The 424,874-nt window shown below is 72.4% G+C and carries 403 protein-coding genes, 4 tRNA genes, 1 rRNA gene and 3 riboswitches (1 of these 411 cut by a window edge); of the genes, 237 read left to right on the top strand and 171 right to left on the bottom strand.

Features of this window, described 5'->3' with window-relative positions; genetic code table 11:
- Positions 1–89: 89 nt before the first annotated feature.
- From rrf to aspS, 17 genes are all read left to right on the top strand, one after another.
- A 5S ribosomal RNA gene (gene rrf / locus ABEA42_RS16895) occupies positions 90–206 on the top strand.
- Positions 207–383: 177 nt separating this feature from the next.
- Positions 384–1,562 (top strand): tetratricopeptide repeat protein, encoded by a 1,179-nt coding sequence (locus tag ABEA42_RS16890; RefSeq protein ID WP_345505034.1) that lies wholly within the window; start codon positions 384–386, stop codon positions 1,560–1,562.
- On the top strand, positions 1,563–2,576 hold the full coding sequence (locus tag ABEA42_RS16885) for an HAD-IIA family hydrolase (RefSeq protein ID WP_345505033.1): 1,014 nt from the start codon (positions 1,563–1,565) through the stop codon (positions 2,574–2,576). It abuts the gene before it with no gap.
- A gap of 46 nt (positions 2,577–2,622) precedes the next feature.
- Positions 2,623–3,333 carry a hypothetical protein gene (locus tag ABEA42_RS16880; RefSeq protein ID WP_345505032.1) on the top strand — a complete coding sequence of 237 codons (711 nt, stop codon included), beginning with the start codon at positions 2,623–2,625 and terminating at the stop codon, positions 3,331–3,333.
- On the top strand, positions 3,330–3,584 hold the full coding sequence (locus ABEA42_RS16875; protein ID WP_345505031.1) for a hypothetical protein: 255 nt from the start codon (positions 3,330–3,332) through the stop codon (positions 3,582–3,584). The genes ABEA42_RS16880 and ABEA42_RS16875 overlap by 4 nt, the downstream gene beginning before the upstream one ends.
- The gene (locus ABEA42_RS16870; RefSeq protein WP_345505030.1) at positions 3,581–4,396 is read left to right on the top strand and encodes a TlyA family RNA methyltransferase; all 816 of its coding nucleotides are present in this window, start codon (positions 3,581–3,583) and stop codon (positions 4,394–4,396) included. Before ABEA42_RS16875 ends, ABEA42_RS16870 begins: the two co-directional genes overlap by 4 nt.
- Positions 4,393–5,343 carry an NAD kinase gene (locus tag ABEA42_RS16865; protein WP_345505029.1) on the top strand — a complete coding sequence of 317 codons (951 nt, stop codon included), beginning with the start codon at positions 4,393–4,395 and terminating at the stop codon, positions 5,341–5,343. The genes ABEA42_RS16870 and ABEA42_RS16865 overlap by 4 nt, the downstream gene beginning before the upstream one ends.
- 36 nt (positions 5,344–5,379) lie before the next feature.
- Positions 5,380–7,098 (top strand): DNA repair protein RecN, encoded by a 1,719-nt coding sequence (recN, locus tag ABEA42_RS16860; protein WP_345505028.1) that lies wholly within the window; start codon positions 5,380–5,382, stop codon positions 7,096–7,098.
- 62 nt (positions 7,099–7,160) lie between these two features.
- A complete protein-coding gene (gene steA / locus ABEA42_RS16855; protein WP_345505027.1) occupies positions 7,161–8,345 on the top strand; it encodes a putative cytokinetic ring protein SteA in 1,185 nt (394 codons plus the stop codon).
- On the top strand, positions 8,342–9,280 hold the full coding sequence (locus ABEA42_RS16850) for a copper transporter (protein ID WP_345505026.1): 939 nt from the start codon (positions 8,342–8,344) through the stop codon (positions 9,278–9,280). Before steA ends, ABEA42_RS16850 begins: the two co-directional genes overlap by 4 nt.
- Before the next feature lie 6 nt (positions 9,281–9,286).
- Positions 9,287–10,153, top strand: a complete 867-nt coding sequence (locus ABEA42_RS16845) for a hypothetical protein (RefSeq protein WP_345505025.1) — start codon at positions 9,287–9,289, stop codon at positions 10,151–10,153.
- Entirely contained in the window at positions 10,150–11,796 is a 1,647-nt protein-coding gene (murJ, locus tag ABEA42_RS16840) for a murein biosynthesis integral membrane protein MurJ (protein ID WP_345505024.1), read from the top strand. Before ABEA42_RS16845 ends, murJ begins: the two co-directional genes overlap by 4 nt.
- The gene (locus ABEA42_RS16835) at positions 11,793–12,896 is read left to right on the top strand and encodes a glycosyltransferase family 4 protein (RefSeq protein ID WP_345505023.1); all 1,104 of its coding nucleotides are present in this window, start codon (positions 11,793–11,795) and stop codon (positions 12,894–12,896) included. The genes murJ and ABEA42_RS16835 overlap by 4 nt, the downstream gene beginning before the upstream one ends.
- Before the next feature lie 11 nt (positions 12,897–12,907).
- Positions 12,908–14,614 carry a CTP synthase gene (locus tag ABEA42_RS16830; protein WP_345505022.1) on the top strand — a complete coding sequence of 569 codons (1,707 nt, stop codon included), beginning with the start codon at positions 12,908–12,910 and terminating at the stop codon, positions 14,612–14,614.
- Entirely contained in the window at positions 14,611–15,339 is a 729-nt protein-coding gene (locus ABEA42_RS16825) for an NUDIX hydrolase (protein ID WP_345505021.1), read from the top strand. Before ABEA42_RS16830 ends, ABEA42_RS16825 begins: the two co-directional genes overlap by 4 nt.
- Position 15,340: 1 nt before the next feature.
- Positions 15,341–15,745: a YchJ family protein gene (locus ABEA42_RS16820; protein WP_345505020.1), complete on the top strand. Its 405-nt coding sequence runs from the start codon at positions 15,341–15,343 to the stop codon at positions 15,743–15,745.
- 114 nt (positions 15,746–15,859) lie between these two features.
- On the top strand, positions 15,860–17,689 hold the full coding sequence (aspS, locus tag ABEA42_RS16815) for an aspartate--tRNA ligase (protein WP_345505019.1): 1,830 nt from the start codon (positions 15,860–15,862) through the stop codon (positions 17,687–17,689).
- A gap of 71 nt (positions 17,690–17,760) precedes the next feature.
- Here the strand turns inward: aspS and ABEA42_RS16810 are convergent, their stop codons facing one another.
- On the bottom strand, positions 17,761–18,555 hold the full coding sequence (locus ABEA42_RS16810; protein WP_345505018.1) for a GNAT family N-acetyltransferase: 795 nt from the start codon (positions 18,553–18,555) through the stop codon (positions 17,761–17,763).
- On the bottom strand, positions 18,552–20,756 hold the full coding sequence (locus tag ABEA42_RS16805; RefSeq protein WP_345505017.1) for an MMPL family transporter: 2,205 nt from the start codon (positions 20,754–20,756) through the stop codon (positions 18,552–18,554). Before ABEA42_RS16805 ends, ABEA42_RS16810 begins: the two co-directional genes overlap by 4 nt.
- Before the next feature lie 82 nt (positions 20,757–20,838).
- On the opposite strand from ABEA42_RS16805, the gene ABEA42_RS16800 reads away from it, so the two are divergent.
- The 11 genes from ABEA42_RS16800 (at position 20,839) to aroB (ending at position 31,903) form a co-directional block, all read left to right on the top strand.
- The gene (locus ABEA42_RS16800) at positions 20,839–22,173 is read left to right on the top strand and encodes a replication-associated recombination protein A (RefSeq protein ID WP_345505055.1); all 1,335 of its coding nucleotides are present in this window, start codon (positions 20,839–20,841) and stop codon (positions 22,171–22,173) included.
- A gap of 51 nt (positions 22,174–22,224) precedes the next feature.
- A complete protein-coding gene (locus ABEA42_RS16795; RefSeq protein WP_345505054.1) occupies positions 22,225–22,608 on the top strand; it encodes a DUF948 domain-containing protein in 384 nt (127 codons plus the stop codon).
- A 5-nt stretch (positions 22,609–22,613) separates the two neighbouring features.
- Positions 22,614–22,937 carry a DUF6167 family protein gene (locus tag ABEA42_RS16790; RefSeq protein WP_345505016.1) on the top strand — a complete coding sequence of 108 codons (324 nt, stop codon included), beginning with the start codon at positions 22,614–22,616 and terminating at the stop codon, positions 22,935–22,937.
- A gap of 110 nt (positions 22,938–23,047) precedes the next feature.
- Positions 23,048–25,750 carry an alanine--tRNA ligase gene (gene alaS, locus ABEA42_RS16785; protein WP_345505015.1) on the top strand — a complete coding sequence of 901 codons (2,703 nt, stop codon included), beginning with the start codon at positions 23,048–23,050 and terminating at the stop codon, positions 25,748–25,750.
- Between the two features lie 34 nt (positions 25,751–25,784).
- Positions 25,785–26,270, top strand: a complete 486-nt coding sequence (gene ruvX, locus ABEA42_RS16780; RefSeq protein ID WP_345505014.1) for a Holliday junction resolvase RuvX — start codon at positions 25,785–25,787, stop codon at positions 26,268–26,270.
- Positions 26,267–27,457, top strand: a complete 1,191-nt coding sequence (gene mltG / locus ABEA42_RS16775; RefSeq protein ID WP_345505013.1) for an endolytic transglycosylase MltG — start codon at positions 26,267–26,269, stop codon at positions 27,455–27,457. Before ruvX ends, mltG begins: the two co-directional genes overlap by 4 nt.
- Positions 27,451–28,287, top strand: a complete 837-nt coding sequence (locus ABEA42_RS16770; protein WP_345505012.1) for a shikimate dehydrogenase — start codon at positions 27,451–27,453, stop codon at positions 28,285–28,287. The genes mltG and ABEA42_RS16770 overlap by 7 nt, the downstream gene beginning before the upstream one ends.
- Complete coding sequence (locus ABEA42_RS16765; RefSeq protein WP_345505011.1) at positions 28,284–28,979, top strand: prepilin peptidase; 696 nt, start codon at positions 28,284–28,286, stop codon at positions 28,977–28,979. Before ABEA42_RS16770 ends, ABEA42_RS16765 begins: the two co-directional genes overlap by 4 nt.
- A 37-nt stretch (positions 28,980–29,016) precedes the next feature.
- Positions 29,017–30,240, top strand: coding sequence for a chorismate synthase (aroC, locus tag ABEA42_RS16760; RefSeq protein ID WP_345505010.1), 1,224 nt, complete (start codon positions 29,017–29,019; stop codon positions 30,238–30,240).
- On the top strand, positions 30,234–30,803 hold the full coding sequence (locus ABEA42_RS16755; RefSeq protein ID WP_345505009.1) for a shikimate kinase: 570 nt from the start codon (positions 30,234–30,236) through the stop codon (positions 30,801–30,803). The genes aroC and ABEA42_RS16755 overlap by 7 nt, the downstream gene beginning before the upstream one ends.
- On the top strand, positions 30,800–31,903 hold the full coding sequence (gene aroB, locus ABEA42_RS16750) for a 3-dehydroquinate synthase (RefSeq protein WP_345505008.1): 1,104 nt from the start codon (positions 30,800–30,802) through the stop codon (positions 31,901–31,903). The genes ABEA42_RS16755 and aroB overlap by 4 nt, the downstream gene beginning before the upstream one ends.
- 30 nt (positions 31,904–31,933) lie before the next feature.
- Here the strand turns inward: aroB and ABEA42_RS16745 are convergent, their stop codons facing one another.
- Positions 31,934–32,875, bottom strand: coding sequence for an aldo/keto reductase (locus ABEA42_RS16745; RefSeq protein ID WP_345505053.1), 942 nt, complete (start codon positions 32,873–32,875; stop codon positions 31,934–31,936).
- A gap of 185 nt (positions 32,876–33,060) precedes the next feature.
- On the opposite strand from ABEA42_RS16745, the gene efp reads away from it, so the two are divergent.
- Positions 33,061–33,621: an elongation factor P gene (gene efp / locus ABEA42_RS16740; protein WP_345505007.1), complete on the top strand. Its 561-nt coding sequence runs from the start codon at positions 33,061–33,063 to the stop codon at positions 33,619–33,621.
- A gap of 1 nt (position 33,622) precedes the next feature.
- Entirely contained in the window at positions 33,623–34,036 is a 414-nt protein-coding gene (nusB, locus tag ABEA42_RS16735) for a transcription antitermination factor NusB (RefSeq protein WP_345505006.1), read from the top strand.
- A gap of 220 nt (positions 34,037–34,256) precedes the next feature.
- Here the strand turns inward: nusB and ABEA42_RS16730 are convergent, their stop codons facing one another.
- Positions 34,257–35,207: a cupredoxin domain-containing protein gene (locus ABEA42_RS16730; protein ID WP_345505005.1), complete on the bottom strand. Its 951-nt coding sequence runs from the start codon at positions 35,205–35,207 to the stop codon at positions 34,257–34,259.
- A 268-nt stretch (positions 35,208–35,475) separates the two neighbouring features.
- Here ABEA42_RS16730 and pyrR point away from each other — a divergent pair, with 268 nt between their 5' ends.
- From pyrR to ABEA42_RS16655, 15 genes are all read left to right on the top strand, one after another.
- Positions 35,476–36,042 (top strand): bifunctional pyr operon transcriptional regulator/uracil phosphoribosyltransferase PyrR, encoded by a 567-nt coding sequence (gene pyrR / locus ABEA42_RS16725; protein ID WP_345505004.1) that lies wholly within the window; start codon positions 35,476–35,478, stop codon positions 36,040–36,042.
- A complete protein-coding gene (locus ABEA42_RS16720; protein ID WP_345505003.1) occupies positions 36,039–37,031 on the top strand; it encodes an aspartate carbamoyltransferase catalytic subunit in 993 nt (330 codons plus the stop codon). Before pyrR ends, ABEA42_RS16720 begins: the two co-directional genes overlap by 4 nt.
- Positions 37,031–38,320, top strand: a complete 1,290-nt coding sequence (locus ABEA42_RS16715) for a dihydroorotase (protein ID WP_345505002.1) — start codon at positions 37,031–37,033, stop codon at positions 38,318–38,320. The genes ABEA42_RS16720 and ABEA42_RS16715 overlap by 1 nt, the downstream gene beginning before the upstream one ends.
- Entirely contained in the window at positions 38,317–38,907 is a 591-nt protein-coding gene (locus ABEA42_RS16710; RefSeq protein WP_345505001.1) for a PH-like domain-containing protein, read from the top strand. Before ABEA42_RS16715 ends, ABEA42_RS16710 begins: the two co-directional genes overlap by 4 nt.
- The gene (gene carA / locus ABEA42_RS16705; protein WP_345505000.1) at positions 38,904–40,085 is read left to right on the top strand and encodes a glutamine-hydrolyzing carbamoyl-phosphate synthase small subunit; all 1,182 of its coding nucleotides are present in this window, start codon (positions 38,904–38,906) and stop codon (positions 40,083–40,085) included. The genes ABEA42_RS16710 and carA overlap by 4 nt, the downstream gene beginning before the upstream one ends.
- On the top strand, positions 40,085–43,408 hold the full coding sequence (carB, locus tag ABEA42_RS16700; protein ID WP_345504999.1) for a carbamoyl-phosphate synthase large subunit: 3,324 nt from the start codon (positions 40,085–40,087) through the stop codon (positions 43,406–43,408). The genes carA and carB overlap by 1 nt, the downstream gene beginning before the upstream one ends.
- A complete protein-coding gene (locus ABEA42_RS16695) occupies positions 43,405–44,310 on the top strand; it encodes a dihydroorotate dehydrogenase electron transfer subunit (RefSeq protein WP_345504998.1) in 906 nt (301 codons plus the stop codon). Before carB ends, ABEA42_RS16695 begins: the two co-directional genes overlap by 4 nt.
- On the top strand, positions 44,310–45,314 hold the full coding sequence (locus ABEA42_RS16690; RefSeq protein WP_345504997.1) for a dihydroorotate dehydrogenase: 1,005 nt from the start codon (positions 44,310–44,312) through the stop codon (positions 45,312–45,314). The genes ABEA42_RS16695 and ABEA42_RS16690 overlap by 1 nt, the downstream gene beginning before the upstream one ends.
- Positions 45,311–46,177 carry an orotidine-5'-phosphate decarboxylase gene (pyrF, locus tag ABEA42_RS16685; RefSeq protein ID WP_345504996.1) on the top strand — a complete coding sequence of 289 codons (867 nt, stop codon included), beginning with the start codon at positions 45,311–45,313 and terminating at the stop codon, positions 46,175–46,177. Before ABEA42_RS16690 ends, pyrF begins: the two co-directional genes overlap by 4 nt.
- A 182-nt stretch (positions 46,178–46,359) precedes the next feature.
- Positions 46,360–46,677, top strand: a complete 318-nt coding sequence (gene mihF, locus ABEA42_RS16680) for an integration host factor, actinobacterial type (RefSeq protein WP_345504995.1) — start codon at positions 46,360–46,362, stop codon at positions 46,675–46,677.
- Positions 46,674–47,288: a guanylate kinase gene (gene gmk / locus ABEA42_RS16675; RefSeq protein ID WP_345504994.1), complete on the top strand. Its 615-nt coding sequence runs from the start codon at positions 46,674–46,676 to the stop codon at positions 47,286–47,288. Before mihF ends, gmk begins: the two co-directional genes overlap by 4 nt.
- An 8-nt stretch (positions 47,289–47,296) precedes the next feature.
- Positions 47,297–47,560, top strand: a complete 264-nt coding sequence (gene rpoZ / locus ABEA42_RS16670) for a DNA-directed RNA polymerase subunit omega (RefSeq protein WP_056882255.1) — start codon at positions 47,297–47,299, stop codon at positions 47,558–47,560.
- Between the two features lie 31 nt (positions 47,561–47,591).
- Positions 47,592–48,881, top strand: a complete 1,290-nt coding sequence (locus ABEA42_RS16665) for a bifunctional phosphopantothenoylcysteine decarboxylase/phosphopantothenate synthase (RefSeq protein WP_345504993.1) — start codon at positions 47,592–47,594, stop codon at positions 48,879–48,881.
- A 78-nt stretch (positions 48,882–48,959) separates the two neighbouring features.
- Complete coding sequence (metK, locus tag ABEA42_RS16660; RefSeq protein ID WP_345504992.1) at positions 48,960–50,180, top strand: methionine adenosyltransferase; 1,221 nt, start codon at positions 48,960–48,962, stop codon at positions 50,178–50,180.
- A 92-nt stretch (positions 50,181–50,272) separates the two neighbouring features.
- Positions 50,273–52,327, top strand: coding sequence for a primosomal protein N' (locus tag ABEA42_RS16655; RefSeq protein ID WP_345504991.1), 2,055 nt, complete (start codon positions 50,273–50,275; stop codon positions 52,325–52,327).
- A 91-nt stretch (positions 52,328–52,418) separates the two neighbouring features.
- Here the strand turns inward: ABEA42_RS16655 and ABEA42_RS16650 are convergent, their stop codons facing one another.
- Positions 52,419–52,844 (bottom strand): hypothetical protein, encoded by a 426-nt coding sequence (locus tag ABEA42_RS16650; protein WP_345504990.1) that lies wholly within the window; start codon positions 52,842–52,844, stop codon positions 52,419–52,421.
- A gap of 131 nt (positions 52,845–52,975) precedes the next feature.
- Positions 52,976–53,365, bottom strand: a complete 390-nt coding sequence (locus ABEA42_RS16645; protein ID WP_345504989.1) for a hypothetical protein — start codon at positions 53,363–53,365, stop codon at positions 52,976–52,978.
- A 230-nt stretch (positions 53,366–53,595) separates the two neighbouring features.
- Here ABEA42_RS16645 and def point away from each other — a divergent pair, with 230 nt between their 5' ends.
- From def to ABEA42_RS16580, 13 genes are all read left to right on the top strand, one after another.
- On the top strand, positions 53,596–54,141 hold the full coding sequence (gene def / locus ABEA42_RS16640; RefSeq protein WP_345504988.1) for a peptide deformylase: 546 nt from the start codon (positions 53,596–53,598) through the stop codon (positions 54,139–54,141).
- Position 54,142: 1 nt separating this feature from the next.
- The gene (gene fmt / locus ABEA42_RS16635) at positions 54,143–55,129 is read left to right on the top strand and encodes a methionyl-tRNA formyltransferase (RefSeq protein WP_345504987.1); all 987 of its coding nucleotides are present in this window, start codon (positions 54,143–54,145) and stop codon (positions 55,127–55,129) included.
- Positions 55,126–56,727, top strand: a complete 1,602-nt coding sequence (locus tag ABEA42_RS16630) for an RsmB/NOP family class I SAM-dependent RNA methyltransferase (protein WP_345504986.1) — start codon at positions 55,126–55,128, stop codon at positions 56,725–56,727. The genes fmt and ABEA42_RS16630 overlap by 4 nt, the downstream gene beginning before the upstream one ends.
- A 77-nt stretch (positions 56,728–56,804) precedes the next feature.
- Positions 56,805–57,461: a ribulose-phosphate 3-epimerase gene (gene rpe / locus ABEA42_RS16625; protein WP_345504985.1), complete on the top strand. Its 657-nt coding sequence runs from the start codon at positions 56,805–56,807 to the stop codon at positions 57,459–57,461.
- Positions 57,462–57,528: 67 nt separating this feature from the next.
- A riboswitch (FMN riboswitch) is annotated at positions 57,529–57,657 on the top strand.
- Between the two features lie 134 nt (positions 57,658–57,791).
- Positions 57,792–58,847 (top strand): bifunctional diaminohydroxyphosphoribosylaminopyrimidine deaminase/5-amino-6-(5-phosphoribosylamino)uracil reductase RibD, encoded by a 1,056-nt coding sequence (gene ribD / locus ABEA42_RS16620; protein ID WP_345504984.1) that lies wholly within the window; start codon positions 57,792–57,794, stop codon positions 58,845–58,847.
- Positions 58,847–59,557 carry a riboflavin synthase gene (locus tag ABEA42_RS16615; RefSeq protein WP_345504983.1) on the top strand — a complete coding sequence of 237 codons (711 nt, stop codon included), beginning with the start codon at positions 58,847–58,849 and terminating at the stop codon, positions 59,555–59,557. The genes ribD and ABEA42_RS16615 overlap by 1 nt, the downstream gene beginning before the upstream one ends.
- Positions 59,554–60,267 carry a nicotinamide riboside transporter PnuC gene (pnuC, locus tag ABEA42_RS16610; protein WP_345504982.1) on the top strand — a complete coding sequence of 238 codons (714 nt, stop codon included), beginning with the start codon at positions 59,554–59,556 and terminating at the stop codon, positions 60,265–60,267. Before ABEA42_RS16615 ends, pnuC begins: the two co-directional genes overlap by 4 nt.
- Positions 60,264–61,511, top strand: a complete 1,248-nt coding sequence (locus ABEA42_RS16605) for a bifunctional 3,4-dihydroxy-2-butanone-4-phosphate synthase/GTP cyclohydrolase II (RefSeq protein ID WP_345504981.1) — start codon at positions 60,264–60,266, stop codon at positions 61,509–61,511. Before pnuC ends, ABEA42_RS16605 begins: the two co-directional genes overlap by 4 nt.
- Positions 61,508–61,978: a 6,7-dimethyl-8-ribityllumazine synthase gene (gene ribH, locus ABEA42_RS16600; RefSeq protein ID WP_345504980.1), complete on the top strand. Its 471-nt coding sequence runs from the start codon at positions 61,508–61,510 to the stop codon at positions 61,976–61,978. Before ABEA42_RS16605 ends, ribH begins: the two co-directional genes overlap by 4 nt.
- A 69-nt stretch (positions 61,979–62,047) precedes the next feature.
- A complete protein-coding gene (locus tag ABEA42_RS16595) occupies positions 62,048–62,311 on the top strand; it encodes a phosphoribosyl-ATP diphosphatase (RefSeq protein WP_345504979.1) in 264 nt (87 codons plus the stop codon).
- Between the two features lie 11 nt (positions 62,312–62,322).
- Positions 62,323–63,168, top strand: coding sequence for an ATP phosphoribosyltransferase (gene hisG / locus ABEA42_RS16590; RefSeq protein ID WP_345504978.1), 846 nt, complete (start codon positions 62,323–62,325; stop codon positions 63,166–63,168).
- Complete coding sequence (locus ABEA42_RS16585; RefSeq protein WP_345504977.1) at positions 63,165–63,674, top strand: PH domain-containing protein; 510 nt, start codon at positions 63,165–63,167, stop codon at positions 63,672–63,674. The genes hisG and ABEA42_RS16585 overlap by 4 nt, the downstream gene beginning before the upstream one ends.
- A 62-nt stretch (positions 63,675–63,736) precedes the next feature.
- On the top strand, positions 63,737–64,624 hold the full coding sequence (locus tag ABEA42_RS16580) for an aminoglycoside phosphotransferase family protein (protein ID WP_345505052.1): 888 nt from the start codon (positions 63,737–63,739) through the stop codon (positions 64,622–64,624).
- 9 nt (positions 64,625–64,633) lie between these two features.
- On the opposite strand, the gene ABEA42_RS16575 is transcribed toward ABEA42_RS16580, so the two are convergent.
- Genes ABEA42_RS16575 through ABEA42_RS16565 form a run of 3 tightly spaced genes read right to left on the bottom strand, consistent with a single transcriptional unit; the run spans position 64,634 to position 67,703 of the window.
- The gene (locus tag ABEA42_RS16575) at positions 64,634–65,824 is read right to left on the bottom strand and encodes an MFS transporter (RefSeq protein ID WP_345504976.1); all 1,191 of its coding nucleotides are present in this window, start codon (positions 65,822–65,824) and stop codon (positions 64,634–64,636) included.
- 20 nt (positions 65,825–65,844) lie between these two features.
- On the bottom strand, positions 65,845–67,032 hold the full coding sequence (locus tag ABEA42_RS16570) for an FUSC family protein (RefSeq protein WP_345504975.1): 1,188 nt from the start codon (positions 67,030–67,032) through the stop codon (positions 65,845–65,847).
- Positions 67,029–67,703 carry an AAA family ATPase gene (locus ABEA42_RS16565; protein ID WP_345504974.1) on the bottom strand — a complete coding sequence of 225 codons (675 nt, stop codon included), beginning with the start codon at positions 67,701–67,703 and terminating at the stop codon, positions 67,029–67,031. Before ABEA42_RS16565 ends, ABEA42_RS16570 begins: the two co-directional genes overlap by 4 nt.
- A gap of 31 nt (positions 67,704–67,734) precedes the next feature.
- On the opposite strand from ABEA42_RS16565, the gene hisF reads away from it, so the two are divergent.
- Positions 67,735–68,508, top strand: a complete 774-nt coding sequence (gene hisF, locus ABEA42_RS16560; RefSeq protein ID WP_345504973.1) for an imidazole glycerol phosphate synthase subunit HisF — start codon at positions 67,735–67,737, stop codon at positions 68,506–68,508.
- Positions 68,509–68,514: 6 nt separating this feature from the next.
- On the opposite strand, the gene ABEA42_RS16555 is transcribed toward hisF, so the two are convergent.
- Together ABEA42_RS16555 and ABEA42_RS16550 are read right to left on the bottom strand one after the other, a co-directional pair.
- A complete protein-coding gene (locus ABEA42_RS16555; protein ID WP_345504972.1) occupies positions 68,515–68,811 on the bottom strand; it encodes a DUF1905 domain-containing protein in 297 nt (98 codons plus the stop codon).
- Between the two features lie 76 nt (positions 68,812–68,887).
- Positions 68,888–69,532, bottom strand: coding sequence for a TIGR03085 family metal-binding protein (locus ABEA42_RS16550; protein ID WP_345504971.1), 645 nt, complete (start codon positions 69,530–69,532; stop codon positions 68,888–68,890).
- A 167-nt stretch (positions 69,533–69,699) separates the two neighbouring features.
- On the opposite strand from ABEA42_RS16550, the gene ABEA42_RS16545 reads away from it, so the two are divergent.
- From ABEA42_RS16545 to ABEA42_RS16450, 20 genes are all read left to right on the top strand, one after another.
- Complete coding sequence (locus ABEA42_RS16545) at positions 69,700–71,529, top strand: ABC transporter ATP-binding protein (protein ID WP_345504970.1); 1,830 nt, start codon at positions 69,700–69,702, stop codon at positions 71,527–71,529.
- Positions 71,526–73,307: an ABC transporter ATP-binding protein gene (locus tag ABEA42_RS16540; RefSeq protein ID WP_345504969.1), complete on the top strand. Its 1,782-nt coding sequence runs from the start codon at positions 71,526–71,528 to the stop codon at positions 73,305–73,307. Before ABEA42_RS16545 ends, ABEA42_RS16540 begins: the two co-directional genes overlap by 4 nt.
- 222 nt (positions 73,308–73,529) lie before the next feature.
- Positions 73,530–74,864, top strand: a complete 1,335-nt coding sequence (locus ABEA42_RS16535; RefSeq protein ID WP_345504968.1) for a glutamate-cysteine ligase family protein — start codon at positions 73,530–73,532, stop codon at positions 74,862–74,864.
- Positions 74,857–76,134: an ergothioneine biosynthesis protein EgtB gene (gene egtB / locus ABEA42_RS16530; protein WP_345504967.1), complete on the top strand. Its 1,278-nt coding sequence runs from the start codon at positions 74,857–74,859 to the stop codon at positions 76,132–76,134. The genes ABEA42_RS16535 and egtB overlap by 8 nt, the downstream gene beginning before the upstream one ends.
- Before the next feature lies 1 nt (position 76,135).
- The gene (gene egtC / locus ABEA42_RS16525; RefSeq protein ID WP_345504966.1) at positions 76,136–76,819 is read left to right on the top strand and encodes an ergothioneine biosynthesis protein EgtC; all 684 of its coding nucleotides are present in this window, start codon (positions 76,136–76,138) and stop codon (positions 76,817–76,819) included.
- A 75-nt stretch (positions 76,820–76,894) separates the two neighbouring features.
- Positions 76,895–77,260: a phosphoribosyl-AMP cyclohydrolase gene (gene hisI, locus ABEA42_RS16520; protein ID WP_345504965.1), complete on the top strand. Its 366-nt coding sequence runs from the start codon at positions 76,895–76,897 to the stop codon at positions 77,258–77,260.
- Positions 77,253–78,806: an anthranilate synthase component I gene (locus ABEA42_RS16515; protein ID WP_345504964.1), complete on the top strand. Its 1,554-nt coding sequence runs from the start codon at positions 77,253–77,255 to the stop codon at positions 78,804–78,806. Before hisI ends, ABEA42_RS16515 begins: the two co-directional genes overlap by 8 nt.
- Complete coding sequence (locus tag ABEA42_RS16510; protein ID WP_345504963.1) at positions 78,803–79,402, top strand: Trp biosynthesis-associated membrane protein; 600 nt, start codon at positions 78,803–78,805, stop codon at positions 79,400–79,402. The genes ABEA42_RS16515 and ABEA42_RS16510 overlap by 4 nt, the downstream gene beginning before the upstream one ends.
- A gap of 118 nt (positions 79,403–79,520) precedes the next feature.
- Positions 79,521–79,772 (top strand): HGxxPAAW family protein, encoded by a 252-nt coding sequence (locus ABEA42_RS16505; RefSeq protein WP_345504962.1) that lies wholly within the window; start codon positions 79,521–79,523, stop codon positions 79,770–79,772.
- 4 nt (positions 79,773–79,776) lie between these two features.
- Positions 79,777–80,235, top strand: a complete 459-nt coding sequence (locus tag ABEA42_RS16500) for a DUF2752 domain-containing protein (protein ID WP_345504961.1) — start codon at positions 79,777–79,779, stop codon at positions 80,233–80,235.
- Positions 80,236–80,273: 38 nt separating this feature from the next.
- Positions 80,274–81,065: an indole-3-glycerol phosphate synthase TrpC gene (gene trpC / locus ABEA42_RS16495; RefSeq protein WP_345504960.1), complete on the top strand. Its 792-nt coding sequence runs from the start codon at positions 80,274–80,276 to the stop codon at positions 81,063–81,065.
- Entirely contained in the window at positions 81,062–82,333 is a 1,272-nt protein-coding gene (trpB, locus tag ABEA42_RS16490; RefSeq protein WP_345504959.1) for a tryptophan synthase subunit beta, read from the top strand. The genes trpC and trpB overlap by 4 nt, the downstream gene beginning before the upstream one ends.
- Before the next feature lie 2 nt (positions 82,334–82,335).
- Positions 82,336–83,133 (top strand): tryptophan synthase subunit alpha, encoded by a 798-nt coding sequence (gene trpA, locus ABEA42_RS16485; protein ID WP_345505051.1) that lies wholly within the window; start codon positions 82,336–82,338, stop codon positions 83,131–83,133.
- 1 nt (position 83,134) lies between these two features.
- Positions 83,135–83,635, top strand: coding sequence for a MauE/DoxX family redox-associated membrane protein (locus ABEA42_RS16480; RefSeq protein WP_345504958.1), 501 nt, complete (start codon positions 83,135–83,137; stop codon positions 83,633–83,635).
- Positions 83,632–84,393, top strand: coding sequence for a DsbA family protein (locus tag ABEA42_RS16475; protein ID WP_345504957.1), 762 nt, complete (start codon positions 83,632–83,634; stop codon positions 84,391–84,393). Before ABEA42_RS16480 ends, ABEA42_RS16475 begins: the two co-directional genes overlap by 4 nt.
- Positions 84,390–85,307, top strand: a complete 918-nt coding sequence (gene lgt / locus ABEA42_RS16470; RefSeq protein ID WP_345504956.1) for a prolipoprotein diacylglyceryl transferase — start codon at positions 84,390–84,392, stop codon at positions 85,305–85,307. Before ABEA42_RS16475 ends, lgt begins: the two co-directional genes overlap by 4 nt.
- 139 nt (positions 85,308–85,446) lie before the next feature.
- On the top strand, positions 85,447–89,991 hold the full coding sequence (gltB, locus tag ABEA42_RS16465; RefSeq protein ID WP_345504955.1) for a glutamate synthase large subunit: 4,545 nt from the start codon (positions 85,447–85,449) through the stop codon (positions 89,989–89,991).
- The gene (locus ABEA42_RS16460) at positions 89,984–91,438 is read left to right on the top strand and encodes a glutamate synthase subunit beta (protein ID WP_345504954.1); all 1,455 of its coding nucleotides are present in this window, start codon (positions 89,984–89,986) and stop codon (positions 91,436–91,438) included. Before gltB ends, ABEA42_RS16460 begins: the two co-directional genes overlap by 8 nt.
- A 66-nt stretch (positions 91,439–91,504) precedes the next feature.
- Positions 91,505–92,953 (top strand): pyruvate kinase, encoded by a 1,449-nt coding sequence (gene pyk / locus ABEA42_RS16455; RefSeq protein WP_345504953.1) that lies wholly within the window; start codon positions 91,505–91,507, stop codon positions 92,951–92,953.
- Positions 92,954–93,014: 61 nt separating this feature from the next.
- A tRNA-Leu gene (locus tag ABEA42_RS16450) sits at positions 93,015–93,097 on the top strand.
- A gap of 33 nt (positions 93,098–93,130) precedes the next feature.
- On the opposite strand, the gene ABEA42_RS16445 is transcribed toward ABEA42_RS16450, so the two are convergent.
- Complete coding sequence (locus ABEA42_RS16445; protein ID WP_345504952.1) at positions 93,131–94,369, bottom strand: S1C family serine protease; 1,239 nt, start codon at positions 94,367–94,369, stop codon at positions 93,131–93,133.
- A 190-nt stretch (positions 94,370–94,559) separates the two neighbouring features.
- On the opposite strand from ABEA42_RS16445, the gene ABEA42_RS16440 reads away from it, so the two are divergent.
- The 3 genes from ABEA42_RS16440 (at position 94,560) to ABEA42_RS16430 (ending at position 96,512) form a co-directional block, all read left to right on the top strand.
- Entirely contained in the window at positions 94,560–95,180 is a 621-nt protein-coding gene (locus ABEA42_RS16440; protein ID WP_345504951.1) for an ANTAR domain-containing response regulator, read from the top strand.
- Positions 95,181–95,183: 3 nt separating this feature from the next.
- A complete protein-coding gene (locus tag ABEA42_RS16435; protein ID WP_345504950.1) occupies positions 95,184–95,714 on the top strand; it encodes a GNAT family N-acetyltransferase in 531 nt (176 codons plus the stop codon).
- 243 nt (positions 95,715–95,957) lie between these two features.
- The gene (locus ABEA42_RS16430; RefSeq protein WP_345504949.1) at positions 95,958–96,512 is read left to right on the top strand and encodes a GNAT family N-acetyltransferase; all 555 of its coding nucleotides are present in this window, start codon (positions 95,958–95,960) and stop codon (positions 96,510–96,512) included.
- A 12-nt stretch (positions 96,513–96,524) separates the two neighbouring features.
- Here the strand turns inward: ABEA42_RS16430 and ABEA42_RS16425 are convergent, their stop codons facing one another.
- Positions 96,525–96,956, bottom strand: a complete 432-nt coding sequence (locus tag ABEA42_RS16425; protein ID WP_425572101.1) for a PaaI family thioesterase — start codon at positions 96,954–96,956, stop codon at positions 96,525–96,527.
- Between the two features lie 19 nt (positions 96,957–96,975).
- On the opposite strand from ABEA42_RS16425, the gene polA reads away from it, so the two are divergent.
- From polA to ABEA42_RS16410, 3 genes are all read left to right on the top strand, one after another.
- Positions 96,976–99,651, top strand: coding sequence for a DNA polymerase I (gene polA / locus ABEA42_RS16420; protein WP_345504948.1), 2,676 nt, complete (start codon positions 96,976–96,978; stop codon positions 99,649–99,651).
- A 210-nt stretch (positions 99,652–99,861) separates the two neighbouring features.
- Positions 99,862–100,425, top strand: coding sequence for a hypothetical protein (locus tag ABEA42_RS16415; RefSeq protein ID WP_345504947.1), 564 nt, complete (start codon positions 99,862–99,864; stop codon positions 100,423–100,425).
- Complete coding sequence (locus ABEA42_RS16410; RefSeq protein WP_345505049.1) at positions 100,425–103,130, top strand: hypothetical protein; 2,706 nt, start codon at positions 100,425–100,427, stop codon at positions 103,128–103,130. The genes ABEA42_RS16415 and ABEA42_RS16410 overlap by 1 nt, the downstream gene beginning before the upstream one ends.
- Positions 103,131–103,286: 156 nt before the next feature.
- Here ABEA42_RS16410 and ABEA42_RS16405 read toward each other — a convergent pair whose 3' ends face one another.
- Both ABEA42_RS16405 and ABEA42_RS16400 read right to left on the bottom strand, forming a co-directional pair.
- Complete coding sequence (locus ABEA42_RS16405; RefSeq protein ID WP_345504946.1) at positions 103,287–104,792, bottom strand: MFS transporter; 1,506 nt, start codon at positions 104,790–104,792, stop codon at positions 103,287–103,289.
- A gap of 124 nt (positions 104,793–104,916) precedes the next feature.
- Positions 104,917–105,738 (bottom strand): class I SAM-dependent methyltransferase, encoded by an 822-nt coding sequence (locus tag ABEA42_RS16400; RefSeq protein WP_345504945.1) that lies wholly within the window; start codon positions 105,736–105,738, stop codon positions 104,917–104,919.
- 158 nt (positions 105,739–105,896) lie between these two features.
- On the opposite strand from ABEA42_RS16400, the gene rpsA reads away from it, so the two are divergent.
- The 11 genes from rpsA (at position 105,897) to ABEA42_RS16345 (ending at position 117,349) form a co-directional block, all read left to right on the top strand.
- A complete protein-coding gene (rpsA, locus tag ABEA42_RS16395) occupies positions 105,897–107,396 on the top strand; it encodes a 30S ribosomal protein S1 (RefSeq protein WP_345504944.1) in 1,500 nt (499 codons plus the stop codon).
- A 124-nt stretch (positions 107,397–107,520) separates the two neighbouring features.
- On the top strand, positions 107,521–108,294 hold the full coding sequence (locus ABEA42_RS16390; RefSeq protein ID WP_345504943.1) for a DUF4184 family protein: 774 nt from the start codon (positions 107,521–107,523) through the stop codon (positions 108,292–108,294).
- Positions 108,295–108,304: 10 nt separating this feature from the next.
- Positions 108,305–108,772, top strand: a complete 468-nt coding sequence (locus ABEA42_RS16385) for a PPOX class F420-dependent oxidoreductase (RefSeq protein ID WP_345504942.1) — start codon at positions 108,305–108,307, stop codon at positions 108,770–108,772.
- Positions 108,773–109,119: 347 nt separating this feature from the next.
- A complete protein-coding gene (locus ABEA42_RS16380) occupies positions 109,120–110,154 on the top strand; it encodes an ABC transporter permease (RefSeq protein WP_345504941.1) in 1,035 nt (344 codons plus the stop codon).
- 102 nt (positions 110,155–110,256) lie between these two features.
- On the top strand, positions 110,257–111,990 hold the full coding sequence (locus ABEA42_RS16375) for an ABC transporter substrate-binding protein (protein ID WP_345504940.1): 1,734 nt from the start codon (positions 110,257–110,259) through the stop codon (positions 111,988–111,990).
- Between the two features lie 63 nt (positions 111,991–112,053).
- Positions 112,054–113,067 (top strand): ABC transporter permease, encoded by a 1,014-nt coding sequence (locus ABEA42_RS16370; protein ID WP_345504939.1) that lies wholly within the window; start codon positions 112,054–112,056, stop codon positions 113,065–113,067.
- Positions 113,068–113,101: 34 nt separating this feature from the next.
- Positions 113,102–114,163, top strand: coding sequence for an ABC transporter ATP-binding protein (locus tag ABEA42_RS16365; RefSeq protein ID WP_345504938.1), 1,062 nt, complete (start codon positions 113,102–113,104; stop codon positions 114,161–114,163).
- Positions 114,160–115,341, top strand: a complete 1,182-nt coding sequence (locus ABEA42_RS16360) for an ABC transporter ATP-binding protein (protein ID WP_425572100.1) — start codon at positions 114,160–114,162, stop codon at positions 115,339–115,341. The genes ABEA42_RS16365 and ABEA42_RS16360 overlap by 4 nt, the downstream gene beginning before the upstream one ends.
- 25 nt (positions 115,342–115,366) lie before the next feature.
- Positions 115,367–116,557: a dephospho-CoA kinase gene (gene coaE, locus ABEA42_RS16355; protein ID WP_345504937.1), complete on the top strand. Its 1,191-nt coding sequence runs from the start codon at positions 115,367–115,369 to the stop codon at positions 116,555–116,557.
- Positions 116,550–116,954 (top strand): YidH family protein, encoded by a 405-nt coding sequence (locus ABEA42_RS16350; protein ID WP_345504936.1) that lies wholly within the window; start codon positions 116,550–116,552, stop codon positions 116,952–116,954. The genes coaE and ABEA42_RS16350 overlap by 8 nt, the downstream gene beginning before the upstream one ends.
- Complete coding sequence (locus ABEA42_RS16345) at positions 116,954–117,349, top strand: DUF202 domain-containing protein (protein ID WP_345504935.1); 396 nt, start codon at positions 116,954–116,956, stop codon at positions 117,347–117,349. Before ABEA42_RS16350 ends, ABEA42_RS16345 begins: the two co-directional genes overlap by 1 nt.
- Here ABEA42_RS16345 and ABEA42_RS16340 read toward each other — a convergent pair.
- Entirely contained in the window at positions 117,342–118,523 is a 1,182-nt protein-coding gene (locus ABEA42_RS16340; RefSeq protein ID WP_345504934.1) for an MFS transporter, read from the bottom strand. The two genes, ABEA42_RS16345 and ABEA42_RS16340, sit on opposite strands and share 8 nt — an antisense overlap.
- A gap of 42 nt (positions 118,524–118,565) precedes the next feature.
- Positions 118,566–119,822 (bottom strand): MFS transporter, encoded by a 1,257-nt coding sequence (locus ABEA42_RS16335; RefSeq protein ID WP_345504933.1) that lies wholly within the window; start codon positions 119,820–119,822, stop codon positions 118,566–118,568.
- Positions 119,823–119,949: 127 nt separating this feature from the next.
- Here ABEA42_RS16335 and uvrB point away from each other — a divergent pair, with 127 nt between their 5' ends.
- Positions 119,950–122,058, top strand: coding sequence for an excinuclease ABC subunit UvrB (gene uvrB, locus ABEA42_RS16330; RefSeq protein WP_345504932.1), 2,109 nt, complete (start codon positions 119,950–119,952; stop codon positions 122,056–122,058).
- 12 nt (positions 122,059–122,070) lie between these two features.
- On the opposite strand, the gene ABEA42_RS16325 is transcribed toward uvrB, so the two are convergent.
- Positions 122,071–122,376, bottom strand: coding sequence for a DUF7218 family protein (locus tag ABEA42_RS16325; protein ID WP_345504931.1), 306 nt, complete (start codon positions 122,374–122,376; stop codon positions 122,071–122,073).
- A 249-nt stretch (positions 122,377–122,625) separates the two neighbouring features.
- On the opposite strand from ABEA42_RS16325, the gene ABEA42_RS16320 reads away from it, so the two are divergent.
- On the top strand, positions 122,626–123,627 hold the full coding sequence (locus tag ABEA42_RS16320) for a TerC family protein (protein WP_345505047.1): 1,002 nt from the start codon (positions 122,626–122,628) through the stop codon (positions 123,625–123,627).
- Positions 123,628–123,680: 53 nt separating this feature from the next.
- Here ABEA42_RS16320 and ABEA42_RS16315 read toward each other — a convergent pair whose 3' ends face one another.
- On the bottom strand, positions 123,681–124,556 hold the full coding sequence (locus ABEA42_RS16315) for an EamA family transporter (protein WP_345504930.1): 876 nt from the start codon (positions 124,554–124,556) through the stop codon (positions 123,681–123,683).
- Between the two features lie 23 nt (positions 124,557–124,579).
- Complete coding sequence (locus ABEA42_RS16310) at positions 124,580–125,242, bottom strand: MBL fold metallo-hydrolase (protein ID WP_345504929.1); 663 nt, start codon at positions 125,240–125,242, stop codon at positions 124,580–124,582.
- Positions 125,243–125,412: 170 nt separating this feature from the next.
- On the opposite strand from ABEA42_RS16310, the gene ABEA42_RS16305 reads away from it, so the two are divergent.
- The 3 genes from ABEA42_RS16305 to ABEA42_RS16295 all read left to right on the top strand — a co-directional run bounded on the left by ABEA42_RS16305 (position 125,413) and on the right by ABEA42_RS16295 (position 127,538).
- On the top strand, positions 125,413–126,045 hold the full coding sequence (locus ABEA42_RS16305; RefSeq protein ID WP_345504928.1) for a sensor histidine kinase: 633 nt from the start codon (positions 125,413–125,415) through the stop codon (positions 126,043–126,045).
- Positions 126,042–126,692, top strand: coding sequence for a response regulator transcription factor (locus ABEA42_RS16300; RefSeq protein WP_345504927.1), 651 nt, complete (start codon positions 126,042–126,044; stop codon positions 126,690–126,692). Before ABEA42_RS16305 ends, ABEA42_RS16300 begins: the two co-directional genes overlap by 4 nt.
- Before the next feature lie 171 nt (positions 126,693–126,863).
- Positions 126,864–127,538, top strand: coding sequence for a response regulator transcription factor (locus ABEA42_RS16295; RefSeq protein WP_345504926.1), 675 nt, complete (start codon positions 126,864–126,866; stop codon positions 127,536–127,538).
- A gap of 68 nt (positions 127,539–127,606) precedes the next feature.
- On the opposite strand, the gene ABEA42_RS16290 is transcribed toward ABEA42_RS16295, so the two are convergent.
- Both ABEA42_RS16290 and ABEA42_RS16285 read right to left on the bottom strand, forming a co-directional pair.
- The gene (locus ABEA42_RS16290; RefSeq protein WP_345504925.1) at positions 127,607–128,296 is read right to left on the bottom strand and encodes a maleylpyruvate isomerase family mycothiol-dependent enzyme; all 690 of its coding nucleotides are present in this window, start codon (positions 128,294–128,296) and stop codon (positions 127,607–127,609) included.
- 5 nt (positions 128,297–128,301) lie between these two features.
- Positions 128,302–130,131, bottom strand: a complete 1,830-nt coding sequence (locus ABEA42_RS16285) for a glycoside hydrolase family 15 protein (RefSeq protein WP_345504924.1) — start codon at positions 130,129–130,131, stop codon at positions 128,302–128,304.
- 72 nt (positions 130,132–130,203) lie between these two features.
- Between ABEA42_RS16285 and uvrA the strand changes: the two genes are divergently transcribed.
- Positions 130,204–133,401: an excinuclease ABC subunit UvrA gene (uvrA, locus tag ABEA42_RS16280; protein ID WP_345504923.1), complete on the top strand. Its 3,198-nt coding sequence runs from the start codon at positions 130,204–130,206 to the stop codon at positions 133,399–133,401.
- A gap of 258 nt (positions 133,402–133,659) precedes the next feature.
- On the top strand, positions 133,660–136,011 hold the full coding sequence (locus ABEA42_RS16275) for a hypothetical protein (RefSeq protein WP_345504922.1): 2,352 nt from the start codon (positions 133,660–133,662) through the stop codon (positions 136,009–136,011).
- Positions 136,012–136,158: 147 nt separating this feature from the next.
- On the opposite strand, the gene ABEA42_RS16270 is transcribed toward ABEA42_RS16275, so the two are convergent.
- The 5 genes from ABEA42_RS16270 to ABEA42_RS16250 all read right to left on the bottom strand — a co-directional run bounded on the left by ABEA42_RS16270 (position 136,159) and on the right by ABEA42_RS16250 (position 141,161).
- On the bottom strand, positions 136,159–136,878 hold the full coding sequence (locus tag ABEA42_RS16270) for an ABC transporter ATP-binding protein (protein WP_345505046.1): 720 nt from the start codon (positions 136,876–136,878) through the stop codon (positions 136,159–136,161).
- The gene (locus tag ABEA42_RS16265) at positions 136,868–137,794 is read right to left on the bottom strand and encodes an ABC transporter ATP-binding protein (RefSeq protein ID WP_425572099.1); all 927 of its coding nucleotides are present in this window, start codon (positions 137,792–137,794) and stop codon (positions 136,868–136,870) included. The genes ABEA42_RS16270 and ABEA42_RS16265 overlap by 11 nt, the downstream gene beginning before the upstream one ends.
- Positions 137,787–138,923: a branched-chain amino acid ABC transporter permease gene (locus tag ABEA42_RS16260; RefSeq protein ID WP_345504921.1), complete on the bottom strand. Its 1,137-nt coding sequence runs from the start codon at positions 138,921–138,923 to the stop codon at positions 137,787–137,789. Before ABEA42_RS16260 ends, ABEA42_RS16265 begins: the two co-directional genes overlap by 8 nt.
- Positions 138,920–139,906, bottom strand: a complete 987-nt coding sequence (locus tag ABEA42_RS16255; protein ID WP_345504920.1) for a branched-chain amino acid ABC transporter permease — start codon at positions 139,904–139,906, stop codon at positions 138,920–138,922. Before ABEA42_RS16255 ends, ABEA42_RS16260 begins: the two co-directional genes overlap by 4 nt.
- A gap of 115 nt (positions 139,907–140,021) precedes the next feature.
- Positions 140,022–141,161 (bottom strand): branched-chain amino acid ABC transporter substrate-binding protein, encoded by a 1,140-nt coding sequence (locus ABEA42_RS16250; RefSeq protein ID WP_345504919.1) that lies wholly within the window; start codon positions 141,159–141,161, stop codon positions 140,022–140,024.
- Between the two features lie 303 nt (positions 141,162–141,464).
- Here ABEA42_RS16250 and ABEA42_RS16245 point away from each other — a divergent pair, with 303 nt between their 5' ends.
- The 14 genes from ABEA42_RS16245 (at position 141,465) to ABEA42_RS16180 (ending at position 155,571) form a co-directional block, all read left to right on the top strand.
- Positions 141,465–141,920, top strand: coding sequence for a Rieske (2Fe-2S) protein (locus ABEA42_RS16245; RefSeq protein WP_345504918.1), 456 nt, complete (start codon positions 141,465–141,467; stop codon positions 141,918–141,920).
- A 113-nt stretch (positions 141,921–142,033) separates the two neighbouring features.
- Positions 142,034–144,016 carry an excinuclease ABC subunit UvrC gene (uvrC, locus tag ABEA42_RS16240; protein ID WP_345504917.1) on the top strand — a complete coding sequence of 661 codons (1,983 nt, stop codon included), beginning with the start codon at positions 142,034–142,036 and terminating at the stop codon, positions 144,014–144,016.
- Complete coding sequence (gene rapZ / locus ABEA42_RS16235; protein ID WP_345504916.1) at positions 144,013–144,924, top strand: RNase adapter RapZ; 912 nt, start codon at positions 144,013–144,015, stop codon at positions 144,922–144,924. Before uvrC ends, rapZ begins: the two co-directional genes overlap by 4 nt.
- Positions 144,921–145,856 carry a gluconeogenesis factor YvcK family protein gene (locus ABEA42_RS16230; RefSeq protein ID WP_345504915.1) on the top strand — a complete coding sequence of 312 codons (936 nt, stop codon included), beginning with the start codon at positions 144,921–144,923 and terminating at the stop codon, positions 145,854–145,856. Before rapZ ends, ABEA42_RS16230 begins: the two co-directional genes overlap by 4 nt.
- Positions 145,857–145,949: 93 nt before the next feature.
- A complete protein-coding gene (gene whiA, locus ABEA42_RS16225) occupies positions 145,950–146,930 on the top strand; it encodes a DNA-binding protein WhiA (protein ID WP_056885240.1) in 981 nt (326 codons plus the stop codon).
- Positions 146,927–148,129 carry a nucleotide sugar dehydrogenase gene (locus ABEA42_RS16220; protein ID WP_345504914.1) on the top strand — a complete coding sequence of 401 codons (1,203 nt, stop codon included), beginning with the start codon at positions 146,927–146,929 and terminating at the stop codon, positions 148,127–148,129. The genes whiA and ABEA42_RS16220 overlap by 4 nt, the downstream gene beginning before the upstream one ends.
- A 133-nt stretch (positions 148,130–148,262) precedes the next feature.
- A complete protein-coding gene (gap, locus tag ABEA42_RS16215; RefSeq protein ID WP_345504913.1) occupies positions 148,263–149,267 on the top strand; it encodes a type I glyceraldehyde-3-phosphate dehydrogenase in 1,005 nt (334 codons plus the stop codon).
- A gap of 56 nt (positions 149,268–149,323) precedes the next feature.
- Positions 149,324–150,568 (top strand): phosphoglycerate kinase, encoded by a 1,245-nt coding sequence (locus tag ABEA42_RS16210; protein WP_345504912.1) that lies wholly within the window; start codon positions 149,324–149,326, stop codon positions 150,566–150,568.
- Positions 150,568–151,374: a triose-phosphate isomerase gene (tpiA, locus tag ABEA42_RS16205; RefSeq protein WP_345504911.1), complete on the top strand. Its 807-nt coding sequence runs from the start codon at positions 150,568–150,570 to the stop codon at positions 151,372–151,374. The genes ABEA42_RS16210 and tpiA overlap by 1 nt, the downstream gene beginning before the upstream one ends.
- 113 nt (positions 151,375–151,487) lie before the next feature.
- Positions 151,488–151,733 (top strand): preprotein translocase subunit SecG, encoded by a 246-nt coding sequence (gene secG, locus ABEA42_RS16200; protein WP_056885236.1) that lies wholly within the window; start codon positions 151,488–151,490, stop codon positions 151,731–151,733.
- A 22-nt stretch (positions 151,734–151,755) separates the two neighbouring features.
- Entirely contained in the window at positions 151,756–152,106 is a 351-nt protein-coding gene (locus ABEA42_RS16195; RefSeq protein WP_345504910.1) for an RNA polymerase-binding protein RbpA, read from the top strand.
- Between the two features lie 173 nt (positions 152,107–152,279).
- On the top strand, positions 152,280–153,386 hold the full coding sequence (locus tag ABEA42_RS16190; protein ID WP_345504909.1) for an acyl-CoA dehydrogenase: 1,107 nt from the start codon (positions 152,280–152,282) through the stop codon (positions 153,384–153,386).
- The gene (locus ABEA42_RS16185) at positions 153,383–154,846 is read left to right on the top strand and encodes a bifunctional PIG-L family deacetylase/class I SAM-dependent methyltransferase (protein WP_345504908.1); all 1,464 of its coding nucleotides are present in this window, start codon (positions 153,383–153,385) and stop codon (positions 154,844–154,846) included. The genes ABEA42_RS16190 and ABEA42_RS16185 overlap by 4 nt, the downstream gene beginning before the upstream one ends.
- Positions 154,843–155,571 carry a glycosyltransferase family 2 protein gene (locus ABEA42_RS16180; RefSeq protein ID WP_345504907.1) on the top strand — a complete coding sequence of 243 codons (729 nt, stop codon included), beginning with the start codon at positions 154,843–154,845 and terminating at the stop codon, positions 155,569–155,571. The genes ABEA42_RS16185 and ABEA42_RS16180 overlap by 4 nt, the downstream gene beginning before the upstream one ends.
- A 68-nt stretch (positions 155,572–155,639) precedes the next feature.
- Here the strand turns inward: ABEA42_RS16180 and pgl are convergent, their stop codons facing one another.
- The 6 genes from pgl to tkt form a co-directional block, all read right to left on the bottom strand.
- Positions 155,640–156,392: a 6-phosphogluconolactonase gene (pgl, locus tag ABEA42_RS16175; protein WP_345504906.1), complete on the bottom strand. Its 753-nt coding sequence runs from the start codon at positions 156,390–156,392 to the stop codon at positions 155,640–155,642.
- On the bottom strand, positions 156,389–157,708 hold the full coding sequence (locus ABEA42_RS16170) for a glucose-6-phosphate dehydrogenase assembly protein OpcA (protein ID WP_345504905.1): 1,320 nt from the start codon (positions 157,706–157,708) through the stop codon (positions 156,389–156,391). The genes pgl and ABEA42_RS16170 overlap by 4 nt, the downstream gene beginning before the upstream one ends.
- 76 nt (positions 157,709–157,784) lie before the next feature.
- The gene (zwf, locus tag ABEA42_RS16165; protein ID WP_345504904.1) at positions 157,785–159,329 is read right to left on the bottom strand and encodes a glucose-6-phosphate dehydrogenase; all 1,545 of its coding nucleotides are present in this window, start codon (positions 159,327–159,329) and stop codon (positions 157,785–157,787) included.
- A complete protein-coding gene (locus ABEA42_RS16160; RefSeq protein WP_345504903.1) occupies positions 159,326–160,987 on the bottom strand; it encodes a glucose-6-phosphate isomerase in 1,662 nt (553 codons plus the stop codon). The genes zwf and ABEA42_RS16160 overlap by 4 nt, the downstream gene beginning before the upstream one ends.
- Positions 160,984–162,114, bottom strand: a complete 1,131-nt coding sequence (gene tal, locus ABEA42_RS16155; protein ID WP_345504902.1) for a transaldolase — start codon at positions 162,112–162,114, stop codon at positions 160,984–160,986. The genes ABEA42_RS16160 and tal overlap by 4 nt, the downstream gene beginning before the upstream one ends.
- A gap of 5 nt (positions 162,115–162,119) precedes the next feature.
- Positions 162,120–164,417: a transketolase gene (tkt, locus tag ABEA42_RS16150; protein ID WP_345504901.1), complete on the bottom strand. Its 2,298-nt coding sequence runs from the start codon at positions 164,415–164,417 to the stop codon at positions 162,120–162,122.
- A gap of 191 nt (positions 164,418–164,608) precedes the next feature.
- On the opposite strand from tkt, the gene ABEA42_RS16145 reads away from it, so the two are divergent.
- Complete coding sequence (locus ABEA42_RS16145; protein ID WP_345505045.1) at positions 164,609–165,526, top strand: heme o synthase; 918 nt, start codon at positions 164,609–164,611, stop codon at positions 165,524–165,526.
- Here the strand turns inward: ABEA42_RS16145 and ABEA42_RS16140 are convergent.
- From ABEA42_RS16140 to ABEA42_RS16115, 6 genes are all read right to left on the bottom strand, one after another.
- On the bottom strand, positions 165,463–166,785 hold the full coding sequence (locus ABEA42_RS16140) for an MFS transporter (RefSeq protein WP_345504900.1): 1,323 nt from the start codon (positions 166,783–166,785) through the stop codon (positions 165,463–165,465). The two genes, ABEA42_RS16145 and ABEA42_RS16140, sit on opposite strands and share 64 nt — an antisense overlap.
- Positions 166,782–167,360, bottom strand: a complete 579-nt coding sequence (locus tag ABEA42_RS16135) for an ArsR/SmtB family transcription factor (protein WP_345504899.1) — start codon at positions 167,358–167,360, stop codon at positions 166,782–166,784. The genes ABEA42_RS16140 and ABEA42_RS16135 overlap by 4 nt, the downstream gene beginning before the upstream one ends.
- A gap of 54 nt (positions 167,361–167,414) precedes the next feature.
- The gene (locus ABEA42_RS16130) at positions 167,415–167,606 is read right to left on the bottom strand and encodes a hypothetical protein (protein ID WP_345504898.1); all 192 of its coding nucleotides are present in this window, start codon (positions 167,604–167,606) and stop codon (positions 167,415–167,417) included.
- Between the two features lie 58 nt (positions 167,607–167,664).
- Entirely contained in the window at positions 167,665–168,600 is a 936-nt protein-coding gene (locus tag ABEA42_RS16125; RefSeq protein ID WP_345504897.1) for a COX15/CtaA family protein, read from the bottom strand.
- A 535-nt stretch (positions 168,601–169,135) separates the two neighbouring features.
- Entirely contained in the window at positions 169,136–169,885 is a 750-nt protein-coding gene (locus tag ABEA42_RS16120) for an ABC transporter permease (protein ID WP_345504896.1), read from the bottom strand.
- Positions 169,882–170,601, bottom strand: a complete 720-nt coding sequence (locus tag ABEA42_RS16115) for an ABC transporter ATP-binding protein (RefSeq protein ID WP_345504895.1) — start codon at positions 170,599–170,601, stop codon at positions 169,882–169,884. The genes ABEA42_RS16120 and ABEA42_RS16115 overlap by 4 nt, the downstream gene beginning before the upstream one ends.
- A gap of 147 nt (positions 170,602–170,748) precedes the next feature.
- Here ABEA42_RS16115 and ABEA42_RS16110 point away from each other — a divergent pair, with 147 nt between their 5' ends.
- From ABEA42_RS16110 to ABEA42_RS16055, 12 genes are all read left to right on the top strand, one after another.
- Positions 170,749–170,943, top strand: a complete 195-nt coding sequence (locus ABEA42_RS16110) for a hypothetical protein (protein ID WP_345504894.1) — start codon at positions 170,749–170,751, stop codon at positions 170,941–170,943.
- Between the two features lie 135 nt (positions 170,944–171,078).
- Positions 171,079–171,255, top strand: a complete 177-nt coding sequence (locus ABEA42_RS16105; RefSeq protein WP_345504893.1) for a hypothetical protein — start codon at positions 171,079–171,081, stop codon at positions 171,253–171,255.
- A 76-nt stretch (positions 171,256–171,331) separates the two neighbouring features.
- Positions 171,332–174,277, top strand: a complete 2,946-nt coding sequence (locus ABEA42_RS16100; protein WP_345504892.1) for a helix-turn-helix transcriptional regulator — start codon at positions 171,332–171,334, stop codon at positions 174,275–174,277.
- Positions 174,278–174,352: 75 nt separating this feature from the next.
- Positions 174,353–175,108, top strand: a complete 756-nt coding sequence (locus ABEA42_RS16095) for a helix-turn-helix transcriptional regulator (protein WP_345504891.1) — start codon at positions 174,353–174,355, stop codon at positions 175,106–175,108.
- Complete coding sequence (sufB, locus tag ABEA42_RS16090) at positions 175,105–176,526, top strand: Fe-S cluster assembly protein SufB (protein ID WP_345504890.1); 1,422 nt, start codon at positions 175,105–175,107, stop codon at positions 176,524–176,526. Before ABEA42_RS16095 ends, sufB begins: the two co-directional genes overlap by 4 nt.
- Positions 176,526–177,758, top strand: coding sequence for a Fe-S cluster assembly protein SufD (sufD, locus tag ABEA42_RS16085; protein WP_345504889.1), 1,233 nt, complete (start codon positions 176,526–176,528; stop codon positions 177,756–177,758). The genes sufB and sufD overlap by 1 nt, the downstream gene beginning before the upstream one ends.
- Positions 177,755–178,114 (top strand): non-heme iron oxygenase ferredoxin subunit, encoded by a 360-nt coding sequence (locus ABEA42_RS16080; RefSeq protein ID WP_345504888.1) that lies wholly within the window; start codon positions 177,755–177,757, stop codon positions 178,112–178,114. The genes sufD and ABEA42_RS16080 overlap by 4 nt, the downstream gene beginning before the upstream one ends.
- 2 nt (positions 178,115–178,116) lie before the next feature.
- On the top strand, positions 178,117–178,875 hold the full coding sequence (sufC, locus tag ABEA42_RS16075; protein ID WP_345504887.1) for a Fe-S cluster assembly ATPase SufC: 759 nt from the start codon (positions 178,117–178,119) through the stop codon (positions 178,873–178,875).
- 38 nt (positions 178,876–178,913) lie between these two features.
- Entirely contained in the window at positions 178,914–180,215 is a 1,302-nt protein-coding gene (locus ABEA42_RS16070; RefSeq protein WP_345504886.1) for an aminotransferase class V-fold PLP-dependent enzyme, read from the top strand.
- Positions 180,215–180,712: a Fe-S cluster assembly sulfur transfer protein SufU gene (gene sufU, locus ABEA42_RS16065; protein WP_345504885.1), complete on the top strand. Its 498-nt coding sequence runs from the start codon at positions 180,215–180,217 to the stop codon at positions 180,710–180,712. Before ABEA42_RS16070 ends, sufU begins: the two co-directional genes overlap by 1 nt.
- Positions 180,709–181,038: a metal-sulfur cluster assembly factor gene (locus ABEA42_RS16060; protein ID WP_345504884.1), complete on the top strand. Its 330-nt coding sequence runs from the start codon at positions 180,709–180,711 to the stop codon at positions 181,036–181,038. Before sufU ends, ABEA42_RS16060 begins: the two co-directional genes overlap by 4 nt.
- Before the next feature lie 34 nt (positions 181,039–181,072).
- Entirely contained in the window at positions 181,073–181,615 is a 543-nt protein-coding gene (locus ABEA42_RS16055) for an acVLRF1 family peptidyl-tRNA hydrolase (protein ID WP_345504883.1), read from the top strand.
- Positions 181,616–181,621: 6 nt separating this feature from the next.
- On the opposite strand, the gene ABEA42_RS16050 is transcribed toward ABEA42_RS16055, so the two are convergent.
- Both ABEA42_RS16050 and ypfJ read right to left on the bottom strand, forming a co-directional pair.
- Entirely contained in the window at positions 181,622–181,963 is a 342-nt protein-coding gene (locus ABEA42_RS16050; protein ID WP_345505044.1) for a VOC family protein, read from the bottom strand.
- A 14-nt stretch (positions 181,964–181,977) separates the two neighbouring features.
- Positions 181,978–182,898, bottom strand: coding sequence for a KPN_02809 family neutral zinc metallopeptidase (ypfJ, locus tag ABEA42_RS16045; RefSeq protein ID WP_345504882.1), 921 nt, complete (start codon positions 182,896–182,898; stop codon positions 181,978–181,980).
- Positions 182,899–183,113: 215 nt separating this feature from the next.
- Here ypfJ and ABEA42_RS16040 point away from each other — a divergent pair, with 215 nt between their 5' ends.
- From ABEA42_RS16040 to ABEA42_RS15995, 10 genes are all read left to right on the top strand, one after another.
- Positions 183,114–184,715 carry an ABC-F family ATP-binding cassette domain-containing protein gene (locus tag ABEA42_RS16040; RefSeq protein ID WP_345504881.1) on the top strand — a complete coding sequence of 534 codons (1,602 nt, stop codon included), beginning with the start codon at positions 183,114–183,116 and terminating at the stop codon, positions 184,713–184,715.
- Positions 184,716–184,901: 186 nt separating this feature from the next.
- The gene (locus ABEA42_RS16035) at positions 184,902–186,578 is read left to right on the top strand and encodes a nitrite/sulfite reductase (protein ID WP_345504880.1); all 1,677 of its coding nucleotides are present in this window, start codon (positions 184,902–184,904) and stop codon (positions 186,576–186,578) included.
- Positions 186,575–186,781: a hypothetical protein gene (locus ABEA42_RS16030; protein WP_345504879.1), complete on the top strand. Its 207-nt coding sequence runs from the start codon at positions 186,575–186,577 to the stop codon at positions 186,779–186,781. The genes ABEA42_RS16035 and ABEA42_RS16030 overlap by 4 nt, the downstream gene beginning before the upstream one ends.
- Positions 186,778–187,551, top strand: coding sequence for a phosphoadenylyl-sulfate reductase (locus ABEA42_RS16025; RefSeq protein ID WP_345504878.1), 774 nt, complete (start codon positions 186,778–186,780; stop codon positions 187,549–187,551). Before ABEA42_RS16030 ends, ABEA42_RS16025 begins: the two co-directional genes overlap by 4 nt.
- A complete protein-coding gene (cysD, locus tag ABEA42_RS16020) occupies positions 187,548–188,477 on the top strand; it encodes a sulfate adenylyltransferase subunit CysD (protein WP_345504877.1) in 930 nt (309 codons plus the stop codon). Before ABEA42_RS16025 ends, cysD begins: the two co-directional genes overlap by 4 nt.
- Positions 188,477–189,886 carry a sulfate adenylyltransferase subunit 1 gene (locus ABEA42_RS16015; protein WP_345504876.1) on the top strand — a complete coding sequence of 470 codons (1,410 nt, stop codon included), beginning with the start codon at positions 188,477–188,479 and terminating at the stop codon, positions 189,884–189,886. Before cysD ends, ABEA42_RS16015 begins: the two co-directional genes overlap by 1 nt.
- Positions 189,886–191,154, top strand: coding sequence for a uroporphyrinogen-III C-methyltransferase (gene cobA, locus ABEA42_RS16010; RefSeq protein ID WP_345504875.1), 1,269 nt, complete (start codon positions 189,886–189,888; stop codon positions 191,152–191,154). The genes ABEA42_RS16015 and cobA overlap by 1 nt, the downstream gene beginning before the upstream one ends.
- A gap of 10 nt (positions 191,155–191,164) precedes the next feature.
- Positions 191,165–191,869, top strand: coding sequence for a sirohydrochlorin chelatase (locus tag ABEA42_RS16005; RefSeq protein ID WP_345504874.1), 705 nt, complete (start codon positions 191,165–191,167; stop codon positions 191,867–191,869).
- Entirely contained in the window at positions 191,866–192,645 is a 780-nt protein-coding gene (locus ABEA42_RS16000) for an enoyl-CoA hydratase/isomerase family protein (protein WP_345504873.1), read from the top strand. Before ABEA42_RS16005 ends, ABEA42_RS16000 begins: the two co-directional genes overlap by 4 nt.
- 127 nt (positions 192,646–192,772) lie before the next feature.
- Positions 192,773–194,644, top strand: a complete 1,872-nt coding sequence (locus ABEA42_RS15995; protein WP_345504872.1) for an ABC transporter ATP-binding protein — start codon at positions 192,773–192,775, stop codon at positions 194,642–194,644.
- Between the two features lie 25 nt (positions 194,645–194,669).
- Here the strand turns inward: ABEA42_RS15995 and ABEA42_RS15990 are convergent, their stop codons facing one another.
- Positions 194,670–195,476 carry an SURF1 family cytochrome oxidase biogenesis protein gene (locus ABEA42_RS15990; protein ID WP_345504871.1) on the bottom strand — a complete coding sequence of 269 codons (807 nt, stop codon included), beginning with the start codon at positions 195,474–195,476 and terminating at the stop codon, positions 194,670–194,672.
- Between the two features lie 32 nt (positions 195,477–195,508).
- On the opposite strand from ABEA42_RS15990, the gene moaA reads away from it, so the two are divergent.
- Positions 195,509–196,576, top strand: a complete 1,068-nt coding sequence (moaA, locus tag ABEA42_RS15985; RefSeq protein WP_345504870.1) for a GTP 3',8-cyclase MoaA — start codon at positions 195,509–195,511, stop codon at positions 196,574–196,576.
- A 37-nt stretch (positions 196,577–196,613) separates the two neighbouring features.
- On the opposite strand, the gene ABEA42_RS15980 is transcribed toward moaA, so the two are convergent.
- Both ABEA42_RS15980 and ABEA42_RS15975 read right to left on the bottom strand, forming a co-directional pair.
- A complete protein-coding gene (locus ABEA42_RS15980; RefSeq protein WP_345504869.1) occupies positions 196,614–196,823 on the bottom strand; it encodes a hypothetical protein in 210 nt (69 codons plus the stop codon).
- Positions 196,823–197,146 (bottom strand): DUF3099 domain-containing protein, encoded by a 324-nt coding sequence (locus ABEA42_RS15975; RefSeq protein WP_345504868.1) that lies wholly within the window; start codon positions 197,144–197,146, stop codon positions 196,823–196,825. The genes ABEA42_RS15980 and ABEA42_RS15975 overlap by 1 nt, the downstream gene beginning before the upstream one ends.
- A 97-nt stretch (positions 197,147–197,243) precedes the next feature.
- Between ABEA42_RS15975 and fabG the strand changes: the two genes are divergently transcribed.
- The 4 genes from fabG (at position 197,244) to ABEA42_RS15955 (ending at position 202,899) form a co-directional block, all read left to right on the top strand.
- Positions 197,244–197,954 (top strand): beta-ketoacyl-ACP reductase, encoded by a 711-nt coding sequence (gene fabG, locus ABEA42_RS15970; RefSeq protein WP_345504867.1) that lies wholly within the window; start codon positions 197,244–197,246, stop codon positions 197,952–197,954.
- 53 nt (positions 197,955–198,007) lie between these two features.
- Positions 198,008–198,766: an enoyl-ACP reductase FabI gene (fabI, locus tag ABEA42_RS15965; protein ID WP_345504866.1), complete on the top strand. Its 759-nt coding sequence runs from the start codon at positions 198,008–198,010 to the stop codon at positions 198,764–198,766.
- Between the two features lie 44 nt (positions 198,767–198,810).
- Positions 198,811–200,997 carry a tetratricopeptide repeat protein gene (locus ABEA42_RS15960; RefSeq protein WP_345504865.1) on the top strand — a complete coding sequence of 729 codons (2,187 nt, stop codon included), beginning with the start codon at positions 198,811–198,813 and terminating at the stop codon, positions 200,995–200,997.
- A 129-nt stretch (positions 200,998–201,126) separates the two neighbouring features.
- Positions 201,127–202,899, top strand: a complete 1,773-nt coding sequence (locus ABEA42_RS15955) for a hypothetical protein (protein ID WP_345504864.1) — start codon at positions 201,127–201,129, stop codon at positions 202,897–202,899.
- Between the two features lie 112 nt (positions 202,900–203,011).
- On the opposite strand, the gene cphA is transcribed toward ABEA42_RS15955, so the two are convergent.
- The 6 genes from cphA to glgC form a co-directional block, all read right to left on the bottom strand.
- Complete coding sequence (cphA, locus tag ABEA42_RS15950; RefSeq protein WP_345504863.1) at positions 203,012–205,864, bottom strand: cyanophycin synthetase; 2,853 nt, start codon at positions 205,862–205,864, stop codon at positions 203,012–203,014.
- Positions 205,865–205,900: 36 nt separating this feature from the next.
- Complete coding sequence (locus tag ABEA42_RS15945) at positions 205,901–206,761, bottom strand: cyanophycinase (RefSeq protein WP_345504861.1); 861 nt, start codon at positions 206,759–206,761, stop codon at positions 205,901–205,903.
- 16 nt (positions 206,762–206,777) lie between these two features.
- Positions 206,778–208,001 (bottom strand): phosphoserine phosphatase SerB, encoded by a 1,224-nt coding sequence (serB, locus tag ABEA42_RS15940; RefSeq protein WP_425572096.1) that lies wholly within the window; start codon positions 207,999–208,001, stop codon positions 206,778–206,780.
- 71 nt (positions 208,002–208,072) lie between these two features.
- A complete protein-coding gene (locus ABEA42_RS15935) occupies positions 208,073–208,960 on the bottom strand; it encodes a hypothetical protein (protein ID WP_345504859.1) in 888 nt (295 codons plus the stop codon).
- Positions 208,961–209,054: 94 nt separating this feature from the next.
- Positions 209,055–209,873: an LLM class F420-dependent oxidoreductase gene (locus ABEA42_RS15930; protein ID WP_345504857.1), complete on the bottom strand. Its 819-nt coding sequence runs from the start codon at positions 209,871–209,873 to the stop codon at positions 209,055–209,057.
- Complete coding sequence (gene glgC / locus ABEA42_RS15925; RefSeq protein WP_345504855.1) at positions 209,870–211,123, bottom strand: glucose-1-phosphate adenylyltransferase; 1,254 nt, start codon at positions 211,121–211,123, stop codon at positions 209,870–209,872. Before glgC ends, ABEA42_RS15930 begins: the two co-directional genes overlap by 4 nt.
- 76 nt (positions 211,124–211,199) lie before the next feature.
- On the opposite strand from glgC, the gene glgA reads away from it, so the two are divergent.
- Positions 211,200–212,405 carry a glycogen synthase gene (gene glgA, locus ABEA42_RS15920; RefSeq protein WP_345504853.1) on the top strand — a complete coding sequence of 402 codons (1,206 nt, stop codon included), beginning with the start codon at positions 211,200–211,202 and terminating at the stop codon, positions 212,403–212,405.
- A gap of 203 nt (positions 212,406–212,608) precedes the next feature.
- Here the strand turns inward: glgA and ABEA42_RS15915 are convergent, their stop codons facing one another.
- Both ABEA42_RS15915 and ABEA42_RS15910 read right to left on the bottom strand, forming a co-directional pair.
- A complete protein-coding gene (locus tag ABEA42_RS15915) occupies positions 212,609–213,874 on the bottom strand; it encodes an HNH endonuclease signature motif containing protein (protein WP_345504852.1) in 1,266 nt (421 codons plus the stop codon).
- A 93-nt stretch (positions 213,875–213,967) separates the two neighbouring features.
- Positions 213,968–214,735 carry a hypothetical protein gene (locus tag ABEA42_RS15910; RefSeq protein WP_345504850.1) on the bottom strand — a complete coding sequence of 256 codons (768 nt, stop codon included), beginning with the start codon at positions 214,733–214,735 and terminating at the stop codon, positions 213,968–213,970.
- A gap of 32 nt (positions 214,736–214,767) precedes the next feature.
- On the opposite strand from ABEA42_RS15910, the gene ABEA42_RS15905 reads away from it, so the two are divergent.
- From ABEA42_RS15905 to ABEA42_RS15880, 6 genes are all read left to right on the top strand, one after another.
- Entirely contained in the window at positions 214,768–215,586 is an 819-nt protein-coding gene (locus ABEA42_RS15905; RefSeq protein ID WP_345504848.1) for an ABC transporter ATP-binding protein, read from the top strand.
- 30 nt (positions 215,587–215,616) lie between these two features.
- Entirely contained in the window at positions 215,617–216,096 is a 480-nt protein-coding gene (locus ABEA42_RS15900) for an NfeD family protein (protein ID WP_345504846.1), read from the top strand.
- Positions 216,097–216,099: 3 nt separating this feature from the next.
- Positions 216,100–217,338, top strand: a complete 1,239-nt coding sequence (locus ABEA42_RS15895; protein WP_345504845.1) for an SPFH domain-containing protein — start codon at positions 216,100–216,102, stop codon at positions 217,336–217,338.
- A 70-nt stretch (positions 217,339–217,408) separates the two neighbouring features.
- Positions 217,409–218,185 carry a sulfite exporter TauE/SafE family protein gene (locus ABEA42_RS15890; protein WP_345504844.1) on the top strand — a complete coding sequence of 259 codons (777 nt, stop codon included), beginning with the start codon at positions 217,409–217,411 and terminating at the stop codon, positions 218,183–218,185.
- Entirely contained in the window at positions 218,185–218,904 is a 720-nt protein-coding gene (locus ABEA42_RS15885) for a sulfite exporter TauE/SafE family protein (protein WP_345504843.1), read from the top strand. Before ABEA42_RS15890 ends, ABEA42_RS15885 begins: the two co-directional genes overlap by 1 nt.
- A gap of 10 nt (positions 218,905–218,914) precedes the next feature.
- A complete protein-coding gene (locus ABEA42_RS15880) occupies positions 218,915–219,733 on the top strand; it encodes a TrmH family RNA methyltransferase (protein ID WP_345504841.1) in 819 nt (272 codons plus the stop codon).
- 10 nt (positions 219,734–219,743) lie between these two features.
- On the opposite strand, the gene ABEA42_RS15875 is transcribed toward ABEA42_RS15880, so the two are convergent.
- The 8 genes from ABEA42_RS15875 to ABEA42_RS15840 form a co-directional block, all read right to left on the bottom strand.
- Positions 219,744–221,159 carry an ABC transporter substrate-binding protein gene (locus ABEA42_RS15875; RefSeq protein ID WP_345504840.1) on the bottom strand — a complete coding sequence of 472 codons (1,416 nt, stop codon included), beginning with the start codon at positions 221,157–221,159 and terminating at the stop codon, positions 219,744–219,746.
- A gap of 23 nt (positions 221,160–221,182) precedes the next feature.
- Complete coding sequence (locus ABEA42_RS15870) at positions 221,183–222,007, bottom strand: carbohydrate ABC transporter permease (protein ID WP_345504838.1); 825 nt, start codon at positions 222,005–222,007, stop codon at positions 221,183–221,185.
- Positions 222,004–222,912, bottom strand: a complete 909-nt coding sequence (locus ABEA42_RS15865) for a carbohydrate ABC transporter permease (RefSeq protein ID WP_345504836.1) — start codon at positions 222,910–222,912, stop codon at positions 222,004–222,006. The genes ABEA42_RS15870 and ABEA42_RS15865 overlap by 4 nt, the downstream gene beginning before the upstream one ends.
- Positions 222,913–223,003: 91 nt before the next feature.
- Positions 223,004–223,552 carry a YbhB/YbcL family Raf kinase inhibitor-like protein gene (locus ABEA42_RS15860; RefSeq protein ID WP_345504835.1) on the bottom strand — a complete coding sequence of 183 codons (549 nt, stop codon included), beginning with the start codon at positions 223,550–223,552 and terminating at the stop codon, positions 223,004–223,006.
- Between the two features lie 36 nt (positions 223,553–223,588).
- On the bottom strand, positions 223,589–223,969 hold the full coding sequence (locus ABEA42_RS15855; protein WP_345504833.1) for a DUF3037 domain-containing protein: 381 nt from the start codon (positions 223,967–223,969) through the stop codon (positions 223,589–223,591).
- Positions 223,966–224,733 carry a HipA family kinase gene (locus ABEA42_RS15850; protein ID WP_345504831.1) on the bottom strand — a complete coding sequence of 256 codons (768 nt, stop codon included), beginning with the start codon at positions 224,731–224,733 and terminating at the stop codon, positions 223,966–223,968. Before ABEA42_RS15850 ends, ABEA42_RS15855 begins: the two co-directional genes overlap by 4 nt.
- Positions 224,734–224,783: 50 nt before the next feature.
- Positions 224,784–226,004 carry an MFS transporter gene (locus tag ABEA42_RS15845; protein ID WP_345504829.1) on the bottom strand — a complete coding sequence of 407 codons (1,221 nt, stop codon included), beginning with the start codon at positions 226,002–226,004 and terminating at the stop codon, positions 224,784–224,786.
- A gap of 7 nt (positions 226,005–226,011) precedes the next feature.
- Complete coding sequence (locus ABEA42_RS15840; protein WP_345505042.1) at positions 226,012–226,509, bottom strand: MarR family winged helix-turn-helix transcriptional regulator; 498 nt, start codon at positions 226,507–226,509, stop codon at positions 226,012–226,014.
- Between the two features lie 133 nt (positions 226,510–226,642).
- On the opposite strand from ABEA42_RS15840, the gene ABEA42_RS15835 reads away from it, so the two are divergent.
- Positions 226,643–227,107, top strand: a complete 465-nt coding sequence (locus ABEA42_RS15835) for a peroxiredoxin (RefSeq protein ID WP_345504827.1) — start codon at positions 226,643–226,645, stop codon at positions 227,105–227,107.
- A 3-nt stretch (positions 227,108–227,110) separates the two neighbouring features.
- On the opposite strand, the gene ABEA42_RS15830 is transcribed toward ABEA42_RS15835, so the two are convergent.
- From ABEA42_RS15830 to ABEA42_RS15800, 7 genes are all read right to left on the bottom strand, one after another.
- Positions 227,111–228,643, bottom strand: a complete 1,533-nt coding sequence (locus tag ABEA42_RS15830; RefSeq protein ID WP_345504825.1) for an ATP-dependent DNA ligase — start codon at positions 228,641–228,643, stop codon at positions 227,111–227,113.
- Between the two features lie 79 nt (positions 228,644–228,722).
- A complete protein-coding gene (gene ald / locus ABEA42_RS15825) occupies positions 228,723–229,844 on the bottom strand; it encodes an alanine dehydrogenase (protein ID WP_345504824.1) in 1,122 nt (373 codons plus the stop codon).
- A 108-nt stretch (positions 229,845–229,952) separates the two neighbouring features.
- Entirely contained in the window at positions 229,953–230,138 is a 186-nt protein-coding gene (locus ABEA42_RS15820) for a hypothetical protein (RefSeq protein WP_345504822.1), read from the bottom strand.
- A gap of 148 nt (positions 230,139–230,286) precedes the next feature.
- Entirely contained in the window at positions 230,287–231,468 is a 1,182-nt protein-coding gene (locus ABEA42_RS15815; protein ID WP_345504820.1) for a phosphodiester glycosidase family protein, read from the bottom strand.
- Positions 231,469–231,731: 263 nt separating this feature from the next.
- Positions 231,732–232,943: a sulfate adenylyltransferase gene (sat, locus tag ABEA42_RS15810; RefSeq protein ID WP_345504819.1), complete on the bottom strand. Its 1,212-nt coding sequence runs from the start codon at positions 232,941–232,943 to the stop codon at positions 231,732–231,734.
- Between the two features lie 176 nt (positions 232,944–233,119).
- Positions 233,120–234,166, bottom strand: a complete 1,047-nt coding sequence (locus ABEA42_RS15805; RefSeq protein WP_345504818.1) for a zinc-dependent alcohol dehydrogenase family protein — start codon at positions 234,164–234,166, stop codon at positions 233,120–233,122.
- Between the two features lie 255 nt (positions 234,167–234,421).
- Positions 234,422–234,509, bottom strand: a tRNA-Leu gene (locus ABEA42_RS15800).
- 184 nt (positions 234,510–234,693) lie between these two features.
- Here ABEA42_RS15800 and ABEA42_RS15795 point away from each other — a divergent pair.
- Both ABEA42_RS15795 and ABEA42_RS15790 read left to right on the top strand, forming a co-directional pair.
- Positions 234,694–236,055: a M20/M25/M40 family metallo-hydrolase gene (locus tag ABEA42_RS15795; RefSeq protein WP_345504817.1), complete on the top strand. Its 1,362-nt coding sequence runs from the start codon at positions 234,694–234,696 to the stop codon at positions 236,053–236,055.
- Positions 236,056–236,149: 94 nt separating this feature from the next.
- On the top strand, positions 236,150–237,088 hold the full coding sequence (locus ABEA42_RS15790; protein WP_345504815.1) for a hypothetical protein: 939 nt from the start codon (positions 236,150–236,152) through the stop codon (positions 237,086–237,088).
- Here the strand turns inward: ABEA42_RS15790 and ABEA42_RS15785 are convergent.
- Positions 237,063–237,248, bottom strand: a complete 186-nt coding sequence (locus ABEA42_RS15785) for a DUF5703 family protein (RefSeq protein WP_345504814.1) — start codon at positions 237,246–237,248, stop codon at positions 237,063–237,065. The genes ABEA42_RS15790 and ABEA42_RS15785 overlap by 26 nt on opposite strands.
- A gap of 38 nt (positions 237,249–237,286) precedes the next feature.
- On the opposite strand from ABEA42_RS15785, the gene ABEA42_RS15780 reads away from it, so the two are divergent.
- Positions 237,287–237,631: a hypothetical protein gene (locus ABEA42_RS15780; protein WP_345504812.1), complete on the top strand. Its 345-nt coding sequence runs from the start codon at positions 237,287–237,289 to the stop codon at positions 237,629–237,631.
- A 28-nt stretch (positions 237,632–237,659) separates the two neighbouring features.
- Here ABEA42_RS15780 and ABEA42_RS15775 read toward each other — a convergent pair whose 3' ends face one another.
- Positions 237,660–238,598 (bottom strand): aldo/keto reductase, encoded by a 939-nt coding sequence (locus ABEA42_RS15775; RefSeq protein ID WP_345504811.1) that lies wholly within the window; start codon positions 238,596–238,598, stop codon positions 237,660–237,662.
- Positions 238,599–238,662: 64 nt separating this feature from the next.
- On the opposite strand from ABEA42_RS15775, the gene ABEA42_RS15770 reads away from it, so the two are divergent.
- The gene (locus ABEA42_RS15770) at positions 238,663–239,721 is read left to right on the top strand and encodes an LLM class F420-dependent oxidoreductase (protein WP_345504809.1); all 1,059 of its coding nucleotides are present in this window, start codon (positions 238,663–238,665) and stop codon (positions 239,719–239,721) included.
- 75 nt (positions 239,722–239,796) lie between these two features.
- Complete coding sequence (locus tag ABEA42_RS15765; RefSeq protein ID WP_345504807.1) at positions 239,797–240,654, top strand: undecaprenyl-diphosphate phosphatase; 858 nt, start codon at positions 239,797–239,799, stop codon at positions 240,652–240,654.
- Positions 240,655–240,661: 7 nt separating this feature from the next.
- Here the strand turns inward: ABEA42_RS15765 and mraY are convergent, their stop codons facing one another.
- Both mraY and corA read right to left on the bottom strand, forming a co-directional pair.
- Positions 240,662–241,774, bottom strand: coding sequence for a phospho-N-acetylmuramoyl-pentapeptide-transferase (mraY, locus tag ABEA42_RS15760; protein WP_345504805.1), 1,113 nt, complete (start codon positions 241,772–241,774; stop codon positions 240,662–240,664).
- 136 nt (positions 241,775–241,910) lie between these two features.
- Entirely contained in the window at positions 241,911–242,891 is a 981-nt protein-coding gene (gene corA / locus ABEA42_RS15755) for a magnesium/cobalt transporter CorA (protein WP_345504803.1), read from the bottom strand.
- A 59-nt stretch (positions 242,892–242,950) separates the two neighbouring features.
- On the opposite strand from corA, the gene ABEA42_RS15750 reads away from it, so the two are divergent.
- From ABEA42_RS15750 to mshC, 4 genes are read left to right on the top strand one after another with little or no spacing between them, the layout of a single operon-like run.
- Entirely contained in the window at positions 242,951–243,685 is a 735-nt protein-coding gene (locus ABEA42_RS15750) for an MSMEG_4193 family putative phosphomutase (protein WP_345504802.1), read from the top strand.
- Between the two features lie 10 nt (positions 243,686–243,695).
- Positions 243,696–244,235, top strand: coding sequence for a DUF3090 domain-containing protein (locus ABEA42_RS15745; RefSeq protein ID WP_345504801.1), 540 nt, complete (start codon positions 243,696–243,698; stop codon positions 244,233–244,235).
- On the top strand, positions 244,163–245,041 hold the full coding sequence (locus ABEA42_RS15740) for an SCO1664 family protein (protein ID WP_345504800.1): 879 nt from the start codon (positions 244,163–244,165) through the stop codon (positions 245,039–245,041). Before ABEA42_RS15745 ends, ABEA42_RS15740 begins: the two co-directional genes overlap by 73 nt.
- A gap of 22 nt (positions 245,042–245,063) precedes the next feature.
- On the top strand, positions 245,064–246,311 hold the full coding sequence (mshC, locus tag ABEA42_RS15735; RefSeq protein WP_345504799.1) for a cysteine--1-D-myo-inosityl 2-amino-2-deoxy-alpha-D-glucopyranoside ligase: 1,248 nt from the start codon (positions 245,064–245,066) through the stop codon (positions 246,309–246,311).
- A 31-nt stretch (positions 246,312–246,342) separates the two neighbouring features.
- Here mshC and ABEA42_RS15730 read toward each other — a convergent pair whose 3' ends face one another.
- Entirely contained in the window at positions 246,343–247,203 is an 861-nt protein-coding gene (locus tag ABEA42_RS15730) for a PAC2 family protein (RefSeq protein WP_345504798.1), read from the bottom strand.
- A gap of 149 nt (positions 247,204–247,352) precedes the next feature.
- Between ABEA42_RS15730 and ABEA42_RS15725 the strand changes: the two genes are divergently transcribed.
- The gene (locus tag ABEA42_RS15725) at positions 247,353–248,054 is read left to right on the top strand and encodes an HAD family hydrolase (protein ID WP_345504797.1); all 702 of its coding nucleotides are present in this window, start codon (positions 247,353–247,355) and stop codon (positions 248,052–248,054) included.
- 20 nt (positions 248,055–248,074) lie between these two features.
- Here the strand turns inward: ABEA42_RS15725 and ABEA42_RS15720 are convergent, their stop codons facing one another.
- Together ABEA42_RS15720 and metH are read right to left on the bottom strand one after the other, a co-directional pair.
- Positions 248,075–248,920, bottom strand: a complete 846-nt coding sequence (locus tag ABEA42_RS15720; protein ID WP_345504795.1) for a RecB family exonuclease — start codon at positions 248,918–248,920, stop codon at positions 248,075–248,077.
- Between the two features lie 148 nt (positions 248,921–249,068).
- On the bottom strand, positions 249,069–252,866 hold the full coding sequence (metH, locus tag ABEA42_RS15715) for a methionine synthase (protein ID WP_425572094.1): 3,798 nt from the start codon (positions 252,864–252,866) through the stop codon (positions 249,069–249,071).
- A gap of 60 nt (positions 252,867–252,926) precedes the next feature.
- On the opposite strand from metH, the gene ABEA42_RS15710 reads away from it, so the two are divergent.
- The 3 genes from ABEA42_RS15710 (at position 252,927) to arc (ending at position 256,930) form a co-directional block, all read left to right on the top strand.
- Positions 252,927–254,069 carry a site-2 protease family protein gene (locus tag ABEA42_RS15710; RefSeq protein ID WP_345504793.1) on the top strand — a complete coding sequence of 381 codons (1,143 nt, stop codon included), beginning with the start codon at positions 252,927–252,929 and terminating at the stop codon, positions 254,067–254,069.
- Between the two features lie 11 nt (positions 254,070–254,080).
- Positions 254,081–255,118 (top strand): tRNA (adenine-N1)-methyltransferase, encoded by a 1,038-nt coding sequence (locus ABEA42_RS15705; RefSeq protein ID WP_345504792.1) that lies wholly within the window; start codon positions 254,081–254,083, stop codon positions 255,116–255,118.
- Between the two features lie 72 nt (positions 255,119–255,190).
- Positions 255,191–256,930 (top strand): proteasome ATPase, encoded by a 1,740-nt coding sequence (gene arc / locus ABEA42_RS15700; RefSeq protein WP_345504790.1) that lies wholly within the window; start codon positions 255,191–255,193, stop codon positions 256,928–256,930.
- A 10-nt stretch (positions 256,931–256,940) separates the two neighbouring features.
- Here the strand turns inward: arc and ABEA42_RS15695 are convergent, their stop codons facing one another.
- On the bottom strand, positions 256,941–259,460 hold the full coding sequence (locus ABEA42_RS15695; RefSeq protein WP_425572093.1) for a non-ribosomal peptide synthetase: 2,520 nt from the start codon (positions 259,458–259,460) through the stop codon (positions 256,941–256,943).
- 303 nt (positions 259,461–259,763) lie between these two features.
- Here ABEA42_RS15695 and ABEA42_RS15690 point away from each other — a divergent pair, with 303 nt between their 5' ends.
- Complete coding sequence (locus ABEA42_RS15690; protein ID WP_345504788.1) at positions 259,764–260,000, top strand: hypothetical protein; 237 nt, start codon at positions 259,764–259,766, stop codon at positions 259,998–260,000.
- Here the strand turns inward: ABEA42_RS15690 and ABEA42_RS15685 are convergent.
- The 3 genes from ABEA42_RS15685 to ABEA42_RS15675 are packed head-to-tail and all read right to left on the bottom strand — an operon-like array spanning position 259,903 to position 262,462.
- Complete coding sequence (locus tag ABEA42_RS15685) at positions 259,903–260,394, bottom strand: DUF3054 domain-containing protein (protein WP_345504787.1); 492 nt, start codon at positions 260,392–260,394, stop codon at positions 259,903–259,905. The two genes, ABEA42_RS15690 and ABEA42_RS15685, sit on opposite strands and share 98 nt — an antisense overlap.
- Entirely contained in the window at positions 260,391–261,380 is a 990-nt protein-coding gene (locus ABEA42_RS15680; RefSeq protein WP_345504785.1) for a ribose-phosphate diphosphokinase, read from the bottom strand. Before ABEA42_RS15680 ends, ABEA42_RS15685 begins: the two co-directional genes overlap by 4 nt.
- Positions 261,381–261,415: 35 nt before the next feature.
- Positions 261,416–262,462, bottom strand: coding sequence for an alpha/beta hydrolase (locus tag ABEA42_RS15675; protein WP_345504783.1), 1,047 nt, complete (start codon positions 262,460–262,462; stop codon positions 261,416–261,418).
- Between the two features lie 75 nt (positions 262,463–262,537).
- Here ABEA42_RS15675 and dop point away from each other — a divergent pair, with 75 nt between their 5' ends.
- Genes dop through prcA form a run of 4 tightly spaced genes read left to right on the top strand, consistent with a single transcriptional unit; the run spans position 262,538 to position 265,982 of the window.
- On the top strand, positions 262,538–264,076 hold the full coding sequence (gene dop, locus ABEA42_RS15670; protein WP_345504781.1) for a depupylase/deamidase Dop: 1,539 nt from the start codon (positions 262,538–262,540) through the stop codon (positions 264,074–264,076).
- A gap of 60 nt (positions 264,077–264,136) precedes the next feature.
- Positions 264,137–264,343, top strand: a complete 207-nt coding sequence (locus ABEA42_RS15665; RefSeq protein WP_056885146.1) for a ubiquitin-like protein Pup — start codon at positions 264,137–264,139, stop codon at positions 264,341–264,343.
- Positions 264,340–265,167 carry a proteasome subunit beta gene (gene prcB, locus ABEA42_RS15660; RefSeq protein ID WP_345504778.1) on the top strand — a complete coding sequence of 276 codons (828 nt, stop codon included), beginning with the start codon at positions 264,340–264,342 and terminating at the stop codon, positions 265,165–265,167. The genes ABEA42_RS15665 and prcB overlap by 4 nt, the downstream gene beginning before the upstream one ends.
- Positions 265,164–265,982, top strand: a complete 819-nt coding sequence (gene prcA, locus ABEA42_RS15655; RefSeq protein WP_345504776.1) for a proteasome subunit alpha — start codon at positions 265,164–265,166, stop codon at positions 265,980–265,982. Before prcB ends, prcA begins: the two co-directional genes overlap by 4 nt.
- A 69-nt stretch (positions 265,983–266,051) precedes the next feature.
- Here prcA and ABEA42_RS15650 read toward each other — a convergent pair whose 3' ends face one another.
- The 6 genes from ABEA42_RS15650 to ABEA42_RS15625 form a co-directional block, all read right to left on the bottom strand.
- Positions 266,052–266,777 carry a dienelactone hydrolase family protein gene (locus ABEA42_RS15650; RefSeq protein ID WP_345504774.1) on the bottom strand — a complete coding sequence of 242 codons (726 nt, stop codon included), beginning with the start codon at positions 266,775–266,777 and terminating at the stop codon, positions 266,052–266,054.
- 37 nt (positions 266,778–266,814) lie between these two features.
- Positions 266,815–267,450, bottom strand: a complete 636-nt coding sequence (locus ABEA42_RS15645) for a peroxiredoxin (protein ID WP_345504772.1) — start codon at positions 267,448–267,450, stop codon at positions 266,815–266,817.
- A gap of 36 nt (positions 267,451–267,486) precedes the next feature.
- Positions 267,487–268,467, bottom strand: a complete 981-nt coding sequence (locus tag ABEA42_RS15640; RefSeq protein ID WP_345504770.1) for an alpha/beta fold hydrolase — start codon at positions 268,465–268,467, stop codon at positions 267,487–267,489.
- A gap of 189 nt (positions 268,468–268,656) precedes the next feature.
- Positions 268,657–269,658 (bottom strand): NAD-dependent epimerase/dehydratase family protein, encoded by a 1,002-nt coding sequence (locus tag ABEA42_RS15635; RefSeq protein ID WP_345504769.1) that lies wholly within the window; start codon positions 269,656–269,658, stop codon positions 268,657–268,659.
- A gap of 25 nt (positions 269,659–269,683) precedes the next feature.
- On the bottom strand, positions 269,684–270,862 hold the full coding sequence (locus ABEA42_RS15630) for a coiled-coil domain-containing protein (protein WP_345504768.1): 1,179 nt from the start codon (positions 270,860–270,862) through the stop codon (positions 269,684–269,686).
- Positions 270,855–272,360, bottom strand: coding sequence for a coiled-coil domain-containing protein (locus ABEA42_RS15625; RefSeq protein ID WP_345504767.1), 1,506 nt, complete (start codon positions 272,358–272,360; stop codon positions 270,855–270,857). Before ABEA42_RS15625 ends, ABEA42_RS15630 begins: the two co-directional genes overlap by 8 nt.
- Before the next feature lie 65 nt (positions 272,361–272,425).
- On the opposite strand from ABEA42_RS15625, the gene pafA reads away from it, so the two are divergent.
- The 3 genes from pafA to ABEA42_RS15610 all read left to right on the top strand — a co-directional run bounded on the left by pafA (position 272,426) and on the right by ABEA42_RS15610 (position 275,276).
- Complete coding sequence (pafA, locus tag ABEA42_RS15620; protein WP_345504766.1) at positions 272,426–273,793, top strand: Pup--protein ligase; 1,368 nt, start codon at positions 272,426–272,428, stop codon at positions 273,791–273,793.
- Between the two features lie 139 nt (positions 273,794–273,932).
- Positions 273,933–274,859, top strand: coding sequence for an FKBP-type peptidyl-prolyl cis-trans isomerase (locus ABEA42_RS15615; RefSeq protein WP_345504765.1), 927 nt, complete (start codon positions 273,933–273,935; stop codon positions 274,857–274,859).
- 30 nt (positions 274,860–274,889) lie between these two features.
- Entirely contained in the window at positions 274,890–275,276 is a 387-nt protein-coding gene (locus ABEA42_RS15610; RefSeq protein WP_345504764.1) for an FKBP-type peptidyl-prolyl cis-trans isomerase, read from the top strand.
- Between the two features lie 93 nt (positions 275,277–275,369).
- Here the strand turns inward: ABEA42_RS15610 and ABEA42_RS15605 are convergent, their stop codons facing one another.
- Both ABEA42_RS15605 and ABEA42_RS15600 read right to left on the bottom strand, forming a co-directional pair.
- Positions 275,370–275,627, bottom strand: a complete 258-nt coding sequence (locus tag ABEA42_RS15605) for a hypothetical protein (RefSeq protein ID WP_345504763.1) — start codon at positions 275,625–275,627, stop codon at positions 275,370–275,372.
- Between the two features lie 23 nt (positions 275,628–275,650).
- Positions 275,651–276,757, bottom strand: a complete 1,107-nt coding sequence (locus ABEA42_RS15600) for a DUF3866 family protein (RefSeq protein ID WP_345504762.1) — start codon at positions 276,755–276,757, stop codon at positions 275,651–275,653.
- Positions 276,758–276,809: 52 nt separating this feature from the next.
- Here ABEA42_RS15600 and ABEA42_RS15595 point away from each other — a divergent pair, with 52 nt between their 5' ends.
- From ABEA42_RS15595 to ABEA42_RS15560, 8 genes are all read left to right on the top strand, one after another.
- Entirely contained in the window at positions 276,810–277,811 is a 1,002-nt protein-coding gene (locus ABEA42_RS15595; RefSeq protein ID WP_345504760.1) for a helix-turn-helix transcriptional regulator, read from the top strand.
- A complete protein-coding gene (locus ABEA42_RS15590) occupies positions 277,808–278,797 on the top strand; it encodes a helix-turn-helix transcriptional regulator (protein WP_345504759.1) in 990 nt (329 codons plus the stop codon). The genes ABEA42_RS15595 and ABEA42_RS15590 overlap by 4 nt, the downstream gene beginning before the upstream one ends.
- Positions 278,798–278,807: 10 nt before the next feature.
- Positions 278,808–279,119: a hypothetical protein gene (locus ABEA42_RS15585; protein ID WP_345504757.1), complete on the top strand. Its 312-nt coding sequence runs from the start codon at positions 278,808–278,810 to the stop codon at positions 279,117–279,119.
- An 89-nt stretch (positions 279,120–279,208) separates the two neighbouring features.
- Positions 279,209–279,538, top strand: a complete 330-nt coding sequence (gene tatA / locus ABEA42_RS15580) for a Sec-independent protein translocase subunit TatA (RefSeq protein WP_345504755.1) — start codon at positions 279,209–279,211, stop codon at positions 279,536–279,538.
- 50 nt (positions 279,539–279,588) lie between these two features.
- Entirely contained in the window at positions 279,589–280,395 is an 807-nt protein-coding gene (gene tatC, locus ABEA42_RS15575) for a twin-arginine translocase subunit TatC (RefSeq protein WP_345504753.1), read from the top strand.
- Positions 280,396–280,420: 25 nt separating this feature from the next.
- Positions 280,421–281,350: a diacylglycerol/lipid kinase family protein gene (locus ABEA42_RS15570; RefSeq protein WP_345504752.1), complete on the top strand. Its 930-nt coding sequence runs from the start codon at positions 280,421–280,423 to the stop codon at positions 281,348–281,350.
- A 14-nt stretch (positions 281,351–281,364) separates the two neighbouring features.
- Positions 281,365–284,199: a DEAD/DEAH box helicase gene (locus tag ABEA42_RS15565; RefSeq protein ID WP_345504751.1), complete on the top strand. Its 2,835-nt coding sequence runs from the start codon at positions 281,365–281,367 to the stop codon at positions 284,197–284,199.
- Between the two features lie 69 nt (positions 284,200–284,268).
- Positions 284,269–285,792, top strand: coding sequence for an MFS transporter (locus ABEA42_RS15560; protein WP_345504750.1), 1,524 nt, complete (start codon positions 284,269–284,271; stop codon positions 285,790–285,792).
- A 4-nt stretch (positions 285,793–285,796) separates the two neighbouring features.
- Here the strand turns inward: ABEA42_RS15560 and ABEA42_RS15555 are convergent, their stop codons facing one another.
- Positions 285,797–286,726 carry a 5'-3' exonuclease gene (locus ABEA42_RS15555; protein WP_345504749.1) on the bottom strand — a complete coding sequence of 310 codons (930 nt, stop codon included), beginning with the start codon at positions 286,724–286,726 and terminating at the stop codon, positions 285,797–285,799.
- Positions 286,723–286,992 (bottom strand): hypothetical protein, encoded by a 270-nt coding sequence (locus ABEA42_RS15550; protein ID WP_345504748.1) that lies wholly within the window; start codon positions 286,990–286,992, stop codon positions 286,723–286,725. The genes ABEA42_RS15555 and ABEA42_RS15550 overlap by 4 nt, the downstream gene beginning before the upstream one ends.
- A 49-nt stretch (positions 286,993–287,041) precedes the next feature.
- Between ABEA42_RS15550 and ABEA42_RS15545 the strand changes: the two genes are divergently transcribed.
- A complete protein-coding gene (locus ABEA42_RS15545; protein ID WP_345504747.1) occupies positions 287,042–287,464 on the top strand; it encodes an Lrp/AsnC family transcriptional regulator in 423 nt (140 codons plus the stop codon).
- Positions 287,465–287,546: 82 nt separating this feature from the next.
- Here the strand turns inward: ABEA42_RS15545 and ABEA42_RS15540 are convergent, their stop codons facing one another.
- The 4 genes from ABEA42_RS15540 to ABEA42_RS15525 form a co-directional block, all read right to left on the bottom strand.
- The gene (locus tag ABEA42_RS15540) at positions 287,547–288,791 is read right to left on the bottom strand and encodes a glycoside hydrolase family 15 protein (RefSeq protein ID WP_345504746.1); all 1,245 of its coding nucleotides are present in this window, start codon (positions 288,789–288,791) and stop codon (positions 287,547–287,549) included.
- Between the two features lie 116 nt (positions 288,792–288,907).
- Positions 288,908–289,399 carry a Cys-tRNA(Pro) deacylase gene (ybaK, locus tag ABEA42_RS15535; protein WP_345504744.1) on the bottom strand — a complete coding sequence of 164 codons (492 nt, stop codon included), beginning with the start codon at positions 289,397–289,399 and terminating at the stop codon, positions 288,908–288,910.
- A gap of 49 nt (positions 289,400–289,448) precedes the next feature.
- Positions 289,449–290,033, bottom strand: a complete 585-nt coding sequence (locus ABEA42_RS15530; protein ID WP_345504742.1) for a biotin transporter BioY — start codon at positions 290,031–290,033, stop codon at positions 289,449–289,451.
- A gap of 131 nt (positions 290,034–290,164) precedes the next feature.
- Positions 290,165–291,625: a KamA family radical SAM protein gene (locus ABEA42_RS15525; protein WP_345504740.1), complete on the bottom strand. Its 1,461-nt coding sequence runs from the start codon at positions 291,623–291,625 to the stop codon at positions 290,165–290,167.
- A gap of 86 nt (positions 291,626–291,711) precedes the next feature.
- Here ABEA42_RS15525 and kdd point away from each other — a divergent pair, with 86 nt between their 5' ends.
- From kdd to ABEA42_RS15460, 13 genes are all read left to right on the top strand, one after another.
- Positions 291,712–292,776 carry an L-erythro-3,5-diaminohexanoate dehydrogenase gene (gene kdd, locus ABEA42_RS15520; RefSeq protein ID WP_345504739.1) on the top strand — a complete coding sequence of 355 codons (1,065 nt, stop codon included), beginning with the start codon at positions 291,712–291,714 and terminating at the stop codon, positions 292,774–292,776.
- 48 nt (positions 292,777–292,824) lie between these two features.
- Positions 292,825–295,365 (top strand): phosphoketolase family protein, encoded by a 2,541-nt coding sequence (locus tag ABEA42_RS15515; protein ID WP_345504738.1) that lies wholly within the window; start codon positions 292,825–292,827, stop codon positions 295,363–295,365.
- A gap of 9 nt (positions 295,366–295,374) precedes the next feature.
- Complete coding sequence (gene pta, locus ABEA42_RS15510) at positions 295,375–297,432, top strand: phosphate acetyltransferase (protein WP_345504737.1); 2,058 nt, start codon at positions 295,375–295,377, stop codon at positions 297,430–297,432.
- Positions 297,432–298,631 carry an acetate/propionate family kinase gene (locus ABEA42_RS15505; RefSeq protein ID WP_345504735.1) on the top strand — a complete coding sequence of 400 codons (1,200 nt, stop codon included), beginning with the start codon at positions 297,432–297,434 and terminating at the stop codon, positions 298,629–298,631. The genes pta and ABEA42_RS15505 overlap by 1 nt, the downstream gene beginning before the upstream one ends.
- Positions 298,632–298,686: 55 nt before the next feature.
- Positions 298,687–300,315, top strand: coding sequence for an amidohydrolase (locus tag ABEA42_RS15500; RefSeq protein WP_345504734.1), 1,629 nt, complete (start codon positions 298,687–298,689; stop codon positions 300,313–300,315).
- A gap of 146 nt (positions 300,316–300,461) precedes the next feature.
- The gene (locus ABEA42_RS15495) at positions 300,462–301,067 is read left to right on the top strand and encodes an RNA polymerase sigma factor (RefSeq protein ID WP_345504733.1); all 606 of its coding nucleotides are present in this window, start codon (positions 300,462–300,464) and stop codon (positions 301,065–301,067) included.
- The gene (locus ABEA42_RS15490) at positions 301,064–302,077 is read left to right on the top strand and encodes a hypothetical protein (RefSeq protein WP_345504731.1); all 1,014 of its coding nucleotides are present in this window, start codon (positions 301,064–301,066) and stop codon (positions 302,075–302,077) included. Before ABEA42_RS15495 ends, ABEA42_RS15490 begins: the two co-directional genes overlap by 4 nt.
- 98 nt (positions 302,078–302,175) lie before the next feature.
- The gene (gene kamD / locus ABEA42_RS15485) at positions 302,176–303,774 is read left to right on the top strand and encodes a lysine 5,6-aminomutase subunit alpha (RefSeq protein WP_345504729.1); all 1,599 of its coding nucleotides are present in this window, start codon (positions 302,176–302,178) and stop codon (positions 303,772–303,774) included.
- Positions 303,771–304,595 (top strand): lysine 5,6-aminomutase subunit beta, encoded by an 825-nt coding sequence (gene kamE / locus ABEA42_RS15480; RefSeq protein WP_345504727.1) that lies wholly within the window; start codon positions 303,771–303,773, stop codon positions 304,593–304,595. Before kamD ends, kamE begins: the two co-directional genes overlap by 4 nt.
- On the top strand, positions 304,592–305,008 hold the full coding sequence (kal, locus tag ABEA42_RS15475; RefSeq protein WP_345504725.1) for a 3-aminobutyryl-CoA ammonia lyase: 417 nt from the start codon (positions 304,592–304,594) through the stop codon (positions 305,006–305,008). The genes kamE and kal overlap by 4 nt, the downstream gene beginning before the upstream one ends.
- Before the next feature lie 424 nt (positions 305,009–305,432).
- Complete coding sequence (gene lnt / locus ABEA42_RS15470) at positions 305,433–307,097, top strand: apolipoprotein N-acyltransferase (protein ID WP_345504723.1); 1,665 nt, start codon at positions 305,433–305,435, stop codon at positions 307,095–307,097.
- Positions 307,090–307,860, top strand: coding sequence for a polyprenol monophosphomannose synthase (locus tag ABEA42_RS15465; protein WP_345504722.1), 771 nt, complete (start codon positions 307,090–307,092; stop codon positions 307,858–307,860). Before lnt ends, ABEA42_RS15465 begins: the two co-directional genes overlap by 8 nt.
- Before the next feature lie 44 nt (positions 307,861–307,904).
- Positions 307,905–308,354 (top strand): FxsA family protein, encoded by a 450-nt coding sequence (locus tag ABEA42_RS15460; protein WP_345504721.1) that lies wholly within the window; start codon positions 307,905–307,907, stop codon positions 308,352–308,354.
- 66 nt (positions 308,355–308,420) lie between these two features.
- On the opposite strand, the gene ABEA42_RS15455 is transcribed toward ABEA42_RS15460, so the two are convergent.
- The 4 genes from ABEA42_RS15455 to ABEA42_RS15440 form a co-directional block, all read right to left on the bottom strand.
- Positions 308,421–308,780, bottom strand: coding sequence for an RNA polymerase-binding protein RbpA (locus ABEA42_RS15455; protein WP_056885115.1), 360 nt, complete (start codon positions 308,778–308,780; stop codon positions 308,421–308,423).
- A gap of 161 nt (positions 308,781–308,941) precedes the next feature.
- Positions 308,942–310,327 (bottom strand): MFS transporter, encoded by a 1,386-nt coding sequence (locus ABEA42_RS15450; RefSeq protein ID WP_345504720.1) that lies wholly within the window; start codon positions 310,325–310,327, stop codon positions 308,942–308,944.
- Positions 310,328–310,390: 63 nt separating this feature from the next.
- Positions 310,391–311,722 carry a M15 family metallopeptidase gene (locus ABEA42_RS15445; protein WP_345504719.1) on the bottom strand — a complete coding sequence of 444 codons (1,332 nt, stop codon included), beginning with the start codon at positions 311,720–311,722 and terminating at the stop codon, positions 310,391–310,393.
- Between the two features lie 103 nt (positions 311,723–311,825).
- A complete protein-coding gene (locus ABEA42_RS15440) occupies positions 311,826–312,347 on the bottom strand; it encodes a GNAT family N-acetyltransferase (RefSeq protein WP_345504717.1) in 522 nt (173 codons plus the stop codon).
- Positions 312,348–312,464: 117 nt separating this feature from the next.
- Here ABEA42_RS15440 and ABEA42_RS15435 point away from each other — a divergent pair, with 117 nt between their 5' ends.
- The 3 genes from ABEA42_RS15435 to ABEA42_RS15425 all read left to right on the top strand — a co-directional run bounded on the left by ABEA42_RS15435 (position 312,465) and on the right by ABEA42_RS15425 (position 315,542).
- Positions 312,465–314,132: an HAD family acid phosphatase gene (locus ABEA42_RS15435; RefSeq protein ID WP_345504715.1), complete on the top strand. Its 1,668-nt coding sequence runs from the start codon at positions 312,465–312,467 to the stop codon at positions 314,130–314,132.
- A gap of 150 nt (positions 314,133–314,282) precedes the next feature.
- Positions 314,283–314,642 (top strand): single-stranded DNA-binding protein, encoded by a 360-nt coding sequence (locus ABEA42_RS15430; protein ID WP_345504713.1) that lies wholly within the window; start codon positions 314,283–314,285, stop codon positions 314,640–314,642.
- Positions 314,643–314,741: 99 nt separating this feature from the next.
- A complete protein-coding gene (locus ABEA42_RS15425; RefSeq protein WP_345504712.1) occupies positions 314,742–315,542 on the top strand; it encodes a 2-phosphosulfolactate phosphatase in 801 nt (266 codons plus the stop codon).
- Between the two features lie 300 nt (positions 315,543–315,842).
- Here the strand turns inward: ABEA42_RS15425 and ABEA42_RS15420 are convergent, their stop codons facing one another.
- Positions 315,843–316,124: a WhiB family transcriptional regulator gene (locus tag ABEA42_RS15420; protein WP_345504710.1), complete on the bottom strand. Its 282-nt coding sequence runs from the start codon at positions 316,122–316,124 to the stop codon at positions 315,843–315,845.
- A gap of 179 nt (positions 316,125–316,303) precedes the next feature.
- Here ABEA42_RS15420 and ABEA42_RS15415 point away from each other — a divergent pair, with 179 nt between their 5' ends.
- Entirely contained in the window at positions 316,304–317,287 is a 984-nt protein-coding gene (locus ABEA42_RS15415; RefSeq protein WP_345504709.1) for a MerR family transcriptional regulator, read from the top strand.
- A gap of 21 nt (positions 317,288–317,308) precedes the next feature.
- Positions 317,309–318,160: an aldo/keto reductase gene (locus tag ABEA42_RS15410; RefSeq protein WP_345504708.1), complete on the top strand. Its 852-nt coding sequence runs from the start codon at positions 317,309–317,311 to the stop codon at positions 318,158–318,160.
- A gap of 10 nt (positions 318,161–318,170) precedes the next feature.
- Here the strand turns inward: ABEA42_RS15410 and ABEA42_RS15405 are convergent, their stop codons facing one another.
- Positions 318,171–318,791 carry an L-threonylcarbamoyladenylate synthase gene (locus tag ABEA42_RS15405; protein WP_345504707.1) on the bottom strand — a complete coding sequence of 207 codons (621 nt, stop codon included), beginning with the start codon at positions 318,789–318,791 and terminating at the stop codon, positions 318,171–318,173.
- 71 nt (positions 318,792–318,862) lie between these two features.
- Here ABEA42_RS15405 and tdh point away from each other — a divergent pair, with 71 nt between their 5' ends.
- The 3 genes from tdh to ABEA42_RS15390 are packed head-to-tail and all read left to right on the top strand — an operon-like array spanning position 318,863 to position 321,660.
- A complete protein-coding gene (gene tdh / locus ABEA42_RS15400; protein WP_345504705.1) occupies positions 318,863–319,900 on the top strand; it encodes an L-threonine 3-dehydrogenase in 1,038 nt (345 codons plus the stop codon).
- A 3-nt stretch (positions 319,901–319,903) separates the two neighbouring features.
- Positions 319,904–321,097 (top strand): glycine C-acetyltransferase, encoded by a 1,194-nt coding sequence (locus ABEA42_RS15395; protein ID WP_345504704.1) that lies wholly within the window; start codon positions 319,904–319,906, stop codon positions 321,095–321,097.
- A gap of 5 nt (positions 321,098–321,102) precedes the next feature.
- A complete protein-coding gene (locus ABEA42_RS15390; protein ID WP_345504702.1) occupies positions 321,103–321,660 on the top strand; it encodes a dihydrofolate reductase family protein in 558 nt (185 codons plus the stop codon).
- A gap of 19 nt (positions 321,661–321,679) precedes the next feature.
- Here ABEA42_RS15390 and ABEA42_RS15385 read toward each other — a convergent pair whose 3' ends face one another.
- From ABEA42_RS15385 to ABEA42_RS15370, 4 genes are read right to left on the bottom strand one after another with little or no spacing between them, the layout of a single operon-like run.
- Positions 321,680–322,126 carry an OsmC family protein gene (locus ABEA42_RS15385; RefSeq protein WP_345504701.1) on the bottom strand — a complete coding sequence of 149 codons (447 nt, stop codon included), beginning with the start codon at positions 322,124–322,126 and terminating at the stop codon, positions 321,680–321,682.
- Positions 322,126–322,665, bottom strand: a complete 540-nt coding sequence (locus ABEA42_RS15380; protein WP_345504700.1) for a DUF1697 domain-containing protein — start codon at positions 322,663–322,665, stop codon at positions 322,126–322,128. Before ABEA42_RS15380 ends, ABEA42_RS15385 begins: the two co-directional genes overlap by 1 nt.
- Before the next feature lies 1 nt (position 322,666).
- Entirely contained in the window at positions 322,667–323,509 is an 843-nt protein-coding gene (locus tag ABEA42_RS15375) for a serine hydrolase (RefSeq protein WP_345504698.1), read from the bottom strand.
- The gene (locus tag ABEA42_RS15370; protein WP_345504697.1) at positions 323,484–324,356 is read right to left on the bottom strand and encodes a PhzF family phenazine biosynthesis protein; all 873 of its coding nucleotides are present in this window, start codon (positions 324,354–324,356) and stop codon (positions 323,484–323,486) included. The genes ABEA42_RS15375 and ABEA42_RS15370 overlap by 26 nt, the downstream gene beginning before the upstream one ends.
- A gap of 25 nt (positions 324,357–324,381) precedes the next feature.
- Here ABEA42_RS15370 and ABEA42_RS15365 point away from each other — a divergent pair, with 25 nt between their 5' ends.
- On the top strand, positions 324,382–325,044 hold the full coding sequence (locus ABEA42_RS15365; RefSeq protein WP_345504695.1) for a histidine phosphatase family protein: 663 nt from the start codon (positions 324,382–324,384) through the stop codon (positions 325,042–325,044).
- Between the two features lie 14 nt (positions 325,045–325,058).
- Here the strand turns inward: ABEA42_RS15365 and ABEA42_RS15360 are convergent, their stop codons facing one another.
- The 4 genes from ABEA42_RS15360 to ABEA42_RS15345 form a co-directional block, all read right to left on the bottom strand.
- Positions 325,059–325,694, bottom strand: coding sequence for an RES family NAD+ phosphorylase (locus tag ABEA42_RS15360; RefSeq protein WP_345504693.1), 636 nt, complete (start codon positions 325,692–325,694; stop codon positions 325,059–325,061).
- Positions 325,691–326,236: a hypothetical protein gene (locus ABEA42_RS15355; protein WP_345504691.1), complete on the bottom strand. Its 546-nt coding sequence runs from the start codon at positions 326,234–326,236 to the stop codon at positions 325,691–325,693. The genes ABEA42_RS15360 and ABEA42_RS15355 overlap by 4 nt, the downstream gene beginning before the upstream one ends.
- Positions 326,237–326,326: 90 nt before the next feature.
- A complete protein-coding gene (locus ABEA42_RS15350; RefSeq protein ID WP_345504689.1) occupies positions 326,327–327,013 on the bottom strand; it encodes a class I SAM-dependent methyltransferase in 687 nt (228 codons plus the stop codon).
- Positions 327,014–327,020: 7 nt separating this feature from the next.
- A complete protein-coding gene (locus tag ABEA42_RS15345) occupies positions 327,021–328,502 on the bottom strand; it encodes a glutamate--cysteine ligase (RefSeq protein WP_345505040.1) in 1,482 nt (493 codons plus the stop codon).
- A 129-nt stretch (positions 328,503–328,631) separates the two neighbouring features.
- On the opposite strand from ABEA42_RS15345, the gene ABEA42_RS15340 reads away from it, so the two are divergent.
- Both ABEA42_RS15340 and ABEA42_RS15335 read left to right on the top strand, forming a co-directional pair.
- Positions 328,632–329,807, top strand: coding sequence for an exonuclease SbcCD subunit D (locus ABEA42_RS15340; RefSeq protein WP_345504687.1), 1,176 nt, complete (start codon positions 328,632–328,634; stop codon positions 329,805–329,807).
- The gene (locus ABEA42_RS15335) at positions 329,804–333,004 is read left to right on the top strand and encodes an SMC family ATPase (RefSeq protein WP_345504685.1); all 3,201 of its coding nucleotides are present in this window, start codon (positions 329,804–329,806) and stop codon (positions 333,002–333,004) included. Before ABEA42_RS15340 ends, ABEA42_RS15335 begins: the two co-directional genes overlap by 4 nt.
- 40 nt (positions 333,005–333,044) lie before the next feature.
- Here the strand turns inward: ABEA42_RS15335 and gcvP are convergent, their stop codons facing one another.
- The 10 genes from gcvP to ABEA42_RS15285 all read right to left on the bottom strand — a co-directional run bounded on the left by gcvP (position 333,045) and on the right by ABEA42_RS15285 (position 341,949).
- Positions 333,045–335,951 carry an aminomethyl-transferring glycine dehydrogenase gene (gene gcvP / locus ABEA42_RS15330; protein ID WP_345504684.1) on the bottom strand — a complete coding sequence of 969 codons (2,907 nt, stop codon included), beginning with the start codon at positions 335,949–335,951 and terminating at the stop codon, positions 333,045–333,047.
- Positions 335,952–336,020: 69 nt separating this feature from the next.
- Positions 336,021–336,127: riboswitch (glycine riboswitch) on the bottom strand.
- 95 nt (positions 336,128–336,222) lie between these two features.
- Positions 336,223–336,804 (bottom strand): MerR family transcriptional regulator, encoded by a 582-nt coding sequence (locus ABEA42_RS15325; RefSeq protein ID WP_345504683.1) that lies wholly within the window; start codon positions 336,802–336,804, stop codon positions 336,223–336,225.
- 171 nt (positions 336,805–336,975) lie between these two features.
- The gene (locus ABEA42_RS15320) at positions 336,976–337,473 is read right to left on the bottom strand and encodes a bifunctional nuclease family protein (protein ID WP_345504682.1); all 498 of its coding nucleotides are present in this window, start codon (positions 337,471–337,473) and stop codon (positions 336,976–336,978) included.
- 19 nt (positions 337,474–337,492) lie between these two features.
- On the bottom strand, positions 337,493–338,197 hold the full coding sequence (gene ftsR, locus ABEA42_RS15315) for a transcriptional regulator FtsR (protein WP_345504680.1): 705 nt from the start codon (positions 338,195–338,197) through the stop codon (positions 337,493–337,495).
- A gap of 38 nt (positions 338,198–338,235) precedes the next feature.
- The gene (locus ABEA42_RS15310; RefSeq protein ID WP_345504679.1) at positions 338,236–338,691 is read right to left on the bottom strand and encodes an FHA domain-containing protein; all 456 of its coding nucleotides are present in this window, start codon (positions 338,689–338,691) and stop codon (positions 338,236–338,238) included.
- A gap of 107 nt (positions 338,692–338,798) precedes the next feature.
- Positions 338,799–339,188: a glycine cleavage system protein GcvH gene (gene gcvH / locus ABEA42_RS15305; RefSeq protein WP_345504678.1), complete on the bottom strand. Its 390-nt coding sequence runs from the start codon at positions 339,186–339,188 to the stop codon at positions 338,799–338,801.
- 60 nt (positions 339,189–339,248) lie between these two features.
- Positions 339,249–340,058, bottom strand: a complete 810-nt coding sequence (locus ABEA42_RS15300; protein WP_345504677.1) for a DUF881 domain-containing protein — start codon at positions 340,056–340,058, stop codon at positions 339,249–339,251.
- Positions 340,055–340,387, bottom strand: coding sequence for a small basic family protein (locus ABEA42_RS15295; protein WP_056885089.1), 333 nt, complete (start codon positions 340,385–340,387; stop codon positions 340,055–340,057). Before ABEA42_RS15295 ends, ABEA42_RS15300 begins: the two co-directional genes overlap by 4 nt.
- Before the next feature lie 23 nt (positions 340,388–340,410).
- The gene (locus ABEA42_RS15290; RefSeq protein ID WP_345504674.1) at positions 340,411–341,325 is read right to left on the bottom strand and encodes a DUF881 domain-containing protein; all 915 of its coding nucleotides are present in this window, start codon (positions 341,323–341,325) and stop codon (positions 340,411–340,413) included.
- A gap of 9 nt (positions 341,326–341,334) precedes the next feature.
- A complete protein-coding gene (locus tag ABEA42_RS15285) occupies positions 341,335–341,949 on the bottom strand; it encodes a CDP-alcohol phosphatidyltransferase family protein (RefSeq protein WP_345504673.1) in 615 nt (204 codons plus the stop codon).
- 42 nt (positions 341,950–341,991) lie between these two features.
- On the opposite strand from ABEA42_RS15285, the gene ABEA42_RS15280 reads away from it, so the two are divergent.
- Positions 341,992–343,170 carry a MalY/PatB family protein gene (locus tag ABEA42_RS15280; RefSeq protein ID WP_345504672.1) on the top strand — a complete coding sequence of 393 codons (1,179 nt, stop codon included), beginning with the start codon at positions 341,992–341,994 and terminating at the stop codon, positions 343,168–343,170.
- Here the strand turns inward: ABEA42_RS15280 and ABEA42_RS15275 are convergent.
- Positions 343,167–343,610, bottom strand: a complete 444-nt coding sequence (locus tag ABEA42_RS15275) for a YdeI/OmpD-associated family protein (protein ID WP_345504670.1) — start codon at positions 343,608–343,610, stop codon at positions 343,167–343,169. The genes ABEA42_RS15280 and ABEA42_RS15275 overlap by 4 nt on opposite strands.
- A 74-nt stretch (positions 343,611–343,684) precedes the next feature.
- On the opposite strand from ABEA42_RS15275, the gene ABEA42_RS15270 reads away from it, so the two are divergent.
- Together ABEA42_RS15270 and ABEA42_RS15265 are read left to right on the top strand one after the other, a co-directional pair.
- A complete protein-coding gene (locus ABEA42_RS15270) occupies positions 343,685–344,329 on the top strand; it encodes a DUF2461 domain-containing protein (protein ID WP_345504669.1) in 645 nt (214 codons plus the stop codon).
- 49 nt (positions 344,330–344,378) lie between these two features.
- The gene (locus ABEA42_RS15265) at positions 344,379–345,146 is read left to right on the top strand and encodes a class I SAM-dependent methyltransferase (RefSeq protein ID WP_345504668.1); all 768 of its coding nucleotides are present in this window, start codon (positions 344,379–344,381) and stop codon (positions 345,144–345,146) included.
- Between the two features lie 103 nt (positions 345,147–345,249).
- Here ABEA42_RS15265 and ABEA42_RS15260 read toward each other — a convergent pair whose 3' ends face one another.
- The gene (locus ABEA42_RS15260; protein ID WP_345504667.1) at positions 345,250–345,711 is read right to left on the bottom strand and encodes a hypothetical protein; all 462 of its coding nucleotides are present in this window, start codon (positions 345,709–345,711) and stop codon (positions 345,250–345,252) included.
- A 91-nt stretch (positions 345,712–345,802) separates the two neighbouring features.
- Here ABEA42_RS15260 and ABEA42_RS15255 point away from each other — a divergent pair, with 91 nt between their 5' ends.
- Complete coding sequence (locus tag ABEA42_RS15255; protein ID WP_345504666.1) at positions 345,803–346,399, top strand: GNAT family N-acetyltransferase; 597 nt, start codon at positions 345,803–345,805, stop codon at positions 346,397–346,399.
- 219 nt (positions 346,400–346,618) lie between these two features.
- Here ABEA42_RS15255 and ABEA42_RS15250 read toward each other — a convergent pair whose 3' ends face one another.
- The 12 genes from ABEA42_RS15250 to xerD all read right to left on the bottom strand — a co-directional run bounded on the left by ABEA42_RS15250 (position 346,619) and on the right by xerD (position 357,255).
- Positions 346,619–347,743, bottom strand: coding sequence for a DNA glycosylase AlkZ-like family protein (locus ABEA42_RS15250; RefSeq protein WP_345504664.1), 1,125 nt, complete (start codon positions 347,741–347,743; stop codon positions 346,619–346,621).
- Between the two features lie 57 nt (positions 347,744–347,800).
- Positions 347,801–348,169: a hypothetical protein gene (locus tag ABEA42_RS15245; protein WP_345504663.1), complete on the bottom strand. Its 369-nt coding sequence runs from the start codon at positions 348,167–348,169 to the stop codon at positions 347,801–347,803.
- Positions 348,170–348,282: 113 nt separating this feature from the next.
- Positions 348,283–348,356: transfer RNA gene (locus ABEA42_RS15240), tRNA-Pro, on the bottom strand.
- A gap of 123 nt (positions 348,357–348,479) precedes the next feature.
- Entirely contained in the window at positions 348,480–349,937 is a 1,458-nt protein-coding gene (gene der / locus ABEA42_RS15235; protein WP_345504661.1) for a ribosome biogenesis GTPase Der, read from the bottom strand.
- Positions 349,938–350,070: 133 nt separating this feature from the next.
- A complete protein-coding gene (locus ABEA42_RS15230; protein ID WP_345504660.1) occupies positions 350,071–350,793 on the bottom strand; it encodes a lysophospholipid acyltransferase family protein in 723 nt (240 codons plus the stop codon).
- A complete protein-coding gene (gene cmk / locus ABEA42_RS15225) occupies positions 350,790–351,494 on the bottom strand; it encodes a (d)CMP kinase (protein WP_345504659.1) in 705 nt (234 codons plus the stop codon). The genes ABEA42_RS15230 and cmk overlap by 4 nt, the downstream gene beginning before the upstream one ends.
- A gap of 44 nt (positions 351,495–351,538) precedes the next feature.
- Complete coding sequence (locus ABEA42_RS15220) at positions 351,539–352,621, bottom strand: prephenate dehydrogenase (protein WP_345504657.1); 1,083 nt, start codon at positions 352,619–352,621, stop codon at positions 351,539–351,541.
- 36 nt (positions 352,622–352,657) lie between these two features.
- Complete coding sequence (locus ABEA42_RS15215) at positions 352,658–353,671, bottom strand: pseudouridine synthase (RefSeq protein WP_345504656.1); 1,014 nt, start codon at positions 353,669–353,671, stop codon at positions 352,658–352,660.
- A complete protein-coding gene (gene scpB / locus ABEA42_RS15210; RefSeq protein WP_345504654.1) occupies positions 353,668–354,366 on the bottom strand; it encodes an SMC-Scp complex subunit ScpB in 699 nt (232 codons plus the stop codon). The genes ABEA42_RS15215 and scpB overlap by 4 nt, the downstream gene beginning before the upstream one ends.
- Positions 354,359–355,276, bottom strand: coding sequence for a segregation and condensation protein A (locus ABEA42_RS15205; RefSeq protein WP_345504652.1), 918 nt, complete (start codon positions 355,274–355,276; stop codon positions 354,359–354,361). Before ABEA42_RS15205 ends, scpB begins: the two co-directional genes overlap by 8 nt.
- A 4-nt stretch (positions 355,277–355,280) precedes the next feature.
- Positions 355,281–356,096 (bottom strand): ParA family protein, encoded by an 816-nt coding sequence (locus tag ABEA42_RS15200; protein WP_345505039.1) that lies wholly within the window; start codon positions 356,094–356,096, stop codon positions 355,281–355,283.
- Between the two features lie 208 nt (positions 356,097–356,304).
- Positions 356,305–357,255: a site-specific tyrosine recombinase XerD gene (gene xerD / locus ABEA42_RS15195; RefSeq protein ID WP_345504651.1), complete on the bottom strand. Its 951-nt coding sequence runs from the start codon at positions 357,253–357,255 to the stop codon at positions 356,305–356,307.
- On the opposite strand from xerD, the gene ABEA42_RS15190 reads away from it, so the two are divergent.
- Positions 357,254–357,862, top strand: a complete 609-nt coding sequence (locus tag ABEA42_RS15190; protein WP_345504650.1) for a hypothetical protein — start codon at positions 357,254–357,256, stop codon at positions 357,860–357,862. The genes xerD and ABEA42_RS15190 overlap by 2 nt on opposite strands.
- Here the strand turns inward: ABEA42_RS15190 and ABEA42_RS15185 are convergent.
- Genes ABEA42_RS15185 through ABEA42_RS15175 form a run of 3 tightly spaced genes read right to left on the bottom strand, consistent with a single transcriptional unit; the run spans position 357,836 to position 361,158 of the window.
- Positions 357,836–359,104 carry a 4-alpha-glucanotransferase gene (locus ABEA42_RS15185; RefSeq protein ID WP_345504649.1) on the bottom strand — a complete coding sequence of 423 codons (1,269 nt, stop codon included), beginning with the start codon at positions 359,102–359,104 and terminating at the stop codon, positions 357,836–357,838. The genes ABEA42_RS15190 and ABEA42_RS15185 overlap by 27 nt on opposite strands.
- Before the next feature lie 3 nt (positions 359,105–359,107).
- Positions 359,108–360,460 carry a histidine--tRNA ligase gene (gene hisS / locus ABEA42_RS15180; RefSeq protein ID WP_425572090.1) on the bottom strand — a complete coding sequence of 451 codons (1,353 nt, stop codon included), beginning with the start codon at positions 360,458–360,460 and terminating at the stop codon, positions 359,108–359,110.
- The gene (locus tag ABEA42_RS15175) at positions 360,457–361,158 is read right to left on the bottom strand and encodes an MBL fold metallo-hydrolase (protein WP_345504648.1); all 702 of its coding nucleotides are present in this window, start codon (positions 361,156–361,158) and stop codon (positions 360,457–360,459) included. The genes hisS and ABEA42_RS15175 overlap by 4 nt, the downstream gene beginning before the upstream one ends.
- A 44-nt stretch (positions 361,159–361,202) precedes the next feature.
- Here ABEA42_RS15175 and ABEA42_RS15170 point away from each other — a divergent pair, with 44 nt between their 5' ends.
- The 4 genes from ABEA42_RS15170 to ABEA42_RS15155 are packed head-to-tail and all read left to right on the top strand — an operon-like array spanning position 361,203 to position 364,734.
- On the top strand, positions 361,203–362,015 hold the full coding sequence (locus tag ABEA42_RS15170) for a peptidylprolyl isomerase (RefSeq protein WP_345504647.1): 813 nt from the start codon (positions 361,203–361,205) through the stop codon (positions 362,013–362,015).
- Between the two features lies 1 nt (position 362,016).
- Positions 362,017–363,675: a DUF349 domain-containing protein gene (locus tag ABEA42_RS15165; RefSeq protein ID WP_345504645.1), complete on the top strand. Its 1,659-nt coding sequence runs from the start codon at positions 362,017–362,019 to the stop codon at positions 363,673–363,675.
- 11 nt (positions 363,676–363,686) lie between these two features.
- Positions 363,687–364,313: an FMN-binding negative transcriptional regulator gene (locus tag ABEA42_RS15160; protein ID WP_345504643.1), complete on the top strand. Its 627-nt coding sequence runs from the start codon at positions 363,687–363,689 to the stop codon at positions 364,311–364,313.
- 1 nt (position 364,314) lies between these two features.
- Complete coding sequence (locus ABEA42_RS15155; protein WP_345504641.1) at positions 364,315–364,734, top strand: hypothetical protein; 420 nt, start codon at positions 364,315–364,317, stop codon at positions 364,732–364,734.
- 42 nt (positions 364,735–364,776) lie between these two features.
- Here the strand turns inward: ABEA42_RS15155 and ABEA42_RS15150 are convergent, their stop codons facing one another.
- The 10 genes from ABEA42_RS15150 to pdxT all read right to left on the bottom strand — a co-directional run bounded on the left by ABEA42_RS15150 (position 364,777) and on the right by pdxT (position 375,031).
- Positions 364,777–367,086, bottom strand: coding sequence for a RelA/SpoT family protein (locus tag ABEA42_RS15150; RefSeq protein WP_345504639.1), 2,310 nt, complete (start codon positions 367,084–367,086; stop codon positions 364,777–364,779).
- Positions 367,087–367,118: 32 nt separating this feature from the next.
- Positions 367,119–367,667 carry an adenine phosphoribosyltransferase gene (locus ABEA42_RS15145; RefSeq protein WP_345504638.1) on the bottom strand — a complete coding sequence of 183 codons (549 nt, stop codon included), beginning with the start codon at positions 367,665–367,667 and terminating at the stop codon, positions 367,119–367,121.
- Between the two features lies 1 nt (position 367,668).
- Complete coding sequence (gene secF, locus ABEA42_RS15140) at positions 367,669–368,841, bottom strand: protein translocase subunit SecF (protein WP_345504637.1); 1,173 nt, start codon at positions 368,839–368,841, stop codon at positions 367,669–367,671.
- Complete coding sequence (gene secD, locus ABEA42_RS15135) at positions 368,838–370,664, bottom strand: protein translocase subunit SecD (protein WP_345504636.1); 1,827 nt, start codon at positions 370,662–370,664, stop codon at positions 368,838–368,840. The genes secF and secD overlap by 4 nt, the downstream gene beginning before the upstream one ends.
- A gap of 12 nt (positions 370,665–370,676) precedes the next feature.
- On the bottom strand, positions 370,677–371,000 hold the full coding sequence (gene yajC, locus ABEA42_RS15130) for a preprotein translocase subunit YajC (RefSeq protein WP_345504635.1): 324 nt from the start codon (positions 370,998–371,000) through the stop codon (positions 370,677–370,679).
- A gap of 201 nt (positions 371,001–371,201) precedes the next feature.
- Entirely contained in the window at positions 371,202–372,281 is a 1,080-nt protein-coding gene (gene ruvB, locus ABEA42_RS15125) for a Holliday junction branch migration DNA helicase RuvB (RefSeq protein ID WP_345505037.1), read from the bottom strand.
- A gap of 29 nt (positions 372,282–372,310) precedes the next feature.
- Positions 372,311–372,913 (bottom strand): Holliday junction branch migration protein RuvA, encoded by a 603-nt coding sequence (ruvA, locus tag ABEA42_RS15120; RefSeq protein WP_345504633.1) that lies wholly within the window; start codon positions 372,911–372,913, stop codon positions 372,311–372,313.
- Complete coding sequence (gene ruvC, locus ABEA42_RS15115) at positions 372,910–373,509, bottom strand: crossover junction endodeoxyribonuclease RuvC (RefSeq protein WP_345504632.1); 600 nt, start codon at positions 373,507–373,509, stop codon at positions 372,910–372,912. Before ruvC ends, ruvA begins: the two co-directional genes overlap by 4 nt.
- Positions 373,510–373,649: 140 nt before the next feature.
- Positions 373,650–374,411 (bottom strand): YebC/PmpR family DNA-binding transcriptional regulator, encoded by a 762-nt coding sequence (locus ABEA42_RS15110; RefSeq protein ID WP_345504630.1) that lies wholly within the window; start codon positions 374,409–374,411, stop codon positions 373,650–373,652.
- Positions 374,408–375,031, bottom strand: a complete 624-nt coding sequence (pdxT, locus tag ABEA42_RS15105) for a pyridoxal 5'-phosphate synthase glutaminase subunit PdxT (RefSeq protein WP_345505036.1) — start codon at positions 375,029–375,031, stop codon at positions 374,408–374,410. The genes ABEA42_RS15110 and pdxT overlap by 4 nt, the downstream gene beginning before the upstream one ends.
- A gap of 35 nt (positions 375,032–375,066) precedes the next feature.
- Here pdxT and ABEA42_RS15100 point away from each other — a divergent pair, with 35 nt between their 5' ends.
- Positions 375,067–375,612 (top strand): GNAT family N-acetyltransferase, encoded by a 546-nt coding sequence (locus ABEA42_RS15100; RefSeq protein WP_345504628.1) that lies wholly within the window; start codon positions 375,067–375,069, stop codon positions 375,610–375,612.
- A gap of 27 nt (positions 375,613–375,639) precedes the next feature.
- On the opposite strand, the gene pdxS is transcribed toward ABEA42_RS15100, so the two are convergent.
- The 6 genes from pdxS to ABEA42_RS15070 all read right to left on the bottom strand — a co-directional run bounded on the left by pdxS (position 375,640) and on the right by ABEA42_RS15070 (position 380,467).
- Positions 375,640–376,563, bottom strand: coding sequence for a pyridoxal 5'-phosphate synthase lyase subunit PdxS (pdxS, locus tag ABEA42_RS15095; protein WP_345504626.1), 924 nt, complete (start codon positions 376,561–376,563; stop codon positions 375,640–375,642).
- A 136-nt stretch (positions 376,564–376,699) separates the two neighbouring features.
- Positions 376,700–377,281, bottom strand: coding sequence for a hypothetical protein (locus ABEA42_RS15090; protein ID WP_345504625.1), 582 nt, complete (start codon positions 377,279–377,281; stop codon positions 376,700–376,702).
- Positions 377,281–378,492: a glycosyltransferase family 4 protein gene (locus ABEA42_RS15085; protein ID WP_345504623.1), complete on the bottom strand. Its 1,212-nt coding sequence runs from the start codon at positions 378,490–378,492 to the stop codon at positions 377,281–377,283. The genes ABEA42_RS15090 and ABEA42_RS15085 overlap by 1 nt, the downstream gene beginning before the upstream one ends.
- Positions 378,489–379,436: a phosphatidylinositol mannoside acyltransferase gene (locus ABEA42_RS15080; protein WP_345504622.1), complete on the bottom strand. Its 948-nt coding sequence runs from the start codon at positions 379,434–379,436 to the stop codon at positions 378,489–378,491. Before ABEA42_RS15080 ends, ABEA42_RS15085 begins: the two co-directional genes overlap by 4 nt.
- The gene (gene pgsA, locus ABEA42_RS15075) at positions 379,433–380,047 is read right to left on the bottom strand and encodes a phosphatidylinositol phosphate synthase (RefSeq protein WP_345504620.1); all 615 of its coding nucleotides are present in this window, start codon (positions 380,045–380,047) and stop codon (positions 379,433–379,435) included. Before pgsA ends, ABEA42_RS15080 begins: the two co-directional genes overlap by 4 nt.
- A gap of 12 nt (positions 380,048–380,059) precedes the next feature.
- The gene (locus tag ABEA42_RS15070) at positions 380,060–380,467 is read right to left on the bottom strand and encodes a thiol-disulfide oxidoreductase DCC family protein (protein ID WP_345504619.1); all 408 of its coding nucleotides are present in this window, start codon (positions 380,465–380,467) and stop codon (positions 380,060–380,062) included.
- 37 nt (positions 380,468–380,504) lie between these two features.
- On the opposite strand from ABEA42_RS15070, the gene ABEA42_RS15065 reads away from it, so the two are divergent.
- On the top strand, positions 380,505–381,002 hold the full coding sequence (locus ABEA42_RS15065) for a hypothetical protein (protein ID WP_345504618.1): 498 nt from the start codon (positions 380,505–380,507) through the stop codon (positions 381,000–381,002).
- Between the two features lie 768 nt (positions 381,003–381,770).
- Here the strand turns inward: ABEA42_RS15065 and ABEA42_RS15060 are convergent.
- On the bottom strand, positions 381,771–382,397 hold the full coding sequence (locus tag ABEA42_RS15060) for an HIT family protein (RefSeq protein ID WP_345504616.1): 627 nt from the start codon (positions 382,395–382,397) through the stop codon (positions 381,771–381,773).
- A 71-nt stretch (positions 382,398–382,468) separates the two neighbouring features.
- Between ABEA42_RS15060 and ABEA42_RS15055 the strand changes: the two genes are divergently transcribed.
- Positions 382,469–382,945: a GNAT family N-acetyltransferase gene (locus ABEA42_RS15055; protein ID WP_345504614.1), complete on the top strand. Its 477-nt coding sequence runs from the start codon at positions 382,469–382,471 to the stop codon at positions 382,943–382,945.
- A 117-nt stretch (positions 382,946–383,062) separates the two neighbouring features.
- Here ABEA42_RS15055 and thrS read toward each other — a convergent pair whose 3' ends face one another.
- Positions 383,063–385,048, bottom strand: a complete 1,986-nt coding sequence (gene thrS / locus ABEA42_RS15050) for a threonine--tRNA ligase (RefSeq protein WP_345504613.1) — start codon at positions 385,046–385,048, stop codon at positions 383,063–383,065.
- Between the two features lie 164 nt (positions 385,049–385,212).
- Here thrS and ABEA42_RS15045 point away from each other — a divergent pair, with 164 nt between their 5' ends.
- From ABEA42_RS15045 to ABEA42_RS15030, 4 genes are all read left to right on the top strand, one after another.
- Positions 385,213–385,647 (top strand): Fur family transcriptional regulator, encoded by a 435-nt coding sequence (locus ABEA42_RS15045; RefSeq protein WP_345504611.1) that lies wholly within the window; start codon positions 385,213–385,215, stop codon positions 385,645–385,647.
- Positions 385,648–385,750: 103 nt separating this feature from the next.
- Positions 385,751–387,940 carry a catalase/peroxidase HPI gene (katG, locus tag ABEA42_RS15040; protein WP_345505035.1) on the top strand — a complete coding sequence of 730 codons (2,190 nt, stop codon included), beginning with the start codon at positions 385,751–385,753 and terminating at the stop codon, positions 387,938–387,940.
- A gap of 120 nt (positions 387,941–388,060) precedes the next feature.
- Positions 388,061–388,717 carry an NAD(P)-binding oxidoreductase gene (locus ABEA42_RS15035; RefSeq protein ID WP_345504609.1) on the top strand — a complete coding sequence of 219 codons (657 nt, stop codon included), beginning with the start codon at positions 388,061–388,063 and terminating at the stop codon, positions 388,715–388,717.
- A 2-nt stretch (positions 388,718–388,719) separates the two neighbouring features.
- Positions 388,720–389,280 carry a GNAT family N-acetyltransferase gene (locus tag ABEA42_RS15030; protein WP_345504608.1) on the top strand — a complete coding sequence of 187 codons (561 nt, stop codon included), beginning with the start codon at positions 388,720–388,722 and terminating at the stop codon, positions 389,278–389,280.
- 55 nt (positions 389,281–389,335) lie between these two features.
- Here ABEA42_RS15030 and ABEA42_RS15025 read toward each other — a convergent pair whose 3' ends face one another.
- From ABEA42_RS15025 to ABEA42_RS15005, 5 genes are all read right to left on the bottom strand, one after another.
- Positions 389,336–389,758: an Ig-like domain-containing protein gene (locus tag ABEA42_RS15025; protein ID WP_345504606.1), complete on the bottom strand. Its 423-nt coding sequence runs from the start codon at positions 389,756–389,758 to the stop codon at positions 389,336–389,338.
- Positions 389,759–389,903: 145 nt separating this feature from the next.
- Positions 389,904–391,124 (bottom strand): FUSC family protein, encoded by a 1,221-nt coding sequence (locus ABEA42_RS15020; RefSeq protein ID WP_345504604.1) that lies wholly within the window; start codon positions 391,122–391,124, stop codon positions 389,904–389,906.
- Positions 391,125–391,171: 47 nt separating this feature from the next.
- The gene (locus ABEA42_RS15015) at positions 391,172–392,035 is read right to left on the bottom strand and encodes a MaoC family dehydratase (protein WP_345504603.1); all 864 of its coding nucleotides are present in this window, start codon (positions 392,033–392,035) and stop codon (positions 391,172–391,174) included.
- A gap of 1 nt (position 392,036) precedes the next feature.
- Positions 392,037–393,380 (bottom strand): 3-oxoacyl-ACP reductase, encoded by a 1,344-nt coding sequence (locus ABEA42_RS15010; protein WP_345504602.1) that lies wholly within the window; start codon positions 393,378–393,380, stop codon positions 392,037–392,039.
- Positions 393,380–394,669 (bottom strand): acetyl-CoA C-acetyltransferase, encoded by a 1,290-nt coding sequence (locus tag ABEA42_RS15005; RefSeq protein ID WP_345504601.1) that lies wholly within the window; start codon positions 394,667–394,669, stop codon positions 393,380–393,382. The genes ABEA42_RS15010 and ABEA42_RS15005 overlap by 1 nt, the downstream gene beginning before the upstream one ends.
- A 76-nt stretch (positions 394,670–394,745) precedes the next feature.
- On the opposite strand from ABEA42_RS15005, the gene ABEA42_RS15000 reads away from it, so the two are divergent.
- Entirely contained in the window at positions 394,746–395,462 is a 717-nt protein-coding gene (locus ABEA42_RS15000; protein ID WP_345504599.1) for a TetR/AcrR family transcriptional regulator, read from the top strand.
- Positions 395,459–397,375 (top strand): acyl-CoA dehydrogenase family protein, encoded by a 1,917-nt coding sequence (locus ABEA42_RS14995; RefSeq protein ID WP_345504597.1) that lies wholly within the window; start codon positions 395,459–395,461, stop codon positions 397,373–397,375. The genes ABEA42_RS15000 and ABEA42_RS14995 overlap by 4 nt, the downstream gene beginning before the upstream one ends.
- A gap of 7 nt (positions 397,376–397,382) precedes the next feature.
- On the opposite strand, the gene ABEA42_RS14990 is transcribed toward ABEA42_RS14995, so the two are convergent.
- From ABEA42_RS14990 to ABEA42_RS14940, 11 genes are all read right to left on the bottom strand, one after another.
- The gene (locus tag ABEA42_RS14990; RefSeq protein ID WP_345504596.1) at positions 397,383–397,802 is read right to left on the bottom strand and encodes a VOC family protein; all 420 of its coding nucleotides are present in this window, start codon (positions 397,800–397,802) and stop codon (positions 397,383–397,385) included.
- Positions 397,802–399,103, bottom strand: a complete 1,302-nt coding sequence (locus tag ABEA42_RS14985) for a cyclopropane-fatty-acyl-phospholipid synthase family protein (RefSeq protein WP_345504594.1) — start codon at positions 399,101–399,103, stop codon at positions 397,802–397,804. The genes ABEA42_RS14990 and ABEA42_RS14985 overlap by 1 nt, the downstream gene beginning before the upstream one ends.
- Positions 399,100–400,515 (bottom strand): FAD-binding oxidoreductase, encoded by a 1,416-nt coding sequence (locus ABEA42_RS14980; RefSeq protein WP_345504592.1) that lies wholly within the window; start codon positions 400,513–400,515, stop codon positions 399,100–399,102. Before ABEA42_RS14980 ends, ABEA42_RS14985 begins: the two co-directional genes overlap by 4 nt.
- Before the next feature lie 32 nt (positions 400,516–400,547).
- Positions 400,548–400,895, bottom strand: a complete 348-nt coding sequence (locus ABEA42_RS14975) for a hypothetical protein (protein ID WP_345504590.1) — start codon at positions 400,893–400,895, stop codon at positions 400,548–400,550.
- 2 nt (positions 400,896–400,897) lie between these two features.
- A complete protein-coding gene (locus ABEA42_RS14970) occupies positions 400,898–401,158 on the bottom strand; it encodes a DUF6295 family protein (protein WP_345504588.1) in 261 nt (86 codons plus the stop codon).
- Positions 401,159–401,160: 2 nt separating this feature from the next.
- On the bottom strand, positions 401,161–401,955 hold the full coding sequence (locus ABEA42_RS14965; protein ID WP_345504586.1) for a dienelactone hydrolase family protein: 795 nt from the start codon (positions 401,953–401,955) through the stop codon (positions 401,161–401,163).
- A 105-nt stretch (positions 401,956–402,060) separates the two neighbouring features.
- Positions 402,061–403,071, bottom strand: coding sequence for a sensor histidine kinase (locus tag ABEA42_RS14960; RefSeq protein WP_345504585.1), 1,011 nt, complete (start codon positions 403,069–403,071; stop codon positions 402,061–402,063).
- 209 nt (positions 403,072–403,280) lie between these two features.
- A tRNA-Val gene (locus tag ABEA42_RS14955) sits at positions 403,281–403,357 on the bottom strand.
- Between the two features lie 75 nt (positions 403,358–403,432).
- Positions 403,433–403,882, bottom strand: a complete 450-nt coding sequence (locus ABEA42_RS14950) for a TIGR02611 family protein (RefSeq protein ID WP_345504583.1) — start codon at positions 403,880–403,882, stop codon at positions 403,433–403,435.
- Positions 403,879–404,721 carry an aminotransferase class IV gene (locus ABEA42_RS14945; RefSeq protein WP_345504581.1) on the bottom strand — a complete coding sequence of 281 codons (843 nt, stop codon included), beginning with the start codon at positions 404,719–404,721 and terminating at the stop codon, positions 403,879–403,881. Before ABEA42_RS14945 ends, ABEA42_RS14950 begins: the two co-directional genes overlap by 4 nt.
- Positions 404,718–405,746, bottom strand: a complete 1,029-nt coding sequence (locus ABEA42_RS14940) for a chorismate-binding protein (RefSeq protein ID WP_345504580.1) — start codon at positions 405,744–405,746, stop codon at positions 404,718–404,720. The genes ABEA42_RS14945 and ABEA42_RS14940 overlap by 4 nt, the downstream gene beginning before the upstream one ends.
- Before the next feature lie 35 nt (positions 405,747–405,781).
- Here ABEA42_RS14940 and ABEA42_RS14935 point away from each other — a divergent pair, with 35 nt between their 5' ends.
- The 6 genes from ABEA42_RS14935 to ABEA42_RS14910 all read left to right on the top strand — a co-directional run bounded on the left by ABEA42_RS14935 (position 405,782) and on the right by ABEA42_RS14910 (position 410,700).
- Positions 405,782–406,960, top strand: a complete 1,179-nt coding sequence (locus ABEA42_RS14935) for a CapA family protein (protein ID WP_345504577.1) — start codon at positions 405,782–405,784, stop codon at positions 406,958–406,960.
- An 89-nt stretch (positions 406,961–407,049) separates the two neighbouring features.
- Positions 407,050–408,150 carry an LLM class flavin-dependent oxidoreductase gene (locus ABEA42_RS14930; RefSeq protein ID WP_345504574.1) on the top strand — a complete coding sequence of 367 codons (1,101 nt, stop codon included), beginning with the start codon at positions 407,050–407,052 and terminating at the stop codon, positions 408,148–408,150.
- Positions 408,147–408,797 (top strand): CE1759 family FMN reductase, encoded by a 651-nt coding sequence (locus ABEA42_RS14925; RefSeq protein ID WP_345504572.1) that lies wholly within the window; start codon positions 408,147–408,149, stop codon positions 408,795–408,797. The genes ABEA42_RS14930 and ABEA42_RS14925 overlap by 4 nt, the downstream gene beginning before the upstream one ends.
- A 74-nt stretch (positions 408,798–408,871) precedes the next feature.
- Positions 408,872–409,405, top strand: a complete 534-nt coding sequence (locus ABEA42_RS14920) for a flavodoxin family protein (RefSeq protein WP_345504570.1) — start codon at positions 408,872–408,874, stop codon at positions 409,403–409,405.
- Positions 409,406–409,453: 48 nt separating this feature from the next.
- Positions 409,454–410,221, top strand: a complete 768-nt coding sequence (locus tag ABEA42_RS14915) for an SDR family NAD(P)-dependent oxidoreductase (RefSeq protein ID WP_345504569.1) — start codon at positions 409,454–409,456, stop codon at positions 410,219–410,221.
- A 50-nt stretch (positions 410,222–410,271) separates the two neighbouring features.
- Positions 410,272–410,700, top strand: a complete 429-nt coding sequence (locus ABEA42_RS14910; protein WP_345504568.1) for an OsmC family protein — start codon at positions 410,272–410,274, stop codon at positions 410,698–410,700.
- Between the two features lie 62 nt (positions 410,701–410,762).
- On the opposite strand, the gene ABEA42_RS14905 is transcribed toward ABEA42_RS14910, so the two are convergent.
- Genes ABEA42_RS14905 through ABEA42_RS14895 form a run of 3 tightly spaced genes read right to left on the bottom strand, consistent with a single transcriptional unit; the run spans position 410,763 to position 414,474 of the window.
- Positions 410,763–410,969, bottom strand: coding sequence for a hypothetical protein (locus tag ABEA42_RS14905; protein ID WP_345504566.1), 207 nt, complete (start codon positions 410,967–410,969; stop codon positions 410,763–410,765).
- 38 nt (positions 410,970–411,007) lie between these two features.
- A complete protein-coding gene (locus ABEA42_RS14900) occupies positions 411,008–412,027 on the bottom strand; it encodes a ribonucleotide-diphosphate reductase subunit beta (RefSeq protein ID WP_345504564.1) in 1,020 nt (339 codons plus the stop codon).
- Positions 412,024–414,474, bottom strand: a complete 2,451-nt coding sequence (locus tag ABEA42_RS14895; RefSeq protein WP_345504562.1) for a ribonucleoside-diphosphate reductase subunit alpha — start codon at positions 414,472–414,474, stop codon at positions 412,024–412,026. Before ABEA42_RS14895 ends, ABEA42_RS14900 begins: the two co-directional genes overlap by 4 nt.
- A 123-nt stretch (positions 414,475–414,597) precedes the next feature.
- Positions 414,598–414,841: riboswitch (cobalamin riboswitch) on the bottom strand.
- Between the two features lie 189 nt (positions 414,842–415,030).
- Here ABEA42_RS14895 and ABEA42_RS14890 point away from each other — a divergent pair.
- The 3 genes from ABEA42_RS14890 (at position 415,031) to ABEA42_RS14880 (ending at position 419,652) form a co-directional block, all read left to right on the top strand.
- The gene (locus ABEA42_RS14890; RefSeq protein ID WP_345504561.1) at positions 415,031–415,579 is read left to right on the top strand and encodes a hypothetical protein; all 549 of its coding nucleotides are present in this window, start codon (positions 415,031–415,033) and stop codon (positions 415,577–415,579) included.
- On the top strand, positions 415,576–418,164 hold the full coding sequence (locus tag ABEA42_RS14885; RefSeq protein ID WP_345504559.1) for a cation-translocating P-type ATPase: 2,589 nt from the start codon (positions 415,576–415,578) through the stop codon (positions 418,162–418,164). Before ABEA42_RS14890 ends, ABEA42_RS14885 begins: the two co-directional genes overlap by 4 nt.
- A 117-nt stretch (positions 418,165–418,281) precedes the next feature.
- Positions 418,282–419,652: an MBL fold metallo-hydrolase gene (locus tag ABEA42_RS14880; RefSeq protein WP_345504557.1), complete on the top strand. Its 1,371-nt coding sequence runs from the start codon at positions 418,282–418,284 to the stop codon at positions 419,650–419,652.
- A gap of 82 nt (positions 419,653–419,734) precedes the next feature.
- On the opposite strand, the gene ABEA42_RS14875 is transcribed toward ABEA42_RS14880, so the two are convergent.
- A complete protein-coding gene (locus ABEA42_RS14875) occupies positions 419,735–420,709 on the bottom strand; it encodes a universal stress protein (protein WP_345504556.1) in 975 nt (324 codons plus the stop codon).
- A 262-nt stretch (positions 420,710–420,971) separates the two neighbouring features.
- On the opposite strand from ABEA42_RS14875, the gene ppdK reads away from it, so the two are divergent.
- From ppdK to ABEA42_RS14860, 3 genes are all read left to right on the top strand, one after another.
- Positions 420,972–423,710: a pyruvate, phosphate dikinase gene (ppdK, locus tag ABEA42_RS14870; protein WP_345504555.1), complete on the top strand. Its 2,739-nt coding sequence runs from the start codon at positions 420,972–420,974 to the stop codon at positions 423,708–423,710.
- A gap of 145 nt (positions 423,711–423,855) precedes the next feature.
- Entirely contained in the window at positions 423,856–424,266 is a 411-nt protein-coding gene (locus ABEA42_RS14865; RefSeq protein ID WP_345504554.1) for a VOC family protein, read from the top strand.
- Between the two features lie 196 nt (positions 424,267–424,462).
- On the top strand, positions 424,463–424,874 hold the 5' portion of the coding sequence (locus ABEA42_RS14860; RefSeq protein WP_345504553.1) for a DUF4386 domain-containing protein. Its footprint extends 377 nt past the window's final position; only the first 412 of its 789 coding nucleotides appear in the window; it begins with the start codon at positions 424,463–424,465; the stop codon falls past the right edge of the window.

The raw sequence follows: 424,874 nt of genomic DNA, 5'->3' as shown, positions 1-424,874 counted from the left end.
AACTTGATACAACAAAGATGTTACGCGTCCACTGTGTGGTTCCCGAGATACGGTCGGGACAAACAAACCACTGAATATCTCCATAGAGTTTCGGCTGTCATAGCGAAGGGGAAACGCCCGGTCCCATCCCGAACCCGGAAGCTAAGCCCTTCAGCGCCGATGGTACTGCACTGGTGACGGTGTGGGAGAGTAGGACGCAGCCGAACACACCTTCACAAAAGGGCCTTCCCACGGGAAGGCCCTTTTGCATTCCCGGGCTCTCATCCCATCGAGATGCCTGGATTCGAAACAACCCATGCGCACGCGGAGACGTCCCCGGGAAGTGCCCGGCAAAGACGGAGTCCGTAGACTGCACGACGAATACTGCACAGCGAGGAGCATCCGTGTCGGAGAACCAGTCAGGTCGTGACGGCCAGGGCCGTCGTCCATCCTCGGGCGGCGGTCGCCCCGGAGGCTCCGGTGGCTCCCGCGGCCAGGGCGGCGGTGGCTCCCGAGGTCAGGGTGGCGGCTACCGCGGTCAGGGTGGTCAGGGCGGCAGCGGCGGTGGCTCCGACCGTGGCGGCGCCGGCGGCTACGGCGCAGGTCGGTCCTCCGGCGGACGCCCCACTGGGGGCCGTCCCGGAGCAGGTCGTCCCGGTGGACGCCCGCCCGGCGGCTCCGAGCGCCGTGGTGGAGCCGGTCGGCGCGACGAGCGCGACGCCGGGTCCTTCGACAACAGTGAGCGTCGCGGTGGTCCGCGGCTTGCGCCGCGTACCCCCAAGCTGCCCGAGCCGCGCATCGCCGAGGGCGTCACGGGCAAGGAGCTCGACCGTGCGGTGCACCACCAGCTGCGCACCCTGAGCAAGGAGAACGCCGAGGGCGTCGCCCAGCACCTGGTCATGGTGGCGGCGCTGCTCGAGGTCGACGACTTCAGCGGGGCCGAGGCGCACGCCGAGACGGCCGTGCGACGGGCCGGACGAGTGCCGGCAGCCCGCGAGGCCCTCGGCCTGGTGGCCTACCGCAAGGGGGAGTGGGCCAGGGCGCTCAGCGAGTTCCGTACCGCGCGGCGCCTCAGCGGTTCCTCCCACATGCTGCCGCTCATGGTGGACTGCGAGCGGGGCCTGGGTCGTCCCGAGCGTGCCCTGGAGCTGGCGATGTCTCCGGAGGCAAAGACGCTGACCGTGGAGGAGCGGGTCGAGCTCGCCATCGTGATCTCGGGCATCCGGCGCGACCTCGGCCAGCTCGACGCCGCCCGCCTGGCGCTGGAGATCCCACAGCTCAAGGCCACGGGACGCAAGCCCTGGACGACGCGGTTGGCCTACGCCTACGCCGAGACGCTCCTCGCCGTCGGCCGGGAGGAGGACGCGCGGACCTGGTTCGCCCGGGCCGCGGACACGGACACCGAGCTCGAGACCGATGCGGCCGAGCGCCTCGCCGAGCTCGACGGGGTCATCCTCACCGACCTGCTCGAGGGCGAGGAGGAGGACGACCTCGAGGACGTCGACCACGACCGTGGCAACGACCGTGGCAACGACCGTGGCAACGACCGTGACCATGACCGCGGCACGGACGGCGACCGCTAGGTGTCGACCCTGATCGAGCGGTACGCCGCGGTCGTCTGCGACCTCGACGGCGTGGTGTACCGCGGCCCGGCCGCGGTGGACCACGCGGTGTCCGCGCTGTCGTCGCTGTCGGTACCGATCGTGTACGCGACCAACAACGCCTCCCGCCCGCCGGGTGAGGTGGCGGCCCACCTCACCGACCTCGGCCTGCGCGCCAGCGGTCGCGACGTCGCAACCAGCTCCGAGGCCGGGGCTGAGATGCTGTCCCGCCACCTCCCCGCTGGGTCCACGATCATGGCGGTTGGCGGACCCGGGGTGCGTGAGGCGTTGCAGGCCAAGGGGTTCCGGGTGTTGACGCCGGCTGACCTGCGTGACGACCCGAGCCTGCGGCCCGCCGGCGTGCTCCAGGGTTACGGGCAAGGGGTGACGGCCGCGGACCTGTCCGAGACGGCGTACGCCGTCGTGGCCGGGGCGATGTGGGTCGCGACCAACACCGACCAGACGCTGCCCACGCACCGGGGTACGGCGCCGGGCAACGGCATGCTCGTGGCGGCCGTGCGACGAGCCGTCGACCGCGACCCGATCGTCGTCGGCAAGCCGGAGGCCCCGCTCTACGAGCTGTGCGCGCACCGGCTCGACATCCCCGCGCGACGCGTGCTCGCCGTGGGGGACCGGCTCGACACCGACATCGCCGGGGCGGTCACCGCCGGAATGGACTCCGTCCTCGTGCTGACCGGAGTGGACTCGGTGACCTCGTTGGCCACGGCACCAGCGGCCATGCGCCCGACCTACCTCGTGGAGGACCTGCGCGGCCTCCGCACCGAGTACGTGCCGACCGAGACCGACTACTCGTGGTGGGAGTGCGGCGCCGACCGACGCCGGCTCGTCGACGGTCGCTGGGAGGTCGCCCGGACGGGGAGTCCCATCGAGGCGGCGCGCGCCGCCGTCGCCTGCGTGCACCAGGCCCTCGACGACGACGAGATCACTCACGACGCGGCTCGACGCCTCGTGCGGGACGTCGACGTCTGGCAGTAGCGTGAGGAGTCGAGCGACGCCCGGTCGCTCTCCCGAGGAGGACCACATGGCGTTCGAGTCCGTGCGCAGCTATGTCCAGCTCGCCAGCGGTCTGGGTGAGATGACCATGGCCAAGGCGATGGAGGCTGCCCAGGGCCTGCTGGCCCTCCCCGGCGTCGACGAGGTCAGCCGCCGCGCGGTCCAGGCCTCCACCCTCGCCGACCAGCTCCTCGAGGCGGCGCGCGCCAACCGCGCGAACCTCGTGGCCCTCGTGCAGGCCGAGGTCGAGGCCGCGCTGAGGCGTGCCGACGTGGCCAGGGTCGGTGACGTCGACGCCGCCCGCGCCGCGCTGGCCGGGGTCACCAAGGAGCTCGCGGACCTCAAGGACCTCGTCGTCGCCACCGGTGTCTCGGCAGTCGCCGGCGCAGCGGGTGCCGCCCGGTCCTCCGGCCGTCCCTCCGGTGCGGTGAGCACGGTCGCCGAGGCGGCCACGCGGGCAGCAGAGCCCAGCGTGGCCCCGGCCTCCAAGAGCGCCCCGGCAAAGAAGACGGCCGAGAAGAAGACGGCTGCGAAGAAGTCCACGGCGACCACGAGCGCTCCGGCGAAAAAGGCGACCGCGAAGAAGGCGACCGCGAAGAAGACGGCTGCGAAGAAGTCCACGGCAACCAAGAAGGCCACGGCAGCCAAGAAGGCCACGGCGACCACGAGCGCTCCGGCGAAAAAGGCGACCGCGAAGAAGACCACCACCAAGGCGACGGCGAAGAGGACCGGCTCGTGACCGAGCAGCACAACGACCAGCACGACCAGCACCCCCACCCGCGGCCACCGGTCGCGACCCCTCCCGCGCCAGCTCCTCCCGCGCCGGCGGCTCCGGACCTCGGCGAGCACGCCACCGGCGACATCGTCATCGACTCCGCCCTGCAGGACCTGCGTGACGCGCCCGAGGACGACCTCGACGCCCGGATCGCCGCTGGACAGCGCGTGCACCAGACGCTCCAGGGACGCCTGTCCCACCTCGGCGGCGAGTGAGCGACCACACCCGGCTCGACGTCGAGCTCGTCCGCCGCGGGCTGGCCAGGTCGCGAGGTCACGCCAGAGCCCTGGTCGAGGCCGGCGACGTGGTGGTGTCCGGAGCCACCGCAGCCAAGGCGTCCGCACCGGTGGGCGACGGGACCCCCATCGAGGTCCGCGAGGAGGGGCCCCGGTGGGTGAGTCGCGCGGCGTACAAGCTCGTCGGCGCATTCGAGGCGTTCGGTGACCGGGGGCTCACGGCCCACGACAAGCGCTGCCTGGACGTGGGTGCCTCGACCGGCGGGTTCACCCAGGTGCTGTTGCACCGGGGCGCCGAGCACGTCGTGGCCCTCGACGTGGGTCGCGGGCAGCTCGTGCCCGAGCTCGCTGAGGACCCCCGGGTCACCGACCGGCCCGGCACCACGGTGCGGGGGCTGTCCGCAGACGACATCGGTGGGCCCGTCGACCTCCTCGTCGCCGACCTGAGCTTCATCTCCCTGACCCTCGTCCTGGACACCTTCCGCGGCCTGCTCCGCGACGAGGGTGACGCCGTCGTGCTCGTGAAGCCCCAGTTCGAGGTGGGCCGGAGCCGGCTCGGCAAGGGCGGGATCGTCCGCAACCAGGGCGACCGCGCCTGGGCGGTGACCGAGGTGGCGCGTTGCGCCATCGCGACGGGGCTGCACCCCAAGGGGCTCGCCGAGAGCCCCATCCGGGGAGGTGAGGGCAACGCCGAGTACCTGCTGTGGCTGACCCCGCGCGCTGACGAGGGCATGGGATGGCAGGCTCTGGTGAAGACCGCAGACCAGGTGAGCCTGAAGGGAACCCCGTGACCGCCCCAGCCCGCCGCAGGATCCTCCTCGTGGCCCACCCACGCCGCCAGGAGGCGCACGACCTCGCCGCAGGGGTGGTGCAGCGCCTGCACGACGCCGGGATCGAGGTCGTGGTCCAGTCGGACGAGGCGGCCGCGGTCAACCTCTCCGCCCAGGACGGGGTGACGCTGGCGAACGCCGACAACCCGGCCGAGGGCTGTGAGTTGGTCTGCGTGCTCGGGGGCGACGGCACGATCCTGCGTGGCGCCGAGATGTCGCGGGGGACCGGCGCGCCCCTGCTCGGGGTCAACCTCGGCCACGTCGGCTTCCTCGCCGAGGCCGAGCGGGAGGACATCTCGGCCACCGTCGAGCACATCGTCGCCCGCACCTACACGGTCGAGGAGCGGATGACCCTCGACGTCACGGCCAAGGTCGACGGCTCGCCGGTCTACACCAGCTGGGCCCTCAACGAGGTCACCGTCGAGAAGGCCAATCGTGAGCGCATGCTGGAGGTCGTCGCCGAGATCGACGGCCGCCCCCTGACCACCTGGGGCTGTGACGGGGCCGTCGTGGCCACCCCCACCGGCTCCACGGCCTACGCGTTCTCGGCCGGGGGACCGGTGGTGTGGCCCGACGTCGAGGCGCTGCTGCTCGTGCCGATCAGCGCCCACGCCCTGTTCGCCCGGCCGCTGGTCGTGGGGCCGCAGTCCCACCTCGCGCTCGAGGTCGTGCCGGACACCCTCGGCACCGGTGCGCTGTGGTGCGACGGACGCCGAGCGGTGGACCTGCCCCCGGGCGCGCGCATCGAGGTGGTGCGCTCGCAGACCCCCGTACGGCTAGCGAGGCTGAGCCGGTCCCCGTTCACCGACCGGCTGGTGGCCAAGTTCGACCTCAACATCCACGGCTGGCGCGGCCAGGCCCGCCGCGAGGAGGCGGCCCGCAACGGCCGCCCCACCCCGCCGGCCTGACGGGCGGCGTCAGCCCCGCGTGAGAGGCTGTGCCCCGTGCTGCAGGAACTGAGGATCCAGCGTCTGGGCGTCATCGACGACGCCGTGCTCGACCTGCACCCGGGCCTCAACGTCCTGACCGGTGAGACCGGTGCGGGCAAGACCATGGTCGTCACCGGCCTCGGCCTGCTGCTCGGCGCGCGTGCCGACGCCGGCCTGGTCCGGTCCGGTGCGACCACCGCCGTGGTCGAGGGACTCGTCGACGTGCCCGAGTCGCACCCCGCCTCCCTGCGCGCGGCCGAGGCCGGCGCCGAGGTGTCCGACGGGCTCGTGCTCGTCCGGACCGTCTCCGCCGAGGGCCGCTCCCGCGCGCACGTCGGTGGCCGGTCCGCCCCGGTGGGCGTGCTGGCCGAGGTGGGTGAGCACCTGGTGGCCGTGCACGGCCAGGCCGACCAGTGGCGGCTGCGCCACGGCGACCAGCACCGGGCGATGCTCGACCAGTTCGGGGGCGACGCGGTCGCGAAGGCGCTGGCCCGCTACGTCGCCGTGTACGACGAGCACGAGGCCGCGCGTGCCGAGCTCGCCTCACTGCGGGAGGCGGCCCGTGACCGCGCGCGCGAGGTCGAGATCCTCCAGCACGGGCTCGAGCAGCTGGAGCAGCTCGACCCCCAGCCGGGGGAGGACGCCGACCTGCGGGTGGAGGACGAGCGGCTCAGCCACGCCGAGGGGCTGAGGACCGCGGCCGCACTGGCCCACGACCACCTCGCCGGTGCGCAGGACTACTCCGGGCAGGAAGGGCCCGGCGCCGCAGAGACCGTCGCCGCAGCCCGGCAGGCCCTGGCGGGGGAGGTGGACCACGACCCGGCCCTCAAGGAGCTCGACCGACGTCTGGCCGACCTCGGCTACCTCGTGGCCGACCTCGCCGCGGACCTCAGCTCCTACCTCACGGACGTCGACGTCGACCCGGCGAGGCTGGCGTGGGTGCAGCAGCGTCGCGCCGACCTCACCGCCCTGACGCGCAAGTACGGCGAGACGGTCGCCGATGCGCTCGACTGGGGCCGCGAGGCGGCCCAGCGGCTCGACCTGCTGCTCGGGTCCGACAGCCGCATCGAGGAGCTGGAGCCCAGGCTGGCCGAGCTCGACGCCCAGCGCACCAGCGCGGCGCAGGCCCTGACGACGGCCCGCCGCAAGGCGGCCTCGCGCCTGGCCAAGGCGGTCACCGCGGAACTCGGGCACCTCGCCATGGGGCAGGCCCGGGTCGAGGTCGACGTCAGCCCGCGACCCTCCGGGCTCGGCCGCAGCGGCGCCGACGACGTCGAGATCCTCCTGGCCGCCAACCCCGGTACCCCCGCCAGGACGGTGGCCAAGGCAGCCTCCGGCGGTGAGCTGTCCCGCGTCATGCTGGCCCTCGAGGTCGTCACCGGTGCCGCGGGTGGGGCCGACGTGCCGACGTTCGTCTTCGACGAGGTGGACGCCGGCGTGGGCGGCACCGCGGCACTCGATGTCGGGGCCCGGCTCGCCGCCCTGGCCGAGCACGCCCAGGTCGTGGTCGTGACCCACCTTCCCCAGGTCGCCGCGTACGCCGACCGCCACCTGGTCGTCCGCAAGGCCAGCGACGGGCACATCACCTCCAGCGGCGTGCACGCGCTCGACGACGACGAGCGCCTGCGTGAGCTGGCCCGGATGATGTCGGGGGCCGAGACCGAGGCCGCCCTGGACCACGCCCGCGAGCTCGTCGCGGCCAGCTCCGCCCGCAGGGCCGCAGCGGTCTCCTGAGCCACGACGCGCCCCGCGTGGGGCGCGCTGAGCAGGCGTGCGCGCATGGGAGGATGGCGACGATGCCGCTGAAGATCCCCCGCCAACGCGCCCGCGAACCCGAGAGCCCGGGGGTCCGCGGGCAGGTCCGCGTCGACGCCCGCACCAAGAACCTCACCAAGCGGCTGCGCCCCGGTGAGATCGCCGTCATCAACCACCAGGACATCGACAAGGTGAGCGCGGAGGCGCTGCTCGCGTGCCGGCCGGCCGCCGTCATCAACGCCGCGCCGTCGATCTCCGGCCGCTACCCCAACCTCGGCCCCGAGATCCTCATCGACGCAGGGGTCCCGCTGCTCGACAACGTCGGCGCCGACGTGATGCACACGTTGCAGGAGGGCCAGCAGGTCCGCGTCGACGGCGACCAGGTCTGGGTCGGTGACGAGGTGGTGGCCAAGGGCCAGGCGTTCGACCCCGAGATCGTCGCCGCGGCGATGACCGAGGCGCGCGCCGGGCTGGCCGTGCAGCTCGAGGCCTTCGCCGCCAACACCATGGAGTACCTGCGCCGCGAGCGCGACCTGCTCCTCGACGGCGTCGGTGTCCCCGACATCACCACGAAGATCGACGGGCGCCACGCGCTCATCGTCGTGCGCGGCTACCACTACAAGGAGGACCTGCGGACCCTCCGCAGCTACATCCGCGAGTACCGGCCGGTCCTCATCGGGGTCGACGGCGGCGCGGATGCGCTGATCGAGGTGGGTCTTCGGCCCGACCTCGTCGTGGGTGACATGGACTCGGTGTCCGACGCCACGCTGCGCTGCGGTGCAGAGGTCGTCGTGCACGCCTACCGCGACGGCAACGCACCCGGCCTCGAACGGGTGCGCCGCCTCGGGGTGGAGCCGGTGGTCTTCCCGGCCACCGGCACCAGCGAGGACGTCGCCATGCTCCTCGCCGACGACAAGGGCGCCGAGCTCATCGTCGCCGTCGGCACGCACGCGACGCTGGTCGAGTTCCTCGACAAGGGTCGCAGCGGCATGGCCAGCACCTTCCTGACCCGCCTTCGCGTCGGCGGCAAGCTCGTCGACGCCAAGGGCGTGAGCCGGCTCTACCGCTCACGCATCTCCAACCTCGCCCTCACGCTCATGCTCCTCGTCGGGCTGAGCGCACTCTTCGCGGCCCTGTGGTCGACGACGGGTGGGCGCGCCCTCCTGCAGGTCCTCGGCGCTCGCTGGGACGACCTGTGGTCCTTCGTCGTAGGAACCGTCACGTGATCGACTTCCGTTACCACCTCGTCTCCATCGTCTCGATCTTCCTCGCCCTCGCGGTGGGGATCGTGCTCGGTGCCGGTCCCCTCAAGGAGGACCTGGGCAACACCCTGACGTCGGAGGTGAAGAACCTCCGCCAGGACAAGGCCACCCTGCGCTCGCAGCTCGACCTGGCCGAGCGCGGCGGCAAGGCCCGTGACGACTTCACGACGGCCAGCAACCGCAGCCTCCTGGCCTCGCGCCTCGCAGACACCACGGTCAGCGTCATCGTGCTGCCGGGCGCCGACTCGGGCCTGGTGAAGTCCACCACCGAGACGCTGACCGGCGCAGGGGCCACCATCGGGTCCACGATCTCCGTCCAGGACGCCTGGGTCGACCCGGACAAGGCGACCCTGCGCTCCACCCTGGCCCAGCAGCTGGCCGGGCAGGTGGGCGTGCCCGTGGACCAGTCGGCCGACCTCGTCGACACGGTGCTCGCCCGCTCGGTCCTCACCAAGGCGGGCTCCGGCGCTCCCGGCGCCACCGCGGCCCTGGAGGGACTGCGGACGGGAGAGCTCGTCAAGTACAGCTCCGACACCGTCACGCGGGCCACCGTGGCCGTCGTCGTGGCAGGGCCCGTCAGCGGCTCTGACGCCGCCGAGCGCACCGACAGGGCGACGGCGCTGGCCAGGCTCGCCGGCGCCATGGACTCGGCGGGTGCCGGCGCCGTGCTGGTGACCAGCAGCACCGCCCCGGGCACCACGGGAGTGGCATCGGTGGTCACCACGGTCCGCGACGACAAGGACCTGCCGGACACCCTGAGCACCGTCGACGACGGCGAGCTGCCCATGGGCCAGGCGAGTGTCGTCTTCGGCCTCCTCGAGCAGGAGGCGGGGAAGTCGGGGCAGTACGGCCTCGCGAGCGACGCCTCCGCGGCCTTCCCGCAGCTCGCGACCAAGTAGGGCGCCGTGCACCCTCTGGCGACCGGAGCCCTGGCCGGGGTCGTGGCCTCCGTCTCCCTGCGGGCGCTCGGCACGAACCCGCCCGGGGGTGCCGAGCGGTGGGAGCGCACCAACCACGCCGGCCGCAGAGTGACCCTCCTCGAGGGACCGGCGTACGCCATGGGTGCAGCCACCGCCGCCGGGCTCACGGGCGCCGGACCGGGCCCGGTGCTCGCGGCCACCGCGTCGGCCGGACTCGGCGCGCTCGACGACCTGGCGGGCGACTCCTCGAGCAAGGGGCTCAAGGGTCACCTCGGTGCCCTCGCGCGCGGCGAGGTCACCACCGGCGCCGTGAAGGTGCTCGGCCTCGCCGTCACGGGGCTCGCCACCGCCGCCCTGGTGGACCGTGACCTGCGGCGGTCGGCGACGAGGCCGCACGGGTCAGCCGGACCCGGGACGGTCCCCACCCCGGTCGACACCCTCGTGGGGGGAGCCGTGGTGGCCGGCACGGCCAACCTGCTCAACCTGCTCGACCTGCGTCCCGGACGTGCGCTCAAGGCGACGGTCCTCGGGGCGGCGGCGATGGCCTCGACCCGTGGGGCCCGGGGCACCACCCGTACGGGTGCGGCCACCAGCGCCGCGGCGGCCGCCGGCGCGGCAGTGGGCCTGCTCGCACCGGACCTGCGTGGCGAGGCGATGCTGGGCGACACCGGTGCCAACAGCGCCGGCGCGCTGCTCGGCACCGCGCTGGTCCAGGCCACCGGTCGCCGGGGGCGGCTCGTCGCCCTGGCCGTGCTCACGGGCCTGACGCTCGCGTCGGAGAAGGTGTCCTTCACCAGGGTGATCGAGTCCACCCCGGTGCTGCGCGAGGTCGACGCCCTGGGCCGCCGATGACGGCCGGGACGGTCGGGACCTCGGTGGCGCGGGCCGCGGGGCTCATCGCCGTGGCGACGCTGCTCGCCCGGGTGGCGGGGTTCGTGCGGACGATGGTCTTCTCCAACAGCGTCGGGGCGGCCGGGGTCGGTGACGTCTACCAGACCATCAACCTCGTGCCCAACGTCGTCTACGAGGTGGCGGCCGGTGGCGTCCTCGCCGCCGTCGCGGTCCCCCTCATCGCCGGCCAGCTCGGCATGGGCCGCGAGGAGGAGGCCGACCGCACCGCGTCGGCGCTGCTCACCTGGGCCGTGCTCGTCCTCACCCCGCTGGCCGTGCTGCTGGCAGTGCTCGCACCGTGGCTCAGCAGCGCGCTGCTCGGGGCCCGGGCCTCGCAGGCGGAGCTGGACCTGGGGGCCCACATGCTGCGGCTGTTCGCCCCCCAGGTGCTCCTCTACGGCGTGGGCATCGTGCTGTCCGGGGTGCTGCAGGCCCGGCGGCGCTTCCTCGCGGCGGCGCTGGCCCCGCTGCTGTCGAGCCTCGTGGTCATCGCCGCCTACGTCGCCTACGGCGCGCTCGCCGACACCGCCGACGGCCCGGGTGCGGTCTCTGATCCGGCGGTGTGGACCCTCGCGGGCGGCACCACGCTCGGTGTGGTGGTGCTCAGCCTGCCGCTGCTCGTGCCGGTGTTCCGGTCCGGGGTGCGCCTGCGCCCGACGCTCGGGTTCCCCGAGGGCCTTGCCCGCCGGGCCGCCTCCCTGGCCGGAGCCGGGCTGGTGGCGCTGGTCGCCCAGCAGGCTGCCGTCCTGACCGTCCTGTGGATCACCCACCACCGCACCGACGTGGTGGGCACCGTCAACGCCTACGCCTACGTCCAGGCCGTCTACCTGCTGCCGTACGCCGTCCTGGCCGTGCCGATCGCGACCTCGGTCTTCCCCGCGCTGGCGCACACCGCCGGCCAGGAGTCCCAGGGGCTGGTGGGCACCGCGGCCCGCGACTCCCTGGCCCGCGGACTGCAGGGCATCCTGCTGCTCACCGCCGGCGCCGCTGCGGTCCTCATGGCCGTCTCGCGGCCCGTGGGTGCCTTCTTCTCGCACTTCGACCGCGGGTCGGACCTGGGGGGAGGCGCCGCGCTGGCTGCCATCCCCGGAGCGCTGTCGGCCTACGCCCCCGGTGTCGTGGGGTTCGGTGTGGCTGCGCTGCTGACCCGCGCGCTGTATGTGCGGGGCCGCCCGTCCCACGCGGCGCTGGCGGTGGCCGCCGGGTGGGCGGTGACCGCCCTGCTGCCGCTGGCGGTCCTGCCCGAGGGGTCGAGCGCGGGAGCCACCCTTGGCGTCCTCGGGGTGGCCTCGTCCGTCGGCATGGTCCTGTCCGCCCTCGTGCTCGTCCTCCTCGTGCGGCGGGCGTGGGGGCCGCTGGCCCTCGCCGGCAGCTATCGCACGCTCGGCTCGGCCATCGTCGCGGTGGCGGTGTCGCTGGCGGTCGGTGACGGCATCGCGCGCGCTCTCTCGGCGACCTCGGTGTGGGGCGCCCTCGGGGCCGGCATCGCGGTGGCGCTGGCCACAGCGGCCACCTACCTGGCGGTGATGGCGGTGGGCGACCGGGAGACCTTCCGGGAGATGCGCCGGCGTGGTCGCAGCAGGCGCCTGGGGAGCGCGGCATGAGGGTGGCCATGGTCGTCGGCCGCAGCACCGGCGGCATCGGGCTCCATGTCGTCGACCTCGCGGCACACCTGCGCGAGCTTGGCGACGAGGTCGTCACCGTGACCGACGACCTGACCGCCGAGCGCTTCGACCTCCCCGACGCCCTGCGCTGGTGGCCCGCCCGCAGCGGTGGTGTGCGCGGCCTGCTGGCCGACCTGCGCAGGATGCACCGCCTCGCGCGCACCTCCGACGTCGTGCACGCCCACGGTCACCAGGCGGGCCTGTTCGCGGTCCTCGCGGCGACGGGCACCCGCACTCCGGTCGTCGTGAGCCAGCACAACGCCGTACTCGACGGACCCAGGGCTGCCCTCGGCCGTGCCGTCCAGTCCTTCGTCGCCCGCCGGGCGGCCCTGGTCACCGTGGCGTCGAGCGACCTCGTGGCGGTCGCGAGGCGGCACGGGGCCCGTGACGCGAGGCTGGCCGCAGTGCCCTCGCCGAGGGTCCCCGCGCTGCTCGGCACACCTCCCGCGGGCGTCGCCGAACGCCGTGCGCGCGCCGCCGGGCTGCTCCGAGCGATGGGCCTCCCGGACACGGGTGCCCTCGTGCTCACCATCTCCCGGATCGCCCCGCAGAAGAGCCTCGACGTCCTCGTCGACGCCGCTGCCCGGCTGGACGCGCCCGTGCAGTGGGTCGTCGTCGGCGACGGCGACCCGGGCCTGCTCGCCGACCTGCGCCAGCGGGCCGGGCACCTCGCCTCCCCGGTCCACTTCGTCGGCGCGGTCGCCGACCCCACCGCGTGGCTCGAGGCCGCCGAGGCCTTCGTGCTGCCGAGCCGGTGGGAGGCCCGGGCCCTCGTGGTGCAGGAGGCGATGGCTGCGGGGCTGCCGGTCGTCGCCAGCGACACCGGTGGCCTGCACGACCTGGTCGACGGGGCCGGGGTGCTCGTCCCGGTCGGCGACACGCCCGGGTTCGCCGGCGCCGTCGAACGGGTCCTCGGCGACCCCGAGCTGCGCGGACGGCTCTCCCAGCAGGGGCGCGACCGCGCCACCACGTGGGAGGACGGCCTCGCGGCGGCACGCCGCTGGCGGGAGTGGTACTCAGCCCTCCCCGGGATGACGTAGGCTTGAATCCCGTGGTGGAGCAGACGAAACACATCTTCGTGACCGGGGGCGTTGCCTCTTCTCTGGGCAAGGGCCTGACGGCATCCAGCCTCGGACGCCTGCTCACGGCGCGCGGCCTGCGCGTCACGATGCAGAAGCTGGACCCGTACCTCAACGTGGACCCGGGGACGATGAACCCGTTCCAGCACGGCGAGGTCTTCGTGACCGACGACGGGGCCGAGACCGACCTCGACATCGGTCACTACGAGCGGTTCCTCGACAGCAACCTCGTGGGCATGGCCAACGTCACGACCGGACAGGTCTACAACCAGGTCATCGCCAAGGAGCGTCGCGGCGAGTACCTCGGTGACACGGTCCAGGTGATCCCGCACATCACCAACGAGATCAAGGAGCGCATGCGGGCGCAGGCCGCCGGCAGCCCCGGCGTCCCGGCCTCCTCCGCCCCCGACGTGATCATCACCGAGATCGGTGGCACGGTCGGCGACATCGAGTCGCTGCCGTTCCTCGAGGCCGCCCGCCAGGTGCGCCACGACGTGGGCCGCGACAACGTCTTCTTCCTGCACGTCTCGCTGGTGCCCTACCTCGCCCCCAGTGGTGAGCTCAAGACCAAGCCCACGCAGCACTCCGTGGCCGCCCTGCGCCAGGTCGGTATCCAGCCGGACGGGCTCGTTCTGCGCGCCGACCGGGAGATCCCGGACAGCATCAAGCGCAAGATCTCGCTCATGTGCGACGTCGACACCGAGGCCTGCGCCGCCGCCGTCGACGCGCCGAGCATCTACGACATCCCGAAGGTCCTGCACAAGGAGGGCCTGGACGCCTACGTCATCCGTCGCCTCGGCCTGAACTTCCGCGACGTCGACTGGCACGACTGGGACGAGCTGCTGCGCCGGGTCCACAGCCCCGAGCACACGGTCGAGATCGCCCTGGTCGGCAAGTACATCGACCTGCCCGACGCCTACCTGTCGGTGACCGAGGCGATGCGCGCCGGCGGCTTCCACCACGATGCCAAGGTCAAGATCCGCTGGGTCGCCAGCGACGAGTGCCAGACCGAGGTCGGTGCCCAGCGCGCGCTCGGCGGCGTCGATGCGGTGCTCGTGCCCGGAGGCTTCGGCGTCCGTGGCATCGAGGGCAAGCTCGGCGCGCTGCGCTGGGCCCGCGAGAAGCAGGTGCCCACGCTCGGCATCTGCCTGGGCCTGCAGTGCATGGTCATCGAGTACGCCCGCAACGTCGCCGGCATCGAGGGTGCGAGCTCCACCGAGTTCGACCCGCAGACCCCCGCTCCGGTCATCGCGACCATGGAGGAGCAGAAGGCGTTCGTCGAGGGCGCCGGTGACCTCGGTGGCACGATGCGCCTGGGCTCATACCCCGCCAAGCTCGCCGAGGGCTCGGTCGTCGCCGAGGCGTACGGCGCCGTGGCGGTCGACGAGCGGCACCGGCACCGCTACGAGGTCAACAACGGCTACCGCGAGCAGCTCGAGGAGGCCGGCCTGGTGTTCTCGGGGCTGTCCCCGGACAACAACCTCGTGGAGTTCGTCGAGCTGCCGCGCGACGTGCACCCCTACTACGTCTCGACCCAGGCGCACCCCGAGTTCAAGTCGCGCCCGCACCGCGCCCACCCGCTGTTCGCAGGCCTCGTCGGGGCCGCGATCAACGCCCAGCGCGCAGCCCGGCTGGTCGAGGTCGAGCGCCCCCGCGCCACGGCCGACGTCACCGCGTGAGCGACGCCGCGGACGCCTCCGCGGACCTCTCCGGGGCAGTCCCGGCGGGGGAGGACCACGGCTGGCTCGCCGACCGGTTCGAGGCACGGCCCGTCGTGGCGCAGGAGACGGTCTTCGAGGGCATGGTCTGGGACGTCGTGAGCGAGACCGTCGACCTCGGTGAGGCCGGCGAGGTGACCCGCCAGTTCGTGCGGCACCCGGGAGCCGTCGCGGTCGCCGCGCTCGACGACGAGGGTCGGATCGCGCTGGTGCAGCAGTACCGGCACCCCGTGCGCATGTTCGAGTGGGAGGTCCCCGCCGGGCTGCTCGACGTGGACGGTGAGGCACCGCACGTGGGGGCGGCCCGCGAGCTGCACGAGGAGGCCGACCTGGTCGCCGACACGTGGCACGTGCTGGTCGACTACGTCAGCTCGCCGGGTGGCATCGACGAGGCGCTGCGCATCTACCTCGCGCGCGACCTGTCGCCGGTGCCCCACGCCGACCGGCACACGCGGGACGGGGAGGAGCTCGGCATGCCGCTGCGCTGGGTGCCGCTGGAGGAGGTGCGCGACGCGTTCCTCGCGGGACGCGTGCACAACGCAGCCCTGGGCATCGCCGCCCTGAGCGCCCTGGCCTCCCGCGACCAGGGCTGGGCGACCCTGCGCCCCGTCGACGCGCCCTGGCCGATCCACCGGTCCCACCGCGACGACGACCACGACCACGGCGCGCACCACCGGGGGTCCTGACGTGCCCGGCGACCGGGGGACCTTCGGGTCCGCGGCCGCCCGGCCGTGCCCGTGCGGCCGCGGCGACACCTACGCCGTGTGCTGCGGCCCGCTGCACACGGGGGAGTCCGTCGCCCCCACCGCGGAGCAGCTCATGCGCAGCCGCTACAGCGCCTACGTGGTCGGCGACGCGGCGTACCTCGTGCGGACCTGGCACCCGCGCAACCGGCCGGACCCGCTCGAGGTGGCCCCGGACCCCGGGTGGCTGCGGCTCGAGGTCCTCGGCACGAGTGGGGGTGGGGAGGACGACGAGACCGGAGAGGTCGAGTTCGTCGCGACCCACGTCGACGGGCCGCTGCACGAGCGCAGCCGGTTCGTGCGCCGGGGCGGCCGGTGGGTCTACCTCGACGGCCCCGTCCTCGGCTGACCGCCCCCTGACCCACACCGGCAGCGGAAACCGATTCGTGGGGCCCCGGACGCGGTCCGTAGGATGGGCGGGCTCGTCCGAGCGCCCATCGTCCCCGAGATCGAAGGAACTCCTGTGCTTCGCACCCACGAGGCCGGCACCCTGCGTGCCGACCACTCCGGCCAGACCATCACGCTCACGGGCTGGGTTGCCCGTCGGCGCGATCACGGCGGAGTCGCGTTCCTCGACCTGAGGGACGCCAGCGGCGTCGCGCAGGTGGTCGTCCGTGACGAGGTGCTCGCCGAGGGTGGCGCCCACGACCTGCGCAACGAGTACGTCGTCAAGGTCGTCGGCGAGGTCAGGGCGCGCCCGGAGGGCAACGCCAACCCGGACCTGCCCACGGGGGAGATCGAGGTCATCGCCAGCGCGCTCGAGGTGCTCAACGCCTCGGCACCGCTGCCGTTCCAGATCGACGAGCGCGTGACCGTCGGCGAGGAGGCGCGCCTCAAGCACCGCTACCTCGACCTGCGCCGCCCGGGACGGTCGTCGGCCGGCACCGCGATCCGCCTGCGTTCCAAGGTCAACGCTGCCGCGCGCGCCGTGCTCGGTGCCCGCGACTTCGTGGAGATCGAGACGCCCACGCTGACCCGCTCCACCCCCGAGGGTGCCCGCGACTTCCTCGTGCCCGCACGCCTCGCGCCGGGGTCCTGGTACGCCCTGCCGCAGAGCCCGCAGCTGTTCAAGCAGCTGCTCATGGTCGCCGGTATGGAGCGCTACTACCAGATCGCCCGCTGCTACCGCGACGAGGACTTCCGCGCCGACCGGCAGCCCGAGTTCACCCAGCTCGACATCGAGATGTCGTTCGTCGAGCAGGAGGACGTCCTCGAGCTCGGCGAGGCCATCGTCAAGGAGGTCTGGAAGCTCATCGGCGTCGAGCTGCAGACGCCGTTCCTGCAGATGACCTACGCCGAGGCCATGCGCCGGTTCGGCAGCGACAAGCCCGATCTGCGCTTCGGCAACGAGCTCGTCGAGTGCACCGACTACTTCAAGGACACCACCTTCCGCGTGTTCCAGGCCGAGTACGTCGGCGCCGTGGTCATGCCCGGCGGCGCCTCGCAGCCCCGCAAGCAGCTCGACGCGTGGCAGGACTGGGCCAGGAGCCGCGGCGCCAAGGGCCTCGCCTACGTCCTGGTGCAGGAGGACGGCACGCTCGGGGGCCCGGTCGCCAAGAACCTCACCGACGCCGAGCGCGACGGCCTCGCGGCCCACGTCGGCGCCCAGCCCGGCGACTGCATCTTCTTCGGCGCCGGGGCGACCAAGGCCTCGCGGGCGCTACTCGGTGCGGCCCGTCTGGAGATCGGCCGCCGCTGCAACCTGATCGACGAGGACGCCTGGTCGTTCCTGTGGGTGCTCGACGCGCCCCTGTTCGAGCCGAGCGCCGACGCGACCGCCTCGGGTGACGTGGCCCTCGGCTACAGCGCCTGGACCGCGGTGCACCACGCGTTCACCTCGCCCAAGGCCGAGTTCCTCGACACCTTCGACACCGACCCGGGGTCGGCGCTCGCGTACGCCTACGACATGGTCTGCAACGGCAACGAGATCGGCGGTGGCTCCATCCGTATCCACCGCCGCGACGTGCAGGAGCGGGTCTTCCAGGTGATGGGCCTGTCGCAGGAGGAGGCGCAGGAGAAGTTCGGCTTCCTCCTCGACGCGTTCGCCTTCGGCGCCCCGCCGCACGGCGGCATCGCCTTCGGGTGGGACCGCATCGTGTCGCTGCTGGCCGGCACCGAGTCGATCCGCGACGTCATCGCCTTCCCGAAGTCCGGTGGCGGCTTCGACCCGCTCACCGCGGCCCCGGCGCCGATCACGCCGGAGCAGCGCAAGGAGGCCGGGGTGGACGCCAAGCCGTCCACGGACGCCCCGGCAGCCCCAGGTGCGGAGAAGGCCGGCACCGTCACCAGCTGACGCACGGCACCGGTACGGCGCCCGCTCACCGAGCGGGCGCCGTACCCGTTGTCGGCGCGCCGGGCGTCCGGTCAGTCGGGCGTCCGGTCGGTCGGGCGGAGCCGGCGGCTCGACCAGGCGTGCGTCTGCCCGTAGCCGAGCCCGGTGTAGAGCCGACGGGCGACGTCGTTGTGCGAGTACATGCCGAGCGTGCACACGCCGGCCTGCGCGACCGCCGCCCGCGTGAGCCCCGCCGTGACGGCGAGCCCGAGCCCGGTACCGCGCGCGGCCGGGTGCACGGTGATGCCGGACAGGACGGGGTACCCGGCGAGGTTGGGTTCGCGCACACCGCACGCCAGGAGGGCTCCGCCACCGTCACGCACCCCGACCCAGTGCTGGTGGGGGTGCTCGAAGGGCCTCGCGTCGGTGCCCGGGTTGGCCAGTGCGAGCAGCTCCCGGATGGCGGGCTCGTCGCGTCGGCCCAGGGCCACCAGCCGGTCCTCGGTCGCCACCGGCGGTGGCGGCGCCGACGTGCACAGCCACTCCCACTCGTTGCCGCCGTCGAGGGGCAGGTGCCGTGCCACGGCGTCGAGCGACCCGCGCTGCACGGTGACCGAGCCGAGCCCACCCAGCAGCCCGCCATCCGGCCCGTCCGCGAGCATCGCCGCCACGAGGCGGTCGACGTGGTCCGGGGGACCCATCACGAGCAAGCCGTGGCGGCCGGTGTGGGTGCGTCGGGGGAGGGCGAACGCATCGCCCAGCCGGTGGGCAGCAGCACCCAGCGGAGCCGGGATGTCCCAGCGCAGGAACGCGCTCCCACCGCTGAGCGCGAGCAGCTCCTCGTGGGTCGAGACCCGTTGCAGCACAGGGGTGTCCGGCTCGTTCACTCGGTGATCCCGAACCGCGCGTGCCACCGCCGAAGACCGGCCGGCGCCCACCAGTTCCACGTCCCGAGCAGCTTCATGGTCGCCGGCACCAGCAGCATCCGGACGAGCGTCGCGTCGAGCAGGACGGCGACCGCGAGGCCGACGCCCGTCTCCTTGATGACGAGCAGGCGACCGGCCACGAACCCCGAGAAGACGATCACGACGAGGAGGGCGGCCGAGGTGATGATGCGACCCGAGCGCTGGAGCCCGGCGATGACGGCGCGGTCGTTGTCGACCCCGCGCTCGTGGAGCTCGACGATGCGCGAGAGCAGGAACACCTCGTAGTCCATCGACAGCCCGAACCCGAAGGCCAACACGAGCAGCGGGATCGTCGACTCGATGGCCCCGACCGAGTCGAATTCCAGCACTCCTTCGAGGTGGCCCTGCTGGAACACCCAGACGACGACCCCGAGGCTCGCGCCGAGCGAGACGACGTTCATGAGCAGCGCCTTGACCGGGATGACCACGGACCCCGTCATGAGGAACAGCAGCACGAGGGTGGCCAGGGCGACGAGGGCGAAGGCGTACGGAGCGCGTTCACGCAGCGAGCCGGTGAAGTCGTGCAGCCCCGAGGCCTGGCCGATCACCTTGGTGGGGAAGTCGGGGCGGTCGGCCTGCAGCGCGGTGACCGCGTGGCGTGCCGTGTCGCCGAGCGGCCCGCCGGGCACGTCGACGGAGACCAGGCTCAGGGTGTCGTCCACCCGCTCGGCCCGCCCCACGAGGCGGTGGCCGTCGACGACGGGCAGGGCGGCGGCGTACTCCTGCGCGCGGGCCAGCGGGGTCTCGGCCACGACCTGCAGGTCGGGTCCGGACAGCTGCGGGTACCGCTGCTCGAGCTGGGTGAAGAACTCACGCTGGGGGGCGCTGACCGGCAGCAGCTCCTTGCCCGAGGAGGTCAGCTTGAGCTGGAAGGCGGGGGCCGCCAGGGTCCCCAGCACCACGAGCACGGCCAGGATCACCAGGACCGGGCGGCGGAAGACCGCGGTGGCCAGGCGCGAGAAGACGCCCTCCTCCGGAGCCTGCTCGGTGCCGCGCTTGAGCAACCTGCGGGCGCCCAGCACGCAGAGGGCGGGGACGAGGGTGAGCGCCACGAGCATGGCCACGAGCACGACCGACAGGCCCGCCGAGCCGATGGCCTTGAGGGTGGAGGCCTCGAACACGAGCAGGCCGCCGAGGGAGATGGCGACGGTGAGGCCGGAGAAGACGACCGTGCGGCCGGCCGAGTCGACGGTGCGCGCGATGGACAGCAGCACCTCCTCGTGCGTGATCTCCGAGGCGGGCCGGCCCTGGACGCGGCTGCGCAGCTCCTCGCGGAAGCGGCTGACCGTGAGCAGGCCGTAGTCGATGCACAGGCCGAGCCCGAGGACCGTGACGACGTTGACGACGGTGGCGTCGAGGTCGATGAGGTGCGAGAAGGCGAGCAGCGAGGCCAGGGCGCCCCCGATCGAGGCGATGGCCCCGACGATGGGCATGCCCGCGGCGATGAAGCCGCCGAAGACCAGCACCATCACCAGGAAGCTCACGGGCAGCGCGATGCCCTCCCCGGCGCGCAGGTCCTTCTCGACCTGCGAGGTGATGGCGTCGATGAGGTCGGCGAGCCCTCCGGTCGTGCCCTTCGCGCCCGGGACGTCGGCGACCAGCTCCCGCAGCCGGGTGTCAACCTGCGCCTGGGCGCGGTCCCGGGCCGCGCCCTCGAGCGAGGGGTCGAAGGTGACCACGGCGGCGAAGCCGTCACCGGTCGTCGGCAGCAGCGCCCTGGCCTCCGGGCTGCCGATCCCCGACGGCACCAGCTGGGGCGCCGCGACCGACACGACCCCCGGGATGCGGCGCAGGTCGGCTGCGGCCGAACGCACGGCGGCGACGCTCGCCGGGGCGGAGGCCTGGACGCCGGTCACCTGCAACAGGTGGGTGGAGGTGGCCGACCTTCCGGCTGCGACGAGCTGGTCGCGGCCCTGGAGGTTCTCGCCGGCGACCGCCGGGTCGCCGGACTGCAGCCGGTCGAACAGCGACTGGTTGCCGAACGCCCCCGTCGCCCCGCCGAAGGCCGCGACGACGGCGAGCAGCCAGACGACGACGACCGTCCTGGGGTGCCGGCCGATCAGGGCGCCGAGGTGGGGGAGGGCGGAGGCCGCCCGGTCGGGGTGGTCTGGCGCGTCGGTCACGGGAGATACCCTGCCATCCGTGGTGACTGGTGACGGCGACGACCTCTTCGCTGAGGCATCGCGGTCGCGTTCGGGTGACCGCATGCCCACGGGCGCCGCCCTGCCACCCCTCGCCGTGCGCATGCGCCCCCGGTCGCTGGAGGAGGTGCGTGGCCAGGGCTCCGTGCTCCGTGCCGGCAGCCCGCTGCGGCGCCTCATCGAGGGCTCGGCCGGCGCCGCGGGCCCCCTGTCCGCGATCATCTGGGGGCCGCCCGGCACCGGCAAGACGACCCTGGCCCACCTCGTGGCCACCGCGGCCGACCGCCGGTTCGTCGAGCTCTCCGCGGTCACCGCCGGCGTCAAGGACGTGCGGCAGGTGATGGACCAGGCGGCCCGTGACCGGGACCTGTACGACCGGCAGACGGTGCTGTTCCTCGACGAGATCCACCGCTTCACCAAGGCCCAGCAGGACGCCCTGCTGCCCGGTGTCGAGAACCGCCAGGTCATCCTCGTCGCCGCGACCACGGAGAACCCGTCGTTCTCGGTGATCGCACCGCTGTTGTCGCGCTCGATGCTCATCACCCTGGGCTCGCTCACCGACGAGGAGGTGGCCGAGGTGCTGGCCTCGGCCGTGGCCGACGACCGCGGCCTCGCGGGGGAGATGAGCCTCGCCGACGACGCCCGCGACCACCTCGTGCGCATCGCCGGTGGTGACGCCCGGCGCGCCCTGACCTCGCTCGAGGCCGCCGCCGGGGTGGCCCTCGACGAGGTCGCCCCGGGGTCCGACGCCGAGGGCCCGGTGGAGATCACGCTCGCCCACACCGAGCAGGCCGTGGCGCACGCCAGCGTCCGCTACGACAAGACCGGCGACCAGCACTACGACGTGGCCTCGGCGCTCATCAAGTCGATGCGCGGCTCCGACGTCGACGCGGCGCTGCACTACCTCGCGCGGATGCTCGAGGCGGGTGAGGACCCACGCTTCATCGCCCGCCGCATCGTCATCTCGGCCAGCGAGGACGTCGGCATGGGTGACCCCACGGCGCTCCAGACGGCCGTCGCCGCGATGCACGCCGTGGCGCAGATCGGCATGCCAGAGGCGCGGATCATCCTCGCCCAGGCGGTGGTCCACAACGCGCTCGCACCCAAGAGCAACGCCGCGTACACCGCGATCAACGAGGCGATCGCGGACGTGCGGGCCGGGCGCGGGGGAGCGGTGCCGCCCCACCTGCGTGGCAGCGGGTACGCCGGCGCCGCGCGGCTCGGCCACGGGGACGGCTACGTCTACGCCCACTCCGAGCCCGATGGCGTCGCGCGCCAGGACTACCTGCCCGAGGACCTGCAGGGCCAGACCGACTACTACCGGCCCACCGACCGCGGGTTCGAGGAGCGCCTCGGCCCCCGCTGGACCTGGCTCAAGGGCCGCATCCGCAGGTCCTGACGGACTGGCCGGGTCCGCCCCCGGCATCGGGGTAGGGTTGCCGCCATGGATGTGAGTCTGGGCGACATCGCGGGCATGATCGCGGCTCTGGCGTTCGCGTTCCTGGTCTTCCGACTGGGCAGCGTGATCGGCAAGGCCGGCAAGATTCTCGACGAGACGCGGGTGGGTCTGCGGACCACCACCGAGAACGTCCAGCCCACCCTGCTCAAGCTCACCGACACGGTCAGCCTGACCAACGAGCAGCTGGCCCGGGTCGACGGCATCACCACCAACGTCTCCGCGATCACCACGAACGCCAGTGCGCTGACGGCCCTGTTCGCCGCCACGCTCGGCAGCCCGGTGGTCAAGGTCGCGGCGTTCACGTACGGCGTCCGCTCGGCCCTCAGCGGCGCGGGCTCCAAGTCGACCGGCGGCCGTCGCCGCCGCCGGGGCTGATCCCGGTGGCACGGCTCTTCTGGGTCGCGCTCGGCGCCGCCGCGGGTGTCTACGCGGTGCGCAAGGTCGGCAAGGCGGCGCAGGCCTACACGCCGGCCGGTGTCGCCGACGGGCTCTCGGACTTCGGTGACGGCCTGCGCGAGCTGGCTGCGGCTGTCCGCGAGGGCATGGCCGAGCGTGAGGGCGAGCTGAGGCTGGCCCTGGGCATCGACGCAGGCACGGCCGACGACCCGGAGGCGGGCGCGGCACGGCTCGACGCCGCCTCGGCGCGGGCCCTGCTCGACGACCCGACCGGCCGTCGCGGCGAAGGCGCGCACCGAGCTCGGTAGGGGCGCCGCGCCCCGGCGCGCTCGCCCCGACCCACCACGACGTTCACTACCCGTACGATTCGTCATGCCCGCCCACCCCCCGAGGGCATGCGCTAAGGACTGATCAACTCATGGAAACCGCCGAGATCAGGCGCCGCTTCCTCTCGTTCTACGAGAGCAAGGGGCACACGGTCGTCCCGTCCGCACCGCTCGTCTACGACGACCCCAACCTGTTGTTCGTCAACGCTGGCATGGTGCCGTTCAAGCCCTACTTCCTCGGGCAGCAGACCCCGCAGTGGGACCGCGCCACCTCCGTGCAGAAGTGCGTGCGCACCGGCGACATCGAGGAGGTCGGCAAGACCTCCCGCCACGGCACGTTCTTCCAGATGAACGGCAACTTCTCCTTCGGGGACTACTTCAAGGAAGGTGCCATCCGCTTCGCCTGGGAGCTCATCACGACGCCCCAGGACCAGGGTGGCTACGGCCTCGACGCCGACAAGATCTGGCCCACCGTCTACGAGGACGACGACGAGGCCTACCAGCTGTGGCACCGGACCATCGGCGTCCCGGCCGAGCGGATCACCCGGCGCGGCAAGCTCGACAACTACTGGCACATGGGCGTCCCGGGCCCCGGTGGACCGTGCAGCGAGCTCTACCTCGACCGCGGCCCCGAGTACGGCCGTGAGGGCGGCCCGGCCGTCGACGAGGACCGCTACCTCGAGTTCTGGAACCTCGTGTTCATGCAGTACGAGCTGTCGGCCGTCCGCGCCAAGGACGACTTCGACATCGCCTCGGAGCTGCCCAAGAAGAACATCGACACCGGCATGGGCCTCGAGCGCATGGCGACCCTGCTCCAGGGCGTCGACAACCTCTACGAGATCGACGAGGTCTACCCCGTCCTCGACCGCGCGGCCGAGCTCACCGGCAAGCGGTACGGCGCCCACTCCGGACACGCGGCGAGCGAGTCCCACCCGGACGACGTGCGCCTGCGCGTGGTCGCCGACCACATCCGGTCCTCGCTCATGCTCATCGGCGACGGCGTGACCCCGGGCAACGAGGGCCGCGGCTACGTCCTGCGCCGGATGCTGCGCCGGGCGGTGCGCTCGATGCGCCTGCTGGGCTTCGACGAGCCGAGCCTGCCGCTGCTGCTGCCGGTCTCCGTCGAGCGGATGAAGAACTCCTACCCCGAGCTCGAGACCGGCTTCGACCGCATCTCGCAGATCGCCTACGCGGAGGAGGAGGCGTTCCGGCGCACCCTGGCCGCGGGCACGACCATCCTGGACACCGCGGTGACGCGGACCAAGTCGCAGGGCGGCACCACGCTCGCGGGCGACCAGGCGTTCCAGCTCCACGACACCTACGGCTTCCCGATCGACCTGACCCTCGAGATGGCCGCGGAGCAGGGCCTCGAGGTCGACCGTGACGGGTTCCGCCGGCTCATGACCGAGCAGCGTGAGCGCGCCAAGGCCGACGCGAAGGCCAAGAAGGGGGGCCACGCGAACACCGAGGTGTGGCGCGACCTGCGCTCGCTCGGGGCGACCGACTGGCGTGCCTACTCCGAGCTGACCTCCGAGGCGAAGGTCCTCGGCCTGGTCGTCGACGGCCAGCGCGTCGAGGAGCTCGAGCCCGGCCAGCGGGGTCAGGTCGTGCTCGACCGCACGCCGTTCTACGCCGAGTCCGGTGGCCAGGTCGCCGACGAGGGAGTCATCGTCGCGGACGGCGCGCACCTGCGGGTCGTCGACGTGCAGCGGCCGGTCAAGGGCCTCGTCGCCCACACCGTCGAGGTGCTCACCGGGCCGCTGCGCGCGGGGCAGGAGGTGTCGGCCGAGGTCGACGCCGAGTGGCGCGTGTGTGCCTGCCAGGCGCACTCCGGCACCCACGTCGTCCACGCGGCGCTGCGCCAGGTGCTCGGCCCCTCGGCCCTGCAGTCTGGCTCCTACAACAAGCCCGGCTACCTGCGGCTCGACTTCGCGTGGGGCCAGGCCCTGTCGCCGGAGACCCGCAGCGAGATCGAGGAGGTGGCGAACCTCGCGGTCCGCCAGGACCTCCCGGTGTCCGCGCAGTACATGACCCTGCCGCAGGCCCGTGAGTTCGGGGCGCTCGCGCTGTTCGGTGAGACCTACGACGAGCAGGTGCGCGTCATCGAGATCGGCGGCCCCTGGTCGCGCGAGCTGTGCGGTGGCACCCACGTCGGCCACTCCTCGCAGATCGGCGCCCTGTCGATCACCGGTGAGTCGTCGGTCGGGTCCGGCGTGCGCCGGCTCGAGGCCTTCGTCGGGATGGACGCCCTGCGCTACCTCGCGAAGGAGCGCGCGCTCGTGGCCGAGCTCAGCGAGATCGTCAAGGTGCAGCCGGGCGAGCTCAAGGACCGGGTGGCAGCCCTCGTGGCCCGGGTCCGCGACGCGGAGCGTGAGCTGGAGAAGGTCCGCCGCGAGCAGGTGCAGGCGCAGACCGGCAAGCTCGTCGAGTACGCCCGCGACCTGGACGGCATCCGCCTGCTGACGCACGACGCCGGGGAGGGCGCCAGCGCCGACGACCTGCGCACCATGGCCCTGGACCTGCGCGGCCGCCTCGGCGACGCGGCACCTGTGGTCGTGGCCCTCACCGGTGTGGCCAAGGGCCGCCCCGGCGTGGTCGTCGCGACCAACGCCGGCGCCCGTGAGCGCGGGGTCAAGGCGGGCGCGCTGGTGCGCGTCGCGGCCCAGACCCTCGGCGGGGGCGGTGGGGGCAAGGACGACCTCGCCCAGGGCGGCGGCACCGACGCCACCCGGACGGGTGACGCGCTCGGCCGCATCGACGCCGCGGTCCGCGAGGCCGCCGGCGTCACCGGGTGACCCAGCGGTGACACAGGCGGCCACGAGGACCGGGGTGCGGGTCGGCGTCGACGTCGGCAGCGTCCGGGTCGGCGTGGCCGCCAGCGACCCCTCGGGGCTGCTCGCGACACCGGTGCGCACCGTGGCGCGCGACGTCGAGGGCGGCGCCGACCTCGAGGAGGTCGCCGCGGTCGTCGCCGAGCGCGAGGCCATCGAGGTCGTCGTCGGCCTGCCCCGGACACTCGCGGGGGACGAAGGTGCCGCTGCGCACACCGCACGCACGTATGCTGGGCGGTTGGCGGCCCGTGTCGCGCCCGTGCCGGTCCGGCTCGTCGACGAGCGGCTGACCACGGTCGACGCACACCGCTCGCTCCGCGACAGCGGGGTCGCCGGCCGCAGGCAGCGCGCGGTGGTCGACCAGGCGGCGGCGGTCCTGATCCTGCAGGTCGCCCTCGACACGGAGCGTGGCTCCGGGCGCCCGCCCGGGGAGCTGGTGAGGACCGACGGGCGCAAGCCCCGGACGAAGGACAGGAACCGATGACCGAGCCCCACCTGGAGCACTCGATCTTCGGGGGCCACCAGGACGAGCCCGTGGACGGGGTCCACGGGGCCGCGCAGACGCGGGCGCAGGCCCGCGGTGGCCGCACGGCCGCGCCGCGTCGCCGTCGTGGCCGCGGACGCCGCCGCGGCATCCTGGTCGTGGCCCTGGCCATCGTCGCCGTCGCCGGCTTCGCCGCCTACACGGTGCTGCGGCCGGTCGTCGACGGGTTCCTCGAGAGCAACGACTACCCGGGCCCGGGCTCGGGCAGCGTGCAGGTGGTCGTCAACGACGGCGACTCGGGACGCGCGATCGGTGCCACGCTGCAGAAGGCCGGAGTCGTGAAGTCCGCGAAGGCCTTCCTCGACGCCGCGTCCGGCGACTCCCGCGCCGCGGCGATCCAGCCCGGCACCTACACGCTGAAGAAGCAGATGTCGGCCAAGGGCGCCCTCGCGACCCTGGTCGACCCCGCCAACCGCTCGGTCCCGCGGGTCACGATCCGCGAGGGACTGTGGAAGAACGAGGTCTTCGCGGCCCTGTCCAAGTCCACGGGGGTGCCGCTCGCGCAGTACGTCGCGGCGGCCAAGGACCCGGGGTCGCTGGGACTGCCCGCCGCCGCCAAGGGCAACCTCGAGGGCTACCTCTTCCCGTCCACCTACGAGTTCCCCGCGAAGGCCACGGCCGGCGAGCAGCTGCGCACCATGGTCGCCAAGACCGTCAGCGAGCTCGACGCCGCCGGGGTCCCGGCGGCCGACCGCGAGCGGACCCTCACCGTCGCGTCCATCGTCGAGGGCGAGGTCAGCGGCGACGCGGACCGCGGCAAGGTCGCCCGGGTCATCGAGAACCGCCTGAAGACCAGCGGGCCGCCCACCAACGGCTACCTGCAGATGGACTCCACGGTCCACTACGCCGTCCAGAAGCGCGGCCGCGCCGGCACCAGCGACGCCGACCGGCGCAGCACCAGCCCCTACAACACCTACAAGCACCCCGGCCTGCCGCCCGGACCGATCAACAGCCCCGGGGAAGCGTCCATCAAGGCGGCCGCGGCACCGACCCCGGGCGGCTGGTTCTTCTTCGTCACGGTCGACCCCGACACCGGCGAGACCAAGTTCGCGACCACCGCCGCCGAGCACGCCCGCAACGTCCAGGAGTTCCAGGCCTGGTGCCGCGGCCACGCCGACCGGTGCTGAACGCCGCCGTCCTCGGGCGGCCCGTCGCCCACTCGCTCTCCCCGCTGCTGCACTCCGCCGCCTACCGTGCCCTCGGCATGGACGACTGGGCGTACGGTGCGCACGACATCGGCACCGCTGAGCTGCCCGCGTGGGTGGGGGAGCGCGACGCGTCCTGGTGCGGGCTCAGCCTCACCATGCCGCTCAAGGAGGCCGCGCTCGCGCTGGCGACCAGCACCTCGCAGACGGCCCGGCTGACCGGCGCGGCCAACACCCTGGTGCGCCGGGAGGACCTGGGCTGGGACGCCCACAACACCGACGTCGCGGGCATCGTCGGCGCCCTCGCGCGCGTGGTCCACACCGGTACGGCGACGGTGTTGGGTTCCGGGGCCACGGCGCGGTCGGCGGCGATGGCCCTGGTGCGGCTCGGGGTGCAGGACGTACGCGTCGCCGCCCGCAACGCCGCGTCGGCGGCCGAGGTGGCGACCCTGCTCGAGGGCCTGGGCGCCCGGGCCGTCGTCGTGCCGCTGGAGCAGTGGGCCGCCACGGGGACGGCCCTCGTCGTCTCGACCCTTCCTCCCGCGGCGAGTGCCGGGGCCGGCGCTGCCATTGCTGCGGCCGACCTGCCCTCCGGGGGAGCCACCCTGCTCGACGTCGTCTACGCCGACTGGCCGACGCCCCTGGCCCGTGGGGCCGGCCGTGCCGGGTTCACGGTCGTCTCCGGCCTCGACATGCTGGTGCACCAGGCCGCCGAGCAGTTCCGGCTCTTCACCGGTCGTGAGGCACCGGTCGAGGCGATGTTCGCAGCCGGGCGCGCGGCCCTCGGACACGGTGGCGAGGTGGCGCGGTGATCGTCCTCGCGACGGGCACGAACCTGCCCGTCTGGGTGCTGGCCCTCCTCGGCGTCGCCGGGGCGGTGCTCGGGGCGCTCACCGGCCGGGCGCTCTCCGACGGGGGCTACCGCGTCGAGTCCGACGACGCCGGTGGCCTGCCGCGCGTCTGGTGGTGGCCGGCCCCCGTGCTCGCCGCGCTCTGGGCCGTGGTCGGCTGGCGCATCGGTGACTACGCGGGGTGGGCCGCGATGCCTGCCTTCCTCTTCTTCGCCTGGCTCACGGTCGCACTCGTCTGGATCGACGCCGACGTCCACCGCCTGCCCGACGGACTCGTGCTGCCCGCGTACCCCGCGCTGCTCGCCCTCGTGGTCGCGGCCACGGCCGGGCTGGGGGACTGGACCCAGCTGTGGCGCGCGTTGGCCTGCCTCGCGGGCCTCTACGCCGTGTACTTCGTCATGCACCTGCTGTCGCCGGCGTCCCTGGGCTTCGGCGACGTGAAGCTCTCGGGCCTGATCGGTCTGCTGCTGGGGTGGATCGGCATCCCGCAGCTGGTCATGGGGGTCCTCGGTGGCTTCCTCGTGGGCGGGGTCACGGCCGTCGCCATGCTCGCCGGTCGCAGGGTGGGGCTGCGCTCCCACATCGCCTTCGGTCCGGCCATGCTCGTCGGTGCGCTCCTCGCCCTCGTGGTCGAGTACCAGTGGGTGGCCTAGCGGAAGGGGCCTCGCTGGTGCATGGGAGGATCGGCCCATGCTCCGCTGGCTGACTGCAGGTGAGTCCCACGGCCCCGCGCTCCTCGCGACCCTCGAGGGCCTGCCGGCCGGTGTCGAGGTGACGACCAAGGACGTCGCCGGCGCGCTGGCCCGCCGCCGCCTGGGCTTCGGCCGGGGTGCGCGGATGAAGTTCGAGCAGGACGAGGTCGAGTTCCTCGGTGGCGTGCGCCACGGCGTGACCATGGGGTCGCCGGTGGCGGTCCGGATCGGCAACACCGAGTGGCCCAAGTGGGAGACCGTGATGGCCCCCGACCCGGTGTCCGCCGAGGACCTCGCCGCCTCCGACGACGTCAACGCGGAGAAGGAGGTCGCTCGCAACCGTCCGCTCACGCGCCCGCGCCCCGGCCATGCCGACCTCGTGGGCATGCAGAAGTACGGGTTCGACGACGCGCGCCCTGTGCTCGAGCGAGCCTCGGCCCGCGAGACGGCCGCCCGGGTGGCGCTCGGCGAGGTCGCCGCGCGCTTCCTGGAGCAGGCCTACGGCATCCGCCTGGTCTCGCACACCGTGGCCATCGGCACCGCCGGTGTCGCCGAGGACGCCGCGCTGCCCACGCCCGACCAGGTCGAGCAGATCGACGCCGACCCGGTCCGCACCCTCGACGCTACCGGCTCCGCGGCGATGGTGGCCGAGGTCGAGGCGGCCAAGAAGGACGGCGACACCCTCGGCGGTGTCGTCGAGGTGCTGGCCTACGGGCTGCCGCCGGGCCTCGGCTCGCACGTGCACTGGGACCGGCGGCTCGACGCGCAGCTCGCGGCGGCACTCATGGGCATCCAGGCGATCAAGGGCGTCGAGGTCGGTGACGGCTTCCGCACCGCGGCCCGTCGGGGGTCGGCCGCGCACGACGAGATGGAACGCGGTCCCGACGGCACCATCCACCGCCGCACCGGCCGGGCGGGTGGCACCGAGGGCGGCATGTCCACCGGTGACGTGCTGCGCGTGCGCGCCGCGATGAAGCCGATCTCCACCGTCCCGCGCGCGCTCGACACCATCGACACCACCGGCGCGGAGGCCGCGAAGGCGATCCACCAGCGCTCCGACGTGTGCGCCGTACCCGCCGCGGGGGTGGTGGCCGAGGCCATGGTGGCACTCACGCTGGCGCAGGCCTGCGTCGAGAAGTTCGGCGGTGACTCGGTCGCCGAGACCTCCCGCAACCACGCGGCCTACCTCTCCTCGATCCCGGAGGAGATGCGGACGTGGTGACCCCTTCCACGGCGGGGACTGCCTCGGCGCGCCCGCTCGCCGTCGTCATCGGCCCGCCCGGGGCGGGCAAGAGCACCATCGGTCGCCGGCTCGCCGCCGCGCTCGGGGTGCGCTGGCACGACACCGACGCCGCCATCGAGGCAGCGCAGGGCTCGTCGATCTCCGACCTCTTCGTCGACCACGGTGAGGAGCACTTCCGCGCCCTCGAGCGCGACGAGGTGGCCCGGGCGCTCGCCGAGGGCGACGTCGTCGTCTCGCTGGGTGGGGGAGCGCCGCTCGACCCGCGGACGCAGGAGCTGCTGCGAGGGCACACGGTGGTCTTCCTCGACGTCGGCATCGCCGACGCCGCGCGGCGGATCGGCTTCGAGGGCAACCGCCCGCTGCTCATGGTCAACCCGAGGGCGAGCTGGACGAAGATGATGAACGAGCGACGCGCCACGTACGAGCGCCTGGCCACGGTCCGCGTCGACACGGCCGGGCGCAAGCCGGCTGAGATCGTGGCGGAGGTCGTGGCCGCCCTGGGGCGGTCGACCGAGGAGCGGGTGGCGGAGGACCGGGCATGAGCGACGCGACACGGATCAGCGTCGGCGGCGACTACGACGTCGTCATCGGCACAGGGCTGCTCGACGAGCTGCCCGGCCTGGTGGGGGAGGGCGTGCAGCGCGTCCTCGTGGTGCACCCGCGTGCCCTCGCCACGACCGGGGAGGCCGTGCGGGAGGACCTGCGAGCCAAGGGGTTCGAGGCGTATGCCGCCGAGGTCCCCGACGCGGAGGAGGCCAAGACCGCGCAGGTCGCCGCGTTCCTCTGGGGCGTCCTCGGGCAGGCCGGCTTCACGCGTTCGGACGCGATCGTCACCGTGGGTGGGGGAGCCACGACCGACCTCGGCGGCTTCGTCGCGGCGACCTGGCTGCGTGGCATCCGGGTCGTCCACGTGCCGACGACGCTGCTCGGGATGGTGGACGCCGCTGTGGGCGGCAAGACCGGGATCAACACCAGCGAGGGCAAGAACCTCGTCGGCGCGTTCCACCCGCCGGCCGGGGTGCTGTGCGACCTCGCGACCCTCGAGACGCTGCCGGTGCACGACTTCACCGCCGGGCTGGCCGAGGTCGTCAAGTGCGGGTTCGTCGCCGACCCGGTGATCCTCGACCTCGTCGAGGCAGACCCCGAGGGGGTGCGCACCCCCGCCGGGACCCACGTCAGGGAGCTCATCGAGCGGGCCGTGCGCGTCAAGGCCGACATCGTCGCCCAGGACCTCAAGGAGTCCTCGCTGCGCGAGGTGCTCAACTACGGGCACACGTTCGGGCACGCCGTCGAGCACGTCGAGCGCTACGCGTTCCGGCACGGAGCGGCCGTCTCCATCGGCATGGTCTACGTCGCCGAGCTGGCCCGCCTGGCCGGCAGGATCGACGACGCGCTCGTGGACCGGCACCGGTCGGTGCTGACCGGCCTGGGGCTGCCCGTGACCTACCGGTCCGACCGGTGGCCACAGCTCCTCGACGCGATGAAGCGCGACAAGAAGTCGCGCGGCTCGCTGCTGCGCTTCGTGGTGCTCTCCGGTCTCGCGCGGCCCACGCGGCTGGAGGGTCCCGACCCGGCGCTGCTCCAGGCGGCGTACGCCGAGATCGGCGCCGACGTCCGTCCCGGCGGCGCCATCAGCCTCTGAGGGCAACCCGGCCATCGGCTGCCGGCACGGTCAGATCGCGTCGAGCTCGACGAGGTCGTCGGCAGTGGGCGTCCACGCCACGGCGCGGGCGTTGCGCTCGACCTGGGCGGCGGAGGTTGCCCCTGCGATCACCGACGCCACCTGCGGCTGGGCGGCCAGGCCCCCGATCGCGACGTCGAGCAGGTCGACCCCGCGCTCGTCCGCGAACGACTGCAGCGCCTCGACGCGGTCCCAGTCCGCGTCGTCGAGCCAGCCGGCCCGGTCCGCCTCGAGGGCGGCCCGCGAACCCTCGGGTGCTGCCGCGCCGCGGCGGTACTTGCCCGTGAGCAGTCCCCGGGCGAGGGGGAAGAACGGCAGAAGGCCCAGGTCGAAGCGCTCGCAGGCGGGGGTCACCTCGACCTCGACGGTCCGGTCGAGCAGGGAGTACTCGTTCTGCACCGACACGAACGAGGCCAGCCCCGCGGTCGCCGACGTCCACGACGCGTCCGCGACCTGCCAGCCGTCGAAGTTCGAGCACCCGACGTAGAGGACCTTGCCCTCGCGGACCAGGTCGGTGAGGGCCTCCAGCGTCTCGGCGATGGGGGTCAGGGAGTCGGGGCGGTGCAGCTGGTAGAGGTCGATGTGGTCGGTCTGCAGCCGGCGCAGGCTGGCCTCCACCGCGCGCCGGACGTAGCGGCGCGAGCCGCGGGCGCCGAAGTCCTCGCCGTTGGCGCCCTGCATGTCCATCCCGAACTTGGTGGCCACGACGAACTCGTCCCGCTGGCCGAGCAGCGCCTCGCCGAGCATCTCCTCGCTCTGGCCCGGGTGGCCGCCGTAGATGTCGGCGGTGTCGAGCAGGGTCACTCCCGTCTCGCGGGCGGCGCGGAGCAGGTCGTCGAGTCCCTGCTGGTCGACGCGTCGGCCGAACGCGTTGCAGCCGATGCCGACCGCGCTGACCATCAGTCCGCTGCCGCCGAGGGGTCGGTACTCCATGTCGCTCATGCCCCAACCCTAGGTCGGCGCGCGGGGCGGGACCGGGTCGGTGGGCTCCCGCAGCGATTCGGGGGACACCCGCCCGCACGGTTAGACTGTCCGGCGACTCCCACCCCGAACACTTCCGGAGCACTCGCGCGCGCCTGCGCAGCGCGCAGTACCGGCTCATCGAAAGCGACTGACACGTGGCATCGACCAACGACCTCAAGAACGGCCTGGTCCTCAACCTCGAAGGCCAGCTCTGGTCCGTCGTGGAGTTCCAGCACGTCAAGCCGGGCAAGGGCCCCGCCTTCGTGCGGACCAAGCTCAAGAACGTCCTCTCCGGCAAGGTCGTCGACAAGACCTTCAACGCGGGCGTCAAGGTCGAGACCGCGAACGTCGACCGTCGCGACATGCAGTACCTCTACAAGGACGGGTCCGACTACGTCTTCATGGACGGCACGACCTACGACCAGATCAGCATCCCCGAGGCCACCGTCGGCGACGCCGCCAACTACCTCCTCGAGAACCAGACCGCGCAGGTCGCGACGCACGACGGTGCGGTGCTCTACGTCGAGCTGCCGACCTCGGTCGTCCTCGAGATCACCTACACCGAGCCGGGCCTGCAGGGCGACCGCTCCACCGGTGGCACCAAGCCCGCCACCCTCGAGACCGGCGCCCAGATCAACGTCCCGCTCTTCCTCGAGCAGGGGACCAAGGTCAAGGTCGACACCCGCGACGGCTCGTACCTCGGCCGCGTGAGCTGAGGTGGCTGCTCGCTCCAAGGCGCGCAAGCGCGCCGTCGACATCCTCTTCGAGGCCGAGCAGCGCGGGCTGAACGCCCGTGACCTGCTCGCCGAGCGGCTCGCGAACCCGGTCACCGAGGCGCCGCTCAACCAGTACACCGCCGACCTCGTCGAGGGCGTCGTCGCGCACTGGACCGACATCAACGAGCTCCTCGCGACCTACTCGCAGGGCTGGACCGTCGAGCGCATGCCGAGCGTCGACCGCGCGATCCTGCGCCTCGGTGCGTTCGAGGTGCTCTACTCCGACGAGGTCCCCGAGGGCGTCGCCATCGCCGAGGCGGTCGACCTGGCCACGAGCCTGTCGACCGACGACTCGCCGAAGTTCGTCAACGGCCTGCTGGCCCGGCTCGCCGAGGTCAAGCCCACCCTCGCCTGACCCGCCCCGTGCACCCGGGTCGCGATGGTGCGCCCCCTCTGAGGGGAGGCGGCCTTGTACGCCGCCCCGAGCCCGGATTTCGGGCGAGTGGCCGAAAGTTCAGCGCGGTGTGCCGAGCTGGACGCGGAGTCTCGGGCAAGTGGCCGAAAGCTCCGGCGCGACCTGCCCGACGGCGCGAGTCGCCCCCTCGGTGTCCGCGAGGGGGCGACTGCGTGACGGGTCAGGGCAGGACGGTGACGTCCCCGACCATCCCCATGCCGTCGTGGATGGCGCAGATGTAGGAGAACTTCCCCGCCTTGGTGAAGGTCACCACGAACGGGGTCCCGGGGGCGATCACACCGCTGTTGAGGTCACCGCCGGCGTAGTGCGTCGGGTCTCCCGACGGCATCAGGACGGCGGGGATCGGCGGTTCCTGGCCGAACGTCACCGTGTGCGGCGCACCCGGCCCCGCGACGGCGAAGCTGACCGACTGGCCGACGTGGACGGTGGCGTGGGTGCGGATGAAGCGCATCACCGAGAAGCCCATGCCGTCGATGCCGACCTGAACGGCACCACCGGTGGCGGGGTGGGCCTCCTTGGCCTCCTGCCACGCGCGCATGCCGCGGGCGAGGAGCACCTGGCCCTGCTGGTGCCCGACCTGGTTGTAGTCCGCCTGGGTGTACGGGTACGCGGTGCCGGCAGCACGCACGTGCACGACGCCCTTCATCATCACGCCGTGCAGCAGGCAGTAGTACGTGAAGTTGCCGGTCTTGGTGAACTTGAGGTCGTAGGACGCGGCCGGCTTCGTGAAGGTGAAGATCGGCTGCGTCGCGATGATCCCGGAGTTGGTGTACGCGGTGCCGTCATACCGGTGCGTGCCCTGGGCGGTGGTCTGGGTGGTGTCGAAGGGGTTGAAGTCGGGCAGGGTCGTGCCGGGCGCCAGGAAGGTGACGGTGTGCGGTTCGGCGCTTCCCGCCGTCCAGTGGACGGTGTCGCCGCGGTTGATCCACACCTGCCGTGGGAGGAAGGACATGGCGCTGACGGCCATGTCGGGGGTCTCGGTGCCGACCCGGACGTGCCAGGTGACCGGGGAGGGGGTCGACGCCGTGGCCGACTGGCCGAAGGCGACGGGGAGCGCGAGGGCGACGAGGCCGGCCATGAGGAGGGCGAGCCGCCGGGGTATGACGTTCACGTGCATGGTGGTGTTTTCCTGACCTTGGAGGGAGGTCGGTGCGGCGACCTGGGCCGGATCGCTCGTACCCCTGCAACCGCGGGCAGTCCACGTCCCACGGTGCTCCCCGAGGGGTGGCGCGTCATCATGCCGAAGGACTACGCGCTACAGTGGAGACCGTTCGACATCCTTTAACGACCTGTCCTGTGAGGCAGGGAAGGAGGTCCTGACGCCCGTGCGTCCTGACTCAGCCGTACCCCGTCCGGTCGACGCCTCCTCGCAGGCTCCCGTGACAACCCCCGCCCAGCCCGCCCCCTCGCGCACCGTGCTCTCGGCCAGCGACGTCTCCCGCGCCCTGCGACGGGTGGCCCACGAGATCCTCGAGCACAACAAGGGCGGCGCCGACCTCGTCATCCTCGGCATCCCGAGCCGCGGGGTGGCGCTCGCCAAGCGGCTGGCCGCGGTCATGGAGAGCGTCGAGGGCCGCCCGGTCCCCGTCGGCGCGCTCGACGTGACGATGCACCGCGACGACCTGCGCCGGCAGCCGACGCGCAGCCCCATGCACACCGACATCCCGGAGCCCGGGATCGACGACAAGGTCGTGGTGCTCGTCGACGACGTCCTCTTCTCCGGCCGTACGGTGCGTGCGGCTCTCGACGCACTCTCGGACCTCGGGCGGCCCCGCGCGGTACGCCTGGCCGTGCTCGTCGACCGCGGCCACCGCGAGCTGCCCATCCGCGCCGACCACGTCGGCAAGAACCTGCCCACGGCCAGCACCGAGCGCGTCTCCGTGCGGCTCCTCGAGCACGACGGTGTCGAGGACCAGGTCACGATCTCGGCGGGAGAGAGCCGATGAGCACCAGCCCCCACCTCCTCGCCCCGCCGCACCGCAGGGTGCGCCGGCACCTGCTGTCCTCGGCCGACCTCGACCGCACCCAGGTGCGGGCCATCCTCGACACGGCCGCGGAGATGCACGGGGTCCAGCAGCGCGAGGTCAAGAAGCTGCCGACGCTGCGCGGGCGCACGGTCGTCAACCTGTTCTTCGAGGACTCCACCCGCACGCGCAGCTCGTTCGAGATCGCCGGGAAGTGGCTCTCCGCGGACGTCATCAACATCAGCGGCAAGGGCTCGTCGACCTCCAAGGGCGAGTCGCTGCGCGACACCGTGCTGACGGTCGCGGCGATGGGCGTCGACGCCCTGGTCATCCGCCACCACGCCAGCGGCGCCGCCCACCAGGTCAGCCAGTGGGTCGACGCCCACGTGGTCAATGCCGGCGACGGCACCCACGAGCACCCCACGCAGGCCCTGCTCGACGCGTACACGATGGAGCGCAGGCTCGGGGACCTCGAGGGGCGCCACGTCGTCATCGTCGGCGACCTCACCCACTCCCGTGTCGTGCGCTCGAACCTCATCACCCTGCGCACGCTCGGTGCCCGGGTCACGCTCGTCGCCCCGCCCACCCTGATGCCCAGCGGCATCGGCGCCTGGGCGAAGGCCGACGGGTTCGAGCTGTCGCACGACTTCGACGCCGTGCTGCCGACCGCGGACGCGGTGATGATGCTCCGGGTGCAGCGCGAGCGGATGAGTGGCGGGTTCTTCCCGACACCGCGCGAGTACACCGTCGGCTACGGCCTGACCCGCCCGCGGCTCGACGCGCTCATGACGGCCAACGCCGACGCCGTCATCTGCCACCCCGGACCCATGAACCGCGGGCTGGAGATCTCCCCGGACGCCGCTGACGCCGCCTCCTCCCTGGTGCTCGACCAGGTGAGCGCCGGTGTCGCGGTCCGGATGAGCGTGCTCTACCACCTGCTCGCGGGCAACGACGAGGGAGAGGTCAGCTGATGCCCAGCCTGCTCATCACCGGGGCCGACCTGCTGGGCCGTGGCGCCCAGGACGTGCTCGTCGAGGACGGCGTCATCACCGAGGTCGGGTCGATCGGCTCGGCCCGCGGTGCGGACGTGCTCGACGCCTCCGGGCTCGTGGCCCTGCCCGGCCTCGTCGACCTGCACACCCACCTGCGAGAGCCCGGCCGCGAGGACGCCGAGACCATCGCCAGCGGCGCGGCCGCCGCGGCGGTCGGCGGGTTCACCGCGGTGCTCGCGATGGCCAACACCAACCCCGTCACCGACACGGCCGAGGCCGCCGAGCGCATCCTCGACCTGGGGCGGGCCACCGGACTCGTGGACGTCGTTCCCGTCGGGGCCGTCACCAAGGGCCTGGCGGGGGAGGAGCTCGCCGAGCTCGGCCTCATGTACCGGTCGCGGGCCCGCACCACGGTCTTCTCCGACGACGGCAGGTGCGTGCACGACGCCCGGGTGATGCGCCGGGCGCTGGAGTACGTCCGGGCGTTCGGGGGCGTCGTCTCCCAGCACGCGCAGGACCCGCACCTCGCCGGACCGCAGGCCTGCGCCCACGAGGGCGAGCTGTCCGGACGGCTCGGACTCCCCGGCTGGCCCGGGATCGCCGAGGAGTCCATCGTCGCCCGCGACGTCATGCTGGCCCGCCACACCGGTTCGCGGGTGCACGTCGCCCACGTCTCCACGGCGGGCACCGTCGAGGTGGTCCGCTGGGCGAAGGCGCAGGGCATCGCGGTGACCGCCGAGGTCACGCCGCACCACCTCGTCCTCACCACCGACCTGCTCGCCGGCTACGACCCGACGTTCAAGGTCAACCCCCCGCTGCGGCCGCAGGAGGACGTCGACGCCCTGCGTGCGGCACTGGCCGACGGCACCATCGACGCCGTGGCCACCGACCACGCACCGCACGCCCGGCACGACAAGGAGCACGCGTTCGTGGACGCGGCCTTCGGGATGCTCGGGCTCGAGACGGCCCTGGCGGTCGTCAGCGACGTGATGGTCGGCCAGGGTCTCCTGGACTGGGCCGGGGTCGCCCGCGTCATGTCGCAGGCGCCTGCCCGGATCGCCGGTCTCGCATCGCACGGAGGTGCGCTGGAGGTGGACGACGCCGCCCACCTGACGCTGGTCGACCCGACCGCCGAGCTGACGGTGGACCGCGGCGCCAGCCTCTCCCTCTCGCGCAACAACCCCTGGCACGGGCGCACGCTGCGGGGCGCCGTGCACGCGACGGTGTTCGGCGGCCGCGTGACCGCCCAGAAGGGAGCGCTCGCATGACCCGCCTGCAGGCCGTCGGCGTCCTGCTGGTCGCCCTCGGGCTCATCTACGGCCTCCTGTACGTCGCGTGGCTGCGCAAGCAGCGGCGGCACACCTCGGCGGCGGTCGCCGCCGCTTCGGCTGACACCGGGGCGCGCGACAGCAGCGCCGTCGGACAGCTCGTCGTGGAGGGCACCTACGTCAGCACCACCACCGCGGTGAGCCGGCTGGAGCGCGTCACCGTCGAGGGCCTGGGCAACCGCGCCCGGGCCACCCTGCGGGTCACCCGCGGCAACCCGGAGGAGCTCGTCCGCATCGAGCGGCAGGGCGAGTCGACCGTCGTCGTCACCGCCGCCCGGCTGGTCTCGGTGCGCCGCGACCGCGGCATGGTGGGCAAGTTCGTCGGCAGCAACCGCATGCTCGTGCTGCAGTGGCGCGCCGACGACGGCGCGCTCTACGAGACCGGCTTCCTCCCTCGCTACAAGGCCGACGTCGAGCGCGTCGAGACCGCGCTCTGGTGGCACACGGGGGAGACCTCCACCGGCGACGCCGCACCCACGACACCTGTGACCGATTCCCCTGCGACAGAAGGAAATCCCCCGTCATGACCACTCCCGCACACCTCGCCCCGCGCGAAGCCGCCGTCCTGGTCCTCGAGGACGGCCGGGCGTTCCGCGGGGAGGCCTACGGAGCCACCGGCCAGACCGTCGGCGAGGCCGTCTTCTCCACCGGCATGACCGGCTACCAGGAGACGCTCACCGACCCGAGCTACCGCCGGCAGGTCGTGGTGATGACCGCCCCGCACATCGGCAACACCGGCGTCAACGACGAGGACCACGAGTCGCGGAAGATCTGGGTCGCCGGGTACGTCGTGCGCGACCCCGCCCTGCGCCCCTCCAACTGGCGCTCCCAGCGTTCGCTCGAGGAGGACCTGCGCGAGCAGGGTGTCGTCGGGATCAGCGGCATCGACACCCGCGCCCTGACCCGCCACCTGCGCGAACGCGGGGCCATGCGGGTCGGGATCTTCTCCGGCGGGGAGGCGGAGCAGCCCGTCGCCCAGCTCACCTCGCTCGTGCAGCAGGCGCCGCTCATGGCTGGCTCCGCGCTGGCCGCCGAGGTCACCACCCCCGAGGCGTACGTCGTGCCGGCGGTGGGGGAGAAGCGCTTCACCGTGGCCGCCCTCGACCTCGGCATCAAGGCGATGACGCCTGCGCTGCTGGCGCAGCAGGGCATCGAGGTGCACGTGCTGCCGGCGACGTCGACCTTCGAGCAGATCCGGGCCGTCGGCGAAGACGGGCCGGACGGGGTCTTCTTCTCCAACGGTCCCGGTGACCCCGCGACCGCCGACGCGGAGGTCGCCGTCCTGCGCCAGGTGCTCGACGCGCGCATCCCGTTCTTCGGCATCTGCTTCGGCAACCAGCTCCTCGGGCGCGCCCTCGGGTTCGGTACCTACAAGCTGAAGTACGGCCACCGCGGCATCAACCAGCCGGTGATGGACCGCACCACCGGCAAGGTCGAGGTCACGGCCCACAACCACGGCTTCGCGGTCGACGCCCCGCTCGACGGCGAGGTGACCGCGCCCGCGGACGCCGACGGCACGGCGTACGGGCGCGTGCGCGTCTCGCACGTCTGCCTCAACGACGACGTGGTCGAGGGGCTGGAGTGCCTCGACCTGCCCGCCTACTCCGTGCAGTACCACCCGGAGGCGGCCGCCGGTCCACACGACGCGGCCTACCTCTTCGACCGGTTCGTGAACCTCATGCAGCAGAAGGGAAACCGCGCCTGATGCCCAAGCGGGAAGACATCAAGAGCGTCCTCGTCATCGGCTCCGGGCCGATCGTCATCGGCCAGGCCTGCGAGTTCGACTACTCCGGCACCCAGGCCTGCCGCGTGCTGCGGGAGGAGGGCATCCGCGTCATCCTCGTCAACTCCAACCCGGCGACGATCATGACCGACCCGGAGTTCGCCGACGCGACCTACGTCGAGCCGATCACCCCCGAGGTCGTCGAGTCGATCATCGCCCGTGAGCGCCCCGACGCGGTGCTGGCGACGCTCGGGGGCCAGACCGCCCTCAACTGCGCGATCTCGCTGCACGAGGCAGGGGTGCTGGAGAAGTACGGCTGCCCGCTCATCGGTGCCAACGTCGAGGCCATCCAGCTCGGCGAGGACCGCGAGAAGTTCAAGGGCGTCGTCGAGCGCTGCGGTGGCGAGTCGGCCCGTTCGCTCATCTGCCACACCATGGACGAGCTGCTCGCGGCCGCCGACGACCTGGGCTACCCCGTCGTGGTGCGCCCGTCGTTCACCATGGGCGGCCTGGGCTCCGGCTTCGCCTACGACGAGGCCGACCTGCGCCGCATCGGTGGCGCGGGCCTGCAGTACAGCCCGGTCACCGAGGTGCTCCTCGAGGAGTCGATCCTCGGCTGGAAGGAGTACGAGCTCGAGGTCATGCGCGACCACGCCGACAACGTCGTGGTGGTCTGCTCGATCGAGAACCTCGACCCGATGGGCGTGCACACCGGTGACTCCATCACCGTCGCCCCCGCCCTGACGCTCACCGACCGCGAGTACCAGCGCCTGCGCGACCTCGGCATCGCGATCATCCGCGAGGTCGGTGTCGACACCGGCGGCTGCAACATCCAGTTCGCGGTGAACCCCGCCGACGGCCGCATCATCGTCATCGAGATGAACCCCCGCGTCTCCCGGTCCAGCGCCCTGGCGTCGAAGGCCACCGGCTTCCCGATCGCCAAGATCGCCGCGAAGATGGCCATCGGCTACACCCTCGACGAGGTCCCCAACGACATCACCCGCGAGACGCCGGCGTCGTTCGAGCCGTCGCTGGACTACGTCGTGGTCAAGGTGCCGCGGTTCGCCTTCGAGAAGTTCCCGGCGGCCGACCCCACGCTGACCACGACGATGAAGTCGGTCGGCGAGGCGATGGCGATCGGCCGCAACTTCACCGAGGCGCTTCAGAAGGCGTTGCGGTCCATGGAGCGCAAGGGCAGCACCTTCCACTGGGACGGTCCGCGGCCGAGCGTCGAGCAGGCCCGCACCTACCTGCACACCGCGAAGACCCCGACCGACGGCCGCATCGTCACCGTGCAGCAGGCCCTGCGTGGCGGCCTGTCCGTCGAGGAGGTCCACGAGGCGACGGGCATCGACCCGTGGTTCCTCGACCAGATGGAGCTCGTCAACGCCGTCGCCGACCAGGTCGCCGGGGCCACGGAGCTGACGCCGCAGCTGCTGCGGCTGGCCAAGCGCCACGGCTTCTCCGACACCCAGCTCGCCTCGCTGCGCGGGATGCCCGAGGCGGTCGTCCGCGGGGTGCGCCACGCGCTCGGCGTCCGACCCGTCTACAAGACGGTCGACACCTGCGCGGCGGAGTTCGCCGCGCAGACGCCGTACCACTACAGCTCCTACGACGAGGAGACCGAGGTGCAGCCGCGCGAGAAGCCGGCCGTCCTCATCCTCGGCAGCGGCCCGAACCGCATCGGCCAGGGCGTCGAGTTCGACTACTCCTGCGTGCACGCCAGCTTCGCCCTGCGGGACGCCGGCTACGACACGGTGATGGTCAACTGCAACCCCGAGACCGTCTCCACCGACTACGACACCAGCTCGCGCCTCTACTTCGAGCCGCTCACGCTCGAGGACGTCCTCGAGGTCGTCCACGCCGAGCAGCAGGCCGGCCCGGTGGCCGGCGTCATCGTCCAGCTCGGTGGCCAGACCCCGCTCGGTCTCGCCAAGGCGCTCAAGGAGGCGGGCGTGCCGATCGTCGGCACCAGCCCCGAGGCCATCGACCTCGCCGAGGACCGCGGCGCATTCGGCCGCGTGCTGCACGAGGCGCGGCTCCCCGCGCCGCGCCACGGCACCGCGTACAGCGCCGAGGAGGCCGTCGAGGTGGCGCGGGAGATCGGCTACCCGGTCCTCGTGCGCCCCTCCTACGTCCTCGGTGGCCGGGGCATGGAGATCGTGTACGACGACGAGACCCTGTCCGGCTACGTGACCAGGGCGACCATCGCCAGCCCCGAGCACCCGGTGCTCGTGGACCGGTTCCTCGACGACGCGATCGAGATCGACGTCGACGCCCTCTACGACGGCACCGACATGTACCTCGGCGGGATCATGGAGCACATCGAGGAGGCCGGGATCCACTCCGGCGACTCAGCCTGCACCCTCCCGCCGGTGACCCTCGGCGTCGCCGAGCTCGAGCGCGTCCGTGAGGCGACGCTCAAGCTGGCGGAGGGCATCGGGGTCCGCGGCCTCATGAACGTGCAGTTCGCGCTGGCCCAGGACGTCCTCTACGTCCTCGAGGCCAACCCGCGTGCCTCCCGCACGGTGCCCTTCGTCGCCAAGGCGACCGGGGTGCCGGTGGCCAAGGCGGCCGCCCGGGTGATGCTCGGCGCGACCATCAAGGAGCTGCGCGAGGAGGGACTGCTGCCGCGGTACGGCGACGGCGGCACCATGCCGAGCCACGCCCCGGTCGCGGTCAAGGAGGCGGTCCTGCCGTTCAAGCGGTTCCGCACCCGCGAGGGCCAGGTCGTCGACAGCCTGCTCGGCCCGGAGATGCGCTCGACCGGTGAGGTCATGGGGATCGACGACGACTTCGGGACGGCGTTCGCCAAGGGGATGCTCGCCGCGGGGAGCGGGCTGCCGCGCGAGGGCAAGGTCTTCGTGTCGGTCGCGAACCGCGACAAGCGCGCCATGATCTTCCCGGTCAAGCGCCTGGCCGACCTCGGGTTCACCATCGTCGCCACCACCGGCACGGCGGACGTGTTGCGCCGCAACGGGATCGCGTCCGAGGTCGTGCACAAGGTCAGCGAGCGCGGGCTCGAGGAGGAGAGCATCGTCGACCTGATCCTCGCCGGCGGCATCGCGATGGTCGTCAACACCCCGAGCGGTCCCAACGCCCGGGCCGACGGCTACGCCATCCGCGCGGCGACCACCTCGATGGACCGGCCGATCGTGACGACCGTGCAGGAGCTCGCGGCAGCGGTGCAGGGCATCGAGGCCCAGATGCGTGGTGAGTTCACGGTCAAGCCGCTGCAGGAGCACGCCCGCGACCTCGACCTCTACGGACGGACGCCGGCCGACCTCGCCGGGGGTGCCGCGTGAGCGGGGCGACCACGCACGGTACGCGTGCGGGCAGCGGTGTGGTGCAGGTGACCGGTGAGCTCATCGCCACCCGCCGCGTGGGTGCCTACCACCACCTGACGTTCGTGGCCCCGGGCCTGGCCGAGCTCGCGAGGCCGGGCCAGTTCGTGGCCCTGGCCGTCGGCGGGCCCACCAGTGCCAACCTGCTGCGCCGCTGCTTCTCGATCCACAAGGTCAGCCCGTCGGGCACCTACGGCGGGACCGTGGACGTCGTCGTCGCAGCCCACGGCCCGGGCACCACGTGGATCACCGAGCTGCGCGCCCACGACGAGGTCGACATCGTCGGCCCGCTCGGCCGGGCGTTCCCGCTCCCCAAGGAGCCCGTGCCGTGCGTCCTCGTCGGCGGCGGCTACGGCAGCGCACCGCTGTTCTGGCTCGCCGAGGCGCTGCGCGAGCGCGGCTGCCACGTCGAGATGGTCCTCGGTGCCGCCACCGAGTCCAGGCTGTTCGGGGTCGTGGAGGCGCGCCGGCACGCCGACGGCGTCACCGTCACCACCGACGACGGCTCGGCCGGCACCCGGGGCTGGGTGTCCGACGTGCTGCCAGACGTGATCCGCCGCACCGGCGCGGCCGTGGTCTACGGCTGTGGTCCGATGGGGATGCTCAGGTCGATCACCGACGTGGCCGCCGCGGAGGGCGCCGTCGCCCAGGTCGCGGTCGAGGAGTCGATGGCCTGCGGCGTCGGGGTCTGCATGACCTGCGTCATGCCCGTCGTCGGCAAGGACGGCACCACGCGGATGGTGCGCTCGTGCGTCGAGGGCCCGGTGTTCCGCGGGGACCGCGTGCGGTGGGACGCCTTCTCCGACGGGTGGTGCCGCGTGCCCGACGACGCGGTCGGTGCACCGAGGGCAGGGGGTCACTGATGACGCTCATCTCCACCGACACCGCCGCGCCGACGCCTGCCACCGCCGTGGACATGTCCGTCGATCTCGCCGGCCGCCGCCTGCCGAGCCCGATGATGACCGCCTCGGGCTGCGCAGCCAACGGCCGCGAGCTCGGGCGCTTCTTCGACGTCGCCGAGCTCGGCGCGTTCGTCACCAAGTCCGTGATGGCCGACCCGCGGTCCGGGCGCGGCACCCCGCGCATGGCAGAGACGCCGTCCGGGATGCTCAACTCGATCGGGCTCCAGGGCCCGGGGATCTCCTCCTTCGTCGAGAACGACCTCGCCTGGCTGAAGAGGTCCGGGGCCCGCACGCTGGTCTCCATCGCCGGCAACACCAGCGGGGAGTTCGCCGACGTGGCCGCCACGCTGCGGGCCAGCGACGCCTTCGACTCCGTCGTGGGTGTCGAGGTCAACATCTCCTGCCCCAACGTCGCCAACCGCGGGCTCGTCTTCGCCTGCGACCCGCTGGCCTCGGCCAAGGTCATCGCCCTGGTGCGCGAACAGCTCCCGCGCGACGTGCCCGTGTTCGCCAAGCTCACCCCGGACGTGACCGACATCGTCACCGTCGCGCAGTCCTGCGTGAAGGCGGGCGCCGACGGCCTCACCATGATCAACACCCTGCTGGGCATGGTCATCGACACCGACCTCCTGCGGCCGCAGGTCGCCGGGGTCACCGGTGGCCTGTCCGGCCCGGCCGTGCGCCCGGTCGCGGTCCGCGCCGTCTGGCAGACGCGGGCGGCGATGCTCGAGGGACGCCTGCCGTTCGTCCCGATCATCGGCGTCGGGGGAGTGCGCACCGGCCGCGACGCCCTCGAGCTCGTCGCCGCGGGCGCCAGCGCGGTCCAGGTCGGCACCGCCACGTTCAACGACCCCTCCGCTCCCGTGCGCGTCGGTCGAGAGCTCGCGGGGCTGTTGCAGGACAAGGGATTCGCCCGGCTCGCCGACGTGGTGGGCATCGCACACGAGAGGCTGGCGCGCGCATGACGAGTGCTGTGACCACGACCACCTTCGGGGAGCGGCTGCGTGCTGCCACCGACTCCTTCGGGCCGCTCTGCGCGGGCATCGACCCGCACCGGTCGCTCGTGGAGTCGTGGGGCCTGACGTATGACGTCGACGGCCTGACCCGGTTCACCGAGACCTGCGTCGAGGCGTTCGCCGGGCACGTGGGCGTGGTCAAGCCGCAGTCGGCGTTCTTCGAGGTGTTCGGCTCCCGTGGCGTCGCGGTCCTCGAGCGCGCGGTGCTGGCGCTGTGTGAGTCGGGGACGCTCGTGGTCCTCGACGGCAAGCGCGGCGACATCGGCTCGACCATGGCCGCCTACGCCGAGGCCTACCTCGCCGACGACGCGGTGGCCCCGGCCGACGCGCTCACGGTGAGCCCCTACCTGGGGTTCGAGGCGCTGCGTCCCGCGCTGGACCTCGCCGCCGGCACCGGCCGCGGCGTCTTCGTCCTCGGCCTCACCTCCAACCCCGAGGGGCGCAGCGTCCAGCACGCCCGGCTCCGCGACGTGAGCGTCGCCGAGACCATGGTCCGGGGCGCCGAGGCGGAGAACGCGCAGGCGCGGTCGCAGGGCCGGCTCGGGTCGGTGGGCCTGGTCGTGGGCGCCACGGTGGGCTCCGCGGTCCAGGAGCTCGGGCTCGACCTGGCCGCCTGCAACGGCCCCCTGCTGGCCCCCGGCGTGGGCGCCCAGGGTGGCACCAGCGAGGACCTGCGGCGCGTCTTCGGCGACGCCCTGCCCAACGTCCTGCCCTCCTCGAGCCGCGACGTGCTGTCCGCCGGACCCGGTGTCGAGCCCCTGCGGGAGCAGGCGGTGCGGACCAGCGCCAACCTCGCCGAGATCCTGCGCTGACGGGGCCGGACGCGGGTGTCGCGGCGGGCGCCCGCGGCGGCCCACCCCGTGGCATACGGGCGAGCTGCCCCGGTATGTCGCACCTCGCCGAGAAACACCGGCGAACGGTTGCTAGAGTCCGAAGTGAACAGTGAACGACCCCCCCGTGCACCGAAACCCGCGCGCCCACAAGGAGTAACACCGTGGCACTTCCCCCGTTGACGCCCGAGCAGCGAGCAGCGGCCTTGGAGAAGGCCGCAGTGGCCCGTCGTGAGCGCGCCGCCGTCAAGAACCGCCTCAAGTACGCGCAGGGCTCCCTCAAGGAGGTCATCGCGGACGGCAAGGACAACGACGTCGTGGGCAAGATGAAGGTCTCCGCCCTGCTGGAGTCCATGCCCGGGGTCGGTCGCGTGCGCGCCCGCCAGATCATGGAGGAGGTCGGCATCTCCGAGAGCCGCCGGGTCCGCGGTCTCGGGGCCAACCAGATCTCGGCGCTGCTCACCCGCTTCGACGAGGCGTGAGCCGCCCCACCCCCGTCGACGAGGACCGCCCGACGCGGCTCGTCGTCCTCGCCGGACCCACCGCGGTCGGCAAGGGCACCCTCTCCGCCTACGTCCGTGACCACTTCCCGGACGTGTGGCTCTCGGTGAGCGCGACGACCCGCTCGCCGCGACCCGGCGAGACCGAGGGCGTCCACTACCACTTCGTGGACGAGGACGAGTTCGCCCGGATGGAGCGCGACGGCGAGCTCATCGAGTCGGCCGTGGTGCACGGCCGCAACCACTACGGCACCCCTCGCGGGCCGGTGGAGCAGGCGCTGCGCGACCAGCGCATGGCCCTGCTCGAGATCGACCTCCAAGGCGCCCGCCAGGTGCGGGCCTCGATGCCCGAGGCGCTGTTCGTCTTCCTCGCCCCGCCGAGCTGGGACGAGCTGGTGCGCCGGCTGGTCGGCCGTGGCACCGAGGACGAGGAGGAGCGCACCCGCCGTCTGGAGACCGCCAAGGTCGAGCTGGCGGCAGAGGACGAGTTCGACGTGACCATCGTCAACGACGATGTTCGTCGGGCTGCCGAAGAACTCGTATCATTGATGCGACCTCAACGACGCATGCCCCCGAACCAACAACAGGAGTGATCTCCCCCGTGTCTGGAACCGTCGCGAACCCGATCGGCATCACCAACCCGCCGATCGACGACCTGCTCACCAAGGCTGACTCCAAGTACGCCCTGGTCATCTACTCCGCCAAGCGCGCGCGTCAGATCAACGCCTACTACAGCCAGCTGCAGGAGGGCCTGCTCGAGTACGTCGGGCCGCTCGTGGACAGCCAGGTGCACGAGAAGCCGATGTCCATCGCGCTGCGTGAGATCAACGAGGGCCTGGTCACCTCCGAGCCGATCGAGAGCTGAGCCCAGCAGGGAGCGGGGGAGCGACAGCGCAGTGGCGCGCATCGTCCTCGGTGTCGCTGGTGGCATCGCGGCCTACAAGGCCTGCTCGCTGCTGCGCCTGTTCACCGAGTCCGGCCACGAGGTGACCGTGGTGCCGACCGAGTCGGCGCTGCGCTTCGTTGGTGCCCCCACGTGGGAGGCGCTGTCCGGCCGTCCGGTCTCGACCGGGGTGTGGGACACCGTGCACGAGGTGCCCCACGTCCGGCTGGGCCAGTCCGCCGACCTCGTGGTCGTCGCCCCCGCCACCGCCGACCTGGTCGCCAAGGCCGCCCACGGCCTGGCCGGTGACCTGCTCACCAACGTCCTGCTCACCGCGCGCTGCCCGGTCGTGGTGGCCCCGGCGATGCACACCGAGATGTGGGACCACCCGGCCACCCAGGCCAACATCTCCACGCTCATGGAGCGGGGGGTGCACGTGATCCCGCCGGTGTCCGGCCGGCTCACCGGCGCCGACACCGGTCCCGGGCGCCTGCCCGAGCCTGCCGACCTGTACGCCGTGTGCGAGCGGATACTCGCCCACGCGGCCCATGGCTCAGTCGCCTTCACACATGCCGTTCGCGCTGCGGACCCGGACGCGGCCGGAGCCGACCCGGTGCCGGGAGGGCTGGAGGGCCGCACTGTCGTCGTCTCCGCCGGTGGCACCCGTGAGCCCCTGGACCCGGTGCGCTTCCTCGGCAACCGCAGCTCGGGCAAGCAGGGGTACGCCCTGGCGGCCGTGGCTGCGCGCCGCGGCGCCGAGGTGGTGCTCGTGTCCGCCAACACCGAGCTGGCCCCGCCGCCCGGGGTGAGCGTCGTACCGGTGTCCACGGCCCTGGAGCTGAAGGCCGCCGTCGAGGAGGCCGCCGAGGGGGCCGACGTCGTCGTCATGGCGGCCGCCGTCGCCGACTTCCGGCCCGCCCACTACGCCGACGCCAAGATCAAGAAGTCGCACGACCCGGCCGACCCGGACGCCGCTCCTGTCGTGGAGCTGGTGCGCAACCCCGACGTCCTCGCCGGGCTCGTGGAGCGGCGCGGCGACGAGGCGAGTCCCGTGATCGTCGGTTTCGCCGCGGAGACCGGCGACGACGAGGGCAGCGTCCTGGACCACGCCCGCGCCAAGCTCGCCCGCAAGGGCTGCGACCTGCTCGTCGTCAACGAGGTCGGGACCGACAAGACCTTCGGCCGCGACGACAACACGATCCACATCCTGCGGCAGGGGTCCAGCCACGTCATCGACGCAGGTCCCGCGCCCAAGGACGAGGTCGCAGCTGCGGTGTGGGACGCCGTGCAGCAGATCTTGTGACCTAGGTACACTCGCGAGGTCCGTGCGGCCGTGGCTCGCGGGCTCGCAGTCCGCGCCGTTTCCTCGAAGGAGATTTGAGTGTCCGCACGCCTGTTCACGTCCGAGTCCGTCACCGAGGGCCACCCGGACAAGATCTGCGACCAGATCTCCGACTCGATCCTCGACGCCATGCTCGAGCAGGACGCCAGCAGCCGCGTCGCGGTGGAGACCCTCGTCACCACCGGCCTGGTCCACGTGGCCGGCGAGGTCGACACCCGCTCCTACGTGCCGATCCCCAAGATCGTGCGCGACACCATCAAGGGCATCGGCTACGACTCCTCGGAGAAGGGCTTCGACGGTGCCTCCTGCGGTGTCTCGATCTCCATCGGCGAGCAGTCGCCCGACATCGCCCAGGGCGTCGACACCGCCCACGAGAACCGCACCGGCGGCGTCGACCCGCTCGACAAGCAGGGTGCCGGCGACCAGGGCCTGATGTTCGGCTACGCCTGCGAGGACACCCCCGAGCTGATGCCGCTGCCGATCTACCTCGCCCACCGGCTGGCCGAGCGCCTCACCGCGGTCCGCAAGTCCGGCCAGGTCGCCTACCTGCGTCCCGACGGCAAGACCCAGGTCACCATCGCCTACGAGGGCGACAAGGCGGTCAAGCTCGACACCGTCGTCCTGTCGACCCAGCACGCGCCCGACGTCTCGCTCGACGACCTGCTGGCTCCCGACATCGAGCAGCACGTGATCCAGCCCGTCCTGGCCGAGCTGGCCGAGACCGGCACCGACCTCGACACCTCCGCCTACCGCAGCCTGATCAACCCCACGGGGCGCTTCGAGATCGGCGGCCCCATGGGTGACGCCGGGCTCACCGGCCGCAAGATCATCGTCGACACCTACGGCGGCATGGCCCGCCACGGTGGTGGCGCGTTCTCCGGCAAGGACCCGTCGAAGGTCGACCGCTCGGCTGCGTACGCCATGCGCTGGGTCGCCAAGAACGTCGTGGCCGCGGGCCTGGCCCGCCGCTGCGAGGTGCAGGTCGCCTACGCCATCGGCAAGGCCCAGCCCGTCGGCCTCTACGTCGAGACCTTCGGCACCGAGACCGAGCCGGTCGACAAGATCCAGGCCGCCATCACGAGCGTGTTCGACCTGCGCCCCGGCGCGATCGTCGACCAGCTCGACCTGCTGCGCCCGATCTACAAGGCGACTGCCGCGTACGGCCACTTCGGCCGCACCTCGGCTGCCGGTGTCGACAACGCGTTCACCTGGGAGCGCATCGACCGCGTCGAGCAGCTGCAGCGCGCCGTCAAGGGCTGACCGGCGCTGCCGCACCCGCGAGACCGCACGAGCCGACCCGGCCGACGCCCTGCCCAGCAGGGGTGTCGGCCGGGTCGACTAGTTTTCCCGGTGTGAGCGAGAACGCGGGGTCCGAGCAGCTGGAGCTGATCCGCACCGCGCTGCCCAAGGCCCCCCGCGCCGCCAAGGCTGCCGGCGAGGCAGCCGCGGCGAGCGACCCCGTGGCCGCCGTCGTCGTCGACACCGGCCTCGCGCACCTCGACCGCCCGTTCGAGTACCTCGTGCCGGAGGCGCTGGCCGACACGGCCGTGCCCGGGGCCCGGGTCAAGGTGCGGTTCGCGGGCCAGGACCTCGACGGGTTCGTGGTCGAGCGCAAGGCGGCAGCCGACCACGAGGGCCGGCTCGCCCCGCTGCGCCGTGTGGTGTCCCCGGAGGCGGTCCTCACCCCGGCCCTGCTGGAGGTCGCGACGCAGGTGGCTGCCCGCTACGCAGGCACGCTGGGCGACGTGCTCCGCCTCGCGGTGCCCCCGCGCCACGCCGCCGCGGAGAAGGCGCTCTCCCTCGAACCCCCCGTCCCCGACCCGTTGCCGGCCGCCGACGGCCCCGGCCCTGCGTGGAGCCGCTACCCGGCCGGCCCCGCGTACGTCGCACGCCTGGCTGCGGGGGAGTCGCCAGCGGCCTCGTGGCTGGCCCTGCCCACGACCGAACCCGAGTCCGACTGGCCGGCAGCCCTCGCTGCCGCAGCCGCCGCCACCGTCGCCGGGGGGCGTGGGGCCGTCCTCGTCGTCCCCGACCACCGCGACGTTGCCCGCGTCGACGGGGCGCTGACGGCTGCCCTGGGCAAGGGGCGCCATGTCCGGCTCACCGCCGACCAGGGACCCCAGGCGCGCTACACCGCGTGGCTCAAGGTGCTGAGGGGGCACGTCTCGGTGGTGGTCGGCACCCGCGCCGCGGCCTTCGCGCCCGTCCGCGACCTCGGCCTGGTGGCCTGGTGGGACGACGGTGACGACCTGCACCGCGAGCCGCGCGCGCCGTACCCCCACGTTCGTGAGGTGCTGCTCACCAGGGCGCGGGTGGAGGGGACCGCGGTCCTGTCCGGAGGCTTCGCGCGGACCGTCGCCGTCCAGCAGCTGGTCGACGACGGGTCCCTGCGCCCGATCGCGGCGGCGTCGGTCCGCGGTGCCGTTCCCCGCGTCCGTGTCGCAGGGGAGGGCCACGAGCTCGACCGCGACCCGGCGGCTGCCAGCGCGCACCTTCCCTCCATCGCCTGGCGCACGGCGAAGGCGGCACTTGAGTCCGGTCCGGTGCTGGTGCAGGTGCCCCGCCGCGGCTACGTGCCGTCCCTGGCCTGCCAGACCTGCCGCACCCCTGCCCGTTGCACACACTGCTCCGGACCCCTGGCGGTCGGCGGCCGGGCGGCCGAGCCTGCCTGCCGGTGGTGCGGACGGGGCGTCGGCCGCTTCGAGTGCCGGCAGTGCGGCGGCCGGGAGCTGCGGTCATCCGTCGTCGGTGCGCGCCGTACCGCCGAGGAGCTCGGGCGTGCGTTCCCCGGGGTTCCCGTGCATACGTCCGGGGCCGGCGCGGTGCTCGACACCGTCGCGGCCACCTCGGCCCTGGTCATCTCGACGCCGGGTGCCGAGCCGGTGGCCGAGGGCGGCTATGCGGCCACGCTCCTGCTCGACGCGTGGGCCTCGCTCGACCGCCCGACGCTCGACGCGGGGGAGGAGGCCCTGCGGCGCTGGCTCGCGGCCGCGGCGCTGACCCGGGGAGCCGCCGTAGGCGGTCAGGTCGTGCTGTGCGGCGCGCCGGGCCACACGACGATCCCCGCGGTCGAGGCGCTGGTGCGCTGGGACCCTGCCTGGTTCGCGCAGCGTGAGCTCGCCGACCGAGCGGCCCTCTCGCTCCCGCCGACCGTCGTCATGGCTGCGGTCAGCGGGGAGCGGCGTGCGGTCGAGGCTGCGGTGGCGCAGACCAGGTTCGACGAGGACGTCGAGCGGCTGGGTCCGCTGCCGTTGGGCGACGACGCCGTCCGCGTGCTCGTGCGGGTGCCGCTCGACCGCCGCGCCGCCGCGACGTCGGCACTGACCGCCATGAGGGCCGTGCGCAGCGCCCGCAAGGAGCCCGTCAGCGTGCAGGTGCGGGTCGACCCGCCCGACCCAGCCTCGTGAACGCGCGGATTCCTCGCGATGCTTGCTGGGGGCGCCGGCCGCTACCCGGCCGTGTGGACGCCGTTCCTAGGGCCGCGTCCGTCTGCCCGGGCTAGTGGACCAGCCGGATCTCGCGGGAGACGGAGATCTGACTGGACGTGTATTGACTGTCCTCTTGGTAGAGGAAGAGCTCGGCCAAGGCCGTGCCGGGCTTGAAGGCGGTCCCGTAGGAGACATGGACCCGCACCGTGCGGGAATGAGGTTGGTTGTCACAGACCGGGAGCCAGGATGCCGACTCGACGACGACTCTTCTTCCCTGCGCCTGCGAGAGATCTATCCACATGCTGCTCGGGTTAACCCACCCCGGCGGTGGGCAGGTGTATCTAACCGGCACGTCGACGGCCACGCCCCGAGCGACGAGCGTGCCCTTCGCGCCGATGTGCAAAGCCGTGTCTGCCAGTGCTGGTGCAGCCGCCATCGTGGCTACCAGCACTGCTCCTGCGGCTGCGACCCTGAGCCTTCTGATACGCGATTCCATGGCTCTTTCCTTCCTTCTCTACTTGCTGCCCCCACCTCAGGTCATCGAGGGCTCTTGCCGCACTGACATCCGACCTGGGCGAGTCAGATTGGCAGCGTCAGCTCGCACGGGTCTCGTCAGAGCGTTCGGGTTCAAGGACCGCGGACGATGCGGACCTCCTGTGAAGCGGTGAGTCGGCCTCCCGGCCACCAGTACAGGTCGGCTTGCACCAGACCAGCCCCAGGCCGGAATCGTTCGTCCCCCGAAAGGACCCGGACCCGCACCAGCACCGAACGGGAGGTGCCGTCGCACACTGGCGTGGCACCGCCTTCAAACCAGACGGCTCGTTTGTCGTGCAGCATGATGACGTGCACGTACAGGTCGGGATAGGGCACCGTGCACCTGTAGGTGACGGGGACGTTCAGCGCCACCCCGCGGGCCACCATGGTCGCCGTGTCGCCGATGTCCAAGGTGACGTCGTCCGACGCCGGTGCGGCCGCCATGAGTGTCGCCAGCATGACCCCCGCGGCCGACATCGCCATCCGTCGAGGTTGGCCTTTCACGGCACCCCTTGGCGGGTCGGTGCTCAACGCGACACCCCGACTCTCAGCCATCCCCATTGCCTCCGACCCCAGTGTCCGTGGGGGGCGAGGGTGGAGGACAGGGCCCTAGGGCCCGGGCCTCCGCCTGTCGAACGCCGGTTGTACCGGCAAACCGCCGCCACCGTCACGGCGTGGGCAGCAGCGTCCGGCGGCCCACTTAGACTGTGGCCGTGTCGATCCAGAACATCCGCCTCTTCGGCGACCCGGTGCTGCGTACCGAGGCCGCGCCCGTGGTCGACTTCGACCGCGAGCTGCGCCAGCTCGTCAAGGACCTGACCGACACGATGATGGACGCGCCCGGTGCCGGCCTCGCCGCGCCGCAGATCGGCGTGGGCCTGCGCGTCTTCACCTACTGGATCGACGGCGAGCTCGGCCACCTCGTCAACCCCGACCTCGACCTGTCCAGCGAGATGCAGGACGGCGAGGAGGGCTGCCTGTCCTTCCCGGGCCTGCGGTTCGACACCCCCCGGGCCCTGAGCGTCGTGGCCAAGGGCTTCAACCAGTTCGGTGAGCCCGTCGTGCTGGAGGGCTCGGAGCTGATGGCGCGGTGCATCCAGCACGAGACCGACCACCTCGACGGCATCCTGTTCATCGACCGCATGGACCGTGAGCAGCGCAAGCTCGCCATGCGCGCGATCCGCGAGGCCGAGTGGTCGGGTGAGGCCACCCCCACGGTGCGGGTCAGTCCCCACGCCACCTTCGGCCGGGGTATGTGACGTGCGGCTCGTCTTCGCCGGCACCCCCGAGGTGGCGGTCCCGGCCCTCGAGGCGCTGCACGCCTCCAGCCACGAGGTCGTGGCCGTGGTCACCCGGCCGGACGCGCGGTCCGGGCGCGGTCGCGCCGTCACCCAGTCACCCGTGCGCCGGTGGGCGCAGGAGAGGGACCTCGAGGTCCTCGCGCCGGCGACCCCTCGCGACCCCGCCTTCCTCGACCGGCTGCGCGAGCTCGCTCCCGACGCCTGCCCCGTCGTTGCGTACGGTGCGCTCGTGCCCCGGGCGGCCCTCGACATCCCCACGCACGGCTGGGTGAACCTGCACTTCTCGCTGCTCCCTGCCTGGCGGGGCGCCGCCCCGGTGCAGCACGCGGTCATGGCCGGCGACGAGGTGACGGGCGCCTCGACCTTCCTCATCGAGGAGGGCCTGGACACCGGCCCCGTGTACGGCGTGATGACTGAGCGCGTGCGGCCCACCGACACCGCCGGTGACCTGCTCGGCCGGCTGGCCGACGGCGGCGCGGGTCTGCTGGTCGCCACGATGGACGGCATCGAGGACGGCTCGCTCGTGCCGGTGCCCCAGGCCTCCGACGGGGTCTCGCTGGCTCCCAAGCTGGACGTGGCCGACGCCAGGGTGCGCTGGGAGCTGCCGGCCGTCGCGGTCGACCGCCTGGTGCGCGGCTGCACGCCGGCGCCCGGAGCGTGGACGACGTTGCGGGGGGAGCGGCTCAAGCTGGCGCCGGTGCTGCTCGGCGAGGAGGCACCGGTGCCGGACCTCGCGCCGGGGGAGCTGCACGCGGGCAAGCGCGACGTCTGGGTGGGCACGGCCACCACGCCGGTGCGCCTGACCCTGGTCCGCCCGCACGGCAAGAAGGAGATGGCGGCAGCCGACTGGGCGCGCGGCGTACGCATCAGCGCGGGCGAGCGCTTCACAGGCTCCCCGGCTGACGAGCCCGCCTCCCACCGGGCCACCGACGGAGGAGCAGCATGAGCCCCGCCCGCGACGACGGCCGTAGCGACGACAGCCGAGGCGACCACCGCCGAGGCGACGACCGACAGGGCGGCGCCGGCGGTGGCAACCAGCGCGGTGGCGGCGGGCGCCGCAACGCCCAGGGGCGTCAGCGCCCCGAGCGCGTCCACGGCGGACAGCAGCGCTCGGCCCAGCGACCGAGCGAACGAGGCCGCACCAGCGACCCCCAGCGCCTCGCCGCCTACACCGTCCTGCGGGCGGTGGCGGCCGGTGCCTACGCCAACCTCGAGCTGCCACGCGAGCTGCGGGACAAGCAGATCCGCGGCCGCGACGCGGCCTTCACCACCGAGCTGGTCTACGGCGCCATCCGCATGCACGGGCTCTACGACCCCGTCATCGCCGTCGCCGCGGGTCGACCCGTGTCCAAGATCGACGCCAACGTGCTCGACACCCTGCGGCTCGGGGCGCACCAGCTCCTCGGCATGCGCGTGCCCACCCACGCGGCGGTCGACGAGACCGTGGCCCTGGCGCGCAAGGTGAACGGCGCCGGCGCGGCCGGCTTCGTCAACGCAGTCATGCGCCGCATCAGCGAGCGCGACCTCGACGAGTGGCTCTCCGAGGTCGTGCCCGTCGACGGAGATCTCGTGGCCCGGCTCTCGGTCGAGCAGTCGCACCCCGACTGGGTGGTGCGGGCCCTGCGCGCGGCACTCCTCGGCCACGGTGCCGCGACGCCTGAGACCGTCGACGCCCAGCTGACCGCCCTGGTCACCGCCGACAACGCCGCCGCCAAGGTGTCGCTGGTCGCCCGCCCGGGGCTCGCGAGCGTCGAGGAGCTCGTCGAGTCGGGCGCCGAGGCGTCACCGCTGTCGCCGGTCGGGGCGGTGCTCCCGGGCGGTGACCCCGGCGCCGTGACCGCCGTGCGCGAGGGTCGTGCCGCCGTGCAGGACGAGGGTTCCCAGCTGCTCGCGCTGGCCCTCGCCGCGGTGCCCGTCGTGGCCGACGGCCCCGAGCAGTGGCTCGACCTGTGTGCGGGTCCGGGCGGCAAGGCCGGCCTGCTGGCCGCACTGGCGCTCCAGGCGGGAGCCGACCTCACCGCCAACGAGGTCAGCGAGCACCGGACCGAGCTCGTGCGCCAGACGCTGCGGCCCGCGCTGCTCCAGGCAGGCCACCTCGGACGGTCCATCGAGGTCCGCACCGGTGACGGGCGCACGGTCGGGGAGGACGAGCCCGGCCGCTACCAGCGCGTGCTCGTCGACGCGCCGTGCACCGGCCTCGGTGCCCTGCGCCGTCGGCCCGAGGCCCGGTGGCGCCGTACGCCCGCAGACCTCGCCGACCTCGGGGCGCTCCAGCGTGAGCTCCTCGCGTCGGCCATCGAGGCGACGGCCCCCGGTGGGGTCATCGCGTACGCCACCTGCAGCCCGCACCTCGCCGAGACCCAGTTCGTCGTGCGCGACGTGACCAAGAAGCGCGGCGACGTCGAGCTGCTCGACGCGCGGCCCTTCCTGCTCGACGCCTCGGGGGAACCCCTGCCGGTGCCCGGGACCGGGCCGACGGTCCAGCTCTGGCCGCACCTGCACGGCACGGACGGGATGTTCCTCGCACTCCTGCGGAAGTCCTGACGGGCCCGAGCCGGCAACGACCCGACAGGGCTCGGCCCGTCCCGGACCGGTCGCGGCCGACCGTTAGGGTGAGCGCCGTGCAGATCTCGCCCAGCATCCTGTCGGCCGACTTCGCCAACCTCGAGTCGGAGCTCCAGCGCATCAGCAACGCCGACTGGGCCCACGTCGACGTCATGGACGGCCACTTCGTGCCCAACCTGACCCTCGGCCTGCCCGTCGTCGAGGCCCTCGCGAAGGTCAGCCCGATCCCGCTCGACTGCCACCTCATGATCGAGGACCCGGACCGCTGGGCGCCGCGCTACGCCGAGGCCGGAGGGTCATCCGTCACCTTCCACGTCGAGGCCGCCCACGACCCGCGTGAGGTCGCCCGGTCCATCCGCGCCGCCGGGGCGCGTTCCGGTATGGCGCTCAAGCCCGGCACGGCCTTCCCCCCTTACGAGGCGCTCCTGCCCGAGCTCGACATGGTGCTGGTGATGACGGTCGAGCCCGGCTTCGGCGGTCAGTCGTTCATGGCAGACCAGATGCCGAAGGTCGCCCAGGTCAGGGAGGCCGTCCGGCGCCACGGCGGCGAGGTGTGGATCCAGGTGGACGGCGGGGTGTCCGCCACGACGATCGAGCAGTGCGCCGAGGCCGGCGCGGACGTGTTCGTGGCCGGGTCTGCCGTGTACGGCGCGGATGACGCCGCCCGCGCCGTGGACGAGCTGCGCGAGCTCGCCACCCGCCACCAGCACTGACCCCCCGGTGAGGACCGTCACGCGGACCGGTGCTGCGTCTTCCCGTGGGTAGGCGGCATACTGGAGCCACGTGCTCCGGGGTCGGTGCAACTCCGAACCGGCGGTGACAGTCCGCGACCCGACCGCAGCCAGCGGCCGGTTGACCTGGTGGAACTCCAGGACCGACGGTGAAAGTCCGGATGGTAGGCAGCACGAGCAAGGCAGGACTCCGCGTCCTGTGCGGTGTTGACGGTCGATCAGGCCGTCGTCGCACGCCGTGCAGCCGTGGTGCCCGACCCGTACGTCCCCCCGGAGCTCGACCCGATTTGGTCTAGAGCACGAGGGCAGGACATGCAGGACTGGCACGGTTCGCGGGACAGCACGCCGGAGGGGCACGACCCCGACGAGCGCTGGATGCGTCGCGCCCTCGACCTCGCCGCCCGCGGCCCGCAGGTCGACCCCAATCCGCGCGTGGGCTGCGTCGTCGTCTCGCCCCAGGGCGAGGTCGTCGGCGAGGGCTGGCACCGCGGTGCCGGCACCCCGCACGCGGAGGTCGCCGCACTGGAGTCCGCCGGTGACGCTGCCCGGGGCGCGACCGCGTATGTGAGCCTGGAGCCCTGCGCGCACACGGGACGTACGGGACCGTGCGCGCAGGCCCTGCACGCTGCCGGCGTCACCCGGGTCGTGCACGCGCAGACCGACCCCAACCCGGTGGCGGCCGGGGGAGCGGACTGGCTGCGCGAGCACGGCGTCGAGGTGCGCGGCGGGGTGCTGGCCGAGGAGGCCACCGCGCTCAACCGCACCTGGACCCACCTCGCGACGACCGGGTTCCCGTGGGTGACCTGGAAGCTCGCCACCACCCTCGACGGCCGCAGCGCCGCCGCCGACGGCACGAGCCGCTGGATCACCTCCGAGGCCGCCCGCCAGGACGTCCACCGGCTGCGCTCGGAGTGCGGCGCGGTCCTCGTGGGCACCGGTACGGCGCTCACGGACGACCCGTACCTCACCGCGCGGCGACCCGACGGCTCGCTCATGGACGTCCAGCCGGTCCGGGTCGTCATGGGAGAGCGCGACCTGCCCGCCGGTGCCCACGTGCTCGACGACGCGGCACCGACGTGGCACCTGCGCACCCGCGACCCGAAGCAGGTCCTCACCGCCCTCGCCGAGGCAGGCATCCACCACGTGTGGCTCGAGGGAGGCCCCACCATCGTCGCGGCGTTCCTCGCGGAGGGCCTGGTCGACGAGGTGGTTGCCTACATCGCCCCGGTGTTCCTCGGGCGCGGCAGGCCGTCGGTCGGGGACCTGGGCATCACCACCATCGCGGACGCGCTGCGCCTGGAGCCCACCGACATCACCCTGATCGGCCACGACGTACGGGTCACGGCCTGCCTGAAGGAGAGCCACTGATGTTCACCGGCATCGTCGAGGAGCTCGGGCGCGTGGTCGCGCTCGAACCCGGCGCCGACTCCGCCCGCCTGACCGTCCACGGTCCGCTGGTCACCTCCGACGCCGTGCACGGCGCCTCGATCTCGGTCAACGGCGTGTGCCTCACCGTCGTGGAGCACGGCGACGAGGAGTTCACCGTCGACGTCATGGCCGAGACGCTGCGCCGGTCGAGCCTGGGCGCGCTCGCGCCGGGCTCCCCGGTCAACCTCGAGCGCGCGATGCCTGCCGACGGCCGGTTCGGCGGCCACGTCGTGCAGGGCCATGTCGACGGCACCGGCACGGTGCTCCGCCGGACACCGGGCGACCGCTGGGAGGTGGTCGAGCTCTCGCTCCCCGAGTCGCTGTCGCGCTACGTCGTCGAGAAGGGCTCGGTCACCGTCGACGGCGTCAGCCTCACGGTGGCCGGTGTCGGGGCGGACTCGTTCACGGTGTCGCTGATCCCGACCACGCTGGCGCTGACCACGTTGGGGCACAAGGGCGTCGGCGACCCGGTCAACCTCGAGGTCGACGTGATCGCCAAGTACGTCGAGCGCCTCATGGCCGCCGGTGCACAGGGCACGACCGCGGCCCCGGCCCCAAGCGGCACCCCGAACCCCACATCGACCTCCACCACCGCACCTCCATCCACCCCCACCCCCACCACCCCCACCCAGCAGGAGACGCAGGCATGAACTGGCTCGAGACGATCTTCAACGCCCAGCTCCAGGTGGCGGGGCACCCGCTGCTGTGGCGGGAGGTGGTCGGCAACGTCTTCGGGTTCGCCTCCGCCATCGGCGGCATGCGACGGCGGGTGTGGGCGTGGCCGGTCGGCATCATCGGCAACGCGCTGCTGTTCACGGTGTTCTTCGGCGTCGCGTTCTCCAACCCCCAGCAGGAGACCCTCTACGGGCAGGCCGGCCGTCAGGTCTTCTTCATCATCACCAGCGTCTACGGCTGGTGGCGCTGGCAGCAGCTGCGCAGCCGCGCCCACGCCGGTGAGGACTCCCCGGCCATCACGCCGCGGTGGGCGACGGTGCGCGAGCGCACCGCCTACGTCGGCGCCTGGGTCGCCGGCGTCGTGGTCATGCAGTGGGTCTTCGCGGCCATCGGCAGCGGACCCTTCTGGGCGGCGCCCCGGTGGTACTTCTGGTGCGACGCCTGGATCTTCGTCGGCTCGATGGTCGCGACGTATGCCATGGCCCGCGGCTGGAACGACTTCTGGCTGGCCTGGATCGCGGTCGACCTCGTCGGCGTGCCGCTGCTGTGGCACTCGCGCTTCTACCCCTCCGCGGTCCTCTACGCCGTGTACGGCGCCCTGGTCCTCTACGGCTTCTTCGTCTGGCTCAAGGCGTCCCGCACCGAGGCGGTGCCCGAGCGCGACCTGGCCGAGGTGTCGGCGTGACCGGGCTACCCGGGCCGGCCGCTCGTGGGCTGGCGTCGGTCGAGGAGGCCCTGCAGGCGCTGCGTGACGGGCGTCCGGTGCTGGTGACCGACGACGAGGACCGCGAGAACGAGGGTGACGTCGTCCTCGCGGCGCAGACCCTCACCGACGAGTGGCTGGCCTGGACCATCCGCCACTCCAGCGGCTACCTCTGCGCGCCGGTGACCGGGGCCATCGCCGACCGACTCGGCCTGCCGCTGATGGTGGCCGACAACCGCGACCCGCTCCGCACCGCCTACACGGTGACCGTGGACGCGGCCGGGGGAGTGACCACCGGGATCAGTGCTTCCGACCGTGCGCGCACCATACGGCTGCTCGCCGACCCGTCGGCGACGCCGGACTCGTTCGTCCGCCCCGGGCACGTGATCCCGTTGCGCGCCAGGGACGGTGGGGTACTGGAGCGCCCCGGCCACACCGAGGCCGCGGTCGACCTGTGCCGCCTCGCCGGGCTGGAGCCGGTGGGCGCCATCGGCGAGCTCGTCAACGACGACGGCACGATGATGCGCCTGCCCGAGGTGGTCGACACCGGCCGCCGTGAGGGCCTGCCCGTCCTCACGATCGCCCAGCTCATCGCGTGGCGGCAGCGCCACGACCGGGTCGAGCGGCTCGCCGACACCGAGCTGCCGACGGCCCACGGCACCTTCCGGGCCCTGGGCTACCGCGACGTCGTCACCGGTGCGGAGCACCTGGCGCTGGTCAGCCCCCGCGGCATGGGCGGCCGGGCACCGTTGGTGCGGCTGCACTCCGAGTGCCTCACCGGCGACGTCCTCGGCTCCCAGCGCTGCGACTGCGGCGCCCAGCTCGACCGCGCCCTCGAGCGGGTCGCCGCCGAGGGCGGTGTCGTCGTCTACCTGCGCGGCCACGAGGGCCGCGGCGTCGGCCTCGTCGCCAAGCTGCAGGCCTACGCGCTGCAGGACCAGGGCCTCGACACCGTCGACGCGCAGGTCGAGCTCGGCCTGCCGATCGACGCCCGGGAGTACGCCGCCGGCGCTGCGGTGCTCGTCGACCTCGGCGTCGAGGCCGTACGCCTGCTGACCAACAACCCCCTCAAGGTGAACGCCCTGCGCGAGCACGGCATCGACGTCGCCGCGGTGGAGCCGATCAGCATCACCCCGTTGCCCACCAACGAGGCCTACCTGCGCACGAAGCGGGACCGGATGGGTCACCGCCTCCTCCTCGACACCGACCACGGAGCCTCGGCATGAGCGGACACGGAGCACCCACCATCGCGGTCGACGGGTCGGGCCTGCGGGTCGCCGTCGTGGCCGCCTCCTGGCACGACGTCGTCATGGACGGGCTCGTCGCCGGTGCCCTGCGCGGCCTCGCCGACGCCGGGATCCACGACCCCGCCGTGGTGCGGGTGCCCGGCACCGTCGAGCTGAGCGTCGCCTGCGCCCGGCTGGCCCCGACCCACGACGCCCTCGTGGCCCTGGGGGTCGTCATCCGCGGCGGCACCCCGCACTTCGACTACGTCTGCTCCGGTGTCACCAACGGCCTCACCCAGGTGAGCGTGACCACGGGCGTACCCGTCGGGTTCGGGGTGCTCACCTGCGACGACGAGCAGCAGGCCCTCGACCGCGCCGGACTGGAGGGGTCCAGCGAGGACAAGGGGCACGAGGCCGCGACCGCCGCCGTCGCCACCGCCGTCACCCTGCGGGACCTGCACGTCTGACCTCCTTCGTGGGGTCCCGGCTGGCGGTCCGTTTTCGGGCCGCACGGCCCCCACCCGTACCCTTGGCGCGTGAAGACCTTCGACGAGCTGTACGCCGAGCTGGCCGACAAGGCGGTGACCCGCCCCGAGGGGTCGGGCACCGTCCGTGAGCTGGACGCCGGCGTGCATGCCATCGGCAAGAAGATCGTCGAGGAGGCCGCCGAGGTCTGGATGGCTGCCGAGCACGAGGGCAAGGAGCGCACGGCCGAGGAGATCAGCCAGCTGCTCTACCACCTGCAGGTGCTCATGATCGCCTCCGACATCAGTCTCGACGACGTCTACACCCACCTCTAGGAACCACCGCCATGCTGCGAATTGCCGTCCCCAACAAGGGATCCCTGTCCGAGTCGTCAGTGGAGATGCTCCGCGAGTCGGGCTACCGAGTGCGCCGCGACAGCAAGGAGCTGATCGTCACCGACCGCGACAACGACGTCGAGTTCTTCTACCTGCGCCCGCGTGACATCGCCGTCTACGTCGGCTCGGGCACCGTCGACTGCGGCATCACCGGTCGCGACCTGCTCCTCGACTCCGGCAGCGCCGCCATCGAGGTCATGCCGCTCGGCTTCGGGGGCTCCACGTTCCGGTACGCCGCGCGGCCCGGCACGTGCGCGACCGTCGACGAGATCGCCGGGCGCCGGGTGGCGACGAGCTACCCCGGACTGGTCGAGAAGCACCTGGCCGGCCAGGGCATCAGTGCCGAGGTCGTGCGCCTCGACGGTGCGGTGGAGACCGCGATCACCCTCGGTGTCGCCGACGTCATCGCCGACGTGGTCGAGACCGGCACCACCCTCCGCCAGCAGGGCCTCGAGGTCTTCGGCGAGGAGATCCTGCGCAGCGAGGCCGTGCTGATCCGCCGCGAGGGGTCCGGCGAGACGTCCGCCGTCGAGGTGCTCCGCCGCCGCCTCACCGGCGTCATCACCGCGCGCCACTACGTCATGCTCGACTACGACGTCCCGGTCCACCTCGTCGAGGACGCCTGCTCGATCACGCCCGGCCTGGAGTCCCCGACGGTGTCCCAGCTGCAGAACAAGGACTGGGCGGCGGTGCGGGCCATGGTGCCCCGCCACCTGACCAACGCCATCATGGACGAGCTCTACGACCTCGGGGCCCGCGCGATCCTGGTCACCGACATCGCCGCGTGCCGGTTGTGACTCCCCGTTCCGGCGGCACGGGGTCAGCGCCTCCCGACGACGTCGAGGCCTTCGCACCGTTCCACCCCCGCCGCGGGCGCACCGTCGCCTACGCCTTCGCCGCCGCCACGCTGGTGGTGTTCGGGGTCATCGCGGTGGTCCTGCCCGGTCCCGAGCAGGGCGGCACGTGGCGGGCCGGCGACAGGGTGTTCTTCGCGGCCGTCGGGGTGGCGATCGCGGTCCTGCTGTGGCGGTTCGCCTCGATCCGGGCGCTGCCGACCCGGGAGTCGCTCACGGTCCGCAACCTCTTCACCACCAGGGTCATCTCGTGGCGGTCCGTCGTCGACGTGCGCTTCGGCGGCGGTGACCCGTGGGTCACCATCGAGCTCGACGACACCGACACCATCGCCGTCATGGCGATCCAGAAGGCCGACGCCGAGGTCGCGCGCTCGGAGGCCAGCCGCCTCGCCGCCCTCGTGCAGGCTCTCGGCCCGTCGGCGACCAGCCCGGACGTCACCCCGGGCTGATCCGCCCGGCGGAAATTCGCTCGCACCGCAGCACCGTCGTGGCGAGACTGTCGCGGGTGCGGATGCATGAGGACCAGCTCGACGTCGCGGACTCCACGGTCCGGGCGCTGGTCGCCGACCAGTTCCCGCACTGGGCCGACCTCCCGGTGACCCCGGTCGCCTCGCACGGCACGGTCAACCTCCTCTTCCGGCTCGGCGACGAGCTCGTCGCACGGCTGCCGATGCAGGAGGGCGATCCCGAGGCCGTCTGCGCGCAGGTGGCCCAGGAGGTCGAGGCGGCCCGGTCGTTGCTCGGCAGGGTGCCGGTCCCGACGCCCGAGCCCGTCGCCACGGGTCGCCCCGGCCCCGGCTACCCCCTGGCGTGGTCGGTCTACCGCTGGTTGCCCGGCGCCACCCCAGGGGGTGCGACGACCGAGGACCTCGGTACGGACCTCGCCGAGTTCGTCCTCGCGGTGCGGGAGGTCGGCACGGGTGGGCGAACCTTCGCCGGCGATGGGCGTGGGGGGCGACTCACTGACCACGACGCCTACGTCGCACGCGGGCTGCGCAGCAGCGCCGGCCTCATCGACACCGAGGCCCTCGCGGCGCTGTGGTCCGATCTTCGCACCGCGGACCGGCGCGAGCCCGACACCACGACCCACGGTGACCTCATGCCGGGCAACCTCCTCGTCCGCGACGGCCGGCTGGCCGCGGTGCTCGACGTCGGTGGCGTCGGTCCGGCCGACCCGGCGCTCGACCTCATGCCGGCCTGGAACCTGCTCGACGCCTCGTCCCGGCAGGCGTTCCGTGAGCGGCTCGGCGCCGACGAGGCGCTGTGGGACCGCGGTCGCGGCTGGGCCTTCGCGCAGGCGATCGGCTGCCACGCCTACTACCGCCACACCAACCCGGTGATGTCGCAGACGGCCCACCGCACGCTCACCGCCCTGCTCGAGGACGAGGCCGTCCGGTGACGACCGCGCTCAGTCGACCTTGCGCAGTCCCGGCCGCAGCACGAACGCAAGGGCCACCTGCGCGGACATCAGCAGGGTCAACGACATCCACACGGCGTCGAACCCTCCTGTCGCGTCACGGATCGCCCCCATGGTCGCCGGGCCGAGCGAGGCGAGCCCGTAGCTGAACAGGAACGCCATACCGGCGAGCCTGGAGCTGGCCGCCGGGCTGGCGGCGTAGTCGACCATGAGCACCAGGCCCAGCGCGAAGGCCGCGCCCTGCCCCAGGCCCAGCACCGCCGCCCACACCCACGGGGCGCCGCCGGGGGCCAGCCACAGCCCGGCCTGGCCGAAGAGGCCGAGGACGGACGAGGCCACGAGCAGCACCCGCCGGTCGTGGACCCGGTCGGTGAGGGCCGGTGCCAGCAGGCCGGAGACGAGCTGGGCGGCCGTGAAGGCGCTCAGGAGGTACCCCGCGTGCGTGGGGTCCCAGCCGCGGGCCCGGTAGGTGGGGGCGATCCACGCGAGCGAGGAGTAGAACTCCACGGACTGCACGGCGAGGTAGGCCGCGACGAGCCAGGCGGTGAGGTGGCCCCAGGGCAGGCGGGCCGGCGCGACGACGTGGGGGTTGGCCGCGCGGTGGCGCGTGTGGCCCCGCCAGACCGGCACCCACGCCACGGCCCCGACCACCCCCAGCACCGACCACGACCCGAGCGAGGCCTCCCACGACCCGAGACGCTCCTGCAACGGCACCGACAGGGCTGACGCGGCACCCGCGCCGCCCATCATCGCGAGCATGTAGAGGCCGGTGACGAGCCCGGCCCGCTCCGGCGGGAACAGCTCCTTGACCAGCCCGGGCAGCAAGGTGCCCCCGATGGCGATGCCCACGCCGGCGACGAACGTGGCGGCGTACAGGAGCCACACGTGGCCCCCGCCGAGGCGCAGCGCGAGCCCGGCGGCGACGCACAGCACGGACACCTCGATCGCCCCGGCAGCGCCGATCCGCGCCGCCACGCGCTGGGCCAGCGGAGCGAAGACCCCCATGCACAGCACCGGAAGCGTCGTCAGCGCACCCAGGGCGGCGTTGGACAGGCCGAGGTCGGCGCCGATCGTCTGCACGACCGGTGGCACGCTCGCCATCGCGGTCCGCAGGTTGACGGCCACGGCGACGAGACCGAGGGCCATGAGCCAGAGGGGCGGGAGGTGGCGTCGCGAGGTCATCGCGGCCAGTCTCGCAGGGGTCAGCCGTCCTCCGGCGTGTGGGTCATCGACTCGGGCACCATCTCGCGGGCCTCGTCGAGCGGCATCCCGGTGAGCATGAGCAGGTCCACGACCATCGAGCGGATCTGGGCGCGCATGACCTCCCCGGACAGGCCCGAGGACGGGTCGATGACCGCGCTGGCCTCGCCGATGCGGTGCAGGCCGACGCGGGCGTGGGTGGGGAGCCGGCGCTCGGAGAGCTCGCGTGCGATGTCGGTCGTCGTCTCCGCGAGCGCCTCGAGCAGGCGCAGGTAGGCGCTCGGCACCGGCTCGTCGCGCCACACCGCGATGGCCGCGCGCCGCACGAGGACCCGCAGGTTGCGGATGGCGCGGTCGAGCGGCTCGAGGAGGTCGGCGATGGCCTGCACGCCCGGGAGGTGGCGGCGCCGCAGCGGCGACAACCGCACCACCGCGATGCCCTCGGCGGACAGCGCCCTGGCCTCGGTGAGCATCCCCTCGGAGTCACGGGCGCGCGCCAGGGTCGCCGACGCGAGGTCGGAGTCCTTCTCGCGCACCGCGCGGACCGTGTCGGTGAGGATGGCGCTGATCTCCTCGACGACCAGGGCGGCCTGCTGGCGTGGTCGGCGCAGCGGCGCGGCCGGGGCCACGAGGGTGAACAGCAGCGCCACGCTCCCGCCGACCACGGCGTCCAGCCAGCGGGTGAAGCCCTGGCCCGGTCCGGCCACGAGGGTCGTGACGATGACCGACTGCACGCCGGCCTGGGTCGTCAGCAGCATGCCTGCCCCGAGGAGCGCGGCCACGCTCATCGAGATGACCACGACCACGACGATCTGCCAGGCGCCGGAGCCGAAGAAGTGCACGAAGGCGTCCCCGACGAACACCCCGACGGCCACCCCGCTCATCACCTCGCCGACGCGGCGCAGCCGCTGCCCGTAGGACATCCCGAGGCAGACGATGGCGGTGACCGGGGCGAAGAAGGGCCGGGCGTGCCCCAGGACGTCGGTGGCGACCAGCCAGGCCACCGCCGCGCCGAGCCCGCACTGCACGATGAACGCGATCCGGCTGGCGAGCCGGGCGGTCCTGGCCCGTGCCTCCCGGCGGGAGCGGTCCGCGGCACGGGCCAGGTCGTCGGCTGTCGGAGGGCGGGGCGAGCGGGTGCGGGCCACGAGCGCCCGCGCGCGACCCAGGGGCGAGGTCGCGGGGCTCACCCGGGCAGCCCGTTCACGCGCTGCCCGTCGTGCGCCTGCCCGTCCTGCGCCTGCCCGTCCTGCGGCTGCCCAGCCATGCGGAGAGTATGGCCGCCCGCGTCGTCCGGGGTCGTGTCGACCACGACGTCCGCCCGCTCCCGGGTCCGGTCCTGCGCGAACACCTCGCGCTCCTGCCGACTCCAGCGCTCCCAGAAGTCCGCGTAGCCGGGGTCGCGGCGCAGCCCCCGCTGCCGGCGGACGGGCTCCTCGGCCTCCACCCACACGAGCAGCGACAGCGCGTCAGCGGTGTCGAGCGCCCCTGAGCCGCAGCCCTCGAGCACCACGACCTCGGACGGCTCGACCTGCACCCACTCGCCGTACTCCGAGCGCGCCCAGTCCCAGCGCCGGTAGCGCGGCGGGCGCCCGTCCCGCAGCGGGCCCGTGACCCAGTCCGCGACGCGCAGGCGCGACTCGCGCAGGCCGTCCCACCCCGGGTACAGGTCGTCCATGTGCACCACCGGCGCCCCGAGCCGGGTGGCGAGCGCGTCGGCGAGGGTCGTCTTGCCGGCCCCGCTGGGGCCGTCGACGGCCACGAGCCTGGTCGAGCCCGCTCGGGGCGGTGCGGCGAGCACGAGCCCGGTGAGGTGCGCGACGAGATCGGCGCTGGGGTCCTCGCCCGGGTCGACCTGCATGGCCCCCACCCTAGGTCGCTAGCCTGAGCCGGTGAGCCTCGCCACCCGGGTCATCCCCTGCCTCGACGTCGACGCCGGCCGAGTCGTCAAGGGCGTCAACTTCATGGACCTCCGCGACGCCGGGGACCCGGTCGAGCTGGCCAAGGCGTACGGCGAGCAGGGTGCCGACGAGCTCACGTTCCTCGACGTCACCGCGAGCAGCGGCGACCGGGAGACGACCTACGACGTGGTGCGCCGGACCGCCGAGCAGGTGTTCATCCCGCTGACCGTGGGCGGCGGCGTCCGGACCCCCGACGACGTCGACCGGCTCCTGCGCGCGGGCGCGGACAAGGTGGGGGTCAACACCGCGGCGATCGCGCGGCCCGAGCTGATCGCGGAGATCGCCGACCGGTTCGGCTCCCAGGTCCTCGTGCTGTCGGCCGACGTGCGCCGTCGCCGTGACGACTCCGGCCGTACGGTGCCCGGGTTCGAGGTGACCACGCACGGCGGTCGACGCGGCACCGGTGTCGACGCGGTGGAGTGGTGCGCCCGGGCCGCCGAGCTGGGCGCGGGGGAGATCCTGCTCAACTCGATGGACGCCGACGGCACCAAGGACGGCTTCGACCTCGAGCTCATCGGGCTCGTGCGCCCCGAGGTCGCGATCCCGCTCATCGCCAGCGGTGGCGCCGGCCGGGTCGAGCACTTCGCCCCCGCCGTGCGCGCCGGCGCCGACGCGGTGCTGGCTGCCAGCGTGTTCCACTTCGGCGAGCTGTCGATCGGTGACGTCAAGGACGCCCTGCGTGCCGACGGCCTGACCGTCCGCTGACCCCGCTCAGTCCAGGACCTCCAGCCGCACGGTGACGGGCTCGTCCTCCTCGAGGTGCTCCGCGCGGCGTACCGCCTTCTTCACCGGGAGGACGTAGCGGCCGCTGGCCGACTCCGGGAAGACCGAGGTCCGCCACGTCGTCGTGCCGACGCTCACCCGGACGGGCACCGACCCGAACCCCCGCGGTGGGCGCGGCCGCTCGTCGACGAGGGCGCTCGCCTCCTCGTCGAGGGTGACGAAGTACCAGCTGTCGCGGGCCCCCCACTCCCACAACGGTGCGGTGAACTCGACCTCCTCGCCCATGGGCACAGGCTAGGCCGCACCACCGTCAGCATGGCCCGGTCGTGGGTGCCCGCACGGGCGGGTGCGGCCCGTCCCGTCAGGCGAGCCCGAGCGGGGCGTCCCACAGGGCGGCCACCGGCTCCGACCCTCCGGTCACCTCGACCTCGGCGACGCGACGGCGCCCGTAGGCCGTGAGCAGCAGCTCCTCGGGGCGTCCCTGCAGGACCACCGTGCCGAGCTCGGTGGTGCCGTGCGCGTGGATGGAGCGTCCGTCCGGGGTGCGCAGGACCACCCCGACGGGGCTGCGCCGGAAGAACACCCTGGCCAGCCGGGACAGCGAACCCCACAGGGCGCGCGACTCACGGTCCGACAGGACCCGCCGCGGGCCGCGCTGCTCGTCGCCGCGCAGCACGTCCTCGTGGTGGATGAACAGCTCCACGAAGTTGACGAGGTCGTCCACCGGCGCGAGGCGGGCCGGCGACCAGACCGGGGGACCGGAGCGCACCAGGTCGACCAGCTCGGGGAAGGGCCTCGCGGCATACGCGGCCTGGCCGTCCTCGAGGCGCTGGGCGAGCGGCGGCAGCCAGATGCCCGGGGCGAGGTCCGGGCGGCGGTCGCGCACGACGACGTGCGCGGCGAGGTCCGCGGCGCTCCACGGCGAGCAGAGGGTGGGCGCGCCGGGCCCCACGGCGAGGAGGGTGTCGCAGAAGGCGTCGCGCTCGGACCGGGCCAGGTGGGTCATGGTCCCCATCATGCAGGGGCGCCGCGCCCTCGGCCCGTCGCGTCCGTGGCCGGCGCATCCGGCCGTCGCGTCACGGGCGTCGCCCCGCCCCCGGCCCGGCGCGTGGGCGTCGGCGGCGCGTGAGAGGGTGACACCCGATCCCACCCGTGCTCCACCGGAGGTACCCCGTGTCCGTCGACGCCGCGCCGTCGTTGCGCCGGAGCCTCGCCATCGTCGGGGTCGGGATCCGGCGCGAGCCGCGCTGGTTCGCGTTCGCCGTGGCCGGGAGCACCCTCTACGGCGTGATGACGGTGCTCACCGCCTCCGCCATCGGCAAGGTGACGCGCGAGCAGATCCAGCCGGCCGTGAAGGCGGGCGCCGTGACCGGCACGCAGCTCGCCACGATCTTCGCCTGGGTCGCCGGGGCCGTGCTGCTCAACGTCGTGGGCGTGGTCATCCGGCGCATCGCCGCCGGCTACACCATGTACAACGTCGCCGCGGGCTACCGTCGCGAGGTCACCCGCCAGTACCTCCGCCTGCCCCTGTCGTGGCACCACCGCCACCCGTCGGGCCAGCTGCTGTCCAACGCCAACGCCGACGTCGAGGCGACCTGGAACGTGTTCGCCCCGCTGCCCATGGCGCTCGGGGTGCTCGTCATGCTCGTGGCAGGCATCGTGCAGATGGTCCTCGTCGACCCCGTCATGGCGGTCATCGGGCTCACCGTGTTCCCGGCTCTCTTCCTCGCCAACCTGGTGTTCCAGCGGTCCATGTCGCCGCGCGTGTCGCGCGCGCAGCAGCTGCGCGCCGAGGTGAGCGAGGTCGCCCACGAGAGCTTCGAGGCCGCGCTGGTCGTGAAGTCGATGGGGCGCGAGCAGCAGGAGGCGGCAAGGTTCGAGGAGGTCACCCGGCGGCTGCAGGCGGCCAACGTCGAGGTCGGCCGCACCCGCGGCACCTTCGACCCCGTCATCGAGGCCATCCCCACCATCGGCACCCTCGCCGTCCTCGCGGTCGGCACCCACCAGGTGGCCGTGGGAGCCCTCCAGCCGGCTGCCGTCGTCCAGGTCGCCTACCTCATCTCCGTGCTGGCGTTCCCGGTCCGGGCCCTCGGCTGGGTCCTCGGCGAGCTGCCGCGCACCGTGGTGGGCTGGGACCGCGTCGATGCCGTGCTCAAGGCGCGCGGCGAGCTGGCCTTCGGCGACGAGGAGCTCAAGCCCTCGGGGGCCGCCCGGTCGCGGCTGAGCTCGGTCGACTACTCCTACGACATCGTCGACGAGGCCGGCCAGGAGTCCCGCTTCCAGGCGATCCACGGGGTCAGCATCGACGTGCCTGCCGGCTCCACGGTGGCCCTGGTGGGCCCGACCGGCTCCGGCAAGTCGACGCTCACCAACCTCACCCTGCGGCTGGTCGACCCCGACCGCGGGGACGTCACCCTCGACGGCACCGACCTGCGGCAGGTCGCGCGGGGCGGCGTCTCGTCGGTCGCGGCGCTCGTGCCCCAGCAGACGTTCATGTTCGACGACACCGTCCGCGGCAACATCACCCTTGGGCTCGACTACACCGACGAGCAGGTGTGGGCCGCCCTCGAGGTCGCCCAGGCCCACACGTTCGTCTCGGCCCTCCCCGCCGGCCTGGACACGAGAGTGGGGGAGCGCGGCGCGTCCCTCTCCGGTGGCCAGCGCCAGCGGATCGCCTTGGCCCGCGCCGTCATCCGCACACCGCAGCTGCTCGTCCTCGACGACGCGACGAGCGCCGTCGACCCGGCCGTGGAGCAGGCGATCCTGGCCGGCCTCCGACGGTCCAGCAGCGGCACCACCGTGCTCGTCGTCGCCTACCGCATGTCCACGATCACCCTCGCCGACGAGATCGTCTACGTCGAGCAGGGGCGCGTGGTCGACCACGGCACCCACCGCGAGCTGCAGGCGCGGTGCGCGGGCTACGAACGCCTGGTCACCGCGTACGCGCGGGAGGCCGCCGAGCGTGCCGCGGTCGCGGCCGACGAGGAGGAGGTCGTCCGATGAGCACGTCCATCGAGACCACCTCGGGGCTCGGCACCGTGGCGACGCTGCGCCGCGGCCTCGAGCTGTCACCCGAGCTCCGTCGGGGCATCGGCGTCACGCTGGCCCTCGCGGCGGTGACCACCGTCGGCCGGGTGGTGGTCCCGTTCGTCGTCCAGCAGACGACCGACCACGGGCTGCTCGGCAGGAACGGTCCCGACCCCGCCCTGGTCACCCGCTACGTCCTGCTCGCCCTCATCGCGGTCGTCGCCACCGCACTGTCCGCCTACGCCGTCAACGTGCGCCTCTTCCGGGCGTCGGAGGCAGGCCTGGCGTCGCTGCGGCTGAGGGCCTTCCGGCACATCCACGACCTGTCCACGCTGACCCAGAACACCGAGCGCCGCGGGTCGATGGTGAGCCGGGTGACCTCCGACGTCGACACGATCTCGCAGTTCGTGCAGTTCGGCGGGATCATCCTCATCCTCAGCCTGGGCCAGATCGCCGTGGCCACCGCGCTGATGGTCTTCTACAGCCCGTTGCTCACCGCGGTCGTGTGGCTCTGCTTCGTGCCGCTGCTGTTCGTCATCCGCCGGTTCCAGAAGATCGTGGGCCGCGCCTACACCGGGGTGCGCGAGCGCGTCGGCGACCTGCTCGCCGCGGTCTCCGAGTCGGTCGTCGGCGCCGCGACCATCCGGGCGTACGGCGTGGAGGAGCGCACCGCCGCGCGGATCGACGCAGCGATCGAGGGGCACCGCTCGGCGGCCATCGGTGCGCAGGTGCGGTCGGTGGTCGCGTTCTCCTCGGGGCAGCTCGTCGCCGGCCTGACGCTCGCCGTGGTCCTGGTCGTCGGCACGGTCCAGGCGGTCCACGACGACCTCACCCTCGGCCAGCTCTTGGCGTTCCTCTTCCTGGTCAACCTGTTCACCCAGCCTGTGCAGCAGGCGACCGAGATCCTCAACGAGCTCCAGAACGCCGTCGCCGGCTGGCGGCGCGTCATCGGGGTCGTCGACACCCGGGCGGACGTGGCAGACCCCGGCGACGCCGGCCAGGTGCTGCCGCGCGGACCGATCACCGTCGACTTCGAGGGTGTCTCGTTCGCCTACCCCGGCGGCGAGACCGTCCTCCACGACGTCGACCTCTCGATCGCGCCTCGGTCCCGTGTCGCCATCGTCGGCGAGACCGGGTCCGGCAAGTCCACCCTCGCCAAGCTGCTCACGCGGCTCATGGACCCCACCTCGGGAACCGTGCGCATCGATGGCGTGGACCTGCGCGAGGTGCGGTTCTCGTCCCTGCGGGAGCGGGTGGTCCTCGTGCCGCAGGAGGGCTTCCTCTTCGACGCCACCCTGCGCGAGAACGTGCGCTTCGGCCGGCCCGACGCCACCGACGACGACATCACCCTGGCCATCACCGAGCTCGGCCTCGACGCCTGGCTCGCAGGGCTCCCGCAGGGACTGGCCACGGAGGTCGGCCAGCGCGGTGAGTCGCTGTCCGCGGGAGAGCGCCAGCTCGTCGCCCTGGCGCGCGCCTACCTCGCCGACCCCGACCTGCTCGTGCTGGACGAGGCGACCTCGGCGGTCGACCCGTCCACCGAGGTCCGCCTCCAGCGGGCGCTCGAGGGCCTGACCCGCGGGCGCACCTCCGTGGCGATCGCCCACCGGCTCTCGACGGCCGAGGCCGCCGACGAGGTGGTCGTCGTCGACCGCGGGCGCATCGTGGAGCGGGGACCCCACCGCGAGCTGGTGCGGGCGGGCGGCGTGTACTCCGCGCTGTACGCCTCGTGGTCGGCGCAGCAGCGCGGCTGACGCCGCGGTACTGGCAGCAGCGCGGCTGACGCGGCGGTCCCTGGACCCGGCACCACGGGCGCCGGCCGCGTCCGCCGGCACGGCTCCGTGGGGCGCCCGACAGGTCACTGTCGGTGGGCTGTTGCATGATGGTCCACGGACGGCCTGGTCCTGACAGCCCGGTCGCCCCGATGACCCGCGGATCCCCAGTGGATCCGGCCCGGACCGCGAGGGGCAGCACCTGTGACCACCACATCCACCGACCACCGTGCCGGCCACCCACGGCACCACCCGTCCGGTGACCCGTCGGCAGCCGGGTCCGGCCCGGGCAGCGCCGATGGCGTCGCGAGCGCCGACGGCGAGGTCATCGGCCTCGACGAGGCTCGACAGCTGGTGAGGTCGCTGGCGCTCTCCGACCAGCCGGTGGGCACCGTCGGCCTGGAGGTGGAGGGACACACGGTCGTCCGCGACGACGTGGCGGCGGCTCCGCCCTTCGACGTCCTCGCCGCAGTGGCCGCACGCCACGCCGTCCTGCCCCGTGGGGGCCGCACCACCCTCGAGCCGGGCGGGCAGCTCGAGGTCTCGTCGGCACCGCACCCCGACGTCGCCAGCGCCCTCGACGCCATGGAGCAGGACACCGCGGTCGTCCGTGCGGCGCTGGCCGAGGAGGGCCTCGGGTGGGTGCTGCTCGGCGCCGACCCGCTCCGACCGCCGCGACGGGTCAACCCCGGCGAGCGCTACGCCGCCATGGAGTCGTGGTTCTCCGCCGCGCCCGAGACCCGCGTCCCCGGCGCGACGATGATGTGCTCCACCGCTGCCCTCCAGCTCAACCTGCAGGCCGGGCCGTCCGACGAGTGGGCCGCGCGGGTCCACCGGGCCCAGGGTCTCGCGCCGCTCCTCACCGCCCTGAGCGGGTCGTCGTCCTTCCTCGCCGGTCGCGACACGGGGTGGCACTCGGCGCGCCAACGGGCCTGGGCCGGTCTCGGTGCGCTGCGCGCCGGCCCGCTGCCCGAACGGCCGGACCCGGCGGGGGCGTGGGCCGAGCGGGCCCTGGAGGCCGAGGTCGTCCTCGTGCCGACGCCCGGCGGTGGCCTGGTGGCTGCCGACGAGCGGCGCAGCCTGCGCGAGTGGCTGACCGCCCCGGGCTCCTGGCCGCCTGCGACCGTCGCCGACGTGCGCCGCCAGCTCACCACGCTCTTCCCGCCGGTGCGGCTGCGTGGCTGGCTCGAGCTGCGCTGCCTCGACGTGCTGCCGCCCCGGTGGTGGCCGGCGGTGGCCGCCGCTGCCACGGCCTGGATGGACGAGGAGCCGCTGCACCCGGTGGTCGACGCCGTCGTGGCCCGGACGGCCGACCGCACGCACGCCGCTGCCCGGGACGGCCTGGCCGACCCCGTGCTGCGGGAAGCCGCCACGACCTGCCTGCGGGCGGTGGCGGACCTCGTCCCCGAGCCGGTGCGCGAGACCGTCGCCGAGCTCGCGGACCTCGCCGCCGACGGCCGCAGCCCCGGCACCCTGGTCACCGACGAGCTGCGCAGGAGAGGCCCTGCCGCGGTCCTGGAGGAGATGTCCCATGCCTGAGCCGACCCCCCTGTCCGCCACCGAGGTCGCCCGCGACCTCGAGCTGGCCCGCGCCCGGACCACCTGGCTGACCGAGCTCGACGAGCAGGAGCTGTTCGCCCAGCACAGCCCGATCATGAGCCCGCTCGTGTGGGACCTCGCCCACATCTCCCAGCAGGAGGAGCTCTGGCTCGTGCGGGGCGGCGACGCGACGCGGCCCGGCCTGCTCCCGCCGGGCGTGGACGCGCTGTACGACGCGTTCACCCAGCCGCGCGCGATCCGTCCGACCCTGCCCCTCCTGCCGCCGGTCGAGGCGCGCCGCTACGGCCGCGAGGTGCGGGGGCGGGTGCTCGACGGCCTGGACCGGGCGACCGACGTCTTCCCCTACGCCATGGTGGTCCAGCACGAGGAGCAGCACGACGAGACGATGCTCGCGACGATCCAGCTGCGCGCCGGTGGCCCCGTCCTCGCCCCCACGCGTGCCCTGCCGCCGGGCCGGCCGGTACCCCGCGACTCGGTCCTGGTGCCGGCGGGCGAGTTCGTCCTGGGCGTCGACCCGCTGCAGGAGCCGAGGTCCCTCGACAACGAGCGCCCGGCCCACGTGGTCGACGTCCCCGCGTTCCGCATCGGCCGTGTGCCGGTGACCAACGCGCAGTGGCAGGCGTTCGTCGAGGCGGGCGGTTACACCCGGCCGGAGCTGTGGTCGACGCGCGGCTGGGAGCACCGCCGGGAGGCCGGTCTGGAGCGGCCGATGGCCTGGCACGAGGACGGCAGCCGCACCAGGTTCGGTGTCGTCGAGGAGATCCCCGGCGACGAGCCCGTCCAGCACGTCACCCACTTCGAGGCCGAGGCGTTCGCACGCTGGTCCGGCGCCCGGCTGCCCACCGAGGTCGAGTGGGAGAAGGCCTGCGCCTGGGACCCGGCTGCCGGTCGCCGACGCCGCTGGCCATGGGGCGAGGCCGCGCCCACCCCCGACCACGCCAACCTCGGCGGGGGAGCCCTGCGCCCCGCACCGGTGGGGGCCTTCCCCGCGGGCGCGTCCGCGTACGGCGTCGAACAGCTCGTCGGCGACGTGTGGGAGTGGACGTCCTCGGGCTTCGAGCCCTGGCCGGGGTTCAGCCCCATGCTCTACGCGCAGTACAGCGCCCCCTTCTTCGGCGGCGCCTACCGCGTCCTGCGCGGTGGGTCCTGGGCGACCGCGGCCTCGACGGTCCGTCCCTCGTTCCGCAACTGGGACCACCCGTTCCGCCGCCAGATCTTCACCGGTGTGCGCCTGGCCTGGGACGCCTGAGGTGTGTCGCCACCTCGCCTGGTTCGGCGAGCCCACGAGCGTCGCCGACCTGGTTCTGCGCCCGGAGCACGGCCTGCTCACCCAGTCCTGGGCGCCCCGACGGCAGGCGCACGGCACCGTCAACGCCGACGGCTGGGGGGTCGGGCTGCACCCCGACGGAGGTGGCGCGCCCGCGCGCTGGCGCTCCGACAAGCCGATGTGGTCCGACACCAACCTCGCGTCCGTCGCGCCGCTGCTCGTGGCCAGCAGGGTCGTCGCCGCGGTGCGGTCCGCCAGCGCCGGGATGCCGGCCGACGCGACGGCCGCGGCGCCGTTCCTCCACGACGGGTGGCTCGTGTCGCACAACGGCCGGGTCGAGCGCGAGGCGGTGGGTGCGAGCCTGGCTGCCGAGTCCGCCTGCGACGCAGCGCTGCTCGCGGCCCGGGTGGTGGCCGACGGCCCGCACAGGGTGGGCGAGACCCTGGCCGCCGTGGCCGCCGCCGACCCTGCTGCCCGCCTCAACCTGCTGCTGCTCTCGCGCGACGAGCTGCTGGCGACGAGGTGGGGCGACACCCTGTGGGTGCGCGAGGGGGAGCGTGGGGTCCTCGTCGCGAGCGAGCCGGACGACACCCCCGGCTGGGACGAGGTCCCCGACCACCACGTCGTCCACGTCACCAGCGCCGGCGTGGCGGTGCAGCCGTTGTGACGGGCAGCCCCGCCGGGGAGGTCGACCCGCGACCCGCACCGCGGCTCCGGCGCCACCTTCGGCACAATGGGGCGAGTGACCTCTCCCGCAGCCCTCGACCCCGGTATCGCCGCCCGGCTCAAGCGTGACCAGCAGGGCCTGGTCGCCGCCGTGGTCCAGCAGCACGACACCGGCGAGGTGCTGATGCTCGGCTGGATGGACGACGAGGCCCTGCGCCGCACGCTCACCGAGGGGCGCGTGACGTTCTGGTCGCGCAGCCGCGAGGAGTACTGGCGCAAGGGCGACACCAGCGGCCACGTCCAGCTGGTCAAGTCGGTCGCGCTCGACTGTGACGGCGACGCGCTGCTCGTGCGGGTCGACCAGGTCGGGGCCGCCTGCCACACCGGCGACCGCACCTGCTTCGACGCCGGCGACCTCGGCGCGCTGGTGTCCCGTGGCTGACCCGGCCCCGGACCTCGGCTTCGGCTCGACCTGGCCGAGCCTCGAGGTGTTCCAGCTGCTCGCGCAGGACCGGCGGGTCATCCCCGTGGTGCGCCGGCTCATGGCCGACGCCGAGACGCCGGTGGGGCTCTACCGCAAGCTCGCCGGTGACCGCCCCGGCACGTTCCTGCTGGAGTCCGCGGAGCACGGTGGGGTCTGGTCCCGCTACTCCATCGTCGGGGCCGCGAGCGGTGCGGTGCTGACCGAGCGCGACGGGCAGGCCCACTGGGTGGGGGAGCCACCCGTGGGCGTGCCCACCTCCGGCAACCCCCTCGACGCGCTGCGCGACACCGTCGCCGCCCTGGCCACCGAGCCCATCGAGGGCCTGCCGCCGCTCACCGGTGGCATGGTCGGCGCCATCACCTACGATGCGGTACGGCGCTGGGAGAAGGTGCCCTCGACCGTCCCCGACGAGCTGGGGCTGCCCGAGATCACCATGATGCTCGCGACCGACCTGGCCGTCCTCGACCACGCCGACGGGTCGGTCCTGCTCGTCGCCAACGCCGTGAACTTCGACGACACGGACCAGCGGGTCGAGGAGGCCTGGGCCGACGCGGTCGGGCGGCTGGACACCATGACCACTGCCCTCGCCGCCTCCGCGCCGAGTACCGTCGCCACCGTCGACCGTGACGCCTTCGACCGGGCGCGCGGGCAGGTCCGCAGCAACTACGCGCAGGCCGACTTCGAGGACATGGTCGAGCTCGCCAAGGAGGACATCCGGGCCGGCGAGGTCTTCCAGGTGGTCCTGTCGCAGCGCTTCTCCACGCCCTGCGAGGCCGATGCGCTCGACGTCTACCGGGCCCTGCGGACCTCCAACCCGAGCCCCTACATGTACCTCCTGCGCCTTCCCCTCGAGGACGGCACCGCCTACGACGTCGTGGGCTCCTCACCCGAGGCCCTGGTCAAGGTCACCGGTCGACGGGCCATCACGCACCCGATCGCCGGGTCGCGGCCGCGGGGCAAGACCCCCGAGGACGACCGGCGCCTGGCCGAGGACCTCCTCGCCGACCCCAAGGAGCGCTCGGAGCACGTCATGCTCGTCGACCTCGGGCGCAACGACCTGCAGCGGGTGTGCGAGGCGGGGACGGTCGACGTCGTGGAGTTCATGCAGGTGCGCCGCTACTCCCACGTCACCCACCTCGAGTCCACGGTGGTGGGCGACCTCGCGCCCGGCCGCACCGCGTACGACGTGCTCGCCGCGACCTTCCCCGCGGGCACGCTCTCCGGGGCGCCCAAGCCGCGTGCCCTGAGCCTGATCGAGCACTACGAACCCAGCCGCCGCGGGGTCTACGGCGGCGTCGTCGGCTACCTCGACTTCCACGGAGACCTCGACATGGCCATCGCCATCCGCACCGCCGTCATCAAGGACGGCACCGCCCACGTGCAGGCGGGGGCAGGGATCGTCGCCGACTCGGTGCCCACCGCGGAGTACGAGGAGACGGTCAACAAGGCCGCCGCCGCCCTGCGCGCGGTCGCCACGGCCTCGGCGCTGCGGACCGTCCGATGAACAGGATCCGGCTGACGTCCAAGGTGAGCGTCATCCTGCTCGCCCTGCTCGGGGCCGGCACCCTGCTCGCGAGTGGCGGCCGCACCTGGGTGACGGGCACGGTCGACGACCCGGTGCTGGGCGCGAGCCGCGTCACGGGCACCGGCAGCCAGGTGGCCTCCGGGGTCGTCGCCCTCGCGCTCGTGGCTGCCGCCGCGGCGCTGGCGAGCACCACGAGCGGCCCGGTCGTGCGACGCATCACGGTGGTGGTGCTGGCGCTCGCCGCGGCCGGTGAGGCGTGGGTGGCCGCGCGGGTGGCGTTCTCGCCGCAGGAGGCGCTCGGGCGGGAGGCGGCACGTTCGCTGGGCCGCACGGGGACCCTGGAGACGCATGCGAGTGCCACGTCGTGGCCGTGGGTCGCCCTGGCCGCCTGTGTGCTGTTGCTGCTGGCCGCGGTCGGTGGCTGGTTCGGGGCACGCGGCTGGCGCGGCCTCGGGGCCCGGTACGAGGCCCCGGGCGCCACCGCCGGGGCGCGGGGGCAGCGCGTCGCCAGCGACTGGGACCGCCTCGACGCGGGGGAGGACCCGACCGACCGCGACCAGCCCGGCGCCGGCTGAGGGACCGCGCACCCAGGTCGGGACCTGACGGGCGACGCACCCCGGGGCACCTGACAGAATGGGTCGTGAGCCGGTGCGTCCCGGCCGCCACCAGACACCTCCGGAGGAGCGCCCCACCATGGCAGAGCACGAGATCCACGAAGACCACGGCCACAGCGTCGCCGCGTGGACGGCCGTCACGGTGCTCCTCGTCGGCTCCGCCGTGATGGCGTGGTCGGTCGTCGTCACGAGTGTCCCGATCTTCGTCATCGGTGCCGTGATCTGCGTGGTCGGCGTGGTCGCGGGCAAGGTCCTCGGCATGGCCGGGTACGGCGCCAAGGACGTCCCTCCGGTGACCTCGCACAGCTCGAAGACCTCCGGCGTCAGCTGACGCCATGGGCGTCGCGGTCGCCTCTCGCACCGCGTCGCTGCGGGCGCCGGCGCTGGTCGGCGCAGGCGGCGTGGCCCTCGCCGCCGCCCTCCTCCTGCGCGACCCGGACCAGCCGGGGGCGTGGCCTCGTTGTCCCTTCCTCGCCCTGACCGGTGTCCCGTGCCCCGGGTGCGGCGGGCTCCGCGCGGTGCACGACCTGATGACCGGCGACGTGGTGGCCGCCCTCTCGAGCAACGCCTGGGCGGTGCTCACCGCGGTACTGTGCGTCGGCACGTACGCCGCGTGGCTGGCTTCGCGGGTGGGTGCCCCCCGTGCCGACCGCTGGTGGGGAGGTCGTGCCGGCGCCTGCGCCACTGCCTGGCTGTCGGCCCACGCCACCGTGGTCGCCGCGGTCTGGGCCGCCGGACTGGTCGTCTTCGGGGTGCTGCGACTGCTGCCGCCGCTGTCCGTTCTCCGACCCTGACGGGAGCGCGGGCCCGGTCGCTGGTTAGCCTGTGGGACATGGCAACCGTGCTCGACGAGATCGTCGCGGGCGTCCGTGAGGACCTCGCGGACGCCGTCGCGGCCACACCCCTGCCCGAGGTCCAGCGGCTGGCCCGCGCGGCGGCACCGCCGCTCGACGCCGAGGCGGCGCTGCGACGCCCCGGCCTGTCCCTGATCGCCGAGGTGAAGCGGTCCAGCCCGAGCAAGGGCGCCCTCGCCGCGATCGCCGACCCTGCCGCCCTCGCGGCGGACTACGAGGCCGGTGGCGCCACCGCGGTGAGCGTCCTCACCGAGCGCCGCCGCTTCGGTGGCTCGCTCGACGACCTCGACGCGGTGCGGCGTGCAGTGGGGATCCCCGTGCTGCGCAAGGACTTCATGGTCGAGGACTACCAGCTCTTCGAGGCCCGCGCCCACGGCGCCGACATCATCCTGCTCATCGTCGCGGCGCTGGAGCAGGACGACCTCGTCCGCATGCAGGCGCTCGCCCGTGACCTCGGGATGACCGCCCTCGTCGAGGTCCACGACGAGGCCGAGACCGCCCGCGCCGTGGACGCTGGGGCCTCGGTCATCGGCGTCAACGCCCGCAACCTCAAGACCCTGGCCGTCGACCCCGACACCTTCGGAAGCCTGGCCCCCTTCGTCCCCGACTCGTGCGTGAAGGTGGCGGAGTCCGGCGTGTCCGGGCCCGCGGACGCCGCGCGCTACGCGGGGGAGGGCGCCGACGCCGTACTCGTCGGCGAGGCCCTCGTGCGCGGTGCCGAACCGCGCCGGGCAGCACACGACCTCATCGCGGCGGGAGCCCAGTCATGACCGACCTGACCCCCGAACCCCTGGCCCGGCCGGGGCGCTTCGGCGACTTCGGCGGGCGGTTCGTCCCCGAGGCGCTCATCCCCGCCCTCGAGGAGCTCGACGAGGCCCGCCGCAAGGCGATGGTCGACCCGGCCTTCCTCGGCGAGCTCGAGCTGCTGCACCGCACCTACACCGGGCGCCCGAGCATCATCACCGAGGTGCCGCGGTTCGCGGCGCACGCCGGCGGGGCGCGGATCGTCCTCAAGCGTGAGGACCTCAACCACACCGGGTCCCACAAGATCAACAACGTGCTGGCCCAGGCGCTGCTGACCAAGCGGATGGGCAAGTCCCGGGTCATCGCCGAGACCGGCGCCGGGCAGCACGGCGTGGCCACAGCCACCGCTGCGGCCCTGATGGGGCTCGACTGCGTCATCTACATGGGCAAGGTCGACACCGAGCGGCAAGCGCTCAACGTCGCCCGAATGCGCATGCTGGGCGCGGAGGTCAAGGCGGTGCCCACCGGCAGCGCCACGCTCAAGGACGCCATCAACGACGCCCTGCGCGACTGGGTGACCAACGTCGCCGACACCCACTACATCCTCGGCACCGTCACCGGACCGCACCCGTTCCCCGAGATGGTGCGCGACTTCCACCGCATCATCGGGGTCGAGGCCCGCGGCCAGGTGCTCGACCTCGCCGGACGCCTGCCCGACGCCGTCATCGCCTGCGTCGGCGGGGGCTCCAACGCGATGGGGATCTTCCACCGGTTCATCGACGACGCCGGCGTGCGCCTCATCGGCGTGGAGGCCGGGGGAGAGGGCGTCGAGGGCGGCCGCCACGCGGCCCGCTTCGCGGCGAGCTCGCCCGGGGTGCTGCACGGCACCTTCAGCTACCTCATGCAGGACGACGACGGGCAGACGCTGGAGTCGCACTCCATCTCCGCCGGGCTGGACTACCCCAGCGTCGGGCCGGAGCACGCGTTCCTGCGCGACTCCGGCAGGGCGGAGTACCGCTACGCCACCGACGACCAGGCGATGAAGGCGTTCGAGCTGCTCTGCCGCACCGAGGGCATCATCCCGGCCATCGAGTCGGCGCACGCGCTCGCCGGCGCGCTCGAGGTCGGCCGTGAGCTCGGGCCGGACGCACTCCTGCTGGTCAACCTCTCCGGCCGCGGTGACAAGGACATGCACACGGCGGCGGAGTACTTCGGCCTCCTCGACGGCGAGGCCACCCCCTCCGGCACCGCCGACGAACCACGCGCCGAGGGCGACGGGAGGACCCAGCTGTGAGCATCGGTGTCAGCGAGGTCCTGCAGCGCTGCCGCGAGGAGGGCCGAGCGGCGCTCGTCTGCTACCTGCCTGTCGGCTACCCCAGCGTCGAGGGCTCGGTGGCCGCCATGGTGGCCATGGTCGAGGCCGGGGCAGACATCGTCGAGGTGGGCATCCCCTACAGCGACCCGCTCATGGACGGCCCCGTCATCGCCTACGCCGCCGACCAGGCGCTCAAGCACGGCGTACGGGTCGACGACGCCTTCCGTGCCACCCGGGCGGTCCGTGACGCGGGCGCACCCCCGCTGGTGATGTCCTACTGGAACCTCATCCTGCGGCACGGGGCGAAGCAGTTCGCCACCGACCTCGCCGAGGCCGGGGGAGCCGGGATCATCACCCCCGACCTCATCCCCGACGAGGCGGGCGACTGGATCGCGGCCAGCGACGAGACCGGCCTCGACCGCATCTTCCTGGTCGCCCCGAGCTCGACCGACGAGCGCATCGCCGCGGTGACGGACCAGTGCCGCGGCTTCGTCTACGCCGTCTCCCACATGGGCGTCACGGGGGCACGGACCTCGATGGGCGACGCCGCCTCGGTCATCGTGAGCCGCACCAAGGCGGTCACCGACCTACCCGTCTGCGTCGGCCTCGGGGTCTCCGACGGGGCCCAGGCGGCCGAGGTCGCGGCCTACGCCGACGGTGTCATCGTCGGCTCCGCGTTGGTGCGCTGCCTCACCGAGGCCCCCGACCTCGAGTCCGGCCTCACCGCACTGCGTGCCCTCGTCGCCGACCTGGCCGAGGGCGTCCGGAGCGGTCGCTGACGTGGCCGTCCTGCCCGACCCGCGCCACCGGGACGTCGTGGGCCTGGTGGCCCGGCTCCTGCTCGGTGGCGTCGTCCTCGTCGCGGGCCTGTTGAAGGTCGGGCACCTCGAGACCTCGGCCCGTGCCGTGCGCGCCTACCAGCTCCTGCCCTACGACCTCGCCGGGGTCATCGGCTACGGCCTGCCCATCCTGGAGGTCGCCCTCGGGGTGCTGCTCGTGCTGGGGCTGTTCACCCGGGTCAGCGCCTTCGTCTCCGGGGTGCTCATGGTCGTGTTCATCGCCGGGATCGCCTCGGCGTGGGCCCGCGGCCTGAGCATCGACTGCGGCTGTTTCGGCAAGGGGGGAACCATCGCGGCCGCCCAGACGCAGTACCCCCAGGAGATCGCCCGCGACCTCGGGCTGCTGCTCTGTGCGGCGTGGCTCGTGAAGCGCCCGACGACGGCGCTGGCCCTGGAGCGGCTCCTGTTCCCCGCAGGCTACGAAGAGAGGGTCCACGCATGACCAGCAGCAGCGCCAGCCGCAAGGCCAAGATCGAGGCGGCGACGCCCAAGGGCCGAGCGGGCGGCAACGGTGCCAACCGGGCCGTGGTCGCTGCCGTGGTCGTGGTGGTGGTCATCGCCGCGGTGGTCACCGCCGTGGTCCTCGGGAGCCAGGACAAGAAGCAGGCCACCACCGCCGGCGGGTCGTCGCTGCCCAAGGGTGCCTCCGCCATGGGCGCCGGCATCCTGGTCAACCCGCAGGCCCCCAGCACGGTGCCCACGCTGGACCTCTACGAGGACTTCCAGTGCCCGATCTGCGCGGAGTTCGAGCACCGCTTCGGCGCGGACATCGTGTCCCTCGCCGAGAAGAACCAGGTCCGGCTCGTGGTCCACACGCTGAGCTTCCTCGACGACAACCTGCGCAACGACTCCAGCATCCGCGCGGCCAACGGAGCCGCCTGCGCCGCCGACCAGGGCAAGTTCCTGCCCTACCACTCGGCCAACTTCGGCGGGCAGCCGCTCAAGGAGGGAGCCGGCTACACCGACGCCGACCTCCGCTCGTTCGCGCAGAAGGCCGGAATCACGGGGGCGGCCCTCCAGACGTGGCAGCAGTGCTACGACACCAAGGCCCACAACCAGTACGTCGTGTCGGTGCAGACCCAGTCCGAGAAGGACGGCGTCAACGGCACCCCGACGCTCAAGCTCAACGGCAAGACCCTCAACCTGCAGGGCTTCACCGCCGAGTCGCTCGCGGCGCAGGTCAAGGCCGCCACGAAGTGAGTGACGCCACGACGGTCCTCGCGCTGCCGGCCACGGTGCCGCTGACGATCCCGAGCCCCACGTCGGGGGTGTGGCACCTCGGCCCGTTCCCGGTGCGCGCCTACGCCATGTGCATCCTGGCCGGGATCGTCCTCGCCGTCTGGATCACCGGGCGCCGGCTGGTGGACCGTGGGCACGCCGCCGAGAAGGCCGTCGACATCTCCGCCTGGGCCGTGCCGTTCGGCATCGTCGGCGGTCGGCTCTACCACGTCATCACCACGCCCCAGCCCTACTTCGGGGCGGGCGGTCACCCGGTCCGCGCCCTGTTCATCTGGCAGGGCGGCCTCGGCATCTGGGGGGCGATCTCGCTAGGCGCGCTCGGTGCGTGGCTCGGGGCGCGGCGGCACGGGGTGTCGTTCCACGACTTCGTCGACTCGGCCGTGCCCGGCGTGGCGGTGGCCCAGGCGCTGGGCCGCTGGGGCAACTGGTTCAACAACGAGCTCTACGGCGGGCGCACCGACCTTCCCTGGGGCCTGACCATCCACGAGTGGGACCAGGCGGCGGGCCACGCGGTGCGCGACGCGAGCGGCAAGGCCGTCGTGCTCGGCACCTTCCACCCGACCTTCCTCTACGAGTCGCTGTGGTGCCTGCTCCTCGCGCTCTTCCTCGTCGTGGTCGACCGCCGCAGGCGTCTGCGCCGCGGGCAGCTGTTCGGCCTCTACGTGGCGGGCTACCCGGTGGGGCGCATCGTCTTCGAGCTCATGCGCAGCGACGAGGCCAACCACATCCTCGGGGTCCGCGTGAACGTCTGGGTGAGCATCCTGGTCTTCCTGCTCGGGGTGTTCCTGGTGTGGGCGGGGAGGAACCGTCCGGTGGCGCTCCCGGAGCGCCGCGAGCGCGTGGTGGCCGAGCCCGTATCTCACGATTCGGAATAGCTCGGCTCACGTTCTGGGACGAGAGGGGTTCCCGGTATTCTCGTCGCAGCCGTGGCCAAGGCCGTCCACGCGCGTGTCCAGAGGTGTCCACCAGGTCACCTCCGACGCACCACGACCCCTCTAGGACGGTGACCCGAACGTGACTCCTGCGCGCTTCTCCGCCCAGCCCGCCGACACCGGGCTCTACCGCCGTGAGCACGAGCACGACGCCTGCGGCGTGGCTCTCGTGGCGACGATGAGGGGAAGCGCCGGTCACGACATCGTCGACCACGCGCTCACCGCGCTGCGCAACCTCGAGCACCGTGGCGCCACGGGTGCCGACCCGCTCGTCGGCGACGGGGCCGGGATCCTCACCCAGGTGCCGGACGCCTTCCTGCGCGAGGTGGTCGACTTCGACCTGCCGGTCGCCGGGGCCTACGCCGTCGGCCTTGCCTTCCTCCCCGTCGACGAGGCCGAGCGGTCCGAGGCGGTCGCGCGGATCGAGGCGATCGCCGCCGAGGAGAACCTGCGCGTCCTCGGCTGGCGCGACGTCCCCGTGAGCAGCGACCTCATCGGCCAGACGGCCCGCGACTGCATGCCGTTCTTCCGCCAGCTCTTCGTCGCCTCGGCCTCGGGGCGCATGGTCGGCATCGGTCTCGACCGCCTCGCGTTCTGCCTGCGCAAGCGGGCCGAGCGCGAGACCGAGGTCTACTTCCCGTCCCTGTCGTGTCGCACCCTCGTCTACAAGGGCATGCTGACCACCGGGCAGCTCGAGCCGTTCTTCCCGGACCTGTCCGACCGCAGGTTCGCGACCCAGCTCGCGCTCGTGCACTCCCGGTTCTCCACCAACACCTTCCCGAGCTGGCCGCTCGCCCACCCCTACCGGCTCATCGCCCACAACGGCGAGATCAACACCGTCAAGGGCAACCGCAACTGGATGCGGGCCCGCGAGAGCCAGCTCGTCTCCGACGTCATCCCCGGCGACCTCGAGCGGCTGTTCCCGATCTGCACCCCCGAGGCCTCGGACTCCGCGTCGTTCGACGAGACCCTGGAGCTGCTCCACCTCGGCGGGCGGTCGCTTCCGCACGCCGTCCTCATGATGATCCCGGAGGCCTGGGAGAACCACGAGGAGATGGACCCCGCCCGGCGCGCGTTCTACGAGTTCCACTCGACGTTCATGGAGCCGTGGGACGGCCCGGCCTGTGTGACGTTCACGGACGGCTCCCTCATCGGCGCCGTGCTCGACCGCAACGGCCTCCGCCCGGGTCGCTACTCGGTGACCGACGACGGCCTCGTCGTGCTCGCCTCCGAGGCCGGGGTCCTCGACCTCGACCCGACCCACGTCGTCCGCAAGGGCCGCCTCCAGCCCGGCCGGATGTTCCTCGTGGACACCGAGCACGGCCGGATCGTCAGCGACGACGAGGTGAAGTCGTCCCTGGCCGCGCAGCACCCCTACGACGAGTGGCTGCACGCCGGGCTCATCCACCTCGACGACCTGCCCGAGCGCGAGCACGTCGTGCACACCGCCGCCTCCGTCGCCCGACGCCAGCAGACCTTCGGCTACACGCAGGAGGAGCTCAAGATCCTGCTCACGCCGATGGCCCGCACCGGGGGAGAGGCGCTCGGCTCGATGGGCACCGACACCCCGATCGCGGTGCTCTCCGACCGGCCCCGCCTGGTCTTCGACTACTTCACCCAGCTCTTCGCGCAGGTGACCAACCCGCCGCTCGACGCGATCCGCGAGGAGCTGGTGACCTCGCTCGGTACCGTCATCGGCCCCGAGGGCAACGCCCTCGCGGCGACGCCGGCGCACGCGCGCCAGGTGGTCCTGCCGTTCCCCGTCATCGACAACGACGCGCTCGCCAAGATCGTGCACGTCAACGCCGACGGCGACCTCCCCGGCTACGCCACCCACGTCGTGCGCGGCCTCTACGACGTCACCGGCGGCGCGGCCGCGATGCAGGCGCGCCTCGAGGAGATCTTCGCCGAGGTGTCGCAGGCGATCGCCGACGGCGCCCGGTTCGTCGTGCTGTCCGACCGCGACTCCGGACGCGACTTCGCGCCCATCCCGTCGCTGCTGCTCACCTCCGCCGTGCACCACCACCTCATCCGCGAGAAGACCCGCACGCTGGTCGGCCTCGTGGTCGAGGCCGGGGACGTGCGCGAGGTGCACCACGTCGCGCTGCTCATCGGGTACGGCGCCGCCGCCGTCAACCCCTACCTCGCCATGGAGTCGGTGGAGGACCTCGTCCGCTCCGGCGCGATCGAGGGCGTGAGCTCGGAGCAGGCGGTCAAGAACCTCATCAAGGCGCTCGGCAAGGGTGTCCTCAAGGTGATGTCGAAGATGGGCATCTCCACGGTGGCGTCCTACCGCGGTGCGCAGGTCTTCGAGGCCATCGGCCTGTCCCAGGAGCTCGTCGACCGCTACTTCACCGGCACGGTGAGCCAGCTGGGAGGCATCGGCCTCGACGTCGTCGCGGCCGAGACGGCCGCCCGGCACGCCGCGGCCTACCCGCCGGACGGCGTGCGGCTCCCGCACCGCAAGCTCGGCGTGGGTGGGGAGTACCAGTGGAGGCGCGAGGGCGAGCCGCACCTGTTCGACCCCGACACCGTCTTCCGGCTGCAGCACTCGACCCGCCAGCGGCGCTACGACATCTTCAAGCAGTACACCCAACGCGTGGACGAGCAGTCCGAGCGGCTGATGACGCTGCGGGGCCTGTTCGAGCTCGGGGGCGCCAACCCGCGCGAGCCCATCTCGATCGACGAGGTCGAGCCGGTCAGCGAGATCGTCAAGCGGTTCAACACGGGGGCGATGTCCTACGGCTCGATCAGCCTCGAGGCCCACGAGACGCTGGCCGTCGCCATGAACCGCCTCGGCGCGCGCTCCAACACCGGCGAGGGCGGCGAGGACGTCGACCGCCTCATGGACCCCGAGCGGCGCTCGGTCATCAAGCAGGTGGCGTCGGGCCGCTTCGGCGTGACCTCGCTCTACCTCACCAAGTCCGGCGACATCCAGATCAAGATGGCCCAGGGCGCCAAGCCCGGCGAGGGCGGCCAGCTGCCCGGCCACAAGGTCTACCCGTGGGTGGCCAAGACCCGGCACTCGACGCCGGGCGTCGGCCTCATCAGCCCGCCGCCGCACCACGACATCTACTCCATCGAGGACCTCGCCCAGCTGATCCACGACCTCAAGAACGCCAACCCCGAGGCCCGGATCCACGTCAAGCTCGTCTCCGAGATCGGGGTCGGCACGGTCGCCGCGGGTGTCTCCAAGGCGCACTCCGACGTCGTGCTCATCTCCGGCCACGACGGCGGCACCGGTGCCTCACCGCTGACCTCGCTCAAGCACGCCGGCGGCCCCTGGGAGATCGGCCTGGCCGAGACCCAGCAGACGCTGGTGCTCAACAACCTGCGCGACCGCATCGTCGTGCAGTGCGACGGCCAGCTGAAGACCGGTCGCGACGTCGTCATCGCGGCGCTGCTGGGGGCGGAGGAGTTCGGGTTCGCCACGGCGCCGCTGGTCGTCAGCGGGTGCGTGATGATGCGCGTCTGCCACCTCGACACCTGCCCGGTCGGCATCGCCACCCAGAACCCCGAGCTGCGCAAGCGGTTCTCCGGCAAGCCCGAGTTCGTCGAGACGTTCTTCGAGTACATCGCGCAGGAGGTCCGCGAGCACCTCGCCGCCCTGGGCTTCCGCTCGGTCGAGGAGGCGGTCGGCCAGGTCTCGGCCATCGACGCCACCAAGGCCGTGGCCCACTGGAAGGCGGCCGGGCTCGACCTGAGCCCGATCTTCGCCGACGTGCAGAGCCCCGACGGCTCGCCCCGCCGCAACACCACGACCCAGGACCACGGCTTGGAGAAGGCCCTGGACCACCACCTCATCGCGATCGCCCGCGAGGCCATCAACGACGGCACCCCGGTCACCGGTGAGGTGGCCGTGCGCAACGTCAACCGCACCATCGGGACCCTGCTCGGCCACGAGGTGACCAAGGCCCACCCCGAAGGCCTGCCGGACAACACGATCGACCTCACGCTGCGCGGCTCCGCCGGCCAGTCGCTCGGGGCGTTCCTGCCACGCGGGGTGACCCTGCGCCTGTTCGGCGACGCCAACGACTACGTCGGCAAGGGCCTGTCCGGTGGCCGGGTGGTGGTCCGCCCGGACCGCGCCGCCCCGCTGCAGGCGGAGCAGAACGTCATCGCCGGCAACGTCATCGGCTACGGCGCCACCTCCGGTGAGCTCTTCCTGCGCGGCAAGGTCGGCGAGCGCTTCGCCGTCCGCAACTCCGGTGCGGCCGCTGTCGTCGAGGGAGTCGGCGACCACGGCTGCGAGTACATGACCGGTGGGACCGTCCTCGTCCTCGGCTCTACGGGCCGCAACTTCGCGGCCGGCATGTCCGGGGGAGTGGCCTACGTGCTCGACCTCGCCGCCGACCGCGTCAACCGCGAGCTCGTCGACCTCTCGCCCCTGCGGCCCGACGACGAGACCGTGGTCCGCGAGCTTCTCGGCAGGCACGTCGAGTGGACCGAGTCGGCCGTCGCGGCCCAGCTCCTCGAGGACTGGGACACGGCACGCACACGGTTCACCCTGGTCCTGCCGCGTGACTACCAGCGCGTCCTCGACGTGCGTGCCGCCGCCGAGGCGGAGGGACTCGACATCAACGGCTCCGAGGTGTGGGAGCGGATCATGGAGGCTTCCCGTGGCTGACCCCCAGGGCTTTCTCAAGACGCGCGAGCGAGAGCTGCCGACCCGGCGACCCGTGCCCGTCCGCATCAAGGACTGGAAAGAGGTCTACGAGGAGCAGGAGCTCGGGCAGCTCCAGCGACAGGCCAGTCGCTGCATGGACTGCGGGATCCCGTTCTGCCACAGCGGTTGTCCGTTGGGCAACCTCATCCCGGAGTGGAACGACCTGGCCTGGAAGGGCGACTGGCGGGAGGCCATCGAGCGCCTGCACGCCACCAACAACTTCCCGGAGTTCACGGGTCGCCTGTGCCCGGCGCCCTGCGAGACCGCGTGCGTGCTCGGCATCAACCAGCCGGCCGTGACGATCAAGCAGGTCGAGGTCACCACCATCGACCGTGCCTTCGACGCCGGGTACGTGCAGCCGCAGGCTCCCGAGCGGCTCTCGGGCAAGACCGTGGCGGTCGTCGGCTCCGGGCCCGCGGGCCTTGCCGCCGCCCAGCAGCTGACCCGAGCGGGTCACACCGTCGCCGTCTACGAGCGCGCCGACAAGCCGGGCGGCCTGCTGCGCTACGGCATCCCCGAGTTCAAGATGGAGAAGTCGGTCCTCGACCGGCGCATCGCCCAGATGGAGGCTGAGGGCACCCGCTTCCGCAGCGGCGTCGCCGTCGGCGAGGACGTCACCGGCCGCCAGCTGCGCGACCGCTACGACGCGGTGGTGCTGGCGATCGGGGCGACCGTGCCCCGCGACCTGCCGGTGCCCGGGCGAGAGCTCGACGGCGTCATGCAGGCGATGGACTTCCTGCCCCCCGCCAACCGCGCGGCGCTCGGCGAGGCCGTCGAGGGCCAGGTGACCGCCGAGGGCAAGGACGTCATCGTCATCGGCGGTGGCGACACCGGCGCCGACTGCATCGGCACCTCCCACCGTCAGGGGGCGAGGTCCGTCACGAGCCTGGAGATCATGCCCCAGCCGGGTGAGGAGCGTGTCGCCGGCCAGCCGTGGCCGACCTACCCCATGCTCTTCCGCGTCGCCTCCGCCCACGAGGAGGGCGGCGAGCGTCTGTATGCCGTGTCCACCAAGGAGATCCTCGGCGAGGACGGCAAGGTCAGCGGCATCCGCGTCGTCGACGTCAAGCGCGGTGACACCGGGTTCGACGAGGTCGAGGGCACCGAGCGCGTCCTCCCGGCGCAGCTCGTCCTGCTCGCCATGGGGTTCCTCGGCCCGGAGAAGCTGGGGGTCGTGGAGCAGCTCGAGGTCGAGCTCGACGAGCGCTCCAACGTCCGGCGCGACCGCGACTACATGTCGAGCGTGCCCGGGGTGTTCGTGGCCGGTGACGCCGGCCGTGGCCAGTCGCTCATCGTGTGGGCCATCGCCGAGGGCCGTTCCGCGGCCGCGGGGGTCGACCGCTACCTCACCGGTGAGACCGCCCTGCCGCGCCCCATCAACCCTAACGACCGCCCCCTCGTCGTCTGAGCCGCACCGTGTCCGCAGGGTGACCGCCGTCACGTCGGTGTGAGCCCGGGCGATAGGCTCGACGACATGCGTCGCGCCAAGATCGTCTGCACGCTCGGCCCGGCTGTCTCCAGCCCCGAGCGCATCCGTGAGCTCGTCGTCGCAGGGATGGATGTCGCCCGGCTCAACCTCTCCCACGGCGAGTACCCCGTGCACGAGGAGATCTACCGGTCCATCCGTGCGGCGAGCGACGAGACCGGCCACGCGGTCGGCATCCTCGTCGACCTGCAAGGCCCCAAGATCCGCACCGCCCGGTTCAAGGACGGCCCGGTGGAGCTCGTCAACGGCGCCGAGTTCACCATCACCACGCGCGAGGTCGACGGGTCCGCCACCGAGGTGGGCACCACCTACAAGGGCCTGCCCGGTGACGTCCGGCCCGGCGACGCCCTCCTCATCGACGACGGCAAGGTCGCCCTGGAGGCGGTCGAGGTCACCGACACCGACGTGCGCTGCAAGGTCACGGTTGGCGGCACGGTCTCCAACAACAAGGGCATCAACCTGCCCGGCGTCGCGGTCTCCGTGCCGGCGCTGTCCGAGAAGGACAAGCAGGACCTGCGCTGGGCCCTGCGGCTGCGCGCCGACATGATCGCCCTGTCGTTCGTCCGTTCGGCCAAGGACCTCGACGACGTCTACGAGGTCATGGACGAGGTCGGCGTCCGGCTGCCCGTCATCGCCAAGATCGAGAAGCCGCAGGCCGTCGAGAACCTCGTCGAGATCATCGGCGCCTTCGACGGTGTCATGGTGGCCCGCGGCGACCTCGGGGTGGAGCTGCCCCTCGAGGAGGTGCCGCTGGTCCAGAAGCGCGCGATCGAGATCGCGCGCGCCAACGCCAAGCCCGTCATCGTCGCGACGCAGGTGCTCGAGTCGATGATCGAGAACCCGCGCCCGACGCGCGCCGAGGCCTCCGACGCCGCCAACGCGGTGCTCGACGGGGCCGACGCACTGATGCTGTCGGGGGAGACCAGCGTGGGCGCGTACCCCATCAGGGCCGTCGAGACCATGGCCCGGATCATCGAGAGCACCGAGGAGCACGGCCTCGACCGCATCCGCCCGCTCGGCACCAAGCCCCACACCATGGGTGGCGCCGTGTCCGCGGCGGCCGTCGAGATCGGTGAGCTGCTGGGCGCCAAGTACCTCATCACCTTCAGCCAGTCCGGTGACACGGCCAAGCGCATGTCCCGCATCCGGCCGCGGATCCCCATGCTGGCGTTCACGCCCGAGCCGCACACGCGCTCGCGGCTGGCCCTGGCCTGGGGCATCGAGACCTTCCTCGTGCCGATGGCGCGGCACACCGACCAGATGGCCCAGCAGGTCGACAAGTCGCTGCTCGCCTCCGGCCGGGTCAAGGAGGGCGACCTCGTGGTCATCGTCGCGGGTTCGCCGCCCGGCATCCCCGGGTCCACCAACGCGCTGCGGGTCCACAAGATGGGTGACGCCGTCAACAAGGTGGCCCCCGCCTACGAGGACCTCGACTGAGCCGACCCACCGGCGCTTGTATGCTCGTCCCGCACCGTCCGCCGGCCCGTCCGGCGCGTGCGCCGAAGTGGTGGAATGGCAGACACGGAGCACTCAAAATGCTCTGCTCGCAAGGGCGTGTGGGTTCGAGTCCCATCTTCGGCACCGCTTCGGGGACCACCTGCCCCGCAGGACCGGTCAGCTGCAGGGCTGGTCGGCTGGCTCGTGGTCGTGGGCGCGTGCCCGGTCGATCAGCCAGAGTCCGTTGACCTTGCTGAACCGGTAGTCCAGAGACCACCTCGTGCACGTCTCCTCCGGCCGGTCCGCCGGGCCGTCCCCTGCATCCTGCTGGCTCTGGAACCTCAGCCAGACCACCGGTTCCCCGGCCGCGTCCAGGGAGACGTCTCCGACCTCGAAGTCGGTGTCGTCGGCACTCTTAACCCGCTTGGCGAACTCCTCCACGGACACCGGGTGGGCCAGCTGGGCCAGGGCAGTCGGGTAGTCGCCGTTGTTGACGGACGCGAAGTAGATCCGCAGGGTCTGGAACGCCTGCTGGGCGATGTCCTGGGGGTACTGGTCCGCGGGCATCTGCTCGCCGTCGGGTCCGGTGACGTCCGAGCAGTCCGGGGGCGTGGTCGACCGGGGGCTCGACGTCCACCGGTCGACGCTCTCCTGCGCAGTCGCGGCAGCGACCGCGAGCCGGTCACCCTGCTGTTCTCCCGACTTGGCCCCCTGGTCGTTCACGTAGTCCGTCTGCGCGTCCACCAGGCCGACGACCTGGCCCCGGGCGTTGATCACGGGCCCGCCGCTGTTGCCGTGGTTGGCGGCGAAGTCGAGCTCCAGCAGGCCGTGCCTGGTGACGCCCTCGATGGTCTGCTTCCGGTCCAGGCTGTTGACCGATCCCGGCTTGAAGGACAGCGGCTCGCCGCGGGTGAAGCCCAGGGCGGCCACTTCGTCGCCGACCTCAGGGCTGTCCGAGGACCATGACAGCGGCTTCCCCGGCACGTCGACCGAGGTCCGTACCAGGGCGACGTCAGCCTGGGCGTCGAGTCCGATGACCGTGCCGGACGTGGACATGCTGCCGTCGATCACCCGCACGACCTGGGCGCCCTCGACGACGTGGGCGACCGTCGCGACCAGCCGCTCCCCGACGACGAACCCTGATCCCTGGCTCGCGCCCTCGCAGGTCGCGACCTCCATCCGCACCACCCCGCTCCGCACCCGTGCGAAGGCCGACTTCAGCGTCGGGGGCTGGCTGCTGGGCGAGGTGGCGACGCTGGTGCTGGTCGTCGGCGTGGACGGGGTGACGGTGGAGGTCGTCGGTGGGCCCTGGGTGACCGTGACCGTGGTCGTCCCGTGGTCCGCAGTGCCGGCGGAGCATGCAGCGAGCGACGCCAGCACCGCGACGGGCAGCACCACCCCGAGTCCATGTCGCATGTTCGACCCCCGATGAGAACGTCACTGACCGGACCCACGCACCGTCCCACGGGGCCACCACCACCGAATCGGCTGTTTCCCGCAGGTCAGGTACGTCGTTCGCCGGAAGTGCGCCACCCCGCGGGCCCCGACCCGCGAGTGCACGAGGACGGCGCCCGACCGGGCAACGTCCCGTTAACGTGCGTCTCCTATGCTCGTCACCGTGAGCCAGACCGAAGCGCAGACGCCGACCACGAAGTCGACCCGCATCCTCGTCGCCGAGGACGAGGCCCTCATCCGGCTCGACCTCGCGGAGATGCTCGCCGAGGCGGGGTACGAGGTGGTCGGCCAGGCGAGCAACGGCGAGCAGGCCGTGGAGATGGCCAAGGAGCTCACCCCCGACCTCGTCATCATGGACGTGAAGATGCCCGTCATGGACGGCATCACCGCCGCCGAGGAGATCGGCGCCGCGAAGATCTGCCCGGTCGTCATGCTCACGGCGTTCAGCCAGACCGAGCTCGTCGAGCGCGCCCGCGACGCCGGCGTGATGGCCTACATCGTCAAGCCGTTCACCGCCTCCGACCTCGCCCCTGCCATCGACATCGCCCGGCACCGCTGGACCGAGGTCAAGGCGCTCGAGAGCGAGATCGCCGACCTCGGTGAGCGCCTGGAGACGCGCAAGGCCGTCGACCGGGCCAAGGGCATCCTCATGAAGAAGCTCAAGGTGTCCGAGGCCGAGGCGTTCCGCTGGATCCAGAAGACGGCCATGGACCGCCGGCTGGGTATGCGCGAGGTCGCCGACGCGGTCGTCAGCGGCATGGACAAGGCCTGAGCGGTGACGGTGCAGGTGCGGTCGGCCACTGCGGCCGACGCATCAACGCTGGCCCGCGTGGCCGCGGCGACGTTCGCTCTGGCGTGCCCGCCGCACACCACCCAGGCCTCGATCGAGAGGTTCATCGCGACGGTCCTGTCGCAGGAGTGCTTCGAGGGCTACCTCGCCGACCCGCAGCGCGACCTCTTCCTCGCCGAGGACGCCGGTGAGGCCACCGGGTACGCCATGCTCGTGACGGGGGAGCCCGCCGACCCGGACGTGCGCGCCGCGGTGCGCCACCACCCCACGTCCGAGCTGAGCAAGATCTACGTGCTGCCGGACCGGCACGGCGCCGGCACCAGCCACCTGCTCATGCAGGCCTGCCTCGACGCCGCCCGCCGCCGGGGCTCCCTCGGGGCGTGGCTCGGGGTCAACCAGCTCAACGCCCGGGCTCAGCGCTTCTACACCAAGAGCGGCTTCGAACGGGTGGGCACCAAGCGCTTCCTGGTGGGCGACCGCTACGAGGACGACTACGTCTACGAGCAGGGGCTGTGACCGCTGCCGGCACCCCCGCGGCACTGCTCGTCGGGCCGAAACACGGGCTGTCGCAGGCAAGCCCATTCACATCGGGAGGCGAGTCTTGTTGAAGTCTTCACGAACTCGCGGCGATGGCCCTAGAGTCCTACGTCTGGCGGGTTGCGAAACCCGCCGGCGGTCTTCGGGGGAGCCGCGCACACAGGAGTCATACCGTCGACGATGGAGGAACCGGTGAGCCGTCCCGCGATCAGTGTCCGACGTGTGCGTGACGACGAGCAGCGCTCCTTCACCGAGCTGTGGATGTCCTCCCGGGTCGAGGCCGGGGCCAGCCCCGAGGTCGCCGCCCGGGCCGCGTCCGAGGGCCGTGTCGCCGCCGCGCTGACGCGTGAGGACGTGCGGGCCTACATCGCCGTGGCCGACGGCCGCCCCGTGGGCTTCGCCGTCGCGGCCACGAGCCCGTTCTCGGCACTCACCGAGGCGCCCTGCGTGACCATCGACCAGCTCTACGTCGTGCCCGAGGCCCGCAAGCACGGCGTCGCCAAGCAGCTCATGGGCGCGGTGAGCCTGTATGCCGACTCGCGCGGCTGCGACCAGATCGGCTGCAACGTGCCGGCCCAGGACCGCGACGCCAACCGCTTCTTCGCCCGCCTCGGCTTCAGCTCGCAGGTGGTCCGTCGCATCACGACGGTCTCGGCCCTGCGCCGCAGGCTCGGGGCCGCCGACGAGCAGCGCCAGCACAGCCTGGACGCCCTGCTGCACCGCCGCCGCTCGCTGCGGGCGCGTGCTGCCGCGTCGGCCAACCGCCTCGCGGGCTGACGGCCGACGACCTCAGGCGCCCGGAGCGGCGTCGCGGATCAGGCAGGTGATCCGGCACGTGCAGACGCGCCGGTCCTCCTCGTCGGTGATGACGACCTCGTAGCTCGCCAGGGTGCCCCCCAGCGACAGCGCGGTCGCCGTGCCCGTGACGTACCCGGAGCGGGCCGCCCTGTGGTGCGTGGCGTTGATGTCGAGGCCGACGGCGATGCGGGAGGGACCTGCGTGCAGGGCCGCGCCGATGGAGCCCAGCGACTCGGCCAGCACGACCGAGGCCCCACCGTGCAGGAGGCCGTAGGGCTGGGTGTTGCCCTCCACGGGCATGCGGCCGACGACACGCTCCGGCGTCCCCTCGAGCACCTCGATGTGCATGCGGTGCAGCAGCGAGTCGGGGTTCAGGTCCGCGATGGCCTGCAGGGTCGAGGCGAAGTCGTTGGTGTCGGTCACGGGCAATAGGCTGCCATGCGTGAGTCGACTCCTCCTCCTCGACGGTCATTCCCTTGCCTACCGGGCGTTCTTCGCGCTGCCCGTCGAGAACTTCTCGACGAGCACCGGACAGCACACCAACGCCGTCTACGGCTTCACGTCGATGCTCATCAACGTCCTGCGCGACGAGCAGCCGACACACGTCGCCGTGGCGTTCGACGTCAGCCGCAAGACGTTCCGCAGCGAGGAGTACGCCGACTACAAGGCAACGCGGTCGGCCACGCCGAGCGAGTTCCAAGGCCAGGTCGCCCTCGTCCGCGAGGTGCTCGACGCCCTCAAGATCCGCCACGTGCAGCTCGACGGTTTCGAGGCCGACGACGTCATCGCCACGCTGACCACCCAGGCCACCGCGCAGGGCATGGACGTCGTCATCTGCACGGGCGACCGCGACGCCTTCCAGCTCGTCTCCGACAAGGTCACGCTGCTCTACCCCGTGCGCGGGGTGTCCGAGGTCTGGCGCATGGACCCCAAGGCCGTGGAGGAGAAGTACCTCGTCGCGCCCGAGCGCTACAGCGACCTCGCTGCGCTCGTCGGTGAGACCAGCGACAACCTCCCCGGCGTGCCGGGTGTCGGCCCGAAGACGGCCGCCAAGTGGCTCGGCCTCTACGGCGACCTGCAGGGCGTCGTGGCCCACGCCGGGGAGATCAAGGGCAAGGCGGGGGAGTCGCTGCGCGAGCACCTCAACGGCGTGCTGCGCAACCGCCGCCTCAACCACCTGCTTCGCGACCTCGAGCTCCCGGTGACCATCGACGAGCTCGCCCGGCAGAACTGGGACCGCGAGCAGGTGCACACCGTCTTCGACAGCCTCGAGTTCAGGGTGCTGCGCGACCGGCTGTTCGAGTACCTCGAGGCCCCGCAGGAGGAGGCCGACCACGGGTTCGAGGTCGAGGGCAGCGTGCTCGACGCCGACACCGGTGCAGCCTTCTTCGGCGACGGCGTCCACGGGAAGCGGCTGCCCGCCGGGCTCGCGGTCACCGGTCACTACCGGGCAGGTGCGGGGGAGGCACTGGCCGTCGCGGTGGCCCCGGGCGAGGGGCCTGCCGGGTACCTCGACCTCACGACCGCCGACCCGGCGACCGAGGCGGCGCTCGCCGCCTGGCTCGCCGACCCCGACGCACCCAAGATCCTGCACGACGCCAAGTGGCAGCTGCAGGCCCTCGCCGAGCGCGGCCTCGAGCTGCGCGGGGTCGTCATGGACACCGCCCTCGCCGCCTACCTCGTGCGCCCCGACCAGCGCTCGTACGACCTCGGCGACCTCGTGCTGCGCAACCTCGGCCGGGAGCTGCGGGCCGAGACCCCCGACTCCGGCCAGGGGCTGCTCGACTTCGCCGCCGACGACGACGCCGTGGCTCGTGAGGCGATGATCCGGGCGCGGGCAGTGCTCGACCTGGGGGCGGCCCTGGAGGAGCAGCTCGAGGCCACCGGCGGCACCGAGCTGCAGCGTGACGTGGAGCTGCCGCTCGAGCGGGTCCTCGCGGAGATGGAGCGCACCGGCATCGCCGCCGACACCGCTGTCATGGACGAGCTCGAGAAGGACTTCGCCGCCAAGGTGCGCGAGGCCCAGCAGGACGCCTACGACGCCATCGGCGGCGACCAGATCAACCTCGGGTCGCCCAAGCAGCTCCAGGTCGTGCTCTTCGAGACCCTCGGCCTGCCCAAGACGCGCCGCACCAAGACCGGCTACACCACCGACGCCGACGCCCTGACCGACCTGTTCACCAAGACCGAGCACCCGTTCCTCGAGGCGCTGCTGCGCCACCGCGACGCCTCGCGGCTGCGCGTCACGGTCGAGGGCCTGCAGAAGTCCGTCGCCGGTGACGGCCGCATCCACACGACCTACCAGCAGACCATCGCTGCGACCGGTCGGCTCTCGTCCACCGACCCCAACCTGCAGAACATCCCGATCCGCACCGACGCCGGACGTCGCATCCGCGAGGTGTTCGTCGTGGGTGAGGGCTACGAGTCGCTGCTGTCCGCGGACTACAGCCAGATCGAGATGCGCATCATGGCCCACCTGTCGGGCGACGAGGGCCTCATCGAGGCGTTCCGGACGGGGGAGGACCTGCACCGCTTCGTCGGCTCGCGGGTGTTCTCGGTGGAGCCGCAGGACGTCACGCCGGCCATGCGCTCCAAGGTCAAGGCGATGTCCTACGGGCTCGCCTACGGCCTGTCGGCCTTCGGGCTGTCCAAGCAGCTCACCATCTCCACGGGCGAGGCGCAGGGGCTCATGGACGAGTACTTCGCGCGCTTCGGTGGCGTCCGCGACTACCTCACGGAGGTGGTGGCCGAGGCACGCGGCACCGGCTACACCCAGACCATGCTCGGCCGGCGGCGCTACCTGCCCGACCTGACGTCCGACAACCGCCAGCGGCGCGAGATGGCGGAGCGGATGGCGCTCAACGCCCCGATCCAGGGCTCGGCCGCCGACATCATCAAGATCGCCATGCTGCGCGTGGACCGCGCCCTGGCCGAGGCAGGGGCCAGGTCCCGGCAGCTGCTCCAGGTCCACGACGAGCTCGTCCTGGAGGTCGCCCCGGGGGAGGCCGCCGACGTCGAGGCCCTGGTGCGCCGGGAGATGGGCGGCGCGGTCGAGATGGACGTGCCGCTGGAGGTCAGCGTCGGGGTCGGCCGGTCCTGGCACGACGCCGCCCACTGACGGGACCCTGAGGGGGCGCTGAACGGTCGCTGAGGCACCGCTGGGGGGCGGCCGGCGCGGGCAGGGAGGCTGTTTCCGTCCCGGGGGCGGCGCCGACGCGCCATACAGGAATTTCGCGAATGCACCACCTGTGGCCAACCGTCCCGTCTACTCTTCGGTAACCATTCGCACCCGCCAACGGACGCCGGGTGCTTTTACTGTGAGGTGGACATGCGACGGAGCCTGATCGCCGGGCTTGTGCTGGCCGTGTTTGCGGCCCTGATCATCGGTCTGGGGGAGCTCTTCGGGCTCGACCTCCAGCACGTGGCACTGATGGGGGCCGCCCTCGGCGGTGTGCTCGGCCTGGTGCCGCACCCCCACGCCCTGGGCAGGCTGGGCGGCTTCGCCGTCGGCTTCGTCCTGGCCTGGATCGGCTTCGCACTGCGCGCTGCGCTGCTGCCCGACTCGGCCGCCGGACGCGCCGTGGCGGCCTTCCTCGTCGTGGCGCTGGTCGCCGTCGCGTGCTCGGTGAGCGCTGGACGCCTCCCGCTGTGGAGCGGCCTGCTGGGTGCGGCAGCGATCGTCGGTGCCTACGAGGAGACCTACACCAACGCCCCGTCGCAGTTCCTCAAGGAGGCCCCGACGGCCGCGACGACCGTGCTGTTCGCCGTGGCCCTCGGCTACCTGGCCACGTCGCTGGTCGCCGAGGGGCTGGGAGCCTCGGCGCCCGCCGCCACCACCGCACGTGACGACTCCGAAGGCCTCGACGGCCTCTTCGCAGGGGAGACCAAGTGATGCTGAAGAAGAAGACGATCGTCGGCACCGGAGCTGCGTTCTTCGCGGTGCCCGCTGCCCTGGTGCTCGCCTGTCAGCCCGCGTTCGCCGCCTCGTCCGGTGACGTGCTGGTCTCCAACACCGAGACCATCCAGGCCTACCTCGACGCCAGCGGACACGTGGACACCTCGCGGGTCTACGAGCAGGTGGCCATGCAGGGCAAGGGCACGGTCGACCTGTCCAACCCGGTCGAGACCAACGGGCTGCGCAACCTCGACGGTTTCGGCGGCTTCCAGGTCAAGAACGGCAACATGGTCGGCACCTACACCGTCGACGGCGAGAAGCGCCTGCGCTCGGTCAGCGACTACACCAAGAAGCTGCCGCTCAAGGTCGAGGTCACCTACACGCTCGACGGCAAGACCGTGAAGCCCGGCGACGTCGTCGGCCGCAGCGGCATCCTCAAGGTCCAGTACACCGTCACCAACATGACGGGCCAGACGCAGACGGTGTCCTTCGACGACGGCACCGGCAAGACCACGTCGGCGAGCGAGGAGGTCGTGATCCCGATCGTGGGCTCGCTGTCCACCGTGCTCCCCTCGACCTTCACCGACGTCAAGTCCGCCGAGGCCAACATCGCCGGTGACGGCCGCGGCGGCACGAAGATGTCGTTCACCATGACCCTCTTCGGGCCCATCGGGAAGCCGCAGGCCACCTTCGGCTACGAGGCGAAGATCACCGACGGCGTCGTGCCGAAGGCCTCCATCTCGGCCCTGCCCGTGAGCCCCCTCGACAGCCCGTCGTTCAAGGGCGGTGCCGACTCGTACAAGGGCGGCGCGGAGACCGGTTCGACCCTCACCGCGGGTGCGACCGAGATCGACGCCAACCTGCTCAAGCTGCGCGACGGCGCCGGCGACCTGCTCGCCGGGCTCATCAAGCTGCGCGACGGGGCCGACAAGCTCAACACCGGCCTCACCGGTCAGGCAGCCCCGGGCGCCAAGGCGCTGGCCGCCGGCGCAGGCCAGCTCAAGGACGGCACCAGCCAGCTCAGCGGTGGCGTGGGCCAGCTCGACGACGGGGCCAAGAAGCTGGCCGACGGCTCGAAGGCACTCTCCGGGGGTGCGGGCCAGCTCAAGTCGGGCGCCGCGCAGGCGAAGGACGGCTCGGCGCAGGTGGCCGGCGGCGCCAACCAGGTCGCCGACGGGTCGGCGCAGCTGGCCGACGGCCTCGCCCTCATCCAGGACGGCGTCGCCAAGCTGCCGGAGAACCCGGACGTCGCGGATGGCGTCGCCCAACTCAAGGACGCGCTGACCGCGGTCCAGAAGGGCATCGGTTCTGCAACTCAGACCGGCACGATCCTTTGGGGCATCGCCCAGATGCAGGACGGCGCCGGGACGATGACGGCCGGTCTCGACCACCCCAAGGGCGCGCTCGGCCCGACGGACCCCGGTGGCGTCAAGCAGGTCCTCAACCAGCTCCTCGACAAGCTCGACACGAACAGCCAGACGGCTCCGGGCGCCAAGCAGGCCCTTACCGCCATCCTCTACAACCTTGATCACGCTGCCCCACCTGCCTCCCCGACTGACATTGGAGGCAAGCAGGCGATCATCGCTCTGCAGGGGGCCCTGGGATGTCCCGACAACCAGAACACAACTCCGAGCAGTCTCACGGACTTGTGCACCGTGATCGCTCCCACGGTGGCTGACCCAAAGGTTATGCAAGCTGTTCAGGCGAAGGTCACCCTGTCGAAGCTGCGCGCCGGCCTGGGCTCGCAGGATGTTGCAGCCCAGACCGCCCTCTACGGCTTGAAGACCATCCTCGACAACATCGGCTCGCGTGACGTCCCGGGTGAGACCGCCCTGTACGCGCTGAACGAGCTCGTCGCCGGTGTGGGTGACAAGTCCACGGACGGCACGCTGCTCTACGGCCTCGACCAGATCAGCGGAGGGCTGGACAAGGTCAAGCTCGGTATCAGCAACCCGAACTGCAAGCTGGACGACCCGACCAACACCAAGAACCCCTGCGGCATCAATCAGGTCCAGGGCCTGGTCGCGGCGGGCATCGACCAGCTCGTCGCCGGGATCGCGGACAGCCTCTCCGGAGTCCTCGGTGAGGCGTCCACGGGAGCGGACGACCTGGCGGCCGGTGCCGACCAGCTCGCCGGTGGCGCGGCGCAGCTCGACTCGGGCCTCGGTGACCTCTCCGCAGGCGCGGGTCAGCTCGACGACGGAGCCAAGCAGCTCTCGGACGGCGCAGGGCAGCTCGCGGATGGGACCGGGACGGCTCGGGCGGGCGCGAGCAAGCTCGACGCCGGTGCGGGTGACCTCCGTACGGGTGCGGACCAGCTCTCCAGTGGTCTGGGCGACGCAGCCGACGGTTCGAGCCAGCTCGCGGACGGCCTGAAGCAGGCCGCGGGCGGTGCCCCGAAGCTCAAGGACGGTGCGCAGAAGCTGTCCGACGAGGGCACCAAGAAGCTCGTCGCCGCCGGCAAGTCGACCGCTGCCGACTACGGCCAGAAGTACGCCCTCATCGTGGCCGGCGCCGAGCGCGCCAAGACCGAGGGCATGGCGTACGGCGCCCCGGCCGACGCGGTGGGCAACACGGCGTACTCCTACGAGCTCGCCGGCGCCGACGGTGAGGGTGGCCGCAACGTCGGTCGCGGCCTCGGCGCGGTTGCCGCGTTCGGGCTCGCGGGCGGCGCCGCCTTCCTCCGCCGGCGGTTCGTCTGACGCAGGTCAGGGCCGAGGGCCTGGAGGGCTGAGGGCCTGACAGGCTGAGGCAACGCACGAGAGAGGGCGGTCCCGTTCGGGACCGCCCTCTCCTCGTCTCCCGGTCCGCCCACCCCCTGCGTGGGGGTCAGGCGGCGCCGATGAGGCGGAGCTACGTCAGGCCGGCGACGGCGACGGCTGGGTGCGCCCCGTCTCGGCGTTGCCGCCCTCGTGGGCCTCCTCCGCGGTCAGCGGCTGGGCGATGCTCTCCAACGACTGGCCCTCGGCCTTGACGCCGAGGAAGGCCTCCGCGAGACCGCCGAGGACCATCAGGGCCGCGCCCAGGAAGTACCCGACCGCGAGTCCGGTGATGTCCTTGGACGCGGAGGCGTTGTCGATGAGCTTGCCGAACAGGAGGGGACCGCTGATGCCACCCGCAGCAGTGCCGATGGCGTAGAAGAACGCGATGCACAGGGCGCGCGTCTCGAGCGGGAACACCTCGCTGGCGGTGAGGTAGGCGGCACTGGCCCCGGCCGAGGCGAAGAAGAAGATCACGACGCCGAAGACGGTCAGGGTCACGGCGCTGAGGCCGCCGAGGCTGAAGCCCGCGATGGCCAGCAGCACCCCGGAGAGGATGTAGGTGCCGGCGATCATGCGCACCCGGCCGATGGAGTCGAACAGTGGGCTGAGCAGCAGGGCACCGGCGAAGTTGCTCACGGCGAAGACCGCGATGTACCACCCGGTCTGCTTGACCCCGAAGAAGGTGGTCAGGCTGTCGCCGTAGGTGAAGAAGAACGCGTTGTAGAGGAAGGCTTGGCCCACGAAGAGGGCGAAGCACAGGATGGTGCGCTTCGGGTACAGCGTGAACACGGTCTTGGCGATCTCCGGGATGGAGATCGTGCGGCGCTGGCGGATGGTGATCGGCTCGTCGCCGACGGCGGGCAGCTCGTGACCGGACTCCTCGTGCACGGTGTGCTCGATGTCCTTGACGATCTTCTCGCCCTCCTCCTCACGGCCGTGGATGAAGAGCCACCGCGGGCTCTCGGGGACGTGGCGTCGCACGATGAGGATCCCGACGGCGAGCACCGCGCCGAGGCCGAAGGCCAGGCGCCACCCGAGTGCCGGGTCGAGCACCTTCGGGTCGAGCAGCGGGATGGTGAGGAGGGAGCCGATCGCGGCGCCGATCCAGAAGGAGCCGTTGATGGCCACGTCGACGCGGCCCCGGTACTTCTTGGGGATCAGCTCGTCGATCGCCGAGTTGATGGCGGCGTACTCCCCGCCGATGCCCATGCCGGTGATGAACCGGGCGACGAAGTACCACAGCGGCGTGGGGGAGAAGGCCGTGAGCACCGTGGCGAAGATGTAGACGCCCAGGGTCAGCAGGAAGAGCTTCTTGCGACCGAAGCGGTCCGTGAGCTGCCCGAAGAGCAGTGCTCCCAGGCACGCGCCGGCCACGTAGACGGCACCGGCGAGGCCGATGTCGGAGCTGCTCAGGCCGAGTCCGGTGTTCGCCGGCTTGAGGGCCTCGGACATGGACCCGACGATGGTGACCTCGAGCCCGTCGAGGATCCACACGGTGCCCAGCCCGATGACGACCATCCAGTGCCACCGGGCCCAGGGGAGGCGGTCCAGCCTCGCGGGGATGTCGGTGGTGATGCGTCCTGTCTCGACGTCTGACGCCACAGGTTCCTCCTCGTTGAGTCGACGTCGCGCCACCACCGGTCAGGTGGAGCGCCGCATCGACGCTAGAACCAACCGGGACAACTCGCACGTCGAGCAGCGCACCCGTTTCCGGCGAAGAGGCAGGTCAGGGGCGGTAGCAGACGAAGATCGCCGTGCCCGGGAGCAGCCGTCCGCGCAGGGGCGACCAGCCGCCCCAGGACTGCTCGTTGCGCTCGGGCCACGGCGGCTCGACGAGGTCGACGAGGAACAGCCCGGCGCCGACGAGCTCGCGCACCCGGTCCCCGAGCGTGCGGTGGTGCTCGACGTACGTCGCCTCCCCGTCGGAGTCGCTCTCGACGTACGGCGTGCGGTCGAAGTAGGACTGGGTCGCCGTGAGCCCGTCGGGACCGGGGTCGTCGGGGAAGGCCCACCGCACCGGGTGGGTCGTGGAGAAGACGAACCGGCCACCGGGCCGCAGGACGCGGGCCACCTCCCGCATGAGCAGGGCCGTGTCGGCCACGAAGGGCACGGCGCCGTACGCGGTGAACACGAGGTCGAAGGCGTGGTCGGCGAAGGGGAGGGCCACGGCGTCGGCCTGGGCGAACGGCACGGCCACGGGGCCGGGGCCTCCGGGCGATGTCGACCTCAGGTTGAGGTCGAGGCCCTGGCGCACCATCCCGGCGGACAGGTCGGTGGCGACCACGCGGCCGCCGTGCCGCGCCACCCAGCGCGACCCCTGGCCGGCACCGGCCCCGATCTCGAGCACCTGCCTTCCGGCCACGTCGCCGAGCAGGGTGAGCTCGTCCTCGCGCCAGCCCTCGGGGCCCCACACGAGCTCGGTGTCACCGAGGAAGCTGCCGTGCTCCGCGTAGTACCCGCCCGCCTCGGCGTCCCACCAGGACCGGTTCGCGACGGCAGTCTCCTCCGCTCCCGCCTCCCGGCGGCTGACCTGCGCAAACTCGTCCACGGCTGCTCCGTTCGTGTTTTGACCGTGCGGGGACCGCCTCGGTAGTGTGGGGGAGCACATCCGTGTGCGGGTTTCGTCGTGCCGCCGTTCGCGGGGCGCCCGGTGCGCGCACACAACACCCACTTCTATTCACTGTCCATCATCGGAGTTCCTACTACATGACTGCCAGCACGGTCGAGAAGACCGCCCCTCAGATCGCCATCAACGACATTGGCTCTGAGGAAGACCTCCTTGCCGCCATCGACGCGACCATCAAGGACTTCAACGACGGCGACATCGTCGAGGGTCGCATCGTCAAGGTCGACCGGGACGAGGTCCTGCTCGACATCGGCTACAAGACTGAGGGTGTCATCCCCTCGCGCGAGCTCTCCATCAAGCACGACGTCGACCCCTCTGAGGTCGTCAGCGTCGGCGACGAGGTCGAGGCCCTTGTCCTCCAGAAGGAGGACAAGGAAGGTCGCCTGATCCTGTCCAAGAAGCGTGCGCAGTACGAGCGCGCCTGGGGCACGATCGAGAAGATCAAGGAAGAGGACGGCGTCGTCACCGGCACCGTCATCGAGGTCGTCAAGGGTGGCCTCATCCTCGACATCGGCCTGCGTGGCTTCCTGCCCGCGTCCCTCGTCGAGATGCGTCGCGTCCGCGACCTCCAGCCCTACGTGGGCAAGGAGATCGAGGCCAAGATCATCGAGCTCGACAAGAACCGCAACAACGTGGTCCTGTCGCGCCGTGCCTGGCTCGAGCAGACGCAGTCCGAGGTCCGCACCACGTTCCTCAAGGAGCTCCAGAAGGGGCAGGTCCGCTCCGGCGTCGTGTCCTCGATCGTCAACTTCGGTGCGTTCGTGGACCTCGGCGGGGTCGACGGCCTCGTCCACGTCTCCGAGCTGTCCTGGAAGCACATCGACCACCCGTCCGAGGTCGTCGAGGTGGGCCAGGAGGTCACCGTCGAGGTGCTCGACGTCGACATGGACCGCGAGCGTGTCTCCCTGTCGCTCAAGGCGACGCAGGAGGACCCGTGGCAGCACTTCGCCCGGACCCACGCGATCGGCCAGGTCGTCCCGGGCAAGGTCACCAAGCTCGTCCCGTTCGGTGCGTTCGTGCGCGTCGACGACGGCATCGAGGGCCTGGTCCACATCTCCGAGCTGGCCGAGCGCCACGTGGAGTTGCCGGAGCAGGTCGTCACGGTCGGTTCCGACATCTTCGTCAAGGTCATCGACATCGACCTCGAGCGTCGCCGGATCTCGCTGAGCCTCAAGCAGGCCAACGACGACAGCGCGCCCGTCGCCGAGTTCGACCCGACCCTCTACGGCATGGCCGCGGAGTACGACGAGCAGGGCAACTACAAGTACCCCGAGGGCTTCGACCCCGAGACCAACGAGTGGCTCGAGGGCTACGAGACCCAGCGCGAGAAGTGGGAGAAGCAGTACGCCGAGGCCCACGCCCGCTGGGAGGCCCACAAGGCCCAGGTCGAGGAGGCCACCAAGGCCGACGCCGAGGCTGCGGCCAACGCTGGTGCTGCGACGTCCTACTCGTCCGACTCGGGCTCGTCCTCGTCCGACAGCGACTCGGGCAGCAGCCGCCCGGCTGCTCCGGTCTCCGAGGGCACCCTGGCCTCCGACGAGGCCCTCGCCGCGCTGCGCGAGAAGCTCACCGGCAACTGAGGCCCACGTACGGCGCGCACCACGGTGCGCGACGTACCGGCTCCGAGAGGCCCGGTTCCCCTGTTGGGGGGAGCCGGGCCTCTCGGCGTACCCGGGGCACGTGGTGTCCGGTTAGGGTGCGGCAGTGCCCTTCACGCCTGCCCACGTCGCCGCGGTCCTGCCCGTCGTGGGCCGACGCGCGAGGTACGTGGTCCCCGCCGCGTGGGTCGTCGGGTCGATGTCTCCCGACCTCGTGTACTTCACGCCCATCGGGTGGGTCCGCCCGCTGTCGCACTCGCTCACCGGTCTGCTCACCCTCGACCCGGCCATCGGCCTCGCCGTCCTGGTCGCGTGGTGGGGCCTCGTGGCACCGGCGTTCCGTGACGTGCTCCCACGGCCGTGGCGGGCGCGCGTCCCGGTGTGGGGACCCCCGTCCCCGGACCGTTGGCCGTGGGTCGTCGTGGGACTGTTCGCCGGCTCCCTGACCCACGTCGCGTGGGACGCCTTCACCCACCACGACGGCTGGGTCGTCCGGAGGGTGCCGGCCCTCGACGAGCCGCTGCTGGGGGCCCAGCCCGCGTACTCGGTGCTGCAGGACGCGTCGGGATTGGTCGGCATGGCGGTCCTCGTGGTCTGGGCGTGGGTCGTCCTGCAGCGCGCAGCACCCGTGCACGATGCGACCGCGGTGCTGTCTGCTCGCGAGCGTGCCCTGGTCCGGGTGACGGCAGTGGCCCTCCCCGTCCTGCTGTGCACCGGGCTCACGGCGTTGGAGGTGCCCAGCCACGCGCACCTGGTCAACGCGCTGTTCCTGGGTTTCACGCGGGCCGTGGGGTTCACGGCCGTGGCGGCCGTGGTGGCCTCGGGTGGCTGGTGGCGCCTGCGTCGGCGCCGGGCGGTGCGCAGCGCCGTCAGCGTGTGAGGATGGGGCCATGGCTCGAACCATCGCGACCAACACCGACGTCGACCTCGAGGGGCTGCTGGAGTTCGTCCGGCCCCGCCACCACATGGTCCTCATCACGACCCGTGCCGACGGACGGCCGCAGTCCTCGCCCGTGACCGGGGGAGTCGACGACAGCGGACGGCTGGTCATCTCCAGCTACCGCGAGCGGGCCAAGACCGCCAACCTCCGCAAGCGGCCGCAGGCGAGTGTCCTCGTACTGTCGGACGACTTCGGCGGTGCCTGGGTCCAGGTGGACGGCGACGCTGAGGTCATCGACGCCCGTGACGACGTGGAGCCCTTCGTCGAGTACTTCCGCAACATCTCGGGCGAGCACCCCGACTGGGACGAGTACCGCCAGGCCATGGTGACCCAGGACAAGTCGCTGTTGCGCGTCACCCCGACGCGGTGGGGGCCGGTCGCCACCGGCGGCTTCCCCGCGCACCTCGCCGACAGCTGACTTCCTCGTAGTCCTCAGGGGCCGGTGCCGGTCCCTGCCCCCGCGGTGCTCGTAGTCCGCTGGACGGACCTCGCAACTCGCCCAAATAGGGGCGCTCTCCACCTCTCGCGCCAAAAGCATTGCGCCTGCTGGCATTTCGTCGACCGCGCCTCCTCGCGACCGAGGTCTCGGCGTGTCCTTACCGCGGCCGAATCGAGACCCAGGGGTCATTGACCGTGGTCAGGGGCGGGTCGAGACTGCGGGTAGAGGAGATGGTGTCCCATGGCTCCTGACCACGGCCGCAACACAGCGAGGACTCGTCCTCGGCGCGGGCTTCCGGCCGTGGATCGGACTTCGCTGGTCGTCAGATGACCGACCACCCGAGGGACACCGGACCCCAGCGTGACGCCCCGGTCGACACCCTGGACTCCGACCTGGCCATCCGGGCCGAGACCGCGGAGAAGGCCATCGCAGGGCGAACCCCCGCCCAGCTCGCCCGGGCGCGCCTGGGGCGCGACAAGATCACCATGGGAGTCCTCACGGTGGTGGTGCTGGCTGTCGTCGTGGCCGTCGTGGCGCCGCTGCTGTCCAGGCTCGGGGTCCTCGACCCCAACTCGTTCCACGGCGAGCTCATCGACCCCAACACCGGTGGCCTGCCGAAGTCGGGCACGCCCGGGGGGATGAGCCTGTCGCACCCGTTGGGCCTGGAGCCGGGGACGGGGCGCGACGTCCTGTCGCGGATCCTGCTCGGGATGACCTTCTCGATGATCGTCTCGCTCTCGGCCACCGTCATCTCGATCGTCGGGGGCACCGCCCTCGGGGTCGTGGCAGGGTTCCGTGGGGGCAAGTCGGACTTCTTCATCACCCGCTTCATCGACATGATGCTGTCCTTCCCGCAGACGCTGATGCTCCTGGCGTTGTCGGGGATGTTCATCCAGCGGCTCACGTCGCTCGGTGTGCCGGCGGGCAACCCCAGCAACGGGCTCTACATCATCCTGGTGCTCGGGATCTTCGCGATCCCGTACATCGCCAGGATCATCCGGGGCCAGGTGCTCTCATTGCGCGAGCGCGAGTTCATCGAGGCGGCCCGGAGCCTCGGGGCCAGGAACGGCCGCATCTACGTCAAGGAGCTGGTCCCGAACCTCTGGGCCCCGATCCTCGTCTACTTCACCCTGCTCCTGCCGGTGAACGTCTCCGCGGAGGCCACCCTGAGCTTCCTCGGGGTGGGCATCCAACCGCCCACCCCCACGCTGGGCAACATCCTGAAGTACTCGGTGAACTACGCCCCGGCGGACTTCACCTTCTTCTTCTACCCCGCCCTGACCATCGCGGTCCTGGTGATCTCGTTCAGCCTGCTGGGCGACGGGCTTCGGGATGCCTTCGACCCGAAGGCCGGACGGTGAAACCCAACACGGGACGCGTTGCGCCCCAACACTTCTCGCGCTGAGCCGGCGCGGGCCGAGCGCATCGACACGATCGGTGCAGAGATCTAAGGAGAGCACATGATGATCACGAGGAATGGTGCGCTGACACTCCTGGCCGCCGGCTCGGTGCTTGCCATGGCTGCCTGCAGTGGCACCACCGCCCCGTCGTCGAGCGGCAGCGGGGGAGCAGCCGGCACCGCGAAGGGGGGCACGCTCTACTACCTGACCAAGCGGTCCGCGGAGCACCTGGACCCCCAGCGCACGTACATCGGTCGCGACCTGGCCAACGAGAACCGGCTCTTCTACCGCGACCTGGTGTCGTTCCCGATCGAGACCGACGTCAAGAAGGGCACCACGCCCGTACCCGACCTCGCCACCGACACCGGGACCTCCACCGAGGGCGGCAAGGTGTGGTCCTTCACGCTCAAGGACGGCGTCAAGTGGCAGGACGGGAAGCCGATCACCTGTGAGGACCTCAAGTACGGCTTCTCCCGCGGCTTCGCCACCGACGTGATCACGGGTGGACCCAACTATGCGCTGGCCTACCTCGACGTGCCGAACAAGAACGGTCTCCCGGTCTACAACGGGCCGTACAAGAAGGCGGGGCAGGCGGAGTTCGACAAGGCCGTGACCTGCGAGGGCAAGAAGATCACCTACCACTTCAACAAGCCGTGGGCCGACTTCCCGCTCGCCATCGCGTCGCTGCGCAGCTTCGCCCCCTACCGGGCCGACCAGGACAAGGGCGACCAGTCCAACTACGCGATCTTCTCCGACGGGCCCTACATGATCCAGGGCACGTGGAAGAAGGGCGTCGGTGGCACGTTCGTGCGCAACCCGAACTGGGACCCCAAGGAGGACACCCTGCGCAAGGCGCTCCCCGACAAGATCGTCTTCATCGAGGGCCTGACCGAGGAGATCATCGCGCAGCGGCTGATCGCGGACAGCGGCAACGACAAGTACGCGGTGACCGACCGCAACGTCCCGCCGGCGTTCTACAGCCAGGTCGACAGCAACCCGGCCGTGAAGGCACGCAGCACCCTGGTCGACGCGCCGTTCGTCGACTACGTCCTGCCCAACTTCAACCGCGTGAAGAACCTCAAGGTCCGCGAGGCCCTGAAGATGTCGACGGACCGGCAGGGCTACATCACCGCGCGCGGTGGCGACAAGTACGGGCGCCCGGCGAAGTCCATCGTCAACCCGGTCCTCATCGGCTACAAGGACAACCCGAACTTCACCGCCCCACCCACCGGCGACCCGGCCGCGGCGAAGCAGCTTCTGCAGCAGGCGGGTGTGCCCATGCCGTACCCCATCACCTACACCTACCAGGGCGGCACCCCGGCCAGTGACAACTCGGCCGCCGCGCTCAAGGCTGGCTGGGACAAGGCCGGCTTCAAGGTGACCCTGGACGCCCTGACCGACACCTACTACGACGTCATCCAGAACCCGTCCAACAACAAGTCCGACGTGATGTGGGGCGGCTGGGGCGCTGACTGGCCCACTCAGGCGACCGTGACGCCACCGCTGTTCGACGCCCGGATCAACCTCACTCCGAAGTCGAACGGGCAGGACTACGGCAACTACAGCAGCGACGCGGCGAACAAGCTGATCGACGAGGCGGCCGCCAAGCCCGACGTGCAGTCGGCGGCGGCGGTGCTCAACAAGCTCGACGACCTCCTCGGCCAGGACGTCGCGTACGTCCCGCTGTCGGTCGACCGCTTCTTCTTCCTCCACGGGTCGGGCGTGACGAACTACATGCAGACGCCCGCCTCCAACGGCTACCCGGAGCTGGGTTCCATCGGGGTGAAGACCAAGTAGTAGCACCACCCGTGGGAGGGCGCCCGCCCTCCCACGGTCCCGCCCACCGAGTGAGGGGGTGCTGTGTTCGCCTACGTCGTCCGTCGCGTGGTCACCGGCATCGTGATGCTCTTCGTCATGTCGGCCGTCACGTACCTGCTGTTCTTCTCCGGCGGTGCCGACCCGGCCCGCTTCACCTGTGGCAAGAACTGCACCCCGGAGCTCATCGAGCAGAACCGCAGGGCGCTGGGCTACGACAAGCCGGTCGTCGCGCAGTACGCGGACTTCGTCAAGGGCGTCTTCGTCGGTCGCGAGTTCCCCGACGACCCCGCCCTCAAGAAGACGGCCCCGCAGACCATCGCGAAGTGCCCGGCACCGTGCCTCGGCTACTCGCCGCTGATGAACGACAACGTCACGTCCATCCTCATGAGCAAGCTGCCGGTCACGGCCTCACTGGCCTTCGCCGCCTTCATCATGTGGATGGTGCTCGGCGTCTCGGGCGGGGTCATCGCGGCGCTCAGGAAGGGGCGGTTCACCGACCGCGCCCTCGTGGGCACCTCCCTGGTCTTCTATGCCTTCCCCACGTTCTTCGTGGGCCTGACGCTGTACATCTACGTCGCCATCAAGTGGCAGCTGACACCGGTGCCGGTCTACACACCCTTCAGCGAGAGCCCGGCGTCGTGGCTGATGGGCCTGGTGCTCCCCGGCCTCACCCTGGCGCTGTTCTTCATGGCGGCGTACGTGCGGCTGACACGCGCCTTCGTGATCGAGTCGATGGGGGAGGACTACATCCGCACCGCGGTGGCCAAGGGCCTGCCGAAGCGCAAGATCCTCCTCAAGCACACCATGCGCGCGGCCCTGACCCCGATCGCCACCATCGCGGGGCTGGACCTGGGCGGGCTGCTCGCGGGCGCCATCGTCACCGAGACGGTGTTCAACTACGACGGCCTCGGGAAGCTGGCCGTGCAGGCGTCGACGACGTTCGACCTGCCGGTCGACGTGGGCATCGTCATCGTCGCCGCGTTCTTCGTCATCACCGCCAACATCATCGTGGACGTGCTGTACGCGTTCATCGACCCGCGCGTGAGGCTCGGCTGATGTGCCCGGCGAGCAGGGGAGGGGTGAGTCGTCGATGAGTACTGCGCTCAGCGTCGAGAGCGAGGAGAGGCTACCGCGCGGCGACGTGCTGCTGTCGGTGCGTGACCTGCGCGTGCGGTTCCCCACCGAGGACGGCCTGGTCAAGGCGGTCGACGGCTTGAGCTTCGATCTCAGGCAGGGGGAGACCCTCGGCATCGTCGGCGAGTCGGGGTCGGGCAAGTCCGTCACGAGCCAGGCGATCATGGGGCTGTACCGCGGGACGCGGGCCGAGATCTCGGGCCTGATCTCCTTCGACGGCGTGGACCTGCTGGGCCTCGCCGACGAGGACCTGCGTCGTCGACGGGGCAAGGACGTCGCGATGGTCTTCCAGGACCCGCTCTCGGCCCTGCACCCCTACTACACCGTGGGCAACCAGGTCGTGGAGGCGTACCGGGTGCACCACGACACGACCAAGGCGGCGGCCCGGCAGCGCGCGATCGACATGCTCGACAGGGTCGGGATCCCCAACCCGGCCAAGCGGATCGACCAGTACCCCCACGAGTTCTCGGGCGGGATGCGACAGCGGGCCATGATCGCCATGGCGCTCGTCAACGACCCGCGCCTGGTCATCGCCGACGAGCCGACCACCGCCCTGGACGTCACCGTCCAGGCGCAGATCCTCGACCTGCTCGTGGGGCTGCAGAAGGAGTTCGGCTCCTCGATCATCATCATCACTCACGACCTCGGCGTGGTCGCGGAGATGGCGAACGAGATCCTCGTGATGTATGCCGGCCGCGCGGTCGAGCGGGGCGAGGCCGAGGAGCTCTTCTACGCCCCCGAGCACCCGTACACGTGGGGCCTGCTGCAGTCGATGCCCCGGATGGACCGGCTGCGCATCGAGCGGCTGCGCCCCATCCCGGGCAACCCGCCCTCGCTCATCTCGCCGCCCTCCGGCTGCGCGTTCCACCCGCGCTGCACGTTCAGGGACGACGCCCGTCTCGGGTGCGCCCAGGTGGAGCCCGGCTTCGAGGCGGACGCGCCGCACCCCGTACGGTGCCTCATCCCGCGGGACGAGCGGACCCGCACCTTCCAGACGCAGATCAGGCCCTCGCTGTGAACGCCACCCCGTCCCCCGAGGTGCCGTCCGGTCGGCCGGCGGAGGTGCCTTCCGGGGTGTCGCCCGGGGCGCGGCCCGACGAGGGGAGTACTGCCGGGCCGCCCGGACGCCGCCGCTTCAGCGGGCGCAGGACGGAGACCGGGAACCGCGTCGAGCTCGGGGAGGTCCTGCTCGAGGTCGAGGACCTCAAGAAGTACTTCCCGATGAAGACCTCCGGCCTCTTCCGACGACCGGCCGACCCGGTGAAGGCCGTCGACGGGATCTCGTTCCGCCTGCGCAAGGGGGAGACCCTGGGGGTCGTGGGGGAGTCCGGCTGCGGCAAGTCCACCGCGGGCCGCACCATCCTGCAGCTGCTGCCCCCCACCGCGGGCACCATCCGCTACAAGGGACGCGACATCACCGGCGTCACGGGGCACGACCTGCGGATGCTCCGGCTGGAGATGCAGATGATCTTCCAGGACCCGTACGGCTCGCTGAACCCCCGGCAGACCATCGGCTCGATCGTCGGGGCCCCCTTCGCCATCCAGCGGATCGACCCCGAGGGCGGGGTCAAGGCCGAGGTCCAGCGGCTCATGGAACGCGTCGGCCTGAACCCCGAGCACTACAACCGCTACCCGCACGAGTTCTCCGGGGGCCAGCGCCAGCGCATCGGGATCGCCCGGGCCATCGGGCTGCGCCCCTCCCTCATCGTCTGCGACGAGCCGGTGTCGGCGCTGGACGTGTCCATCCAGGCCCAGGTCGTGAACCTGCTGGAGGACATCCAGAACGACTTCGACCTCACCTACGTCTTCGTGGCCCACGACCTGTCGGTGGTCCGCCACATCAGCGACCGCGTGGCGGTCATGTACCTGGGCAAGATCATGGAGATGGCCGACCGCGACGAGCTGTACGGCGACCCCCTGCACCCGTACACCCAGGCCCTGCTGTCCGCGGTGCCGCTGCCCGACCCACGCAAGGAGAACAAGCGGGCGCGGATCCTGCTCACCGGTGACCTCCCGTCGCCGATCAACCCGCCGAGCGGCTGCGTCTTCCACACCCGGTGCCCGCGGTTCCGGGAGGAGCTGACCGAGCAGGAGCGCAAGCGGTGCGTCGAGGAGGTGCCGGCCCAGCTGCCGCTCGACGCGGACCACGGCGTGGCGTGCCACTACGCCGGTCCGGCGGCGGCGCCGGTCCTCTGAGGCGTCGCCTCGGTAGGGTGGCGCCATGCTGCGCGTGGGCCTCACCGGGGGCATCGGGTCCGGGAAGTCCACGGTGGCGGGGCGCCTCGCGGAGCTCGGTGCGGTCGTCGTCGACGCGGACGTGCTGGCCCGGGAGGTCGTGGCACCGGGGTCTGAGGGTCTCGCGGCCGTGGTCGAGCGTTTCGGGGACGGCGTCCTCGACGATCAGGGGACCCTCAACCGCCCGGCCCTCGGCGCCCTGGTGTTCGGCGACGACCGGGCGCGACGCGACCTCGAGGCGATCACGCACCCCCTCATCGCCCGGCGCACCGCCGAGCTGTTCGCCGCCGCTCCCGCCGACTCCGTCGTCGTCCACGACGTGCCCCTGCTCGTGGAGAAGCACATGGGCCCCGGCTACCACCTCGTGCTCGTGGTCGGCGCGACGGAGCAGACCCGCCTGCGGCGCCTCGCGGCCACCCGGGGCATGACCGAGGCCGACGCCCGCAGCCGGATCGGCGCGCAGGCGACCGACGAGCAGCGCCGTGCGGCAGCCGACGTCTGGCTCGACAACGACGGTCCCCGCGACGCCCTGCTGTCCCAGGTCGACATGCTCTGGCACCAGCGGCTCGTGCCCTTCGAGGCCAACGTGAGGCACCGGGTACGCGCCGAGCGGCCCGATCAGGTGGTCCTGCACGACCCCGACCCGACGTGGCCGGCACAGGCGGCGCGACAGCTCGCCCGGTTGCAGCGGGTGCTCGGCGACGTCGTCGTGACTGCCGATCACGTGGGCAGCACCGCGGTGCCGGGACTCGTCGCCAAGGACGTCGTCGACCTCCAGCTCGGCGTGCGACGTCTCGAGGACGTCGACGTCCCCTCCGTCGTGGCGGCCCTGGACGACGCGGGCTTCCCGCGGCCCGAGCAGACTGCCGAGGACCACGCCAAGGACGGGACCGCCTGGCCCAAGCGGTTCCTCGCCGGCGCCGACCCCGGTCGTCAGGTCAACGTGCACGTGCGCGAGGTGGGCGGCCCCGGGTGGCGCTGGGCTCTGCAGTTCCGCGACTGGATGCGTGCCGACCCGGTAGCGCGCGCGGAGTACGCCGCCGACAAGCAGCGCCTCGCCGGCCGTGGTGCGTCGCTCAGGGAGTACGCGGACGCCAAGGAACCGTGGTTCGACTCGGTGCACGAACGGGCGCAGGCGTGGGCCGTGCACAGTGGCTGGGAGCCGGGGCGTGGCTGAGCAGCCCGCTGCGCACGGCGACCACGACGACACGCGGCGCCCGGCCAGGGTGTACGGCGTGGGCGAGGAGCCCGACCCGCGCTTCTCGATGGCCAACGAGCGCACCGCCCTGGCGTGGATGCGTACCGCGCTGGCGCTCGTCGGTGGCGGCGTCGCCGTCGTCTCCCTGTCGAGCCTCGCGGGCATGCCCGGCTGGGCCCCGCTCGTGGGCGCGGCCTCCTGCCTCGGCGGTGGCGCGCTGGCCCTGCGCTCGGTCTCGGCCTGGGCCCGGGTGGAGCGCGCGCTGCGGCTGCGGCTCCCGCTCCCGGCGCCCAGGGCGCTGGCCATGCTGGCAGCCGGCGTGGTCGCCCTGGCGGTGCTGACGCTCGGGCTCTCCGTCGTCGAGCTCACCCACTGATGAGGCTGCCCGGCCCGCCTGCGGGGCAGCCGGCTGGACGTGGCCCGTTCCACCGGGGGCGCAGCGGACCGGCGGGTCACGTCCCGGGACGCGAGGCCCTCCAACCGGAACGCACCGCCCTCGCGTGGCAGCGGACCGCCGTCACCGCGCTGGTGTGCCTCGTGCCGCTGGTGTTCGTGGCCCTGCGCACGCACGTGACCGCGGTGGCCGTGGGAGCCGCCGCGGCGATGGCCGTGAGCGGGGTCCTGGTGTGGTCGGTGCACCGGCGGCTGGGGCAGCTCGGCGACGACACGCGCGGCTACTCCCCGTACACCCCCATGACGCTCGTGCTGGCCGTGACCGTCCTCTGCGCGGTGGGGGGTGCGGCAGTCGGGGTGAGCCTCTGGCTCAGGTGAGCCGTTCCTCGGCCCGCACGGGCACGAGGGGCAGGGCGGCCGCGGCAACGGCGCCCGCGAGGGCGAACGCCACGGCGTACCCGGCGTGCACCACCGCCAGCCCGGCGAGCGGCGGCACCATGGCCGCGACGAGGAACTGGCCGGTGTTCTGCACCCCCAGGGCGCGCCCGCTCCAGAACGGTCCGGCCCGTTCGGCCACCGCCGTGAATGCGAGTCCGTTGTCGGCCACGGTGACCACGGAGGCGACGACGAGCACCGCCACGGCCAGTCCCCAGCCGAGGCCGGTGGTGAGCGCGAGGGCGAGCATGGCCAGGACCGCGCCGCGGGCGACCCAAAGCAGGGGCCGCATCCGGCTGCCCACCCGGTCGGAGAGGTGCCCCACGGCGATGCGTCCCAGCGCCCCCGCGACCTGGGTGAGCGCGACCAGGGCTCCGGCCGCGCCCGGGGACCAGCCGCGGTCGTCGACGAGCCAGACCAGCGTGTAGGTCCACACCACGAACTGGGGCACGACGAGCAGCATCGAGACGCCGTGGACGCGGCCCAGGTAGCGGTCCCGGTGGTAGGGGTTGTCGGCCCGGACGGCGCGTCGAGAGGGCCGAGGCGGGTCGACCACGACCACGGCCACGAGGACCGCAGCCGCGGCAGCTGCCGCGGTGGGCACCCACAGGGCCGCGCCGATGCCGTGGTCGGCGGCCAGCACGGCCATGGTGACCGCCGCGACCCCGACGCCGAGGGGCTGGGCCATCTGCCGGATCCCCATGGCGAGGCCGCGACGGTGGGGTGGGAACCACCCAGCGATGACGCGACCGCTCGCGGCGTTGGCCGACGCGGCCGCCGCGCCCGCGAGGAACAGGGCCAGCGACAGGGCGACCGCGCCGTGCAGGACGGTGCCGGCGAGGCAGGCCAGCGCGGTGAGCGCCAGGCCGGTGACGAGGACGAGCCGCTCACCACGGCGGTCGACGAGCAGGCCCCACGCGACCAGCGTGAGCATCACGCCGACCACGGGTGCGGCACTGACCAGGCCGGCCTCGGCGAGCGACAGGCCCAGGCGACGCACGAGGACCGGGATGAGGAACGCAGGTCCGTGCAGGGCGGTCGCCGAGGCTGCCTGGGCCAGGGTGCTGGCCAGCAGCATCGCCCACCGCCGGGTCTCTCCGACGGCAGCTGTGTCCACCCCCGCAGTCAACGCGGGCAGCGGGGCGCTCGCAGCGATGTCTCAGCCCGTGGCCGAGAGGGCGCCGTAGCGTTCGCGCGTCCGCTGCGCCCACGCGGTGACCGGCCGCAGCGCGAGGGCGGCGCCCAGCACCAGCGCGGCCAGGACCAGCCAGCCCGGCCAGCCCCACTCGATGCACAGCAGCGTGATGAGGGTCGGCGCCACGACGTTGGACAGCGAGAAGCCGAGGCCGGCGAAGCCCTGGTACTGGCCCTGCCGCTCCTGCGGGGCCAGGCCCATCTGGACACCCCACTGGCCACCACTGGAACGCATCTCGCCGACCACGTGGACTGCGGCGCCCACCACCAGCACCGCAGCGGCACCGACAGGTCCCAGCCAACCCGAGGTCGCGATCACGACGAACGCCGCGGCGATCCACAGGGCACCGTGCACCATGGCGCGCGAGGACTCGACGACGCCGTCCACACCTCGGGTCATCCGCACCTGGAAGAGCGTCACGGCGACGGTGTTGAGGACGAGCAGCACCGCGACGATCGCGGTCGGGGCCTTCGTGTGCTGGCTGACCCACAGGGGGATGCCGATCTCCATGACGACGAAGTGCATGGCGACGATGCCGGTCAACAGGGTCACGACGACGTAGGGGGTGTCGCGCAGGACCGCGAGCCGGGGCTCACCGGCTCCCCGCGCCGGGGCGGGGGACAGGTGCGGGAGCCGGAGGCTGACCAGCCCCGCGACGATGCCCGTGACGCCGTCGACGGCGAACACCGCCAGGTAGGCCCATGGGCGGTCGACCCACAGCGCCACGCCACCGAGGGCGGCCCCGAGGGACATGGCCAGGTTGGTCACCGCACGCAGGTAGGCCTTGAACGCCACCCCCGACCCGCCGACGGCGACACGGCCGATGTAGCCGTTGCGCACCGCGCCACCGCCGTTCTGCAGGGCGGTGACGACGGCCAGCACCAGCGTGAGCGTCCAGAAGTCGCGGACCACGAGGAAGAGGAGCCCGACCGCGCCGAACGCGGCCGTGAGTACGGACATGACCTCCCTCGGACCCCGGGTGTCGCCCAGGTGGCCGAGGGGGACCTGCGCGAGCATCCCGACCACCGCGGCCACCGAGAGGGCGAGCCCGACCTGGCCCGCCGACAGCCCGACGACGCGGGTGAAGTAGAGGGCGAAGGTCGTCAGGGTGGCCCCGGCACCGGCGCGGTTGACGAACGTGCCCAGCGCGAGCACCCGCAGACGGGGGTCGACCGGTATGCCGCGGCGCGTGAGTCGGGACGTCGTCGCCGGGGCGGGCACGGGTGGCCTCCAAGGGGGTCGGGAAGGGTGTCGGAAAGGGTGTCGCGAGCGGGCCGCTCACCGTAGCGCGGGGCGCCGACATCCCTGCGACAGGTGCGTTGTCGGGGGCGGGGCATACGGTTGACCCATGCGTCCCACGACCGACCTGCAGCGCACGGTGGCCCCGTTCCAGGTGGTCTCCGAGTTCCAGCCCGCCGGAGACCAGCCGGCCGCCATCGCCGACCTCGCCCGGCGCGTCCGCGCGGGGGAGGAGAACACCGTGCTCCTCGGCGCCACCGGCACCGGCAAGTCGGCCACGACCGCCTGGCTCATCGAGGAGGTGCAGCGACCGACGCTGGTGATGGCGCCCAACAAGACGCTGGCTGCCCAGCTCGCCAACGAGTTCCGGGAGCTGTTGCCCAACAACGCGGTCGAGTACTTCGTCTCGTACTACGACTACTACCAGCCCGAGGCCTACATCCCGCAGACGGACACCTACATCGAGAAGGACTCCTCGATCAACGACGAGGTCGAGCGCCTGCGGCACAGCGCGACCAACTCGCTGCTGACCCGCCGCGACGTCGTGGTCGTGGCCTCGGTGTCCTGCATCTACGGCCTCGGCACGCCTCAGGAGTACGTCGACCGGATGGCACGGCTCAAGGTCGGCATGGAGGTCGACCGTGACGAGCTGCTGCGCCGGTTCGTCCAGATGCAGTACACCCGCAACGACCTCGCCTTCACACGGGGCACGTTCCGGGTGCGGGGTGACACCGTCGAGATCATCCCGGTCTACGAGGAGCTGGCGGTCCGCATCGAGTTCTTCGGCGACGAGATCGAGCGCATCTACACCCTGCACCCCGTCAGCGGCGAGATCATGCGCGAGGAGCAGGAGATGTACGTCTTCCCGGCGACCCACTACGTCGCCGGTCCCGAGCGCATGGAGCGCGCGATCCGCGGTATCGAACTCGAGCTCGCCGACCAGCTAGCGGCGTTCGAGAAGCAGGGCAAGCTGCTCGAGGCGCAGCGCCTGCGCATGCGCACGACCTATGACATCGAAATGATGCGGCAGGTCGGCTCCTGCTCCGGCATCGAGAACTACTCGATGCACATCGACGGCCGGTCCCGTGGGTCTGCCCCCAACACCCTGCTCGACTACTTCCCCGAGGACTTCCTCCTCGTCATCGACGAGTCCCACGTAACGGTGCCCCAGATCGGCGCCATGTACGAGGGCGACATGTCCCGCAAGCGCCAGCTGGTCGACCACGGCTTCCGCCTGCCGTCGGCCATGGACAACCGGCCGCTGCGGTGGGAGGAGTTCCTCGACCGCATCGGCCAGACCGTCTACCTGTCGGCGACGCCCGGCCCCTACGAGCTGGCGCAGAGCAGCGGGGTCGTGGAGCAGATCATCCGCCCCACGGGCCTGATCGACCCCGAGGTGGTGCTCAAGCCCACCAAGGGCCAGATCGACGACCTGCTGCACGAGATCGGCCTGCGCACCGAGAAGAACGAGCGGGTCCTGGTCACCACGCTGACCAAGAAGATGGCCGAGGACCTCACCGACTACCTGCTCGACAAGGGGGTCCGCGTCCGCTACCTGCACAGCGAGGTCGACACCCTGCGCCGCGTCGAGCTCCTGCGCGAGCTGCGGATGGGGGAGTACGACGTCCTGGTCGGCATCAACCTGCTGCGCGAGGGCCTCGACCTGCCCGAGGTCTCGCTCGTGAGCATCCTCGACGCCGACAAGGAGGGCTTCCTGCGGTCAGCGCGGTCGCTCATCCAGACCATCGGTCGTGCGGCCCGCAACGTGTCCGGCCAGGTCCACATGTACGCCGACAAGATCACGCCGTCGATGCAGGAGGCGATCGAGGAGACCACCCGGCGACGCGAGAAGCAGATCGCCTACAACCTCGAGGCCGGGGTCGACCCCCAGCCCCTGCGCAAGAAGATCGCGGACATCACCGACCTGCTCCAGCGCGAGGACGCCGACACCGAGGCCCTCATCGGGTCCGGCCGCAGCCAGTCGCGCGGCAAGAACGCCTCCCGCGGTGGCCGGGGCGCGGTGCAGGCCGACGCGGGTGTGGCGTCCGACCGGCTGCGCAACCTACCCGCCAACGACCTGGCCAACCTCATCCAGGAGCTGTCGACGCAGATGCACCAGGCTGCCGCCGACCTGCACTTCGAGCTCGCAGCCCGACTGCGCGACGAGATCGGCGACCTCAAGAAGGAGCTGCGGCAGATGTCGGCCGCGACGCAGTAGGCCGTCGCGGGGTCAGTGGTTGCGCAGGGCGTCGATGAGCTGCGACTTCGACATCGACGAGCGCCCCTCGATGTCGAGGTCTGCGGCGCGGTGACGCAGGTCCTTCACCGTCCAGTCCTCGTAGTCGCCGTGCTCACCGCCCGTGCGACCCACCGCCGAGCGGCCGCGGGCTGCTGCCGCGTTGGCGATGCGGGCCGCCTTCTCCTTCGACGCCCCGTCCTCCCTCAGGGCCTCGTAGACCTCGGGGTCCTTCACGCTCGGCCCGGGGTCACCCTTGCCGCGCGACCCTGACTTCTTCTGCGACGTGTTCTCAGCCATGGACGTCTTCCTACCCGGACACGGGTCGGGGCACACCCCGGGCGGCGGGTACAGTCTGATGCTGACCACTCGGAGGGGAGTATCCCCACGCGGTCTCCTCGTCATCACGGCCCATCGGCGCGTGGCCCCGGCCGCGCCCCGTCCGCCCGGGGAACCGGTCCGCCACACCAGGGCGGGAGAGACCTCCGGCCACATCCGTGACCGGAAGGCTCTGTCTTGACCTCCCTCGCCTACACCACCTCGACGCAGATGCAGGTGCCCACCTGGGTCTGGTGGCTCACCGTCGGCCTCATGGCCGCGGTCCTGCTCTTCGACGTCTTCGTCATCGCCCGTCGTCCCCACGTGCCGACGACCAAGGAGGTCAGCGGCGCGCTGGCGCTCTACGTCGGCGCGGCCGTCGTGTTCGGGCTCGGGGTGTGGTGGTTCACCCACGACCAGGCCGGCGCGAAGTTCATGACGGAGTACTACGCAGGCTGGCTCACCGAGTACTCCCTGTCGGTGGACAACCTGTTCATCTTCCTGCTGATCATGGCCCGCTTCGGGGTGCCCGAGAAGCTGCAGCAGTCGGCGCTGCTCATCGGCATCATCATCGCGATCATCCTGCGTGGCATCTTCATCGCCGTCGGGGCAGCGGCCATCAACCAGTTCTCCTGGGTCTTCTACATCTTCGGCGCCTTCCTCATCTACACCGCCGTGAAGCTGGCCCGTGAGGGCGAGGGTGACGACGACGAGTACGAGGAGAACCGCTTCATGAAGTGGGTCGAGCGGCGCTTCCCGGCGACCCAGGAGTACGACGGCGCGAAGCTGTTCACCAAGATCGACGGCAAGAAGCTCGCCACGCCGATGTTCATCGTCATCATGGCGCTGGGGACCACCGACCTGCTCTTCGCCCTCGACTCCATCCCGGCGATCTACGGCCTGACCAAGGAGCCGTACCTCGTGCTCACCGCGAACCTCTTCGCGCTCATGGGGCTGCGGCAGCTGTACTTCCTCATCGGCGGCCTGCTGAAGAAGCTCGTCTACCTGAGCATCGGGCTGGCGGTCCTGCTGGCCTTCATCGGCGTCAAGCTGGTCCTGCACGCGCTCCACGAGAACGAGCTGCCGTTCATCAACGGTGGCCACCACGTCGAGGCGGCTCCGGACATCCCGATCTCGGTGTCGCTCGCAGCCATCGTCGTCATCCTCGGGGTGACGACCGTCGCGAGCCTGCTCAAGACGCGTCGCGACGAGCAGGCCGCCGCATCCTCCTGACCCGACGGCCGACCGGGGCCCACCGGGGCCCCACGGGGGCCCACCGGGCGCCGCTACGCCCCCTGTGCGGCCGGGTCGCGCCGCTGGCCGGCACCACCCATGACCAGCGCGCTGGCCAGGACGACGAGCGCCATACCGGTGAGCTGCAGCGGCGTGAGGCGCTGGTGCAGGACCAGGAAGCCCGCGACGGCGGCGGCGGCGGGCTCCAGGCTGAGCAGCACACCGAACACACGGGCGGTGAGGTGCCGCAGGGCGGCGAGCTCCAGGGAGTAGGGGAGCACCGAGGACAGCACCGCGATGCCGAGCCCCTTGGCGACCGACTCCCCGGTCCACGACGGCACCGTGCGCAGCCCCAGCGGCAGGGTCACGACGAACGCCACCGTCATCGCGAGGGCCAGCCCGTCGAGCTGGGCGAACTCGGTGCCGGCCCGGCCGCTGGCGAGGATGTACCCCGCCCAGCAGGCCCCCGCCAGCGCCGCGAGCCCCAGCCCGGTCCACTCGATCTGGGCCAGCGGCACCTGCAGCGCGCGGGAGATCAGGACGACGCCCACGGCCGCCGCCGCGACCGCGAGCAGGTCGCGGGCGCGCCTCGCCAGCACCGTGGCCAGGGTCAGCGGGCCCAGGAACTCGACCGTGACGGCGACCCCGATGGGCAGGTGCGCGAGGGAGGCGTAGAACGCGAGGTTCATCAGGCCAAGCGCCAGGCCGAAGGCGACCACGGTGCGCCAGGCAGCTGCCCGGTGCCCACGCAGGCTCGGCCGGGCGATGACGAGCAGGATGACCGTGGCGAACAGCAGCCGCAGGGTCACCGACCCGGCCGCTCCGATCTGGGGGACGAGCGTGGCGGCGAGGGCACCCCCGAACTGCACCGACACCACCGCGGTGAGGACGAGCAGCAGGGGAGGAGCGGGTGCCCGGCTCGACGACATGCCCGTGACTGTATGGGGCGTCGTCACCAGCCCCGGTCGCGCCACTCCTGCAGGTACGGCCGCTCGGCGCCGAGGGTCGTGTCCGCGCCGTGGCCGGGATAGACCCACGTCCGGTCGTCGTAGATGTCGAACACCCGTGTCGTCACGTCCTGGATGAGCGAGTCGAACGACTGGCCGGGGTTCTTGGTGTTGCCGACCCCGCCGGGGAACAGGGAGTCCCCCGTGAACAGGTGGGTGTGGCCGTGTGGGTCGTCGTAGGCGAGGGCGATCGAGCCGGGGGTGTGGCCGCGCAGGTGGACGACGTCGAGGACGACCTCGCCGAACCTGACCTGGTCGCCCTGGCCGACCGTGCGGTCCGGCGGGACGGGCATTCCCGAGGCGTCGTCGGCACCGCACACCATGGTCGCGCCGGTGGCCCGGACGACTGCCTCGAGGGCGCGGTGGTGGTCCCAGTGCTGGTGGGTCGTGACCACGGTCTCGAGCGGTCCGGCCCCCTCCGCCACGAGGCCCAGCAGCCGTGGCGCGTCGTCGGCGGCGTCGACGAGCAGCTGTGCGCCCGTGGACAGGCACCGCAGGAGGTAGGCGTTGTTGTCCATCTCGGAGACGGGGATCTTCCGGATGCTGAGATGTTCCAGGACCTTTTCCGTACCTCGTGCGGATGGGGTGGCGTGTCCGTCGTAGGGCATGTCATGCATTCTGCAACGAGGGTAGGCAAACGGCATGACTCCGCGAACTCGCTTAGTCCCTAATGACTATTGCTGTCGTTCTTTTGGCCGTCCTACGTTTGACCGGTCGCGGACAGACGGAGAGCTCACAGGGGGTGCAGGTCTCCGTCCGCGGGTTGGTGAGGGAACACATGGCTGCACAGATTCAGGACTACCAGCGACCCGTCGCTGGTGGGGAGATGGACACGGTCAGGGCACTGCTGCACGACCTGCGTCAACCACTCGCTGCGATCCTCCTCCTGTCGGGGACCGCCGGTGGCGACGTGGGACGCAAGATGGATGGGATCGCCGGACAGGCCCGATGGCTGGCCGACCTCGTGGAGGTCGTCCTCAGCGAGGCCCACGACGACGAGGTCGTCGGCACGGACGTGGTGCAGGTCGCCGCGTCGGCCGTCGACCGGGCGCAGGCGACCGCCGCCTGCGTGATCACCCTCGACGCGGACACCCCGCTCCAGGCCTGGGCTCGTCCCGTGGCCCTGAGCCGGGCCCTGGCCTGCGTCCTGGACAACGCGGTGCGGGCCGCGGGTGCCGGCGGCCACGTGGCCGTCGCCGTCCACAGCGACGCCGCCGGGGTGCACCTCACGGTGCGCGACGACGGCCCGGGGCTGGGGCTCATCAGCTCCCGCACCTCGCTGGGCCTGACCACGACGCGGGCGATGGTCGCGGCGTGCCACGGCTCGTTCCGCATCTGGACGGCCGAGGAGGGCGGCGTCGTCGCCGACATCACCCTCGCCGGCACCGGCCTCAGGTCCGTGGCGTCATGAGGATCGTCGTCTGCGACGACCACCTCCTCCTGCTCGAGGCCCTCGGCCTCGCGCTGGGCGCCTCTGGTCACGAGGTCGTCGCGCTCGCGGGCAACCCCGACGAGGCCATCGCGGCGGTCGAGATGCACAAGCCGGATGTCTGCCTGCTGGACGTCAACTTCCCCAGCGGCACCTCGGTCATGGCGATCCACCAGATCCGGGAGGTCTCCCCGGAGACCAAGGTCGTGATGCTCTCGGCCGAGGCGGACCACGCCATCGTCGGCCGGGCCATCGTCGAGGGCGCCTCCGGCTACGTCGGCAAGGAGAAGCCGATCGCCGACATCGTCGAGATGCTCGACCGGGCGGTCCGCGGTCAGCTCGCGGTCGAGCCGGCGCTCCTGCAGCGCGCGCTGCGCCCGCAGAAGTCGACCGAGGACCCGCTCTGGGCCCTGCAGTTCCTCACCGACCGTGAGTGGCAGGTGATGCGCTGCATCATGGAGGGCCAGACGACCGAGGAGATGGCCGAGGCCCTGGGTGTGCAGCGGAGCACCGCCCGCACCCACGTCCAGAACCTCCTCACGAAGCTGGGTGTCCACTCCCGGCTCCAGGCCGCCGCGCTGATGTCCGCCCACGGGTCCCTGGACTCGTGGCCGGTGCACCTGCGCTGAGCCCAGATCCGCGACGGCTCCTGCGCCGGCCACGGCCGGTGCGGGAGCCCCGCGGACGTGCTCCCCACCGTCCCCTCGAGGGGCTCGTCCGGAAGATCACCCTATTGACGTAGGGGCTTCTCCAGCACGGGTCGGTGGGTGGCATGGGCCCCACACGGCATGGTTGCGCTTATGCCAGCCCCCATTCGCGTCGTCGTCGTCGACGACCACGAGGTCTTCGTCGATGCCCTCGTCGTGTGCCTCGCGGACTACGAGGACCTGACGGTGGTGGGGACGGCGACGACCCTCGAGGGCGGGGAGGCCCTGCTCGAGCAGGGGTCGTTCGACGTGATGGTCCTTGACCTCGACCTGGCCGGGGTCGACGGGCTCCCACTGGCCGTCGAGGCCCTGCAAAGGCGCCCTGACGTCGGGGTCGTCATCGTCACCGGCCTCGAATCGGGCAACCAGATCGTCGAGGCGGTCCAGGGCGGGGTCCGTGGCTGGGTCACCAAGACCGCCACCCCCGACGAGCTCGTGGAGGCAGTCCGCGGCGTCGCCCACGGGGAGACGCGCATCCCCGCCGACCTGCTCGCCGGGGTGCTGGTGTCGCTGTCCAGGGGCCAGCGCGCCCCGCTGGAGCACGTGCAGGGGATCGGCGAGCTGACGACCCGCGAGCTCGAGGTCCTGGCCTGCCTGGCCGAGGGCATGAGCCGCACCGAGATCGGTGAGCTGCTCCACGTGTCGCCCAACACGGTGCGCACCCACATCCAGAGCATCCTGCACAAGCTCAAGGTCCACTCGGCGCTCGCCGCCGTGGCCATCGCCCGTCGGGCCGGCGTCACCGGCCCGACGGTGCTGACCGGCTGAGGAAGGCTCCGCCCCGACGGGGCCGGCCCCGACGGGACTGGGGCCCAGACAGGGACGGCCCGACAGGTCTAGGCGCCCCGGGGGAGCGAGGGGAGCTCGCCGTCGACGGCCTGCACCCGGGAGCTGTCCCGCCGGGCGAGCCAGAGCAGGACCCCCGACAGCGGGCCGGTCACGGTCGTGGTGCCGGCGCCCACGGTCCACACGTCGCCCTCGTCGGTGCGTACGACCACGGCCGGCGGCCGGCTGCCGAGGCCCAGCCGGTGCACGGCGTCGGCGACGAACCTGCGCTGCAGCTCGGGCTCCACGTCGTCGAAGCCGAACCCGGCGTCGAGGTCGACGTGGTGGTAGACCACCTCGCGCAGCCGCAGGAAGGGCAGACCCGTCGCGGGGACACGCATACCGCCGCGCATCTCCACCTCCTCGGCCGCCAGCGGCCCGTCCAGCAGCTCCAGCCGGGGCACGAGGTCGGCCGCCGTGTCCGCCAGGTCGCGCACCAGCTCGGGGAGCGGTCGGTCGGCGCCCGCCTCGATGTCGGCGTCACGCACCTCCTGGCCACCGGGGTACATCTCCTGGCGCTCCCCGGTCACGGCCCACGAGGCGAGCCGGCCGATGGCCTCGGCGTTGCGGGCGACGTGCGTGAGGACGTGCCCGCGGCTCCACCCCTCGCACAGCGACGGGGCCCCGGCGTCACCGAGGCCACGGGCCGTCGTGAGCAGGCGCTCGGTGTGGTCGGCCAGGACGGTCAGCTCGCTCCTCATTCGCGTCACGGTATCCGGGACCCCGCCGATGCGGCACCTCGCGCCTCCGCGTCGGCGAGCGCGTGCGCGGCACCGATGAAGGCCAAGTGGGAGAACGCCTGGGGGAAGTTGCCGACCATGCGCCTCCCCACGGGGTCGTACTCCTCCGACACCAGGCCGACGTCGTTCATGACACCCACGAGCCGGTCCATCAGGGGGCGGGCCTTCTCGAGGTCGTCGCACAACGAGTACGCCGTGACCAGCCACCACGAGCAGGCGAGGAATGGGTGCTCGTCGCCGGCGAGCCCGTCCACCTTCGTCTCCGTGCGGTAGCGCATGAGGAACCCGTCACGCATGAGGTCCTGCTCCACCGCGGCGACCGTCCCGAGCGCGCGGGGGTCGTCCGGCGGGAGGAAGCCCACCTGCGGGATGAGCAGCAGCGAGGCGTCGACCGCGTCGGTGTCGTAGTGCTGCGTGAACGTCCCGCGCTCGGCGGACCAGCCGTGCTCGAGGATCTCCGCGCGCACCTGGTCGCGCAGCTCGCGCCACCGGTCGACCGGTCCCTCGAGACCCCAGTGCTCCACGCCGCGCACCGCCCGGTCGAAGGCGGCCCACACCATCACCCGCGAGTGGGTGAAGTGGCGCAGCGGGCCGCGGATCTCCCACAGGCCGTTGTCGGGCTCGTCCCAGTGCTTGGCGAGGTGGTCGACGAGGGTGCGCTGCATGGCCCAGGCCTGCCGCGAGACCTCGAGCCCCTTCTCGCGCGCCTCGTCGAGCGCGATCATGACCTCGCCCAGCACGTCGGACTGCCGCTGATCGACGGCGCCGTTCCCGATCCGCACCGGTGTGGACCCCGCGTAGCCGGGCAGGTGGTCGAGGGTGCGTTCCGGCAGCCGGCGGGCACCGTCGATCGTGTACATGATCTGCAGGTCCTCCGGGTCGCCGGCGACCGCGCGGATCAGCCAGTTGCGCCAGAGGCGGGCCTCCTCGAGGTAGCCCGAGTTGACCAGCGCCTGCAGGGTGAGGGACGCGTCACGCAGCCAGCAGTAGCGGTAGTCCCAGTTGCGCTCGCCGCCGAAGTCCTCGGGCAGGCTCGTCGTGGGGGCCGCCACGATCCCGCCGAACCGCGAGTGCGTCATCATGCGAAGGGTGAGCAGCGAACGGACCACCTGGTCGCTGTAGGGGCCCTGGTAGCTGCACAGCCCCGCCCACTCGTTGGAGCGGGTGATCGTCTCCTCGATGCGGGAGTCGATGTCGAGCGGGGCGGGCACGGCCTCGTACGAGGGGAACCACGTGGTGGAGAAGGTCTGGACCTGGCCGGCCGCGACCTCGAACTCGTCGACGTGGTGCCCGTCGACCGCGGTCGGCAGCCGGGTGCCGCGCAGGATGAGCATGTCCGGGCCCGCGACGGCCGTGATGACGTCGCTGTCCAGCCGGTGACCGACGCCCCTGGAGACCCACGGCCGCACCGTGCCGTAGTCGAAGCGCACGACCCACTCGTGGCGCATGCGGACGCTGCCGTGCAGGCCCTCGACGGTGCGGATGATGTCCGCGCGCCCGTCGCCGATGGGCATGAGGTCGAGCACCCGTACGGAGCCGGTGTCGGTCTCGTGCACGGTCTCCAGGACGAAGGAGTTCTCCAGGTAGCGGCGGGTGCTCCTCGCCTCCTTGATGGGGCCCAGCAGCCACCGGCCGTGCTCGGGGGTCCCGAGCAGGGCGGCGAAGCACGCGTGGGAGTCGAACCGCGGCAGGCAGAGCCAGTCGATGGACCCGCGGCGGCTGACCAGCGCCGCCGTCTCGGTGTCGCCGAGCACGGCGTACTCCTCGATCGGCGTGCTCGGGGGAGGCATCGTCATGCGCCGGGGCGGGGCGTCGTCATGGGGTCACGGTAGGCGCTGGTGACGCGGCTGTCAGTGCAGGCACCTAGCATGAAGCGCGTGACCGCAGTGCACCCCACCACGCCCCCCGTCCGCCCCAACCACGACCAGCTCGTCGTCCGGGGCGCCCGCGAGCACAACCTCAGGGACGTCTCGGTCGAGCTTCCCCGGGACTCGATGATCGTGTTCACCGGCCTGTCCGGCTCGGGCAAGTCGTCGCTGGCGTTCGACACGATCTTCGCCGAGGGGCAGCGCCGCTACGTGGAGTCGCTGTCCGCCTACGCGCGGCAGTTCCTCGGTCAGATGGACAAGCCGGACGTCGACTTCATCGAGGGCCTGTCCCCGGCCGTCTCGATCGACCAGAAGTCGACCAACCGCAACCCGCGGTCGACGGTCGGCACCATCACCGAGGTCTACGACTACCTCCGCCTCCTCTTCGCACGGGCGGGCCGGCCGCACTGCCCCGTGTGCGGTGAGCCCATCACCCGCCAGAGCCCGCAGCAGATCGTCGACCGCCTCCTCGAGCTCCCCGACCGCACCCGCTTCCAGGTGCTGGCGCCCGTCGTGCGCGCCCGCAAGGGGGAGTACGTCGACCTGTTCACCGAGCTGCAGAGCAAGGGCTTCTCCCGGGCCCGGGTCGACGGCGAGGTGGTCTCGCTGACCGACCCGCCCAAGCTCGAGAAGCAGATCAAGCACACCATCGACGTCGTCGTCGACCGCCTCGTGGCGAAGGGCGACGACGCGGGGGCCAAGCGCCGCCTCACCGACTCCGTGGAGACTGCGCTCGGCCTGGCCGGCGGCGTCCTCGTGGTGGAGTTCGTCGACAAGGACGCCGACGACCCCGAGCGCGAGCGCCGCTTCTCGGAGCGGATGGCCTGCCCCAACGACCACCCGCTGTCGATGGACGACGTCGAGCCGCGCTCGTTCTCCTTCAACAGCCCGTTCGGCGCCTGCCCGAAGTGCAGCGGCCTCGGCACCGAGCTCGAGGTCGACCCCGAGCTGCTCGTCCCCGACGAGGACCTGTCGCTGTCCGAGGGCGCGATCGCCCCTTGGGCGCAGGGGAGCGGTTCGGCCGAGTACTTCCAGCGGGTGATGACGGCTCTCAGCCACGACCTCAAGTTCTCCATGGACGCGCCGTTCCACGCCCTGCCGGCGCGGGCCCGCGAGGCCCTGCTGCACGGCCAGAACTACAAGGTCCACGTCCGCTACAAGAACCGCTACGGCCGCGAGCGCTCCTACACGACCGGGTTCGAGGGCGTCGTCCCGTTCGTCAAGCGCCGCCACTCCGAGACCGACTCCGAGTGGAGCCGGGAGCGCTACGAGGGCTACATGCGCGAGGTGCCGTGCCCCGAGTGCGGCGGTGCGCGCCTCAAGCCCGAGTCGCTCGCCGTGACCATCGGCGGCCACAGCATCTCGGCCATCTGCGCCCTGGCCATCGCCGAGTGCGCGAGCTTCCTCAAGGAGGTCGACTTCACGCCCCGTGAGCGGCAGATCGCCGAGCGCGTCATCAAGGAGATCGACGCGCGGCTGGGCTTCCTGCTCGACGTCGGCCTCGACTACCTGTCGCTCGACCGCCCGGCCGGCACGCTGTCCGGTGGCGAGGCCCAGCGCATCCGGCTCGCCACCCAGATCGGGTCGGGCCTCGTCGGTGTCCTGTACGTCCTCGACGAGCCCAGCATCGGCCTGCACCAGCGCGACAACCACCGGCTCATCGAGACGCTGACGCGGCTGCGCGACCTGGGCAACACCCTGATCGTCGTCGAGCACGACGAGGACACCATCGCCACGGCCGACTGGGTGGTCGACATCGGCCCCGGTGCCGGCGAGCACGGCGGCGTCGTCGTGCACTCCGGACCGGTGCAGGGCCTGCTCGACCACCCGGACTCGGTCACCGGCAAGTACCTGTCGGGCCGGCTGGAGATCCCGACCCCGCTGCAGCGCCGCCCGCAGGAGAAGGGTCGCGAGGTCACCGTCGTCGGTGCCCGCGAGCACAACCTGCACGGCGTCGACGTGTCGTTCCCGCTCGGCAACCTCGTGGCCGTCACCGGTGTCTCGGGGTCCGGCAAGTCCACGCTGGTCAACGACATCCTCTACAACGTGCTCGCCAACAAGCTCAACGGCGCCCGGCACGTCCCCGGCCGCCACAAGACCGTCAAGGGCCTGGACCACCTCGACAAGGTGGTGCACGTCGACCAGAGCCCCATCGGCCGCACCCCGCGGTCCAACCCAGCCACCTACACGGGTGTCTTCGACGCGGTGCGCAAGCTCTTCGCGACGACGACCGAGGCGAAGATCCGCGGCTACCAGCCGGGCCGGTTCTCCTTCAACGTCAAGGGCGGTCGCTGCGACGCGTGCTCCGGCGACGGCACCATCAAGATCGAGATGAACTTCCTCCCGGACGTCTACGTCCCGTGCGAGGTGTGCCACGGCGCCCGCTACAACCGCGAGACGCTCGAGGTCCACTTCAAGGGCAAGACCATCGCCGACGTCCTTGACATGCCGATCGAGGAGGCCGCCGACTTCTTCGCCGCGGTGCCCGCCATCGCCCGGCACATGAAGACGCTCAACGACGTGGGCCTCGGCTACGTCCGCCTCGGCCAGCCCGCACCCACGCTGTCCGGTGGTGAGGCGCAGCGCGTCAAGCTGGCCTCCGAGCTGCAGAAGCGCTCCACCGGCCGCACCGTCTACGTCCTCGACGAGCCCACGACCGGGCTGCACTTCGAGGACATCCGCAAGCTGCTCGAGGTCCTGCAGGGGCTCGTCGACAAGGGCAACACGGTCATCGTCATCGAGCACAACCTCGACGTCATCAAGAACGCCGACTGGATCGTCGACATGGGCCCCGAGGGTGGCAACGGCGGTGGCCTCGTCGTCGCCGAGGGCACGCCCGAGGAGGTGGCCGAGGTCGAGGCGAGCCACACGGGTCGGTTCCTCGCCCCCGTGCTCGCCAAGAGTGCGAGGTCGACGCACCGCCCGACCGGTGCGCAGGTGCCGCGGGCTGGTGCCGCCAAGGCCGCTGCGGTGACGCGCGCGACCAAGCGGACCGCGGCGGCCGAGAAGGCGACCGCGAAGACGACGGCGACCGCGAGCACCAAGGCGACGTCGGCCCGGAAGGGCGCAGCCACCAAGACGGCGACCAAGACCGCGACCAAGACCGCGACGAAGGCTGCTGCCGCCAAGGGCGCGGGCGCGGCGACGCCGGCGAAGAAGACGGCAGCCGCCAGGGGCACCACCCGCAAGCGCGCCTGACGTCCACGATCCTCACCAGGGATCACACCGCGGCCCCCGCCACCGGCGGGGGCCGCGGCATTTGTCCTGAGGCGGCACTCGCAGCACTCGCGACACACGCGTCACACCCGGACGCAACGGCAGCCAAACACGGCCACGTCCTCCGTAGGCTGCGGTAGGCCCTCCTGCCCCTGCCGGACGATCCGGGCACAGGGATACGGGCGTCTCATGGGGGAGGACGCCGCGACAGCGGCGCGTTCCCTCCCGAGGAGGCTGGTCGTGCGCCCCTGGCCCGCTGTGCTCACCGCGTCCGCGGTCGCGCTCGCCTCGGTGTGGGCCACCGCCACCCCCGCGCCGGCCTCGGTCGTCCCCGCCGCCACCACGACCACCGCCGCCACCACGACCGTCACCACCACCACCACCACCACCACCACCACCACCACGGCGGACCCTGCGTCGTGGTGGGGCACGAACGGGCGGGTCAGTGACACCCTCGTCTCCGGCAACCGGGTCTACCTCGCCGGCGGCTTCGACTACGTCGGCCCCACGACGGGGTACGGCGTCCCGGTCGACACCGCGACGGGGGTGCGCGCCGCCTGGCCGGTCATCGACGGGCCGGTGGACGTGACCGTCCCCGATGGTTCGGGCGGTTGGTACGTCGCGGGCCGGTTCAAGCGGGTCGGCACCGCCTACCGTCCCGGCGCCGCACGGATCACGGCGGACGGCCTCGTGACGGCCTGGAACCCGCGCCCCGGCAGCCAGGTCCGGGCCATCGCCGCCACCCCGGCCGGGATCGTCCTCGGCGGTGACTTCCTCAGCCTGGCCGGCATGCCCGCAGCCCACCTCGCCGCGGTGGACCCCGAACTCGGCGCAGTGGTGACGACCTGGAGCGCCTCCACCAACGCCACGGTCCGGGCGCTGGTCGGCGCCGGTGGTGCGCTGTACGCCGGAGGGGACTTCACCACCGTCGACGACCAGCCACACTCCGCCCTCGTGCGGCTGGACGCGCTGACGGGGTCCGTCGACCCGCTCTTCGCCGGGGCGGCCGGAGGTGCCGTCCAGGCGGTCGCCCTCTCGCCGGACGCGTCGGTGGTCTACGCCGGCGGCACCTTCACCTCGGTGTCCGGCCCCAGCGGCCAGGTCGCGCGCAGCCGCCTCGCCGCCTTCACCACCGACGGCGGCGTCCCGACCGCGTGGGCCCCGGCCTCGGACGGCACGGTGCGGGCGCTGGCCGTCGACCCCGACACCGGCACGGTCTACGCGGGAGGCACCTTCGGCACGGTGTCCGCGGTGAGCCGTGCACGCATCGCCGCCGTCGGCGCGGACGGTGCGGTGACGGCCTTCAACCCGCTCCTGTCAGGCTGCAACATCCGGCACACCACCGGCTACGCCCACAGCAACCCGCCCTGCTCGCCCGAGGTCGCCGTCCTGCAGGTCCGTGACGGCGTGCTGTACGTGGGCGGACGCTTCGGCCGGTCCGGCGCCACGACCCGGCACGACGCAGCGGCCTTCCTCACCGCCGGCGGCGCCCTCACCGCCTGGAACCCGACGCCGGGGGACCGGGTCAACACGCTGGCCGTCTCCGACGGCGGCCGGGTCTACCTCGGCGGGGAGTTCACCAGCGTCAACGGGCAGGTGCGCAGAGGAGTCGCGGCGCTCGATGCCACGACGGGACAGCTCGACCCGACCTTCAGCGCCGACACCGACAACGAGGTCCTCGACCTCGCCCTGTCGACCGACCGCACCCGCCTGTTCCTGGCCGGCTCCTTCCTCACCGTCCGCGGGGTCAGCCGCCCACGCCTGGCGTCGGTCGTCGCCTCCACCGGTTCCGTCGACGGCGTGTTCAAGCCGGTCGTCAACGACAACGTCCTGTCGATCGCCACCGCGCAGGGATGGCTCTTCGCCGGGGGCCAGTTCACCACGGTGAACGGCCTGACCCGACGCCACGTCGCCAAGCTCTGGGGCTCGAGCGGGGCGCTGAGCACGTTCCACGCCGACACCGTCGGGCCCGCCGGGGTGCTGAGGTCGGGCGGCATGGTCCAGTCCATCGCCGTCAGCAGCGATGCGGGACGGGTGTACCTGGGCGGTCCCTTCACCACGGTGAACGGGACCACCATGCCGGCCGGCATCGCCGTGGTCTACGGCACCACCGGAGCCCTCCACCCCCGGCAGCTCGGCGGCGTCGCCCGCTGCTCCGGCGCCGGCCCGTGGGTAACACGGCTGTACCTCAGCTCGGACAACCGGCGCCTCTACGGCGGGGACGTCTGCCCGGACAACATCTACCAGTGGGACGCCTACAACCTGAGCACGCCCACGCGGCCGACCGGCCTGCTGTGGCGCACCTGGTGCAACGGCGGCATGCAGGGCGCGTTCGAGGTGGCGGGCCGGTTCTACTACGGCACCCACGGCAGCTCCTGCGCCGCGAGCCCGGGCAGCGCGACGAAGCTCGCCCGACCACGCTTCGCCGCCTTCACGTCCACCACAGGTGCCCTCGTCAGCGGCTCCCCGACGTTCGACAGCCCCATGGGCGTCTGGAGCGTCAGCGCGCTGCCCGCGGGGCTGGTGGTGGGAGGGGACTTCACCACCGTGAACGGCGTGCTGCACCAGGGGGTGGCAGTCGTCCCGCAGTGACCGGAGGTCGGGCGAGCCGTGGCCCGGCGTGCGAGAGGGGTGTGGCGCCAGGTGGCACCACACCCCTCTCGCGACCCACGACCCCGTCAGGCCGCGGGAAGGTGCCGGTTCAGGCCGGCTCAGACGTGCCGGTTCAGACGGGGCTGATCAGATGTCGCCACCGAGGTAGGCGGCTTTGACCGCGGGGTCGTTGGCCAGCTCCTCGCCGGACCCCTCGCGCACGATCTCACCGGTCTCGAGGATGTAGGCGCGGTGCGCGCGCTTGAGCGCCTGCGCCGCGTTCTGCTCCACGAGCAGCACGGTGGTGCCCTGCTGGTTGATCTCGGTGATGATGTCGAAGATCTGCTGGATGAGCTTGGGCGCCAGCCCCATCGACGGCTCGTCGAGCAGCAGCAGCTTCGGGTTGGCCATCAGCGCCCGGCCGATGGCCAGCATCTGCTGCTCGCCGCCGGACATGGTGCCCGCGACCTGCGTACGCCGCTCGGCCAGCCGGGGGAAGAGGCCGAACACCCGGTCGCGGTCCTCACCGATCTTGGGCGACCTGCGGTCGGGGCGCGCGTAGGCACCCATGTCGAGGTTCTCCTGCACCGTCATGCCGACGAAGCACCCACGGCCCTCGGGGGACTGCGCGATCCCGAGCACGGGCCGCTCGTGGGCGGGGACGGCGGTGATGTCCTGGCCCTCGAAGCGGATGGAGCCCTGGCGCACCGGGCGCAGGCCGGAGACCGTCTTCATCGTGGTCGTCTTCCCGGCGCCGTTGGCACCGATCAGCGTGACGACCTCGCCCTCGCCGACCGTGAACGAGACGTTGCGGATCGCCTCGATGCGTCCGTAGTTGACGCAGAGGTCGTCGACCTCAAGAAGCATCTTCATCAACTCCCAGGTAGGCGGCGATGACCGCAGGGTTGTCCTGGATCTCGGCGGGCAGGCCCTCGGCGATCTTCTTGCCGAACTCCAGCACCACGATCCGGTCCGTCACGCCCATGACCAGCTTCATGTCGTGCTCGATCAGCAACACGGTGTAGCCCTGATCGCGGATCGACTGGATGAGCTCCATCAGCCGCGCCTTCTCGGCCGGGTTGAAGCCGGCGGCCGGCTCGTCCAGGCAGAGCAGCTTGGGGTTGGTGGCCAGCGCACGCGCGATCTCCAGGCGACGCTGGTCGCCGTACGGGAGGTTGCGCGCGAGCTCGTCGGCACGCTTGTCCAGCCCCATGAACTTGAGCAGCTCGTAGGCGCGGTCCATGCCCTCGGACTCCTCGGCGTGGTGCTTGGGGAGCCGCAGGAGGGCGGAGAACATACCGGTCGAGTGGTGCGCGTCGGCGCCCACCAGCACGTTCTCGAGGGCCGTCATGTTGTGGAAGAGCCGGATGTTCTGGAACGTGCGCGCGATACCCAGCTTGGTGATCTGGAACTTCTGGCGCTTGCCCAGGGGCTCGCCCATGAACCGCACCCCGCCCGAGGTGGGCTGGTAGACGCCGGTCATGACGTTGAAGCAGGTGGTCTTGCCGGCACCGTTGGGGCCGATGAGGCCGAGGATCTCGCCGGTGTTGATGTGGAACGAGACGCCGTCGAGCGCGGTGACACCACCGAACCTCAGCGTGACGTCCTCGACCTCGAGCATCTTGCCCTTCGGCAGGTCCGCGACCTCGTCGACGGAGATGTCCACCGACGTGTCGGGGGTCGCCTCGGTGTCGGGGGCGAGCACGGTGTCGTCGTCGACCCGGGTGCCCCTGGTCTCCTTGGCGCTGTCGTGCTGGTCCGGGGTGGGGGCGGTGTCAGACACGAGCGGCTCCTTCCACGTCGAGCTGGTCGGGTTCTTGCTCGGCGGCCTTCTTGGCCCGCACCGACCTCCGCGGCGGCATCAGGCCCTGTGGCCGGAAGATGGCCAGCGCCATGAGGGCGAGGCCGAAGAGCAGGAAGCGGGCGTCGGCGAGGAAGCGGAACTTCTCGGGCGCCCAGGTGAGCAGGGCCGCAGCGACCACGACACCCCAGCGGTTGCCCTGTCCGCCGACGACGACCATCGCCACGAAGAGCACGGAGTAGAGGATGGTGAAGTTGTCCGGGTTGATGAACTGCTGCTTGGTGGCGAAGAGCGCACCCGAGAGGCCACCGATGGCCGCACCGGTCGCGAACGCCAGCAGCTTGAAGCGGAACGTCGGCACACCCATGAGCTCGGCGGCGTCCTCGTCCTCACGGGTGGCCTCCCAGGCCCGGCCGACGCGCGAGTTCTGCATGCGCCAGTCGAGGAAGAGCACGATGAACACGAGGGTCAGTGCGAGCCAGTAGTAGGGGATCGAGTCGGTCACGCCGAACTGCAGGAACCGGGTCTGGTTGGACAGGTCGACCTTGGCGACGAAGCCGTCCCACACGAGGTGGGGGATCCCGAAGAGGTCGAGGTCCGGCGGGGTCGGGATGTTGGAGATGCCTCGCGAGCCGCCGGTCAGGCTGTCGGCGTTGACCAGGATCAGGCGGACGATCTCACCGAACCCGAGCGTCACGATCGCGAGGTAGTCGCCGCGGACGCGCAGGGTGGGGGCGCCCAGGACGATGCCCGACACGAGCGTGACGACCATGGCGATCGGGATGCACAGCAGCAGCGGCAGCTTGGCGTGGTTGGAGCCCAGGATGCCGACCGTGAAGGCGCCGATGGCGAAGAAGCCGATGTAGCCGAGGTCGAGCAGCCCCGCGTAGCCGATGACGATGTTGAGCCCGATGGCGACCAGGGCGTACAGCGCACACAGGAACAGGACCGCGCCGAAGTCGGAGTCGGTCGTCGTGATGAGCGGCGGGTTGATGATCGGCAGCAGGTAGACGATGACCGCCGCGGCGATGGCGAGCACGATCTTGGCCCAGCGGGGCAGGGCCCGGAAGCGGTCACCGATGCCGTGGAAGAACGAGGAGACGGCGTTCATGCGCGGGCCTTTCCGAGGGACTCACCCAACAGGCCGGTGGGTCGGAACAGCAGGATGACGACGAGGAGGGTGAACGCCACCACGTCCTTCCAGTTCGAGCCGAAGATCGCCGACCCGTAGCTCTCGGCGACGCCGAGGACGAACCCACCCAGCAGCGCTCCGCGCAGGTTGCCGATGCCGCCGAGCACGGCCGCGGTGAACGCCTTGACGCCGAGCAGGAAGCCCGCGTTGTAGCGCGTGACGCCGATCTTGAGCAGGTACATCATCGCCGCCGCACCGGCCATGGCGCCGCCGATGACGAAGGTGAGGCGGATGACGCGGTCGCGGTTGACGCCCATGAGGGCCGCGGCCTCGGGGTCCTGGGCGACCGCGCGGATGCCACGGCCGAGGCGGGAGCGCTTCACGAACTGGTCGAGGATGACCATCATGACGATGGCCGACCCGAGCACGATGAGGTCGATGTTGGAGACCCGGTAGTCGAACACGCGGAACAGCCGGACGGTGTCGATGTTCAGCGGGAGCGGGGACGCCTCTCGGGGGCGGCCCACGTAGCTGGCGAGGTCGGTGTCCAGCCCGAACCACTTGAAGGGCTTGTCACGCAGGCCCATCGCCTCGGAGAGGACGAACGAGGCGCCGATGGCGGAGATGAGCGCGATGAGGGGTGGGGAGTTGCGTTTGCGCAGCGGCCGGTAGGCCACGAACTCCAGGCCGAGGGCGACCAGTGCCGAGGTGACCATGGCCGCGGCGAAGCCGATGACGAGGAACCCGACGACACCGAGGCCACTGGCCTTGCTCGCACCGAGCGCGGTGAGGACCCACACGGCGGCGAAGCTGCCCCACATGAAGACCTCGGAGTGGGCGAAGTTGATGAGCCTGAGCACGCCGTAGACCAGCGTGTAGCCGAGGGCGATCAGCGCGTAGACGGCCCCGAAGGCCAGTCCGGTGATCGTGAACTCCCAGAAGTGGTTGAGCAGAAGATCCATCAGACCTCCGTGTTGGGGGACCTCGGCGCGTCAGCACCTGGGGTCCGGGTCCGGACGGGAACACGGTAGCGGCCAGGACCCTCGTTGCAGAGAGCCCTGGCCGCTATGCGTGGTGCTACTTGATTTCCTGGTCCGGGACGATCTTGCCGCCGGTGACCTTGTAGGCCCAGACGGAGACCTCGGAGGGCTCGCCCTTGGCGTCGAACTTGACGTTCTTGGTGACGCCCTTCGCGCTGTAGGAGGCGATGAAGGCGTTCATGTCCGCCGAGGACGTCTTGCCTGCGGCGATGCCGGCGAGGAACACGTTCGCGGCGTCGTAGGCCTCGGCCGAGTACGTCGCGGGGTCGGAGTTGTACGCCTTCTTGTAGGCGGCCGAGAAGTCGGCAGCCTTGTCCGGGGGCAGGCACGGGCAGGTGAGGATCGCGCCCTCGGCAGCCGCGCCGGCGCCCTTGATGAAGCCGTCGTCCTTGACGCCGTCAGCGGCGACGAAGGTGCCGGTGAAGCCGCCCGACTTGAGCTGCTTCACGAGCTTGCTGGCGTTGGAGTAGTAGCCGCCGTAGAAGAACACGGTGGCACCGGACGCCTTGGCCTTGGTGACGGTGGGGGAGAAGTCGTCCTGCTTGCCGTCGGCAGCCGTCTCGTCGCTTCCGGCCACGGCCGAGCCGAGGTCCTTCTTGACGATGTCGGCCAGGCCCTTGCCGTACTCGGAGGTGTCGTCGGAGACGAACACCTTCTGGGCCTTGAGGATGTCCTTGATGTACTTCGCGGCAGCCGGACCCTGCGTGGCGTCGTTGCCGAGGATGCGGTGGAAGGTCTTCCAGCCGTTCTCGGACAGCGCCGGGTTGGTGGCCGAGGCCGTGATGATGTTGAGGCCGGCCTTGTCGAAGATCGGGTCGGCGGCCTTGGACTCACCGGAGAAGGCGGGGCCGACGATGCCGACGAGCTTCTTGTCGGTGACGGCCTTCTGGGCCAGTCCGGGGGCGATGGACGGGTCGCCCTGGCTGTCGAACGAGGTGAGCGTGACCTTGCAGTCCGCGTGCTTCTCGTTGTACTGCGTCACGGCGAGCTCGGCGCCGTTCTTGATGTTGATGCCGAGGTTGGCGGCGTCTCCGGTCAGTGCACCGAAGAAGCCGATCTTGAGGTCACACGCCTTGCCGCCGCTGCCGGAGCCGGCGTCGTTGGTGGTGCCACCACAGGCACTCAGTGCGAGGGCAGCAGCCACGACGGGCGCGCCAATCTTGAAGACGGAACGCAAGACTCCTCCTGAAGTCACTTTGGTGCTCGTGGAGGCGGCGGTGAGCAGCACCCACGGTCACCCCGGACGGGGTGTTGTGGAGACTATGACTCCGTCCGCGCGGAATGGGGGGACCTTGGTCTCAGGCGTGACCGTGTCGTTACCACGCGTCTCACCAAACGGCACATCCCGGGCAGCGACCGCCGAAAGGGTCCGGTGAACTCTCGCCGGGCCCCGTTCGTCCTACCGGGTGCGGGCGGCATACTCGGGCCCTCGCACCGCACCGGAAGACCGCTCGCGCGGCCCCCCACCGAAAGGCGCACCATGACCCAGACCGAAGACCGAGCCCCCGAAGACCGAGCCCCCGAGGGCCCCTCCCGCCGGGTCGTCCTGGCCTCTGCGGGCACCATCGCCGTCGGTGCCGTCACCCTCGCCGGCTGCGGCGACGCCGGCCAGGCCGCGAGCGACGTCGCCAGCTCGGCGACCAACGCCGTCAAGGACGCGATCTCCAAGGCCACCGTGCCTGTCGGTGGGGGCAAGATCTTCGCCGACCAGAAGGTCGTCGTCACCCAGCCGACCTCCGGCGAGTTCAAGGCGTTCAGCGCGGTCTGCACGCACCAGTCGTGCATCGTCGCGGAGGTCGCCAACGGCACCATCAACTGCGCGTGCCACGGCAGCAAGTTCGACATCACCACGGGTGCGGTCAAGAACGGCCCGGCCTCCTCGCCGCTGCCGGAGAAGAAGGTCACGATCAGCGGCGACGGCATCACCGTCACCTGACGACCTCCACGTCCCCGAGGCCGACAACGGCGTCGGCCGGGGTGCGCCCGGCGGGCCCCCGCCGGGCGCACCCTCGACAGGGAGGCGTCGGTGCCGATCCATAGAGTGGACCCGTGGCTGACCCGTCGACCTACCGCCCAGCGCCGGGGGAGATCCCGGTCGACCCGGGCGTCTACCGGTTCCGCGACTCGGCCCGACGGGTCATCTACGTGGGCAAGGCGAAGTCGCTGCGCCCTCGGCTGTCGTCCTACTTCCAGGACCTGTCCGCCCTGCACCCGCGGACGGCCACCATGGTCACGACCGCGGCGAGCGTCGAGTGGACCGTGGTGTCCACCGAGGTGGAGGCGCTGCAGCTCGAGTACTCCTGGATCAAGGAGTTCGACCCCCGCTTCAACGTCAAGTATCGCGACGACAAGTCCTACCCGTACCTCGCGGTGACCATGGGGGACGAGTTCCCCCGCGCCCAGGTGATGCGGGGCGCCAAGCGCAAGGGCACCCGGTACTTCGGCCCCTACGCGCACGCCTGGGCGATCCGCGAGACCCTCGACCTGCTGCTGCGCGTGTTCCCGGTCCGCACCTGCTCCTCGGGCGTCTTCAAGCGGGCGGGCCAGGTCGGGCGCCCGTGCCTGCTCGGCTACATCGACAAGTGCTCGGCGCCGTGCGTCGGCCGGGTCAGCCCGGAGGAGCACCGGGCCATCGCCGACGACTTCTGCGACTTCATGGCCGGCAACACGACGCGGTTCGTCAAGCGGCTCGAGCGCGAGATGGCCGCTGCCTCCCAGGAGCTGGAGTTCGAGCAGGCGGCCCGCCTGCGCGACGACCTGGTGGCCCTGGGAAAGGCGCTCGAGAAGTCCGCGGTCGTCCTCGGAGACGGCACGGACGCCGATGTGTTCGCCCTCGAGGAGGACGGGCTCGAGGTCGCCGTCCAGGTCTTCCACGTGCGCGGGGGCCGGGTCCGCGGGCAGCGGGGCTGGGTCGCGGAGATGGACGCCGAGTCCGTCCCCGAGATCGTCGGCCATCTCCTGCAGCAGGTGTACGGCGGGGAGTCCGGCGAGGGAGTGCCGCGCGAGGTCCTCGTGCCCGTGCTGCCCGACGACCCCGAGGCCGTGTCCGCGTGGCTCGGCGCGCTGCGCGGGTCGAACGTCGACCTGCGCGTGCCCCGGCGCGGTGACAAGCGCACGCTCCTCGAGACCGTCCACCGCAACGCCAAGCAGTCGCTCGCACGCCACAAGCTGGCCCGGGCCGGTGACCTCACCGCGCGCAGCCAGGCGTTGCAGGAGCTGCAGGAGACCCTGGACCTGGCCGACGCGCCGCTACGGGTGGAGTGCTACGACATCAGCCACATCCAGGGCTCGCAGGTCGTCGGGTCGATGGTCGTCTTCGAGGACGGCCTGCCCCGCAAGTCCGAGTACCGCCGCTTCGTCATCCGCGGCGAGGACGTCGACGACACCGCGGCCATGGACGAGGTCCTCACGCGGCGGTTCAGCCGCTACCTCGAGGAGCGTGACCAGTCCTCCGACGTGGAGCTCGGCCCCGACCCCGAGGCCGGACCGGAGCGCATCGACCCCGACACCGGTAAGCCGAAGAAGTTCGCCTACCCGCCCAACCTCGTCGTCGTCGACGGTGGCCTGCCACAGGTCAACGCGGCGAAGGCCGCGCTGACCTCGCTCGGCATCGACGACATCGCGGTCGTCGGGCTCGCCAAGCGGCTGGAGGAGGTGTGGGTGCCCGGCCAGGACCACCCCGTGATCCTGCCCCGCACGAGCGAGGGGCTCTACCTGCTCCAGCGGGTCCGCGACGAGGCCCACCGCTTCGCCATCACCTTCCACCGCCAGCGCCGGTCCAAGGCGATGACGGCCAGTGCGCTCGACGGCATCCCCGGGCTGGGGGAGACGCGGCGCAAGGCCCTGCTGCGCCACTTCGGGTCGGTCAAGAAGGTCCGGGCCGCCTCGGTCGAGGAGCTGGTGGCCGTTTCGGGCATCGGCCCTGCGCTCGCGGCGACGATTGCGGCAGAGTTGTCCAGCGAGGCACCGGCCACACCGGCCGTCAACCTCATGACCGGCGAGATCATCGACGAGGACGGGGCAGCGCAGTGAACACCGCAGGGGACAGCGCGGAGCACCACGAGCAGGGGGAGCGGCCGGAGCTGGTGATCGTCACCGGCATGAGCGGTGCCGGCCGCTCGACGACGGCTAACGTGCTGGAGGACTCCGGCTGGTACGTCGTGGACAACCTCCCGCCCCAGCTGCTGGTCTCGCTCGCCGACCTCGCGAACGGCGACGGCCGGTCGGCGCACCTGCCCCGCATCGCCGCGGTGGTCGACGTGCGGGCCCGGGGGTTCTTCGCCCACCTGCAGACCGCCCTCAACGAGCTGCGGCTGCGCGACTGGCACCCCAACCTCGTGTTCCTCGACGCCACCGACGAGGCCCTGGTCCGTCGCTTCGAGTCCGTGCGGCGCCCGCACCCCCTGCAGGGCGAGGGCCGCCTGCTCGACGGCATCGTCCGCGAGCGCGACATGCTCGCCGACCTGCGCTCCGTCGCGGACGTCGTCATCGACACCTCGGGGCTCAACGTCCACCAGCTGGCCAAGAAGGTCCACCCCGTCTTCGCGGGCGAGGGGGTGGGGCCGAAGGTGCGCATCGCGGTGATGTCCTTCGGCTTCAAGTACGGCGTGCCGCTGGACGCCGACTTCGTCTTCGACATGCGCTTCCTGCCCAACCCGTTCTGGATCCCGGAGCTGCGCAGCTTCACCGGCCAGGACCCGCAGGTGTCGGAGTTCGTGCTCGGCCAGGAGGGGGCGCCCGAGTTCGTCGAGCGCGTCGCCGCCCTCATGGAGCCGGTCGTCGCCGGCTACGTCCGCGAGGGCCGGCGCTACGCGACCCTCGCCGTCGGGTGCACCGGCGGGAAGCACCGGTCCGTGGCCGTCGCCGAGGCCCTGCGCGCCCGCCTGGCCACCGCCGACGTGGCGACGTTCGTCGTCCACCGCGACCTGGGGCAGGAGTGACGGGTCCGGCGGTCGTCGCCCTGGGGGGCGGTCACGGCCTCGCCGCCTCGCTGGAGGCGCTGAAGCTCGTCTGCGACGACATCACCGCCGTGGTCACGGTGGCGGACAACGGCGGTTCCTCGGGACGGCTGCGCGACGAGTTCGACGTGCTGCCGCCGGGCGACCTGCGGATGGCCCTGGCCGCGCTGTGCGACGACACGGAGTGGGGCCACACCTGGCGCGACGTCCTCCAGCACCGGTTCCCCGGCGACGGGCCCCTCGGCGGCCACGCCCTGGGCAACCTGCTCATCACCGCCCTCTGGGACCTCGACCGCGACCCCGTGGCAGGCCTCGACCTCGTCGGCCGGCTGCTCAACGCCCGCGGGCGGGTGCTCCCCATGGCAGCGGTCCCGCTCGAGATCACGGCGCAGGTGGAGGGGCTCGACCCGGCGGACAGGTCCCGGGTCCAGACGTTGCGCGGGCAGGTGGCCGTGGCCTCGACCACCGGGCAGGTGCGCAGCATCGCCCTGGAGCCCCACGACCCGCCGTCGGCGCCGGCGACGATCGAGGCGGTCAACGCGGCCGACTGGGTCATCCTCGGCCCGGGGTCGTGGTTCACCTCGGTGATGCCCCACCTGCTGGTCCCCGGGCTGCGCGACGCCCTGCACGACACGGCAGCCCGGCGGCTGCTCACCCTCAACCTCGAGCACTCCGGGGAGACCGCCGGCTTCAGCTGCGCCCGCCAGGTCGAGGCCCTGGCCGACCACGCTCCGCGGATGCGCCTCGACGTGGTCCTCGCCGACCCGGTCGCGGTGGACGACGTCGACGAGCTGCGGGCTGCCGCGGGGCGCCTGGGCGCCGAGGTGGTCATCGCCCCCGTCGCCCAGCGGGGCGCTCCGGGGCACCACGACTCGCTGCGGCTCGCGGCGGCGTACCGTGACCTCTTCGGGTGACGCCCCGGTGGGCGGTGGCACCCGGGTCAGGCAGGACGAAAGCGGCGGTCGGAACTGCACCGGCCCGGTACGGCGAGATGGCAGGATGACGGCATGGCGATGACGGCGCGGGTCAAGGACGAGCTGAGCAGACTCGACGTCACCAAACCCTGCTGCCGGAAGTCCGAGGTCGCGGCCACCCTTCGCTTCGCCGGCGGCCTGCACATCGTGGGCGGCCGCATCGTGGTGGAGGCCGAGCTCGACACCGCCAACGCCGCCCGCCGCCTGCGCAAGAACATCGGCGACCTCTACGGCCACCCCTGCGAGGTGCTCGTGCTCGCCGCGGGAGGCCTGCGCAAGGGCAGCCGCTACGTCGTCCGCGTGGTGCAGGACGGCGAGGCGCTGGCCCGCCAGACCGGCCTCATCGACTCCCGCGGACGTCCCGTGCGCGGCCTGCCGCCAAAGGTGGTCAGCGCCTCGGCCTGCGACGCCGAGGCCGCCTGGCGTGGTGCCTTCATCGCCCACGGCTCCCTCACCGAGCCCGGCCGCTCGTCGGCCCTCGAGGTGACCTGCCCCGGTCCTGAGGCGGCGCTCGCGCTCGTCGGGGCCGCCCGCAGGCTGGGTATCCAGGCCAAGGCCCGCGAGGTGCGCGGCGTCGACCGCGTGGTCATCCGTGACGGCGACGCCATCGGGGCCATGCTCACCCGCCTCGGCGCCCACGAGGCGGTCCTCGCCTGGGAGGAGCGCCGGATGCGGCGCGAGGTGCGCGCCACGGCCAACCGCCTCGCCAACTTCGACGACGCCAACCTGCGCCGGTCGGCACGCGCCGCGGTGGCGGCCGGGGCCCGCGTCCACCGGGCCATGGAGATCCTCGGCGAGGAGATCCCCGACCACCTGCGGGAGGCGGGCGAGCTGCGCCTGCAGCACAAGCAGGCCTCCCTCGAGGAGCTGGGCCAGCTGGCGCAGCCGCCGATGACCAAGGACGCCGTGGCCGGCCGGATCCGGCGCCTGCTCGCGATGGCCGACAAGCGGGCCCAGGACCTCGGCATCCCCGGGACCGAGGCCAACCTGACGCCCGACATGCTCGACGCGTGAGCGCCGACGCGCAGCAGGGACCGGCCCCGACGCGGGTCGCGGTCGTCGGCACCGGCTACGTCGGCCTCTCGATCGCCGTGCTGCTGGCCCAGCGGCACCGGGTCGTGGCCCTCGACATCGACGAGGCCCGGGTCAAGACCCTCCGGGGTGGGCAGAGCCCTATCCACGACGCCGACATCAGCCGGTTCCTCGAGGCCGGTGGCCTCGACCTGGCCTTCACCACGGACCCCGACGAGGCCTACGCCGACGCGGAGTTCGTCGTGGTCGCGACGCCCACCGACTACGACCCGGACACCAACTACTTCAACACCTCCAGCGTCGAGTCGGTCCTCAAGGACGCCTCGAGCCGCAACCCCTCGGCAACCTTGGTCGTGAAGTCGACCGTGCCCGTGGGCTTCACCAAGGAGGTGTCGGGCCGCCTCGGGCTGGACTCCGTGGTGTTCAGCCCCGAGTTCCTGCGCGAGGGCAAGGCCCTGTGGGACCTGCTGCACCCGTCGCGGATCGTCGTGGGGGAGCGCAGCGAGCGGGCCCAGCGGTTCGCCGACCTGCTGCTCGAGGCGGCCGAGGACGACGACGTGGCCGTGCTGCTCACCGACAGCACCGAGGCGGAGGCGATCAAGCTGTTCGCCAACACGTTCCTCGCGATGCGGGTGGCGTTCTTCAACGAGCTCGACACCTTCGCCGCCACCCACGGTCTCGACTCACGACAGATCATCGACGGCGTGGGCCTCGACCCCCGGATCGGGCAGTACTACAACAACCCGTCGTTCGGCTACGGCGGCTACTGCCTCCCCAAGGACACCAAGCAGCTCCTGGCCAACTACCAGAACGTGCCCCAGAGCCTCATCGAGGGCATCGTCAACGCCAACACCACGCGCAAGGACTTCGTCGCGTCCGACATCCTGCGCCGCGGACCGAAGGTGGTGGGGATCCACCGGCTCATCATGAAGTCCGAGTCGGACAACTACCGGTCCAGCAGCGTGCAGGGGATCATGAAGCGGATCAAGGCCAAGGGCGTCGAGGTCGTCGTCTACGAGCCCGGCCTGACCGGTGAGCGGTTCTTCGGCTCGCGGGTGGTGCGCGACCTCGCCCAGTTCAAGGCCGAGTCCGACGTCATCGTGGCCAACCGCATGGTGGCGGAGCTGCGTGACGTCGAGGACAAGGTCTACACGCGGGACCTGTACGGCGGCGACTCCTGACCCGACCGCCGGTTACCGGCCCGTACACCGGACCACGCTGTCGACCTTGCCACCAGATCCAATAGGGTCGGGGACGAACACTCGTGCCGCGCCTCGCGGCATACCCGTCCCCATCTGAGAAGGACCAGGCATCGTGACTGTTCGCGTAGGCATCAACGGCTTCGGCCGCATCGGCCGCAACTTCTTCCGCGCCGTGCAGGCGTCCGGCGCCGACATCGAGGTGGTGGCCGTCAACGACCTCACCGACAACGCCACCTTGGCCCACCTGCTCAAGTACGACTCGATCCTCGGTCGGCTCGCCGGCGACGTCACCTCCACCGAGGACGAGATCGCCGTCGACGGCAAGGCGTTCAAGGTCTTCGCCGAGCGCGACCCCGCCAACCTCAAGTGGGGCGAGCTGGGCGCCGACGTCGTCATCGAGTCGACCGGCTTCTTCACCGACGCCACCAAGGCCAAGGTGCACGTCGACAACGGCGCCAAGAAGGTCATCATCTCGGCGCCCGCGAAGAACGAGGACGTCACGATCGTGATGGGTGTCAACGACGACGTCTACGACAGCGCCAAGCACACGGTCATCTCCAACGCCTCGTGCACGACGAACTGCCTCGCGCCCATGGCGAAGGTCCTCAACGACGAGCTCGGCATCGTCAAGGGCCTCATGACGACCATCCACGCCTACACCGGCGACCAGAACCTGCACGACGGCCCGCACAAGGACCTGCGCCGTGCCCGCGCCGCCGCCCTCAACATCGTGCCCACCACGACGGGTGCGGCCAAGGCCGTCGCCCTCGTGCTGCCCGAGCTGAAGGGCAAGCTCGACGGCTACGCGCTTCGCGTCCCGGTGCCCACCGGCTCGGCCACCGACCTCACCTTCGAGGCCAGCCGCGAGACCACCGTCGAGGAGGTCAACGCCGCGGTCAAGGCTGCTGCCGAGGGACCGCTCAAGGGCATCCTCGTCTACACCGAGGACCCGATCGTGTCCAAGGACATCGAGACCGACCCCGCGTCCTGCATCTTCGACGCCGGCCTAACCAAGGTCATCGGCAACCAGGTCAAGGTCGTCGGCTGGTACGACAACGAGTGGGGCTACTCCAACCGCCTCGCCGACCTCGTGCTGCTCGTCGGCTCGTCGCTCTGACGGACCCCTGCACGACCCCACCCGACCACGCCGGACCGAACGGACTGAGCCGAACCATGCAGTCGATCTCCGAGCTGGGCGACCTGCGCGGCAAGCGCGTCCTCGTCCGGTCTGACCTCAACGTGCCCCTCGACGGGAGCACGATCACCGACGATGGGCGCATCCGCGCGTCCGCGCCGACCATCAAGGCCCTGTCCGAGGCGGGCGCACGCGTCATCGTGTGCGCCCACCTCGGCCGGCCCAAGGGCACCCCGGAGGACAGGTACTCCCTCGCCCCGGTCGCCGCGCGCCTCGGTGAGGTGCTCGGCAGCGACGTCACGTTCGCCACCGACACGGTGGGGGAGAGCGCCCGCGCGGCGGTCGACTCCGCCCGGGACGGCGACGTCGTGCTGCTGGAGAACCTGCGGTTCAACGCGGGGGAGACGGCCAAGACCGACGAGGAGCGCGCCGAGTTCGCGGGCCAGCTCGCCGGGCTCGCCGACGTCTTCGTCTCCGACGGGTTCGGGGTCGTGCACCGCAAGCAGGCCAGTGTCTACGACGTGGCCCGCCTCCTGCCGTCGGCCGTCGGGGGACTCGTGGAGACCGAGGTGGGGGTGCTCAAGCGGCTCACCGAGGACCCCGAGCGCCCGTACGCCGTGGTGCTCGGGGGTGCGAAGGTCTCCGACAAGCTCGGGGTCATCGACAACCTCCTGCAGACCGCCGACCGCCTCCTCATCGGTGGCGGCATGGTCTTCACCTTCTTCGCCGCGCAGGGCTACGAGGTCGGCAAGAGCCTGCTCGAGGCCGACCAGGTCGACAAGGTCAAGGGCTACCTCGACCAGGCCAAGGAGCGGGGTGTCGAGATCGTGCTCCCCGTCGACATCGTCGCCGCCACCGAGTTCTCCGCCGACGCCGAGCACGACGTGGTGCCCGCAGGCGCCATACCGGCCGACCGGATGGGGCTGGACATCGGACCGGAGTCCGGCGTCCTGTTCGCCGAGAAGCTCGCCGACTGCCGGACCGTCTTCTGGAACGGCCCGATGGGAGCGTTCGAGATGGAGCCGTACGCCGCGGGCACCGCTGCCGTGGCCAAGGCCCTGGTCGAGGTCACCGCCAAGGGAGCGCTCACGGTCGTCGGGGGCGGTGACTCGGCCGCCGCGGTGCGCCAGCTCGGCTTCGAGGACGACCAGTTCGGGCACATCTCCACCGGTGGCGGCGCCAGCCTCGAGTACCTCGAGGGCAAGGAGCTCCCGGGCCTGACGGTGCTCGACGAGACCGGCGGGGCCACCGGCGGCAGCGACAGCACGGAGGACCACGCCTGATGGCACCCAAGACCGCCGGTCGCACGCCCCTCATGGCGGGCAACTGGAAGATGAACCTCGACCACCTGCAGGCCACCCACCTCGTGCAGAAGCTCGACTGGACCCTGCGCGACGGCCGCCACGACTACGCCGCCGTCGAGGTCGTGGTGATCCCGCCGTTCACGGACCTGCGCTCGGTGCAGACGCTCATCGACGGCGACCGGCTGCAGCTGCGCCACGGCGCCCAGGACCTGTCCGCCCACGACACCGGCGCCTACACCGGTGAGGTCTCCGGGGCGTTCCTGGCCAAGCTGGGCTGCGGCTACGTCGTGGTCGGCCACAGCGAGCGCCGCGAGTACCACGCCGAGACCGACGAGGTGGTCAACGCCAAGGTCAAGGCGGCCCTGCGCCACGGCCTCGTGCCGATCTTCTGCGTCGGCGAGGGGCTCGAGGTGCGCCAGGCCGGAGAGCACGTGCAGCACGTGCTCGCCCAGGTGGAGGCCGGCCTGGCCGGTGTCACCGCCGAGCAGGCCGCCACGCTCGTCGTCGCCTACGAGCCCGTCTGGGCCATCGGCACCGGTGAGGTGGCGACGCCCGAGGACGCGCAGGAGGTGTGCGCGGCGATCCGGACCAAGCTGGCCGAGCTCTACAGCGGCAGCCTCGCCGACACCGTCCGCGTGCTCTACGGCGGTTCGGTCAAGGCGGCCAACGTCGCCGCGATCATGGAGCAGGAGGACGTCGACGGCGCCCTCGTCGGCGGGGCCTCGATCGTGCCGGAGGAGTTCTCCTCCATCTGTCGCTACCGCGACCACCACAAGACCGCGTGAGGTCCGGCGCCGCGGCTCCCGGCGCGGCCGGTTCAGCCCGGCGCGGCGAACAGGTATCCTGACCGCTGCTGCCTTTTCGGTGGCGGACTGTTGTCGACGAAGATGGGTGAACCGTGGAAGCCGTACGTATTGGCCTGCAGGTGCTGCTGGTCATCGGTGGTCTGTTCCTGACGCTGCTCATCCTGCTCCACAAGGGCAAGGGTGGCGGTATGTCCGACATGTTCGGCGGTGGCATGTCCACCTCGCTGGGCTCGTCGTCCGTGGCCGAGCGCAACCTCGACCGCTTCACCGTCGCGGTAGGCATCGTGTGGTTCGCGTGCATCGTCGGCATCGGTCTCATCGACCGCTTCTCCGCCTGACCCGAGAGGAAGTACTTCCAACATGGCAGGTGGCAACGCAATCCGCGGCAGCCGAGTCGGCGCCGGCCCCATGGGTGAGGCCGAGCGCGGCGAGGCGGCCCCCCGCGTCTTCGTGTCCTACTGGTGCGCCAACGGCCACCAGACCCGGCCCAGCTTCGCCGAGGAGCCGGGCCTTGCGGTCCCCGAGACCTGGGACTGCCCGCGCTGCGGGTTCCCGGCCGGCCAGGACGAGGCCAACCCGCCCGCACCGCCGAAGGTCGAGCCCTACAAGACGCACCTCGCCTACGTGAAGGAGCGTCGCTCGGACGCGGACGGCAAGGCGATCCTCGACGAGGCGCTGGCCACGCTGCGCGACCGCAAGCTCATCCAGTAGCACCCAGCACCACCGCCGAAGGGCGCCCGGACCACGGTCCGCGGCGCCCTTCGCGCGTCTCGTGGACAGGGCGGCTCCCACCCACGTTTGGGACCGCCGCCGACCGGGCAGACACGTCGCGGGCGGTCCGCCGCTCCCCAGTCCGGCCTGCCCACCACCCGAGGAGAGTGCCCGTGGCCACCCCGCCCCCAGCCCCGACCCCACGCTGGGTCCCGCTCGGGCCAGGTCGTGCCAACGACGGCGCCGCCGACGCCCCGGGCAGTCCGACACCCGAGGCGGCCACGCTCCTCGCCACGGCCCAGGAGGCTGCCGGTGACGTCGCAGCGGCGCTGGCCCTGCTGCCGCGCCTGGACGGCACCCCGTTGCCGGGGCGCGGTGCCACCCTGCGGCTGTGGGAGGTCCTGGCCTCGCTGGCCGCGGTCGACCTCACGGTCGCCCGCGTGGTCGAACCCCACCTCGACGCCCTGGCCATCCTCGACCAGGCCGGGGTCGCACCCCCGCCGGCCGACACGACCTGGGGCGTGTGGGCCGCCCACGCCCCGGGAAGCCGGCTGGACGCGACCCGTACCGACGCGACGCCGACGGACGACGGCGGGTGGCGCCTCGACGGCACCAAGCCCTGGTGCTCGCTGGGCCAGCACCTCGACCACGCCGTCGTCACGGCACACACGTCCGGGACCGCGAGGCGTGCGTTCGCCGTCGACCTCCGCCACCCGGGCGTGCGGCACGACGACGCGGCCGGGTGGGTCTCCCGCGGACTCGTCGACGTCGTCTCCGTCGCCACCCACTACGACGGCGTGCCGGCCACCCCGGTCGGCGACGACGACTGGTACCTCTCGCGGCCCGGGTTCGCCTGGGGCGGCATGGGCGTGGCCGCCTGCTGGTACGGCGCGGCCGTCGCCCTCGGGCGCACCCTGGCTGCAGCAGCAGCGCGGCGAGAGCCGGACCAGGTGGCCCTCATGCACCTCGGGGCGGTGGACGCGCGGCTGCACGCCGCACGAGCCGTGCTGGCGGAGGCGGCAGCCGCCGTGGACGCCGGGGAGGCCGACGGGTCGGTGGGTGCCCTGCTCGCCGCGCGCGTCCGGACCGTCGTGGCCTCGGCCGCCGAGGAGGTGCTGGCCCGGGTCGGCCACGCTCTCGGACCCGGGCCGCTCACCGCCGACGGCGCCCACGCGGCACGGGTCGCCGACCTCACCGTCTACCTGCGTCAGCACCACGCCGAGCGCGACGAGGCAGCTCTGGGCGCACAGGTCCTCGCCGTGGACGGGGACCGACCGTGAGCAGTACCGTCCCTGCCGCGGGACGCGAGGCGGGGTTCGACCCGCACGCCGAGGGCACCCCGGAGGCCCAGTGGCTCACCGACCTGTGGACCCGGGGCGCCCGGGTCGGGCCGGAGCAGCTGCTCGGCACCTCGACCGAGGTCGTCGTCGTCGCCGCCCACCCTGACGACGAGACCCTGGCAGCCGCGGGGCTGCTCGCTGCCGCGGGGCGGTCGGGGCTGCCTGCGACCGTGGTGGTCGCCACCTCCGGCGAGGCGTCGCACCCCGACTCGCCGACGCACGGTCCCGACCGGCTGGCCGCCATCCGCGAGGACGAGGTCCGGCGCGCGGTGATGCGGGTGCACCCCGCTGCGGAGCTGCTCCTGCTGGGCCTGCCCGACAGCCACCTGGCCCAGCGGGAGGACGCGCTGGCGCAGGCGTTGGCGCCTCTCGTGGGGCCTCGCACGCTGGTGGTCGCGCCGTGGCGCAGGGACGGCCACACCGACCACGAGTCGGCCGGCCGCGTCGCTGCGCGCGTCGCGGCGGCAGCGGGTGCCCGGCTGCTCGAGTACCCCGTCTGGCTCTGGCACTGGGGTGGCCCGGAGGCATTGGCCGGTGCAGGGGTCGTGTGCCTCGACCTCGACCCGGAGCTGCGCCGCACCAAGGCCGATGCCCTGGCGTGCCACGGGTCGCAGACCTCGGCGCTGTCGCCGTCACCCGGTGACGAGGCGCTGCTGACACCGTCCTTCCTGGCCCACTTCGCCCGCCCCTTCGAGGTGTTCCTGTCCACGCGACCGCAGCCGCAGGTCGCCGAGCCGGCCGCAGCCGGTCCCGACGACGAGCACCTCGGTGACGCGCGGGACGACACCGGCACGCCCACGCGGGACGGCGACCGGGTCTTCGACGCCATGTTCGAGGGGACCGACGACCCGTGGGGGTTCGAGAGCTCGTGGTACGAGCAGCGCAAGCGCGCGGTGACCCTCTCGTGCCTCCCTCCGGCCCGGCTGGGGCGCGTCCTCGAGGTGGGCTGTTCCACCGGGGTCCTCACCAGCGAGCTCGCAGCCCGGGCCACGTCGGTCGTGGCCACCGACGTCAGTGCCGAAGCCGTCACGAGGGCCCGTGGCCGGCTGGCCCACCTGCCCGGCGTGGAGGTGGAGCGGCTGCGTGCACCGCAGCAGTGGCCCAGTGGCGAGTTCGACGTCGTGGTGCTGTCGGAGATCGGGTACTTCTGGCAGCCGGACGAGCTCGACGAGGCCCTCGCCCGGGCGGTCGGCTCCCTGGCCCCCCACGGCGTCGTGGTGCTGTGCCACTGGCGGCACCCGGTGCAGGGCTGGCCGCTGGACGGCGACACCGTGCACGCGGTCGCACGACGGCTGGAGGCGCTGGAGCCGGTCGTGACGCACGTCGAGCAGGACTTCCGGGTCGACGTGCTCGCACGCCCGGGGTCGATCTCACCCGCGGTCGCCGAGGGACTGGCGTGATCGTCGTCGACCGGGTCGTGGTGGTCGTGCCCGCCCGCGACGAGGAGCGCCTGCTGCCTGTATGCCTGGACTCGCTGCGGGTGGCTCGACGCGTCCTGGCACAGCGGCGACCCGAGGTGCGGGTCGAGGTCGTGGTCGTCCTCGACCGCTGCACCGACGCGTCCGCCGCCGTGGTGGCGGGGCGTGCGGACGTGCACGGCGTGGTGTCCACCCACGGCTGCGTCGGCGCGGCCAGGGCGACCGGGGTCTCGGTGGCCCTGCAGGGCCCGGGCGACCCGGCGACCACGTGGCTCGCCAACACCGACGCAGACACCGTGGTGCCCGCCGACTGGCTGCTCGCACAGGTCGAGCTGGCCGGCCAGGGCCTTGACCTGGTCCTCGGCACCGTCGTCCCGCACGACCTCGAGTCGCGCGTGCTGCAGGCGTGGACGCAGCGCCACCACCTGCGCGAAGGACATCCGCACGTGCACGGGGCGAACCTCGGGGTCCGGGCGAGCCGCTACCTCGCGGCCGGGGGCTTCTGCGCCGTACCGCTGCACGAGGACGTCCTGCTGGCCGAGGCGGTCAAGGCCTCCGGTGCCCCGTGGCTCGCGACCGATGCCACGCGCGCACGCACGGCGAGCCGCCGGCGCGGGCGGGTGGGTGGTGGGTTCGCGACCTACCTGCGCGAGCTCACCGCCGAGGTGGGGGCGGCGGAGGCCGAGGCGGCCGCCGCCGGTCCCTGAGCACAGGGGGCGCGCAGGGACATGGCGGCGACCGGAGGCCAGCCGGGGACGTCAGTCGGGCTCGGAGGTCAGCCGAGCTCGGACGCCGCGTCGGCGTCGAGGAGCCACAGCGTCTCCTGGCGGCCCTTGACCTGGGCGGCCGAGGACTCCTCGGGACCCGCCCCGGCGACGGAGACCTTGACGGCGTGCGCCTTGTCGGCGCCCGCGACGAGGAACCACGTGCGCTCGGCCCGGGCGAGGGCCTCGAAGGTGAGGGTGACGCGGGTGGGCGGCGGCTTGGGGGAGTCGTGCACCGGGGCCGCGGCGACGCCGGCGACGAGCTGGTCGGGGTGCCCTGGGAACAGCGACGCGACGTGGCCGTCCGGCCCGACGCCGAGCAGGAGGACGTCGAAGACGGGCGACTCCTCGCCTGCCCCCGCTGCGGCGGCGAGCTCGTCGGCGTAGCGCCGTGCGGCCGCGGCAACGTCGTCACCGTCCGGGCCGTCCGGCCCGGGGACCGAGTGCACCTTGGCCGGGTCGAGCGGTATGGCGTCGAGGAGCGCCTCACGGTTCTGCGTCTCGTTGCGCTCGGGGTCGCCGGCGGGGAGGAACCGCTCGTCGCCCCACCACACGTGCACCTGCGACCAGTCGACCGCGTCCCGGGCGCCGCTGGCGGCCACCGAGGCGAGGATGGCCGAGCCCATGGAGCCGCCCGTGAGCACCAGGTGTGCTTGTCCCTTGGCGGCCTGGGCATCGACGAGGGCCGTGACCAGCCGGGCCGCCGAGGCGTCCGAGAGGAGCTGCTTGGTCGCGTGGACCAGCACCACGGGAGCCGAGGTCACGAGCCCGACCCACCCGCAGCAGCGCTGCCAGCGGTCGCCTTGGCCGCGGCCTTGCCCGCGGTCGCCTTGGCAGCGGGCTTCGACGCCTTGGCGGGCTTTGCGGTCTTGGTCGTCCTGGCGGCCTTCTCCGGCTTCGACTCCTGCGCGGCCCTGGCCGGCTTGGCATCCTTCGCCGAACCAGTCGTCGTCGCGCGCGCGGTCTTGGCCTCCGCCAGCTTGCGGGCGGCAGCCTTCTTGACCGTCGTGGTCGTGCCGGGGGACTGCTCGGGATCGGCGGCCGCGACCATGGCCGAGCTGCCGGCCTTGGGCTGCGTCCGGGCGATCCGGCGGGCTTCCGCCTCGGCTTCCTTGGGCGACGGGGCGTCGCCCTCGCGGACGGCCTCGCTCGCGGTCGGGCTCGAGCGACCGATCCGGGTCAGGCCCTTGCGGATCGTCTCCTCGTAGATGTCGTCGGGGTCGAGTCGGCGCAGCTCGTCGGCCAGGCACTCGGCGGTGGCGCGACGGGCCAGGGTGATCCGACGGACCGGCTGGCCGGGCTGCGTCAGGGTGGCGACGGTGCCGTCCGGCCGCACCAGGTCGACCGCACCGCTGCGTCGCTCAAGGCGGACGCTGATCATGCCGGTGCCCGCACGGCTGCGGGCCCGGGTGACCTTGCACCGCAGGGTCTCTGCCAGCCATGCGGCGAGCAGGTCGGTCGAGGGGGAGTCCGTGCCACCCGTGACGGTGGCCTCGGTCACCGCCTCGAAGGGGCGCTGGTCCAGGGCTGCGGCGAGCAGGCCGCGCCACAGGGTGATGCGAGTCCACGCGAGGTCGGTGTCGCCACCGGCGTAGGTCGCCGCCCGGTTGAGCAGTGCCTTGCGCGGGTTCTTGGACTCGGCGGCGTCGGTGATGCGGCGCTGGGCCATCGAGCCGATCGGGTCCTTGGACACGTTCGCGGGAGCCTCGCTGGGCCACCACGCCACGACGGGGGAGTCGGGCAGCAGCAGCGGGATGACGACGCTGCGCCCGTGCTCGGTGAGGGGCCCGTACAGTCGCGCCACGACGACCTCACTGGCCCCGGCGTCGCCGCCGACGCGGATCTGGGCGTCGATGCGGGAGGCGCCGCGCTTGTTGCCGATGACCACGGCGATGATGCGGCACGGGTGTTGCCGGCTGGCGTCGTTGGCCGCCTCGATGGCCTCGTCGGCGTCCTGCTCGTCGACGACGATGATGAGGGTCAGCACGCGGCCGAGCGCCATGGCGCCGGTGTCCTGGCGCAGCGCGACCAGCTTCTTGCTGATCGCGACCGTGGACGTGCTGGGCAGGTCGATGATCACCGGGGTCCCCGATCAGTGTTGGAGGAGCGCAGCGGGGCGGGTCCCACGCTCTGCGTGGGCGAGCTGAGTGGGGTGGTCAAGGCATCCTCCAGACGCGGCCGTCGCGGCGCATCATCTCGTCGGCACTGTCCGGGCCCCAGCCGCCGGAGAGGTAGGGCTCGGGGGCGGTCTTCTGCTTCGCCCAGAACGCCTCGACGGGGTCGAGGATCTGCCAGGACAGCTCGACCTCCTCGTGGCGAGGGAAGAGCGGCGGGTCGCCGAGCAGGACGTCGAGGATGAGGCGCTCGTAGGCCTCCGGGCTGGACTCGGTGAAGGCGCGGCCGTAGCCGAAGTCCATCGTGACGTCGCGCACCTCCATCTGCGCGCCCGGGACCTTTGCGCCGAACCGCATCGTGATGCCCTCGTCGGGCTGCACGCGGATGACGATGGCGTTCTGCCCGAGCTCCTCGGTGGCCGTGTCGTTGAACGGCAGGTGCGGGGCCTTCTTGAAGACCACCGCGATCTCCGTGACCCGCTTGCCCAGGCGCTTGCCGGTGCGCAGGTAGAACGGCACGCCCGCCCAGCGGCGGGAGTCGATCTCCAGCTTGACCGCGGCGTACGTCTCGGTGCGCGAGTCCTTGGCCACGCCCTCCTCGTCGAGGTAGCCGATGACCTCCTCGCCGCCCTGCCAGCCCGGCGCGTACTGCCCGCGCGCGGTGGCCTTGGACAGGTCCTTGGGCAGGCGCACCGCCGAGAGGACCTTCTCCTTCTCCGCGCGCAGGTGCTCGGCGGCGAAGGAGACGGGCTCCTCCATCGCCGTCAGCGCCAGCAGCTGCAGGAGGTGGTTCTGGATGACGTCGCGGGCTGCGCCGATGCCGTCGTAGTAGCCCGCGCGGCCACCGATGCCGATGTCCTCGGCCATGGTGATCTGCACGTGGTCGACGTAGTTGGCATTCCAGACCGGCTCGAAGAGCTGGTTGGCGAAGCGCAGGGCCAGCAGGTTCTGGACCGTCTCCTTGCCGAGGTAGTGGTCGATGCGGAAGACCGAGTCGGCGGGGAAGACGCCCTCGACGATGTCGTTGAGCTCACGGGCGCTCTTGAGGTCGTGCCCGAACGGCTTCTCGATGACGACGCGGCGCCACGAGTCGCCCTCGGGACGGCTGAGACCGGAGCGCTCGAGCTGCTCGCAGACCGTCGAGAACGACCCCGGCGGGATGGACAGGTAGAACGCCTGGTTGCCGCCGGTGCCGCGCTCGTCCTCGAGGAGCTTGACCGTCTCGGCGAGCAGGTCGAAGGAGTTGGGGTCGTCGAACGTGCCGGGGACGAACCGGAAACCCTCGGCCAGGTTGCGCCACACGCTCTCCCGGAACGGGGTCCGGGCATGGGCCTTGACCGCGTCGTAGACGATCTTGCCGAAGTCCTGGTCGGCCCAGTCGCGGCGGGCGAAGCCGACGAGCGAGAAGCCCGGCGGCAGCAGCCCGCGGTTGGCCAGGTCGTAGATCGCCGGCATCAGCTTCTTGCGGGCGAGGTCGCCGGTCACGCCGAACAGCACCATGCCGCAGGGACCGGCGATCCGGGGGAGGCGCTTGTCACGCGGGTCGCGCAGGGGGTTGTGGTCCTGCGTCACGCGGGTGGGGCTCATGCACTGCCTTTCGCGTCCGGGCCCGCAGCGGGGGCCGAGAGGGCCTCGCGCACCTGGGCCAGTCCGGCGTCGTGGTCGGTGAGGTGGAGCTGCAGGACCGGGCGGTGGTGCTCGGCCAGCACCTGCGCGTCGCCGGCGGCCTGGGCCGCGACGAAGTCGCCGAAGCTGAACTCGCGTCCCGGCACCGCGAGGTCCTCGTGGGGTGCGGTGGTGACCTGCAGGTAGACCCCGGTGGCGGGTCCACCCTTGTGGAACTGGCCGGTGGAGTGCAGGAAGCGCGGACCCCAGCCGAAGGTCACCGGGCGGTGGGTACGGCGTGCCAGCCCGGGCCGCACGGAGGCCAGGTCGGCGTCGGCGAGCCGGTCGAGGTAGGCCATCACGGCGAGGTAGCCGCGGTCGGCGTCGAGCTGCCCGAACAGGGCCTCGAGGGCCTGCGGGACCGTGGTCGCGCCGCCGAGCCAGGTACCGCCGAGGGCGCGGATCTCGACCGCGCCGTCCGTGGCCGCGGGCTCGTCGGAGGAGCCCATGCCCTGGTCGAGCAGGGTGCGCGCGGCCTTCTTGGCGCTCTCGACGTCGGGCTGGTCGAACGGGTTGATCCCGAGCAGCCGGCCGGCGGCGGCGGTGGCCACCTCCCACAGCAGCAGCTGGGCGCCGAGCGGGCCGCTCACCGCGATCTCGGACCGGTCGGCCCTGACGACCTCGTCGGTGGGCTCGGTGTCGTCGTCACCGGTGAGCCGCACGACGGTCACGTCCGGGTCGGGCCAGGCGGCCTCGGGGTCGTCGGTCGAGCCGACCACGACCGGGAGGATGCCGGTGCCCTGCTTGCCGGTGCTCTCGGCGATGAGCTGCTCGGCCCAGTCGGGGAACCCGACGATGCCGGAGCCGTCGTCGACGAGGACGAGCTTGTCGCGAAGGGGGTCGGTGGCGGCCATGGCGGCACCCAGGCGCAGGCCCGGGTTGCCGTCGTCGTCGGCGCTCAGCACGTCGGCCACGGCCTCCGCGTCGTCGAGCAGCGCCTCGATGTCGGCCCCGGCGAGGCCAGAGGGGACGAGCCCGAAGGCGGTCAGCGCCGAGTAGCGCCCACCCACGTTGGGGTCGGCGTTGACGACGCGGTAGCCGCCTGAGCGCGCCTCCTCGTCGAGGGGGCTCCCCGGGTCGGTGACGACGACGATGCGGGCCGTCGGGTCGATCCCCTTCTCCTCGAAGGCTGCCCGGAAGGCGCGGCGCTGCGAGTCGGTCTCGACGGTGGAGCCGGACTTGCTCGAGACGACCACGACGGTGCGCTCGAGGTCGACCAGTGCGGAGCGCACCATGTCGGGCTGCGAGGAGTCGAGGACGACGAGGTCGACCCCGGCCGTCGCGCAGATCACCTCGGGGGCCAGCGAGGACCCGCCCATGCCGCAGAGCACGACCCGGTCGACTCCTTCGCCGCGCAGCTGGTCGCGCATTGCGGCGATCTCGCCGAGCAGCGGACGCGACGTGCGGGCGAGGTTGACCCAGGACAGGCGGATCGCCGACTCGGACTCGGCCTCCTCGCCCCACAGCGTCGCGTCCTGGGCGAAGAGCCTGCTCGCGAACTGCGCCTCGAGCAGGGCCGGGACGGCAACGGCGATCGCGTCCGCGGCGGGGCCGGAGGCGACCACACCGAGTGCGCTCACTTGTCGCCCTGCTCCACGTCGGCGCGGGCGAGGTCGATGTCCTTCTGCGCCTCGTCGAGCAGCTCGCCCCAGGCGACCTCGAACTTGTCGACGCCCTCGCGCTCGAGCTGCGCGGTGACCTCGGCGTAGGAGATGCCGAGCCCCTCGAGCGCGTCGAGCACCTCGGCCGCGTCGGCGTACGCGCCGGTCACGGTGTCACCGGTGATGTCCGCGTGGTCGACGACCGCGTCGAGCGTCTTCTCCGGCATGGTGTTGACCGTGTTGGGCGCGACGAGTGTGGTGACGTAGAGGGTGTCGGCGTAGGCCGGGTCCTTGACGCCGGTGGACGCCCAGAGGGGACGCTGCACGTGGGCGCCGTCGTCCTGCAGGTTCTTCCACCGGGGGGTCGAGAACACCTCCTCGAAGGCCTGGTAGGCCAGTCGCGCGTTGGCGACGGCGGCGCGACCCTTGAGGGCCTTGGCCTCGTCGGTGCCGATCGCGTCGAGGCGCTTGTCGACCTCGGTGTCGACGCGGGAGACGAAGAACGAGGCGACGGAGTGGATCGTCGACAGGTCCTTGCCCTTCTCGCGGGCCTGCTCGAGGCCGGTGAGGAAGGCGTTCATGACGCCGCGGTAGCGGTCGAGGGAGAAGATCAGCGTGACGTTGACGCTGATGCCCTCGGCCAGCACCTGCGAGATCGCGGGCAGGCCCTCGACGGTGGCGGGGATCTTGATGAGGACGTTGGGGCGTCCCACCGCCTCGTGCAGCTTCTTGGCCTCCTCGACGGTGCGGCCGGTGTCCTTGGCCAGTCGGGGGTCGACCTCGATGGAGACGCGGCCGTCGACCCCGTGGGTCGACTCGTAGAGCGGCAGGAACGCGTCGCAGGCGTTGCGCACGTCCTCGGTGGTGAGGTGGAAGACGACCTCGTCGACGTTCTTGCCCTCACCGGCGAAACGGCGCAGGTCGGCGTCGTACCGGTCGCCCTTGGCGAGGGCGGCCTGGAAGATCGAGGGGTTCGTGGTGACCCCGACGACCCCCTTCTCGATGAGCTCCTGGAGGTTGCCGGTCTCGACCCGCTCGCGCGAGAGGTCGTCGAGCCAGACGGAGACTCCTTGGTCGGCGAGTGCCTTGAGTGCGTTGTCAGTCACGTGCGTCACTTCCCTTTGGATGCAGCGCTCTTGGTGGCGGCGCTGCGCTTGGTCGTGGTGTCCGTCGTCTTGGTCGGCGAGACCGCGGCGCGGGGCCGGGTCTGGTTGACGGAGGGCGCCGCGCTCTTGCGCGCCGTCGTCCGGGCGTCCTTGAGGGAGTCCTTGGCCGCCTTGACGACGGCCTCCGGCGTGATGCCGAACTCCCGGTAGAGGGTCTTGTAGTCGGCCGAGGCACCGAAGTGCTCGAGGCTCACGCTGCGCCCGGCGTCGCCGACCAGGTCGTGCCAACCCATCGACACGGCGGCCTCGACGCTGACGCGGGCCCGCACGTCCGGCGGCAGGACCCGGTTCTGGTACGCCTTGCCGGACTGCTCGAACCACTCGCGACACGGCATGGACACCACACGAGTGGCAACGCCCTGGCGCTCCAGAGATTCCCGGGCCTCGAGGGCGATCGCGACCTCGGAGCCCGTGGCGATCAGGATGACGTCGGGCGCGCCCTTGCCGTCCTTGCCGCCGTCGATGAGCACGTAGGCGCCCTTGGCCGCCCCGGAGGCCTTCGCCACGACGGTGCGGTCGAGCACGGGGACGTTCTGGCGGGTCAGGGCCAGCGCCGCGGTCTTGGCGTTGCGCAGGACCTGGCCCCACACGACGGCGGTCTCGTTGGCGTCCGCGGGACGGACCACGTCGAGGCCGGGGATTGCGCGCAGGGAGGCGAGGTGCTCGACCGGCTGGTGGGTCGGGCCGTCCTCACCGAGGCCGATGCCGTCGTGCGTCCACACGTAGGTGACCGGCAGCTGCTGGATCGCCGCGAGGCGGACCGCCGGGCGCATGTAGTCGGAGAAGACGAGGAAGGTGCCGCCGTAGGGGCGGGTGAGGCCCTCGAGCGCGATCCCGTTGAGGATCATTCCCATCCCGTTCTCACGGATGCCGAAGTGGAGCGTGCGGCCGTAGGGCCCGCCCTTCCACTCACGGGTCTGCCGGTTGCGCGGGATGAAGGACGGCTCGCCCTCCATGGTGGTGTTGTTGGACTCGGCCAGGTCGGCCGAGCCACCCCACAGCTCCGGCATGACGTCGGCGAGGGCGCTGAGCACCTTGCCGGACGCGGCGCGGGTTGCCATGCCCTTGGCGGTGTCTGCCGGGAAGACCGGCAGGGCGGCGTCGAGGCCGTCGGGCAGCTCTCCGGCGACGAGGCGGTCCAGCATCGTCGCGCGGTCAGGGTTGGCCTTGCGCCACGCGGCGTACCGCTTGTCCCAGGCCTTGTGGGCGGCCTTGCCGCGTTTGGCGACCTGACGGGCGTGGGCGAGGACGGGGCGCTCGACCTCGAACGTCTTCGCGGGGTTGAAGCCGAGCAGCTCCTTGGTGGCCGCGATCTCCTCGTCGCCGAGGGCCGAGCCGTGCGACTTGCCGGTGTCCTGCTTGGTCGGTGCCGGCCACGCGATGATCGTGTGCAGCTGGACGAGGGTGGGGCGGTTGGCCTTCTTGGACTTCTCGAGCGCGGCGTAGAGCGCGTCGACGTTCTCCAGGTAAGCCGCACCGTCACCGTCGCCTCGCCAGTCGACGTCGACGACGTCCCAGCCGTAGGCGCGGTAGCGCGCGGCGACGTCCTCGGAGAACGAGATGTCGGTCTGGTCCTCGATGGAGATCTGGTTGGCGTCGTAAATGACGGTGAGGTTGCCGAGCTGCTGGTGGCCGGCGAGCGAGCTGGCCTCCGCGGAGACCCCCTCCATGAGGTCGCCGTCCGAGGCGATGACCCAGATGTGGTGGTCGAACGGGCTCTCACCGGGCTTGGCCTCGGGGTCGAGCATGCCCCGCTGGCGGCGCTGCGCCATCGCCATGCCGACGGCTGAGGCGAAGCCCGAACCCAGTGGGCCCGTGGTGATCTCGATGCCGGTGGTGTGGTGCACCTCGGGGTGCGCGGGGGTGATGGAACCCCACGTGCGCAGCGCCTTGAGGTCCTTCAGCTCCATGCCGTAGCCGGACAGGAAGAGCTGGACGTACTGCGTCAGGCTCGAGTGGCCGGCGGACAGCACGAAGCGGTCGCGGCCCAGCCACGCGGCGTCGTTCGGGTCGTGGTTCATCACCTGCTGGTAGAGCAGGTACGCCGCCGGCGCGAGGCTCATCGCGGTGCCGGGGTGGCCGTTGCCGACCTTCTGCACGGCGTCTGCGGCGAGCAGGCGGGCGGTGTCGACCGCGCGCACGTCGAGGTCGGTCCAGCCGGCCTTGCGGGCCACGGGCCGGCGCAGCGAGCTGCTGCGCTTCCTCGGGGGAGTGGCCTTGGCGGAACGGGATGCGGTGGGCACGGATGGTTCTCCTCACACTGAGCTGCAGGCGTCGCACGACAACGGATCCGAGACTAGTCCTGAGCGTGAGCCGCGTCGCATCCAGTCCCGTCGGTCGGCACCGTCCGGCCGGGGATAGACTGGGCGCGCCCGCCAAACCCCCAGCAGCACCCGCGAAGGACGCCGTGACCGCACTCGATCCGACTGCCCGGATCCCCGCGTCCCCCGCACCGCCCCGGCGGCGCAAGGCCGCGGCCTACCTCGCCCTCACCAAGCCGCGCATCATCGAGCTGCTGCTCGTGACCACGGTGCCGGTGATGTTCCTCGCGCAGGGCGGCGTGCCCTCGCTGCTCCTCATCGTGGCGACGCTCGTCGGCGGTGCGCTGAGCGCCGGTGCGGCCAACACCTTCAACTGCGTCTACGACCGCGACATCGACGCGGAGATGCACCGCACGAGCAACCGGCCGATGGTCACCGGCGAGGTCACGCCGCGCGAGGGACTGGTCTTCGGTGCCGTCCTCACCGTGGCGTCGACCGTCTGGTTCGCGGTGTTCGTCAACTGGCTCTCGGCCGCCCTGTCCCTTGGCGCGATCCTCATGTACGCCGTGGGGTACACCATGGTCCTCAAGCGCCGCACGGCGCAGAACATCGTCTGGGGCGGCGCCGCCGGCTGCATGCCGGTGCTCATCGGCTGGTCCGCCGTCGCAGACTCGCTCTCGTGGTCGGCCGTGATGCTGTTCCTCGTCATCTTCTTCTGGACCCCGCCGCACTACTGGCCGCTGTCGATGAAGTTCAAGGACGACTACGCCGCCGCCCACGTGCCGATGCTCCCCGTCGTGGAGAAGTTCGTGGTCGTGGCCCGGCAGATCGTCGCCTACTCGTGGGCCATGGTCGCCGCGTCGCTGCTGCTCGTGTGGGTGCACCCCATGGGCTGGCTCTACCTCGTCACGGCCGTCGTCACCGGTGCGCTCTTCCTCGCCGAGGCCCACCGGCTCCTGCGGGCCGCCAAGGCAGGCGAGGGGCCCCAGGTGCTGCGCCCGATGCGCCTGTTCCACTTCTCGATCACCTACGTCGGGATCCTGTTCCTCGGCGTCGCGCTCGACCCGCTGTTCCACCTGCCCGTCGGCTGACCCGCCCTCTCGGGCAGGTCCCGCTGCCCACGCAGCGGTCCCCACAGCATGGCCAGGCACGCGACGGCGTGGATGGCCGCCATGAGCGCGATGGTGGGCCGCAGCCCCACGGCGGTGCCCAGCCAGCCGGCGGCGAGGCCGGCCAGCGGCATGGTGCCGAGGTTGACCACCTGCGCGGTGGTGACCTGGCGGGCGACCATGGACTCGGGCACGTAGCGGTTGCGCCAAGCCCCACGGATGACGTTGCCCGCCACCACCGCGGTGCCGACGAGCAGCTGGCCCAGCACGAACAGCGCCAGCCCTGCACCCCGGGTGGCCAGGGGGAGCAGCAGGGCGGTGGGCCCCGCGAGGACCTGCAGCCAGACCAGCGCACGGGCGCTCCCGAGGCGGGCGGAGACGCGGGTGGCGACGGCCGCACCGAGGAACCCACCGATGCTGCCGGTCGCCATGACCGCCCCGACCGCCGCCGGCGCGAGGTGGAGTTCACGCACCAGGAAGAGGACGAGCAGCGCGCCGTACCCGGTGAGCCCGAAGTTGGACACCCCACCGAGGACCGTGAAGAAGCGCAGCAGCCGGTCGCCGCGGATGTAGTCCACGCCCTCCCGGATGCGCGTACGCAGCGGGGCGACCGGGAGGGTGTCCGCCGGTGGCGCCGGGGGCAGCCGCAGTCTCGCCAGGCAGACCGCGGAGACCAGGAAGCTGGCCGCATCGACGGCGAGGCCGAGGGCCGCAGAGCCCAGCTGGGCGAGCAGGCCCCCGACCCCCGGCCCGGCGACCTGCATCGCCGACTCGGTGCCGAAGAGCCGCGCGAACGCCTGCTCCTGCTGCGCCTGCGGTGCCACCCGCCGCACGAGGGCGGGGTACGCGGCGCGGAAGAAGACCGTGCACGCCCCGTTGCCGAGGGCGGCGAGCACCACGTGGAGGAGGGTGAGGCGACCGAGCGCCCAGGCGAGCGGCACGCTGGCCAGGACCGCGGCGGCGACGAGGTCGCTGGCGACCATGACGCGACGGGCGGGCTGCCGGTCGACCCAGGCCCCTGCGGGCAGGCCGATGACGAGCCAGGGCGCCCACGCCGCGGCCGTGAGCAGCCCCATCCACCCGGGGCCGGCGTCGAACGCCACGACGGCGAGCAGCGGCAGCAGGACGGAGGTGGTCGCGTTGCCGAGGACGCTGACGCCCTCGCCGAACCAGAGCAGGCTGAAGTCCCGGTTGCGGCGCAGGGGGAGGGTTGCGGCAACCGGTGCGGGTCGGGTCGTCATGGCTGGGCCGGGAACCCTCGGGCGAAGACGAACACGGGTTCGCGTTCCTGCCCGTCGTCGGGGACCTCGCGCCGCGACCACCGCACAAGGACGTCGACGATCTCGCGCGACAGCTCGTCGAGCTCGTCCGGGGTCAGCCGCATCCAGTTCTGGGTGGCGAACGCCGCGGCGTCCCACTCCGGGACGGAGGCGGCGTTGGCGTTCCACTCCTGCGTCCGCTCGAACTGGCGCTGCAGGGCCAGGGCCTCGGCGGCGTAGGCAGCGGTGACGGCGGCGGTGTCGTCGGCGAAGTCCGCGCGGGACCAGCGGGTGCCGGGGTCGACCAGGCGCCACCAGCGCTCGCGGCGGTCGCGGGCGAGCTCGGGCGCCTCCTGGACCAGGCCTGCCTCGGCGAGCACCTTGAGGTGGTGGCTGGCGCTGCCGACGGCCTGGCCGGTGCGCTGGGCGAGGCCCGACGCCGTGGACGGCCCGTCGACCTTGAGCGCGTCCATCATCCGTGCGCGGAACGGGTTGGCCATGGCGGAGAGCGCCTGGGCCTCGGTGATGCGGCGTACGCCGTCGCGTTCAGTGGGCATACGACAAGAGTAGTTGTACAACCCACATTGCACAAGAGCGCTTGTGCAATGTGGTCAGCGCTGGCAACTCACCGGTGCCTGGACCAGACCCGTGGCGGGCATGGCGGCCTCGACGGCGTTGCCGGCCCCCCACCGCGTGCAGTCGGGTGTGGGCTGGGCGGCCTGCCAGAACGCCCACCCGGCCACGAGGGCCAGGGCCAGGCGCAGCGCGACCTTGCGGTTGATGGTCCCCCTCATGGTCCCCATGCAGGGAGTATGCACCTGCGTCCGCGACGGGGACAGGCTCTCGGGGTGCGTGACGTGGTCAGGCGTCGCCGGTGGTGGCGCGCTGCCGCACCACGGCCCGGGTGAGGGCCACGACCAGGAGGGTCGCGAGCAGCATGTGCAGGACCACGACGGGCCAGGGCAGGCCGGTGAAGTACTGCGTGTAGCCGACGACTCCCTGCGCCACGGTGACGGCCGCGACGGCGGCCCACGCGCGGGCAGGGGCGGCGCCCGTACCCGTCAGCCGGGCAGCCACCCACGCGGCGAGCACCAGACCCACGAAGAGCATGACCGCATCGGCGTGCAGCCAGGACACGGTCCTCGGGTCGAAGCCGAACCGGGCGGGCTCCTTGGCGTCACCGGAGTGCGGGCCGGAACCGGTGACGACGGTGCCGAGGGCGAGCACCACCGCGCCGACCGCGCAGGCGGCCCAGCCGAGGCGCTCCGCCAGGGGGTGGACGAGGAGCTGCCGGGGTCCGGCGGGTTCCTGGGCGCGGAAGTAGAGGAAGGCGGCCGAGGCGACGAGCACCATCGACACGAGGAAATGGGCGGCCACGGTCAGCGGGCTCAGCCCGGTGAGGACGGTGATGCCGCCGAGGACGGCCTGGACGGCGACTCCGCCGAGGACCACGAACGCGGGGACGAGCAGGTCGCGGCGCCGGTCGGCCCAGCGCCAGACGGCGACGACGGCGAGCAGCGCGGCGATGCTGACGACGCTGGTCAGGGTGCGGTTGCCGTACTCGATGTAGCGGTGGTAGCCCTCGGCCTGGTGGGGCACCGGGGTGAAGGAACCGGGGACGCACTGCGGCCAGGTCGGGCACCCGAGGCCGCTTCCGGTGAGCCGGACGAGTCCGCCGGTGACGACGATCAGCACCTCGACGACGAGGTTGGCAAGGAGGAGCCGGGGGAGCCAGGTGGTCCCCGGCGCCGCCGCCATCGTGGTGGGGCCGGGGGTCGAGACGGGTGCTGCGGTCACGCCACGAGGGTACGTCTCAGGTGGAACCCCGAGGTGCATGGGGGAGACGCCCGATGGTGCGGGCACGACCGCCCTGCCTGACTGGGGGGATGACGCAGCACGCGTGGAGACCGGCCGTCGCGGCGATGGTCCTGCTCGCCGGGGAACACCTCGTGTGGGCCCTCGGACCAGCCGGCCGACCGGCTCCTGCCGGGTACGGCGCCGCGACGGCCGGCCTTGCGCCGGCTGCGGTCGTGGCGGACCTGCTGACCGTCGTGCTGTGCCTCGGGGGCGCGGTGACGGCCTGGCTGCTGAGACCGCACCAGCGGCGGGGCAGGCTCGTCCGTCGAGCCTGGCTGCTGGGCCCGGCCCTGCTGGGCAGCGCGGTGATGCTGGCCCACGTCGCGGTGGCCGTCGCGCTCGCGACGTGGCACATCCCGCCGGACGGACCCCAGCCGACGGAGCCGGTGTGGCTCGTCGCCCGCGAGGCCGTGTGGCTGGTGGGCGCCGGTGCCCTGGGCGGGACCGTGATCGGGTTTCGCCGGGAGCTGTCGGCTCAGTCGCTCCACCGGAACAGTCGTCTGGCGAGCGCTGTCGCGACGACGCCCCAGACGACCAGGACCCCCCAGTCGGAGAGGCTCACGGAACCGTGCACGAGCGCGACCCGCAGGCTGTCGCCGAGGGCCGCCGAGGGGAGCAGGGCCACCACCGGGGCGAAGCGGTCGGGCAGCTCGCTACCGGCGATGACGACTCCGCCGAGGGCCAGCAGGGCCAGCCACACGAGGTTGGCCAGCGCCAGCACGCCCTCGGCGCGCAGGGTGCCGCCGAGCAGCAGGGCCAGGGCCACGAACGCCCACGTGCCGAGGAGCACCGACACCACCGCCGCAGGCACGCCGGACCACGCCGGGGCCCACCCCAGCGCGAGCCCGACACCACCGAGCACCACGAGCTGGAGGCCGATGACGGACAGCACCGCGGTGGCCTTGGCCGCGAGCAGCCCGGTGCGGCCCAGCGGCGACACCCCGAGCAGCCGCAGGACGCCGTAGCGACGGTCGAAGCCCACGGAGATGGCCTGGCCGGTGAAGGCGGAGGAGATGACGCACAGGGCCAGCACGCCCGGCACGACGAGGTCGACGCGACGGCCGCTGCCCACCGAGATCCCCTTGGCGGACACCAATCCCACGAGGACGGCGACGGGCAGGACCAAGGCCACGAGGAGCTGTTCGCCGTTGCGCAGGAGGGTGAGGGCCTCGAACCGCGCCTGCGAGAGCACCCGGGTCCGCGCCGGGGCAGCCGCGGTGGTCACGCGACCGCCTTCCGGGTCAGGGCGAAGTACCGGTCCTCGAGCCGCTGCCCGGCAGTGACCTCGGCGAGGGTCCCCTCCGCCACGACGCGACCGGCGGCCACGACGACGATGTGGTCGGCGAGGCGCTCCGCCTCCTCGAACGAGTGCGTGGTGAGGACGACGGCGGTCCCGGCGTCGGCGACCTCGCGGACGAGGTCCCAGACGTCGAGCCGGGCGTGCGGGTCGAGACCGGCGCTCGGCTCGTCGAGGAACGCGACCTCCGGGCGACCGACGAGTGCGGCCGCGAGGGCGACCCGCTGCCGCTGGCCGCCGGACAGGCGGCGCACCGACGTCGCACCGAAGGCACCGATGCCCAGGCGGGCGACCAGTCCGTCCGCGCCCTCGAGGTCGGCGGGGGTGGCGTACAGGGAGCTCAGGTGGCGCAGGAGGGGCAGGGGCCGCGCGGCGTTCGGCAGCCCGCCGTCCTGGAGCATCACGCCGACCCGGGCCCGGTGGTCGGCAGGGGCGTGCCACGGGTCCGTCCCGAGGACGCGGACCTCGCCCGCGTCCGGTCGTCGCAGGCCCTCGCAGCACTCGACCATCGTCGTCTTGCCGGCGCCGTTGGGGCCCAGCACCGCGGTCACCTGTCCGGCCGAGGCGGTCCAGGAGGCCCCGTCGAGGGCGACGACGTCGCGGTAGCGCTTGGCGAGGCCGTGGACGGCGACTGCTGGTGGCACGCACCGAGTCTAGGCGCGGTGCAGGCACCTCAGTGCCGCGGGTGGCGCCCCACGACGAGGCGTCTGCCCCATGCCCCGGGGGGCCTCAGGCGCGCAGCCTCGAGTTCAGCGCCCCACCCCCGGGACGCCCCACCGGAGGAGAAGGCCATGAACCTCACCGCCCACCCCTACGCCGTGCTCGCCGAGCTCAGCTGGAAGCAGGACAACCTCGCCGGTGCCAACCGGGCACGGGGCACCAGCGCGCGTGCGACCGGCGCCACCACCCGGACGCGCGGGCCCTGGCACCGGCTCGCCGGCCGGCTCACCGCGCGACGGCCGCGCCACACCCCGCGGCCCGTCTGAGGCACCCGTCCCGTCTGAGGTACCCGGCCCGCGCGCACCCACCGGATAAGGCACCTGCCCCATGTGCTGCGGCACCTCAGGGCCGCAGCGTGGAACCACCGCAAGCCACCAGCACCACCACGAAGGAGAAACGTCATGAGCATCGCATCGGACCCGCTGTTCGTCACCGCAGAGGTCAACTACCGCCGGGAGCGCCTGACCGCCGGGTTCCCCACGGCCGGCAAGAGCCGTCGCCACCACGGCGCCGTCCTCTCCCTGCTCGAGCGGGCGCCACGCCTGCACCACCGCCACGGCGTCGCCCGCACGGCCTGACATGGTCGTCCGGGCCGTCCAGGCCGTCCCCCGGACCCACCCCGCGACGTCGGTGCCCTCCGACATAATCGCGGGTGTGGGTCTCGAGGCTGCCGGCAACGGCCTGTTCGTCGGCCGCGAGGCCGAGGTCACGCGGCTCGTCGAGCTGCTCGGCGTCGGCGGGCCGCCCGCTGGCGGGACACGCCATGGCAGCGTCGTGCTGTCGGGCGACGCGGGCATCGGCAAGACCCGGTTGCTGTCCGAGGCCGTCGCCACGGCCCGCGCCTCCGGCTGGCTCGTGCTCGTCGGGCACTGTCTCGGCGAGACCGGCAGGTCGCTGCCCTACCTGCCGTTCAGCGAGCTGCTCGGCCGACTCGAGGGAGCCGACCCCGAGGCCGTCGACCGGATCGTGGAGAACCACCCGGGGCTGGCCCGCCTGGTCCCCGGCCGGCGCGGCGAGCTCGGAGACGAGCCCGCCGACGGTGCCGCGGACCGGGGAGACCTCGTGCAGTCCGTCCACGCCGCGCTGGAGGACCTCGGTTCGCACCGGCCGGTGCTGCTGGTGGTCGAGGACGTCCACTGGGCCGACCAGTCCTCCCGTGACCTGCTCACCCTGCTGTTCACGCGGGGTTTCACCTCACCCGTCAGCGTGGTGGCCTCCTACCGCAGCGACGACCTCCACCGCCGGCACCCGCTGCGCGCCACGCTCGCGCACTGGTCGCGCCTGGGCGACGTGGGGCGGCTCGACCTCGCGCCCCTGCCGGACTCCGCGGTGCGCGAGATGGTCCACGCGCTGCAGACCCGCCCCCTCCCGGAGCGCGACGTCCGTGAGGTCGTGGAGCGGGCCGAGGGCAACGCCTTCTTCGCCGAGGAGCTCGTGGCCGCGTCGTCCATGGGCCGGACCGCGGTGGCCGACGACCTGTCCCGCCTGCTCCTCGTGCGCTTCGACCAGCTCGGGCCGGCCGGCCAGCACGTGGTGCGGATGGCCTCCGCAGCCGGTCGCCACGTGTCACACCGCGCCCTGGCCGCTGTCGCCGGCCTGGGGGAGGCCGAGCTCGACGCAGGCCTGCGCGACGCCGTCGAGCACCACGTGCTCGTGCCGGTCGAGGCCGGTGGCTACGCCTTCCGCCACGCCCTGCTCGGGGAGACCGTCTACGACGACCTGCTGCCGGGGGAGCGGGTGCGGGCCCACGAGCGGTATGCCGCGGCGCTCGCCGACGACCGCACGCTCGGCACGTGGGCCGAGCTGGCCCGTCACGCCGATGCGGCCGGCCTGCGCGACGTCGCCCGCGACGCCAGCATCCGTGCGGGGGAGTCCGCCCTGCGCATGGCCGGCCCGGAGGAGGCCTACCGCCAGTTCAGCCGCGCCCTGGCGCTGGTGTCCGAGGACGCGACCGCGCGTGACCTCGACGCCGTCACGCTGCAGGCGGCCACGGCCGCGACCGCTGCCGGGCGGGCGCTCAAGGCCCTCGACCTGATCGAGGACCGGCTGGCACGCCGCCCGGTCGACGCCGACCCGGCGGGCCGGGCCGAGCTGCTCGCAGCGCTGGCGACCACGGCCCGCATCACCGAGAGCACCCTGGACACCCTCGCCGCCACGAAGGAGGGCCTCGGCCTGCTCGAGCGCGTCGGGGAGGACCACCCCACCGTGCGGGCGCAGCTGCTCGCCGCCCGGGTGCAGGCGCTCGCCGACCGCGGCCGCGACGAGGAGGCCCTGTCGTCGGTCGGGGAGGCGGTCGAGGCCGCCCACGCCACGCGCCAGCCCGCCCTCGCCGACGAGGTGCGCGTGGTCGCCGCCCGCATCACCGAGCGTGCGGGCGACCCGGAGGGCTCGCGGGCCACCCTCGAGGCGCTCATCGCGGCCTCGCACACCCCGGGCGACCCCGCTGAGGTCCGCGCCTACCACCACCTCGGCTGGCTCCACCACCGCGCCGGACGCCTCGACGAGGCCGTCGACGTCTACCGGCGCGGCGTGGAGCGGGCCCGCGCGGGCGGCCGCCAGTGGGCTCCGTACGCCTTCGACGGGCGCCTGCTGGCGGGGGTCGCGGCCTATGAGCGGGGCCGGTGGGACGAGGCGCTGGAGATCCTCGACGTGACCGGTGAGGTGCCGCCGGAGCCGGCCGGCTCGCTGCTGCTCGGCGCCCGGATGTACGTCGCGGCGGCCCGTGGCGAGGCCGAGGCGGTGGAGGGGTACGCCGCGGCGCGGCCCTGGTGGGACCACGAGGGCCTCGTCGCCCTGCTCACGGGCAGCGCTGCCGTCGACCTGCTCGGGCACGCCGGCGACCTCGACCGGGCGGTCGCGGTGCACGACGAGGTCGTGGAGGCGCTCACCCGTGTGTGGCACCCGCTCTTCCAGGGGCAGCTGCGTCTCGACACCCTCCTGCTCGGCCAATTGGGCAGCCACGTCCAGCACGCGCCGTCGGCCCGACGCGCCGGGCTGCTCGCCCGGGGCGCGGAGCTGGCCGACACGGCGCAGCGCGTCTGGGACCAGGCGGTCCAGCGCCCCGGCAACGACGGGCCGGAGTCCACGGCGTGGCTGGCGCGCTCCCGGGCCGAGGCGCTGAGGCTGCGCTGGCTCGGCGGCGACGACGTCGACCCCGCCGAGCTGGCCCACCTGTGGCAGGCCGCGGTCGAGGCGTTCGACGCGTACGGCCACCGCTACGAGGCAGCGCGGTCGCGGGCCCGGCTCGGCATCGCCCTCAAGGCGGCCGGTGACCCGCGTGGGTCCACCGAGCTGTCGACGGCGCTCGCCGAGGCCCAGCGGCTCGGCGCGGAGCCCCTGCGTGCGGAGATCCGCGCGACCGGCGCGGCGCGGCCCGTCGCCGCCCGCGCGGGTTCGCGCCTGGGGGAGGCGCTGACGGCGCGCGAGGAGGAGATCCTGGCCCTGGTGGCGCTCGGCCGCAGCAACCGGCAGATCGGCACCCAGCTGTTCATCAGCGCCAAGACCGCCAGCGTCCACGTCTCCAACATCCTCGCCAAGCTCGGGGTCGCCGGCCGTGGTGAGGCGGTGGCCGTGGCCCGCGAGCGCGGCCTGCTCCACTGAGCCCGGCGGCCGCCGGCCCCGGGTAAGGGTGGCCTTGCTTTCGCACCGTCACCGCAATTACGTAACATCGGCGTTGTGAATATCGCTGTCGCCCCCCAGGTGCTCGAGTCGCGCACGCGCGACCGGGTGCTGCAGGTGATCAGCGAGCGCGGTCCGGTGACCGCTGCGACCCTGGCCGACGAGCTCGGCCTCACCGTCCCCGCCGTGCGACGCCACCTCGAGAACCTCGAGGAGGCAGGCCTCATCGTCGAGCGTGAGCAGGGACCGTCCGCCGGCCACCGCGGGCGTGGGCGCCCCGCCCGGGCCTACGTCGTGAGCGACGCCGGCCACCAGGCCCTCGAGTCCGACTACGACCACCTCGCCATGGAGGCGCTGCGCTTCCTCTCCGACGAGGCCGGCGACGGCGCGGTGCGCCGCTTCGCCGAGCAGCGCGTGGCAGAGCTGGAGCAGCGCTACGCCGTCGAGCTGGCCGCTGCCGGCGCGTCCCCGGCCGCGCGGGTGGACGCCCTGGTGGGCGCCCTCACCCGTGACGGCTTCGCCGCCTCGGCGCGGCCGGTGGGGGAGCAGGGCAGCGCGACTCCCTTCACCGGTATCCAGCTGTGCCAGGGCCACTGCCCGGTCCAAACCGCGGCCCGGGAATTTCCCCAGTTCTGTGACGCTGAGACTGATGCGTTCTCGCGGCTGCTGGGCGTCCACGTGCAGCGGCTCGCCACGCTCGCCCACGGCGACCACGTGTGCACCACCTTCGTGCCCACCGGCACGAGCCCCCAGACCACCACCCCGTCCGACACCACCACCGCTGTCACACCAACAGAAGGGTCCACGCGATGACCACCCACATCGAGGAGCTGAACCCGGGTCTGAAGGACCTGGGCCGCTACGAGTACGGCTGGGCCGACAGCGACAGTGCCGGCGCCACCGCGAAGCGTGGCCTCAACGAGGACGTCGTCCGCGACATCTCCGGCCGCAAGAGCGAGCCCGAGTGGATGCGCGACCTGCGGCTCAAGTCGCTGCGCCTGTTCGGGAAGAAGCCCATGCCCAGCTGGGGCTCGGACCTCACCGGCATCGACTTCCAGAACATCAAGTACTTCGTGAAGTCGACGGAGAAGCAGGCCACCACGTGGGACGAGCTCCCCGAGGACATCAAGAACACCTACGACAAGCTGGGCATCCCCGAGGCGGAGAAGCAGCGGCTGGTCGCGGGTGTCGCGGCGCAGTACGAGTCGGAGGTCGTCTACCACCAGATCCGTGAGGACCTGGAGGAGAAGGGCGTCATCTTCGTCGACACCGACACCGGCCTGCGCGAGCACGAGGACCTTTTCCGCGAGTACTTCGCCTCGGTGATCCCCGCCGGCGACAACAAGTTCGCGGCCCTCAACACCGCGGTCTGGTCGGGCGGCTCGTTCATCTACGTCCCGCCGGGCGTGCACGTCGACATCCCGCTGCAGGCCTACTTCCGCATCAACACCGAGAACATGGGCCAGTTCGAGCGGACCCTGATCATCGCCGACGAGGGCTCCTCGGTGCACTACGTCGAGGGCTGCACCGCACCAATCTACAAGTCGGACTCGCTGCACTCCGCGGTCGTCGAGATCGTCGTGAAGAAGAACGCCCGCGTCCGCTACACGACCATCCAGAACTGGTCCAACAACGTCTACAACCTCGTCACCAAGCGCGCGACCTGCGCCGAGGGCGCGACGATGGAGTGGATCGACGGCAACATCGGTTCCAAGGTCACGATGAAGTACCCGGCGGTCTTCCTCCTCGGCGAGCACGCCAAGGGCGAGACGCTGTCCATCGCCTTCGCCGGCGAGGGCCAGCACCAGGACGCCGGCGCCAAGATGGTTCACGCCGCCCCCAACACCTCCTCGACGATCGTGTCGAAGTCGGTGGCCCGCGGTGGTGGCCGCACGTCGTACCGCGGCCTGGTCCAGATCCTCGAGGGAGCCCACGGCTCCCGTTCGAGCGTGGTCTGCGACGCGCTGCTCGTCGACACCATCAGCCGCTCCGACACCTACCCCTACGTCGACATCCGCGAGGACGACGTGACCATGGGCCACGAGGCCACGGTCTCCAAGGTGTCCGAGGACCAGATGTTCTACCTCATGTCCCGCGGCCTGACCGAGGAGGAGGCCATGGCCATGATCGTGCGCGGGTTCGTCGAGCCCATCGCGCGCGAGCTGCCCATGGAGTACGCCCTCGAGCTCAACCGCCTGATCGAGCTGCAGATGGAAGGAGCCGTCGGCTGATGAGCCTTCTGGCCGAGAAGAACCCCAAGGCGACCGACGGGGCCCACACGGACTCCGCCGCCGCCTTCGTCCCCGACCAGTCGCGGGCCGAGCGCAGGACCTCGTACGCCGTCGCGGACTTCCCCGTCCCCGGTGGCCGCGAGGAGGAGTGGCGGTTCACCCCCGTCGACCGGCTCAAGGGCCTGTTCGCCGAGGAGGGCAGCACCGAGGGTGCGCTCGTCGTCGACTCCGAGGCGCCCGAGGGCGTCGAGCTGCTCGACCTGCCGATGGACGACGCGCGCGTCGGCTCCGCCTACCGCCCGGCCGACCGCGCCGCCGTGACCGCGTGGGCGGGCACCGAGCGTGCGCTCTACGTCGGGATCCCGGCGGAGGCCGAGCTGGCGGCGCCGGTCTTCGTGCGCCTCACCGGCACGGGCGCGGGTCGTGGCAACGGCCACACCGTCATCGAGGCGGGCCGGCACAGCCGGGGCACGGTCGTGCTCCAGCACTCCGGCTCCGCCCAGCACACCGCGGGCATCGAGGTGCGCGTCGGCGACGGCGCCGACCTCACCGTGGTCAGCGTGCAGGAGTGGGAGGACGACGCGATCCACCTGGCGCAGCACGACGCCCTCATCGGTCGTGACGCGCACCTGCGGCACATCGTGGTCACCCTCGGTGGCGAGCTGGTCCGCATCTCGACCAACGCGCGCTACGCCGGTCCGGGTGGCTCGTTCGAGGGCCTCGGCGTCTACTTCGCCGACGCCGGCCAGCACCAGGAGCACCGCCTCTTCGTCGACCACGAGGCGCCGCACTGCCACTCCAACGTCGAGTACAAGGGCGCCCTCCAGGGCGAGACCGCCCACACGATCTGGGTGGGTGACGTCCTCATCCGCGCGAGCGCCGAGGGCACCGACACCTACGAGCTCAACCGCAACCTCATCCTCGACGACGGCGCCCGCGCCGACTCGATCCCGAACCTCGAGATCGAGACCGGCGAGATCGTCGGTGCCGGGCACGCCTCGGCGACCGGCCGCTTCGACGACGAGCAGCTGTTCTACCTGCAGGCCCGCGGCATCCCCGAGGACGTCGCCCGGCGCCTGGTCGTGCGCGGCTTCTTCGCCAGCGTCGTGGCCCGCATCGGCGTCCCCGAGGTCTCCGAGCGGCTCATGAAGGCCATCGACGTCGAGCTCGGCGGCGCGCCGGAGGCGGCGTTCGACGAGGACGCGGCCGACCTGGTCGAGGCGGCGCAGTGAGCGCAGCCGCAGAGCTCGTCCCCGACGAGGACTTCGTCCGCGTCTGCCGGCTCGACGAGCTGCCCGAGGTCGGTGTCGCCGCCGCTGACATCGGCGGCACGATCGTGGCCATCGTCCGCGCGAAGGACGGCAGCGTCCACGCGGTCGACGACACCTGCAGCCACGCCAACGTCTCGCTCTCCGAGGGCGAGCTCGACGGGTGCACCCTCGAGTGCTGGCTGCACGGCTCGCGGTTCGACATCCGCACCGGTGAGCCGTCGGGCCCGCCCGCGATCGTCCCGATCAACGTGTACCCCGTGAAGATCGACGGCGACGACGTGTACGTCGCCACCACCCCCCAGAACATGGAGCGCTGAGCATGTCCACACTCGAGATCCGCAACCTGCAGGTCACCGTCGAGACCGAGAGCGGCACCAAGGAGATCCTCCGCGGCGTCGACCTCACGGTGAAGTCCGGCGAGACCCACGCGATCATGGGCCCCAACGGGTCGGGCAAGTCCACGCTCGCCTACTCCATCGCGGGCCACCCCAAGTACACCGTCACCGGGGGCACCGTGACCCTCGACGGTGAGGACGTCCTCGCCATGAGCGTCGACGAGCGCGCCCGCGCGGGCCTGTTCCTGGCGATGCAGTACCCCGTCGAGGTCCCCGGCGTGACGGTGAGCAACTTCCTGCGCACCGCCAAGACCGCCATCGACGGCGAGGCGCCCAAGCTGCGCACCTGGGTCAAGGACGTCAAGGCCGCCATGGGTGACCTGCGCATGGACTCGGCGTTCGCCGAGCGCAACGTCAACGAGGGCTTCTCCGGCGGCGAGAAGAAGCGCCACGAGATCCTCCAGATGGAGCTGCTCAAGCCCAAGGTGGCCATCCTCGACGAGACCGACTCAGGCCTCGACGTGGACGCGCTGCGGATCGTGTCCGAGGGCGTCAACCGCGTCAAGGACGGCACCGACGTGGGCGTGCTGCTCATCACGCACTACACGCGGATCCTGCGCTACATCAAGCCCGACTTCGTCCACGTCTTCGTCGACGGCAGGATCGTCGAGGAGGGTGGCCCGGAGCTGGCCGACCGCCTCGAGTCCGAGGGCTACGACCGCTACGTCGGCGCCTCGGCCTGACCGCCGACCCGGCCACGACGACGACCCCCACCGCTGCGATGTCCTCGACCCCCATGTTCAGCGACGAGGAGCTGGCCCGCATCCGGGCCGGCTTCCCGATCCTGTCCCGGACCGTCCGTGACGGTCGCTCCTTGGTCTACCTCGACTCGGGCGCGACGTCACAGCGGTACGCGGGGGCGCTCGACGCCGAGCGGGCCTTCAGCGAGGAGGTCAACGCCGCGGTCCACCGTGGCGCCCACCAGCTGAGCGAGGAGGCCACCGACCGCTACGAGCGCGCACGCGCCGTCGTGGCGGGGTTCGTGGGCGGCGCGGCGGACGAGGTGGTGTTCACCAAGAACGCCACGGAGTCGCTCAACCTCGTCGCCTACGGCTTCTCCGGGTCCGTCGCCGGGCAGGCGAAGGATCCCAAGCTGGACCTGGGGCCCGGTGACGAGATCCTCATCACCGAGATGGAGCACCACGCCAACCTCGTGCCGTGGCAGGAGCTGGCCCGCCGCACCGGGGCGACCCTCCGCTGGGTCGGGGTGACCGACGAGGGTCGGCTCGACCTCGACGGCACCCACGGGCCGGCGCTCGGCGAACTGCTCACCGAGCGCACCAAGGTCTTCGCGTTCACCCACGTCTCCAACGTGCTGGGCACCGTCAACCCGGTGCGCCGCCTCACGGAGGCCGCCCGGTCGGTCGGCGCGCTGACCGTCCTCGACGCCTGCCAGTCGGCCCCCCACCTCGCGCTCGACGTCGCCGACCTCGGTGTCGACTTCGCGGCGTTCTCCGGCCACAAGATGTACGGGCCCACCGGGGTCGGGGTCCTGTGGGGCCGGCACGAGCTCCTCGCCGCCATGCCGCCGTTCATCACCGGCGGCTCGATGATCGAGACTGTGCGGATGGAGGGGACCACGTACGCGGCCCCGCCGCAGCGCTTCGAGGCGGGCTCGCCCAACGCCGCGCAGGCCATCGGGCTCGCGGCCGCCATCGAGTGGCTGCAGGAGCTGGGCATGGACCGCGTCCACGCCCACGAGCACGCCCTCACCGAGCGCCTGCTCGCCGGGCTCGCCGAGCGCTCGTGGGTCCGGGTCGTCGGCCCGGTCGACGGCACCGACCGGGGGAGTGCCGTCGCGTTCGTCGTCGACGGTGTCCACGCGCACGACGTCGGCCAGGTGCTCGACGACCAGGGTGTCGAGGCGCGCGTGGGCCACCACTGCGCCTGGCCGCTGCACCGCCGCCTGAGGGCGACGGCCACGACGCGGGCCAGCCTCGCGGCCTACACCACGCCCTCGGAGGTCGACGCGCTGCTCGTGGCGCTCGACCGCGTGCCCGACGTCTTCGGGGTGGCCAGCTGATGGACCTCTACCAGGAGCTCATCCTCGAGCACTCCAAGCGACCCCACCACGCGGGCCTGCGGCAGCCGTTCGGCGCCGAGGTCCACCACGTCAACCCCACCTGCGGCGACGAGGTCACCCTGCGCGTCGACGTCGAGGGGGAGGGCCCCGAGGCGGTCGTGCGCGACGTGTCCTACGACGCCCTCGGCTGCTCCATCTCGACCGCCTCGACGAGCGTCCTCGCCGACGAGGTGATCGGCCGCTCCGTCCGTGAGGCCATGACGACCCACGAGGCGATGCGGCGGATGCTCACCTCCAAGGGCGAGGACGCCGGCGACGAGGACGTCATCGGCGACGGCGTCGCCTTCGCCGGGGTCGCGAAGTACCCCGCCCGCGTCAAGTGTGCTCTGCTGGGATGGATGGCGTTCACCGACGCGTTGCACCAGGCAGGCATCGACACCAGCACCACGGCCGGCACCAGCTCCGCAGCCGACACCACGAAGGAAGTCACACGATGAGCGACACGACCACCGCCACCCCCAACGTCGCGGACGTCGAGGAGGCCATGCGCGACGTCGTCGACCCCGAGCTGGGCATCAACGTCGTCGACCTCGGCCTCGTCTACGGCATCACCGTCGACGCGCAGCGCCACGCCGTCCTCGACATGACCCTCACCTCTGCGGCGTGCCCGCTGACCGACGTCATCGAGGACCAGACGGCCCAGGCCCTCGAGGGCCTCGTCGCGTCCTACCGCGTCAACTGGGTCTGGATGCCGCCGTGGGGTCCCGACAAGATCACCGACGACGGCCGCGAGCAGCTGCGCGCCCTCGGCTTCAACCTCTGACCCACCCCGCCACCTCGACGACGCCGCCACAGCCGTGAGCCGCGTCGTCGAGGTGTCCCCGGAACGCCTCGATGGCTGGCTCGAGCGGTTCGCCGCCAACAACCCCGGACCCGAGGCGCGGCAACGCATCTCGGGTCGCGAGGACTTCGCCCACGACCCCTTGGGGGTGCTGCTCATCCGTCGCGGTGGGTATGCCGTGGGGCTGGCTCGCGGGGCCGCGTTCGCCGACTCGAAGGTCGGCACCCGGCACGTCCAGTCGCGGACGGCCGCCGGCGGCTGGTCCCAGCAGCGGTTCGCCCGCCGGCGTGGCAACCAGGCCGACGAGCTCGTCCGCGCCGTCACGGAGCACACCCTGCGGATCCTTCCGTCGGGTTCGGTGGAGGGGCTCGTGGTCGGCGGCGACAAGGCGCTCGTCCGGGCGGTGCTCGACGACCCGCGGCTGGCACACCTCGACGGCCTGCCGCGCCGCGACCTCTACGACCTCCCCGACCCCCGCCGCGCCGTCCTCGAGGAGGCCCTCAAACGGGCGCGGGCCGTCCGCGTGACGATCGAGGACCTGGCCGGGCCGCGGGCCTGAGGTCGGCTAGACGTGGTGCTGGGCGATGTTGACCACGGTCCCGCCGGGTGCCCGGACGAAGAACCGGCGTACTCCCCACTCCTCGGTGACGAGAGGGTGGACGACCTCGACCCCCGCCGCCTGCACCTGCGCCCACGCCTCGTCGACGTCGTCGACCTTCACCGTGAGGGCCGAGTCCTCCGGCGCGGTCGCGTCCCGGGTGACGAGCTGTACGTGGGCCCCGGTCACGGGGTCGGTGAGGCGGGCCACCCAGCCCAGGTCCATCTCGGTGGACAGGCCGAAGAGGCCGGACCAGAAGCCCTTGGCCTCCTCCAGGTCGGGGACGGTCAGGTTGGCCGTCACTGCCATGACACGCACGACGACTACTCGACGTTGGCGACGCTGAAGGTGTCGCAGTCGTTGAGGTTGCCGCTGCGGTAGCCGGTGGTGAACCACTTCTGCCGGGCGGCAGCCGACCCGTGCGTCCACGACTCGGGGCTGACACGCCCCTGGGTCTTCTGCTGGATCCGGTCGTCGCCCACCGAGGCCGCCGCGGAGAGGGCGTCGTCGATGTCCTTCTGCGTCAGGGGCTTGAGGAACGTCGTCCCCTTCGCGTCCTTGGTCTGCGTCGCGTGGTTGGCCCAGACGCCACCGAGGCAGTCGGCCTGGAGCTCGACCCGGACGCCACCGCTCTGCTCTCCCTGGGGGTCCTGCTGGGCGCGGTCGAGCAGGCCGAGGATGTCCTGGATGTGGTGGCCGTACTCGTGCGCCACGACGTACTCCTGGGCCAGCGGGCCACCGCTGGAGCCGAACTGCTCGGTGAGTATCTGGAAGAAGCTCGCGTCGATGTAGACCTGCTTGTCGAGCGGGCAGTAGAAGGGGCCGACCTGGTTGGAGGCGGTCCCGCACGCCGACTGGGTGGTGCCGTTGTAGAGGATCGTCCTCGCCGGCGTGTAGCGGCGCTGGTAGCGAGGCAGCTCCTCGCTCCAGAAGGCCTGCACGGAGTTGACCGTGGCGATGACCCGGCAGGTGTCGTCGCGGTTGGCGTCCGCGCCGGTCTTGCACTGGGCGAAGGCGTTGGGGTCCTGCGAGCCGCCCGGCTCGACCTGGCCGGTGCCCCCCGTGCCGGGGTCGGTGCCGGTGCCGCCGGGGAGCGAGCCGGGGTTGATGCCGAAGACCAGCGCGATGATCAGCAGGATGATGCCGCCGATGCCACCGCCGACGACCATGCCGCCGGGACCCCCGCCGCTGCCGCCGGAACCCACCTGCGAGGTGTCCAGCTGCACGTCGTCGTTGAAGCTCATCTGCCCTCCACGGCATCGGGCGTGCACTCGAGGTCGAGCGACGTCGGTAGACTAGTGATCTCAGCCGCTGCGCGGCGCCCGCGCAACCTGTGCAGGGCGCGCTGCCGGGCCGAGCGCGCGGACCGTCCGGCACCGATGCCAGGGGTCCGTCCCCGGCGGGGCTGGACTACCCGAGCCTCCTGTTGCACCCACCTGACCATGTCTGGAGTACGTCTGTGATCGCCGCCAGTGGGATCGAGCTGCGCGCTGGCTCCCGCCTCCTCCTCGACGGCGCCACGTTCCGCATCGCGCCCGGTGACCGCGTGGGCCTCGTCGGCCGCAACGGTGCCGGGAAGACGACCCTGACCAAGGTGCTGGCCGGCGAGGCCCAGCCGGCCGCCGGCCAGGTGACCGCGAGCGGTGAGGTGGGCTACCTCCCGCAGGACCCGCGTACCGGGGACCTGCACGTGCTCGCCCGCGACCGGATCCTGTCCGCCCGCGGGCTCGACCGGATCATCCGGCAGATGCGCGAGGCCGAGGGGGCGATGGCCAGCGCCGACGACGAGACCCGCGACAAGGCCATGCGCCGCTACTCCCGGCTCGAGGGCGAGTTCACCGCCGCGGGCGGGTATGCCGCGGAGTCCGAGGCCGCGTCCATCGCCAGCGCCCTGGCGCTCGAGGAGCGCATCCTGGGTCAACCGCTGTCGACGCTGTCCGGTGGGCAGCGCCGCCGTGTCGAGCTGTCGCGGATCCTGTTCTCCGGAGCGCAGACGCTGCTGCTCGACGAGCCCACCAACCACCTCGACGCCGACTCCATCGGCTGGCTGCGCGACTACCTCAAGGGCTACCAGGGTGGTCTCGTGGTCATCAGCCACGACGTCGAGCTGCTCGACGCGGTGGTGACCAGGGTCTTCCACCTCGACGCCAACCGTGGGGAGCTCGACCTCTACAACGTCGGCTGGAAGCCCTACCTGCAGCAGCGGGAGACCGACGAGCGGGCCCGCAAGCGCGAGTACGCCAACGCCACGAAGAAGGCCGCCGCCCTCATGGAGCAGGCCGAGAAGATGCGGGCCAAGGCGACCAAGGCCGTCGCGGCGCAGAACATGATCAAGCGCGCCGAGCGCATGCTCGCCGGAGTCGAGGGGGAGCGGACCACCGACAAGGTGGCCAAGCTGCGCTTCCCCGACCCGGCCCCGTGCGGCCGCACGCCGCTGCGCGCGAGCGGGCTGTCGCGCTCGTACGGCAGCCAGGAGATCTTCACCGACGTGGACCTGGCCATCGACCGCGGCTCCCGCGTCGTCGTGCTGGGGCTCAACGGTGCCGGCAAGACCACCCTGCTGCGCATGCTCGCCGGCGCCGACACCCCTGACACCGGGCAGGTCGAGCCCGGCCACGGGCTCAAGCTCGGCTACTACGCCCAGGAGCACGAGAACCTCGACGTCTCCCGCTCGGTGCTCGCCAACATGAAGTCGGCGGCGCCCGACTCGTTCGGCGAGACCGAGGTCCGCAAGGTGCTCGGCTCGTTCCTGTTCAGCGGTGACGACGTCGACAAGCCGGCCGGAGTGCTCTCCGGTGGCGAGAAGACCCGCCTGTCGCTGGCGATGCTCGTGGTCTCGTCCGCCAACGTGCTGCTCCTCGACGAGCCCACCAACAACCTCGACCCCGCCTCGCGCGAGGAGATCCTCGGGGCACTGCGGACCTACAAGGGGGCCGTGGTGCTGGTCACCCACGACGAGGGGGCCGTGGAGGCGCTGGAGCCCGAGCGCATCCTGCTGCTGCCCGATGGCATCGAGGACCACTGGGGCCAGGACTACCTCGACCTCATCTCCCTGGCCTGAGCGCTCCCTCCCGACTTCTTGCCCGTAGGGCACCGCCCGGCGGGTGTGTCAGGCCCGTTCGCGCACCGTACGGGCAAGAAGTCGCAGGACCCGTGGATCAGGCCGGAAGTCCTACCGGTTCGGTAGGCGATGGGGTCGGATAATGGACGGTTATGCAATCCATAACCGAAGCGCGACAATGGACGGGTGACGCAGACCTCCACCCGTCCTCAACGCCAGGCCGGCAAGGCCACCGGAGCCTGGGCCGACGGTGACCGCACCCCACTGAACGCCAACGAGGAGTTCAAGCAGGCCGACGACGGCCTCAACGTCCGGGCCCGCATCGAGGAGGTCTACTCCCGCGAGGGCTTCGGCTCCATCCCGGGGGAGGACCTGCGGGGGCGGATGCGCTGGTGGGGCCTGTACACCCAGCGCAAGCCCGGCATCGACGGCGGCAAGACCGCGACGCTCGACCCCGCCGAGCTCGACGACGAGCACTTCATGCTGCGCGTGCGCAGCGACGGCGGTGCCCTCACCGGCGAGCAGCTGCGCACGGTCGCCCGCATCAGCACCGAGTTCGCGCGCGATACGGCCGACATCACCGACCGCCAGAACATCCAGCTCCACTGGATCCGCATCGAGGACGTCCCGGAGATCTGGCGCCGCCTCGAGGCCGTGGGGCTGACGACCGCGGAGGCGTGCGGCGACACCCCGCGCGTCATCCTCGGCTCCCCGGTCGCCGGCATCGCTGCCGACGAGGTGCTCGACGGGACGCCCGCGGTGCGGGAGATCCTCGAGCGCTACATCGGGAGCCCGGAGTTCTCCAACCTGCCGCGGAAGTTCAAGACCGCCATCTCGGGGTCGCCGAGCCTCGACGTCGCCCACGAGGTCAACGACATCTCGTTCGTCGGGGTCGAGCACCCTGAGCACGGTCCCGGGTTCGACCTGTGGGTCGGCGGCGGCCTCTCCACCAACCCGATGTTCGCCCAGCGCCTCGGCGCCTGGGTGCCGCTGGAGGAGGTGGCCGACGTCTGGAAGGGCGTCGTGTCGATCTTCCGCGACCACGGCTACCGCCGCCTGCGCAACCGCGCCCGCCTCAAGTTCCTCATGGCCGACTGGGGTCCGGAGCGGTTCCGGCAGGTCCTCGAGGACGACTACCTCGGGCGCAAGCTGGTCGACGGCCCCCCGCCGTCGCAGCCCTCCCGCCACCGCCGCGACCACGTCGGCGTCCACCAGCAGAAGGACGGCAACGTCTGGGTGGGCGTGGCCCCTGTCGCCGGGCGGGTGAGCGGCACGACCCTGTACGGCGTGGCGGAGCTGGCCGAGCGGCACGGGTCCGGCCGGGTGCGGCTCACGGCCCACCAGAAACTCCTCGTCCTCGACGTGCCACCGCAGGACGCCGACGCGCTCCAGGCGGGTCTGGCGGAGCTGGGCCTGCCCGCCGACCCGAGCGAGTGGCGACGAGGGCTCATGGCCTGCACCGGCATCGAGTTCTGCAAGCTCGCCCTCGTCGAGACGAAGGCGCGGGCGGCCACCGTCATCTCGGAGATGGAGCGGCGGCTCCCCGAGTTCGACGTGCCGTTCTCGTTGCACATCAACGGCTGCCCGAACTCCTGCGCGCGCACCCAGGTGGCCGACATCGGGCTCAAGGGCATGGTCCAGACCGACGACGACGGCAACCTCGTCGAGATCTTCCAGGTGCACCTCGGGGGCGGGCTCGGCTCCGAGCCGCAGCTGGCCCGCAAGACCCGCGCCCTCAAGGTCCGGGCCGTGGACCTGCCCGACTACGTCGAGCGGCTCGCCGGCCGGTTCCTGGAGCAGCGCGAGGACGGCGAGTCCTTCGCCCACTGGGCACACCGCGCCGAGGAGGACGACCTGCGATGAGCGACAGCCCCCGCGCGAGCGTCATCTACTACTGCCCGTTCTGTGCAGAGGAGGACCTGCGCCCCGTCGAGGAGCCCCGGGGCGGTTGGCGCTGCAACGCCTGCGCCCGGGTCTTCACCGTCCAGATGGCCTCCCTCGACACCACCCGCATCCCGGGCCGCGTCCGGGAGGAAGCCGAGCTCCACCGAGGAGGTCCGTCATGACCGCAGCCACCACCCACACCCGCGACGTGGACAGCTCCGCCGGCGCCGACGAGCTGCGGGCCCTCGCTGCACGGGCCGAGAAGCGCTTCGCCGCCCTCGAGGCGCAAGGCGCCCGGGCGTCGTACGAGGAGAAGGTCGAGCTGTCGCGGGAGGTGCTGCGGTGGGCGGCCGACACCTTCGGCGACCGGCTGACCGTGGCGTCGTCGATGGGCGACGAGGTGCTCGTGCACCTCGTCGGCACGACCGTCCCCGGCGCCGACGTCTTCTTCCTCGACACGGGGTACCACTTCGCCGAGACGCTGGGGACGCGCGACGCCTACCAGGCCATGCTGCCACTGCGGATCCGCACGATCCTGCCGCTGCTCACCGTGCCGCAGCAGGACGAGCGGTACGGCGCGAAGCTGCACGACCGCGACCCCAACGCCTGCTGCGCCATGCGCAAGGTCGAGCCGCTCAACCGGGCACTGTCGACCCACGACGCCTGGGTCACCGGCATGCGTCGGGTGGACGCCCCGACACGCACCGACATCGGGCTCGTCGGCTGGGACGCCGCCCGCGACATGGTCAAGCTCAACCCCATCGCAGGGTGGACCGACCAGGACGTCGACCGCTACGTCGAGGAGCACGGGGTCTTCCTCAACCCGTTGCGCCAGGAGGGGTACGCGTCGATCGGCTGCGCGCCCTGCACCCGCCCCGTCGCCGAGGGCGAGGACCCCAGGGCCGGCCGCTGGGCCGGCAAGGACAAGACCGAATGCGGGCTGCACACATGACGACGACTGCCGCGCGGGCGCTGCCCGCCCACTACACCCTCGACCACCTCGACCACCTCGAGTCGGAGGCCGTCCACATCTTCCGCGAGGTCGCGGGCGAGTTCGAGCGGCCGGTGATCCTCTTCTCCGGCGGCAAGGACTCGGTGGTGATGGTGCACCTGGCGCTCAAGGCGTTCGCGCCCGCGCCGCTGCCGTTCTCGCTCCTGCACGTCGACACCGGGCACAACTTCCCGGAGGTGCTCCGCTACCGCGACGAGACGGTCGAGCGACTCGGGGTGCGCCTCGTGGTCGCCCACGTGCAGGACTACATCGACGACGGCCGGCTGCGTGAGCGGCCCGACGGCACCCGCAACCCGCTGCAGACGGTGCCGCTGCTGGATGCCATCGAGGCCAACAGGTTCGACGCGGTCTTCGGTGGCGGCCGTCGCGACGAGGAGAAGGCCCGCGCCAAGGAGCGCGTCTTCAGCCTGCGCGACTCGTTCGGCGCCTGGGACCCGCGGCGGCAGCGCCCCGAGCTCTGGGACCTCTACAACGGCAAGCACGCCCCGGGTGAGCACGTGCGGGTGTTCCCCCTGTCCAACTGGACCGAGCTCGACGTGTGGCGCTACATCGAGCGCGAGGGGATCGAGCTGCCGGACCTCTACTACGCCCACGAGCGTGAGGTGTTCGCGCGCGACGGCATGTGGCTGTCGGCGGGGGAGTGGGGCGGCCCCAAGCCGTCGGAGGAGGTGCAGACGCGCCAGGTCCGCTACCGCACCGTCGGTGACATGAGCTGCACGGGCGCGGTCGACTCCGACGCCACCGACGTCGCCGGGGTGATCCTCGAGCTCGCCGGGTCGCGCCTCACCGAGCGCGGTGCCACCCGGGCCGACGACCGCATGTCCGAAGCCGCCATGGAGGACCGCAAGAAGCAGGGCTACTTCTGATGACGACGACGCAGGCCACCACCCGCGACCTCTCCTCCCGCGACCTCTCCACCCACGACAGCGAGGCCACCGTGAGCGCACCGACCGCCACCGACCACGCAGCGCCGGGGACGACCCACCGGCACGACCTGCTGAGGCTGGCCACGGCAGGGTCCGTGGACGACGGCAAGTCGACGCTCGTGGGACGTCTCCTCTACGACACCAAGTCGGTGCTGGCCGACCAGCTGGACGCCGTGGAGCGCGTGAGCCGGGAGCGTGGCCTCGACGCCGCCGACCTCGCGCTGCTCACCGACGGCCTGCGCGCCGAGCGGGAGCAGGGCATCACCATCGACGTCGCCTACCGCTACTTCTCCACCGCCACGCGCTCCTACGTGCTCGCGGACACGCCCGGCCACGTCCAGTACACCCGCAACATGGTGACCGGCGCCTCGACGGCCGAGCTCGCCCTCATCCTCATCGACGCCCGGCACGGGGTGGTCGAGCAGACGCGTCGCCACCTCGCCGTCACCGGCCTGCTCGGGGTGCGGCACATCGCGGTGGCCGTCAACAAGATGGACCTCGTGGACTGGGACCAGTCGCGCTTCGACTCGATCGTGGCCGAGTTCTCCCGCCACGCAACGCGTTTCGGCATCGACGACGTCGTCGCCGTCCCTGTGTCGGCGCTGTTCGGCGACAACGTCGTCGACCGCTCCGACCGCGCGCCCTGGTACTCCGGGCCGACGCTCCTCGAGCACCTGGAGGCCGTGCCGGTGGGCACCGACCCGTCAGCGCAGCCGCTGCGGGTGCCGGTGCAGTACGTCATCCGGCCCCAGCGCGGTGAGAGCCGGGACTACCGCGGCTACGCGGGCCGGCTGGCGAGCGGCGTGGTCCGCCCCGGCGACGAGGTGGTCGTGCTGCCCGGGGGCAGTCGCAGCCGCATCGCGGGCATCGACCGCTCCGGGCCCGACGGCCGGCTCGAGCAGCTCGACGTGGCGTTCGCGCCGCAGTCGGTGGTGCTGCGCCTGACCGATGACGTCGACGTGTCGCGCGGCGACCTCATCGCCGCCGCGGACGAGCCGGGCCTGGTGACGCGTTCCCTGTCCGGGACGGTTGCCGTGGTCGACGACCGGCCCGTGCGGCAGCGCGACCGCGTGCTGCTGCGGGTGGGCACCCGCACGGTCCGGGCAATCGTCGACGACGTCGTGGACCAGCTCGACATCGAGACCATGGAGCAGCGGCCGGCCCCGGACGGCTTGGCACTCAACGCGATCGGGCGCGTGCGCATCCGACTCGCCGAGGACGTACCGATCGACGACTACCGGTCGCTGCGCCGTACAGGGGCCTTCCTCCTCATCGACGAGGCAGACGGCTCCACGCTCGCGGCAGGGATGGCCGACGCGCCCGACCGCAGCGTGGGCGAGGGCATCTGATGGGCGCCCCCGCCTACCCCCTGACGCTCGACCTCGCCGGTCGCCGTGTGGTCGTCGTGGGCGGCGGGCCGGTCGCAGCGCGTCGCGCGCGCGGGTTGCTCGAGGCGGGCGCTGCGGTGGAGCTGGTCGCGCCGTGGGTGTGCGAGGACGTGGTCAGCCTGGCCACGCGTGGCGAGATCGTCTGGCACGAGCGGGAGTTCGTCTCCGGCGACCTCCTTCTCCCCGAGGCTGCGTGGCTCGTCCACACGGCGACCGGCGACCCGCTGGTCGACGCCCAGGTGGCGGCTGAGGCCGACGCGGCGCGTATCTGGTGCGTGCGCGCCGACGACGCCGGTGCATCCTCGGCCTGGACGCCCGCCGTGGCGAGGGGCCGCGTGGGTCGGGCGAGCGAGGGCCTCACGGTCGCCGTGACCGCCGGCGGCGACCCCCGCCGGGCCGCCGCGGTGCGCGACGGCGTGCTCGCGGCCCTCGACAGCGGCACCCTCCCCGTACGCCGCGTTCGCCAGACCACGCCGCCCAACGCGCCGGCGACCGGGCGGGTCGCCCTCGTCGGTGGAGGGCCCGGCGCCGAGGACCTCATCACGGTCCGCGGTCGCGCCCTGCTCGCCGAGGCCGACGTCGTCGTGACCGACCGGCTCGGGCCCCGGTCTCTGCTCGGCACGCTGGCCGCGGAGGTCGAGGTCGTGGACGTGGGCAAGACGCCGGGCAACCACCCGGTCAGCCAGGAGCGCATCAACGAGCTGCTCGTGCACCACGCCTCCCTGGGCAAGCGCGTCGTCCGGCTCAAGGGTGGCGACCCCTTCGTCCTCGGGCGCGGTGGCGAGGAGGCCCTGCACTGCGCGGAGCACGGCATCCCCGTCGAGGTCGTGCCCGGCGTGACCTCCGCCGTGTCCGTGCCGGCTGCGGCCGGCATCCCGGTGACGCACCGTGGCATCACCGCCAGCTTCGTGGTCGCCTCGGCCCACGACGGCGCCGACGCGGTCCTGCGTGCCGCGTCCGACGCGGCACCGGACGCCACGCTGGTGCTGCTCATGGGCGTGACCCGCCTGGGTGACACCGCGCGGGCCCTCATCCGGTCGGGCCGTCGTGCCGACACGCCGGTGGCCCTGGTCGAACGCGGCTGGACCCCCGAGCAGCGCACCACCGTCACGACGCTCGAGCGTGCGGCCGAGGACGCCCTCGCCGCGGGGGTGCGGGCGCCCGCCGTCGTCGTCGTCGGTGACGTCGTGTCGGTGCGCAACAGGCTCGGCGACCTGTCGGGGGAGTAGCGTCCACCCGGTGAGCACCGAGCCCGACATCGTCCTGCTGGCCCACGGGTCGCCCGACCCGCGGCACGCGCGCGGGGTCGAGACCCTGGCCGACCACGTCCGCACCCTGGCGCCCCACCGCCCGGTGCACACGGCATACCTCGACCACCACGCCCCGTCGCCGCAGGAGGCCGCCGTGGGCCTCGGGACCCGCGCGATCGTCGTCCCCGTGCTGCTGACGCCGGCCTTCCACGCCAGGGTCGACGTGCCGGCAGCGGTGGGCGTCATGGCCTCCGGCTCGGGCTCGGAGGTCGGCGTGGCCCCGGCGCTCGGCCCGCACCGGCTGCTGCTCGACGCGGCCGAGGAGCTGCTCGCGGCGGAGGGCGTCCTGCCGGACCCGGCCACCGCCGTCGTCCTCTACGCGGCGGGGTCGAGCGACAGTGACGCCGTCGCCACGGTGGGGAAGACCATCGCCGCGCACCCCCGCACCGGCTGGGGCTTCTGGGGCGTGGCGGCGCTCGACGGCGGGGCGACCCTCGAGCAGGTCCTCCGGATCATGCCCGACGAGGTCGAGCGCACCGTCGCCGTGCCGTTCATGGTCGCCGAGGGGATTCTGCGCGACCGGATGGCCCAGCACTGCGGACGCGCCGGGGTCACCATGGTCTCCGGGGCCCTCGCACAGACCGGCGCCATGGCTCAGCTGGTCCTGGAGCGCGCCGGTAGCCTGCCCGCGTGACCGAGGCCGCCAGCACACCCCACCCGCACCTGCGCGTCTCCCGGGAGGGGGCCGTGCTCACCGTCACGCTCACCAACCCCGAGCGGCGCAACGCCCAGGTACCCAGCCTCTGGACCGCCCTCGCGGAGGTCGCCGACGGGCTCGACCCGCAGGTCCGCGTCGTGGTGCTCAGGGGAGAGGGGCCGTCCTTCTCCGCCGGGCTCGACCGGTCGGTCCTCGCACCCGGGGGCGCGGACGGCGAGCCGGACCTCCTCGCCCTCGGCGACGACGAGTCCGCGGTCGCGGAGGTCATCGCCCGGTTCCAGCGCGGCTTCACCGCGTGGGGTGAGGTGCCCGCCGTGGTGGTGGCCGCGGTCCAGGGCCACGCCATCGGTGCCGGCTTCCAGCTCGCCCTCGCGGCGGACCTGCGCGTCGTGGCCGACGACGTCCAGCTCGCGATGCGGGAGACCTCGCTCGGGCTGGTGCCGGACCTCGGCGGCACCGGGCCCCTGGTCCGGCTCGTCGGCCCGGCCCGCGCCCTCGAGATCTGTGCGACGGGACGGTTCGTGGGGGCGCAGGAGGCCGTGGCCACGGGGCTGGCCAACGTCGCGGTGCCGCGGGCGGACCTCGCGGCCACCACCGCCGACCTGGTCGCTGCGCTGCTCGCGGCGCCGGAGGCCGCTTTGCTGGAGCTGAAGCCACTGCTCCGCTCGGCCGCCGTCCTCGACCGCGACGCCCAGCTCGCAGCGGAGCGCGAGGCCCAGGCGCGGCTCCTCAAGGGTCTCGCCGCGCGCTAGCCCCGCCCGCGCACGGCGTCGACCGGTACCCCGCCGGACCCACTGTCGGTGGTCACGACGACCATGGGGAATGCCGTGGGCTCTCCACGACGTTCCACGGCGTGACTGGAGGAGGACCACTGTGAGCATGTCCGGATGGGCAGCGATGCGTTCGTTGGCGAGGGACGACTCCGTCAAGGACCGCAAGCTCGCCCCTGGAACCGCGCGCAGGGTGCTCGGCTACGCCGCCCCGTTCCGCCGGCAGATCGTCGTCTTCCTCGTGCTCGTGGTCGTGAGCGCCGCCCTCGTCGTGGCGACACCACTGCTGCTGAAGCAGCTCATCGACAGGGGCATCACGGCCCGTGACCGCTCGGTGGTCATCGAGCTGTCGCTCATCGTCGCGGCGCTGGCGCTGGCCGACGGCGCCCTCACCCTGGTGCAGCGGTGGTACTCCAGCCGCATCGGCGAGGGCCTCATCTACTCCTTGCGCACAGAGGTCTTCAACCACGTGCTGCGGCAGCCGATCGCCTTCTTCACCCGGGCCCAGACCGGGGCGCTGGTGAGCCGCCTCAACAGCGACGTCATCGGCGCGCAGCAGGCGTTCACCTCGGTGCTCTCCAGCGTCGTCAGCAACATCGTGTCGGTGACCCTGATCGTGGTCGCGATGGCGTCGCTGTCGTGGCAGCTGACCCTCGCCTCGCTCGCGCTGGTGCCGTTCTTCCTCGTGCCCGCCCGCGTGATGGGCCGGCGCCTGGCCGGCATGACCCACGCGCAGATGGGCCTCAACGCCGACCTCGGCTCGCGGATGACAGAGCGCTTCAACGTCGCGGGGGCCCTGCTCGTCAAGCTCTTCGGCGACCCCCGCCGCGAGGACAGCCAGTACGCCGAGCAGGCCGGCCAGGTGCGTGACATGGGGGTCAAGATCGCCCTCAACCGCAGCGTCTTCTTCGTGGCGCTGACCCTGGTCGCCTCGCTCGCCACCGCCATGGTCTACGGCGTTGGCGGCCTGATGGCGGTGGGCGGCTCGCTCAGCGTCGGCACGCTGCTGGCCCTCACGGCCCTGCTCGCGCGCCTCTACGGCCCGCTGACGACCCTGTCCAACGTGCGCGTCGACGTCCTCACCGCGCTGGTCTCGTTCGAGCGGGTCTTCGAGGTCCTCGACCTCAAGCCGCTCGTCACCGAGCTGCCCGGCGCGAAGCCCATCCCGGCGGGGCCCGTCCGCATCGAGGTCGAGGGCGTCGCGTTCCGCTACCCGTCGGCGGACGAGGTCTCCCTCGCCTCCCTGGAGAGCGTCGCGGCCGGTGACCGCAAGGGCTCGGGCCTGGTGCTGCGTGACGTCGACTTCGAGGTCGAGCCCGGACAGCTCGTGGCCCTCGTCGGCCCCAGCGGTGCCGGCAAGTCGACGATCACCGCCCTGCTGGCCCGGCTCTACGACCCGACCGCCGGCACGGTCCGCGTCAACGGCCTCGACCTGCGCCACGCCACGACCGCCTCGGTGGCGGCCACCGTCGGCATGGTCACGCAGGAGGCACACCTCTTCCACGACACCATCCGTGCCAACCTCACCTACGCCGCCCCCGACGCGACCGACGACCAGGTGGTGGCCGCGCTCAAGGCCGCCCAGGTCTGGCCGCTGGTGAGCGCCCTCCCGGAGGGCCTCGACACGGTCGTCGGTGACCGCGGGCACCGCCTCTCCGGTGGGGAGAAGCAGCGGCTCGCCCTGGCCCGCCTGCTGCTCAAGAGCCCGGGCCTGATCGTCCTCGACGAGGCCACCGCGCACCTCGACAGCGAGTCGGAGGCGGCGGTCCAGCGCGCGCTCGACACGGCGCTGCGCGGGCGCACCGCCGTGGTCATCGCCCACCGGCTGTCGACGGTGCGGGGTGCCGACCAGATCCTCGTGGTCGACGGCGGCCGGATCGTCGAGCGCGGCACCCACCGCGAGCTCATGACCCGTGGCGGGGTCTACCGCGACCTCTACACGACGCAGTTCGCCGACCAGGAGACCGACGTCCCCGCCTGACGCGACCTGCGGGCAGGGGACGGGGTCAGCCGTCCTCCTCGTCCCAGATCCGTGTGCGCCTGGGGCGGGGAACCCTTGCCGTCGAGGTGGGTTCGCCGGGCTCGGGCAGCCCCTCGCGGTACTCACGCCGGGCGCCGAACCACACGAGCACGAAGCCGCCGACCATGCCCATCCACCACTGGAACGCGTAGGCCTGGTGCGGCCCGAGGTCGGTGTCCGGGGCCTCCAAAGCCGTCGGTCGCGGCGGTGCCGTGCCATCGGCGAGCCGCTCCACCTCGAGGTCGACGTAGGCGCCCAGCACCGGGCTGCCGACCTGCCGGCTCGCCTCGCCGAGGTTGATGCTCGCGAGCTGCCCCTGGGGCATCGACTTGCCCAGCGACGGCTCGGACCGCCGCAGCCACCCGGTGATCGTGACCTGCTGCGTCGGGGCGGCCGGGACGGACGGTGCGGACTCCGCGGTCTTGGCGTTGACCACCCAGCCCCGGTCCACCATCACGGTGCCGCCCCCGGAGACGGTGAACGGCACGAGGACCTCGTAGCCGTAGGTGCCCTGGTACGGACGGTTGCGCACGAGCAGGGTCCTGTCCACGGCATACCTTCCCGTGGCCTTCACCCGGGTCCACTCCTGCGAGAGCGGCATGGGGGTGGTGCCGAGCACCTCGGTCAGCGACCGGGGCTGGGCGGAGTAGTGCGTGTTGATCCGGTCGGCCCTCGCAGCCTTGGCCTCGTACCGGTGCCACTGCCACTGGCCGAGGAAGAACGCGGCCACGGCGAAGCCGGTGGCGGCTGCCAGGGCTCCCAGCCAACGCCGCGATATGAGAACCCTGAGCACTTCATCACGGTACCCGGCCTAGGCTGGGGACCATGACCGGCCTCCCGTTCCCGACCGTGCGCGGCGCATCGACCGCGCTGGAGGCTGCAGGCGGCCCTCCTGAGGGCACCGTGGACCTGCCGGACCGCTACGGGCGGGTGGCCCGGGACCTGCGGGTGTCCGTCACCGACCGGTGCAACCTGCGCTGTCGCTACTGCATGCCCGCCGAGGGCCTCCCGTGGTTGGCCAAGCCTGAGATGCTGACCGACGACGAGCTCGTACGGGTCATCGGGGTGTTCGTCCGGCTCGGTGTGCGCCAGGTGCGTCTCACCGGGGGAGAGCCCATGCTGCGACGGTCGCTCGTCGACGTCGTGCGCCGTGTAGCCGCCCTCGAGCCGCGCCCGCGCATCGCGATGACCACCAACGGCGTCGGGCTCGACCGGCTGGCGCAGCCGCTGGCCGACGCAGGCCTCGACCGGGTCAACGTCAGCCTCGACACGATCGACCCCCAGGAGTTCGCAGACCTCACCCGGCGGGACCGGCTCCACGACGTCGAGGCGGGCCTCAAGGCCGCCGCCACGGCCGGGCTCGTGCCCGTCAAGGTCAACGCCGTCGCGATGCGCGGGATCAACGACGAGTCGGTGACCGACCTGCTCCAGTGGTGCCTCGACCGCGGTTACGAGCTGCGCTTCATCGAGCAGATGCCCCTGGACGCCCAGCACGGCTGGGACGCCTCCACCATGGTGTCCTCGCAGGAGCTGCACGAGCGCCTCGCCGAGCGGTTCCGTCTGACGCCGCTGCCGCAGGAGGACCGGGGTAGCGCGCCGGCGGAGCGGTTCCTCGTCGACGGCGGACCCGCCACCGTCGGCATCATCGCGAGCGTCACGGCGCCCTTCTGCGCGGCCTGCGACCGCACCCGGCTCACGGCCGACGGCCAGGTCCGCAACTGCCTGTTCTCCCAGAAGGAGACCGACCTGCGCGGCCCGCTGCGCGACGGGGCGAGTGACGACGACCTCGCCCGGCTCATCCAGGGCGAGATGTGGCGCAAGGCCCCCGGCCACGGGATCGGCACCAGCGACTTCGTGCAGCCCGTCCGCCCGATGTCGGCGATCGGCGGCTGAGGCCGCACGGCGGCACCCGCCGGGCCGCGAGGGTCGTTCAGCCCGCCCCGGCGGGGATGGCGTCGGCGGCCACCGTCTCGACGAGGAAGCCGCGCACCGACAGGAACTCACCGAGGGAGACCCGGTGGTCCTCGCAGGCCAGCCACACCTTGCGGCGGTCGGCGTCGTGCAGCTTGGGGTTGTTCCACAGGTGCGCCCACGTCGCGGGCCGACGGCAGCCCTTGGCGCTGCAGACCATGCCGTCCATCAACGGCCGATCTGGGTGGGCCCGTCCCCACGAGGGGTGACGGGGGCCGAACCCGGTCCGGCGCCGCGGGGGGCGACGGCATTCACCATGACCACGGCGATGTAGGGGAGCACGACCGCCAGCACGGCCAGGGAACCCCACACCCACCACGGCGCGCCGGCGGTGGCGGTGAGGACCGCCCCGATGAAGCAGGCCGTGCGGATGCCCATCGTGACGAGGTAGCGGCGGATCCGGCCGGCCTGCTCGTCGGCGATGTTGGCCGGCGCCGACGTCACCGACTGGACGACGGGCTCGTCGGGGCGGTGGCGGCGGGAACGGGGCACCTGTCCACGATAAGCCGCCTGCGATGCGGTGTACCCATCGGTAGTCGATAGGGTCGCGCGCAGACGCCAACCGAGCACGGACGACACGGAGGAATCGATGGCAGGCCGCAACGTCCTGGTCACCGGGGGCAACCGGGGGATCGGGCTCAGCATCGCCCGGGACCTCCTCGAGGCCGGTCACTCCGTGGTCGTCACCCACCGCTCCGGTGAGCCGCCGGAGGGCCTGCAGGGCGTACGGTGCGAGGTCACCGACTCGGCCTCGGTCGACCGGGCGTTCACCGAGGCGGAGGAGCTGCTCGGCGGCCCCGTGGACGTGCTCGTGGCCAACGCCGGGATCACCCGCGACCAGCTGCTCATGCGGATGAGCGACGAGGAGTTCGACTCGGTCGTCGACACCAACCTCGCCGGTGCGTTCCGCTGCGCCCGCCGCGCCTCCAAGGGCATGATCCGCCTGCGCCGCGGCCGGATCATCTTCATCTCCAGCGTCGTCGGCCTCTACGGCTCGCCCGGGCAGACCAACTACGCCGCGAGCAAGTCGGGCCTGGTCGGGCTGGCGCGCTCCATCTCCCGCGAGCTCGGCGGTCGTGGCATCACCGCCAACGTCGTGGCCCCGGGGTTCATCGAGACCGACATGACCGAGGTCCTGCCCGAGGACCGCAAGAAGGCCTACCAGGCGAGCATCCCCGCCGGACGCTTCGGGCGGACCGAGGAGGTGGCTGCCGCGGTGCGCTTCCTCGCCTCCGACGAGGCGGGGTACATCACCGGCGCCGTGCTCCCCGTCGACGGTGGCCTCGGCATGGGGCACTGAGCCCCCACGACGCCCGGCCGCACCACCCCCACCACCAGATCGGAGAACCGCCCATGCTGCTCGAGGGCAAGAAGCTGCTCATCACCGGTGTCCTCATGGACTCCTCGATCGCCTTCCACGTGGCCAAGATCGCGCAGGAGCAGGGCGCCGAGGTGGTCCTGACGTCGTTCGGCCGCACGTTCAAGATCACCCAGACGATCGCCAAGCGGCTCCCCACGACCCCACCGGTCGTCGAGCTCGACGTCACCAACCCTGAGGACCTCGACAGCCTCGCCGGCCGGCTGGGGGAGCACGTCGACCGCCTCGACGGGGTGCTGCACTCCATCGGCTTCGCCCCCCAGGGCGCCTTCAACTTCATGGAGGGCACCTTCGAGGACGTGTCCACCGCGATGCACGCCTCGGCCTACTCCCTCAAGGCCCTCGGCGTGGCCACCCTTCCCCTGATGCAGGACGGCGGCAGCATCGTCGGGCTGACGTTCGACGCGAAGTTCGCCTGGCCGGTCTACGACTGGATGGGTGTGGCCAAGGCGGCGTTCGAGTCGACGAACCGCTACCTCGCCCGCGACCTCGGGCCCAAGGGCATCCGCTGCAACCTCGTGGCCGCCGGACCCATCCGCACCACGGCCGCCAAGAGCATCCCGGGCTTCGCGACGTTCGAGGAGACCTGGAACACGCGCGCGCCGCTCGGGTGGGACGTCAACGACGCGGTGCCCGCGGCCAAGGCCTGTGCCGCGCTGCTGTCCGACTGGTTCCCCGCCACCACCGGCGAGATCGTCCACGTCGACGGCGGCGTCCACGCGATGGGGCAGTGACCGCCGGTTCTGCCGCCGCGGCGGGGCGCCACTAGGCTCCCCGCATGACGTCCGAGACCCCCGTCGCCGTGACGGAGGTACGGGTCCTGGAGGGCCCCAACCTCTACTTCGCCAAGCCGGCCATCAAGGTCAGCCTGGAGCTGCCGGGCTACCTCGCCGCCGACGAAGGGGTCCTCAAGGACATCGCGCGCGCCGTCGGGCTGCGCAGCCCCCGGCCGGGCTCGCCCGGCACCGAGCAGCGCCAGCGGTTCGTGATGCGCCTGGTCGAACGCGCGACCCGGAGGCTCGCTGCGGCGAGCGGCACCACCCGGCTCGGCGTCCGCACGCGTCCCGGGAGCCGGCCCGACCAGGTGGTCGTCGCGTTCGTGTGGCGTCGGCGCGGTCGCGCCCGCGCGCTCGGCGAGGGCGTGGCACCGGTCCTGCAGGCTTGGCTCGAGGGCAGGGACGACATCGCCGAGCTCGGCGCGCAGGTGGCTGCGGCCCCTGAGGGGGACCGACCCTCCGTGCTGGTGCCGACCATCCCCGTCGCCTCCGTGACGGGCACCAACGGCAAGACCACCACGACCCGGCTGCTCGGCCACATCGGCATGACCGCAGGGCTGCGCACCGCCTGGTCGTCCACCGACGGCGTCGTGGTCCAGGGCGAGGTCGTGGAGCCTGGCGACTACTCCGGGCCCGCTGGTGCCCGCGGGGTGCTCAGCGCCCCCGGTGTGCAGCTGGGGATCCTGGAGACGGCGCGCGGGGGCATGTTGCTCAAGGGCATGGGCGTCGCCCACAACGACGTCTCCGTCGTCACCAACGTCTCCGCCGACCACCTGGGGATGCAGGGCATCGACACCGTCGACCAGCTCGCGGAGGTCAAGGCCATCGTCACCAAGGCGACCCGCGTCGGTGGCTGGACCGTCCTCAACGGCGAGGACCCCCGCGTGTGGGCCATGCGCACCGGTTCGCGGGGCCGCCCCTGGGTGTTCGCGCTGCGGGCCGACGCCCCGGCCGTGCGCGAGGCGCTCGACGCCGGTGGCCGGGCGATCACCGTCCTCGACGGTGACATCGCCGTGCTCGAGAACGGCCGCGACCCCGACCGGCTGGTGAGCATCCTCGACGTGCCCGCCACCATGTCGGGGCTGTCGGTGCACAACATCGCCAACGCCCTCGCCGGCGCCGCGGCCGCCCTGGGGCTGGGCCTGCCGCGGGCTGCCGTGATCGAGGGGCTGCGCACGTTCGTGCCCGACGACCGGCTCAACCCGGGGCGCATGAACACCTACACGCTGCGACGCGACGACGGGTCGGCCATCACCGTCATCGTCGACCTCGCGCACAACGAGGCAGGCCTCGAGGCGCTCATGGACGTCGCCCACGGGCTCAAGGTCCCCGGTGGGCAGGTCCACCTCGGCCTGGGGCTGGCCGGCGACCGCACGGACGACCTCCTGGAGTCCATCGGTGAGATGGCGGGGCTGCGCGCCGACCGCGTCGTCGCGGCGCACAAGGCGCACTACCTGCGCGGGCGCACCATGGCAGAGCTCGAGAGCCACCTGCGGGTCGGGCTGGCGCGCGCGGGGGTCTCCGACATCGACTCCTACGACACCGAGCTCGGCGGCCTCCAGGCACTGGTCCCCGGGGCAGCCGACGGTGACGTCGTCGCGCTGATGTGCCACGCGGAGCGCGCGCAGGTCGCCGCGTGGCTCGCGGCGCAGGGGGCCACGGCCGACGGCCCGGAGGACATCCGGCGCAAGGTCGTCTCGGCCCGTGGGGAGCACGAGCTCGAGAGCCAGATCGCAGCCATGTGGGACCTGTCCGACGACGCCTCCCGCGTGGAGTGCGCGCAGTCCCTGCAGGCCTCACGCCCGGGCGACGCGAGGCTCGTGCACGAGCTGGCGTCGGCGCTCGACGCGGCCGGCCGCGAGGAGGACGCGATCGACCTCTACCGCAAGGCCCTGGCCGGCGGGCTGCGCGAGCCACACCGGCACCGCGCACGTATCCAGCTCGCCTCCAGCCTGCGGGTCACCGGACAGGCCGAGCTGGCCCACTCCCTGCTGACCGAGCTCTCGCACGAGCGACCGGGCAGCGTGGCGGTGGAGTCCTTCCGCGCCCTCGCCGCGGTGGACACAGGCCGGGCCCGGGAGGCGGTGGCCGACCTCATCGACATGCTGCTGCACCACGCCGGCGACGAGGACGCCCTGAGCTACCAGCGGGCGCTGCACGCGTACGCAACCCAGCTGCGCGACGCCTGATCCCGGCGCACTGGGCCGGCGCGATCTGCGTGCACCGGGGCAACCTGTACTAATCCGAACTGTGGAAGCCCTCGCACGGGGCGGCTCCTAGCCTCGAAGACATCCCTTCACTGTCGATGAGGAGCTGTCATGAGACGTCCCACACCCCTGCTCAGCGCGGCAGGCGCCCTGTGCCTGCTGGCTGCGGGCCTGGTCGGCCCACTCACCCCCGTCGCTGCCTCCACGGCCGGATCCGGTGGCAGCATCCAGGGACTCCAGCGCGTCGGCACGGTCAACCTCCGAGGGCTGCCCGGAGCGACCGTGCCGCAGGCGGGAGTCCGGGCCCGGCCCGAGGCCGACAAGCAGGCGCAGCAGGCATCCGTCGCCCTCCCTGACCCTGCCACCGTCCCGGTGACGAGGCTGCACGCCGGCGCCACCGGCTTCAGTGGCCTCAACGCCGTGCAGTCGGGCCGCCTGAACGGGTTCGACGTCGAGCCGCCGGACCAGGGTCTGTGCGCCTACCAGGGCACCGTCATGGAGCAGGTCAACCTCGCGGTACGGGTCTACACCGACCGTGGGACCGCGCTCACCCGCCCGGTGTCCCTCAACGCGTTCTTCGGGCAGGCCGCGCCCTACGACCCCGCGACCAAGCGCTACGGCCCCTTCCTGTCCGACCCGCGCTGCTACCACGACGCGCAGACCGGCCGGTGGTACTCCACCGTCCTGAGCATCGACGTCAACGCGCGGACCGGTGACCTGGGACGCCACTCGTCCCTGCTCATCGCGGTCAGCGCGACGAGCGACCCGACCGGTGACTACGCCATCTTCGCCGTGGACACCACGGACAACGGCAAGGGTGGCGGCCCCCGCCTGGCGAACTGCCCGTGCTTCGGCGACCAGCCGAGACTCGGTGCCGACGCGAACGGGATCTACGTCAGCACGGACATCTACCCCATCCAGGGTCTCTTCGACAGCAACGGTGGCGGTCTCTACGCCGTCTCCAAGACCGGCCTGGCCGCAGCGGCCTCCGGCTCGGGTGCCATGCCACCGGTGGTCAGCATCCACGTGGGCGCCACGAAGGTCGACGGCCACCCGGCGAACGCCCTGCAGCCCGCCCAGACGCCGCCCGGTGGCAGCTACGCGCCGGACACCGAGTACTTCCTCAACACGCCGGACTTCAACGGCTTCGCCACGATGGGCGGACAGGGCGCCCACGCAGTCGTCCTGTGGGCGCTGACCGGTACCTCCAGCCTGGGCACCGCGACACCGCGGGTGACCCTCACGCACGCGATGCTGCCCAGCCAGCCGTACGCACCTCCCGTCCCCGCGCGGCAGCGCTCCGGCCCGCACCCCCTCGGCGCCAGCCAGAACGAGCCCCTGCCACGCATCGAGAGCAACGACGACCGGATGCAGCAGGTCGTCTACAACGGCGGGATGCTCGCCTCGGCACTCAACACCGGGATCGGTACCGGGCGCACGGCCAGCCGTGACGGCATCGCGTGGTTCGTGGTGCGACCGGGTGCCACGTCCGGTGGCGGTGTCACCGGCACGGTCGCCCGCCAGGGGTACGTCGCCGTGGACGGTGGCAGCGTGGTCTTCCCGGCCATCGCGGTCAACGCCTCCGGCGCCGGCGCCATGGTCTTCACGCTCAGCGGCGCCGGCTACTACCCGAGCGCCGCCTACACCGGGTTCACGATGGCCTCCGGAGCCGGCGGCTCGGTGCACGCCAACGGGATCGGTGCCGCGCCCGCGGACGGGTTCACCTGCTACCCGCCCTACAGCGACGGAGCCTGCCGCTGGGGTGACTACTCGGCCGCGGTCGCGCAGGACGCCTCGACGATCGTCATGGCCACGGAGTACATCCCGGGACCGCGTGACACCAACTCGAACTGGGGCACCTTCGCCACCCGCTACACCCCCTAGACGCACAGCGCCGCGGACGGTCTCGGCCGTCCGCGGCGCTGGTGTCGCGAGCTCGGTACCCGTGGGGGTCGAGCCTGGTCCGGGCAAGGGTCGGGCGGACCTCAGGCGAGGGTCAGGTCGCCGGCTCCACCTCGGCGGCCTCGGCGGCGGCCGCCTCGTCACCGGCGGCCTGGGCCTCGCTCTGCATCTCCACGGGGTCGAGGTCCGGGTCGCCGATGCCCTGCTTGTTGTGCGCCCCGGCCTGGGCGTGCTGCGTCATCTGCTCGAGCTCGCCGAGCACCTCGGCGTGCTGGTCGACACACAGCACCACGATGTCGCCGGGGTTGGCCCGGGCCATGCAGTGGCGGACGGCCTCGACCTCGTTGAGCACCGTCTCCACCTGGCGGCAGCGGACGCCCTCCTTGCCGATCTCGGCCTTGGCGCCCTCGGCCACCAGCGCGGCCGTCTCGCCGACGGGACGTCCCCGCTTGCGCTCGTCCTCGCGCACGACGACCACGTCGAAGTGCCGAGCGGCGATGGCGCCGAGCTCACGCATGTCGTCGTCGCGCCGGTCACCCGCGGTCGAGATCATGCCGATGCGCGAGACCTTGCCGAGGTCGGACTGGCCGGCCTTCTGCTCGGCGTACCCGTCGACGAACTCCCCGAGCACCCGCATACCGGGGGCGTTGTGGCAGTAGTCGACGAACACGTCGACGTTGTGGACGTTGACGAGGTTCATGCGACCGGGGGAGAGGTAGTAGCTCGTGGTGAACGTGCGCAGGCCCTGGCGGATCTCGTGCAGGCCTGCCCCTGCCGCGAACGCGGCGCCGGCGGCGGCCATGGCGTTGGCGACGTTGAACTTCGCCGTCCCGCCGAAGGTGGACGGGAGCAGGTGCGTCCACGCGAGCTGCATCGACCGTCGCCCGTGCTTGATGACGATCATGTCGCCGCGGTCGGTGTGGTCGAGGACCACGGCCCGGCCCCCGCGACGGCAGTGGTCCTCGATGAGCTCGCGGACCTTGCTGCCGGCGGGCTGCAGCGAGAACCAGACGATGCCGCCGGAGCACTTGCGCCGCATCCGGCGGACGAGGTCGTCGTCGGCGTTGAGGACCGCGAAACCGTTGCGCGGCACGGCTTCCACGACGACCGCCTTCACGTCGGCGAGCTGCTCGAGGGTGTCGATGCCCTTCATGCCGAGGTGGTCCGGGGCAATGTTGGTGACCACGGCGACGTCGTTGCGGTCGTAGCCCAGGCCCTCGCGCAGGATGCCGCCGCGCGCGACCTCCATGACGGCGAAGTCGACGCGCGGGTTCTGCAGGACCATCCGCGCGGACCGGGGCCCGGAGGCGTCGGCCTTGTAGACGAGCCGCTCGTCGATGACGATGCCGTCGGTCGACGTCATGCCGACCTTGTGGCCGATCCCCTTGAAGATGTGGGCGATCATGCGCGAGGTCGTCGTCTTGCCGTTGGTCCCGGTGACGGCCACGATCGGCACCCGCGAGGGCGACCCCGGCGGGAAGAGCAGGTCCACGACCGGCTTGGCGATGTACTGGGGCTCGCCCACCGTGGGGTGGGTGTGCATGCGGAACCCGGGTGCGGCGTTGACCTCGCAGATGGCGCCACCGGTCTCGCGGACCGGTGAGGCGATGTCGGGGCAGATGAAGTCGATGCCGGCGACGTCGAGCCCGATCATGCGGGCCGCCTCCTCGGCGATCTCGACGTTATCCGGGTGGGCGTCGAACGTGCGGTCGACCGAGATGCCGCCGGTGGACATGTTGCCGGTGAGGGCGAGCTTGACCATCTGCTCCTTGGGCGGCACGTCGTCCATCCCGAAGCCCTGGTCGCGCACGAGGCCGATGGCCGCGTCGTCGACCTTGATGCGGGTCAGCACCTTCTCGTGGCCGACGCCGCGCCGCGGGTCGGCGTTGGTGATCTCGACGAGCTCGGCGACGGTGTGGGTGCCGTCACCGATGACGTGCGCGGGGACCCGTTCGGCGATGGCCTGCATGCGGCCGCCGACGATGAGGCACCGGTAGTCGCGGCCGGTGACGAACGACTCCACGATGACGTAGCCGCGCCGGGACTCGCCCTCGGCGACGGCGAACGCCTCCCGCACCGCCTCGTCGGAGGTGAGGTCGAGGCAGACCCCGCGCCCGTGGTTGCCGTCCAGCGGCTTGACCACGACCGGGAACCCGATGCGCCTAGCCGCGGTGACGGCACCGTCGGCGGTGCGCACGGTCTCCTGCTTCGGCACGGGCAGCCCGGCCGAGGCGAGCAGCCGGGTCGTCATGTCCTTGTCGCTGGCGATGTCGACCGCGAGGGCGCCGGTCTTGGACGTCATCGTCGCGCGGATGCGCTGGGCGTGGACGCCCTGCCCGAGCTGTACCAGCGAGGCGCTGTTGAGGCGGATGTAGGGGATGTCGCGCGCGACGGCTTCCTCGAGGATGGCCGCCGTCGACGGCCCGAACGCCGAGCGCTGGGCGCGCCGGAGGAACACGTCGAGCTCCTCGCGGAAGTCGAACCCCTCCTCGGGCTCGACGAGGTGGTTGACCAGCCGTACGGCGAGGGTGCCGGCCGCGAGGCCCACGGTCTCGTCGGCGTAGTCGTAGATGACGTTGTAGCGCCCCGGCTGGCCCTTGACCGCACGGGTCTTGCCCCGGCGCAGGTCGTGGCCGGCCTCCTGCTGCAGCTGCAGGGCGACGTGCTCGGCGACGTGGCCGACCCAGGTGCCCTCACGCAGGCGCTCGATGAAGCCGCCCTTCACGCCGCGTGAGCAGGTGTGGTTCTCCAGGCCCGGGAGCAGCTCGACGAGCTGGTCGGTGAAGCCCACGAGGGTGTCGGTGGGGTAGCCCTCCAGCACGCCCAGGTCGACCACGAGGTGGATCGCGGGGCTGTAGGACCAGATGTTGCCGCCGCGGTAGACCCGGGACTCGACGATCGAGAGCTCCGGGGCTGCGGGCCCGGTGGGCGTGGGGCGGTCGGCCATGGGTTCTCCTTGCGGTCGGGCAGTGCAGGGTGGTCGTCAGGCCTTGGCGGAGGCCAGCGCGACGGCGGCGTCCGCGTGCTTCTCGACGAAGTCGACGAGCTGGACCTCGGCGAGGTCGAACGTAGCGCCTGCGGGCAGGGAGTGCACGACCGCACCGGAGACCATCAGGGGTGCTCCCCGGCGGGCGTCGGGCGCGTCGGAGGCGGCCTCGCGGCAGTCGAGGACGAACACCGCGCCGGAGCCGTGGACGGTGAAGACCCTGCGGTCCCGGACCTCGATCGCGGTGTCCTCGTCGATGCCGATCCCGATGAGGCTGGGGGAGGCGGCCACCATGGACATGAGCCGCCCGTAGCGGGAGCGCTGGGCGAAGTGCTGGTCGATGATGACGCCCTCGAGCAGGCCGAGCCCGGCGCTCAGCTGGCTGTGCCGCTGGCGAGGGGTGATCCCCTCGTCACCCATCGAGATCATGAACTGGCTCATGATCGAGGCCCCGGCCGAGGTGCCCGCGATGACCGCTCCGCGCTCGTGGGCGCGGTGCAGGGCGTCGCCGAGCGGGGTGCCCGGGAATCGCTGGCTCAGCTTGAGCTGGCTGCCCCCGCTCATGAAGACGCCCGTCGCTTCGTCGATCAGGGCGACCGCGGCCTCGTCGGCGGCGTCCTGCCGGGTCTGGGGGTTGACGACCGACGGCGCCGGGGCGCCGAGGCGGGTGAACACCTCGGTGTACGCGTCGGTCACCTCGTCCTGGAAGGAGGAGGCCGTCGGGATGAGCACGATCCTGGCCTTGCGTCCGCCGGCGAGCCGGACGAACCGGCGCAGGACGGTCGCCTTGCCCACGCGGTCCTCGGCACCACCGATGATCAGGAGGGTGGGTCTGCGTCGACGCTGGGGTGGGGCCATTGCGACAGCCTAGGAGTCAGGGGTGCGCGACCGGAGGAGCGGGGGTCGGCGTGCCGTCGGCCTCGTCGGCCTCCTCGATCTCCTCGCGCGTGATGCCGAGCAGGTAGAGGACCGCGTCGAGGTAGGGCACGTTGACGGCAGTGTCGGCCTGCTCGCGCACGACCGGCTTGGCGTTGAACGCCACGCCCAGCCCGGCCGCCTCGAGCATGTCGAGGTCGTTCGCGCCGTCGCCGATGGCCACCGTCCGGGACAGCGGCAGCCCCGCCTCGGCGGCGAAGCGACGCAGCGCCTGCGCCTTGCCGGCACGGTCGACGATCTCCCCGACGACGCGACCGGTCAGCCGCCCGTCGCGCACCTCGAGGCGGTTGGCGTGCGCGTGGTCGATGTCGAGCTCGCGGGCGATGTCCTCGACGATCTCGATGAAGCCGCCGGACACGACCGCGACCGTGAAGCCGAGGCGCTTGAGGGTCCGTACGAGGGTCCGGGCCCCGGGGGTGAACTGGATGCGCGCGCGCACCTCGTCCAGCACCGAGACGGGCAGGCCCTCGAGGGCCGCGACCCGCTGGCGCAGGCTGGCGGCGAAGTCCAGCTCGCCCCGCATCGCGGCCTCGGTGACCGCGGCCACCTCCGCCTGGCGACCTGCGTGCTCCGCGAGCAGCTCGATGACCTCGTCCTGGATGAGCGTCGAGTCGACGTCCATCACCACGAGCCGTCGGCCGCGCCGCGCGAGGCCGCCTGCGGCGACGGCGATGTCGAGCCCGTGGACGCTGGACTCGAGCGCGAGCTCGCGCCGCAGCCGGTCCACGTCGGCGCCGGACACGTCGAGCTCGACGGTGGTCACGGGGTACCGGGACAGGCGGCGGATGCGGTCGATGTTGGCTCCGTGCGAGGCGATCCGGGCCGTCACCGCGGCCACGCCGCTGGCTCGCAGGGGGGCGCCCAGGACGACGACCGCGGCCCGCCCCGTGCGCCGGCGGCGGGTGTCACCGGTGCCCTTCTTGATCTTGACCTTGAGGTCGAGCTCCTCGCCGACGGCGAGCAGGACCTCGCGCAGGCGCGCCTCGGTGTCGCCGGACACGAGCAGCATGGCGAGGGTGAGGTGCCCCCGCACGACGACCTGCTCGAGGTCGAGGACCTCCGCACCGACGTCGGCGATGGCGTCGAAGAAGGTGCTGGTGACACCCGGGCGGTCCTCTCCCGAGATCGTCACGAGGAGGGTCTGCGCGGTCACGTCGGGCACTGCTCGACGATATCGACGTACGTCGACGTCCCCGTGGGGAGTCTCGCCATCCGACCCCGGCCGAGGTTTGGTCAGGGCGTGTGGTGCAGGGTGTGTCGCCCTCGGGTGACGTGCTGGGTCACCGCCGGTTCTGGGGTGCCTGCCGGCCCCTGCCGTCGGCGCAGGAGCACCCACAGCGGCACCAGACCCACGGCGGCAAGCACGAGGAACGGTCCCACCAGGGCCGTGGAGACCACCGTCGAGCTGGGGTCGGCGGCCGCACCGAACGTCTGGTCGACCGCGATGCTCACCGCCTCGACCACCCACAGCACGAGCCCGGCGGGCACGACGACGGCGCCTCGGGCCTCACGTCGCCAGAGCCAGCCGGCCGCGACGGCCATGAGCGGCAGCCACACGGCGAGGTCCTGCACGTAGATCACGTTGGTGGCCACGCCGGTGCCGGCCAGCATCGGGGACGGGTACGGGTCGTCCAGGGCCGGGACCACGGTGCCCAGCCACAGCAGGGTGTTGAGGCCGGCGACGACCCAGACGTAGGTGGCCACGCCGCGTACGGGTGCGTCCCGCGCGACGGCTTGGCCGAGATCCCGGACCTGCGGTGTCAACGCCAGGGCTGCGGCGCTCCAGACACCGGTGCCGAGCATGGCGACATAGACCAGGAAGGCCGAGTTGAACGGTGTCAGGAACAGCAGCAGCACGGCGTTGTAGACGAGGTACAGGGTCGAGCCGCCCCACCCGGCGAGGGCCACGGCAGAGCCGCGCAGCGCAGCGGCCACCGACGCCAGGAGCAGTGGCACCGCCACGACCACGATGACGAGCGAGGTGCCGCGGGCCGACCCCTGCATGGCCGCGGGACCGCCCAGCAGCCCGTGGTCCCAGAGGGTCCACGCCCCCGCAGCGAAGGACGTCGCCCCGTTCGCCACGGCCAGCCAGACGGCTGTTCGTCGTGCCTGCGCGCCCATTTCCGCCTCGCTCCCCGGGCACGGTGCCCGCAGCACCATGCTCGGCGGCGGTGTCGGGTGGTGGACGGGGCGAAGGTCCCGGCTCGGTGCGCGCTCAGCCCTGGGGGTGGGAGTCCCGCCACGCGACGAGGTCGCGCAGCGGTCCGAGGTCGTAGCGCGGTCCGCCCACCCCGACGGTGAACAGGCGCGTGCCGACGTCGTACAACGCCTGTGCGCCGGCCGCGTAGTCGGCGACGTCCTCGGGCAGCCGTCCGGGCTTGGGGGAGACGCCGGCCGAACGCTCGATCTCGCCCGGGTCTCGTCCGACCTTGGCGCACCACTCGTCGAGGACCGCGTGCTTGTGGGCGACGGTCTCGGGGTCGCCGAAGCCGTGCCAGATGCTCGCGTGCTCGGCGACGATCCTCAGCGTCTTCCGCTCGCCACCGCCGCCGATGAGGACGGGGATGTCCCGGGTCGGTGGCGGGTTGAGCCGGGCCCACCGGTCGCGGATCAGGGGAAGGTCGCGGGCGAGGGCGTCGAGCCTGCCGCCCGCCGTGCCGAAGTCGTAGCCGTACTCGTCGTAGTCGCGCTCGAACCACCCGGACCCGATGCCGAGGATCAGCCGGCCGCCACTGATGTGGTCGACGGTCCGTGCCATGTCGGCGAGCAGCTGCGGGTTGCGGTAGCTGTTGCACGTCACCAGCGCGCCGATCTCGACGCGCTCCGTGGCCTCCGCCCAGGCCCCGAGCATGGTCCAGCACTCGAAGTGGGCGCCGTCCGGCGGCCCGTAGAGCGGGTAGAAGTGGTCCCAGTTGAAGACCACGTCGACGCCGATCTCCTCGGCCTCGGCGGCCGCGCGCCTGATCGACGCGTAGTCGGCGTGCTGCGGCTGGAGCTGGACCCCGATGCGGATGGGGTGGGCCTCACCGGTCACGCGACGACCTCCTGCGACTTGGCGACGACGGTCAGCCCCGACTCGGTCACCATGAAGCCCCGCTCTCGGTCGCGGTCCGGGTCGACGCCGATGGTGGTGTTCGCCGGCACGAAGACCTCCTTGTCGATGATGGCGCGCCTGATGACGCAGCCGCGTCCGACCTCGACGCCGTCGAGCAGGACGCTGTCGTCGATGGTGGTGCCGCTGTGGATGTGGCAGCGGGGTGACAGCACCGAGTTGGTCACCGTGGCGCCCGAGATGACGACACCGGGGGAGACGGCGGAGTTGTGTGCCTCACCGAACTTGCCGGCGGCGCCGTGGACCAGCTTGGCGGGCGCGAACGGACCGTAGTCGGTGTAGATGGGCCAGTCGTAGTTGTAGAGGTTGAAGACCGGGTGGATGGACACGAGGTCCATGTGCGCCTCCCAGTAGGAGTCCATGGTCCCGACGTCGCGCCAGTAGGCCTGGTCGCGCTCCGTGGCACCCGGGATGACGTTGTCCTTGAAGTCGTAGACGTAGCCACGGCCCTCGTCGACGAATGCCGGCACGATGTCGCCACCCATGTCGTGCTTGCTGCCCGGCCGGTCGTTGTCGCGGGTCACCGCGTCGATGAGGACGTCGGCGTCGAAGACGTAGTTGCCCATGGAGGCCAGGACCTCGTCGGGGGAGTCCGGTAGCCCCTTGGCGTCGGTCGGCTTCTCCAGGAACGCGCCGATCTTGCGTCGGTCGGAGTCGTCGACCTCGATGACACCGAACTGGTCCGCGAGCGAGATCGGCTGGCGGATGGCGGCGACGGTCACGCCGGCGCCGGTCTCGATGTGCTGGGCCACCATCTGGGAGAAGTCCATGCGGTAGACGTGGTCGGCGCCCACCACCACGACGATGTCGGGCTTCTCGTCGTGGACGAGGTTGAGGCTCTGGAAGATCGCGTTCGCCGAGCCGAGGTACCAGTTCTTGTCGATGCGCTGCTGCGCCGGCACCGGCGTGACGTAGTTGCCGAGCATGTTGGACATGCGCCACGTCTTGGTGACGTGGCGGTCGAGGCTGTGCGACTTGTACTGCGTCAGCACGACGACCTTGAGGTAGCCCGAGTTCACGACGTTGCTCAGCGCGAAGTCGATGAGGCGGTAGATCCCGCCGAACGGGACGGCGGGTTTCGCGCGGTCCGCGGTGAGCGGCATCAGCCGCTTTCCCTCCCCACCCGCGAGGACGATGGCGAGAACCTTCGGGACTCCGCGACGGTACGGCATAGAGCCGACCCTAGGGAATGGTCGGCGAAGTGGCGAGCCCTGTCCGCGAACGCGTCCCGCCACTACGCTCGCTGGCGTGAGAGTCGACATCCTGACCAAGGAGTACCCGCCCAACATCTACGGCGGCGCCGGGGTCCACGTGGCCGAGCTCGTGAGGGCACTTCGTGAGCGTGGGGACGTCGACACGAGGGTCCGCGCGTTCGGTGTGCCGGTGCAGGAGGAGGGCACGACCGGGTACGCCGACCTGCCGGACCTCGCGTCCGCGAACGCGGCCGTGCGCACCATGGGTGTGGACATCTCCATGGCCGGTGACTGCGACGGTGCGGACGTCGTCCACTCGCACACCTGGTACGCCAACTTCGGTGGCCACGTCGCCGGTCTGCTCGGTGGGATCCCGCACGTGGTCACCGCGCACAGCCTCGAGCCCATGCGGCCGTGGAAGGCGGAGCAGCTCGGCGGCGGCTACGCGCTCTCGTCCTACATGGAGCGCACCGCCTTCGAAGGAGCCGCCGCGGTCATCGCGGTGAGCGAGGGCATGCGCCAGGACGTGCTGCGGGCCTACCCGACGGTCGACCCCGACCGGGTCAAGGTCGTGCACAACGGCATCGACTCCGAGATGTGGCAGCGACACGACGACCACGACGTCGTGCGCCGGCACGGTGTCGACCCGGACGGCAGGTCGGTCGTGTTCGTGGGTCGCATCACGCGGCAGAAGGGGCTGCCCTACCTGTTGCGCGCCGCGGCGCAGCTGCCCCCGGACGTCCAGCTGGTGCTGTGCGCCGGCGCACCGGACACCCCGGAGATCCTGGCTGAGGTCGAGGGGCTCATGGCCGAGCTGCGGGCCACCCGTGAGGGCGTCGTCTGGATCCCGGAGATGCTGCCCCGGGCGGAGGTCATCGCGCTGCTCTCTGCCGGCACGGTGTTCGCGTGCCCCTCGATCTACGAACCACTCGGCATCGTCAACCTCGAGGCGATGGCGTGCGAGCTCGCCGTGGTCGCGACCGCGACCGGTGGGATCCCCGAGGTCGTCGTCGACGGCGAGACCGGGTGGCTCGTGCCGATCGAGCAGCGGCAGGACGGCAGCGGCATCCCGCTGGATGCCGACAAGTTCGTCGCAGACCTCGCCGCGGCCCTCAACGACGCGGTGAGCGACCCGGAGCGTGCCGAGCGGTTCGGGCTGGCCGGTCGCAAGCGGGCCGTCGAGTCGTTCTCGTGGGCGAGCATCGGCGAGCAGACCCTGGCCGTCTACCGCGAGGTCCTGGAGCGCCCGACCGCCGGCTGAGGGCAGCCTCAGAGGACGCGGACCAGGCCGCGGTCGGGGTTGGCGGGGTCGTCGAGCCGGGACACGTACTCGGGTTCGCCCTCAGGTTCGGGTGCTGGCACCGCGGCGAGGTGTCGTCGGCCGAGGTCGGTGTCGGGTGGGAGCTCGACGTCGGCCCATGTGATGGGTCCGCCGCTGGGCGGGCGGTAGGTGCCTGGGGGTGGTTAGGAGTCGCCGTCCGGTGGTGGTGCGGTTTCGTGGGGTCGGGGTGGGTGGATCGGGAGGCCGTAGCGGTTGGTGACGACCAGGCCGTCGGGGCGGGTGGGGTCGCCGGTCATGGTGTGGTCGCCGCGGTCGATGCCGTCGTGGTGGGTGGTGCAGAGCAGGACCTGGTTGTCGAGGTCGGTGGGTCCGCCGTAGGCCCAGGGGGTGAGGTGGTGGACCTCGGTGAAGCGTGTGGTGGTGCAGCCGGGGAACCGGCACCCGCGGTCGCGGTCGTGGATGAGGCGTCGGGTGCGGTCGGGCAGGATCCGCATCGCCCGGCCCACCGACACCGGGGTGCCCTCGGTCTCCCAGACGGGTTGCACCGTGCCGTCGCTGAGGAACCGGCCGAGCAGCCGTAGCGGGATCACATGTCCACCGGACACCCAGGCGCCGTCGGTGTCCAAGTGGAGGTACACCCGGTAGTGCGCCGCCCGGCTGGTCGACGTGACGGAGGCGAGGGAGCGGTTGGCCATCTCCTCCAACGCGTCCGCATACGTGGGCAGCCCCGCGTGCCGGTCGTCCACCGCGACGTGGTCGACAACGGTGTCGGCAGCCGCGGCGCCGCGGCGGCGGATGAACAGGGCGTCCTTGGCTTCCTTCACCGCCTGCTCGACCAGCGCGCCGATGGTGGCGGGGGCGGAGTACCGCAGCTGGAACCGGCCGTCGGCGTCGTAGCCCATCGACAGCTCCGGCTTCGCGCACGCCCGCTGCTCTGACGCCGACCTGGTGTCAGCCGGGACCAACTGCGGCTCGCCATCGGTGGCGGCATCGTCCTCAGCGGGGCTGTCGGCCGGGTCGGGAGCCGGCGGGGCGGGGAAAGCGTGCCGAGCCACGGCGCGGCGCAGCTGCGGCACCGTGGCCTCACGGGCCAGAGCGGTGACCGAGGCCTGGTACCGGGCCGGGACGGCGCGGGCGATGACCGCGACCTGGTCCAACGACAGCTCACCCGCCTCCAGCGCAGCCGACGCCTCGACCAGCTCGGACCGACGCCGCGCGACCCGCACCACATCCGCGGCGTGCGCCGGCGACAACCCGGCCCGCACGACCAGGTAGTGCTCGGGGGTCTTGAACCCGCCGTCACCCCAGTGCCGGTCCTCGATCAGCTCGGCAGCGATGTCGACCAGCTCGGCCTGCGCGCGGTTCAACCGCCCCGCCACCGCCGCGGTGCGCGCCCACAGCTCCTGCTGCCGGCGGTGCCGGGACTGCGCGAGCGGGCTGGTCGACACACCTCAATCGTACAGGTGTTCGAACGACAAAGGAAGGTTGTCCACAGCGAATTACGTTGTGGCAGAGACGAGTTCGTCGCGGGCGTGTGAGTCTCAGGCCGGGCGCCACCCGGCGAGAACAGCACACGCGGCGTTGGTGGCGTCGGCGAGGGCGTGGTCGGCCGCCCGCTGCAGACGCAGCAGGAGTGAGTGGCGGGAGGCCGCAGTCGCAGCGTTGAGGGCGCCGTCTCCGGCAGCCAGGGCGACGTCGACGACGTGGCCGACGGTCCCGGCAAGGGCGATCACCCTGGCGGCCCGCGCGGGTAGACCGGACGGCAGGCCCCAGCGTCCGCCGAGGGCGGCATCGGCCAGCTCTCGAGCGGCTGACGCCCCGAACGGCTGCCCGCCGAGGGCGTCGAGGTGCTCGGTCGCCGTACGCAGCTCCTCACGCAGGTGCCGCTCGAGCTGGGACGCCTCGAGAGCCTCCACGCGGTGCTGGGGGACGGGCTCGGCGTCGAACGCCGTCCAGTCCACGCGCGTCCCGACATCGAGGCCGCCGCGCGCGTCGTTGCCGAAGGAGGAGATCGACGGGACGAGCAGGCCACCCAGCGCCGGCACGAACACGCACTCGCCCCCGTCCGCCGCGGCAGCGAGGACCTCCGGTGCGGCACGCGGCATACCGACGAGGTCGCCCGGCGCGGGTAGCGCCACGAGCAGGGCCCGCTCGCCGAGGTCGTGCCACAGGGACAGGCGGTCCAGGTCGCCCTCGACGTGGTCCACGTCCGGCAGTGCCCGCCGGACCGCATCCTCCAGCGCGGAGCCCGTCGCCCACGCGTGGGTGGTCCACAGCGAAAGGCGCACAGACGCAGGCAGTTCAGGCATCCGACAATGCTAAGCCGATAGGGTCCGGTGCCATGAGTGACGTCCTGGAGTTCGCCGGAGTGAGTGTGGTCCGGGGCCACACGACCTTGCTCGACGACCTCACGTGGGAGGTCGAGGAGGGGCAGCGCTGGGTCGTCCTCGGACCCAACGGCGCCGGCAAGACGACGCTCCTGCAGCTCGCCGCCGGCCGCATGCACCCCACGCGTGGAGTGGCAGGCGTCCTGGGGGAGGTCCTGGGCGCGGTGGACGTGTTCGAGCTCCGACCCCGCATCGGCCTCGCATCGGCCGCCCTCGCGGAGCGCATCCCGGGCGACGAGATCGTGCACAACGTCGTCGTGACCGCGTCCTGGGGCGTGGTCGGCCGCTGGCGCGAGGCGTACGAGACCTTCGACCACGCGCGGGCGTTCGAGCTGCTCCAGGCGCTCGGCGCCGACCACCTCGCCGACCGCACCTACGGCACCCTCTCCGAGGGGGAGCGCAAGCGGGTCCAGATCGCCCGCGCCCTCATGACCGACCCCGAGCTCATGCTGCTCGACGAGCCCGCCGCCGGCCTCGACCTCGGGGGCCGCGAGGACCTCGTCCGAAGACTGGGTGAGCTGGCCGCCGACGTCGACGCCCCGGCCCTGGTGCTGGTCACCCACCACGTCGAGGAGATCCCGCCGAACTTCACCGACGTGCTGCTGCTGCGCGACGGCAAGGTCGTCGCGCAGGGGCCGGTCGAGATCACCCTGACCGAGGAGAACCTCTCGGCCACGTTCGGCATGCCGCTGGAGCTCGAGCGGCGCGGTGACCGCTGGACGGCGCGCCTGCGCAGCGGCGAAGGAACGTCCGGGACGTCCCCGACGTCCTAGGGTTGAGCTCACTGGATCAGGAGGGGACGCATGAACTGGATCGGTGACAGCCCGTGGCTCGCGTGGCTGGGTGTGGCGCTGGTGCTGGGGGCGATCGAGGCCGCGACGGTCGACTTCGTGTTCATCATGCTGGCGGCCGGGGCCCTGGCCTCGGCGGTCGCGGCCGCGATGGGTGCGGGGTTCGCCCTCCAGATCGTGGTGGGCGTCGTGGTGGCCGTCGTGCTGCTGTTCGTCGTCCGCCCCTACCTCAAGCGCAAGTTCAACGAGAACTACGCCGCCGACACCATCGGGGCCCGGGGGCTGGTCGGTCGCACGGCATACGTGCTGCAGACCGTGACCAGTACCGAGGGCCGCGTGAAGCTCGGGGGCGAGACGTGGTCCGCGCGGGTCGCCGAGGCGGCCGACCGGTTCAGCCCGGGGGAGCAGGTCCGCGTGGTGTCCATCCAGGGGGCAACCGCCTTCGTGGACGGTGTGTCAGGCCAACAGGCGTCTGACAAGACAGGGGAGTGACGGATGGACTTCAGTGCAGGTTTCATCGTCCTGGTGCTACTGGTCGTCTTCGCGGCGATCGTCATCATCAGGACGGTCCGGATCGTGCCGCAGCAGACGGCCCTGATCATCGAGCGGCTCGGTCGCTACTCGCGCACGCTCGAGGGTGGCATCCACTTCCTGGTGCCCTTCGTCGACAAGGTGCGGGCCAACGTCGACCTGCGTGAGCAGGTGGTGTCGTTCCCGCCGCAGCCGGTGATCACGTCCGACAACCTCGTCGTCAACATCGACACGGTCATCTACTACTCCGTGATCGACGCGAAGTCCGCCGTCTACGAGATCGCCAACTTCATCCAGGGCATCGAGCAGCTGACGGTCACCACGCTCCGCAACGTCATCGGCTCCCTCGACCTCGAGCAGACCCTGACCAGCCGTGACCAGATCAACGCCCAGCTGCGTGGTGTCCTCGACGAGGCGACCGGTAAGTGGGGCATCCGCGTCAACCGCGTCGAGCTCAAGGCCATCGACCCGCCCATGTCGGTGCAGGAGTCGATGGAGAAGCAGATGAAGGCGGAGCGCGAGCGGCGCGCGCAGATCCTGTACGCCGAGGGCACCAAGCAGTCGGCGATCCTCACCGCCGAGGGTGAGAAGCAGAGCCAGATCCTCCGGGCTGAGGGCTCGGCGCAGGCGCGGATCCTCGAGGCGCAGGGCCAGGCCCGTGCCATCCAGCAGGTCTTCGACGCCATCCACCGCGGGAAGCCCACGCAGAAGCTGCTCGCCTACCAGTACCTCCAGGTGCTCCCGCAGATCGCCCGCGGAGACTCCAACAAGATGTGGATCATCCCCAGCGAGCTGACCGACGCGCTGCGCGGCATCGGCGGCGCCCTGGGCGCGACCGACAAGGGCAACGGACCCGACGGCGGTGGCGAGGACGAGTGGGTCGACCCGGGCCAGCTCCAGGATGCCTTCGACGAGACGGTCCTGGAGGACCCGATGCAGGCCCTCGCCGAGGCGCGGGGCCTCGCCGGCAAGGCGAGCCAGGAGGCCACCGAGCACGCGGCACCCGTCTCGCGCGTCCAGCCCCCGATCGGTCGACCGGCCGACGCCGTGCCCGAGCCCGAGCTGTTCGCGACCCGTGAGCCCGCGCCGGAAGCGGCACCGGAGCCGGCCCCCGAGCCGACAGCGCCGCCGCAGGAGCCCACCGCCCCGGTCCCGCCGCCGCCGGTGGCACCCGACGACGGCCCGCGGTCGCCGGGCGCCTGAGCGCAGCGACACCCCCACGACGGTGAGGGCCGGACGACGGCCCTCACCGTCGCGTCGCTAGGGTGCTCGGGTGTCCCTCCTCGAAGCCCTCGGCATCCTGCTGGCCGGGCTCGGTGCAGGCACCATCAACACCATCGTCGGCTCAGGCACCCTGATCACGTTCCCGACGCTGCTGTTCCTCGGCTACCCGCCCGTGGTGGCCAACGTGTCCAACACGGTGGGCCTGGTGGCTGGTGGCATCACCGGCGTCCACGGCTACCGCGACGAGCTGCGTGGCTCGGGCCCCACGCTGCGCCGGCTCGCCCCGGCCTCCCTGCTCGGCGGCGTCATCGGTGCGGTGCTGCTGCTCGTGCTGCCACCGGAGGCCTTCACCGCCATCGTGCCGGTGCTCATCGGGCTCGGCCTGGTGCTCGTGGTCCTCGGCCCCAAGCTCAACCGCCGGGCCGCGCTGAGACGCGAGCAGGGCATCGCACCGTCGGTCGCGTGGCACGGCCCGGCGCTGGTTGCCGGGACCCTGGTCGCCGGCATCTACGGCGGCTACTTCGGGGCGGCCCAGGGCGTCATCCTCATGGGGCTCATGAGCGCCCTGTCGAGTGAGCCCATCCAGCGCCTCAACGGCTACAAGAACGTCCTCGCCACGATCGTCAACGCCGTCGCGGCCGTCACCTTCATCCTCGTGGCCCGCGACGACGTCGACTGGCTGGTCGCACTCCTCATCGGGATCGGCGCCCTGGCCGGGGGCTTCGTCGGGTCGAAGATCGGCCGACGCCTCCCGCCCGTGGTGCTGCGGGGCGTGATCATCGTGGTCGGCCTCGTGGGGATCGCCAAGATCGTCTGGTTCAGCTGATGGACTGGACGGCCGTGCTGCTCCTCGGGGCCGCACTGTTCGCCGGGGCGTTCGTCCAGTCGTCGATCGGCTTCGGCATGGCCGTGGTGGCCGCGCCGTTCCTCGTCATGGCGACGCCGTCGCTGATGCCCGGCGCCCTGCTCGTCACCAGCTTCTCGCTGCCAGTCGTGCAGCTGCTGCACGGGCCGAAGCAGATCGCCTGGCGACCGCTCGGCTGGGCCCTCGGCGCGCGCCTGCTGCTCACGCCCGTGGGCGTCGCGGTGGTGGCCCTGCTGACCGTGCGGGCGATCTCCGTCGTCGTCGGCACCCTCATCCTCGTCACGGTCGCCGCGTCGGTCTCCGCGCTCGACCTGCGACCCACGCCCCGCAACGCGGCGGCGGCCGGCGCCGTGGCCGGGGTCGCGGGCACGGCCTCGTCGATCGGCGGCCCCTACCTCGCCCTCGTCCTGCAGCACGAGCGGCCGGAGCGACTGCGGGCGACCCTCGCGGCGTTCTTCCTCGTCGGCACCTCGATGGCCGTGGTCGGGCTCGCGCTGGCGGGGGAGTTCAGCCGCGAGCAGCTGCTCGCCGGGCTCGCGTGGGTGCCCTTCGTCGTGGCCGGGTACGCCGCCGCGGCGCCTGCGCGTGCCCACCTCGACCGTGAGCGGCTGCGCCGGGCGGTCCTGGTCTTCTGCGTCGTCGCCGGCGTCAGTGTGATCGTGCGCGCCCTGGTGTTCTAGCCTGCACGGCGTGCCCATCGCCATCACCACGCCCGACGACGAGCGGCTCGCCGACTACGTCTCGCTCACGGACGTCGCGCTGCGGCGCCGTACCGAGCCCGAGCGGGGGCTGTACATCGCGGAGTCGGAGAAGGTCATCCGCCGGGCCCTGGCGGCCGGCCACCGGCCGCGCAGCTACCTCATGGCGCAGCGGTGGCTCACCGACCTGGCCGACCTCGTGGAGGAGGCGGAGGCCGACGGCACGCCGGTCTTCGTGGGTGAGCACGACGTCATCGAGCAGCTGACCGGGTTCCACCTGCACCGGGGTGCCCTGGCGTCGATGCAGCGCCCTGAGCTGCCCTCCTTGGCCGAGGTGACCCGGGACGCCCGGCGCATCCTCGTGCTCGAGGACATCGTGGACCACACCAATGTCGGCGCCGTCTTCAGGAGCGCCGCCGGCCTGGGCGTCGACGCCGTGCTCGTCACCCCGCGTTGCGCGGACCCGTTGTACCGCAGGTCGATCCGCGTCTCGATGGGCACGGTCTTCCAGGTCCCGTGGACACGGGTCGACCCGTGGCCGGCCGGCATCGACGAGCTGCGGACCCTCGGGTTCACCGTCGCCACGCTCGCCCTGGCCGATGACGCGGTCAGCCTCGACGAGCTGGCCGCTCACCCACCCGAGCGGCTCGCCCTCGTGCTGGGCACCGAGGGGGACGGGCTCTCGCGCCGTACCCTCGAGGCCGCCGACCTCACCGTGACGATCCCCATGGCCGGCGGCGTGGACTCCCTGAACGTGGCTGCGGCGGGCGCAGTGGCCGCGTGGGCCCTGCGCCCGCCGCAACGGGACTGATCTCCTCGAGCTACTTGGTCGAGTCGTTGTAGGACTTGATCTGCGGCTCGACGGACTTGGCGGCCTTCGTCATCGCCGCCTGCGGGTCGGCGCCGTTGAGCGCAGACTCGAGACCGTCCTCGGACGCCTTGCGCGCCTGCGGCATGACGCCGAGCAGGCAGCCCTGGGTCGCCTTGCTCAGCTTGGTGTCCTGCAGCTGCTTGACCGCGACGTCGAAGAGCGGGTTGGCCTTGCGGTAGGCCACGTCCACCGGGTCGTCGAGCGCACCCTTGCTGATCGGGAAGTAGCCCGTGCCGGTGTGCCAGGTCGCCTGCGACTTGGGGTCGGCCAGGAACTTCACGAACTGCCAGGCGGCTTCCTTGTTGGCGTCCTTGTGGTTGACGCCGTCGATCCACAGCGAGGCACCGCCGATGATCGGGCCACCCGTGGTGCCCGCGGTGATGTGCGGGTACGGCGCGGCGCCGAGCTCCCAGCCGCCTTCCTTGGCCGCCTCGCTGTAGCCGCCGAGCTGGCCCGTGGACTCGAGGTTGATGGCGAGCTGCCCGGACTTGAAGGCAGCCTGCGCGGCCTTGGTGTCGCGGCCGGTGTTGGCGGCGAGGCCGTCCTTCACCAGCTTCTGCCACCAGGTGACCACCTGCACCGACTCGGGGGAGTCGAACTGGACCTTGGTGGCCTTGCCGTCCCGGCCGTTGCCCTGGTCGCAGTACTCCTTGCCGTCGGTGGCGATGAACTGCTCGAGCAGCCAGCCGTAGATGGCGGCGCCGAAGCCGTAGTCGGCCGGGCCACCGTTCTTCTTCGACAGCTTCTCGGCGGCGGCGCGGATGGACGCGAGGTCCTGCGGCGCCTTCTCGGGGTCGAGGCCGGCCTTCTTGAAGAGGGTCTTGTTGTAGTAGAGCACCGGCATCGAGGTGTTGAACGGCATCGAGTTGAGCTTGTCGTCAATGGAGTAGTAGCCGGTGATGTTGGGCTGCAGGTCCGACACGTCGAGCTTGTCGCGGTCGATGAACGACTGCATCGGCACGGTCTGCTTCGCGTCGATCATGAAGCGCGAGCCGATGTCGTAGGTCTGGATGACGTCGGGCGTCGACTTGCTCTGGATCGCGGCCTTGTACTTGGTGATCGCGTCGTCGTACTTGCCGGCGTAGGTCGCCTTGACCTGGATCTTGCCCTGGTGGGCGGCGTTGAAGTCGGCCACCAGCTTGGTCAGGACCTCGGCGTTCTTGCCGTCCATGGCGTGCCAGAACGACACCGTGGTCACGCCGTCGGCCTTCTTCAGGGCATCCGCCGACGGGGCCTTGGCACCGTCCGCGGAGCTGCCGCCGTCGCCCCCGCCACAGCCGGCGAGGACGAGCGACACGGCTGCGAAGCCGGCCGGGACGGCATACCGAAGTCCCCTCAACCGTCCCGTGGTTGTCTTCGTTGTCAACACGTCTCGTGCTCCTTTGTCTGTCACTTGACCGCACCCGTGGTGAGCCCACGGACGATGAACCGCTGCCCGAAGATGACGAGCAGCAAGGTGGGGAAGAGGGCGAGCATCACGCCGGCCAGGACCATGCCGGGGGAGTCGCCGTCGGACGACTGCAGCTGGCTGATGCCGATCTGGATGGTCTGGTGCCTCGGGTCCTCGGTGGCCAGCAGCGGCCAGAAGTACATGTTCCACGCGGACAGGGCCGACCAGATGCCGAGCGCGGCGAGGCTCGGGCGGCTCAGCGGCACGAGGATCGAGAAGAGGAACCGGAAGTGCCCGGCGCCGTCGACCCGTGCCGCGTCACGGAGCTCCATGGGGAAGGAGAGGAAGGACTGGCGCAGCAGGAAGGTGCCGAATCCCGTTGCGAGGAAGGGCAGTGTCAGCCCGGCGATGGTGTCCTTGAGCCCCAGGCTGGAGATCAGCAGGTAGTTGGGGATGATGATCGACTCGAACGGGATCATCATCGTGGACAGGAACACCGCGAACCAGAACCCGCGCCAGCGCAGCGGCAGGAACACGAACGCGTAGGCCGCGAGGATGCTCGTCACCAGCTGGCCCACCATGATGCCTAGGGTCTGCCCGACGCTGGTGAGGTACTGGCTGCCGAGCGGGATGATCCGTAGGGCGCTCGAGTAGTTGTCGGGGTGCAGCCCGTGCGTCGGCCACAGGGCCGGCGGGAAGCTGTTGGTGTCGCGCTCTCCCATGAACGAGCCGACCAGGCCGTAGTAGACCGGGAACAGCACGACGAGGAAGACCACGCCCAGGACGAGGTAGGTGACCAGGTTGCCGCCGCGTCGTGACCTCACCGGTAGAACACCCGCCGCTCGAGGACGCCGAACTGGACCGCGGTGATGATGAGCACGATGAGCAGCAGCACCATCGCCTGCGCCGAGGCGTAGCCGTAGTTGGAGTTGTTGTTGGCGAACGCCTGCTCGTAGATCGAGTAGACGAGCGTGGTCGTGCGTCCCTCGGGGCCGCCGACGGTGAGGATACGGATCTGGCCGAAGCTCTGCAGCGAGTGGATCGTGCCGACCACCACCAGGAAGAACAGCTGGGGAGTAATCAGCGGCATGACGATCGAGCGCTGCAGCCGCATTCCCGACGCACCGTCGAGCCGGGCCGCCTCGAGCACGTCCTCGGGGAGGGCGCCGAGTCCCGCGGAGATGACGAGCAGGTTGTAGCCGATCTGCATCCACACGGTCGCGCCCGACACCGACCAGAGGGCGAGGTCGGGGTTGGTGAGCCACTGGACCTTGCCAACGCCGAGGTGGGAGAGCAGCCCGTTCAGGACACCCGAGGCGGGGTTGAACAGGACGCCGAAGATCACCGACGCCGTGGCCACGGAGAACGCGAAGGGCAGGGCGAACGCCGTGCGGAAGAAGCGCACTCCCCGGATGCGGGTCTGCAGCAGCAGCGCGATGAACAGGGCGATGGCGATGCTCGGCAGGACGGTCAGGACGGTGAACGCGAAGGTCACCCACAGCACCGTGAGGAAGTCAGGGTCCGAGAAGAGCTTGGAGTAGTTGACGAAGCCGACGTAGCCGCTGGGGTTGCCCAGGATGTCGGTGCCCTGGACCGACAGCAGCACCGACTTCACGAGCGGCCAGAAGACGAAGACGCCGAAGACGACCAGGGCGGGGACGAGGTAGGCCAGCGCCACCCAGGCCCCCCTGCGTCCGGCGGCCCCGGCTCCGGTGGCGGGAACGGTCATGCCGTGACCCTATAAGCCCCCTTGCAACTATCTACCGCTGGTATGGCGTGTTTCTGCACAGAATATGCGGCTGCGACCGTTCTGGGCGCCCCTATGAGTTCTGGTAGATGCCGGTGAGCACCCCGCGGGCGAGCGTGTGGAAGCCCGTGTTGAACGCCGCGACCGCGGGGCTGACCGAGTCGTCGATGCCGAGGTCGTCGGTGTCCAGGGCGCTCACGGCGAACAGGTAGCGGTGCGGGCGGTCGCCCTCCGGCGGCGCAGCACCGCCGAAGGCCTTGGTGCCGTAGTCGGTCGTGACGTGGAACGCGCCCTCGGGCAGGTTCGAGCCGCCCTCGGCCCCCGCGCCCTCGGCGAGCTCGGTGACGTCGGCGGGGATGCCCACGACCACCCAGTGCCAGAACCCCGAGGGCGTCGGGGCGTCCGGGTCGAAGCACGTGACGACGTAGGACTTCGTGCCCTCCGGGCCCGGGGACCACGAGAGCTGTGGGGAGGTGTTGCCGCCGGTGAAGCCCCAGTCGTCGAAGACGTGGGCCTGTGGCAGCGCGTCGCCGTCCTCGAAGGAGGTGCTCGTGACGGTGAGCGGCGGGACCTCGGGGAGCAGGTCGTACGGGTTGGGGGCCAGTGGGCGCTCGAGACTCATGCCGTGAACCTAACCCGGCCGGCGCGCCGCGACCACTCAGTCGACGAGGCGGTCGAGCAGGGCCTGCATCGTGGACGCCGGGTCGTCGGTGAGCCCGCCGTGGACCGGCCCGGGCTGGATCACCGTGCTGCGCGGCGCGCTGAGCCACCCGAACCTGCGACCGAGGCCGCCGAGGGTGGGCAGGCCGCCACCGGTCACGCCACGGCAGACCTGGCAGATGGTCTCCAGGGCGTCGGCCACGGCACCGGCGTCGAGGCCGCGGAACAGGGCGCGCAGCCGGTCCTCGTCGACGCGGTAGGCCGCCTCGAGGAAGTCTGCGCCCTGGGAGTAGAGGACGACGCCGACGTTGACGAACTCCTCCCGCTCCACGCGGGGTACGCAGCGCAGGGTGACGTACTGGTAGCCGTGGCGCGTCACGAGGCGTCCTCGGGCAGCCAGGCGGCCGGGTTGGCGACGCGGGCCTGCAGGTGCTCGCGGTAGGCGGTGCGCAGGCTCTCGGATGACTCCAGGCCCGGAGCGGGCTCGAGCCACTCGTCCGGCACCAGGGCGGTGACCCGGTCGAGCAGCTCGGTCGTGAGCGCGGGGGCGAGCCGCTCGTGCGCCGCCGCCGGGGAGGAGGCGACGTCGCGCAGCACGTGGGTACTGGCGTCGAAGCGCTGGGCGGCGAACCGCTCCGCATCGGCCCCGCGGCTCGGCCAGCCGTGGTGGAAGTAGAGCGCCGCGCCGTGGTCGATGAGCCAGGGCCTGCGGTGCCACACCAGCAGGTTGGGGTTGCTCCACGTGCGGTCCACGTTGGCGGTGAGCGCGTCGAGCCACAGGATGTCGGCGGCGACGTCCGCCGCTGGCGGCCGCGACCCGTCGTACCCGAAGGAGCCGGGCAGGAAGTCGATGCCGAGGTTGTGGCCGAGGCTCGCGGTGAGCAGGTCCTGGACCTCCTCGTCCGCTTCGTACTTGGCGATGGGCGCCTGTAGGTCGACCACCGCCAGCCGGGGCACGTCGAGCCCGAGCCCCCTGGCCAACTCGCCGACGAGGACCTCGGCGACGAGCACCTTGAGCCCCTGGCCGGCACCGCGGAACTTGAGGACGTAGGTGCCGAGGTCGTCGGCCTCGACGATGCCGGGAAGTGACCCGCCCTCCTTGAGGGGGGTCACGTACCGGGTCGCCGTGATCTGCTCGAGCACGCGCGCCAGCCTAGGGGGCGGTGCAGCGGTTGCGGGTGAGGCGGTGTCGGTCAGGCGTCCCCGACGGTGACGGCCTCGGCCTCGAGGTCGCGCTCCTCGGTGGTGGCCTGCGTGCCGTGGCCGTGCTCCGTGTCGGTCGCCTGGACCTCGCGGCGGGCAGTGAGCAGGACCAGGACGGCCAGCACCACGGCGCCCGAACCGACCCAGAAGGGCACGTGCACCGACCGCTCGCCCAGCTTGCCCGCGAGGTACGGCGCGATCGCGCCACCGCCGAACCGGACGAAGCTGTAGGCCGCGGACGCCACGCCGCGCTCCACGGGGGACACCTTCATGACGGTCTCGGTGATGAGGGTGTTGTTGATGCCCAGGAACGCACCGGCGAGGATGACGCCCACGACGAGCACGGGCTTGTGCTCGGTGCCGATGGCCATCACCGCGAGGATGACGGCGAACCCGAGCAGGGCGCCGATGATGCCCGGCAGCGTGCCGAAGCGGCGCTGCAGGCGGGGGGCGACGACCACCGAGGTGAAGGCGAGCAGCAGGCCCCAGCCGAAGAAGATCAGGCCGACCTGGTGGGCGCCCATGGCCAGCGGGAACGGCGTGAACGCCAGGAGCGTGAAGAAGCCGAAGTTGTAGAGCAGTGCGGTGAGCCCGACGGTCAGCAGCCCGCGGTGGGACAGGGCCCGCAACGGGGCGCTGATGCTGCTGCGCCGGCCGGTGGGCGGGGTCGCGGGCAGGGTCGCGATGATGGCGACGAAGGCGATGAGCATGAGTGCCGAGACGCCCCAGAACGGCCAGCGCCAGGAGTGCCCGCCGAGCCAGCCACCGAGCAGGGGGCCGGCGGCGATGCCGACACCGAGGGCGGCCTCGTACAGGATGATCGCCTGGCCGACCGAACCGCGGGCCGCGCTGACGATGGTGGCCAGGGCGGTGGCGATGAACAGCGCGTTGCCGAGGCCCCACACCGCGCGGAACGCCACGATGCCGCCCACGGAGTCCTGGGCACCGGCGAGGCCCGCGCCGACGATGATGACGAGCAGTCCGAGCAGGAGCGTCCGCTTGGCGCCGGCCCGGCTGGACACCCAACCGGTGATGAGCATCGCGACGCCCATCACGGCCATGTAGCTCGTGAAGAGCAGTGACACCTGGGACGCGCTCGCGCCGAGGTCGTCGGCGATGGGCTTGAGGATGGGGTCGACGAGGCCGATGCCCATGAAGGCGATGACACAGGCGAAGGCGACGGACCAGACGGTCTTGGGTTGGCGCCACATGAGGAGCTCAGACGTCCTTTCGGGTGGGGGTGCTGGGGGTGGTCTGTGGGGTGGTCTGCGGGGTGGGTGCCTGCGACGGAGGGGCGACCCGCTGGAGCAGGCCTTCCACGACGGCGGCGGCGTCACGCAGCCGCTCGACCTCGTCCTCGTCCAGGCCGGCGAGCGTGGGGGAGAGGACTGCGGCCCGGGCGTCGCGGATCGCCTCGAGGGTGTCGCGTCCCGCCGGGGTGAGGGACAGCAGGCTCGCCCGCGCGTCGCTCGGGTCGGGCACGCGCTGCGCCCAGCCGGCGGACTCCAGGCGTTGCAGCGCCGTCGTCATCGTGGGCTGGCTGCAGTGGTCGGCCTCGGCGAGGACGCTGACCCGCGCGGGGCCCAGCTCGTCGAGCAGGGCCAGCAGCCGGGCCTGGGCGAACGGCACGTCGAAGGAGGCGAGCCGGGAGGCCCATCGCGACAGCCGGGCGGCAGCTCGCAGCAGGTCGTTGGCGACCGCCTCCCTCGTCTCCATGTTCTGCACGGCTCCATATTACATAGGTTGGCTATATAAACCAATCCGGCGCCTCCTCCGCCCCGAAGGTGTGGTGAGACCGTCACGCGGCTCCGCCGTCGCGCGCCCACACCCTTGCCAGCAGGAGGCACCCATGAAGTCGCTCCGCCCCGGAGACCTCGCACCCGAGTTCGCCCTGCCCGACCAGACCGGCTGCATGCGGAGCCTCACCGCCCTGCTGGAGGAGGGCAGCGTGGTGCTCTTCTTCTACCCGGCGGCGCTCAGTGCCGGCTGCACCAAGGAGGCCTGCCACTTCCGCGACCTGCGCGCCGAGCTCGCCGCGGTCGGCGCCCAGCCGGTCGGCATCAGCATGGACAGCGTCGAGGCCCAGGCACGGTTCGACGGCAAGGAGTCGCTGGGGATGCCCCTGCTGTCCGACGCTGACGGTGCCGTGGCGACGGCGTACGGCGTCCGCCGCAAGTACCTCACACCGGTAAAGCGGGCGACGTTCGTGATCGCCCCCGACCGCCGCATCACCGAGGTCGTCCAGAGCGAGTGGAGCATGGACCGCCATGCCGACGCGGCGCTCAAGGCGCTCGGCGCGCCGGTCGCGCGCTGACCCTCAGCCGCGCAGCGACCTGACGGTGTCGACCGTGTCGGCCTCGGCTGCCGTCTTGTCGTCGCGGTAGCGGATGACCCGGGCGAACCGCAGCGCCATCCCGCCGGGGTAGCGCGAGGACGTCTGGATGCCGTCGAAGGCGATCTCGACGACCTGCTCGGGACGGACGTGGACGACGTGGCCCTTGCGGCTCGTCTCGAGCTCCAGGAACCGAGCCGTCTGCCAGGCCAGGACCTCGTCGGTCATGCCCTTGAACGTCTTGCCCAACATCACGAAGTCGCCGGTGCCCGGGTCGCGGGCCCCGAGGTGGATGTTGGACAACCAGCCCTCGCGCCGGCCGCTGCCCCACTCGACGGCCAGGACGACGAGGTCGAGGGTGTGCCGCGGCTTCACCTTGACCCAGCCCGCCCCGCGCCGGCCCGCGGCGTACGGCGCGGTGGGGGACTTCACGACGACACCCTCGTGCCCGTCGGCCACGAGCTGGTGGAAGAACTCGGCGGCCTGCGTCGCCGACGAGGCGGTGGTCCGCGGCACCAGCCAGGGCTCCGGCACGAGGTCGGCCAACCGGGCGAACCTCTCGGTGGCCGGGAGGTCGAGGAGGTCCTCGCCGTCCACGTGGAGCAGGTCGAAGAAGTAGGGCGTGACCGGGACGGTGGCGCGCAGCTCGTCCACCCCGGTGCTGCTCATCGTCCTCGACGCCGTCTCCTGGAACGGGCGCGGGCGACCCGCGCCGTCGAGCGCGATCGCCTCACCGTCGACGACGAGCCGCTGGGCGGGCAGCGTGAGCACGGCCTCCACGACCTCCGGCAGGCGGTCGGTGATGTCGTCCAAGGAGCGCGTGAAGAGACGCACGTCGTCGCCGTCGCGGTGTGCCTGCAGCCGGATGCCGTCGAGCTTGCCGTCGACCACGACGCCCTGGCCCTCCACCGCGGCCTGCTCCCAGGCGGCGTCGACGTCCGGTGCCGACGCGGCGAGCATGGGCCGCAGCGGCCGTCCGACCTCCAGACCGATCTGCGCGAGCGCCTCGCGGCCGCCGGCCAGGGCGGCAGCCGCGACCGGACCGGTGTGGCCGGCCAGCATGACCGCGCGCCGCACCTCCGCCTCGGGCACGTCGGCCGCGGCCGCGACCGCGGCCAGCATGACGCCGTCGAGCGCGCCCTGCCTGACCTGGCCGGTGACGAGGGCGCGCAGGTAGTCCTGCTCGTCGCTCGTGAGCCGTGAGAACAGCTCGGTGACCGCGGTGGCCCGCGCCGCCGCCGAGCCGGAGCCGCTCACAGCGCCGATCGTGGTGAGCGCCCGGTCGACCTCCGCCACTGTGGCGGTCGGCTCAGCGGCGGCATCCGGCAGGGTGGCGAGGCCCCGCCAGCTCACCCCGATGCGGCGCTGCGGCAGCACCCCGGACAGGTAGGCCGCCACCGTCGCGGCGTCGTCCGGGCCGGCGGCACGCAGGGCTTCCGCGACCGCGGCCGTCTTGGCCAGCCGTGAGCGGGTGGCGGAGGCGGCGCGGGAGGCGGCGACGACGTCGGCAAGGAGCACGCTCCGAACCTATCCGCCGCCTCCGACAGGCGCCTCCGACGAGCGTGCCCCGACCGTCCGCCCCGACGTCCTACCCCCGTCACGACCCGGCGAGCACGTCCTCGAGGTCGCGTGACTCCAGCCCGTGCGCCTCGGCGACCGGGGCGTAGGTCACGTGGCCGTCGTGGGTGTTGAGGCCGAGGGCCAGCGGGCGGTTGGCGCGCAGCGCCTCGCGCCAGCCACGGTTGGCGACCTGCACCGCGTACGGGAGCGTCACGTTGGTGAGGGCGTAGGTGCTCGTGTGGGGGACGGCGCCGGGCATGTTGGCGACGCAGTAGAACACCGAGTTGTGCACCTCGTACGTGGGGTCCGCGTGGGTCGTCGGACGGGAGTCCTCGAAGCATCCCCCCTGGTCGATGGAGATGTCGACGAGGACCGAGCCGGGCTTCATCCGGGAGACCTGCTCGTTGGTGACGAGCTTGGGCGCCTTGGCGCCGGGGACGAGCACCGCGCCGATGACGAGGTCGGCGTCGCTGATCGCGCGCTCCACCTCGTAGGCGTTGGACGCGACCGTCTGGCAGTGGCCCTGGTAGATCGCGTCGGCGTGGCGCAGCTTGGCGATGTCGCGGTCGAGCAGCAGCACCTCGGCCTGCATCCCGAGGGCGATGGCGGCGGCGTTCATGCCGGACACCCCGGCCCCGATGACGACGACCTTGGCGGCGTAGACCCCGCTCACCCCGCCCATGAGGACACCCCGGCCGCCCTGGGCGCGCATGAGGGTGTGCGCGCCCACCTGTGGGGCGAGACGCCCGGCGACCTCGGACATCGGCGCGAGCAGGGGGAGTGACCGGTCCGGGAGCTCGACGGTCTCGTAGGCGATGCCGGTCACCTTGCGCTTGACCAGCTCCTCGGTGAGGGCGCGGTCCGCGGCGAGGTGGAGGTAGGTGAAGAGCGTCTGGCCCTCACGCATCCGGTGGTACTCGGGCTCGATCGGCTCCTTCACCTTGAGGATCAGGTCACCGGTGCCCCACACGTCGTCGGCGGTGTCGAGGATCGTGGCGCCGGCGGCCACGTAGTCGGCGTCGAGGATCGAGGAGCCGACGCCGGCCTCCTTCTCGACGTAGACGTCGTGGCCGTGGACGACGAGCTCGTGCACGCCCGACGGGGTGATGGCGACGCGGTACTCGTTGTTCTTGACCTCGCGGGGGATCCCGACCTTCATGTGACGCTCCTCCATCGTTCGGCGTGGTCCTCGAACAATGGCGGACTCACGGCCCGGTGCCAACCGCTGGATGGTGGAGGGAGCAACCACCCACCCGGGCAGGAGGCGTCAGGGGGCGATGGCGGCCGAGTGGTTGAGGGCGCCGATGAGGGCGACTCGCCACGGGGTCACGTCCCGGCTCGTGCGGCAGGACGCCCCGCCGCAGGAGCAGGCCCAGACCCAGCCGCCCTGCGGGGAGCGCAGGACGCGGGGGTGGTGGGTGGAGGAGGACCGGTGGGCCGAGCGGCTGTTCACGATTCGACGGTAGGCCTGTGGCGCCAGGCAGATTCGGCGCCGCGCCGCAGGTCGTCCCCGTGGCCCACCGGATACCAGCCGAACGGACGAGGGCGGGACCGGGAGATCTCCCGGTCCCGCCCTCGGCGCGGGTGTCGAACGGTGCGGGTCAGCCGGCGCTGAACACGTTCGGCACGGGGCGCTGGGCCTCGGAGAGGCTGCGGTCGAGGCGCACGACGGTGCCGGAGGGCAGGCGTCCCAGCATCGTCGTCGAGCCGCCACCGTCGAGGTTCGTGGCGTTGTAGGAGCCGAGCTGCTGCATGTAGTCGGCCATCTGGTGGATGGTCGCGCCGCCGTAGCGGACCCCGTTGATCGTGGCGCGTCCGGAGACGGTGACGAAGAGCAGGTCGCCGGTCTTCGTCCAGCCGATGGCGGTGCGCGGGCGGAGCTCCTCGTCGCGGCTGCCGCAGGTGCCGCCGTTCTTGACGCCGGCGTTGAGGAACCTCGCCCCCCGGCCCACGGCCTCCCAGATGATGAACTTGGCGTCGCTGTGGGCCGCGTAGCTCACCGAGACCGGGGTGCCGACGGGGAGCTTGGTGAGCCAGGTGCCCGCCGTGCCGTTGGCCGTGAGGATCGTCTGGCCGGCCGCAGGGGCCTTGCCGCGGTAGCCGCCGTAGCGGATGCCGGCGACCTTGCCGGAGACGAGGACGATGTCGACGACGCCGTAGGGCCGCGACTGCGAGCCCCAGGCGGGCGTGTAGACGTTGATGCCGCCGGTGACGTACTCCCAGTTGAGACCCGAGATCCCCTGGTAGCCGCGGCCGCTGGCCGTCGCCGTCCCGCTGAGCCACAGCCGGCTCGGCGAGGACTCGCCCGCGCGACCGACCGCGATGACGGGGTCCTGGACGTTGCGGGCCTTGGTCACGCGACCCGCGGTCATCTGCGGGAGGTCCGGCAGGGCGCCACGAGTGAGGTTGAAGACCCCGCCGTTGACCATGACGGCCGCGTTCGAGGCGTAGTTGAGGTAGGTCGAGGGGATGTGCGAGCTGGTCAGCGTGGAGGACGCGTGGACGCGGGGGTTCAGGCTGGACGACGCCGGCACCTTCACGACCGCGATGCGGGTGGCCGCCTGCGGGTTGCTGGGGGTCGCGCCCGTGTCCCAGACCTTGACGGACAGGCCACCGGTGAGGGTGGTCGTGCTCGGGGTCCTGGACAGCAGGGTCGGCGTGGCCTTGCAGGTCACCGCTGTCGCGGTCTGCGGGGCGCTGACGAGCAGCGTGCACCCGAGCGCGGCGGCGAGGGTGGGGACGAGGGAGGGGGCGAGGCGACGGGAGAGGGTCGATGCGTTCACGGTGGTCCTGGGGGGTGCGTCGGGCCCGGGGAGGCAGACCACCGGCGCGCCGGATCCGGGTGCCGGCGCAGTGAACCGTGATGGGGGTGGCGGTCCGACGGCACCGTACGGTGGCGCGGCCCCACCCAGGCGGCGACAGGCCGCATCGCGACCGTTCGGCCGAGGGACGTCGGACCGGACAGCCCGGCGGGGGTGTGGCGCCGGTCAACCACCGGCAAAGCGCAGGTCAGCGGCGGGTCAAGAAGGGGTCAGGCGCTGTCGGGTCAGGCGCTGGCCGCCGTGAGCGGGGGGAACCGGTCCCTCAGGACGGCCGCGACCGCCGGGGGAGTGAACCACGTGGGCAGTGCCTCGCCGCGGGCCAGGCGCTGGCGCACCTCGGTGCCCGACACGGTCCGGACCCGCGTCCCCGGCGGCACCTGGTCGACCGGTTCGTAGCTGTCGGTGTCCTCGACGTAGCCGAGCTGCGGGAAGGACGCCATCCGTACCTCCAGCTCGTGCTGGTGCTGCCGGACGAGCTCCTGCGCGGCGTACGCGCCGTAGAAGGGGCGGCCGTGGCTGTCCGGTCCGGGCCCGGCGTGGTCGCGCCCGATGATCATGTGCGACGCGCCGAAGTTCTGCCGGATGATCGCGTGCCACAGCGCCTCGCGCGGCCCGCCCATGCGCATGGCGAGGGGCAGGATGGCCAGGGTCGCCTGGCCGGCGGGGTAGCTGGGCATGAGGCCGCGGTAGCAGGCCACCCGCGTCGGCACATCGATGTCGCCGGGCTTGGTGGGCCCGACCACGGGCTGGACGAGCAGGTGCGCCCCGGTCTCGCGCGCGGCCCGCACGGTGAGCTCGTGGTGGGCCCGGTGCATCGGGTTGCGGGTGTTGAACGCCACCACGCGCGTGATGCCGAGCTCGGTGAAGTGCCGGCGCAGCGCGGCGGGGGTGAACCGCAGGTCCTGGTCGTCCCGCCCGGGTGGGGCGACGGCCCGCGGGAGCACCTCGAGCGGCCCGGTGACGTACCAGGGCTCGGTGCGGTGGACCAGCGCGTCGACGCTCGGGTGGGCGGTGTCGTCGGTGCCGAAGACCGCCGTGGCCTCCGCCAAGGGGTCGACCCGCCAGGCCCGTCGGGGTTCGAGGACGGCGAGCAAGGCGCCGTCCGCGTCCCGCAGGGCCAGGTGGCCGCGGGCCTCCGCGGCGCGGAGAGTCTGCTCGTCGACGTCGAGCGCCACCGGCATCGGCCACAGGGTGCCGTCCGCGAGCCGGAGGCCCTCGCACACCGAGTCGTGGTCCTCGGGGCCCATGAACGTGGTCAGCGGCGAGAACGCCCCGCAGGCCAGCAGCTCGAGGTCGCAGCGCTGGCGCTCGGTGAGGTGCCGCGCAGGCCACCGTACGGCGCGCCGCTCGAGCTCGGCAGCCCGATCGGGGGCCACCACGAGGTCGACGAGGGTGCCACCGTGGGGCCGTGCCAGGGTCTTCCCCTCTGACTGCACCTGCTGCCCCCTCCGTCGAGCCACCGTGCCTCGATTGTGCTGGCGTCTCGGGGTGCCGAGGTCGTCCCTCCGACGTAGTGGCTCCTCCGGCAGGCGTCGGGTGCGGACGGGTGCAGGCGTCGGGGTGCAGGCTTCGGGGTGCGGGCGACGAGGCACCTGACGGCGTCCGGCCTCCTTCAGGACCGCGCGCTGAGAACGACCTTGAGGGCCTGGGTGTCGGCGGCGTTCGCGAAGACCTCGTAGGCCTGCATGAAGTCGCCGAGCCCGAAGCGGTGCGTCACGAGCTGCCCCAGGTCGAGCTGCCGGCTGGCGAGCAGGCGCAGCAGCGTGGGCGTCGAGTAGGTGTCGACCAGGCCCGTGGTGATGGTGACGTCCCTGATCCACAGGTCCTCGAGGTGCAGGGTTGCCGGCTTGCCGTGGACCCCCACGTTGGCGACGGTGCCGCCCGGCCGCACGAGGGCGGCGCACTGCTCGAACGTGCCGGGGACGCCCACGGCCTCGATCGCGACGTCGGCGCCCAGGCCGTCGGTGAGCCCGCGGACGACCTCGAGGGCGTCGTCGTGCGTCGCGTTGACGACGACGTCGGCGCCGACCCGCTTGGCGGCCTCCAGACGGGACTCGGCCAGGTCGATGGCGACGACGTGCGCCGGGCTGAACAGCTTGGCGCCCATGATCGAGGAGAGCCCGATGGGGCCGGCGCCGACGACGGCGACGACGTCGCCGGGGCGCACGTGCCCGTTGAGGACGCCCACCTCGTAGCCGGTCGGGCCGATGTCGGCGAGCATGAGGACCTCCTCGTCGGTGACGCCGGCAGGGATCGCGAAGGTCGAGGTGTCGGCGAACGGCACGCGGACGTACTCCGCCTGCGTCCCGTCGACGAGGTGCCCGAGGATCCAGCCACCGCCGCCGAGGCACTGGCCGTAGCGGGCCTCTCGGCAGAAGCGGCACGAGCCGCAGGCGGTGATGCAGGAGACGAGCACGCGGTCACCGGGGGAGAGGTTCTTGACGCCCGAGCCGACCGACTCGACGGTGCCCACTGCCTCGTGCCCGAGGATGCGGCCTTCGGTCACTGCCGGGACGTCGCCCTTGAGGATGTGCAGGTCGGTGCCACAGATGGTCACCGAGTCGACCTTGACGACCGCGTCCGTGTCGTCCTGGATGGAGGGCTTGGGGACCTCCTCCCACGACTTGCGGCCCGGTCCGTGGTAGACGACGGCGTGCATGGGGAGCTCCTCTCGCGGCCTGCACCCTGCAGGTCCCGCGATCACTCCACCGTGCGGCGCCGTGGAGCAGGAGAGGCCTTGGTCCCGCATGGCGCAGGGATCTCCGTCCGCGCTCGGGCCCTCGCTCGGTCGGCCACGCCCCGTCACTGGTGTCGGGAGGGGGAGCCGCGTCGACCTCTGACGGACGGCGAGCGCCCCGGCGAACCGCACACGAAGAAGGACCCCGACACGGTGTGTGTCGGGGTCCTTCTGGTGTGGTGTCCGGAGGGGGACTTGAACCCCCACGCCCGATAAAGGGCACTAGCACCTCAAGCTAGCGCGTCTGCCATTCCGCCACCCGGACAGGGTGTCCAGCGGGCCTCCGGGAGGAGCGCCTGCTGCGACCCGGAACGATACACGGCGGGAGCCGCAACTCCCAAACCGCCCCTGTGGCAAGGAAATGGGGGGTCGGAACGGGCCGTGGAACGGGTGGCCCCCACGCGTCGCCACCCGTCCGCCGCAGCGCCGGCGCGCCTAGGGTGGAGGCCATGAGCGCCACCGCCAACCCCACGCCGGACGCCACCGCCGACCCCGAGGCCACCGGGCCCGCCGACGAGGTCGTGCGCATCTGCCGCGACCTCATCCGCATCGACAGCACCAACTACGGCGACGGCAGCGGGCCCGGGGAGCGGGAGGCGGCGGAGTACGTCGTGGCCCAGCTCCGCGAGGTGGGGCTGGGCCCGACGGTGGTCGAGAGCGACCCGGGGCGCACCAGCGTCGTCGTGCGCCTCGAGGGCGAGGACCGGGACCGGCCCGCCCTGTGCATCCACGGCCACCTCGACGTCGTGCCCGCCAACGCGGCGGACTGGCAGGTCGACCCGTTCAGCGCCGAGCTCCGTGACGGCTGCGTCTGGGGCCGCGGTGCCGTCGACATGAAGGACATGGACGCGATGATCCTGGCCGTGGTCCGCGACCTCGCCCGGCGCGGTGCCAAGCCGCCCCGCGACCTCGTCGTCGCGTTCTTCGCCGACGAGGAGGCGGGCGGGGTCAAGGGTTCCCACCACGTCGTGAAGACGCACCCAGAGCTCTTCGAGGGGGTCACCGAGGCGGTGAGCGAGGTGGGCGGCTACAGCGTGACGGTGCCGACCCGGGGCGGCGACGAGACCCGTGCCTACCTCGTGCAGACCGCGGAGAAGGGCATCCTCTGGCTGCGGCTCGTGGCCACCGGTCGCGCCGGCCACGGCTCGGTCCCCAACCCGGACAACGCGATCGTCCACCTCGCCGAGGCGATCAGCCGGATCAACGCGCACAAGTGGCCGCGCGAGTACATCGCCTCGGTGCGCGAGCTGCTCAACGGGCTCAGCGACCTCACCGGGACGAGCTGGTCGGACGAGGACCTCGACGAGCTGCTCGAGCACCTGGGGGGAGCGCAGGGGTTCGTGCGCGGCACGCTGCAGGACACCGCCAACTTCACGATGGCCGAGGCCGGGTACAAGCACAACGTCATCCCCCAGAGCGCCAGTGCCGCGCTCGACTGCCGCTTCCTGCCCGGCCACGACGACGACCTGCTCGCGACGATCCGCGAGCTCGCGGGGGAGCACGTCGAGGTGCAGGTGGTGCACCGCGACATCGCCCTCGACGCACCGTTCGAGGGCCCGCTCGTCGAGGCGATGACCGCAGCGCTGCTGGCCGAGGACCCGGGTGCACAGGTGCTGCCCTACTGCCTGTCCGGAGGCACCGACAACAAGGCGCTGAGCACCCTCGGCATCACCGGCTACGGGTTCGCGCCGCTGCAGCTGCCGGCCGACCTCGACTTCGCCCCGATGTTCCACGGCATCGACGAGCGGGTGCCGGTGGCGGCGCTGGAGTTCGGGGCCCGCGTGCTGAAGCGGTTCGTCGCCACCTGCTGACCGGCAACCGCCTGGGTACCGGCCCGTAGCCTCCGCGCTCCGCGGTCGTTGACCGGGCAGAGGACCCCGACCTCTGTCCGGCAAAGGAGCCACCATGACCAGGCGTCGCCAGCACACGTCCACCCTGCGACTCGTCGCCGCCCTCGGGGCCGCCGCCGCCCTCCTGGGCGCGGGCGCTACGACGTGTGAGGCGCTGATGCTGCCCGAACCGGTGGCCACCGGCGTCGGCGGCGTGACGTCGACCGTCACGGGTGCCACGGGCTCTCTGGGTCTCCCGGTCCCGGGGTCGACCACGCCCGCCCCGTCCGGCTCCACCACGACGCCCTCCCACCCGGCGGCCGGATCGACGTCCGGCAGCACTGCGTCCGGCAGCACTGCGTCGGGCGGCTCTCGCGGTGCGGGCTCGCCGCGGTCCTCGGCGACCAGCCCTTCCGCCACCTCCGCGCAGAGCCGTCCGGCCGGGGACGGCGTCGTCGCCGACACCCCGGCCGCGACCGCCTGCCTCATCCCGTCCCGGGGGGCGTCACCCGCGGTCGAGGTCGACCTGCGCGCCGCGGGCGTGGACCTGTCCTCCCCGCTGGTCCGGCAGTTCCCCCAGGCCCTCGCTCCGTGCCCTGCCGGTGCGGTGCCGGCCGGGGACCACGTGGCGTCGCTGGACGCCGCCGTCCAGGGGCTCCTCGGCGCCTGCGTGCGGGTGACGCGCCAGGTCGTGCCCCTGCAGACGACGCTCGTGGTGCTCGACCACGACGTCATCCGTGAGCTCACCGCGGCCGGGGTCCCGCTCCAGCGCCTCGTCGTCCCGTGCCCGCGTGCGGCCACGTCCCACACCCCCGCCGGGGCACCCGCGGGGTCAGGCCCGTCGCGACCCGCGGCCGGCGACCGGCCCGGTGCCGCGTCGGCCCTGCCGGGTCGGCTGGCCTTCACCGGCGGCGACTTCGTGCCTCTTGCAGCGGTCGGGTCCGGCCTGCTGTGGCTCGGCCTCCTGCTGAGCCGCCGCGCCCGGTCGCTCAGTGCGCGCGCGGGACGCGGATGATCTTGCGGCGCAACCAGGTGCGCTGCACGCCCCCGAGGTAGATGCGGGTGCGGTGGAGCTCCCAGTGCCCGTACTCGGCATGGTCGGCGAGGGTCCGCCGGATGTCGGACCGGGAGTCGCCTCGGGCGAAGCTCAGGACGCGGTACTCGTACTCAACCATCACCGCCATTTGTACCCGGAACCCGCTACGGTCTCCACATGACCGCAGACCCGCGTGGCGCGCTGGCCGACCTCGTGGCCGCCTTCGAGCGGCACCTCGAGGCCTCGGCCTCCAAGCGCGGTGAGGACGACCCCACGGTCATCGCCGCCTACGACGACCTCGCGGACGCCTTCGCCGCGTACGACGACACCCTGCTGCAGGCCTACGGGGAGATGACCCCGCTCGACATCTACGACGGTGACGACGAGGACGACGACGAGGACGACGACGAGGACGAGGAGGAGCTCGACGACCACTCCGACGAGGACGGCGACGGCGCGGTCTACTCGGGCCTCGACGACGCCGACTACGACGACGGCGACGAGGACGACGACCGCCGCTGAGCCGTCACCGCACGCGACCCGGCTCGGGTCAGGCCGACACCTCGTCGAGGGCTGCCACGAGCTCCTCGGGGAGCTCGAGGGCCTCGCTGGCCAGTGAGGTCCGCAGCTGCGCGGTGGTCCGGGCGCCGATGACCGGGGCCACCACACCGGGGCGGTCGCGCACCCAGGCGATCGCGACCTCCGCCGGGGTGACCTCGAGGCCCTTGGCCGCGATGGCCAGGGCCTCCACGATGCCGGTGCTGCGGTCGTCGAGGTAGCGGGCGGTGAACCGGGGGAAGTCGCGCGAGGCTGCCCGGGAGTCGGCCGGTACGCCGTGGCGGTACTTGCCGGTGAGCACGCCGCGGCCGAGCGGCGACCAGGGGAGCAGCCCGAAGCCCAGGGCCTGCGAGGCCGCGAGGAGGTCCGGCTCGGGGGAGCGGTTGACGAGGGAGTACTCGACCTCGTTGGCCACCAGGGGCACCCGTGCCTGCTCGAGCAGCGACAGGGCGCGCGCGGTCTGCCAGCCACTGAAGTTGGACACGCCGACGTAGCGGGCCCGGCCGGTGCTGACCGCCCACTCGAGCGCTGACAGCGTCTCGGTCAGGGGCGCCTCGTCTGACCAGGTGTGCACCAGCCAGAGGTCGACGTGGTCGGTGCCCAGGCGCTCGAGGGAGGTGTCCAGCTGGCTGAGCAGGCTGTGGCGCGAGGTGTCGACGACGCGGTGGCCCGAGCGGCGCGAGATGCCCGACTTGGTGCAGATGACGAGGTCGTCGCGGTCCACCTCGTCCTCGATGAGCCGCCCGATGATCTCCTCGGAGGCGCCGTCGGAGTAGCCGTGGGCCGTGTCGACGAGGTTGCCGCCGGCGTCGACGAAGGTGCGCAGCTGCTCACGCGCCGCCTCCTCGTCGGTGGTCCGTCCCCAGGTCATCGTGCCGAGGCCGAGGCGCGACACCGTCAGACCCGAGCTCCCCATTCGTCGCTGGCGCATGGTCCCGTACCGTAGCCGCCGCGTCGGCCCCGCACCGGGCAGGCCCGCCGATAGCCTCCGTCCCATGGAACTCGGTGTGAACCTCGGCTACTTCGGGATGGGTGTCGACCAGGACAACGTGGCGGTGGCGCAGGAGGCGGACCGGCTCGGCTACGCGGTGGCGTGGGCGGCCGAGGCGTACGGGTCGGATGTCCCCACGGTGCTGTCGTGGATCGGGGCGCTGACCGAGCGCATCCACCTCGGTGCGGCGGTGATGCAGGTGCCGGCGCGCACCCCGGCGATGACGGCGATGACGGCCGCGACGCTGGACACCCTGTCCGGGGGCAGGTTCCGGCTGGGCCTCGGGGTCAGCGGACCGCAGGTGAGCGAGGGCTGGCACGGGGTGCGGTTCGCCGCTCCGCTCGGTCGCACCCGGGAGTACGTCGACATCGTCCGGATGGCCCTGCGCCGGGAGACGGTCTCCTACCAGGGCAGGCACTTCACCCTGCCGCTGCCCGACGGCCCCGGGAAGGCGTTGCGCCTCACGATCCACCCGCCCCGTCCGGACCTGCCCATCTACCTCGCCGCGGTCGGCCCGAAGAACCTCGAGCTCGCCGGTGAGGTCGCCGACGGCTGGCACGCGATCTTCTTCAGCCCGGAGCACTCCCACGAGCAGGTCGAGAGCGTCGCGACCGGCCGCCGGCGGGCGGGACGTGGGACCGGGGACGACCCGCTCCACGGCTTCGACATCGCGCCGTCGGTGCCCGTGGTCATCGGCGACGACGTCGAGGCCGCGGCCGACGCCGTCCGGCCCTACGCCGCCCTGTACATCGGGGGCATGGGCTCGCGCGAGCAGAACTTCTACAACCAGCTCGCGTGCCGGATGGGCTTCGAGGACGCGGCTGCCCGGGTCCAGGACCTGTACCTCGCGCGCCGGCACCGCGACGCCGCCGCCGCGGTGCCCTTCGAGCTCATCGACGCCACCTCCCTGATCGGGCCCCGGGAGCGCATCGCGGCCAGGATCGGGCGGTATGCCGACGCCGGCGTGGGCACGCTGTCGGTGGCCCCGTTCGCCGGTGGCCTCAACGAGCGCCTGCATGTCGTCCGGACCATGGCGGAGGTGATGCGCGAGACTGTCGGCTGACCGGCTGCCTCGCCCCACCCCGCGCACCTCGCCCCGGGCCGACCGACCTCGCGCCCTCGACCTGAAAGCAGTGCCGTGACCCTCAGCTACCTCGACGCCGTGATCCTCGGCATCGTCGAGGGACTCACCGAGTTCCTCCCCGTCTCCTCCACCGGGCACCTGACCATCACCGAGAAGCTGCTCGGCCTCACGGTGGACGACCCCGGCGTCACGGCGTACACCGCCGTCATCCAGCTCGGGGCCATCGTGGCGACGCTGCTCTACTTCCGCCGCGACATCGTGCGCCTGCTCGTGGCGTGGGTGGCGGGCCTGCGCAGCGCGCAGGGTCGCACCCACCACGACTACCAGCTCGCCTGGGCGGTCATCGTCGGGTCCGTCCCGGTCGCCGTCGTGGGCTTCCTCGCCAAGGACCTCATCAGCGGTCCGCTGCGCAGCCTCTGGGTCGTCGCGTTCGCGCTGGTGCTCTGGAGCGCCGTCATGTGGCTGGCCGAGACCCGGCACGCCGCGCTGGCCCGCCGCGGGGAGGAGCGCCACGAGGGCGACGTCACGCTTCGCGACGGCATCGTCATCGGCCTCGTCCAGTGCGTGGCCCTGGTGCCGGGTGTCTCCCGCTCCGGCGCCACGATCTCCGCCGGGCTGTTCCGCGGCATCGACCGTGTCACCGCCACGCGGCTGTCCTTCTTCATGGCGATCCCGGCCCTCACCGCCGCCGGCCTGTTCGAGTTGGCGAGCGAGGCGGACCACCTCAAGCTGCTCGGTGTCGGCCAGATGGTCGTCGGCGTCGTGGTGTCCTTCGTGGTCGCCTACGCCTCGATCGCGTGGCTGCTCAAGTTCGTCAGCAGCAACAAGATCACGGCGTTCGTCTGGTACCGCGTGGCGCTGGGTGCGGCGCTCGTCGTCGTGCTCGCTGCAGGCTGGATGACCGCGACCTGAGCCGGGTTCAGGAGCTGACGACCCACTCGCCGTAGAAGAGGCCGAGCCCGGCGAGCACGCAGATGCCGGCGATGATCCAGAAGCGCACGACGATGGTGACCTCGGGCCAGCCGACCACCTCGAAGTGGTGGTGCAGCGGGGCGATCCGGAAGACGCGTCTCCCGGCCAGCCGGAAGCTGGCCACCTGGATGATGACCGACAGCGTGATGATGACGAAGAGGCCGCCGAGCAGGCCCAGGAGCAGCTCCGTGCGGGTGAGGATGGCCAGCCCGGCCAGCGCTGCGCCGAGGGACAGCGACCCCGTGTCGCCCATGATGATCGCCGCGGGGGCGGCGTTCCACCAGAGGAACCCGAAGCAGGCGCCTGCCACGGCGGCGGCGACGACCGCGAGGTCCAGGGCGTCCGCGACGGGGTAGCAGTGCGGGCCCGGCGAGACGGAGCAGCTCTCGTTGTGCTGCCAGAGGCTGATCATCGTGTAGGCCCCGAAGACCATGACGCAGGACCCGGTCGCGAGGCCGTCCAGGCCGTCGGTGAGGTTCACGCCGTTGGAGGCGCCGGTGATGAGCAGGTTGGACCACAGGAGGAACAGCAGGGCGCCGAGCACCGGCCCGGCGAAGGCGAGGTCGAGCCTGGTGTCGCGCACGAACGAGACCGCGGTCGACGCCGGCGCGTTCCCGTCGGCGTCGTGGGTCCACAGGGCCAGGGCCACGAAGGCGACGGTGACCAGGGCCTGGCCGGCGAGCTTCTGCCGCGAGGTCAGCCCGAGGCTGCGCTCGGCACGGATCTTGGTGTAGTCGTCGAGGAACCCGACGACGCCGAGGCCGACGAGGAGGAACAGGACCAGCAGGGCGCTGACGGAGACGCTGCTGTGGGTCACCACTCCGGCCCTGCTGCCCTCCATGACCCGCAGGACGCCGTGCGAGCCGAGGTAGCCGACGAGTGCGGCGACGATGATCACGCCGCCACCCATGGTCGGCTTGCCGCGCTTGACGTGGTGCAGGGTCAGGTCGTCGTGGATCGGCTGGCCGTAGCCGCGGCGGACGAGGAACCGGATGACCAGCCGTGTCCCGAAGAGGGCGACGAGCAGGGCGATGCCGCCCGCCAGCATCACGTTGACCATCGACTGTCTCCCTGGTTCGGCGTCCGAGGGCGGGCCATCGGCACAAACCGCCACGAACCCCCGCCGGCCATGGAACATAGCCACGTCGGCGCGGGGGCCGGGGGAGGGCGCGCCGGTGCGGGCGCGCGGGGACGATCTAGAGCCAGTCCGACCGGCGGAACGCCCGGTACAGGCCCAGGCAGGCCACGGCCATGACCCCGAGCACGACGTGGTAGCCGTAGGACCACCGCAGCTCGGGCATGTTGTCGAAGTTCATGCCGTAGATGCCGGCGATCATCGTGGGCACCGCGGCGATGGCGACCCAGGCCGAGATCTTGCGCATGTCGCTGTTCTGCTGGACCGAGATCTGCGCCAGGTGCGCGTTGAGCACGTCGGTGAGCAGGCGGTCGTACGACTCCACGTGGTCGATCACGCGCAGGAGGTGGTCGGCGACGTCGCGGAACAGCAGCCGCATCTCCTTGACGCTGACCGGGCTCCGCGAGCCGTCGTGGAGCATGCTCAGCGGCGCGGCGAGCGGGTTCGCCGCACGCCGGAACTCGAGCACCTCGCGCTTGAGTCGGTAGATCTGCCCGGAGTCGGTGTCGCGGGCGCCGGAGAACACCGCGGCCTCGATCTCCTCGAGGTCGTTCTGGAGCTCGGCGTCGATGGCGACGTAGTTGTCGACGATGGCGTCCATGACGGCGTGCAGGACGCTGACCTCGCCGTGGCGCAGCTGCTGGGGCATGCCCTCGAGCCGCTGGCGCACCGTGGCCAGCGGGCTCGCGTCGCCGTAGCGGACGGTGACCACGAAGCGGTCGCCGACGAAGAGCATGACCTCGCCCGTCTCGACGTCGCTGGTCGCCTCGACGTAGCGCAACGTCTTGAGCACCACGAAGATCGTGTTGTCGTAGAGCTCGACCTTGGGCCGCTGGTTGCCCTTGACCGCGTCCTCGACGGCGAGCGGGTGCAGCTTGAGCTCGTCGTTGACGAGGTCGAACTCGGCGTCGGTCGGGTCCTTGAGCCCGATCCAGAGGAACGCGTGCGGGTCCTGCCCGGTGCGCAGGGCCTCGAGGGCGTCGCTGAGGTCCCCGCAGGGCTCCCGGATGCCGTCCCGGTAGATGGCTTGGTCGACGATCACGGCCCTACTCCACCACGTCCCCCGCGGCCGGGGCGAGCGACCGGCCGTAGAGTGCGGGCGTGCCCACCCTCCTGCTCGTCCGCCACGGCCACTCCAGCGCGAACGGCGAGGGGATCCTCGCCGGCCGGCTCCCCGGCGTCCACCTCACCGAGCGCGGCCGCGGCCAGGCTGCGGCCCTCGGCGAGCGGTTCGCCGGCGCGCAGGTGGTGCGGGTCGTGAGCAGCCCGCTCGAGCGCTGCCTCGAGACGGCCCAGCCGCTGGCTGCCGCGGCCGGGGTCGAGGTCGTCGTCGACGACGGCCTGCAGGAGTGTGCGTACGGCGCGTGGAGCGGGCGCAAGCTGAGCGAGCTCGCCAAGGAGCCGCTCTGGTCGACCGTGCAGGACGACCCCGCGAGCGCACGCTTCCCCGACCACGACGAGTACGCCGCCGAGAGCCTGCAGGAGATGAGCGACCGCGTCGTGGAGGCCGTACGGCGCCACGACGCGCAGGTGCGCGAGGAGCACGGCCCCGGCGCGGTGTGGGTCGCGGTCAGCCACGGCGACCTGGTCAAGGCGGTCCTCGCCGATGCCACGGGTGCCGGCCTCGGGCACTTCCAGCGCTACACCGCCGACCCCGCGTCGGTGTGCGCCATCCGCTACGGCGAGCGCCACACGTTCCTGCTGTCCGCCAACGAGCTGGCCCCGGACCTGGCCAGGTTCCGGCCGCCGGCCGACGCCCCGCCGGCGGGGGAGACCCCGACGGCGACCGACGCCGCACCGACCGGGGATGCGCAGGTCGGCGGCGGAGCCGGTTAGAGTTTTGTCCATGTCGCTCCACGAGTTCGACCCGCCGGACCGGTTCGTCGCCGGGACCGTCGGGCCACCGGGACAGCGCACCTTCTTCCTCCAGGCGAGCGAGGGCCGCCGCCTCACGAGCGTGTCGCTCGAGAAGCAGCAGGTCGACGTCCTCGCGACGCGCATCAACGACCTGCTCGACAGCTACGCCGGCGGTGCCGGGGCAGACCACGTCGCGGCCGAGGTCGTCGACAACGCCCCGCTCGACACCCCCATCGAGGACGAGTTCCGCGTCAACACGCTCGCGCTGGCATGGGACGAGGACCGGCAGGTCATCATCATCGAGGCCCTGGACCGCGACCCCGACGACCCCGAGGCATCGCTCGACCCGGACGTGCTCACCACCGAGCCGCGCCAGGTCCGCGTGGTCCTCAGCCCGGCCCGCGCCAGGGCGTTCGCCCGGCGTGCCCAGTCGATCGTGGCTGCCGGGAGGCCGCCGTGCCCGTTCTGCGGTGGTCCGCTCGAGGTCGAGGGCCACATCTGCCCTCGCGCGAACGGCTACAAGCGCTGAGCCCGAGCCAGCCCGGCGACGCCGACCTGCTCGAGGTCCTCACTCGCGAGGACCTCGAGGTCCTCGGGCGGATCGCTGACGCTTCCAACCTCGCGGTGCTCGTCCGCGCCGGCGAGGGCGGTCCCTTCGCGGTCTACAAGCCGGTGATGGGGGAGCGGCCGCTGTGGGACTTCCCCGACGGCACCCTGGCCGGGCGCGAGGTCGCGGCCTACCTCATCAGTGCCGCAGGGGGGTTCGAGGTCGTGCCGCCGACGGTGCTGCGCTCGGGGCCGCACGGCATCGGCTCGGTCCAGCGCTGGGTGGGTGACCCCGGCGACGAGCCGGAGCACCCGGTGGACCTCGTCGGCCCGAGGGACGTCCCGTCGGGCTGGCTGCCCGTCCTGCGCGGCGAGAACGAGCTGGGCGAGCCCGTCGTCGTCGTCCACGAGGACTCCCCGGCCGCCCGGACCGTCGCGGCCTTCGACGCCCTCATCAACAACTCCGACCGCAAGGGCTCCCACCTGGTGCGTGAGGCCGGGAGGCTGCGCGGCTTCGACCACGGCGTGAGCCTGCACGAGGAGCCCAAGCTGCGTACGGTGCTCTGGGGCTTCGCGGGGGAGCCGATCGCCGACGACGACCTCGCCCGGATCGCGACCGTGGTCGAGCAGGTCGAGGACGAGCAGGCGTCGCTGCGTGCCGAGCTCGACTCCCTCCTCACCCTCCGCGAGGTCGCCGCGCTCCTCGGCCGCGGCCGCCGGCTGCTCGACCGCAGGGCCTACCCCGTCCCCTCCGGGCAGTGGCCGGCCATCCCGTGGCCGCCGCTCTGACCGGCCACCGTAGAGTTCCGCTGTGATCTCCTGGCCGACCCCGTTCCTCCCCGCCGTCCCCGGCACCGGCCACCCGGTCCAGGTCTTCGACACCGCCTCCGGTGTCGTGCGCCCGTTGACCCCCGGGCCGACCGCGCGGATGTACGTCTGCGGCATCACGCCGTACGACGCGACCCACATGGGCCACGCCGCCACCTACGTGACGTTCGACGTCCTCGGCCGCGCCCTGCGCGACGCCGGCCACGAGGTCGTCTACGTGCAGAACATCACCGACGTCGACGACCCGCTCATCGAGCGCGCGCAGCGCGACGGCGTGCGGTGGGAGGACCTCGCCACCCGCGAGATCGCCCTGTTCCGCGAGGACATGACGGCCCTGGCCGTGGTCCCGCCCGACCACTACGTCGGGGTGGTCGAGAGCATCGACTCGGTGGCCAAGGCGGTGCGCACGCTGGTGGACTCCGGGGCCGCCTACTCGGTGCCGACCGCCGAGTCCGACGGCGACGACGTCTACCTCGACCTCACCAGCGACGAGGGGTTCGGCGGCGTCTCCGGCTGGACCCGCGAGCAGATGCTCGAGGTCTACGCCGAGCGCGGAGGCGACCCCGACCGTGAGGGCAAGCGCGACGCCCTCGACCCGCTGCTGTGGCGCTCGGCCCGTGAGGGCGAGCCCTCGTGGGACGTCGACGGCCTGCCCGCAGGTCGTCCCGGCTGGCACATCGAGTGCACGGCCATCGCCCTGGACCACCTGGGGATGACCTTCGACGTCCAGGGCGGCGGCACCGACCTCGTCTTCCCCCACCACGAGATGAGCGCCACCCAGGCGGTCGTGCTCACCGGTGAGCGTCCCTTCGCCCGCACCTACGCCCACCAGGCGATGGTCGGCCTCGACGGCGAGAAGATGAGCAAGTCCAAGGGGAACCTGGTGCTGGTCTCGACGCTGCGGGCCGAGGGTGTCGACCCGATGGCCATCCGTCTCGCCCTGCTGTCGCGCCACTACCGCACCGAGTGGTCCTGGAGCGACGACCTGCTCGCGCAGGCGCAGGAGCGGCTCGAGACCTGGCGGTCGGCCCTGTCCGTCGACGGCGCCCCGGACACCGAGGACGTCGTCGAGCAGGTGCGCCGCCACGTCGCCGACGACCTCGACACCCCGGGTGCCCTCGCCGCGGTCGACCGCTGGGCGAAGGAGTGCCTGACCCGCGGCGGTGGCGACCCGACGTCGGCAGGGGTGCTCGCCCGCGCCCTCGACGCCATCCTCGGCGTCCGCGTCTGACGCCAGCGTTCGTCCCGGAGCCGCGACTCCGCTAGCCGAGCGGCCCGGGACCGTCCTGGCCGCGCCGGCGCAGGTAGCGCTCGAACTCGCGGGCGATCGCGTCACCGCTGGCCTCCGGGAGGTCGGCGGTGTCCTGGGCCTCCTCGAGGGACTGGACGTACTCCGCGACCTCCTCGTCGGTCTCGGCGAGCTCGTTGATGCCCCGCTCCCAGGCCTTGGCGCCGTCGGCGAGGTCGCCGTGCGGGATGGGGGCGTCGAGGAGCTCCTCCAGCCGGGAGACCAGTGCCAGCGTCGCCTTCGGGGAGGGAGAGTGGCCGGCGTAGTGCGGGACCGCGGCCCACAGCGAGATGGACTGCATGCCCGACTGCGTGGCGGCGTCGGCGAGGACGCCCACGATGCCGGTCGGGCCCTCGTAGCGGCTGGGCTCGAGGTCGAAGCGGTGCAGGACGTCCTCGTCGTCGGAGGTCGCCGTGACCGGGATGGGTCGGGTGTGGGCGACGTCGGCCATGAGGGCACCGAGGGTGAAGACCGTCGACGCGCCCACCTGCTGGGCGAACTCCATCAGCTCGATGGTGAAGGCCCGCCAGCGGAAGGACGGCTCGATGCCCTGGACGAGGATGACGTCGCGCTGCAGCGACTCGCTGCTGGCGACGAGGATCCGGGTGGTGCGCCAGTGGATGCGGCGGCGCCCCTCGTCGAGCACGACGCGTGGCCGGTTGACCTGGAAGTCGTAGTAGTCCTCGGGGTCGAGCGCGGCGACCGCCTCGGCACCCCAGACGTCGACGAGGTGGTCGATCGCGGCCGTGGCTGCCTCGCCCGCGTCGTTCCAGCCCTCGAAGGCCGCGATGACGACCGGGTTGTTCAGCTCCGGCACGTCCTCGAGCTCGATCACCGTTCCTCCTCGCCCGTGCCCCGTGGCACGCCAGTCCTCCCAGCCTACGGTCCGCGGTGCTGCCCGGTCCCGCCGCCTGCGTATAGTCGGGCGCGCCGTCTCCCGTAGCGCGCCACCCCAGCCCCCTGACCCGCCGGAGCCCCACCGCCATGTCCTCGTCGTCGTCCCCGTCGCCGACCACGTCCTCCGACCGGTTGCCGGCCGCAGTGCTGTGGGACATGGACGGGACCCTCGTGGACACCGAGCCCTACTGGATCAACGCCGAGCACGCCATCGTCGAGGAGGCGGGCGGCACCTGGAGCGACGAGTACGCCCACCAGCTCGTCGGCAACGACCTCATGGTCTCCGCGCAGTTCATCCGCGACAACAGCCCGGTCGAGCTCGACCCCGTCGAGATCATCGAGGAGCTGCTGAGGCGCGTCGTGGCCCAGGTGGCCGAGCACGTGCCGTGGCGTCCCGGCGCCCTGGACCTGCTCACCGCCCTGCGGGACGCCGGCGTGCCGAGCGCGCTGGTGACGATGTCGTGGCGGTCCCTCGCCGACGCGGTCCTGGCGGCCCTGCCCGACGACACGTTCTCTGCGGTCATCACCGGCGACGAGGTCGAGCACGGCAAGCCCCACCCCGAGCCCTACCTCGCGGCCGCGCGGGCGCTCGGCGTGGAGGTCGGCGACTGCGTCGCCATCGAGGACTCCCCGACCGGGGTGCGCTCGGCGGTGGCGGCCGGGGTGCCCACCATCGCCGTGCCCCACGTCGTGCCGGTGCCGGTGACCGTCGGGGCCGTCCAGCTCCCGAGCCTGCGTGGCATCACGCCGGCCGACCTGCGCACCGTCTTCGACGGCACGCGCCAGTAGGGCACGGCCGGGCCCGCCGGCTACTCGTCGGCCGGGTCGACCTGTCCCGAGACAGCCGGGTCGAGGGCGAGCAGGGCCGCACCCTCGGGCAGCGGCGGAGGCGTGCCGCCCCAGGCGGGGCAGAACTCGCGGAAGTCGCACCAGTCGCACAGCCGCGACGTCTTGGGGCGCCAGTCGCCGGTGGTCGCGGCGTGCTCGATGGCGGTCCAGACGGCCTTGAGGTTGCGCTCGAGCCCGAGCAGGTCGTGCTCGTCGGGGGCGTAGCGGACGACCTCGCCGTTGCCGAGGTAGACCAGCTGGAGCAGGCGGGGGATCTCCCCGCGCAGGCGCCACAGCACGAGCGCGTAGAACTTCATCTGGAACAGCGCCTTGCCCTCGAAGAGCTCGCTGGGGGAGCGACCGGTCTTGTAGTCGACCACCCGCATCGCCCCATCCGGCGCGACGTCGAGGCGGTCGACGTAGCCCCGCAGGACGAGGCCGTCGAGCTCGGTCTCGACGTAGAGCTCGCGCTCGGCGGGCTCGAGCCGGGTGGGGTCCTCCAGGGTGAACCAGGTCTCGATGAGCGCCTGCGCGTCGTCGAACCAGCCGTCCTCGGTGAGCCGCTCGTCGTCGGCGATCATCGCGGCGAGCTCGGGCTCCTCCTCGACGAGGGCCTGCCACTGGGGCCCGAGCAGCGACTGGGCCGCGGCGGGGGTCCGCTGGTCGGCAGGGAGGTCGAACAGCCTCTCGAGCACGGCGTGGACGAGCGTGCCCCGGGCCGCCGCAGGGCTGGGCGGCGAGGGGAGCTTGTCGATCGTCCGGAACCGGTAGAGCAGCGGGCACTGCTTGAAGTCCGACGCGCGGCTCGGGGACAGGGCTGGGACCATGCGACGCACTCTAGGCGCCACGGCCGACACCGCCGCGACTCCCGCGCCGTGCCTGTGGACGGCGTCCGGGCTGTCCTCAGGTCGGGCACGGGTCGGTGACCCGAGGGCGCCGGGTCAGTCGTCGGCCAGTCGCTGGGTGAGTCGGCGGTCAGTCGTCGGGCTGGTAACCGAGGTTGGGGCTGAGCCAGCGCTCTGCCTCGCGCAGGGTCCAGCCCTTGCGCTCGGCGTAGTCCTCGACCTGGTCGCGCCCGAGCCGGCCGACCACGAAGTACTGCGACTGCGGGTGGGAGAAGTACCAGCCGGACACCGCCGCTCCCGGCCACATCGCCATCGACTCCGTGAGCTCGATACCCGTGCGCTCCTTGACGTCGAGGAGCTCCCAGAGCAGCTGCTTCTCGGTGTGGTCCGGGCACATCGGGTAGCCGGGCGCGGGCCGGATACCGGTGTAGCGCTCGGCGATGAGGTCGGCGTTCCCGAGGTGCTCGTCGGGGGAGTAGCCCCAGAAGTCGTGGCGCACCCGCTCGTGCAGGCGCTCGGCGAACGCCTCCGCCAGCCGGTCGGCGAGCGACTCGAGGAGGATGGCGCTGTAGTCGTCGTTGGCCGCCTTGAACTCGGCGACCTTGTCCTGCGCGTTCAGGCCGGCGGTGACGGCGAACGCGCCGATGTGGTCGCGCAGCCCCGACGACCTGGGCGCGATGAAGTCGGACATCGCGCGGTTGGGCACGCCCGGGCGGTGCTGCCCCTGCTGGCGCAGGCTGTGCAGCGTCGTGAGGACCACCTCGCGCGACTCGTCGCCGTAGACCTCGATGTCGTCACCCACGGAGGCCGCGGGGAACAGGCCGAGGACGCCGCTGGCGCGGAGCCACCGCTCCTCGACGATGCGGTCGAGCATCTGCTGCGCGTCCTGGTAGAGCCTGGTCGCGGCCTCGCCCGTCGCCGGATTGTTGAGGATGTCCGGGAACCGGCCCTTCATCTCCCACGCGAGGAAGAACGGGCCCCAGTCGATGTAGTCGCGCAGCTCGTCGATGGGGTAGTCGGTGAAGGTGCGCACGAACTGGGTCGGCGTGCCGCTGCGGTGGCCGGACTGCAGGCGCAGCAGCTCCTTCTCCTGGGCGGCCACGAGGTGGGGGACCGGGGGGCGGTAGGTGGTCCAGTCGATCGGCGTCGCCTTCTCGCGCGCCGCCTCGAGGGAGACCAGGGGGCGCTCCGTGGACTTGGCGGCGTGGCGGGCCCGCAGGCTCTCGAAGTCGGCCCGCACCTCCTCGAGCAGCGCCTCCCGCTGGTCGTCGGCGAGGAGCCGGGAGACCACCGGGACCGAGCGCGAGGCGTCCTTCACCCACACCACGGGACCGTGGTACTGCTGGTCGACCTTGACGGCCGTGTGGGCCCGTGAGGTCGTGGCGCCGCCGATGAGCAGGGGCAGGTGCAGGCCCTGGCGCTCCATCTCGGAGGCGAACCCGACCATCTCGTCCAGGCTCGGCGTGATGAGCCCGGACAGGCCGATGACGTCGGCGTTCTCGGCCTTGGCGGTGTCGATGATCTTCTGCGCGGGCACCATGACGCCGAGGTCGACGACGTCGTAGTTGTTGCACTGCAGCACCACCCCGACGATGTTCTTGCCGATGTCGTGGACGTCGCCCTTGACGGTCGCGAGGACGATCTTGCCCTTGCTGCGGTTCTCGGCGACCTCGGCCTCGGTCTTCTCGGCCTCGATGAACGGGATGAGGTAGGCCACGGCCTTCTTCATGACGCGGGCCGACTTCACCACCTGCGGCAGGAACATCTTGCCGCTGCCGAACAGGTCGCCGACGACGTTCATGCCGTCCATCAGCGGTCCCTCGATGACCTCGATCGGCCGCCCGCCGCGGGCGCTGATCTCCTGGCGCAGCTCCTCGGTGTCGGACTCGGCGTGCTCGTCGATGCCCTTGACGAGGGCGTAGGTGATGCGTTCGCCGACCGGCAGGGAGCGCCACTCCTCGGCGATGGCCTCCTGCTTGGTGTCGCCGGTGTTGAACGAGTCGGCGACCTCGAGCAGCCGCTCGGTGGAGTCCGGGCGCCGGTTGAGGACGACGTCCTCGATGCGCTCCCGCAGGTCCGGGTCGACCTGGTCGTAGACGACGAGGGCGCCGGCGTTGACGATGCCCATGTCCATGCCGGCCCGGATGGCGTGGAACAGGAAGACCGCGTGGATCGCCTCGCGCACGGGGTTGTTGCCACGGAAGGAGAACGAGACGTTGGAGACCCCACCGGAGACCAGCGCCCCGGGCAGGTTCTCCTTGATCCAGCGCGTCGCCTCGATGAAGTCGGTGCCGTACGCCGCGTGCTCCTCGATGCCCGTGGCCACCGCGAAGATGTTGGGGTCGAAGATGATGTCCTCGGCGGGGAAGCCGACCTCCTGCGTGAGGATGTCGTAGGCCCGACGGCAGATCTGCTTGCGCCGCTCGAGGGAGTCGGCCTGGCCGTCCTCGTCGAACGCCATGACCACCACGGCCGCGCCGTACTTGCGGCAGAGCCGAGCGTGGCGGACGAACGGCTCGACGCCCTCCTTCATGGAGATCGAGTTGACGATCGGCTTGCCCTGCACGCACTTGAGGCCGGCTTCGATGACGTCCCACTTCGAGGAGTCGACCATCACCGGCACCCGTGAGATGTCGGGCTCGCTGGCGACGAGCTTGACGAAGCGGTCCATGGCCGCGACGCCGTCGATCATGCCCTCGTCCATGTTGATGTCGATGACCTGCGCGCCGGCCTCCACCTGCTGCCGCGCGACGTTGAGCGCGGTGCCGTAGTCCTCGGCCTGGATGAGCTTGCGGAACCTCGCCGAGCCGGTGATGTTGGTGCGCTCACCCACGTTGACGAACAACGACTCCTCGGTGACCGTCAGCGGCTCGAGGCCGGACAGGCGCAGGGCGGGGGACACCTCCGGGGGGACGCGCGGCGACTGGTCACCGGCGGCCTTGGCGATGGCGGCGATGTGCTCGGGTGTGGTGCCGCAGCATCCCCCCAGCAGGTTGACCAGCCCCGCCTCGGCGAACTCGCCCACGACGGCGGCCATCTGGTCCGGCAGCTCGTCGTACTCGCCGAAGGCGTTGGGCAGGCCGGCGTTGGGGTAGCAGGACACGAAGGTGTCGGCCACGCGGGCGAGCTCCGCGGCGTACGGACGCATCTCCGCCGCGCCGAGCGCACAGTTGAGCCCCACCGCGAGCGGGCGGGCGTGGCGCACGGAGTTCCAGAACGCCTCGGTGACCTGACCCGAGAGGGTGCGTCCGGAGGCGTCGGTGATGGTGCCGGAGATGATGACGGGCCACCGGCGGCCGTGCTCCTCGAACAGCGTCTCGAGCGCGAAGATCGCGGCCTTGGCGTTGAGGGTGTCGAAGATGGTCTCGACGATGAGCACGTCGGCGCCGCCGTCGACGAGGCCGCGGGCCTGCTCGCCGTAGGCGTCGACGAGCTCGTCGAAGGTGACGTTGCGCTTGCCCGGGTCGTTGACGTCGGGGGAGATGGACGCGGTGCGGTTGGTGGGGCCGAGGGCGCCGAGCACCCAGCGGGGCCGGTCGGGGGTCCGCTGCCTCATCGCGTCGCAGGCCCTGCGGGCCAGGCGCGCCGACTCGAGGTTGATCTCGTAGGCGAGGTCCTCCATGCCGTAGTCGGCGAGGGAGATCTTCTGCGCGTTGAAGGTGTTGGTCTCGACGAGGTCGGCGCCCGCCTCGAGGTAGGCCGTGTGGATGCCCGAGATGATGTCCGGCTGGGTCAGCGACAACAGGTCGTTGTTGCCCTTGAGGTCGCTCGGCCAGTCGGCGAAGCGCTCACCGCGGTAGTCCTCCTCGCTGAGCCCTTCGCGCTGGATCATCGTGCCCATGGCGCCGTCCATCACGAGGATCCGCTCGGTGAGGGCGGCCCTCAGCTCGTCGGTCGCATCGGGCTGGAACGTGGAGGAGTCGGACACCGTCCAAGTATGGCCCGGGGGGGTCGTCCGGCGAGCGCGCCGTTCACGTAGTGTCGTGTCATGACAGCGGCAGCCCCCGGGCACCAGGCCCCGGGGCACGGGGACGAGGCCCCCGACGACCGCGGTCTGGGGGTGCGGATCGCGCGGGTGGCGGGGATCCCCGTCTACCTCGCGCCGAGCTGGTTCGTCATCGCGGTCGTCATCACGGCCATCGTGGCTGCGCCGCTCCTGCCCACCCGCCCGCTCATGGGGGTGGCCATCGGGGTCACCCAGGCGCTGGCGCTGCTCGCCTGCGTCCTGGTCCACGAGGCAGCCCACGCCGCCGTCGCGCGCGGGTTCGGGATGCCGGTCGTGCGGATCGTGGCCAACGTCTGGGGCGGCCACACGTCGATGGAGGCCGTGCGGACCACACCGGGGCGGATGGCGCTCGTGGCGGCCGCCGGGCCCGCCGCCAACGCCGTGTTCGCCCTGCTGGCGTGGGCGGCGCTGCCTGTCGTCACCGGCGACGTGGGCAACCGGCTCGTCTACGGCCTGGTGATCATCAACGGCTCCCTCGCGGTCCTCAACATCCTGCCCGGCATGCCGCTCGACGGCGGGCAGGTGCTCGAGTGCCTCGTCTGGAAGGCGACCGGCGACCGCAACCGCGGCTCCGTCGTCGCCGGCTGGAGTGGTCGGGTCCTGACGGTGCTGCTCGTGCTGTGGTTCTTCGTCCGCCCGGTCGCGTCCGGGCAGACCGTGGGGTTCGGCCTGCTGTGGGTCCTGGTGATCGCGTCGGTCCTGTGGGGAGGGGCGACGGAGTCCATCCGCCGTGGCCACGCCCTGGCCACGATCGGGCGCCTGCGGCTCGGCCAGGTCATGCACCCCGCCTTCGCCGTCCGGGCCGACGCGGCGGTGTCCGAGCTGCCCACCACTCCGGGCTCGGAGGTGGTGGTCGTGGACGAGCACGGTCGCCCCACCGCGTACGTGGACGGCGAGCACCTCGCGTCCGTGCCCCCGGAGGCGCGGCCGCACACCCCGGTCAGCGCCGTGGCCAGCCACCAGCACCCGGGTTGGGTGGTCGCTGCCGACCCCGCGGGTGACGTCATGCCGGCCATCGCCGTGCTGCAGGAGTTCGGCATCGCGGTGGGGGCCGTCGTCCACGGCGGACGGGTCGTGGGGGTCGTGCACGCCACCGACATCGGGAAGGCGCTCGGCCGCAACTAGACTCGCGGCCCATGAGCAGCGCCCCCGAGCAGACCACGCCCCGCGCCACCGGCGCCCACCTGCGGCGAGGGCCGTTCTCGGAGGGGGAGAGGGTCCAGCTGACCGACCCGAAGGGCCGCCTGCACACCATCACCCTCGAGGCGGGCCGGGAGTTCCACACCCACCGCGGGCGCCTGCTGCACGACGACCTCATCGGTGCGCCCGACGGCTCCGTCGTCCGCAACACCGCGGGTGTCGAGTACCTCGCCCTGCGCCCGCTGCTGTCCGACTACGTCATGTCGATGCCCCGTGGCGCTGCGGTGGTCTACCCCAAGGACGCCGGCCAGATCGTCACCATGGCCGACATCTTCCCGGGGGCCCGGGTCGTCGAGGCGGGCGTCGGGTCCGGTGCCCTGTCGATGAGCCTGCTGCGCGCGGTGGGGGAGGCCGGCAGTGTGCACTCGTTCGAGCGTCGCGCCGACTTCGCCGACATCGCCAGGGGCAACGCCCGGGCGTTCTTCGGCGAGGACCACCCGGCCTGGCAGGTCACCGTCGGCGACCTCGTGGAGGAGCTGCCGAACCACGTCGAGCCGGGCTCGGTCGACCGCGTGGTCCTCGACATGCTGGCGCCGTGGGAGTGCCTCGACGCGGTGTCCGACGCGCTGGTGCCCGGCGGCGTCCTCATCTGCTACGTCGCGACCGCGACCCAGCTGTCCCGCGTGGCGGAGGGGGTCCGGGAGCACGGCGGCTACACCGAGCCCGAGGCCTGGGAGTCGCTCGTGCGGGGCTGGCACCTCGAGGGCCTCGCGGTCCGTCCGCAGCACCGGATGCACGGCCACACCGGGTTCCTCATCACCACCCGCCGGCTCGCCCCGGGGGTCACCCCGCCGCTGCGCAAGCGCCGCCCCGCCAAGGGCTCGGTCGACGGTGACGGAGTGCCCGTGCAGGACAGTGGCTTCGGCCGGGAGGGCGAGTTCACGCCCGAGGACATCGGCGAGCGTGTCCCATCAGACAAGAAGATCCGGCGGGTTCGCCGTTCTGTGACGCAAACCTCCGAACCCACGGAGTAGTTCGGGGTTAGGTTGGGTCATCGGCCGTCCCCGCACGGTCGATGACCGAGGTTCGCCACCGAGGGAGTCGACATGACCGACCAGAGCCACCACCACGACAGCCCCGAGGAGCGCCGCCAGGCGGAGCTCCTGTCCGAGGAGGTCGCTGCCCTGCGGCAACGGCTCGCGGACGCCCCCGTGCGCTCGCGCGAGCTGGAGACCAAGGTCCTGCAGCTGCAGTCCAACCTCGCGACCATCTCCTCCCAGAACGAACGACTGGTGCGCACCCTCAAGGAGGCGCGCGAGCAGATCGTGACCCTCAAGTCCGAGGTCGACCGGCTGGCCCAGCCGCCGGCGGCGTACGGCGTGATCCTGGAGTCCTACGACGACGCCACCGTCGACATCCTCACCGGCGGGCGGAAGATGCACGTCGCCGTGAGCCCCGCCGTCGACCCGGCCGAGCTGTCGAGCGGCCGCGAGGTGCGGCTCAACGAGGCCATGAACGTCGTCGCCACGTGCGGCTACGAGCGGGTCGGCGAGGTCGTGATGATCAAGGAGCTGCTCGGCGAGGGCCGGGTGCTCATCGTCGCGCACGCCGACGAGGAGCGGGTCTGCCGCCTCGCGGACAGCCTAGAGGGGGAGCCGATCCGGGTGGGCGACGCCCTGCTGCTCGAGCCCCGGTCGGGCTTCGTCTACGAGCGCATCCCCAAGGCCGAGGTCGCCGAGCTGGTCCTCGAAGAGGTCCCCGACATCGACTACGAGGACATCGGTGGGCTGGCAGGCCAGATCGAGGCCATCCGCGACGCCGTCGAGCTGCCCTACCTGCACCCCGACCTGTTCACCGAGCACCAGCTCAAGCCCCCGAAGGGTGTGCTGCTGTACGGCCCGCCCGGCTGCGGCAAGACCCTCATCGCCAAGGCGGTCGCGTCGTCGCTGGCGAGGAAGGTCGCCGAGAAGGAGGGCAAGCCGGTCGGCAAGTCGTTCTTCCTCAACATCAAGGGCCCCGAGCTGCTCAACAAGTACGTCGGGGAGACCGAGCGCCACATCCGCCTGATCTTCCAGCGGGCCAGGGAGAAGGCATCCGGCGGGACGCCCGTGGTGGTCTTCTTCGACGAGATGGACAGCCTGTTCCGCACCCGCGGCTCCGGCGTCTCCTCCGACGTCGAGACGACGATCGTCCCGCAGCTGCTGTCCGAGATCGACGGCGTGGAGCGGCTCGAGAACGTCATCGTCATCGGGGCGTCCAACCGCGAGGACATGATCGACCCGGCCATCCTGCGTCCCGGCCGCCTCGACGTGAAGATCAAGATCGAGCGCCCGGACGCCGAGAGCGCGCGTGACATCTTCACGAAGTACCTCACCGCCGACCTGCCGCTGCACGAGCACGACCTGTCCGAGCACGACGGTTCCGCGCAGGCGACGGTCGACGCGATGATCACGGCCACCGTGGAGCGGATGTACTCCGAGATCGAGGAGAACCGCTTCCTCGAGGTCACCTACGCCAACGGTGACAAGGAGGTCCTCTACTTCAAGGACTTCAACTCCGGCGCCATGATCCAGAACATCGTGGACCGGGCGAAGAAGATGGCGATCAAGGACTTCCTCACCGTCGGGGCCAAGGGCATCCGGGTCGACCACCTGCTCGCCAGCTGCGTCGACGAGTTCAAGGAGAACGAGGACCTGCCCAACACGACCAACCCCGACGACTGGGCCCGCATCTCCGGCAAGAAGGGCGAGCGGATCGTCTACATCCGCACCCTGATCACCGGCAAGAGCGGTACCGAGCCGGGCCGGTCGATCGACAACGTCGCCAACACCGGCCAGTACCTCTGAGCCCGACCGCTCAGGTGGCCCGGCGCAGCAGCCGGGCCACCCGGGCCGCCCGGTGGGCGGCACGTCCCGCCGCGGCCTCCACCCGCAGCCACAGCTGCCAGTAGGCGACCCCGACGGCGACCGAGGCAGCCATGGCCAGGACCGAGCTGTAGGCCATCAGGTGCGGGTAGACCACGAAGTGGGTCAGGTAGACGAAGAGGCTGGCGCCGGCCACGAGGGAGGCGGCGCGCCCGAGCCAGGCCGGGAGGGCCACCGTCGGCACCCAGATGAGCACGAGCAGCCCGAGGCACACGGTGGCCGCACGCGTGGGCATGGTCGGCCAGAACCCGGGGACGGTCAGCACCGGGATCGCCGACACGAGCAGGCGCTGCGGCCAGGTGTTCGCCCGGGCGGCCGCCCAGCCGGTGGCGAAGAGCCAGATGAGCACGTAGGCGTTCGCACCCCGGTACGGTCCGGCGTCCGGTACGACGACGTCGTACCGCGTCAGCAGGCCCACCGCGACCAGCGCCAGGGGCAGGGCGAGCCGGTGGCGCCGCTCGAAGCGGTCCACCGCGGGCACGGCCACGAGCAGCGCCGTCCCGAGCAGCAGCGCGGCCAGGGCCTCGATGAACCAGTAGTGCCAGTGCGGTGACCACCGGGCCCAGTCGCCGAGGACCTGGTTGAGCAGCAGGACGTTGCGCCAGTCGTAGGTGCCGGCCACCAGCGCCACCACCCCGATCCACGCTGCACTCGGTGCCCAGATGCGCAGGGCGCTGCGGGCGATGCCCCGGGCCCGCGCTGCCCGCGGCCGGTCGGTGAGCTGGAACCTGGCCAGGTTGTAGCCGGCCAGGGCCAGCAGGGTGTGCGCGCCCCCGGGGACGAACGACAGGTGGGTGTGGTTGGCGAGGATGAGCAGCACCGCCACCGCGCGCACGACCACGCTGGTCTCCACCCGGTGCAGGCGCGAACCCGAACGGGTGGGCGCCCGGTCGGCGGCGGCGACCAGCTCGGCAGGGGCGAGGAGGTGCCACCCCGCGGGGAGGGTGCCCAGGACCCGCTCGAGGCGCAGCGACACCTCGACGTAGGACAGTGAGTCACCACCGAGGTCCACGAAGCTCGTGCCGGCACCGGCCCGCGGGGTGTCGAGGAGCTCGCGGTAGAGGGCGACGACCGCCTCCAGCCGGTCGCCGGAGGGCGGCTCGGTGGCGTGGTCCTGCTCCTCGCGGTGGGCGCCCAGGAGCTCGGCCATGCCGGGGTAGTCCGGCTTGCCCGTCGAGAGTCGCGGGGCGCTCTGGCCGTCGAGGGCGACGACGGCGCCGACCGGTATGCCGTGGCGGCGGCGCAGCACCTCGGTGGCCGCCGGGCCGGTGCCCGGCTCGGGCAGGACCACGCCGATGGCGTCGCCGAGGTCGACGCAGTGCGCGTCGTGCCCCTCGTCGGCCAGGTCGCGCTCGACGTGGTCGAGGTCGATCCGCAGGCCGACGACCTTGGCGAACCGGCTGCGGCGGCCCACGACCTCCACGAGGCCGTCTGCCGTGATCCGGCCGAGGTCACCGGTACGCAGCTCGTGGACGTCCCGGCCCCGGGCCAGGTCGGCCGGGGTGGTGGCGTAGCCGAGCATGACGTTGGGTCCGGAGTAGACGAGCTCACCGAGGCCGCAGTCCAGCTCGCCCAGCGGGTCGACCCTGAACGTCCCGCCGGGCACCGCACGGCCCACGGTGCCGGGGCGGGTCGCCGCCAGCTCCGGGGGCAGCACCGCCATCCGCGCGGTGGCCTCGGTCTGGCCGTACATGACGTGCAGGTCGAACCCGCGGCGGGCGCCGAGCTCGGCATACCGGGACGCGGTGCCGGGGTCGAGGCGGCCACCGGCCGCGGTGACGGCGCGCAGCGTCGGGTGGTGGCGGTCGGCGAACCCGCTGCGGTCGAGGAGCTCGAAGGTGTGCGGCACGCCGGCCAGGGTCGTCACCCCGGCCCGGTCGGCCAGCTCCCAGAAGCACGGGTCGACCACCGACAGGTCCGTGAGGACCACCGAGGCCCCGGCCGCGAGGTGGCTGTGCAGCACCGACAGGCCGTAGCAGTAGTGCAGGGGGAGGCTGGTGACGGCCCGGTCGTCGGGGCGGATGCCGAGCGCCTCGGCGATGGCGGTGGCGTTGCTGTCGAGGTTGGTGTGCGACAGGCGGACGAGCTTGGGGGAGCCGGTGGACCCCGACGTGGGTAGCAGCAGGGCGAGATCGGGGTGCAGGTCGTGCGGGCCCTCACCGCGCGTGCGGTCCTCGTGACGCGTCACGACCCGCCAGCCCTCGTCGCCCCGGCCGGCGACCACGTCGGGGTCGTACGCCGCGACGAGCGCGTCGAGGTGGTGCAGCCGGTCCCCGGGGGCCAGCAGCGGGACGTGGCCCCCGGCCAGGGCGCCGAGGTAGGTCACCAGGGTGTCGAGGGTGTTGTCGCAGGCCAGCAGCACCAGGCGCCGGCCGGCGCCGAGCGTGACCGCCGCCTCGTCCACGAGGTCGGCGAGGGCGGCGTACGTCAGGCTCCGGGTGGCGGTGTGCACCGCGGGGGCCTGCCCGCGCGAGCGCAGCGAGGCCACGAAGCCGGGTACCGCGTGCGCGGGACGGGCTGTGAGGGGCGCGAAGGTTGGGGACACAGGGCCGTGGGGCGCGGAGCCTTCGCGCACAGAACCGTCGGGCGCGAGGAGGGGAGGGGTTGGCCGGGTGGCGGGGGCGGGGGGAGGCAGGACCACGCGACCACCGTATTAGGTAAGCCTTACCAAACTCAAAACGACCGGTCGTCCCTTCAGCCGAGGCGCCTCCCGGTTCGCCCTCGGGCCGGTGCGCGTGGAGGCAGACTGGCGGGCATGGAGTGGCTGGTGGGGCTGCTGGCCAAGGGCCGGGCGCGTGGGTGGCGGCTGAACGCCGTGGAGTTCATCGTGCTCGCCTTCCTCGTCTCGCGCGTGGTGTTCCTCGTCGACCGGCTGGGCCGTGAGGGAGGCAGCGTCAGCGCTGCGGTGGCCCTGGCGGTGTGTGCGTTCCTGCTCGGCGCCCTCCTGCGCGACGTGCTGAGGGCCCGTCCCCAGAAGGCCGGTCGCCGCTGACCCGCGGGGGTTGCTCGCTCTTCCAGCGGGCCACCCCGTCGACCGCGAACCGTCCGACCTCCCGGGCGCAGCGCCAGCCCACGATGAACAGGCCCAGCACGACCAGGGTCACGACCCCGAAGCTCCACGCGAAGCCGCCACCGGAGGCGACGCGCAGGCCCAGGCCGAGGACGGCGGTCACCAGCCACACCGGGACCGCGGCACCGACCGCTACCGGCCAGTCCCCGCGGGCGCGCACGAGCGCCCACCCGACGGCCAGGGCCGCGAGGAACGGCCAGGCGACCTCCAGCACGCCCCCGAGCGTGAGCCCCTCCGCGTGGCTGGCGCGCCCGATCGTGGCGAACAGCAGCACCGACAGGGCGTCGAGGACCAGCGCCGGGACGGCTCGCCTCACGCGTGGACCCGGTCGAACAGGGTCGCCTGCGGTGGGGAGAGGGTGGGGTCGACGCCGTCGAACAGGCTGCTGACCGACTCGCCGGCGTGGATCCGCTTGATCGCCTCGGCGAAGAGCTGCGCCACCGACCGCACCCGCAGCTCCGGCCAGTGCCCCGGCGCCGGGACGGTGTCGGTGGTGACCACCTCACCGACCATGCGGTGCCCACGCAGCCGCTCGACGGCCTTGCCCGCGAACAGGCCGTGCGTGCAGGCGACGTCGGCACCGGTGCAGCCGAGGCTGTCGAGGCGCTCGAGCAGCTCGACGATGGAGCCGCCGGTGGCGATCTCGTCGTCGAGGACGATGGCCCGCTTGCCGGTGACGTCGCCGACGATCGAGTCGATGATGACCCGGTCGTCCGCGAGCCGCTGCTTGGACCCGGCCGCCACGGGCAGGCCGAGCAGCCGGGCGAACTGGGTGGCGGTCTTGGCGTTGCCGAGGTCGGGGGAGACGACGACCGAGTTGGACAGGTCGCCGTCGCGGAAGTGGTCGGCCAGCACCCCGATGGCGGTGAGGTGGTCCACCGGCACCGAGAAGAAGCCGTGCACCTGCGGAGCGTGCAGGGTCATTGTGAGGACCCGGTCGACGCCGGCCGCCACGAGCATGTCGGCCACCAGGCGGCCGCCGAGGGAGATGCGGGAGGCGTCCTTCTTGTCCGAGCGCGCGTAGGCGTAGTGCGGGATGACGGCGGTGATCTGGGCGGCGCTGGCGCCCCGGGCCGCATCGACCATGAGCAGGAGCTCCATGAGGTGCTCCTGGGTCGGTGGCACCAGGGGCTGGACGATGTAGACGTCGCGCTGGCGGCAGTTGGCCAGCAGCTGCGCCTGGAGGCAGTCGTTGCTGAACCGGGTGATGTCGGCCGGCGACAGCTCCACGCCGAGGCCGTCACAGATGCGGCGGGCCAGGACCCGGTGGGCGCTCCCGGAGAAAACCACGATGTCCCGCATGACGCTCCTCGGTCGACCGATGATCCAGGACGAGACTAACGGCCGGGGGCCGCGAGCGGGACCTCCACGTCAGCGGGGTGAGACGGCTCGGCCGGCCCGTCGCCGTACAGGTGGGACGCCAGCTCCTCGACGAGCTCGGCCCGGTGCTGCGCGCTCGTGGGCACCACGCCCGGTATGGAGGCGAAGCCGTGCGGCACCCGGACGTAGTTGGTCAGCCTGACGGGCACCCCGGCGGCCTCCAGGGCGGCCGCGTAGCGCGCACCGTCGTCGCGCAACGGGTCGAGGTCGGCGGTCTGGACCAGCGCCGGCGGCAGGCCGTCGAGCCGGCCGAACAGGGGCGAGACCATCGGGTCCGCGTGGTCGGAGCCCGGCGGCAGGTAGTGCTCGCGGAAGGCGACGATGCTCGCCCGGGTCAGCATCGGGGCGCCGGCGAGGTCGTGGATGGACGGCGACGCCAGCGTCATGTCCGTGGCCGGGTAGATCAGGGCCTGGTGGCGGATGGGGGAGTCGCCGCGGTCGCGCAGCACCTGGGCGGTCACGGCGGCGAGGTTGCCGCCGGCACTGTCTCCGCACACGGCCATCCGGGTCGTGTCGGCGCGCAGGACGTCGCCGTGCTGCTCGAGCCAGGTGACGGCGTCGACGCAGTCGTGGGCGGCGGTCGGGGCCCGGTGCTCGGGCGCCAGCCGGTAGTCGACGCTGACCACGACGGCCCGGACCCGCGCGGCCAGGTGGCTGCAGAGGGGGTCGTACATGACGACGTTGCCCTGGACGAACCCCCCGCCGTGGATGAACACGACCACGGGGACGTCGGTGTCCTTGTCCCGCACCGCACGAGGGCGGTAGACGCGCAAGGGGATCTCGTAGCCGTCCCGCGCCGGCGCGGTCCCGAACGTGATGCCCACCGAGGGGTCCACCGCCCCCGTGACCCAGGAGAACGGCGGCCGGTCGGGGGTGACCACGCCCCGGCCCGCGACGATCTCCTCGACCGAGCACTTCTCCACCGGCCGCCGTCGCATCACGTGGTCGAGGAACGCGGTCAGCAGGGCGGTCCGCGGGTACATGGCCTTGGGGGAGTGGCGCATGGGCTGAAACTAACTCACCTAGGGTGAGGACATGAGCCGGGACACCGCAGCACCCGCCGTCGTGGGGTCGGCGCCATGACCGTGCGCCGCGTGATGGGGATCGAGACCGAGTACGGCATCTCCGTGCCGGGCGACCCGGCGGCCAACCCCATGCTCCTGTCGGGGCAGGTGGTCAACGCGTACGCGTCGGCGCAGGGCATCAGGGCGGCCCACGCCTCCTGGGACTACGCCGACGAGGCGCCGCTGCGCGACGCGCGCGGGTTCGAGGTGGGCCGCGCCTTCGCCGACGCGAGCCAGCTCACCGACGAGGAGGACCCCACCCTCGCCAACGTGGTGCTGACCAACGGCGCCCGCCTCTACGTCGACCACGCGCACCCCGAGTACTCCTCGCCCGAGGTGACGTCGCCGCGCGCCGCCGTGACCTGGGACCGCGCGGGCGAGCTCATCATGGCCGAGTCGGTGCGGCGCCTCTCGCAGGTGCCGCCGGGAGTCAACCTCTACAAGAACAACACCGACGGCAAGGGCCAGTCCTACGGCACCCACGAGAACTACCTCATGCGCCGCGAGACGCCGTTCACCGACATCGTGCGCCACCTCGTCCCGTTCTTCGTGGCGCGCCAGGTGATGACGGGGTCGGGCCGCGTGGGGATCGGGGTGGACTCCCGCCGTGACGGCTTCCAGCTGAGCCAGCGCAGCGACTTCTTCGAGGTCGAGGTCGGCCTCGAGACCACCCTCAAGCGCCCGATCATCAACACCCGCGACGAGCCGCACGCAGTCGCCGACCTCTACCGGCGGCTGCACGTCATCATCGGCGACGCCAACCACTGCGACGTCGCCAACCTGCTCAAGCTCGGCACGACGTCTCTGGTCCTGGCCATGGTCGAGGACCGGGCCATCGACGTCGACCTCACCGTGACCAGGCCGGTGTCGACGCTGCAGGCCGTCAGCCACGACCCGACCTGCCGCCAGCTCGTGGAGCTGCGCGACGGCACCAAGCTCACCGCGGTGCAGCTGCTCTGGCGCTACCACGAGCTGGCCGAGCGCTACCTGCAGGACCGGTACGGCGCCGAGCGCGACGACGACACCGTCGAGGTCATGCGGTGGTGGTCGACCGTGCTCGACAAGCTCGAGCGCGACCCGGCCGAGGCCGCCCGTGAGGTCGACTGGGTGGCCAAGCAGCAGGTGCTCGAGGGCTACATCGACCGTGACGGCCTCGAGTGGTCGGACCCGCGCCTGAAGGCGGTCGACATCCAATGGTCCGACGTGCGCCACGACAAGGGCATCTTCCACCGGCTGCGGAAGGCTGGGCGGTTCGAGGAGCTGGTGACCGACGCCGAGGTCCTCGACGCCGTGCACGAACCCCCTGTGGACACCCGCGCCTACTTCCGGGGCAAGTGCCTGGAGAAGTACCCAGACCAGATCGCGGCCGCCTCGTGGGACTCGGTGATCTTCGACGTCCCCGGCCAGGCGTCGCTCCAACGGGTGCCGATGCTGGAGCCACTGCGGGGCACCCGGGCCAGCGTCGGCGGCCTCCTGGACCGCAGTCCGGACGCCGCCACCCTGCTGCGCGAGTTGGCCTCGGCATCACGTCAGGTTCCGACTAGGGTCGAGTGAGGACGGGTCGCCCGCGGCCCGCCCACGCATCTCAGCAGCATCGAGCGAGAGGTCACGGACATGCCGAGCCAGGAGCAGAGCCGCCCCCAGCGCAGGGACGACGCCCCCGACGAGGGACCCGAGCCCACCCCCGCCGCGCCCGAGGCCAGCGCCCGCAAGGAGAACCTCGACTCCGACATCGACAGCGTGCTCGACGAGATCGACGGCGTGCTCGAGTCCAACGCGGAGGAGTTCGTCCGCGGCTTCGTCCAGAAGGGCGGCCAGTGACCACCGGAGCCGACGCAGGCAGGCTCTCCGCGGCATACCTCGCCACGGGTTCCTCCTCCTTCACCGACTTCGTGGGCGCGCACGCCCCCCACCTGCTGCCGTCGCGCCGAGCCCTGCCTCCGGGCAGCACGCTCGAGGCCCCGCACGGCACGACCATCGTCACGGTGACCTACGACGGCGGCGTCGTCATGGCCGGCGACCGCCGGGCCACGATGGGCAACATCATCGCCAACCGCGACATGGAGAAGGTCTTCGCCGCCGACGAGTACTCCGCCGTGGGGATCGCCGGCACGGCAGGCATCGCCATCGAGCTGGTCAAGCTCTTCCAGGTGGAGCTCGAGCACTACGAGAAGATCGAGGGCACGTTGCTGTCCCTCGAGGGCAAGGCCAACCGCCTCGCGTCGATGATCCGGGCCAACCTCGGCATGGCCATGCAGGGGCTCGCGGTCGTGCCCCTCTTCGCCGGCTACGACCTCGACCGCCAGGTCGGGCGCATCTTCTCCTACGACGTCACCGGCGGCTGCTACGAGGAGCACGACCACCACAGTGTGGGCTCGGGCTCGCTGTTCGCCCGCGGGGCCATGAAGAAGCTCTGGCGCCCGGAGCTGTCCGCCGACGACGCGGTGAGCCTCGCCGTGGAGGCGCTCTACGACGCCGCCGACGACGACTCCGCCACCGGCGGCCCCGACGTCGGTCGCCGCATCTGGCCCACCGTGGCCGTGGTCGGCGCCCAGGGCGTCGCGTTCCGCACCGACGACGAGCTGCGCGGGGCGGTCGAGGCCGTCATCGCCGCACGCCAGGGCAACCCGGGAGGTGCGCGATGAGCAGCATGCCGTTCTACGTCTCGCCCGAGCAGCTGATGAAGGACCGGGCCGACTACGCGCGCAAGGGAATCGCGCGCGGCCGGTCCGTGGTCGTCCTCGGCTACGACAAGGGCATCGCCTTCGTCGCCGAGAACCCGTCCCGGGCCCTGCACAAGGTCTCCGAGATCTACGACCGCATCGCCTTCGCCGCCGTCGGGAAGTACAACGAGTTCGAGAACCTGCGGGTCGCCGGCGTCCGCTACGCCGACCTGCGCGGCTACTCCTACGACCGCACCGACGTGACGGCCCGGGGACTCGCCAACGCCTACGCGCAGACGCTGGGGACGGTCTTCACCCAGGAGTCCAAGCCCTACGAGGTCGAGATCGTGGTCGCCGAGGTCGGCGGGTCGGCCGAGGAGGACCAGATCTACCGGCTCACCTACGACGGCTCCGTGGCCGACGAGCGCGGGTTCGTGGCCATGGGCGGTGCTGCCGAGCCGATCGAGACGGGGCTCAAGGAGCGCTGGCAGCCGGGGCTGACCCTCGGCGACGCCCTGCGGCTGGCCGTCGACCTGCTGGCCAAGGACCCGGCCGGCGGGACGCCCCGCAGCCTGGGTGCGGGCCAGCTCGAGGTGGCGGTGCTCGACCGCGAGCGGCCGCGCCGCACCTTCCGCCGGATCGGTGGGGGACTGCTGGACGCGCTGCTCAGCACCGAGGACCCCACCCACGACATCCCCGCCGAGGACGACCCCACGCCGGGACGCCACGACACGCTCACCGGCGAGTCGCCGCGCGACGAGTCGACCAACCCGCAGACGCAGCGGCCGACCGAGTAGCCACGCCTCCAGCACGCGCGAACGGCCGCCCCGAGGTCGGCGGCCGCTCGCGCTGGGCGGGTCGCAGCGTCAGACGGGCAGCTTCTCGAGCAGCCAGCTCTCGGTCGCCACCCAGGCCTGGCCTGACGCCTTGGCGTGGTGGAACAGCGGCGACGGGTTGTCGAACGCGTGGCCCGCCCCCTCGTAGGTCAGGAAGGTGACGTCGTCGTTGCCAGCGGTCACCGCTGCCTCGATCTCACGGATGGTCTCGACCGGGATGTAGTCGTCCGCGAGCCCGAAGTGGTGCAGGCTCGGCGAGGTCACCCGGGGCGCCATACCGAGCAGGGTGGGCAGTGCGGAGCCGTAGTAGCTCACGAGGGCGTCGGGGACGGCCCCGTCGGCACCGGCCGCGGCGGCGACGTTGAAGGCCATGCCACCGCCGAAGCAGAAGCCGAGCACCCCCACGGGTCCGCGGACCTCCGGGCGGGCGCGCAGGGCCTCGAGGGCTGCCACGCCGTCCTTGACGCCCTGCTCCCAGTCGAACCGGCTCATCAGCTCCATGGCCTGCGGCAGGCCGTCGCCACCCTCCTCGACCACGGGATCGCCGAGGCGCCAGTAGAGGTGCGGGACGAGGACGACGTAGCCCAGCGCCGCCAGGTCGCGGGCGCGTGAGGAGATGTAGTCGGTGACGCCGAAGATCTCCTGGTACAGCACGATGCCCGGGCCGTCACCGGACCCGGGCAGGTGCAGGTCGGCGGGCATGGAGCCGCCGTCGACCTCGATGGACAAGACCTCGGGGGAGCTGGTGTGTGCCATGTCCCCCAACGTAGGGCGCGCGGCCTGCCCGTGCCCCTCAGGCGGAGGGCGCGTCCGCGTAGCGCAGGTAGGGCTTGACGACCTCGACACCCTCGAACCGCGCCCGGGCGTCCTCGGTGGAGACGGTGGGTGCGACGATGACGCGCTCACCGACCTTCCAGTCGACCGGCGTGGAGAACGGGCCGGCATCGTTGACCTGCAACGCATCCAGGGCCCGCAGGATCTCGTCGAAGTTGCGGCCCGCGCTCTTGGGGTAGGTCAGCGAGAGGCGGACCTTGCCGGCCGGGTCGATGAGGAACACCGAGCGCACCGGCGAGGTGTCCCCGGCGCCGGGGTGGATCATGTCGTAGAGCTCGGCGACCTGGCGGTCCTCGTCCGCGACGATCGGGTAGGTCACCGGGGTGCCCGCGACCTCCTCGATGTCGGACTTCCAGGCCTGGTGGTCGTCGAGGCCGTCGACCGAGACGGCCAACACCTTGGTGTCGCGCCGGGCCCACTCGTCCTTGAGCTGGGCGACGCGGCCGAGCTCGGTGGTGCAGACGGGGGTGAAGTCGGCCGGGTGGCTGAACAGCACGGCCCAGCCGTCGCCCTTCCACTCGTGGAAGGAGAGACGGCCCTCCGTGGTCTCGGCGGTGAAGTCAGGGGCGTCGTCGCCCAGTCGCAGCGTGGCCATGGAGGCTCCTCGGGTGGAGTAACGCGGTGTTTGGTCTCACATAACATGCCGTGACTTGACCGGAGTGTGGATAGCCCGTCCGGATCGTGGAACCGTCTCCACCGGCGCGTCGACCGGGGTGCGGGTCCCGGGCGGGAGCGACACGTCCAGCACCGCAGTGGCCACCGCCGCGACACTGGCGTCGTCGAGGAGCAGCCCGTAGTGGTCGGACGCGAGCTCGGTGGCGACGACGTCCGCGTGCAGGTGCGCCGCGTCGACGCGTCCTCGCGTGTACAGGCCCTCGGGCTGGCCGAGCGGTCCACGGGCGGCGTGGAGCAGCCGGGCCGGGCACTGCAGCGTGTGGACCGCGCTGAGCGTGGCGGGGTCGCTCATGAGGTCGGCCCAGTCCGCCCGCACGCACTCCAGCGACGACGTCGACTGCATGGCCCCTCGCGGGCCGGCCAGGTCGTGCAGCAGGTATGCCGCGAGGGCGGCGCCCTGGGGACCGGACAGGTGCGGGCCGAGCGCCGGGTGGGCGCGCCAGTGGTCGAGGTAGGCGTCCTCGTCCTCGAAGGTCATGGAGAGGCGGTCCATGGCCGGCCCGATGATGCTGTGCAGGACCTCGTCGACGTCGAACGACCCGGGCGAGGGGAACGCCAGCCCGCCGTCCACGAGGACGACCCCACCGACCTCCTGCGGGTGCGTGGCCGCGGCCAGGGCGGCGACGAACGCGCCCATGTCGTGCCCGGCCAGGACCGGCCGGTCGAGCCCGAAGTGGGCCACCACCCCGTGGACGTCGGCGACGTGGTCGGCCAGCCCCGTCGAGCGAAGCCCCGCACTCTCGGCCCGGCCCCGCATGTCCGGCGCGAGCACCGTCGCCCGGCCCGCCAGCGCCTCGGCGACCGGCACCCACGCCAGTGCGTTGGAGGAGATGCTGTGCAGGGCCACGACCGTCGGGGCGTCCTCGGGCGCGCGGGACAGGTGGTGCACGGTCAGCTCGCCGCCCTCCACGGCCACCCGCTCGGTCAGCGGTCGCACCCGTACCCCTCTCGTTGCCGTACCCGGCCCGCGGCGCCACCGCGCGCGGCACCGGTGCCCCGGGGACCCGCGGTCCCCGGGGACATCGACGCTACGCAGCCGGTGGTGCGAGCCCTATGGCGTGGGCTCCCACTTCCCGCGGGCAGGGATGTGTGGTGAGCACCGCCCGACGGCAGCGAGAAGGTGCGGTCACGTGCGGTGGCGGCCCGTGGCGTCGAGGAGCTCGGCCTCCTCGGCCGGCGAGAGGCCGGCCCTGCGCAGGCGTCCCGGCCCCTGGCGCAGCTCCCACGCCAGGGTGTCGGCCAGCGTCTCGGCCAGAGGCCGGGTGCGCAGGCCGAGTGCCCGGGCCGCCGTCGTGTCGCGGGCCATGAAGCCGGCGTAGTCGGGCAGTGGGAGCCACAGGGGCAGGGAGCGTGGGCCGGACCACGGCTGGACCTCGTGCTCGACCAGCCACTCCTGGGTGACCTCGACGACCGGACCGGTGTGTCCCGCGACCTCGCGGGCGGTGTCCAGGTGGGTGGCCAGCGGCACCACGGGGCCGCTGACGTTGACCACGCCGGTCGCGGCGCCCGTGCCGGCGCGGACGAGGAAGGACGCCAGGTCGCGCACGTCGACGACCTGGGTGGCGAGGTCGGCGCCGGGCACGAGCACGGCACCGTCGGAGGTCGCGGGCAGGGCGAACCGCAGCGGCCAGTAGCCGGTGCGGTCGGTGTGGTCGCCGGGACCGGCGACGAGCCCCGACCGGGCGACGAGGGCGCGGTCACCCACCGCGTCGAGGACCGCGGACTCGCACGCGACCTTGCGCGCGCCGTACGTCTCACCGCCGTCGTCGTCCTCGGCGTGGGCTGGGTGGAGGGCCGCGGACTCGTCGTCACCGGGGGAGTCGTCCCGGGCGTAGACCGAGCACGACGAAACGAACACCCACGAGCCCGTGCGGCCACCCAGCGCGGCCACCGCCCCGCGCACGTGGCTGGGCTGCCGGGCGACGTCGACCACCACGTCCCAGTCGCGGCGGGCGACGGCGTCGTAGGCGTCCGCCTCACCGCGGTCGGCGCGGACGAGCTCGACCGGGTCGGGTACGGAGCCCGACTCGCCACGAGCCAGTGCGACCACCTCGTGGCCCTCCGCCAGGGCGGCCAGGGCCACCTCCCGGCCCAGCCACGCCGTGCCACCCAGGACGAGGACGTTCATGCGCGGCAGCTGCCGGTGCCGGCCGTCAGGCCCGGGTCGGCTGCTTCGCCGACCCCTTGCGCGGAGCCTCCTGGTCCACCGAGGCGGTGTCGGCGTCCGTCTCGTCGGTCTGCTCGTCGGTCTGCTCGGCGGTCTCGGACCCGTGCTCAGGGGCGTCCTCAGCGGCGTCCTCGGCCTGCACCACGGTGGCGTCGACGGCCGCCGCGTCGCCGGCCTCGGATCCTCCGGACGCGGCGGGTGAGGCCTGATCGACGGCCGGGCCGACCTGCGCCTCATCGGTGTGGTCGTCCATCCCGACCATGGCGCCGCCGCCCAGCGTCGCCAGCATCTGCCGCACGTTGCTCAGCTGCGCCGTGATGCTGTCGCGGCGTGCCGTCGCGGCCGCGAGCTCGCGCTCGGAGTCGCGACGGATCCGCTCGGCCTGCTCGCGGGCCGAGGTGACGAGCGCCTCGGCCTCCGCCCTGGCCGACTCCAGCGTGCGCCGGGACTCCGCCGCCGCGTCGGCGTGCGCGCGCTCGCTGTCGGCGGCCAGGGAGGCCGCGCGGTCCTGGGCCTCGGCGAGGGCCTTCTCGTGGGCCGCCATCTGCGCCGAGAACTCGGCAGCCGCCTTGTCGCGGCGCTGGCCGAGGGTGGCCTCGAAGTCCGCCGCGGAGGCTGCCGCGCGGGCGCGCTGGTGCTCGTAGAACGCCTCGGCCTCCTCACGGCGGGCGGAGGCCTCGCGGTCCGCGTCGTCGAGGATCGCGTCGGCCTGCTGCCTGGCCTTCTCGACGACCTGCGCCGCCTGGGCGTCGGCGCCGGTCCGGACGTCCTCGGCGTAGCGGTCGGCGTCGGCCCGGGCCTGGTCCGCCGCCAGGCGAGAGGTGCCGGCGAGGGTCTGGGCCTCCACCTGCGCCGCGTTGCGGATCTCCGTGGCCTCCTCGTCGGCCATCGTCAGGATGGCCCCGATGCGCTCACCGAGGTCGGCGAAGGTCGGTGCGGCAGCCTTGCGCTGCTCGTCCTTGAGCGCCTGCAGCTCCTGGGCTGTCTGGCTGCCCTCCTCCTGCAGGCGGGCCATCGCCGCCTTGAGCTGGCTCACCTCCACGGTGCGCTCGGCAGCCTCCTGACGGGCCTGCTCGAGGGCGCCGGCGTTGTCGGCCCGCCACTGGTCCACCTGGGCCGGGTCGTAGCCGCGCAGGACGCTGCGGAAGGAGGTCGTGTCACTCATGGTCGTTCCGTTCGTGTTCGGGGCGGGGGTCGATGTCGTGGGTCTCGTGCGTGCCATGGATGTCGGAGTGGTCGTCGGTGGTCCGCTGCTCGGGGACCGCCAGGGCGTCGATGACCCCGGAGAGGTGGCCGAGCTGCTTGGTGATGTCCTCACGCCGGGAGGCCAGCGCGGCCACCTCGGCGCGCGCCCGGTCGAGCATGGCCCGGGCCTCGTCGCGGACGCGGTCGGCGTCGGCCCGCGCCTGGGCGGTCGTGGTGATGAGCTCCTCGCGCGCCGCGCGGTGCGACTCGTGGGTCTCGCGCTGGAGCCGCTCGATCTCCTGGGCGGTGCGCTCGCGCACCAGCCTCGCGGCACGCTCCGCCTCCTCCAGGCGCCGCCCGGCGCGCTCCGCCGCAGCCTTCTCGGCCTCCTCGGCACCGCGTCGCGCACGGTCGGTCTCCTCGCGCGCCAGGGTCGTCGTGCGCTCCGCCTGAGCCTGCGCCGCGGTCATGACGGCCTCCGCCTGCGCCCGCAGGCGCTCGGACTCGGCCCGCGCCGTCTCGCGCTCGGAGCGGGCGCGGTGGGCAGCCTGCGCCAGGGCGGTCTGGATCAGCTGGCGGCGGGACCGGACCCGCTCCGAGAGCGCCCGGTGCGTGTCGCGGCGCTGGCGGGACACCTCGGCCTCGGTCTCGTCGAGGATCCGGCGCACGGTGTCCTGTCCCCAGCGCAGGTGGTCCTCTGCCTGGCGCATGAGCGCCGCGGCCTCCGCGTGCGCCAGGTCCAACCGTCCCCGGGCCTCGGCCCGCGCCTCGTCGAGCACGGCCGCGGCGCGCCCGGCGGCCTCCTGCTCGGCCAGCGCGGCTGCTGCGATGGTGCGCGACGCCTCCTCCTGCGCCTCGGCCCGCAGGGCAGCCGCCTCGTCGCGGGCAGTCGCCAGCAGCGCGGCGTGGGCGGCCTGCTGCTGCGCCTCCCGCTCGGCGAAGTGGGCCTCCGTCGTGGCCACGCCCTCGCGGAAGGCGGCGTCCCGCTCCTGCTCGTGCTCCGCGTACCCGGCCATGGCGGCGTCGTAGTCGTGCTGGGCCGCTGCCTCGAGCTCCCGGGCCCGGGCGCGGGCGTCCTCGGTCAGCGCCTGCGCCTCGGCGCGGGCGGAGGCGACCGCCTCCTCGCTCGTCCGTGTCGCCGACTGGGTGAGCATCGAGGCCTGGTCGGCGGCGTCGGCGACGAGGGACTCCGCCTCGCGCCGCGCCTCCTTGAGCGTCCTGCCCACCTGCTCGCGGTCGTCGACGGCGTCGGCGTGCTGGCGCTGGGCGTCCTCGAGCAGGGCACGTGCCCTCGCCTCCAGCTGCTGGGCCTCGGCCCTGGCCGCGGCCAGGGCCTGGTCGGACTCGGCTCGTACGGCGTCGGCGTACGCCTGCGCGCGCTCGAGGATCGACTGGGTGTGCCGCGTCAGGTCCCCGACCTGGGTGGTCGCCGGACCCGCAGCACGTGTCCCGGTGTCGGCGGGAGGGGCGTCGGGCATGGCGGCATCCTTCCACGGCGCGAGTTTCCATCGGCCCAAGAGCAGTTCAAGCCTAGAGTGGGTTCATGGAGCGCCGAATCTTCGGGATCGAGAACGAGTACGGCATCACGTGCACGTTCGAGGGACAGCGGCGGCTGACCCCCGACGAGGTCGCGCGCTACCTGTTCCGCAAGGTCGTCTCGTGGGGCCGCTCGTCCAACGTGTTCCTGTCCAACGGCTCGCGGCTCTACCTCGACGTCGGCTCGCACCCGGAGTACGCCACCCCCGAGTGCGACCACGTCCGGCAGCTCGTCATCCACGACAAGGCCGGCGAGCGCATCATCGAGGGCCTCGTGGCGGACGCGCAGGAGCGCCTCACGGAGGAGGGCATCGAGGGCGAGATCTACGTCTTCAAGAACAACACCGACTCCGCGGGCAACTCCTACGGCTGCCACGAGAACTTCCTCGTAGGGCGGGCGGGGGAGTTCCAGCAGCTGTCCGACGTGCTCATCCCGTTCCTCGTGAGCCGCCAGATCACGTGCGGCGCGGGCAAGGTGGTCACGACCTCCAAGGGCGCGACCTTCTGCGTGAGCCAGCGCGCCGACCACATCTGGGAGGGTGTCTCCTCGGCGACCACCCGGTCGCGCCCCATCATCAACACGCGCGACGAGCCGCACGCCGACGCCGAGAAGTACCGGCGCCTGCACGTCATCGTCGGCGACTCCAACATGAGCGAGACCACCACGATGCTCAAGGTGGGCTCGGCCGACCTCGTCCTGAGGATGATCGAGTCGGGCATGGTCGTGCGCGACCTGACCCTGGAGAACCCCATCCGCGCCATCCGCGAGATGAGCCACGACATGACCGGACGCAAGACCGTCCGGCTCTCCAACGGCCGTGAGCTGTCGGCCCTGCAGATCCAGTCGGAGTACCTCGAGCGGGCCCAGGCGTACGCCGACCGCGAGGGCCTCGAGGACCCGATCCACAAGCAGGTCCTCGACCTGTGGGAGCGCACCCTCACCGCGATCGACACCGGCAACCTGTCGCTGGTCGACACCGAGATCGACTGGGTCATCAAGCACAAGCTCATCACCGGCTACATGGCCAAGCACGACCTGCCGATGGACAGCCCGCGCATCGCCCAGCTCGACCTCGCCTACCACGACGTGAACCGGCGCCGCGGGCTCTTCTACCTGCTGCAGAAGCACGGGCGGGCTGCTCGGGTCTGCACCGACCCGGAGGTGTTCGAGGCCAAGACCGTGCCGCCCCAGACGACGCGGGCCAAGCTGCGCGGCGACTTCATCAAGGCCGCGCAGGAGCACCGTCGCGACTTCACCGTCGACTGGGTGCACCTGAAGCTCAACGACCAGGCGCAGCGCACCGTCCTGTGCAAGGACCCGTTCGCCGCCGTGGACGCGCGGGTGGAGCGCCTCATCGAGGGTATGCGCGGCTGAGCCGGGCGCGGTCGCGCACCGGACGTTTCGGGCATTGCCAGAGTCCACGGTTATGGTGGCTGCTGGTCCACCGCCCCCAGCGAAAGTCCCCACCGTGTCCTTGCTCCGTACCCATGCCCGGCCCAGCCGTCCACTCTCCGTGGCCGCTGCGGCACTGACCGCCGTCCTGGCCCTGTCCGCCTGCGGCGGCGGCTCCTCCGACACCAAGAAGTCGGTCCTCGACGACGTGAGCGTCACGGGAGGCAGCGCGACCACGGCACCGACCGTCACCGTCAAGCCCAAGCCGCTGAGCGTCAAGGAGACCACGACCCGCGTCCTGAAGCAGGGCAACGGCCCGGTCGTCCAGAACGACGAGATCGTCAGCGTCAAGTACGTCCTGCTCAACGGCAAGGACGCCTCGGTGCTCGACACCAACTTCGGCAAGCAGAACCTCGGCCTCAGCCTGGGCACCGCCGACCTGCTCCCCGGGCTCAAGAAGGGCCTGGCCAACCAGAAGGTCGGCTCCCGCGTCCTGGTCGCCGTCCCCCCGAAGGACGCCTTCGGCGCCCAGGGGAACACCGACATCAAGGTCGGCGCCACCGACACCGTCCTGTTCCTCATGGACGTCCTGTCGGTGACCAAGCCGCTGCCGAGCGCGCAGGGCAAGGCCGTGGCTCCGGCCAAGGGCCTCCCGACCGTCAAGGTCACCCCGGGCAAGCCCGCGGCGATCACTATCCCCAAGGGCACCAAGCCGCCGACCAAGACGGTGGGCCAGAACCTCATCGAGGGCAGCGGCGCCAAGGTCCAGGCCGGCCAGACCATCCGCGTCAGCTACACCGGCGCGCTCTACAAGGACGGCAAGGTCTTCGACTCCTCGGCCAGCTCGCCGCAGGGCTACTTCGAGACCGTCATCGGCAAGCAGCAGGTCATCAAGGCCTGGGACAACCAGCTCGTCGGCAAGACCGTCGGCAGCCGGGTCCTCATGGTCGTCCCGCCGGCCGACGGCTACGGTGCGGCCGGCAGCCCGCCCAAGATCAGCGGCACCGACACCCTCGTCTTCGTCGTCGACATCCTCGCGGCGTACTGACCACCCCCACCCCACGACAGGAGCATCCCCATGGGCTTCGACCCCAACACCACCAAGCCGGAGATCGACTTCCCCGGTGACGCAGCCCCCACCGAGCTCGTCATCGAGGACATCAAGGAGGGCGACGGGCGCGAGGCCGGCGCCGGCGACACCGTCTTCGCCCACTACGTCGGCGTCGCGCACTCGACCGGCGAGGAGTTCGACGCCTCCTGGAACCGTGGCGGCCCGCTGGACTTCCGCCTCGGTGTCGGCCAGGTCATCCGCGGCTGGGACGAGGGCATCGTCGGCATGAAGGTCGGCGGCCGCCGCAAGCTCGTCATCCCCGCGCACCTCGCCTACGGCGACCGCGGCGCAGGCGGCGCGATCAAGCCGGGGGAGACCCTGATCTTCGTCGTCGACCTGGTCGACGTCCGCTGAGGACCTGACGCCGCTCCGGGCACCCGGACCGGCGCGACGAGGGGCGCCCACCCCGGTGGGCGTCCCTCGTCGCGTACCCGGTCGGTCAGCCGCTCACCGGAGGTAGTCGCACAGGTCGAACACGGGGAACGCCGGGTGGAACACCGTCGTCCCGTCGTCCAGGGTGCGCAGCATGATGCGGTGCCCGTTGCCGACGACGTCGGCGGTGATGTGGATCGAGAGGACGAAGACCGTGCCGTTGTCGACCACGGTGTCGCGCTCGGTGTCGGTGACCGTGACGGTGAACCCACAGCTCTGCGTGAGGAACCCGCTGAAGGTCTCGCGCCCGCGGTGCCAGGGGACGACCCCCAAAGGGGTGAGGGCCCGGGTGCGCGTCAGCCCGCGAGCAGGCGGCCCGCCCACCGCCCGGCTGCCGCGCTCTGGAGGAAGGCCGCGTGGTCCTCGTCGAGCCCGCGCCCCATCGTGGACAGCCTGACCGGGGTGGCCCTCAGGGCCTGGTCGAGGCCGTCGACGTCGACCTCGCGGAGGGTCAGGTCGCCGTTGGCCCCCTCGACGAGGGTGCGCGCCTGGTCGGCGAGGAGGCGTCCGAGCTGGTCGTCGGTCCGCCCCAGCACGACGTCGGCGACCGCGAGGCAGATCCGCCCGTACGCCGTGCGGCTGTGGTGGCTGATGCCGCGGTGGCGACCGCGGGGGTCGGCGTCGGAGACGCGCAGGGCCGCGACCCCGCGCCCACGCAGGACGCCGGTGGCGTTGAGCGCCTCGCCGGCGGCCACCCCCGTGTAGCCCCACGTGGTGCCGGTGCCGACGTTGCCGGGGCCCTGGACCACGACCGCGACGTCGGCGCCGAGGACGTGGCGGGCGGCGAGCAGGCCGGAGTGCAGGGTGACGGCCTCGTGCTCGCCGCCGTAGGCCTGGCCGACGGTCACGGTGCCGTGCAGCCAACCCGCGTCCCGGAGCCGAGCAACGCTCCGGGAGAAGGCGAGCGGCAGGGCGCCGCCGTCGGTCATGAGGTAGACGACCCGGGCGTCCGGCCGCTCCGACCGCAGTCCCGCGACGACGGCGGGCAGGGCGGAGTGCAGGTCCGCCACGACGACCGGCATGCCGAGCAGGTCACCGGCGTCGGCGGCCCCGGAGGTCAGCGCCGCGTGGTGCGGGCTGTCCTGCTCGTCGACCGCCATGAACATCTGCTGCTGCGGGGTGTAGCGAGCCTTGACGATGTGCCCCGTGCCCGACGGCGGGTCGGCCGGCAGCCGGTCGGGCGCCACGACGACGAAGGCCAGCCCACCGGTGCCGAGCCCGCGCAGGAGCGCCGAGGCGTTGAGCAGGACGCGGTCACCGACCTGCGGCTCGCCGGCGAGGGCGGTGTAGGCCAGCGCCCGCACGACCTCGCCGTCGTCGCCGGCGAGGCGCACGGCGTACTCCACGGCGCCCGGCCACCGGCCACGCACCTCCTGCACCGTGCCCTCACGCCACTGCATCACGACACGCAGACTAGCCACGGGGCGCCTGCACCACTCCGGTAGCGTCGGGCGGGTGAGTTCACCCACCGGTCCGGCGGCCAAGACCGAGCGACTGCTCAACCTCGTGCTCTGCCTGCTCTACACGCGGCGCGCCCTGCCGAAGTCCAAGATCCGCGACATCGTGCCGCAGTACGGCGACGCCGCCAGCGACGAGGCCTTCGACCGGATGTTCGAGCGCGACAAGGACGAGCTGCGCGAGCTCGGTATCCCGCTGGTGACCGAGGACATCGGTGGCGTGTGGGACGACGAGGTGGGCTACCGGATCGACCAGCGCGAGTACGCCCTGCCCGACATCGAGTTCGAGCCCGACGAGCTCGCCGTGCTCGGTCTGGCCAGTCGCACCTGGGCCCACGCCTCGCTCGCCGGGCCGGCCGCGCAGGCCCTGCGCAAGCTCAAGGCGGCAGGCATCGAGCGCGACGGAGACTTCCTCGTCGGCATCGAGCCGCGCCTCGGCACGAGCGAGCCCGCGTTCGAGCCGGTCAAGAACGCCGTCGTCGCCCAGCAGACCATCTCCTTCGGCTACCGCACCGGCGGCCACGGCGAGGTCAACACGCGTCGTGTCCAGCCGTGGGGGCTCGCCTCCTGGCACGGCCGCTGGTACCTCACCGGCTTCGACCTCGACCGCGGCGCCCCGCGCGTCTTCCGCCTCTCGCGCATCGACGGCGCCGTGTCCCCGGTACGCCGTGCGGCACCGTACGTCGTCCCGTCCGACCACCGGGCGCGCGAGATGATCCGGACCACCGTGGGGGAGCGTGACTTCTCCGGCACCGCCACGGTGCGGGTCCGGGAGGGACGCGGGCAGTCGCTGCGCCGGCGCGGTGAGCCCCGTGGGGTGGAGGGGGAGTGGACCACGTTGCAGGTGCCGTTCACCGATGACGACGCGCTGGCCGACGAGGTGAGTGGGTACGGCGCGGACGTCGTCGTCGTCGAGCCCGCCGAGGTGCGCGACCTCGTCGTGGCGCGACTGCGCGGTGCCCTCGCCGCCCACCGCGCCGTCACCGGGGGTGCCGCATGAGCACGCAGGAGACCGCGACGGCCCGGCTCGCCCGGCTGCTGACGATGGTGCCGTGGCTGGTGAACCGCCAGGGCATCGACACCGAGCAGGCGGCCGCCGACCTCGGCATCAGCGTCGAGCAGCTCGAGACCGACCTGCGGTTGCTCTACCTCTGCGGCTACGGCCAGATGCCCGACGAGCTCATCGACGCCGAGTGGGAGGGCGGCCGGGTCTTCGTCAGCAACGCCGACACCATCGCCAGACCCCTGCGCCTCGGCCGCGACGAGGCCCTGACCCTCATGGTGGGCCTGCGGGCCCTGGCCGCCGTGCCGGGGCTGGGGGAGCGCGACACCATCGAGCGGGCCATGGCCAAGCTCGAGGCCGCGACCGGCGCGAGTGCCGAGGCCGCTTCTCGCGTCGAAGTGTCCATCGACGAGGGGGTCGAGGCCGAGCTGCTCGCCGACGCGCGGCGCGCGGTGGAGACGCACCGCCGGGTCCACCTGCGCTACCTCGTGCCCAGCCGTGACGAGTCGACCGAACGCGACGTCGACCCCATGCGGGTGGTCAACCTCGACGCCCGCTGGTACCTCGAGGGCTGGTGCCACCGCGCCCAGGACACGCGCCTGTTCCGGATGGACCGGATCGAGTCGCTCGAGGTGCTCGACACCGACGGCACCCCGCCTGCGGACGCGCGGCTGCGCGACCTCGACGCCGGCACCTTCACCCCCCGTGAGGACGACACCCGGGTGACCCTGCGCCTGTCGCGCGGCGCCGCGTGGGTGGCCGACTACTATCCCGTGGACTCGGTCCAGGCCGACCCCGACGGGTCGAGCACGGTGACCCTCCGGACCGCGGACACCCTGTGGCTGCGGCGGCTGGTCTGGCGCCTCGGTGGGCACGCCATCGTCGTGTCACCGCCCGAGCTCGCGCGGGCCGTCACCGACGGCGCGCTGGAGGCCCTCGCGGCGTACGGCGCCACCGACCCGGACCCCGCACCGGGCCGGTAGGGTCGACGACATGTGGTGGTGGGTCCTGATCTGGGTGCTGCTCGTGGTGATCGCGGTGGCCTACCTGGCGTCCCGTGCGTGGGGCCTGTGGGGCCAGGTCAAGGAGCTCACCGCCGAGGTGTCGCGGGCGTCGGAGACGGTGTCGGCCCTGCAGGCCGAGACCGAGCGCCTGGGCGACCCCGTCCCCGCGGCCGAGCCGGCGATCTTCGGCGACCCCCGCGAGCTGCGCCGGGAACGCGACGCCACCCGTGCCTCGTTGAAGCAGCAGCGGCGCGCCCGGCAGGCGGCACGCCGCCCTGCCTGGGCCCGCCATCTAGACTAGGCAGGAACACCGGGGCCCGTCGGTCCCACCTCCGGCACCACCACGAGCGCAAGGTCACCCACAGGGGCTGACCGAGAGGACTGAATTCCATGGGTCGCGGACTCTTCGAAGGCTGGCACATCATCGTCCTGCTGGTCCTGCTGGTCGTGCTCTTCGGTTTCAAGCGTCTCCCCGACGCCGCCCGCAGCGTCGGCCGCTCCATGCGCATCTTCAAGTCGGAGGTGCACGAGATGAAGAACGACGGCAAGAGCGCCGCGAGCAGCGACACCGTCAAGGGCGAGACCGTCCGCGACCACACCGCCGCACCGACGTCCGGCACGACCGGTGCGAGCGGGACCACTGCAGCCCCCGGGCCCACCACCTCCTCGCCGATCACCGAGGACAACAGCCCCCGCACGGACAACACCAGCGGCCTCTGACGCCCCGAGCCCGCCGCAGACGAGCCGAACCCGCCGAGAGCTGACCGACCATGGCGCTCCGTCGTGCCCGCAACCCCGAGGGGCGGATGACGCTCGGCGACCACCTGCGCGAGCTCCGGCGCCGTTTCCTCATCTCCGCGGTGGCCACCCTGGTGGGGGCAGTGTTCGGCTGGATCTACTACCCGCAGGTCTACGGGCGGCTGGCGGCACCGTTCAACGACTACAAGGCGGCGCACCCCCACAGCGTCATCAGCCTCAATTTCGGCAACGCCACGGCGGCGTTCTCGCAGCAGCTGAGCATCGCCATCTTCGTGGGCATCATCGCCTCGAGCCCGGTGTGGCTCTACCAGGTGTGGGCGTTCATCGTCCCGGGCCTGACCAAGAAGGAACGCAACATCTCCCTGGCGTTCATCGGCGCCATCTTCCCGTTGTTCCTCGCCGGGTGCGGCCTCGCCTACTACGTCCTGCCGGCCGTGCTGGCGGTCCTCTACGGCTTCACTCCCGCCGGTGCCTCCAACATCCAGCAGGTGGCCGACTACTTCAGCTTCGTCACCCGGTTCATCCTCGTCTTCGGCGCGGCCTTCCTGCTGCCCGTCTTCCTCGTCGCGCTCAACGCCATCGGCATCCTGCCGGCGTCGGCGATGCTCAAGGCATGGCGGCCGGCGGTGTTCGGGATCTTCGTGCTGTCCGCGGTGGCCACCCCCACGCCGGACGCGTTCACGATGTTCCTGATGGCGGTGCCGCTCACGGTGCTCTACTTCCTGGCCATCCTGGTGAGCAAGCTCATCGAGCGGCGCAAGCGCAAGTCGCGACCCGACTGGGTCGACGTGTCCGACGACGAGGCGTCCGCGCTCTGAGCCGGGCCACCGGTAGCCTCCGCCCGTGAGCACGCGCATCGGCCTGGTCGTCAACCCGACCTCGGGCAAGAGCAGGGGCATGGCCCTGGGCCTCGAGGTCGCCGCCCGGATGCGGGCAGCCGGGCACGAGGTCCTCGACCTGTCCGACGAGTCCTACGACGCCGCCCGCGACCGTGCCCTGGGCGCCATCGCGCAGGGCATCGACGTCCTCGCCGTCGTCGGCGGCGACGGGATGGCCCACCTGGGCATCAACCTCGCCGCCGAGACCAAGACGCCGCTGGCCCTCGTCGCCGCCGGGACGGGCAACGACATCGCGCGTGGCCTCGGGCTGCCGGTGCACGACCCGGTGCGCGCTGCCGACCTCGTCACCACCGGGGTGCCCCGCACCATCGACGCCATCCGCCACGTCGACGAGCACGGCAACCAGCGGTGGTTCGGCGGCGTCCTGGGCGCCGGGTTCGACGCGGTCGTCAACGAGCGGGCCAACACCTGGCCGTGGCCCAAGGGCCAGCTGCGCTACACCCTGGCGCTGTTGCGGGAGCTGCCGCTGTTCAAGGCGATCCCGTACGTCGTCACCGTCGACGGCGTCCGCCACGAGACCCGCGCCATGCTCGTCGCCGTGGGCAACGGCCCGAGCTATGGGGGAGGGATGCAGGTGCTCCCCGACGCGCAGATGGACGACGGGCTGCTCGACGTGCTCGTGCTCCGGGAGATCAGCACCCTGGAGTTCCTCAGGGTGTTCCCCAAGGTGTTCAAGGGCACCCACGTCTCCCACCCCGCGGTGGAGGTCCTGCGTGGGCGGCAGGTGACCCTGGAGGCGGATGGCATCGTCGCCTACGCCGACGGGGAGCGTTTCGCCCAGCTGCCCATGACGCTCGAGGTCGTACCCGGCGCGCTCACCGTCCTGGTGCCCGCCGGGTCGCGCGCATCCTCCGCGCCCGGCCACGGTCGCTGACGTAGCCTCGGCTCATGGCCACCCCCGCCGAGCGTTTTGCCGCCTCTGCCGAACGGTCGGCCCGCCGGAGCCCCCGGCTCGCCGAGTTCAGTGCGGGACTCGACTTCCCGCTCGACGACTTCCAGGAGCAGTCCTGCCGTGCCGTCGAGGCCGGCAAGGGTGTCCTCGTCGCCGCCCCCACCGGTGCGGGCAAGACGATCGTGGGCGAGTTCGCCGTCCACCTGGCGCTGGCGACCGGGCGCAAGGCCTTCTACACGACGCCGATCAAGGCCCTGTCCAACCAGAAGTACCTCGACCTGGTCCGGCGCCACGGCTCCTCCAACGTCGGGCTGCTCACCGGTGACTCGTCGGTCAACGGTGAGGCGCCGGTCGTCGTCATGACGACCGAGGTGCTGCGCAACATGATGTACGCCGGGTCGCCCACCCTGCGGGGGCTCGGCTTCGTGGTGATGGACGAGGTGCACTACCTCGCCGACCGGTTCCGGGGCGCGGTGTGGGAAGAGGTGATCATCCACCTGCCCGAGGACGTCCAGGTCGTGTCGCTCTCGGCGACCGTCAGCAACGCCGAGGAGTTCGGCGCCTGGCTGGCGGAGGTCCGCGGCAACCACGAGGTCATCGTCTCCGAGCACCGTCCGGTCCCGTTGTGGCAGCACATGATGGTCGGCCAGGGGCTCTACGACCTGTTCGTCGACGAGGCCGCGGCCCCGACCACCGGCGCCGACGCCACCAAGGTCAACCCCGAGCTGCTCCAGGCGATCCGGACCACCGAGCAGCGTGGGCGCTGGGACGACGGTGGCCGGGGAGGTCGCGGCAGCGGGCGGCTGCCGCACCGTGGGCACGGCGCGCCAAGGGGCCCCGGCGGCGGCCCGGGTGGGCGAGGGATGGCCCGTGGCGGCGGCGGTGGCGGTGGCCGGCCCGGGGGAGGGCCGAGCCGCTCCGAGGTCGTCATGCGCCTCGACCGTGACGGCCTGCTGCCCGCGATCACCTTCATCTTCAGCCGCGCCGGGTGCGAGGGCGCCGTCAGCCAGCTGCTGCGCGACGGGGTGCACCTCATCCCCGAGGCGGAGGGCGAGCGGATCCGCCGGACCGTCGAGGAGCGCATCCAAGGGCTCGCCGAGGAGGACCTCGGTGTGCTCGGCTACTGGGACTTCGTCGAGGGCCTCACCCGCGGGTTCGCGGCGCACCACGCCGGGATGCTGCCGACGTTCCGCGAGATCGTCGAGGAGCTGTTCACGGCAGGACGCATCCGCGCCGTGTTCGCGACCGAGACCCTCGCGCTGGGCATCAACATGCCGGCGCGGACCGTCGTGCTCGAGAAGCTCGTGAAGTTCAACGGCGAGACGCACGCCGACGTGACCCCCGCGGAGTACACCCAGCTCACCGGACGCGCGGGGAGGCGCGGCATCGACGTCGAGGGCCACGCCCTCGTGCTGTGGAACCGTGGCCTGGACCCCCTGGCCGTGGCAGGCCTGGCGTCCACGCGCACCTACCCGCTGCGCTCGAGCTTCCGACCCACCTACAACATGGCGGTCAACCTGGTGGCCCAGGTGGGCAGGGAGACCGCGCGCGAGATCCTCGAGACCTCGTTCGCCCAGTTCCAGGCCGACCGTGCCGTCGTCGGGATCGCCCGGGCCGTGCGTCGCAACGAGGAGGGGCTCGAGGGCTACGCCGAGGGGATGGAGTGCCACCTCGGTGACTTCGCCGAGTACGCCGGCATCCGCCAGGAGATCGCCCGGCTCGAGAAGGACGGCGCCAGGGCGAGGTCGGCCAGCAAGCGCGCCGAGGCGGCCGTGTCGCTCGAGGCGCTGCGCATCGGCGACGTCATCAAGATCCCCGCCGGACGCCGTGCCGGGTACGCCGTGGTCGTCCAACCGTCGCGGTCGTTCCGCGGGGAGGCCCCAGCCCCCACGGTGGTGACCGAGGACCGGCAGCTGCGCAAGCTCACCCTCGTCGACGTCCCGGTGCCCGTCGAGGCCGTCACGCAGGTGAAGGTGCCCCCGCACTTCAACGCCAAGAGCCCCAAGGCCCGTCGCGACCTCGCCACGTCCCTGCGCATCGCCGTGCCACACGACCCGCCGCCGAAGCGCCCGCGCACCGCACCCGCGCCGGGCGAGGACGAGCGGATCGCCGAGCTGCGCCGCCGGCTCAAGGCCCACCCGTGCCACCAGTGCCCCGACCGCGAGGACCACGCTCGCTGGGCGGAGCGGTGGTGGCGCCTCAAGCGCGAGACCGTCGGCCTGCAGCGCAAGGTCGAGGGCCGCACCAACTCGGTCGCCCGCACCTTCGACCGCATCTGCGAGCTGCTGGCGGAGATGGGATACCTGTCCGCCGACGGCACCGAGGTCACGCCCCAGGGCGAGAACCTGCGCCGCCTCTACACCGAGAAGGACCTGCTCGCGGCAGAGTGCCTGCGCCTCGGGTTGTGGAAGCGGCTGGACCCCGCCGGTCTCGCCAGCGTCGTGTCGGCGCTGGTCCACGAGCCGCGGCGCGACGAGGCGGACCCGTCGCCGCGCATGCCGGGCGACGACGTCGCCGAGGCGGTGACCGAGATGCAGCGGCTCTGGTCCGCCATCGAGGACCGGGAGCGCGACCTCGGCCTGCCCCTCACCGGGGACCCCGACGGCGGCATGGCGTGGATGATGCACCGCTGGGCGTCGGGCCAGAAGCTCGACCACGTCCTGCGCGGCCAGGACATGGCGGCCGGTGACTTCGTCCGGCGCTGCAAGCAGGTGGTCGACCTCCTGGGCCAGATCGCCGACGCATCACCCGAGCCGCAGCTCGCCACCACCGCCCGCCGGGCCATCGACGCCGTGATGCGCGGGGTCGTGGCAGCAGACCGGCTCGACTGACCGCGGTCCGCCGCCCGCGTCGTGGGACACGGCAGGGCATCGCGGGCCCTGCGGCCGCAGGATGGTTGGGTGACACACCCATCCTCCGCACCGTCGGACACCGGCCGGCACTCCGGCTCCCACCGACCCGACGGTTCCGACGGCCCCGACCCGCGTCGCTGGAAAGCGCTCGCGGTCTGCCTCGTGGCGGGGTTCATGACGCTGCTCGACGTCAGCATCGTCAACGTCGCCCTACCCAGCATCGAGAAGGGCCTCGGCGCGAGCCCCAGCGACCTGCAGTGGGTGGTCTCGGGCTACGCCCTGACCTTCGGCCTCGTCCTCGTGCCGTCGGGCCGGCTCGGCGACGCCACGGGTCGGCGGCGCATGTTCGTCGCCGGCGTGGTGGTCTTCGGCGTCGCGAGCCTGCTGTGCGGGCTCGCGACGACCAGCAGCCTGCTGGTGGCAGCCCGCCTGCTCCAGGGGATCGGCGGGGGGCTGCTCAACCCGCAGGTGTCCGGACTCATCCAGGCGCTGTTCCACGGTCGTGAGCGCGCGAAGGCGTTCGGGCTGCTCGGGGCGACGATCGGGATCTCCACCGCCGTCGGGCCGATCGCGGGCGGGGTCATCCTCAGCCTCCTCGGCGCCGACGAGGGCTGGCGCTGGATCTTCGTCGTCAACCTGCCGGTCGCGGTGGCAGCCGTCGTGCTGGCGCTGCGCTGGATACCGGCGCACGCGCGTGCCGAGGGGGAGCAGGACGGGGGAGGGGCAGACGGGGCGCGGCGTCGCCGTACCGACCTGGACCCCGTGGGCGTCGGCCTGCTCGGGGCCGGCGTCCTGGCCCTGCTGCTGCCCCTGGTGGAGAGCGGGCGCGGCGGCGGCTCGTCGACCGTGCCCGGCTGGGTCGCAGCCGTGGGTGCAGGGCTGCTGGGCGTGTTCGTGCTGTGGGAGCACCGCTACTCCGCCCGGGGCCGCACACCGCTGGTGGACCTCGGCCTGTTCGCCCTGCCGGGGTACGCGTCCGGGGCCGTGGTCGCCACCGTCTACTTCTCGGGGTTCACCGGGATCTTCTTCGTGCTCACCGTCTACCTCCAGCAGGGACTGGGCTACTCGCCGCTGCTCGCGGGACTGGCGGTGACCCCGTTCGCCGGCGGGTCGGCGGTGATGTCGGCGGTCGGCGGCCGGCTCGTCACGCGGTTCGGGCGGTCCCTCGTGACGTGGGGGCTGGTGCTCGTCGTGGTCGGGCTCGTCGCGACCGACCTGGTGCTGTCCTCCGTACAGGGGCCGGCCACCGGGTGGTGGGCCGCGCTGCCCCTGCTGGTGGCGGGGCTCGGCAGCGGGATGGTGATCTCGCCCAACATCACCCTGACCCTGGCCGAGGTACCCGTTCGCAGGGCCGGCACCGCCGGTGGCGTCCTGCAGACCGGGCAGCGCATCGGGACGGCCGCGGGCATCGCGCTCGTCGGCACCGTGTTCTTCGCGCACCTGCGCCACGACCCGGCGGACGCCGCCGCCGTCTCGCTCCGGGTGGCCACCGGCCTCGTCGTGCTGTCGCTGCTCGCGAGCCTCGCCGACGTCTGGCTGCGCCGCCGCAGCGACCAGCAGGGACGGGCCTGACCCGTTACTCGATGCGCAGTGCGGCGAGCACCCGGTTGATCGAGCTCGTGACCCCGAACTCGCTCGCCACCCGGCTCATGAGGACCGGGTCGGCCACCTCGGTCGGCAGGGACATGTCGACCGAGGGCACGGGGGCGTCGGGGGCGACCTGCACGACCTTGGGCGCGACGTCGAGGTAGGCGGCGCCGGCCTCCAGGCGGGTCCGCTGCGCGCCCTTGATCTCGGGGTCGCCCCCGTCCACGGCCGCGCGCAGGGCCACGAGCGACCCGTACTTCTCGATCAGCTTGGCCGCGGTCTTCTCGCCGATGCCGGCGACGCCGGGCAGCCCGTCGCTGGTGTCGCCGCGCAGCACCGCCATGTCGGCGTACGCCGCACCGCTGGCGACCGCGTACTTGGTGCGCAGGAACGCCTCGTCGACGAGGTCGGGGTCGCGCACGCCGCCGCGCGCCGTGTAGATCACCCGCACCGGGCCCGCGTCGTCGACGAGCTGGAACAGGTCGCGGTCGCCGGTGACGACGTCGACGGCCATCTCGGCCTTGTGGCGTGCGGTCAGGGTGCCGATGACGTCGTCGGCCTCGAAGCCGTCGGCGCCGAGGCGGGGCAGCCCCAGCGCCCGGAGGATGTCGCGGATCACCGGCACCTGCGGCGTGAGGTCCTCGGGCGACTCCTCCTCGGCCAGCGAGCCGTCGACGAGCCGGTGGGCCTTGTAGGTGGGGATGGCGTCGACCCGGAACTGCGGGCGCCAGTCGTTGTCCCAGCAGGCGACGAAGTGGGTCGGCTGGTGCGTCGTGATCAGCGACGCCACCATGTCGAGGAACCCGCGGATGGCGTTGGTCGGCGGCTCGGCGGGGTCCTTGCGCTGGTCGGGCACGCCGAAGAACGCGCGGAAGTACAGCGAGGCGGAGTCGAGCAGCATGAGCTTGGCGCCCGTCATGCCAGGAACCCTCCATAGGGGTCGGTGACCCACGCGTCGTCGCCGTCCGCGCGGGCTCGGTCGGCCGCCCCCAGCCAGTCGTAGGAGTCGGTGGTGTGGACCCTACCCTTGGAGACCAGCACGCTGGAGGGCGTCATGGTGCGGCCGGCGAACACCTCGTGCCCGTCGTCCTCGATGACGATGTCGTAGACCCCCCGCAGGATGAAGAAGGGCCAGGTGCGTCGCTGACCCACCCGCCTGATCCTGATGCTGGGGTCGGAGCTCATGGGCCCATGCTGCCAGCGCGGGGGTCCCCTGCTCAGTAGGCTGTCGATCGTGGAAGACCTCGATCGACGCATCGTCGCGCTGCTGCGCTCGGACGGCCGCATGAGCTACACCGACCTCGGCAAGGCGATGGGGCTGTCGACCTCGGCGGTGCACCAGCGCGTGCGCCGGCTCGAGGAACGGGGGGTGCTCAAGGGGTACACCGCCGTCGTCGACCACACCGCGCTGGGCCTGCCGCTCACGGCCTTCATCTCCATCACCCCGCTGGACCCGGCCGCGCCCGACGACATCCCGGACCGGTTGCGCGACATCACCGAGCTCGAGGCCTGCCACTCGGTGGCCGGCGAGGAGAACTACATCCTCAAGGCCCGGGTGCGCACGCCCGGTGACCTCGAGGTGCTGCTGGCCAGGGTCCGCGCGGCGGCGAACGTCGCCACCCGCACCACCGTCGTGCTCTCCACCCCCTGGGAGTAGGCCCGCCAGCTCGTTCGGTCTGGTCGCTCAGGTCGGGCCGCCAGCCCGCTCGGTCAGGTCGGTCAGGTCGCGCCCCGGAGGGTCAGGACCTGCCGGGACCCGGCTCCGGCGTGCCGTCGAGCTCGGCGAGGGTGAGCAGCACGATCGACGAGGTCCACACCAGGGGAGCGGGGCCGGCAGGGCGCCCGGTGCGGGTGACCTTCTCCGGCAGTGAGCCGTACGCCGTGCGGTGCGCGTCGAGCCAGTCCAGCCGCTCCCCGGCGGCCCCGCCGCGGCCGGTCGCCGCGTCGGAGAGCCCCAGCAGAGCGGTCTGCGGGGTCCAGGAGGCCCCGCCCGGCTTGAGCCACTCCACGCCCGGGGAGACACCGCCGGCCGGCTGGGACGCCTCGCGCTGGTAGTGGGCCACCGCGCGCTCGACCTCCCGGACCATCCCCGCGGGCAGGTCGCCCTCAGGGGTGAACGGCGGCAGCAGCACCACCAGCGAGGCGTCGAGCCCGCCGGTGTCGCCGAACCGCTGGTAGGCCGGGCCCATGTCCCGGGCCACGGTCGACGCCAGTCGCCGGACGGTCGAGCGCACCTGTGACGAGGCGGCGAGGTCGCCCGTCGCCGCGTAGTCGCGAGCGGCAGCCGACAGGCCCGCCAGCATCGGGGCCACCGTGCCCAGCGAGGTCTGCGTGACCGGCACCTCCCAGTAGTCGGGCGACGGCGGGGGGAGCCGACGTCCGTCGTCCACCAGGGTCGTCAGCGTCCGGACGCACCGGTCGCGCAGCCCCGACGCCGTCGGCGGGACCCCCGCGGGGCTGTCGTGGCGGACCTCGGCGACGGCCCACAGCACCCAGCCGCAGCCGTCCGACTGGCGTGGCCGGTCGGTGAGCGGCGTGCCGTCCATCGCGTAGCGGGCCTGGAACCCCACCGCCGGGTCGAACTCGAGCCGAGCCAGACGGTCGAGGACCGATGCCGCATCTCGCGAGTGGCCGCTGCGACTCAGCGCGACCGCCGCGAACGACCCGTCACGGGGCCAGAAGTGGTCCCACGGCCCGCCGGGCCCGGCAGAGACGGCGCCGTCGGCCTCGAGGTGGGTGTGGACGTCGACGAGCGCCCACCGGGCCATGTCCTCCCACCCTGTGCCGGCCCCCGGCACCGTCCCGGACGCCAGCCAGCGCTGGTCGGCGGACTCCTGGCCGTTGTCGGCATAGGCGGGCTGGGCGCGGTACCCGGGCGCGGCGATGAGCTGCTCCTCCGGCGGCATCGCCCGCGGGCCGGCCGCTGCGCCGGCGACGAGCGCGGCGACGCCGAGCAGCACCGGCACCACGATGCGTCGTCTCACCTCGCGCCTCCCGCTCGACGGGCCCGGCGACCCCGGGCCCCTGCGGCCACGGTAGATCGGCGAGGGCGCGGATCGGGCGAAGACGACGACATTTCGCCGTCATGACCGGATGGCGGTCAGCACGCGATGGCCGCCATCACCGCGCCGGTGGCGGCGACCAGGTCGGTGGGGGACAGCGAGAGGTCCAGCCCGCGTCGTCCGCCGGAGACGTAGACGACGTCGAAGGCACTGGCGCCGAGGTCCAGGACCGTGGGGAGCCGCTTCCTCTGCCCGATGGGGGAGATGCCGCCGACGACGTACCCGGTGCTGCGCTCGGCAGCGGCAGGGTCTGCCATCGACACCTTCTTGAGGCCCAGGGCGGCGGCCAGGGCCTTGAGGTCGAGGCTGCGGTCGACCGGCACGATGCCGACGGCCAGCCCGCGGTCGGCCTCGACGAGCAGGGTCTTGAACACCTGTCCCGGCGGCACCGACAGCGCGGCCGCGGCCTCCAGTCCGTAGGAGGCCGCGGCCGGGTCGTGCTCGTAGGGGTGCACCCCGAAGGCCACGCCGCGGCGGGTCAGCTCCGTGGTCGCCGGGGTGCCGGCGGACCGGTCACGACGGGAGCCCATGGGGTCGCGGTACGCCGGGTGGCGGGGGAGCGGTGGCCGACGGTGGCGGTCAGCGCGGCTCGACGCGCTGCACGAGCTTCCACGTGGCGGGCAGCAGGCCGGCCGCGACGGCGATCTTGATGGCGTCGCCGACGAGGAAGGGCACCACGCCCTTGGCCAGGCCGGTGGACAGGTCCATGCCGGTCGAGGCCATGAGGTACGGCAGGCCCACCGCGTAGATCACGACGTTGCCGAGGACCATGGTCGCGGCGGTCTTCGCCACGGTGCGGTCCGCGCCGCGCTGGGCCAGCCAGCCGACGAGTGCGCCGGCGGCGACGAACCCGATGATGTAGCCGAAGGACGGGAAGCCGTAGCCGCTGGCGTGGCCGGCGAACCACGGCACCCCGGCCATACCGGCCACCATGTAGAGGCCGACGCTGAGCAGGCCGCGCACCGAGCCGAGGGCGGCACCGGTGAGCAGGGCGGCGAAGGTGCCCAGCGTCAGGGGCACGGGGGTGAAGGACAGCGGGATGGCGAACTGGGCGAGGAGGCCGACGAAGGCGGCGCCGCCGAGGACGAGCACGGCGTCACGGACGAGACCGCCCGGGATGACGTCGGCGAGGACACGCTTGCGGGGCAGGGCGATGGCAGTCACGGGAGCAACCTAGCGAAGCCTCGCGCCGTCGCACACCGACGTCTCACGTCGACCGCGTCACACCCACCTGCCGGCAACGCGCGTCGCCCCGTGCCGGGGTGGGCACGGGGCGACGCGGGAGGTGGGACGGCTCAGACCAGGGCGATGTCGCGCTCGGAGGCCTCGCGGCTGGCAGCGGCCCGGTCCACGGCGACGGCGTGCGCCGCGTCGTGGTCACCCTGCTCGCGCCACCACTGCTGGCCGGCCTCGGGGAGGGTGTAGATCGGGTCGTAGTAGACGTAGTCGCGGGAGAGGGCGTCGGTGTCGGCACCCTCGATCGAGGTGCGGTAGTTCTTGCGCCAGAACGACATCCCGCGCTCGGTGTCGTAGCTGTCCACCTGGTGCACCCAGCGCTTGCCGACGAAGGGCACGTCGCAGACGATGCGCGGCGTGGCGAACCCGGGCAGGTAGCCCATCATCGAGTGCTGGAGGTGCTGGGCCTCGGCGAGCGAGAGCCGCCAGTGCTCGCTGAACGGGATCATGTCGCACATGTAGAAGTAGTACGGCGTGACCATCGCGTCGTCCTGCAGGGCGAAGCAGAGGTCGAGCAGCTGCTCGGTGGAGTCGTTGACCCCGCGCATGAGGACACCCTGGTTGCGGACGTCGCGGACGCCTGCCTCGAGCATCGCCTTGGCGGCGTCGGCGACGAGCGGGGTGACCGACTGGGCGCTGTTGACGTGGGTGTGGATCGCGATGCTGACGCCTCGCGAGCGGGCCTTGGCCGACACGCGGGCGACACCCTCGACGACGTCACCCTGCAGCCAGTGCTGCGGCAGGCCCATGAGGGCCTTGGTGGCGAGGCGGATGTCGCGGATGTTCTCGACGTCGAGCAGCTTGTCGAGGAAGCCCTCGAGGTTCTTCCACGGCATGTTGGCCACGTCGCCGCCGGAGACGACGACGTCGCGCACCTGCGGGGTGCGCTGCAGGTAGTCGAGCATCGCGGCGTACCGGTCCACCGGCTTGCCGGTGAGCTTGAGCTTGTCGATGACGGCGGTGGAGTTGCCGACGAGGTCCATGCGCGTGCAGTGGCCGCAGTACTGCGGGCAGGTCGGCAGCATCTCGGCCAGGACCTTGGTGGGGTAGCGGTGGGTCAGCCCCTCGACCGCCCACATGTCGTGCTCGTGGAGGCTGTCGCGGGTGGCGTGCGGGTGGCTCGGCCAGTCGGTGCGCCGGTCGGAGAACACCGGGAGCATGTAGCGGCGGACCGGGTCGGCGTAGAAGGCGCGGGTGAACTCCAGGCCCGCGGCGGGCATGGACCCGTCGGCCCAGGTCTGCTCGCTGACCATGGTGTTCATCATCTGCGGCGGCACCAGCATCGACATGGTGGCGCGCTCGGCCTGGTCGCGCTCGAGGTCGGCGTAGAACGCCTCGGTGAGCAGGTCGCCCATGAGCTCGCGCAGCTGCTTGAGGTTCTTGACGCAGTGGGCCCGCTGCCACTGGGCGCTGGCCCAGTCCTGCGCCGTGACGTCCCGCCACCCGGGGAAACGGGTCCAGTCCGGCTCGACGAGCTCGCGGTGGCGGTAGACGTAGGGCTGCTCGATCGACTCACTCATACGTGGCAGGATACGGGACAGGTTGCGTCGATCAGGAACCTTCGCCGCAAGATCTTCACCTCGTGTCGTCATAGCTGGGAGATTCTGTGCCTCACACCCCCTCGTCGCCGGTCGGCCTCCACCGCGTCCTCGAGCCCGCGGGGGCCACGCTCCCGCAGGCCGCACAGCGCCTCGACGCCCGCCCGGAGCTGTGGCCGGACGAGGTGCGCATCGCCATCGAGACCCTCAACCTCGACGCGGCCTCCTTCCGGCAGCTCTCGGAGAAGCACGGCGGCGACGGTGAGGCGGTGCGGGCCGAGGTCCTCGACATCGTGGCGACCCGGGGCAAGATGCAGAACCCCGTCACCGGGTCCGGCGGGATGCTCATCGGCACGGTCGAGGAGGTCGGGCCGCGGTCACCCCTGGGTCTGTCGGTCGGCGACCGCGTCGCCACCCTCGTCTCCCTGTCCCTGACCCCTCTGGTCCTCACCGACGGCCTCGAGCGCTGGGACGGACGCTCCGAGCGCGTGCCCGCCGAGGGCCACGCCATCCTCTTCGGCCGCTCCATCGCGGCCCAGCTCCCTGACGACCTCGGCCCGGACCTCGCCCTCATGGTGATGGACGTGTGCGGCGCGCCGGCCCTGGTCCACCGCGTCGTCGCCGAGTACGTCGCGCGCGGGCACGCCCCGACGGTGGCCGTGCTCGGTGGCGCCGGCAAGTCGGGCTCGCTGTCGCTGGCGGCCGCCGCCGAGGCGGGTGCCGCGAGGCGCATCGCGGTGGTGCCGGTCGAGCGGGAGGCAGCCCTGCTGCGCGGTACGGGGCTGGCGGAGGAGGTTGTCGTCGCGGACGCCCGCAGCCCGCTGGGGCTGTCCGAGGCCGTGGCCGCCGCCGGCGGACCGGCCGACGTCACCGTGGTCTGCGTCGACGTGCCCGGCTGCGAGCAGCCGGCGATCCTGTCGACGGCCCAGGGCGGCACCATCATCTTCTTCTCCATGGCCACCAGCTTCGCCGCGGCGGCGCTCGGGGCCGAGGGCGTGGCGGCCGACGTCCGCATGCTCGTCGGCAACGGGTTCGTGCCCGGCCACGCCGCATACGCCCTCGACCTGCTGCGGCGCGACCCGGTGGTCCGCGGGCTGTTCGAGGGACGGCTCGAGGAGCAGCCGGTCCGATAGGGACCAACTTCCCTGTCCGGCGCCCCCCGCCATGGTGCGATCGGGGGTATGCGCACACCCTCGGCGATCGCGTACGGCCCCGACGAGCTCGACCTCGACCTGCGGTGGTGGGCTGCGGCCAACTACCTCACGGTCGGGCAGATCTACCTGCGCGACAACGCGCTGCTGCGCGAGCCGCTGCGGCTCGAGCACACCAAGCCACGGCTGCTCGGGCACTGGGGGACCAGCCCCGGCCTGTCGATGGTCTACACCCTGCTCAACCGGGTCATCCGGGCCACCGACAGCGACTGGCTCTACATCACCGGACCGGGCCACGGGGGACCGGCGCTGGTCGCGGCCGCCTGGCTCGAGGGGACCTACACCGAGGTCTACCCGCACATCGGCGACGACGCCGACGGGGTGCTCGACCTCTTCCGGCAGTTCTCCACGCCCGGTGGGGTGCCCAGCCACGTCAGCGTCCAGACGCCGGGCAGCATCCACGAGGGCGGCGAGCTGGGGTACGCCCTCGTCCACGCCGCCGGGGCGGCGTTCGACCACCCCGACCTGACCGTGGCCTGCATCGTCGGCGACGGCGAGGCCGAGACCGGGCCGCTGGCGGCCTCCTGGCGGCTCCCGACCTTCCTCAACCCCCGGCGCGACGGCGCGGTGCTGCCGATCCTGCACCTCAACGGCTACAAGATCGCCGGGCCCACCGTGCTCGGCCGCGCCGACGACGCGGACGTCGAGGCCTACCTCATCAGCCAAGGCTGGGACCCTGTGGTGGTCTCGGGCGACGACCCGCGGGAGGTGTTCCCCGCGCTGCTCGACGCGCTCCTCGACGCCCACGGCCGCATCCGCGAGTTGCAGGCCGCGGCCCGCGGCGACGGGACGGACGGCGGCGCCGACGGGGCGGGCGCCCCGCCCAGCGAGGCCGTCCGGCACAGCTGGCCGGCGATCGTCCTGCGGACCCCGAAGGGCTGGACCGGCCCCGCGGTCGTCGACGGCATCCAGGTCGAGGGCACCAACCGAGCCCACCAGGTGCCGCTCGCCGGGCTGGCCGACAACCCGCAGCACCTGGCGATGCTGGAGCGGTGGATGCGCGGCTACCGCCCCGAGGAGCTCTTCGACGACCACGGCCGGCTCGTCCCCGAGCTGCGCGGGCTGGCACCCGAGGGGGACCGCCGCATGTCGGCCACGCCGTACGCCAACGGGGGCCGCCTGCGGACCCCGCTGCCGAGGCCGGAGCTCTCGGCGTACGAGGTGGTCGTCGACCCGGCCGCACGCGGCCGTGAGCTCGTCGAGAACACGATCACCACCGGCCGCCTCCTGCGCGACCTGTACGCGGCGACGACCACCCCCGACGGTGGCGGCACCTTCCGCCTGTTCTCCCCGGACGAGACGGCGAGCAACCGCCTGCAGCCGGTGTTCGAGGTGACCGACCGGTGCTTCATGGGGCCGCTGCGGGACACCGACGACCACCTCGGGCCCGACGGCAGGGTCATGGAGGTGCTGAGCGAGCACCTGTGCCAAGGCTGGTTGGAGGGCTACCTGCTCTCGGGGCGGCACGGGGTGTTCGCGACGTACGAGGCGTTCGCGATGGTGTCGGCGTCGATGGCGGTCCAGCACGTCAAGTGGCTCCAGCACGCCCAGGAGCTGCCGTGGCGGGCGTCGGTGTCGTCGTTGAACATCCTGTTGACCTCGACCTGCTGGCGCAACGACCACAACGGGTTCTCCCACCAGGGGCCCGGGCTCATCGACTGCCTGCTGCCGCTGGCGCCGGGGGTGGTCCGGGTGTTCCTGCCACCGGACGCCAACACCGCCCTGTGGATCAGCGAGCACTGCCTCTCCGGCACCGACCACGTCAACCTCATCGTCGTCGACAAGCAGAAGCACCTGCAGTACCTCGGGCTCGAGGAGGCGGCCAGGGCCTGCTCGGCGGGGACCTCCGTGTGGGAGTGGGCCAGCACCTGCGGCCCCGACGAGGACCCCGACATCGTGCTGGCCTGCGCAGGGGACGTGCCGACGCAGGAGGCGCTCGCCGCGGTGCAGCTGCTGCGCGAGGGCGTGCCGGACCTCAAGGTGCGCTTCGTCAACGTCATCGACCTCATGACGCTGATCCCGGAGGACGACCACCCGAACGGCTTCTCCGACAGCCACTTCGAGGACGTCTTCACCCCGGAGCGCCACGTCGTGTTCGCCTTCCACGGCTACCCGCGCGCGGTCCACCAGCTCATCCACGGCCGCACCAACCCGGGCCGGTTCCACGTCCGCGGGTTCAGCGAGCAGGGCACGACGACCACGCCGTTCGACATGGTCGTGCTCAACCGGATGAGCCGGTTCCACCTCGCCAAGGAGGTGCTGCGCCGGGCCCGCACCCGCCCACCGGGGTGGCGCGAGCTCAAGGACCTGTGCGACCGGCGGCTGGCCGAGCACGAGACCTGGATCCGCGAGCACCTCGAGGACCTGCCGGACATCGCGACCTGGACGTGGACCGGGCCGACTGACGACGCACCGACGGACGACGCGCCTGCGGACCCCGCTCCGCCCGCACGCCTCCCGTCGGACCCGGTGCTCGCGGACCACGGGGCGGTGGACGGCGACGGCCGGTAGTTTCGGCCCGTGGCCACCAGCATCTACATCGCCGGCACCGAGGCACAGTCCGGCAAGTCGGCGGTCGCCGTCGGCCTGCTCGACCAGCTGACCCGTCGTGCCGGGCGCGTGGGGGTGTTCCGGCCGATCGTGCGGGCCGGCGTCCCCGACGAGCTGGTCCGCACCCTGCTGGCCCAGCTGCCCGGTGACCTCACCGTCGAGCAGGCGTGCGGCGTCACGTACGACGAGCTGCACGCCTCGCCCGAGCACGCGATGGGCGTCATCGTGGACCGGTTCCACGAGGTGGCCCGCGACCACGACGTGGTGCTGGTCGTGGGCTCGGACTTCACCGACGTGTCGGCACCGACGGAGTTCTCGGTCAACGCCGCCGTCGCGGCGAACCTCGGCTCGCGGCTGCTGCTCGTCGTGCCCGCCGCAGACCACGACCCGGCACAGGTCGCCACCGCCGCCGAGATGGCCGTGCTGGCGGCACGGGAGGCCCACGCCCACGTGACCGGGGTGGTGGCCAACCGGGTGCACCCCGAGGACCTGGAGCAGACGACCGCTGCGGTGTCGGCGCTCGTCGGCGTGCCGGTGCAGTCGCTGCCCGACACGCCACTGCTGCGCGCGCCCACGGTGAAGGACCTCATGGACGCCTGCGGGGGCCGGCTGGTCCACGGTGACACCGCCTGGCTCGACCGGGAGTCCTCGGGCCTCGTGGTGGCCGCGATGACCATGCCCCACGTCCTCGACCGGCTGATCGACGGGGGAGTGGTGATCGTGCCCGGCGACCGGGAGGACGTGGTGCTCGGCGTCCTGCTGGCACACCGGTCGAAGACCTTCCCGACGCTGTCGGGCATCGTCCTCAACGGCGGGTTCCCCCTGACCCCGCAGGTGGAGCGGCTGATCGAGGGCCTCGACGTCGTCCTGCCGGTCATCGCCACCGACGGCGGCACCATGACCACGGCCACCAGGCTCGGTGCGGCCCGCGGCCGTCTCGCGCCCGACTCCACCCGCAAGCTCGAGGCCGCCGTCGCGATGGTCGAGCGCGGCCTCGATGCCGAGGCGCTGCTCGGCCCCGTCGCCACCACCGGCGGGGGGACCGTCACCCCCCTGATGTTCGAGCACCGCCTCGTCGACGCGGCGCGGCTGGCCGGCGCCCACATCGTGCTGCCCGAGGGCGCCGAGGACCGGATCCTGCTCGCGGCCGACACGGTGCTGGCCCGTGGGATCGCCAGGCTCACGCTGCTCGGCGTCGAGGAGGCGGTCCGCGCCAACGCCGCCCGCCTCGGTGTCGACATCGACGCAGCCGACATCGTCGACCCCGGCACCAGCGACCTGCGCGAGGGCTTCGCCGCCGAGTACGCCGCGCTGCGGGCGCACAAGGGCGTGACCCTGGACCAGGCACGCGACCGGGTCGTCGACCCCTCCTACTTCGGCACGATGATGGTGCACCAGGGCCTCGCGGACGGCATGGTGGCCGGCTGCATCACCACCACCGCGCACACCATCCGGCCCGCCCTCGAGATCGTCCGGACCGCCCCGGGGGTCTCGGTCGTCTCCAGCGTCTTCCTCATGTGCCTCGCCGACCGCGTGCTCGTCTACGGCGACTGCGCCGTCAACCCCGACCCCACGGCCGAGCAGCTCGCCGACATCGCCGTCTCCTCGGCCCGCACCGCCGAGCAGTTCGGCATCGAGCCCCGTGTGGCGATGCTGTCGTACTCGACGGGGGAGTCGGGCACGGGCGCCGACGTCGACAAGGTGCGGGCCGCGACCGCCCTGGTCCACGAACGGGCGCCGGGGCTGCCCGTGGAGGGACCGATCCAGTACGACGCGGCGGTCGACCTCGGTGTCGCAGCCACCAAGCTCAAGGACAGCCCGGTGGCCGGTCGTGCGACGGTGCTCGTCTTCCCGGACCTCAACACGGGCAACAACACCTACAAGGCGGTGCAGCGCAGCGCCTCCGCCGTGGCCATCGGCCCGGTGCTGCAGGGCCTCAACCGGCCGGTCAACGACCTGTCCCGGGGCGCCCTGGTGCGCGACATCGTCAACACCGTGGCCATCACCGCGATCCAGGCGGGCGCCTGATGGGCGGTCGCACCGTGCTGGTGGTCAACGCCGGCTCCTCGTCGCTGAAGTACCAGGTGCTCGACGCGGTCTCGGGCCGCACGGCTGCGTCCGGACTCGTCGACCGGATCGGCGGGCCGGGACACCTGCGGCACACGACCGACGACGGGACTCACGAGCGGGAGGTCACGTGCCGCGACCACCGGGAGGCCCTGCGCGCGGCCAGGGAGGCCCTGCGCGAGCACGGCCCGGACCTGTCGGGTGACGGCCTGCTGGCCGTCGGGCACCGCGTCGTGCACGGCGGACCGGAGTTCACCGCACCGGTCGTGGTGGACGACGTCGTGGTCGAGGCGATCCGTTCGCTGGCGCCCCTCGCGCCGCTGCACAACCCCGCCAACCTCGGGGGCATCCTCAGCGCACGCGAGTCGTTCCCGGGCGTCCCGCAGGTCGCCGTCTTCGACACCGCCTTCCACCAGTCGATGCCCTCGGAGGCGCACACGTACGCCGTACCCGCCGAGTGGCGCGAGCGCCACCAGGTGCGCCGCTACGGCTTCCACGGCACCTCCCACCGCTACGTGTCCCGCCGCACGGCGGAGCTGCTCGGCCGCGCCCCGGAGGACTGCGCCGTCATCGTGCTGCACCTGGGCAACGGCGCCAGCGCCTGCGCGGTCCTGGGTGGCCGCAGCATCGACACCTCGATGGGGCTGTCCCCGCTCGAGGGGCTGGTCATGGGCACCCGGTCCGGCGATGTCGACCCGGCGCTGGGGGCCTACCTGTCCCGGGTCGCCGACCTCGACGCGAAGGCCTACGACGAGGCACTCAACTTCCGCAGCGGGCTGCTCGGCCTGGCCGGCGTCTCCGACCTGCGGGAGCTCGAGCAGCGCCGGGCCGCGGGCGACGACGACGCCGCGCTGGCCTTCGAGGTGATGACGTACCGCCTGCGCAAGTACGTCGGCGCGTACGCCGTCGCCCTCGGCCGGGTGGACGCCATCGCCTTCACGGGCGGGATCGGCGAGAACAGCGTGGCGGTACGGGCTGCGGTGCTGGACGGGCTCGGCGCCCTCGGGGTGGTGCTGGACCCGCAGGCCAACGAAGCGGGCGAGCCGGAGCGACGCGTCACCACGGGGTCCAGCAGCGTCCCCGCCTGGGTGGTCCCGACCCGCGAGGAGCTGGAGATCGCCCGGGCCTGCCTGTCGCTGCTGGGCGACGAGTCCGGGTAGGCGGTAGCGGGAAGCAGCCGGCAGGGACCGCACGGGCGACGCATAGGGTGCTCGCGTGAGCACTCTCTACCGCGGCGGCTTCGTCTACTCACCCATCGACCCCTTCGCCAACGCGATGGTCGTCTACGACGCGACGGGCACCATCGCCTGGATCGGTGGCGACGACGCCGCAGCCGTCCACGGCGACGCGGTGGACCGGGTCGTCGAGCTCGACGGGGCACTGGTCACGCCTGCCTTCGTCGACGCCCACGCCCACCTCTCGCAGACCGGCGCCGGCCTGCGCGGGGTCGACGTCGCCACCACCCGCAGCGCCGCCGAGGCCCTGTCGCGAATCGAGGACGCAGCCCGCCGGCAGCAGGGGCGCCCGGTCTACGCACCCAACTGGGACGAGCGGCTGTGGGCCGAGCGCCGGCCGGTGACCGGAGCCGAGCTCGACCGCGCGACCTACGGCGGCGTCGTCTACTCACCGCGGGTGGACGGCCACTCCGCCGTCATCTCCTCGGCGCTCGCGGCGGCAGCCGGCGCCCGCGACCTGCCCGGCTGGGAAGGCGACGGCCTGGTCACGCGGGAGGCCCACCACGCAGCCCGCGAGGCCTTCAACCAGGCGGTCACCCCCGCCCAGCGCCGCGCCGACATCGACCTCGCCCTGCGCACGGCCGCCGCGGCCGGCATCGGCCTGGTGCACGAGAACGGCGGCCCGGTCGTCTCCAGCGCCGACGACTTCGCCGACGTGCTGGCGGCTGGGGAGGGCGGTGACGTTCCGCAGACCATGGGCTACTGGGCCGAGCTGGCCGCCGACGAGCAGCAGGCGCGCGACCTCGCGGCGCTGCACGGCGCCCGTGGCCTCGCCGGTGACCTCAACGTCGACGGCTCCATCGGGTCCCGGACCGCCCACCTGCGCGACGACTACGCGGACGCCGCCGGCCACACCGGCAACGCCTACCTCACCGTCGCCCAGGTGCGGGACCACGTCGCGGCCTGCTCCCTCGCGGGGCTCCAGGCGGGGTTCCACGTCATCGGCGACGCCGGTGTCGACACGGTGGTCGAGGGCTTCGAGGCCGCGGCCGCCCTCGTCGGGGCCCCAGAGGTCGCCCGGTCGCGACACCGTCTGGAGCACCTCGAGATGGTCGACCGCTCCGCCATCGAGCGACTCGTGGCGCTCGGGGTCGGGGCCAGCGTCCAGCCGGCCTTCGACGCCCTGTGGGGCGGGCCGGACGCCATGTACGCAGCGCGGCTGGGTGCCGGACGTGTCGTCGGGGACGCGCCCATGAACCCCTTCGCCTCGATGCTGGCCGCCGGCATGACGGTGGCGCTGGGCTCCGACACCCCGGTGACGCCGTTCGCCCCCTGGGAAGCGGTGCGGGCCTGCATCGAGCACCACGACGAGCGCCAGCGCATCTCCGCGCGCTCGGCGTTCCTCGCCCACACGCGCGGCGGCTGGCGGGCTGCCGGCCTCGACGACCGCGGCTACCTCGACCTCGGCCTGCCCGCCACGTTCGCGGTCTGGAAGGTGGGCGACCTCGTCGTGCAGGCCCCGGACGACCGCATCCAGACGTGGAGCACCGACCCCCGCTCGGGCACCCCCGGGCTGCCGGACCTGTCTCCCGGCGCACCCGCGCCCGAGTGCCTGCGCACCGTCGTCCGGGGCCGCACGGTCTTCGACGCGGGCGCCTTCACCCCCTGAGACCGCACGGTCTTTGAGGGATCCGACGGACCAGAACCCCTCGGATCCCTCAAGGACTCGACGCAGCCTCCCGCGGTCAGCCCTGGCGAACCGCCACAATTCCGGCCATGCGCGTGATCCGGGGGGAGCAGCGGACACAGGAGGGTGTGAGCAGACACCCTGACAACCGCGTCGACACGGTCGACGACCGGGACGCCGAGCTCAGCGCGCTGTTCCGGCAGCACGCTCCTCGCGTCCACGCATACGCCCGCCGCCACGTCGAGCCGAGCCAGTGCGACGACGTGGTCTCCGAGACCTTCCTCGTCGCCTGGCGACGGCCCGACCAGGTGCCCGACGAACCGCTGCCGTGGCTGCTGGTCGTGGCCCGCAACGTCATCGCCAACCAGCGCCGTACCGCGCGTCGCGCCGACCAGGTCTGGTTCGCCGCAGTGCGCGAGGGGTGGACCTCCACCGCCCCGTCCGCGGACGAGGCGGTCCACGAGCGCGAGAGCGTCCTGCGCGCCCTCGGCGAGTGCACCCGTGCCGAGCGGGAGGCCCTGCTGCTGACCGCCTGGGACGGGCTACCGCCCGCCGAGGCCGCTGCCGTCGCCGACTGCTCGGTGCGCGCCTTCACCGTCCGCCTCCACCGTGCCCGCACCCGGCTGCGCGCCGCGTACGCCGCGGATGCCGCGCCCTCGACCGTCCCGCCGGCGGGGGAGCCGGCCCGTACCCCGCACCTCAGCCGTGCCGCACTCGCCCAGGAGATCTCGTGAAGACCATCGACCAGCTGTCCGACCACACCGTCGACGGGCCCGACCCGCTCACGCTGCTCACCGCGGCCCGGCCCTCGGGGGACGCCCTGTCCGCCGACTGGTCCCCGCTCCGGGCCGAGGCAGCCCTGGCGGCCACCCTGCGCCGGGTCGCGGACCGGGACGACCCTGCCGGGCGCATCGTGGCCCTGGCGCCGCGTAGGTCGCGGCGCCGGTGGGTCGCCCTCGTGGCCGCAGCCGCCGTGGCCGCCCTGGCCGTGCTCGGGGGCACCACCGTCTTCGCCCCGACCAGGGCGCTGCCGCGCGCCGACGCGGTGGAGCGGCTGGCCAGCACCGCGGCCGTGGCGCCCACCCTGGAGGTCGGGCCGGGCCAGTACCTCCACCAGGTGGTCGTCTACAGGCAGCCACATCGGGACGCCCAGACCCCGGCCGTCGACGCCACCTCGGAGACCTGGGTCGACGCCGACGGCACCACCTGGCTGCGGACCGTCGACCGTGCGGCGACCGCGAGGACCACCTACGAGCGCATCCCGGCGAGCGACCTCGGCGACGACCCCTTCATGGGCACCCGGCCCGCCGACTACCAGCAGTGGCCCTCCGACCCCGCCGGGCTGCGGGCCTTCTTCGACGCGCACATCCGCAGCACCGGCCCCAACTCCCTCGACCCGAGCCAGGCCATCTTCGAGAACTGCAGCGACCGGTTCGCCCAGGGCATGACCCCGCCGGCCCTCAACGCCGCCATGATCCGGCTCCTCGGGAGCCTGCCGCAGGTCACGACCTCGAGGGTCCAGTTCGCCGGCCACGACGCCGTGAAGCTGGAGTACCGCGGCGCGTACGTCGACGCCGTCTACTTCGACGAGGCCACCGCCCGATACCTCGGCGAGACCGACTCGGGCAGCCGGGCCGAGGTGACCGTGCAGCCCGCGGTCGTCGACTCGGTCCCCGCGGTGGTGCGGGCGAGGGCGAGGACCGAGGGCAGCGAGGACTCGTCCGACTCGGTCAAGAGCCCCTGACGAGAGCCCTGACGAGAGCTCGACACACAGACCCACAGGATTTCCGGCCAACTGGGGGGTTGGCCGGAAATCCTGTGCTCCGCTGCTAGATTTGCGCCGTGTCTTCACGTGCCAAACCCCTGCTGGACCTCGATCCCGCCACCGTCCGCCAGGCCCGCGCCCTCGCCCGCAAGGCGGGTCGCCCCGTCGTCAAGCTGGCCCAGAGCCACACGACCGTGTCCGTCGAGCGGGCCACGCTGCGCCTCGCCGGGCTGGCCGGCGCCGACCACGAGCGGGTGCCGTGGGTCAACCACCTCGTCGACGCCGTCCGGGCCGAGGTCGGCCTCGAGCACGGGGTGACCACCCCGGTCTACGACGCCCTGCGCAGGGGTGAGGCGCCGGACCTGCTGACCCTGGCCCAGAAGGCGGCCAGCGGCTCGGTGCAGTTCCGGCTCCCCGAGGGCCGCGAGGCCACCCGCGCGCAGTCCGCCGCGCGGCGAGAGGTGAGCCGCGGCATACGCACCATCGACAAGCAGCGCGCCAACCGCGACCGGCTCATCAAGCGCCACGGCGACCCCGAGCAGCGGCCCTGGATCTACCTCATCGTCGCCACCGGCGACATCTACGAGGACATCCCGCAGGCGCAGAACGCCGCCCGCGAGGGCGCCGACATCATCGCCGTGATCCGTTCCACCGGGCAGTCGCTGCTCGACTACGTCCCCGAGGGCGCCACCCGCGAGGGGTATGCCGGGACGTACGCCACGCAGGAGAACTTCCGCCTCATGCGTGCGGCCCTGGACGAGACGTCCAAGGAGCTCGGCCGCTACATCCGGCTCACCAACTACGCCTCGGGCCTGTGCATGCCGGAGATCGCGACCCTGGCCGGCCTCGAGCGGCTCGACATGATGCTCAACGACTCGATGTACGGGATCCTCTTCCGCGACATCAACCCGATCCGCACGTTCGTGGACCAGCGGTTCAGCCGCCAGATCCACGCCCGTGCCGGGATCATCATCAACACCGGCGAGGACAACTACCTCACCACCGCCGACGCCGTGGAGGCCGCGCACACGGTGACGGTCAGCCAGCTGCTCAACGAGTACTTCGCCAAGGAGGCGGGGCTCGAGGACTGGCAGCTCGGCCTCGGGCACGCCTTCGAGATCAACCCCGACCTGCCCGACAGCTTCCGGATGGAGCTCGCGCACGCGCTGCTCGCGCGCCAGCTCTTCCCGAAGGCACCGCTGAAGTGGATGCCGCCGACCAAGCACATGACGGGCGACGTGTTCCGCGGCTACCTGCTCGACGGGTTCTTCAACCTCGTGGGCGCGATGACCGGCCAGGGCATCCTGCTCGTCGGGATGATGACCGAGGCCGTGGTGACGCCGTTCCTGTCCGACCGTGACCTCGCCCTGCAGAACGTGCGCTACGTCCTCAACGCGGCCGGCGGGCTCACCGAGGACTTCCACCCGCCGCGCGACGGGTTCATCCAGACCCGGGCCCGTCAGGTGCTCGGCGAGGCGGTCGACCTGCTCGACACGATCGTCCACGACAGCGACACCGCGGGTGACCCGCCGCTGCTGGCGGCGATCGCCGACGGCACCTTCGGCCTGATGAAGCGTCCCGCCGACCGCGGCAAGGGTCTCGACGGGGTGGTCGAGCGCGCCCCCGGCTACGACAACCCGGCCACGACGATGCTCGAGGAGGGCTCCGACCGATGAGCGCGTCCACCCAGCCCGACATCATCCGGCCCTACGGCGACACCACCGGCGACGGCATGGTGCAGGTGTCCTTCACCCTGCCCGTCCCGCACGACAAGCGCGCCGAGGGCGCCGCCCTCCAGCTGGCCGCGAAGATGGGGCTCGAGCCCGCGCTGCTCGTGCACGCCAAGGCGATGGGTCCGGACTTCACCTTCTTCGTGGTCTACGGCAGCGCCAAGCACCTGGTCGACCTGCGCGAGGTCACCGTCGTCGAGCGCGAGTTCCCGCTGCTCACGCCCACCGAGGTCAACAAGGCGATCAAGTCCCGGCTGCGCCGCAAGCTCGTCGTCGTGGGGGCCTGCATCGGCACCGACGCCCACACCGTCGGGATCGACGCGATCCTCAACATCAAGGGCTTCGCAGGGGAGAAGGGCCTGGAGTACTACCGGGAGGTCAAGGTCGTGAACCTCGGCGCCCAGGTGCTCGTGCCCGAACTCGTCGAGCGGGCCAGGGCCGAGAAGGCCGACGCCGTCATGGTGAGCCAGGTCGTCACCCAGCGCGACGCGCACATCCACAACACCACGACGATGAGTGCGGCCTTCCGTGAGGCGTACCCGGCGGGGCAGGTCCCGCTGCTCGTCGTCGGCGGCCCCCGCTTCGAGGAGGGCTCCGCCGCCAGGCTGGGCGTCGACCGGATCTTCGGCCGCGGCACGACCCCCGGCGAGGTCGCCAGCTACCTCGTCCACGCCCTGGCCCCGACCAAGGGCGCCCCGGCCAAGAACGCCCCGACCAAGAACGCCCCGACCAAGGGTGCCCCGTCCACGACCAAGGAGAAGGCATGACCTCCAGCCCCGGCACGCAGGCCACGGTCGGCCGCACCGTCACCCATCGCCGCTACGTCCCGTACAGCCACGCGCACTACGCGGGCAACCTCGTCGACGGGGCCTACTCGCTCGCCGCGTTCGGTGACGTCGCCACCGAGATGTGCATCCTCACCGACGGTGACGAGGGCCTGTTCGCGTCGTACTCCGACGTCCAGTTCAAGGCCCCGGTCCGCGCCGGCGACGTCATCGAGATCAGCGCGACCCTGGTGCGCGTCGGCCGTCGCAGCCGCGAGATGGACTTCGAGGTCCGGGTGGTCGGCCGGGGTGCACCGGAACGCGGCGAGTCCAGCGCCGACGTCCTCGAGCCCCCGGTGGTGGCCACCACCGCACGCGGCGTGGTGGTCGTCCCCGCTCCCTCCGACGAGGGCTGACACCGGCTCGGCGTGTCCTCGACGACACGCCGGTGACTGAGAAGATCCTCAGCCGCTGCAAGGGAATTGCTGAGCACGAAAGGATCGTGGCGCGGCGGGAAGCGGTCCGGATGGCGAGAAACCGCCATGGACGGCGGGTTGACAGCGCGCTCCGCGCCGAGGGTAAGTTGGCCCACGGCTGTCACACCGAATGACTGCCGGGGGAGGGGACCCAGACCGGACACGACGTACTGCCGGTGACTAGCGCGCGCAGCCACCGTTGACCAGCAGCGACGTCGATCCCTACTGGTGCCTCCCGCCCGAGGCGGTGGTGGACGGCGTCCGGCCCGCGCGCTCAGTAGACAACAGCGGGATGTCGACATCCGGTCGACCTCCTGCTGGTCCCAACGGCGGCGCGGGCCGCGACGTGTCCTACCGTGGTTGCGTGACGACGCCACCCCGCCCGACGCGACCGGGCCTGCGGTCCGGCGCCGTCCTCCTCCCGGCACTGCTGTCGGGCCTGCTGACCGCCCTCGCGTTCCCCACCCAGGACGTCTGGTGGACCGCCCCGCTCGGGGTGGCCCTGCTGTCCGCGGCGACGTTCGGCGCCCGCCCGCGGCTGGCCGCGCTGGGCGGCCTCGCCCACGGGCTGGGCTTCTTCCTGCCCACCCTCTCGTGGACCGGCATCTACGTCGGCAACCTGCCGTGGGTGGCCCTGTCCACGCTGGAGGCGCTCTACACCGCCGCGATGTGCCTCGTCGTGGCCTGGATCCAGCGGCCCCTGCTCGCCACCCGGCTGCGGCCGCTCGCGTACGCCGCGGTGCCGCTGGGCTGGGTCCTCCAGGAGGCGGCGCGTGGCGCCACGCCGTTCGGCGGGTTCCCGTGGGTGCGTCTCGCGTTCAGCCAGGCCGACAGCCCCCTCGCCCCCTTCGCCCGGTTCGGGGGTGCGCCCGGGTTGACCTTCGCCGTGACAGCCCTGGGCGTCCTGGTCCACGTCGCCTGCCGCGCGCTGGCCGTCACCTCCGTGCGACGCCTGCGCCGGGTGCACGGGCCCGCCGGGACCGGACCGGGGCGCGTCCTGGCCGGGGGGCTGGTCGTCCTCGGCCTCGCGCCCCTGGTGCTGGCCCTCGCCATGAAGCCCCCGACCGACGGCCGCCCCGTCTCGGTGCTCTTCGTGCAGGGCAACGTGCCCAGGGCCGGCCTGGACTTCAACGCCGAGCGCCGCAAGGTCCTCGACAACCACGTCCAGGGCACCGTGGCCGCGGCCGGCCGTGCCGCCACGCCACCCTCGCTGGTCGTCTGGCCGGAGAACTCCTCCGACATCGACCCCTTCGACAACCCCGACGCCGCTGCCGACATCCGCCTGGCGGTGGAGACGATCAAGGCGCCGATCCTGCTGGGCGCGGTGCTCGACGGCCCCGCTCCCTACGTGTCCAACGCCAGCCTCTTCTACACCCCCGGGGGCGGTGAGCCGGGACGCTACGTCAAGCAGCACCCGGTGCCGTTCGCCGAGTACATCCCCTACCGCAGCTTCTTCCGGAACTTCAGCGACAAGGTGGACCTCGTCGCGCGTGACTTCACCAAGGGTGACCGGCCCGGGGCCTTCGAGGTGCCGGTCAAGGGGCAGGCGCCCTACTGGGTGGTCCCCACCATCTGCTTCGAGGTCGCCTACGACGGCCTCATGCGCGACTCCACGCTGCAGCCGGGACGGGAGGCGAGCATCCTGGCTGTGCAGACCAACAACGCCACGTTCGGCTACACCGCGGAGTCGGAGCAGCAGTTCGCGATCAGCCGGATCCGGGCCATCGAGCACGGCCGCTCGGTCGTGCACGTGTCGACGGTGGGAGTGAGCGGCTTCATCAACCCCGACGGAACGTACGTCGACAAGACCTCGTTGTTCACCCCGGCGGCCCGGTTCGGGTCACCGGTGGTCCGGACCGAGGTGACCGTCGCCGACCGGCTCGGCCAGCTGCCCGAGTACGCCGCGGGGCTCGCCGCGCTGCTGCTGCTGGCCGCGGGTCGGTGGTCACGCCGACGGACCGCTAGGGTCGAGGCCGCCGCCGACCCGACAGGGTCGGCCGAGACACGAAGGGAAGGCGTCGTTGTCTGACCAGATCGACCGGGTGCTCGTGTGCATCCCGACGTACAACGAGCGAGACAACCTGCCGCTGGTCGTGCGCCGCATCCGTGCCGCCGTGCCCGGGGCGGACGTCCTCGTGCTCGACGACAGCTCGCCGGACGGCACCGGTGACGTCGCCGACGAGCTCGCCTCGGCCGACCCCCAGGTCAACGTGCTGCACCGCCCCGCGAAGCAGGGCCTCGGCATGGCCTACCTCGCCGGCTTCCGCTGGGGCCTGGACCGCGGCTACGACGCCCTAGTCGAGATGGACGCCGACGGCTCCCACCAGCCCGAGCAGCTCCAGCGCCTCCTGGACGCCCTGGAGCGTGCCGACCTCGTCATCGGGTCGCGGTGGGTCAAGGGCGGCTCGGTCGTCAACTGGCCGCTGCACCGCAAGGCGCTCAGCGTCGGTGGCAACCTCTACACGCGCGCCCTGCTCGGCATGCCGGTCCACGACGCGACGGCCGGGTACCGCGCCTACCGCGCGGACGCCCTGCGCGCCATGGGGCTGGAGCAGGTGGCCTCCCAGGGCTACTGCTTCCAGGTCGACCTGACCCGGCGCGCGGTCCGGCTCGGGCTCCGCGTGGTCGAGGTGCCCATCACCTTCGTCGAGCGTGAGATCGGCGACTCCAAGATGAGCGGCGACATCATGCGCGAGTCGCTGCAGCGCATCACCGTGTGGGGTGTGCACCACCGCGCCGACCAGCTGCGCGGGCTGTCCCAGCGCCGGGAACCCACGTGGCACGAGCTGTAGGGGGAACGGGCTCCTCACGCCGCCGCCGGCCACGCTGGCTCGCGGTGGTGTTCCTCCTGCTGCTGGTCGTCCCGATCCTGGAGATCGCCACGATCATCGCGGTGGGGAAGGTCATTGGCGGGTGGCAGACCCTCGCGCTGCTGCTGCTGGAGTCGGCACTCGGGGCCTGGCTCGTGCGCCGGGAGGGCGCCCGGGCCTGGGCCGCGCTGACCACCGCCCTCAACACGGGACGGATGCCCAGCCGCGAGCTCGCCGACGCGGCCCTGGTGCTCGTGGGCGGCACGCTGCTGCTCGCCCCGGGCTTCCTCACCGACGTCGTCGGCTTCTTCTTCATCCTGCCCCTGACCCGGCCGATCGCCCGGTCCGTGCTCGAGACCGTGGTGGCCAGGCGGCTGCTCGGGGGAGTGTTCGGTGGGCGCAGGGGGCCGGGTGGACGAGGTCGCGGGCCCGGCGGCTCGAACGGGCCGGACATCATCGAGGGCGAGGTCCTCTGACCGCACCGAGCCGGAAACGCGGAACGGCCGCCTCCTTCAGGAGGCGGCCGGCCGGTGCTGGTGGGCTCAGGCGGTGCGCTTGCGGCGCGGCTTCTCGCCACGCGACTCGCGCAGGAGGGTCAGCCGCTCCTCGAGCAGCTCCTCGAGCTCGGGGATCGAGCGACGCTCGAGCAGCATGTCCCAGTGGGTGCGGACGTGCTTGACCTGCTTCGCCTCGGGCTCGGGGCCGTCGACCAGCCGCGCCTCCTCGCCGCAACGGCACTCCCAGGTGGGAGGGATCTCCGCCTCGATCGAGAACGGCAGCTCCGTGCGGTGCCCCAGCGGGCACACGTACGCGGTGATCTGTCGTTCGCTCGGGACGACGTGGTCGTCGGTCTCGAGGCTGTGCGAAACCATTCGGCTTCCGCGAAGGGTGCGTTCTGCCATGGTGTTCTCCCAACGGTGCGTGGTTCCCGGCCCGCTCGGGTGGGGGCTCGGGATTCGCTAGGCATAACGCCATCGACCCGTGCAATGTTCCGACGCCCGGCGCGTCGCACGCGTTGGCATCGTGTGACACGGATCACATCCCGCGCCGCGAAAGCCGCAGGTCAGACCACGTGGGGGAGGGCGTTCCCGGCGTCCAGGATGCCGCGGCGCATGTCCACCCGGGCGAGCAGCGCCCCGCCGACGACGAAGAACACCGCGAGGGCGACGATGGCCGGGCGGTAGGAGCCCGTCCACTGGTAGACGAGCCCGAAGGTGAGCGTCCCGAACCAGCTCGTGCCGCGCTCCATCGCCTGGTAGAGGCTGAAGAACTCGGCCTCGCGGTCCTTGGGCACCAGCTGGCTGTACAGCGACCGGCTCAGCGCCTGGGTACCCCCCAGCACCAGGCCGATGGCCACCCCCAGGACGAACAGCGGGACCACCTGGCGGTCGGGCACGAAGTAGGCGAAGACGACGACACCGGTCCACAGGACCAGGCCCCAGAGCACCGTGCGCCACGCGCCGTACCGCTGGGCGAGCCGGCCGAAGAGCAGGGCGCCGCCGAAGCCGACGAACTGGACCATGAGGAACAGCGTCAGCATGGTGGTCTCGGGGAAGCCGAGCTCGCGCTGGCCGTAGAGGCTGGACTGGCCGATGACGGTCTGGATGCCGTCGTTGAAGAACAGGTAGGCGATGAGGAAGAGCATCGTCTGGGGGAACAGCCGCAGCTCCCGGAAGGTCGAGGCCAGCTGGCGCAGGCTGCCGCCCACGATGCCGGCGGTCCTGGCCACCTCGGGCCGCTCGACGCCTCGCAGCCGCCACATGCCGATGACCGGGATGAGCGAGAAGCCGGCCCACCACAGGCCCGCCATGAGCATGCTCGCCCGGACGGCGCCGCCGCGGTCGAGGCCGAGCACGTCGGGCTTGCTCAGCATGAGGAAGTTGACCGCGAGCAGCAGCCCGCCACCGAGGTAGCCCAGCGCCCACCCCCGCGAGGAGACCTTGTCGCGGTCGTCGGGGCTGGCGATCCGGCACAGGATCGAGTCGTAGACCACCAGCGAGGCGCCCAGGCTCAGGTTGGCCACGATGAGCAGCACCACCCCGAGCTGCCAGTTGGTGCCCCGCACCAGCGCCATGAGGCAGGCCGCGATGGACCCCACGAGGGCGAACCCGCCCAGCAGGCGAGCGGGCCTGGGGGAGCGGTCGGCGATGGCCCCGACGAAGATCAGGGCGACCGCCGAGACGATGGTCGCCAGGGTGATGGTGAACGGCGCCACCGAACCCGGGGCGATGCCGACCCCGAGGACGTGGAGGTTGGTGCGGCAGGTCTGTCCGTCGGCCAGGCCGGGACAGGCCGCGGCCTCGGCGACGGCGGTGAGGTACGGGGTGAACAGCACGGTCGCGGTCGTCGTGACGTAGGCCGAGTTGGCCCAGTCGTACCAGTACCAGGACCTGCGGTAGTGCTCGTTGCCCTGCCACGTCGCCGTCGACGTGGTCGCCTCAGTCGTCATGCGTGAAGGGTGGCACAGCAGCCCCCGGCGCAGATGCGTATTGCTACCCAGGTGCGGCGCGTGTCAGCCGGCGTACTCCCAGTGCCACGGCTCGGGCAGCGACCCGGTCGGCTCGGCCCACGCCGGGTGGAACCAGCCGTACAGCGGCGCGTTCTGCTTCATCCACAGGTGGGCGGCGGAGCCGAAGTCGTTGACGCCACCGCACAGGTCGACCGCGAGGCCACGACCGTGCTCACTCGTGCCGGGGGTGGCCGCCCACTTGCCCCGTTCGGCCTTCACCGAGACCTGCTCGGCCAGCGAGCGGTAGGAGTCGGTGACGCAGATGGGGGAGCCGGTGTCCTTCTCGTAGGCGAGGCTCATCTCGTTGAACGCAGCGGCGGCGCCGGGGCGCAGGCTCTGGGCAGGCGCGCCGTACAGCGGGCACAGCCCTGCGGCGGGCACCGCGCCGTTGGGGTAGTCGGCCTCGTTGGTGCTGCACGCCTTGACCGAGCCGTCGGTCTTGACGCCCGGGACGACCAGGGCGGCGCGCAGGCGCTTGGTGGCCGCCAGCGCGGTGGCGTCCTCGCTGCCGAGCAGCAGCCCGGCGATGGGGCCGGCCTTGCGCACCTGGGCGGCGTGCAGGGCCCGCGTCGCCTCGAGCTGGGCCTTCTGCTCGGCGATCGCGGTCTGGAGACCGGCCTTGGCCTTCGCGGCGGCCGTGGCGGCGTCTGCTGCCCGGGTGCTCGCCTCGACCGCCTGCACGGCGACCTGCTGCTGCAGGCGGGTCCGGTCCTGGACGCGCTGGAACGCCGAGGCCTTCTGGTTGTTGAGGTAGCCGAGCTGCGCCGTGGTGTCGCTCGCCTCGGCGGCCGGACGGCTCAGGGCGTCCAACAGGGTGCTCATGTCCGCCAGGTCCCCACCGCCGCCGGCATACGCCTGGTAGGCGAGCTGGCCGAGCTCCTTGCGGTCCTCGCCGAGCTGGGTGGACAGGGACTGGTACGTCGCGACGTCGCGGTCGGCCTCCTCCCGCGCGGAGCGCTCGGCGTCCCTGGCGGTGGCGTACTCCTGCAGGAGCGTGTTGGTCTGCTTGGCCAGCCGGTCGAGGCGGGTGGCGGAGGCCGCGATCGCGGCGTTGGACCGCGTCAGGTCGGTGGTCAGGGCCTCGGCCTGGGCGATCTGGGCGGCGAGCTCGCCGGCGCTGAGCGTCTTCTCGGCGGCCGCAGCGCGCTTGGCCGCCGTGGTCATCGCCTTGGTCGGCGTGAGGCTCTTGTCGGGACTCCTGCCGGCGCTCGCCGGCGCGGGGCCGGGCTTGGACGAGGTGGGGGCGGCATGGGTCGGGACGGTGGAGGCGAGTGCCGGGAGCGACCCGGCGAGTACGCCGACGACCACTGCGGCGCCGGAGAGTGCGGCGCGCATGCCGGCCCTGACCACGATTTCCCACTCCCTGTCCGCCACCCCCCTGGGTGGACTCCGCAGATGTCCTGCGTGGAACCGTAACCGCGCCTGCGGGCCGTGCGCCTCAGTCGTTCTGGCGAGACTCTCGGCCGTTCGACCGACCCGTTCGCTCCATGAGGCTGACGATGTGCCCGGATGCGCCGAGTTGGTGCACCTCGACGAAGCCCCGGGCGCGGTGGAAGGCCAGCGACGGCTCGTTCGGCGGGTCGATGTTGACCTCGAGCGCCAGACGGCCCCGGTCGGCCGCAGCCTCCTCGACGACGTCGTAGACCGCGGAGGCCAGGCCGCGGCGCCGGTACGCGTCGTCGACGACGATCCGATCGAGGTAGTCGAAGGCGTGGCCGTAGCGGTCGGAGAACCAGCGGTAGTTCTCCGAGTCGTACGCCGACCCGGGGGAGAAGACCAGGACGAAGCCCGCGACCTCACCGTCGCACAGGATGACGTCGGCACGTGAGGCCCAGGAACGCAGTCGCGAGAGCCGCTCGGCGTCCAGCGGGGACAGCAGCTCCACGTGGCGGTGGTTGAGCTCGAGGACCCTCGGCACGTCGTCGTCCGTCATGGGTCGCAGCAGGTCGGCCGGGCTCATGGCCAGCAGTCTGCCACCCATGACAAATGTCACTTCCGCGCAGGTCATGGGCTGCATAGCCTCCGGCGGTCAGGCCGAGATCCGGCCCCACGGCGGTCCCCCTCCAGGAGTGTGCGCATGCCCCACCCCGTCCACAGCACCCACGGCGTCCGCAAGGTCGCCACGAGCACGAGGACGGCGGTGACGGCGGGTGCGGCCCTGCTCGCCCTGGCCGCCGCCACCACGGGCGGCGCCGCCAGCGCCAGCGCCCACGGCTCCGACACCCGACTCGCGCCGCGCACCCACTTCACCATGGCCGCCGACGGGTCGAGCGGCCTGACGGCCGGGGGAGAGGGCATCCCCAACATCGACTCGGTCAAGAAGACCATCTACGCCTACTACGGCGACCCCAAGGGTGACGGCAACGCGAACCCCACGAGCTCGCCGTACGTCACCGAGATGTCGTCCCTGCTGTCGCAGGAGCGGCGCCGGCTGCCCCGGCTCCTCGCCGACGCCAAGCGCCACCACGAGAAGCCCGCCATCGTGTTCGACGCCGACGACACCACCCTGTGGACCTACCAGATGGAGGTGGGCGACATGAAGTTCGTGTTCACGCCCGCCGCCCAGCAGCCGTGGGTCGACGGCGAGCGGTTCCCCGCCGTGCCGGGGATGGTCGACTTCGTCAACGACGCCCAGGCGATGGGCTTCACCGTCTTCGGCCTGACGGGACGCACCGACAGCCAGAAGGCGCACACGGTCAGCAACCTCGCCAAGGTCGGCTACACCGCCTTCCCTGCCGACCGGTTCTTCACCAAGTTCGACTCCGGCGCGACCCCGCCGTCCTACCTGTCACCGGCGTGGTGCTCGGCGTACCCGAAGTGCACCACCGTCGAGTACAAGGCCGGCACCCGGCGCCACCTCGAGAAGGACCTCGGCTACGACGTGGTCCTCAACGTGGGCGACCAGTTCTCCGACCTCCAGGGTGGGTACGCCGACCACTACCTGAAGCTGCCCAACCCCACCTACTACCTGCCGTCGCCCAACCTGCCCGGGGTCGACCAGCCCCGGCTCGCACCGCGCACCCACTTCACGATGAAGCCGGACGGCACCAGCGGCCTCACCCAGGGCGGTGAGGGCATCCCCAACATCGACGTCGTCAAGAAGACCATCGCGGTGTACTACGGCGACCCCGGCACCGGGATCTCGAACAAGGTGTCCTCGCCCTACATCTCGGAGATGACCAAGCTGATCGACCAGCGCAGCCGTGGTCTGCTGCAGCAGTGCGCGGCCGGCGCCCGGCGCGGTGACAAGCCGGCGATCGTCCTCGACGCCGACGACACCACGCTGTGGACCTACGACATGGAGGTCTCGGCGATGCACTTCGTCTTCGACCCGGTCGTCCAGGACCGCGACTGGGTGCAGCCGCAGCGCTTCCCGGCCACGCCCGGGATGGTCTCGTTCGCCAACGCCGCCGCCGACGCCGGGTGCACCCTGGTCGGGCTCACCGGGCGCAACACCACCCAGCGCGCTGCCACGCTCGGCAACCTCGCCAAGGTCGGCTACACCGGCTTCACCCCGGAGAACTACTACACCAAGTGGACCTCCACCGAGCCGATCCCGGCGTACGCGACCTGCGTCATCGCCCCGCGGTGCACGACGATCGAGTACAAGTCGCAGACGCGCGCCCACGTCGAGTCCCAGGGCTTCGACATCATCGCCAACTTCGGCGACCAGTACAGCGACCTCATCGGCGGCCACGCCGACCGGGCCGTGAAGCTGCCCAACCCCACGTACTACCTGCCGTAGCACCACCCCGCGCCACGGTCGACGGCGCTGTCCCGGACCCCCGGGGCAGCGCCGTCTCCCGTGTCCACAGGTGCCGCGGGTCGGCCCCGGCGGTCCACAGGGGTGGGTCAGGGCCTCGACCGTGACGCCGGCCCCCGGGAGGGTTGGGGCATGGACGACATGGGGGAGTGGGTCAACGAGGTCCGGCTGGTTGGGCGCGTCAGCGGTACGGGGGAGGAGCGCGAGCTGCCCAGCGGGGACACCGTCGTGCAGCTGCGGGTCGTGGTGCCACGGCCCCTCCGGGCCGGGGCCCACGGGGGAGGGGCGCGGGTGGACACCATCGACGTCGCCTGCTGGACCGCGCGCACGCGCCGCTCGGCGCTGCGCCTCGCCGACGGAGCCACCGTGGAGATCAGCGGAGCGCTGCGCCGCCGGTTCTTCCGCGCTGGGGCGGCCACGGTCAGCAGGTACGAGGTCGAGGCCACGCGCGTCGCCTCGCTGCGAACGGCGCGCCCTGCCGCGGTCGGCTGACACACCGGGGCGCCACGCGCCCCGTCGGCGTCCCAGGCACTGACGCGGTCGGCAGGCCCAGCGCCGGCCATGACGTCCTGAGGGCTAGGTTCATGGTCCGTGGCTGACGTGTTCGGGCAGGGCGAGTACGCCGTGCGGTTCGACTGGGGGCCCACCGGCGCCCAGACGACCAGGGCTGACGTGGCAGTGGTGGTCGACGTGCTGAGCTTCTCGACCACCGTCACGGTGGCTGTCGAGCGCGGGATGCGGGTGTTCCCGTACCGGTGGCAGGGACCCGGGGCGGCCGAGTTCGCCGCTCGGAACGACGCTGCACTGGCCGTGGGAGGGCTCGAGGCCATCCGGGACGACGCGGTCTCGTCACCGACGCTGTCACCGGCCGGGCTGCTGCACGGGCCGGTCTACCCGCGGCTCGTGCTTGCGTCACCCAACGGCGCGACGATCGCGCAGGCCCTGGACGACGGCGCCACGACCGTCACCATCGGTTGCCTGCGCAACGCCCAGGCCGTGGCCCTCTGGCTTGCCCCACTGGTCTCGAGCGGCCGCTCCGTCGCCGTGGTCGCCGCTGGAGAACGCTGGGACGCGAACGACTCGCTGCGTCCGGCGATCGAGGACCTCCTCGGGGCCGGAGCCGTCCTGGCGGCCCTGATGTCCTTGGTCGGTGGAGACGGCTTCAGCCCTGAGGCGTCGTTGGCAGCCGAGGCGTTCACGGCCGGCCGCGAACGCCTGGCCACACGTCTGCACGACTGCGCCAGTGGACGCGAGCTGGCTGCCAAGGGTTTCGGGGCCGACGTCGACGTCGCCGCGGACCTCAACAGCTCGCCAGTCGTTCCCGTGCTGGTTGCTGGTGCGTTCGACGACGCCGAGTCCGCTCAGAAGCGCGCCACGAAGGGTTTCCAGTGAGTCGGGATCTCAGACCACTTCCGAACCCACCACCGCACTCCACATAACGCCGATAATCAACATTATGTCATTCTACGGTTGAGGGAAGCGGGCGCACCCCCTCCTCGATCGGTCGACCGTGCCGGGCCACGGGGCAGCCACACGGCCACCACGGCTCTCGTCGCGTCGGCTCCCAGCGCCTGCCGGACATGCGAAGACCCCGTCCACCAGGACGGGGTCTTCGCGTGACACGAACGCTGCATGCACGCCCCGGGCGGGCGCCTACGCCATCATTGACGCGTGCACGACCACGGACAACGCTCAGACAGCGACTCCACGCTGCATGGCAAGGCGCTCCTCCGGCGTCGTCCCGCCCCACACGCCGTACGGCTCACGCACCGACATCGCATGGTCGAAGCACTGCTGGATCACCGGGCACGTCGCACACAGGGCCTTGGCACGCTGCTCACGGCTCAGCCGGCGGTTGCCCCGCTCGGCCTCATGCGGGAAGAACTCGTCGGGGTCGGTGGTGCGGCACGCCCCTTCGGTCTGCCACTCGTAGGAGCTCAACAGTGGGCGGGGAAGTCGCTTGATGCTGCTCATCGGAATCTCTTTCCTCGTGGCGCAAACCGAAGTGATGCACAACCTATGCAGAACTTGTTCATAGTGCAAGCGGTCTGAAGAAGTTCTATAGTTGGACATGCCCGGGCAGGGGTCGACGGCGGTGCATCACCCGCCGCCGGGCCAACGGGCACCAAACGTCAGTCAGGAGACGAGAGGTCATGGACAGCGAACGGTCGGGTCAGGTCTTCGAGGACCCGCAGGAGTCCTCGGACCTGGCCGCGTCCGGCACCTCCCCCTCTGCCGTCGAGTGGGCCGTCGGCGCGGTCTCCGACCGGTTGGGCCTCTCCCCCGCCACCCTTCGCACGTGGGACCGTCGCTACGGCATCGGACCCTCCCAGCGCACCGAGGGCGGCCACCGCAGGTACAGCGAGGAGGACATCCGACGCGTCCGGGTCATGGCCCGGTTCACCGCACGCGGTGTCCCGGCCCAGAGTGCCGCACGCGTCGCGCTGTCCATGGACTCCGACCGTCTGCTCATCGAGACCGGGAACGAAGAGGCCACCGAGGTCCCCCGCGGCGACGACCACGGCACCGTGGAGGCCATCTGCTCCGCAGCACTGTCGCTGGACCCGGGCATGCTGTCGAAGATCTACCAGCGGACGCTGCGGGAGCGTGACCTCGTCGCAGCCTGGACCCACGTGTTCGCCCCGGCCCTGCGAGCCATCGGCGACCAGTGGGGCGCGGGCTCCCTCGGCGTGGAGTCCGAGCACCTCGCAAGCGAGATCCTCGTCACCGAGCTGCGTTCGGTCATCAGGGCCAACCGCCCCCGCAACGCCGACTCCGAGGCGATCCTCGCCTGCGCCGACAACGAGCAGCACTACCTCCCGCTGCTCGCGCTCGAGGCCGAGCTGGCCCGCCACGGCGTGGGTGCGCTGGGCCTCGGCGCGCGGGTGCCCACCCAGGCGCTGCAGAGCCTGCTGCTGTCCCGCCGTCCGTCGAGGCTGTTCCTGTGGGCGTCCATCAGCCGAGCCGTGGACGAGAAGCTCTGGGAGGTGCTGGGCGAGGTCCGGTGGCCGCTGGCCCTCGTCCTCGGTGGTCCGGGGTGGCCCGACGAGCCGCCGGTGCCCGACCGCTGGGTCACCGTCACCCGCGCGAGCGACCTGGCGAGTGCGACCCAGGCCCTGCTCGCGCCACTCCCCTGACCTGCGGGCTACCGTGGGCGGATGGCTGACGACCGGTACGACGACGCTCCCCTGACCCTCAACGACGGGACGACCCTGCCCCGGATCGGGTTCGGCACCTACCCGCTCAAGGGCGAGGACGGGATCGAGGCGATGGTCAGTGCCCTCGAGAACGGCTACCGCCACCTCGACACGGCCGTGAACTACGAGAACGAGGCCGAGGTCGGAGAGGCGTTGCGCCGCAGCGGGATCCCGCGCGCCGAGGTCGTCGTCGCCACGAAGATCCCCGGCCGGTTCCACGCCAAGGACCTGGCCCTGCAGTCGTTGCGCGACTCGGCGCAGCGCCTCGGGCTGGAGCAGCTCGACCTCGCGCTCATCCACTGGCCCAACCCCAGCCGCGACCTCTACGGCCAGGCGTGGCAGGCACTGGTCCAGGCCCGGCAGGAGGGCCTGGTCCGCAGCATCGGCGTCAGCAACTTCACCGCCGAGCACCTGCGCCGGGTCATCGACGAGACGGGCGTGACACCGGCCGTCAACCAGGTCGAGCTGCACCCCTACTTCCCGCAGCCGCAGATGCGACAGGTGCACCGCGAGCTCGGCATCCTCACCCAGGCCTGGAGCCCGATGGGCAAGCGCAACGCACCCTTCGCCGAGCCGGCCGTGGCGCAGGCTGCAGCCGCCCACGAGGTCACCCCCGGACAGGTGGTGCTGCGCTGGCACGTGCAGCTGGGCTCGATGCCGCTACCCAAGTCGGCCACGCCAGAGCGCCAGCGGGCCAACCTGGACGTGTTCGGGTTCGAGCTCACCGACGAGGAGATGTCGGCCATCACCGCGCTGGGACGTCCCGACGGACGGCTGTTCGGCGGGGACCCCGACACCCACGAGGAGATGTAGGGCGCGCGCCCTACTCGAACGGCGTGGGGTCGCCCGCGCCGACGCGCACCACCTCGGGCGCCCCGCTGGAGAAGTCGACGACGGTCGTCGGCTCGGTGCCGCACTCCCCCGAGTCGATGACGGCGTCGACCTGGTGGTCCAGCTCCTCCTTGACGAGCCAGCCCTCGGTCATCGGGTCGGTCTCCCCCGGCAGGATCAAGGTGCTGGACAGCAGCGGCTCCCCCAGCTCGGCGAGCAGCGCCTGCACGACGCGGTCGTCGGGGATGCGTACGCCGACCGTCTTCTTCTTGGGGTGCAGCAGCCTGCGGGGCACCTCCTTGGTCGCCGGCAGGATGAACGTGTAGCTGCCCGGCGTCGCCGCCTTGATCGCCCGGAAGACGGAGTTGTCGATGTGCACCAGCTGCCCGAGCTGGGCGAAGTCGGCACACACCAGCGTGAAGTGGTGCTTGTCCCCGAGGTGGCGGATGCGCACGATCCTGTCCTTGCCGTCCTGGTTGCCCAGCGCGCACCCCAGCGCGTACCCGGAGTCCGTCGGGTAGGCCAGCAACCCCCCGTCGCGGACCAGCTGCACCGCTTGGCTGATCGCCCGGGGCTGCGGGTCCACCGGGTGCACGTCCAGATACCTCGCCATGCGCAGACTGTATGCCGCTGGGGGGGCCGGGCGCGGCTCTCGGCCCGGCCGGCGCCCGATATGTTGGGCGCGTGCGCGCACTCGTGAAGACCACTGCTGGTCCGGGGCTTGAGCTGCTGGACGTCCCCGAGCCCGAGACCGGCCCCACCGACGTCAAGATCAGGGTGCTCCGGGCGGGCCTGTGCGGCACCGACCTGCACCTCGAGCAGTGGGACGAGTGGGCGGCCTCCACGGTCGTGCCGCCGATGACCATCGGGCACGAGTTCTACGGCGAGGTCGTCGAGGTCGGCGAGGACGTCACCAGCGTCAGCGTCGGGCAGCGAGCCTCGGGCGAGGGCCACATCGTCTGCGGGACGTGCCGCAACTGCCGCGCCGGACGCCGTCACATGTGCATCCACACCAAGGGAATCGGCGTCAACCGGGACGGCGCATTCGCGGACTACGTAGTCCTCCCGGCGAGCAACGTGTGGGTCCAGCCGGACGACCTCGACCCCGACCTCGCAGCAGTCTTCGACCCGCTCGGCAACGCCACCCACACGGCGCTGTCGTTCCCGATGGCCGGCGAGGACGTCGTCATCACCGGCGCCGGGCCCATCGGCGTCATGGCCGCGGCCCTCGCCCGCCACGTAGGCGCCCGCCACGTCGTGGTGACGGACGTCAGCGACTACCGGCTCGGGCTGGCCAAGCACGCCGGGGCCGACCTCGTCGTCAACGCTGCCACCTCCAACCTGCGGGAGGCGATGGACGAGCTCGGCATGAAGGAGGGCTTCGACGTGGGCCTGGAGATGTCCGGCGTGCCCAGTGCCGTCGAGGACATGCTCGCCAACATGAACCACGGTGGTCGCGTCGCCATGCTCGGGCTGCCCAAGGACGACTTCCCCATCGACTGGGGCCGGGTCATCACGCACATGATCACCATCAAGGGCATCTACGGCCGCGAGATGTACGACACCTGGTACGCGATGAGCTCGATGCTCGGCACCTCTCCCCTGCTGCGGGAGCGGATCGCCTCGGTGATCACCCACCGCTTCCCCGCGGAGCAGTGGCAGGACGCGTTCGCCGCCGCCCGCTCGGGCCAGTGCGGCAAAGTCATCATGGATTGGAGCTGACCGATGTACGGCACCGTCAAGGACGAGCTGGCCACGACCCTGCACGAGATCGAGGAAGCCGGGCTCTACAAGCATGAGCGCGAGCTGACCTCGCCGCAGTCGGCGCACATCACGACGCGCAAGGCCGAGGCGCTCAACTTCTGCGCCAACAACTACCTCGGGCTGGCGGACCACCCCGAGGTGGAGGCCGCTGCGGCGCAGGCGTTGCAGGAGTGGGGTTTCGGGATGGCCAGCGTCCGCTTCATCTGCGGGACGCAGGAGCTGCACAAGCGGCTGGAGCGAGCCATCTCGGACTTCCTGCAGACCGACGACACGATCCTGTACTCATCCTGCTTCGACGCCAACGGTGGTGTCTTCGAGGTGCTGTTCGGCGCCGAGGACGCGATCATCAGCGACGAGCTCAACCACGCCTCGATCATCGACGGGATCCGTCTGAGCAAGGCGAGGCGCTTCCGCTACAAGAACGCCGACATGGCCGACCTGCGCACCCAGCTGCAGGCTGCGAAGGACGGTGGCGCGCGCCGTACGGTCGTGGTCACCGACGGCGTGTTCTCGATGGACGGCTTCCTCGCCCCGCTGGACCAGATCTGCGACCTCGCCGACGAGTTCGGCGCGCTCGTGCTCGTCGACGACAGCCACGCGGTGGGCTTCGTCGGCGAGGGCGGCCGAGGGACGCCCGAGCGCTTCGGCGTCATGGACCGCGTCGACATCCTCACCGGCACCCTGGGCAAGGCCCTCGGCGGGGCGTCAGGTGGGTACGTCGCGGCGCACCAGGAGATCGTCGACCTGCTGCGCCAGCGGTCGCGGCCCTACCTCTTCTCCAACGCCGTCGCCCCGAGCGTGGCCGCGGGGTCGCTCAAGGCCCTGGAGATCGCGGCCGGCTCGACCGAGGCACGCGCCCGGTTGACCAGCAACACCGCGCTGTTCAGGTCGCTGATGACCGAGGCCGGCTTCGACCTGCTCCCCGGTGAGCACCCCATCACGCCGGTGATGTTCCCCGGCCCCGACGGAGCTCGCACGGCGGCGCAGATCGCCGACGCGATGCTCGACGAGGGCGTCTACGTCATCGCCTTCTCCTACCCCGTGGTGCCACAGGGCAGGGCGAGGATCCGGGTGCAGCTGTCGGCGGGACACTCCGAGGACGACGTCCGGGCCTGCGTGGCGGCGTTCGTCGCCGCCCGCGACAAGGTCGCCTGAGCCCCATGGCCCGCCTGCACTACTCCGCCATCGCGTCGCTCGACGGCTACGTCGTCGACGCCGACGGGCGCTTCGACTGGGCGGCTCCCGGCGCTGAGGTGCACCAGTTCGTCAACGACCGTGAGCGGGCGATCGGGACGTACCTGTACGGCCGGCGGATGTACGAGATCATGCGCTACTGGGCCGGCACCGATCCCGACGCCGACCGCTCCCCCGTGTCGGCCGAGTACCGCCAGATCTGGCAGGCCGCGGAGAAGGTCGTCTTCTCGCGGACCCTGACGTCCGTGGACACCCCACGGACCGAGCTGCTTCCGGAGCTCGACCCCTCAGCGGTCCGCCGCCTCAAGGACGAGGCGACCGCCGACCTCAGCATCGGTGGGCCCACGGTCGCCGCAGCAGCCCTCGCGGCAGGCCTGGTCGACGAGGTGTCGCTGTTCCTGCACCCGCTCTCCGTGGGCGGCGGCACGCCGGCGCTGCCTACGGGCCGTCGGCTCGACCTGCGGCTGGTCGAGGAGCGCACCTTCGGCGACGGGGTCGTGCTCCTGCGCTACACCGTCGCCTGAGCCACCGCCGCAGTCGACCTCAGTCGGCTGCCAGCGCGCTGTCGATCGGTGTGCCGAGCTCGACCGTGCGGCTCACGGTGCAGAGCCGGTCGTGCGACATGGCGACGGCCTTGGGCAGCATCTCCCGGGCGCGGTCGCCGGCCTCCCCCTCGGGGAACGTCACCGCGAAGCGCACGCGCAGGTCCTCGAGGTGGTTGCCGTTGTCGTCACGCACCTTCTCCCCCGTCGCCTCGACGTGGAACGTCTCCGGTTCGGCCCGCTTGACGGTGATGAAGTCGACGTCGACGGCACTGCAGCCGGCGATGGCCGTCAGCAGCAGCTCGACGGGCGTGAAGTCGGCACTGTCCCCACCCGCGATGCGCATGGTGCCGCCCCGGGCGTTGGTCACCTCGAACACACCCTTCTCGACCCGCTCCATGCTGATCGCACGGTGTCCCAGTCCGGTGCCGCCGGTCTCCTCGGCCATCACGTTCCCCATTTCTGCGCCAGTGCGCGGACGACGGTCATGTTGCGGGCCGTGCCCGGCACCCCGAGGACCTTCTCGATCCGGGGCCCGGTGAGCTTCGCCTCGTGGAACGGCACCGCGAACTCCATGAGGACATCCTTCCCGATGACCCTGGCGCGCTCCCCGGCGGAGTCCCACTCCTCGAGCCCTGCCGCCCGGTCCGCCGTGGGGGGCGCGGCGCAGAAGCTCACGTAGCGCGACGTCTCTCCTTTCAGCGCAACGGGAATGGCGTCGACCTCGGCAACGAGGGCGGGCAGGTCGGCAGGTCGGCGGGCGATGGCCACGATGTCGTACCCGGCGTGCTCACCGAGGAGTCCCCCGACCGCCTGCTCGACCTTGGCGATGCTGCGCATCGTCGTCGTCACGAGGAAGTTGCCGGTCTGGATGTGTGACTCCACGTCACGGAAGTCGTTGTCCTGCAACACCTTCCGAGCCTCGGCCATCTTCAGGGTGCGGCCCCCGACGTTCACCGCGCGCAGGAAGACCACGAACGTGCCCACCTCAGGCTCCTTCCACGACCCGGCGCACTGCGCCTCCCACCAGTGCCATGCCCTCGAGGGCCTCCTCGCGCGCCTGAGGGGCGGCGGGGTCGTCCCACTCGGCCAGGACGGCATACGCGATGGTGCCAGCCGGCCCCGACAGGACCCCGACGTCGCCGCGCACACCCGTGATCGTGCCCGTCTTGTTCCACAGCCGCAGCCCTCGGTCGGGCTCGTCGTGGCACAGGGGGTCGAGCCCGAACGCCGAGGCGACCATGGACAGGTCGGCGTTGAGGGACAGCCATCCGGCCACGCGGGCGCTCACCATGGGCGACACCAGCTCACCGCGGTGCAGCCTGACCGCCAAGGCAGCCAGGCCGGCGGCGCTGCCCGTCGACAGGGTGGGCGGGTCGCTCGGCCCGCGGACGTCGCGGACGGGTCCGTGCAGCGCCACGTCCTCGATGCCGGCCGCGACGGCGGTCTCCTCCACGGCACGGGCACCGCCGACGCGGCGCAGCAGGACGTTGGTGGCGAGGTTGTCGCTGAACGCGCCCACGAGTGCCGCGCAGTCCACCACCTCCATCTCGGCGGTCGACAGGTGTCGCCACAGGCCGGAGTCGGCCACGAGGTCCTCCTGCCTCGGCACCAGCTGCTGGCTGCCGTCGAGCTCCCCGCACTCCAGGAGCCTGGCCACCTCCAGGAGCAGGAGCACCTTGCCGATGCTGGCAGTGCGTTGCACCTGGTCGGCCCGGTGCGAGGCCAGCGCCTGCCCCGTCGTCGCGTCGAGGAGCCGCACTCCCCACGCCACCGTGGAGCTCGTCGCCAGCCGGTCGACGACCTCACGGGGCGACGCCACGGCGCTCACAGGTCGAGGACCCCTCGCCGAGGTCGCGCACGAGCCCGCCGACCCGCACGGTGCCCTCGGGCGCCACGGTGAGCACGAGTGTCGACGGACGCCCGACCTGCTGTCCCTGGCTGACCTCCCAGCGCCCGGACCTGCCCTGGGCGGCAAGCCAGGTGCCGAGGTTGGAGCACGCCGAGCCGGTCGCGGGGTCCTCGATGGCGGCCGAGCCCTGGGTGAACAGGGCACGCGCCTCGACCTGCCCCTCGCCGGTCTCGCACCACAGGTAGACCAGCGTCTCGCCACCCCGCGTCCCCATCCCCGCGAAGCGCCGCATGGCGGCCGCGTCCCCCACGGCGCGCCGTACCGCGTCGACGTCGGCTGCCCTCGCGACCACCTGCGCGCTGCCGGTGCTGACCTGCTGCACCGGACCCACGAGGTCGTCGGCCGTGAGCCCCACGCACTCGGCGATCTCGCCGACCTGGTAGTCGGCCTGCACCGACCCGGGGTTGGCGGTGAGGGTCCAGGTGTCACCGTCGGCTGCCACCGGGATGACACCGGCGGGCATGGAGAGCGTCAGCGCGTCGCCCGCAAGCCCGAGGGCGCGGACCACGTGCGCCGTGCCCAGCGTCGGGTGGCCAGCGAAGGCCATCTCGTAGTTGGGTGTGAAGATCCGGACCCCGGCGTCGGCGCCGTCGCCGTCGCCGGCCGGGACCAGGAAGGTCGTCTCCGAGAGGTTGAACTGGCGCGCGATGCCCTGCATCTGGTCCTCGGACAGGTCTGCCGCGTCCTGGACGACGGCCAGCGGGTTGCCCGAGAACGGGTCCCCCGGTCGGGCAAAGACGTTGAGCAACCGGTACGTCAGGCGCATGACCTCACTCTGTCAGACTGACGACGTGCCGAGCACCGTGCCGACCCCGCCCGTCTCCCCACCCACCCCGGTGACCCCGCCTTCGGGACGGCTGGTGCTCCTGCGCCACGGCGAGACCGAGTGGTCGCTGTCGGGCAGGCACACCGGTCGCACCGACCTGCCGCTGACGGCCCATGGTGAGGAGCTTGCCGTGGCCGCCGGGAAGCTGCTCGACGACTACCGGTTCACGCTCGCCCTCTGCTCGCCGATGCAGCGCACCCGCCGCACCGCCGAGCTGGCCGGCCTCGACCCCGAGCTCGACGACGACCTGCTCGAGTGGGACTACGGCGCCTACGAAGGCCTCACGACCTCGCAGATCCGTGACGGACTGGGCTGGGACTGGACCGTGTTCGCCCACGGGGTGCCTGCCGGTCAGACCCCCGGTGAGACGGTCGAGGAGGTCGCGGCGAGGGGTTCGAGGGTCGTACGGCGCGTGCTCCCCGCGCTGGCTGACGGCGACGTGGTCCTGGTCGGGCACGGCCACGCGCTGCGCGTCCTCGCCTCGGTCTTCCTGCGGCAGGAGCCACGGATGGGGGCCCAGCTGCTCCTCGATGCGGGGTCGGTGTGCGTCCTGCAGTACGACCGGGAGCAGCCCGCCATCCGGGTCTGGAACCAAGGGCCGCGGCTGCCCCGGTCCGAGCAGGCCTGAGCCTCCGGCGACAACTACGTGCGGGGTACCCGCGTGCGCGGGGGCCGCACCACCGTGAGGTCGGCCCGCCGTGGTGTGCGCACCACCGCGGGACCACCGGGCACCAGGGCCGCCGGCACCGGCGTGGCATCGACCGGCCAGTCGCGCTCCCCCGCGTCGCCGAACAGCGCCACCGCGCTGCAGTCACCCGGGGTGAACCGCGGGCCGTAGCGCACCCCATGGTGGCCCGCACGGTCGAGGGCTCGGGCCCACGACTGCGGCACGCCGTAGGGGACCATCGTCTCGAGCTCGCGCGTGACGCCGTACTCCCCCGCCGCCCTCGACTGGAGGTCGGCCACCTCCCGGTCCGCCGGGAGGGCCAGCCGCGACACGACGACGTCCTCGAGCAGGCTCTCGGGCACGGCGCGGGCCGCGGCGAGGACCGGGCCGACGCGTTCGCGCAGGGCGCTGGCGGGGTCGAGGGCCGTGTAGCACGCACCCCGCGGGTCCGGCAGGTCGAACCGGCCCGAGCCGTCGTTGCCGAACCACCACGGACCACGGGCGACGAGATGGGCACGGTAGAGGTCCGTGCCGGTGCTCAGGGTGCACGTGGGGAACCCCGCCAGCGACGGCGGAGGACCGCCCTGGGCGACCTGCTCGCGACCGCTCATGCCGCCCAGGTCGCCGCGTCGGACGCCGCCGCCTCGGCGACCCGCCGGACGGCCGTGGGCGAGGACCGGTGGACCACGAGGTAGTCGATGGCGCTGTGGCCCTCGAACACGTCGGTGGGGGTCGTGAGCCAGGCCCCGACCGACCACCCGTCGACGCCGCGGCGGGTGAACGCACCCACGGCCTCGACCACACCCGGCCGCACCGCGCCGTTGCGGCCGAACTGCAGCGAGGGGTAGACGAGGTGGCCGTCGGCCGTGCGGCAGGCCAGCACGGTGCCGCGCCGCACCCGGTCGAACAGTGCCTGGCGGCTGATGCCGAGCCAGGCCACGAGGCCGGAGGTGTCGTAGAACGGGCCCAGCGGCTGGTCGAGCGGGTGGACCGTCGGCAGCGCCGCCACCATCCGGTCGGCGAGCTCGTCGACGTCACCGAGGTCGAGCGTGCGCCCGGAGGCGCGCAGGTCCTCGGCGCGGGCCACGATGCGCTCGCGCAGCGCCTCGGTCAGGGCGTCCACCGCGGTGGTGGTGCGGGTGCGTGGCGACATGGGTGGGAACCTCCAGGGTGCTCGAGCGCCCGTCAAGGGCGTCAAGGTCTATGGTGCCACCGTAGACCGTGCCGCCGACACCGGGCCGGCTCAGCGCAGGCGCCGCGCCCGCAGGACCACGTCGTGGCTGTGGTGCGTCCCACCACCGCTCGCGGGGACGGCACGCGGCCGCACCTCGTCGACCTCCACCGCCCAGTCCCCGTCCAGGACGGCCGCCACGTCCGCCGGCGCGACGTACTCCGCCGGGTCGAAACCGTGCTCGTGGGCGGTCTCGAGGTTGTGGGCGTGGTGCACGACCAGCAGGGTGCCGCCGGGAGCCACCAGAGCCGCCAGGGCGCGTTCGGCGTCCTTGCCCCCGGTGCTGGGCAGCGCGGGGTACTGCGCCGACACGAGGTCGAACGACCCCATCGGGAAGCCTGCCTCCAGGAGGCCACTGTGCACCCAGCGGACCGTGACGCCGGCGTCGCGGGCGTGGCGGGCCGCACGCTCGAGGGCTACCGTGGAGACGTCGAGCGCGGTGACGTCCCACCCTCCGCGGGCCAGCCACACCGCGTCCGCACCCTCGCCGCAGCCCACGTCGAGCGCGCGTGCGGGCGCGAGGTCCGCGGCCTCGGCGAGGAGGGCACCGTTGGGGTTCCCGCTCCACACCTGCTCGGCCGCGCGGTACCGCTCGTCCCAGTCCTCGCCACCGGGGCCGAGGCCGTCGTGGCGGTCGTGGTCGTGTCGCTCGTGGTCGTGTCGCTCGTGGTCGTGTCGATGCTCGCCCGCGTCGGTCACGGTGCCCCTACGGAAGCGGCCACGTGTGCACGGGCTCGTTGCTGTGCATGTTCCTCGCGTAGTGGCGCAGCATCTCCGCCAGCGCGCTCTGCCGGTCCAGGCCCGAGGCCTGGAGCTTGGCCACCGCGTCGGTCTGCCACGTGGCGCCGTTGGTGCTCGTCGTGCACCGACCCTCGATGACCGACAGGTAGCGCTCGCGCACCGCAGCGGACACGCCCCATTCGGCGAGCCCCTCGTGGGCCATGGGGAGCAGGTGGCGCAGGACCAGCTCCTCGGCCCTGACCTCACCGAAACCGGGCCAGTAGAGCCGGGACTCGATGCCGTCGCGCGCCGCGTCGCGGAAGTTCTGCTCGGCCGCGGCGAAGCTCATCTTGCTCCAGATGGGCCGGTCGTCCGACGCGAGCTTGCGGATCACGCCGTAGTAGAACGCCGCGTTGGCGAGGGTGTCGATGAGCGTCGGGCCGGCGGGCAGGACGCGGTTCTCCACGCGCAGGTGCGGAGTGCCCTGGACGATGTCGTAGATGGGCCGGTTCCAGCGGTAGACGGTGCCGTTGTGCAGGCGCAGCTCGGACAGCGACGGCGCCTCGCCCGCTTCGAGCTTGGCCACCGGGTCCTCGTCGCTGACCTCGGCGAGCAGTGCCGGGAAGTAGCGCACGTTCTCCTCGAACAGGTCGAAGATCGAGGTGATCCAGCGCTCGCCGAAGAAGACCCGGGGTCGCACGCCCTGGTTCTTGAGCTCGATGCTGCGGGTGTCGGTGGCCTGGCTGAACAGCTCGATCCGCGTCTCGGCGTGCAACCGCTGGCCGAAGAAGAACGGCGAGTTCGCCGCGAGCGCGATCTGCGGGGCCACCAGCGCCTGCGCGGCGTTCCAGTGGGCGGCGAAGTCCTGGGGTGCGACCTGCAGGTGCAGCTGCACGCTCGTGCAGGCCGACTCGGGCGCGATGGAGTTGCAGTAGGTGGCGACCCGCTCCCCCGTGGGTCCCTCGATGTCGAGGTAGATGTCCTCGCCGCGGGCGTAGAAGATCGAGTCGTTGAGCGCCGTGTAGCGGTTGTTGGCGCTGATCCACTCGCCCTCGAAGTGCTTGGGCATGATCGTCGGCAGGATGCCCACCGCCACGATGTGCGCCCCGCGCTTCTCGGCCGCCGTGGACGCGGCGTTGAGCGAGCCCCGCAGCTCGTCCTCGAGCTGGATGGCCGAGTCACCCGGCAGCGGGCGTGGCGGCACGTTCAGCTCGATGTTGTACTGCGCCAGCTCGGTCTGGTAGCCGGGGTCGGCGATGGCCTCGAGGACCTCGGCGTTGGCGAACTTGGGCTGGTAGTCGTCGTCGACGAGGTTGAGCTCGATCTCCAGGCCGGTCATCGGCCGGTCGAACTCGAAGACGCTCTGGGACAGCATCCGCTCGAACACGTCGAGGTTCTGGCGCACCTTCTCGCGGTACTGCTGCCGCTGCTCGCGGGTGTAGCTCTGGGCGGTGACCTCCTCACCCATGGGACCCTCCCTCGAGTCGTGGTGCCGTGCGTGGTCGCCGAGGATCCGGTGGAGTCTCGGTGTCACGACCTAACCATGCCCGGGGCGCGCCTGCCAACGGCTGTCACCGGGGTCTCATAGCCTGCTGACGTGCGCTTCCTCCACACCTCCGACTGGCACCTGGGGCGGTCGTTCCACCAGGTGGGGCTGCTCGACGCCCAGGCGCAGTTCGTGGACCACCTCGTGGAGACGGTGCGCACGGAGTCGGTCGACGCGGTCCTCGTCTCCGGTGACGTCTACGACCGGGCGATGCCGGCCCCCGACACCGTCCAGCTCCTCAGCGAGGCGGTGACCCGGCTGGTGGCCGAGGGCGCGACCGTGGTCCTGTCCAGCGGCAACCACGACTCGGCCATCAGGCTCGGGTTCGCCAGCGAGCTGCTGGCCCGCACCGGCCTGCACATCCGGTCCTCGCTGGACTCCGTCGGCACGCCCGTCATGGTCGGTGACGTGGCCGTCCACGCCCTGCCCTACCTCGAGCCGTCGGTGGCCGCCGGTCCGCTCGGCACCACGGAGCGCACCCACGCCGGGGTGCTCGGCGCGGCCATGGCCAGGGTCAACGCCGACCGGCTGACCCGCGGCGGGCGGTCGGTCGTCATGGGCCACGCCTTCGTCACCGGAGGCGCGACCAGCGACTCCGAGCGGGACATCGCGGTCGGCGGCGTCGGTGCGGTGCACCCCCGCACGTTCGCCGGCCACGACTACGTCGCCCTGGGGCACCTCCACGGCCGGCAGCGGGTCAGCGACACCGTCCGCTACAGCGGCTCGCCGATCGCCCTGTCGTTCAGCGAGCACCGCCAGACCAAGGGCTCGTGGCTCGTCGACCTCGACGACACCGGCGTCCACGTCGAGCCGGTCGACGCCCCCGTCGCGCGGCCCCTCGCCGTGCTGCGGGGTGACCTCGAGACGCTCCTCACCGACCCGGCCCACGAGCCGGCCGAGCGCGCCTGGTGCCAGGTCACCCTCACCGACGCCGCGCGGCCGCCCGGTGCGATGGAGCGGCTGCGGCGGCGGTTCCCCCACACACTGGTCCTCCAGTTCGACCCGCAGGGCGCGCCGGTGCCGGTGCGGTCGTACGCCCAGCGTGCCCAGCAGCAGGACCCGCTCGACGTCTGCTGCACCTTCCTCGACCACGTGCGCGGCCACGCCGCCAGCGACGAGGAGCGCGACGTCGTCGCCCGGGCCGTGGAGGCCGTCAGGGTCGAGCGGGCGGGTCACGACGACGAGGGCCAGCTGACGTCCGCCCGCCGGCAGGAGGGCGCAGCATGAGGCTGCACCGCCTCACCGTCACGGCGTTCGGACCGTTCGCGGGCACGGTCGACGTCGACCTCGACGCCGCGTCCTCGGGTGGCCTGTTCCTCATCCGCGGTGCCACGGGAGCCGGCAAGACCAGCCTGCTCGACGCCGTCGCCTTCGCCCTGTACGCCGACGTGCCCGGCTCCCGCTCGAAGAAGGGCCTCCACAGCGACCACGCCGAGCGCGGCGCCGTCCCCCAGGTGACCCTCGAGCTCACCGCGGCCGGCCGCCGGTTCCGTATCGAGCGCTCGCCCGAGTTCCTGCGGCCCAAGGCCCGGGGCACCGGCGAGACGAAGGTCCCCGCCAAGGCGGTGCTGTGGGAGCACCGTGGGGGTGGCTGGGACGCCCTCAGCACCCGTCACGACGAGATCGCCGACGTCGTCAAGGACGTCCTCGGGATGGGCCTGGAGCAGTTCAGCAAGGTGGTGCTGCTCCCCCAGGGCGACTTCGCCGCGTTCCTGCGCGCGACTCCCGAGGAGCGTCGCGGGCTGCTCGAGAGGCTGTTCGACGTCAGCACCTACGCCGGTGTCGAGGAGTGGTTCGCCGCCCGCCGCAAGGAGTCCACGACCCGTCTGGAGTCGCAGCACGCAGCCCTGCGCTCCGACCTCGCCGTGCTCGCCGACGTGCTGGCCGACGCACCTGCGGGACTGGTGGCCGAGGCGCTGGGCAGCGCGCCTGACGGCCCCGAGCCCGACGGCCCCGAGTCCGACGGCCCCGAGTCCGACGCGCCGGGCCAGCCCGGGACCAGCGAGCCGCCGGACTGGTCTGCGCTGCCGCTGGAGGCGCTCCCCGCCGCGCTCGACGCCGTGAGGGCGGCCCTGGAGACGGCCTCGGTCCAAGGGCTTGCCACGGTGGAACGCGCCAAGTCCACCGATGCCCTCGCCGCGGGCGCCCTGCACCAAGCTCGTGAGGTGGCGGCCCGACGCGTACGGGGACAGCAGGCAGTCGAGACCATCGAGCGGCTCGCCACGGGGCGCGCCGAGCACGACGCGGCGGTCGCCACGCTCGATGCGGCGGTCCGCGCCCGGTCGGTGTCCGGAGACCTCGCGGCCCACGACCGGGCCGCAGACGCCGTCGAGCAGTCCCAGGAGCGCGTCGACCGGGCCGCGGCCGCTGTCCTCGCGCTGGGGGTTGCAGGTGAGGACCTCCAGGTCGCACTGGAGCGGGTCACCGTGGCGGGCGGCCACCTGGACGAGGCCGGACGTCGCGCCCGGTCGTGGCGCGACGGCTCGCGGGAGCATGCGTCCCTGGCCGAGCAGGCGCGGCAGGCCGAGCTCGCGCACGGCCGGCTCGAGACGAGGATCGGGCGCAGCCGGGACGCAGCCACGGCGGCGCGGCGCGAGCTCGCGGCGAGCACCGAGGCGGTCGGCGCGGTGGCAGCAGCCGCCGGCCGCGTCAAGGAGCTCACTGCGGCACACCGCACCCGGGTCGCCCTCGACCACGGTGAGGTCCAGGTCGCACAGGCGGGAGCGGCCGGCGACGTGGCGCGGTCCGCAGCGGCGGACCTGCGGGACGCCTACCTGGACCTCCGCCAGGCGCGCCTGGACGGGATGGCCGCCGAGCTGGCCTCGCGCCTCGAGGACGAGCAGCCGTGCCCGGTGTGCGGTTCCCCCGACCACCCGGCCCCTGCCGGCGGCGGGGACGCGGTGACCGCTGAAGCCGTCCAGGCGGCAGAGGGAGCCTGGCAGGCCGCAGCGGCGGTGCACGCCGAGGCACAGTCGCGCCTGGCGTCCCTGCAGGCTGCGCAGGCGGAGCGCATGCTTCAGCTCGGGGAGGAGTCCCGCGATGCGCAGACCCTCGCCGAGGCGTTGGAGCGGGCCCGCGCCGACCACGCCGCTGACACCGAGCGGGCCGCGGCGCTCGAGCGCACCCGGGCGCTCGTGGAGTCGGCCGAGGCCGAGGTCGCCACCCTTGCCGAGCAGGCCGCCGAGCTGCGCGACGGGCTCACTGCGGCACGGACCACGCTGTCCGCCTTGGAGTCCGACCTCGCTGCGCACGCGCAGGCCCTGCACGATGCCTTGGCGGAGCATGCCCAGAGCTGCCCCTGCCTCGGCGAGGCGGGTGCAGCTGCAGCTGCCCGTGCGGGCGACGCCGGCGACGGATTCCTGGCGCCGGAGCAGGTCAACGGGCTCCTCGACCTGCTGCCCCGGGTGCAGCGACGCCATGACGCAGCACTACGGCACCTCGGCGAGCACCTGCAGGCGACGCGGGCCCTCGAGTCGGCCCGTGACGCCCTCACCCAGGTCGTCGCCTCGACCGGGGCCGCGCTCACCGAGGCAGGCTTCGCCGACCTCGACGAGGCGCGGGCGGCCCTGCTCAGCCCTGCCGAGACCTCTGCCCTGAGGTCACGCATCACCGCCCGCGACACCGAGCTGCTGCAGGCCACCACCGTGGTCGAGGACCCCGAGGTCGCCGCGGCCCTCGCTGCCGAGGCTCCCGACCTCGACGCCCTGCAGGAGGCAGCCGACACCGCACGAGCCGCCTACACCTCGGCCCTGGCCACGGAGACCCTCGTCCGGCGGACCCTCGGTGGCGTCGAGCGGGTCCGCACGACGGTCGGTGAGCGGTGCTTGTCGCTGGCCACCACGGCCGCCGAGCACGAGGTCCTGCGGGAGGTGGCCGACGCGGTCTCCGGCACCTCGTCGTCCAACACCCTGCGCATGCGGCTCTCGGCGTTCGTGCTGGCGGCACGGCTCGAGAAGGTCGCGGCACTGGCCAACGAGCGGCTGGCGACCATGGGTGACGGCCGCTACCAGCTCCGCCACACCGACGAGCTCGCCGCCCGCGGCGCCCGCAGCGGTCTCGGGCTGGAGGTCCTCGACCTGTGGACCGGTCAGGCGCGCGACACCAGCTCGTTGTCCGGGGGCGAGTCGTTCATGGCCTCACTGGCCCTGGCCCTGGGGCTGGCCGACGCCGTCAGGGAGGAGTCCGGCGGCTTCGACCTGCAGACGCTGTTCGTCGACGAGGGCTTCGGCACGCTCGACGACGAGAGCCTCGAACAGGTCATGACCGTCCTGGACGGCTTGCGCGAGGGAGGTCGCGCCGTCGGCGTGGTCAGCCACGTGGCCGAGCTGCGGACGCGCATCTCCAGCCAGGTCGTCGTCACCAAGACCGAGCAGGGGTCCACCGTCCGGACCACGACCACCGACGAAGCGGCCCCCGCAGCCTGAGTCACTCCCAGGCGGCGAGGGCCGAGTCGTCGGTCAGGCCTCAGCCCTCGAACGCCTCCGGCGGCGGGCAGCTGCAGACCAGGTGGCGGTCGCCGTACGCGCCGTCGATGCGCGCCACCGGCGGCCAGTACTTGTCGGCAGCGTTGACGCCCACCGGGAAGGCCGCCTCGGACCGCTCGTAGGGGTACTCCCACTTGCCGGCCAGGGCCTTGGCGGTGTGCGGGGCGTTGCGGAGCATGCTGTCGGCGACGGCCACGTCCCCCGACTCCACGGCGGCGATCTCGTGGCGGATCGCGACCATCGCGTCGCAGAAGCGGTCGATCTCGTAGCGGTCCTCGCTCTCGGTCGGCTCGACCATGAGGGTGCCGGCCACCGGGAACGACATGGTGGGCGCGTGGAAGCCGTAGTCGACGAGCCGCTTGGCCACGTCGTCGACGGTGACGCCGCTGCGCTTGGTGAGGTCGCGCAGGTCGAGGATGCACTCGTGGGCCACGATGCCGTCGTGGCCGGAGTAGAGCACCGGGTAGTGCTCGCGCAGCCGCGTGGCGATGTAGTTGGCGTTGAGGATCGCGACCTGCGTGGCGCGGGTCAGGCCGGCGCCGCCCATGAGCCGGACGTACGCCCACGAGATCGGCAGGATGCTCGCCGAGCCGAACGGCGCGGCCGAGATCGGGCCGACACCCGTCTGCGGACCCGCCTCAGCCGAGAGCGGGTGGTTGGGCAGGTGCGCCGCCAGGTGCTCACGGACCGCCACGGGTCCCACACCGGGGCCGCCACCGCCGTGCGGGATGCAGAAGGTCTTGTGCAGGTTGAGGTGCGAGACGTCCGCGCCGAACTTGCCGGGCCGGGCGAGGCCGACCAGGGCGTTGAGGTTGGCCCCGTCGACGTAGACCTGGCCGCCGGCGTCGTGGACGAGACCGCACAGCTCGGTGATGGTGTCCTCGAAGACCCCGTGGGTCGAGGGGTAGGTGACCATGATCGCCGCGAGCTCGTCGCGGTGCTGCTCGACCTTGGCCCGCAGGTCGTCCATGTCGATGTCGCCACCGGCGGCGGTCTTGACGACGACGACCTTCATCCCGGCCATGACGGCGCTGGCGGCGTTGGTGCCGTGCGCGCTGGCGGGGATGAGGCAGATCCGGCGCTGCGACTGGCCGTTCGCCTCGTGGTAGGCGTGGATCGCCAGCAGGCCGGCGAACTCGCCCTGGGACCCGGCGTTGGGCTGGAGCGACACCGCGTCGTACCCGGTGATCTCGCACAGCCACGCGGAGAGGTCGCTGATGAGCGAGCGGATCCCCTCGGTCTGGTGGGCCGGGGCGAACGGGTGCAGGTGGGCGAACTCGGGCCAGGTGACCGCGACCATCTCGGTCGTCGCGTTGAGCTTCATCGTGCAGGAGCCCAGCGGGATCATGCCGCGGTCGAGCGCGAAGTCGCGGTCGGAGAGCCGGCGCAGGTAGCGCAGCATCGAGGTCTCGCTGCGGTGGCTGTGGAACACGGGGTGGGTCAGGAACTCGCTGGTGCGCACCAGCTCGGTCGGCCACTGCACGTCCTCGATCGGCACCGAGGTGCTCCCGCTGACGCCGAAGGTGGACCAGACGGCGTCGAGGTGGCGCAGGTCCGTGGTCTCGTCGACGCTCACCGATACCCGGTCGGCGTCGACGCGCCAGACGTTGACCCCGCGCTGGGCCGCCTCGGCCACGACCTCGTCGGCACGCCCCTCGACGCGCACGGTGAGCGTGTCGAAGTAGCTCTCGTTGAGGACCTCGACACCTCCGGCGGACAGCCCGTCGGCGAGGGCACGGGCGTGGCCGTGCACGCGCCGGGCGATCGCGGTGAGCCCGTCCGGACCGTGGTAGACGGCGTACATCGACGCCATGACGGCCAGCAGGACCTGGGCGGTGCAGATGTTGGACGTCGCCTTCTCGCGACGGATGTGCTGCTCGCGGGTCTGCAGGGCGAGGCGGTACGCGGGCGCGCCCTCGGTGTCGACGCTCACGCCCACGAGGCGGCCGGGCAGCGACCGCTCGAGGCCGGCGCGCACGCTCATGTACCCGGCGTGCGGACCGCCGAAGCCCATCGGCACACCGAAGCGCTGGGAGGTGCCCACCGCGACGTCGGCGCCCCACTCCCCCGGCGCGGTGGCCAGGGTCAGGGCGAGCAGGTCAGCTGCGGCGGTGACCAGCGCACCGACCTCGTGGGCCGCGGCAGCGACCGCCCGCCAGTCGCGGACCTCGCCGTCGGCGCCGGGGTACTGCACGATGACGCCGAAGACGTCACGGTCGCCGGCTGCGGCACGCAGCGACGTGGCCGAGCCGACGGAGGTGAGGTCGGCGACCACCACGTCGATGCCCAGCGGCAGCGCGCGGGTCTGCATGACCGCCTTGGTCTGCGGGAAGAGGTGCTCGTCGACGAGCAGCACCGCTCCTGCGGGGACCTTGCTCGCCCGGCGCATGAGCGTCATCGCCTCGGCCGCGGCCGTCCCCTCGTCGAGGAGCGAGGCGCCCGAGGTGGCGAGGCCGGTCAGGTCGCTCACGACCGTCTGGAAGTTGATGAGGGCCTCGAGGCGGCCCTGGGAGATCTCCGGCTGGTACGGGGTGTACGCGGTGTACCAGGCCGGGTTCTCCAGCACGTTGCGCTGGATCACGGCCGGGGTGATGGTGCCGTAGTAGCCCAGCCCGATCATCGAGGTCATCACCTGGTTGCGGCGCGCCAGGGCCCGCAGCTCCTCGACGACGGCCGACTCCGACGCCGCGGGCTCGACGCGCAGCGGCCCGTCGGTGCGGATCGCCCCGGGCAGCGCGGCGTCGACCAGGGACTCGAGGCTCTCGTGGCCGACGACCTGGAGCATGGCTTCGACGTCGCCCTGCGAGGGCCCGATGTGGCGACCCGCGAACGCGGGGAGGTCGTGGGCACCGGTGGTGGACGTCGTGCTGGCGTGCTGGGCGGACATGAGGCTCCTGAGGCTCGGGTTGCTCGGATCGCCTCCCCATCTGTCACGGCGCAGCCGCTCCAGAGGTGCCTGTCCCGCGCAGTCCTGGCGCCTGAGAGGTTCCGGGGAGTTTGCCCCTTCGGCGCCCCGCCACGCGTCACGGTGGACGCACGCGGGGACTCTCCCGCACGGGATGTTCAGCAGTGCCAATCTACAGCACGGGCCGCCGCTCCCGAAGGAGCGACGGCCCGTGCCGACGTGGGCGGGCGCCCGTGGGGACGCCGGTGGGCGGTCAGGCCAGGCGCGCCTGGCGCCGCATGCGCAGCTCGTCGCCAGGGTGGTCGGCCGGGGCCTCGTCCTCGGTGCGCTCGCTGGGCAGCTCGGCGAGCTCGCCCTCGACCTCTCGCCAGACGCGGCCGACCGCGATGCCGAAGACTCCCTGTCCGCCCTGGACGAGGTCGATGACCTCGTCGGCCGAGGTGCACTCGTAGACCGAGGCGCCGTCGCTCATGAGGGTGATCTGGGCCAGGTCCTCGACCCCGCGCTCACGCAGGTGGGTGATGGCGACGCGGATCTGCTGGAGGGACACCCCGGTGTCGAGCAGCCGCTTGACGACCTTGAGGACCAGGATGTCGCGAAAGCCGTAGAGCCGCTGCGTGCCCGAGCCCGTGGCTCCCCGGACGGACGGCTCGACGAGCCCGGTGCGGGCCCAGTAGTCGAGCTGGCGGTAGGTGATGCCGGCGGCCTTGCACGCGGTGGGACCGCGGTAGCCGGTGTCCTCACGCAGCTCGGGAAGGTCGTCGGTGAACAGCAGCCCCTGTGCCGCGGCGGGCACACTCGTGTGGCCGTGGCCAGCCTCACTGGTCGTGTTCACGACGCTCACCTCCTGGTGTAACTACATGGGTCGCATTTCCGGTCTTGGCCTGAAGGTACGGCCGCGCAGAAGTCGACGTCAACCACCACTGCACTGTGGCGTTTCGGCGTGTCGCGCCGATCCGCCGAACCATCAACCTCAGGTCGAGGTGAAGTGTCCGAGCGTGGAAAGCTACTGCTCAGGGCCGGTTTCACCCGGTTTGGTCTCGAAGTCCTCGGCCGACACGTGGTCGAGGAACTCGCGGAACCGCTCCACCTCGTCGTCCTTGTCCTCCTCCCCCGTCATGGCCACGCCGGCCTCGTCGAGCAGGGACTCGCCCGCGACGATCGTCGTGCCCGTGCGCAGCGCCAGGGCGATCGCGTCCGAGGACCGCGAGGAGATCTCGGTCTTCCCGTCGAGCACGAGGGCGGCGTGGAAGACCCCGTCGCGCAGCTCGACGATCCGCACCTGCGTCAGCTTGTGGCCCAGGCCCTCGATGACGTTCTTCATCAGGTCGTGGGTGAGCGGGCGCGGAGGCTCGATGCCCTGCTGGGCGTAGGCGATGGCCGTCGCCTCGGCCGCGCCGATCCAGATGGGCAGGTAGCGGTCGCCGTCGCGCTCGCGCAACAGGACGATGGGGTGGTTGGTGGGCATCTCGACCCGGACTCCGAGGACCTCGAGCTCCTTCACCGTTCCACCGTACCCCGGTTCAGCCGCGGTGCAGTCCGTCCCTGACCAGCGCCGTGTGCAGGGCGATGCAGAGCCTGAGCACCTCCGGCGTCGGGTCCGCCTGCGCACCGGTCCGGCCGGCCTTGCCGGAGGCTGCCCGGTGGGGTGTCACCACCTGCTGGACCAGCCCGATCTCCCGGTCGGCGGCGGTGCGGAAGGGCCGCAGGTGGCGCGGCTCCACGCCGTACGCGGCCAGCGCGGCAGCGCTGTGGGCGATGCCCAGCGCCGCGTCGCCGTAGTGGCCGCTGTCGTCGGGGCGCACCAGCCCGAACGTCTCCAGCGAGTCCATCGTCGCCTCGTCGAGCCCGGCGGCCTGGACCAGCTCGGCCCGGGTCAGCCGCAGCGTCCCGGGGGCGGTGAGGGCCTGCGCGGTGGGCACGTCCGGGTCGGCCGCCGGCTGCGGCACGGACGGCCGCGGCATACCCGTGGACCCCGCCCGCTCCGGGGTCAGGCCACGGTCGAGGGCGTCGAGTGCGTCGCGGATGACCTTGAGCGGCCAGAAGTGGTCGCGCTGGGCGGTGAGGATGTAGCGCAGCCGCTCGACGTCGGCGGCCGCGTAGGTGCGGTAGCCGGAGCCGGTGCGCGCCGGGGTGACCAGGCCCTCGGTCTCGAGGAAGCGGATCTTGGAGATCGTGATGTCGGGGAAGTCCTCACGCAGGGCCGCGAGCACCGCCCCGATCGTCATGGACTGACGTGGGCCGCGAGGAGTCACAGCGGCCTTGGTCAGGCCCTGCCGGCGTAGAAGACGAGGCGGAACTTGCCGATCTGGACCTCGTCGCCGGTGTGCAGCGTCGCCTCGTCGATCCGCTCGCGGTTGACGTAGGTGCCGTTGAGCGAGCCCACGTCACGGACCACGAAGGTGTCGCCCTCACGACGGAAGTTGGCGTGCTTGCGCGAGACCGTCACGTCGTCGAGGAAGATGTCGCTGTCGGGGTGGCGGCCGGAGTTGACCTCGTCGTCGTCGAGCAGGAAGCGCGCTCCGGTGTTGGGGCCGCGCAGCACGACGAGCAGGGCCGTGCCGGGGCGCAGCGCGTCGACGGTGGCCTGGTCGGCCTTGCTGAGGGACACCTCGGTCTCGGCGCTGGTGTCGACCTGCTCGAGGTCGGAGATCCCGGGGAGCCGCATGGTCGTCGGCTCGTGAGCGTGCGACGCCTGCTCGTCCATCTCGCTGCCGTTCATGGATGCTGCGCTCCTCTGTCGTCGTCAGTCCCCTCTAGCAAAGCACACACCCTAGGCGACGCCGCCACGCCAGCGCAGCGGAATCTGCCAAGGGGTCGCAGCGGCGCTCAGCCGAGCTGCGCCTGGTACGCAGCGGGGTCCATCAGGGCCGCGACGGCGCCCTCGTCGGAAGGCCGCAGCTCGTACATCCAGCCCTCGCCGTAGGGGTCGGTGTTGACCAGCTCGGGGGTGGCGTCGAGCGACCCGTTGACGGCGGTGACCTCACCGTCGAGGGGGGCGTAGAGGTCGCTGACCGACTTGGTCGACTCGACCTCGCCGCAGGCGTCACCGGTGGCGACGGTGTCACCGACGGTGGGGAGGCTGACGTAGACGACGTCGCCGAGGGCGTCCTGGGCGAACGCCGTGATACCGATCCGGACCGTCCCGTCCTCGCCGGAGCGTACCCACTCGTGCTCGGCGGTGTAACGCAGGTCCTGGGGGTACTCCAGCTCGCTCATGGTGCTCCTTGGGGCGCGGGGTGGCGGGTGGTTCAGGTGGCCGGGGGTCCGGTGCTCGCGCTACTTCGACGGCGCCGGGACGGGCCGAGCGTAACGAGGCGGTTGAAGGCTGTGCAACGCGGTGATGTCGATGGTGTCGGCCTGCCGCACGGTGGGCGTCGCGCCGTCGCCCCGGACGGACTCGGTGACCCCTCCGGGGATGTCCATCGCGGAGGCCATGGTCGCGGGGTCACCGATGGCCTTGATCGAGTAGGGCGGCGCCACCCGCTCGCCGCTGATCTGGATGGCGCCGTCGACGTCGGCGAACCAGGTGCTCGCCACGACGCGCACGTCACCGATCTGCACCGCCTCGGCCCCGGCGTCGCGGAGCTCCTGCAGGGCGTCGAGCAGCCGGGCCGAGGTGACCTTGTGGTCGGGGTCGTTGATGGTGACGACGATCCCGGGGCCGGTGGCGGGCGTCGTCCCCGTGAGGATGCCCAGGGTGTCGAGGCGGTCCTGCGCCGACTTGAGCGCCTCCGAGCTGGAGCTCGCGCCCGACAGCAGGTTGTCGCGGCTGCTCTCCAGCTCGCGGGTGTCGGTGGCGAGGCGCCCCTGCTCCTGGTTGACGTCGTCGAGGATGCGCACGAGCTCGTCCTCGCGCAGCTGCTCGAGCCCGCTCTGGTCGGTCTGCTGCACCTGGGTGGCGATGGCGAAGCCGAGTGCGATCGCGAGCAGGGCCGCGAAGGCGTTGGCGCGGGTGGCCCGCGGCCGCGCCATGCGCAGGAGGGTCACCCACGAGCTCGGGGCGTCGCCGCCCCGGGCGCCGCCGCCGGCGTCCGGGCCGTGACCCGGTCCGGGTCGGCCCGCTGGGGTGGGAGGGGTGGCGCTCATGCCCGGAACAGGTGGCGGCGGATCGAGGCGACGTTGGAGAAGATGCGGACCCCGAGGACCACGACGACCCCGGTCGACAGCTGGGAGCCGACACCGAGCTGGTCGCCGAGGAAGACGATGAACGCCGCGACGACGACGTTGGCGAGGAAGGAGACGACGAAGACCTTGTCGTTGAAGATGCCGTCGAGCACCGCCCGCACCGCGCCGAAGACGGCGTCGAGGGCCGCGATGACGGCGATGGGCAGGTAGGGCTGGAGGACGAGCGGCACGTCCGGGCCCCAGAGGAGCCCGATGAGCACTCCGCCGATGAGGCCAAGCAGGGGTATCACGGTGTGTTCTCCGAGGTCGGCGACTAGGGGGTGGCGGTCGAGCTGGGGTCGGGCCTGGGGACGGTGGCCGCCCGTACGGTGAGCGAGGTGGCGGCCGGGACGGTGAGCTTGCTGGCGGCGTCAATGGAAACACGGATGCCGTAGTTGTCCTTGAGGGCGCGCGCGTAGGCGCCACCGGCGCTGTCGGCGAACTCGACCTGCAGGTTGTCCGGGTCGCCCAGCACGGTGATCGTGTAGGGCCGGGCCAGCGGACGGTAGTTGACCAGGATCGCCTCACCGGCGAAGCGGATGGCCGAACGCGACGTGAGGCGCTGGCCGTTGACGGAGATGGCTTCGGCCCCTGCCTGCCACAGGCCGTTGACGACGACCTGCATGTCCTTGGAGAAGACCTTGCCCTCGTCGTTGCCGGCGTCGGTGCGTGGGTTGCCGTCGGCGCTGTTCTTGTCGGCGCCCGGGGCGTTGTCGAGGACGACGACGATGCCCTTGCCCGTGAGGGCCTGTGCCCCGGAGGCGGCGTCGAGGGCCTCCAGCCTGCTCTGCAGGGACGTCGAGCTCTGGGCGAGCGCCTGGCCGCGCAGCTGCTCGACCTGCGCCTGCAGGGTGCGCAGCGACGCCTCCTGCCGGTCGACGGCCTTGCGGCGCGACTCCACCTGGGCGACGAGCTGGGCCTTGGCCTTGGCAGCCGAGGTCGACGGGGCCCGCAGGGCGATCGCCCCCATGGTGAGCAGGAGGCCCGCCACCACCGCGGCCACGGCGACCGTCGCGGTCCGCGTGCCGGTGCTCGCCGGGAGGCCCTCGGCGACGCGGCGCTCGGCCGCGGCTGCGTACCCGGGGTCGAGGGGGCGCTCCATCATCGAGGTGAGCAGCGTCATCGACTCGTCCGGCCGGCGACCCGTGGGCGTCGTCGGCGGGCTGTCGCGGTGCGAGGTGGGGGTCACGGGCACACCTCAGCGGGCGGTGGCCGTGCGCAGGGCCACCACCTGCCGCGCCTGGACGATGTACATGACGCCGGCCACCCAGTACAGGACCGTCCCCCACCAGGCGAACGCCCAGCCGATGGGCAGCGCCCACTCGGCGAACCCGCTGGTCCCCTGCCCGAGCAGCAGCAGGGGGAACGCGTAGAGGAGGTTGAAGGTGGCGGCCTTGCCGACGAAGTGCACGGGCAGGCCGACCTGGCCGTGGCGCTTGACCCACCACAGCACGGCGGCCAGCAGGACCTCGCGGCCGACCAGCGCCCAGACGAGCCACCACGGGATGATGTCCCGCCAGGCGAGCCCGAACAGCGTCGTCGCGATGTAGAGGCGGTCGGCGAACGGGTCGAGGAGCTGGCCGAGGCGCGACTCCAGTCCGAAGCGACGGGCGATCTTGCCGTCGAGGTAGTCGCTGAGCCCGGACAGCATGAGGGTCACCAGGGCGATCGCGTCGTGCTCGGCGAGGATGGCCCAGAGGAACACCGGGACCCCGAGCAGCCGCAGCACGGAGAGCACGTTGGGCACCGTGAGCACGCGGTCGGAGACCACGGCCACGCCCGTACCCGTCCCCCGGTCCTCCTCGGCTGCCACGCCCGCAGCCTAACGGGCGTTGCAGCCGTAGAGTTCGCAGGCATGGACGACCCGCTGGACAACCCACTCGGCAACCCGCTGGACGGACCGGGTCTGGAGGCGTTGCACGGGCGTCGCAGCGTGAAGTGGCAGCTGTACGGCCCGGATGTGCTCCCCCTCTGGGTCGCCGAGATGGACGTCGTCCCCGCCGAGCCGGTGCAGCGGGCAGTGGTCGAGGCGGTGCGTGCCGGCGACACGGGCTACCCCTGGGCGCCCGACTACACCGAGGCGCTCGCGTCGTTCGCGAGCCGCCGCTGGGGGTGGCAGCCCGACCCCGCGACCATGTCGCTGGTCCCGGACGTGATGCTCGGGGTGGTCGAGGTGCTCAAGCTGCTGACCTCCCCCGGCGACGCCGTGGTCGTCAGCTCGCCCGTCTACCCGCCGTTCTTCCAGTTCGTCCAGAGCCTGGGGCGACGCGTCGTCGAGGCTCCCCTGACGGCCGAGGGACGCCTCGACCCCGCGACGCTCGAGGACGCCTTCGCCATGGCGACCCGTGGAGCGGGCCGCGCGGCGTACCTGCTGTGCAACCCCCAGAACCCGACGGGTGCCGTGCACACCGCCGCCGAGCTCACCGCCGCGCTCGAGGTCGCCAGCGCGTTCGGGGTGCGCGTCGTTGCCGACGAGATCCACGCGCCGCTGGCCCACCCGGGCGTGCGGTTCACCCCGGTGGCGTCGCTGCCGGCCGGTTCGGGCGCGGTGTCGCTGATGTCGGCGTCCAAGGCCTTCAACCTCGCCGGCCTCAAGGCGGCCGTCGCCGTCCCCGGCCCGGACGCCGTCGACGACCTCGCCCGGATCCCCGAGGAGGTCTCGCACGGCGCGTCGCACCTCGGGGTGATCGCCCACCGCGCGGCCTACCTCGACGGCGGGGCCTGGCTCGACGCGCTGCTCGACGGGCTCGCTGCCAACCGCCGCCTGCTCGGCGAGCTGCTGGCAGAACAGCTGCCCGACGTCCGCTACCGGGAGCCGGAGGGCACCTTCCTCGCGTGGCTGGACTTCTCGGCCTACGACCTCGGGGCGGACCCCGCCGCCACCCTCCGCGAGCGCGCCAAGGTCGCCCTGCACCCGGGGCCGGGCTTCGGTCACGGGGGTACGGGGCACGCCCGGCTCAACTTCGGGACCTCCCCCGCCATCCTGCGCGAGGCGGTGGGCCGCATCGCCGCAGCGGTGCAGCCCCGGTCCTAGGCCTTGGCGCGCAACGCCTCCAGCGTCTTGGCGACCCGCCGTGCGCGGGTCTCGGCGGCCTTGGCCCCCTCGACCGCGAGGGCGTGCTGCCGCTGGTGGGAGTAGGACAGCGCCTCCCAGGCCCTGGCCGCGACCGGGTCGGCGGCGAGCGCCTCGGCGAGCTCCGGCGGCACCTCGACGACGCGCGGCGCGGTGTCCAGCTCGAGCTCGACCTCGTAGGTCTGCCCACCCTCGGCACCGGTCAGGGCGCGGTTCTCGGCGCTGACACCGACCCAGCTGCTGCCACCCATCGGTGCGACGCTGCTGCGGTAGCTGACGCCGTTGACGGTCACGGTCACCCGGGGGCGCTTCCCGCCGCCGAGGGCCTCGACGACCTCCGGTGGCACCTCGAAGCCGGTCGTCGTGCCACCGGTGCGCTGGAGCTCGGCCGTGAACCTCATGGCGCGAGTATGCCGCCGCGACGGCGCGGTCGGGCGCGAACGGCGCAGGCTGCCCGACGTGGCACAGTGGCCCGATGGCCGACCCTGCGTTCACAGGCTTCCCCGTGTGGGGCGTCGAGTTCTACCAGGACCTCGAGGAGGACAACACCCGCGAGTTCTGGGCCGAGCACAAGGAGAGGTGGCAGCGCGACGTCCGCGACCCGATGCGCGCGCTCGTCGAGGAGCTGTCCGACGAGTTCGGGCCGGGCAAGCTGTTCCGCCCCAACCGCAACCTGCGGTTCAGCGCGGACAAGTCGCCGTACAAGACGCACCAGGCCGCCCTCACGGGGCGCGAGAAGGGCGCGGGCTGGTACCTCCAGCTCGGCGGTGACGGCCTCGTCGTCGGTGGCGGCTTCCGGGCCCACTCCCCCGCCGAGACGGCCCGCTACCGCGCCGCCGTCGACTCCAGCGTCTCCGGGCCGGCCCTCGAACGCATCGTCGCCGACCTGCTGACGGCCGGGTTCTCCCTCGAGGGCGCAGCCCTCAGGACCCGGCCCAAGGGGTACGACGCCGACCACCCGCGGCTGGAGCTGTTGCGGCGCAAGGAGATGATGGCGCTGCGCCGCGTGGGCACCCCCGACTGGCTGTCCACGCCCCGCGCCGCCGACGAGGTCCGGGACGCGTGGCGCAGGGTGCGTCCGCTCACGGAGTGGGTGCTGGAGCACGTCGCCGTCGACTGACCTGCGCCTGAGCCTGTTCGCGCGACGGGCGGAGTCCTACAGTCCGAGCATGAGCTTCCTCGTCCCGGCACAGGCGTACGGCAGGTTCATGGGTCGCTTCTCCGAGCCCCTCGCCGACCAGTTCGTCGGCGTGGCCCGGCTCGGGGACGGCCAGCGGGCGCTCGACGTCGGCTGCGGTCCGGGAGCGCTGACCGCCCGGCTCGTCGACGTGGTCGGCGCCGGCTCGGTGACGGCGGTGGACCCGTCGGAGCCCTTCGTGGAGGCGGCTCGGGCGCGCTTCCCCGGGGTGGAGGTGAGGGTGGCTGCGGCCGAGGACCTGCCCTTCGCCGACGCGACGTTCGACGCGAGCCTGGCGCAGCTGGTCGTGCACTTCATGCGCGACCCCGTCGCAGGGCTGCGGGAGATGGCCCGGGTGACCCGCCCGGGAGGCACCGTGGCTGCGGCGGTGTGGAACCACGCCTCAGGAACCGGTCCACTGTCGCTGTTCTGGGAGGCCGTGCGGGCCGTCGACCCGCAGGAGGAGGGCGAGAGCGACTACGCCGGGGTGAAGGAGGGCGACCTCGCACGGCTCTTCGGCGCGGCCGGCCTGACGGACAGCGAGGAGTCGGTGCTCACCGTCCGCGTGCCCTTCGAGTCGTTCGAGCAGTGGTGGGAGCCCTACCTGCTCGGCGTCGGGCCGGCGGGGGTGTACGTGGCCGGGCTGGACGACGAGCGCCGCGAGGCGTTGCTGGCCGAGTGCCGTCGGCGGGTGCCGGACGGGCCCTTCGAGGTGGCCGCCTCGTCGTGGTGCGTCAGCGCCACGGTGCCCGGCGGCTGAGTACCAGCGCGTGGGTGCGGACGGCTGACTACCAGCGCGTGGGAACCGGCGGCTGGGTACCGGCGCCGCTCCGTGGCCCGCCCCGCGCTCCGTACCCCGGGCCTCAGCCCTCGACGGCCACGCCGGCGATCGGCGTCCCCGGGGGCAGGTCCAGCACCTGCTGGTGGATCTGCCCGCAGATGTTGGTGGCCACGACGAAGTCCTGCACCTCGAGGTTGTCCACCGTCAGCGCTCCCCCGAGCACCGGCGGGTGGACGAAGCTCAAGACCTGGGCCGGCCCTGGCACGATGCCCCGCTCGGCGGCGGCGAGCGCGAGCTCACCCATGAGGAAGCGGTCCTGGCCGTCCTGCGAGAGCAGGCTCGCCTCGACCGCGTCCCGGTCCGCCCACGGGGTGGTGAGGACGCCCTCGACGGTGTCGAGGAACGCGAAGCCGTCCGGGACCTGGAGGATGACGTCGCCGAAGAGCGTCGCCATGACCGGCGTCGCGGCGGTGAGGTCGAGCCAGTCCCAGGACTCGAGGGCGCCGGCGTACTCCTCGGCGCTGAACGCCTTCGTCAGGTCCACGCGGTGATTGAACCACGCAGTCCGCGGCCATGGGCCCGGAAGCTGCGGGAACCGGACGCCGATCGTCCGCAGTCCGTCCTACCGTGGGGCGATGGGGACGACCACGGTGGTACCCGGCGAGCTCACGGTCAGGGCGCTCACCCCTGAGACCTGGGACGCCTTCGCCGACCTGGCGGAGCGGCACAACGGTGTGTGGAACGGCTGCTGGTGCACGTGGTTCCATCCTCCCTGCGCGGAGCGGGGCCAGACGGCGGAGGGCAACCGGGCGCTGAAGGAGCGCTGGGTGCACGAGGGGCTCGCCCACGCCGCGCTGGTCCTCGACGGTGACGTCGCGGTCGGCTGGTGCGAGTACGGCACCCCCGAGGAGCTCCCACGGATCAACCACCGCAAGGAGTACGAGGCGGGGATGGGCCAGCCGCCCGACTACCGGGTCACGTGCTTCTTCGTCGACCGCAGGTACCGGCGCCAAGGGGTGTCCGCCGTCGCCCTGCGCGGAGCCCTCGACCTCATCGCCCGAGCCGGGGGCGGGGTCGTGGAGGGGTACCCCCAGGACACCGAGGGAGCCAAGGTCACCGCGTCGTTCCTCTACAACGGCACCCGCAGCCTGTTCGAACAGGCAGGGTTCACCTACTCGCGCCCCAAGGGCATGAAGCACTGCGTGATGACGACGACGGTGGCGCCCGCGTAGTCGCGACCCACCGCGGCACAGGCCGCCACCGGTGGCGGCGCACACGGCGGGGCCCCGGCGGATTCGAGAATCACCGGGGTCCCGTCAGTCAGAGGTGACGAGGTTCTGGCCCTGACAGGACCTGTCGGCTCGCTGCCTCGTCGGGGCGGTCACCGTGGGTCTCCCCGCGGTCACGAGCTGCCTGTCCTGCCAACCCACCTCCGTTACCGAAGGCGTAACTCAGGTATCCCGCACCCGGGATACCTGCGCCAGGGACCTTCGTCCCAGCATCACCGAGATCCGGGTGACCTCCTGCTCGAGCGCCTGTCGGGGCACGTCGTCATCGAGTCCCGAGACCACGACCTCGCCGCCTCGCACCCTCCACGTGGCGCGGACGACGCCGCCGACGATGACCGGGTTCGCCTTGCGGGTCACCAGCTCCCTCCTGGAGGCAGGAGTGACCTGCTCGTCCTTGGTCCCGGGGCCCATCACCCACTGGTCGTGCCCGGGCAGCAGTCGCACCTCCCGCGACGGCTGCGTCGCGACGAGGTCCTCCACGTCCGCCTCCAGGACCAGCGCCGTGGTCCCCTGGACGTCCACCGGCACGAGCCGCTCCCGCAGTGAGTCCAGCCAGCCGTCGATGCGCCGGCGCCCGGCGCTCAGCCCGTTGCCCAGCCAGTGGTGGACGTGCTCCCTCGTCGCCGGGCCGTACGTGCGCAGGTAGGCCTCGACCGCGTGTCGACCGGCGTCATCGAGGTCCGGGATGCCCGTCCACCGGGGTCCGGCGTCGAGCCGCTGGAAGGTCGGCCTGCCGTCCCTTGGCGGCCCGAACCCCAGGTCGCCCTGCCAGCTCAGTGGCTTGAGCAGGGTGCCCGCGCCCTCGTCGAAGACCGGTCTCAGGTGCCGGTAGGCCTGGCGGCTGGTCACCGCGGCGCCGAGCTCTGCCATGGTCACCGGCCCGTCCGACAGTGCATCTCGCACCACCTCGCGGAACGCCGGCCAGGCCTGCCGCGTGAGCCCGTAGTGGTCGACCCAGCTCTTGCGCTCCCACTGGCGACCGGCCGCCCGCAGTGCCAGGTAGGCACCGCCGTCCTCGGCCGAGAGGTAGTGCACCGCGCCCCGGAACGCGAAGGCCTTGACGACCTCGCCCAGGGCCAGCGCCTCGCCCAGCTCACCGGGGTGGGACCGCGTACGCCGCGTGCGCACGGCCAGCTCGGCCAGGGACTCGTCCATCGCGGGCACTGCCCCGAGTCGCTGGACCACGCCCCCGACGGACAGCCCGCCGACCGGGTCGAGGAGCTGCCGCCCCATCCGCCAGGCCAGAGCCTGTGGCCAGGTGACCGACACCTCCCCCTTCGCACTCACGGGGACAGGCTCGCACCGCCAGTGCGCATCCGGCCAGCCAGCGGCCCGGTGGGGGCGTCAGGTGACCAGGAACGACACGATGTTGATGATGACCATCCACGCCCCGAGGACGGCGCCGATGACCATCGGCAGCAGGGCGACGTGCCGACCCTGCGCGCGGGCCCGGTTGCCGTACCAGACCGCGGCGACGCACGGGACGAGGAACAGGACGATCGCCGGCACGGCCGCGACCAGCATGACCCACAGCGGCTCGGTCGCGTCCTCGGGCTTGTAGCCCAGCAGCGCGTAGAGCCCCTCGCCGACGGCGAAGGCGACCACGAAGGCCACCGGGATGGAGGCGACGGCCACCCAGGCCATCGTGAGGTCGTGGTGCCGGGTGCTGTTGCGGTGCGCTCCCGTCGGTGGGGTGCGGTTGGTCGTGGTCATCACGCGCCTCCCTGTGTGGTGCCAGCGTGGCACCGGAGCCGCAACAGGGGCAGGGACCTTCGGACCGGTATGCAGAAGGGCTCGGTCTGCCGAAGCAGACCGAGCCCTCTCGGTCGGGCTGACAGGATTTGAACCTGCGACCCCTTGACCCCCAGTCAAGTGCGCTACCAAGCTGCGCCACAGCCCGTTCTTGAGTTTTCACCCCGTGCGGGATCGCGCCGAAGCACGTCCGCGGGAGCGAACGAAACCCTAGCGCACGCCATACCGCTGCTTGAAATCGGTATGGCGTGCACCGGCTCCCGCCGGTGGCCTACTTGCGCCGGCGCTTCTCCCGCACGCGCACGGAGACCTCGATCGGCGTGCCCTCGAAGCCGAACTCCTCGCGCAGGCGACGCTCGAGGAACCGCCGGTAGCCGGCCTCGAGGAAGCCGGAGGCGAAGATGACGAACCGCGGCGGACGCGTCGAGGCCTGGGTCGCGAAGAGGATGCGGGGCTGCTTGCCACCGCGGACCGGGTGCGGGTTGGAGGCGACGATCTCGCCGAAGAACGCGTTGAGGCGGCCCGTCGGCACGCGGGTGTCCCACGAGTCGAGCGCCTTCTCCAGCGCCGGCACCAGCTTCTCCACCGCGCGGCCGGTCCTGGCCGAGATGTTGACGCGAGGAGCCCACGGGATCTGCACGAGCTCGCGCTCGATCTCGCGCTCGAGGTAGTAGCGGCGCTCCTCGTCGAGCAGGTCCCACTTGTTGTAGGCGACGACCAGGGCACGGCCCGCGTCGATGACCTGCTGCACGACACGGATGTCCTGCTCGGCGATGGACTGCTCGGCGTCGATGAGGACGACGGCGACCTCCGCCTTCTCCAGCGCGGTCTGGGTGCGCAGCGAAGCGTAGAAGTCGGCGCCGCGGGTCTGGTGCACGCGGCGGCGGATGCCCGCGGTGTCCACGAAGCGCCATGTCTTGCCGCCGAGCTCGATGTACTCGTCGACCGGGTCACGGGTCGTGCCCGCGACGTTGTCGACGACGACCCGGTCCTCGCCGGCGAGCTTGTTGAGCAGGGAGGACTTCCCGACGTTGGGGCGGCCGATCAGCGCCACGCGGCGGGGACCACCCCGCTGGTAGGCCTCGGAGTTGGCGGCGACCGAGGGCAGCACCTCGAGGACGGCGTCGAGCACGTCACCGCTGCCGCGGCCGTGCAGGGCGGACACAGGCCAGGGCTGGCCGAGCCCGAGGTTCCACAGGGCTGCGGCGTCGGCCTCGGTGCGCTGGTCGTCGACCTTGTTGGCGACCAGCACCACGGGCTTGCCGGAGCGGCGCAGCAGCTTGACGACGGCCTCGTCGTCGTCGGTGGCGCCGACCGTCGCGTCGACGACGAACATCACGACGTCGGCGAGGTCGACGGCCACCTCGGCCTGCTCGGCGACCCGCAGGTGGATGCCCGTGGCGTCGATCTCCCAGCCGCCGGTGTCGACCAGGGTGAAGCGGCGCCCGGCCCAGTCGGCGTCGTACGCCACGCGGTCACGGGTCACGCCGGGCACGTCCTCGACGACGGCCTCACGGCGGCCGAGGATGCGGTTGACGAGGGTCGACTTGCCGACGTTGGGGCGGCCGACGACCGCCACCACGGGCAGCGGCCCGCTGCCGACGACGAACCCGTCCTCGTCGACGTCGCCGTCGATGAGCGAGCGGTCCTCGTCGGTGAGGTCGAAGTCCTCCAGCCCCACGCGCAGGGCGCGCTCGACAGTCGAGTCGTCGGTCAGGTGCTCACTCACGAAAAGGTCCTTGCGTCGGTCTGCGGTCCGGCCACGGCGCGCGGTGTCACGCGGGGCCACCGCCCATTGTCGCGTACTTTCGCGCGCGCCCCGGACACGCGGTGCCACACCGCCACTTCGAGCGGTGCTCCGCCTACGACCGGCCGGCCACGCCGTCGTCCTCGGGCAGGGCGACCTGGTGGCGCACCGAGGCGTCGGACACGTGCGTCGCCAGCAGCTCGCGCAGCTGTCCCGTGGCGGTGGCCAGCCGGGCACGACCGGTGAGGTCGGTGCCCGCGGCGAGCCGCACGGGGTGGCCGAACTCGACGACCATGCGGGTGCCGAGCCTCGGCAGCGACCCGGTGGAGGCGCCCGTCGACCGCGTGCCGAGGAACGCGACCGGCACCACCACCGCGCCACCCTGCAGGGCCAGCCAGGCCGCGCCCTGCTGGACCGCGGAGACGTCGCCGCGCCCGCGGGTGCCCTCGGGGAAGATCCCGACGGCACCGCCTGCCCTGAGGATCGCCACGGCCGCGCTCAGCGCGCTGCGGTCACCGGAGTTGCGGGTGACGGGGATGTGGCCGATGAAGGCCAGGAACCACCCCAGCAGCCCGGTGAACAGCTCCCGCTTGACGAGCATGCTCGTGGGCCGCGGTGACAGCGCGGGGAGCATGGGGCCGTCGAGGACGCCCACGTGGTTGCCGACGAACAGCACGGGGCCGTCCTTCGGCACGCGGTCCCGGCCGACGGTGGTGACCCGGTAGAAGAGGCCGAAGAGCACGCGGCCGACGACGATGTTGATGCGCACCCTCCACTGCGGCGGCACCGCCGGCCCCGCCGACGCCGCGGGTGCCGGGTTGGCGGGCGCCGCACTCACACGCCGACCTTGGCCGGTGCCTCCCGGCGCACGACGTCGACGACCGCGGCGACGCTCTGCTCGAGGTCGAGGTCGGAGGTGTCGACGAGGTGCACGCCCTCGGCGGCCTCGGTGAACTCCGACACGGTGGAGTCGTCGGCGTCACGGCGCACGATCTGGTCCCGGGTGGCCTCGACGGCGTGGTCGGCGTCGTGGCCGTGGAGCTCCTTGGACCGGCGCCGCAGCCGCGCCTCGACACTGGCCGTGAGGAGCACCCGCACGTCGGCGTCGGGGGCGACGACCGTGGTGATGTCGCGGCCCTCGGCCACCACTCCCCCGGTCTGCGTGGCGATCCGGTCGATGAGGTCGCGCTGCAGCTGCTGCAGGACCGGCCGGACGCCGGTGTTGGTCGCGACCTTCGAGACGACCTCGCTGACCCGGGTCGTGCGGATGTCGTCCTCGATCTCGCGACCGCTGACCAGCACGCTCGCGTGGGAGGGGTCGGTGCCCATCTCCAGCGGGATGTGGCGGGAGGCCTGCTCGACGGCAGCCTCGTCGTCGAGGTCGACCCCCTCCTCGAGGCACCACCAGGTGACGGCGCGGTACATGGCCCCGGTGTCGAGGTAGCCGATGCCCAGCTGCCGGGCCACCGCCCGCGAGACGCTGGACTTGCCGGACCCCGAGGGCCCGTCGATCGCCACGACGAGGTGCTCACTGCTCATGGGCGACAAGCCTATGGGCAGCACCGACCGTCCCGCGACGCCCGTCAGCCGTGCAGTCGCCAGCCGCGGGACGTGAGCTCGTCGGCGAGCCGCTCCGCCACCGCCGGCAGGACGGACACCTCCGCCAGCCCGAACGGCTGCCCCAGCCCGTGCTCCAGGTGCAGGTCCTCGAGGTTGACACCCGCGTCGCCGACGTCGTGCAGCAGCCGGGCGAGCTCGCCCGGCTCGTCGGGCACCAGCACCACGACGGTCGCGTACGCCGTGGGCGCGGCACCGTGCTTGCCCGGGATGCGGGCGTGGCCGGCGTTGCCCCGGGAGACCACCCGGGCCAGGACCTCCCGGGCGCCGACCCCGTCGCCGTCGGTCAGCGTGTCGAGAGCCGCGATGACCTCGCCGAGCTCGCTGTGCACCTCGGCGAGGACCGCACGGACCGCACCGGCGTTGCCGGCGAGGATCTGGGTCCAGAGCTGGGGGTCGCTGGCGGCGATCCGGGTGACGTCACGGATCCCCTGTCCCGCCAGGGCCACGGCGGGGTCGGACAGCTCACGCAGCCGGCCGGCGACCAGCGAGGACGCGAGCTGGGGCACGTGTGACACCGCGGCCACGGCGGCGTCGTGGTCGGGCGGGCTCATCACGCTGACCGTGCCTCCCGCCGCTGCGGCGAGGGCCCGCACCGTCTCGACGGCGAACGGCGACGACTCGTCGCTCGGCACCACGACCCAGGCCCTGCCGTCGAACAGGTCGCCGCGGGCCGCCACCGCCCCGGAGCGCTCGCGACCGGCCATGGGGTGCGACCCGACGTACCGCGTGAGGTCCCCGCCGAGGGAACGCACCTGGTCGAGGACGGCCACCTTCACGGAGGCCACGTCGGTCACGACGGCCGACGGCCAGCGCCCGAGCTCCTGCGCGACGACCTGACCGGCCACGTCCGGCGGGGCCGCCACCACCACGACGTCGGGGGCGGGGTCGTCGGCGGAGGCCACGGCCCCGGCACCGAGGTCGCGCGCCAGGGCAGTGGCGGTGGGCGACGGGTCGGTCAGCACCACGGCGTACCCGGCGCGGGACAGGGCGATGCCCAGGCTCGTGCCGATGAGGCCGGTGCCGACGATCCGGACGCGAGGGTTCACGACGCGAAGGCTACCGACGAGCCGCGTCCCACGTGCCTAGAGCCCAGCAGCGGTGTAGAGCTTGCCGACCTCGTCCTTGTTGAGCTTGCGCATCTTCCCCGGCTTGGTGTCGCCGAGGTGGATCGGGCCCACCTGCACGCGCACGAGTGACAGCACCGGGTGGCCGACGGCCTCGAGCAGCCGTCGGACGATGTGCTTGCGCCCCTCGTGCAGGACCACCTCGACCAGCGCCTTGCCGGGCTGGGAGTCGATGATCCGGAACGAGTCGACCGACGCCGGGCCGTCCTCGAGGGTCACGCCCTCGCGCAGCTGCTTGCCGATGTCGCGCGGCACCGGGCCGGGGATCTGCGCCAGGTAGGTCTTGAGGACGCCGTACTGGGGGTGCTGCAGGCGGTGGGCCAGCTCGCCGTCGTTGGTGAGCAGCAGCAGCCCCTCGGTGTCCGCGTCGAGCCGGCCGACGTGGAACAGGCGCTCGTTGCGGTTGCCGACGTAGTCACCGATGCTGATCCGCCCGAGCTCGTCGTTCATCGTCGTGACGACACCGAGCGGCTTGTTGAAGGCGAAGTAGACGCGGCTCTCGTCGAGCTGGACCTTGACGCCGTCGACGTGCACGGTCTGGTCGGGGCGGATGCGCACACCGAGCTCGGTGACGACGTGCCCGTCGACCTCGACGCGGCCCTCGCTGATGAGGTTCTCGCACACGCGCCGCGAGCCGACACCCGCCGCGGCGAGGAGCTTCTGCAGGCGCACGCCGTCGGGGTCGTGGACGTCCACCGTCGGCACGGGCAGCTCGCGTGGCACCCGGGTGGGCTGGCTGCGCTTGGTCGTGCCGGAGCTGCCGCGCTGGGGCCGCTCGGGACGGTCCTGCGCGCCGCCGCGCGGACCGGGGCGACCGCCCCTGCCGCCGGCACCGCTGGCACCGCCGCGGCCGCCCTGGCCGCCGCCGGAGCGTCCGGCACCCGGGCGACCGGCCCCGGATCCTCCCGGGCGACCACCTCCGGCTCCTCGGCCCGATCCGGCTCCGCTGTCTCTGCTGCGTGGGGGTGTCATCCGCGTCCCTGTTCTGCTATCTCGTCGAGCACGTCGATCTCGGGAAGGTACGGCGCGAGGGCCGGGAGGTCGTCGAGGCTGCCGAGCCCCAGACGCTGGAGGAAGTAGGCGGTGGTGCCGTAGAGGACGGCGCCGCCCTCGGTCTCGGTGCCGAGCTCCTCGATGAGGCCGCGGTTGACCAGGGTCCGCACGACGCCGTCGACGTTGACGCCGCGCACCGCGGACACCCGCGACCGGGAGATCGGCTGGCGGTAGGCGATGACCGCCAGCGTCTCCAGGGAGGCCTGGGTCAGCTTGGCCTGCTGGCCGTCGAGGAGGAACTTCTCCACGACCGGCGCGTAGTCGGAGCGGCTGTAGACGCGCCACCCGCCGGCCACCGACCGCAGGGTGAACCCCCGCTGCTGCGCGGCGTACTCCGCCTCGAGCCCCTCGAGGTGGGCCCGGACGTCGTCGACGGGGAGCTCGAGCGCCGAGGCCAGGGCCATCTCGGTGACCGGCTCGTCGACGACCATCAGCACGGCCTCGATCGCGCCGCGGGCACCGCCGGGGAAGTCGTTGACGTCGAAGGCGATCTGCTCCTCGGCGACCGCCTCGACCGCGGCGTCGGCGTCCGGTACCGCCTCGGCGACCGCCTCGACCGCGGCGTCGGCGCCCGGTACCGCCTCGGCGTCCGGTGCTGGCTGCTCGTCACTCATCAGTGGTGCTCTCCTCCTGGTCGCCGGTGGGCTCGGCGTCGGTGTCGCCCTCGTCGAACTCGTCGCTGACCTCGATGTCACCGTCGTCGGTGCCGGTCCAGCGGACGGTCAGCTCACCGAGGGCCTCGGCCTGCTCGAACGCGATCGCGGCCTCCCGGAACAGCTCGAGCAGCGCGAGGAAGCGCGCGACGATGACCAGGGTCGAGTCGGCGTCCGCCACCAGCGACCTGAACGAGCAGACGCGCTCGGTGCGCAGGCGCCCGCCGATGATGCCTGCCTGCTCGCGGACGCTGACCTGGGGGGCGTGCAGGTGCTCGAGCCCCACCGTCGGCGGCACCTTCGGGGTCATCGCCCGGGCGGCGACCATGGCGAGCTGCTCGGGCGTGATGCCCATGACGAGCTCGGGCAGCAGCTTGGCGAACTGGGGCTCGATACCGGCCTGGCGCGGGGTCATGCGGCCGGCCGTCGCCATCCGCTCGGCGAAGGTGAACGCGATGTCCTTGAAGGCGCGGTACTGCAGCAGGCGCGCGAACAGCAGATCGCGGGCCTCGATCAGGGCGAGGTCCTCCTCGTCCTGCGGACCGGTCTGCGGCAGGAGCCGCGCCGACTTGATGTCGAGCAGCGTCGCGGCGATGAGGAGGAACTCCGAGGCCTGCCCCAGGTCCCACTCGGTGTCTGCGGACTGGGCCGCCTTGATGTGCGCGATGAACTCGTCGGTCACCTTCGCCAGGGCGATCTCGGTGATGTCGAGCTTGTGCTTGCTGATGAGCCCCAGCAGCAGGTCGAACGGTCCGGAGAACACGTCGAGGTGCACCTCGAAGGGGGCACCGCCGCTGCGACGGGTGATGACGCCGCCGGGGGTGACCTGTCCCGCGGACGGCCCCTCGACGGCGGTGGCCGCCTCGGTCACCTCGTCAGGCCGCCCCACCACGGGCGATCAGCTCTCGGGCCAGCTGCCGGTACGACGCGGCGGCGCCGTGCGTGGAGGCGTAGGTGGTGATCGGCTCGGCGGCGAGCGTGGCGTCGGGGAACTTCACCGTGCGGCTGATGACCGTGTGGAACACCTGGTCGCCGAAATGGTCGACGACGCTGCGCACGACCTCCTTGCTGTGCAGGGTGCGCGAGTCGTACATCGTCGCGAGGATCCCGTCGACCTGCAGGCGCGGGTTGAGGCGGTCGGTGATCTTGTCGATGGTCTCGACGAGCAGGGCGACACCGCGCATGGCGAAGAACTCGCACTCCAGCGGGATGATGACGCCGTGCGCCGCCGTCAGCGCGTTGACGGTGAGCAGGCCGAGCGAGGGCTGGCAGTCGATGAGGATGACGTCGTAGTCGTCCATGACCGGGCGCAGGACCCGCGCGAGGATCTGCTCGCGGGCGACCTCACCCACCAGCTGCACCTCGGCGGCCGACAGGTCGATGTTGGCGGGGATGACGTCGAGGTTGTGGGTGGCGGTGGTCTGGATGACGTCACGGACGTCGTGACCCCGCTCCACCAGCAGGTTGTAGATGGTGACGTCGAGCTCGTTGGCGCGCACGCCCAGCCCCACGGACAACGCGCCCTGCGGGTCGAAGTCGACGAGCAGCACCCGGCGACCCACCTCGGCCAGGGCGGCACCCAGGTTGATGGTCGTGGTCGTCTTGCCGACCCCGCCCTTCTGGTTGCACATGGCGATGATGCGGGCGGGCCCGTGGCTGGTCAGGGCGGCAGGGTCGGGGAAGTCCGGCATGGCGCGACCGGTCGGGCCGAGCAGGCCCGGGCCCACCGCCTCCGTGCCGGGCAGACGCGCGTGGTCGCGCTCGGTGCTGCTGGCGGACGACTCCGGGGTGCCCTGGGCGGACGGTTGCGACTGCGTGGTCACCTCAGGTTCCACAGGCGTTTCACTCCCGGTGAGTTGGCGTTCGACGGTCAGCCTCGCGCTGATCGGGACGACCCTATCAGCGGGCACGGGGGTGGCTCTGGGCATAGACCTCGCGGAGCCTCTGCACCGTGACCAGAGTGTAGATCTGGGTCGTGGTGACCGACGCGTGGCCGAGCAGCTCCTGCACCACGCGGACGTCCGCGCCGCCGTCCAGCAGGTGGGTCGCGAACGAGTGCCGCAGGGTGTGCGGCGACACGTGGCCGGTGAGGTCGGCACGTTCGGCTGCCGCCTTGAGGACCGCCCAGGCCGACTGCCTCGACAGGCGCCCGCCGCGCTGGTTGAGGAAGACGGCGGGAGTGCCCCTCCCCTTCGTCGCGAAGGCGGGGCGCCCACGGACCAGGTAGGCGCCGACCGCCTCGGTGGCATAGGAGCCGAGCGGGACGACCCGTTCCTTGCTGCCCTTGCCGAACAGGCGCACGACACCCTCGCCGGTGTCGATGTCGTCGACGTCGAGGCCCACGGCCTCGGAGATCCGCGCGCCGGCGCCGTACAGCACCTCGAGCAGGGCCCGGTCGCGCAGGGCGGCGGGGGTGTCGCCCACGCTGGCCGCCTCGAGGAGCCGCTCGACCTCGTCGACGGCGATGGCCTTCGGCAGCCGTGCCGGTGGCTTCGGCGGGCTCACGGGGGCGGCCGGGTCGGTCCGGACCTCGCCCTCGAGGGCCAGGAACCGGTGGAACCCGCGCACGGCCGCGAGGGTCCGCGCGGTGGACGAGGCCGCGAGCGGTGGGTGGTCGGCGCTGCCCTCGCGCAGGGTGGCGACGAAGTCGGCGACGTGGGCCTGGGTGACGTCCCCCGGTTCCAGCACCCCCCGCGCGGTCAGGTACGCCGTGTAGCGACCGAGGTCGCGCCGGTAGGACGTGAGCGTGTTGGCGGCGACACCCCGCTCCACGTCCAGGTGGGCCAGCCAGCTGCGGACGGCACGCTCCATCGCGCTGGTCGGTGGCACGGATGGGAGTGTAGGTCGCATGAAGCTCTACACAGACCTGCCGGGCCGACGCACGCTCCAGATCCTCGCCGACCTCGGGGTCGTGGCGTGGGTGTGCGCCTGGGCGTGGGTCGGACGGGTCGTGCACGACGCGACGATGGCGCTGGCCGCGCCGGGGCACACGCTGCAGGACGCCGGCTCGGGGTTCCGCGAGCAGATGAACGGGGCCGGCGACGCCGTGCGCGACGTGCCGCTCGTGGGCGACCGCATCGCGGCACCGTTCCGCCAGGCGGGCACGGCGGGGACGACCATCCAGAGCGCCGGCACCGACCTGGTGGACGGGGTGACCCGGCTGGCGAACGTGCTCGGGTGGGTGACCGCGCTCGTCCCCATCCTCATCGTGGGCCTGGTCTGGCTGTTCCTCAGGGGGCGCTTCGTACGCCGTGCCACCGCCGCCCAGCGCTTCATCGACCAGGCGGCGGACCTCGACCTCTTCGCCCTGCGCGCCATGGCGCGGCAGCCGATGCGCAAGCTCGCGGCCATCTCCCCCGACCCCACCGGGGCGTGGCGCCGTGGTGAGGAGTCGACGATCAGGGCCCTGGCGCTGCTCGAGCTGCGCGACTCAGGCCTGCACCCGCCCGCGGCCTGAGGCCTCGGTCAGCTCGAGGAGACGCTCTGCGTGCCCGGAGGTGAGGGCACGGGGCTCCAGCTGCCAGGACCAGCCGCCCTCGATGCCGGGGGCGTTCATCCGCGCCGCCGAACCCAGCCCCAGGACGTCCTGGGCCTGCATCATCGCCAGGCCGCAGGGGGTCCCGAGCGCCAGCTCGATCATGGCCCAGCCCGGTTCGTCGTCACCGTGGGCGTGGACGCCCTGGTCGCGCCAGGCCGCCCGGACCAGCTCGCGACGGTGCTCGGGCAGCTCGGCCCACCAGCCGACGACAGTGTCGTTGTCATGGGTGCCGGTGTAGACCACCTGGTCGGGGGCGAGGTTCGCCAGATCGTGGGTGTTGTACTCGTAGGCCGGCTCGAAACCGAACTGCAGCACCGCCATGCCGGGGAAGCCCAGCGCCTTGCGCAGGTCGATGACGGGCTGGTCGATGTCGCCGAGGTCCTCCGCCAGGACGGCCAGCGGGCCGAGCGCCTCCCGGGCCGCGTCGAACACCGCCCGGCCGGGTCCTGCCTCCCACTTGCCGCCCAGCGCCGTCTCGTCGTCGGCCGGGATCGCCCAGTACGCCGCGAAGCCCCGGAAGTGGTCGACGCGGACGAGGTCGAACAGCGCGAACGTGCGACGCAGCCGCTCGACCCACCAGCGGTAGCCGTCCTCGGCGAGCACGTCCCACCGGTACAGGGGGTTGCCCCACAGCTGTCCGGTGGCGGCGTACGCGTCGGGCGGGCAGCCGGCCACGGCGTCGTCGCGGAAGAACTGCGGCCACGCCCGCTCGTCGGCGCCGTCGGGGGCGACGTAGATCGGGACGTCGCCGAGGATGCGGATGCCGCGGTCGTGGGCGTGGGCGCGCAGCGCCGACCACTCGCGGTCGAAGCGGACCTGGTCGGCGAGGTCGCCGCCGAAGCTCGTCCACGAGTCGACCCAGTAGGCCTCGCGCTCGGCGAACGCGTCCAGCTCCGCCTGGCTCACCGGTGCGTCCGGCTCCTCCAGGAGCGCTGCGGACGCCGCGAAGGCCGAGGGCGACTTGTAGGGCGAGCGGTGCTGGTCGGGCACGGACACCGGCAGCACCTGCCAGACCGACTGCCCGGCCTCGGCCAGCCAGTCGACGAAGTCACGGGCCGGCTGCCCCAGGCGGCCGCCCGGGAGCGAGGTGATGTGCAGCTGGACCCCGCTGGCGCGGGACTCGGTCAACGACTGGGTAGCGTCGGTGCCTGCCGAAGCCATGGTTCAGGCCTCCGAGCGCAGGATCTGGGGGTGCAGGTCCTCCGCGGGTGGCGCCCACGTCGAGGCGTCGGCGTCGACCTGCTCGCCGGAGCGGATGTCCTTGACCTGGTCGCCGGGGCGGTCCCCCGCACCGTCCGCGGCCACGCCCGCTCCCGGGAACCAGACGTACGGGATGCCGCGCCGCTCGGCGTACCGGATCTGCTTGCCGAACTTCGCCGGCTTGGGCGCGACCTCGCACGGTATGCCGCGGGCGCGCAGCGCCGTCGCGACCCGCGTCGACGTCGGGCGGCTCTCCTCGTCGTTGACCGCGACGAGCACGCAGGCCGGCGTCGAGCGGCTGGCCCGGAGCATCTGGTGGCCGAGCAGCAGCCCGAGCAGCCGCGAGACACCGATGGAGATGCCGACGCCCGGGTAGGTGGTCTTCCCGTCCGAGGCGAGTGAGTCGTAACGGCCGCCGGAGCAGAACGAGCCCCACGCCTCGTGGCCCACGAGCTGGGTCTCGTAGACGGTGCCGGTGTAGTAGTCGAGGCCGCGGGCGATGCGCAGGTCGGCGACCAGGGCACCGGGCGCGTTGGCCATGCCGCTGCTGATGACGCGGGAAAGCGCATCCAGGCCCTCGTCGAGGACCGGGTGGCTGACCCCGAGCTCGCGCACGCGGTCGGCGAAGGACAGGTCCTCGGTGCGGATCGCGGCCAGCGCCAGGCACTGGTCGGCCTGCTCGCGCGTGAGCCCGGACTCGACGAGCAGGTCGGCGACCCTGGCGGGGCCGATCTTGTCGAGCTTGTCGACGATGCGCAGCGTCCCGATGACGTCGGTCACGCCGATGCCGAGGTAGAACCCCTCGGGGATCTTGCGGTTGTTGACCTGGATGACCATCTGCCCGATCGGCAGCCTGGAGAACACCTCGGCCATGACGAGCGGGAGCTCGGCCTCGAAGTGGGGCGCCAGCTCGCCCACGTCGACGACGTCGATGTCGGCCTGGGTGAACTCGCGGTAGCGGCCCTCCTGCGGGCGCTCCCCACGCCACACCTTCTGGACCTGGTGGCGACGGAACGGGAAGGCGAGGTGGCCGGCGTTCTCCAGGACGTAGCGGGCGAACGGCACGGTGAGGTCGAAGTGCAGACCGAGCTCGGCGTCGGCGGTCTCGTCGCCGGCGAGGCGGCTCACGCCGTAGATCTCCTTGTCGGCGTCACCGCCCTTGCCGAGGAGCCGGTCGACGGGCTCGACCGCCCGGGTCTCGATCGACGGGAACCCGTGCAGCTCGAAGGTCTCGCGGATGATGTCGAGGAAGTGCTGCTCGACGATCCGCTCGGCGGGCAGGTACTCGGGGAATCCGCTGATCGGGGTGATCTTCACGCGCCCAATCCTTGCAGGTAGGGGTTGGTGGCCCGTTCCCGCTCCATGGTCGTCGCCCCGTAGTGCCCCGGCAGCACCAGCGTCGTGTCCGGGAGCGGCAGCACGACCTCGCGCAGGGAACGGTCCATCGCCCGGGCGTCGCCGCCCGGCAGGTCGGTGCGGCCGATCGACCCGGCGAACAGCACGTCACCGCTGAGGACCGTCCGGTCGACGTCCACCTGGTCGGCGACCCCGTCCGGCACGGCGTCGACGGCGAACACCACCGAGCCCTCGGTGTGGCCCGGGGCGTGCAGCACGTCGAAGGACAGGCCGGCGAGGTCGAGCCGCGTCCGGTCGCGGATCTCCACGACGTTGGTCGGGTCGGTCCAGGTGGCCTTGGCGCCGAACTGCTGCTCGAGCATCCCGACCAGGCCCGGGTTGGCGTGCGACAGCAGGTCCACGAGGCGGTAGCGGTCGTCCTCGTGGATGTACGCCGCGGTGTCGGCGCCGCAGACCGGCGTCACCGAGTACACGTGGTCGATGTGCCCGTGGGTCAGGAGCACTGCCGCCGGCCGCAGCCGGTGCTCGGTGAGCACCGCACGCAGCGTCTCCTCGACCCCGATCCCTGGGTCGACGATGACGCACTCCTCCCCCGCCGCCGGGGCCAGGACGTAGCAGTTCGTGTCGAAGGCAGCAGCGGGAAAGGCGACGGTCAGCACGGGCGGCAGCCTAGCGACCGGGCGGCCTGCCTAGACTGGCGCGCGTGACCAAGGAGCAGGAACGAGCCAGGGCGCGCCGACGCCAAGAAAAGCTGGACGCCCGCGCGGCGCAGCGCCAGCGGGACGCCGCCAGGAACCGGCAGGCGGTGGCCGTCGTCGCCGCGGTGCTGGTCGTCGTCCTGGCCTTCGTCATCCTGGCCACCAAGCTCGGCCGTGACACCTCGCCCGCAGCCTCACCGAGCACCACGGCCACGCCGTCGACGACGCCGTCCGCGTCCGTGGCCGGGTGCACCCGAGCTCCCGAGCGGCCCACCACGATCAAGACGCAGGGGCTCCCCGACAAGGCCACGGCCGCGGGCAAGACGTTCACGGCGGTCGTGACCACGAACTGCGGTGACATCACCCTGCAGCTCGACGGGGCCAAGGCGCCCCAGACCGTCGCCTCGTTCGTCGCCCTGGCCAGGAGCAGCTACTTCAACGACGCCCCGTGCCACCGCCTCACCACGCAGGGCATCTACGTGCTCCAGTGCGGCGACCCGCTCGGCGGCACGGGCACCGGCCCGGGCTACTCCTACGGCATCGAGAACGCCCCCAAGAACGGGCAGTACCCCGCCGGCTCCCTGGCCATGGCGCGCACCAGCGACCCGAAGTCCAATGCCGACCAGTTCTTCATCGTCTACAAGGACACCGACCTCAGCAGCGTGCCCGAGGGGTACTCCATCTTCGGCACGGTGACCGGTGGAATGGATATTGTCGAGAAGATCGCCGCAGCAGGTGTGAGTGGTGGTGCCACCGATGGCGCCCCGGCTGCACCCATCAGCATCCTCAAGGTTGCTGTGACCGAGAAGAAGGCCTGACGTGACCGAGCAGACGCCCCCGGCAGACCCCACCGAGCCCCAGGACGGCGCCCCGACCGAAGCCACACCTGAGACCGCAGCTGCCGAGCCCCAGGCCGCAGCTGCCGAGGCGGAGGCCGCAGCTGCCGAGGCCGCGGTCGCCGAGGACGAGGTTCCCGCTGCCGAGCCTGAGCCCGAGACTGCGGCCGCCGAGGCTCCCACCACCGAGCCCGAGGCGCAGTCCCCGGCCGCCGAGCCCGAGGCGCAGTCCCCGGCCGCCGAGCCCGAGACTCCGGCCGCCGAGGCTGCGCCCGCTCCCACCCCCAGGCCGCGACCGGTGCCCAAGCCTGCGCCCGTGCCCTCGCCGGCGGCGGTCCGCAAGGTCGCCCACCCCCTGCCGACCCTGACGGCAGCACCGCCGAGCTGGCCGCCGGCGGAGTCGTTCGGGCGCGTGGCCGAGGACGGGACCGTGTTCGTGCGCGCCGAGGGCGGTGAGCGCGAGGTCGGTGCCTACCCCGGCGCCACGCCCGAGGAGGCGCTGCACTACTTCGCCCGCAAGTACGACGAGCTGTTCGCCTCCGCCGACCTGCTGCAGCAGCGCCTGGCCACGACCGACCTCTCCGCCAAGGACGCCGCCGAGGGGCTGGCCAAGCTCCGCGAGCACGCTGCCGAGGCCAACGTCGTGGGCGACCTCGCCGCCCTCGAGGCCAAGATCGCCGAGATCGCGGCCGGGGTGGACGAGCGCAAGAAGGCCGAGGGCGCGGAGCGCAGCGCCGCCCGGGCCGCAGCCGCCGCCGAGCGTGAGGCGATCGTCGCCGAGGCCGAGAAGATCGCCGGCCAGCCCGAGAACAAGATCCAGTGGAAGACGAGCGGCGCCCGGATGCGCGAGCTGCTCGAGGAGTGGAAGAAGCACCAGCGCAGCGGTGCCCGCCTCGACCGCGAGACCGAGGGCGCCCTGTGGCAGCGGTTCAGCCAGGCCCGCAACTCCTTCGACAAGGCCCGCCGCGTCCACTTCGCCCAGCTCGAGACCACCCAGGGCGAGGCCAAGGCCGCCAAGCAGGCGCTCGTCGCCGAGGCCGAGTCCCTCGCCACCAGCACCGACTGGGGCGCCACCGCGGGAGCCTTCAAGCGCCTCATGGACCGCTGGCGCCAGGCCGGCCGGGCCTCGCGCTCGGACGACGACGCGCTGTGGGAGCGCTTCAAGGCCGCCCAGGACGCCTTCTTCACCGCCAAGGACGCCGAGGCGGCCAAGGAGGACGAGGAGTTCCGGGGGAACCTCGCCGTCAAGGAGGAGATCCTCAAGGAGGCCGAGGCCATCCTGCCCGTCACCGACCTCGACGCGGCCAAGACGGCCCTGCGCGGCATCCAGGACCGCTGGGACGCGGCCGGCAAGGTCCCTCGCGGCGACGTCGACCGCATGGAGAAGGCGATGCGCCGCATCGAGCAGGCCGTGCGGGACGCCGACGACAAGCGCTGGCAGAAGACCAACCCCGAGGTGGCTGCCCGCGCCCAGAGCATGGTCGACCAGCTCGAGTCCTCGGTCGCTGCCCTGCGCGCCGACGTCGAGAAGGCACAGGCCTCGGGCAACGACAAGAAGCTCCAGGACGCCCGGTCCAAGCTCGAGGCGCAGGAGCTGTGGCTCGCCCAGGCCCGGGGCAACCTCGACGAGTTCAGCGGCTGACCGGTCCCCGGATGTACGCGCCGGCGTTCAACCGGGTCGACGACGAGGACGTCGCCCGTCGGATGGTGGCCGACGCGGGCGCCGGAGAGCTGGTCACGGTCGGCCCCGACGGCTACCCTGTGGCGACGCTGCTGCCCGTGCTCTGGAGCGGTGACCGGGTCAGGGCGCACCTGGCGCGCGCCAACCCGCACTGGCAGCTCGTCGACGAGGACTCCCCCGCGCTCCTCGTCGTGACGGGGCCACAGGCCTACGTCTCCCCCTCCTGGTACGCCTCCAAGGCGGAGCACGGGCGGGTCGTGCCGACGTGGAACTACACGACCGTCCACCTCACCGGTCGGGTCCGGGTGCACGACGACGTGGAGTGGCTGCGCGACCTGGTCAGCGACCTCACCAGCTCCCACGAGGGCGGGCGCGAGGCGCCGTGGGCGGTCACGGACGCCCCTGCGGCGTACGTCGAGGGGCAGCTGCGCGGGATCGTCGGGGTCGAGCTCGTGGTCGAACGCGTCGAGGCGAAGGCCAAGCTGAGCCAGAACCGGTCGGAGGCCGACCGTGCAGGCGTGGTCGAGGGCCTGCGCGCCGAGGGCACTGCGGGTCCGGGCGAGGTCGCGGACCTCATGCGGCTGCACCCGCGCGGCTGACATGGTCGGGACTGCCGGGGCGGCGCTGCTCGCGGCCTCGACCCTGCACCTGGGGTTCCAGCTCACCGTGACCGTGCTCGTGTACCCCGCGCTGGCCCGCGTGCCCGCCGACGACTGGCCGGCGGCGCACGACGCCCACAGCCGGTCCATCGTGCCCCTCGTGGTCCTCACCTACGCCGCCCTGCTCACCACGCTCGGGTGGTCGCTGGCCACGACACCGCGCAGCGCCTGGCTCCTCCTCGCCGTCCTCGGGACCGTCATCACCTTCGGGACGACGGCCCTCGCCGCGGCGCCGACCCACGCCCGCCTCGGCCGCGAGGGCAGGACCGACGGCGCCATACGCTTCCTGCTCCGTGCGGACCGGGTCCGAGCCGCCGGCGCCCTCGTCACGGTGGCCGGGGCGCTCCTGGCGCTCGGGTAGGCAGCGGCGCGAGCCCACCCGCCAGCGTCACCGACGGGCGGGTCAGGCCTTGGCGGCCGTCGCCTTGGTGCCCGTGATGCGGTAGACGTCGAAGACGCCGTCGATCTTGCGGACGGCCTTCATCACGTGCTCGAGGTGGCTCGGGTCGCCCATCTCGAACGTGAACTTGCTGATGGCCACGCGGTCGCGGGAGGTCTGGACGGACGCGGACAGGATGTTGACGTGCTGGTCGGACAGCACGCGGGTGACGTCGGACAGCAGCCGGTTGCGGTCGAGCGCCTCGACCTGGAGCTGCACCAGGAAGACCGAGGCCGACGACGGTGCCCACTCGACCTCGATCATCCGGTCGGGCTGCGAGAGCAGGGACTCCGCGTTGGTGCAGTCGGTGCGGTGCACGGAGACGCCGTTGCCGCGGGTGATGAAGCCCATGATGGGGTCGCCCGGCACGGGCGTGCAGCACCTGGCCAGCTTGACCCAGACGTCCGCGGTGCCGACCACGACGACACCCGGGTCGCCGGAACGGCGGCGCATGGAGCGGGTCGGGGTGGTGGCCTCGGCCAGGTCCTCCGACGCACCCTCCTCGCCACCGAGGGAGACGACGAGCCGGCCCACCACGTGCTGGGCGGAGACGTGGCCCTCGCCGACGGCGGCGTACAGCGCGTCGATGTCCTGGTAGCGCAGCTCGGAGGCGAGCCCGGTGAGGGTCTCCACCGTGAGCAGCCGCTGCAGCGGCAGGCCCTCCTTGCGCATCGCCTTGGCGATGGCGTCCTTGCCGGTCTCGATGGCCTCCTCGCGGCGTTCCTTCGAGAACCACTGCTTGATCTTGTTGCGGGCCCGCGGCGACTTGACGAACGTCAGCCAGTCGCGGGACGGCCCGGCGCCGTCGGCCTTCGAGGTGAGGACCTCGACGACGTCGCCGTTCTCGAGCGTCGACTCCAGGGGGACGAGCCGGCCGTTGACGCGCCCGCCGATGCAGTGGTGGCCGACCTCGGTGTGCACGGCGTAGGCGAAGTCCACCGGGGTCGCGCCCGCGGGCAGGGCCACGACCTCGCCCTTGGGGGTGAAGACGTAGACCTCGCGGGCGTTGATCTCGAAGCGCAGGGAGTCGAGGAACTCGCCGGGGTCGGCGGTCTCCTTCTGCCAGTCGAGCAGCTGGCGCAGCCACGCCATGTCGTTGATGGGGCCGGTCTCGCCGTCCTTGGCCCCCGCGGCCGGCGCGGTGCCGTCCTCCTTGTACTTCCAGTGCGCCGCGACGCCGTACTCCGCGCGGCGGTGCATGGTGTGCGTGCGGATCTGGATCTCGACGGCCTTGCCCTCGGGCCCGATCACCGTCGTGTGCAGCGACTGGTACATGTTGAACTTCGGCATCGCGATGTAGTCCTTGAACCGCCCGGGTAGGGGGTTCCACCGCGCGTGCAGCGCACCGAGGGCCGCGTAGCAGTCGCGCACCGAGTCGACGAGCACCCGCACCGCGACGAGGTCGTAGATGTCCTCGAAGTCGCGGCCGCGCACGATCATCTTCTGGTAGACGGAGTAGTAGTGCTTCGGGCGGCCGGTGACCGTGGCCTTGATCTTGGCCGCCTTGAGGTCCTCGCTGACCTGCTCGCGCACGCCGGAGAGGAACTCCTCGCGCGCGGGTGCCCGCTCGGCCACCAGCCGGACGATCTCGTCGTACACCTTGGGGTAGAGCGTCGCGAAGGACAGGTCCTCCAGCTCCCACTTGATGGTGTTCATGCCGAGCCGGTGGGCCAGCGGCGCGTAGATCTCGAGGGTCTCGCGGGCCTTGCGCTGGGCCGACTCGACGGAGACGTAGCGCCAGGTGCGGGCGTTGTGGAGCCGGTCGGCGAGCTTGATGACCAGGACCCGGATGTCGCGGGCCATGGCCACGACCATCTTGCGGACGGTCTCGGCCTGGGCGGCGTCGCCGTAGGTCACCTTGTCGAGCTTGGTGACGCCGTCGACCAGCATGGCCACCTCGCGCCCGAAGTCCTTCTCGAGCTGGCTGAGGCTGTAGGCGGTGTCCTCGACGGTGTCGTGCAGCAGCGCCGCAGCCAGCGTCGCCGGCGTCATGCCGAGCTCGGCGAGGATGGTCGTGACGGCCAGCGGGTGCGTGATGTACGCGTCCCCGGACTTGCGCTTCTGGCCCCGGTGGGCCTCCTCCGCCACGACGTAGGCACGCTCGATGACCGTGAGGTCGGCCTTGGGGTGGGTGGCGCGAACGGTCTGCAGCAGCGGCTCGAGCACCGGGTTGGTCGGCGCACCGCGGCTGCCGAAGCGGGCGAGCCGGGCGCGGACCCGGCTGGAGGAGGACGCGCTCTGCCCCACCGTGCCGGTGACGACGTCCTCACTCATGGTCTGAGCCTACGTGATCCCGGGGGTGCGGATCAGCCGCCCCGGACGACCAGCGTGGTGTGCACGTCACGGCCCTGGAGACGGTCGCGGCCGTGGAGGAACTCGAGCTCGATCGGCGCCTCGAAGGCCACCACCTCGGCGCCCCCGTCCTCGAGCAGACGGCAGGCGGCCTCGGCCGTCCCGCCCGTCGCGAGGACGTCGTCCACGACGAGCACCCGCTCCCCTCCGATGAAGGAGTCCTCGTGGATCTCGATGGTCGCGCTGCCGTACTCCAGGTCGTAGGAGACCCCGCGGGTGCGGCCCGGGAGCTTGCCCGCCTTGCGCACCGGCACGAAGCCGATCCCCAGCTGCTGGGCCAGCGCTGCGCCGAAGATGAAGCCCCGCGCCTCGATGCCGACGACCAGGTCGATGGTCCCCCGGCGGCGGTCGGCCATGTCGGCGACGACCGCACCGAAGGCCTCACCGTCGGCGAGCAGGGGGGTGACGTCCTTGAACACCACCCCCGGGCTCGGGAAGTCGGGGATGTCCCGCAGCCGGCTCTCGAGGAGCTCGACGAGGGTGCCGGGCAGCGCCTGCGTCACGTCAGCGCCGCGACTTCGGGGGCCTGCGCGGCTGGTTGCGCGGGCCGGACGTGGCGTACTTGTGGGTGCCCCTCACGACGCCCGGCGCGGAGGCGCCGACCCCGGCGGACTCCAGCGAAGCGGCGTCCGCGGGCTGCTCGTCGTCGCGGCCGTGCTCGACGGGAGCGGCGTCGGAGGCGAGGACCTTGCCGCCGTGGCGGGCCTGGTAGCGGTGGGCCTTCTTGGCCAGCTCCACCATCTCCGGCTCCTTGTCGCGCATGTGCACGAGCAGGGGCGTGGCGATGAAGATCGAGGAGTAGGCGCCGACCGCGATGCCGACGAACAGCGCCAGCGCCAGGTCGAGCAGGGTGCCCGGGCCCAAGAACAGGAACCCGATCACGAGGATCGACGCGATGGGCAGCAGCGCCACCACCGTGGTGTTGATGGACCGGACCAGCGTCTGGTTGACCGCGAGGTTGGCCGCCTGCGCGTAGGACATGCGGCCGTTGCCGCGCGCCTCGTGGGTGTTCTCACGCACCTTGTCGAACACGACGACGGTGTCGTAGAGCGAGTAGCCGAGGATCGTGAGGAACCCGATCATCGTGGCCGGCGACACCTCGAAGCCGGCGAGGGCGTAGATGCCGACCGTGATGAACAGGTCGTGGATCAGCGCGGCGAGGCCGGCGACGGCCATCTTCCAGGTGCGGAAGTAGATGGCCATGACCGCCGCGACCAGCGCGAGGAAGACGGCGAGGGCCTGCAGCGCCTTCTGGCTGACCGACGCACCCCACGAGGGGCCGACGAAGGAGGCGGAGACGTCACCGGCGGTGGTGCCGAACGCCTTGGCCAGCGACGACTGCACGTCGCGGATCTGGGCGTCGCTGAGCTTTTCGGTCTGCACGCGGACGGTGCTCGACCCGATGGTGGTCACCTCGGGGGCGGCCGCCGGGGCGACCGAGGTCACCGCGTCCTTGGCCGTCTGCTCGTAGGTGTCGCTGACGGTCACCTTGGAGACCCGGAACTCCGAGCCACCGGAGAACTCCAGGCTCAGGTTGAGCCCCTGGAAGACCAGGCCGAGGGTCGCGAGGAGGATGAAGATGCCCGACAGCAGGTACCAGCGCTTGTAGCGGCCGACGAAGTCGATCGAGCGCTTGCCGGTGTAGAGGTCGTTGCCCAGTGCGGCGAAGTTGATCACAGCGCGCTCCCGTCACTCGTGGCGGAGGCGGGCGCAGGCATCGCGACCCGTCCGCGCCCGGCATACCGGGCCCTGTTCGCCTTGGCCCCCAGGCGCTGGGGGTCCAGGCCGGACCAGCGGTGGCCACCGCCGAAGAACTTGGTGCTCGACAGCAGCGCCACGACCGGGTGGGTGAACAGCACGACGACCAGCAGGTCGATGAGCGTGGTCAGGCCCAGCGTGAACGCGAAGCCGCGGACGTTGGAGGAGGCCAGCAGGTAGAGGACGAACGCGGCGAGGAAGTTGACGCCGTCGGCGGCCAGGATCGTGCGCCGGGCGCGGCGCCAGCCGGTGTCGACCGCGGCGCGCAGCGGTCGGCCCTCGCGGACCTCGTCACGGATGCGTTCGAAGTAGACGATGAACGAGTCGGCGGTGACACCGATGGCCACGATGAGGCCGGTCACCCCCGCCATGTCGAGGCGGAAGTTCTGCGACCAGCCCAGCAGCGCGATGGAGACGTAGGTCAGCAGCGCCGCGATGATGATGGAGGCGACGGTCACCAGGCCCAGCGCGCGGTACTGCCCGAGGGAGTACAGGAACACCAGGGCGAAGCCGATGACACCGGCCACCAGGCCCATCTGGAGCTGCTCGCTGCCGAGGGTCGGGCTGATCTCGTCACGCGTCTGCAGGTCGAACGACAGCGGGAGCGCACCGAACTTGAGCTGGTTGGCGAGGTCGCGGGCGCTCTGGATGGTGAAGCTGCCGGTGATGCTGGCCTGGCCGTCGAGGATGGCCGCCTGCGCGGTCGGCGCGGTGAGGACCTGGGAGTCCAGGGTCACGGCGAAGCGGTTGCGCGGGTCCTCGAGGTTGACCAGTCGCTTGGTGACGTTGCCGAAGGCCTTGGTGCCGCTGCTGTTGAACGACAGGCGGATCTCGACGATGTTGGACGGCTGGCCGTTGGACAGCGGCTGGTAGCCGGCGACCGCGTCCTTGATCTGGTCGCCACGCACCTCGACCGGGCCGAGGATGTACTTCTCGGCACCGGTGTCGGAGCAGGTCACCAGCGGCTTGGCCGGGTCGTCGACGATCCCGTCGAGCACGCCGTCCTTGGAGCAGTCGAGCTGCTGGAAAGCGGCCGTCAGCTGCGGGGTGATCTGCGCGAGGTCGCTGGCGTCCTTCGGTGTGGCGGTGCCGCCCGTGGCCGGGGTCGTGGGGGTGACGGCCCCGGTGGTGGCCGTCGGCGCGGGCGTCGTGCTCGCACCGGTGGCGGGAGTCGTGGTCGCGCGGACGAAGGCGCCGGGCAGGGCACTGCCGGCCTTGGTCGTGGTGGCGGCACCGGTGGCGGTGGGGACCGCCGGCTTGGTGGCCGTGCCCGTGGCCTTGCCCGTCGGGGTACCGGTCGCGGTGCCACCCGTCGTGGACGTTCCGGTCGGGACCGGCTGGTTGGTGCCGGGGGCGGCCGCGAGGACCGGACGGAACTGCATCTGCGAGGAGCGGCGGATGGCGTCCTCGGTGGCCTTGGGCGGGGTGCCGGGCATGCTCACGACGATGTTGCGGCCACCGCTCGTGGTCACCTCGGCACCGGCGACGCCGTTGGCGTCGACACGCTGGACGATGATGTCGCGGGCCTGGTTGAGCTGGTCGCTGGAGACCTTGGCGTTGCCGACCAGGCGCGGGGCCAGCACGAGCTGGGTGCCACCGGCGAGGTCGAGGCCGAGCTTCGGCTTGAACTGGGCGTCGCCCCAGGTCACGGCGGCGAAGAGCAGGCCGTAGAGGCCGATGCTCACGGCCGCGAGGGCCGCGAGGACCTTCAGCGGCTTGCGGTTGTACGGGTTGATTGCCACGTGGGGTGACCTCTACTCGGGGCTGACGGGACCGGACGGCTGGTCTGACGCCGTCGTGGAGGAAGCGGGCGGTGGGGTCTTGAGGCCGATCGCGCGGCGGTCGAAGCGGAGCACGACGCCGGGGGCCACCTCGAGGGTGACGACCTGGTCCTCGATCGAGGTGACCTTGCCGAAGAGGCCCGAGGTCGTGCAGACCTCGTCGCCGACCGTGAGCCCCGCCTGCAGGGACTGCACCTCGCGCTGGCGCCGACGCTGGCTGAACACCATGAACACGATGAGCAGCACGGGCAGGGCGAAGATCAGCAGGCTGGCTGTGGGTGAGCCGCCACTCGACATGGAGCATCCCTTCACGATTGGCTGGTGGTGCGCGCAGCCGCATCACGGGCACGCACAAGTCCCCAGCACCGGCCGGGTGACCGCCCGAGTGTAGGTGACACACGGCATACCGACCAACGTGCCCCACCGCGACCGCGTTCCAATTGTGACCATTCTGCGTGCACCCCGGGCAACGCCCGTGAGGCCACCGGGAGTGGCGGATCAGGCGCCGAAGCGGCCCTCACCGGTGTCCAGCGGCAGCGCGGGCTGGCGGTCCTGGCCGGCCGGGGGTGTCAGTCCGAGGTGCTCCCAGGCCAGCGCGCTCGCCGCGCGGCCGCGGGGCGTGCGCACCATGAAGCCCTCGCGCACGAGGAACGGCTCGGCCACCGTCTCCACCGTGTCGGCCTCCTCACCCACCGCCACCGCGAGCGTGGACAGCCCGACCGGTCCCCCGCCGAACCGGCGGCAGAGCGCGTCGAGGACCGCGCGGTCGAGGCGGTCGAGCCCGCGGTCGTCGACGTCGAACAGGGCCAGCGCGGCGTGGGCGGCGGCCTCGTCGACCACGTGGCGACCGTGGACCTGTGCCCAGTCGCGGACCCGGCGGAGCAGCCGGTTGGCGATGCGGGGTGTGCCCCGGGAGCGGCGGGCGATCTCGGTGATGCCGTCGGGGTCTGCGGCGACGTCGAGGAGCCGGGCGGAGCGGTGCAGGATCGTCACGAGGTCGTCGGTCGCGTAGAAATCGAGGTGGCCGGTGAAGCCGAACCGGTCACGCAGCGGCGCGGGCAGCAGGCCGGCGCGCGTCGTGGCCCCGACGACGGTGAACGGTGCGAGCTCCAGCGGGATGGCGGTGGCGCCGGGGCCCTTGCCGACGATGACGTCGACGCGGAAGTCCTCCATCGCGAGGTAGAGCATCTCCTCGGCCGAGCGGGACATCCGGTGGATCTCGTCGAGGAACAGCACCTCACCCTCGGTGAGGGACGAGAGCACGGCTGCGAGGTCGCCCGCGTGCTGGATCGCGGGCCCGCTGGTGATGCGGATCGGTCGCTCGAGCTCGGTGCCGATGAGCATCGCCAGGGTCGTCTTGCCCAGGCCGGGCGGCCCCGAGAGCAGGACGTGGTCGGGCGGGGTGCCGCGGCGGCGGGCGGCCTCGAGCACCAGGGACAGCTGGTCGCGCACCCTCGACTGCCCCGAGAACTCGCTGAGCCGGCGCGGTCGCAGCGCCATCTCGACCGTGCGCTCGTCGGTGTCGCCGGCCGGGTCGACGATGCGTGCCGTCGCGTCGAGGGAGGAGTCCTCGTACATCTCGGAGCTGAAGCCGTCGCCGGTCACGCCTACCGCCCGAGCTCGCGCAGGGCGGCGCGCAGCATCTCGGAGACGTTGGCCTCAGCCGGCGCGGAGGCCGCTACCGCCGCCACGGCGTCCTCCGCCTGCTTGCCGGAGTAGCCGAGGCCGGTCAGGGCGTCGGTGACCTGGTCGCGCCACGACGGCCCGGCCGTGGTGGGGGCGGCCGGGGTGGCGCCGGCTGCCCCCGAGGGCATGCCGATCTTGTCTCGCAGCTCCAGCACGATGCGCTCCGCGCCCTTCTTCCCGATGCCCGGCACCTTGGTGAGGGTGGCGAGGTCTGAGCCGGTCACCGCGGCACGCAGCCGGTCGGGGGCGAGGACGGACAGCATGGCCAGGGCGAGGCGGGGGCCGACGCCGGACACCGTCTGCACCTGCTCGAAGATGTCGCGCTCCTCGTCGGAGGCGAAGCCGTAGAGGGTCAGCGAGTCCTCGCGGACCACCAGCGTCGTCGCGAGGGTCGCCTCCCGTCCGAGGTGCTGGGCCGAGGCCGTCGCCGGCGTGGTGTGCAGGAGCATCCCGACTCCCCCGACCTCGACGACGACCCGGTCGAGGCCGATGTGCTGGACGCTGCCGCGGACCGAGGCGATCACCGGGCCACCGCCCCGCTCGGGCGCGACGTCCGCGCCGTACCGGGTGCGGTGCCCGGCGCCCGGGCACCCACCGCCTTGAGGCGCGCGCGCTCCGAGGCCGCCGCGAGGGCGAGGCGCTGGTCGCCGCCGCCGCGCCAGTGGTGGCAGATGGCCAGGGCGAGGGCGTCGGCGGCGTCGGCGGGCTTGGGCGCGACCTCGAGCTCGAGGATGCGCGTCACCATGGCGGTCACCTGCGCCTTGTCGGCGCGGCCGGAGCCGGTGACGGCGGCCTTGACCTCGGTGGGTGTGTGGGTGACCAGGGGCAGGCCCCGGCGGGCTGCGGCGAGCAGGGCAAGGGCCGAGGCCTGGGCGGTGGTCATCACGGTCGGGACGTGGTCGGCGGCGTAGACCCGCTCGAGGGCGATCGCGTCGGGCTCGAACCGGTCGAGCCAGGCGTCCATCTGGTCCTGGAGGTAGGCGAGCCGCTCCCCCGTGTCGCGGTCGCCGGGGGTGCGGACGACACCCACCGCGACCATGGTGAGCTTGCGGCCGCGGCCGCTGTCGACCACACCGAGCCCGCACCGGGTGAGTCCGGGGTCGACCCCGAGTACGCGCACTGCGCTGCTCCCTCGTCCTGGCGGCCGCTGTCGCGCCGCCGTCATCCGAACACCTGTTCGGTGAACGCTACACGGGCGACGCCCCGCCTCCCCCGCAGCAACACGCGGGGAGGGCGGGGCGTCGGCCGGACGCCGTGGTCCTACTCGTCGTCCTCGTCGAGCTCGGCGAGGACCTCGTCGCTGATGTCGCCGTTGGCGAAGACGTCCTGGACGTCGTCGGAGTCCTCGAGGGCCTCGATCACGCGGATCATCTTGCGCGCGCCGTCGGCGTCGAGGGGCACCTGGAGGTTGGGCACCCAGGAGGCCTCCGCCGAGTCGTAGTCGATGCCGGCGTCCTGGACGGCCTTGCGGACCGCGACGAAGTCGGTGGCCTCGGAGATGATCTCGAAGGAGTCGCCGAGGTCATTGACCTCGTCGGCGCCCGCCTCGAGCACGATCTCGAGGATGTCGTCCTCGGTCTTGTCGCCCTTGGGCACGACGACGACGCCCTTGCGGTCGAACACGTACGAGACCGAGCCGGGGTCGGCGAGCTGGCCGCCGTTGCGGGTCAGCGCGGTGCGCACCTCGGCCGCGGCACGGTTGCGGTTGTCGGTGAGGCACTCGATGAGGACGGCGACGCCGCCGGGCGCGTAGCCCTCGTACGTGATGGTCTCCCAGTCGGACCCACCGGCGGTCGCACCCGACCCGCGCTTGACCGCGTTGTCGATGTTGTTGTTGGGGACCGACGACTTCTTGGCCTTCTGGATGGCGTCGTAGAGCGTGGGGTTGCCCGTGGGGTCACCGCCGCCGGTGCGCGCCGCGACCTCGATGTTCTTGATCAGCTTCGCGAAGAGCTTGCCGCGCTTGGCGTCGATGGCGGCCTTCTTGTGCTTGGTGGTCGCCCATTTGCTGTGGCCGCTCATGCCTTGCCTCTCACGATCTCGACGAACAACTGGTGGAACCGGTGGTCACCGGTCACTTCCGGGTGGAAGGAGGTGGCCATCACCGACCCCTGACGAACGGCGACGATCCTACCTGCGGCCGGGCCGTCCTCGACGCGGGCCAGGACCTCGACCCCCTCGCCGACCTCCTCCACCCACGGGGCGCGGATGAAGACCGCCCGCATCGGGGCGCCCCCGATGGCCCGGATGTGCAGGTCCTCCTCGAAGGAGTCGACCTGTCGCCCGAAGGCGTTGCGCCGCACCGTCATGTCGATGCCCCCGAGCGTCTGCTGGTCCGGGCGGGCGTCGGCGATCCGGTCGGCGAGCATGATCATCCCCGCGCACGAGCCGTACGCCGGCATGCCCGCGGCCAGTCGTGCGCGGAGCGGGTCGTAGAGGTCGAAGGCACGGACGAGCTTGTCCATGGTGGTCGACTCACCGCCGGGGATGATCAGCGCATCGACCTCCTCGAGCTCCCGGGGACGGCGCACGGTGGTGCCGCGGGCACCCGCCTGCTCGACGGCGTACAGGTGCTCGCGGACGTCACCCTGGACGGCGAGGACCCCGATGGTCGGCTGGGACGGCTTGGTCACGGGCCGAATGCTACGGGCGGCCACGTGCGCCCTAGCGTGGGGGCATGACCGTCGACCCACGCGCACCCCGTGGGGTGGGCATCCGGCCGCGACGCCCCGAGGACCTCCCAGCCCTGGCCGCGGTGCTGGCAGCCCAGCAGGCGTACACGGGGTACCCGCAGCGCTGGCCGCTGCCCATCCCCGTCGAGGAGTTCCTGCACCGGCCTGCCCAGCTGCAGGCGTGGGTGGCCGAGGTGGACGACGAGGTCGTCGGGCACGTCGCCGCCGCAACCGTCGAGCCCGGCGACATGGCGACGGTGTGGAGCGCCGGCACCGGTCGCCCGTTGTCCGAGCTCGCCGAGGTGTCGGTCCTGTTCGTGGACCACGCGACTGCCGGCCGGGGCGTGGGGTCCGCCCTGCTGACCACCGTCGTGGAGTACATCCGCGGGAGCGGGCTGACCCCAGTGCTCGACGTCGTGCAGGAGACGGCGAACGCCGTCCGGCTCTACCAGCGTCGGGGGTGGCAGGTGGTCGGCGAGTCGAGGCCGCCGTGGCTGCCCGACGACCACCTGCCGGTGCTGCTCATGGTGCTGCCCGACGACGGGGCCTGAGGCCCCGCCGTCCGGCGCACGCGGGGACTACCAGCCGCGCTCGGCGAGGCGGTGCGGCTCGGGGATCTCGTCGACGTTGATGCCGACCATGGCCTCACCGAGGCCGCGCGAGACCTTGGCGATCACGTCGGGGTCGTCGAAGAACGTGGTCGCCTTGACGATCGCCTCGGCGCGCTGGGCGGGGTTGCCCGACTTGAAGATGCCCGAGCCCACGAAGACGCCCTCGGCGCCGAGCTGCATCATCATCGCGGCGTCGGCCGGGGTGGCGATGCCACCGGCGGTGAACAGGACCACGGGGAGCTTGCCCAGCTCGGCGACCTCCTTGACCAGCTCGTACGGCGCCTGGAGCTCCTTGGCGGCGACGTAGAGCTCGTCCTCGGGCAGGCTCTGGAGCTTGCGGATCTGCTGGCGGATCTGGCGCATGTGGGTCGTCGCGTTGGAGACGTCGCCCGTGCCGGCCTCACCCTTGGAGCGGATCATCGCCGCGCCCTCGGTGATGCGGCGCAGGGCCTCGCCGAGGTTGGTCGCACCGCAGACGAAGGGGACGGTGAAGTTCCACTTGTCGATGTGGTTGGCGTAGTCGGCCGGGGTCAGGACCTCGGACTCGTCGATGTAGTCGACACCGAGGGACTGCAGCACCTGCGCCTCGACGAAGTGGCCGATGCGGGCCTTGGCCATGACGGGGATGGAGACGGCCTCGATGATGCCGTCGATCATGTCGGGGTCGGACATGCGCGAGACGCCGCCCTGGGCGCGGATGTCGGCGGGGACCCGCTCGAGCGCCATGACGGCGACGGCGCCGGCGTCCTCGGCGATCTTGGCCTGCTCGGCGTTGACGACGTCCATGATGACGCCGCCCTTGAGCATCTCGGCCATGCCGCGCTTGACGCGGGACGTGCCGGTGGTGGGCTGGGTGGTGGTGCTCTCGGCGGTCGTGCTCTCGGCGGACATGGCGGACCTACTCCAGATCTGTTCAGGGCGCAGCGCAGGGGACGCGCTTCGCTGCCAATCGTAGTTGGTGCGCCGAGTGGCTCCGACCGACCCCGCGACCGGCCTCGGCCTGCGGCCGGGCCGGTGTGCGAGAGGGTCAGTCGCGGACGGCGGGCGGCAGCTCGTCGTCGAACTCGACGGTGCGGGGCAGTTCGGCGTGGCCCGCGAGCCGGAAGACGCGCACGACCGGCTTGCGGCGCACCCGGCGCACGTCGGTGACCGCGTCGTTGTGGAAGCGGCGGGCGAGCTGCACGCGCACGCCCGCTCCCTCGACCCGTTGCAGCGCAGCGGCGCCGGCACCGTCCTCGGCCCGGATCTCGGCGACCACATCGGGGGTCAGGGCCGCCTGCAGGGCTGCGGTGAGGTCGCTCTCCAGCCCCTCCCGGGCGCCGAAGCTCTGCCCCTCGAGCAGGTCGTCCTCGAGGGCACGGTCGTTGTGCGCCTCGAGGGAGTCCGAGGCGGCACCCGCGAGCATGAGCGCGGTCGCCGGGTCGACGGCACCTGAGTTGGCCAGCTCGAGGGTCGCCTCGGCCCGGCGCACCAGCTGGGCGTCGAGGGCGGAGAGGGCCCCCTCGGCGCGGGTGTGCAGGCGGTCGAGGCGTGCGGCGTTGTAGGAGAGGTACCAGGCCACCCCCAGGAGCACGGCCACCACGACGGCGGCGTAGGTCAGGGCCTCCATCAGACCTCACCCCCGCGCCGGGTGCCGCGCAGCAGCCGCGTCCACCGGGTGTCGGCGGGGTCTGCCCGGAGGTGCCCTGCAGGGTCGGCCCGCACGTGGTCGGAGCCGTGGGTGACCATCTCGTAGACGGCCATGACGTCCTCGGCCACGACCGACCAGTCGAAGACCAGCGCGCGCCGGCTCCCGAGGCCGGACAACCGCTGGCGCTCCCCCGGGTCGCCCAGCACCCTGAGCAGCTGCCGCGACAGGTCGGCGGGGTCCTCGTTGGCGAACATCGCCCCGCAGCGACCCCCGTCGAGCACCCGTACGAACGCGGCGAGGTCGCTGGCCACCACGGGTGCGCCGGCGCTCATCGCCTCCACGAGCACGATGCCGAAGCTCTCGCCGCCGGTGTGCGGGGCGACGTACGCGTCGACGGAGGAGAGCAGGGCCGCCTTCTCGTCGTCGCTGACCATGCCGAGGAACTCGGTGGCCGCGGCGACGGCCGGGTCCATCCGCTCGCGGGCGGCCTCGACGTCGCCGGGCCCGGCGACGAGGACCCGCGCGCCGGGGTGCTGGGCGAGGACCGCCGGCATCGAGGCCGCGAGCACGGGCAGGCCCTTGCGCGGCTCGTCGATGCGCCCGAGGAAGGCCAGGGTGGGGGCGTCGGGGGTGCCCTGCCACGCGGGGTCAGGCGCGGCACCGGCGAAGCGGGCGACGTTGACGCCGTTGGGGATGACGACCGCGTCGCCCCCCAGGTGGGTGGTCACCGTGCGGCGGGCGTCCTCGGAGACCGCGATGCGGCCACTGATCTTCTCGAGGCTTGGGCGCAGCAGCGGGTAGGCAGCCTGCATCGCGCGGGAGCGCAGGTTGGAGGTGTGGAAGGTCGCGACCACGGGGCCGTCGGCTGACCAGAGGGCGAGCAGCGCGATCGAGGGCGTGACCGGCTCGTGGATGTGGAGCACGTCGAACTCCCCCCGCTCCAGCCACCGCCCGACCCGGGCCGCGGTGACGGGCCCGAAGTTGAGCCTGGCCACGGAGCCGTTGTAGCGCACGGGGACCGAGCGCCCCACGGACTCGACGTAGTCGGGCAGCGGGGTGTCGTCGTCGGCCGGCGCCAGCACCGACGCGTGGTGGCCCTGGGAGAGGAAGTGCTCGGCGAGGTCGCGCACGTGGAACTGCACTCCCCCGGGCACGTCGAAGGAGTAGGGGCAGACGATCCCGATCCTCACGAGGCGGCCTCCACAGCGGTGTCGGCCGTGGGCCTCGGCTCCAGGTCCTCGAGGAACACGCGCTGCAACATGTGCCAGTCGGCCGTGTGCTCGACGATCGCCGCACCGAGCGCGTCGGCGCACTGCTGGGTCATGGCCACGGCCTTGGCGCGGGTCGTGCCGGTCGCGGGCACCTCGACCCGGTCGTGGAAGGTGATGACGACGCGGTGGCGCCACGAGCCCGGCACACGCCGGTAGTGGATCGACACGGGGAACAGTGCCACGCCGCTGGCGAGCGCGAGGGCGGCCGGGCCCGCGGCCATCTTCGAGCGGTGGCCGCAGAGGTCGACCTCGATCCCGCGGGCCGTGAGGTCGCGGTCGGCGAGCAGCGGCATCAGCACCGGCCCGGCGAGGTGGCCGCGCAGCTGGGCGAAGACGTCGCCTCCCCCCGTGAGCGGCAGGATCGTCATGCCCAGCGACTCGCGGAACTGCAGGAACTCGGCGTAGACCTCCTCCGGCTCCAGGCGCTCGGCGACGGTGACGACCGGCGCCAGCGCCCGGGTCCCCCAGGCGCCGGCGATGTCCCAGTTGCCGAGGTGGCCGAGGAAGCACACCACGGGACGGCCGGCGGCCAGCTCTGCGCGCACCGGGGCGTCACCCTCGACGACCACCTGCGCCTCGATGCCGGCGCGGCTGCGGTCGGGCAGCCGGAACGCCTCGCAGTAGTAGCGCATGTAGGAGCGCATCCCGGCCCGCACCAGGGCGTCCAGCGCATCGCCGTCGAGCTCGGGACGCACCTTCGCGTAGTTGCTGCGCAGGCGCTGGACCCCCTTGCCGCCGCGGGCGACGGTCAGGTCGGCGACGCGGTCGAAGGCGGCGTACGCGGCGCGCTCGGGCAGGCGCCGTACGGTGCCCCAGCCGAGGCGGAAGCCGCTCACGGCGAGCAGGTCGCCGAGCCGGCTCACGAGGCGGCGGTGAGCGCCTGGCGGCGCACCATCAGCATGCGCTGCACGACGGTGACCACGCTGGCCACGGCCAGCAGGGCCAGCACGACGGTGAGGACCACCTCGGGGAGGCCGAGGCCGACCAGGCCGGTGGTGACCAGGACGGCGACGAGGCGGTCGGCCCGCTCGGCGATCCCCACGTCGGCGGAGAAGCCGAGCCCCTCGGCGCGTGCCTTGGCGTAGGAGACCACGCTGCCGAGGATGAGGCAGGCGAGCGCGAGCCCGGCCATGAGGAAGTCGTCGCCGCGACCGGCGTACCAGAGCACGAGGCCACCGAAGATGGCCGAGTCGCCGAAGCGGTCGAGGGTGGAGTCGAGGTAGGCGCCCCAGCGCCCCGAGCGGCCGGACATGCGCGCCATGACGCCGTCGACGGTGTCGGAGAACACGAACAGCGTGATGACCACGGTGCCCCAGAAGAACTCGTGCCGCGGGTAGAAGGCCAGGGCGCCGGCGCACACGCCGAGGGTGCCGACGATGGTCACGACGTCGGGGCTGATCCCCAGCTTGAGGAACAGCCTGGCGACCGGCGTGAAGATGGTCGTGAAGAGGGCGCGTGCGTACTTGTTGAGCATGGTGGGGGCAGCCTACTGAGGCTGGGCCGGGATGCCGGGCGCGCACGCCGGGGTGCCACCGGGGAGCGCATAGCGGTGGTCGGCGACCCAGGCGTAGACGCGGGCGGCCACTGCCGAGACGCCCGGCAGGGTGAGCAGGTGCCCCAGCGGCCGCCACAGGGGCGCACCGTGGGTCAGGCCCGCGGCGATGGCGCGGTGCCCGGCCACGACCGACCCGTCGCGCCGCACGAACTGGGCCGCCTCGATGCAGTCGGCCTCGGTCACGCCGAGCGGGGCGAGGTCGAGCTCCTGCCAGGGCTGCACGTCGTAGCGGTGGCGCCGGTCGACCCACCGGGAGACGAACCGTGCACTGGTCGTGCAGAAGCCGCAGTCCCCGTCGAAGATGAGCAGGCCTCGTTCCCTGTCCCTGGCCATGTCCATGGCCGAAGTCTCTCATCCGCGTGGCACCATGACGGCCATGAGGGGGCGCTCGCCGGACACACTGGGTCCGTACTCGGTGCTGTGCCGGCTGGCGACCACGGCCGCCGTGGTGACCACCGTCTGCCTCGGCACGTGGGTCGGCAACGACCAGTGGTGGCCGTTCGGGCCGATGTCGCAGTACGCGTTCTCGGTCAGGAACGACGGCGTCATCAACTCCCTCACCATGGACGCGCTCACCGTCGACGGCGAGGTGGTGAGGGTGCCGCTGTCCAAGGAGATGATCGGCATCGAGCGCTCCGAGATCGAGGGCCAGGCCCCGCGGATCATCGCCGAGCCGGCGCTGCTCCAGGACGTGGCGATGCTGCACCGCCGCCGACTCCCGCGCGAGTCCGCCTACGTGACGATCTGGCTGCGCAACACCTCCACCCACATCCCCACCGGCGACACCACCACCTCCACCCTCGCCACCTGGCAGGTGCGCGACCCCCTCGCGCCACGGCCGAGCGGCATACCGGGCGGGACGGACGCGCGGTGAACGCGGTCGAGCGCTTCCTCGTCCCTGCCGTGCCGCTGGCCCGGGTCGCGTGGCTGCGGCACGTCATCTACCCGTTCGTCCTGCTCGACGTGCTGTGGATCGTCACCGACCCCATCCCCCACGGCGACGTGCCGCCGAGCCTCTACCGCGGGCTCGCCGTCCGCGACGTCCTGCACCTGCCCGCGCCGTCGCACACCTACGTCAGGGTGCTGCTGGGCGTGATCGTCCTCAGCGCGCTGGTGGCGGCGACGGGGCGCCTCCCGCGCCTCGCCGGGTGGGTCTGCGCGGTCGGGATGCTCGACTGGGTGAGCAACGCCTTCGCCTACTCCAAGGTCGACCACGACCACTTCGCCCTGGTGCTGGCGCTCTTCGTGCTGCCGACCGCCGGACGGGCACGGGTCGCCGACGTCGACGTGCGTTCGCAGGCCGCCGGGTGGGCGGTCCGCATGGTGCAGGTCGGAGCCGTCTGCATCTACTGGCTCTCGGCCAGCGCGAAGATGCGCTTCGGCGGATGGGGCTGGGCCAACGGCGCCACCTTGATCTGGGCACTCACCCGGCGACCCAACGGCATCGGCCCCTGGGTCGGCTCCCACCCGGCGCTCACGCACGCGTTGCAGTGGGTGGTGCTCGTGGCCGAGTTCTGCTCGCCGGTGCTCCTGTGGCTGCGCAGCCGCGCCCTGTACGCGGGCCTCGCCTTCTGGGCCGGGTTCCACCTGAGCACCTACCTGATGCTCAAGATCCACTTCCTGCCGCTGGTCGTGTGCCTGCTCAGCTTCCTGCCGCTGGAGCGGATCGGTCCGTGGTGGGCCACGCGTCCGTGGGCTGGTCGTCGCCGGATGCGGCACGAGCCGAAGCGGCCGGCCACGCCGCCCCGAGCCGGCTCCGGACGTCCTCCAGCAGCATCGGAAGAGCTTTCGTCTGCCCGATGATGGGCAGGAAGTTCATGTCGCCGCCCCAGCGCGGTACGACGTGCTGGTGCAGGTGGGCCTGCACCCCGGCACCGGCGACGGCGCCCTGGTTCATGCCGATGTTGTAGCCCATCGGCTGCGAGGTCGCGTCCAGCGCCCCGATGGCCTCCTTCGTGAGGCGTGCGAGCTCGACGGTCTCCTCGTCGGTGAGGTCGACGTAGAGGGACACGTGCCGGTAGGGGCAGACCAGGACGTGACCGGGGTTGTACGGGAACAGGTTCATGACGACGTAGCAGTGCTCACCGCGGTGGACCACCAGCCCCTCGGCGTCGCCTCGCCCCGGGGCCGCGCAGAACGGGCAGCCGTCTCCGGCGTCCTCGCTCGGCCGCTCGCCGGAGATGTAGGCCATCCGGTGGGGGGTCCAGAGCCGCTCGAACCCGTCCGGGACGCTCGCGAAGTCGGTGTCCGGCTCGGGTGCGCGCTCCATGCCCCGATCCTATGCAGCACCCCGGCCGCGGGCCGTGCCGACGGCGCGGGACGGCCCGACACAATGGCGCAGTGACCATCGACACCGAGCCCGCGCGCGCCTCCATCCGCCGCGGCACCCCCACCGACGCCCCGGAGCTGGCCGAGCTGTTCTGGCAGGTGCGCACCGAGTCGGTCCCGCGCATCCCGATGATCGTCCACCCGCGCGAGAGCGTGCTGCCGTTCGTCGAGCACGTGCTGCTGGGCGAGTTCGAGGTCTGGGTCGCAGAGTCGGGCGGCCGGCTCGTCGGGTTCCTGGCCGTGGTCGAGCCCGACGTCCTGGGCCACCTGTACATCCGGGCGGAGCGCACCGGTCGCGGGCTCGGGTCCCGGCTGGTCGAGGTGGCCAAGGACCGCTTCCCCGAGGGACTGCAGCTGTGGGCTTTCCAGAGCAACCTCGACGCCCTGCGCTTCTACGAGCAGCACGGGTTCGTCCCGGTCGAGCAGACCGACGGCGACAACGAGGAGGGCGCCCCAGACGTGCGGATGGTGTGGCGCCCCACCCAGTGAGCGACGCGCCGTACCCGGCACCCACCGGGTGAGCAGGAAGTGCCGGAACCCGGAGCGGGTTCCGGCACTTCGCGCTCACCGGGTCGGGACGGCGGCTGCGTCCCGACCCGGCCGTGCTCAGACCTGGACGCGCGACTCCACGGCGGCGACGACCTCGGCGATCGCGTCGGCGACCGGCACGCCGTTCTTCTGCTCGCCACTGCGGTAGCGGAAGGACACGGCACCGGCCGAGCGGTCCTCCTCGCCGGCGATGAGGGTGAACGGCACGCGCGACTTGCTGGCGTTGCGGATCTTCTTGGGGAACCGGTCGTCGCTGTCGTCGATCTCGACGCGGATCCCCTTGCGCCGCAGCTGGTCCGCCACGTCGTGCAGGTAGTCGGAGTACTCCTCCGCGACCGGCACCATGAGGACCTGCACCGGGGAGAGCCAGGGCGGGAACGCGCCGGCGTAGTGCTCGACGAGCACGCCGAGGAACCGCTCGATGGAGCCGAACTTGGCCGAGTGGATCATCACCGGCTGCTGGCGCGAGCCGTCGGCAGCCTGGTACTCCAGCCCGAAGCGCTCGGGCTGGTTGAAGTCGTACTGGATGGTCGACATCTGCCAGGTGCGGCCGATCGCGTCGCGGGCCTGGACCGAGATCTTCGGGCCGTAGTAGGCCGCGCCGCCGGGGTCCATGACGAGCTCGAGGCCCGACTCGGTGGCCACGTCGCGCAGCACCTCGGTGGCGTGCTCCCACTGCTCGTCGGAGCCGATGAACTTGTCCTTCTTGTCGCCCTCGGTCTCGCGGGTCGACAGCTCCAGGTAGTAGTCGTCCATCCCGAAGTCACGCAGCAGGGACAGCACGAAGTCCAGGAGGTGCTTGATCTCGCCGGGGGCCTGCTCGGCGGTGACGTAGGAGTGGGAGTCGTCCTGGGTCATCCCTCGCACACGGGTCAGGCCGTGCACGACGCCGGACTTCTCGAACCGGTAGACCGACCCGAACTCGAACAGCCGCAGCGGCAGCTCACGGTAGGAACGGCCGCGCGAGCGGAAGATGAGGTTGTGCATGGGGCAGTTCATCGCCTTGAGGCGGTACTCGGTGCCTTCGAACTCCATCGCCGGGAACATGGTGTCCGCGTAGTAGGGCAGGTGCCCCGAGGTGTGGAACAGCCCGTCCTTGCTGATGTGGGGGGTCCCGACGTACTGGAAGCCCTCCTCGATGTGCCGGCGGCGGACGTAGTCCTCCATCTCGCGCTTGATCACCCCGCCCTTGGGGTGGAAGACCGCCAGGCCGGAGCCGAGCTCGTCGGGGAAGCTGAACAGGTCCTGCTCCGCGCCGATCTTGCGGTGGTCGCGCTTCTCCGCCTCGGCAAGGCGGTCGAGGTAGGCCTTGAGCTCGTCCTTGGTGGCCCACGCGGTGCCGTAGACCCGCTGCAGCTGCGGGTTCTTCTCGCTGCCGCGCCAGTAGGCGCCACCGCTGCGCATGAGCTTGAACGCGTTGCCGAGCACCTTGGTGGTGGGCACGTGCGGGCCGCGGCACAGGTCACCCCAGGCACGGGTGCCGTCACGCTTGACGTTGTCGTAGATGGTCAGCTGGGCGCCGCCCACCTCCACGTCGGCGCCTTCCGCCGCCTCGCCGGCGGCTCCGCCCTTGAGGCCGATGAGCTCGATCTTGTAGGGCTCGTCGGCCAGCTCCACGGCGGCGTCGGCGTCGCTGACCTCGCGGCGCACGAAGGTCTGCCCCTCGTTGACGATGCGCTGCATGACCTTCTCGAGCGCCTTGAGGTCCTCGGGGGTGAAGGCCTCCTCGACGTCGAAGTCGTAGTAGAAGCCGTCGCGCACGGGCGGCCCGATCCCGAGCCGTGCCTTGGGGTTGACCTCCTGCACCGCCTGCGCGAGGACGTGGGCGGCGCTGTGCCGCAGCACGTCGAGGCCGTCCTGCTCCGCGGCGGTGACCGGCTCGACGACGTCGCCGTCGGCCACGACGTGCGCGAGGTCGCGCAGCTCGCCGTTGACGCGGGCGACCAGGACCGCGCGGTCACCCTCGAACAGGTCGGCGGCAGTGGTCTGCTCCGGCACCTGTCGCTCGCTCCCGGCGATGGTGACGGTGATCTGGGCAGACACGTGCGTTCTCCTTGCTTCGTGGGTGGGACGAGGTCCCCTCGGTGTGCGGTCCGCGGGTGCCCGCAGACAGCCCCTCGATGCTATCGGCCGGGTCCTCGCCGGTGCGCGCGAGATACCTGTCGCGGATTCTTGACTCGTTCCAGATCAGCCGCAAGACTCGCCCCATGACGCCTCCCCCGGCCGTCCACCCGGACGAGCTCCCGCAGCTGCTGCGGGACGCCGGGCTGAGGGTGACCCGTCCCAGGGTGGCCGTGCTGGGTGCCGTGCACGCGCTCCCCCACTCCGACACCGACTCGCTCATCGCCGCAGCGCGCCGCGACGTGCCCGATGTGTCGCACCAGGCGGTCTACGACTGCCTCAGCGCCCTCACCCGCTCGGGCCTCGTGCGCCGTATCCAGCCGCCCGGCTCGGTCGCGCGCTACGAGTCCCGGGTCGGCGACAACCACCACCACGTCGTCTGCCGCGCCTGCGGCACCATCGCCGACGTCGACTGCGCCGTCGGCCACGCGCCGTGCCTGACGGCGTCGCAGGACCACGGCTTCACCATCGACGAGGCCGAGGTCGTCTACCGCGGCCTGTGCCCCGACTGCGCTCCCTGACCACCACAGCTCCACCCACCACCCCGTCCGGAAGGAAGTCATGTCCGACCAGAACCACGAGAGCAACACCAACGCCGAGGGCCACGAGACCCGCGTCGGTGAGATGAACGAGAGCGACCGCAAGTGCCCGGTCGTGCACGACCGCGCGCCCGAGCCCGCCCAGGGCGGCGGCAACCGCGGCTGGTGGCCCGAGCGCCTCAACGTCAAGATCCTCGCGAAGAACCCTGCCGTCGCGAACCCCTACGGCGAGGACTTCGACTACGCCGCCGCGTTCTCGTCCCTCGACCTGGCCGAGGTGAAGAAGGACATCGCGCAGGTCATCACCACCTCCCAGGACTGGTGGCCCGCTGACTTCGGCAGCTACGGCCCGTTCATGATCCGCATGGCGTGGCACAGCGCCGGCACGTACCGCGTGCAGGACGGCCGCGGTGGCGCGGGTGCGGGGCAGCAGCGCTTCGCCCCCCTCAACAGCTGGCCTGACAACGCCAACCTCGACAAGGCCCGCCGCCTGCTGTGGCCGGTCAAGAAGAAGTACGGCCGCAACCTGTCGTGGGCCGACCTCATGGTCCTGACCGGCAACGTGGCGCTGGAGACCATGGGCTTCGAGACCTTCGGCTTCGCCGGCGGCCGCGCGGACGTGTGGGAGCCCGACGAGGACGTGTACTGGGGCCCGGAGACCGAGTGGCTCGGCGCCGAGCGCTACACCGGTGACCGTGAGCTCGAGAACCCGCTCGCCGCGGTCCAGATGGGCCTGATCTACGTCAACCCCGAGGGCCCCGACGGCGAGCCCGACCCGCTGCGCTCGGCCCGCGACATCCGCGAGACGTTCGGCCGCATGGCCATGAACGACGAGGAGACGGTGGCCCTGATCGCCGGCGGCCACACCTTCGGCAAGACGCACGGTGCGGCCGACCCCGACGAGTACGTCGCGGACGAGCCCGAGGGCGCACCCCTGGAGCAGATGGGCCTGGGCTGGAAGAACAGCTTCGGCACCGGCAAGGGCGCCGACACCATCACCAGCGGCATCGAGGTCACCTGGACCCCGACGCCGACCCAGTGGGACAACAGCTTCTTCGAGACCCTCTTCGGGTACGAGTGGGAGCTGACCAAGAGCCCGGCGGGAGCCCACCAGTGGAAGCCCAAGGACGGCGCCGGTGAGGGCACCGCGCCGCACGCCCACGACGCCTCCAAGCGGATCGCGCCCAACATGCTCACGACCGACCTCGCCCTGCGCGTCGACCCCGTCTACGAGCAGATCTCCCGCCGCTTCCTGGAGAACCCGCAGGAGTTCGCCGACGCCTTCGCCCGCGCGTGGTTCAAGCTGACCCACCGCGACATGGGTCCCGTGGCCCGCTACCTCGGCCCCGAGGTCCCCACTGAGGAGCTGCTGTGGCAGGACCCGCTGCCCCAGCCGTCCGGTGAGCCGATCACCGCGGAGGACGTCGCGTCGCTGAAGGCTGCCATCGCCGACACCGGCCTGTCGGTCTCCCAGCTCGTCTCGACGGCCTGGGCGTCCGCCGCCTCGTTCCGCGGCAGCGACAAGCGCGGTGGCGCCAACGGTGCTCGCGTCCGCCTCGCGCCGCAGAACGGCTGGGAGGTCAACAACCCGGCGCAGCTCGCGACCGTGCTGCGCACCCTCGAGGGCGTGCAGGAGTCGTTCAACGCCAAGGGCGGTCGCCAGGTCTCCCTCGCCGACCTCATCGTCCTCGCCGGCGGCGTGGGCGTCGAGCAGGCAGCCAAGGCGGCCGGTCGCGACATCGAGGTGCCGTTCACCCCGGGTCGTGTCGACGCGAGCCAGGAGCAGACCGACGTCGAGTCGTTCGCGTGGCTCGAGCCGCGGGCCGACGGCTTCCGCAACTACCCGGGCAAGGGCCACCGCCTCGGCGCGGAGTACCAGCTGCTCGACCGGGCCAACCTGCTTACCCTGAGCGCGCCCGAGATGACGGTGCTCGTCGGTGGACTGCGCGTCCTCGGGACGAACTACGACGGGTCGAGCCTGGGCGTCCTCACCGACGCCCCCGGCACGCTGACGAACGACTTCTTCGTCAACCTGCTGGACCTCGGCACGCAGTGGACCTCCACCTCCGAGGACGCCTCGACGTTCGAGGGCCGGGACGCCTCCGGCCAGGTCCGGTGGACCGGGACGCGCGCCGACCTCGTCTTCGGGTCCAACTCCGAGCTGCGGGCGCTGGCCGAGGTCTATGCCAGCGACGACGCGCGGGGCCGGTTCGTCGACGAGTTCGTCGCGGCCTGGACCAAGGTGATGGAGCTCGACCGGTTCGACGTCGCCTGACGACCGACCCATCTGGACCACGAGTGCCTCGGGGCCGTCGGACGCACCACGCGTCCGGCGGCCCCGCGCCATACCCGGGCCGGCCGCGCGGTCGGGCCGCCGAGGTTGTAGACAAGGACCATGATCGTCGCCATCGCCGGAGGACACGGACAGATCGCCCTGCTGCTGGAGAAGGAGCTCACCGCCCGCGGCCACGAGGCCGTCGCACTGGTGCGCAACCCGGACCACGTGCCGGACGTGGAGAAGCAGGGCGCACGGGCCGAGGTCGTCGACCTCGAGCACACGACCGTCGAGGCGCTGGCGGCGGCTGTCGCCGGGGCGGACGCCGTGGTCTTCGCCGCGGGGGCCGGCCCCGACAGCGGCGCGGCTCGCAAGGAGACCGTCGACCGCGGCGCTGCGGTGCTCCTCGCCGACGCCGCGGTCGCCGCAGGGGTCGAGCGCTACGTCATGGTGTCGTCGATGGGCGCCGACTCCGCGGACCCCGACTCCGACGACGTCTTCCAGGTCTACCTTCGGGCCAAGGGCGCGGCAGACGCCGACCTGCGGGCGCGCGACGAGCTGGCCTGGACCATCGTGCGCCCCGGCCGCCTCACCGACGAGCCGGCCGCCGGCCGGGTGCAGGTGGGAGAGTCCGTCGGTCGCGGCGAGGTGCCCCGCGCGGACGTCGCCGCGCTGATCGCCGAGCTGCTGAGCACCGGGGGCGGCATCCGGGCGCAGGTCGAGGTCGTGGGTGGACCGGTGCCGGTCGCCGAGGCCGCAGCGGCACTTCGCGACTGACCTTGGGCGACCACGAGACCTCCGGGCAGGGCGCCACGGGGCAGCAGGACACTGCTCCGGAACGTACGGTGCGCCTGGCCGCCACCGCGTTCGGAGACCCCGACGTGCAGCAGCTCGTCGCAGAGGTGCAGGGCTACTACGTCAGCATCTACGGCGGTCCTGACGACTCCCCCATCGACCACGACGAGTTCACCTCGCCGGACGGCCACTTCGTGCTCGTCCGCGACGACGAGGGTCCTGTCGCCATGGGCGGCTGGCGGCGCAGACCCGACCTCGACGAGCGTTTCGGCATGACCACTGCCGAGGTGAAGCGGATGTACGTCACCCCGCGTGCCCGGCGCCGCGGTATCTCGCGGCTCGTCCTCGACGAGCTCGAGGCCACCGCAGCGGATGCCGGCGTCGCGATGCTCGTCCTGGAGACGGGGGTCATCCAGCAGGACGCGATCGCCCTCTACACGTCCAGCGGCTACACCCGGACGGTCGACTTCGGCCACTACGCCGACTCCGAGCTGTCGCGCTGCTACGCGAAGCGCCTCCCGACCCACCCTTCGCGGTCGAGCTGAGCGCTGCGTCGCCGGTCCTGGTCGCGGGGTGGCCCGGACCAGGCCCGGCTCGGCCTCACTTGAAGGTCAGGTAGCCGTGGTCGGAGGCTCCCCCCGCCGTGGCGGTGACGGTGACCTTCTGGCCGCGTTTGGGGCGGGTGACCACGAGCTCGGCCGAGCAGACGCCGCTGCTGTTCGTGACGCACGGGTTCTGGGCCAGCCGGAACTTCGCGTTGGCAGCGGAGTCGGTCCACTGCACGGTCACTCCCCTCGCCGCGGTCCCGTCGCTCTTGCGCACCTTCGCGGTGAACGTCTGGGTGCCGTCGGGGACGTAGTTGAGGCAGGAGTCCGGTGCCAGCTGTCTCTCCGGCTGGCTCTTGGGCACCGAGCAGGTCACGGTCACCGAGTACGAGCCGGCGGCCTGCGCAGGTGCAGCGAGGATGCCGAGGGGCACCAGTGCCAAGGCCCCCGCGGCCGCTAGATGTGCGGATCTGGGCATGACATGGAAACTAGGGCGTCCGCGGGCAGAACGCGTCCGTCGAACGAACTAGGTCGTCAGCGGGACATCTCCACTGCCCGGAGTGCCCCCTTCGACCTGCTTGGGCCCCCGGCCCGCCTGGTGCCCCCGGGAGTGCGGCCACGACTCAGCGGATGCCGACGATCCTGCGTCCAGGCTTGCGGATGGGGCCGCTGTCGGTCGGCATGACGGCGCGTTCGCCGTGCACCTGGAGCTCCCGGATGAGGCGCTGGGCGTCGAGCAGCAGCGAGCCGTACGCGGGCCACGCCCGAGGGTCCTCGAGCTCGGTCTCGCGGACCTGGTTGCCGAGGTCCTCGATGATCTCCATGGCCGACCCGAGGTAGCCGGACACGGCCTCCCGCTCGTTCTCCTCGGGCCGCCCGAAGTGCGAGACGGCACCGGCGACCTTGTCGAGCACGTCCGCGTAGCACTCGAGGAACTGCTGGGTCGGCGACGGTTGGCTCTCGTCCTCGTCGGCGGCGTCGACCAGCGTGCGCGCGATGCCGGAGACCTGCCACTGGGTGCGGCGGACCGCTTCGACCGCCTGCGCGTAGCCCGTCCAGTCGATCTCGAGGCCACGCAGGTTGTCGCGCGGGTTGAACCGCAGGCTCTCCCTGCCGGTCTCGATCTCGGCCTGGATGGCGGGCGCGAGCTGCACGAGCTCGGTGCTCGTGTCGTACCACCCTCGCGCGTCGTCGCCGTCCCAGCCCTCCCGCAGCCCGGCGGCGATGTCGTTGAGCAGGCGGCACACCCGCGCGTTGAGGGTCTTGATCTGCTCGCGTGGCTGCTGCACGTGCAGGGGCGCCAGGACGACCGCGTTGGTCAGCACCCCGATCACGCCACCGGCGAGGGTCTCGACGATGGTGAGGTAGGTGAACTCCATGTCCGTGCCGCCGACCGTCAGCAGGGACAGCAGCACCATCGTCGGCACCTGGATGCCGTGGTCACCGAGGCGGCGCCAGCGGGCGATCAGCAGGGCGAGGTAGAGCACCGGGAGCATCGTCCACCAGTGGACGCCCACGACCGACCCGACCAGCCAGGCCGCGCTCATGCCCACGACCACGGCCACGACACGCTGGGCGCTCGCACCGATCGAGCGGACCATCGTCCGGTCCACGACGAGCAAGGCCGCCATGGGTGCGTAGAACGGGTTGGGGCTGTCGAGCACCCTGACGGCGAACTGCCACGCGAGCACGGTCGCGAGGGCGGCCTTGCCCATGAGCAGCGCGGCGTCCCGCTGGGGGCCCGCGTGCCGGACCGCGTTGCGTGCGTCGCGGTCCCACGCCCGCAGGACCTCGATGACGCGGGTCGGCCAGGCTGCCGACGGCTGTTCGGCCGAAGAGTGCATCCCGCCGACGATAGGCGGGGACCCGCGCCCGCCGCGAATCGGGGACGTCAGGTGCGCAACTCCAGGACCAGGTGCTCGCGCTGCGGGGCAGGACCTGACACCAGGCCCGCGACCACCCTGCCTGCACGGTCGTCGACGACGAGCTCGACGGTCGACGGCAACAGCACGGGCTTGCGGAACCACACCGACGACGAGGACGGGCCGTCGGCCCGCGGGCCCAGCGCCGCGATCGTGCGCGCCGCGGTCCACATGCCGTGCGCGATGGCCCGCGGGAAGCCCATCGCCCTTGCGCTCCAGGCATGGAGGTGGATCGGGTTCACGTCGCCGGACACGGCGGCATACCGGCGGCCCAGGTCCTCGGGCAGCCGCAGGAGTCCTGCCGGGGGACCTTCCGGAAGCGGCGGGGCCGGGCGAGCCGTGCGGTCCGGCCCCTCCGCCGCCACCGTGCGACCGCTACCGCGCCTCAGGTAGGTGCTGCGCCCCTCCCACACCCTGTCGCCGCCGACCTCGACCTCGGTGACCAGGTCGACGAGCGTCCCCCTGGGGTGGGGCCGGAGGTCCTCGGCGTACACGGTCAGGTCGAGCCGGTCGTCGGCCGTGAGCCTTCGGTGGACCGTGATGTGGTTCTCGACGTGCACCAGGCCCGGAAGGGCCAGGGGGAACTCGCGGTCGGCCATGAGGGAGACCTGGAGCGGGAAGCCGAGCACGTGCGGGTAGGTGTGGGGCAGCACGTCTCCCCCGGCGAACCGGCACAGGTGCTGGTAGTCGAGCAGGGCGCCGCGGTCGACCTCGACGCCGGCGAGCCGCAGGGCGTGGTTCGGCAGCTCACCGCCGCGACCCTTCTGCGTCACGGCGGCCCGGGCGAACAACGGCCCCAGCGCCGGTGCGGACGCGACCTCGCGCAGCTCCACCTCAGGCCCCCAGCAGGCTCTGGCCGCAGACCCGGACGACGTTGCCGGTGACCCCGGCGTTGGCGTCCTGGCTGAACCACGCGATCGTCTCCGCCACGTCGACGGGCAGGCCGCCCTGGCTCAGCGAGTTGAGCAGCCGGCCGACCTCGCGCGTGGCAAAGGGCACCTTGGCGGTCATCTCGGTCTCGATGAACCCGGGCGCGACCGCGTTGACCGTGATGCCGCGGGCGCGGAGGTCGTCGTCGGCCGAGAGCGCGTCGACGAGCCCGATGACGCCCGCCTTGGAGGCCGCGTAGTTGACTTGGCCGCGGTTGCCCGCGATACCGGCGATCGACGACACGAGCACGACGTGGCCACCGTCGCGGATCCCGTTCTCCCCCAACAGGACCTCGTTCATCCGCAGGATGGATCCGAGGTTGACGTCGAGCACCGAGGCCCAGCGCGCCTCGTCCATGTTGGCCAGCAGCTTGTCGCGGGTGATACCGGCGTTGTGCACGACGACGTCGAGGCCGCCGTGGCGGGTCGTGGCGTGGTCGAGGATCCGCTGCCCGGCGTCCGGCGCCGTGACGTCGACCTGCAGCGCGGTGCCACCGACGCGGTTGGCCGTGCGCGCCAGCGCCTCACCTGCGGCCGGGATGTCCACGCAGACCACGCGGGCACCGTCACGGGCCAGCACCTGGGCGATCGAGGCGCCGATACCGCGCGCGGCACCGGTCACCACGGCAACCTTGCCGGCCAGCGGGAGGGCCCAGTCCGCGGGTTCTGCGGGCGCGCCTGCCCCGACCCGCACCACCTGCCCGTCGACGTAGGCGGCCCGGCCCGAGAGCAGGAACCGCAGGGTGGCGTCGGCGTTGCCCTCCGCGCCCCGGGCCACGAGGACCAGGTTCGCCGTCGCCCCGGCGCGCAGCTCCTTGCCGACCGACCGGCTGATGCCCTCGAGCGCACGCCGTGCCGCGGCCTGCGCGACGGTGGACGCCTCGGCGGGGTCGGCACCGACGAGCACCACGCGACCCGAGGGCCGCAGGGCCTTGACCGCCGGGCCGAGGACGTCCCGTACCACGGCCAGGTCGGCCGGCCCGTGCACGGCCGTGAGGTCGAGCACCACGGCGCCCACCTTGGAGCCCGCGGGCGGCGAGGCCACGACCTCGACGTCCTCGCGGGCGAGGAGGTCACGCACCCGGGCGGCCACGGGGGCGTCGTCGAGGCCCGCGACGAGCACCGGCGCCTCGACGAGGGGCGCGTCGGCGGAGTACCGGCGCAGCCGCACGGGGCGGGGCAGCCCCAGCTGGGCGGCCAGGCGCGCGCCGACGGCGCTGTTGACGAATCCTGCGTAGGCGCCGGCCATCACGCGGCCTCGAGGATCGCCATGACGCCCTGACCACCGGCCGCACAGATCGAGATGAGGCCGCGTGCGCCAGATCCCTTCTCGTGCAGGGCTTTCGCCAACGAGGCGACGATGCGTCCTCCCGTGGCCGCGAACGGGTGACCGGCCGCGAGGGAGGACCCGTTGGCGTTGAGCCGGCTCCGGTCGACCGCGCCCACGGGGGTGTCGAGGCCGAGGCGGTCGCGGCAGAACGACTCGCTCTCCCAGGCCGCGAGGGTGCACAGCACGGTCGCGGCGAACGCCTCGTGGATCTCGACGAGGTCGAAGTCCTGGAGCTTCATGCCCTGGCGCTCGAGCAGGTGGGGCAGGGCGTAGGCAGGAGCCATGAGCAGTCCCTCGTGACCCGTCACGTAGTCCACCGCCGCGGTCTGCGCGTCGACGACGTGGGCGAGCACGGGCAGGCCGCGCTCGGCCGCCCACTCGTCACTGCCGAGGAGGACGACCGAGGCACCGTCGGTGAGCGGGGTCGAGTTGGCCGCCGTCATCGTGGCGTCGTCGCCGCGCCCGAAGACCGGCCGCAGCCCGGCCAGCTTCTCCACCGACGAGTCGGGGCGCAGGTTCTGGTCACGGGGCAGCCCGAGGTAGGGAGTGACGAGGTCGTCGAAGAAGCCGCGGTCGTACGCGGCGGCGAGGTTGCGGTGGCTGTCGACGGCGAGCTGGTCCTGCGCCTCACGCGTGACGCCCCACTGCGCGGCCGTCTGCGCCATGTGTTCCCCCATCGACAGGCCCGTGCGGGGCTCGACGTTGCGCGGGATCTCCGGGACGACCTGGCCCGGGCGCAGCCGGGACACGGCCTTGAGCCGCTGGGCGGGGGTCTTGGCCCGGTTGAGCGCGAGGAGCGCCTGGCGCAGGCCCTCGTGGACGGCGATCGGGGCGTCGGAGGCGGTGTCGGTGCCGCCCGCGATCCCGGAGTCCACCTGGCCGAGCGCGATCTTGTTGGCGACGAGGACGGTCGCCTCCAACCCGGTGCCGCACGCCTGCTGCACGTCGTACGCCGGCGTCGTGGCCGCGAGGCTCGACCCGAGGACCGACTCGCGGGTGAGGTTGAAGTCACGGCTGTGCTTGAGCACCGCGCCGGCGGCCACCTCGCCCACGTGCTCGCCGGCGAGGCCGTGCCGGGCGACGAGCCCCTCGAGCGCGGCGGTGAGCATGTCCTGGTTGGACGCCTTCGCGTAGGCGCCGTTGGCCCGGGCGAAGGGGATGCGGTTGCCGCCGATGACGGCGGCGCGACGGGGCGCGGTGCTGGCCACGAGTGCTCCTGGGTTCGTCGTGATTACTGGCTACGGACGGTAGCAGGTACAGGTCGTACCTGCTACCGTCCCCACCGTGGGCACGAACACCGACGGCCGCAGCACCCGCTGGGACGAGCACCGCGCCACCCGGCGCCGCGAGCTCGTCGAAGCCACGCTGCGCGCCATACGCCAGCACGGGGCGAGCGTGGGCATGGACGACATCGCCGCCGTGGCCGGCACGTCCAAGACGGTCTTCTACCGCCACTTCACCGACCGGGCGGGGCTGTACGCCGCGGTGTCCGAGAGCGTCGACGCGCGCATCCTGCGCGACCTCCGCGCCGCCATCGGGGTCGGCGGCCTCGACCTCACCGCGGCACCCGGCACGCCCCGCGCCCTCGTCGCCGCAGCCGTGGACGCCTACCTCGCGCTGGTCGAGCGGGACCCCGAGGTCTACCGCTTCGTGGTCAGCGCACCCCTGCTCGACCGGCCACCGGGCGGCGACCCCGCTCTCGCCGTGACCAGCCACATCGCCGAGCAGATGTCGGCGGTCTTCGCAGCCGCACTGGTGGCCGCCGGGCGCAGCGACGCCGCCGCCCCCGTCTGGGGCGCCGGGGTCGTGGGCATGGTCCGCGCGGCCGCCGACCAGTGGCTCGCGGACCCTTCGCGCACGTCACGCACCGACCTCACCGAGCACCTCACGGACCTCGCGTGGGGCGGCCTGTCCGCCGCCTGGCCCGACCGGTCCCACCCCGACACCACGACCGCCCACCCGCACCCGACCGACACGTCGCAGACCCGGGAGACCCGATGACCGACCTCGCCACCGAGCTTCGCCACGTCCTGGACGGCCGCTGGGCCCACGTCCGCGAGGAGGCCAGGACCGACCTGTCCCCCGCCGACTTCGCCCCTCCCCGTGAGGAGCTCACGATGGAGGAGTACCGCGCCCGCGTCGCGGAGCAGGTGCAGAAGATCGCCGCGACCGGGCACCCGGCCCGCGGCTTCGCGACGGAGGTCGGGGGCAACGGCGACCTCGGCGGCTCGGTGACCGCGTTCGAGATGCTCGGCCACGCCGACCTGTCGGTCATGGTCAAGGCGGGAGTCCACTGGGGTCTGTTCGGGGGCGCCGTGGCGAACCTCGGCACCGCCGCCCACCACGCGGAGTACCTGCCCCGGATCATCGACGCGACGCTGCCGGGCTGCTTTGCGATGACGGAGACCGGCCACGGCTCGGACGTGCAGTCCCTCGGCACCACGGCGACCTACGACCCCGACACCGACGAGCTCGTCGTCCACACCCCCGACCTGCGCAGCCGCAAGGACTACATCGGTGGCGCTGCCCGCGACGGCCGGCTCGCGGCGGTGTTCGCGCAGCTGGTCACCGGTGGGGAGGGCCACGGCGTGCACTGCGTGCTCGTGCCCATCCGCGACGAGCACGGCGCGCCGGTGCCGGGGGTCACCATCGGCGACTGCGGCGCCAAGGCGGGGCTGGCCGGGGTCGACAACGGGCGGCTGTCCTTCGACCACGTGCGGGTGCCGCGCACCAACCTGTTGAACCGGTACGGCGACATCGACGAGCAGGGGCACTACACCTCCCCCATCGACAACCCGACCCGCCGCTTCTTCACCATGCTCGGCACCCTCGTCCGGGGGCGCGTCAGCGTGGCCGGCGCCGCCGGTTCCGCGACCCGGACCGCGCTGGCGCTCGCCGTGACGTATGCCGGGCACCGGCGCCAGTTCGCCCCTCCCGGGGCGGACGAGGAGGTCGTGCTGCTCGACTACCGGGCCCACCAGCGCAAGCTGCTCCCGGCCCTGGCCACGTCCTACGCCCTCCAGCTGGCCCAGAACGAGCTCGTCTCGCTCATGCACGACGTGCAGAGCCAGGGCGACGGGGCCGACGAGCACCGCCAGCGCGAGCTCGAGGCCCGTGCCGCCGGCATCAAGGCGGTCGCGACGACCCACGCCACGACGACGATCCAGATGTGCCGCGAGGCCTGCGGCGGCGCGGGGTACCTCGCGGTGAACCGGCTGCCGGCGCTCAAGGCGGACACCGACGTGTTCACGACCTTCGAGGGCGACAACACGGTCCTGCTCCAGCTCGTCGCCAAGGGTCTGCTCACCGACTACCGCGACGCCTTCGGCGACCTCGACACCCTGGGCATGGTCCGTTTCGGCGCCCGGCAGCTGACCGGCGTGGTCATCGAGCGGACCGCTGCCCGCGGCCTGGTCCAACGGCTCATCGCTGCCGCGCCGGGACGCGACAGCGAGAAGGGACCGACCGACCGGGGCTGGCAGCTCGACCTCTTCGAGGACCGCGAGAAGCACCTGCTGGAGACCCTGGCGCGGCGGCTGCGCAAGGCCGGCAAGCCCGGCGCCGACGCGTTCGGCGTCTTCAACGACGCCCAGGACCACGTGGTCGAGGCGGCTCGTGCCCATGTCGACCGGACCGTCCTGGAGGCGTTCGTCGCAGCCATCGACGCGTGCACCGACCGGGCCGCTGCGGCGATGCTGGGCACCGTCTGCGACCTCTACGCGCTGTCGACGATCGAGGCGCACAAGGGCTGGTACCTCGAGCACGGCCGCATCACCCCGGCCCGGAGCAAGCAGGTCACCGCCGCCGTCAACGACCTCTGCGCCGTGCTGCGCCCGCACGCCCAGACGCTCGTCGACGCCTTCGGGATCCCGCGGGAGTGGCTGGGTACGGAGCTGCTCGAACCGGTGGCCTGAGCGGCACCTAGCCGCGCAGCAACGTCCGGCCGTCCTCGGTGATCGTCCAGAACGGGTTGTGCGCGACCTCCCACGGGTGGCCGTCGGGGTCGAGGAAGATCCCCGAGTAGCCACCCCAGGCCGTCTCCGCACCCGGGCGCCCGATCGTCGCGCCCGCCCCTCGCGCCTCGTCGAGTACCGCGTCCACCTCGGCGACGCTGCGCACGTTGAGGGCCAGGGTCACCCCGCCCCAGCCGCCGCCGTCGGTCACGGCAGAGTCCTCGGCCAGCGAGGTGCGGTCCCACAGGGCGACGACGAGGCCGCCGCACTGGAAGAACACCACGTCCTCGTCGTCGTTGCCGCGCTGCCAGCCGAGCGCGGAGTAGAACGCCTCGGCGCGGGCCAGGTCGCCCACGCCGAGGGTGACCAGCGAGAGCCGCTGGTCCATCAGCCCTGCCACCAGGGGCGCAGGGGCAGGCCGGCCGATCCCTTGTCGCCCAGCTTGACGGCCAGCACCTGGTGCAGCTGCACGACGTTGCGCTCGAACCCGAGCTGCGACCCGGCCATGTACAGGCCCCAGACCCGTGCCGTCGCCTCGCCGACCTCGGCGACGCAGGCGTCCCAGTTGTCGCGCAGGTTGTCGCACCAACCGGCCAGGGTGCGGGCGTAGTGCTCGCGCAGGTTCTCCTCGTGGCGCACCTCGAGCCCGACGTCCTGGATGGCGCTGATGATCGTGCCCGACCCGGTCAGCTCGCCGTCCGGGAACACGTAGCGGTCGATGAACGCCCCCGTCGAGGTTCGCCGGTTGTCGGGCCGGGTGATGCAGTGGTTGAGGAGCAGACCGCCCTCGCGCAGCTTGGAGTCGATGAACCGGAAGTAGGACGGGTAGTTGCGGACGCCGATGTGCTCGGTCAGCCCGATCGAGGACACCGCGTCGAACCCGGTCTCGGTGACGTCGCGGTAGTCGGAGTGCCGGACCTCGGCGAGGTGGGACAGCCCCTCGCGCTCGATGGCCTCGCGGGCCCAGGACGCCTGCTCGGCCGACAGGGTCGCCCCGATCACGCGCACGCCCCGGCGCGCGGCGTAGCGGACCATGCCACCCCAGCCACAGCCGATGTCGAGCAGCCGGTCGCCCTCCTTGAGGCGCAGCTTGTCGAAGACGAGCCGGTACTTGTTCTCCTGCGCCTCCTCCAGCGTCGCCGACTCGGTCGGGTAGGCGGCGCAGGTATAGGTCATCGACGGACCGAGCACCTTCTCGTAGAACGTGTTGGACACGTCGTAGTGGTGGTGGATGGCCTCCGCGTCACGGGTGCGCGTGTGGCGCAGCCCCTCGGCCACGCGACGCCAGCGGGGCAGGGTCTCCTGCGGCGGGGGCGGCGGCGGCTTGAGCAGCTCGATACCGAGCGAGCGCGCGATCGTGGCGGCGGTGCGGGCGGAGGGCACCTGGAAGTGCACCTCGCCCAGGGCAGAGAGCAGCGGGTAGGGGTTCCCCGGGTGGACCCCGACCAGCTCGAGGTCGCCGGCGACGTAGGCACGCGCCATACCGAGGTCGCCGGGGGCCGTCGCGAGGTAGCTCGCACCGCGCGGGGTGCGCAGGTGGAGGCCGAACTCGGCGTCCTCGGGACCGGTGCGCGACCCGTCGTAGGCGCTGAAGCGCAGGGGCACCTCCCCCGTGGTCACGGTGTCGAGGATCTCGGCCATCGACAGCCTGGTGCCCGAGTCGGGCTGGTTGCTCTTGAGGATCGTCACTTGCGTCGCACCGCCTTGGAGTAGAGATCGAGCAGTCGGGAACCGGGGTCGTAGTGGCGCTTGAGGTCGGCGTAGGTCTCGCCGCCGTAGAGCCGCCAGAACTCATCCTCGCTGTAGAACGCGTCGGAGTAGAGGGACTTGTGGCCGTCGAGCCGAGTGACCTCCGTCTCGATGAGCCTGTTGGTCGCGCCCGGGTCGGCCGGGTCACGAGGGACGCTGGACCAGAAACCCACGTTGACGTAGGTCTCCCCGGGCCGCAGCGGGTACAGGGGCCACTGGTCGTGGCTGCGCACCGGGCAGAGCCAGACCGGCTCGATGGGGACCTCGCGCAGGAACCAGTGGAGGAACTCCGCGGTGCGGCCCAGCGGCACCTCGATGTCCTGCACCACGCGCTCGCGCGGCGGTCGCCCCTTGCGCGCCTCGAGCCGGTCGGCGACGTCGAACCGGTGGTCGAGCGCGATGAGCTTCCAGTAGAAGGCGCTGCGCCGCAGCCTCCGCGGCCAGAACCTGCGCACCCAGCGGTTCTGGGTGCCGAAGGCGCGGCTGCACCAGAACCAGTCGGTGTCCCAGCGCCACAGGTAGTCGTGGGTGGTGAGCAGGTCGGTGCGCGGGGCCGGCCCGTCGTGCTGCAGGGACCGGTAGTAGATGTCCATGCCGGTGTAGTCGCTGGTCGGCCCGGTCAGCGGCGACTTGGTGCCGAGGGTGAGGTAGGACTCGGTGGCCGAGAAGACCACGCCGTCGAGGTAGTCGACCTCGACCCCGTCGTGCTCGCCGGTGTCGACGATCCGGCCGATCGTGGCGACCAGCTCGTCGAGGTCGTGGAAACGCAGGTGCCGCAACGCGACTGCCGGGTCGACCTCCTCCAGGGAGATGCGCAGCCGGGTGGCGTAGCCGAGGGTGCCGTAGGAGTTGGGGAACCCGTGGAACAGGTCGGAGTGCTCCCCCTCGGGCCGGGCGGTGACGATCTCGCCGGACCCGGTGAGGATGTCCATCTCCAGGACCGACTCGTGGGGCAGGCCGTTGCGGAACGACGTGGACTCGATGCCGAGGCCCGTCACGGCGCCACCGAGGGTGATCGTCTTGAGCTGGGGCACCACCAGCGGCGCCAGGCCGTGCGGCAGCGTCGCGTCGACGAGGTCCTCGTAGGTGCACATGCCCTGCACATCGGCCGTGCGCGCCTCGGGGTCGACGGAGATGACACCGGTCAGGCCCGAGACGTCGAGGCCCGGGGCATCGGTACGGGCGCGGGCCCGGAAGAGGTTGGAGGTCTTCTTGGCCAGGCGTACGGGCGCGTCCGCAGGTATGGCGCGGTAGCTCGCGGCCAGTGCGGCCACCGCCCGCGCGTGCGCCGCCGCGCGCCCCGTCGAGGGCGTCACCTGCTCCCCGGCCCCTGCCGTCGTGGAATCAGCCACCCGTGGACCCTATGCCGCCGCCGTCGTGGCCGTCACGCGGGTTCCCGACCGGTGGTCACGGGGTCGCCCACGCCGATCCTGCCGGGTGCCGTGACGTCCGCGTACACCCCCGGGCAGTCACGCGCCGTACCGGTCACCGCGAGGGCGACCTCACCCACCCGCAGCCCCGAGCCGATGGCGGCCACCAGCTCGGCCGCGGGCAGCGAGACCACGAGGTTGGCGCGGAGGTCGTCGCGGTCGTCCTCCGCCGCGACGACGTGCACGGGCGCCTTCTTGCGACGGTCGCCCTCGAGCCCCTCCGGGCCGACGATGGCCGTCCGGTGGTCGTGGCCGGGTTCGCCCTTGACGGGGTAGGTGCGGATCCCGAGCAGCTCCGCCACGCTCAGACCCCGGCCGGCGCGGAGTCCAGGGCCGTGCGGATGGCGGCGACCAGGCGCTCTGCCGACTCCCGGGTCAGCTCCACGGCCAGGCGGGCGCCCGGGCCCCTGGACGGGTCGGACAGGTCGATGTTGAGGCTGTGCTCGGCCATGACGTGGACCGGGTGGTCGTAGTAGACGGTGGCGTCGCTGACGTGGAACCACTGGCCGCCCGGGCCCTTGGCGCTGGCGTCGACGCTCTCGGTGACGGTGGCGTAGGTGCACATCCTCAGGCCCCCTCTGGGGTCGCGGACGGCTGGTCGGCCCCGGTCGAGGGGTCGCCGCCGGACAGGTGCGTGGCGAAGAAGTCCCTGATCCGCTCCCAGCCGTCGTTCGCCGCGGCGACCCGGTAGGAGGGGCGGTCGGTCGCGAAGAAGGCGTGCCCGGCGTCCTGGTAGGAGTGCAGCTCGTGCGGCTTGCCGAGGCGGGTGAGGATCTCCTCGAGCTCGGCGACGTGTTCGGGGCTCGGCGTCCGGTCCTCCACCCCGAAGAGCCCGAGCAGCGGCGCCCGCAGCGACGGCAGGTCGTCGACGAGGTTGGTCACGCGCAGCGGGAAGCCCTCCGGCGGCTCGCCGGTCACGAACGCGCCGTAGCAGTCGACCGCCGCGTCGACGTCCGTCCGGCAGGCCGCCAGCACGCTCTGCCGGCCGCCCGAGCAGTAGCCGATCACGCCGACCCGGCCGTTGCTCGTGGGCAGGGAGCGCAGGTGTGCCGCGGCCCCCGCCACGTCGCCGACCAGCCGCGCGTCGGGCACCCCGCCGGCGGCACGGGCGGTGGCCGCGGCGTCGTCCGGGGCGGCCCCCGGCGCCTCGCGCCAGTAGAGGTTGGGGCAGATGGCGTCGTAGCCCATCTCGGCGAACCGGCGCACGATCTCCTTGGTGGCCCGGTCGTAGCCGGGCATGTGGTGGATGACGACGACGCCGCCGCGGGGGCTGTCCCCGTCCGGCCGGGCCAGGTAGGCCTCGACCTCGTCGCCGCCGTCGCCGGTGATGCGGATGGTCGTCGCACGCAGGGAGTCGCTCACCCGTCGGATGCTATGCCCGGCCCTCGCGGCCGGCGCAGGGACCCGTCGCCGTGGATCATCGCCCTGGATCGTTGCCGTGGACCGGTGCCGCGGACCGGGAGCGGCTCAGAGCCAGGTGTGGATGCGGACGGTCGTCCCCGCAGGCCCCGACCTCACCTGGACGAGGTCGCACAGCTGGTTGGCGATCCACAGCCCGCGTCCCCGCGCCACCTCCTCGGCGGGACGGCGCCGGCCCGTCATCGGGTCGGCGATCCGCCCGCGGCCGCGGACCTCGCACACCAGGGCGGCGTCCTGCTGCCAGATCCGCAGCTCCCCGGTCCCGCTCCCGTACTTGACGCTGTTGACCGCGACCTCGTGGACGGCCAGGACGAGGTCGTCGCAGCGGTCGGCGTCGAGCCCCGCCGACGACGCGTGGGCGGCCACGTCACGGCGCACCGCGGCGTAGTCGCCGTCGGCGAACGACCGGTGGGCCACGACCACGTCCATCCAGGGCAGGTCCTCCTCGAACATCGCTCCCACGTGGTGGGCGCCCCCGTACGCCGTGCTCCCCCGGTGCGCCTCGATGTCGACGACGACCGGGTGCGAGCGGTGCGCCTCCTCGATGACGTCCGCGGGCAGGCCCTCCACGTCGTAGGGGCAGACGAGCCACAGCGGGGTGTCGGGGTGGACGGCCATGTTGAGGAGCGCCTCGTGCAGCTGGCACTCGGCCAGCTCCACCGCGCGCCGGCCCGCCCAGATCGGCTCGCCGACCCCGCGCACGGGGCGTCCGTCCACGGCGCGGTCCTCGGTGAAGGCCTGCCACGCGGGGATGATCCGTGCAGGGTTGGCGCCGAGCTGCTCCATGTCGACGAACTCCACCCGGCGGGCGTCGGAGCCCAGGGCGTCGCGGAGCAGCTCGGTGCGGCTGCGCGTCACCGCGACCATCACGGCCTGCCCGGCGTCGAGGCCGTCCCGGACGAAGGACTCGGTGCCCGCGACGAACTGCTCGTCCCCCGACCAGAGGAAGGCCTCGTGGCGGTAGCCGTCGTGGCTGGGCCTCGCGGTGCGCGCAGAATGGTCCGCCGGGTCGCCCCTCGTGCGGTCCCTGACCTGCTCACCCTGGTGGGACGTGACCACTCCCTTCGAGGAGGTCGGACGCTGGGCGCGGCCGACCGGTGGTGCGGGAGGTCTGGGGCTGCAGGCTACTCCCGCGCGTCGGATGGGTCGACGGCTTTGCGGTGAGCGGTCGGGTATGGGTGCTGCTGTCCGGAAACGGCGGAGCCCCCTCGCGGCGTGCCGGGAGGGGGCTCTGGCTGCGTGGTGGCCGTGGCGGCGCACCGGCGTGGTGGTGGACGTGAAGGGACTCGAACCCATGGCCTCTCGCGTGTGAAGCGAACGCTCTAACCAACTGAGCTACACGTCCAGGTGCCCTTGCGGGCCTGCCGAAGAATAGCCGGACCCGGTGCGATGGGCGAAATCGGGTGGCGGACAGGGCGCGTCAGAGGCCGGGGAGCCCCGTCAGCCAGTCCTCGACGACGTCCGGGAAGAAGGTCGGCACCCCGGACAGGAGGAACAGCCCGTAGAACACGAGGGCCACGAGCACCGCCGTCGCGAGCCCGACCAGCCCCTTGACCCACCAGGGCTTGGGGCGCAGCCAGTCGTTCCAGTCGTCCAGCCGAGCCCGTCCCCAGTCCAGCACCCGCTGCGCGCGCTCGAACTCCGACGCGAGGATGCCGATGCCGAGGAAGACGATCAGCCACCCGGGTCCCGGGGCCGGGACGGCGATCAGCCCGGCGATGGTGACGAGGCCGCCGACGATCCCGACGACCCACTTGTACATGCGGTGGCTGTGCGGGTTGGAGCGGATGCGGCGGCGCCACTCCCAGTCCTTCTCGCCCCGGTCCTTCCGGTCGTCGTCGGTCGAGACCGAGCCCCGCTGCTCGCTCACGGGTCGAGCCTCTCGACGCACAGCCGCGCGAACACGTCGGCGGCTCTCCGGGTCACCGGCCCGACCCGCAGCTCGCGGTCGTCGACGGCGTGGATCGGCAGCACGTCCTTGGTGCTGCTCGTGATGAAGACCTCGTCCGCCTGCTGCAGCACCTCGAGCGGCAGCGCCTCCTCGCGGACCTCGAGGCCGTCCTCGCGGCACCACTCGATGGTCACCTCGCGCGTGATGCCGGCCAGGCACCCGGAGTCCAGCGGCGGGGTGCGGATGATGCCCTCGACGACGACGAAGATGTTGGAGCCGGTGCACTCGCACAGCTCTCCACGCGTGTTGGCGAACACCGCCTCGATCGCCCCGCGCTCCTTGGCGTACGCGAGGGCGACGACGTTCTCGGCGTACGACGTGGTCTTGAGGCCGGCCACCGCGGAACGCTCGTTGCGGGTCCACGGCGTCACGGCGACCTTGGCGCTGGCCGGGGGCCGCGGCTGGGGTCCGGCGGTGACGATGTAGGTCAGCGGGCTGTCGTCGCGGTCCGAGCCGAGCGGGCCGGCACCACCGGTGACGGAGTAGCGCAGCCGCCCGAACTCGATGGGCTCGCCTGCTTCGAGGACCGCCTTGGTGCCCCCGGCGATGAGGTCGTGGTCGGCCGGCGGCAACCCGAGACCCGCGAGCGTGCGGTCGAGGCGCCGGGCGTGGCGCGTGGCCGCGAAGACCTGCCCCCGGTCGACCTTCGCCGTCTCGAACGCCCCGTCGCCGACGGTGACCCCGTGGTCGAGCGCGGCGATGGCCGGCTCGTCCACCGCGGTGAGCCGGCCGTTGACCCAGACCCTGACATCTGTCATGGGTCCACCTTCCCAGATGCGAGCCCGACGAGCCGCGCCGCCTTCACCCGTGTCTCCTCCCACTCCCCCTCCGGGTCCGACCCCCAGGTGATGCCGGCGCCGGTCCCGAACCGCAGCCACCTGCTGCCGTCCTCGTCCCGGTCGGCCCAGAACGTGCGGATGCCAACGGCCAGCTCGGCGGTGCCGCGGTCGGCATCGAGCCAGCCCACCGCGCCGCAGTACGGCCCACGGGCCACGGGCTCGAGGTCGGCGATGGCCTGCAGGGCGGTGTGCTTGGGCGCCCCGGAGACGGACCCGGGTGGGAACGTCGCCGCCATCACCTCGCCCCAGCCGGCCCCGGCGCGCAGCCGCGACGAGACCGAGGAGACCAGGTGGACCATGCCCGGGTGCTGCTCCGGGGCGCAGAGATGGTCAACGCGCACGGTGCCCGGGCGGCTCACGTGGGACAGGTCGTTGCGGACCAGGTCGACGATCATGACGTTCTCGGCGTAGTCCTTGGGCAGCATCGCGCCCAGCGCCGTCGCCGTGCCCTTGATGGGCCGTGACTCCACCCGGTCGCCGTCCCGCAGCAGGAACGCCTCGGGGCTGGCGCAGACCACGTCCAGGCCGGCGGACGGCAGGTGCACGCGGCCCGCGTGCGGCGCCGGGTTGCCCCTGGCGAGCAGGGCGGCGAGCCCGTCGAGGTCGGCGTCCTCCGGCAGGGCGTGCGAGAGCACCCGGCAGAGGTTGACCTGGTAGACGGTGCCGTCGGCGATGCGGCGGCGCACCTCCTCCACCCCGGCCACGTACTCCGCGTGGTCCAGGCTCGTGGCCCACTCCCCCTCCAGCGGGGCCCAGGGCGCGACCGGTGGTGGCGGGGCGTCGCGGGTGACGCGGTCGAGCCGCACGGCCGTGAGCGGGCCCTCGAACTCCGCGACGACCGCCCAGAAGCCCGACGCGATGCCGCTGAGGTCGTGGCGCACCTCCACGGGCTCGGTGGCCACGAGGGACCCGAACCGGACGTGTCCCGATGCGGCCGCCTCCACGACCGCGATCCTAGGGCGACCTAGACTCCGGCCCCATGCGCGCTCTCGCCCCCCTCGCCGCGGCCGGCCTCGCCGTCACGCTCACTGCTGCCTGCTCGGGCGGTGCTGCGGCCCCCGCCACCTCCACGTCGCAGGCCCCGGCGGGCACCCCGAGCAGCTCTGCAGCGAGCCCGTCGACACCTGCCACCCCGACGTCGACGACGGCCGGCGCACCCGCGACCTCGAGCGCCACGACGACCGCGCGGCCGAGCGACCCCGACGTGCTGACCATGGCGTTCGCCGGCGACGTGCACTTCGAGGACTACCTGGCGCCGCTGGCCCGTGACCCGCAGGGGCTGGCCGGGCTGCGCTCCACGCTGGGCGCCGCCGACCTGTCCGTGGTCAACCTCGAGACCGCGATCACCGAGCGGGGCACCAAGATCGGCAAGGAGTTCCACTTCCGGGCGCCTGCCTCGGCCCTGGTGACGGTGCAGAACGCCGGCGTGGACGCCGTGAGCATGGCCAACAACCACGGCGTCGACTACGGCCCGGTCGGGCTGCAGGACACCCTGGCCGCCAAGCGCACCAGCCCCATCCCCGTGGTGGGCATCGGCGCGGACGAGGCCGAGGCGTATGCGCCTGCCGTCCTGTCGGCCAAGGGCCTGAAGGTGGCCGTCTTCGGTGCCTCCGAGGTGTTCGAGATGACCCTGGCGAGGTACTCCGCGGGGCCCGGGAAGGGTGGTATCGCCAGCGCCGCCCCGGTCACCCGCCTGCGGCAGGCGGTCGCGGCAGCGCACCGCAAGTACGACGTCGTCGTCGTGTTCCTGCACTGGGGGCTGGACTACCAGAAGTGCCCCGACAACCTCTCGGCGGAGACCGCGCAGGCCCTGGCCGAGGCCGGGGCCGACATCATCGTCGGCGGCCACTCGCACCGGGTGAACGGTGCGGGGTGGCTGGGTCGCTCCTATGTCGCGTACGGGCTCGGCAACTTCGTCTGGTGGCGCAGCCACGAGCCGGACTCGCGCTCGGGCGTGCTCACCCTGTCCCTGGACGTGCGCCGCGCCAAGGCGCGCGCCGACGACGGCCACAGCCTCGTGCGGCGCGCGAGCTGGACGCCCATGCTCATCGGCGCCGACGGCATACCCCGCCGGCCGTCCACCGCGGACAGCTCGCGCCTCATGGGGCTGTGGAAGCAGGCGAACGCCTGCACCGGGCTGGAGTCCTCGCCGAGCTGACCGGGAGCCCTCCCCGGTGGAATGAAGGTGACAGGCCCACCGTTGATGTAGTTGAATTTGCAACTAACCAACCGAGGAGCGCGAGACAGATGCAGTTCGGGATCTTCACCGTCGGCGACGTCACCACCGACCCGACCACCCGCACCACCCCCACCGAGCACGAGCGCATCAAGGCCACCGTCGAGATCGCGAAGAAGGCCGACGAGGTCGGCCTCGACGTCGTCGCCGTCGGGCAGCACCACAACCCGCCGTTCGTCGCGTCCGCCCCCACGACGACCATGGCCTACATCGCGGCCCAGACCGAGCACATCCTCCTGTCGACCTCGACCACCCTGATCACCACCACCGACCCGGTGCGGATCGCCGAGGACTACGCCACCCTCCAGCACCTCACCGACGGCCGGATGGACCTCATGCTCGGCCGCGGCAACACCGGCCCCGTCTACCCGTGGTTCGGCAAGGACATCCGCGACGGCATCGCCCTCGCGGTCGAGAACTACGCCCTCCTGCGCCGTCTCTGGACCGAGGACGTGGTCACCTGGGAGGGGAAGTTCCGCACGCCGCTGCAGTCCTTCACCGCGACCCCGCGACCCCTCGACGGGATCGCACCGTTCGTCTGGCACGGCTCGATCCGCAGCCCCGAGATCGCGGAGCAGGCCGCCTACTACGGCGACGGGTTCTTCCACAACAACATCTTCTGGCCGATGAGCCACACCAAGCAGATGGTCGCGCTGTACCGCCGCCGGTTCGAGCACTACGGCCACGGCTCCGCCGACCAGGCCATCGTCGGCCTCGGGGGCCAGGTGTTCATGCGGGCCAACAGCCAGGACGCGGTGCGCGAGTTCCGGCCCTACTTCAACGAGGCGCCGGTCTACGGGCACGGCCTGAGCCTGGAGGACTTCAGCCGGGAGACGCCGCTCACCGTCGGGTCGCCCCAGCAGGTCATCGAGCGCTACGCCGCGATGGCCGACCACGTCGGCGACTACCAGCGACAGCTCTTCCTCGTCGACCACGCCGGCCTTCCACTGAAGACCGTGCTGGAGCAGCTCGACATCCTCGGTGGTGAGGTCGTCCCCGAGCTGCGGAAGATCGCCGCCGCCCGCAAGCCCGCCCACGTCCCCGACGCCCCCACCCACGCCGGTCGCCTCGCCGCGGCCCACACCCAGCAGACCGAGGAGGTCGCCCGATGAGCACGCCCACCAGCACGGAGCGCACCCCGCGTCGCCTCGTCGTCGTCCAGGCAGGGGTCGGCCAGCCGTCCTCGACCAGGCTGCTGGCCGAGCGCCTGGCCACGAGCACGGCGGACGCCCTGCTCGAGCGCGGCGAGGACACGCAGGTGGAGTTCGTCGACCTGCGGCTGCACGTCCACGCGCTCGCCGACGCCATGCTCACCGGCTTCGCCTCGGGCGACCTCGCCGAGGCCGTCGAGGCCGTGCGCGCGGCCGATGCCGTCATCGTCGCGACGCCCGTCTACCAGGCCTCCTACAGCGGCCTGTTCAAGACCTTCGTCGACATCCTCGACGAGGGCTCGCTCAAGGGCACCCCGGTGCTCCTGGCCGCAACGGCCGGCACCGCCCGGCACTCCCTCGTGCTCGAGCACGCCATGCGTCCGCTGTTCGCGCACCTCAAGGCGGTGACGGTCCCCACGGCGGTGTTCGCCGCCTCCGAGGACTGGGGGGCCGGTGGTCTCGACCACGGCCTCGCCGCCCGCACCGGCGTCGCCGCCCGCGAGCTGGCCGACCTCGTCGCCGGTGCCGGGCCCTCCCGCAGGGCGCCGGGCCGCCTCGACGGGGAGCTCGCCGACCCGGTGCCGTTCGAGCAGCTGCTCGCAGGCTGACGGCACCGCCGGGTCGCCACGGCGGGGGACGTTCGGCCCGGGCGCCCCGCCGTGGCGACCAGCAGCATGGAGGCATGGGCACAGCACTGGTCGTCTACGAGTCCATGTACGGCAACACCGAGCGGGTCGCGCAAGCCATCGCCGAGGGTCTTCGTGACCACGTCGACGCCATCGTCTGCGAGGTCGGGGTCGCCCCCGACACGTTGCCCGACATCGAGCTCCTCGTCGTGGGTGGACCCACCCACGCCTTCGGCATGTCGCGTGCCAGCACCCGCGAGGACGCCGCCCGGAGCGCGGCCCGGCCGGTGCTCTCCGGTCGCCGGGGCCTGCGCGAGTGGACCGAGGCCCTCTCCGCGCCCACGACGCCGGTGGCCCTCGCCACCTTCGACACCAAGGTCGCCCGCCCACGCCTACCCGGCTCCGCGGCCCACGCGGTCGCCCGGCGGCTGCGCCAGCTCGGGATGCGCCCCGTCTGCTCCCCGGAGACCTTCCACGTGCAGGGCCGCGAGGGCCCGCTGTCGGAGGGTGAGCTCGACCGGGCCAGGGACTGGGGACAGAGCGTCGCCCGGCAGTGGCGACGGCACGGCTCCAGCGAGCTCGCCGGCTGACGCCCGCTCGACCTCCCCTCCAGCGCGCGGACGCCATACATTGGCTCCATGGGTGCACTGGAGCGCTTCTCCCTGTCCGGCAGGGTCGCCGTCGTCACGGGCGGCACGCGCGGCCTCGGCGCCGGCTTCGCGGCAGCCCTGGGAGACGCCGGTGCGTCGGTCGTGCTGGTCGGTCGCGACGAGGACGCCGCCGAAGGTGTATTGAAGTCGTTGCGCGACAACGACATCCGCGCGGAGTTCGTGCAGGCAGACGTGACGGTGCCGGCGGACGTCGAACGCGTGCTCGCCACGACCCTGGACCGCTTCGGCAGGGTGGACGTCCTCGTCAACAACGCCGGTGCCTGCGTCCACGCGCCCGCGCTCGACGTCACCCCGGAGGACTGGCGCTCCGTCATGGACGTCAACCTCGACGCGGTGTGGACCTGCTCGCAGGTCTTCGGGCGGCACTTCGTCGAGCAGGGCACCGGCACCATCGTCAACATCGGGTCGATGTCGGGCTTCATCGTCAACCGGCCCCAGTGGCAGCCGGCCTACAACGCCTCCAAGGCGGCCGTGCACCACCTGACCCGCAGCCTCGCTGCGGAGTGGGCTCCGTACGGCGTGCGCGTCAACGCCCTCGCCCCCGGCTACATCAAGACCGACATGTCCCCCGTCGACGACCCCGCCTTCCGGCAGCACTGGATCGAGGACGCACCGATGCAGCGCTACGGCACCGTGGAGGAGCTTGCCCCGGCCGTGGTCTTCCTCGCCAGCGACGCCTCGTCGTTCGTCACCGGCTCCGTGCTCGTCGCGGACGGCGGCTACACCACCTTCTGACCCCGACGTCCCGAATACCCAACCGGCACCACCGACCCGCAGGAGAAGACATGGCCACGACCCGCACCGCCTCCGCCCACTGGGAGGGATCCCTCATGGAAGGCTCCGGGGAGGTGACCCTGGAGTCCTCGGGCATCGGCACCTATGCCGTCACGTGGCCCTCGCGCGCCGAGACCGCCAACGGCAGGACGAGCCCGGAGGAGCTCATCGCCGCGGCCCACTCGACCTGCTTCTCCATGGCCCTCTCGCACGGGCTGGCCCAGGCAGGCACACCGCCGACGACGATCGACACGACGGCGAACGTGACGTTCCAGCCTGGCACCGGCATCACCGGGATCGCCCTGTCCGTCAAGGGATCCGTGCCCGGCATCACCGCCGAGCAGTTCGAGGAGGCCGCGCAGGCCGCCAAGGCCGGCTGCCCGGTGAGCCAGGCGCTGGCCGCGGTCCCGATCACGCTGGAGACCAGCTTCACCGGGTAGCAGCGGCCCTGGTCGACGGCGGAGGGTGCCGCCCGAGCGGCGCCCTCCGCCTCGTCCCTCCCTCAGGCGCGGTGGTGCCCGTTCCGGCGCCGGCCCCTGAAGCCGCTGAGGGCCACCAGGACACCCACGACGGCCACCACCGGTCCGAGGACGGCCCACAGGGTGACCCCGCTCATCACGCTCCCGCCCAGGACGTCGATGCCCTGGAGGAACCACACCACCCCGATGAGCACGAGGAACGCACCGAGGGCCACGCGCACAGGCTTCATGCCGCGAGCGTAACCCCCGGTGCGCAAGACCCCCGGGCTCAGAAGTCCTCGTCGAAGCCGACCGAGCCGCCCACCCCCACCTGGTAGGCCGAGACGCGGCGCTCGAAGAAGTTGGACAGCTCCTGCACGTCCTGCAACTCCATGAACGCCAGCGGGTTGCTCGCGCCGTACTCGGGCTCCAGGCCCAGCTGCTCCAGCCGCCGGTCGGCCACGCTCTCGAGGTAGGTGCGCATGTCGGCCGTGGACAGGCCCGCCACTCCCCCGCCGAGCAGGTCCTCCGCGAACTGCGCCTCCGCGTCCACCGCAGCCCGCACCATGGCACGCACCTGGTCGGCGAGGGCGTCGTCGAACAGGTCGGGCTCCTCCTCGCGCACCGTCCGCACCACGTCGAACGCGAACGCCATGTGCATCGACTCGTCGCGGAACACCCAGTTGGTGCCACTGGCGAGCCCGTTGAGCAGCCCTCGGGACCGCAGGAAGTAGACGTAGGCGAAGGCGCCGTAGAAGAACAGCCCCTCGATGCAGGCGGCGAAGCAGATCACGTTGAGCAGGAAGGCCCTGCGGTGCTCACGGGTCTCCAGCCGGTCGAGGTCGAACACCGAGTCGATCCACTCGAAGCAGAAGTCGGCCTTGGCCTTGATCGAGGGGATGTTGTCGACGGCGGCGAAGGCCTCGTGCCGCTCCTTCTCGTCGGGGACGTAGGTGTCGAGCAGGGTCAGGTAGAACTGCACGTGCACGGCCTCCTCGAACAGCTGACGGCTGAGGTACAGCCGTCCCTCCGGGGAGTTCACGTGCTGGTAGAGGTTGAGGACCAGGTTGTTGGCCACGATCGTGTCGCCGGTCGCGAAGAACGCCACGAGCCGGCTGACGAGGTGCCGCTCGGCCGCCGTGAGTCGCTGCAGGTCCTTGAGGTCGCTGTGCAGGTCGACCTCCTCCACCGTCCAGGTGTTCTTGATGGCGTCGCGGTAGCGCTCGTAGAAGTGCGGGTAGCGCATCGGCCGCAGGGTCAGGTTCATCCCGGGGTCGAGCAGCATCGGGTCGGTCGTCGTGGTGGTCATTCGCAGGCCTCGCAGGTCTCGGGGTTCTCGAGGGAGCACGCGATGGCCGCCTCGTCGGAAATGGGTACGGCGGTGGTGGGTACGGCGGTGGTGGGTACGGCGCTGGTGGGCACGGCGGCTCCGATGCTGATCGTCGCCTGCTGGATCCGGGTCGCGGGCCTCGACCTCAGGTAGTAGGTCGTCTTGAGCCCGGCCTTCCACGCGTAGAGGTACATCGAGCTGAGCTTGCCGATCGTCGGGGCGGCGAGGAACAGGTTGAGCGACTGGCTCTGGTCGATGTAGGGCTGGCGCGCCGCCGCGAGCTCGATCAGCGCCTTCTGCGGCAGCTCCCACGCCGTGCGGAACAGATGCCGGACGTCCTCGGGGATGGCGGTGATGCCCTGGACCGAGCCCTCGCTGCGCTTGATCGCCTCGCGGACCTCGGGGGTCCACAGGTCGCGCGCCTTGAGCTCCCGCACGAGTGCGGTGTTCACCTGGAGGAACTCCCCCGACAGTGTCTCGCGCTTGAACAGGTTGGAGACCTGGGGCTCGATGCACTCGTAGACGCCGGCGATCGAGGCGATGGTCGCGGTCGGCGCGATCGCGATGAGCAGGGAGTTGCGAAGTCCGTTCTCCTCGATGGCCTTTCGCAGCGACGCCCAGCGTTCCGTCTGCGTCGGGGTCACGCCCCAGAGGTCCGGCTGGAGGGTGCCGCCGGCAGCGCGGGTCTGCTCGTACGCCGGGTGCGAACCGTGCTCGGAGGCCAGCTCCGTCGACCGCTCGAGGGCGGACAGGTAGACCTCCTCGGCGATGCGGGTGGACAGCTCACGGGCGTCCTCGGAGTCGAAGGGCAGGCGCAGGGCGAAGAACACGTCCTGCAGGCCCATCACGCCCAGCCCCACCGGCCGCCACCGCGGGTTGGAGGCGGCCGACTCCTCGCTCGGGTAGTAGTTGATGTCGATGACGCGGTCGAGGTAGGTCACCGCCGTGCGGACCGTCGCGCGCAGCTTCTCCCAGTCGACGGCGCCGCGCTCGGCCGTGAGGTGCTGGGCCAGGTTGACCGAGCCGAGGTTGCAGACGGCGGTCTCGGTGTCCGAGGAGACCTCGATGATCTCGGTGCACAGGTTCGACAGGTGGACGACGGGCGCGTCCGGGCCCTGCTCGTCACTGGTCTGGTTGCACGTGCGGTTGCTGGCGTCCTTGAAGGTCATCCAGCCGTTCCCGGTCTGGGCGAGGGTGCGCATCATCCTGCCGTAGAGCTCCCGGGCGCTAACCGTCCGCACCACGCGGCCGTCGCGCTCGGCGGCGGCATACGCCTCCTCGAAGGCCGGCCCCCAGAGGTCGGGGAGCTCGGGCACCTGGTCGGGGTCGATCAGGCTCCACTGCTCGTCCGCCTCGACGCGCCGCATGAACTCGTCGGGGACCCAGTTGGCGAGGTTGAGGTTGTGGGTCCTGCGGGCGTCCTCCCCGGTGTTGTCCCGCAGCTCGAGGAACTCCTCGATGTCGGGGTGCCACGGCTCGAGGTAGACGCAGGCGGCACCCTTGCGCCGACCGCCCTGGTTGACCGCGGAGACCGACGAGTCGAGGGTGCGCAGCCACGGGACGATGCCGTTGGAGTGGCCGTTGGTGCCGCGGATCAGGGCGCCACGGGAGCGCACCCGGGACCACGAGATCCCGATGCCACCGGCGAACTTCGACAGCTTGGCGACCTGGGCGTAGCGGTCGTAGATCGACTCGAGCCGGTCCTGCGGCGAGTCGACGAGGTAGCACGACGACATCTGGGTGTGCCGGGTGCCGGAGTTGAAGAGCGTCGGCGAGCTGGGCAGGTAGGCCAGCGACGCCATCAGCCGGTAGAACGCGATCGCCTCCTGCGGGGTGCGGGACAGTCCGCAGGCGACGCGCAGCAGGAAGTACTGCGGGGTCTCGATGACTCTGCGCGTCTCGGGGTGGCGCAGCAGGTAGCGGTCGTAGACGGTCCGCAGCCCGAAGTACTCGAACCTCCGGTCGTTCGACACGTCGACCGCGTGGTCGAGCTTGCGGGCGTTGGCCTCGACGAACGCGGCGGTCTCGTCACCGATGAGGCCCTCGAGGTGCCCGAGCCGGACGGCCTGGCTGAACGACGCGATCTGCTGGCCGCGCACCTCCTTGTCGATGTAGTTGGACAGCAGCCGGGCGGCCAGCCTGGAGTACTCCGGCTCCGTCGCCGTCATCTCCGCAGCGGTCTGGATGGACAGCCGGTCGAGCTCCGCGGTCGTCGCGCCGTCGTACAGCCCGCTGATGGTGCGGGTCGCGATCACGGTGGGGTCGACCTGGGTGAGGTCGTCGCACCAGCGTTCCACCGCCCGGACGATCTTCAGCACGTCTACGGGCTCGCTGTCGCCGTTGCGCTTGCGCACGGCCATGGTGCGGCGGGCCGGGGGTGGGGTGGGTTGTGTGGTCGGGGTGTCGACCATGGGGGTCTGGGTCATCCTGCTCTCTCCTCGCGAGCGGTCGGTGCCGCGGACGCAGGAGGGGACGACAGGGCCCCTCGCCGAGCACGACGAGCGACCACCAGCCGTGTGACCCACCCGCGAGGCCACGACTCACCGCGCACGGCGTGCGCGGTCGCTGGCAGGTCTTCGGACTCACGGACCCGCTGTGGGCGGCCCCCGGGCTCTCGCTCGGGGTCGTCCACGGCACCTACTGGCCGTCGCTTCCCACACACCGGGGTGTGCAGTGCTGTGTGACGGCGGTCGTTTCCGCATACCGCTGCGGGGCAGTCCCGGACTCACACCGGGTTCCCTCTTGCCCCGGACCCCGTTGCGCGGGGTCCGGACCAGCACGGCACACCATATGCGGGTCGCGACGCGGACCCCGGCACCACATGTGGTGTCCGCGTGTCGCGACGACGAGAGCGGCTCCCCCGTCGTGCACGTACCCGGCCGCCGTGTCCGGGACCTAGGTCTCTGCACCTTCTGCCGCTTACGACCCAGAGTGGAGTCGGGATGTGCGACCGGCCGCCCGACACGTGAGGAGCCATGGAAGATGCGCGAGGACACGCGACAGCTGGTGCCGTACCGGCTCGGCGACGGCACCCACTGGCGGGTGCGTTCGGACGTCGTGGGCCGGCACCGTGCACCGGGCGTGCCGCCCGTCGCCGTCGGCGACCTGGCCGGCGTGGGTGTCCACCTGCGTCGGCGTGCGGGCACCCACCCGCCGCGGGTCGCGGTCGTGACCGACGAGGCCCGGCTGGGCGACGAGGCACTCACTGTCCTGCGCGGCGCAGCGCGCTCGCCCGACCTGCGCCAGCAGACCGAGATGCGGATCCGGCACTGCTCCTCCCCCGCTGCCACGGTCCGCGACTTCGTCGACCTCACCCGCCAGTGCTCCCCCGGGAGCCTCGCCGCGGCGGTCGAGGCCCTGGCCGACGACCCCGGCTGTGACGCGGTCGTCGTGGCGCTCGGCGCCACCTCGGCCGACCGGGCCCGCTCGCTCGTGGGTGTGGTCGAGCGCGTCTGCCGCGACCACCCGGGGACCACCGTCGTCGTGGTGTCACCCGCCGGCGTCGACCCCCCGAGCCCCCGCGACGCATGAGGACCGCCGCCGCGCCGGACGGTGCCGGCGGGGCGCAGGGCACTCTCGGTCTTCCGGCTGGCGTCGGGTCAGGTCTGTCCAACGCCGAGGTGGCGCGCCTGCGTGCCGTGCACGGGCCCAACGCCATCCCCGCGCCCCGCCCGCCGCGGGTCGCCGTACGGGTGTTCCGCTCGTTGCTGGACCCCCTCGTCCTCGTGCTGCTCGCCGCCCTCGCGCTCACCCTCGTCACGACCGACCTCACCGACGCGGCGGTGATCGGGCTCGTGGTCCTGGTCAACACGACCCTCGCGGTGCGGCAGGAGGTCAGCGCCGACCGCGCCGTACGTGCCTTGTCCTCGCTGGTGACGCCGTCGGCGACCGTCACGCGCGACGGGCGACAGCAGTCGGTGTCGGTGGAGGACCTCGTGCCGGGCGACCTGGTCCACCTGCGCCAGGGCGACCTCGTGCCCGCCGACGCCGTCCTCGTGTCGGGCACGGGCGTCACCGTCGACGAGTCGATGCTGACCGGGGAGTCCGAGCCGGTCGGCAAGTCCCCGTTGTCCGCGCAGGCGTCCGCAGGACCGGACGCGGCGACGCCCGACGACGCCACCCTCTACGCCGGCACCGCGGTGGTCCGGGGACGGGGCACGGTCCGCGTCACGGCCACCGGCCCCGCGAGCGCGACGGGGCGGATCGCCGCGCTGGTCGTCGGCACGCAGCAGCGCCGCACGCCGTTGCAGCAGCGCATGGCGCGGCTCTCCGGCCAGCTCGCCGTGGCAGCGGTCGCCCTGTGCTCCCTCGTCTTCGTGATCGGTCTGCTGCGTGGCGAACCCGTCGAGCGGATGCTCCTCACCGGGGTGAGCCTCATCGTCGCCGCGGTGCCCGAGTCGCTCCCGGTCGTCGTCACCCTGAGCATGGCGCTGGCGGCCCGCCGCATGGCCGCCCGGCACGCGGTGGTGCGCAACCTCGCGGCCGTGGAGACGCTGGGGTCGGTGACCCTGCTGGCCACCGACAAGACGGGCACGTTGACCGAGGGGCTGATGGCGGTCTCCTCGACCTGGCAGCCCGACGGGCTGCTGCCGCAGGACCTCATGGCGGCGGTCGTGCTGTGCAACGACGCGGGCGACGGCGTCGACGGGGTCCGGCACGACCCCACCGAGTCGGCCCTGCTCGCCACCGCCGCCTCCTCGGGCGTCGACGTCGCCGCCCTGCGCGCGAGCCGCCCGCGGCTGTCCGAGCTGCCCTTCGACAGCCGGACCAAGCGCATGACGACCTGGCACGCGCTGCGACCGACCGCGAAGGACGAGCCGCCTCCCCCGGGCTGGTCACCCGCTCCCAGCGGTCGGGGGCCACGGGTGCTCGTCGTGTCCAAGGGGGCTCCGGAGGTGATGATCCGTCCCGAGGTGCTCGACGACCCACCTGAGCTGGTGGCCGAGGCGCTGGAGCGGGCGGGCGCCCTGGCCGCTGCCGGTGAGCGCGTCCTGGCGGTGGCGGCCGTCGAGGTCGCGACCGCGCTCCCCACGGGCGGTGTCGCGCCGCCACTGCACCTCGTCGGGCTCGTGGCGCTGCGGGACCTGCCACGTGCTGCCGCGGCCGACGCGGTGTCGCAGTGCCTGCGCGCGGGTATCGAGGTCGGCCTCGTGACCGGCGACCACCCCGCCACGGCCTGGGCGGTGGCGCGCGCCGTCAACATCCCCACCGGGTCGGGTCCCCTCGCGCTGCACGAGCCGGCGGCACCCGCGCCCGTCGACGCGGTGGAGGTCAGCCGCCACCGCGTCATCGCGCGGGCCACCCCAGCCGACAAGCTCGAGCTCATCTCCGCCTGGCAGCACGCCGGGCACGTCGTGGCGATGCTGGGCGACGGCGTCAACGACGCCCCGGCGCTGCACCGGGCCGACATCGGCGTGGCCATGGGGCGTCGTGGCACCGAGGTGGCGAGGGAGGCGGCCGACGTCATCCTCACCGACGACAACCTCGGCACGGTCGTCGCGGCGGTCGAGGAGGGCCGCCGGGTCTACGCCAACATCCGGCGCTTCCTGCTCTACGGCATCTCCGGCGGCGCAGCCGAGATCCTGCTCATGCTCGCGGGCCCCGCGGCGGGCGTGCCCCTCCCCCTGCTGCCGGCCCAGATCCTGTGGGTCAACCTGGTCACGCACTCGTTCGCCGGAGCCGCCCTGGGCGCCGAGCCGCTGGAGGACGGCGCCATGGTCCGCGGCCCGCGCCCACCGAGGCAGAACGCCCTCGACGGCCTGTGGTGGCGGCTGCTGGTGCTCGCCGCCACGGTGGCCACGGCGGCGCTCCTCGGCGCGGTCGTCGCCGGCGACCGCCTCGGACCCTCCACGGCCCTGCTCGCCCTGGGTGTCGGGCAGCTCTGCGTCGCGCTGGCCCTGCAGTCCAGGACGTCGCGCCCGCTCGGCCGGCAGCGGCTGGTCCTGCCCCTGACGCTCGCGGCCGCAGCCGTCCTGCTCGTCGCTGCGGTGACGGTGCCGCCGCTCTCCCACCTGCTCGGCACCTACCTCCCGCCCCCCGCCTCCTGGGCCTGGGCCGCGGGCAGCGGGCTCGCGGCATACGCGGTGGCGCGGTGGGTGCGCCCCTCCAGCCTGTGACCAGCTCGCGCGAGGTGGGACCTAGTTCCCTGTCCGCCGCCCCCGCCTCCCGGGACCGTGGGCCCAGCGAAGGGAGCCCACGATGGGAGCAGGACGCAGGGACCGCGGGACGTACCGATGAGCACCGTGCTGACGTTCCTCGGGGCAGCGGGGACGGTGACCGGCAGCCGCACGCTGGTGGAGCACTCGGGGCGGCGCACGATGGTGGACTGCGGCCTCTACCAGGGCGAGCGCCAGTGGCGGCGGCTCAACTGGGAGCCCTTCCCCGTCGGCGCCCACACCATCGACGAGGTGGTGCTCACCCACACCCACCTCGACCACTGCGGCTACCTGCCTGCGCTGGTGCGCCAGGGCTTCGACGGCCCGGTGCGCTGCACCAGCGGGACGGCCGACCTCGCGCCGATCGTCCTGCGGGACAGCGCGCACCTGCTCGAGGAGGAGGCGTCCTACGCGCGGACCAGCGGCTACTCCAAGCACCACCCGCCGATGCCGCTCTACACCAGCGGTGACGTCGAGCGGGCGGTCCGGCTCTTCCACGAGACCGCGTACGCCGCCCCGGTCCCCCTCGGCGACGAGGGCAGCCTCCTGCTCGTGCGCGCCGGCCACGTCCTGGGCTCCGCCAACGTGCACCTCACCACCGCCGACACCACCGTGCTCTTCTCCGGCGACCTGGGCCGTCCGGCCCACCCGGTCCTGCTGCCACGGGAGACGCCGCCGGCGGCCCGCGCGGTCGTGGTCGAGTCGACGTACGGCGACCGCCGCCACCCGCCGCCGGACCCCGAGCACGGCGAGCTGGCAGAGACCATCAGGCGCACCGTCTCCCGCGGCGGGTCGGTCGTCATCCCCGCCTTCGCGGTCGACCGCACCGAGCTCGTCCTGCACGCGCTCGGTGAGCTGCACCGGCGCGGGCGGATCCCCGAGGTCCCCGTCTACGTCGACAGCCCCATGGCGCTCGCGGTGCTCGAGGTGTACCGCGACCCCCGTCACCGCAGCGAGCTGCGGGCGGGCCTGGGCGACGAGCTGGTGAGCCTGCCCGGTCTGCGCACCCTGCCGACGGCGCAGGAGTCGACCCGGGTGAACCGGCCCCACGAGCCGAGCATCATCGTGTCCTCCTCCGGCATGGCCTCGGGCGGTCGCGTGGTGCACCACCTCAAGGCGCTGCTGCCGGACCGGCGCAACACGGTCGTCCTGACGGGCTACCAGGCCATGGGCACCCGCGGCCGGGCGCTCGCCGAGGGCGCCCGCGAGGTCAAGATCGCCGGTTCCTACGTCAAGGTGCGGGCCGAGGTCGTGCAGGACGAGGGCTTCTCGGTCCACGCGGACGCCGACGAGCTGATGGCGTGGCTGCTGGCCCTGCCCGAGCCGCCGGAGACGGTCTTCGTGACCCACGGCGAACCGGAGTCCGCACACGCGCTGGCCGCCGAGGTCCGTGAGCAGACCGGCGCCACCGTCGTCGTCCCGCGGCTCGGTGAGCGGGTGCTGCTCTAGCGCCGTGCGCCTCTACCGCGGCACGGCGAGCGGGTGCTGCTTTAGCGCTGTGCTGCAGTGACGCTGTTGCTGCTGGCAGCGGTCAGGCGTCGCCCACCGATGCCAGGCCCTCGTCCGCACGGGCCGTGACGGGGGCGGCGAGGTGGCGGGGCACCACGAGCACGTCGCAGGGCATGGCGTCCAGGACGCCCCGGGCCACCGAGCCGGCGATGAGCCCGGCCAGGCGCCCCTCACCCCGGGTCCCCACGACGAGCAGGTCCCGTGGGCCCGAGTGCGACAGCAGCGCCGGCACCGGGTCGTCGACGTCGACCACCACGCGGGCCAGCGAGTGGTCGGGGTCGCGCTGGGCCAGCAGCAGGTCGGCGTGGCGCTCCCAGATCACGGAGGCCTCCACGTGCAGCTCGGCGTCGACGCGCCCGACGGCGTGCACCACGGTCAGCGGCCAGCCCCGGGTCTGCGCCTCGGCCACGGCTTCACCGAGCACCGCCTCCGCCGATGGCGAGGAGTCGACCCCCACGACCACGACCGGGTGGCGACGGGCCATCGCCGCGGCCTGGGCCGCGTTGGGCCGCTCGGTGGGGATCCTGTTCGTCGTCCCCGTGGGCCCGGCCACCATCACCGCGCACCCCAGCCTCCGAGCCAGCGCCTCGCTGGGGGAACCCATGGTGAAGGTCCCGAGGCCACCTGCCCCGTGACGTCCCAGCACCAGTACCGAGGCCTGTCGGGCCAGCGGTTCGAGGGCGGGTGAGGCCGCGGAGGCGGCGACGACCGTGCGCACCGGGAAGTCGACCGCGCCGAGGCGCTCGAGGGCGCGGGCCCCCGCGGACCTCGCCTCCTCAGCGACCTCCTGCGAGGCACCGGCCCAGTCGCGCGGGCGGTGCGCCCTGCGGCCCAGCCCCTCCTCCAGCGTCACGACGACGAGCTCCTGTCCCCGCCACAGCGCCTCACGCTTCGCCACGTCCACGGCTTCCAGGGACTCCCAGGAGCCGTCGCAGCCGACGACGACGCACCCTGCGGGCGCCGGCTCGGTACGGCGAGGAGCTTCGTTGTCGACCATGGCAGCCTCCGGGGACGAGTCGGGTACGAGGGGGTGCGGACACCGGGCCCGCACCCTCAGCCTGTGGCGGGCCCCCACCCCCCCACAGGGCCATTGGTCCCCCGCGAGGCTCACTGCCCGGGCACGGTCCGCCGGGGACCTTCGGCACTGTCCCGGCCCACCCCCGCGCGTGATCGTCACGGGTAGGGAGCGCGAGGGATCGCAAGGCTCCTCGTGGCGGCTGTGCCTGCGGTCGCCGGACGCGACGGACAGGAGTCCTGCCATGACCGCACTCACCACCGCGACCTCGACCCCGCTGGTCGTCGCCTTCCCCGACGGCGACGGCACGATGGCCGAGATCCTCGGCGGCAAGGGTGCCGGCCTCGCGCAGATGACACGGCTGGGGCTGCCCGTCCCGCACGGCTTCACGGTGACGACGGCCGCGTGCCGCGAGTACCTGCGCGAGGGACAGGAGCCGGCTGCGCTCGCCACCGAGCTCGAGGCGGCGCTGCGCCGCTTGGAGGCGTCCGCCGGGCGATCCCTCGGGGACCCGGTCGACCCCCTGCTGGTCTCGGTGCGCTCGGGGGCGCGGTTCTCCATGCCCGGGATGATGGAGACGATCCTCGACGTCGGCCTCACCGACGAGGTCGTCACTGGCGTGGCGGCCCGTCAGGGAGCCCGATTCGCCTGGGACTCCTACCGCCGCCTGGTCCAGATGTACGGGCGGACGGTCCTCGGGGTCGACAGCGCGCACTTCGAGGCACGGCTGGCCCGGGCCCGCGCGGACGCGGGGGTGACCACCGACCAGGAGCTCTCGGCCGACTCCCTGGAGGAGGTGACCGGGGACTTCCGGAAGCTGCTGCTCGAGCACGCCGGCGAGGACCTCCCCCAGGACCCGAGGGAGCAGCTGCACCGCGCCGTACTCGCCGTGTTCGCGTCGTGGACCGGTGACCGCGCCCGCCGCTACCGCGCGCACGAGGGCATCTCCGAGGACCTCGGCACGGCCGTGAACATCGTCCAGATGGTCTTCGGCAACCGCGGCCGGCGTTCCGGCAGCGGTGTCTGCTTCACCCGCAACCCGGCCACCGGCGAGCCGGTCCCCTACGGCGACTACCTCGTCGACGCCCAGGGTGAGGACGTGGTCAACGGCAGCCGCCGCACCATGGACCTCACCGAGCTCGCGGCGCGCGAGCCCGAGCTGCACCGCGAGCTCGTCGGCCACTTGGCCACCCTGGAGCGCCACTACCGGGACCTGTGCGACGTGGAGTTCACGGTCGAGGAGGGTCGGTTGTGGATCCTGCAGACGCGTGTGGGCAAGCGCAGCCCGGCGGCAGCGTTCCGCATCGCGTGCGACCTGCACGACGAGGGTGTCATCGACCTCGACGAGGCGCTCTGCCGGGTGGACGGGCACCAGCTCGCGTCCCTGCTGCACCCCGGCTTCGCCACGGGATCCGGGGAGCAGCCGGTCGCCCGCGGCCTGGCCGCCAGCCCCGGCGCCGCGACCGGCAGGGTCGTCTTCGACGCCGCCACCGCCATGGAGTGGGCCGCCCGCGGCGAGCACGTCGTGCTGGTCCGCCCGGAGACGAGCCCCGACGACCTCGGCGGCCTGCTGGCCTCGGTCGCGGTGGTCACCGCGCGGGGCGGCCTGACCTCCCACGCCGCCGTGGTGGCCCGCGGGCTCGGCAAGACCTGCGTCACCGGCGTCGAGGGGCTCGAGGTCGACGAGAACGGGCGCCGGGCGGGGCTTCCCGGTGGCCTGGTGCTCGACGAGGGCGATGCGCTGTCCGTGGACGGTGCCACGGGTGAGGTCTTCCTCGGTTCGCGCGACGTCGTCCCGAGTGCCTGCGCGCTGGCCATCCGCAGCTGGAGCCACGAGCAGGCTCGCGCTCCGTACCTCACCCACGCCGACCCGACGGTGCGCTCGGTCGGCAGGCTGCTCGCGCACGCTGACGAACGCCGCACTGCCGGTGTGCGGGCCAACGCCGAGACCCCCAGCGACGCACACGCGGCACGGGAGTACGGCGCCGAGGGGATCGGCCTCGCCCGGACCGAGCACATGCTGCTCGGTGACCGGCGCGTCCTCGTCGAGCAGGTCGTCACCGGCAACGAGCGCGCCGCCGCCCTCGCCCGCATCGAGGAGCTGGCGAGGGTCGAGCTCGAGCAGGTGCTCGAGGAGATGGACGGCCTGCCGACGGTCGTGCGGCTGCTGGACCCGCCGCTGCACGAGTTCCTGCCCGACCTCGTCGACCTCGAGGTGGGGACCGCCGTCGCGCGAGCTGGTGGCACCCCCGATCTCGAGGCCGAGCGGCGGCTCACCCTCGTACGCCGCTGGCACGAGCAGAACCCCATGCTCGGCCTGCGTGGAGTGCGCCTGCTGGCAGCAGTACCGGAGCTCGTGACCGTCCAGGTGCGCGCGCTCGCCGAGGCTGCTGCGTCGCTGAAGGCGCGCGGGCTCGACCCGCGTCCCGAGGTGATGGTGCCGCTGGTGGCCGACGTCTGCGAGCTCACCGGCGCGCTCACGCGGATCCGCGCCGAGGTCGACGACGTCGCCACCGCGACCCACGAGGCAGTCCGGGTGCCGCTCGGGGTGATGATCGAGCTGCCGAGGGCGGCCCTGACCTCAGGCCGCCTGGCGGAGGAGGTCGACTTCTTCTCGTTCGGTACCAACGACCTGACGCAGACGACGTGGGGCATGTCGCGCGACGACGCCGAGACGAGCTTCCTCGCCGCGTACCGCGAGTCCGGCACGCTGGCGACCGACCCGTTCTCGACGCTCGACGACATCGGCGTCGGACGTCTCATCCGGCTGTCCGTGCAGGAGGGTCGGCTCACCCGGCCGACGCTCGGGCTCGGGGTGTGCGGCGAGCACGCCGGCGACCCCGACTCCATCCACCTGCTGCTCGCCGCCGGCGTCGACTACCTCTCCTGCTCACCACCTCGCGTGCCCGTGGCCCGGCTCGAGGCCGGTCGGTATGCCGTCATGTCCACGGCCGGTGGTGCGACAGGTTCCGACACCCGCTGACTTCCACGGTCGCTCCGCATTGCATCCACCAGAGCCTGACGGATGAGGACGTGGAGGTCATGCCGCGATTCGCTCGCTGCCATCGGGGAGCGAGGGTCCGCTGCTACCGCTTACGGTGAGTGGTCGAACCCGTCAGGAGGCATGAGTGACCACTTATCCCGTGTTGATCCACACCGCGATCGACGCACGCGACTGCCGCGGTCTCGCGGAGTTCTATCGCGAGCTCCTGGGACTGCACTACCGGGATCGAGACAAGCCGCCGACTGACGGCGGTCCTGATGACGCGAACTGGATCGTCCTGCTGGACGACAACGGGGACCGCGTGGTGACCATCCAGCAGAAGGTGGACACGGCGCCTCCGACATGGCCGTCCGAGGCAGTTCCGATGCAGATGCACATGGACTTCAAGGTCGCCACGCATGAAGAGCTCGAGCGGCACCGCCAGCGTGCTGAGGAGCTGGGAGCTCGACTCCTGCATGACCGCACACACGAGCAGGACGCACCCCTCTACGTCCTCGCAGACCCCGCTGGCCATCCGTTCTGTCTGCTGGTTTGACACGTTCAGAGGCACGTCGCGGTACAGCCCATGGCCGGGTCGGGGCGGGACCTTTGGCCCCTAGGACCCCACCCGGGCCACGAGAACACTCGACTCATGACCACGCCTCAGAGCGCCCGCCATGGGGTCCGAGGATGGCCGGAAGGGCGAGTTCCGACCGTCACCTGAGCAGTGTTCGCGCTGAGAGGAGTCTGCGATGACCACGACGCACGCCCGGACCAATCCAAACCATGAGGTGATCGGAGCGGGCCTCGTCGGCACTGCTCGCAGGACCGGTTTGCTGTACCTCGGCCTGGCCGTGACCGGTGCGCTCGGGTACCAGTTCGTCCGGGGCCAGCTCTTCGTTGCCGGCGACCCCAGCGACACGTTGTCCAACCTGGTCGATGCCACTGCGATGGCTCGCCTCGGCATCCTGCTCGAGCTCGGCATCGTGGTGACCCAGGCTCTGGTGGCCGTGTGGTTCTACCGCCTGTTCCGCAGCGTCGACACCTTCGCCGCAGGGTTGGTCGCAGTGTTCGGCATGGTCAACGCGGTCATGATCCTGGGCAGCGCCGCGCTGCTCGCCACTGCCTTCGATGTCGCCCACGACAGCTCGTTGGCCGTGTCCG

It is taken from the genome of Pedococcus ginsenosidimutans (genome assembly GCF_039544395.1).
GTDB lineage: Bacteria > Actinomycetota > Actinomycetes > Actinomycetales > Dermatophilaceae > Pedococcus > Pedococcus ginsenosidimutans.
Note: the sequence above shows the minus strand (reverse complement) of the source record. Positions and strands in the feature narration are given on the sequence as shown.

Excerpts from the sequence above, each read along its gene's own strand:
- ABEA42_RS16880 (WP_345505032.1), top strand. The coding sequence starts at position 2,623 with ATGGCGTTCGAGTCCGTGCGCAGCTATGTCCAGCTCGCCAGCGGTCTG.
- steA (WP_345505027.1), top strand. The coding sequence starts at position 7,161 with ATGCCGCTGAAGATCCCCCGCCAACGCGCCCGCGAACCCGAGAGCCCG.
- murJ (WP_345505024.1), top strand. The coding sequence starts at position 10,150 with ATGACGGCCGGGACGGTCGGGACCTCGGTGGCGCGGGCCGCGGGGCTC.
- ABEA42_RS16835 (WP_345505023.1), top strand. The coding sequence starts at position 11,793 with ATGAGGGTGGCCATGGTCGTCGGCCGCAGCACCGGCGGCATCGGGCTC.
- ABEA42_RS16800 (WP_345505055.1), top strand. The coding sequence starts at position 20,839 with ATGCCCACGGGCGCCGCCCTGCCACCCCTCGCCGTGCGCATGCGCCCC.
- alaS (WP_345505015.1), top strand. The coding sequence starts at position 23,048 with ATGGAAACCGCCGAGATCAGGCGCCGCTTCCTCTCGTTCTACGAGAGC.
- mltG (WP_345505013.1), top strand. The coding sequence starts at position 26,267 with ATGACCGAGCCCCACCTGGAGCACTCGATCTTCGGGGGCCACCAGGAC.
- aroC (WP_345505010.1), top strand. The coding sequence starts at position 29,017 with ATGCTCCGCTGGCTGACTGCAGGTGAGTCCCACGGCCCCGCGCTCCTC.
- aroB (WP_345505008.1), top strand. The coding sequence starts at position 30,800 with ATGAGCGACGCGACACGGATCAGCGTCGGCGGCGACTACGACGTCGTC.
- ABEA42_RS16745 (WP_345505053.1), bottom strand. The coding sequence starts at position 32,875 with ATGGAGTACCGACCCCTCGGCGGCAGCGGACTGATGGTCAGCGCGGTC.
- ABEA42_RS16720 (WP_345505003.1), top strand. The coding sequence starts at position 36,039 with ATGAGCACCAGCCCCCACCTCCTCGCCCCGCCGCACCGCAGGGTGCGC.
- ABEA42_RS16715 (WP_345505002.1), top strand. The coding sequence starts at position 37,031 with ATGCCCAGCCTGCTCATCACCGGGGCCGACCTGCTGGGCCGTGGCGCC.
- ABEA42_RS16710 (WP_345505001.1), top strand. The coding sequence starts at position 38,317 with ATGACCCGCCTGCAGGCCGTCGGCGTCCTGCTGGTCGCCCTCGGGCTC.
- carA (WP_345505000.1), top strand. The coding sequence starts at position 38,904 with ATGACCACTCCCGCACACCTCGCCCCGCGCGAAGCCGCCGTCCTGGTC.
- carB (WP_345504999.1), top strand. The coding sequence starts at position 40,085 with ATGCCCAAGCGGGAAGACATCAAGAGCGTCCTCGTCATCGGCTCCGGG.
- ABEA42_RS16690 (WP_345504997.1), top strand. The coding sequence starts at position 44,310 with ATGACGCTCATCTCCACCGACACCGCCGCGCCGACGCCTGCCACCGCC.
- pyrF (WP_345504996.1), top strand. The coding sequence starts at position 45,311 with ATGACGAGTGCTGTGACCACGACCACCTTCGGGGAGCGGCTGCGTGCT.
- ABEA42_RS16650 (WP_345504990.1), bottom strand. The coding sequence starts at position 52,844 with ATGGAATCGCGTATCAGAAGGCTCAGGGTCGCAGCCGCAGGAGCAGTG.
- ABEA42_RS16645 (WP_345504989.1), bottom strand. The coding sequence starts at position 53,365 with ATGGCGATGTCGGCCGCGGGGGTCATGCTGGCGACACTCATGGCGGCC.
- ABEA42_RS16630 (WP_345504986.1), top strand. The coding sequence starts at position 55,126 with ATGAGCCCCGCCCGCGACGACGGCCGTAGCGACGACAGCCGAGGCGAC.
- ribD (WP_345504984.1), top strand. The coding sequence starts at position 57,792 with ATGCAGGACTGGCACGGTTCGCGGGACAGCACGCCGGAGGGGCACGAC.
- ABEA42_RS16615 (WP_345504983.1), top strand. The coding sequence starts at position 58,847 with ATGTTCACCGGCATCGTCGAGGAGCTCGGGCGCGTGGTCGCGCTCGAA.
- pnuC (WP_345504982.1), top strand. The coding sequence starts at position 59,554 with ATGAACTGGCTCGAGACGATCTTCAACGCCCAGCTCCAGGTGGCGGGG.
- ribH (WP_345504980.1), top strand. The coding sequence starts at position 61,508 with ATGAGCGGACACGGAGCACCCACCATCGCGGTCGACGGGTCGGGCCTG.
- hisG (WP_345504978.1), top strand. The coding sequence starts at position 62,323 with ATGCTGCGAATTGCCGTCCCCAACAAGGGATCCCTGTCCGAGTCGTCA.
- ABEA42_RS16580 (WP_345505052.1), top strand. The coding sequence starts at position 63,737 with ATGCATGAGGACCAGCTCGACGTCGCGGACTCCACGGTCCGGGCGCTG.
- ABEA42_RS16575 (WP_345504976.1), bottom strand. The coding sequence starts at position 65,824 with ATGACCTCGCGACGCCACCTCCCGCCCCTCTGGCTCATGGCCCTCGGT.
- ABEA42_RS16565 (WP_345504974.1), bottom strand. The coding sequence starts at position 67,703 with ATGCAGGTCGACCCGGGCGAGGACCCCAGCGCCGATCTCGTCGCGCAC.
- ABEA42_RS16555 (WP_345504972.1), bottom strand. The coding sequence starts at position 68,811 with ATGGGCGAGGAGGTCGAGTTCACCGCACCGTTGTGGGAGTGGGGGGCC.
- ABEA42_RS16550 (WP_345504971.1), bottom strand. The coding sequence starts at position 69,532 with ATGACCCACCTGGCCCGGTCCGAGCGCGACGCCTTCTGCGACACCCTC.
- ABEA42_RS16540 (WP_345504969.1), top strand. The coding sequence starts at position 71,526 with ATGAGCACGTCCATCGAGACCACCTCGGGGCTCGGCACCGTGGCGACG.
- egtB (WP_345504967.1), top strand. The coding sequence starts at position 74,857 with ATGCCTGAGCCGACCCCCCTGTCCGCCACCGAGGTCGCCCGCGACCTC.
- ABEA42_RS16510 (WP_345504963.1), top strand. The coding sequence starts at position 78,803 with ATGAACAGGATCCGGCTGACGTCCAAGGTGAGCGTCATCCTGCTCGCC.
- ABEA42_RS16505 (WP_345504962.1), top strand. The coding sequence starts at position 79,521 with ATGGCAGAGCACGAGATCCACGAAGACCACGGCCACAGCGTCGCCGCG.
- ABEA42_RS16500 (WP_345504961.1), top strand. The coding sequence starts at position 79,777 with ATGGGCGTCGCGGTCGCCTCTCGCACCGCGTCGCTGCGGGCGCCGGCG.
- trpC (WP_345504960.1), top strand. The coding sequence starts at position 80,274 with ATGGCAACCGTGCTCGACGAGATCGTCGCGGGCGTCCGTGAGGACCTC.
- trpB (WP_345504959.1), top strand. The coding sequence starts at position 81,062 with ATGACCGACCTGACCCCCGAACCCCTGGCCCGGCCGGGGCGCTTCGGC.
- ABEA42_RS16475 (WP_345504957.1), top strand. The coding sequence starts at position 83,632 with ATGACCAGCAGCAGCGCCAGCCGCAAGGCCAAGATCGAGGCGGCGACG.
- pyk (WP_345504953.1), top strand. The coding sequence starts at position 91,505 with ATGCGTCGCGCCAAGATCGTCTGCACGCTCGGCCCGGCTGTCTCCAGC.
- ABEA42_RS16445 (WP_345504952.1), bottom strand. The coding sequence starts at position 94,369 with ATGCGACATGGACTCGGGGTGGTGCTGCCCGTCGCGGTGCTGGCGTCG.
- ABEA42_RS16440 (WP_345504951.1), top strand. The coding sequence starts at position 94,560 with ATGCTCGTCACCGTGAGCCAGACCGAAGCGCAGACGCCGACCACGAAG.
- ABEA42_RS16415 (WP_345504947.1), top strand. The coding sequence starts at position 99,862 with ATGCGACGGAGCCTGATCGCCGGGCTTGTGCTGGCCGTGTTTGCGGCC.
- ABEA42_RS16410 (WP_345505049.1), top strand. The coding sequence starts at position 100,425 with ATGCTGAAGAAGAAGACGATCGTCGGCACCGGAGCTGCGTTCTTCGCG.
- rpsA (WP_345504944.1), top strand. The coding sequence starts at position 105,897 with ATGACTGCCAGCACGGTCGAGAAGACCGCCCCTCAGATCGCCATCAAC.
- ABEA42_RS16385 (WP_345504942.1), top strand. The coding sequence starts at position 108,305 with ATGGCTCGAACCATCGCGACCAACACCGACGTCGACCTCGAGGGGCTG.
- ABEA42_RS16380 (WP_345504941.1), top strand. The coding sequence starts at position 109,120 with ATGACCGACCACCCGAGGGACACCGGACCCCAGCGTGACGCCCCGGTC.
- ABEA42_RS16375 (WP_345504940.1), top strand. The coding sequence starts at position 110,257 with ATGATCACGAGGAATGGTGCGCTGACACTCCTGGCCGCCGGCTCGGTG.
- ABEA42_RS16365 (WP_345504938.1), top strand. The coding sequence starts at position 113,102 with ATGAGTACTGCGCTCAGCGTCGAGAGCGAGGAGAGGCTACCGCGCGGC.
- coaE (WP_345504937.1), top strand. The coding sequence starts at position 115,367 with ATGCTGCGCGTGGGCCTCACCGGGGGCATCGGGTCCGGGAAGTCCACG.
- ABEA42_RS16345 (WP_345504935.1), top strand. The coding sequence starts at position 116,954 with ATGAGGCTGCCCGGCCCGCCTGCGGGGCAGCCGGCTGGACGTGGCCCG.
- uvrB (WP_345504932.1), top strand. The coding sequence starts at position 119,950 with ATGCGTCCCACGACCGACCTGCAGCGCACGGTGGCCCCGTTCCAGGTG.
- ABEA42_RS16325 (WP_345504931.1), bottom strand. The coding sequence starts at position 122,376 with ATGGCTGAGAACACGTCGCAGAAGAAGTCAGGGTCGCGCGGCAAGGGT.
- ABEA42_RS16320 (WP_345505047.1), top strand. The coding sequence starts at position 122,626 with ATGCAGGTGCCCACCTGGGTCTGGTGGCTCACCGTCGGCCTCATGGCC.
- ABEA42_RS16315 (WP_345504930.1), bottom strand. The coding sequence starts at position 124,556 with ATGTCGTCGAGCCGGGCACCCGCTCCTCCCCTGCTGCTCGTCCTCACC.
- ABEA42_RS16310 (WP_345504929.1), bottom strand. The coding sequence starts at position 125,242 with ATGCCCTACGACGGACACGCCACCCCATCCGCACGAGGTACGGAAAAG.
- ABEA42_RS16305 (WP_345504928.1), top strand. The coding sequence starts at position 125,413 with ATGGCTGCACAGATTCAGGACTACCAGCGACCCGTCGCTGGTGGGGAG.
- ABEA42_RS16300 (WP_345504927.1), top strand. The coding sequence starts at position 126,042 with ATGAGGATCGTCGTCTGCGACGACCACCTCCTCCTGCTCGAGGCCCTC.
- ABEA42_RS16295 (WP_345504926.1), top strand. The coding sequence starts at position 126,864 with ATGCCAGCCCCCATTCGCGTCGTCGTCGTCGACGACCACGAGGTCTTC.
- ABEA42_RS16290 (WP_345504925.1), bottom strand. The coding sequence starts at position 128,296 with ATGAGGAGCGAGCTGACCGTCCTGGCCGACCACACCGAGCGCCTGCTC.
- ABEA42_RS16285 (WP_345504924.1), bottom strand. The coding sequence starts at position 130,131 with ATGACGATGCCTCCCCCGAGCACGCCGATCGAGGAGTACGCCGTGCTC.
- uvrA (WP_345504923.1), top strand. The coding sequence starts at position 130,204 with ATGAAGCGCGTGACCGCAGTGCACCCCACCACGCCCCCCGTCCGCCCC.
- ABEA42_RS16270 (WP_345505046.1), bottom strand. The coding sequence starts at position 136,878 with ATGCTTCTTGAGGTCGACGACCTCTGCGTCAACTACGGACGCATCGAG.
- ABEA42_RS16260 (WP_345504921.1), bottom strand. The coding sequence starts at position 138,923 with ATGAACGCCGTCTCCTCGTTCTTCCACGGCATCGGTGACCGCTTCCGG.
- ABEA42_RS16255 (WP_345504920.1), bottom strand. The coding sequence starts at position 139,906 with ATGGATCTTCTGCTCAACCACTTCTGGGAGTTCACGATCACCGGACTG.
- ABEA42_RS16245 (WP_345504918.1), top strand. The coding sequence starts at position 141,465 with ATGACCCAGACCGAAGACCGAGCCCCCGAAGACCGAGCCCCCGAGGGC.
- whiA (WP_056885240.1), top strand. The coding sequence starts at position 145,950 with ATGGCGATGACGGCGCGGGTCAAGGACGAGCTGAGCAGACTCGACGTC.
- ABEA42_RS16210 (WP_345504912.1), top strand. The coding sequence starts at position 149,324 with ATGCAGTCGATCTCCGAGCTGGGCGACCTGCGCGGCAAGCGCGTCCTC.
- tpiA (WP_345504911.1), top strand. The coding sequence starts at position 150,568 with ATGGCACCCAAGACCGCCGGTCGCACGCCCCTCATGGCGGGCAACTGG.
- ABEA42_RS16195 (WP_345504910.1), top strand. The coding sequence starts at position 151,756 with ATGGCAGGTGGCAACGCAATCCGCGGCAGCCGAGTCGGCGCCGGCCCC.
- zwf (WP_345504904.1), bottom strand. The coding sequence starts at position 159,329 with ATGAGCCCCACCCGCGTGACGCAGGACCACAACCCCCTGCGCGACCCG.
- ABEA42_RS16140 (WP_345504900.1), bottom strand. The coding sequence starts at position 166,785 with ATGACGACCCGACCCGCACCGGTTGCCGCAACCCTCCCCCTGCGCCGC.
- ABEA42_RS16135 (WP_345504899.1), bottom strand. The coding sequence starts at position 167,360 with ATGCCCACTGAACGCGACGGCGTACGCCGCATCACCGAGGCCCAGGCG.
- ABEA42_RS16130 (WP_345504898.1), bottom strand. The coding sequence starts at position 167,606 with ATGGGGACCATGAGGGGGACCATCAACCGCAAGGTCGCGCTGCGCCTG.
- ABEA42_RS16110 (WP_345504894.1), top strand. The coding sequence starts at position 170,749 with ATGAACCTCACCGCCCACCCCTACGCCGTGCTCGCCGAGCTCAGCTGG.
- ABEA42_RS16105 (WP_345504893.1), top strand. The coding sequence starts at position 171,079 with ATGAGCATCGCATCGGACCCGCTGTTCGTCACCGCAGAGGTCAACTAC.
- sufB (WP_345504890.1), top strand. The coding sequence starts at position 175,105 with ATGACCACCCACATCGAGGAGCTGAACCCGGGTCTGAAGGACCTGGGC.
- sufD (WP_345504889.1), top strand. The coding sequence starts at position 176,526 with ATGAGCCTTCTGGCCGAGAAGAACCCCAAGGCGACCGACGGGGCCCAC.
- sufC (WP_345504887.1), top strand. The coding sequence starts at position 178,117 with ATGTCCACACTCGAGATCCGCAACCTGCAGGTCACCGTCGAGACCGAG.
- ABEA42_RS16070 (WP_345504886.1), top strand. The coding sequence starts at position 178,914 with ATGTCCTCGACCCCCATGTTCAGCGACGAGGAGCTGGCCCGCATCCGG.
- sufU (WP_345504885.1), top strand. The coding sequence starts at position 180,215 with ATGGACCTCTACCAGGAGCTCATCCTCGAGCACTCCAAGCGACCCCAC.
- ABEA42_RS16060 (WP_345504884.1), top strand. The coding sequence starts at position 180,709 with ATGAGCGACACGACCACCGCCACCCCCAACGTCGCGGACGTCGAGGAG.
- ABEA42_RS16050 (WP_345505044.1), bottom strand. The coding sequence starts at position 181,963 with ATGGCAGTGACGGCCAACCTGACCGTCCCCGACCTGGAGGAGGCCAAG.
- ypfJ (WP_345504882.1), bottom strand. The coding sequence starts at position 182,898 with ATGAGCTTCAACGACGACGTGCAGCTGGACACCTCGCAGGTGGGTTCC.
- ABEA42_RS16030 (WP_345504879.1), top strand. The coding sequence starts at position 186,575 with ATGAGCGACAGCCCCCGCGCGAGCGTCATCTACTACTGCCCGTTCTGT.
- ABEA42_RS16025 (WP_345504878.1), top strand. The coding sequence starts at position 186,778 with ATGACCGCAGCCACCACCCACACCCGCGACGTGGACAGCTCCGCCGGC.
- cysD (WP_345504877.1), top strand. The coding sequence starts at position 187,548 with ATGACGACGACTGCCGCGCGGGCGCTGCCCGCCCACTACACCCTCGAC.
- ABEA42_RS16015 (WP_345504876.1), top strand. The coding sequence starts at position 188,477 with ATGACGACGACGCAGGCCACCACCCGCGACCTCTCCTCCCGCGACCTC.
- cobA (WP_345504875.1), top strand. The coding sequence starts at position 189,886 with ATGGGCGCCCCCGCCTACCCCCTGACGCTCGACCTCGCCGGTCGCCGT.
- ABEA42_RS15995 (WP_345504872.1), top strand. The coding sequence starts at position 192,773 with ATGTCCGGATGGGCAGCGATGCGTTCGTTGGCGAGGGACGACTCCGTC.
- moaA (WP_345504870.1), top strand. The coding sequence starts at position 195,509 with ATGACCGGCCTCCCGTTCCCGACCGTGCGCGGCGCATCGACCGCGCTG.
- ABEA42_RS15980 (WP_345504869.1), bottom strand. The coding sequence starts at position 196,823 with ATGGACGGCATGGTCTGCAGCGCCAAGGGCTGCCGTCGGCCCGCGACG.
- fabG (WP_345504867.1), top strand. The coding sequence starts at position 197,244 with ATGGCAGGCCGCAACGTCCTGGTCACCGGGGGCAACCGGGGGATCGGG.
- fabI (WP_345504866.1), top strand. The coding sequence starts at position 198,008 with ATGCTGCTCGAGGGCAAGAAGCTGCTCATCACCGGTGTCCTCATGGAC.
- ABEA42_RS15960 (WP_345504865.1), top strand. The coding sequence starts at position 198,811 with ATGACGTCCGAGACCCCCGTCGCCGTGACGGAGGTACGGGTCCTGGAG.
- ABEA42_RS15955 (WP_345504864.1), top strand. The coding sequence starts at position 201,127 with ATGAGACGTCCCACACCCCTGCTCAGCGCGGCAGGCGCCCTGTGCCTG.
- cphA (WP_345504863.1), bottom strand. The coding sequence starts at position 205,864 with ATGGCCGACCGCCCCACGCCCACCGGGCCCGCAGCCCCGGAGCTCTCG.
- ABEA42_RS15945 (WP_345504861.1), bottom strand. The coding sequence starts at position 206,761 with ATGGCCCCACCCCAGCGTCGACGCAGACCCACCCTCCTGATCATCGGT.
- ABEA42_RS15935 (WP_345504859.1), bottom strand. The coding sequence starts at position 208,960 with ATGGGCGCGCAGGCACGACGAACAGCCGTCTGGCTGGCCGTGGCGAAC.
- glgC (WP_345504855.1), bottom strand. The coding sequence starts at position 211,123 with ATGCCGTACCGTCGCGGAGTCCCGAAGGTTCTCGCCATCGTCCTCGCG.
- ABEA42_RS15910 (WP_345504850.1), bottom strand. The coding sequence starts at position 214,735 with ATGCCTGAACTGCCTGCGTCTGTGCGCCTTTCGCTGTGGACCACCCAC.
- ABEA42_RS15905 (WP_345504848.1), top strand. The coding sequence starts at position 214,768 with ATGAGTGACGTCCTGGAGTTCGCCGGAGTGAGTGTGGTCCGGGGCCAC.
- ABEA42_RS15900 (WP_345504846.1), top strand. The coding sequence starts at position 215,617 with ATGAACTGGATCGGTGACAGCCCGTGGCTCGCGTGGCTGGGTGTGGCG.
- ABEA42_RS15895 (WP_345504845.1), top strand. The coding sequence starts at position 216,100 with ATGGACTTCAGTGCAGGTTTCATCGTCCTGGTGCTACTGGTCGTCTTC.
- ABEA42_RS15885 (WP_345504843.1), top strand. The coding sequence starts at position 218,185 with ATGGACTGGACGGCCGTGCTGCTCCTCGGGGCCGCACTGTTCGCCGGG.
- ABEA42_RS15865 (WP_345504836.1), bottom strand. The coding sequence starts at position 222,912 with ATGACCGTTCCCGCCACCGGAGCCGGGGCCGCCGGACGCAGGGGGGCC.
- ABEA42_RS15860 (WP_345504835.1), bottom strand. The coding sequence starts at position 223,552 with ATGAGTCTCGAGCGCCCACTGGCCCCCAACCCGTACGACCTGCTCCCC.
- ABEA42_RS15845 (WP_345504829.1), bottom strand. The coding sequence starts at position 226,004 with ATGTGGCGCCAACCCAAGACCGTCTGGTCCGTCGCCTTCGCCTGTGTC.
- ABEA42_RS15840 (WP_345505042.1), bottom strand. The coding sequence starts at position 226,509 with ATGGAGACGAGGGAGGCGGTCGCCAACGACCTGCTGCGAGCTGCCGCC.
- ABEA42_RS15835 (WP_345504827.1), top strand. The coding sequence starts at position 226,643 with ATGAAGTCGCTCCGCCCCGGAGACCTCGCACCCGAGTTCGCCCTGCCC.
- ald (WP_345504824.1), bottom strand. The coding sequence starts at position 229,844 with ATGAAGGTCGGGATCCCCCGCGAGGTCAAGAACAACGAGTACCGCGTC.
- ABEA42_RS15805 (WP_345504818.1), bottom strand. The coding sequence starts at position 234,166 with ATGCACGCCGTCGTCTACCACGGACCGGGCCGCAAGTCGTGGGAGGAG.
- ABEA42_RS15795 (WP_345504817.1), top strand. The coding sequence starts at position 234,694 with ATGAGCGCCACCGCCAACCCCACGCCGGACGCCACCGCCGACCCCGAG.
- ABEA42_RS15790 (WP_345504815.1), top strand. The coding sequence starts at position 236,150 with ATGACCAGGCGTCGCCAGCACACGTCCACCCTGCGACTCGTCGCCGCC.
- ABEA42_RS15785 (WP_345504814.1), bottom strand. The coding sequence starts at position 237,248 with ATGGTTGAGTACGAGTACCGCGTCCTGAGCTTCGCCCGAGGCGACTCC.
- ABEA42_RS15780 (WP_345504812.1), top strand. The coding sequence starts at position 237,287 with ATGACCGCAGACCCGCGTGGCGCGCTGGCCGACCTCGTGGCCGCCTTC.
- ABEA42_RS15775 (WP_345504811.1), bottom strand. The coding sequence starts at position 238,598 with ATGCGCCAGCGACGAATGGGGAGCTCGGGTCTGACGGTGTCGCGCCTC.
- ABEA42_RS15770 (WP_345504809.1), top strand. The coding sequence starts at position 238,663 with ATGGAACTCGGTGTGAACCTCGGCTACTTCGGGATGGGTGTCGACCAG.
- mraY (WP_345504805.1), bottom strand. The coding sequence starts at position 241,774 with ATGGTCAACGTGATGCTGGCGGGCGGCATCGCCCTGCTCGTCGCCCTC.
- ABEA42_RS15745 (WP_345504801.1), top strand. The coding sequence starts at position 243,696 with ATGTCGCTCCACGAGTTCGACCCGCCGGACCGGTTCGTCGCCGGGACC.
- ABEA42_RS15725 (WP_345504797.1), top strand. The coding sequence starts at position 247,353 with ATGTCCTCGTCGTCGTCCCCGTCGCCGACCACGTCCTCCGACCGGTTG.
- ABEA42_RS15720 (WP_345504795.1), bottom strand. The coding sequence starts at position 248,920 with ATGGTCCCAGCCCTGTCCCCGAGCCGCGCGTCGGACTTCAAGCAGTGC.
- ABEA42_RS15710 (WP_345504793.1), top strand. The coding sequence starts at position 252,927 with ATGACAGCGGCAGCCCCCGGGCACCAGGCCCCGGGGCACGGGGACGAG.
- ABEA42_RS15705 (WP_345504792.1), top strand. The coding sequence starts at position 254,081 with ATGAGCAGCGCCCCCGAGCAGACCACGCCCCGCGCCACCGGCGCCCAC.
- arc (WP_345504790.1), top strand. The coding sequence starts at position 255,191 with ATGACCGACCAGAGCCACCACCACGACAGCCCCGAGGAGCGCCGCCAG.
- ABEA42_RS15690 (WP_345504788.1), top strand. The coding sequence starts at position 259,764 with ATGGAGTGGCTGGTGGGGCTGCTGGCCAAGGGCCGGGCGCGTGGGTGG.
- ABEA42_RS15680 (WP_345504785.1), bottom strand. The coding sequence starts at position 261,380 with ATGCGGGACATCGTGGTTTTCTCCGGGAGCGCCCACCGGGTCCTGGCC.
- ABEA42_RS15675 (WP_345504783.1), bottom strand. The coding sequence starts at position 262,462 with ATGCGCCACTCCCCCAAGGCCATGTACCCGCGGACCGCCCTGCTGACC.
- dop (WP_345504781.1), top strand. The coding sequence starts at position 262,538 with ATGACCGTGCGCCGCGTGATGGGGATCGAGACCGAGTACGGCATCTCC.
- ABEA42_RS15665 (WP_056885146.1), top strand. The coding sequence starts at position 264,137 with ATGCCGAGCCAGGAGCAGAGCCGCCCCCAGCGCAGGGACGACGCCCCC.
- prcA (WP_345504776.1), top strand. The coding sequence starts at position 265,164 with ATGAGCAGCATGCCGTTCTACGTCTCGCCCGAGCAGCTGATGAAGGAC.
- ABEA42_RS15650 (WP_345504774.1), bottom strand. The coding sequence starts at position 266,777 with ATGGCACACACCAGCTCCCCCGAGGTCTTGTCCATCGAGGTCGACGGC.
- ABEA42_RS15645 (WP_345504772.1), bottom strand. The coding sequence starts at position 267,450 with ATGGCCACGCTGCGACTGGGCGACGACGCCCCTGACTTCACCGCCGAG.
- ABEA42_RS15635 (WP_345504769.1), bottom strand. The coding sequence starts at position 269,658 with ATGAACGTCCTCGTCCTGGGTGGCACGGCGTGGCTGGGCCGGGAGGTG.
- ABEA42_RS15630 (WP_345504768.1), bottom strand. The coding sequence starts at position 270,862 with ATGAGTGACACGACCTCCTTCCGCAGCGTCCTGCGCGGCTACGACCCG.
- ABEA42_RS15625 (WP_345504767.1), bottom strand. The coding sequence starts at position 272,360 with ATGCCCGACGCCCCTCCCGCCGACACCGGGACACGTGCTGCGGGTCCG.
- pafA (WP_345504766.1), top strand. The coding sequence starts at position 272,426 with ATGGAGCGCCGAATCTTCGGGATCGAGAACGAGTACGGCATCACGTGC.
- ABEA42_RS15610 (WP_345504764.1), top strand. The coding sequence starts at position 274,890 with ATGGGCTTCGACCCCAACACCACCAAGCCGGAGATCGACTTCCCCGGT.
- ABEA42_RS15590 (WP_345504759.1), top strand. The coding sequence starts at position 277,808 with ATGAGCACGCAGGAGACCGCGACGGCCCGGCTCGCCCGGCTGCTGACG.
- ABEA42_RS15585 (WP_345504757.1), top strand. The coding sequence starts at position 278,808 with ATGTGGTGGTGGGTCCTGATCTGGGTGCTGCTCGTGGTGATCGCGGTG.
- tatA (WP_345504755.1), top strand. The coding sequence starts at position 279,209 with ATGGGTCGCGGACTCTTCGAAGGCTGGCACATCATCGTCCTGCTGGTC.
- tatC (WP_345504753.1), top strand. The coding sequence starts at position 279,589 with ATGGCGCTCCGTCGTGCCCGCAACCCCGAGGGGCGGATGACGCTCGGC.
- ABEA42_RS15565 (WP_345504751.1), top strand. The coding sequence starts at position 281,365 with ATGGCCACCCCCGCCGAGCGTTTTGCCGCCTCTGCCGAACGGTCGGCC.
- ABEA42_RS15555 (WP_345504749.1), bottom strand. The coding sequence starts at position 286,726 with ATGACGGGCGCCAAGCTCATGCTGCTCGACTCCGCCTCGCTGTACTTC.
- ABEA42_RS15550 (WP_345504748.1), bottom strand. The coding sequence starts at position 286,992 with ATGAGCTCCGACCCCAGCATCAGGATCAGGCGGGTGGGTCAGCGACGC.
- ybaK (WP_345504744.1), bottom strand. The coding sequence starts at position 289,399 with ATGGGCTCCCGTCGTGACCGGTCCGCCGGCACCCCGGCGACCACGGAG.
- ABEA42_RS15525 (WP_345504740.1), bottom strand. The coding sequence starts at position 291,625 with ATGAGTGAGTCGATCGAGCAGCCCTACGTCTACCGCCACCGCGAGCTC.
- ABEA42_RS15515 (WP_345504738.1), top strand. The coding sequence starts at position 292,825 with ATGCGCACACCCTCGGCGATCGCGTACGGCCCCGACGAGCTCGACCTC.
- ABEA42_RS15505 (WP_345504735.1), top strand. The coding sequence starts at position 297,432 with ATGGGCGGTCGCACCGTGCTGGTGGTCAACGCCGGCTCCTCGTCGCTG.
- kamE (WP_345504727.1), top strand. The coding sequence starts at position 303,771 with ATGAGCGCGTCCACCCAGCCCGACATCATCCGGCCCTACGGCGACACC.
- kal (WP_345504725.1), top strand. The coding sequence starts at position 304,592 with ATGACCTCCAGCCCCGGCACGCAGGCCACGGTCGGCCGCACCGTCACC.
- ABEA42_RS15455 (WP_056885115.1), bottom strand. The coding sequence starts at position 308,780 with ATGGCAGAACGCACCCTTCGCGGAAGCCGAATGGTTTCGCACAGCCTC.
- ABEA42_RS15450 (WP_345504720.1), bottom strand. The coding sequence starts at position 310,327 with ATGACGACTGAGGCGACCACGTCGACGGCGACGTGGCAGGGCAACGAG.
- ABEA42_RS15445 (WP_345504719.1), bottom strand. The coding sequence starts at position 311,722 with ATGCGCGCCGCACTCTCCGGCGCCGCAGTGGTCGTCGGCGTACTCGCC.
- ABEA42_RS15440 (WP_345504717.1), bottom strand. The coding sequence starts at position 312,347 with ATGAGCCCGGCCGACCTGCTGCGACCCATGACGGACGACGACGTGCCG.
- ABEA42_RS15435 (WP_345504715.1), top strand. The coding sequence starts at position 312,465 with ATGCCCCACCCCGTCCACAGCACCCACGGCGTCCGCAAGGTCGCCACG.
- ABEA42_RS15430 (WP_345504713.1), top strand. The coding sequence starts at position 314,283 with ATGGACGACATGGGGGAGTGGGTCAACGAGGTCCGGCTGGTTGGGCGC.
- ABEA42_RS15420 (WP_345504710.1), bottom strand. The coding sequence starts at position 316,124 with ATGAGCAGCATCAAGCGACTTCCCCGCCCACTGTTGAGCTCCTACGAG.
- ABEA42_RS15415 (WP_345504709.1), top strand. The coding sequence starts at position 316,304 with ATGGACAGCGAACGGTCGGGTCAGGTCTTCGAGGACCCGCAGGAGTCC.
- ABEA42_RS15410 (WP_345504708.1), top strand. The coding sequence starts at position 317,309 with ATGGCTGACGACCGGTACGACGACGCTCCCCTGACCCTCAACGACGGG.
- ABEA42_RS15405 (WP_345504707.1), bottom strand. The coding sequence starts at position 318,791 with ATGGCGAGGTATCTGGACGTGCACCCGGTGGACCCGCAGCCCCGGGCG.
- ABEA42_RS15395 (WP_345504704.1), top strand. The coding sequence starts at position 319,904 with ATGTACGGCACCGTCAAGGACGAGCTGGCCACGACCCTGCACGAGATC.
- ABEA42_RS15390 (WP_345504702.1), top strand. The coding sequence starts at position 321,103 with ATGGCCCGCCTGCACTACTCCGCCATCGCGTCGCTCGACGGCTACGTC.
- ABEA42_RS15385 (WP_345504701.1), bottom strand. The coding sequence starts at position 322,126 with ATGGCCGAGGAGACCGGCGGCACCGGACTGGGACACCGTGCGATCAGC.
- ABEA42_RS15370 (WP_345504697.1), bottom strand. The coding sequence starts at position 324,356 with ATGCGCCTGACGTACCGGTTGCTCAACGTCTTTGCCCGACCGGGGGAC.
- ABEA42_RS15360 (WP_345504693.1), bottom strand. The coding sequence starts at position 325,694 with ATGAGCGGTCGCGAGCAGGTCGCCCAGGGCGGTCCTCCGCCGTCGCTG.
- ABEA42_RS15355 (WP_345504691.1), bottom strand. The coding sequence starts at position 326,236 with ATGTCGCCACGCACCCGCACCACCACCGCGGTGGACGCCCTGACCGAG.
- ABEA42_RS15345 (WP_345505040.1), bottom strand. The coding sequence starts at position 328,502 with ATGGGTGAGGAGGTCACCGCCCAGAGCTACACCCGCGAGCAGCGGCAG.
- ABEA42_RS15335 (WP_345504685.1), top strand. The coding sequence starts at position 329,804 with ATGAGGCTGCACCGCCTCACCGTCACGGCGTTCGGACCGTTCGCGGGC.
- gcvP (WP_345504684.1), bottom strand. The coding sequence starts at position 335,951 with ATGTCCGCCCAGCACGCCAGCACGACGTCCACCACCGGTGCCCACGAC.
- ftsR (WP_345504680.1), bottom strand. The coding sequence starts at position 338,197 with ATGACGATCGGGGCGGTGCTCGCGGCCCTGCGTGAGGACTTCCCCGAC.
- ABEA42_RS15310 (WP_345504679.1), bottom strand. The coding sequence starts at position 338,691 with ATGAACGGCAGCGAGATGGACGAGCAGGCGTCGCACGCTCACGAGCCG.
- gcvH (WP_345504678.1), bottom strand. The coding sequence starts at position 339,188 with ATGAGCGAGCTGGAGTACCCCCAGGACCTGCGTTACACCGCCGAGCAC.
- ABEA42_RS15300 (WP_345504677.1), bottom strand. The coding sequence starts at position 340,058 with ATGAGCGCCACCCCTCCCACCCCAGCGGGCCGACCCGGACCGGGTCAC.
- ABEA42_RS15280 (WP_345504672.1), top strand. The coding sequence starts at position 341,992 with ATGGACGACCCGCTGGACAACCCACTCGGCAACCCGCTGGACGGACCG.
- ABEA42_RS15275 (WP_345504670.1), bottom strand. The coding sequence starts at position 343,610 with ATGAGGTTCACGGCCGAGCTCCAGCGCACCGGTGGCACGACGACCGGC.
- ABEA42_RS15270 (WP_345504669.1), top strand. The coding sequence starts at position 343,685 with ATGGCCGACCCTGCGTTCACAGGCTTCCCCGTGTGGGGCGTCGAGTTC.
- ABEA42_RS15265 (WP_345504668.1), top strand. The coding sequence starts at position 344,379 with ATGAGCTTCCTCGTCCCGGCACAGGCGTACGGCAGGTTCATGGGTCGC.
- ABEA42_RS15255 (WP_345504666.1), top strand. The coding sequence starts at position 345,803 with ATGGGGACGACCACGGTGGTACCCGGCGAGCTCACGGTCAGGGCGCTC.
- ABEA42_RS15245 (WP_345504663.1), bottom strand. The coding sequence starts at position 348,169 with ATGACCACGACCAACCGCACCCCACCGACGGGAGCGCACCGCAACAGC.
- cmk (WP_345504659.1), bottom strand. The coding sequence starts at position 351,494 with ATGAGCAGTGAGCACCTCGTCGTGGCGATCGACGGGCCCTCGGGGTCC.
- ABEA42_RS15215 (WP_345504656.1), bottom strand. The coding sequence starts at position 353,671 with ATGACACCCCCACGCAGCAGAGACAGCGGAGCCGGATCGGGCCGAGGA.
- scpB (WP_345504654.1), bottom strand. The coding sequence starts at position 354,366 with ATGAGTGACGAGCAGCCAGCACCGGACGCCGAGGCGGTACCGGGCGCC.
- ABEA42_RS15200 (WP_345505039.1), bottom strand. The coding sequence starts at position 356,096 with ATGCCGGACTTCCCCGACCCTGCCGCCCTGACCAGCCACGGGCCCGCC.
- ABEA42_RS15190 (WP_345504650.1), top strand. The coding sequence starts at position 357,254 with ATGAAGCTCTACACAGACCTGCCGGGCCGACGCACGCTCCAGATCCTC.
- xerD (WP_345504651.1), bottom strand. The coding sequence starts at position 357,255 with ATGCGACCTACACTCCCATCCGTGCCACCGACCAGCGCGATGGAGCGT.
- ABEA42_RS15185 (WP_345504649.1), bottom strand. The coding sequence starts at position 359,104 with ATGGCTTCGGCAGGCACCGACGCTACCCAGTCGTTGACCGAGTCCCGC.
- ABEA42_RS15160 (WP_345504643.1), top strand. The coding sequence starts at position 363,687 with ATGTACGCGCCGGCGTTCAACCGGGTCGACGACGAGGACGTCGCCCGT.
- ABEA42_RS15155 (WP_345504641.1), top strand. The coding sequence starts at position 364,315 with ATGGTCGGGACTGCCGGGGCGGCGCTGCTCGCGGCCTCGACCCTGCAC.
- ABEA42_RS15150 (WP_345504639.1), bottom strand. The coding sequence starts at position 367,086 with ATGAGTGAGGACGTCGTCACCGGCACGGTGGGGCAGAGCGCGTCCTCC.
- yajC (WP_345504635.1), bottom strand. The coding sequence starts at position 371,000 with ATGTCGAGTGGCGGCTCACCCACAGCCAGCCTGCTGATCTTCGCCCTG.
- ruvB (WP_345505037.1), bottom strand. The coding sequence starts at position 372,281 with ATGTACGAGGACTCCTCCCTCGACGCGACGGCACGCATCGTCGACCCG.
- ABEA42_RS15110 (WP_345504630.1), bottom strand. The coding sequence starts at position 374,411 with ATGAGCGGCCACAGCAAATGGGCGACCACCAAGCACAAGAAGGCCGCC.
- ABEA42_RS15100 (WP_345504628.1), top strand. The coding sequence starts at position 375,067 with ATGACCGTCGACCCACGCGCACCCCGTGGGGTGGGCATCCGGCCGCGA.
- pdxS (WP_345504626.1), bottom strand. The coding sequence starts at position 376,563 with ATGTCCGCCGAGAGCACGACCGCCGAGAGCACCACCACCCAGCCCACC.
- ABEA42_RS15090 (WP_345504625.1), bottom strand. The coding sequence starts at position 377,281 with ATGGAGGCCCTGACCTACGCCGCCGTCGTGGTGGCCGTGCTCCTGGGG.
- pgsA (WP_345504620.1), bottom strand. The coding sequence starts at position 380,047 with ATGCTCAACAAGTACGCACGCGCCCTCTTCACGACCATCTTCACGCCG.
- ABEA42_RS15070 (WP_345504619.1), bottom strand. The coding sequence starts at position 380,467 with ATGGACATGGCCAGGGACAGGGAACGAGGCCTGCTCATCTTCGACGGG.
- ABEA42_RS15065 (WP_345504618.1), top strand. The coding sequence starts at position 380,505 with ATGAGGGGGCGCTCGCCGGACACACTGGGTCCGTACTCGGTGCTGTGC.
- ABEA42_RS15060 (WP_345504616.1), bottom strand. The coding sequence starts at position 382,397 with ATGGAGCGCGCACCCGAGCCGGACACCGACTTCGCGAGCGTCCCGGAC.
- ABEA42_RS15045 (WP_345504611.1), top strand. The coding sequence starts at position 385,213 with ATGACGCCTCCCCCGGCCGTCCACCCGGACGAGCTCCCGCAGCTGCTG.
- katG (WP_345505035.1), top strand. The coding sequence starts at position 385,751 with ATGAACGAGAGCGACCGCAAGTGCCCGGTCGTGCACGACCGCGCGCCC.
- ABEA42_RS15035 (WP_345504609.1), top strand. The coding sequence starts at position 388,061 with ATGATCGTCGCCATCGCCGGAGGACACGGACAGATCGCCCTGCTGCTG.
- ABEA42_RS15025 (WP_345504606.1), bottom strand. The coding sequence starts at position 389,758 with ATGCCCAGATCCGCACATCTAGCGGCCGCGGGGGCCTTGGCACTGGTG.
- ABEA42_RS15020 (WP_345504604.1), bottom strand. The coding sequence starts at position 391,124 with ATGCACTCTTCGGCCGAACAGCCGTCGGCAGCCTGGCCGACCCGCGTC.
- ABEA42_RS15010 (WP_345504602.1), bottom strand. The coding sequence starts at position 393,380 with ATGGCCGGCGCCTACGCAGGATTCGTCAACAGCGCCGTCGGCGCGCGC.
- ABEA42_RS14995 (WP_345504597.1), top strand. The coding sequence starts at position 395,459 with ATGACCGACCTCGCCACCGAGCTTCGCCACGTCCTGGACGGCCGCTGG.
- ABEA42_RS14990 (WP_345504596.1), bottom strand. The coding sequence starts at position 397,802 with ATGGACCAGCGGCTCTCGCTGGTCACCCTCGGCGTGGGCGACCTGGCC.
- ABEA42_RS14970 (WP_345504588.1), bottom strand. The coding sequence starts at position 401,158 with ATGTGCACCTACGCCACCGTCACCGAGAGCGTCGACGCCAGCGCCAAG.
- ABEA42_RS14945 (WP_345504581.1), bottom strand. The coding sequence starts at position 404,721 with ATGACAGATGTCAGGGTCTGGGTCAACGGCCGGCTCACCGCGGTGGAC.
- ABEA42_RS14935 (WP_345504577.1), top strand. The coding sequence starts at position 405,782 with ATGCGCGCTCTCGCCCCCCTCGCCGCGGCCGGCCTCGCCGTCACGCTC.
- ABEA42_RS14930 (WP_345504574.1), top strand. The coding sequence starts at position 407,050 with ATGCAGTTCGGGATCTTCACCGTCGGCGACGTCACCACCGACCCGACC.
- ABEA42_RS14925 (WP_345504572.1), top strand. The coding sequence starts at position 408,147 with ATGAGCACGCCCACCAGCACGGAGCGCACCCCGCGTCGCCTCGTCGTC.
- ABEA42_RS14920 (WP_345504570.1), top strand. The coding sequence starts at position 408,872 with ATGGGCACAGCACTGGTCGTCTACGAGTCCATGTACGGCAACACCGAG.
- ABEA42_RS14915 (WP_345504569.1), top strand. The coding sequence starts at position 409,454 with ATGGGTGCACTGGAGCGCTTCTCCCTGTCCGGCAGGGTCGCCGTCGTC.
- ABEA42_RS14910 (WP_345504568.1), top strand. The coding sequence starts at position 410,272 with ATGGCCACGACCCGCACCGCCTCCGCCCACTGGGAGGGATCCCTCATG.
- ABEA42_RS14905 (WP_345504566.1), bottom strand. The coding sequence starts at position 410,969 with ATGAAGCCTGTGCGCGTGGCCCTCGGTGCGTTCCTCGTGCTCATCGGG.
- ABEA42_RS14900 (WP_345504564.1), bottom strand. The coding sequence starts at position 412,027 with ATGACCACCACGACGACCGACCCGATGCTGCTCGACCCCGGGATGAAC.
- ABEA42_RS14895 (WP_345504562.1), bottom strand. The coding sequence starts at position 414,474 with ATGACCCAGACCCCCATGGTCGACACCCCGACCACACAACCCACCCCA.
- ABEA42_RS14890 (WP_345504561.1), top strand. The coding sequence starts at position 415,031 with ATGCGCGAGGACACGCGACAGCTGGTGCCGTACCGGCTCGGCGACGGC.
- ABEA42_RS14885 (WP_345504559.1), top strand. The coding sequence starts at position 415,576 with ATGAGGACCGCCGCCGCGCCGGACGGTGCCGGCGGGGCGCAGGGCACT.
- ABEA42_RS14880 (WP_345504557.1), top strand. The coding sequence starts at position 418,282 with ATGAGCACCGTGCTGACGTTCCTCGGGGCAGCGGGGACGGTGACCGGC.
- ABEA42_RS14875 (WP_345504556.1), bottom strand. The coding sequence starts at position 420,709 with ATGGTCGACAACGAAGCTCCTCGCCGTACCGAGCCGGCGCCCGCAGGG.
- ppdK (WP_345504555.1), top strand. The coding sequence starts at position 420,972 with ATGACCGCACTCACCACCGCGACCTCGACCCCGCTGGTCGTCGCCTTC.